This window comes from Dyella soli (assembly GCF_054482295.1).
This window is the reverse complement of record NZ_JBTFFU010000001.1, coordinates 845,579-1,302,699: the sequence shown is the minus strand read 5'-3', so window position 1 is coordinate 1,302,699 and position 457,121 is coordinate 845,579. Positions and strand designations below refer to the sequence as shown.

Below are 457,121 nucleotides of genomic sequence, written 5' to 3'. Positions count from 1 at the left end.
CCATCGCCATCGAGCAGGCGCGCCGCATCGGCCACAAGCTGCCGATTCCCGACGACAGCATCACGGTGTGCTCGTTCGGCGACGCGTCCTCCAACCACGCCACCGCCCAGACCGCCTTCAACGCGGCCGCGTGGACGGCCTACCAGAAGCTGCCGGCGCCGGTGCTGTACGTGTGCGAGGACAACGGCATCGGCATTTCGGTGAAGACGCCCAACGGCTGGGTCGCCAACAACTTCCGTCATCGCGCCGACCTGGACTATTTCTTTGCCGATGGCCTGGACCTCGCCAGCGGCTATGCGCAGGTGCAGGAGGCGGTCGAACATTGCCGCCACACGCGCCGCCCGACTTTCCTGCATCTGCGGACCACCCGTGTGATGGGTCACGCCGGCACCGATTTCGAGATCGAATGGCGCAGCGTGGAGGAACTGTTCGCGGTGGAAGCCAGCGACCCGCTGCTGCGTTCGGCCGAGATCGCGCTGTCCTCGGGCCTGTACAGCCGCGAGTCGTTGCTGGCCTTGTACGAAGCCACGCGCAAGCGCTGTTTCGAGGCGGCGGAGGATGCCGATCGCCGTCCGCGCCTGACCACGCTGCCCGAGGTGATGAAGCCGTTGGCGCCTTACACGCCGGCCGCGGTGAAGGCCGAGGCCGGGCGCGCGGACTACCAGGATCGCCGCATCGCGGCGTTCGGTGGCGAGGAGAAGTTGCCGGAGAAGCAGCCGCCGCGACATCTGGCCATCCAGATCGGCCAGGCGCTGCATGATGTGATGGCGAAGTATCCCGAGTCCCTGCTGTTCGGCGAGGACGTGGCGCAGAAGGGCGGCGTGTACACCGTCACCAAGGGCCTGCACAAGGCGTTCAAGAACAGCCGCGTGTTCAACACGCTGCTCGACGAAACGATCATCCTTGGCCTCGCGCAGGGTTACGCCAACATGGGCATGCTGCCGATCCCGGAGATCCAGTACCTGGCGTATTTCCATAACGCCTGCGACCAGATCCGCGGCGAGGCGGCGTCGCTGCAGTTCTTCTCCAACGACCAGTACCGCAACCCGATGGTGATGCGCGTGGCCAGCCTGGGTTACCAGAAGGGCTTTGGCGGGCATTTCCACAACGACAACTCGATCGCCGCGTTGCGCGACATTCCCGGGCTCGTGGTCGGTTGCGCCAGTCGCGGCGACGACGCCGCCAACATGCTGCGCACGATGACGGCGCTGGCCAAGGTGGACGGGCGTGTCTGTGCCTTCCTCGAGCCGATCGCGCTGTACATGACCAAGGACCTGTACGAAGCAGGCGATGGCCAGTGGCAGTTCGAGTACCCGGCCCCCGGCGAGTCGATGACGCTGGGTGACGGCCGCGTGTACAACGAAGACGCCAATGACCTGGTGGTGTTCACCTTCGGCAACGGCGTGCCGATGGCCTTGCGCGCCGCGCGCAGCATCGGGCAAGAACTGGGCTGGAAGACGCGCGTGGTGGACCTGCGCTGGCTGGCGCCTCTCAACGATGCCTTCATCGCCGCGCAGGCAAAGTCGGCCAGGCGCATCATCGTGCTGGATGAAGGCCGGCGCAGCGCAGGCGTGGGCGAAGGCGTGATCACGGCCATCGTGGAAGCCGGCCATGGTTCCACACCCTTGCAGCGCGTGGTGGGTGCCGACACCTACACGCCGCTTGCCGGCGCCGCGTTGCTGGTGCTGCCGGGCGAGGCCGACGTCGTCGCCGCGGCGCGCAAGCTGGCCTGACCACAGGCGCGTAGCGTAGCCGGCCGGGCCGGCGCGCCACGCGTCCTTCGTCGCGGTCCGGCGCGGGCGCTTCGCCACGCAGGGAGACGTTCATGGATCGCCGCTACGCGCTCGTGCTCGTCATATCCGTCGCCTGCGTGGCCTGCTCGCAACCGCATGGGGCTGCAAGTCCGTCCGCGGGGCCGGCGGCGCATGCAACGTCGGTGGCCGCAAGCCACATCGCCAGGACCGGGCCGCAATATCTCCGCGATCTGCTGCAGCATCCAGATTTTGCCAGCGCCTTTGTGGCCCTCTCCGGTGCCGATCAGCTGCCTCCGTGGACCCGCCAGGGCGGCACCTCCACGCCGGCGCAACGAGTGGAACTGGAGGGGCGCGCCTGGTGGCTGGCGACGGCCTGCAAGCCGCATGACTGTCCGTCCGAACGCATCCTGGTGCTGTACGACGAAAACACCCATGCGATGAGCGGCCTGTTCGCGCGCCGCAAGCCGGGGGAGCCCAGCGATGTGGACAGCAATGACCCTGCCAATGACGACTGGATCTGGCTGGGTGCGCCGGACGATGCGGCGAAGCAGTTGCTGCAGCAGAAGCTGTATTCGCCTGACTAGCAGGCCGGCACGGCCTGCTCAGGCGGCGCCGCGCAGGCGCCACCATTCCGCGCCGCCCACGCACAGCACCAGCCAGGCCAGCCCGCTGGCGTAGCCGGCCATCACGTCACTGAAGTAGTGCACCTGCAGCAGGATGCGGCTCACGCCGATCACCGCCACCATGGCAACGGCGCCGGCGATCACCAGGCGATGCCACGGCAGCGGCAACACGCGCAGCAAGACATAGGCCAGCATGCCGTAGAACACTACGGCGCCGAACGCGTGCCCGCTGGGGAAACTCCAGCCGTGCTCGATGATGATGCCCGCATCATGCGGCGGGCGCGCCCGCTGGAACCACGCCTTGAGGCCGCTGTTGATCGGCACGATGCCGGTCATGGCGACGGTCCAGCAGGCGGCCAGGCGCAACTGCCGTCGCAGCAGCAGGATCGCCAGCACCAGCACGCCCGCCGCGGCCACCGTCCACAGGTCGCCAAGGTGCGACACGGCGGCGATCAGGTGCAGGGTGGCCGGACGCATGTTCGTCCGCAGGCCCTGCGCCAGGGCGACGTCGAAGCCGGGCAGCCAGCCTTGCGCCTCGGCGCCGACGGCCAGTGCAATCGCGGCGAACAGCAGCGTCATCGCGACCAGCAACATGGCCACGGTGCGCCCGCGGATCGCCAGCGGCTCCCGGCCACCCGCAAGCGCGGCGTTGCGTTCGCGTCGGTTCCATTGCCAGGCGAGGTCTCCCGCCAGCAGCGCCAGTACCAGCAACGCGGCCCATAGTGGCAGCGCGTGCGCGGCAATCCATTCCATGTGTTCGTTCATGAGGCTCCTCCAGCGCCGGCATGATCCCTGTTGCGGGGAAGTCCGTCGAGCGCCCGCGCACGGGCATGACTTCCAGTGCTGGCTCCGGCGCTGCTTTGCCGCGATAGTGTGGCGCTTTGCCGTTCCGGAGCCATCGATGTCCCTGCGAGTCCTGTCCCCGCGCCTGGCGGGCTGTGTTGCCCTGCTGGTGCTCGCGACCCCGGCGTGGGCCGAGCCGGCCCCGCCGGCAACGGCTCCCGCTGTCGTCGGCAGCAGCGCGCAAGCCGCGCTTCCCGCCCAGTTGCAGGACTTCGGCGCCTACGTGGACAGCGCCCGCAAGCAGTTCGACGTGCCAGGCATCGCGGTGGCGATCGTCAAGGACGGGCAGGTCGTGCTGGAGCAGGGCTATGGCGTGCGCGAACTGGGCAAGCCCGCGCCGGTGGATGCCCGTACGCTGTTCGCCATCGCGTCGAACACCAAGGCGTTCACCGCCGCGTCGCTGCAGATGCTGGCCGAGGAAGGCAAGCTCGACATGGACGATCGGGTGATCGATCACCTGCCGTGGTTCCAGATGTCCGACCCCTACGTGACGCGCGAGATGCGCATCCGCGACCTGCTGGCGCACCGCAGCGGCCTGGGCCTGGGCGCCGGCGACCTGCTGTACTGGCCACCCACGGGCTACTCCACCAGGGAAGTCGTGCAGCACTTGCGCAACGTGCCGCTGGCGACGAGCTTCCGCAGTGCCTATGCCTACGACAACATCCTGTTCGCGGTCGCCACCCTGGTGATCGAGCAGGTCTCGGGCCAGGGCTATGCGGACTTCGTGCGCAACCGCATCTTCAAGCCGGTGGGCATGGATGAATCGCTGATCGACATGTCGCAGCTGAAGCCTGGCATGGACGTGGCCATGGGCCATGCCAGGTTCAATTTCGCCGAGCTCAAGCCGGTGCCGCCGATGGCGTGGTCGAACAACGCCGGCGCCGGTGGCATCTATGCCAGCGTGCACGACCTGGCCAAATGGATGAACCTGCAGCTGGACGGCGGCAAGTTGCCGGACGGCAAGCGGCTGTTCTCCGAAGAAAGCCAGAAGCAGATGTGGTCGATGCTGATCCCGATGAAGATCGCCGAGCCGCCGGTACCGGAGCTCAGGGACATGCGGCCCAACTTCGCCGGCTACGGCGAAGGCTGGTCCCTCTCCGACTATCACGGCCAGCGCCTGGTATGGCACACCGGCGGCTGGCCGGGCATGGTGTCGCGCGTGACGCTGGTGCCGGAACTCAAGCTCGGTGTCGTGGTGTTGACCAACCAGGAGTCGGGCGCGGCGTTCAACGCAGTGACCTATCGCGTGCTCGATGCCTACCTGGGCAAGGACAAGAAGGACTGGGTGGCAGCGTATGCCGCCGCCGTGAAGAAGTCCGAGGGCAATGCGGACGACAGCTGGAAGAAGCACGAGGCGGCGCGCGACCGGAACAGCAAGCCGTCGCTGCCGTTGGCGGGCTACGCCGGCCGCTATCGCGACCCCTGGTACGGCGACGTGGTGGTGAGCCAGCAGGGCGGCAAGCTGCGCATGGCGTTCGCCAAGACGGCCCAGCTCGCCGGTAGCATGGAGCCGTGGCAGCACGATACCTTCATCGTGCGCTGGGACGATCGCTCGATGAACGCCGACGCCTTCGTCAGCTATTCGCTCGATGCGGACGGCAAGGTGCGCGAAGTGCGCATGGAGCCGGTCTCGCCGCTGACCGATTTCAGTTTCGATTTCCAGGATCTGCGACTTGCGCCGGTGAAGGCCGGCAAGGCGACGAAAGCGGAGTGAACGTGGCCGCATTCGCGGCCTGGCCATCAGTGCAATGGGGTCGTTCCCCCGCACGGGGAACGCGCATAGGGGAGAGTGTCAATGCGTATGCATCGGGTTACACCGATCGTGTTGTTGGGTCTGGGGCTGGCGATCGGAACGGGCTGCTCCCGTACCGCGGCACCGGCGGCGTCGCAGCGTTTCCACGTCGACATCGCCACGCCCGGCGCCGCGGCGGAGTCCGGGCGCCTGCTGCTGTTTGCCGAGGACGCTGCCAGTGCCGAGGCCGAGAACAAGGGCGGCGCGGTGAAGGCGGTGGACGTCGATCCACTGGCACCGGGCAAGGTCAGCGTGGCGGCGCGCGAAGTGAGCCGGCTGGCGCCGGGGCAGGGCGTCGATATCGATGCGGATGCCATGGCCTTCCCGGGTCCGCTGGCCGCGTTGCCGCCGGGCGACTACTACGTCCAGGCGGTGCTCGACACCGACCACAGTTACAACTACAGCGGACGCGACGGCGGTGACCTGGTCAGCGACGTGGTCAAGCTGCATCTGCCGGCCAATGCCACCACCACACTGAAGCTGACCACGACGCTGCCCGCACGGGACCCGTGGGCTTTGCCGGCGTCGGCCACGCAGGCCACGCGCGATGCCCTGCCGGAGGCACGCCACCACACCGAGGACCTCGACTACGTGAGTCCCGCCCTGTCGGCGTTCTGGGGGCGGCCCATCCACATGCGCGGTTTCGTGTTGCTGCCGCCCGGCTACGACGCGAACAGCGCCACGCGCTATCCCGTGGTGTATCTCACCCACGGCTTTGGCGGCGGGCTCAACCACTTCGCAGCGGGCATCGCCAACACCTGGTTGTCGATGTCCAAGGGCGAAATGCCGCCGATGATCTGGGTGTATCTGGACGAATCCAGCGCCACCGGCACGCACGAGTTTGCCGACTCGGTGAACAACGGCCCGTGGGGGCAGGCGCTCACCGAAGAACTGATTCCGCAACTGGAATCGCGCTACCACATGGATGCGAACGTGTCGGGCCGTTTCCTCAATGGCCATTCGTCCGGCGGCTGGGCCACGCTGTGGCTGCAGACGCGTTACCCGAAAGTGTTTGGCGGCACCTGGTCGACTTCGCCCGACCCGAGCGACTTCCATGACTTCACCGGCGTGGACCTTTATACGCCACAAGCCAACATGTATCGCAAGGCCGACGGCACGGCGTACCCGCTGATCCGCGACAACGGCAAGGTGCTTGCGACGTTCGAGCAGTTCGCCCGCATGGAGGGCGTGCTCGGCAGCTATGGCGGCCAGATCGCCTCGTTCGAATGGGTGTTCTCGCCGCGCGGTGCGGATGGACGTCCGCAGCCGATGTTCGATCGCGACACGGGCAACGTGGACCCGACCATCGTGTCCTACTGGCGCGATCATTTCGACATCGCCCAGCGCCTGCAGACGCAGTGGCCGCAGCTCAAACCCGACCTCGACGGCAAGATCCACCTGATCGTCGGCACGGCCGATACGTTCTACCTGGATGGCTCGGCCCATCACCTGAAGACGGTGCTTGACGACCTGCACGCCCAGTCGGACATCCGTTTCCTCCCCGGCAAGACGCACTTCGACCTGTACGCAAGCGGCGGCGATCGCACCGCACTGCTCAAGCAGATCGCCTGGGAGATGTATGCGGTGGCACGACCGCAGTCGAACCTGAAGCGCGCGGCACCGTGACCGCCGGGCCGCCCGCCGGCATGCAGCTGCGCGGGCGGCCTGTTGCTCCGGGTTTGCATGACCCGCAGCGGGGCGAGGCGTTTTCGTGGCGCCGGCAGTGGCGGCGCACCCACCGCTGAGCCCCGCTTGCGCGGTGAAACCGAACCCTGGCCAAACGCAGGAATTTGGACGGCCGAAGCAAAAAATCCTGCGGCACGATTCATCGCGCGTGCATGGCCTGGCACCCCATATGGGACGCGTCGAAGGCGCCTCGTGCCTGGCAACGGGCCAGCGCCGACGACCCGTTTCCATGTCGGGAGAACGTTATGAAGAAAGCACTGCTTGTCATGATGCTCGGCGCGGTCATGGCCTCGACCGCCATCGCCGCGGCGCCGTACCAGGACGAAGACCACCACGACCACCACGACAACCACGACAACCACGACAACCGCGACAACCGCGACAACCGCGACAACCGCGATCACCACGACGACCGCGATCACCACGATTACTTCGTCGGGCATGATCGCGGCATGCACGAGGGCTGGTACCACAAGGGTGGCCGGGTGCCCGAGGAGTATCGTGACCATCGCTACGTGGTGAACGACTGGCACGAATACCACCTGCATGAGCCGCCGCGTGGCTACCAGTGGGTTCGCAGCGACACGGGCGACTTCCTGCTGGTGGCCATCGCCACCGGCGTGATTACCGACATCATGCTTAACCACTAGGCATTGGCCGGGGCGTCGCCGCCTGTTCGGATCACGCTCAGCAAAGTCGCATGAAATTGCGTGTTCCGGGCGGGCGTCGGCGCCAGGCATTGGCGCGCCGGCCATCGCCGGAAAAGAGCGAGCGGAAGTGGCGCACGATATTGCGAATTCGCCGCATGGTGCATGAACGCGCAGCGCTGCCACGACGTGTGGCGCCATGGCGTTGATGCATAGTCATCGCCACAGGCGTTACGGCGCTTGGCGTGCATCCGGTAGCGATGCACGGCGACAGTCCACTCGCGATGGCGAGCGGATTCCGAATGGGACAGACGGGTTCGCAATGGAGGGATCGACGATGAAATCCTACGGTTTGATCGCAGTCTTGCTCGCGGGTTTTCTGATGGGGCCCGCGGTGTATGCACAGCAGGCGTCCGCGCCGGCCGGTTCGACGGGCCAATGCAAGGACGGCAGCTACACCAATACAGCGTCCAAGAGCGGCGCCTGTTCGGGGCACAAGGGCGTGAAGGAGTGGTACGGCGCGGCCAGCACGGCGGCACCGTCGGCAGCGGCCGCTGAAAACAAGATGGCGGCGGCACCTGCCACGCCGGGCAACACGCCCAAGACCACGGCACCGGCGCCGGGCGGCTCCAAGGCAGCCTCGCAGCCGCCGGCCACGGCGGCGCCGGGTGGCGGTCCGGGCATGGTCTGGGTCAACTCCAGCAGCAAGGTTTATCACTGCCAGGGTGACAAGTGGTACGGCAAGACCAAGTCAGGTTCGTACATGAGCGAAGCGGATGCCAAGGCCAAGGGCTTCCACGCCGATCATGGCAAGGCCTGCACGCAGTAATCGCAGCAGCTCACGAAGGGCCGGCAACCGCCGGCCCTTCGTCGTTCCGGCGGTTCAGTCCAGCCGCTTGTGGAACAGCCGGATCGCCAGCGTCAGCATCACCACGATGAACACCAGCAGGGCTACGCTGTCGGGCCACATGTCGCCGAGATCCGCGCCGCGCAGCATGATGCCGCGAATCAGGCGCATGAAGTGGGTGAGCGGCAGCAGTTCGGCGATCCACTGCGCGGGATGCGGCATGCCGGCATAGGGAAACATGAAGCCGGACAGCAGGATCGAGGGCAGGAACACGAAGAACGTCATCTGCATCGCCTGGAACTGCGAGCGGGCGCGCGTCGAGATCAGCAGCCCCAGCGAAAGATTGGCCAGGATCAGCAGGCTGGCCGCCATGTAGACGTCCCACAGCGTCCCGCGCACGGGCACACGGAACAGCCACAGGCCAAGCAGCAACACCACGCTGGTCTGCACCAGGCCGATCGCGGCATAGGGCAGCACCTTGCCGATCATCAGCTCCGTGCGACTCACCGGCGTGGTGATGAGCAGCTCCATGTTGCCGCGTTCGGTTTCGCGCACGATGGCGACGGCGGTGAACAGCACCATCGTCATGGTGAGGATCACGCCGATCAGGCCCGGCACGATATTGACCGGTGAACGTCGCTCGGGGTTGTAGAAGCTCACTATGCTGATCGGCGTGTCGGCGCGGGCGTGGAAGTTGTCGGGCTGGTTCAACGGGTACTGTGCAAGCTGCCCCGCCGCCGACTGCACCACGTTGTCGCTGCCGTCCACCATCACCTGGATCGCCTCGCGCCCATCGAGCTTGCGACGTTCGAAATCGGGCGGCACGGCGATGCCGACGCTGATGCGCCCCTCGCGCAGCAAGTCGACCAATTGCTGCGGGGTCTGCGCCGTGGCCTTCGCTTCGACGACGCCACTGGCGAGCATGTCCTGGATGGCCGCACGCGAGCCGGCCGTCTGCGCCTGGTCGGCCACGGCCGCGGGCAGGTCGCGCAGGTTGAGGTTGATGGCATAGCCGAACAGCACCAGCTGCAGGATCGGCATGCCCATGATCATGGCGAGCGTGACGCGGTCGCGCCGCAACTGGCGCAGCTCCTTGATCATGATGGCCCACAGGCGGCGCAGGTTCACGCGGCCTGCTCCTCGCGCTGGCTGTGCCGGCGCGTGGCGACCACGAACACGTCTTCCAGGTTGGGTGGCACGCTTTCGATCTCGACCTCCGGTCCGCCCTGTTGCAGGCGGGAGCGCAGCGTGTCGACGGCCACGTGGTTGTCGCGCATCAGCACGCGCAGTTCGTTGCCGATCTGGGCGACGCTCAGCACGTCTGCCTGGTCGTCCAGCAACTGCTTGACCTCACGCGGCGACTCGGCGCGGATCAGGAAGGTGCGCCCGCGTAACTTCTCCGTCAGTTCCTTCGGCGTACCGTCGGCCACCAGGTTGCCGGTGTCGAGGATGGCCAGGCGATGGCAGCGCTCGGCTTCGTCCATGTAGTGGGTGGAAACCAGGATGGTGGTGCCGGCGTCGGCGAGCTCGAACAGTTTTTCCCAGAAGTCGCGGCGCGATTCGGGATCGACCGCGCTGGTCGGTTCGTCGAGCAGGAGCAGTTCCGGCTTGTGCACGATGGCGCCGGCCAGTGCCAGGCGCTGCTTCTGTCCGCCGCTCATGGTGCCGGCGAGCTGCCGCTCGCGATCGTCCAGTCGGTAGCGACGGAGCAGGTCGTCGACGCGCGCTTTCGTGTCGGCAGCGGACAGGCCCTGCACGGTGGCCATGAATTCCAGGTTCTGGCGCACCGACAGGTCATCGAACAACGAGAACTTCTGCGTCATGTAGCCGATGCGTCGCTTGAGCTGCTCCGCCTGTTGCGGAATGTGCAGGCCGAGCACCTCGATCTCGCCTTCGCTCGGGGTCAGCAGGCCGCACAGCATGCGGATGGTGGTCGACTTGCCCGATCCGTTGGGACCGAGGAAGCCATACACGCAGGCTCGCGGTACCTCGAGGTTCACGCCGTTGACCGCGACCAGCGTGCCAAACCGCTTGGTGAGCCCACGTGCATGGATGGCCGGCTCAGTCATGCGTGTTCTTCCCGGGGAACTCGGCGGCGAGGGGAAAGCCCTGCGGCAAATCCCTGGCGTCCTCGCCCAGCGCGATCTCGGCCAGGTAGCTCAGGCGCGTGGCATCGTCGCCGCTCAGCGCGTAGTAGGGAGTGAAGGTCGGTTCGCTGCGGATCATGCGCACCTTGCCGCGGAAGCTGTGCGTGCCGTACTGCAAGGTCACCACGGCCTCGTCGCCTACCTTCACCGCCGGTCGCAAGGCGGCGGGGACGTAGACACGCGCATAGGGCGTGTCGCTGGCCAGCAGGATCACCAGCGGCGTGCCCGGTTGGGCCTGGTCGCCCAGCTTGTACGGCAGGCTGTCGACGCGGACGTCGCGCGGCGTGATGAGGTCGAGCTTCTCCAGGTCCACGGCGCGCGAGTTGGCGGTGGCGACCGCGGACGCCACGGCGGCGCGCGCCTGCGCCACGTCTTCGGCACGCGAGCCGTTGTTCAGTTCGTCAAGCACGGCGCGATCGGCCGCGACCGTGGCGTCGGCGTTGTGCGCGGCGGCGCGCGCGCGGTCGAGATCGGAGGCGGCGACGAATTGTTGCCGCGCCAGGGCCGACAGTCGCTGGAAGTAGGCATTGGCGTCGCGGGCTTCGGCCTGTGCGCCGACCAGCGATGCGCGCGCCTGGCGGATCTGTTCCTCGCGCGGACCGTTCTCGAGTTCCAGCAGCACCTGTTTCTGGTGCTGCAGGTCCGCCTGCGCCGATTCCAGCGCGGCGCGGGTGCGCGTGGTTTCCAGTTGCATGATGCGCGTGCCGGCGCGCACGTACTGGCCTTCGCGCACGTCGATCTGCACGATGTGCTCGGCCGCCGGCGCGGGCAGGGTGATGCGGTCGAATTCCAGCGTGCCCAGCACGTGCGGCGGTTCGCGATGGCAGCCGGCGATCAGCAGCAGGACCGGCAGCAAGTGGACCAGGCGCATCAGGCGATCAGTTTGCATCGTGGGGATCCATGCCATGCCCGAGCAGGGCGAGTGCGTGGCTGGCCAGGGCATCCATGCCGATGTCGGCCTGGAAAATCTGGCGCCAGATCGGTGCGCTGGCCGCTGGGAACAGCGTCAGCCCGATCAGCGAGACCACCATCAGGCGCGGGTCGAGATCGGCGTTGAGCTGGCCGCGTCGCTGGGCGTCGGCAAAACGCCGCGCGAGCAGTTGCGGCAGTTCGGGGCCGATGCGTGCCAGCAGCAGCTCGCGCAGCGCGCCGCCTTCGCACAGCACTTCGCGGACCCACAGCGAGGGAAACCACGGGTGGATCTCGACCAGGGCGAACACGCCGCGCACGAAGGCCTGCGCCGCCGCACGATGGTCGTCGCCGACCTCGGCAAGATGCTCGCGCAGCGACATCACGGCAGGCATCAGGCGTTCCTCGAACACGGCATCGCGCAGCGCGAGCTTGCTGCCGAAGTAGTAGTTGAGCAGGGCGGGCGTCACGCCGGCATGGGCGGCGATGCCGCGCAGCGAGGTGCCGGCGATGCCGTCGCGGGCGAAGCAGGCGATCGCCGCATCGATCAGGCGCGGCCGCAGCTCCGGGCTGTCCAGTGCGGGGCGGCCCGGCGCCCGCCGGGGTGGGCTGCGGTGGCGCGGGGCGTGTGGCTTGTCGGTGGCCATGCGGAATAAATTAATCCCACATTTAATTAATTGCAAGTGGCCGGAAAGCTTCGAAAAAGAAAACGGGCCGACCCGGAGATCGACCCGCTTGAGGGTTGTCGCGCCGCCCTGGTCGTGCGGGTGGGATCAGCCGTTCGGCACCACGGGCAGGCTGATGAAGCTGGCCGTGCCGGGCGTGTGCCACACGCGCTGCGTGGCCTTCTGATAGTCCGCGGGCCTGGCATCGAAGATGTTCGGCACGTAGCTCTGCGGGTTGCGGTCGTACAGCGGGAACAGGCTCGACTGCACCTGCACCATGATGCGATGGCCGGGCTGGAACACGTGGTTGGTGGTCGGCAGTCCAAACGCATAGAGCAGCGGCTGGTCCGGCGTGATCGCCTGCGGATGCTCGAAGCTGGTGCGATAGCGGCCACGGAAGATGTCCAGCGATACCGCCAGTTCGTAGCCGCCCATCGACGGATTGGACGGTACCGTGTCCGGATACACGTCGATCAGCTTCACGACCCAGTCGCTGTCGGTGCCGCTGGTGGAGGCGTACAGGTTCACCTGCGGCGCTCCGCCGATGTGCAGCGCTTCGGTCAACGGCTCGCTGACATAGGTAAGGACGTCTGGACGGCCATCCACGAAGCGCTGGTCGTTGACCAGCCAGCGTGTCCAGGCGTCGTGGTCGGCAAAGTGCACCGGGCGCGGCTGGTAGGGCACGGGCTTGGCCGGATCGGAGACATACTCGTCATATTTGACGGCATCGGTGGTCGGCGCATGGAAGGCCAGCGTGCCGGCGGCGCCCAGGTAGAGCGCCTTCGGTTTGTTGGCGCAGCCCTTGTCGCAGCTCAGCGGCCAGGCCTTGTAACGGTCCCAGCGATTGAGGCCGGTGTTGTAGATCAGTACCGGCGGCGTGCTGGCCTTCGGCGCGCCATCGACCAGGTACTGGTCGAAGAACGGCTTGAGCACGTCCCGACGGAACTGCAGCGAGGTGTCGCCTTCCCACTGCAGCGGGCCGAGCGAGGTGCCGTCGTAGTTCACCTGGCTGTGCCGCCACGGGCCCATCACCAGGTAGTTCTTGTCGTTCGCGCGGTCCTTCGGCTCGGTCGCCTCGTAGCTGTGGATGGCGCCCCACATGTCTTCCTGGTCCCACAGGCCCTGCAGCCACATGGTCGGCACGGTCAGCGGCTGGGCGGCCATGACCTTGTCCAGCGCCTGGTTCTGCCAGAACGCGTCAAACGCCGGGTGCTCGTCGAGCTTGCGCCAGAACGCGAGCTGCTCGAAACCATGGGCGTGCGCATAGTCACCGGCCGAACCCGCCTCGAGGAAATTGCTGTAGTCGTCAAAACCGTTGCGCGGCACGCCTTCGCCCTTGCCCTTCTGCGCGGTCTGGCCGTAGATGTAGTCGAAGTTGGTCTGGCGATAGGCGCCGTAGTGGAACCAGTCGTCGCCCATCCACCCGTCCACCATCGGGCTCTCCGGCGCAGCCACCTTCAGCGCCGGATGGGGATGGATCAGCGCCATCACCACCGTGAAGCCTTCGTAGGACGAGCCGAGCATGCCCACCTTGCCGTTGGACTCGGGCAGGTTCTTCACCAGCCAGTCGATGGTGTCGTAGGCGTCGGTGGAGTGGTCGACCTCGCTGGAGTTGAGCGGGCCGCGCAGCGGACGCGTCATCACGTAGTCGCCCTCGGAGCCGTACTTGCCGCGCACGTCCTGGAACACGCGGATGTAGCCGCCGCGCACGAACATTTCATCACCCTGCGGCAGCTGCGCATTCATGTGCGGTGACTGCATGCGCGCCGTGCGGCCGCTGGCGTCGTACGGCGTGCGCGTGAGCAGGATCGGCGCGTGCGTGGCGCCCTTGGGGATGACGATTACCGTATGCAGCTTGACGCCGTCGCGCATCGGGATCATCACCTCGCGCCTGACGTAGTCGTAGCCCGCCGTGGAAGGCTTGAATGCGGCCTGCGGTACGTCCGGCGTGAGCGGTGCGGTCTGCGCCTGGGCGAGGCCGGCGGCGAAGGCGGCGAGCGTGGCGGCGGCGAGCAGGGTACGGCGGATGCGCATGAAACCTCCGGTGGCCCGGTCGCCGCAGCAGCCGGGCAGGGGTGATGGTGAAGGAGCGGTCGGACCAAACTCACTTTAAGCGAGTGGCCGACACCCTCCCACCATGACTTCCTGCCTATGCGCTGGCCTGCGACTCAGCCGGCGCCCACGGGTCGTAGCTGCCGAACCACCACAGGTGGCCTTCCGGGTCGCGGCAGCTGTAGCCGGCGCCGCCATAATCCTTCTCGGCGTATTCGTCGATGATCACCGCGCCGGCAGCTTTGGCCTGCTCGTAGTGGGCCTTGCAGTCCTGCACGATCACGCAGGGGCACTGCGTTTCGCTGCCGCCGACCTGGTCGGGCTGCACCATGCGGCGGCCGAAGTCGTTGTCGCGCACCGAACCGAGCATGACCATGCCTTTGCCGTAGACCAGCTGCGCATGCGCCACGCCGCCCTCTTCGTCGTCGTACACGGCCTGCCTGGTGAAGCCGAACGCCTTGCACAGCCAGTCGATCGCCGCGTGGGCATCGCGATAGCGCAGGCAGGGAATGATGGTGCTGCCGGAAGCCGCCTGGGTCGTCATGTCGGGAACTCCTTGGTCGGGGACGCCGCCAGCTTACCCATCGGCACGCCGCTGTCTTGTCGATTTTCCGAGTGGGATGCCGGCCCGGCTAGTCCAGCGGCAGGTGGTTCGGGTACGGGCCCCGGGCCGCCATGAACGCCGTTGGCGTGACCCCGGCGAAGTCGCGGAATTCGTGCACCAGATGCGCCTGGTCGCCGTAGCCGCCATCGGCGGCGACGCCACTCCAGTCCACCGTCGAACAGCGATACACGGCATCGACCACGGCGCGGAAGCGCATCAGCCGCGCATAGCGCTTGGGTCCCATGCCCACCTGCCGCCGGAACAGGCGGCCGAAGCGATAGTCGGAAAGCCCGGTGTCGCGCACCAGCGCGCCGATGCGCACGACCTGGGGCAGGCGGGCGATCTGCTCGAGCGCATGCGCCACCTCGGGCGCCAGCCGCGGCAGCCGCATGCGCGCCAGCAACCAGCGTTCCAGCACGGCGAGCCGGATCCGAGCGTCAGGCGTGTCGAGCAGCTGTTCGCGCAGCTGGTGCGCACTGTGGCCAAACAGGTCTTCCAGCCCGATGTCGCGCTCCACCAGCACGCGGTGATCCTCGCCGGTGAGCGCGTGGGCGCCGCCGGGGTGGAACACCACACCCATCACGCGCACCTGCTCGGCGGTGTCGATGATCTGGCTGCGCAGGCAGGGGCCGCCGATAACCGCGGCCGGCGCGCGCACGCAGCGCCGCTCGTCGTCATCGCTGTAGAGGCGGGTCTCGTCTTCGTGGAGGTTGATGATCAGCGCCGCGCCGGGCACCGGCAGCACGCGTTCGTAGTGATGCGCAGCGGGCGGCATTTCCCAGTCCCACAGGCGGGCGACCAGGGCATCGAGCGGCGGCGCGGGTACGACAACGTGGTGTCCCATCGGCAGACTCCCGGCGGCATGCCGAGTCTAGGCCGATGGATGGCGCCTGTCAGGTCTTGCCTGCCGGAACCGCCGTGGTGAGCGGATTGGGCGGCGTGCCGCTGTCGTGCGCCATGGTGCGCACGACCATGTCTTGCGGGGTGGTGAGCGGCAGGTCGGCCTTGCGCAGCCGCTCGATGATCTCGAACAGCAGGTCGCTCTTGACGTTGCTGGCATCGCGCGGACTGCTCACATAGGCCGTGCAGACGAACAGCAGCGAGCCGGTGTCGATGCTGTCCAGCTGGACCGTGGGCGCAGGCGTGTTGAGCGTGGCCGGATGCTTGTGCAGGATGTCGAAGATGAGCTGTCGCACCTTGGAGGCGTCGCTGCTCATGGGCATCGGCAGGCGGATCTGCACGCGCCCCTGCGCATTGGCCAGCGTCACGTTGCGCACGTTCTGCGTGATGAGCTGCGAATTGGGCACGATCATGGTGGAGCGGTCGCCCATCTGGATCTCGGTGGCGCGCACGTTGATGCGGCGGATATCGCCTTCCACGCCGGGAATGCTGACCCAGTCACCCACCTTCACCGGGCGCTCGGCCAGCAGGATCAGGCCGGAAATGAAGTTCTGCACGATGGCCTGCAGGCCAAAACCGATACCGACCGACAGCGCGCTGGCCACCCAGGCGATGCTCTTGACGTCGACCTGGAGCGCACCGAGCACCAGCACGAACACCAGGATGCCGCCCAGGTAACCCAGCATGGTGACGATGGAGGTCTGCATGCCCACGTCGAACGAGGTCTTGGGCAACAGCTGCTGGCTGAGCCAGCGCTTGATGACGCGCAGGATGACCGTGCCGATGAGCAGCACCATCAGCGCGCTGAAGATATTTCCCGGCACGATCTGCAGCGAGCCGAGCGAACGTCCGGCAAACAACTGGGAGCCGCGACTCATCAGTTCGGCCGGCCCCGCGCCGAAAGGCGCCAGGACCAGCGGCAGGGTCAGCAGCAACAGGAACACGCGGGTGATGCCGGACAGCACGGTGGACGTCTGTTCCAGCCTCGGCGCGCTGATGCCGAAAGACTCCTGCAGCCGCGTGCCCGATCGCGATTCGGGCGACAGCAGGGACTCGAACAGGTCGTTCGCCAGATGCATCAGCAGGTACAGCGCCACGATGATGAAGCCCGAGCCGATCATCTGGCGGGTGAGGAAGAAGGCCAGGGCGATGTAGCCGGACAGCACGCCCAGCAGCGCCAGCAACACACCCAGCACCGCGCCCCCGACCAGCAGCCCGACCCACAGCGGCCGCCGTGCCGGCTGCTCGCCGCTGGCAAGCAAGGCGCGGCGGGCCCGGCCCATGGTCAGCAGCATGGCGCCGATCAGGCCGCAGATCAGGGTGGCGGCGAGGGCGTTGGTCGCCACGGCGCTGGCCACGCTGGCGCCGATGGCGTCGTTGATGAGGGCGACCAGGCCGACCATCAGCGTGCAGTAGGCCAGCAGGGTGGGGAACAGGCGCAGCCGCCGGGCCAGGTCGTCGGAGAACGGCGCCAGTCGCCACGAGGGGTGATTCACGCAGAGCAGGGCGCGTCCGAGGCCTGACAGGCAGGCCGCGAAAAACACCAGCCTGACCAGCGGCTGCACCAGGTCGTCGACGTCCTGGTCGAGCACGCCGTTCCAGTTGAACGCCAGATAGCCCAGCCAGGCGGCGAGGCCATAGGTCAGCGACGTGCTCAGCGCGATGAGCACGGCCATGGCGCTGCGGCGCAGGTGGCCGGACGGCAGGTGCCGGCTGGCCATCCCTAGCAGCCGGGATTCCAGGAAACGCCGGCCAAAGGCGAGCAGGGCGAGCGACAGCGTGATGCAGATCCCGAACGGCAGGCGGTTGCCCGGTTGCCAGGCCTGGCTCATCGCTGCGCCGATCTTCGATCCGAGCAGCAGCGCGCTCGGGCGGTCGTCGGCGGTGTTGCGCGCCAAGGTCTGCCAGAACGTCAGCGTGAGCGGCGATTCGGTGCGCTGGCTGATCTGTGCCTGGAACAGGTCGCGGCGCAGGCTGGCAATCTGGTTGATCAGCGACTGGCTTTCCAGGCTCAGCGTCTTGGCCTGCTTGATGCGGCCGTCGAGGTCGGCCTTGTCCTTGCTGAGCTGCTTGCGCTGATTGGTGACGTCCGCCGACTCCGGCGGCGCGCCCTTTTCAGGCGCGGGGCCGAGCACGTCGAGCTTGGCCTTGAGGCTGTCGGCCTGCGGAGTGAGGCTGGCACTGAGCTGGTCGGCCTGCTGCCCCACGCTGGCGGTCTTCGTGCGCAGGCTCACCAGCAGTTCGTCAGTGAGCTTGTTGCGGTCGGTGATGCCTTGCTTGATCTGGTCGAGCTGCTGGCTCAGCTGATCCGCGGTCACCGTGGGCGCCTGTAGCGGCGCCGGCGCATTCTGCGCGCCGTTGTCCGCCAGCGCGGGCAGCGTGCCGAGGGCGAGCAGGACGATCAGCAGCAAACGGGAAAGAATGGGCATGGCCGCATGATCCGGGCCCGTTCCGGAGCGGTCAATGAATAAATGCCTTGATGGCGTGTTCAGCGGCAGGCCTTCACGCCATCGCGATGGATGACATCCATGTCACCGCGCTCGCGCTGGCAGGCTCAGCTCTCCCTGCTTCCCCTGGCGATGTCGTCCGCCGCTTTCTGGATGATGTCGCGCACGCGCTTCACCTCGGTCGCGTTCCATGGTCCGCCGTGCATGAACAGCGCGCGCTTGAGCTGGTGCATCGCTTCGCGCAAGGCCATCGGGGCGGCGGCACGGGCGAACATCTTGGCGGTGTGCTCCATGCGCGACATCACCGCGTCCACCGCTTCCCGGTTGGCGGCCAGGAAGGCCTCGCCTTCGGCGGTAATGGTGTAGAGCTTCTTGCCGTCGCCGCTGGCGACACTGGCATGGCCGATTTCTTCCAGCAGGGTCAGGGTGGGGTACACCGCACCGGGGCTGGGTGCATAGGCGCCATCGAACATCTCCTCGATGGTCCGGATCAATTCGTAACCGTGGCGCGGCTGTTCGGCGATCAGGGCCAGCAGGATCAGCCGGAGGTCGCCGTGGCCGAACACGCGCCCGCCGCGGAAGCGGCCGCCCATGCCGCCCCAGCCCTGGCCTTCTTCATCGCCCAGCCCCCGGCCGAAACCGCGGCCGCGACCGATGCCCATGGCCTCGCGGGCGCAGGCGTCGCGTCCGTCGTGGTGGTGATGGTGGTAGTGGCGTACAAACAGATGTCGAAATCCCATGACACTCTCCGATATATCTTAAGTAACAGTCTTAAGATATATCGTATAATCCGGCCGGCGCAACCGGGCCTGCCGCCGCGATGCCCGCGCATCGCTTGAAACTCCCCCGGCGCGCCTTCACGCAGTAGTGAGCCGCCTCGCTGTTTTCCCCAAGGACGAGTCCCGATGGTGTTCCGCTGGTTCGAATCGCTGATCGACGCCTTCAAGGAGCCCGTCGACGGCATGCCGCCACAGTCGGTGTGGCGCTTCTATGTGTTCTACCTGCGCCAGGTATGGCCGGTGTTCGCCGCCGCCATCGTGGTCGGCTTCGGCGTGGCCATCATCGAGGTGTCGCTGTTCGGCTTCATCGGCAGCATCGTGGACATGGCCAAGGGCGCGCCGGCCGCCGGCTTCTTCCAGCAGCATGGCCGCGAATTGCTGTGGATGGGCCTGGTCGCGCTGGTCGCGCGCCCCGTGTTCATCGGCCTGCACGACTTGCTGGTCAACCAGGCCATCGTGCCCAACCTGACCAACCGCATCCGCTGGCAGAACCATCGCTACGTGATCCGCCAGAGCCTGGGTTTCTTCCAGAACGACTACGCCGGCCGCATCGCCAACCGCATCATGCAGACCTCCGGCGCGCTGCGTGAGTCGGCGGTGCAGATCGTCGATGCGATCTGGTACGTGGCCATCTACACCGGCAGCGCGATCGTGATGTTCGCCAAGGCGGACGTCTGGCTGGCTGCGCCGCTGGTGCTGTGGCTGGTGGCGTATGTGGCAACGCTGGCGTTCTTCGTGCCGCGCACCAAGGAGCGCTCGTGGCGCCAGTCCGAGGCGCGTTCGCGCCTGATGGGACGCATCGTCGACGGCTACAGCAACATCCTTACGCTCAAGCTGTTCGCGCATACCCAGCGCGAGGAAGCCTACGTGGCCGACGCCATGGGCGAGCAGATCACGCGCATGCGCGCGATGACGCGCCTGACCACGGCGATGGACGTGACCATCACGACCATCAACGGCTTGCTCATCGTGGGCACCTCGGCGCTGGCGATCTGGCTGTGGAGCCAGGGCAAGGTCACGGTAGGCGCGATTGCCCTGTCCACCGGGCTGGTCATCCGCATCAACAACATGTCCGGCTGGATCATGTGGGTGGTCAACGGCATCTTCGAGAACGTAGGCACCGTGCAGGACGGCATCGAGACCATTTCCCGGCCGCGTGCCGTGCAGGACCGCGAGGGCGCGATGCCGCTGGAAGTGACCAATGGCGCGGTGCGTTTCGAGGACATCCACTTCCACTACGGCAAGCAGGGCGGCGTGATGGCCGGCCTCAATCTCGCGGTGCGCGCCGGCGAGAAGATCGGGCTGGTGGGCCCGTCCGGCGCGGGCAAGACCACCCTGGTGAATGTGCTGCTGCGGCTGTACGACCTGGAGGGCGGGCGCATCCTCGTCGACGGCCAGGACATCGCCCAGGTCACGCAGGAGAGCCTGCGCGCGCAGGTCGGCGTGGTGACGCAGGACACCTCGCTGCTGCATCGCTCCATCCGCGACAACCTGCTGTACGGGCGGCCCGACGCCACCGAGGCACAAGTGCACGAGGCGGTGCGCAAGGCGAGGGCGGACGAGTTCATTCCGCAGCTGGTCGATGGCGAGGGCCGTTCCGGCTATGAGGCCCTGGTCGGCGAACGTGGCGTCAAGCTCAGCGGCGGCCAGCGCCAGCGCGTGGCCATTGCACGCGTGCTGCTGAAGGACGCGCCCATCCTGGTGCTGGACGAAGCCACGTCCGCGCTGGACTCGGAGGCCGAGGCCGCCATCCAGGACAGCCTAGACATCCTGATGCAGGGCAAGACGGTGATCGCCATCGCCCATCGTCTCTCCACCATCGCGCGCATGGACCGCCTGGTGGTGATGGACAAGGGGCTGATCGTGGAAAGCGGCACGCACGCCGAACTCATCGCCCACGGCGGTCTGTATGCGCGACTGTGGCAACGCCAGACAGGCGGGTTTGTGGCCGCGGAAGATCCCGCCGAGGACAGCGCCGTCGCGTGAAGGCCTGAGGTCGCCTTGAGCTTTCTTTGCCCCGCGCTTCACGCGCCGACACGCAGCATCGGACTCCCCGTCCCCACCGGAGCCGCGTGATGCCCACCGAGAATGCCAAGGCGCGTGCGCGCAAGGACCAGCGTGAGGGCAAGTCGGCCAGTACGCAGGCCGGCGAGTTTGTGCGCGAAGAGATCCATCACGTCCGCGAAGGCAAACATGGCGCCCGTTCCGCCAAGCAGGCCATCGCCATTGGTTTGTCGCAGGCACGTCGCGCGGGCATTCCGGTACCGGCAAAGGCGGGCGCCGCCGTTGCCGGCAAGGGCAGCCGCAAGCAGCCCGCGGTGAAAACGGCGGCGAAGCGCGCTTCGGCGAAGCGCAGCCGCGCGAGCACGCAAGCCCTGCAACGCGAAGGCACGGCAGCCGCTTCGAAGACGGCGCTGGCACGGCACGCACGCAAGGCGGCCGCCGCGCGCACGGCAGCGGAGCGATCGGCGTCGGCGCAAAAAGGTGCGCGGACCAAGGCCGCGGAAGGGCGCAAGGCGACAGCGAAGAAGGCGACCAGGACCAAGGGCACGGCAGGGCGCGCGGCAGCGGCGCAGCGGGCGGCCCGCACGCGCACCATGCGGGCGCGCGGGGGCTGAGCCGGGCGCGCTTCCATGCAGGGCGAGTCAGCCATCGCGAGTCGCATAGCCGCATCGTAGGGACGGGGTACTTGACTCTAGACCTTGATCAAAGGTCTAGACTTGTCTCCATGACCACTCCCCAATCCTCCATGACCATCGGTGCGGTCGCGCGACGCGTCGGCGTCGCCATCGACACCATCCGTTATTACGAGCGCGAAGGGCTGCTGCCCGAGCCGCTGCGACGCGCGTCCGGTTATCGCAGCTACGACGAAGGCGTGGTGCGGCAGTTGCGCTTCATCCGGCGCGCCAAGGACCTGGGCTTCACGCTGGAGGAAATCCGTGACCTGCTGGCGCTGTCGGCGGATCGCAGTCGTGGCGTGAAGGCGGTGAAGCAGCGCGCGCAGGAGCGCCTCGCGGCGATCGACCAGCGCATTGCCGAACTCACTCGCGTGCGCGATGGCCTGGAACAGCTGATCGAGGCCTGTCCCGGCCACGGTTCGCCGGACCAGTGCCCGATCCTGCGCGCGCTGGCCGACCAGGAGGACGAAGCATGAGCATGGAGAAGCACGCCTGCTGCAGCGCCAGGCAAGCCGAGTCCGAGCCCGTGGCGAAATCGTGCTGCGGCGGCGCCCCGGCGGCGACCGGGCACGCGCATCAGCATCACGATCACGGTCGTCACCATGGCCACGTCGCGCATACGGTGAAGGATCCCGTTTGCGGCATGGATGTGGATCCGCACAAGGCCGCGCATCACCTGGAGTGGGCCGGGCACACGTATTACTTCTGCGCCCAGCGCTGCAAGGAGAAGTTCCAGGCCGACCCGCAGCGCTATCTCGAGCCGCAGCCCGCACCGTCGCCCGCACTGGCCGGGGCCATCTACACCTGTCCGATGCATCCCGAAGTGCAGCAGGTGGGACCCGGTCATTGCCCGAAATGCGGCATGGCGCTGGAACCAATGATGCCCAGCCTCGACGAGGACGATGGACACGAGCTGCGCGCGATGTCGCGCCGGTTGTGGATGCTGGGCGTGCTGACCCTGCCGGTGTTCGTGCTGGCGATGGGACCCCATCTGTCCGGTTGGCACTGGCCGTCGCCGTGGGACGGCGTGGCCGCCTGGTCCGAAGCGGTGCTCGCCACCGTGGTGGTGCTGTGGGGTGGTGCGCCGTTCTTTGCGCGCGGTTGGCACTCGATCAAGCCGTGGTCGCCCAACATGTACAGCCTGATCGCGCTGGGTACGGGCGTGGCGTGGGCTTACAGCGCAGTGGCGTTCCTGGCGCCGGGGCTGTTCCCCGAGGGCTTTCGCGACATGCACGGCCGCGTCGGCGTGTACTTCGAATCCGCCGCCGTCATCGTCACCCTGGTGACGCTTGGCGATTTCCTCGAGCTGCGCGCGCGCCGGCGCACCAGTGCCGCATTAAAGGGGCTGCTTGGACTCGCCCCCAAGACCGCACGTCGCGTGGATGCCGATGGCGGCGAGCATGACGTGCCGCTGGACGCCGTGCACGGCGGCGACACGCTGCGCGTGCGCCCGGGCGAAAAAGTGCCGGTGGACGGTGTCGTGCTCGATGGCCGCAGCCATGTGGACGAATCCATGCTCACCGGCGAGCCGCTGCCCGTCGCCAAGGGCGAGGGCGACCAGCTCACCGGCGGCACGCTCAACCAGGACGGCGCCTTGCTGATGCGCGCCGAGAAGGTCGGCGCGGAAACCATGCTGGCGCAGATCGTGTCGCTGGTCGCGCAGGCGCAGCGCAGCAAGGCGCCGCTGCAACGCGTGGCCGATCGCGTCGCGGCGTGGTTCGTTCCGGCCGTGGTGGTAGTGTCGGCGCTGGCCTTCGTGCTGTGGGCGTGGCTGGGACCGGATCCGAAGCTGGCCTTTGCACTGATCGCCGCGGTGTCGGTGCTGATCATCGCGTGCCCATGCGCGCTCGGCCTGGCCACGCCTATTTCCATCATGGTCGCCAGCGGCCGCGCCGCGCAGGGCGGCGTGTTGTTCCGCGATGCGGCGGCAATCGAAGCATTGCGCGACATCGACACGCTGGTGGTGGACAAGACCGGCACGCTCACCGAAGGCAAACCCGTGCTGACAGACGTGGTGAGCCTCGGCGCGTACCCGTTCGACCAGCTGCTGGCGCTCGCCGCGGCGCTGGAAAAGCCCAGCGAGCATCCGCTGGCACGCGCGATCGTCGACGGTGCAGGGGCGCGTGGCATCCGGGTGCCTGCGGTAGAGGATTTCCGTTCCGTCACAGGTGCCGGCGTCGAAGGCCTGGTGCAGGGCCACCCCGTGGCCCTGGGCAACCGGCAGATGCTGGCGAACGTCGGCATCACGGCCGACGAAGCTGCCGTCGGGCGTGCCGATGCGATGCGCGCCGAAGGCGCCACCGTGATGTACGTCGTGGTCGAGGGTGTGTTGGCCGGCTTGATCGCCGTGGCCGATCGCGTCAAGGCAAGCACGCCGCAGACGATCCATGACCTGCACGCGGCCGGGCTGCGCATCGTGATGCTGACCGGCGACAACGCGACCACGGCAAAGGCGGTCGCCGGTTCGCTGGGCATCGACGAGGTGCACGCCGATGTCTCGCCGGCCGACAAGGCCGCGGTGGTCCGCTCGCTGCAAGCCGAAGGACATCGCGTGGCGATGGCGGGCGATGGCATCAACGATGCGCCGGCGCTGGCCGTTGCCGACATCGGCATCGCCATGGGCAGCGGCACGGACATCGCCATGGAAAGTGCGCAGGTAACGCTGGTGAGGGGCGAACTCGCCGCCATCGTGCGGGCCCGTGCGCTGTCGCAAGAGACGGTGCGCAACATCCGCCAGAACCTGTTCTTCGCCTTTGTCTACAACGCCGTGGGCGTGCCGCTGGCGGCGGGTCTGCTGTATCCGCTGCTGGGCATCATGCTTTCGCCGATGGTGGCGGCGCTGGCGATGAGCCTGTCGTCGGTGTCGGTGGTGGGCAATGCGCTGCGGCTTCGCCATGCGACGCGGTGATGACTGTCACCTGCGATGACTGACGGCGCGCCCTGCCGGGCGCGCCAGGCCGGGCGGATCATTCCTCCCGCACCAATCGGGTGCGGGAGGGCATCACGTGAACATCATCAACGACACGCGCAGCACGCTGGATAAGCACATGCCCCTGTTGCTGGGCTTGCTGGTCGCGCTGTTCGCCGGCCGCGCGCTGAAGAAAATGTTCTGGACCGCGTTCGGCGTGTATTGGGCGCTCAGGGCAACCGGCATCCACGTCTGAGGGGAGCCTGGGGTCACTCGGCCCTGGCCAGCCCGAGGCAGCCTGTCCGGCGGGCCGGGATCACTCAAGTCGTGCCGTGGCCGCTTGCACCTCCGCAACCGGCGTCCCGCACGCGCCCATGCTTTAAGCTGTGCGCCCCGATGCTTCGCAGCGAGCCATGCGATGTCCACCGGCAGGGCCCTGGTCGAACACGATCGGCCCGTGCCGGCGGCGCTGCTGGCGGCATCCGCCTGACCACCGAATGACGTAGCGAATTTCCGCATGAGCCGAACCCTCGACGAATGGCTGGCCTATCAGGAAGGCGTCAACCCGCGCAGCATCGAGCTGGGCCTCGATCGCGTGCGCGCGGTGTGGTTGCGCATGGGCGCAGCGTCGCCGGCGAAGCGGGTGATCACCGTCGGCGGCACCAATGGCAAGGGTTCCACGGTGGCCTTGCTGGAAGCGATGCTGTCGGCGGCGGGCCTGCGCGTGGGCTGCTATACCTCGCCACACCTGCTGCACTACCGCGAGCGCGTGCGCATCGACGGCGATGACGCGGACGACGGCGCCCTGGTCGCCAGCTTCGAGCGCATCGAGTCGGCGCGTGGCGAGATTCCGCTGACCTACTTCGAATTCGGCACGCTGGCGGCGCTGGACCTGTTCGCCCGGGCCGAGCTCGACGTGGCCGTGCTGGAAGTCGGCCTCGGCGGCAGGCTGGACGCCGTGAACATCGTCGATGCGGATGTGGCCATCGTCACCACGGTCGACCTTGACCACATGGACTGGCTCGGCCCCGATCGCGACACGATCGGGGTGGAGAAGGCCGGCATAGCGCGGCCCGGCAGGCCCGCCATCGTCGGCGAGGCGAGCCCGCCCGCCGGACTGCTCGATGCGCTGAAGCGCATGGGCGCGACGGTCGAGCGGGCAGGCGTGGATTACTCCGTCGAGCGTCTCGCCGACGGCTGGCGCTGGCGCCACCGCGACGGCACGGCGTTGAGCCTGCCGGATCCGGCGCTCGCTGCTCCCGTCCAGTTCGCCAACGCCGCCGCGGCGATCGCCGCCTTGCACTGCCTGCTCGGCACCGGTGCGATGCCCGCCGACCTCGATCTGCAGCAGCTCGCCGCGGTGGGCCTGCGCACGGTGCGCATCGCGGCCCGGCTGCAGTCGCTGGGTGGCGATCCCGAGCTCATCGTGGACGTGGGGCATAACCCGCAGGCTGCCCGCGCGCTGGCCGAATGGCTGGATGCGCGCCCGGGCGGACGCGTGCACGCGGTGTATGGCGCCTTGTCCGACAAGGATGTGGCCGGCGTCATCGGCGCGCTCGGTGCGCGCGTCGATCAATGGCATCTGGCAGGGCTCGAGCAGGACACGCCGCGCGGACTGCCTGCCCAGGCGCTGGCGGAGCAGCTGCGGCACGTGTCGCCCTATGTCCGCCACGACATGCACGAAAACGTGCGAATGGCGCTGGCGGCGGCGCGGGCGGCCGCATTGCCGGGCGAGCGCGTGCTTGCTTTCGGCTCGTTTTTCGTCGCCGCGTCGGTGCTTGCTGAATTGCGCCACGCCTGAACGGCCAGACCGGTGGCCCGGGCAGGTATAATCGCGCCGTTCTCGCACCCGCCGTTGGAGCCAGTCTTGAAAACACGTCTGCTGGGAGCTGCCGTTCTCATTGCACTCGCGGTCCTGTTCGTGCCGATGTTCTTCTCCAGCAGCCCGCCGAGCAGCAGCGGCGACGAATCGGTGAGCCTGGCCATTCCGCCGGCCCCGGATCGCGACCTGCAGACCAAGACCATGAGCCTGACGCCGGGCGCGGCCACGTCGTCCAGTGCCGCCACCGCGCCGGCGCCGAAGCCCGCGATCGACGTGGCCAAGGCCCCGCCGGCGCCAGCCGTGCCGGTCGCCGGCGACGCGCTGGCCACGGTGAACATTGGCTCCAGCCGGCCGAAGGACGTGGAGACCGATCCCACCGCCGGCCAGAAACCGGAGCCGACCACGGTGACGCGCCCCACTGCCGCGCCGCAGCCGGTGATTCCGGCGCAGACCAAGCCGACCACGCCGCCGCCGGCCACCCCGGCCGTACCCGTCGCGCAGCCACAGCCGGCAACGGCTGCAGCCATGGCGGCGCATGGCCAGTTCTCGATCAATCTCAGCGCCTATGCGTCGACCGCCAGCGCGCAGAGCCTGATCCAGCGCGTGCACGCCCTCGGTTATCCGGCCACGGGACGGGTGATCAACCAGGGCGGCAAGCAGCTCACCATGGTGACCGCCGGTCCGTTCGACTCGCGCGCCGCCGCCGAAACCGCCCGTCTCAAGATCACGCAGACGATTCCGGGTGCGCCGGCACGCATCGAAGGCGGCGCCACGACGCCGGTCCAGGACGACATGCCGGCGGCGAAGCCCGCCAACAGTGCTGCCGCACCGGCGCCGACGGCACGCGCAGGCGGCTGGGCGGTGCAGATTGCCGCGATGGGCAGCCAGGCCGACGCCAATGCGCTGCGCGACAAGCTGCGCGCAAACGGTTTCGACGGTTACGTCGACACGGTCAACGCGAACGGCAAGCAGTTGTGGCGCGTGCGCGCCGGCCCGCAGACGCAGCATGCCGATGCGATGCGCGTGCGTGACCAGATCAAGACCAAGCTTGGCGTCGACGGCAACGTCGTCAGCGCTCCCTGAACCGATGAGGGGCTGACCCGGTGAACTGGGCCGACTACATCATCCTTGCCGTCCTGGGCCTCTCGGTCTTGATTGGCCTGTGGCGTGGCCTCATCTCCGAGGTGTTGGCGCTGGCGGTATGGGTGGCGGCGTTCTGGGTGGCCTGGACCTTCGGTCCGAGTGTGGCGGGCTACTTCGAGCACAGCATCCAGCTGCCGTCGGCGCGGATCCTGGCGGGTTACGGCATCTGTTTCCTTGTGGTGCTGATTGCCGGGGCGCTGTTGCGCTTCCTGGTGAGCAAACTGGTCGAAGGTACCGGGTTGTCCGGCACCGACCGCTTGCTTGGCATGGTGTTCGGCTTTGCCCGCGGCGTGCTGCTGGTGACGCTGGCGGTGTTCCTGCTCGGGTTTACCGCGTTCACGCGCGACCCGTGGTGGCGCGATTCGGTGTTGTTGCCGCAGTTCAAGGGAGTGGCTGCGTGGCTGGGCGAGCGGGTGCCGGACAGTGTCCGTCACTACCTCAATGCTGCCCCAGCGGTGCTTGACCATCTTCCCGCCTTGCCGGCGGCTGTGCCGGGCGCTTCGCCAGCGACCGGACACAGTACCCATGCGGCGGCCGCATCCACGGCCGCTCCGGCCACGATTTACTAATTACAGGCTTTCAACCATGTGCGGAATCATCGGCATCGTCGGCACCAGTGAGGTCGCCGCGTCACTTTATGACGGCTTGACCGTGTTGCAGCACCGCGGCCAGGACGCAGCCGGCATCGCCACGGTGGATGGCGCGCGACTGCGCCTGCACAAGGGCAATGGCCTGGTGCGCGACGTCTTCACCCAGAGCGCCATGAGCGGCCTGCGCGGCCGCATCGGCATCGGTCATTGCCGTTACCCGACGGCCGGCTCGGAAGGCTCGGCCGAGGCGCAGCCGTTCTACGTGAACTCGCCCTACGGCATTGCCTTTGCGCACAACGGCAACCTGGTGAACACCGAGCAGCTGCGTCGCGAGATGTTCGAGGACGACCGCCGCCACATCAACACCGATTCGGATTCCGAAGTGCTGCTCAACGTGCTGGCGCACGAGCTGCAGATCCAGGGCCGCATGGCGCTGACGCCGGACCACATCTTCAAGGCCGTGGCCGGCGTGCACCAGCGCGCCAGCGGTGGTTATGCCTGCCTGGCGCTGGTGCTCGGCTATGGCCTGCTGGCGTTCCGTGATCCGCACGGCATTCGTCCGCTGGTGCTGGGTGAGCGCATCACCGGCGAAGGCCGCGAGTACGCGGTGGCTTCCGAGTCGGTGGCGCTGGATATCCTGGGCTTCAAGCGCCTGCGCGACGTCGCGCCGGGCGAGGCCGTGTTCATCACCAACGACGGCCAGCTGCATACGCGCCATTGCGCCGAGAGCACGACCCACGCACCGTGCATCTTCGAATACGTCTACCTGGCCCGTCCGGACTCGATGATCGAGAACGTGTCGGTGTACAAGGCGCGCCTGCGCATGGGCCAGAAGCTGGCCGAGAAGATCCTGCGCGAGCGGCCCGACCACGGCATCGAAGCGGTGATTCCGATCCCCGACACGGCCCGTACCGCGGCATCTGCGTTGGCGGAAGCGCTGGGCGTGCCGTTCCGCGAGGGCTTCGTGAAGAACCGTTACATCGGCCGCACCTTCATCATGCCGGGGCAGGGCGAGCGCGTGAAATCGGTGCGCCGCAAGCTCAATCCGGTCGAGCTGGAGTTCCGCAAGAAGAACGTGCTGCTGGTGGACGACTCCATCGTGCGCGGCACCACCTCGCGCCAGATCATCCAGATGGCACGCGAGGCGGGCGCCCGGAACGTGTTCTTCGCCTCCGCCGCGCCGCCGGTGCGTTACCCGAACGTGTATGGCATCGACATGCCGGCTGCCTCGGAACTGGTCGCTGCAGGCCACACGGTGAAGGAAGTGGAGCAGCAACTGGGCGCGGACTGGCTGATCTACCAGGATCTGCCGGACCTGATCTGGGCCGTGCAGGATGGCAACGAGTCGCTCAAGCACTTCGATACCTCGTGCTTCTCCGGCGAGTACGTCACCGGCCTGGACACGCATTACCTGCAGCAGATCGAAATGCTGCGCTCCGACGACGCCAAGGCTGCACGCCGCAGCGCCTGATGCCGTGAACCCCACTCTCCGCGGAGAGTGGGGCCGGTGAGCGGCGGGTGCCTGCGACCATCGCCATGACGAACGACCTCCACGCCGCCGCCAGGCGCTGCCTCGACGCCACCGATCCGGCGGAAAAAGTCCGCCTCACGCAGGCCGCCTGGCAGGCCTTCCAGGCGGGCGAACTGGTGGCCGATCCGGTGTCGCCGCCGCCCGCGCAGATCGCTGCACCGGGCCGCCCGGACAAGCCGCAGCTGGTGCCGCAACGGCAGGTGCCGCATCGTGGACTGGGCACGCCCGAGGGCCGCGCCGCGCTGGTGCATGCCGTGGCGCATATCGAATTCAACGCCATCAACCTGGCCTGGGACGCGGTCTATCGTTACCGCGGCATGCCCGATGCGTATTACCGCGACTGGGCCAGTTGCGCCCACGACGAGGCGCGCCATTTCGTCATGCTGTCCGAACGCCTCGCCGAGCTGGGCCACGCCTATGGCGATTTCGACGCGCACAACGGCCTGTGGGAAATGGCGGAGAAGACTGCTCCCCACATCACCGCGCGCATGGCCCTGGTGCCCCGCGTGCTGGAAGCGCGCGGACTGGACGTGACGCCGGGCATGATCGAGCGCCTGTTGTCAGTGGGCGATACCCGCACGGTGGCGGTCCTCGAAGTGATCCTGCGCGAAGAGGTGGCCCATGTCGCCGCCGGCACGCGGTGGTTCCGCTACTGCTGCGAGCGCGACGGGGTCGATCCACGCGAGACCTTCCTCGATCTGTTGCGCGACTACATGGGCCGCACGCTGCGCGGTCCGTTCAACCGGCCTGCGCGCCTGGAAGCCGGTTTCGACGCTGAAGAACTCGACCGCCTGGCCGAGCTGGCCCTCAACAGCTGAAGCGATTGCCGTTTTGCGCGGCGCAGGCACTTGACTATCAATTAACCAAGTGGTTAAGTGATGGCATGGCCACCGAAACCGACACCCTCTCGGCAACGTTTGCCGCCCTTGCCGATCCCACTCGCCGCGCCATCCTCGCGCGCCTGGCCGACGGCGAAGCCACGGTGGGCGAACTGGCCAACCCGTTCCGGATCTCCGCGCCGGCGATCTCGCGGCACTTGCGCGTATTGGCCGATGCCGGGCTGATCGAGCGCGAGATCGACGCGCGCTGGCGCATCTGCCATCTGCGCGCCGATGCCTTGCGCGGCGCCCACGACTGGCTGGCGACCTATCGACGCCACTGGGAAGGCAATCTCGACCGGCTGGTCGAATTCGTCGAACGCACCCACGCCACCGGCACCGCCATGCACACCGCAGGCCCGCGGAGGAAAAAACCATGAACCAGGCAGCCACGTTCCAGCTGGAAATGACCCGCTTCATCCGTGCGCCGCGTGAGAAGGTGTTCGACGCCTTCACCCACGAGGACGCGCTGGCGGCCTGGCACTGTCCCCGCGGCATGCAGGTGGCCCAGGTGCAGGCCGATGCGCGGGTCGGCGGACGCTATCGCATCGCCATGACGGCACGCAGCGGCGCGAGCTTCGCGGTGCGGGGCGAATACCAGGCACTCGATCGCGCCGATTTCCTGGCCTACACCTGGGCCTGGGAAAACGGTTCGCTGCCACCCGATCGCATCACGCTGATCGAGGTCACGCTGACGTCGCGCGATGGCGGCACGTCGCTGCACATGCGCCACACGGGCTTCCCGGACGCCATGAGCGCCGACGGCCACATGGCAGGCTGGCAGTCCGTGTTCAATCGCCTGTCCGACTATCTGGATCCGGCGGGCACCGCGGGCACGCTGGCGGTGATCGGCGATCCGCGCAGCAGCTATTGCCGCACGGTACGCATGGCGCTGGCGGAGAAGGGCGTGGCCTATGCGCTTGAACCCGCCGCGCCGCACACGCCGGAAATCGAGGCGCACCACCCGTTCGGCCGCATCCCCGTGCTGCGCGACGGCGAGACCGAGTTCTACGAGACACGCGCGATCCTCGGCTATATCGAAGACGCTTTTGACGGGCCGAGCCTGCTGCCCACCGGCCCGGCCGCCGTGCGTGCGCGCGGCGAGCAATGGATCAGCGTGATCAACTGCTACACCTATGACGCGATGGTGCGCCGCTACGTGTTCCCGAATCTGTTCGCCAAGGGTGGGCAGCCCGATCGCGCGGCCATCGATGCGGCGCTGCCCGAGCTCGACCGCCAGCTCGCGCTGTTCGACCAGGCCTATGGCGCAAGCGACTACCTCGCCGGTTCAACGCCGTCGATGGCGGACTACCTGCTGGCGCCGATCCTGGTCTACGTGGAGAAGTATCCCGAGGGCGCGGCGTTGTTCGCCAAATACGCCAACCTGCGTCGTGCGCAGGCGGTGATCCGCGCCAGGCCCAGTTTCGCCGCGACCGCGCCGCCATCGGCTGGTTGATGGCGTCGTGGGAGGCGCGGCCGTTCCTTCGTTCGTTCCCGTTGTTCGTCGAGGAGGCATAGCCATGAAATCGTTGCCAGGAAAACTTGTCTGGGTGGAACACGCCAGCGCCGATCCCGCCGTGGCGGGCAAGTTCTATCGAGCGCTGTTCGGCTGGAGCGAGTCGCCGATGGATATCGGTGGCCAGTCCTATTGCGTCATCATGAATGCGGAGAGCGGCATCGGCGGCTATCGCACCGCGCAGGATGGCGAGCCCTGCAACTGGGGCATCTACCTGAGCGTGGCGGACGTGGATGCCAGCCATGCGCGGGCGCTTGCGGCAGGGTGCAGGGAATGCATGCCGCCTACCGATTTTCCACCGGTGGGTCGCGGCGCCACCTTCCTCGATCCGGTGGGTTCGATGGTGTCGATCTGGCGTAGCGCGAACGACGACGCGCCGGATGGCGACGCGGCGCCGGGCCAGTGGTGCTGGCATGAATTGCATGCCACGGATCCCGCAGGCGCACTGGCTTTCTATGAGGCGCTGTTTGGCCTCAGCCACGAGGTGGCGCCGACGGGCAACGGTGCGTACTACGTGCTCAAGAGCGGCGACACGCGACGCGGCGGCATCATGAAGACCCAGCAGGCCGGCGCGTCTTCCGCATGGCTGCCCTATGTGCTGGTCGAGGATGTCGATGCCGTTGCCGCCAAGGCAGGATCGTTGGGCGCGGACATCTGCGTGCCGCCGTCGGACATCCCCGGCATCGGCCGCTATGCCGTGCTGCGCGATCCGCAAGGCGCATCGCTCGCGGTATTCCTCCCGCAGCGGGCATGAGCGACGCAGGCTGAAACGAAATCGTCACATGACGCGACGGCGAGGCGTGGACCAACCGTCCGCACTACGTCCAACGACAAGTATTAAGCGCCATCCACCCAAGGCTAGGCTCGCGCAAATTTCGCGGCCTGGCTGGGGTGTGTCATGGACTATTTCACCAACGTGCAGGACTTCAATGCGTTGTCCGTGCGGGACCTGCTGGCCGCACGGGACCAGTTTCATTTCCACCTGATGCACAAGCCCAATGTCGTGGGCACGGCGATCGGCCGTTACCGTATTCGCAAGAACGAGAAGTGGCCGACTGCCGATGAGCCGAACGTGGCAAGCAAGGCGAAGGCGGCCGCGCAGGTGCCACGAACGCTGGAAAATTCGGAGGTGCGGCCATACTCGTGGCCCGCCTTGATCGTGCTGGTCGAGCATTGGGTCGATGCGGACGATTTCGCGAAACCGGAAGACGCCGTGCCGAGCGCAGTGTTCCTTCCGGATGGCCGGCGCATACCGATCTGCGTGGTGCTGGCGACGCGTGACGAGCGCGTGCCGGAATCGCAGGGGCGCTGGGCTTTTCCCGGCAGCGTCATCGGCGGTGGTTTTCCGGTGATCTGCGACGTGCAGGGGCGCGAGCACATCGCCTCGGTCGGTTGCCTGGTCACGGACGGCCATCGCACCTATGCGCTGACCAACCGGCATGTCGCGGGCGAGCCGGGGCAGGTGATCTATTCGCTGCTGGGCGGCAACAAGGAGCGCGTCGGCACCAGTTCACCGATCAGCGAGAGTCGCGCGCCGTTTGCCGATATCTATCCGGGCATGCCCGCCAGGGACGTCTATGTCGATCTCGACGTGGGCCTGGTCGATGTCGACGACCTGCATCGCTGGACGACCCAGGTGTACGGACTCGGCGAAGTCGGGCCGCTGGCGAACATCGACGCCTCCAACCTCACGCTCAGGCTGATCGGCTGCCCGGTCAAGGCCCATGGCGCCGCCGGCGGAAAAATGCAGGGCGAAGTCTGCGCGCTGTTCTATCGCTTCAAGGCGGTTGCGGGTTCGGAGTACGTGTCCGACCTGCTGATCGGTCCGCGCGAGGGGCATGCGCTGGGGACGCGCCCCGGGGACTCCGGAACGCTGTGGCTGGTCGACAATCCCGGCGGCTGCGAGGACAACCAGAGCCTGGCCCTGCAATGGGGCGGGCAGGTGTTCGACAGCGCCAACGGGGGCGATGGATCCGCCTATGCGCTGGCGACCTTGCTGAGCGGCGTATGCAATCGCCTGAACGTGGATCTGGTGCGTGACTGGAACACCGGCCTGCCCGACTACTGGGGCGCGGTGGGTCACTACGGCATCGCCACCACCGCCATCGGCCTGCTGAAGTCCCGCAAGCTGAAGAAGCTGATGCAGGCCAACCTGGAACGCATTTCCTACGACGTCGGCAAGATCAACAAGAAGACCATGCAGGGACTGAGCCTGCTCGACTTCGTGCCGCTGGCCGACGTGCCGGACATGGCCTGGAAGGTGGGCCCGCACAAGCGCGGCGGCATGTCGTCGGCGGAGCACCCCAACCACTTCGCCGACATGGATCGCAAGCTCGATCCGCCCTTGCCGGAAGGAGCGACCTTGCTGGAGATCTGCAAGGACCCGGGCAATGTCGACGTCGAGGTCTGGCGCCGCTACTACGACGAAGTGCAGAAGCAGTTCCCGGCACAAACGGAAAGCCGCGGGCTGCTGCCGTTCCGCGTGTGGCAGATCTACAAGGCGATGGTCGAGTATGTGAAGGCCGGCGACGTGAAGAAGTTCGTCTGCGCGGCGGGCATCGTGTCGCACTACGTGGGTGACAGCTGCCAGCCGCTGCATATTTCCTATCTCTTCAACGGCGATCCCGACCGCATGGTGAGCGGGCGCGTCAAGGACAAGAAGAACGGCGGCACCAAGCCTGGCAAGGTGCCTTACGCGCAGGGCGTGCACGCGGCCTATGAAGACGACATGGTCGACCGGCATGTCGACGATATCTGGCCCGGGGTGCTGGCCAGCGCGCAGCGCACCGGGGTTCCCGCATCGATCAAGGGCGGGCAGGCGGCCGCCGTCGCGGTGGTGCAACTGATGCAGAAGACCTTCGCGGCGATCGCGCCGATGAAGATCGTGGAGGCCTATGCGGCGAGCGACGGCGGCAAGCCCGCCGACCGCGCCGACGAACTCTGGGCGAAGTTCGGCAAGGCCACCATCAACGTGATGGCCGACGGCTGCCTGTGCCTGGCGCAACTGTGGGAAAGCGCCTGGCGCGAAGGCGGTGGCGACAGCAGCATTACCGTGCTCGATGAGATTCCGGAAAAGAAACTGGCCGCCATCTACCAGGACGCCCGGTTCCTTCCGTCCAAGACGCTCGACCACATCAAGTCGCAGCTTTGAGCGCCTGGCGCCGCGCGTGCGGACGCCATCGACGCGTCGGTCGGCGGCGTGCTGATCACTGTCATGCACTCATGAAAAAGGCCGCCTTGCAGGGCGGCCTAAATCATTGAATCTATTGGTCGGGGTGACATGATTCGAACATGCGACTTCTACGTCCCGAACGTAGCGCTCTACCAGGCTGAGCTACACCCCGTGGGAGCCGCGTATCTTAATGGCCTCACCCGGGCTTGGCAACAGGTTGGTCACGAATTTTTCATCGTCGCTTTCACGCTGCGCCGCTGCGCCACTGCAGCAAGGGCCGGCGGCGCCATTCTGCTAACCTATGCGGCTCCGTCCGGCCGTGTGTCGCGGGGCGGTGAACCGACGTCTTCAAACCGCTAAGCAGAGGATTTCATGGCGCTTACCCCGGCCCGCACCATGCCCGGCGTGCTCGAGCTGCTGCCGCTCGACCAGATCGCGTTCCAGCGCATGCTCGACGTGATCCGCCGCAATTATGAGCGCTTTGGCTTCCTGCCGATCGAAACCCCGGTGATCGAATATTCCGACGTGCTGCTGACCAAGACCGGCGGCGAGACCGAGCGCCAGGTTTATTTCGTGCAGTCCACCGGTGCGCTGGAGCAGGGCGAAAAGCCCGAGCTGGCGCTGCGCTTCGACCTCACCGTGCCGCTGGCCCGCTACGTGGCCGAGCACGAGCATGACCTGTCCTTCCCGTTCCGCCGCTACCAGATGCAGCGCGTGTACCGCGGCGAGCGCGCCCAGCGCGGCCGCTTCCGCGAGTTCTACCAGTGCGACATCGACGTGATCGGCAAGGACAGCCTGTCGGTGCGCTACGACGCCGAAGTGCCGGCAGTCATCTATAGCGTGTTCCGCGAGCTGAACATCGGCGCGTTCACCATCCAGTTGAACAACCGCAAGCTGATGCGCGGGTTCTTCGAGAGCCTGGGCGTCACCGACGGCGAGCAGCAGACCCTGGTGCTGCGCGAAGTGGACAAGCTGGACAAGCGCGGCGCCGATTATGTGCGCGACACGCTTACCGGCGAGCAGTTCGGCCTGAGCGCGGAAACCGCGCAGAAGATCCTCGACTTCGTGCAGGTGCGCTCGACCTCGCTGCAGGATGCGTTCGACAAGCTCGAGGCGCTGGGCCCCGGCCCGGAGGCGATGGAGCAGGGTCGGGCCGAGCTGAAGGAAGTGCTGGGCATGATCCGCGACTTCGGCGTGCCCGAATCGCACTACATGCTCAACCTTTCCATTGCGCGCGGACTGGATTACTACACGGGCACGGTCTACGAGACCACGCTCAACGACCATCCGCAGATCGGCTCGATCTGCTCGGGCGGCCGCTACGAGAACCTGGCCAACCAGTACACCAAGTCCAGGCTGCCGGGCGTGGGCATCTCGATCGGCCTCACGCGCCTTTATTGGCAGCTGCGCGAAGCGGGCCTGGTCGGCAGCGGGCAGAGCACGGTCGACGTGCTGGTGACGCAGATGGACCCGGCCCGGCTGCCGGTCTATCTGGCGATCGCCGGCGAACTGCGCGGCGCCGGCATCGCGACCGAAGTGGTGCTGGAAGGCGGCAAGCTGGGCAAGCAGTTCAAGTACGCCGATCGCGCAGGCATCCGCTTCGTGATCGTGGTGGGCGAAGATGAACTCGCCAAGGGCGTGGTGACCGTGAAGGACCTGCGCCGCGAGGACCAGTTCGAAGTGGCCCGCGCGGACCTAATCAAGACGCTGCGCGTCGAGCTGGCGCAGGCCGAAATCGACGCCTGAGCGTACCGTCCCATGAATCGTCGCCGCGCCTTCGCGGCGCGGCGACCGCGACCTGAAACCCATACGAAAGCCCGTCCGGGCTCGGAGCAAGCATGACGGCAAAGAAGATCCTCCTGGACGGCAACAGCCTGACCCGCGAACAACTGGTGGCGGTGGCCCTTCAGGGGCTACAGGTGGAGCTCGACGACGCCCAGTTGCAGCGCGTGCAGCGCGCGGCCGACTTCCTCGCCGACAAGGTGAGCTGCGGCGAACCGACCTATGGCGTCACCACCGGTTTTGGCAGCAATGCCGACAAGTTGCTGGGCGCGCATCGCGTGCGCGACGAATTGCCGGGTGGCAACCCCGACAAGCACGAAGGCAGCCTGCTGGAAGAACTGCAGCACAACCTGATCACCACGCACGCGGTCTGCGTGGGCAAGCCGTTCGCGCCGGACGTGGTGCGCGCGATGCTGGTGATCCGCATCAACACGCTGATGCGTGGCCACTCGGGCATCCGCGTCGAGACGCTGAAGGCGCTGACCGCCATGCTCAATGCCGGCGTCGTGCCGGTGGTGCCGGAGAAGGGTTCGGTGGGCGCCAGCGGCGACCTCGCGCCGCTGTCGCACCTGGCCATCGTCTTGCTGGGCGGCGGCGAAGCGTTCCACCGGGGCGAGCGCGTGCCGGGCGCCGAGGCGCTGCGGCGCGCCGGCCTGTCGCCGATCCGCCTGTCCTTCAAGGAAGGCCTGGCGCTGAACAACGGTACCGCGCAGATGCTGGCCACCGCCGCGCTGGCGCTGGACGAGCTAGAGCACCTGCTCGAACTCGCCGACCTGGCCGCCGCGATGACGCTGGATGCCTTCGCCGGCCGCAGCGGTGCACTGCGGCCCGAGGTGCATGCCTTGCGTCCGCATCCGGGGCAGGTCGAGGCAGCGGCGCATGTGCGCGAGCTGCTCGAAGGCAGCACGCTGGTCGACATTCCCTACCACCTGGTGCCGCGCTTCAGGCAGTGGACGGCCGAAGCGTGGGCCGATCCGGCCGACCAGGCGCTCACCTTCGATATCGGCTGGGACTGGGTGCCCGCCAACCAGCGCCACGGGCGCGAAGCGTTCTACGCTCGATTCCTGCCGTTCAAGGGTGGCAAGAAGCACCAGCCGCAGGACGCCTATTGCCTGCGCTGCATGCCGCAGGTGCACGGCGCCGTGCGCGATGCCTGGGCGCAGGCTTGCCGCGTCATCGACATCGAGCTCAATTCGGTTACCGACAATCCGCTGATCTTCCCCGACGCCGAAGATGCGCAGTTCATCGAGGACCAGGTGATCTCCGCCGGGCACTTCCACGGCATGCCGCTGGCGCTGGCCATGAGCTACGTGAAGGCCGCGATTCCCGTGCTGGCTTCCATCGCCGAGCGTCGCCTCAACAAGCTGGTCGATCCGGCCACCAATGACGGCCTGCCGGCGTTCCTTACCGGCAACGAGGACGGCACGGATTCCGGCTTCATGATCGTGCAGTACACCGCCGCGGCGCTGGTCAATGATCTCGCCACCCGCGCACACCCGGCCAGCGTCTATTCGGTGCCGACGAGCGCGAATGCCGAGGACCATGTCTCGATGGGTGCCAACGAGGCGCGCCATGTGCTGGAGATGATGGAAGACCTCGGTCACGTCATTGCGCTGGAGCTGTACACCGCGGCGCAGGCGCTGGATTTCCGCCAGGCCATGCTCAATGCCGCGCGCCGGCTCGCCTCGCGTGGCGACTGGCAGGCGCTGGCCTCCAAGGTGACCAATGCGCCGCGCGAGGGTCATCCGCATTACGCGCAGTTCGTCGAGGAAGTGCAGCAGATGATGGTCGCGCTCGCCAACGTGGGCGATTTCCACGCCGGCGTGGCGGTGCGCAAGGCGCACGAAGCGCTACGCCAGCGCATCGGCTTCATGGCGCGCGACCGCGCCATGGACGGCGACGTGCGCAGCGTGTGCGAACTGGTGCATGAGCGCGTGTTTGCGCAAGCCTGAGTGAAGGCGCGTCGCGCCCCAGCGGCGCGATGGCCTCGCCACCATGATTCGCAGGCGGCCGCTGCACGGCGGCCGCGGCAGGCCTCAGTGGTCGGATGACTCTTGCCGCGCGGCGCGCTGCAGTGCGCACGCCTGTTCCGAGAACGTGGCGGCGGCCGAATCGAGCAACTGATGGTCGATGTGATGCAGCCCGTAGGCATGGGCGTTGTGCGCGATCTCGTCGAGGATCAGGCCCAGCGCGAGCGTATAGGCGCCCTGCAGATCGGTGTTGTTGCAGCGGGCTTCCCGCCGCGTACCGGCCGCTAGCGCCGAGGCGGCGACGGTCATCTGATGGGGCACCGGGCCACTGGCGCCTTCCAGCAGGGCGGGCTCCTGGGCCCACAGCCGCGCCACCATGTCGTGCGCCAGTGTCTTGGGATGGCCATCCAGCACGCCGTAGGCGACCTGGTCTTCCAGCAGCCGTTCGATCGTTGCCGCGGCCTGGGCCCTGCTCCATGTGCGGTTAAGCGTGCCGGCAGACTCCATGATCAGGCCCCCCTATGGCCGCGATCCGGGAGCGGGCGTGCTCCGTTTGGCCGCGACAGGCAGGCCGCATTATCGCAATAAGTTGCGTTACTGGCGCGTGATTTCGCAAGATTTCGATGGGACGGCATGACGGCGGCCAGGGTGGTCCTGCCTGGCCCGGCCAAGGCAGGTGGTGCGTGCAACGCGTTGGCGCCGGGTTGGCAGCGCGGCCCGGGCGCCCGGCCCGGGGCCGCCGACAGGCGTCATCGGCGGCTGCGGCCGGGCAGGGGTTACATGCCGATGAAGGACTTGCCCTGCTTCAGCACGGTATCGCAGACCTTCTTGGTGATCTGGGCCTTGATGTCGCTCGAGCCGCCGCCAACGCTGGCCAGGTCCATGGTGCTGCCGCTACCGGTTTGCAGGATGCCCTTGGCTCCGCTGAGGTAGCCGGCGTCCTTGGTCGGGTCGCCGGTGGTGGCGCTGGCTGCAGGCTTCTTGGCTTGGCTGCTGCCGGTCAGCTGTCCCAGCATGTCGCTGGCGCCAGACGAGGTGTGGTTGCCACCGGTGGTGGCGCCGGACGAGCCGCCCATCTTGCCGAGCAGCTGGTCCTTGATGCCCGCGGCACCGGAGCTGCCGCCGAGCACGTTGTTCTGCACGCAATACTGCAGCAGGCCCGCGACGTTGCCCATGCTGCCGGATGTCATCGAGCCGCCGGGAATCATGCCGCCGAGCTGGCTCAGGTCCTGCGCGCCGCCGGTGCCGCAGGCCAGGCTGAGCGCGATCGCTGCCATCGAGGCAGCCGTGCCGCCGATACGCTTTTTCATGCGATGTCCCTCCGTTGAATCAACGCATTCAACACCCGGGCCTGTTACGACCATGTCTGCGTTGCGCGGTGGCCCGATGGCCGGTGCCGGGGCGGTCAGGAATGGGCGTGCGTGGTCAGCACGCAGTCCCTCACGCGCTCGAAATACCAACTGTCGTCTTCCTGGAAATTCGAGTAGTACTTGGCCACGACGGTGGCACCGACGGGCTTCACATCCACCAGCGCAACGACGGGGCCACCCTCGGTTTGCTGGAGCTGGATCGTGGTGCCCGTGTATTGCTGGTTCATCGTCACCTTGACCGGCTTCGTCGCCCATGCGTCGGACACGCAGGATGCGACCTCCTCCGCGCTGCCATCGCCCTGATAGACGGCGGTGGGCGTGGAGTCGCGCAGCGAAAGGGCGCTGGAGCATCCGGCCAGAGCTGTCGCGGCGATGGCGCAGGCCAGGTATCGGTTCTTCATCATGGCTTCCAGGTAGGTGGGTTGGCGAGGGCGGGGCGGATCGTCCGTCCCGAGGGAGTGCGAGTCAGCGCAACGCGGGATTGTACTAGTGGCGGCCGTGCGTCCGGGGTGGCGCGCGGAATCCTTGGGAACGCCTGCCTTTCCGGCGGGTTGACCGCCTGGCAGGGCCGCGCGCCACCGCGGCCCCGGCGCCGGGTTGCTGCGCCGCAAAACGTCGCGTATGATGCGCTCCACTGTATTAACGCATTAGTACATTATGAAGCGCCGATCGATCGATCCCGAGACCCCCGCCGAGTCCGCCGAGCTCAGCCTGTGCGAGGCCCTGCTGTCGCTGAAGAACGCCGACGAGATGTCGGCCTTCCTGCATGACCTGTGCACGCCGGCGGAACTGGAAGTGATGGTCGATCGCTGGCGCGTCGTGCCGTACCTGCTCGACGGCGTGGCCTATCGCGAGATCCACGAGCGCACGGCGGTGAGCATTACCACCATCGGGCGCGTGGCGCGTTACCTCAACCAGGGCAGCGGCGGTTACCTGGCCGCCGGTGCCCGCGCCGCCCGTCGGCGTGCAGCCGGCAGGAAGGCAAAGGCATGAAACCGCGCGACCGCTTGCGTATCGCAATGCAGAAATCCGGCCGGCTCACCGAGCCCGCACTGGAGCTGCTCAACCGCTGCGGACTGACGTTTCGCCAGAGTCGCGACAAGCTGTTCTGCTTTGGCGAGGGCGAGCCGGTGGATCTGCTGCTGGTGCGCGACGACGACATTCCCGGCCTGATCTCGCAGGGCGTATGCGACCTGGGCATCGTCGGTCGCAACGTGCTCAGCGAATACCAGCTGACCACCGGCCGCGACGGGCCGGCGCTGGCCGACTGGCGCGCGCTGGGCTTCGGCCGCTGCCGGCTTTCCATTGCCGTGCCGCAGGAGTTCGAGTACGCCGAGGCCGCGCAACTGCAAGGGCTGCGCATCGCCACTTCGTACCCGGGCCTGCTGGGCGAATGGCTGCGTTCGCATGGCGTCGAGGCCGGCGTGGTGACGCTGGCCGGTTCGGTGGAGATCGCACCGCGGCTGGGCACGGCCGACGCGATCTGCGACCTGGTGCAGAGCGGTGGCACGCTGGTGGCCAACCAGTTGCGCGAGGCCGAGGTGCTGCTGGAGAGCGAGGCCGTGCTGGCTGGCCCGCAGGTCCTGCCCACGGACGAGCGTGGCGACATGATCGAGCTGCTGCTCAAGCGGCTCGACGGCGTGATCCAGGTGCGCGAATCCCGGCTGCTATTGCTGCAGACCTCGCGTGGCTCGCTCGATGCGGTGATCCGCCTGCTGCCTGGCGGCCCGCAGCCGACGCTGCTGCCGGTGGCTGGGCAACCCGACCAGTTGATGCTGCAGGCGTTGTGTGCCGGTGAAGTGAGCTGGCGGCAGCTGGAAGAAATCAAGAAGGCCGGTGCACGCGAAATGTTCGTGCTGCCGGTCGAGAAGATGCTTGCGTGATGCAGGCGCAAGCGAAGGGTAGAACAGCATGAACCGCCTGGATTGGAATGCACTGGACCCGGCTGGGCAGCGCGATGCGCTGGCCCGGCCGGCGCAGTCGCGCGAAGTCAAACTGCGCCGTGGCGTGGAGCAGATCATCGCCCGCGTGCGCGCCGAAGGTGACCTCGCGCTGCGCGAACTCAGTGCGCGCTACGACCGCGCCACGCTCGACGGCATCGCCGTGACGGACGAGGAGTTCCGCGCGGCGGAGGCGCGGCTGGCGCCTGAGCTGAAGGCCGCCATCGAGGAAGCCGCCGCGCGCATCGAGGCGTTCCATCGCGCCGCGGCCCCGCAGCCGGTGGCACTGGAAACGGCCCCGGGCGTTTGCGTCGAGCGCGTGCTGCGCCCGATCGGCCGGGTCGGTCTGTACGTGCCGGCAGGCAGCGCGCCGTTGCCGTCGACGGCACTGATGCTGGGCGTGCCGGCGCGCATCGCCGGATGTCCCGAGGTGGTGCTGTGCTCGCCCGCGCGTGCCGATGGCTGCTGCGACGAGGCCGTGCTCTATGCGGCGCGCATCACCGGCGTGCACAAGGTGTTCAAGCTCGGTGGCGCGCAAGCCATCGCGGCGATGGCCTACGGCACCGAGACGGTGCCCCGGTGCGACAAGCTGTTTGGGCCCGGCAACGCCTGGGTCACCGAAGCGAAGCTGCAGGTATCGACCGACCCCGACGGTGCCGCCATCGACATGCCGGCGGGGCCATCCGAAGTGCTGGTCATCGCGGATGCGCAGGCCAATCCCGTGTTCGTCGCGGCCGACCTGCTGTCGCAGGCCGAGCACGGGCCCGATTCGCAGGTGTTGTTGCTCAGCCCCTCGCGCCCGTTGCTCGACGCCGTCGAAGCGGAGGTGGAGCGCCAGTGTGCCGCCTTGCCGCGTGCGGCGATTGCCGAGCAGGCACTGTCGCAGAGCCGGCTGCTCGCCGTGGCCTCGCTCGCGCAGGCCATCGAGGTGAGCAATCGCTACGCGCCGGAACATCTGATCCTGCAGACGGAAGATCCGCGCCAATGGCTGGCGAGCGTCGAGAGTGCAGGCTCGGTGTTCCTTGGCGCGTGGACGCCCGAATCGGTCGGCGACTACTGCAGCGGCAGCAACCATGTGCTGCCGACCTATGGTTATGCACGCAGCTTCAGTGGCGTATCGGTGGCCAGCTACCAGAAGCAGATCACCGTGCAGGAGCTGTCGCCCGCCGGCCTGCGCGCCATCGGTCCGTGCACCGCGACCCTGGCCGCCGCCGAACAGCTGGAGGCGCATCGCCGCGCGGTGACCTTGCGCCTGGCTGCGCTGGAGGCAGCGCCATGAGCGTGCTTGACCTGGCCAGGGCCGAGATCCGTGCCATGCAGCCGTACTCGTCCGCGCGCATGGAAGCGGCGGGCGGCAAGATCATGCTCAACGCCAACGAGTCGGCCTGGGCGCCACCGGGTGACCATGGGCTGGGCTGCAACCGCTATCCCGATCCGCAGCCGGCGGAGCTGGTCGCGGCGCTGGCCGCGCTCTACGGCGTGAGCAGTGCGCAGTTGCTGGTCGGGCGTGGCAGTGACGAGGCGATCGACCTGCTGGTACGCGCGTTCTGCCGTGCCGGCGAGGACGCCATCGCCATCCAGCCGCCGACCTTCGGCATGTACGCGGTGGCGGCGCGCATCCAGCATGCCGCCATCGTGGAGACGCCGCTGGCCGCTGACTTCTCGCTTGACGTGAACGCCGTGCTCGCGGCGCTGACGCCGGCCGTGAAGCTGGTGTTCGTGTGCACGCCAAACAATCCCACCGGGCAGCTGGTGCCGCCATCGGAGGTGGAGCGCCTGGCCACCACGCTGGCGGGTCGCGCCTTGCTGGTGGTGGACGAGGCTTATGTCGAATTTGCCGGTGTGGCCAGCGTGTCTAGCCTGATCGACCGTCACGAGAATCTCGCCGTGCTGCGCACCTTGTCCAAGGCCTGGGCACTGGCGGGCGCCCGCATCGGCGCCGTGCTCGCCAACGCGGAGGTCATCGGCCTGCTACGGCGCATCATCGCCCCTTATCCGCTGCCGCGTCCCTGCGTGGAACTGGCGCTGCAGGCGCTGTCCGCCGAGGGGCAACAGGTGGCGCGCGCACACGTGGCCATCGTGCGCTCGGAGCGCGAGCGCGTGGCGCAGGCGCTGGCCGGCCTGCGCGGTGTGCGCGAGGTGGTGCCATCGCAGGCCAATTTCCTCGCCGTCCGTTTCGATGATGCCGGCCAGGCCTACCAGCGGCTGCTCGAGGCCGGCATCGTGGTACGCGACGTGCGCCGCTATGCACGACTCGGAGACGCGCTGCGCATCACCATCGGCACGCCGGAAGAAAACCAGCGCATGCTCGTTGTGCTGGGGAGCCTGGCCGCGGACGGCCGGGACGTGGCCGGGGCATCGGCGCCAGGTACATGCACATGAGCCGCAAGATTCTCTTCATCGACCGCGACGGTTGCCTGATCGAGGAGCCGGAAGACTTCCAGATCGACAGCTACGAGAAGTTCGCCCTGCTGCCGGGTGTCATCGCCGCGCTGCAGCGCTTCGTGGCGGCGGGTTACGAGCTGGTGATGGTGACCAACCAGGATGGCCTGGGCACCGACAGTTTCCCCGAGGCCGACTTCATCGGTCCGCATGCCTTGCTGATGCGCATCCTGCAGTCGCAGGGCATCGGCTTTCGGGACGTGCTGATCGATCGCAGTTTCCAGCATGAGGGCAAGGACACGCGCAAGCCGGGCGTCGGCATGCTGCGCCATTACCTGGCCGACGACGGCTGGAGCCGCGCCTCGTCGGCGATGGTGGGCGACCGCGAGACCGACCTGCAGTTCGCCGCCAACATGGGCGTGCGCGGCCTGCTCGTCGGCCGGCATGGGCTGGGCTGGGACGAGATCGCGCACCAGCTGCTCGATGCGCCGCGCATGGCCACGGTGGAGCGCAACACGCGCGAAACCCGGATCACGGTGAGCGTGAACCTGGACAAGGCGGCCGAGCCGCAGGTGCACACCGACCTGGCTTTCTTCGACCACATGCTGGAGCAGGTCGGCAAGCACGGCGGCTTCGCGCTCGCGCTGCGTTGCGAAGGCGACACCCACATCGACGAGCACCACACGATCGAGGACTGCGCGCTGGCGCTGGGGCAGGCCCTGCGGCAGGCGCTGGGCGACAAGCGCGGCATTGGCCGCTACGGGTTCACGTTGCCGATGGACGAGGCCCATGCCAGCGCGGCGCTGGACCTGTCCGGCCGTCCCTACTTCGTGTTCGATGGCCTGTTTCCGCGCGAGCGCGTGGGCGACGTTCCGACCGAGCTGGTGCCGCACTTCTTCCGCTCGCTGTGCGAGACGCTGGGTGCGAACCTGCACCTGAGCGTGCAGGGTGACAATGCGCACCACATGGTGGAGGCCTGCTTCAAGGTAGTGGCGCGCACCTTGCGCCAGGCCGTGCGGCGCGAAGGCAGCGACCTGCCCAGCACCAAGGGAGCGCTCTGATGAGCGTGGTCCTGGTCGATGCGGGCGGCACCAACATCGGTTCGGTGCGCTACGCGTTACAGCGGCTGGGCGTGGACGCAGCACTCACCGCGGATGCGGCCGCGATCCGCGCGGCGGACAAGGTCATCCTGCCCGGTGTCGGCGCCGCTGGTCCCGGCATGGCGCGCCTGCGCGAGCTGGGACTGGTCGAGCTGATGCGGTCGCTCACCCAGCCCGTGCTGGGCGTCTGCCTCGGCATGCAGTTGCTGTGCGAGCGCTCCGAGGAGGGCGACGTGGCCTGCCTCGGCGTCATACCCGGCACCGTGCGCCGGCTGGCCGAACAGCCGGGCCTGCGTGTGCCGCACATGGGCTGGAACCGCTTGCGCCCCTGCCGCGAGCACGCGCTGCTCGCCGGCTTGGACGGCCAGGGCTGGGCCTATTTCGTGCATAGCTACGCCGTGCCGACGAGTGAGCATGCGCTGGCCACCACCGACTATGGCGGCGAGTTTGCCAGCGTGATTGCGCGCGGCAACTTCCACGGCATGCAATTCCATCCCGAGCGCTCGGCCACGGTCGGGGCCCGGCTGCTGCAGAACTTCCTCGAGCTATGAACTTCACCGTCATTCCCGCCATTGATCTTCGCCACGGCCAGGTCGTGCGCCTGCGGCAGGGCGATTACACGCAACAGACCACCTATGCGTTCGAACCGCGCGAGCTCGCGCGCCGCTATGCCGACGCCGGCGCGCAGTGGCTCCACGTGGTGGACCTCGACGGGGCACGCGACGGCGGCCTCGACAACCTTGCGGTGATCGAGTCGATGGCCCGCGACGGCATGCAGGTGCAGGCCGGCGGTGGCGTGCGCGCCGAGGCGGACGTGCAACGCCTGTTTTCGGCGGGTGTGTCGCGCGTGGTGCTGGGCAGCCTGGCGATTCGCGAACCGGAGCGGGTTGCCGGGTGGCTCGCGACGCATGGGGCAGGGCGATTCACGCTGGCGCTGGACACGCTGCAGCGCGACGGCCTGTGGACCCTGCCCAGTGCCGGCTGGACGGCCTCGGAGTCGCGCACGCTGGACGAGCTGGCGCCGTGGTACGCGGAGCAGGGCGCGCAGCATCTGTTGTGCACGGACATCCAGCGCGACGGCATGCTGGCCGGTTTCAACCTCGCGTTGTACGCCTACCTGGCTGCCTGCGTGCCGTCGCTGGCGGTGCAGGCTTCCGGTGGCGTGCGCTCGCTCGACGACATCCGCGCGGCGCGCGAAGCCGGCGCGCGCGGCGTGATTCTCGGGCGGGCCTTGCTGGAAGGGCGCTTCAGCCTGGCGCAGGCGCTGGCATGCTGAGCCGGCGCATCATTCCGTGCCTGGACGTCCGCGACGGCAAGGTGGTCAAGGGCGTCCGCTTCCGCGACCACGTGGTCATGGGCGAGATCGTGGAGCTTGCCCTGCGCTATCGCGACGAGGGCGCGGACGAACTGGTGTTCTACGACATCACGGCGAGCCCTGAAGGGCGCAGCGTCGACCGTGGCTGGGTGGAGCGGGTGGCGCGGGTGATCGACATTCCCTTTTGCGTGGCCGGTGGCATCCGTAGCGTGGAGGAGGCACGCGCCGTACTGCATGCAGGCGCCGACAAGATCTCGGTGAACTCGCCGGCGCTGGAACGCCCGCAGCTGATCGACGAACTAGCGGCCGCTTTTGGCGTGCAATGCGTGGTGGCAGGCGTGGACAGCCTGCGGGATGCCGACGGTGAATGGCGCGTGCGCCAGTACACCGGCGATCCTGCGAAAACGCAGGCGCTGGCCCGGCGCACGCTCGACTGGGTGGCCGAGGTACAGCGGCGTGGCGCGGGCGAGATCGTGCTCAACTGCATGGGTAGCGACGGCGTGCGGCAGGGTTATGACCTCGAGCAGCTCGCTGCCGTCCGGGCCCTGTGCCACGTCCCGCTCATCGCCTCCGGCGGCGCCGGCGAGCCCGAACATTTCCGCGACGCCTTTGCGCAGGCCGACGTCGACGGCGCCTTGGCGGCCAGCGTGTTCCACTCCGGCGCGATAGCGATTCCCGTGCTCAAGCAATGGCTGCACGAGCAGGGCATCGAGGTCAGGCGCTGACCACCGATCAACAGCAGCGGGACACGGGCAGTCGTAAACCTCGCGACGTTGCCTCCGCTCCCCTTCATCAGGAAACACAGATGGCATCCACCAGGCTTGATTCGGCGCAACTGGACTGGGCGAAAGGCGATGGCCTGCTCCCGGTCATCGTGCAGCACTGGCTGAGCGGCGAGGTGCTGATGCTCGGTTACATGAATGTCGAGGCGCTCGAGCGGACGCAGTCGACGGGGCAGGTGACCTTCTTCAGTCGCAGCAAGCAACGCCTGTGGACGAAGGGCGAGACATCGGGCCATGTGCTGGTGCTGCGGTCCCTGCGCGTCGATTGCGATGCCGATACCTTGCTCGTGCTGGCCCAGCCGCATGGACCCACCTGCCACAAGGGCACCAGCAGCTGCTTTGGCGATGACGTGGAGCCGCCGCTGGGCTTCCTCGCCGAACTCGACGCGCTGGTGGCGCAGCGGTACGTCGAGCGCCCGGCGGGCAGTTACACCACCGGGCTGTTCGAAGGCGGCATTCGCCGCATGGCGCAGAAGGTGGGTGAAGAAGGTGTGGAGACCGCGCTGGCTGCCGTGGCGCAGGACGATGCGGCCCTGCTGGGCGAAGCCGCCGACCTGATCTATCACCTTACGGTGGCGTTGCGTGCGCGTGGCCTCGGGCTCAAGGATGTGGCAGCCCTGCTGGCCGCAAGGCATGCGGGGCGGACAGGCGCCTGATCGCGCCCGCGAGGTCGCGTCATAACCTTCCGGCCATGACGTGTCGCTGCATCACGACGAACGACTAGCGCGGCCTTAACAGGCACTGTGATTGATTCTCTCCAGGGCGCGCCGACATGCCGGGGGTCGTTTCATGCCAGTCACAACCGTCAGCTTCACGTCGTTGCGCGCGCATCCGGATCGCGCAGGCGAGGGGGTGCGTTTCGTTGGCGGCGGCGCCGCCGTCGCAGGTTGCGCTTCCGCCTGATCAACCCTGTCATCAACGCTGCGCGAACTGCCGCTGGCAGGTCGCCCGTTCCGCGTCTGCGAGTGAAGGAGCTTCCATGGCTGATATTGCAGTGATCGGTGGCGGTGCCGCGGGCGCGGCGGCGTTCGGCGAATTGCTCGCGCGTTTCCGCCACGGCACCGTGCACTGGGTCGTTGGCCAGCAGGCGCCCGGGCGTGGCGTGGCCTATGCCACGCGCGACGACAGGCACCTGCTGAACGTGCGCGCGGCGAGCATGGGCGTGTTCCAGGAACAGGGCGATGCGTTCATCCAGCACGCCACCCGCCAGCTTGGGCAGGTGAAGGGCAGCGACTTCCTGCCCCGTCGCCTGTTTGGCGATTTCATCCAGGCCCAGGTCGGCGCCCGCATCGATGAGGCGCGCAGGGCCGGGCGTGGTTTCCGGATCCACCCGGAAGCGGCGCTTGAGATCGTGCGTCGCGACGCGGGCGGCTATGCCGTGCGCATCGGCGATGGACGCTGGCTCGAGGTGTCCGACGTGATCCTGGCCATCGGCGCGCTGGCGCAGCGTCCGCTGCGCGCGGTGTCCTCCACCGCGCTGGCCAGTGGCGCCTATGAACTCGACCCGTGGCAACTGGAGCGCCACCAGCAGGTGCCGCGTCGCGTCGTGGTGATCGGCACCGGGCTGACCGCCGTCGATACCCTGCTGTCGGCATCGCTGCGCTGGCCCCATGCGGAGCTGGTCGCTGTTTCCCGGCACGGCATGTGGCCATGCACGCATTCCGCGCTGCCGCTGGCGTCCCATCCGCAGCAGGAGGCACTCAACCGCGCGCTGATGGCGTGCCACGGTGTGCTGCCGATGCTGCGCCTGGTGCGTGCGGCCGTGGATACTGCGCCTGATTCGGACTGGCGCAGCATCATCGACGGCATGCGCCCGATCAACGCGGGGCTGTGGCAAAGGCTGAGCCATGCCGGGCGCCGCCAGTTCCTGCGCCACCTGCGCTGGCTGTGGGAGGTGTCGCGTCACCGCATGGCGCCGGCGTCAGGCCAGGCGATCCAGCAGCTGCAGGAGGAAGGCCGCCTGCAGGTGCATGCGGCACGCGTGCTTGCCGTCGACGGCGCGGCGCCGTTGCAGGTGACCCTGCGCGAGCGGGCGACCCAGCTGGTCAGCACGCTGCAGGCGGACCTGGTGGTGCAGGCCACGGGGCTGGACACGGCCGTGGCGTACGGAGCACATGACCTGCTGTCGCAATGCCTGCGCGCTGGCCTGGCGGTGGCCGATCCGCTGCAGCTGGGTGTGCTTGCCCAGCCCGATGGCCAGCTGCTGGATGCGTGCGGTGCGCCGCTGCCAGGGCTCTATGCGATCGGTTCGCTGTTGCGCGGCAATCTGTGGGAGTGCACGGCTATGCCGGAGATCCGGGCGGCTGCGCACCAGCTGGCGCTGCGTCTGGGCGGCCGGGACGAAGCGGCGACGTCGCGCGGCCATGCAGGCGACGGTCCCGGCGGCTGAGCGCCGGCGCTTGATGCGGCGCAAGGGCCCGGCATGAGCTCATGCCATATTGCGATTTCCCGGGCCTGGACCCGGTCGATAGTCTGGCGGTTCGTTCATTCGCGGGAGGCGTCATGAAGAAGCTCGTTGTCGTGCTGTTCGTTGCCGCCAGCCTGTGGCTGACCGGGGCGGTAGCGGCCAGGGACGTCACCCTGCTCAACGTGTCCTACGACCCGACGCGCGAGCTGTATCGGCAGATGAACAGCGCTTTTGTCGCGCAATGGAAGGCACAGCATGGCGACAGCGTCACCATCCAGATGTCGCATGGCGGATCGGGCAAGCAGGCCCGCTCGGTGGTGGATGGCCTGCCGGCGGACGTGGTGACGCTGGCGCTGGCCTACGACATCGACGCGATCGCCGAGCATGGTCTGCTGGCGAAAAACTGGCAGCAGCGTCTGCCGGACAACGCCTCGCCCTACACCTCCACCATCGTGTTCCTGGTGCGCAAGGGTAATCCGAAGGGCATCAGGGACTGGGCCGACCTGGTCCGTCCGGGCGTGCAGGTGATCACGCCCAATCCCAAGTCCTCCGGCGGCGCGCGCTGGAATTTCCTCGCGGCCTGGGGCTATGCACTCAGGCAGCCGGGCGGCAACGAGGCGACGGCCAGGGCCTTCGTCAGCCAGCTGTACAAGCACGTGCCCGTGCTCGACACCGGCGCGCGCGGCGCCACCAACACGTTTGTCCAGCGCGGTATGGGCGACGTGCTGATCGCATGGGAAGACGAGGCGCTGCTGGCTCGGCAGCAGCTGGGCAATGAGGCATTCCAGATCGTGGTGCCGTCCATCACCATCCTGGCCGAACCACCGGTGGCCGTGGTCGACGCGAACGCCGACAAGCACGGCACGCGTGCCCTTGCGGAAGCCTATGTGCAGTTTCTCTACTCGCCGCAAGGACAGGAGATCGCCGCGAAGAACTTCTATCGCCCGCGTTCGGCGGATATCGCGCAGCGCTACGCAGCCCAGTTTCCGCCGACCAGGACCTTCACCATCCATGAGGTTTTCGGCGACTGGCGCCAGGCGCAAGCGAAGTTCTTCAGCGACGGCGCGATCTTCGACCAGCTGGGCAGCGGAAACTGACTCGCATGCGACGCCGGGTGCTTCCAGGTTTCGGCATCAGCCTGGGCTACGCGCTGGCCTACCTGGGACTGATCGTGCTGCTGCCGCTGGCGGCGCTGGCGTGGAAGGCTTCGGGCATCGGCATCGAAGGGCTGCTGCGCCTGTTGAGTGCGCCGCGCACGCTGGCGGCGCTGCGCCTGAGCCTGGGCGGCGCCTTGCTGGCCGCGCTGGTCAATGCCGTCATCGGACTGCTGGTGGGCTGGGTGCTGGTGCGCTATCGCTTTCCTGGCCGCCGCCTGTTCGATGCGCTGGTGGATCTCCCGTTCGCCCTGCCGACCGCGGTGGCGGGCATTGCGCTCACCACGCTGTATGCCCCCGGCGGATGGCTCGGCCGCTGGCTGGAGCCGCTCGGCCTCAAGGTCGCCTACACGCCGCTCGGCGTGTTCGTGGCGATGGTGTTCGTCGGCTTTCCGTTTGTCGTGCGAACCCTGCAGCCGGTGCTGGCCGCGCTCGAGCGCGATGTGGAAGAAGCGGCCGAGAGCCTGGGCGCGCGGCGCTGGCAAACCTTCGCTCGCGTGATCCTGCCGATGCTGGCGCCGACCCTGCTGACCGGCTTCGCGCTGGCCCTGGCACGCGCAGTGGGCGAATACGGCTCGGTGATCTTCATTGCCGGCAATATCCCGCTGCACTCGGAAATCGTGCCGCTGCTGATCGTGCAGAAGCTCGAACAGTTCGACTATGCCGGTGCCGCGGCCCTGGGTGCGGCCATGCTGCTGTTGTCCTTCGTGCTGCTGGTCGCGGTGGCCTTGCTGCAGCGCTGGAGTGGTCGCTGGGCGGAGCGGGCGCGATGAAGGCGCGCGTGCGCACCCGTTCGGCGGGCTGGCTGCGCCGGCTCATCCATGCCGCCCTGATCCTGGTCGCGGTGCTGTTTCTCACGCTGTTCCTGCTGTTGCCGCTGGCCACGGTTTTCGTGGAGGCGTTTCGCCAGGGCATCGCCGCCTACCTGGCCACCATCAGGCAGCCCGAAGCGCTCGCGGCGATCCGCCTCACCCTGGTCGTGGCCGCCATCGGCGTGCCGCTCAACCTGGTCTTCGGCATCGCCGCGGCATGGGCCATGACGCGCTTCGAGTTCCGTGGCAAGGCCTTGCTGGGCGCCTTCATCGACCTGCCGTTTTCGGTCTCGCCGGTGATCTCGGGCCTGGTCTACGTGTTGCTGTTCGGTGCCCAGGGCTGGTTCGGGCCGTGGCTGGACGCCCACGGCGTCAAGGTCATCTTTGCCGTGCCCGGCCTGGTGCTGGCGACCATCTTCATTACCTTGCCGTTTGTCGCCCGCGAACTGATTCCGCTGATGGAGGCGCAGGGCAGCGAAGAGGAGGAAGCCGCCCGCGTGCTCGGCGCCAGTGGCTGGCAGATGTTCTTTCGCGTCACCTTGCCCAATATCCGCTGGGCGCTGCTGTATGGCGTGCTGCTGTGCAATGCGCGCGCCATGGGCGAGTTCGGCGCCGTGTCGGTCGTCTCCGGCCATATCCGCGGCCTGACCACCACCATGCCGCTGGAAGTGGAGATGCGCTACAACGAATACGACTACGTCGGCGCCTTCGCCGTGGCCTCCCTGCTGGCGCTGCTGGCGCTGATCACGCTGGCGGCAAAAACGCTGCTGGAATGGCGCTATGGTGACGAAATCGCCGCGCACGCGCCTGGCGGTCACTGAGGACTGCCCATGACGCTGGAGTTGTCCCGACTGAACCGTCGTTTCGCCGAGTTTCGCGCCCTCGACGATGTCAGCCTGAGCATCGCGCCGGGGGAGTTCCTGGCCTTGCTGGGGCCGTCCGGCTCGGGCAAGACCACCTTGCTGCGCATCCTGGCGGGCCTGGACTATCCCGACAGCGGCAGCGTGACCAGGGGCGGCGAAGATTTCCTCGCCACGCCCGCGCGTGAGCGCCGCATTGGCATGGTGTTCCAGCACTACGCCTTGTTCCGGCACCTCACGGTGATCGAAAACATCGCGTTTGGCCTGCGGGTGCGCTCATGGCGTCTGCGGCCGTCGCGGGTCGAGATTCGCGCGCGCGTCGACCGCTTACTGCGGCGCGTGCAGCTGGAAGGCTTCGGCAGCCGCTATCCCTCGCAGTTGTCCGGCGGGCAGCGGCAACGCGTGGCGCTGGCACGCGCACTCGCGGTGGAGCCCGACTTGCTGTTGCTCGATGAACCCTTTGGCGCGCTGGACGCGCAAGTGCGCGTGACCCTGCGGCGCTGGCTGCGCGAGTTGCACGAAGAGCTGGAGCTCACCACCGTGTTTGTCACCCACGACCAGGAGGAAGCGCTCGAGCTGGCCGATCGCATCGCGGTGATGAACAACGGACGCGTCGAACAGGTCGGTACGCCCGAGGTGATCTACCAGCAGCCGGCCACGCCGTTCGTGTGCGAATTCATCGGCAAGGTCAACCGTTTCACGGCGCGGCGCGACGGCAACGCGTTTGCGGCTGGTGGCTGGTCGCCGCACGGCGACCCCTGGCAGGGACGCTTTGCCGAGGCCGTGGCGTATGTCCGGCCCGAGCAGCTCCAGCTCGTCGTGCCGCCGTCGCTGCCCGCGTGGGAGGCGCGCCTGCGCCATGTCTACCTGGCCGGAAGCGTGGCCCACCTGGACCTGCATGTGCCGTCGCTGGACCTGACGCTGGAAGCGGACGTGGCCAGCGAAGACCTGTCGCGGCTCGGCTTGCATGCCGGCATGGAACTGCGCGTCGCGCCCAGGGGCGCCGTGCTGTTTCCGTGTGACGGGCAGGGCGCAACGATCCATGCCGAGCGCTGGATCTGGCACGCCGCCAATCCGGTGCACGCGTGATCCGTGTCGGGGGCCGGACCGTGCCGGCCCGACGCCTCAGCGCGATGCCGCCGGCGTGGCGGGCACGACGCTGGGCGGCGCCGGTTTGAAGGCCACGGCGGGGCCGGGCGTGACATGCCGGCGCCACAGGGCGAGTTGATCGGCGATGCCGGCGCCCGCGTCCATCTGTGGCTCGGACGGCGTCAGCTTGTCCTTCTGCTCCCAGCGCGCGATTTCACCGGAGGCCTGCCGGAACGCTTCCATGAAGTCCGGGGTGCGGTTGAGTGCATCGACCAGCCACGCGCGGCCGAAATAGGTGATGTCCGAATCCGTGCCGCATCCGAACGAACTGCGGTCCGTGCGCGCCGCCGTCAGTACCAGCGTGCCGGCGCCGTGCAGCGCGGGCACGAAGCCGCCGGAATAACAGGCGTTCACCACCACGACCTTCCACTTGAACGGCCGCTTTTTCAGGATGTCGGCCAGGTCCGCCGCGCCGATCTGGTCCAGCGGCAGCGGGTCCATGTCCACCAGCAGGTTATGGTCCTCGTCGCCGTGCGTGGTCATGTAGACGAGCAGGATGTCTTCGTCCGGCTTCATCACGTCGGCCAGGCCGTCCAGCGCTTCCTCGAGATTGCTCCAGGTGGCCAGCGGCCGCTTGTCCAGCGTGCCCGGATTGTTTTCCAGCACCATGACATGCGTGCCCGCGCCAAAGCGCTGGGGAAACAGCCGGGCGGCGTACTCGGCTTCATTGCGGAACACGTCTTCGCCGCCATCGGCACCGAACGCCAGCACGTAGAGATTGGGGCGGCCAGCCACGCGCGGCCCCAGCGAGTTCAGGGCCTTGCGTATCATGGCGCGTTGCGCGTAGAGCACCTGTTCCGGCGACGGCGCGTTCTCGGGCCAGTTGTCACCCGCGTCGCTGGCGGCCGTGGCGACGCTTTCCGCCGGCGCGGGTGCCGTCGTCGAGGCATCCGCCCCGTCGGAAGTGGCCGTGGGTTCGTCGGCGGTCGGCGCCCGTTGCGAAAGGGTGAGCATCAGCAGCACGCCGGCTGCGAAGGCGAGCAGGGCGGTCAGTGCGGTGCGCATGGCTGGGCTCGCCGGCAAGTCAGAGAATGATGCCGTCGAAATCGCGATAGGCCGGATGCCGCGGCGCATCGGGCAACTCCAGCGGCGCACGCAACAGCCAGCCGGTGCGCAGGCCGGCAGCGCGCGCAGCATCCAGTTCTTCGACGATGTCGGAGAGGAACAGGATGTGTCCCGGCTGTTCGCCGATGGCAGCGGCGATCGCCTCGTACGAAGCAGCCTCGCGCTTGGGCCCGGTCTCGGTGTCGAAGTAACCGGAGAACATCGGCGTCAGGTCACCCGCCTCGCTGTAGCGGAAGAACAGCTTCTGCGCCGGCACCGAGCCGGAGGAATACACGTAGAGATGCAGGCCGTCGGCACGCCAGGCATGCAACCTGGCGGCCACTTCCGGGTAGACGTGCGCGCTGAAGTCGCCGCTCTCGTAGCCTTCCTTCCAGATCATGCCCTGCAGCGCCTTGAGCGCCGTGGACTTGCGGTCCTCGTCGATCCAGCGCAGCAACATCTCGATCACGTCCTGGCGACTCGCCTCGACGATCCCGGCTTCCCTGGCCGCCTCGTGCAGCCAGTGCTGCACCTCGGGCGTGTCGCCATGGGTTTCCACAAAGGCCGGCAGGCGCTCGTAGGCGTAGGGAAACAACACGTCCTTGACGAAGCTGATCGAGCTGGTGGTGCCCTCGATGTCGGTGACGATGGCGCGGATGACAGTCATGCGGAAAAGCCGGGGTGCGGGGACGACAAGCTTACCCGCCACGAGGGTTGGGGGGCGAGTGGCCGTGCGCAGTCCGGTCGTGGCCGGTCCGCGCCGGGCAGGCGAGGCACGCCGTCATTCCCGCGGAAGCCGGGACCGCGACGACAGGGCCGGCCTGGAAGCTGGCGTCAGGCCGCCGCGACCGACGAATGCGGCGCCATGCGGGGGAAGCGCTGCGCGATATCCTCGCCGGTGTACTGGGCCACCCAGCCTTCCTTGTTGGTGAACAGGCGGATCGCCACGAAATAGGGTGCTTCGCTCATGTCGAACCAGTGGCGGGTGCCGTCGGGCACGCCGATGAGGTCGCCCTGCTCGCACAGCACGTCGTAGACCTTGCCACCGATGTGCAGGGTGAACTGGCCGGCGCCGGCGACGAAGAAGCGGACTTCGTCCTCGCTGTGCGTGTGTTCGCTGAGGAATTTCTGGCGCAAGGCCGCCCGGTCCGGATGCTCCGGGGTGAGGCTGATCACGTCGACGGCACGGTAGCCTTCCTCGGTCATCAGGCGATCGATGTCCACGCGGTAGGCAGCAATGACTTTGTCCTGGCTGGCGCCCGGCGCGATCGGCTGGCTGGCCTCCCACTGCTCGAAACGCACGCCGACGTTCGCCAGCTCACGGGCGATCTCGGCAAAGGCGGTATGGACCGACACCGGTGCCTGCGGCCGGGTGTCGTCGAAGATGCGCAGGCGGCTCATGCGGAAAGTCTCCTCAGGTCCAGTTCGCAGCCGAGCAGGAATTCCAGCGCTTCCAGGTGGCGGCGCGTTTCTGCCATGTCGCGACCCCAGGTGTAAATGCCGTGGCCGTTGATGAGGTAGGCATGCAGCGGGCGACCGGCGTCGAGCCAGGCATCGACCTGCGCGACCAGCTCAGGCATGTGCTGCGTGTTGGGGAACACCGGGATGGCCAGCTCGCTGTCGTGCGTGGTCTGGCCGGCAATCGCCTTCTGCAGCTCCCAGCCTTCCAGCTTCACCACGCCGTCACGCGCGAACAGGCGCGACGCGACGCTCTGCGTGCGCGAATGCGTGTGCAGCACCACGTTCATCTCGGGGAAGCGGCGATAGATCTGCGTATGAAGGTCGGTTTCCGCGCTGGGACGTGCGGACGTGCCGACGGCCTCGCCCTGCATGTTGATCACCATGATGTCGTCGCGGCCAAGCCGGCCCTTGTCGCGGCCGGAGATGGTGATCGCGGCGTGGTCACCGTCCAGGCGCATCGAGAAGTTGCTGCTGGTCGCCGGCGTCCAGCCGGCCGCGGCCAGTTCGCGCGCGGCATCAGCGACGGCGTCGGCGCGCTCGGCGAACAGCTCGGGTGGAATCGTGGCGGGGAGAACCTGGCTCATGATGAATGGACGTCCAAATGAAAGCACACTATATCACGCCCGTTTCCGGCGGTTCGGCGAAAATGCGATCCATTCTCACGACCTGCCCGGGAGGCGAGTAGCATGGCCAGATGCTTCGCCACGGGCGTGGTGGGCACGGATTTTGGTCAGAAGGAGGTTGAATCCATGTCGCACGAGAAAGATATCGAATCGCGTCGTCGTTTTCTCAAGGCTGCGGCCGGAACGGCAGCCGTCGCCGTCGTCGCCGGGACCCTGCCACGCTTCGCCCGCGCCGCCGATCTTCCGCACGTCGCCGAATCCGATCCGACCGCGAAGGCACTCGGCTACGTCGAGGATGCCAGCAAGTCGAGCGATGCCAAGCGCAAGCCTGGCGACACCTGCACCAACTGCCAGTTCTATAGCGGTGGCGCGACGGGTTACGGCCCGTGCCAGCTGTTCCCGGGCAAGTCGGTCAATGCGAAGGGCTGGTGCGTATCGCACGCGGTGAAGAAGGCCTGAGCCTTCGCCATTGCGTTGCATGTGTTCAAAGGCCGGCCTTGTGCCGGCCTTTTTTTGCATCAGTGCATGCATGACGCGCGCGCATTTCCCCGATCCGAGGATTTTTTTCGCGCACTGAGTGAGAACTCGAAACCGAAAGCATCGGTGAGTAGAAGATGCTGCCCAGACGCGTCAGGCCGAGGAGCTGACCCGCCTGACGCGCCGGGCGGCAATCCGGGGCCCACTGCCAAGTGATCAACCCACGGAGCACAGATGATACTCCGGGCAGGGTGTTTTGGGGCCGGCCAGCCCAAAAATTTTATCGAAAAAGTCTCGTTAAATCATTCAAAAACAATGACTTGAAAAGACATTCGAGACTGACCCTCATGAATTCAGGTCGGGAGCCGACCATTCGGGAGTCCGGGGCCGGGCTGCCCATTTTGTGAAGTTCGCAGGAGTTGCCTGCCATTGGCAGGCAATCCACGAGGGTTAGCGGCTGCCCTGGACCCGCAGGCGGCTGTGGCGGATGCCGTAGCCGAAGTAGATGCCCAGCCCGATGACCGTCCAGATGATCATCAGCAGCCAGTTGAACCAGGCCATGGCGCCCAGCAGGGCGAGGCAGCTGAGCACGCCGGCAGGGCAGATCAGCCACGCCCACGGCACCCGGAAGCCACGATGCAGTTCGGGGGCCGTATAGCGCAGGATCAGCACGCCGGCGCACACCGCCACGAACGCGATCAACGTGCCCATCGAGGTGAGATCGGCCAGCAGATCCAGCGGAAAGATCGCCGCCAGCACGGCGATGCCGGCGCCGGTGATCAGCGTGTTGATGTGCGGCGTGCGGTGACGCGGATGGATGCGATTGAAAACCGGGGGCAGCAAGCCGTCGCGCGACATGATCATGAAGATGCGCGGCTGCGCGATGATCATCACCAGGATCACCGATGACAGGCCGATCATGGCGCCGATCTCCACCACCCAGCGCAACCAGACCAGCTGCGGGTGGTTCTTGATTGCCGTGACCACCGGTTCGGCGGTGCCCAGCTCCGTGTACGAGACCAGGCCGGTCAGCACCGCGGCCATGGCCAGGTACAGGACCGTGCAGATCACCAGCGACACCAGCGTGCCGAACGGCAGGTCGCGTTGAGGGTTCTTGCATTCCTGCGCCGCGGTGGAAGTCGCCTCGAAGCCGATATAGGCGAAGAACACCATCGCCGCACCGCGCATGATGCCGGACCAGCCGTACTTGCCCGGACCCTCGCTGGCAGGGATGAACGGATGCCAGTTGGCCGGATCGATGTAGCGGTAACCGGCGACCACCACCACGATGATCAGGCCCACCTTGAGCGCGACCATCAACACATTGAGGCCGGCCGATTCGCGGATGCCGACGTAGCACAGCCAGGTCAGCGCCAGCACGATCGCCACGGCAGGCAGGTTCATCAGGTGTCCGGTCGTGACCAGATGCCCATCGGTGAAGGCCAGCGGCGCCTCGGTCAGTGACCGGGGCAGGTGGATGCCCACTTGGTCGAGCATGCTGGTGAAGTAGCCGGTCCAGCTGGCCGCCACGGCGGAGGCGGAGATGCCGTATTCCAGCACCATGTTCCAGCCGATGAACCAGGCCACCAGCTCGCCGAGCGTGGCATAGGCATACGAATAGGAGCTGCCCGAGACGGGAATCAGCGTGGCGAACTCGGCGTAGCACAGCGCCGTGAAGCCGCTGCAGATCGCCGCGAGCATGAACGAGATCAGCACCGCCGGGCCGGCGTGTTCGGCCGCTGCCTGGCCGGTGACCACGAAGATGCCCGTGCCGATCACGGCGCCGATACCCAGTGCGGTGATACCCCACTTGCCCAGGGTGCGCCGAAGCGCGGGGCCGCCGTGGGTGTCGTCGGCATTGGAGAAATCTGTCTTGCGCGCGAGTAGCTGCTTGAGCATGCGTCAACCTGGTGAAGCTGAAGGCGGAACGTGGCCGCAGGTCAAAACGAGAGGGCCGGCGCTTGGCCGGCCCTTCGCGTCGGATCAGGAGTTTTGCTTGCGGAGCCTGCTGTGGGAATAGCCGTAGATGGCATAAATCGCCATGCCGATGGTGGTCCAGCCCAGCATCAGCGGCCAGTTGGCGCGGAACGACTGCCAGAACAGGTACAGGCAGATCACGGAACCCAGGACGCTCACCACCCAGATGCCAGGCACGCGGAAGGTGCGCGGCAGTTCCGGGCGGGTGTAGCGCAGGATCAGCACGCCGATGCACACCGTGGTGAAGGCCAGCAGGGTGCCCATCGACACCAGCTCGCCCAGGATGCTCACCGGGAACAGGCCGGCGAGCACGGCGGCGGCGACGCCGGCGATGATGGTGGCCACGTGCGGCGTGCGGTGCTTGGCATGCACGCGCGAAATGCTCGGCGGCAGCAGGCCGTCCTTCGCCATGCTGAAGAAGATGCGCGAAGTGCCCAGCAGCATCACCAGGATCACCGAGCTCAGGCCGGCCAGCGCGCCGAACGAGACGATCGCCTTCAGCCAGTTGAGCTCCGGGTGGATGCTCAGCGCCGTGGCCACCGGTTCGGGCGTGCCCAGCATGCGGTAGGGCGCAATGCCGGTGAGGGTCAGCGCCATGGCGATGTACAGCAGGGTGCAGATGAACAGCGAGCCCAGGATGCCGATCGGCATGTCGCGCTGCGGGTTCTTGGCTTCGCCGGCTGCGGTCGACACGGCGTCGAAGCCCACGTAGGAGAAGAACACCAGCACGGCGGCACGGAAAATGCCGCTGGTGCCGAAGCGGCCCGGGCCTTCCTCCGGCGGAATGAACGGATGCCAGTTGGCCGGATTGATGAAACGGAACGCGAACACCAGGAACAGCAGGATCACGGTGACCTTGATCGCCACGATGATCGAGTTGACGAAGGTCGATTGCGTGATGCCGCGATAGCACAGCATGGTCAGCGCGGTCACGATCAGGATGGCCGGCAGGTTGATGATGGTATTGGTGGTGACCAGGAAGAAGTGTTCGGAGAACCTGGCGAGCACGTGCTGGCCAGCCTTCAGGTGTTCGACCTGGCTGCCGTCCATGAACGCCAGCGGCGCGGAAGCCAGGTTGTCGGGCAGCGACAAGGGCAGGCCGGTCCAGTGGCTGAGAATGGACAGGCACTCGTTGAAATAGCCCGACCAGCCGGCCGCCACCGTGGCCACCGCGAACAGGTATTCGAGGACCAGGTTCCAGCCGATGAACCAGGCGACGATCTCGCCGAGGGTGGCGTAGGAGTAGGCGTAGGCGCTGCCGGAAACCGGAATCATCGCCGCGAATTCGGCGTAGCAAAGGCCGGCGAAAGCGCAGGCGATGCCGGCGACGATGAAGCTGATGACCAGGGCGGGACCGGCATGCTCGGCGGCGGCCTGTCCGGTGATCACGAAGATGCCGGCGCCGATGACCGCGCCAATGCCCAGCATGATCAGGTGGCGCGCCGTCAGCACGCGCTTGAGGCTGTCTTCGCCTTGCAGCGTGTCGTGCGGCAACTCGCCCGCATCGACGTGCGGCGACGCCTGAATCGGATGCGTCGCGAACAGGTTTTTCAGCATGTCTCTCCCCCTACAGCCTTGTTTTCATTCTTTACCGCATATAACCGTGCCAAATGTCACGGTTGGCTCATCGCTACCCTGGCAACGACACGGAACCATATCCCAGCGGAGTGCGGGCGTACAAGTTGCACTGCGGGCAGCAAACGGGGGCGCCGGAACCGGCCCGTGCCGCGGTCCGCTGCGGGGTGCCGGGCCGGTCTGGAATAATGGTCTTTTGCCGAACTTCCGGACCACTGATGAACGTCTTGTTTGAGCAATTCCAGCAATACAGCCGGCAATGGCCGGGCGAGGAAGGGATCGAGCATTTTGTCGCCCTGCTCGCCGGTGGCGAGCACTCTTTCCTGCGCCAGGCGTGCGACGCCCATTTCACGGGGTCGGCATGGCTGGTCAGTGCCGATGGGGCGCGCGTGCTGCTCACGCACCACCGCAAGCTCGATCGCTGGCTGCAGTTGGGCGGGCACGCCGATGGAGACACGGACCTGGCCCGCGTGGCGTTGCGGGAGGCGGAGGAAGAATCGGGCCTCGACGGCCTGAGCGTACGACCCGAGCCGTTCGACCTGGACCGCCACCGCATTCCTGCGCGCGGCGACGAGCCGGAACACTGGCACTACGATGTCCGCTACGTCGTGCACGCCGGGGCGAACGAGCAGTTCGCGGTCAGCGAGGAATCGCATGCGCTGGCGTGGCGTCCGATCCGCGAGATCGCGGATGATCCGGCCAGCGATGCCTCGTTGCGGCGGATGGCGCGCAAGTGGCTGCTGCTTCGCTAGGCTTCGTCGCGGGTCGTGGCTGGAAATCCGCGGCCGGACGACGGCGGTCGTCGCGCTACGCGGTGTACTTCGGCGGCGCCGGGTTCAGGTGCCCGCACTTCTCGCAGGTGCGCGCATCGATCGAGCGATAGAAGCGCTCGAATACCGGCGGGAAGTCGTGCTCGATGCTGTCGAGGGTGAAGTACTCCTCGTACAGCTTGTGGTTGCAGCGTTCGCAAAACCACATCAGGCCATCTTTTTCGCCCGCCAGGCGGCGGCGCTCGATCACCAGGCCGATCGAGTCGGGTGCGCGCTGGGGCGAATGCGGTACGCAGGGGGGCAGGTAGAACATTTCGCCGGCCCGGATCGGGATGTCGCGCGCCACGCCATCGTCCTGGACCTTCAGCACCATCTCACCCTCGAGCTGGTGGAAAAATTCGGGACCCTCGTCGTAGTGGTAGTCGGTGCGGGAATTGGGCCCGCCCACGATCATCACGATGAAGTCGCCGTCCACGATGCACTTGTTGCCCACCGGCGGCTTGAGCAGGTGACGGTGCTCGTCGATCCAGCGCTTCAGGTCGATGGGCGGGAGCAGGGACATGGGGCGTTCCGGCAAGAGTGGGACATCAAGATAGCTGTGTCGGCATCGGCTTGGAATGGCTGCTCAGTCGATCCAGCGGCCGTCCCGCACGATGGCCTCCAGGCGCGCCTGCTGGGAGGTCACGTCGAGGCCCTCGGCGGCGATCCAGTGCTCGTCATAGCATGAGCCACGATAGCGCTCGCCGCCGTCGCAGATGAGGGTCACTACCGGGCCGTGCCCGCCGCCGGCACGGAGTTCGGCCATGAGCTGTAGCGCACCCACCAGGTTGGTGCCGGTGGAACCGCCGCAACGCCGGCCGAGCAGCTGCTCCAGCACCCGGAGCGCGGCGATGGAGGCCGCGTCCGGTACGCGCAGCATGCGGTCGATCACGCCGGGGACAAAGGACGGCTCCACGCGGGGGCGGCCGATGCCTTCGATGCGGCTGCCCCGCGCGAGCTGCAGGCTGGCATCGCCGCGGGTGTAGTAGTCGTAGAACACCGAGTACTCGGGATCGACCACTGCAAGCCGGGCCAGGGCGTGCTGGCTGGAGCGATAGCGGATGTAGCGGCCGATGGTCGCCGCGGTTCCGCCCGTGCCCGCCGACACCACGATCCAGCGCGGCTCCGGGTCGGCTTCGCGTTGCATCTGCCGGAAGATCGATTCGGCGATGTTGTTGTTGCCGCGCCAGTCGGTAGCGCGCTCGGCGTAGGTGAACTGGTCCATGTAGTGGCCATCCAGTTCAGTGGCGAGCCGTTGGGCCGCGCCGTAAACATCGGTGTCGTCGATGAAGTGGCAGTGGCCGCCGAAGAATTCGATCTGCGTGACCTTGTCGCGCGAGGTGCTGCGCGGCATGACGGCAAAAAACGGCAGCCCGAGCAGGCGGGCGAAATAAGCCTCGGAAATCGCCGTGCTTCCGCTGGAGGCTTCCACCACCGGACGGCCTTCATCGAGCCAGCCGTTGCAGATGGCATACAGGAACAGCGAGCGCGCCAGGCGGTGCTTGAGGCTGCCGGTGGGATGGACCGATTCGTCCTTGAGATAGAGCGGGATGCCGGGAAAGGCGGGCAGATCCAGCCGGATCAGGTGGGTATCGGCGGAACGGTGCGCCTCGGCTTCGAGGGTTTCGACGGCGCGGCGGGTCCAGGCGGAGTGCATCTCGGCAGTCTAGCGCCCCGATGTGAGCGGGGCGTTGATGTGGGTCAGCGCGCGCTTTTTTGCTTCCGCTCCCTTCCGGGGCGAGGGTTGGGGTGAGGGGTGGGGGCTTGCGGGGGCGTGGATCGGGCGCGATCTTGTGGCCCTTTTTTTCGCTTCGCTCCCATGCGCTTTCGCCAGCTTGCCGCTTACGCAGCGGGCGTTTCGACCTCCTGCCGGAGGCCGAGTCACTTTTCTCTTGCTGGCCCAAGAGAAAAGTAACCCAAAGAGAATGGCCTTGAAGGCTCATAGCATTGCGTGGGATAGAAGCCAGGGGAGGTTCCGGAGCCCGGATTGCGACCGTCTCCGCCGCCACATGGCCGCTTCACTGCAACGCGCCAAGGCGTTGAGGACTTAAAGCCGGGCGCCGCGCGCTTTGGCTCCCTCTCCCCTCCGGGGAGAGGAGAAGTGTGGTGCCTGGCAGAAACCCAAGGCTTCCAGCGAAGGAGGTGTAGCGACATTTCGCTTTAAGCCCTCTTCGCGTCGGCGCGTTGCGCAACGCTACGGCGTACCCGCTCTGTAGCGGCGAAGGTTGCCAAGCAACAACCGACCTCAGGCGTTCGGGCTTATCCCATCAGAACGCTGCCAGCCTTTAAGGCCATTTTCTTTGGGTTACTTTTCTTTTGGGCCAGCAAAAGAAAAGTGACTCGAGCGCCGGCAGGCGATCGAAACGCCCGCTGCGCAAGCGGCAAGCTGGCGACACTGCTTGGCAACGAAGCGAGAGAAAAGGCCACCCGATCACGCGCCAGCACTCGCCACGGCGAGCACCCGCCCCTCACCCGAACCCTTTCCCCGGTGGGGAGAGGGAGCACGAAAGGAGGCTCAGACCTCGAGCGTCGCCAGGTCGCCCTTTTCTTCCAGCCAGGCCTTGCGATCGCCGGCGCGCTTCTTGGCCAGCAGCATGTCCATCAGCTTGGTGGTGCCGTCGTCACCGTCGACGGTGAGCTGCACCAGGCGGCGGGTGTCGGGGTGGATGGTCGACTCGCGCAGCTGGGCCGGGTTCATCTCGCCGAGGCCCTTGAAGCGGGTCGTGCTGACCGCGCCCTTCATCTTTTCGCGCTGGATGCGCTCGAGCATCGCGTTCTTTTCGTTCTCGTCGAGGCAGTAGAACACCTGCTTGCCCACGTCGACGCGGAACAGCGGCGGCATGGCGACGAACACGTGGCCTTCGCGAACCAGCGAAGGGAAGTGGCGCAGGAACAGGGCGCTGAGCAGGGTCGCGATGTGCAGGCCGTCGGAGTCGGCATCGGCCAGGATGACCACCTTGCCGTAGCGCAGGCCGCTGAGGTCGTCCTTGCCCGGATCGCAGCCGATTGCGACGGCGAGGTTGTGCACTTCTTCCGACGCCAGCACCGAGCCCGATTCCACTTCCCAGGTATTGAGGATCTTGCCGCGCAGCGGAAGGATCGCCTGGAATTCCTTGTCGCGCGCCTGCTTGGCGCTGCCGCCGGCCGAGTCGCCTTCGACCAGGAACAGCTCGGTGCGGGTGAGGTCGGTGGCGGTGCAGTCGGCCAGCTTGCCCGGCAGGGCGGGGCCTTGGGTGATCTTCTTGCGCACCACCTGCTTGGCGGCCTTGAGGCGCGCGCTGGCGCGCTCGATGGCCAGCTGAGCGATGCGCTCGCCGAGCTCCACGTGCTGGTTGAGCCACAGGCTGAAGGCGTCGTGGATGACGCCTTCGACCATGCCGGCGGCGTTGCGCGAGGACAGGCGCTCCTTGGTCTGGCCGGCGAACTGCGGGTCCTGCAGTTTGGCCGACAGCACGAAGGCGAGGCGCTCCCACACGTCTTCCGGCGCCAGCTTCACGCCGCGCGGCAGCAGGTTGCGGATGTCGCAGAACTCGCGGATGGCGTTGGTCAGGCCCGAGCGCAGGCCGTTCACATGGGTGCCGCCCTGCGCGGTGGGAATCAGGTTGACGTAGCTCTCCTGCACCAGCTCGCCTTCGGGCAGCCAGGCGAGGGCGACGTCGAGGCCGTCGGCCTCGCGCTGGATGTGGTGCACGAACAGTTCGGCCGGCAGCGACTCGGCGCCCTCCAGTTCGTCGCGCAGGTAATCGCGCAGGCCGTCCTCGTAGTACCACTCGTTGACTTCGCCGGTGGCCTCGTCGGTAAGCTTGACGCTGAGGCCAGCGCACAGCACCGCCTTGGCGCGCAGCAGGTGGCGCAGCCTGGGCAGCGAGATCTTCGGCGAGTCGAAGTATTTCGGGTCGGACCAGAAGCGCACGGTGGTGCCGGTCTTCTTTTTCGGCACCGTGCCGATGATTTCTAGATCGCTGGCGCGGTCGCCGTGCTCGAACGCCATGCGGTATTCGTTGCCGTCGCGGCGGATGGTGACTTCCACGCGGCTGGACAGCGCATTGACCACCGACACGCCCACGCCGTGCAGGCCGCCGGAGAAGTTGTAGTTGTTGCCGGAGAACTTGCCGCCCGCATGCAGGCGCGTGAGGATCAGCTCCACGCCGGGCACGCCTTCTTCCGGGTGGATGTCCACCGGCATGCCGCGGCCATCGTCGCTCACTTCGACCGATCCGTCGGAGTGCACGATCACTTCCAGCGTCCTGGCGTGGCCGGAGATGGCCTCGTCCACCGAGTTGTCGATGACTTCCTGCGCCAGATGGTTCGGGCGCGAAGTGTCCGTATACATGCCCGGGCGGCGCTTGACCGGGTCAAGGCCGGAGAGGACTTCAATGTCGGCGGCGTTGTAGCGACTGCTCATGGGTGTGGATCGGGTCTCGGGAAGCGCAGCAGCATGGCTGGGCGTGTGGGAGGGGTCAAGACGGGCTTCGGCAGGGCATTACCGTCACAGCGGCGCGCAATGCCGCTCCAGCCAGGCCAGGTCCGCATCTTCCAGCAACGGTGACAGGGCGGCGCGTACGGTGGCGTGATAGTCGTCCAGCCAGGCGCGCTCCTCGGGATTGAGCAGGTCCGGCTCCAGCGCACGGCGGTCGAACGGGCACAGCGTGAGCGTCTCGAAGGCGTAGAACTCGCCGAACTCGGTCTTGTCGGCCTCGACCACCACCGCCAGGTTCTCGTGCCGGATGCCGTGGCGACCCGCCTTGTACAGGCCGGGTTCGATCGAGGTGATCATGCCCGGTTCGAGCGGCACCAGGGTCGCGCCGGGCACGGGCGGCCGGATGCCGTGCGGCCCTTCATGCACATTGAGGAAGTAGCCCACGCCGTGCCCGGTGCCGTGGCCGTAATCCATGCCACTGGCCCACAGCGGCGCGCGGGCCAGTGCGTCGAGCTGCGGACCGCTGGCGCCCCGCGGGAAGCGGGCCCGGCTCAGCGCGATCATGCCCTTCATGGTCAGGGTGGCGTCGCGGCGCTGCTCGGCCGTGGTCTCGCCCAGTGCCAGCACGCGGGTGATATCGGTGGTGCCGCCCAGGTACTGCCCGCCGGAGTCGACCAGCAGCAGGCCCTGCGGCTTGAGCGTGCTGTGCGCCTCGGGGGTGGCGCGGTAGTGCGGCAGGGCACCGTTGGCCTGGTAGCCGGCGATGGTGGCGAAACTTTCGCCGACGAAATCGGCCTGCGCCGCGCGTTCCTCGCGCAGCAGCGTGTCCACGTCCAGTTCGGTCTGGCTCATGCCGGCGACGAGGCGCTCTTCCAGCCGGCGGAAGGCGCGTACCAGCGCGGTGCCGTCGCGGCGCATCACTTCGCGGATATGGTCGAGCTCGGCCTCGGACTTGCGCGACTTGAGCAGGGTGGTGGGGTTGGCCGCCTGGATGGTCTTCGCGGCGGGGGCGATGGCGGCCGCCACGGAAACCACCACGCGCCCGCTGTCGAACAGCAGGCTGTCTTCGGCCGTCAGCTCGCCGAGCGCGTCGGTGACCGTGGCGTAGTCGGCGATGCGGATGCCGTCGGCCGCCAGCGCGACCACCAGGGCGTCATTCAACTTGCCGCGACCCACGAACAGCGTGGCATGGCCGGCGGCCTGCACCAGCAGGTGGCCAAGGAACACCGGATTGCATTCGACGTCGCTGCCGCGCAGGTTGGTCAGCCACGCGATGTCGTCGAGGCTGGAAATCAGGTGATGGCTCGCGCCGAGCTTGCGCATGGCCGTGCGCAGCCGGGAGAGCTTGTCCGCGCGCGAGGTGATCGCGTAGCGAAGCGGATGCTCGACCACCGGGTTGCCGGGCAGGGCCGGGCGGTCGCGCCAGATCTCGCCCGGAAGATCCAGGTCCGTGCGCAGTCGCGCACCGACGCCTTGCAGCCGGCCATCCAGCTGGCGCGCGGTGGCCAGCGCAAGGCTGTCGCCGGCCACGGCCAGGGTCTGGCCAGGCTGCAGGTGCTGCTGCAGCCAGTCCAGGTGCTCGGGCGCGTGCGCCAGGCGCTGCCGCATCAGCTCGATACCGCTGCCCGCCAGTTGCTGGGTGGCCTGGGTGAAGTAGCGCGAATCGGTCCACAGGCCGGCATGGTCCGCGGTGACCACCAGGGTGCCAGCCGAACCGGTGAAACCGGACAGCCATGTGCGCGCCTGCCAGTGCTCGGGCAGGTATTCGGACAGGTGCGGATCGGCGCTTGGAATCAGGCAGGCGGCGATGCCGCGTTGCTGCATGGTTTGCCGCAGGGCGGCGAGGCGGATGGGCGTGGCGTTGTCCATCGGCAAATGGTAGCAGGGCGCTGCGCACGGTCTGCCCGCCAGGCCGCATCGCCGCGGTCGCCTGCGCAAGAAGTTACCCCTGTGGCATTGTGTCTCGGCGGCAATCAAACGCGGGTTCGAGTCGCTAGCATGCCGCCCGTCCCCACGCAGCACCCTCCCCAGGTCACACGTGAAAATGCATGCTCTTCTCTTGCGCCTGCGCCATGCAGGCGTTGGCGCCGCCGTGTTCCTCAGCGGCTGCAACATGGAAGTTCTCAGTCCCAAGGGCGATGTCGGTGCCCATGAGAAGTCCCTCATCCTGATCGCGCTGGGCCTGATGGCCATCGTGGCGATCCCCGTGATCGCTATGACGCTGTGGTTCGCCTGGCGCTATCGCGCGTCCAATACGAAGGCCACCTATGCGCCGACCTGGGCGCACTCCACGGCCATCGAAGTGGTGGTGTGGACCATCCCCGCGATCATCGTGGCGATCCTGGCCACGATCACGTGGCGCACCTCGCATACGCTCGATCCGTACCGGCCGCTGGCATCGGCGGCCAGGCCGGTCACCATCCAGGCCATCGCGCTGGACTGGAAATGGGTGTTTGTCTATCCCGACTACGGCATCGCCACCGTCAACGAGATCGCCTTTCCGACCGATGTGCCGGTGCGTTTCGAGATCACCTCCGACTCGGTGATGAACGCGTTCTTCATCCCGCAGCTGGGCAGCCAGATCTACGCCATGGCCGGCATGGAAACGCAGCTCAACCTGATCGCGCGCGAGCCGGGCAGCTATGCCGGCCTGTCGTCCAACTACAGCGGTGCGGGCTTCTCGGACATGCACTTCCAGGCCATCGCGACCACCGGGCAGGGCTTCAGGGAGTGGATCGCCAAGGCCCGCGCGACGCCGGCCGCGCTCGACGACGCGGCTTACCGGACGCTGGCCCAGCCCAGCGAGAAGGCGCCGGTCGCCTATTACGGCAGCGTCGCGCCGGGCCTGTTCGCCAACGTCATCGGCAAGTACATGGCCGACGCGTCGCCCGGCGATATGCACATGACCACCCATGGGGGCGAGGCCGCGAGGTCCATGTCCCACACCCAGGCCAAGGCAGGGAAGTAAGCCATGTTTGGAAAGCTCACCCTTTCGGCGATTCCGTTCGAGCAGCCGATCATCATGGCGACCCTGGTCGCCGTCCTTGTCATCGGCGCCGCGCTGCTGGCGATGGTGACGCGTGCGGGCAAGTGGGGTTACCTGTGGTCGGAGTGGTTCACCACGGTCGACCACAAGAAGATCGGCGTGATGTACGTGATAATGGCGCTGGTGATGCTGGTGCGCGGCTTTGCCGACGCCATCATGATGCGCGGGCAGCAGGCGGTCGCCGCCGCCGATGCCGCCGGCTACCTGCCGGCGCACCACTACGACCAGATCTTCACCGCGCACGGCGACATCATGATCTTCTTCATGGCGATGCCGTTCATCACCGGTCTGATGAACCTGGTGGTGCCGTTGCAGATCGGCGCGCGCGACGTGGCCTATCCGTTCCTCAATTCGCTGAGCTTCTGGCTCACCGCGTCCGGCGTGGTGCTGATCATGGCCTCGCTGTTCATCGGCGACTTTGCCGCCACCGGCTGGCTCGCCTATCCGCCGCTGTCGGAGCTCAAGTACAGCCCGGGCGTCGGCGTGGACTACTACATCTGGGCGCTGCAGCTGTCGGGCCTGGGCACCACGCTGAGCGGCATCAATTTCATCGTGACCATCCTGAAGATGCGCGCGCCGGGCATGACCATGATGAAGATGCCGGTGTTCACCTGGACCGCGCTGATCACCAACATCCTGATCGTGGCCGCGTTCCCCGTGCTGACGGTGACGCTGGCGTTGCTGGGCGCCGACCGCTACCTCGGCATGCACTTCTTCACCAACGAACTTGGCGGCAACGCCATGATGTACGTGAACCTGATCTGGATCTGGGGCCACCCGGAGGTCTACATCCTGGTGTTGCCCTGCTTCGGCGCGTACTCGGAGATCGTTTCCACCTTCTCGGGCAAGCCGCTGTTCGGCTACAAGTCGATGGTCTACGCCACCGCGGCGATCGGCGTGCTGTCGTTCCTGGTGTGGCTGCACCACTTCTTCACCATGGGTTCGGGTGCGAGCGTCAATGCCTTCTTCGGCATCATGACGATGATCATCTCGGTGCCCACCGGCGTGAAGCTGTTCAACTGGCTGTTCACCATGTACCGCGGGCGCGTGCATTTCACCGTGCCGATGCTGTGGACGATCGGCTTCATGGTCACCTTCGTGGTAGGCGGCGTCACCGGCGTGCTGATGGCCGTGCCGGGCGCGGACTTCGTGCTGCACAACAGCGTGTTCCTGATCGCGCACTTCCACAACACCATCATCGGCGGCGTCGTGTTCGGCTGTCTGGCCGCGATGAACTACTGGTTCCCCAAGGCATTTGGCTTCCGCTTGCAGGAGCGCTACGGCAAGTACTCGTTCTGGTGCTGGCTGGTCGGCTTCTACGTGGCCTTCATGCCCCTCTACATCCTTGGCCTCAAAGGCATGACGCGTCGCATGAACCATTACAGCAATCCCGAATGGCAGCCGTACCTGGTGGTCGCCCTGGTGGGCGCCCTGATCATCGCGGCCGGTATCTTCTTCACCGTACTGCAGCTGTACGTCAGCATCCGCGACCGGAAGAAGCTGCGCGACCCCAGCGGCGACCCGTGGGGCGGCCGCACGCTGGAGTGGTCCACCAGTTCGCCGGCGCCGTTCTACAACTTTGCCCACCTGCCGCAGGTCCGGGAGCTGGACCCGTTCTGGGAAGACAAGCAGAATGGCATCGCCTATGCGCGACCGACCCGGTACGAAGACATCCACATGCCGCGCAACACCGGCATCGGCGTCTACATGGGTGCGTTCGGCGCGGTGCTCGGCTTTGCGATGACCTGGCACATCTGGTGGATGGCCGCGCTGGGGCTGCTGGGCATGATCGGTGCGTTCATTGCCCGCGCCTACGACCAGGACGTCGACTACTGGGTGCCGGCTGCCGAGGTCGAGAAGATCGAGCGCGCCCGCCTGGCGCCGCTGCAGACGCTCGGCACCACGCAGGTGGTCCCGGTGGCCCCCGCGCGCAAGAAGGTGGCCTGACCCATGGGCAGCACCGCAATCGCCGCTCCGCGCGGCGCGCTCGATGGCATCGCCCACGGCGGCGATGCGCACCACCAAGACGATGGATCCAAGACCCTGCTGGGGTTCTGGATCTATCTGATGAGCGACTGCCTGATCTTCTCCGCGCTGTTCGCCACGTTTGCCGTGTTGGCGAACGCCACGGCAGGCGGCCCGGGCGGCAAGGAGCTGTTCGAGCTGCCCTATGTGCTGGGCGAGACCATGCTGCTGCTGGTCAGCAGCGTCACCTTCGGCATGGCCATGCTCGGCATGCATGCCGGTCGTCGCAGGCAGGTGCTCGCCTGGCTGGCGGTGACGTTCGTGTTTGGCGCCGGCTTCATCGGCATGGAGGTGCATGAGTTCGCCCTGCTCATCCATGAGGGCGCGGGCCCGGGCCGCAGCGCCTTCCTGTCCGCGTACTTCACCCTCGTCGGCACCCACGGCCTGCACGTGGCCTCGGGCCTGGTCTGGCTGCTGGTGATGATGGACATGATCCGGCGCTACGGCCTCAACGATGCCACCCGTCGCCGCCTGTCGTGCCTGAGCCTGTTCTGGCATTTCCTGGATGTGGTGTGGATCTGCGTGTTCACCTTTGTCTACCTGCGGGGGGCCATCTGATGTCCGCGGCTCACGATTCCCCTCACGCGGCTCCCCACGAGGCCGCCCACGGCAGCACCCGTTCCTATCTGATCGGCTTTGCGCTGTCGGTGCTGCTGACCCTGGCCTCGTTCGGCGTGGTCATGAGCGGCCTGGTGCCGCACGACCTGATGATGCCGGGCATCGTGCTGTTCGGCGTGGCCCAGCTGGTGGTCCAGCTGGTGTGCTTCCTGCACCTGGGCGCGTCGCCGTCGCAGCGCGGCAACCTCGCCATCCTGTTGTTCACCCTGCTGATCCTGGCCATCGTGGTGGTCGGTTCGCTGTGGGTGCTGCACAACATGAACGCGAACATGCTGCATCCGATGCCGGCCATGCTGCCGGTGGAGTAGGCCGGGCCTCAGGCTCGTCACTCCGGCGAAGGCCGGAGCCCGGCGCGTCCAGGGCGCTGGGAAAGTCGCGGGATGGCTCGTCTCGGCCCGCTGCAAGGCGCCGCCGGCGCTCGGCGGCATGGCCATGCGGGATCCTGGGGCACCGCAAGTGGGTCCCGGGGAGCCCTGGGTGAACGCCCCAGTCAGCCACGTATTCGCAAACCCTCGCGGCCAGACCGTTCTTCCCCTAAAATACAAATTTCCAGCACGGCTGCATCCCATGACCCCCCTGATTTTCGTCACCGGCGGTGTGGTGTCCTCTCTTGGCAAGGGCATCGCCGCGGCGTCGCTGGCTTCCATCCTGGAAGCGCGTGGCCTCTCGGTCACCATGATGAAGCTGGATCCCTATATCAATGTGGATCCCGGCACCATGAGCCCCTTCCAGCACGGCGAGGTCTACGTGACCGACGACGGCGCTGAGACCGACCTCGACCTGGGTCATTACGAGCGCTTCGTCCATACCCGCCTCACCGGCAAGAATTCGATCACCACCGGCAAGATCTACGAGTCGGTGATCCGCAAGGAGCGCCGCGGCGACTACCTGGGCGCCACCGTGCAGGTGATCCCGCACATCACCGACGAGATCAAGCACTGCATCCACGAAGCCACCCGCGGCTTCGACGTGGCGCTGGTGGAAATCGGCGGCACCGTGGGCGACATCGAGTCGCTGCCCTTCCTCGAGGCCATCCGCCAGCTGCGCATCGAGCACGGTCCGGAGAAGGTGCTGTTCATGCACCTGACCCTGGTGCCGTACATCAAGGCCGCTGGCGAGATCAAAACCAAGCCGACCCAGCACTCGGTGAAGGAGCTGCGTTCCATCGGTATCCAGCCGGACGTGCTGCTGTGCCGTTGCGAGCAGCCGCTGCCCGATGGCGAGCGCCGCAAGATCGCGCTGTTCACCAACGTGCCCGAGAACGCCGTGATCAGCGCGGCCGACGTCGACATCATCTACAAACAACCGTTGTGGCTGCACAAGCAGGGCCTCGACGAGATCGTGGTGCGCAAGCTGGGCCTGGACGCCGGCCCGGCGGACCTGTCCGGCTGGCAGCGCACCGTCGATGCGGTGGAGCACCCGAAGGACGAGATCACCGTCGCCATCGTCGGCAAGTACGTCGAGCACAAGGACGCCTACAAGTCCTTGGGCGAGGCGCTGCGCCACGGCGGCATCAAGCAGCTCACCCGCGTCAATCTCAACTGGGTTGATTCGGAGCAGGTCGAGGCTGACGGCGCCGCCAGGGTGCTGGGCAATGCCGACGCCATCCTGGTGCCGGGCGGCTTCGGCAAGCGCGGTTTCGAGGGCAAGGTGCTAGCGGCGAAGTACGCCCGTGAGCATGGCGTGCCTTACTTCGGCATCTGCTACGGCATGCATGCCGCGGTGGTGGATTTTGCCCGCCACGTGGCCGGTCATGCCGAAGCCGACTCCAGCGAGAACGACCGCAATACACCGGACCCGGTGATCGCCCTGATCACCGAATGGACCACCGCCACGGGCGAAGTCGAGCAGCGCAGCGAGCGCTCGGACCTGGGCGGCACCATGCGCCTGGGTGCCCAGGAGTGCCGCCTCAAGGCCGGCACGCTGGCGCGCGACCTGTACGGCCAGGACGTGGTGCGCGAGCGCCATCGCCATCGCTACGAATTCAACAATCGCTATCGCCAGTCGTTCGAGGACCTGGGCATGGTGATCTCGGGCAAGTCGATGGACGACCTGCTGGTCGAGATCGTCGAGCTGCCGCAGCAGAAGCACCCGTGGTTCCTCGGCTGCCAGGCGCATCCGGAATTCACCTCCACGCCGCGCGACGGCCACCCGCTGTTCATCGGTTTCGTCCACGCCGCCCGCGAATTCAAGGCGGTGCGCGAGGGTGAGCGCCTGGCGAAGGAGTCCGTTGCATGAAGTTGTGTGGCTTCGAGGTCGGCCTGGACCAGCCGCTGTTCCTGATCGCCGGGCCCTGCGTGGTCGAATCCGAGCAGCTGCAGCTGGACACCGCCGGCAAGCTCAAGGAAATCACCGGCAAGCTCGGCATCAACTTCATCTTCAAGTCGAGCTTCGACAAGGCCAACCGTTCGTCGCTCAACAGCTTCCGCGGCCCCGGCATGGAAGCGGGCCTGAAGATCCTGGCCGAAGTGAAGCGCCAGCTTGGCGTGCCGCTGCTCACCGACGTGCACGAATACACGCCGATGAACGAAGTGGCGGCCGTGGTCGACGTGCTGCAGACGCCGGCCTTCCTGTGCCGCCAGACCGATTTCATCCAGCACGTGGCGCGCGCCGGCAAGCCGGTGAACATCAAGAAGGGCCAGTTCCTCGCGCCGTGGGACATGAAGCACGTGGTCGACAAGGCCAAGGCCGTCGGCAACGACGACATCATGGTCTGCGAGCGTGGCGCCAGCTTCGGCTACAACAACCTGGTGTCGGACATGCGTTCGCTGAGCGTGATGCGTGACACCGGTTGCCCGGTGGTGTTCGACGCCACCCACTCGGTGCAGTTGCCGGGCGGGCAGGGCACCAGCTCGGGCGGCCAGCGCGAATTCGTGCCGGTGCTGGCGCGCGCGGCGGTGGCCGTGGGCGTGGCCGGCCTGTTTGCCGAGACGCACCCGGATCCTTCCAAGGCGCTGAGCGACGGCCCCAACGCCTGGCCGCTCGGCAAGATGGAAGCGCTGCTGGAAACCCTGCTCGAACTCGACCAGGTCACCAAGCGACACAGCTTCCTGGAACATACGCTCTGATCCGCCGCGGGGAGGCGACGGCAGCGTAGCCCCCGCGCATCAGGCAGGATGTTCCGCATCGTATCAGTCACCTCATCAAGCTACGGACACCATGAGCACCGAAATCACCCGCATCCACGCCCGTGAAATCCTCGATTCCCGCGGTAATCCCACGCTCGAAGCGGAAGTGACCCTGGCCGGCGGCGGCTTCGGCCGCGCGGCCGTGCCGAGCGGCGCCTCCACCGGCTCGCGCGAAGCGGTCGAGCTGCGCGACGGCGACAAGTCGCGTTACCTGGGCAAGGGCGTGAAGAACGCGGTGGGTAACGTCAACGGCGCCATCGCCAGCGCGCTGAAGGGTTTCGATGCGGCCAACCAGGGTGGCCTCGACGCCAGGCTGATCACCCTCGACGGCACGCCGAACAAGGGCAAGCTGGGCGCCAACGCCATCCTCGGCGTCTCCATGGCCGCCGCGCACGCCGTGGCCGCGCAGAACCGCCAGCCGCTGTGGCAGTACCTCGCCACCATCAACGGCACCACCGGCAAGCCGGGCGCGCTGCCGGTGCCGATGATGAACATCATCAACGGCGGTGCGCATGCCGACAACAACGTCGACGTGCAGGAATTCATGGTGCTGCCGGTCGGCCTGCCGAGCTTTGCCGAGGCGCTGCGCGCCGGCACCGAAATCTTCCACGCGCTCAAGAGCGTGCTCAAGGGCAAGGGCCTCAACACCGCTGTGGGCGACGAGGGCGGTTTTGCGCCGAACCTGCGTTCGAACATCGAAGCGCTGGACACCATCCTCGAGGCCATCAACCAGGCCGGCTACAAGGTCGGCAGCGACATCTTGCTCGGCCTCGACGTGGCCAGCTCGGAGTTCTTCAAGCACGGCAAGTACGACCTGGAAGGCGAAGGCAAGGTCTATACGCCGGCGCAGTGGATCGACGTGCTGGCCAGCTGGTCCAGGCAGTACCCGATCGTGACCATCGAAGACGGCATGGCCGAGGGCGACTGGGACGGCTGGAAGCAGCTCACCGACACCGTCGGCAAGAGCGTGCAGCTGGTGGGCGACGACCTGTTCGTCACCAACCCTGGCATCTTCAAGGAAGGCATCGACAAGCAGATCGCCAACGCGATCCTGATCAAGGTCAACCAGGTCGGCACGCTGTCCGAGACGCTCGAAGCCATCGCGATGGCGGATGCCGCCAAGTACGCGGCGATCGTGTCGCATCGCTCGGGCGAGACCGAGGACACCACCATCTCCGATATCGCCGTGGCGACCACCGCGACCCAGATCAAGACCGGCTCGCTGTGCCGCACCGACCGCGTGGCCAAGTACAACCAGCTGCTGCGCATCGAAGAGGCGCTGGGTTCCGCGGCGCGCTACGCTGGCCGCGAAGCCTTCCCGAACCTGGCCAGCCTGCCGGGCTGAGACGGAGAGCGGATCGCACATGCTGCGCTGGGTCGCCCTGATTCTCCTGCTGGTATTGATCGGTCTGCAGATGAAACTGTGGACCGGCAACGGTGGCGTGCACGAGGTGGAAACCCTGCGCGCCGCGGTGAAGAAGCAGGGTGAGGACAACGACAGGCTGGTCCAGCGCAACCAGGCGCTCGGCGCGGACGTGAGCGACCTCAAGCACGGCGAACAGGCGGTCGAGGCGCGTGCGCGCGCCGAACTGGGCCTGATCAAGCCGGGCGAGACGTTCTACCAGGTGGTCGAGAAGACGGGTGCCGGCCAGGCGCCCGCGTCGGCCGCATCCAGCGGCGGACACTGAGCATGGGACCTCTGTGGTGCGTGGTGCCGGCGGCGGGGCGCGGCACCCGCGTCGGCGGTCAGCTTCCCAAGCAATACCTTCCCCTGGCCGGCCGGCCGTTGATGCTGCATACGCTGGAACGACTGGCGGCACACCAGCAGATTGCCGGCCTGATGGTCGTGTTGGGCGGCCGGGACGAGCACTGGCCTGCCATCGGCCAGCTCGAGGGCAAGCCCGTGCTCACCACCGTCGGCGGCGCGGAGCGCTGTGATTCGGTGCTCGCGGGCCTGCGCGCCTTGCCTGCCGAGGTGACCGACGATGCCTTTGTGCTGGTGCACGATGCCGCAAGGCCGTGCGTGCGCCAGGCCGATATCGCCCGCCTGATCGAACTGGCGGTGCCGGCCGGCGGTGGCCTGCTGGGCGCGCCGTTGCGCGACACGCTCAAGCGTGCCGATGACGGCGGGCGTAGCCAGGCGACCGAACCACGCGATCATCGCTGGCGCGCGTTCACGCCGCAGCTTTTTCGTCGCGGCGAACTGTCGGCCGCCCTGCTGGCCGCTTCCGTGACCGGCGTGACGGTCAGCGATGAAGCGATGGCGATGGAACATGCCGGCTTCGCGCCGCTGCTGGTCGAGGGGGCCGAGGACAATATCAAGGTGACCACCGCCGCGGATTTCGCACTGGCCGAATTCCTGTTGCCAAGAACCCTTTGAGGAACTCCACATGATGCGGATTGGCCAGGGCTTCGATGTCCACACGTTCGGCGAAGGCGATCACGTGATGCTCGGCGGCGTGCGCGTGCCGCACGAGCGGGGCCTGGTGGCGCACTCCGATGGCGACGTGGTGATCCATGCCCTGTGCGACGCCATCTTTGGCGCGCTGGCGCTGGGCGACATCGGTCGGCATTTCCCGCCGTCGCAAGCGCAATGGCGCAACGCGGACAGCCGGATCTTCCTCCGCCACGCTGCGCGGCTCATGCGCGAGCAGGGCTATGCGCTGGGCAATGCCGACGTCACCGTAATCTGCGAGGCGCCCAAGGTGGGGCCGCACGCCCAGGCCATGCGCGAGGCCGTGGCAACCGAGCTGGGCTGTGACATCGGCCGCATCAGCGTCAAGGCCACCACCACCGAAAAGCTCGGTTTTACCGGGCGCGGCGAAGGCATCGCCGCGCAGGCCTGCGTGTTGCTGGTGCTTGCATGAGCGAGGCCGCTGGCGGCCTTGCCGGTTTCTCGGTGTCGCCACGTCGCGCCTGATCCAATGCATCGGGCAGCGCAGGCGGCGCTGTCGCCCTCCCGTTTTCTTCAGGCCGGTTGCACCGGCGGAGTCCCATGTCCGAACTCGAACTGCCTTATGCCTATGGCCATCCGCCGCTGACGGCGGTGTTGCGAAGCACGCCCGAAGATTTCCAGGTCGAGGAAATCCTCGGCTACGACGCCGATGGCGAAGGCGAGCACGCCCTGCTGTGGGTGGAGAAGCGCGGCTCCAACACCGACTGGGTGGCCAAGGAGCTGGCTCGTTTTGCCGAAGTGCCGCCGCTGAATGTGGGCTACGCCGGCCTGAAAGACCGCCATGCGGTGACCCGCCAGACCTTCTCCGTGCAACTGGCCGGCAAGCCTGATCCGGACTGGTCCGCGTTTCCGCATGCCGAAGTGAAGGTGCTGGCCGCGACCCGCCACAAGCGCAAGCTCAAGCGCGGTGCGTTGCGGGGCAATCGCTTCGTGCTGGTGTTGCGCCAGGTGCAGGGCGACCGCGCGGTGACCGAGCAGGTGCTGCAGCAGATCGCCCGGCGCGGCGTGCCCAACTATTTCGGCGAGCAGCGTTTTGGCCGCGAAGGTGGCAACGTGGCGCAGGCGCGGGCGATGTTCGCCGGCCGGCGCGTCGATCGCGACAAGCGCCATTTCCTGCTCTCGGCCGCCCGCTCGCACATCTTCAACGCGGTGCTGGCGGCGCGGGTCGAGCAAAGCACGTGGGACAGTCCCATGGAAGGGGAGATCTGGGCGCTGGCCGGTTCCCGTTCGTGGTTCGGCCCCGAGCCGTTCGATGCCGTGCTGTCCGAACGCCTGGCTCGCGGGGACATCCATCCCTCGGGGCCGCTGTGGGGCCGTGGCGAGACACCCGCGAAGGCGGATGCGGCGGCGCTGGAGAACGCCATGGCAGTCGCCAACGCCGATCTTTCGGAAGGCCTGGTGGCCGCCAAGATGGATCAGGAACGCCGCGCCTTGCGCATGATTCCGCAGAACCTGGCCTGGCGCTGGCTCGACGACGAAGCGCTGGAACTGAGCTTCGAATTGCCGGCCGGCGCGTATGCCACGACCGTGGTGCGCGAACTGGCCCTCACCGCCTAGCTTTCGGCTTCCTCTCCCCGCCGGGGAGAGGGCGCAAAAGTGCGACGCGCTCGGCTTTAAATCCTCGACGCCGTGGCGCGTTGCAGTGAAGCGGCTATGTAGAGGCGGAGGTGTCCCGCATCGAGGCACAAAGACCGTTCCGGTCTGTATCCAACCCTTCGCCGCGAGCTCTTGAGGCCATTCTCTTTGGGTTACTTTTCTCTTGGGCCAGCGAGAGAAAAGTGACTCGGCCTCCGGCAGGAGGTCGAAACGCCCGCTGCGCAAGCGGCAAGCTGGCGAAAGCGCCCGGGAACGAAGCGAAAGAAAAGTCCACACGATCACGCCCGATCCACGCCACGCGAGCCCCCGCCCTTTGCCCCAACCCGCTTCCCATAGGGAGAGGGGAGCAAAAGCTAAGCCTTCAACAGCACCACCACCGCTCCCGTGCCACCCTGCATCGGCCGTGCCGACGCAAACGCCACCACGTCATCACGCCGGCGCAACATTCGATCGGTGAGCACCTTGAGCACCGGGCCGGCGGCGCGCGAGCGCAGGCCCTTGCCGTGCACGATGCGCACGCAGCGGAAACCGCGGCGCTTGGCCTCGGCCAGGAAGTCCACGATGGTGGCCTGCGCGGCGGCGGCGTTCATCTGGTGCAGGTCGATGTCGTCCTGGATGCTGAACTGGCCACGCTTGAGCTGGCGCAACAGCTTGGGCGGATAGCCATCGCGCAGGTAGCTCAGCTCCTCGCCGACTTCGATCAGGCCCGGATCGAAGGCCATGTCCAGCAACTCGCCGGGAACGGCGGCCTCGTCGGCCTCGAACATGCGCGGTTCGGGCTCGGGCCTGGGCGTGGCCGGTGCCGGCGCGACCGGCTTGAACGGTCGCACGTCGCCGATGGCATCGCGGAACAGCCTGGCGTCGTCGTCGGTAACCTGGGCGGGAGGACGGTGTTTCATCGCTGCATCGTAATGCAGGTTTTGCCGGCTGGCGTCGCGTCGTCCGGCGAGTCGCAGGGCGGCGAGCGGCGGGCGGGAACAGGGCCTGCCGGACCGTCAGAAACGTCGTGAAACAGGTGCCCCGCTCCGGTAGACTTCTGGCTTCACACGGCGCGCGTTTGCCTGCAGCCAGCCGCCGCGATTGGCTCTGAACGGATCATCATGCGAGTTCTGGTAAGCAACGACGATGGTGTGGATGCCCCGGGCATCCGCGTGTTGGCCGAGCGCCTTGGCGCGGTGGGCCAGGTGACGGTGGTGGCGCCCGATCGCGACCGCTCCGGCGCCAGCAATTCGCTTACGCTCGACGCCCCGATCCGCGCCCTGCGCATGGACAACGGCTACTACCGCGTGGCCGGTACGCCGACCGACTGCGTGCACCTGGCCCTGGCCGGCCTGCTCGACCATGAGCCCGACATCGTTGTCTCAGGCATCAACAATTCCGCCAATCTCGGCGACGACGTGATTTATTCCGGCACGGTGTCGGCGGCCATGGAAGGGCGCTTCCTGGGCCTGCCGGCCATCGCCGTATCGCTGGTCAGCAAGGATCACCACGGCGTGCACTACAACTCGGCCGCCAACGCCGTGCTGTTGCTGATGCAGCGCCTGCTGGTCGACCCGCTGCCGGCGGACACCATTCTCAACGTCAACGTGCCGGACCTGCCGTGGGAAGAGATCCACGGCTTCGAGGTGACCCGGCTGGGCAAGCGCCATCGCTCGGCTCCGTGCATCCGCCAGACCGACCCGCGTGGCAAGACCATCTGGTGGATCGGCCCGGCGGGCGCCGTGGACGACGCCGGCCCGGGCACCGACTTCGACGCGGTGCGCCGTGGCTATGTCTCGGTCACGCCGATCCACGTGGACCTGACCCGCTTCCAGGCGCTGGAAAAGGTCAGCAGCTGGGTCAGCACGCTGACCGAAGGCATGGCCGACAAGCCGGCCGGCGACAAGGCGGCCTGAGGTGAACGTGCATCCGTTGCCGCCATCGGCACTGAAAGGCGAGGGCATGACCTCGCAGCGTGCGCGCGATCGCCTCGCCACCAAGCTCAAGGAAGAGGGCATTCGCGACCAGCGCGTGATCGACGTGATCCGCAACACGCCGCGCCATCACTTCATCGACCAGGCCTTGCACTCGCGCGCCTACGAGAACACCGCGCTGCCGATCGGCCATGGCCAGACCATCTCGCAGCCGTGGGTGGTGGCGCGCATGACCGAGGCGCTGCTCGAATTCGGCGTGCCGCAGAAAGTGCTCGAGATCGGCACCGGCTCGGGTTACCAGGCGGTGGTGCTCGCCCAGGTCGTGCCGCAGGTCTTCACCGTGGAGCGCATCGAAGAGTTGCTGCGCCAGGCACGTCGCCGCTTCCGCCAGCTGGGGCTGGGCAATATCCGCTCGCGGCATGACGACGGCAAGCTCGGCTGGCCCGACGAGGCACCGTTCGACGCCATCATCCTGACCGCCGCGGGCGACGCCATTCCGCACGCCGTGCTCGATCAGCTCAGCCCCACCGGCGTGCTGGTCGCGCCGGTCGGTTCGCCCAGCAACCAGATGCTGATCCGCATGCGTGGCGACGGGCAGGGCGACTTTATCCAGGAGGAACTGGCCGCGGTCAGTTTCGTGCCGCTGCTGGGTGGCATCGGCTGATGCCACAGGGAATCTGCTGAATGCGTCTTTTCGGTTCGTTGTACGCGCGGGCATTGACCTGGGCGCGTCACCCCCGGGCTGTGTACTTTCTTTGCGGGCTGAGTTTCGTCGAAGCCTTCATTTTTCCGATCATGCCGGAAGTGATGCTGGCGCCGATGATGCTCGGCAAGCGGCACAAGGCGTTTTTCTACGCCAACGTCAGCCTGCTGTTTTCCCTGCTCGGTTCGCTGGTGGGCTATGCGCTGGGCCACTGGGCGTTCCAGGCGCTTTCGCCACTGCTCGACACGCTGCACTTGCTCGCGCCGATCGAAACGGGCGTGGCCAACCTGCGGGCGCAGATGAACCAGCATTGGCTCGGCCTGCTGCTCGTGCTGGCCCTGGCGGCGCTGCAGCCCGTCGTGCCGATGAAGTTCGTGACCTGGGCGTCGGGCATCGTCGGCGTGCCGGTGATTCCGTTCCTGGTCTGCATGGCCGTGGGCCGCGGCAAGCGCGTGTGGCTGCTGGCGCTGCTGATCCGCCTGTTCGGCGAGCGGGCGGAGCGCGTCCTGCACAAACACGTCGAGCGCATCGGCTGGGCGGCACTGGTGATCCTGGCGGCCTTGCTCGCGTGGCTCTGGTTGCGCTGAACCGTGGCCGCCGGATGGAACGACCCGTCGTGCCGACCCGTATGAAAAAGCCGTTGGGCCTCGTTATGCTGACGCCCATGAATGGGTATCTCCGGTCTTTTGCACTGAGCTGCGCAATACTCGTGTTGGCAGCCTGCGCTGCGAGCCGCCGCACGGTGGTGGTCGAGCAGCCGGCGGCGAGCACGAATGCGCGCCCGGTCGCGGCGCCGGTTCGCAATGCCCCCGGCGGCACCTACAAGGTCGGCAAGGGCGACACGCTGTACTCGATCGCGTTTCGCAATGGCGTGGATTTCCGCGACCTGGCGAGTTGGAACAACATTGCCGCGCCGTACACGATCTGGCCGGGGCAGGAGCTGAAGCTGGCTCCGTCCAATGGCAAGACGCCTGCCGCGGCTCCGGTGCACGCCGCTCCGGTCGCGGTGGCCAGTGCCAGGCCGCCGGCGCCCGCCGCGCCGCATCCGGCGGTGCCCGGCAAGCCGCCGCAGGGCTCCGAGCCTGTCTCCGAGTCCACGCCGGCTACGGCAGCTGCCGCACCGCCCGCCACCTCGGCACCCGCTGCGGTCACGACACCGGTCGTGCCGGTGGCGGGCGCACCCGCCGCGACAGCCAGCAATACGCCGCCACCGGCTCCGGTTGCGCCGGCGGCGCCCGGCGCGACCCGCAGTAATGGTGGCGTGGCCTGGCGTTGGCCGGCCGATGGCTCCCTGATCAAGCGCTACCAGTCCGGCGACGCGATTCCCGGCATCGAGATTGCCGGCAAGACCGGCGACCCGGTGCGTGCGGCCGCCGACGGCGTGGTGGTGTACAGCGGCAACGGCCTGGTGGGCTATGGCGAGTTGATCATCGTCAAGCACAACGACAGCTTCCTGTCTGCCTATGGCCACAACAGCAAGCGCCTGGTGAAGGAAGGTCAGCGGGTCAGCGCCGGCCAGCAGATTGCCGAAATGGGAGCCACGGGCGCCTCGCGCGACGAGCTGCAATTCCAGATCCGCAAGGACGGCAATCCGGTCGATCCGATGGGTTATCTGCCGTCGCGTTGATGGCGCCTGTCGGGTCGGGACGAGTGTCAGGCCGGAATCGGTGCCGGCCGCGCTTATCGCACGGCCCGGCTCACGTCACGCGCCCGGGCGGTCGGTCGGCAGGATGAACGCGGCCACCACCCGCCGGCTCTCGGCGGCGAGCAGGTCGTAGGTGCGTGCGGCAGCGGCGTTGTCCATCACCTCGATGCCGATGCCCTTGCGCAGCAGCCCGGCCATGAACGCCGCGGCGGGAAACACCTGACGCTCGCCGGTACCCAGGATGACCAGTTCGGGCTTCAGTTCGAGAATGGCGTCGACGTGGCTGGCATCCAGTTCGCCGGATGCGGCCACCGGCCAGTTTTCCACGGCGCGGTCCGGTGCCAGCAGGAAGCTGGCCGTGAGCTCGCGATCCACCACGGTGATGCTGCGAGCCCCCACGCGGCGCACGAACAGATAGTTGTCCGGGCGATCGAGCGAGAGATCCATGCGGGCTGACTCTTAGCGGGGCAGGGCGAGCTTGGGCTCGTCTTCGTTGCGGCGGAACAGCACCACGACATGGCCGATTTCCTGCACGTTTTCCGAGCGGGTGCCGTCGGCGAGGAAGTCGATCTGCGCCTGGCGCTCGTCCTTGTCGCCGCCGGAAAGCTTCACCTTCACCAGTTCATGGTGGGTCAGGGCCAGGTCCAGCTCCTTGAGCACGGCATCGGTCGCACCCTTGTTGCCGAGCAGGATGACGGGGTGGAGATCGTGGGCGAGGCTGCGCAGATAACGGCGCTGCGAGGGGGAAAGAGCCATGCGTTCAGTCTCGGATTCGCGGCAATGAGACTGCAAAGGGTATCATGCAGGCCACTTCCCCCGTATCCGTGGCTGTCGCCGATCATGTCCCGCAGCAAAAGTAGTTCCCGCTGGCTGCGGGAGCACTTCGATGATGTCTATGTGAAGAAGGCCCAGGCCGAGGGCCTGCGCTCCCGTGCCGTGTTCAAGCTGGAGGAGCTGGTCGACCGTGACCGCCTGCTCAAGCCCGGCATGCGCGTGGTCGACCTCGGTGCCGCCCCGGGGGGCTGGTCCCAGCTGGTGCGCCAGCGCCTGGGCGATACCGGCACCGTGGTGGCGCTGGATATCCTGCCCATGCAGGGCATCGGGGGGGTGGACTTCCTGCAGGGCGATTTCCGCGAGGAGTCCGTCCTGCGCGAGCTTGAGGGCCGCCTGGCGGGCAACAAGGTCGATCTTGTGCTGTCCGATATGGCCCCCAATATGAGTGGCGTGGCCCTGGCCGATCAGATCCGCGCGATGGACCTGGCCGATCTGGCGCTGGATTTCAGTCGCCAATGGCTCAAACCGGGCGGGTCATTCCTGATCAAGTTGTTCCAGGGGACCGGCTTTGACGATTACATACGCAGCTTGCGCGCGGACTTCACCCGCGTGACGATGCGTAAACCTAAGGCCTCCCGCGCACGTTCGCGGGAGGTGTATGCATTGGCCGTGGGTCTCAAGACCCGCGGTGGGCAACCGGGCGAGAACCGTGCATGAATGAAATGGCGAAAAACCTGCTGCTCTGGCTGATCATCGCGGTGGTCCTGCTGACGGTGTTCCAGAGCTTCAATCCGCATGGCGCGTCCGCTTCGGATCTGCCTTACAGCAGCTTCGTGCAGAGCGTGGACAACGGCAACGTGTCCACGGCCACCATCAGTGCCGACCAGCCCGCCACCATCAGCGGCAAGCTGAAGGACGGCAGCGCGTTCCGCACCGTGGCCCCGGTGCTTGGCTGGTCCACCAACTCGGTGGTCAAGCAGATGCAGGACAAGGGCGTGGAAGTGCGCCAGGAGCCGTCCAACAACGGCTTCTCGCTGCTGGGCCTGCTGCTCAACTGGCTGCCCATCATCCTGATCGTCGGTGTGTTCATCTGGTTCATGCGCCAGATGCAGGCAGGCGCCGGCGGGCGCGGCGCCATGAGCTTCGGGCGCTCGCGCGCCAAGCTGCAGGGCGAGGACCAGATCAAGGTCAACTTCACCGACGTCGCCGGTTGCGACGAGGCGAAGGAGGAAGTCGGCGAGCTGGTCGAGTTCCTGCGCGACCCGGGCAAGTTCCAGAAGCTGGGCGGCAAGATCCCGCGCGGCGTGCTGATGGTGGGTCCGCCGGGCACCGGCAAGACCCTGCTGGCCAGGGCGATTGCGGGCGAAGCCAAGGTCCCGTTCTTCTCGATCTCCGGCTCCGACTTCGTCGAGATGTTCGTGGGCGTCGGCGCCAGCCGCGTGCGCGACATGTTCGAACAGGCCAAGAAGCACGCGCCGTGCATCATCTTCATCGATGAGATCGACGCCGTCGGCCGCCATCGTGGCGCCGGCCTCGGTGGCGGGCACGACGAGCGCGAGCAGACGCTGAACCAGCTGCTGGTGGAGATGGACGGTTTCGAGGGCACCGAAGGCGTCATCGTCATCGCCGCCACCAACCGTCCGGACGTGCTGGATCCCGCCTTGCTGCGCCCGGGCCGCTTCGACCGCCAGGTGGTGGTGGGGCTGCCCGACGTGAAGGGCCGCGAGCAGATCCTCAAGGTCCACCTGCGCAAGGTGCCGACCGCTGCCGACGTCGAGCCGATGACGATCGCGCGCGGAACCCCGGGCTTCTCGGGTGCGGACCTGGCCAACCTGGTCAACGAGGCGGCGCTGTTCGCCGCCCGCGAGAACGCCCGCGACGTGCGCATGAGCCATCTCGACAAAGCGCGCGACAAGATCCTGATGGGCACCGAGCGCCGCTCGATGGCCATGAGCGAGGACGAAAAGAAGCTGACCGCCTATCACGAGGCCGGCCACGCCATCGTGGGACGCCTGGTGCCCGAGCACGATCCGGTCTACAAGGTGACGATCATCCCGCGCGGCCGCGCGCTGGGCGTCACCATGTACCTGCCGGAAGGCGACCGCTACAGCATGAATCGCGTGGCGATCGAATCGCGCCTGTGCGCCCTGTATGGCGGTCGCGTGGCCGAGGCGCTGATCTTCGGCGAGGACAAGGTCACCACCGGTGCGTCCAACGACATCGAGCGCGCCACCAGCATGGCCCGCAACATGGCCACCAAGTGGGGCCTGTCGGACAAGCTTGGCCCGATGACCTATGGCGAAGAAGAGGACGAAGTGTTCCTCGGTCGCGCCGTCACGCAGCACAAGAACGTCTCCAACGAGACGGCGCGCAAGATCGACGAGGAAGTGCGTGACATCCTCGATCGCGCCTATGCGCGCACCAAGGACCTGCTGACCGAAAACATCGACAAGCTGCACGTGATGGCCGACGCGCTGCTGCAATACGAGACCATCGACGCGCACCAGATCGACGACATCATGTCCGGTCGCGTGCCGGGCCCGCCGGCGGACTGGTCGAAGAACTCCAGCACCGGCAGCACGCCGCCACCGCCGCCGCCGCGTGGCGACGCGGGTGCGAAAGTGGGTGATCCCGCCACGCAGAACCGCATGGCCGATCGCTGATCGGCCACTGGCGGCGCAACAGGAAAGGCGGCCCGGTGGCCGCCTTTTTTTCATGGTTTGAGACGCGCAGCGGAAGCGCCTCGCGAGTCGCCACGATGAACCGATGACGCGCTCAGGTGTAGCCGAACAGGCCATGCGCAGCTAAACTAGCGTGCTGTGGCGGCGTGCTCTCGTTGACGAAAGTGAAGATTGTTCGACGACGATGCAAAAAATATGAAAAAAAGTATTGACGCACCCGCCTCGAATCTGAATAATTCCGCTTCTCGCTTCGGCGCTTTCCACTTCGGTGGTTAAGCGACCAGGCAAAGGTTTAAAAACGCGCCCGTAGCTCAGTTGGATAGAGTACCAGGCTACGAACTTGGTGGTCGGGAGTTCGAATCTCTCCGGGCGCGCCATTTGAAGCAGGTTGTGATGTTCGCATCACGGCTTGTGCCGCAAGGCAGTGAATCGCCAGGCGGACCGGACGAAAGTTGAAGTTCGGTGTGCTTTAGATACGGATTGACTAGGCCAAGCGTCACCCGTAGCATTTCAAAGCTTCAGCCCGCGAAGGTTGAGGGTTCGAAATCGGGGTATAGCTCAGCCTGGTAGAGCGCCAGCTTTGGGAGCTGGATGTCGTGGGTTCGAATCCCTCTGCCCCGACCAAGCAGACGTTCATGCACAATGTGCACAGGCGCCTGTAGCTCAACCGGATAGAGCATCGGCCTTCTAAGCCGACGGTTGCAGGTTCGATTCCTGTCGGGCGCGCCAATTCAAGTTTTATGGTGGGCGTAGCTCAGTTGGTTAGAGTACCGGATTGTGATTCCGGTTGTCGTGGGTTCGAATCCCATCGTCCACCCCAAATTTGCTCGTTGTTACAAGTCAGTTTTCAGGGCCGTTAGCTCAGTTGGTAGAGCAGTTGACTCTTAATCAATTGGTCGAAAGTTCGAATCTTTCACGGCCCACCAATTGAAAGGCACCCAGGGGAACCTGGGTGCCTTTTTCTTTGCGCGTCATTCCGCAGCGAAGCGGGAAGCGCGGCGAATTACCGGGCATGCCGGTCAGAACGAACCGGGCGGCGCCTTCTCGCCCAGCCAGCCTTCCGGCGGGCGCACGCCGGCCCGCAGTGCGCGCCATGCGCCCAGGCAACCGACCAGGAAGTGACGCGTCGGGCCGATGATGCGTCCCAGCGGCGCCTTCAGTGCGTCGGCGGCCGGCGACTCGCCAGGATAGGACGGCACCACGTGCAGCTTCTTGCGCAGCACGCGGTTGACCTGGTGCACGCGCGCCATGCGCCGGGTGTCGTCCGTATAGAAGGTGACGCCGATGGAGGCGGACACGCCATTGCCTGGACTGGCCCACTCGCGCCCCGTGTTGGCCATGTGCGGCGACGTGCTCGGGAAGTACACGCCGTCGCCGGGACCGCTGTCGAAGTCATGCACGCGCGCGCGGTACTCATCCTTGAAGCGCACCTTCCGCAGCGAGCGATCGACGATGAAGTCTTCCACCGCATCGGCCGGCACCGTTTCGCGGTCGAACGGATCCCACACGCTCAGCGTCTTGCGTCCATGCAGCTGCAACCAGAAGTTGTTCTCGCGATCGATGTGGAATGGCGTCACCGACGGCGGCGCCGAGATGAAGACGAAGCCCATGACGTCGAAGATGCCCGACTGTTCGCGCTCGATGGCAGGGCGCACGGTCTCGAGGATCTGGTCGAGCAGCTTGCGATACCGCGGAATGGTCTGCACGTGATACAGCGCGATCCACGAGCCGGGTTCCTCGATGCGCCGGAAGAACTCCTCGATGCCGCGTCCCTCGGGATGGTGGTCCTCATGCGCGAAGGGCGAGGCCTGCGTGATGTCCGGTTGCACGAAGCGGCAATGCCCCAGCGGCATCAGCTCCTTGGCGAGTTGCGCCAGTTCGGGTAGCTGGAACAGCGGATGCACATGGAAATTGTGGCGCAGCTTGCCGACGCGGCGGGTCGAGAAATGGCCCGCGTCGACCGGTTCGACGCGATACGAATCTGGTACGGCTGCAGCGTCCGCACGAAGGCTGTCGCTCATGGTGGTCATGCGCCCCCTCCGCCAGCTGCGTATTTCAGGCATGCAGATCGTCGGGTACGCGGGGCGCGCAACGCCATCGGCCAAACGGTCTAAAACCGCGGGCGCGCACGCGTGTCCGTCGCCTGGCCGACCCGGGCCGCGGGGCCTTGCCGGCTTCTCCCCCCATCCTGTCTACGCCCTTTGGCCGCTGGCCGCGGCTCCCGGAGAGGGGGATTTTGGCGTCGCGGCATGGCCGGCGGCCCGTCCCGGCGGAATGCCATGTGCGGCAAGTCATAGCTCTTATGATTTTGTCAAGCCTTCAGGGTGATTGGATATACTCGATCGTGACGTGGTTCACAGTTTCTAGTCAGGGGGCCGCCATGAAGAGCTTTCGTCACGTTCTCGTGCTGTGCGTAGCACTGTTGTTGACCGCGTGCGCTACCGGTCGGGGTTCGACGGATGCGCCGAAGGTCGAGCAGGGCGCGCAGGCTGTAACGACTTATCGCATCGGGGTCGACGACCAGCTGCAGATCACGGTCTGGCACAACGCGGACCTCAGCGTGAGCGTGCCGGTGCGGCCGGACGGCATGATCACGGTGCCGCTCATCGGCGACGTGGTGGCGGGCGGCAAGACCACCGAGGAAGTGTCCGCCCAGATCAAGGACAAGCTGCAGGCCTATGTCCGCGACCCGCAGGTGGCGGTCATCCTCACCGAGCTGCGTAGCCATGAGTATCTGTCGCGTGTCAGGGTGACGGGCGCCGTGCGCACGCCGGTGTCGATTCCCTATCGCCAGGGCATGACCGTGCTCGACGCGGTCCTCGCCGCCGGCGGCACGACGGAATTTGCGGCGCCGGACCGCACCGAACTCTATCGCGAGGGGCGCGATGGCGTGACCAAGCCTTATTCGATCCGGCTGGACAAGGTGCTCAAGCAAGGGGACCTGGCGACCAACTATCCGGTGCAGCCAGGGGATGTCGTGACCGTGCCGTTGCGTGCCTTCTGATACCGGGGAGTGTCCATGGAGCGGGACAAGGGCGAATCGCTATGAGTGGGGAACTCACACCTTTTGCAAGCATGGTGCCGGCGCTGGTGAGCGAAGCACGGCGGCGTCGCCTCACGCTGGGCGTGATCTTCGCGCTGATCGCCATTGCGGCACTGGTGACGGGGGTGCTGTGGCCGAAGAAGTACGAGGCCTCCACCACCATCCTCGCCCAGGAAAGCAGCATCATCTCGCCCCTGATGGAAGGGGCGGCCACGGCGACCGCGAACAAGAACCGTGCAAGCATCGCGCGTGACGTGATCTTCAGCCGCAAGGTGATGTCGGAGATTCTGGTGCAGGGTGGCTGGATGGCAACGCATCCGTCGCCCCTCGAACAGGACCGGCTGATCGAAGGCATCAAGTCGCGCACCAAGGTGCAGACGGCGAGCGACAACCTCATCACGATCAGCTATTTCGACAGCGAGCCACGGCGCGCGTACGAAGTGACGCGCCAGTTCGCCCATCTGTTCATCAGCGAGAGCCTGGCCTCCAAGCAGCGCGAGAGCCGCGACGCGTACGAGTTCATCAACAGCCAGGTCGAGGCCTACCGCAAGAAGCTCACCGACGCCGAGGACAAGCTCAAGGCCTACCGCGCCGCCAATGACGAAGCGCGTCCGGGCAGCGAGACGGATACCAATGCGCGCATCAGCCAGCTGCGCGGCCAGATCGAGACGGCACGCATGGACGTGATGGAGCGCCGCTCGCAGGAGGCTTCGCTGGCGGCGCAGCTCACCGGCGAATCCGAAGTGAACACGGTGCAGACCGCGGGCGGCGTGTACGAGACCCAGATGGCGGAACTGCAGGGGCAACTGGACAAGTTGCTGCTGACCTACACCGAGGAATACCCGGACGTGGTCAGGATCCGCCACCAGATGCAGGACCTGCGCCAGCAGATGGCGCAGGACGACCAGCGCAAGGCCGCGGCGCAGCTTGCCGGTACGCCGATGACGCTCGACAGTCGCGTGCAGTTCAACCCCGCCTACCAGCAGATCAAGACGCAGCTTGCCAGCACGCGTGCGTCGACCGCGGCCGCATCGGCGCGCCTGAGCGTCAGCGAAGCGATGCTGCAGACCGAACTGCAGCGGAGCAACCGTATTGCCAACTCGGAAAATGTCACCGCGGAGCTCACGCGCGACTACAACGTCAATCGCGACGTGTACCAGGACCTGCTGAAGCGTCGCGAGAACGCACGCGTGTCGATGAACCTGGACGCCGAGCAGCGGGGCCTGACCTTCCTGGTGCAGAACCCCGCCGTGATGCCGCTGACGCCCTCCGGCCTGCGTTTCATGCACTTCAGCCTGGCCGGCATCGCGCTGTCACTGGCCATTCCGGTCGGCTTGCTGTTCTGCCTGGTGCGGCTGGATCCGCGCGTCCGCTCGGTCGACCGACTGGAGCAGGCCACGGGGCTGGCCGTGCTCGCGGCGATCCCGTTCTACCCCACGCCACGGGACCGCCGGCGCGATCGCTTCCACAACACGCTCCTGCTGATCACGGTGATGGGGGTGGCCGCGATTTACCTGGCCATGTTCTGGCTGAGGTTGAAGCAATGAACATGAAAGACGAGAACGAAACCGAGTTCCCGGGGAGCATCGAGGACGTGCTCGAGGACGCCGCGCGGAACCTGCAGAAGCATCCGGTGACCGGCCATTCCATTGCGCGCATGAGCGATGGTGGCGGCGAGCTGGTCCCGCTGCAGCTGGAGGAGCGCCGCCTCATCCATCGCGAAGAGTCGGTGCGGCGCCAGTCCGACGCGTTCCGCGAGATCCGAACGCGACTGCTCGGCATTGCCGGACAGCAGAATTTCGTGACCCTGGTGGTATCGGTGAGCCCGCGCTCGGGCGGCAGTTTCGTCGCGCGCAACCTGGCGGCGGCGTTTGCCTTCGACGAGGCCAAGACCAGCCTGCTGATCGACTGCAACCTGCGCTATCCGAGCCAGCACAAGGCGCTCGGAGTGGAGCCGGCAGCCGGGGGCCTGATCGACTTCCTGGAGCAGCCGACGCTCGGTATCGAGCCGGTGCTCTATCGCACGGGCATTGCGCGCCTGCGGCTGATTCCGGCAGGCAAGGCGCGCGAGAACAGCGGCGAATATTTCTCGTCGTTCCGCATGAGCACCATGCTGGACTCGCTGCGCTGCCGCTATCCGGACCGCTACCTGTTCCTGGATGGCCCGGCGATCAAGGGCTCGCCCGATGCACGCATCCTGTCTGACCTTGCCGACTTCGTCGTGGTCGTCGCCGGCTATGGCCGCGATACCCCGGCGGCGATCGGCCAGGCCGTCACCAATTTCGATCCGGAAAAAATGGCCGGGGTGGTTTTCAATCACATGCCCTGAGGAGCGCAAATGCGCTGATCTGGAGCGACTCCTGCTGCGACCTATCCATTGGGGGAAGGAATATGGCGGTACGCACGACACTCGCTCGTTCGATTGGCCTGGCCCTGGCGGCCTGTTCGGGCGGAGCCTGGGCAGGCCAGTTCGACTACACGCTCTACGGCACCGTCGAGCACACGGACAACATCGGCCTCACTCCCGACAATCGCGCCAGCAACAATGTGCTGATGCCGGGCGTCAACTTCGGCTACACGGAGAAAGGCTCGACGGTCCAGGCCAACGTCACCGGCAACCTGGAGTACCGCGACTATTCCGGCAACACCTACGACAGCCAGACCCTCGCACAGGTAGCGGCCCAGGCGACCTGGGCGGTGATGCCGCAGCGCCTGGACCTGGTCGTGCAGGACTTTGCCGGGGTGGAGCCGCTGAGCACGCTGGCGGCGAACTCGCCCAACAACCAGCAGCAGACCAATGTGATCGCGGTGGGGCCCACGCTGCACTTTCGCGTGGGCGACGCGATGACCGGCAATGCCGAGCTTCACTACATCAACAGCTACGCCTCCAAGCTCAAGGAGTTCAATTCCTCCCGCGGCCAGGCCGCCGTGAGGCTGTTTCGCGACCTCAGTCCCACCGACCAGGTGTCGGGGAACTTCGAAGCGCAGCACGTCAACTTCAACAACAACGACATCGCCGGGCCCAACTACGACCGCTACGAACTGTACGGCCGCTACACGAGCCGGCTCACCGCGATCGATATCGATGCGGCCCTGGGCTGGACGCACATCGACTACAACCATGGCCAGTCGTTGTCCGACCCGCTGGTAAGGCTGACGCTCGGCTGGCGCGTGTCGGCACGCAACACCATCACGCTCAACGGCTCCTACGAATACGTGGACGCGGCGCAGGACATGCTGCAGCCGACGAACATCATCATCGGCGGCGAACTGGAGCCATTGCAGCCGGTCGCCGATGCCATCGACGCGACGCGCGGCGGCATCAACGTGGGCAATGTCGTCATCAGCGCCGACGTTTACAAGCAACGCCAGATCCAGGCGAGCTACACCTATCGCGCCGACCGCATGACGTTTTCGATCGCGCCGGCTTACAGCAAGCTCGATTACGTCAACGACGCCACGCTCAACCAGACGGGCAAGGGGCTTGGCCTGAGCCTCGATTACCGGGTGACGCCCACGGTCACGGTGTCGGGGTTCGCTTCCGGTGATCGCTTCACTTACGACACGCTCGATCGCCTCGACCGCACCTACCGCTTTGGCGCCGACCTGAACCACCAATGGACGCCGCACTGGAGCTGGCGGGTTTCGTACGTGCGCGAACTGCGCAGCAGCGACGCGGCGGGCCAGAGCTATCACGCCAACGAGTTCTACCTGACGGTGGTGTACAAGCGATGAAGCGGTCCGACGGCGAGCTTCCGTTCTTCTTCGGCGACAACGGCGAGTTGTTCGGCATCTATCACGCTGCCGCGCCGTTGGCCGGCAAGGCCGTGCTGCTGTGCGCGCCGCTGGGCCAGGACTACATCCGCTGTCATCGCATCTATCGGCAACTCGGCAACGCCCTCGCCGCCGAAGGCATGCCGGTGCTGCGCTTCGATTACTACGGCTGCGGGGATTCGGCGGGAGCCAGTGACGAGGTCGAGTGGAATCGGTGCCTGGCGAACACCGCCACCGCTGCCGCCGAGCTGCGCGCGCGCAGCGGGGTGGACAGCGTCATCGCCTTTGGCGCGCGGCTTGGCGCCAGCGTCGCCCTGGGTGCTGCGCGGGCGGCGCGGTTTGCCGACGTGGTGGCATGGGATCCGGTGGTCGACGGCGGTTCGTATGTCGCCACGCTGGACGCCCTGCAGGACGCGCTGCGCATCGATACGCAGCGTTTCGTGAAGCCACGCCAGCTGGCCGAAGCCGATGGCCAGTGGCTGGGTTTCGAGGTCAATCCCGTGCTGCGGGAGCAGATCAGCAGCCTGCACGCCGAATGGTCGACGGTGCCGTCGTTGCTGCTCGATTCGCTGCCCGACACCGCGCCACGTCACTGGCGGCGGTTCGCGGTGGACGAGGCGCGGGTGCGCCCCCTGCAGCCGGCGACGCCCTGGGACGACCTGGTGCGCCTGGAGGCGGCCATTATTTCGCACCCGCTGGTGCAGGCCGTGACCGAGCATCTGCGGGGGGTGCACTGATGCGCGAGCAGGCCTTCCGCTTTGGACGGGCCCGGCACCTGATTGGTATCGCCGGGCTGCCTGATGCCCGCCCCGGCGCCGTGGGCGTGATCGTGCTCAACGCCGGACTGGTCCATCGGGTCGGGCCGTTCCGCATGAACGTCGACATGACTCGGCGGCTGAACCAGGCGGGCTATCCAACGCTGCGCTTCGACTTCTCGACGGTGGGCGACAGCGGCTCCAGCGGCGAATCCCAGTCGCGCGTGCAGCAGGTATGCGCCGACGTGGACGACGCGATGGACCTGCTGCGCCAGCACGCCGGGTGCGCGCGTTTCGTGCTGGTGGGCCTGTGTTCGGGAGCCCAGAACGCGCACACCGTGGCATGCAACGACGACAAGGTGGCCGGTGCGGTGTTCTTGGACGGCTATGCCTACCGCACGCTCGGCTTCAAGCTGCGTCACTACCTGCCGCGCGTCCTCGATGCAGGCCGCTGGCGCCGATGGTTCGCGCGCCGCGCGAAAGACGCGGCCGATGGCGAGAGCGACGCCGTGTTCAGCGTGGCGCCGTCGCCCCGGACCGTGGTGTGCGCCGACCTGGCCGGCATGATCGATCGCGGCCTGAAGCTGTGCCTGGTCTACAGCGGCGGCATCAACATGTACTTCAACCATCCGCGCCAGTTCCGCGAGTGCTTCGGAAACATCATGGCCAGCCCTGCCGTGAGCACGCGCTACATCGAGGAGACCGACCACACCTATGTGCTCGCCAGTGACCGCAGGCGCCTGATCGACCACATCGAGGCGTGGCTCTGCCGCAATTTTCCCATCGTGCCAACGGGTGCATCGTCATGAACGGAGTCCTTGTCACCGGCGGAGCCGGATATATCGGTAGCCATGTCGTGCAGCAGCTCGCGGCTCGAGGCGAGCGCGTGGTGGTCATCGACGATCTTTCCACGGGGTTTCCGGAAGCGGTGCGTGACGCCACCCTGGTGGTCGGCAGCGTGGGCGACCGCGAGCTGGTCTCGCGCGTGCTCGGCGAGCACGACGTCGACACGGTGCTGCATTTCGCCGCGCACACGGTGGTGCCGGAATCGGTGAGCGATCCGGTCAAGTACTACGCCAACAACACCTGCAACACGTGCAACCTGCTGGGGTGCAGCGCCAAGGCGGGCGTGCGCAACTTCATCTTTTCATCGACGGCGGCGGTCTACGGCATGACCGATGGCGGCGTCGCCGACGAAGAGGCGCCGACGCGTCCGATCAACCCCTACGGCATGTCCAAGCTGATGTCCGAGAACATCCTGCGCGACGTCTGCGCCGCCAGTGGCATGCGCCACGTGATCCTGCGCTACTTCAACGTGGCCGGTTGCGATCCCGAGGGCCGCATCGGCCATTCGACGCCGCACGCCACCCTGCTGATCAAGGTGGCCTGCCAGCATGCGGTGGGCGCGTGCGACAGCCTCTCGATCTACGGCACCGACTACAACACGCCGGACGGTACCGGCATTCGCGACTATATCCACGTCGAGGACCTTGCCGCGGCCCACCTGCACGCGCTTGACCATCTGCGCGCCAGCGGCGAGTCCCTGACCCTCAATTGCGGTTACGGGCACGGCTACAGCGTGCGCGAGGTGATCGACGCAGTCACGCGGATCAGCGGCCGGCACCTGAACGTGATCGAGCGTCCGCGCCGTGCCGGCGATCTTCCCATGCTGATTGCCCGCAGCGCCCGGCTGCAACGGGTACTGGACTGGCATCCACGCTATGACGACCTGGATTTCATCGTGCGTACGGCGTTCCGATGGGAACAGAAGCTTGCCCAGCGGATTGCCCATGTTCGCTAGGCGGCTAGCAGCAGCGGCGGCTTGTCGCCGTGGCAGGTCCATGGCCGCGGCCTCCGCGTCGCGGCTGACGGCGATGCTCCTGCTGCTGGCGATGCTGGTGGCGATACCGGCGGGGGTGCTGGCCGCCGGCGTGCGGGGACAGTCCGCCCACGGCGCATCCGCCCGGGGTGACGCCGACGCGACCAGCGGCGAGCTGGTGGCCGACCAGCGCATCGTCCTGCATCGCAACGGTGGCTCCGGCTCGCCGGTGCTCGCCTCGGTGGGCATACCGTTTCCGCCTGGCGTGCTCACCGATGCGAAGCTGGTGCGCATCCTGGATGCGCAGGGGAGGGAAGTGCCCGCGGCGGTGAAGCCCATGCTGACCTGGCACTTCAAGGACGGCAGCATCCGCGCGGTGCGGGCCCAGTTTCGCGCGCCGATGACTGCCGAGCAGGAAACGTATTACTTCGCCATCGGCAAGCCGCGCGTGCAGGAGATCGCCGGCTGGCCGTACGAAACCGGGCTGATCGACGGTGCGCATGGCCAGCGCGTGCCGATGGTGCTGGGCACGCTGACGCCGGCGTGGCTGTGCGCCTCGCTGATCGCGGGCCCGCAGCTGCCGGCGACGGCGAACGAAGCTTATGCGAAGTACGTGTCGCGCCAGTTCGAATGGGCCAGCAAGCTGCCGGTGGACGACTATTCGGCGTGGTTGTTCGATCGCCCGAGCACGCTGTTCAAGGCCTACCTGCGTACCGGGCGCCTGGATTACCTGCAGGCAGCGGACAGCAGCTATCGCTTCTACATGAATTACATCCAGCGCGACGGCCTGCCGATGAGTCCGTTCTGCGGTGGCGGCTGGACCATGGGCGGCAAGCCCTGCGACACCAAGTACGTCTACATGGAGCCGATCCTGCTGGCGGTCGCGCTGACCGGCAACGATGCCACCCACGATGCCACCACCGTCGGCAAGATGGTGACCCTGTGGGAGAACGGCGGCTGGAGCGGGCGGCCCGGGCGTTACAGCAATCCCTCGGAATTCTTCACCGAGCGCCAGGCCGGCCTGGGCCTGCTCGAGACCGTGAGCGCCTTTGAGCTGACGGGCCAGCAGCACTACCTCGGCCTGATCAATGACCGCGTGGGCTGGCTGTACGAGCACCAGCGCAACAACCCAGACGGCCTGGGCAACGACGGTTCCTGGCGCAACAGCTGGCAGGTGCACGAGGGCGATACCTGGAACCCCGCCACCGACGTGCGCGGCAACTCGCCATGGATGAGCGAGAACATCGTCGACGGCCTCTGGCATGCCTGGCTGGTGACGGGCGACAAGCGCATTCCGGAGATGATCACGGCTTATGGCCGGTACCTGGAGAAGCACGGCTGGGTCGACCCCAGGCTGCTGGCGTCGGGCCACGACTGGCGCTTTCCCTGCACCGGGCCGGACGGCCTGATCGCCTGGTACTGGTCGTCGGCCAAGGCCAGCACCAAGGCGCTTTCCGACATCGAGGATTCCGAAGGCTGGTACAGCGACGCGCACAACGTGGAACTGGGCTTGCCCGTTGCCGCCGCGTACTACTTCGAGCAGGACCCGGCGCAAAGCGCGGCGCTGAAGCGGCGCCTGGAGGCACTGGGTTCGTCCTACAACCTCGAGTGCGCCGCCATCGGCGACACCTTCCGGCGCTTCAACTGGAACAACCGTGGCGCCGGCGTGGTGCAGTGGCTGATCCACCAGCCGCCGGGCAGCGGAGCGGCCGGTCCCAACCACCTGCAGGCCAAGCGGTGAGCGGCATGACCCGGCATCCAGGCAGCATGGCAACGGCAGCGGCGGTCAGGCGATGAACCAGCGGATTGCCGTGCTGCGCAGCGTCACCATCGTCTCGGTCTCCACCTATATCGAGTATGGACTGGGCCTGGTGCTCAGCGTGTGGATCGCCCGCGCGCTCGGGCCGGCGGACTTTGGCCGTTACGCCTTCACCGTGTGGCTGTGCCGCTGGCTGATCATGTGCAGCAACCATGCGCTCACCACCTCGTCGATGAAGTTCATCGCCGAGGCGGACGGTGCGGGCCGGGAGGACATCGCCTCGCACATCGCGTCCCGGCTCAATCGCGTGCAACACCTCAGCGTCGCCGCGGTGATCGGCTTCTTCGCGCTGACCGCGCTGATCGTGCAGCCGAGCGAATGGCGCAGCTTCCTCGGGCCGATCATCGTGTTGTCCATCCTCGCCGTGGCTGCGCGGGCCAATTACGCCATGCTGGTGGCCATCGCCAAGGGGCAGGAGCGGTTCGAGACTGAAGCCATCGCCACCGTGCTGACCGGCGGCTTCAGCGTGGCCCTGGTGATCACCGCCACCGTGCTGCATGCCGACCTGCTGGCCTTCATTGCGATCTATACGATCTCCTCGCTGTCGCTCAACCTGATCAACCGCATCGCCTACCGCCGTTACTGTCGTCCGTTCGGGCCCGGTGCCGTGCCGGAGGACGTCGCGGTGCGCCTGCGACGGCACCTGTGGCTTACCGCGCTGCTGGTGTTGCTGCTGTCGATCAAGGGCGGCACGGTCGAGATGTTCCTGCTCAACAATTTCGCGACCTCGACGGCGGTGGGCTTCTTCTCCATCGCCTCGACGCTGACCCGCGGCGCCGTCGACCTGTTTTCGGTCGGGCTCACCGCGACGCTGCTGCCCTACATGGCCAAGGCCTATGGCCAGCGCGGCCAGGCGCATGCGGCACGCTTCCTGGCCGAGGCGACGCGCTTCTACTGGGCCGCGGGCGTCGCCATTGCCGGCATCGGCCTGGTGACCACGCCGGACATCGTCACCTTGATGTATGGCAATCGCTATGCCGAGGCCATTCCCGCCATCGAGGTGACCCTGGTGCTGGCTGGCCTGCTGCTGATCGGCAACGGCATCGTGGCCTTCCAGACGGTGGTCGATCGCCAGGACGACCGCATACGCATCGGTGTCTACGGGATGATCGGCAATGTCATGCTGGGTGTCCTGCTGGTGCCGCGATACGGATTGACCGGTGCCGTGCTGACCTATGGCGGCACCCGCATCCTGGAATGGATGCTCGCGGTCTACTACCTGCGCCGCATTACGCGTGACGGCATTCCGTGGGGCGCGATGTCGCGGCTGTTCGCGGTCGGGCTGGTGGCCACCGCCGTCGCCTGGCTGGTGATCGAAGTGGTGCCCGGTCGCTATGCCTTCGTCCCGGCGTCGCTGGCGTTCCTGTGCATCTACGTGCCGGCCGGCGTGCTGGTGCGCTACTGGACGGACGAAGACTATGGCTTGCTCACGTCCATCGCCGGTCGGTTGGGCGGGCCGGGCCGCCTGTTCCTGCGTGGCCTGCATACGCTGCGGGTGATGGCGGCGTCCTGACCAGAACGCGCCGCGGCGTCAGCTGCGCTTGCGCACGGCCTGCCAGGCGTAGTGGCACATGTAGCGCGAGGCGGCGATGCGACCGAGCTGTTCGATGTCGCGGTAGATGCGCCACTGCCAGCGCGCCGCGCGCAACTTGTCGGACGAGAGCGAGTCCTCGCGCGCCAGGTACCAGGCGAGGGCGCCGTCGGACGGCACGCAGGTCGCCTTGCCGGCGCGGCGCAGCATCTCCAGCCAGAACGCGTAATCCTCGTGGCCAATGGCGCGGAAACGCGCATCGCCCAGGCTGCGGTGGTAGATCCCGGTGAGGTTGCCGATGTGGTTGCTCTTGAGCAGTTCGGCATGGGACAGCGAGCGCGGCGGGCGCACGTGGGACAGCACGCGGCCGTGACGGTCCACGCGGTCGTAGGCGGCATAGGCAATGCGCGCCCCGCTGCGGCGCAGGTGTTCGAGCTGGAGTTGCAGCTTGCGCGGATGCCAGCGGTCGTCGCTGTCCAGGAACGCGATGTAGCTGCCACGCGCCGCCGCGATGCCCGCATTGCGCGCCGCCGCCACGCCAGCGTTGGCGGGCAGGGCGATCAGGCGCACGCGCGGGTCGACCATGGCCATCGCGTCGACCAGGCGACGCGTGTCGTCGCGCGATCCATCGTCCACCACGATCAGTTCCAGGGTCGGATGGGTCTGCGCCAGCACCGACGCGGCGGAGTCGCCAATGGTCAGTGCCGCGTTGTACGCGGGCATGATCACGCTGACCAGGTCGTCGCTCATCACGGCGCCACGGCATCGGGTTTGCGCGCGACGAAGTCGACCGAGGTGACGCAGAGCCGTTCGGGCGGGATATGGGCGAACTGGGGATGCACGCGGAGCCCGGCGAGCTCCCTGAGCTGGCTTGCGGGCGGGTTCTCGGTGCTCATCAGGATCTGGAAGCCCGCCGATTGCGCGCGTTCAGTGAATTCGAATGCGCGCAAGCGGTTCTGGTAGAGGAAGGGATTGTTCCAGCGGCGCCACTGGGTATCGGAGTACTTCAGGTAATTGAGCCGGGTGATGCCGCGGTCGATGCTGGCGTAATGGTCGCCGCAGTTGATCGAATGGAACATCAGGCCGCCCGGCGACAGGATGCGCAAGGCCTCGCGGAAGATCCCATCGATGGCGTCCGGCCTGACGTGCTCGAGCACGCAGTTGGAGAACACGCAATCGAGCTGCTGCGGCCCAAAGCGCGTATTGGTCGCATCGACGGGCGCGTCGTAGGTGACGACGCCATCGGTGGCGGCATGCAGGTCGAAGCATTCGGCCAGGCGCCGCTCCAGTTGCCGCTGGCGTTCGCGCACGTCGCGCTCCAGCACGCCGCAAGCGTCGGCGATGAACGAGGTGAAGCGCGATAGCTCGATGGCGCAGTCCCTGGCCAGCTCCGCCTTGAGACGGCGGCGGCAGTCCACCGTGATCACATTGCGCGCACCGCCAAGGAAGCAGGCGAACGGAAACGCCGGATACCAGCCACTGCCGATCTCCAGCAGGCGCGCATCGACGATGGAGCGACCGGCGTCGCGCAGGTGGCTGACCATCAGTCGCCAGTCGCCGAGCTTCGCCTCGAACTCGTCGCCCAGGTTGCGCAGGCCGCCAAAGCGCCGCTGCAGGAGATAGTGCGCATGGACGCCGCCGGGGGCATGCCCAAGCACTTTCTGCACCACGCCCTTTGCGCGCCAGTGCATCACTAGTCCTCCACTCCTGCGTGACGGACGGGATCCCTGCGGGTCGCGCGTCCGGGCCCTGTCCGCCATGGGGCATGGGCAAGTCCCGGTGGCGGCGGAAGTTCATAGTCGCGGAAGCGCGACGGGTCGCCGCGGTGGCCGGCCTCGGCGGCCTTGACGATGTTGTACAGCTCGCGCGCCGTCACGTAGTGGAGCACGTGGTGCGTGCCGTTGTTGTAGCGCCGCTCCAGGTGCTCGAACATGGCGTGGACCGGCTCGCCCAGCAGGGTGTCCATGTCGCGTTCCTGCGTGCCGTGCGTGTGCACCTTGATGAAGATCCAGTCCGGCCGGCCTTCGACATGGATGGCCGTGCGCACCCAGGCGTCGACGCGGTCGGCGGTGGGCGGGCAGGAGCGGCGCACGTCGGCATTCTCGATGCGCGGCACCAGCCCGTAGCGCCGGCTGCGCCAGTTCAGTCCCAGCGGGCCCTGCACGATCATCAGGTCGCCGCTGGGGCGCCCGCCGGCCTGCACCGGCGTGCCGGTGTCGTGCGACTTGGGCCGCAGCGGGTCATCGGTGGCGTAATAGATCGAGTTGATCATGCGCGTCTGCGTGTCGCTGGGCGCCGAGGGCAGGGTGAAGTCGGCGTAGCAGCCAAGGTCGCGCAGCAGGATCAGCTCGTTGTTGAGGCCGCACCAGCGTCCGTCGGCGCGCGAGTTGTCCAGGCTCCAGTTGCCGTGGATGAAGCCGAAGCGCAGCCGTCCGCTGCGCGGGTCGCGCGCCAGCGCACCATGCCGCGCATGCAGCAGCTCGTTGAAGCGCGTGATGGTGGCGTTGAAATTGGCTTCGGTATCGTCGTCGTGGTGAAGGTGGATTTCGATTTCGCCAAAGCCTTCGCCGCAGAGGTTCGCGATCTTTTCCAGGTGTTCCTCGAGGTATTCCTCCTCGGGATAGAAGAACGTGTGCTGCGGCGGCCGCCCGTCGGCGTCGCGATGGGCAGATGCCAGCACCCGGTAGTCGCGGCACCAGCGGTCGACCCGCGCCCGCTGCGTCGGCAGGTCCACGCGACCCCAGGCCGGTTCGAAATGATCCACGAAGCAGAACATCACGTGCACCGGGTGGGGAGCCTGCACGCGACGTCGCCGCAGATAGCTGCCCAGCCAGATCTGCATGTTGCGCGCGCGGATGGCCAGCGTGACGGCGACGCCTGCCAGCGCTGCCAGCCCCAGCAGCAGGAGTGACCACGATTCCATGTGACTGCTCATCGGCGTATCCCTCGAGGCGTGGTCCTGGTGGCCATGCGATCGCCATGGCCGTCTAGAAGGCAGGCAGGGGCGGAAAGGTGAAGCCCATGCCGCGCCACTCGGGCAGCAGCTCGGCAAGCATGTGGCGCGAACAGTCGCTGTCGTCGTGCATCAGCAGCACTTCGCCGGCGCTCGGTGGTCGTTGGCGCAGCTGCTCGGCCAGGTCGGTCGGTGCGCGACCCTGATAGTCGAGGCTGTCGTAGGACCAGTACGCAAGGTTTCGTCGGCTGCAGGCGAAGCGCAACGCGAGTGCCGGCGAAAAGACGCCGCGAGGCGGGCGGAAGCGATGCTGCGTGCGACCATCGATCGAGGTGAGCACGCGCTCGGTCCGCACGATCTCCTCCCACTGCTGGTCATGCGACAACGCGTGGAAGGCAGGATGGTTGTAGGAATGATTGCCCAGCTGGTGGCCCTCAGCCACGATGCGTTCGGCCAGCCGGGGATAGCGCTCGGCTTCGCGCCCGATCAGGAAGAACGTGGCGCGCGCGTCGTGGGCGCGCAGCAGGTCGAGCAGCGCTGGTGTGTGGTCGGGATGGGGGCCATCGTCAAACGTGAGGTAGATCGCCTTGCCGCGACTCGGGCCGCGCGTGAGCACCACCGTCTTCGGCAGCCACCGCAACAACTGCATCTTCTTGGGTCGGAGCGTCATGGCGGCGGTTCGATCCTGGGGAGGGTTCGTCGTGGCGTGGCGTTGGATGCCGTCCAGGCCTGACGTCATGCGTGGTGGAATGGCCATCCGTTCGCCTTCGATTATGCAACGGCGGACGCCTGAAATATGGCCGCAGCCATGCCACCAAACGGCTATGACGAAAGGCCAGTGCAGCGCACTGGTTGCACTCGCGGCAGGTCACGCTGCCGCCGGCGCGTCGCCGGTGGCGTTGCACGTCCGTGCGCCTGCCTGCAGTGTCCGCATAGCCCAAATGCCCAGTCGCGTTAACGCCACCGACTTATTCCAAGCCCAGCGGAGCTGGGCTAGGCTTCAATGGCATTCGGCATGGGTGTCAGGGCATGCCGGAAGGTTCGTCGGTATCGACGGTGGCACATCATTCCGGGGAGCAGGCAGGCGTCGTCCGGAGATCTCGCCGGCATCCTGTCCGGTGTCGTTGGATCGGGGGAGCGTGTGGTCGAGCCACAGGGGATGTATCGGGCCATCTTCGCCGCCGGCCATCCATGGGCCTGCGGGCGTCGTGCCGCGTCAGTGGAGGACCGATGCTAGAGCCGTATGGCGTGGTCTATTTCGGCAACGACTGGTATGCGGAAAATCGCACCAGCAGTCATCACGTGGCCGCGCGGCTGGCATCGGTGCTGCCCGTGCTGTATGTCGATTCCCCGGGCATGCGTGCGCCGCAGGCGAGCGGGCGCGACTTCAGGCGCGCGTTGCGCAAGTTGCGCGAGGCCTTGCGCGCGCCGCTGCGCATCGACGCCAACCTTTGGCATTGCACCGTGCCGCAGCTGCCTTTTCCGCGCGTGCCGGGCGTGCGGGCGTTCAATCTCGCGTTTGGCCGCTGGGCCGTGCGCCGCGCCATGCGCGTGCTCGGCACGGCGCGCCATCTGTCCTGGTTCGTCACGCCGCATCCGGGCTTCCTCGCCGGCCGGCTGGGCGAAGCCTTCTGCGTGTACTACTGCATCGACGACTATGCGGCCCACCCGGGTGTCGACGCCAGCGCGATCGCCGAGCGCGACCTGGACCTGACCCGGCGCGCCGACCTGGTGTTCGTGGCGCCGCCGGCGCTGCTCGCCGCCAAGCAGGCCGTCAATCCGAATACGCGCTTCTCGCCGCATGGCGTCGACGCGGCCCTGTTCGGGCGCGCGATGGAGCCGGCCACGGAGATTCCGCTCGCGGCGCGCGAGCTGCCGCATCCGGTGATCGGCTACTTCGGACTGATCCACGAATGGATCGATGTGGAGCTGATCGAGTGGCTCGCGCGCCAACGGCCGGCATGGAGCTTCCTGCTGGTCGGCCATGCGGCGATCAAGGTGCCGGGCTTGCGCAGCCTGCCCAATGTCGTGCTGGCCGGTCCGCAACCCTATGCCAGCCTGCCGGGTTGGGCCAAAGCCTTCGACGTGGCCATCATTCCGTATCGACACAACCGCCAGACCGAGCATGGCAATCCGCTGAAGCTGCGTGAGTACCTGGCCACGGGCAAGCCGGTGGTTACCGTGGGCAACGCGGAGATCGCGAAGTTCTCGCGCTGGGTGACCATTGCCGAAGGGCGCGAGGCTTTCCTCGCCGGCATCGAGGCCGCCTTGCGCGATGACACGGCCGAAGCCGCCGCGGCGCGCGTGGCCGCCGTGGCTGACCAGACCTGGGACCGCCGCGTGAGCGACGTGCTGCAGGAGGTGGCTTCCTCACTCGCCGCCGTGGACATGGAACATATCGCGAGGCAGGCGCAGGAATGAACGCTGGCAGCCCGGGCACATTGCGCATCGGCATCATCGGCGCGGGGTACGTCGCGCGCCACCACCTGGCGGCGCTCAAGCGGCTGGATTTCGTCGAGCTGGTGGGCATCTGCGACCTCGATCTCGAGGCCGCGCGCCGACTGGCCGCCGAGTTCGGCATTCCCCTGGCCACCGCGGGCCTGGCCGAACTGGGCGGGCGGCACCCGCAGGCGATCTACGTGCTGACGCCACCCTCCAGCCACGCCGCACTGAGCTTGCGCGCGCTGGACATGGGCTGCCATGTGTTCGTGGAGAAGCCCATGGCCGAATCCGTGGCCGAGTGCGACGCGATGATCGCGCGCGCGCGGGAAAAGGGACTGGTGTTGTCGGTCGACCACTCCGACCTGTTCGATCCGGTGATCGTGCAGGCGTTGCGCCTCGTCCGCTCGGGTGCATGCGGTGAGCCGGTCGCGGTGGACGTGCTGCGCAGCTCCGACTATGCCGCTTATGGTGGCGGCCCGCTGCCGGACATGGTGAAGCAGGGTTCTTACCCGTTCCGCGACCTGGGCGTCCATGGCCTGTACACGCTGGAGGCCTTTATCGGCGCGCTGGAGCGGGTGGATATCCGCTGTCGCGGCACCGGCCGCACGCCGAACCTGAAGTTCGACGAATGGGAGGCCAGCGTGGACGGTGCGCACGGCAGCGGCCGGCTGCTGCTCTCGTGGAACGTGCGGCCCATGCAGAATCGCCTGATCGTGCACTGCACGCGCGGCGTGATCGAAGTCGACCGCTTCCTGCAGACCTGCCGCGTGCGGCGCCTGCTGCCCGGGCCGAAGTTCATCGGCATCGTGCTGGGCGCGTTCACCGGGGCGCTGCGCGACGCCGTGCGCATACCGTGGAACGTGCTGCGCTTTGCGACGGGCAGCCTGCGGCCGTCGCCGGGCATCCAGGCCAGTGCGCAGGCGTTTGCGCACGCCCTGCACGACGGCCAGCCCGCACCGGTGCGCGCCGAGGATGGCCGGCGTCCCGTGGCATGGATGCAGGCTGCGTGCGCCGCCGCGGATGCGTCGCGCAGCGAAGAATTGGATGCACGCCTCGCCGCGCTGGAGCCGGTGGATGCGCTGGTGACCGGCGCGGCAGGTTTCCTCGGGCGGCAGCTGGTCAGCAGCCTGCGCAAGCGTGGCCAGCGCGTGCGCGTGCTGGTCAGGCGTGCCGATGCGGGCCTGGTGCAGGCGGGCGTGCAGGTGGTGGTCGGTGACCTGGGCGACCCGCGCATCGTCGACCATGCGGTGGCCGGCGCAGGCACGGTTTACCACGTGGGCGCCGCGATGAGCGGCAGTCAGCGTGACTTCGAAGCAGGCACGGTGTGGGGAACCCGCAACGTGGTCGAGTCGTGCCTGAGGCACGGCAATGCGCGCCTGGTGCATGTCAGTTCGCTCAGCGTGCTCGATCACGCCGGCCGCGATCCGGCGGTGCCGGTCAACGAGATGTCGCGCATCGAGCCGCATCCGGCGTGGCGTGGTGCGTATACCCAGAGCAAGCTCACGGCGGAGCAGCTGGTTGCCGAAGCCATCCGCACGCGCGGGCTGCGGGCCGTCATCCTGAGGCCGGGCCAGATCGTCGGGCCCGGTTCGGAACATGTCACGCCCAACGGCACGCTGGCGATCGCCGGGCGCTGGATCGCGGTCGGTGCCGCCAGCCAGACGCTGCCGCTGGTCTATGTCGACGACGTGGTCGACGCGTTGCTGCTGGCCGCGCAGGTCGCGCCGGCGCAGGGCCAGCTCTTCCACATCGTCGATCCGGCGACCGTCACGCAGGGCGACTACCTTGCACGCGTCAGGCACCGGCGCGGCAAGGCGCTGCGTCTGCTGCGCTGTCCCGCTGCCGCGCTGATGCTGCTCGCCGTCGGCGTGGAACTGCTGGGGAAGCTGCTCGGTCGCCAGGTGCCGCTCACGCGCTACCGCGTGCGCTCGCTGCGGCCGCTGGCAAACTTCGACCTGCGTGCGGCGCGCACGGTGCTGGGCTGGGAGCCGCGCGTCGGTGTGCGTCGCGGGCTGCAGCTCATGTTCGCCGATGAGCCAGCGGTGGCGGTGGCCAGGGTTCCCCAGGTCGCCGACGAGTAAGCGACGGCCGCGCACCGTCCGCAGCCACGCGAACGCTCAGGTGGTGGAGCAATCGGCTGCGGCATTGCCCAGCGCGGCCGCCTGCAACAGCTGTCCCAGCTGGTCGACGTTGTCGCTCCAGCGGAAGCGGCTGGCGTGTTCGGCGATGCGCGCGCTGTCCCACGATCGCCCGCTCGCTTCGATCAGGGCTTCGGCCAGGGCGTGCCGGTCATGGGCTGGCACCAGGATGCCCGCGTGTTCGGGCAGCACCTCCGGGATACCGCCCACGCGGGTGGCGACCACCGGCGTGCCGCACGCCATGGCTTCCAGCACCACGTTCGGCACGCCCTCGTTGTGGCTGGGCAGGCACAGCAGGTCCGCCGCATGGAACCAGTGCGCCGTTTCCTCGTGCGACACGGCACCGGCGAGATGCACGCGCTCCGCACAGCCCAGCGCCTTGGCACGTGCCACCAGGGTCGCATGGCAGGCGCCTGCGCCCAGATAGACCAGCCTTGCGGACGGCTGTTTGGCCAGCAAGGCCGGAAACGCTTCCAGCAGGTCGATGCAGCCCTTGTTGGCCTTCAGGTTGCCGACGTAGAGCACCAGTGGCGAATCGGGCAGCAATTTCAGCCGCCAGCGTGCCTGGTCGCGCGATCCGGGCGAGAACAGCGCCGGGTCGACGCCGTTGTAGATCACGTGGATGCGGGACGGGGGGACGCCGAGCCCGGCCGCCTTGCCCGCAAGCGCCTGGCTCACCGTCACCACGGCGCTGGCACCGCGCAGTGCAGCGCGTATCTGCGGGCGCAGCAAGGGCTGGGTCGCCTGCACGTTGAGGTCGCTGCCATGAACCTTGACGACGTAGGGTATGCCAAGGCGCCGCGCCATCCAGCCCGCCGCCACCGCATCGGGATAGGCCCAGCTGGCCAGGATGCAGTCGTAGCCGCCGGCGCGCAGCTTGCGGCCGCGCTGCCACCACAACGAAAGCAGCCAGCACAGTGCATGCAGCGAGCGGCCGAGGCGGGGCGGATAGAAGAACACGAAGTGATCGGTCTGCAGCCCGTCCACCCGCACGGCGCCCTTCACGCCTGCCAGGTGCTCGGGAAAGCTCACCGCCGTCAGCACGTCGACGTCGTGGCGCTGGCCCAGCCGCTCGAACTGCTGGCGGTTGAACGCGCCGCGCAGGGGATCCCACGGCGTGGGGAACAGGTTGGTGAGGATCAGGATGCGCAGTCGCATGACGTTGATTCCATCGCGCCACGGTAGAGCAGGGCGTAGCGCCCTGCCATGGTCTCGAGCGAACCGTACTCTTCCACCCAGGCCCGTGCGGCACGGCCGCATGCACGGGCCTGTTGCGGTTCGCCGAGCAGTGAAAGCATGGCATCGGCCAGTGCCCGCGGATCGCCCGGCGGCACCAGCCGACCGGTGGTGCCGTCGTGCACGATCTCGGCATTGCCGCCGACATCGGTGGCCACGATGGGCAGCGCCACGGCGCAGGCTTCCAGCAGGGCCATCGAGTATCCCTCGCTCAGCGACGAGAGCACGAACAGGTCAAGCCCCTGCAGCAGCTGGTGCACATCGGTGCGGTCACCCAGGAAGTAGACGCTGTCCTGCACGCCTTCCTCCGCTGCGCACTGCTGCAGCTCCGCGCGCAATTCGCCGTCGCCGATCAGGACCAGCGCCGTGTGCGGCCGTTGCGCGTGCAGGTGGCGGAAGGCGCGGATCAGGCCGACCTGGTCCTTGGCCCAGTTGAGCCGGCCGACATTGCCGATCAACGTGCGTGTGTCGGTGAGCCCGAGGATGTGCCGCAGGCGCGCCTGCATCGGCGCCGATGCGGGCGAGAGCGCTTCCAGCGCAATGCCGTTGGGTACCACGCGGGTGATCAGCCGGGGCACGATGCCCAGCGCCACCGCGTCGCGGCGTGCGGCTTCGCACACCGTCACCACCGTATCGGTGGCCGCCAGTGAGCGACGATAAAGCCATTCGCGCCTGCCCGAGCGCTGGTTGATGCCCATGCCATGGCGCGTGTTGATCACGCGATGCACGCCGAGTCCGAAACTGGCCAGCACCGCGAGGTAGTGGGCCACGGCGTTATGCGTATGCAGCACCTCGGTGTCGTGTCGCCGTATCAGTTGCCGCGCCCTGGACAGGGCGCGCAGGTCCGGCCCGCGGCGCTTGTGGCAGCCCGTGACGGGAATGCCCAGCGCGTCGAGTTCGCAGGCCTGCGAGCCGGGCTCGAACAGGCATACGACCTGGCAGTGATGGCCTTGCCGGTGCTGCAGCTTCACCAGGTCCAGCACCATGCGCTCCAGCCCTCCGCGGTTGAGGTTTTCGACCACGTGGGTGATGTTCACGACGACAGTTCCGAAATCGTCAGGCGCGTCTTGCCGCTGCGCGTGAGGGGAATCTTGTCGACCAGGTGGAGTTCCAGTTCGATGCCGTCGCCGAGCGCCTTTTGGATTTCGTGGCGGATGCGCGCCACCGAGTCGTCGTTGAAGCCCTCGCCGCGGGCCACGGTGAGATCCAGTCGGTCCAGCCGGCGCTGGATCAGCTGGAAGCCGGTCACGCCCTCGGTGGTGCCCATCAGGTAGGGGAAGAACACGCCGGGCAGGCTGCGTCCGTCCGGCGTGCGGATCATGTCGACCACGCGGCCGTCGACGCGGCTGAGCAGGGGCAGCCCGCGCCCGCAGGGGCAGCTGCCGGTCGCAGCCGTCGCCATGTCGCCGTTGACATAGCGGAGCAGCGGCATGCCGTAGTTGAACAGGTCCGTGATCACCACCTCGCCGGTACGCGCGTCTGGCAGCGCGTGGGCGGGCTTCTCCAGCTCGATCACCAGGTGGTCGACGTTGATGTGCAGGCCATGGCGATGCTCGCATTCGGACGCGATGAGCATGACCTCGCGGCAGCCGTAGGTGTTGTAGGCATGGGTACCGAACGCGCGTTCGATCAGGTCGCGCTGGAATTCATGCAGGGTCTCGGCGCAGCACAGGATGGCCTGCGGCCGGTGCACGCGCCGGCCGGTGGCTTCCAGCCATTCCGCGAGCCGGACCAGGGCGCTGACGTAACCCACCAGGATGTCCGGGCGGTAATCGTCGACGGCCTGGGCATACTCGGCCATGTTCGCTTCGCTCATGTGGAAGCTGTTGACCATCCGCCGCGCGAGCGCCGCGTTGTAGAGGCGTTCCTTCCAGCGTTGTGCGCGCGGATCCTCGCCCAGGTGGCCCCACAGGTACATGGTGCGGCGTCCCATGCGCGATCCGGCCCAGGCATAGCCGCGCCACATCACGGCGATGCGGCGGTCATGGCTTTCGCGCGTGTAGCCGAGCGTCATCGGCTCGCCGGTGGTGCCGCCCGTCTGTTTGTACAGCAGGCGATCGCGCCAGGAGTCGGCCTTCAGTTCCTCGCGGTGTTCACACATTTCCTCGCGCGTGAGCAACGGCAGCCTGGCGTAGTCGTCCATGCTGCGGATGTCGGCGGGCGTCACGCCGAGCTCGCGCCAGCGGCGTCGGTAATAGGGGACCTCGCGATGGCAGTGCTCCAGCAGCCGCTTTAGCCGGTCCCATTGCAGCGCGGCGAGCTGTTCGGGCGACAGCCACTGGCTGCGCTCGTACTCGGAGAGCCACGCCAGCGTGCCCCGGCGCCGGAAGCCGCTTTCATAGGCGGGATAGAACACATGCCGGAAAGCCTGTTCGTACAAGCCGCTCATGGCGAAAACCTCCCTTGCTCGGGAATCATTCGTCCGCATCCCGCTGGCGTGCGGACAGCAACGACGTTGATGGCGGGCCGGCGCTTCATCCGACCGTCTTCAGCAGCACGGCAACCAGGGCAAACAGGCCCACGATGCTTCCCATCGCCGCGGGCACCCAACGCCACCACTGGCTGGCCAGGTTGAAACTGCGCAAGGCCGGCAGCCGTTGCCTGGCGCCGATGTAGTAACCGGTCACCATGGCGATGATCAGGTACACCACCACCATGTAACTGCGACTGAGGAAAAAGGCCGCCGCAAACAGCCCGCAGAGGGTCAGCAGCAGGGTGAGCGCGACCGGCTTTTCGTGGCGCCAGGCGGTGAGCTGTTCCGCGTCGTCGGCGGGTTCGGGCTTGAAGCGCAACACCGAAAGCATCATCCAGAAGCTGTAGCAGACGAAGGCCAGCCACAGCACGTAGCCCACGAAGCCGGTTTCGGCCAGCACCAGCACCAGCGAGTTGTGCGCGGTGAGCGGGTTGTATTCGGTGAAGTTGCCCGCGCCCACGCCGAACACCGGGTGCGATGTGAACATGTGCAGCCCTTCGTACCAGGCATCGACGCGGCCGTTGGCCGATTCCTCGCCGGCGTCCAGATCCTGCATGCGCGAGGACAGCATCTTCATGCCGACCAGGCCGATGGCGCCGAGCACGCCGGCCACCATGGCGCCGCGCCGGTACCAGACATAGCAGCCGCAGACGACCAGTACGGCGAGCATGGCGCCGCGCGAATTGGTGAGCTTGATGCCGTACAGCAGCAGGGCCGTGCAGCTGAGCCAGAACAGCCGGCCCAGCGGGCCGCCGTGCCGGCTGAGGAAGACCGACAGCGGAATGTTCGCCACGAACAGCAGGCCAAGGTCATTGGGGTCGTTGAAGATGCCCACGTACTGGATGCGGCCGTCGGCGCCGGTCAGCACGCCGGTCCAGCCGACGCCGGTCTTTGCCTGCAGGATGCCGTGCACGGCGAGCACCGAGGTGCACAGCACCATCACCGCCATGGAGATGACCAGGCGTCGCAGGTTGGTGCACGCGGCCGCCAGCACGAAGAACGCAATCACGGTGGGGCCGAACTGGTTCAACTGGCGGAAGGCCCCGCCAAACCAGCCATTCACCACCTGCGAGGTCATGATCACCACCAGGAACACCGGCAGGATCAGGAACTGCGGCGCCGCATACGTCTTGCTGGCCGAGGCGAGCCATGCCATGAAGGCGAGCACGAGCACGACCGGCAGCACGGGCACGCCGATCAGCGCCGGCACGTATTCCTGCGGCCGCACGATGGTCAGCACGAGGTAGAGGAGGATCAGTGGGAACATGCCGGCGATCCGTCCTGCACGTTCACGTGGTTGGGCGTGGGGTAGCTCATCAGGTGGGGCATGGTGAGCATGGCGGCGAACCAGCCCTTGCCCATGTTGCGTTCGACGGCCAGGCGATACAGCGCATAGGGATTGGAGGCCGGCTGCGCATTGGTGCCGCTGATGTAGCTGCAGGCCAGCGCGTAGCCGGCGTCGCGCGTGGTGTCGATCACCCGCTGGTCAAATGCACGGCCGCTGCCGACCGGGTAGGACATCAGCAATGGCGCCGGCCCCAGCTCGCGTTCCAGCGCGTCCCGCGACTGGCATACCTCGGCCTCGAGCTCGGCCTGCGGCAGCTTGGCGAGCATCCAGTGGTGCACGCCATGCGAGCCGATCTCGAAGCCGGCCGCATGGATCTCACGCAACTGGTCCCAGGTCATCGGACGGCAGTCCGGCGGCGCGCTGTCCGAAGGCATGGCCCATTCGTTCTCCAGTCGCTCGATCAGCGCCGCCTGCGCGAGCGCACCGAGCTCCTTCATGCGGAACAGCACGTTGCCTGCGATGGCGCGGCGGCCGGCGCGATCCGGCGGCAGCGGCACGTCCATGCCCAGTTCCGGCAGCTGCAGCTGCGAGGCGCCGGTGAGCAGGATCATGTGCACCAGCCAGTCGTAGGCGTACGGCCGCCCGCTGTCGATGTGGCCGGTGGAGACGAAGAAGGTGGCCGGGATGCCGAGCTCGCGCAGGATGGGAAACACTACGTGGTAGTTGTCGTCATAGCCGTCGTCGAAGGTGACCACCACGGCATCCCTGGGCAGCGGGCGACCGGCTTCGATCGCCGCGGCGACATCGCCCAGCCGCATCGGGTGGAAGCGTTGCCTGAGCAGCAGCATCTGTTCGCGGAACTGGTCCGGCGGCGTGCTGATCAGCTCGAGGTCGAACTCGTAGGTCGCCGGATCGGGCAGCGGCAGCACGCGGTGATAGGCCAGGATGCGCAGGTCGCGGTGCCACCACGAGCGTACCCGCTGCACCGATTGCAGCAGGCCACTGCTGTAGCACAGTTCGCCCAGCTGTCCACGCAGTCCGACGGCCCGGCCGATGTCTTCCGCGTGCATCACCATGGGTCCGACTCCCGGTTGCGCGCATAGGCCAGCAAAGCCTGCGCGGAAAGAACATTCAGGTAGAAGAACGTGAGCGCCAGCCGCACTGGCAGCCAGCGCGCGAGCAGCGGCTGCATGCGGCCCGCGGCAACCAGGCCGGCCCCCACCAGCAGGCAGGCGAAGGTGAGCAGGCAGGCCATGTGCGTGCGGGCCAGCAGCAGTGATGTCGCTGCCAGCACGAGCAGCAGCCATGGCGCCGCCAGCCGCAGCAGCTTGTGGCTGATGAAGCGCAGCCACAGCGGGTTGTCCTTGGGTGACAGCAGCCAGGACGCCCGCTGCGCCAGCTGGCAATGGCCGGCGAGGCCGCGGACGCGTCGCCCGCGGTCCTCGTCCGGGTGCTGCGCCAGGCGGTCCCATGCCAGGGCACGCGGCTCGAACACGACGCGCCTTCCGGCGCGCGCCACGCGCATCGGGATCAGCACATCGTCCAGCACGAGGTCGGGCGGCAGCGCAGCGAACAGGTTGCGCCGCATCGCGTACAGGCCACTGCTGACGCCGATGGTCGAACCGGAGCGGCTTTCCGCCAGGCGCAGCGCCTTTTCATAACGCCAATAGGTGTCGATGCCCCGCGCGAAGCCGGTGCGGTCGTCGGTGAGCAGCAGTTCGCCGCTGACGATGCCGACCTGCGGATCAGCCAGGTTGGCTACCAGCTCGCGCAGCGCGATGGGCGCAATGGTCTGGTGTGCATCGGTGAACAGGAGCACGTCGCCATGCGCGCTGGCCACGGCACTGTTGAGGCAATTGGCCTTGCCCCGTCGTGAGACGAAGCCCAGCACGCGCACGCGCGGATCGCCCGACATGCGTGCCAGCCGCGGCGTGCCGTCGCGGCAGCCGTCACAGACCACGATGATCTCGAGCAGATCCGGCGGGTAATTGAGCGTGGCCAGGTTGGCCAGCTTCGACCGGATGTGCATGGCGCCGTCGTGCACCACGATGATCACGCTCACCGTGGGTGTCACCGGTTGCTTGTCAATGCGCAGTGGCCGAAAGCGCGCGAGCAGCCAGACGCCCACCGGGTAGCCGGCGAACGCATAGACCAGCAGCCAGCCGGAGGCCAGGAAAGCAGCGTAGGCCAGTCCACTCATATCGGCTTCCCCCGAACCGATGTGTTCATCTCAGCGCCTGCCGAACAGACTGCGCAGGCGCTGCCCCAGTGGCGCGGGCCGCTCGGCCGGTGCCGCAACCGCGGGCCCCTCCGGCAACTCTGCCGCCAGCGTGCCCAGCGTGCCGTTGGCGATGTCGAGCAGGTTCAGCCGCACGCCGGTTTCACGCTGCACACGTGCCGCCATTTCCACTGCCAGCAGCGAATGGCCGCCGATGTCGAAGAAGTTGTCGCTGGTGCGCACCTGGGTCACGTGCAGCAGCTCGCGCCACAGCTCGGCCAGCAGCTTTTCGCCCTGCGTCTTCGGTTGCACGGCCAGGGCGGCAAGGTCGTCGATGTGTTCGCCTGGCTGCGGCAATGCCGCCACGTCGACGACGCCCGCGGCGGTCAGCGGCAGCGCATCGAGCAGGACCAGGTGCCGCGGCATGTCGTGCGCCGAGAGCGCGTTGCCGAGCGCCCTGCGCAGTGCGTCGCGATCGAGCCTCGCACCGGCGGCAGCCACCACGTAGGCGCTGATTTGGATCGCCCCGGCGGCATCCGTGCGCGTCATCGCCACGGCCTGGGCGACACCGGGCTGGGCGAGCAGTCGCGTCTCGACGGCGGACGGATCGGCCTCGTAGCCGTTGATCCGCACGCGGCGGTCGACGCGGCCGAGTTCCTGCAGCTGGCCGTCGGCCAGCCAGCGGCCACGGACGCCTGTGCGGAACAGCGGTGGCGCATCGGCCAGCGAAACAAACGGCGCCTGATCGGCGGTGGCGCGCTGCCCGAACGGCATGCTCAGCGTGTCGCCGCCCAGGTGGATTTCGCCGATGGCACCGACCGGGCAGGGACGCAACTTCGCGTCCAGGATCCAGGCGCGGGTACCCGGTAGCGGGCGGCCACTGTGCACCGCATCCGCGGGGCGCTCGATCCTGCCGATGGCGGCGACGAAGGCGCTGTCGTCCGCGCCGAACAGGTTCCACAGGCCGGCGCATCGCGCGGCCAGCGTGGCGGCCAGCTCGGGCGTCGGCATGCCGCCCACGCAGATGGCCTTGAGTTGCGGATCGCCGGGCCAGTCGGCTGCCACCAGGGTTTGCCAGGTGGCGGCCGTGGCGAACATCACGTTGGTGCCGCTGGCCTGGATCAGGCTGGCCAGCGATTCGCTGTCCGACGCGTTGTGCGTGCTGGCCAGCACGAACTTGGCGCCGGCGCACAGCGGCAGCAGGCGTTCGATCACGGACATGCCGGTGGTGGCCGGCGCCATGCCCAGGACGCGATCGCCGGCGGTCAGCGCCAGCGTGTCGCGCAATCCGTACAGCAGCCGCGCCAGCGCGCCATGCGTGATGGCGGTGCCGCGCGGTTGTCCGGCGGGGCCGGGGACGTAAGTGACGAAGGCGGCGCCGTCGGGCGAGCTGCGTGTCGCTTCGCCGCGCTCGGCGGAGGCGGCGATCAGCTCGCTGGTATCCGCATCGAGCCAGAGCGCGCTGGCGCGCGGCCAGCCCAGGATAGCCTCCAGTTCGGCATTGCCCACCAGCACGGACACGCCGGCGTCCTTGAGGATGTCGTGCATGCGCGCCGGTGGATCGTCGGGGTCGAGCAGGACGACCGTGCCACCCGCCTTGAGTGTGCCCAGCATGGCGCCCAGGCGTCCGATGCCCGCTTCGGCGCACAGGCCGACGACGCTGCCGGGCCCGACGCCGCGCTGGCGCAGGCAGGCGGCGACGCGGTTGGCGCGTGCCTCGAGGTCGCCATAGGGAGTGGCCCAACTGCCGACGGCGAGGGCGGGTTGTTGTGGCGCACGATCCACCTGCGCCTCGAACTGCGCGACCACGTCATCGGGCACGACCGGTGCCGTCGCCGTCGTCGCATCCCATTGCCGCAGTCGCTGCAGCTCATCGGCCGTCGACGCATTCAGGGCGTCGATGGTCAGCGTCGGGTCGGCGCAGACGCGCACCATCAGCGCAAGGTAGCGGTCGCGCTGCAGGCGCGCGGTATCGGCCTGCAGGATGTCCGCGTTGTAGGTGACGCCGCCGAGCATCCCCCTGGTGTTTTCGAGGAACCACAGGCCGAGGTCTTCCGTGGCGCCGCTCTGGAACAACAGGATCTGCTCATGCTGCAGTCCACCCCAGTCGACCACGCGCTGGCGTGCGTCCTGGAAGGAGAACAGCGCCTGGTAGAGCACGGCGCCGTTGCCGTGGCCGGTGCGCAGTTCGCGCTGCAGGTATTCCAGTGGCACGTCCGGGTGGCCAAAGCTTTCGATGGCGGCGTCCTTCACCTGGCGCAGGAAGTCCAGGAAGCTCAGGCCTGGATCGACCGTCACGTGCAAGGGCAGCAGATTGTTGAAATAGCCCATGACCGATTCGACTTCGGTCTGGTTGCGCGCGCGCACCGGCGTGCCGACCACCAGGTTCTTCTGGCCGGCCATGCCACTGAGCAGCACGTAATACAGCGCCAGCAAGGCCATGTTGAGCGTGGCGTCGGCCTTGCGCGCCACTTCATGCATGGCATCGGTGTCTTCGCGCGAGACGCGGATCCACTCGGTGCGGCCAACACCCGACATGCCGGGGCGGCGAGGATGATCGGTGGGCAGCGCCCGGGTTTCGCCCACGCGGGCGAGCCGCTCGTGCCAGTAGGCCAGCTGCGCCTTGAACGGCTGGCTGCCCAGCCATTGCGCATGCCATGCGGCAAAGTCGCCGTAAGTCACCGGCAGGGGCGGCAGCGGCGATGGCCGGCCTTCCGCAAAAGCCTTGTACAGCTGCGACAGCTCGGCATACAGGATGTCGAACGACCAGCCGTCCCAGATGATGTGGTGCGGCATGAAGAAAAACACATGGTCGTCGGCGCCCAGCCGGAACATGCGGGCGCTGAACAGCGGTGCCCGCGACAGCTCGAACGGCGTGTCGGTCAGTTCCTGCAGGCGCTCCATCAGCACGCGCTCGCGCTGCTGCTCCGGCAGTGCGGAAAGATCCTCGGCCGGGAACAGTTTCAGGTCGACGTCTTCGACCACCTGTTCCACATCGCCGCCATCGTGGCGGAACGCCGTGCGCAGGATCGGCTGGCGCTGCATCAGTTCGTGCATGGCCATTTCGAACGCGGCCTCGTGCAGCGGACCGCGCAGGCGATGCGCCGAGGGTGCGTTGTAGGTCACGCGGCCAGGTTGCAGTTCTTCCAGTGCCCACAGCCGGCGCTGCATCAGCGACAGCGGCGCGCGCTCCTGCTGTGGCCGGCGCAGGATCGGCGGCGCCGCGGTGGCGGTGCCGCTGGCCTGCAGCTGCTCGATGGTGGCGGCCAGGCTGGCGATGGTCGGTGCGTCGAACAGCGTGCGGAACGACAGCGTGATGCCAAACTCCCGGTTGAGCCGCGCGGTCAGCTGCGCCGCCAGCAGCGAGTGGCCGCCGAGGGCGAAGAAGTTGTCGCGCGCATCGAGCTCGGGCAGCGCCAGCACGGCTTCCATCGCGGCGGCCACGCGGACTTCCGTATCACCCTGCGGTGCCTGCCGTTCGCGATCGGCCGCGACGGATTGCACCGGCGGCGCGGGCAGCGACTTGCGGTCGATCTTGCCGTTGGGCAGCAGCGGAATCGCCTCGAGCGACATCATGTGCTGCGGCACCATGTAGTCCGGCAGTCGCTGCCGCAAGCGCGGACACAGCGCCGCCTCGTCCAGCGTGGCGCCTTCGGCGGGCACCACGTAGGCCACCAGCCGCACGTCGCCGGGGCGGTCTTCGCGGGCGACCACCACGGCACGGGCGACTTCCGGCAGGTCGGCCAGCGCCGTCTCGATCTCGCCCAGTTCGATGCGGTAGCCGCGGATCTTCACCTGGAAGTCCAGGCGGCCGCGGTGTTCGAGCAGGCCGTTGGCCAGCCAGCGGCCGCGATCGCCGGTGCGGTACATGCGCGCCTGCGCATCGCCGCTGAAAGGATCGGGCAGGAAGCGCTCGGCGTTGAGCTCGGGCCGGTTCAGATAGCCCAGGGTCACGCCGTCGCCGCCGATGTAGATTTCGCCCGGCATGCCGAGGGGGCAGGCAACACCGTGTTCGTCCAGGATGTACACCGTGGTGTTGGCGATCGGGCGGCCGATGGAGATGCCGGCACGCGGCTGGCTGGCTTGCCACAGCGTCGACCACACGGTGGTCTCGGTGGGGCCGTAGGCGTTCCACAGTTCGCCGCAGCGTTCGAGCAAGGTCTCTGCAAGATCGAGCGGCAGCGGCTCGCCGCCGGCAATCGCCTTGAAGCCTGAGCGGCCGGGCCAGCCCGACTCCAGCAGGATGCGCCAGCCCGCCGGCGTCGCCTGCATCATGGTGGCGTCGCTGCCTTCCACCAGCTGGCGCAGTGCGGCGCCGTCGCGGACGTCGTCGTAGCTGGCGATCAAGATGGCGGCGCCCACGCTGAGCGGCAGCATCAGTTCGAGGAAGGCGATGTCGAAGGACAGCGTGGTCACCGCGACCAGCCGGTCGTCTTCGGTGATGCCCGGTGCCTGCTGCATGCTGCTGATGAAATTGGAGGTGGCGCGGTGCGGCACGCGCACGCCCTTGGGCTTGCCGGTCGAGCCCGAGGTGTAGATCAGATAGGCGACGGACTCCGGCGCGGCCGACAACGGGTCGCGAGGCAGGCGATCGGGGCTTGCCGCGGCGATCTCGGCGGCATCGCGCGTCAGCGACAGCATGCTCGCCGCCGGGAATTCGAACGCGGTAGCCGCGCCGTCGTCGACGATCAGCGCGGCCAGCGACGCATCCTGCGCCATGAAGGCGAGCCGGTCAGCCGGGAAGCCGGGGTCCAGCGGAACGTAGCCGGCGCCCGACTTGAGCACCGCCAGCAGGGCCGCGACCATGTCCGCGCTGCGGGGCAGCGACAGGCCGACCAGGCTGCCGTGTCCGACGCCGCGTGCGCGCAGCACGCGGGCAATGCGATTGGCGCGCGCTTCGAGCTGCGCGTAAGTCAGCGGCGTGGTGCCGGTGGTGATGGCGATGCGCGACGGTGCGCGGTCCGCCTGAAGCTCGAAGTATTCATGCGCCAGCTGCTGGGCGGGGTACGGCGTGCGCAGCGGCTGCAGCGCATGCAATGCCTGCAGGGCCTGCGGCGATACCAGGCCAAGCGCGCCGCCCGCCGATTCGGGCGTGGCTGCCGCACGGCGCAGCAACGTGGCATAGGCATCCAGCCAGGCGCGGATGGTGGCACCGTCGAACAGGTCGCTGTTGTACTGGCACTCCAGCCGCACGCCGCCGTTGACCTGCACGGCGTTGACGAACAGCTCGAAATTCTCGAACGCGCGCGGATTGCCGGTGAATTCAAAGCCCAGCCCGGGGAACGAGACCGTGCGCTCGTCCAGCGCCTGGTCGAGGTTGAACAGCACGCTTACCAGCGGCAGGCGGGCGGGATCGCGCGGCAGGGCCAGTCGTGCCAGCAGGCTGCCCAGCGTGTACTGCTGGTGATCGAAGGCATCGAGCAGGTCGCCGCGCACCTGCTTGAGGCTGTCGGAGAACGAGGCGGAGGGATCGATCGCCACGCGCAGCGGCAGCACGTTGACGCAGTGGCCGACCAGCGCGTCGTGGCCGCCGGCGGCCTGGCCCGCGGAGGGGATGCCGATGACCACGTCGTCCTGGCCGCTCAGTCGCTGCAGCAGCAGGCCGAAGGCGCTGAGCAGGGTGGCATACAGGCTGGCGCCGCGTTGCGCGCCCATGCGCTTGATGTCGGCAATGGTCGCGGCGTCGAGCGTGTAGTCCGCGCGCAGCGAAGTGAAGCTGCGCTGCCGCGGCCGTGGGCGATCGGTCGGCAGGTCGAGCGACGTGGTCGCATCGGCAAAGCGCTTCAGCCAATACGCTTCCGCCTCGCGGCCGGCGTCGCTCTGCACATGCGCGGCCTCGGCCAGCGCATAGTCCGCAAACGGTGTCGCCGGGGCGATCACGCCGCCGGTGCCGACCTGCTGTGCATAGAGCGCGGCAAGGTCGCGCACGATGACGCCGAACGACCAGCCGTCGCACACGATGTGATGCGCGGTGAACACCAGCAGGTGGTCCTGCGGGTCGAGGTTCAGCAGCTCGGCCCGCACCAGCGGGCCGTTCTCCAGGTCAAACGGCGTGGTCACTGCGTGCCGCAGGGTCGCCTCGATGTCCGCCTCGCGCTCCTGCACGCCAAGCCAGGACAGGTCGCGCACGGGGCACTCCAGCGTTTGCCGTGCGGCGATGTACAACTCCTCGCCGTCTTCGCTGAAGGTCGCGCGCAAGGCCTCGTGGCGATCCACCAGCAACTGCAGCGCCGTCTGCAGCGCCGCTACATCCAGCTCGCCTTGCAGGCGCAGCGAGATCGACTCGTTGTAGGCGAGCGAGGCCGCCGGTTCAAGCGTGGAAGCAAGCCACACTTCGCGCTGCGGTGCGGTGGCCGGTACCACGCGTTCCAGCGCCGAGCCTTCGAAGGGATCGTAATCAACGGCGACCGGGGCGGTGGTCGAGAGCGGCGTCGTGTCGTTCGGGCTCATGCATTGACCCTCATGTACTTGCCGGGCGCGTCGGGGTTGGGCACGAACCAGGCCGGGCTGCCGTCCTGGTCCTTGCCCAGGCGCGCGCCGGCCACCGGCGGGCGGGTCGCATCGAGGACCAGCGCCTCGACATTCTTGTGGCGCGGCAGGAATTCGGCTTCCTGCATCTCCAGTACCGATTCCTTGAAGGCCTTGGCGATGGCGACGAAATCCTGCTCGCTGTGCGCGGTGGTGAAGAAGCAGGGGAAGTTGTCCAGCACATGCACGCCACGGCTGCGCATCATGGCGAACAGCAGGTCCTGCAGCGGGTGGTCCTCGGTGAAGCTGGTTTTCCACACCGAGGCGAAGTGCACCAGCTTGATCGGCGCGCCGACGCTGGCACAGAACCCGTTGAGTTCGTCCATCAGCAGCGCCGTGCGCGTGTTCAGGCGCTCCTGCAAGGCCTGGCCGCTGGACTTCAGGTGGTCGAGCACCGCGTGCGCAGCGGCCAGCGCCAGCGGGTGGCGCACGAAGGTGCCGGCGAAATAGGTCACGCCGACGGTGGGGATCGAGGCGTCGCCGTACTGCCAGCCACCGCCGTCGAGCGCGTCCATGTAGCGGCGCTTGCCCGCGATGACGCCGATGGGGAAGCCACCGCCCACCACCTTGCCGTAGGACGCCAGGTCGGCGTCGATGCCGAGCACGGCCTGCGCACCGCGTGGGTGCGAGCGGAAGCCGGTGACCACCTCGTCGAAGATCAGCAGCGCACCCGCGTCAGCGGTGATGGCGCGCAGCTCCTTGAGGAAGTCGCGCGGCTGGAAGTCGGGACGACGGCTCTGCACCGGTTCGACCAGCACCGCGGCGATGGTGGACGCACGCTCGCGGATGATCGCCAGCGATTCGGGCGTGCCGTAGTCGAGCACCAGCACGTTCTCGGAGGTGTTGCGCAGGATGCCCGGCGCGGCGGGCACGGAGCGCAGTTTCCTGGAGCCGCGCACGATCACTTCGTCGAAGATGCCGTGATACGACCCGGTGAAGATCACCAGCGTGTCGCGGCCGGTCACGGTGCGGGCGATGCGCACGGTGCCCATCACCGCCTCGGAGCCGGTGTTGCACAGCGCGGCGCGATCGAACCCGGTGAGCTCGCAGATCTGCTCGGCCACTTCGCCGGCCAGCGGATGCTGCGGGCCGATCTCGTAGCCGGCGTCGAGCTGGCGGCGCACGGCGTCGAGCACGAAGTCGGGCTGCCAGCCGAACAGGTTCATGCCGAAGCCGTTGAGCGCGTCGACATACTCGTTGCCGTCGAGGTCCCACACCTTGGAGCCCTTCGAGCGGTTCACTACGATCTGGTAGATCATTTCCTTCAGCAACGGCCGGAAGCCGTTGACCACGCGGGGATCGGCCAGGTGGCCGCGATGCCGCTGCGTGTACTCCTTCGACGCGCGGGTGCGGTCGATGTAGCGACGCATGAAGGCTTCCAGCCGGGCGCGCTGGCGTTCGGTCAGCTCGGTATGCGTCGAGTGGATGCGTGCGATCGCCCCGAAGGCCTTCTTCACGTCATAGGTGGTGTGGGCGAGCGCGGCCTCCTCGTCCTGCGCGGCGGCGTCGGCCGTCGCGGGGCGCGTGGCCGCCGCCGGGGCCGCCACGGCAGCGGCGGCGGGCGCTGGCTGGGACTGGACCACGGCCATGGCCGGGGCTGCACCCGTCGACGCGGCGGCGAGCAGGGCAAGCTGCTGCTGCATGATCATCATCTGTTGCTGGATGACGTCCTGCATCACGTTGCCCGAGGCAGCGAGTGGCATGCCGGCGGTCGCGGCCAAAGTGGGGGTCGGTGCCGAGGCAACCGCGGGCGTGGCGGAGGGAGCGGCCGGTGCGCTGGATTCCGGCGGCAACAGCTGATCGATATGCATGGCCAGGCGCTCGAACGATGAGAAGGACTCCATCAGCTCGCGGAAGGTGATCTTCAGCGAGAAGGTCTTCTGCAGTTGCAGGGCCACCTGGGTCAGTGACAGCGAGTCCAGTCCCAGTTCGACGAAGCCGGACGACGGGTCGACACCTTCCAGTTCGGTGCCGGCGACGTCTTCGAACAGCTCGACGAGCTGCGCAAGCAGGCGGGTTTGGCGGGCAGAGCCGGCACTCGCGCCGGGGAGGTTGGCATCCATGGAACTCTCCGCGATGGCTGCAGATGGCGTGGCGAAAAGGGGAACGACATTGGTGGTTGCGAGCGTGCCGGGCAGGGCGGGTGCGGGCGCCGCAGGTGCCGCGACGAGCGCGGGCGCCGTGGCCGCATCGACCCAGTGGCGCTTGCGCTCGAACGGATAGGTCGGCAGGCGCACGCGATGGCGGCGCTGGCGGCGATCGAGCGCCTGCAGTGCCACCACGGCACCGGCGCACCACAGCTGGCCGACGGCGCCGAGCCAGCTGGCACGCTCGTTGTCGGGTGCATCGGCCAGCGAGGAAATGATGCTGCGACCACGCGCCTGCGGATGCTGGCGAGCCAGCGTCGCGAGGGCCGTGCGCGGACCAACCTCGAGGAAGACGGCCTGCGGCTGTTGCAGCTGCCCGAGCAGCGCCGCGGAGAAACGCACGGTGCCGCGCAGGTGGCGCGTCCAGTACTCGGCCGAGCGGGCCTCGTCGTCGCCGAGCCGCTCGCCGGTCAGCGTCGAGATGATGGGAATGGTCGGGGCCGCCAGCGCGATGCGAGCCACTTCCTGGCGGAACGGCTCCAGTGCCGGATCCATCATCGCCGAATGGAACGCGTGCGACGTCTGCAGCACGCGGCAGGCGACGCCGTCGCTTTCCAGTGCAGCGCGCAGGGCCTCGATCTCACCCGACTCGCCGCTCACCACGGTGGCATTGGGCGCGTTTTCCGCGGCCAGCTGGAGGCTCGGAGGCAGGCGCGACGCGAGCTGGGTGGCGTCCATCCTCACTGACAGCATGGATCCTGCGGGCAGCGCCTGCATCAGGCGGCCGCGATGCGCGACGAGGCGCGCACCGTCGGCCAGGCTCATCACGCCGGCGATCACCGCGGCGACGAACTCGCCCACGCTGTGGCCGATCATGGCAGCGGGCTGGACGCCTGCGCTCAGCCACAGCTTCGCCAGCGCATACTCGATGGCGAAGGTGGCCGGCTGGGTCAGCGAGGTCTCGCGCAGCGCCTCGGCGTCGTCCGCGAACATCCTCTCGCGCAGGTCGAAGCCGAGTTCATCCTGCAGGACGGCGGCGCAGTCGTCGATGGCCGCGTGGAACACTGGCTCGCCCTCATACAGCGCGCGACCCATGCCGGCGTATTGCGAGCCCTGCCCGGGGAACATGAAGACGACCTCGGCCGCGCTCGCGGCCGCGGCCTGCGCCTGGGTGCCGGAAAGCTCGCGCAGCCGCGCCACGGCCTCCCCGGCATCGGCCGCCACCACCCACTGGCGTTGCGCGAATGCTTTGCGGCCCTGGGCCAGCGTGTAGGCCACATCGGCGAGATTTTCCTGCGGATGCTCACTCAGGTGCGCAGCGAGCCGCGTGGCGGCATCGGCAAGCGCGGCGGGCGAGCGTGCCGAAAGCAGCAGCAGCTTCGGCCCGCAGCGGGTCTCCGAGGGCTGGCGCAACGGAGCCTCTTCCAGGATCACATGCGCGTTGGTGCCGCCCACGCCGAACGAACTGACGCCGGCGCGCAGCGCGTTGCCATTGACCGGCCAGGCACGCAGCGCATCGTTCACCACGAAGGGCGAACTGGCGAAGTCGATCTTGGGATTGGTGGCGGTCGCATGCAGTGACGGCGGCAGCAGGCGTTGCTGCAGCGACAGCGCCGTCTTGATCACGCCGGTGGCACCGGCGGCCATCACCAGATGCCCCATATTGCTCTTGACCGAGCCGATGGCGCAGAAGCCGCGCTCGTCGGTGCTCTGCCGGAACGCCGTGGTAAGGCCTTCGATCTCGATCGGGTCGCCCAGAGGCGTGGCCGTGCCGTGCGCCTCAACATAGGAGATGGAGCGCGCCTCGACGCCTGCGTCCGCCAGCGCCATGGTGATCACCGCGGCCTGGCCTGCGCTGCTCGGCGCAGTGAAGCTGGCCTTTAGGCCGCCGTCGTTGTTGATGGCGACGCCGCGGATCACCGCTACGATGGCATCGCCATCGCGCTCGGCATCGGAAAGCCGTTTCAGCAGCACGACCGCCGCACCATCGCTGAACACGGTGCCGCGTGCGTCGGCGCCAAAGCTGCGCGTGTGGCCGTCCGGCGACAGCATCGAGCCTTCCTGCGAGAGATAGCCGCTGCGGGGCGGGCAGGCAATCGATGAGCCGCCCGCGAGCGCCATGTCGCACTGGCCCGCACGCAGTGCCGCGGTGGCCTGGCAGATGGCGACCAGCGAGGTCGAGCAGGCGGTGTTCATGCTGATCGCCGGCCCGGTGAGGTTGAGCTTGTGGGCGACGCGGGTGGTCAGATAGTCCTTCTCGTTGGCCAGCATCACCTGGAACGCGCCGAGCTTGTCGATCAGGTCCGGGCGCGTGCTGAGCTGGCGCTGGAAGTAGGTGGCGTTGTGCATGCCGCCGAAGACGCCCACGGGCACCTCATGCGCATCGGGCACATAGCCGCCCCGCTCCAGGCATTCCCAGCACAGCTCGAGGAAGATGCGCTGCTGCGGGTCGGTGAGCTCGGCCTCGCGCGGCGACATGCCGAAGAAGGCCGCGTCGAAGTCCTCCACGCCATCGATGATGCCGCGCGCGGCGACGTAGTCCGGATCCGTCCGGTCCGCTGCGGGCACCGCCGGGTCGAGCTGGTCCGGCGCGAAAAAGGTGATCGATTCGCGGCCTTCGCAGAGATTGCTCCAGAACGTCTCCACGTCGCCCGCACCGGGGAAGCGCCCGGCCATGGCAAGGATGGCGACCGCTTCGCCAGCGTCGCCGTCGCGACCGCGCGCCATGCGCGTGGCGAGGGCGGCATGCGTGCCGCGACCTTCGACCAGCGCCGCGAGTGCGGCCGGCGTGGGCTCGCCGAAGAAGGCGGGAATGGTGATCGCCTGCGACAGCTCCGCGTGAATCCGCGCCACCGTGCGTACGGCCAGCAGCGAGTTGCCGCCGAGGTCGAAGAAGTGATCGTGACGACCGACCTGGTCGAGTCCGAGCATGTCGGCAAACAGCGCGCAGAGCGTGTGCTCGACCACGCCGGCCGGCGCGACATAGGCATCGGCCAGCTCCGGGCGGCCGCCGTCCGGAGCTGGCAGGGCGCGACGGTCGAGCTTGCCGTTGGGCGTCACCGGCAGCGCGTCCAGTCGCAAATAGATCGAAGGGACCATGAAGTCGGGCAGGGCGCGTGCCAGTTGTTCGCGCAGGAAACGCGCACTGACCTGCGCGTCGTCCGCGACGTAGTAGGCCACCAGCCGCTTCTGTCCGGGACGATCTTCGCGTGCCAGCACGGCGCCCGCGCGCACGCCGCCGATCCGCTGCAGGGCCGCTTCGATCTCGCCAAGCTCGATGCGGAAGCCACGGATCTTGACCTGATGGTCGGCGCGGCCGATGAATTCGACCACGCCTTCCGGCAGCCAGCGCACGAGGTCGCCGGTGCGGTAGAGCCGGTCGCCGGGTTCGCCGAACGGATCGGGCACGAAACGTTCGGCGGTGAGTTCCGCTTGCCCCAGGTAGCCGCGCGCGAGGCCGGCGCCCCCGATGTAGAGCTCGCCGGCCACGCCCACCGGCACGTGTTCGCCGCGGGGATTGAGCACGTGCAGGGTGGTGTCGGCGATGGGCTGGCCGATCGGGACCGAGCGTGCCTGCGCATCCAGCGTGCGCGGTATCGCATACGTGGCGGAGAACGTCGTGCACTCGGTCGGGCCGTAGCCGTTGATGATCAGCACGTCGGGCAGGGCCGCGTAAGCCTTGCGCACGTGCGGCACGGACAGCGCTTCGCCACCGATCAGCAGCTGGCGGAGCCCTTCGAGCCGGGTGGCATCGTCGTCGACAATGGCGTTGAACAGCGCCGCCGTGAGCCAGGCGATGCGTGCGTCATGGCGCTGGATGGTGCGGGCCAGGCCGCAACCGGTGGGAATGCGCTCGCCGTGGACGATGCAGGTGCCGCCATTGAGCAGGGCTGCCCAGATCTCCAGTGTCGAGGCGTCGAAGCCGAGCGGCGCGGCATGCAACAGGCGCGGCGCGTCGCCAAGGGTGACATAGTCCACCTCGCGCACCAGCCGGATGATCGCGCGATGCATGATCTGCGCACCCTTGGGGGTGCCGGTGCTGCCGGAGGTGTACATCACGTAGGCCAGCGCACTGCCGTCCATCGACGGCAGCGAATTGGCAGGCGTATCAGCCTCGAGCCCGGCCAGTGGCATCACGGGGATCGTGATGCCTGGCAAGGCAGGTGCATCTGGTGCAGCGATCACCAGCGCGGCGTGCGCGTCATTGAGGGTGAAGGCGAGGCGCTCGGCCGGATGATGGGCGTCGAGCGGGAGATAGGCAGCGCCCACCTTGAGGATGCCGAGGATGGCGACGATGGCTTCGGCGGAGCGCTCCAGCAGCAGGCCGACGGCGTCGCCGGCCTTCACGCCTGCGGCGAGCAGGCCGGCGGCGACGCGGTCGGCGCGCGCGTCGAGTTCGTCATAGCGCAGTGATGCCTCGCTGGAAACCACGGCCATGCGCGTGGGGTGGCGTCGCGCGACGGCGGCGAACAGGCCATGCACGGTGTCGCCGGGGTGGCGCGGCCTGCATGTGTCGTTCCATGTGTGCAGCAGCTGGTGGCGCTCGTCCGCATCCATCACGTCGATGGTGGCAAGCGGCCGCTCGCCGGGTTCGCTCAGGCCTGCCAGCACGCGTTGCGCGCAGCGGGCGAACAATTCGATGCCGGCCGCGTCGAACGGCGCCTGGAAGGCGACCTGCAGGCGCGTCGAGTAATCATGCAGACGCCACTGGCTGCAGGCGCCGGCATCGACCGAGGGCCGTGCGTGGTCGTCCACCACGCACCAGGCGCCGCGACCGGTGGGCGGTGCGGCCCCGGCCAGTGCCCTGGCCGTGCTGTCGAGCCATGCCTGGCGGCTGAGGTCACGCGGCACGTCCAGCATGACTTGCCGCGTGCCTTCCGCGGTCGCCACGGTGGCGAGGACGCGGTCGGCACCGGTCAGGCGCGACTCGGTCAGCGCGAGCGCGGCACACAGCGTCACCATCGGCGTGGCTGCGGGCGAGGGCGCGAGCTTGCATTCGTGCGACACCAGTTGCCAGGTCTCGCTGGCGGCGCCGGGCTGGCAAGGCAGCACGTCGAACAGTCCCGTGGCGATGGATTCGGTGTTGCCGATATCGGTGCTGTTCGCGTTCATCACGTTCACTGGAAGTTTGTCGATGGCATGCACAGGCTCGACGAAGATCAGGGTGCTCAGTCGGCCACGGCATAGGCCGTACGCCGGGCGAGCGACGGGCAGGCGGGTGGTCGGCTGCCGACGCCGTGCATGGCGATCATGGCCGACGCGCTGGCATAGCTCAGCCGATCGAGCAGCGGATGCTTGCCGACCGTGGGCGGCTTGATGCCCTTGCGACGTAGAAGATCATGCAGCACGTGTTCCATCGCGTTGCGGCGCGTGGCGTTGGTGCTGTATGTGAGGCTGATGGTGATGGACGGATCGTCACCGGTCTCCACCATGTGCGGGCTGGTGATCGGCATGTACACGCCCTGGCCCGGCCCGACTTCGAACACGTGGGCCCGCTCGCGGAATTCTTCGCGCCACTTCACTTCGTCGAGTTCGTGGCGGGAATGGAAGCAGTCGCGCGCGAGTTCGCTGCAGACTTCGGCGTCCTCGGCGTCCCACACGTAGACCTTCTTGGTGCCGTGGATCTGCAGCAGGATGCCGTGGTTGCGGTCGATGTGGAACGGCGTGACGGTGTGCGGCGAGGCGACGAAGATCCAGCCGGCGCGGTAGTACATGCCCGGATCATGCTTCTCGATGCGCGGCTTGATCGGATCGAGCGCGAGGTCGATCAGCTTCTGGTAGGTGGCGTCGGCCTGCACGTGGCGCAGCAGCATCCACGCCTTGGCTTCGTTGATGCCCTGCAGCGTGTCGGTGACGGAACGGCGGTTCGGGTACAACCGCGCGACGTCGTCGAAATTCGCATCGGCGCCGGCGTTGTTGTTGAAGGTGAAGAGATGGCTGGTGCCCTGGAAACGCTTGCCCAGCGCAACCAGCTGGTCGGGCTGCAGCAACGGGTGGTCCGCCAGCTGGTGGCGCACGGCCTTGATGCGCGCGGGGTCGAAGGCGTCCCAATCCATCTCGATCAAAGCCGTCGCATTGGCATGCATGGCTTACACCCTCCCCCGCGTGGTGCGGATCTCGCCGGTCGAAACAAGAACCCCTTGTGTCCGGTATGCATCGCGTACGGCCCCGGGCTACGGGCAAGGCACACGGTGCCGACGTTGCATGGATCGGGATTGATTGTCGGCCGATCAGGCGCGTTTTTCCCTAGCCCATCCCGGCTATTCCTGTTTCTAGTCCATCCTGCCTATACCGTGTTTTTACCGGGCCGCGCGAACCCGCGGATTAGCGCGACTGGAACGCGAACAGCCACAGGATCGCGCCCTGCATGGGCGAGCCGACCCAGCTCACGCGGTAGGTGCCTGCTTCGGTGACCTGCCGGTACGCGACGGCGCATTGCACGCCGCTGCTGTCGGGAAGTTGCAGGAAGCTGTCGACGATAGTGAATCCGTTGTCCGGCCGTGCCGTCATCCGTTGCACGCCGGCATCGCCCCACCAGACCGCCACCAGGGTGGCAGGACCGGTGGTGGTGACGCTGTCACTGGTCATGACGACAGCCGGGGCAGGGTAGTTCTGGGCCACGTCCTTGAGCACGCCGGCGTGGGTGACTTCGATGAAGGGGACGGTGATCTCGCCCTGCGGGTAACCGGACTTGTCGATGCGCACGGTATGCCCGCCACCGCCCTTGCCCGACTGCGCCACATAAGCCTTGACGTCGAACGCCCCGTCGTAGCCGTTGAACACCGGATCGCTGCCCACGCGTTTCCAGTGGTTGCCATAGGTGTCGGTGGGCGCAAAACCGTTCTTTACGTAGCCACCGTTGAGCACGATGAACGAGCTGCCGGTCGCTTGCGTGTTGATCGGCGTGGTCACTGCAGGCGTGACGCCCAGCCCTTCGGGATGGGTCAGCATGGTGTGTGCGCCGAGCGCGGGGATGGTCTGTTCCATGGCACGGTCAGCCGCCGGGGCAGGTGACGGAAGATCTTGTGCATGCTGGGCAGCCGATACGGCGATCAGCAAGGCGGCCAGGACGGCTTGCCGGCAGTGCGAAGCGACGCAGTCTCGTCGGCCATGCATGGCGCAATCCCCCGTCTCGCGGACGCCGAATATTGCGAACCCCATCGCACTGTGTCAAGAATGCGTCCTGCAGCACGCGGGCGTCCATGGCGCCATACGGCAGGTATCGCGACATCGCCGCGCGGGGGGAAGGGGCTTGGCCAGCGAGACCGACTTTCTCGATATGTACCGCACGCTTGGGCTGCGTCCGGGCTGTGATCCGCGCGATCTCAGAATGGCCTACCGCCGCTACGTGGCGCGCCTGCATCCTGACCGGAGTGGCGGTGCATCGACCGATCCGGTCGCCGCCGCGCAACTGCAGCGGCTCATTGCCCAGTACGACGCGGCCATGGCTTTCGAGCGCGAACACGGTCGCCTGCCCGGATCGGCCAGCCGCGTGCGGTTTGCCGTGCCGGAGGCCAATGCCCAGGCGGTGCGGCCACGCGCGGCAACGGGGCGTGTGGCGATCTGGCGCCGCACGCCGGTGGTCCTGGCGCTGCTGGCGATCACGGCCAGCATGTTGTGGTGGGACATGAGCAACCAGCCGCCACCGCCGGTGGCCGCGCCGTCCGCGCAGGACGAGCTGCATGCCGTATCGATGCCGCCCACGCCGGCACCGGCAGCGGCCGCCTCGGCACCGACGCTCAGCATCGGCATGTCGATGGACCAGGTGCGCGAGATCGAAGGCGAACCGACCAGCGTGCGTGGCAGCCGCTGGGAATACGGACCGTCGTGGATCCGCTTCGAAAACGACCAGGTGGTGGAGTGGCACAACTCCCCGCTGCATTCGCTGGGCCCCGTGGCACGTACGCAGGACGATGCACGGGACGGCTCGTCCGCCAGCAGCAACTGACTAGCGCGCGCCGCGCCCGAACAGCACCACTTCGACCGTCTGGATCAGGATCAGCAGGTCCAGCAGCAGATTGTGGTTCTTCACGTAGAACAGGTCGTACTTGAGCTTCTCGGCCGCTTCCTCGACGGTGGCGCCATACGGATAGCTCAGCTGCGCCCAGCCGGCGAGGCCGGGCTTGAGGCTGTGGCGAAGGCTGTAGTAGCGGATCTGGGTGGCGAGGTCGGCGACGAACTGCGGGCGCTCCGGGCGCGGACCGACGATGCTCATGTCGCCCTTGAGCACGTTCCACAGCTGCGGCAGCTCATCCACGCGCAACTTGCGGCTGATGCGGCCCACGCGCGTGACGCGCACGTCGTTCTTGCTGGCCCAGCGGGCCACGCCGTCGCGCTCGGCATCGGTGCGCATGCTGCGGAACTTCAGCAGCAGGAAGGTCCTGCCATGCGCGCCGACGCGCTCCTGGCGGTAGAGGACCGGCTGGCCCGGCCCCGACTCCAGTCGAATGGCCAGCACTTCCAGCAGCATCAGCGGCCACAACAGCAGCATCAGCACCAGGGCCGCGCCGATGTCAAAGCAGCGCTTGCTGAGCTGGCGCAGCGGTGTGGTGTTGAAGCCGCCGGAGAACACCAGCCACGAGGAATCGAGCAGGCTCAGCTGCACGCGGCCCGACTCGCGTTCGAAGAACGAGGTGAGGTCGGTGATGGTGACGCCCATCTGGCGGCACTCGAGCAGGTCGTCCATCGGCAGGTGGCCGCGCCGGTCATCGACGCCGACCACCACTTCGTCGATCTGCTCCCGCTGCACGATCGCCGTCAGCGACATGCCGGGCTGCAGCAGGCGATCGGGCGGTACGGCGACGGTTTCCTGGGCGTGCGGCACATAGCCGACCACGCAGAAGCCGCGGCGGTCGGTGCGACGGCGCATCTGGTTGTGGATCTGCGCTGCGCGCGCGCCGGCGCCGAGAATGAGCACGCGGCGCTTGAGCGCCTCCACCTCCACCAGCTGCAGGAACAGCACGCGCAGCGCGAGCACGAAGATGAAGCCGAGCGACAGGGCGATGGCCAGCACGCCGCGGCCGACATAGGCCTGGGGCACGACGTAGTAGCCGACGACCAGCAACACGCCGCCAAGCACGAACGCCACCGCCTGCCGCGCCAGCAAGCCGAACCGGCTCATGCGCATGTGTGCCTGGTACTGGCCCATCGCGACCATGCCGATCACGATGACGGTGGCGAACACCAGCGACCGTTGCGGGATGTGCACGGTGAACTCGGCCAGTTCCTCCGGGCTGCGGAAGTACCGGATGTAGGTGGCCAGCTCCAGCGAGAGTGCGAGCAGTACCAACTCGCAAAGGCCGAGCAGGACGAGCCAACGTACGGATTGCCGGCGCAGGAAACGAAGCATCCGATTCCCCCTTCTCCCCCAGGTTTTCAGCCAGGTCCTTTAGCGGAAACCGAGCGTAGCCCCGTGGCTTCGCGTACGTCGATGTAACTTAAGGACGAGCGATGGGGGAGTGCTGTTCGGCTGTCTCAGCCATGCAACACATGCGCGTCGGGCTAGGCGATCGCGCGGCCCATGTCGTCTCCGGCGTGCGAGGGGTCGATCCAGTGCAGCGAAAGGCGCGTCACCGAAAGCGGTGCGGCCAGCGCGCCCACCAGTGTCTCCGGCAGGTCGAGCTGATGGACCAGGCAAGTGGGAGCGTCGTCGACCGACGCTGGCGGATCCACGCCGACGCCGATGTCGGCGCGGATGGCCGACGGCGATTCGCGCAACCCGATGCCGAAGGCCTTGAGCAACGCTTCCTTGCGCGTCCACAGCGACAGCAGCGCGTGTTCGCGCGCCGCCGCAGGCATGGCCTCCAGCGCGGCGGCTTCGGCGGGCGAGCAGAGAATCTGCGCGATGCCGTGGAGGGCGATGTGCGGCGGCGATTGCTCGATGTCGATGCCGAGCGTCCGGGCGATGCCCACGGCGATGGCAACGTGGCTGCCGCTGTGGCTCAGGCTGGTGGCGTGGGGGACGTGCGGCAGGCACGGCTGTCCCGCCGCCGTGCTCGTCAGGGACACGTTCGCCGCGTCGGTATCCAGCACGATGCCGAGCACCACGCGCCAGAACGCATGGGCGAGCACATAGGTGTCGCGGTCGTGCGGGTAGTGGAAGCGCAGCGCGCGCTCGCGCTCGCGTGTGTCGAGCAGGGCATAGGCGTCCGCGCGGCGGAACCGCCACGGCGTGCTGTCGAACAGAAGCACGCTGGCCTCGCCGTCCACGGGCGGCGTGAAGCCGCTGTGCAACAGCGCGTGGGTGGCCTCGCGAACAAAGGCCTGTCTGGCTGTCTCCGTTCCCATGGCTGGCATCACGCTGATGGAGGGGCGGTTACATCAAGCCGGATGACACGTACGGAGTGAGCAGGGTCCGCAACTGGTCGGCCAGCCGCAGGCTCAGCGCCACGATGGTGAAGGTGGGAAAGGCCCAGCCGCCGGTCGGAAACACCGAACTGCCGGCCAGGTAGAGATTGTCCATGCCATGCACCTTGCAGTTGCGGTCGACCACGCCGGTGCGTGGGTCGTCGGACATGCGCGTGGTGCCGAGATGGTGCGCGGTGCCATGGATAAGTGGCGTGACCGCGATGTCGTCCGACAGCCAGGGGTCGAGCTGGAAATGGCCCTGGCAGGCGTGCGCCAGTCCGCTGCCGAACAACGATGCGGCGGCGCGATAGGTGTGATGGTCGAGCGAGGTGAGCCGCCAGTCCACCGAGACCTTGCGCTGGCCGAACGCGTCGGTGTCGTGGCCGAGCGTGATGCGGCTGTCGGGGTTGGGCGCCTGCTCGAAGTAGCCCACCAGATCGATATGACTGCTCGCCACGGTGGGGCGATCGGCCAGCTTGTGCACGAAGGCGCGGGCCAGGTCCCCGACGCCAAGGCCGACGCGAAGCGCCGCCAGGCCGAGGCTCCCCGGCACGGCGACCGCTTCGACGGCCGGCGCGTTGCGCAGGGCCGCGGACATCTGCTCTTCCAGCAAGGCATTTTCATCGCGCGGGGCGGGGCGCAGTGCCGCGCGCAGCTCGCGCAGCGCACGAATGCCGCGTGGCAGCGGCCCCTCGACTCCGAACGGATGCATGCGTCCGTTGAGTACGCGGTGCGCGCGCTGCGCACGATCCGACAACCCGATTTCCGGAAACGACGGCGTCGCGCCGCGGTAGCGTCGCCGGTCATAGGGGCGCGTCACGCGATGCGGCGCCTTGGTGGACAGCCTGCCCAGCGTGCCGCTGGGATGGTCCATGAAGTAGCGGCCGACCACGTCGTGCTGGTTGCCCAGCCCCTGCGGCACGACCGAATCGGACAGCAGCATCAGCCGCGCGTTCTCGATGCCACCGCAGGCGAGCACGTATTGCCGCGCGCGCACGCTGCCGCGATGGCCGTCCAGCGAGCCCAGGCGCGCGCTGCGCACCGACCTGCCATCGGGTGAGGCCATCAGCTCGAGCACATTGGCGTGCAGCAGCACCGTGATATTGGCGGCCTGTTCGAGCTCGTCGCGATAGGTGTCGCCGAACAGGATGGGGCTGTGCACGAAGACCTGGTTGACCAGCGTCTCTTCGTTGAACGCGATCGGCTGGTGAAAGGTCGGCGTGGCGAAGGAGCCATCGACGAAATCGTGCGAATGCAGGTGGCAATACGTCTTGGCGCGCGCGTAGTAGGGCACCAGTTCGTTGTAGGTGATGGGCCAGCCGCTATGGGGTACCCAGTCGCGCGCGCTCATGTCCTGGCGGCTGAGCGGGATGCAGCCGCCTCCCCACAGGTTGCAGCTGCCGCCGAAGACGCGCATGCGTGACGTGCCGGGGTCGAAGGGCACGTGGCCTACCGAGCTTCCCTCGTACAGTTCCTGGCTGCGCTGCTCGCCGGTGAAGCCGCCACCCTCGACCAGGCAGACGGTCACGTGCGAGCCGATGAACTCACGGGCAATGGCGATGCCCGCGGCGCCGGCGCCGATGATGCAAAGATCGGCCTCGACCTCGGCAGGATAGGCGCCGCTCAGGTAGTCGATGATCACTCCGTCCCCCCGGTCTCCGTGCGAGCCCGCCCACGCGCCAGGTCTGGCCGCAGTTCGGATCTGACATTCGCGGCGGATCGGGCTGTCTGCCGGCGGCTGCCGGCAGGCCTTGGCCATCACACGCGGAAATATCCCCGGTACCAGCGTACAAAGTTAGCGACGCCGGTTTCTACCGAGACCTGCGGCCTATAGCCTACGGTCTGTATCAGGTCCGTTACATCGGCCTCGGTGTCCGGCACGTCGCCCGCCTGCAGGGGCAGGAGTTCCATGGTCGCCTTGCGGCCGAGGCAGTGCTCCAGCACCTCGATGTAGTGCAGCAGTTCCACCGGACGTTCGTTGCCGATATTGAACAGGCGATACGGCGCCACGCCGCTGCAGGCCGGATCGGGCGCCTTGCTGTTCCAGCGCGCGTCGCTGCCCGGCACATGGTCGAGCGTGCGTATCACCCCTTCGACGATGTCGTCGACGTAGGTGAAGCTGCGCTTGTGCCTGCCGTGGTTGAAGACCCTGATCGGTTCGCCGGCCAGGATGGCGCGGGTGAACAGGAACAGGGCCATGTCGGGCCGCCCCCAGGGGCCATACACGGTGAAGAAGCGCAGGCCCGTGCTGGGAATGCCGTACAGGTGCGCATAGCTGTGCGCCATCTGCTCGTTGGCCTTCTTGGTGGCCGCGTACAGCGTCAACGGATGCTCGGCCGATTGGTGTTCCGAAAATGGCATCGCCGTATTGGCGCCATATACCGAACTGGTCGAGGCGAACACGAGGTGCTCGACGCCATGCTGGCGACAGCCCTCGAGCACGTGCAGGAAGCCCGTGACATTGCTGCTCGTGTACACATGGGGATTCTCTGCCGCGTAACGCACGCCGGCCTGTGCCGCCAGGTGCACCACGCGCTGCGGACGGTGCTCGGCGAAGAGGTGTTCCATCGCGGCGCGGTCGGCCAGGTCGGCATGCACGTGGGCATAGCCGGGGCGATCCATGAATCGCGCAAGGCGCGCCTTCTTCAGGGTGACGTCGTAGTAGTCATTGAGGTTGTCCAGGCCGACCACCTCGTCGCCGCGGTCGAGCAGCCGCTCGGCCACGTAGGACCCGACGAAACCCGCGGTGCCGGTTACCAACACTTTCATGATGTGTTTCCCCAGTCAAAGGCGGCCGTCGACGTCGGCGCGCGGCAGTACGTACTTGACGTCGTAAACCACCGAAGCCGGCTTGCAGAACGCGCGGATGCCGGTGGCGCCCATGGTGACGAACTGTCGGTGGCCGACCGCGACGATCACGGCGTCGTAGCTGGCGGCCTCGGGCTCGGCGACGGGCGTCAGCGCGTATTCGTGCGCCGCTTCGGCGGCGTTGACCCACGGATCGTGCACATCCACCTCGGCGTTGTAGCCATGCAGTGCGCGCACGATGTCGACCACGCGCGTGTTGCGCAGGTCCGGGCAGTTTTCCTTGAAGGCCAGCCCCAGTACCAGCACGCGCGCCCGCACCGGATTGATGCCCTTGCGCACCATCAGGCGAATCACCTCGCTGGCGATATACGGGCCCATGCCATCGTTGGTGCGCCTGCCCGCGAGGATCACGTCGGGGTGGTGGCCCACTTCCTGCGCCTTGTGCGTGAGGTAGTACGGGTCCACGCTGATGCAATGGCCACCGACCAGGCCGGGCCGGAACGGCAGGAAGTTCCATTTCGTGCCGGCCGCCTGCAGCACTTCCAGCGTGTCGATGCCCAGCTTGTTGAACAGGATGGACAGGTCGTTGACGAGTGCGATGTTGAGGTCGCGCTGCGTGTTCTCGATCACCTTGGCGGCCTCGGCCACTTTCAGCGAGCTGGCCTTGTGCGTGCCGGCGGTGATGATCGAGCCATACAGGCGGTCGACGAAATCCGCGATCTCGGGCGTGGAGCCGGAAGTCACTTTCAGGATGCTGGTCACCCGATGCTGCTTGTCGCCCGGGTTGATGCGCTCCGGGCTGTAGCCGGCGAAGAAGTCGCGATTGAAGACCAGGCCCGAACCCTCCTCGAGGATCGGCACGCACACCTCTTCGGTGCAGCCCGGATACACCGTTGATTCGTACACGACTACGTCGCCGCGCTTGAGCACCCGGGCAAGTGCCTCGCTGGCGCGGGTAAGCGGGGTCAGGTCCGGGCGTTTGGCCGCGTCGATGGGCGTGGGCACGGTCACGATGTAGACGTTGCGATCGGCCAGGTCGGCCAGGTCCGAGCTGAAACGCAGTCGTCCCGCCTCGGCCAGCTCGGCCGCGGTGACCTCCAGCGTGTTGTCGTGGCCGCTGCGCAGTTCGTCGATGCGACCCCGGTTGATGTCGAAGCCAACCGTGTCATAGCGCTTGCCAAACTCGACGGCCAGCGGCAGTCCCACGTAGCCGAGCCCGATGATCGCGAGCTTGGTGTTTTCCAGATTCGGCATGCCAACGTCCTGGTTGCTGGTTTTCGGAAGCACGGTGCAGGACGGCAGGTTAGCCGATGTATCGCGCCAGCGAAGCGCGCATTCCCCCTGTGCCGTGGCAGCTGCCGGTGCGCGTGGCCGTGGCCGGCGAGCGTCCGCCACCTGTCATGGCGGAAGGCTAGCAGGGCAGGTGGCCATTGCCGCTAGGCCATTGGTTGCGTGCCGGAAGGAGGATGCGCGCCCTGCGATCCACTCGACATTCCCTGTCGTGAAACGAGGGCCCGCACGCTGCCCGCGGTGGCGTGGGTGACCGCATGACCGGCGTGCCGGGGCGGCTGCCCGGCACGCCGGCGTGGCGTGTTTCAGTGGCGCCCTGGCGGCTGCGTGATCACGCCTCAGGCCCAGCCGCTGTCGTCAAAGCCGCCGTCGTTGCTGTCGTCGAAATCGGAGGAAGCGAAGTCCTGCTGGTCGAAGTCGCGCGAGTGGTGGTCGCCGTCGTTGTAATTGTTCTCGGTGATGTTCTCGATCACGGTGGGCTGGCCGCCGCCGAGGAAGCCGCCGCCGTGGTGCCCGCCGATCAGGTTTTCGATGCCGTCGAACAGGAACATGCCGCCCGCCACGCCCGCGGCGGTGGTGGCCGCCTGCGCGAGGAAGCCGGGTGCGCTGGCAGGTTGCGCCGGCGCGCCACCGAACAACCGTTCACGCCAGCCGGGAGCGGCCGCCTGGGGCTGTGGCTGGGGTGGCATCGGCGGTGGTGCGGCGCCCCAGGCGGACTGCCCGCCGAGGAAACTGCCACCACCCTGCTGGCCGGACAGCTGTGCCTGCAGCTGGCTGATCTGCGCCTTGGCTGCTTCGAGTGCCTGTTGCTGCAACAGGCTGCGCTGCACCAGCAGGTAGAGCGCATCGGGCTGCGCGGCGAGGCGTTGCCGGATCAGGGCATCGGCTTGTGGATCCTTGGCTACGCCGCCTGCGGCGGCCAGGCGCTGGAGGAAATCGTCGAGCAGCTGTTGTTCCTGGGGTGTCATGACGGGCGGATCTCCGGGGAAAGACGAATGACGCCCACACTGACCAGCCGTGCGTCGGGCGAGCAGTGCCAGAAGTGTGCCCTCCGGCCATGACTTCAAGGGGACGCGATATCCGTTTGCCCGGCAGTCAGGCAGATCGCAGGTACTTTCGAAGCAGCGGGGCATGCTTGCCTGTCGATGCAGGCTTGCGTGCCCGCAGCCGGCGGGCGCGCCAAACGCAAAACGGCGCAAGCATCCCGGGATGTCTTGCGCCGCTTCAACTCGATGGAGTGGTGGAGCCAGGGAGGATCGAACTCCCGACCTCGTCATTGCGAACGACGCGCTCTCCCAGCTGAGCTATGGCCCCACACGAGCCAAAGATGTTACCAGCGTGATTCGGTCTTCGCCAAGCCCCTGCCGCCCGATGCGCTCACGGCAGCAGGCGGGCAAGCTCGTCGTGCAGAACCTCGCGGCGCCAGCCTTCGAGGAAGTCGGGCCAGCGCGCCGTCACCACGTATTCCTCGAGTGCCTTGCGCGGGCAGAGCAGGCCGGCGGGCAAGTCCAGTTCGGCGGCGCGCGCGTCGACGCAGTCCTTCATGGCGGCGAGCGCTTTCTTGGCGTCGCCCTGCGGGGTGCCGGGAATGGACTCGGTCGCCGCCACTTCGTCGGCATCGAGCGGGCGGCGCAAGGTTTCGAACAGTTCGCTGCGCTGCGCGGAACGAAGCGCGCGCTGGCCGCGTGTGCGTTGCTCCAGTTCGTTGGCGGACGCCGGCGGTTGTTGCGCCAGGCTCATGGCCTGCGCGTCCTCGAGCATCCACGGACGGGGCCGGTCGAGCGCGCGGGCGGTCTTGTCGCGCCACAGCAGGATGCGGCGGAGCAGGGCGCGCTGTTCGGGTCGCCACTCGGCAGCGCCGCGGAACCCGCGCTGCGGTTGCGGATCGCCTTCGCGGTAGCACGCGCGCTGCTTCAGGCGCTCGCAGTCTTCGGCGTGCCAGGCGACGCGATCGCGCTGCACCAGGCGCTCGGCCAGCTGTTCGTGCACCGGCTTGAGATAGACCACGTCGAGCGTGGCATAGGCGAGCTGCGAATCGGTGAGCGGGCGCTGCAGCCAGTCCGAGCGAGTCTCGCCCTTGTCCAGTTCGGCGCCGGTCAGCTCGGCCACCAGCGCGCGGTAGCTGATGCCCAGCCCCATGCCCACGAAAGCCGCGGCAATCTGCGTGTCGAACAGCTGGCGCGGCCCGTGCGGCAACATCGACGAGAGCGCCTCGAGGTCTTCGCTGGCGCTATGCATCACGGTGACCACGGTGCCCTCGCCCAGCTGCGGGCGAAGCGCGTCGCCGATGTCGAAGGCGAGCGGATCGACCAGTGCATAGCGCCCGTTCCAGCCCATCTGCAGCAGCGCCAGCTGTGGATAGAAGGTATTGCGGCGCATGAACTCGGTGTCGAAACCGAGCGCGGCATCGGCCGGCAGTCCGGACAGCCAGTCCAGCAATTCGTCGCGGCGGGTGAGCCAGGCGGCGTGTGGCGCAAGGGATGACGTTGGGTGCATGCGTTTTCCTGGCCATGCAGGACGCGCCCTCGCGCATTGTCCTGACATCGGTTTGTGCCTATGGTTTAGGCCAAGCACCATAACAGGCCGCCCAGGGACGCCCAACCATGCCGAGCAAGGAAACCGTACGTCGCCAGCGCGCCATGGGTGGAGCCGTTGGCGTAGCCGTGCTGGGCCTTGCGCTGGTCTTTCACTTCTTTCCGCGCGTGTTTCATGTCGAGCCATCGGCCGTCACCTCCAAGCGTGCGATGAATCTCGGGCCGGCTCCCGCCGCCCATGCGCCCCAGGTGGCGCCACGCGCGGACCTGGCCGAGATCGACGCCGGACCGCCGCTGACCTTCGCGCCGACCGAAGTCATCGTGGCCAGGCTGGGCAACAAGAACGCCAGCCTGCCGGAGCAACTGAGCGCCGATACGCCCGAAGTCGATGCCCTGCTGGCGCGTGCCGACAAGGCCTTGCGCGCCGGCCAGCTCGCCGGCGACCAGAACAGTGCGGCGGCGCTCTACGCGCAGGCGCTGAAGCAAAAGCCGGACAGTCGTCGCGCCGCGCAAGGTCTGTACGAAGTGCGCGGGCGACTGGTGGCGGAGATCAACCAGGACCTGGCCATCAGCGATGCCGACGCGGCCAATGACTTGCTCGAGTCGCTGAAGACCGTTCCGGATTCCGGCGATGAAGTCGCCCAGCTTCAGGCGAAGCTGAAAATGCTGGCGCAGACGCGGCCGTTGCTGGCCAAGGCCGCGGCGCTGCTGCAACAGGGCAGCGTGGACCAGCCCAAGGGTGCCAACGCACTGGAGTTGTATCGGCAGGTGCAGGGGATGGACCCGGGCAATGCGGTGGCCGACCAGGGTGTGCTGCAGGTGCAGCGGGCCGTGCTTGACCGGGCCCTGGCCGCGGTGGCGCAGAACGACTTCAAGGGCGCCGATGCCGCGCTTGCCGCAGCGGCCCAGGTGCAGCCCGACTCGCCGGCCCTGCGCGACGTGCAGGCGCGGGTCGAGACCATGCGGCAGTCGCGCGCCACGGCCATCCTGGCCCAGGCCCGCACGGCCCTCGATGGCGGCAACCTGGCGCTGGCCCAGCAACTGGCCGAGCAGGCCAGGGGCATGAGTCCCGACCTGGCCGGCCTGGCCGAACTGGGTGATCGCCTGACCAACGCCCGCCTGTACGCCAGCTACAAACCGGGCCAGGTGTTCGTCGACCGCTTCGTCGACATGGCGGGACAGACGCCCTCGATGGTGGTCGTGCCCACTGGCACGTTCCAGATGGGCGCGCCGGACGCGGAAGAGGGGCGCCAGGATGCCGAGACGCCCCAGCACGAAGTGAACATCGCCAAGGGCTTCGCGTTTTCGCGCTCCGCCATCACGGTCGGCCAGTTCCGGGAATTCGTCCGTTCCAGCGGTTATCACCCCGATTCGGCCAGGCTGGGCGGCGCCAGTGTGTATGACGAGGCCAGCGGTGCCATGCGCGACGACGTCAATGCCGGCTGGCAGGACGATTACGCCGGCCGCTCCGCCGACGACCGGCTCCCGGTGGTCAATATTTCCTGGAACGACGCCAAGGCCTATGCGGACTGGTTGAGCCAGCGCACCGGCAAGACCTACCGCCTGCCCAGCGAGGCCGAGTTCGAGTACGCCGTCCGGGGCGGCACCGGCACCCGCTACTGGTGGGGCAACGGGACGCCCGGGTCGAAGGTGGAAAACCTCACCGGCAGCAATGATCGTTCCCCCAGCGGCCGGCGCTGGAGCAATGCGTTCCCCGGCTATCGCGACGGTTACTGGGGCCCTGCGCCCGTCATGACCTTCAGTCCCAACCCGTTCGGGCTGTACGACATCAACGGCAACGTCTCCGAGTGGGTGCAGGACTGCTGGCACGACAGTTACCTGCGCGCGCCCCGCGACGGCAGCGCCTGGGTCAATCCCGGCTGCGGCGTGCGCGTGGTCCGCGGCGGTTCCTGGGGCAGTTCGCCGGACCAGGTGCGCTCGGCCTACCGCCAGGGCGCCGATGCCAGTGTCCGCAGCGGCCGCGTCGGCTTCCGCGTCCTGCGCGAGCTGTAGCAAGCGCGCTGCGATCCCGCCGCCCCGTGGCGGCATGTTTCCGGCTTGTGTTGTCGCCGCTGCGAACCGTAAAATGGCCCGCTTTCGTGTAAGGGAATCATCGACTTAGGGCGGAGTGCCCGGAGGCTGGCGGGGTAGGGTGCAAGGCAGCTTTTGTCTGTTTTTTTACCTTGATAATCCGGTGCTTGCGGGAAATTCCTCAGAGTTGTTCTGATGCGAAAGTGGCGGAATTGGTAGACGCACTGGATTTAGGTTCCAGCGGGTTAAACCGTGCGGGTTCGAGTCCCGCCTTTCGCACCATCCCTTTGTTATTGCTGGCGGCCGGGGGCCGCCATGCGCCTTTTGACGGGCGCACTTTCAGGTATTCCAGGAGACGTCATGCAGGTTTCGGTTGAAAACGTCGGCAAGCTCGAGCGCAAGCTCACGGTGAAGTTTCCCGCCGAGCGCTTCGAGTCGCAGGTCAGCGCTCGCATCGCCGAGATGGGGCGCACGGTGCGTCTCAAGGGATTCCGCCCGGGCAAGGTGCCGACCACGGTGATCCAGCAGCGCTTCGGCGACCAGGTGCGCGGTGAAGTGCTCTCGGACCTCATTGGCAGCACGCTGCGCGAGGCCGTGGAGCAGGAGAACCTGCGCCCGATCGCCAACCCGTCGATCAACACCACCGGCCGTCCGGAAGAAGGCGAAATTGCCTACACCGCCACCTTCGAGGTGATGCCGGAATTCCCGGAAGTCGACGTCGCCAGGCTGGAAATCTCCCGCCCGGTGGCCGAGGTGGCCGATGCCGACATCGAAAAGATGATCGAGACGCTGCGCCTGCAGCGCCGCAGCTTCGAGCCGGTCGAGCGCGCCTCGGCCGATGGCGATTTCGTGATGTTCGAGTACTCGGCGCAGGCCGGCGACTACCGCTTCCCGGCCGAAGGCCTGGAGCGCGCCGGCAGCGTGCTGGGCTCGGGCAACCTGTTCAAGGCGCTGGATGAAGCCTTGGCCGGTCGCAAGGCCGACGACGAGTTCGACGCCGAGATCGACTTCCCGGCCGATTTCCGCAATGAGCACCTCGCCGGCAAGCAGGCCCAGGTCCATTTCAAGGTCATCAAGGTGCAGGAGCCGAAGCTGCCGGAAGTGAACGGCGAATTCGCCCAGCTGTTCGGCATCGCCGATGGCGACCTGGAGAAGTTCCGCAAGGAAGTGCGCGCCAACCTCGAGCGCGAACTGAAGGCCACCCTGATGGCGCGCCTGAAGTCCGAAGTGGCCGAGAAGCTCGCCAACGCCTACCCGGATCTGGACGTGCCGAACGTCATGGTGCAGTCCGAAGCCCAGAGCCTGGCGCAGGGCAGCGTGCCGCGCGGCCAGCAGGTGCCGCCGCAGCTGGTCGAGGCCGCCGCGCCGATCGCCCGCAAGCGCGTCATCGCCGGTCTGCTGATGGGTGAGATTGCCCGCAAGCAGGGGCTGGTCATCGATCGCAGCCGCATTGCCGAGCAGCTGGCCGCCATCGCCTCGACCTACGAGGAGCCGGAAAAGGTCATTGAACTCTACAACCGCGACCCCCAGTTGATGTCAGGGCTGCAGAACCGCGTGATGGAAGACCAGGTAGCCGAGTGGGTGGCGGATCACGCCAGCACCACCGTGCAGAACCTGGGCTTCGACGAAGTGATGCGCCCGGTCAGCGCCTGAGGCATCCTTCAGGCCAATCAACCGGAGAGCGACAAGCATGGCCATGGACCCGATCCAGAACCTCAACCTGGTACCGATCGTCGTCGAGCAGACCGCCCGTGGCGAACGCTCGTACGACATTTATTCGCGCCTCCTGAAGGAGCGCGTGATCTTCCTCGTGGGCGAGGTGAACGATCAGGTGGCCAACCTGCTGGTCGCGCAGATGCTGTTCCTTGAATCGGAAAACCCGGACAAGGACATCCATCTGTACATCAACAGCCCGGGCGGTGCCGTCACCGCCGGGCTGGCGATTTACGACACCATGCAGTTCATCAAGCCCGACGTCAGCACGATGTGCATCGGCCAGGCCTGCAGCGCCGCGTCCCTGCTGCTGATGGCTGGCGCCAAGGGCAAGCGGTACTCGTTGCCCAATTCGCGGGTGATGATCCACCAGCCGTCGGGCGGCGCCCGCGGCCAGGCCACCGACATCGAGATCCAGGCCCAGGAAATCCTGTACCTGCGCCGCCGCCTGAACGACATTTATGTCCAGCACACCGGCCAGCCGCTCGACAAGATCGAGCGGGACATGGAGCGCGACCGCTTCATGAGCGCCGAGGCGGCCAAGGAATACGGCCTGATCGACTCGGTCCTGGACCGTCGCGCCGTTGAAACGGTGAAATCGGCCTGATTTCAGGCATTTGGCCCGTGGTTTGCCAGCGTTCCGCGTCTCGATGCAGACGCGGAACGCTGTGCTATTCTCAAACCGCAATCGATTTATCAGCAGGATGAAAGCATGAGCGACGAGCGGCAGGGCCGTTCCAACGACAGCGGCAAGATTCTCTACTGCTCCTTCTGTGGCAAGAGCCAGCATGAAGTGCGCAAGCTGATCGCGGGTCCGTCCGTGTTCATTTGCGATGAGTGCGTAGAGCTTTGCAACGACATCATCCGCGAGGAACTGGAGGAGAAGGCCGCCTCCGGGCGCAGCCAGCTGCCCAAGCCCCGCGAGATCATGGAGACGCTCGACCAGTACGTGGTCGGCCAGACCCGCGCCAAGAAGGCGCTGGCCGTGGCGGTGTACAACCACTACAAGCGCATGGAATCGCGCCAGAAGAGCGACGATGTCGAGCTGGGCAAGTCCAACATCCTCCTGATCGGTCCGACCGGTTCGGGCAAGACGCTGCTGGCCGAAACGCTGGCGCGCCTGCTCAACGTGCCGTTCACCATCGCCGACGCCACCACCCTCACCGAGGCGGGTTACGTGGGCGAGGATGTGGAAAACATCATCCAGAAGCTGCTGCAGAAGTGCGACTACGACGTCGACAAGGCGCAGTCGGGCATCGTCTACATCGACGAAATCGACAAGATCTCGCGCAAGAGCGAGAACCCGTCGATCACCCGCGACGTTTCCGGCGAAGGCGTGCAGCAGGCGCTGCTGAAGCTCATCGAGGGCACCCTGGCCTCGGTGCCGCCGCAGGGCGGCCGCAAGCATCCGCAGCAGGAATTCCTGCAGGTCGACACCAAGAACATCCTGTTCATGTGCGGCGGCGCGTTCGCCGGGCTGGAAAAGGTCATCCAGCAGCGTTCCGAAACCACCGGCATCGGTTTCTCGGCCGAAGTGCGCAGCAAGGAACGTCGGGAAAATCTCGGCAAGGTGCTGTCGGACGTCGAGCCGTCCGATCTGGTGCGTTACGGCCTGATCCCCGAGTTCGTCGGCCGCCTGCCGGTGGTCGCGACGCTGGACGAGCTGGACGAGCCGGCGCTGGTGAAGATCCTCACCGAACCGAAGAATGCCGTCACCAAGCAGTTCAAGAAGCTGTTCGAGATGGAAGGCGTCGAGCTGGAGTTCCGCCCCGAGGCCCTGCAGGCCATCGCCCGCAAGGCGCTCAAGCGCAAGACCGGCGCGCGTGGCCTGCGCACGATCCTCGAGCAGGTGCTGCTGGACACGATGTACGAGCTGCCTTCGCTGGAGCACGTCAGCAAGGTGGTCGTGGACGATGCGGTCATCGAAGGGCAGGCCGAGCCGTACCTGATCTATCGCGGCAACCTCAAGCAGCCGCGTGCGGCTGGCGAGGGCGGCGACGCTGCCTGACCTCGCACAGGACGCCCGCATGATCCCGGTGGCCTCGGCAGAATTGCCGGGGCCATCGCGTTTTTGAGGTTCCTCATGCACTTGTGTGCGTGCTCGTTCACCACCACTTGACGTACAGATGGCCCCGGCGCAGTGTCGGGCCAAGACATAGAATTCATCCCTGAGGGTCCCTCTTCGATGGCAAAGAACACCCCCAATCCCCAGGCCACCGGCGCCGTGCTTGACGCCCTGCCGGTGCTGCCGCTGCGTGACGTGGTGGTTTACCCGCACATGGTCATTCCGCTGTTTGTCGGACGCGACAAATCCATGCGCGCGCTGGAGCGGGCCATGGAGGGCGAGCGCCAGATCCTGCTGGTCGCGCAGAAGAGCCCGGACATCGACGACCCGGCCATCGGCGATCTGCACGAGGTCGGCACGCTGGCCGGTGTCCTGCAATTGCTCAAGCTCCCCGATGGCACGGTCAAGGTGCTGGTGGAGGGGCAGGCGCGCGTCAACGTCGAGGACTACCACGAAGACGGCGGCATGCTCAGCGCCACCTCGCGCATCATCGAGCCGGTTTACAGCGACAAGGAGCGCGAGCTCGACGTGGTGTCGCGTACCCTGATCTCGCTGTTCGAGCAGCTGGTCAAGCAGAGTCGCAAGCTTCCGCCCGAAGTGCTGGCCACGTTGTCCGGCATCGACGATCCGTCGCGCGTCGCCGATTCGATCGCGGCCCACCTCTCGGTACGCATGGCCGACAAGCAGAAGGTGCTGGAAACCGCCGACGTCGGGCAGCGCCTCGAGTTGCTGATCGGCCTGGTCGATGGCGAGATGGATCTGCAGCAGGTGGAGAAGCGCATCCGCGGCCGCGTGAAGTCGCAGATGGAGAAGAGCCAGCGCGAGTACTACCTCAACGAACAGATGAAGGCCATCCAGAAGGAGCTCGGCGAGAGCGAGGAAGGCCCGAACGAGATCGAGGAACTGCAGAAGAAGATCGACGGCGCCGGCATGCCCAAGCCCGTGCTGGCCAAGGCCCGCCAGGAGTTCGGCAAGCTGCGCCAGATGTCGCCGATGTCGGCCGAGGCCACGGTGGTGCGCAACTACCTGGACTGGCTGGTCGGCGTACCGTGGAAGAAGCGCAGCAAGGTTCGCAAGGACCTGCAGCTGGCGCAGGAAGTGCTCGATGCCGATCACTTTGGCCTGGAGAAGGTCAAGGAGCGCATCCTCGAGTACCTCGCCGTGCAGCAGCGCGTCAACACCATGCGCGGTCCCATCCTGTGCCTGGTCGGTCCCCCGGGCGTGGGCAAGACCTCGCTGGGCCAGTCCATCGCCAAGGCGACCAATCGCAAGTTCGTTCGCATGAGCCTGGGTGGCGTGCGCGACGAGGCCGAGATCCGTGGCCATCGCCGCACCTACATCGGTTCGATGCCGGGCCGCATCGTGCAGAACCTCAACAAGGTCGGCAGCAAGAACCCGCTGTTCGTGCTGGACGAGATCGACAAGATGTCGATGGACTTCCGCGGCGACCCGTCATCGGCGCTGCTGGAAGTGCTCGATCCGGAGCAGAACCACGCATTCAACGATCACTACCTGGAAGTCGACCTCGACCTCTCGGAAGTGATGTGGATCGCCACGGCCAACTCGCTCAACATTCCCGGTCCGCTGCTCGACCGCATGGAAGTGATCCGCATCCCGGGTTACACCGAGGACGAGAAGCTCGGCATCGCGGAGAAATACCTGCTGCCCAAGCAGCTGAAGGCCAACGGCCTGAAGGCCGAGGAGCTGGGTGTCGACGGGGAAGCCATTCGCGACATCGTGCGCTACTACACGCGCGAATCGGGCGTGCGCAACCTCGAGCGCGAGATTTCCAAGATCTGCCGCAAGGTGGTGAAGGAGCTGACGCTGGCCCAGGTGGGCAAGAAGAAGTCCGAGGCGAAGAAGGCGCCGGCGGCCGTAAAGACGGCCAAGGCGAGGAAGGCCATCCAGGTAAGCTCCGGCAACCTGGAGCAGTACCTGGGCGTGCGTCGCTTCGATTTCGGCCGCAAGGAACTGCAGAACGAGGTTGGCCTGGTGACCGGCCTGGCCTGGACCCAGGTGGGTGGCGACCTGCTCAGCATCGAAGCCTCCGTGGTGCCGGGCAAGGGTCGCCTGGTCAACACCGGGCAACTGGGCGACGTGATGAAGGAATCGATCCAGGCCGCGTTGTCGGTGGTGCGCGCGCGCGCCGATCGCCTGGGCATCGATCCGGAGTTTCACCAGAAGTTCGATATCCACATCCACGTGCCCGAAGGCGCGACGCCGAAGGACGGCCCCAGCGCCGGCATCGCCATGTGCACGGCGCTGGTGTCGGCGCTGACCAAGGTGCCGGTGCGATCCGAAGTGGCGATGACGGGCGAAATCACCCTGCGTGGCCGGGTGCTGCCCATCGGCGGTCTCAAGGAAAAGCTGCTCGCGGCGCATCGTGGCGGCATCACCACGGTGATCATCCCGGACGAGAACAAGAAGGATCTTGCGGACATTCCGGACAACATCACCGGGTCGCTCGACATTCTCCCGGTCCGCTGGATCGACGAAGTGCTCGACATCGCGCTCGAGCGGCCGCTGCAGCCCCTGCAGGCGGTCGAGGAGAATGCCAAGCCGAAGGTGGAGGCGCCGATCGACGACACGCAGGACGATTCGCAGGAGTCGTACGCGCGGCCACATTGATCCGTGATGCAAGTCACCGAAAAACGGGCGGTTATCCGCCCGTTTTTCATTGAAAGGTCACCTTGGGGAGTTGTTTGCTCCTAGCGTTTCACCCCGCGGTTTGCAAGCATTCACCGACCACGATGAACCGTGGGAACCCTTGGTATTGCTTGTCATTGCGGACCCTTGGGGCCACTGGTATAAAGGCGACACCGCAGCCTGACGCCAAGCACGATGCGCAGTGATGCGGGGTTGCTTGGCGGTACCTCGGTGGCCAGTCATCGAAGCGTGCCGTCTGGTCCCAGACTGACCACGCGGGCTGCATAACCGTTTAAGGGAGTGTCTCAATGAATAAAACCGATCTGATCAACGCCATCGCCGAAAAGGCCGAACTCACCAAGGCTGACGCCGGCCGTGCTCTCGAGGCTTTCTTCGAGACCGTGCAGAAGGCGCTGAAAAAGGGTGACGATGTGTCGGTCGTTGGCTTTGGCACCTTCACCGTGCGCAAGCGCGCTGCCCGTACCGGCCGCAACCCGCGCACCAATGAGACGATCAAGATCAAGGCCTCGAAGGTTCCGGCTTTCAAGGCTGGCAAGACCCTGAAGGATGCCCTAAACTAAGCGGCTACTTGCTTAGTTTCGGGTGCTTAGCTCAGCGGTAGAGCGTCGCCCTTACAAGGCGAGGGTCGTAGGTTCGATCCCTACAGCACCCACCAGAAACATGCGGAGCGGTAGTTCAGTCGGTTAGAATGCTGGCCTGTCACGCCGGAGGTCGCGGGTTCGAGTCCCGTCCGCTCCGCCACAGTTCGCAAGGGCGCCCGTGTGGCGCCCTTGTCATTTAAGCGCTGCGCACCTGGTGCGCAGAACAACGAAAGCCGGGATATTTCCATGCTGCAGGCACTGCGTAACAAGCTTCACGGATGGCCATCCATCGTCATTCTGGGCATTTGCGTTTTCGCTATCTCGTTTTTCGGCATCGAGTCGTATTTCAGCTCGCGGACCGACACCTACGTGGCGATGGTCGGCAAGCACGAGATCACCCAGCGGGATTACCAGGAAGCCACCAACGAGGCGCGCCGCAATGCGATGGCCCGGCTTGGCGACCGCTTCGACGGCTCCGTGTTCGAGCGGCCCGAAACGAAGCGGCAGATCGTCGACCAGCTCATCAACGAGCAGCTGCTGCGCCAGGCCAACGACCAGCTGGGCATGAAGGTGTCTTCGGTCATGCTGCGGGACATGATCGCCTCGATGCGCGAGTTCCAGGTCAACGGGCAGTTTGACCCGAACACCTACCGCGCCATCCTGGCCTCCCAGAACATGACGCCCGCCTCCTTCGAGGCGAGCCGTCGGGCGATGCTCGAGCCGGGCCTGCTGCCGCAGGCCATCGCGGCCGGCACCATCGTCACCGATGCCGACATGGATCGTTACCTGGCCCTGTTCTTCCAGCGCCGCGACCTGCACTGGTTCGCGCTGCCGCGCCCGGCGCAGACCGACACGACGGTCACTGATGCGCAGCTGGAGGCCTACTACAAGGACCACCAGGCCGACTTCATGAACCCCGAGCAGGTGTCCTTGAAGTACATCGAAGTCAACGGCGCCGACCTCAAGGTGGATGCGCAGCCGAGCGAAGACGAGCTCAAGAAGCGCTACGAGGACCAGAAGCAGCGCTTCGTGCAGCCTGAGCAGCGCCTGGTGTCGCACATCCTGGTCAACGTGCCGAAGAACGCCACGCCGGACCAGCAGAAGGCGGCATTGGCCAAGGCGGAGAAGATCGCCAGCGAGGCGACCCCGGACAGCTTCGCCAAGCTGGCCGAGCAGTCGTCGGAAGACCTGGGTTCCAGGCGCTCGGGTGGTGACCTGGGCTGGCTGGAAAAGGGCGTGACGAACCCGGCCTTCGACTCCGCCCTGTTCGCGCTGCAGAAGGGCCAGATTTCCAAGCCTGTGTTGTCCGACGAGGGCTATCACGTGCTGTGGCTGCGCGACGTTCGCAGCGGCGAAGCCAAGCCTTTTGCCGAAGTCCGCGAGCAGATCGCCAAGGACTACCAGGCCAACGAGCGTGATCGTCGTTACAGCGAACTGGCCGGCAAGCTGACCGACCAGACCTACCAGAATCCCTCGTCGCTCGAGCCGGCAGCGCAGGTGCTCAACCTGCCTATCCAGGCCACCGGCCTGTTCTCGCGCAAGGGTGGTGAGGGCATCACCGCCGATCCGAAGCTGGCCGCTGCGGCTTTCTCCGACGATGTGCTCGCGCAGGGCAACAACTCGGGCCTGATCGACCTCGGTTCCAACCGCGCGGTCGTGGTGCGCGTCGACAAGCACGTGCCGGCCGCGGCGCGTCCGCTGGCCGACGTGCGCGACCAGGTGCGCCAGAAGATCGTCGACGAGCGACTCGCCGCCGAGGCGCAGAAGCGTGCCGATGGCCTGCTGGCTCGCCTGCAGAAGGGCGAGGACATCCAGGCGGTCGCGGCATCCGCGGGCGCTGCCGTGCAGACGGTGGCGGCGGCCGTTCGCGTGCAGCCGGACCTGCCGCCGGAAGTGCTGGAACAGGCTTTCCTGTTGCCGCATCCGGCCGCCGGCAAGGCCCAGTTCGCGCGGGTGTCGCTGCGCGACGGAAGCTACGCGCTGGTTGGCGTCGACAAGGTGCAGGACGGTGACCTGTCCAAGGTGCCGGCGGACCAGCGCAAGGCCCTGAACGATGGCATGTCGCAGGCGTACAGCGCGCTGGCGGCGCACGAGTTCATCGAGTCGCTGAAGGCCAATACCGAAATCAAGATCGCCACGGACCGCATGTAAGCGCGGGTTGCGGTTCGTCCGTCTAAAGGGCGCTCCCTCGGGGCGCCCTTTTTTTGCACATGGCACAAGCTCAGATGTCGGCCATGCCCAGGATGTTGTAGCCGGCATCCACGTGGGTGATTTCACCGGTGATGCCGGACGCCAGGTCCGAGCACAGGAAGGCACCGACATTCCCCACTTCGTCGATCGTGACGCTGCGCCGCAAGGGCGCGTGCTGGTCGACGTGATCGAGCATCCGGCGGAAGTTGGCGATGCCGGCCGCGGCGAGGGTCTTGATCGGGCCGGCGGAGATGGCGTTGACCCGGGTGCCCTCCGGGCCAAGGTTGAACGCAAGATAGCGGACATTGGCCTCGAGGCTCGCCTTGGCCAGCCCCATCACGTTGTAGCTGTCCATCGCACGTTCGGCGCCAAGGTAGCTGAGGGTGAGGATCGCGCCGCCGCGACCGCTCATCATGGGGCGTGCGGCCTTGGCCAGGGCCGCCAGGCTGTAGCTTGAAATGTCGTGGGCGACGGTGAAGTTTTCCCGCGTCAGGTGGTCGAGGAAACCGCCCTGCAAGGCTTCGCGGGGCGCGAACCCGACGGAGTGCACGAGGATGTCCAGGGCTTCCCAATGCTGGCCGAGTGCAGCGAACAGATCGTCGATCTGGCGGTCTTCGGCCACGTCGCACGGCAACACGATGTTCGAGCCGAAAGCGTTGGCCGCCTCGTCGACGCGGTCCTTGAGTCGCTCGTTCTGATAGGTGAAAGCCAGCTGCGCGCCTTCGCGGTGCATGGCATTGGCGATGCCCCATGCAATGGAGCGCTGACTGGCGATGCCCACGACCAGGGCTCGCTTGCCGTGCAGGAATCCCATGCGTCCTCCCGAGGGGCGTTGCGCGCGCCCGGTTGGCATGTTGAATCAGTCTAGCAGCGCGCGGGAAGGCGGGCGCCGCCTGTCCTGCGTGCCGTCAACCGGGCGCGCTGACCTTGAGGACCTGGCCCGGCTTCACGCTGGTTCCCGCCAGATGGTTCCACTGCTCCAGCTGCCTGATGTCGACCGCATAGCGCTTGGCGATGCTCCACAGGCTTTCGCCTGCCTTGACGGTGTGCGTCTTGCCCGAAGCGGTCGCGTGCCGCGAGTTCTTGGGCGAGGATGGCGCCGACTGGCTGTCATCGGTGGCGGCATTCAGGACGGCGCCCAGCGGCGGCAGCACGGCAGTGCCCGACACGCTTTGCATGTCGCCGTCGTTGTTGTCGGCGAGCAACGAGCTGCGGAACTGCTGCGCGTGGCTGCTGGGCATCAGCAGGTAGGCCGCGGCGCTGGTATCCACCACGCCGTTGCGAAAGCCTGCATTGAGCTCCTTCAGGTCTTCCGGCGACATGCCCGCATGGCTCGCTGCATGCGCCATGGGCATGGAGTTGTTCACGTTGACCGCAACCAGGCGCTGCTCGGAGGGCAGGGTGGGCAGGCTTACGTTGAAACGCGCGGGTTCACGGATGACGCAGGCGATAGCCAGCAGCTTGACCAGGTGTTCGCGCGTCACGCGCTTGACCGGCATCTTCGGAATGACAGGTTCGGCGGGCGGAGCGCCGTGCTGGTCGATCATCCGTTTCATGCCGAACTCGCCGGCATTGAACGCGTAATCGACCATGCGCCAGTCATCGAGGTCGTCGTGATAGCGGCTCAGCAACGCCATGATGGCGTCGGTGGCGGCCGGTACGTCCATGCGGCCATCGAAATTCTTGTTGACCTGGATGCCCAGCGCGTTGGCGGTCGCCGGCATGATCTGCCACATCCCGGCCGGCATGTTCTTGCCGCCTGGCACCGGGCGAAACTGGCTTTCCACCCATGGCAGCAACGCGAATTCGCCGGCGACGTGATGCCTGGCGGCGACCTGTTGCACGTAGGCAATTCGCGGGGCGACCTCGCCAATCTGGTTTTCGAAGCGCTCCGGGTTTTGCGTATAGCGCCTGGCCCACTCCATGATGCCTGGGTCAGCGTCGCAATCGGCCATCGCAAAGCTGCCGCGCAAGGCATCCCAGACATTGGCGTTGTCGCCGGGAGTGGCCACGCTGGCAGCCGGACGGGCGAGGTCATGCACCGGCGCGGTCTTTGGCGCCTGCACAGGGGTGACTGCCTGGGGCCTGGACGTCGGCGACGGTGCCGTGGCGCAGGCGGCCAGCAGTACCGACAGGGCAAGGGGCAGGGGACGAAGGCGTCGCATGGTCATCCGCGGAAGACATCCTTGTTGGCGCGCAACGCGGCAAAGCGTGCAACGCGATCGCCATCCACGCCATGGCGTTGGCTCCATGCGATGACGGCGTCGCTGTCCGTGCGCAGGAAGGGATTGGTCGCGCGCTCGGTTTCCAGCGCGACCGGCAGGCTCGGGCGCTCGTGCGCCCGCAGGCTCGCCACTTGCTGCTGGCGGGCGGCCAGTGCGGGATTGTGCGGCTCGATCGTCTGCGCAAAGCGGCCGTTCGCAGCCGTGTATTCGTGGCCGCAGCAGACCTGCAGGTGGCCCGGAAGGGCGGCGAGGCGATCGAGCGATGCGAGCATCTGCGCCGGCGTGCCCTCGAACAGGCGGCCGCAGCCAAGGCTGAAAAGCGTGTCGCCACACAGCAGGACGCCTTCTCCGGCATACGCGATGTGGGTCATCGTATGGCCCGGTACGGCGATCACGTCGAAGCGTGCGGCCGGCTCGTCGACGTGCACGACGTCGCCGTCGCCGACGCGGTTCGTGGCGCTGGTGATCCGTTCGTCGTGCGGCGCATGCACGGGGACCTGGTGACGGGAACGCAGGTCCTCGGCGCCGCCAATGTGGTCCTGGTGATGGTGGGTCAGCAGGATCGCGCGGAGCTGGAGTCCACGTTGCCTGAGCGCCAGCTCGACCGGTGCGGCTTCACCCGGATCGACGACGATGGCCTGGCCGGCATCGTCATGCAGCAGCCAAATGTAGTTGTCGGCAAGCGCCGGTAACGGTACGACGTGCAAGGAGATCGCCTCCGCGGTTTCGTATCGACTGACGCAGGCATCCTGGCTTGCGCGAAGTGCCCGACTATAAAGGGGGGCGGCGGCGCACTCGTTAGTGAGACGTTAACGGCCGGTTAGCTGATTCAGACTCGTGCACGGGTTGGTAGTCCCGCTGCAAACCCGGACACGTTCCGGGTGGCTGCCGGTACACTGTCGGCATTCATCCAGTCCGGGCCGTTCAGGCATGTCGCAGCGCGACCAAGACATCTATACCAGCGCCCCTCTGCGCAGCCTGCTGGCGGAAGAGACGGTGGCCCTGGTGCCCGAACTGCAACGCTGCAGCGGCACGCATGCGCTGATGGTCAGTGCAGCGCGGCAAGACGCACCCCCGGTGCTGCCCTTGCTGGGCAACTGGACGCGCCTGAGGATCAACCAGGGCCGTTACGACGGCGACCTGCGCGCTCGCTCCGACGAGCCGCTACCGTTCGTGGACGACGCCTTCGACCTGGTGCTGCTGCGGCACGCACTGGAGGTAGCGCCGGCGCCGCTCGCCTTGCTGGAGGAAGCCTCGCGCGTGCTGGCCCCCGGCGGGGTGCTGGCGCTCACCGGCCTGCATCCGTTCAGCGCGTGGCTGCCGTGGATGATGTGGCGTACCCGCGGACATGCGCCGGCGATGCGATCGCCGCTGCTGCTGGAGCGCTGGGTGCGACGGATCGAACTCGACATCGAGCGGGTGGAGCGCGTGGGACGCCTGTGGCCCAGCAGCAGCGCCGGCCTGGATGCCACGCACGCCTTCGGCGGCGGCTACCTGCTCATCGCGCGCAAGCGGCGACGCATGTCCGCGCCGATACGCCTCAAGCCCAAGGCCGTGCCGTCCCCCGTCAACGTGGGGCTGGCGCCTGGCGCGCGCCGCAACGTCGCGCACTGATGACTACCGAACTTTTTGATGGGCAACGATGACTGAAGTGGAAGCTTTTACGGATGGTGCCTGCCTGGGCAACCCCGGGCCAGGCGGCTGGGCAGCACTGCTGCGCGCGAAGGGCACCGAGCGCATGCTCGCCGGCGGCGAACCTGCCACCACCAACAACCGCATGGAACTGATGGCGGCCATCGCCGCGCTCGAGGCGCTGACGCGACCGTGCACGGTCGTGCTCACCACCGATTCGCGCTACGTCATGCAGGGCATCGAGGAATGGGTGCCCAAGTGGCGCTCCAACGGCTGGCGTACCGCCGACAAGAAGCCGGTGAAGAACCAGGACCTGTGGCAGCGCTTGTCCGCTGCCGTCGAGCCGCATACCGTCCGCTGGCATTGGGTGAAGGGCCATAACGGTCACGCAGAGAACGAACGCGTCGACGTGGCCGCGCGCGAACAGGCCGAGCAGTACAGGAGCAAGGCATGAGACAGATCGTGCTGGATACCGAGACCACCGGCCTGGAAGTGCGGCAGGGCCATCGCCTGATCGAAATCGCCTGCGTGGAAATGATCGGGCGGCGCCCCTCGGGCCGCCATTACCAGACCTATCTCAACCCCGATCGCGCGATCGACGAAGGCGCTCGCCAGGTGACCGGGATCGAGGACGAGTTTCTGCTCGACAAGCCCCGTTTCCCCGACGTGGTCGGGGAATTCCTTGCCTTCATCGATGGCGCCGAGCTGATCATCCACAACGCGACCTTCGACGTCGGTTTCCTCGACGCGGAACTGGCGCGGGCTGGCGAGCACTACGGACGCATCGCCGATCGATGCAACGTGCTCGATACGCTGGTGATGGCGCGCGAGCGCTATCCCGGGCAGCGCAACAGCCTCGATGCGCTGTGCAAGCGCCTGGGCGTGGACAACTCGGCGCGCGACCTGCACGGCGGCCTGATCGACGCCCAGCTGCTGGCCGAGGTCTACCTGGCGATGACCTCGGGGCAGGTCGTGCTCGACCTTGGCTTCGAGGGCTCGCAGGAACAGGGGCCGACGGTTGCGCTGGCGCCGATGGTGCTCGATCGCCGTCCGCGCGTGTTGCGTGCGACCGAGGAAGAGCGGCTCGTGCACGAGCGTCGCCTCGATGCGCTGGACAAGAGCGCCGGCGGAACCAGCGTGTGGCGGCGCGAGGAAGCGGGCAGCTGACCCCTTCCGGGCCTCAGTTGCTACGCGTGAGTATCGCCGTGACGTTGTCGCTGCCGCCGCCATCCAGCGCGGCGAGCAGCAAGTGCTCCACGCATTCCTGCGCGGACAGGTCCTGGCGCGAGACCACGCTCGCGATGGCGGCGTCGGTGACTTCTTCGGTGAGGCCGTCGCTGCACAGCAGGAAGCACGTGCCGGGCTCCAGTCGCCCGCGCGCCATGCCGATGTGCAACTGCTCCGCCGCCGTGATGCCCAGTGCCTGCGTGATCACATTGCGCTGCGGGTGACGAGCAGCCTGCGCCGGATCGAGCGTGCCCGCGGCGACCAGCTCCTGGACCAGCGAATGGTCGTGGCTCACTTGCCGCAGGTTCTTCTGCCAGAGATAGACACGGCTGTCGCCAACCCAGACCACTTCGTAGCTGTCGGCATGCAGGCGCAGCGCGGCGATGGTCGTACCCATCGGGCGCGGGTCATTGAAACCCCGGCTGTGCTGGATGAGTCGTTCGTCGGCGGCGCGGATGGCTTCGACGAGGCTGTGGCCGCGTGCCACCAGGTCGGCCACGGCGTCGCGCACCAGCGCCGAGGCCACTTCGCCGTGCTGATGGCCACCCATGCCGTCGGCCACCAGAAACAGGCCGAGCGAGGCGTCGGCGTAATAAGTGTCTTCGTTGCGCGTGCGGCGCAAGCCGACGTGGGTTCCGTGTCCGAACTCGATCATGGGATGCCTGGTGTGGCGATGCGATGCGAGCATGACGGATGTGGGATGAATGCGTAAAGAAGGATTGGGAGTTGTGGGGTCACTCATGCTTAAAAGCCGAGCGCCGCGAGGTGGGTGGGATTGTTCGGTCCATCCGTGGACCGAACCCCTCCGCGCTTGCGCGCTGCGGGGCCAGCCTGCGGCTGTCCAAATTCGTTCCAGACGAATTTGTCGAACCGGTGGGTTCTCGTCCCCGCCGTCACCATCAGCAAAACAAAACGCCCCACTAGGGGGCGTTTTGTTTTACTGGCGGAGAGGGTGGGATTCGAACCCACGGTACGCTTACACGTACGCCTGATTTCGAGTCAGGTACATTCGACCACTCTGCCACCTCTCCAAAAACGGTGCGCGCGGTCTACGCGAGCCGGCAATATTACGCGGTGCAGGGCGTGGTGACAACTGGTCTGGCGAAATTTGCGCGCGCCTATTGCAGGGATGCGCCCCAGCGGCCGTTGCGGGGCAGGTAGTGGTTGGCCGGATCCAGCGAGACGGCGACCCGGAACGCGCGACCGGTGATCTCGCCGCGGGGAAAGAAGCCGAACTGGCGCGAGTCGGCGCTGTTGTCGCGGTTGTCGCCCAGCAGCAGGTACTGGCCCGCCGGCACGGCGACCGGGCCAAAGTCGTTGCTGTGGCCCTGCTGGGCGAGGGACCAGCGAACGGCGTGGTGCTGCATGCCCGCCACGCTCTCGTCGGCGTAGCTGGCAGGGTCCTCGCGGTCGTCGCCGATGCCCTGCACGGCGATCGGCCGGTAACTGGCGGGTTTTCCGTTGACGTAGAGATGGTTCTGCACAAGCGCGACCTGGTCGCCCGGAATACCGATCACGCGTTTCACCAGGCGTTCCCCGGCGGCGGCCGAATCGAGCACGACGATATCGCCGCGGCGGGGATCGGCGCGGTGCAGCAGCGAAATATGGGTGAGCGGCACGCGCAGGTCGTAAGCGGCCTTGTCGACGACGATGCGGTCGCCGATCTGGATGGTCGGCTGCATCGAGCCCGTGGGCACCACGTTCCAGTCCGCGATGGCGCTGCGAAACACCACCATGCAGAGCATGAAGGTGAGGAAGCCCTTGTTGCGGGAAATCAGGCCCGGGATGGCTCGCATGGTGGTCCCCTTGGCGATGCCGGCAAGGCGTGCCGGTGGCGTGGACTAGGGACTGCGGCGCCAGCGCAAAGTTCAGCGTCGCGCGGGGGTATGCCGTCCAGGGGAGGCCTGCCCTGAAGCCAGGCACAGGGGGCGGTGTCGCCACCGCCCCCTGATTGTCGAACTCGTCAGGCCGTCTTGCGTTTGGCCAGGCGCAGCCAGGTGTCGACCACGGTGTCGGGGTTGAGCGATACCGATTCGATGCCCTGGTCCATCAGCCACTCGGCAAGGTCCGGGTGGTCGGACGGGCCCTGGCCGCAGATGCCGACGTACTTGCCCTTGTCGCGGGCCGTCTTGATGGCCAGGGCCAGCAGCTTCTTCACCGCCGGGTCGCGCTCGTCGAACAGGTTGGCCACGATGGAGGAGTCGCGGTCCAGGCCCAGGGTCAGCTGGGTGAGGTCGTTGGAGCCGATCGAGAAGCCGTCGAAGATGTCGAGGAACTCGTCGGCGAGCAGCGCGTTGGACGGCACCTCGCACATCATGATGACCTTGAGGTCGTGCTCGCGCTGCTTGAGGCCGTTCTTGGCCAGCACCTCGATGACCTTGCGGCCTTCGCCCAGCGTGCGCACGAACGGGATCATCACCCACACATTGTCCAGGCCCATCACTTCGCGCACGCGCTTGACCGCTTTGCACTCCAGGCCAAACGACTCGGCGAAGCCCGGGTCGACGTAACGGCTGGCGCCGCGATAGCCGATCATCGGGTTCTCTTCGTGCGGCTCGTAGCGCGAACCGCCGATCAGCCCGGCGTACTCGTTCGACTTGAAGTCGGACAGGCGCACGATCACCGGCTTCGGGTACACCGAGGCAGCGATGGTGGCGATGCCTTCGGCCAGGCGATCGACGTAGAACGACACCGGGTCGGCATAGCCCGCCATGCGCTCGTCGATCTTCTTCTTCGTCTCGGCGTCCTGCTTGGCGTACTCGAGCAAGGCCTTGGGATGCACGCCGATATGGCTGGCGATGATCATTTCCAGGCGAGCCAGGCCGATGCCGGCGTTCGGCAGCATGCCGAAGTCGAACGCGCGCTCGGGGTTGGCCACGTTCATCATGATCTTCAGCGGCGCCTCGGGCATGTCGCCGAGGTCGGCCGTGACGCGATCGAACTTCAGCATGCCCTGGTAGATCATGCCGGTGTCACCCTCGGCGCAGGACACGGTGACTTCGGCGCCGTCGGGGATCACGTCCAGGCCGTTGCCGGTGCCGACCACGGCGGGCACGCCCAGCTCGCGGGCAATGATGGCCGCGTGGCAGGTGCGGCCGCCGCGATTGGTGACGATGGCGGCTGCGCGCTTCATCACCGGCTCCCAGTCGGGGTCGGTCATGTCGGCGATCAGCACGTCGCCCGGCTGCACCTTGTTCATGTCGGCCAGCGAGCGGATCACGCGCGCCTTGCCGGCGCCGATCTTCTGGCCAATGGCGCGGCCTTCGGCCAGCACGATGCCCTTTTCGTTGAGGTGGAAACGCTCGAGCTGGGTGGCGTGGGCACGCGACTTCACCGTTTCCGGGCGCGCCTGCACGATGTAGAGCTTGCCGGTGTTGCCGTCCTTCGCCCACTCGATGTCCATCGGGCGGCCGTAATGCTGCTCGATCACCAGCGCCTGCCGCGACAGTTCCTGCACGTCCTCGTCGTTGATGCAGAAGCGGTTGCGCAGTTCGGCCGGAGTGTCCTCGATGCGCACGCGCTCGCCGGGCTGGTTCGAATAGACCATGCGCAGCTGCTTGGCGCCCAGGCTGCGACGCAGCACCGCCGGCTTGCCGGCCTTCAGCGTGGGCTTGAACACGTAGAACTCATCCGGATTGACCGCGCCCTGCACGACCATCTCGCCCAGGCCGTAGCTGCCGGTGACGAATACCACGTCGCGGAAGCCCGACTCGGTGTCCAGCGTGAACAGCACGCCGGAGGCGCCCACGTCCGAGCGCACCATCAGCTGCACGCCGGCAGAGAGGAACACGTCCTCGTGCTTGAAGCCCTGGTGCACGCGGTAGGCGATGGCGCGGTCGTTGTACAGCGAGGCGAACACTTCCTTCACCTTGTGCAGCACGTCCTCGATGCCGACCACGTTGAGGAAGGTTTCCTGCTGGCCCGCGAAAGAGGCGTCCGGCAGGTCTTCGGCGGTGGCGGAGGAGCGCACGGCGACGGCGATGTTCTCGGCGCCGGCGTCCTTGCAGAGCTTGATGTAGGCATCGCGGATGGCCTGGTCGAGCTCGGCCGGCAGCGGCGTTTCGGTGACCCACTCGCGGATCTCCTTGCCCGCGGCGGTCAGGGCCTCGACGTCATCCACGTCCAGCGTCGCCAGGCGTGCCTGGATGCGCTTGGCCACGCCGCTCTTGTCGAGGTATTGCTGGAACGCATCAGCGGTGGTGGCAAAGCCACCGGGCACGGACACACCGAGTTTGGCGAGGTTGCCGATCATCTCGCCGAGCGACGCATTCTTGCCGCCCACCTTGCCCAGGTCGGTCATGCGCAGCGTGTCGAGCCAAAGCACCAGATCGTTCAAGGGAGTCTCCTCAAGAGCTCGTGTGTCTATCAAAGGGAAGCGGCGCGTCCGGGCAAATCCCGAAAACCGGGCTACAAAGAACTGGTATTGTCCGCTGTCGATGGTGCGGAGCACAAGAAGACCATTCGGGGAAAAACCCGCGCCAGCTGCATACCAGTCAGGCAGGAGTCAAGCAAAGACAGGCTTTTCGCGTTGCGCTAAGGTGGTGCCAGGGAACAGTCAGGGATTTCGGGTTACCTATGCAGCGAACGGTTTTTTTCATCTCCGATTCCACTGGTATTACTGCCGAGACGATCGGCAACAGCATTCTTGCCCAATTCGAAGGGGTTCAGTTCGACAAGCATCGCCTGCCGTTCGTCGACGACGCGCATAAAGCCGAGGCGGCGGCGCTGCGCATCAAGACCCGCTACGCGCAAACCGGCGAGCGTCCGATCGTGGTCAACACCATGGCCTCGCGCGACCTGTGCGACATCGTGGCAGAGAGCGGGGCGCTGATGCTGGACGTGTTCGCGCCCTTCATCGGGCCGCTGGAAGAAGAGCTGGGCGCCAAGCGCTCGGGCATGGTCAATCGTTCGCACGGCCTGGTCGACTTCGACAAGTACGAGGCCCGCATCAACGCCACCAACTATGCGCTGTCACATGACGATGGCATCGACGTGGACTACGCGCAGGCGGACCTGATCCTGGTCGGCGTGTCGCGTTCAGGCAAGACGCCGACCTGCCTCTACATGGCCTTGCATTACGGCGTCAGCGCCGCCAATTATCCCTTGACCGACGACGACCTGGACAAGCTGGAACTGCCGGCGCGCCTGCGCCCTTACAAGGATCGATTGTTCGGTCTCACCATCGATCCTCAGCGACTGGCGCAGATCCGCGAGCAGCGGCGCGCCAACAGTCGCTACGCAACACTGGAGCAGTGCCGCTGGGAGCTTTCGCAGGCAGACAAGTTGATGCGTCGGGAAGGCATTCCCAATCTGAACACCACGCATGTCTCCATCGAGGAGATAGCCAGCAAGATCTTCGACCGCTTCGGTATCGAGCGGACCATGTTCTAGAGGAGCCTCCACCGCCCATGAGTGCCGTACTGGACAGCCGCAACGCTTTGCTCCCGGGACGCTTCGGCTTCCTGATGGGGCTGTATGCGGAGAACTACCACCGGCTGGCCAGGTTGTTTGCGCCGCAGGAACTGGCGCCCGGCTTCTACCTGTCCAGCGTGGATGACGGACTCGATGTGCGGTTGCAGCTGCAGGAGCGGCACCCCTACACGCTGGAGCTGGAGCTCACCTACAACTTCGTCGATGCGCACACGGGACAGCCGTCGCCATCGGCGCAGCTGCGCATGTACACCGATGCGCACGTGGCCGAGGCGCTGCATTGCCACCCCGGGCGTCACCTGTGGCAGGTGCTGGGGCCGTTCCCTCCCGCCCATACGGTGCTGCAGCACCGGCTGCGCATGAACGGATTCCTCTCGCGCTGGCTGGAGTACCTGGCCGAGCAGGGGCATTCGAAAGGCACGCTGGAGCGGCTGGAAGACCATCACTGGGCTGATGATCCGCCCGGCTAGTGCAAGCCTGGACCGACACCGGCCCGCCTGTCGCGCGAGTCATCCCGATATCGGTGGCCTGGGGCAGGGGATGGCGCCCCGGGGCGGTCGCCGCGGCGACAAATCGCAGGCAACAAAAAACCCGCCAATGGCGGGCTCTTTGTAAAGTGGCGGAGCGGACGGGACTCGAACCCGCGACCTCCGGCGTGACAGGCCAGCATTCTAACCGACTGAACTACCGCTCCACATTTTTACTGCTTCCAGTACTGCACCAACAGATTTCATCCTTGACCACTCTTGCAGCTTCGCCGGAACCCGGTCTGCCGTTAGAGTGGCGTCCCCACGGGGATTCGAACCCCGGTCGCCACCGTGAAAGGGTGATGTCCTAGGCCTCTAGACGATGGGGACGTATCTAATTTGGTGGAGCCAGGCGGGATCGAACCGCCGACCTCCTGCATGCCATGCAGGCGCTCTCCCAGCTGAGCTATGGCCCCGTGCCTCTGGAAGCCCGAAAGAATAGGTCGGGATCACGATTTCGTCAAGCATTCGCCACCAAAAATTTTCAAATAATTTTCACCGGTGAATCACAACAAGCAGTTACGCCGATGCCGACAGGCAGCGAGTGTCGCACGCATCGTCTTTCGCGCCCATTCGACCATGCGGCCGACGCCATGGGCTGTGCTTCGAGTGCCTGGTTGCTAGTCTTGCCAGACGTCCCCACGGGTTTCTTCGATGCACGATCTGCACTTCATGCAGGACCTGGCGACCGTCATGCTGGTTGCGGGCCTGACGACCGTGATCTTCCAGCGCCTGCGCCAGCCGGTCGTGCTCGGCTACATCATCGCCGGCGTGCTGGTGGGGCCGTACACGTTTCCCGTTGTCTTCATTCACGACGAGCAGAGCATTCGCACGCTGTCCGACGTGGGCATGGTCCTGCTGCTGTTTGCCCTGGGCCTGGAATTCAGCCTGAAGAAGCTGCGGGAAGTCGGCGGCGCGGCGCTGGTGGCGGCCTTGTGCGAGATCGTGCTGATGCTCTGGCTGGGCTACGAGATCGGGCGCTTCTTCGGCTGGAAGTCGATGGACGCCATGTTCCTCGGCGCGATGCTGTCGATGTCCTCGACCACGATCATCATGAAGGCGCTCGATGACCTGGACTTCAAGCGCGAGCGCTTCGCGCAGCTGATGTTCGGCATCCTGATCATCGAGGACGTATTGGCCATCGTGCTGATGGCACTGCTGACCGGCATCGCCAGCACGGGCGGCCTGGAGGCCCATGAGGCGATGGCTGCGGTCGGCAGGCTCACGCTGTTCATGGCGGTATCGCTGGTGGTCGGCCTGTTGCTGGTGCCGCCCGTGGTCGACTACATCGCCAGGGTGAGCCGCGACGACGTGCTGCTGGTGGCCGTGCTGGGCCTGTGTTTTGGCTTCTGCCTGCTGGTCAGCGAGATGGGTTACAGCGTCGCGCTGGGTGCCTTCATGATCGGCGCGATCGTAGGCGAGTCGGCCAGCGTGGAGCGCGTCGAGCGCATTATCGGCCCGGTCCGCGACGTGTTCAGCGCCGTGTTCTTCGTGGCGATCGGCATGCTGATCGATCCGGCCATGCTCCGGGAATACTGGCTGCCCATCGCGGTGGTAACCGTGGTGGTGGTGCTGGGCAAGGTCATCACCTGCAGCTTCGGCACCTTCGTGGCCGGCAATGACGGACGCACCTCGTTGCGCGTGGGCATGGGCCTGGCGCAGATCGGCGAGTTTTCCTTCGTCATTGCCTCGCTGGGACTGACCCTCAAGGTGACCAGCGGCTTCCTGTACCCCGTGGCGGTCGCTGTGTCGGCCATCACCACTTTCCTCACGCCCTATCTCATCCGCGCTTCCGATCCCCTGGCCAGCCTGCTGGGCCGGCGCCTGCCGCAAGGGCTCACCGGCGTGCTGCGTGCTTATACCGACTGGATGGGCAGCCTCAGCCTGAGCGGACAGGGCGCGACGGTGGCGAAGATGATCCGGCGCCTGGTGTGGCACGTGATCATCAACATGATGCTGGTAGTGGCGGCATTCCTGATCATGTCGTTTCTCTACCGGCGCGGATTCTTCCACTGGGATGTGCTGACCGACCGGCCCGAAGTAAAGCGAAGCCTGGCGTGGTCCATCGCGGCGCTGATCTCCTTGCCCATGATCGTGGCGGCCTATCGCAAGGCCTCGGCGCTGGGCATGTTGCTGGCGGAACTGGGCATTCCCGAGCGTATCGGCGGCACGTACAACATGCGTATCCGCGCGGTGCTGGCGCGCATCATTCCGCTGGCGACGATGTGGGTGCTCGGCCTGCTGGTCGCCGCATTGGCATCGACGATCCTGCCGCCGCGCCAGGTCGCACTGGTGCTGATCCTCGTGCTGTTGCTGCTGGCGTGGCTGCTGTGGCGGATCCTGGTGCAGCTGCATGCGCGACTGCAGGCAGCCCTGCGGGATACGCTGGACAAGCCGGGTCGCTCGGAAGACGGGCATTCGTAAGTGAAAATTAGATAAAAATTCGCAAAAAAACGCGATATTTGTGCCCCAAGTTGAAACTTTTAATGGCCCCTGACGGTCGCAGCCCTGGCATCGTTGCCAAGACTCAACAAGCGCCGCACAATGCAGGGCCTGCCTCCACCGGGGGGGCCAGTCCGGTCGTGCCGGCACATCCAAATACGAGGGAGTTTCTAATGAAGCATTTTCTGCGTCCCACGCTGACGGCGGCCGCGCTGGCTGTTGCACTGGGCATGACCGCTGGCGTGTACGCACAGGCAGCCAAGCCCGCTGCTGCCCCTGCTGCTCCGGCGGCAGGCACGGTCGACAAGACCAAGGCCAGCTACGTGGTTGGCTGGGACCTGGCCAGCTCGCTGCCGCCGCTGGTTCGCGAAGAAGTGGATCCGGCTACCGTTGCCCGCGCCCTGCAGTCGGCGCTGTCGGGCCAGAAGCCGACCATGAGCGAGGCAGAAGCCAAGCAGGTCCGTGATGCTTTCGTCGCCAACCTGCAGGCCAAGGCCAAGGCCGAGTACACCCAGGTCGCCGCCAAGAACAAGGCCGACGGTGATGCCTTCCTCGCCAAGAACAAGGCTGCCGCTGGCGTGAAGACCACCGCTTCGGGTCTTCAGTACCAGGTGATCGCCCCGGGTACCGGCGCGCGTCCGGGCCCGAGCGACACCGTGCAGGTGAACTACGTCGGCAGCTTCGTCAATGGCGAAGTGTTTGACGACTCGTCCAAGCACGAGGGTGGTGGTGCGGCCTCGATCCCGCTGGCTGGCGTGATCCCGGGCTTCCGCGAAGGCATGCAGCTGATGCAGGTCGGCGGCCACTACAAGTTCTTCATCCCGGCCAACATCGCCTACGGTGCGCAGCCGCAGAACGGCTTCCCGCCGAACTCGACGATCATTTTTGACGTGACCCTGGTCAAGACCGGCCCGACGCCGGCTGGCGAGCAGGGCGGCGCGAAGTAATCGCCGACAGGCCACTCTCTGAGGCCATGGACGGGGCGCGAAGCGATTCGCGCCCCGTTTTTATTGGTGGATTGCCCACGGACCGGATGGCCCGCCGCGGCAGCGACACGACCGGCAGGCCGAACGTGTCCGACGTTCGGCCTGCTAGAATCCGTGGTCTTGCCTCTGGGAGTTCTCGCGACAATGAAGGTCACCATTTTTGGCACCGGCTATGTGGGTCTGGTCACTGGTGCCTGCCTGGCTGAAATGGGTAACCACGTGGCTTGCGTCGATATCGATGCAGGCAAGGTGGAGCGCCTCAAGCGTGGCGAAATCCCCATTTACGAGCCTGGCCTGGAGCCGATCGTCAAGCGCAACCACGCCAGCGGGCAGCTGGATTTCACCACCGACCCCGCGCCGGCGATCGATCATGGCCAGGTCGTGTTCATCGCCGTGGGCACGCCGCCGGACGAAGACGGCAGCGCCGACCTGAAATATGTCCTGGGCGTGGCGCGCACGATTGGCCAGCACATGGACCGCTATACGGTGGTGGTGAACAAGTCGACCGTGCCGGTGGGGACGGCCGACCGCGTGCGCCAGGCGATTGCCGCCGAGCTTGCCGCCCGCGGGGCGTCCGTCGAATTCGACGTGGTTTCCAATCCGGAATTCCTCAAGGAAGGCGACGCCGTCGAAGACTGCCTGCGCCCCGATCGCATCATCATCGGCAGCTCCAGCGAGCGCGCGGTGAATGTGCTGCGCAAGCTGTACGCGCCGTTCAATCGCAACCACGAGCGCACGGTGGTGATGGACGAGCGTTCCGCCGAGCTGACCAAGTACGCCGCGAACGCGATGCTGGCCACCAAGATCAGCTTCATGAACGAGATCGCCAACATCGCCGAGCGCGTGGGCGCCGACGTGGAGCTGGTTCGACAGGGCATCGGCTCGGACCCGCGCATCGGTTACCACTTCATCTATCCCGGTGCCGGTTACGGCGGCTCCTGTTTCCCCAAGGACGTGCAGGCACTGGAGCGCACCGCGCGCAGCGTCGGCTATGACGCCCGCCTGCTGGGCGCCGTGGAGGCGGTCAACCACGACCAGAAGACCAAGCTGTTCGACCTGATCTCGCAGCACCTCGACGGCCAGCTGGCGGGCAAGACGATTGCCTTGTGGGGTCTCGCCTTCAAGCCGAATACGGACGACATGCGCGAAGCCTCCAGTCGCAACCTGATGGAGGCGTTGTGGGCCGCGGGCGCCAAGGTGCGTGCGTTTGACCCCGAGGCGCGTGAGGAAACTCACCGCATCTACGGCGATCGCGCAGACCTGGTCCTCTGCGACAGCGCCTACAAGGCCCTGGAAGGCGCGGATGTGCTGGCCATCATCACCGAGTGGAAGGCCTTCCGCAGTCCGGACTTCGCGCGCGTACGCTCGATGCTCGGCAACCCGGCCATCTTCGACGGCCGCAATCTTTATGATCCCGTCGTGGTCGAGGAAGCCGGCCTGGCCTACTATGGCATCGGCCGGGGTCGCAGCCTGAGGCGCTGACATGTCCGATGACCTGCTACAGCAGCGGTTGACGGAGCTCGAGGTGCGGCTCACCTTCATCGACGACACGGTGAATGCACTGGCGGCGGCGGATGCGGACCAGTCGGTGCGCATCGCGACGCTCGAGCGGATCATCCGCGACTTGCGCAACGAGCTCTCCACGATGCGCGTTTCGCAGGGACACGATCCGCACAGCGAGCCGCCACCGCCGCATTATTGACCACGTCAACTTCAGTATCAGCACTACGCAAGCGAGTTCCGAACATGGCCGAATCCCTGCGCGATCAGCTGCTCAAGAGCGGCATCGTCAAACAGGTGCGCGACGAAAAACGTCCTACGCCCCAGGGCGGCAAGCCGCCTTACCAGAAGCAAGGCGGCAAGCCGCCGCATCACAAGGCGTCGGGCAAGCCCTCGTCGCCAAGGCCGGGAGCAGGCAAGAGCCAAGAGGAGATCGACCTGGCCAAGGCTTATGCGATCCGTGCGCAAACGGAGGCCAATGAACGCAAGCGCGCCGAACAGGCGGCTGCCGAAGCGGCCCGCCTGCGCCGGGAGCGCAAGCTGAAGATCCAGCAGCTGCTGGAGGGCAAGGCACTCAACAAGGCCGAAGCCGAGCATGTGCGGCATTTCGAATACGGCGGCAAGATCCGTCGCATCCACGTCGATGCCGAGCAACTGGCTGCGCTCAATGCGGGCGAGCTGGCGGTGGTGCAGCAGCAGGGTCGCTACCTGCTGGTCACGCTGGAAGTGGCCGAACAGGTACGCACCATCGATGCGCAGCAGCTCGCCTTGCTGGTCGCGCCGGGCAGCACCGGCGGCGTGGGCGAAGACGGCGTGCCCGATGACCTGATGTGGTGACGCGCGTCAGCGACTGACGGACAGGCACCAAGCAAAACACCCGGCACTGCCGGGCGTTTTGTCTTCCGTCATGGGTAACTCAGGCTTCGGCGCTTTCGGCCTGGGGCGCCAGCGTCGAAGGATCGAGGCCACTGCGGGCCAGCTCCGGCAGGTCCCAGCCGTCCTTGGGCAGGAAGCGCTCGCCATAGCGCTGCGCCAGGCGTTCGAGCTTGCCCCTGACGACCGACGGGCCCTCGCTGCGGGCGTACTGGATCGGGCCGCCACGAAACGGCGCGAAGCCGGTGCCGAAGATCACGCCGGCGTCGAGCAGGTCGGCGTCGTCGACCACGCCCTCGGCCAGGCAGGCGACGGCTTCGTTGACCATGGGCAGGATCATCCGGTCCTGCAGGTCGGGCGGGGTGACATAGTCCGGATCGACTTCGGGCTTCTGCGGCTTGCCGTCCTGCCACACGTACAAGCCCTGGCCGTCCTTCTTGCCGCGCTTGCCGGATTCCAGCTTGTCTTCCAGTCCCGGCGGCAGTTCCAGCCCGAGGAAGGGGGCCAGTTCCTTGCCGACCGACGCACAGACGTCCAGGCCCACGGTGTCGGCCAGTTCGATCGGGCCCATCGGCATGCCGAACTTCTTGGCTTCCTGGTCCAGCACCGGGCCAGGCACGCCTTCGCTGTAAAGGCGCATGGCCTCGAGCAGGTAAGGCATCAGGATGCGATTGACCAGGAAGCCGGGCGTGCCCTTGACCGCCACGGGCAACTTGCCGATCGCCTTGCAGAAGGCGAGGGCGCGCTTCTCGGCGCCGGCATCGAGCTGGTCGTGGCGCACCACTTCCACCAGCGGCATCTGCGCGACCGGATTGAAGAAGTGCAGGCCGAGGAACCGCTGCGGTGCCTTCAGCCCCGTGCGCAACGTGTCCAGCGGAATGCTCGACGTGTTGGTGGCGAGCAATTCATCGGACTGGAATTGCGGCTCGATGCTGGCGTACAGCGCCTTCTTCGCCTCGGCGTTTTCGAAGATCGCTTCGAGCGCCAGGTCGGCCGTGGCAACGCCCTTGCCTTCGACATCGGCGCGCAGGCGCCGCATGGTGGCCTCGACCTTGTCCGCACCCTTGAGCTTCTTCTCGTAGAGCTGCCGGGCACGATCCAGCGCAGGCTGGATGTACTTCATCTCGCGGTCCTGCAGGGTGACCTCGAAGCCCTTGAAGGCGGCCCAGGCGGCGATGTCGCCACCCATCACGCCGGCGCCCACCACGTGCACGTGCCGGATGCCGTGCTCGATGCCGCTGCCCTGGCCTTTCAGGCGTTCCTGCAGGAAGAAGATGCGAATCAGGTTCTGTGCCGTAGGCGTCTCCGCCAGCCTGGCCACGGAGCGTGCCTCGAGCTTCAGTCGCTGCTGGATGCCGGAGCCGCCGCGCTTCCACACATCGATCAGCGCAAAGGGTGCCGGATAGTGCTCCTTGCGTACCTTCGCGGCCGTCTGCTTGAGCACCATCGGCGCGAGGATCTGGCGCCCCAGCCAGGTATTGGTGGCCCAGGCTTTTGCACGCAATGCGAATGGCTGGGCATGCGGGCGGCGCAACAGCGCGCGTGCCTCGGCCAGCAGTTCGGCGGGCGGCGCGAGCCGGTCCACCACGCCCAGCGCCAGCGCACGCCTGGCCGACAGCGCCTTGCCGGTGAGCATCACCTGCAGCGCTTCGGGCGCACCGATCAGGCGTGGCAGCCGGGCCGAGCCGCCCCAGCCCGGGTGGATGCCGAGCATGACTTCGGGAAGGCCGATGCGGGTCTTGTCGTCGTCGGCGGCAATGCGCTGGCGGCAGGCCAGGATCAGTTCGGTGCCGCCACCCATGCAGGCACCATGGATGGCCGCCACGGTCGGGCAGGGCAGGCGGGCCAGTGACTCGAACACGCGCTGGCCGTTTTCGATGTTCTCGAGCACGGTACCCTGCTGGGCGTAGGTGACGAATTCCCTGATGTCCGCGCCGACGGCAAAACCGAACGGCTTGGCCGAGTGGATCAGCACGCCGGCCGGCTTTTCGATCGCGAGCCGTTCGACGATCTGGCCCAGTTCGTCCAGTACCTCGCGCGATATGGCGTTGACGCTGCTTCCGGCGCGGTCGAGGGACAGGGTGACGATGCCGGCGTCATCCAGGTTCGTCTTCCAGTGGTTGAAGCGCAGTCCTTCGAACATGGGGATATGGGCGTGACCGAGGAGCCTTGCACCATACCTTCCCGTAGCGAGGATTGCGAGGTGGCCCCGCCCCCCCGCCGGGGGGGATCATGAAGCCCGCTTAAATCGGCGTCCTGTGCACTGCCGCATGAATTGGGAGGCCAAATCGGGCGACCCTGCACGGCAGTCTTTGCGAAACCTTTGCGACCACGTAAGTTACGCCGGAATGAGTACTCCCATAGCCTCCCCAACCATCCAGGCCGGCGCCGACATCCTCGAGCGCGTGCTTGCCGCGCGCGGCAACCTGGTGGCGCTCGAGGGGGGCGAGGACATGGACCTGGTCAGCCAGCTGCGCCTGCTGGTGCGCCGGACCGGCCAGACCGTCTACCTGTGGAACCCCGAAACCGGACTGGGCAACCTGCGCGAGGAACATGGCGGCCTGCCGGGTTCCCAGCGCCTGAGCGTCGCCCTGCGCTATGTGCAGCAGAGCAATCACTTCGGCATCTATTTCCTGCAGCGTCCGCCGCTGCCCCTGGCGATGGCCGACGCCACGCTGCTCAGGCAGTTGGCGCGCACTACCACCGGGCATGTCCGCCGCATCGTGCTGCTCGATCCGCCGGAGCCTCTGCTCGCAAGTTTCAACGACGTGCTGGTGCGACTGAGCTGCGTGTCCAACGCGGTGCGGCGTCCACGCCTTCGCGACGGCCGCTGGCTGCTCTGACATGACGACACCTGCCGGCATCCTGGTGGTAGCGGCGCAGCGTGAGCTGCGCCGGGCCCTGTTCGATACGTTTGATCGCGACGGTCACTTCGTGGTGCATTCGGCGCGCGACGCGACGCATGCGGGCATCCTTCTTGAAGGACGGCCGGCCCTGGCCTTGATCGTGGTGGTCTTCGAGGGTGATGGGCGCGAGGCGAAATCGGGCATCGAGGTGCTGCGCGGGTTGCCGGCCTGTGGCAACGCACCGTTGATCGCCGTGCTTGACGACGGCGCCGTGCTGGGCCCGACCCAGCTGCCCTCGGGCATCGCCGACTGGCTCTACGCATCGCAGATCGAGCATGAATTGCTGGCGCGCTGGCAGCGCCTGCAGCGGGCGGCCACACCGCCGGCTGCCGCGGGCGCCAGCCAGGCGACGAGCGACGGCGACTATCGCTTCGCCTTCGATGAAGTGGACAGCGAATGGCTGGTGGTCGACCCGGCCCGGGCGCGAATCCTGGAATTCAGTCCCGCGCTGGTCAGGCATAGCGGACTGGCCGAACACGAATTGCGTGGCCGCCCATTGCAGGAAGTACTCACCTTCAAGGACATCAACGCCGAACAGGTGCTGGTCGAAGGCTCGCGCCGCTGGCATGCCGGTCAGCGCCGCTCGGTCCGCGGCGCCGACAGTGGCGAGGCGAGCGCGCGCGTCGTGCGGCACGCCGGCCGCGATGCCGTCGCCCTGATCTTCCGCAGCGATCGCGCCGCCACGCGGCCCGACGTGGCCCTGGCGCTGCTGGCCCGCTTGTTTGACGCCGGCAGTGGCGACGAAGGCATCGCCGAGGCCGCGCGCCTGCTCTACGAGGAAATGGGGCTGGACTACGTGGCCGTGTGGTCGGCCCGGCCGGACGAGGGCGGCGCCCCGGTGCAGCTGGTGCAGTACTGGCGCGGGCAGGAACAGCTCTGGCCGGGACCGCACCTGCAGAGTTCCCTGCGCCTGGTGCTGACCGGCCAGGCCATGCTGCACCAGTCCGATGCCGCGCGGCTCGCCGCCATGGACCCCTTGCTGGAGCAGCTGGGCCTGGCCGGGTTCGCCGGCTGGCCGCTGCAGGACGAGCGACGCACCGTCCTGGGCGCGCTGCTGGTGGGCACGCGCCAGCCGCTGCCTTCGCTGGCCATCGTGCAGCCGGTGTTGCGTTGCGCGGCATCTCGCTTTGCCCATGCGCTCGAGCTGCGCGAAACCCGCGAGCAGGGGCGCGCCGAGGGCCTGCTCGATGCGCTGACCGGACTGCCCAATCGACTGCTGTTCAATGACCGCCTCGACACCGTCATTCGCGAAGCCAATCGCACCGGCGAGTGCTTTGCCCTGTTGTTCGTGGACCTGGATCGTTTCAAAACCATCAACGACACGCTGGGGCATGCGGTCGGCGACCAGGTGCTGCTCACCACCACGCAGCGCCTGCGCGGCAGCGTGCGCGCGTCGGACACGGTGGCCCGCTATGCGGGCGACGAGTTCGTGGTGATCCTGCGCCACATCGTGAAAAACGAGGACGTGCTGCGCATCGCCGAAAAGATCGTGCAGGTGATGGGCGCACCTCTGCGCATCGACGATGGCACCGAACTGCAGGTGACCGCGTCCATCGGCGTGAGCTTCTTCCCGGACGATGCGCCGGACGCCGAGACCCTGCTCAAGCATGCCGACGAGGCGATGTACGCCGCCAAGAGCCTCGGGCGCAACAACTACCAGATCTTCGAAGGCCGCGCGGAACAGTCGCAGCAACAGAACCTCGCGCTGAAGTCCGGCCTGCGCCACGCCGAGCACAAGGGCGAGCTGCGCGTGTTCTACCAGCCGCAGGTGGACGCGGTGACCGAGGACATCGTCGGCATGGAGGCCCTGGTGCGCTGGGAGCATCCGGAGCTCGGCTTCATCGGTCCGGGCTTCTTCATTCCGCTGGCGGAGGAAACGGGCCTGATCGTTTCCATCGGCGAGTGGGTCTTGCGCACCGCCTGCCGCCACGCGCAGGAGTGGGAGCGGCGCTATGGCCTGCGGCTGCGCCTCGGCGTCAATCTCTCGGCCGTGCAGTTGATGCAGCCCAACCTGCTGGACATCGTGGCATCGGCGCTGGACGAAAGCGGGCTGGACGCCAACCTGCTGGAAATGGAAGTGACCGAGAGCATCAGCATCAAGGCCGCCCCGAATCTCGTGGAAAACCTGCAGGGACTGCATCGCCTGGGCTGCCGCATCGCCATCGACGACTTCGGTACCGGGGCCGCCTCGCTCGACTACCTGCGCAAGCTGCCTGCCGACCGCATCAAGGTCGACCAGAGCTTTGTCCGCAATATCGGCGTTGACCCCGACGACGAGGCCATCGTGCGCGCCACCATCGAAATGGCCCACCGCCTCAAGCGCGGCGTCGTGGCCGAGGGCGTCGAGACCGAGCAGCACATGGAGTTCCTGCGCAACAACCAGTGCGATGAGCTGCAGGGCTTCCTGTTCTGCCGCCCGTTGCCGCAGCCGGCTTTCGAGAAGCTGCTGCACGAGCGCCAGCTCCTGCTGGCCGGAGTCAGCGGAACCGCCGCCTGACTTGTGCCCACCGGCGAGGTCCCCATATCCGGGGAGAGGGGCGTGGAATTCGCCCCGGTTGCCGCGCAGGCGGGGGTAAAGTGGGTTCTTGCCAGCAACCACGGTGCGCCGTTGGCGCGCCCATGCGTTTCTGACCCGGGTGGCGCCTGGCGCCACTCCACATGTCTTGGTAAGCGCATGCGGGCGTACTGAACTAGGATGCGTGGTTCTTGTCTGAGCAGATCGCTCCCTTCCTGAGGCACCCTGAGGCGCGTGGCAGCATCAACGAAGGAGATGGCCCGGATGGGCGAAAACGAACTGGACGGCGCGCTGGTCGAGCGCGTCCAACGTGGGGACAAGCGGGCATTTGACCTGCTGGTGCGCAAGTACCAGCACAAGGTCATCGGGCTGGTTTCGCGTTATGTGAAGAACTACAGCGAATGCGAGGACATCGCCCAGGAAGCCTTCATCCGCGCGTGGCGGGCCATCGGTTCGTTCCGGGGGGAGAGTGCTTTCTATACTTGGCTGTACAAGATTGCCGTCAATACGGCCAAGAACCATCTGGTCGCGATGGGGCGCCGCCCTCCGGCGGACGATATCGCCATCGATGATGCAGCCTTCGTGCCGGGTGCGGACCGCATGCATGAGAGCGCCACACCCGAGCGTGAACTGATGCGCCAGGAAATTGAACAAACCGTATTTTCCACTGTCCAATCGCTGCCCGAGGAATTGCGGACCGCCATAACCTTGCGTGAAGTGGACGGTCTGAGTTACGAAGAAATCGCCGAGGCGATGGGCTGTCCGATCGGTACGGTACGTTCACGTATTTTTCGGGCGCGCGAAGCTATCGATGAAAAACTGCGGCCACTGTTGTCCGACCGCGAGGATTGAGCTCATGACTGACACCCAACGCGAAAACCTGTCTGCCGGCATGGACGGCGCGCTGTCGAAGGAAGAGCTGCGGTTCCTCCTGCGACGGCTCGATCACGATGCCACGTTGCGGCAGGCATGGTCGCGCTACCACGTGGCTCGCGATGGGTTGCGGCGTCAGTTGCCGCCGCTGGCGTCCACCGATTTCGCCAGCCGCGTCATGCAGGCGATCGAGCAGGAGGGCGTTGTCGTCCATGGCAAGCGCAGGCATTGGCTGCACTGGTCCGCCGGTGGCGCCATCGCCGCCAGCGTGGCGGTGGCGGCCCTGATGATCGCCCAGCCCGCCGGTTCGGGCGCCGACCGGGCCTCGCCGCAGGTAGCCACGGCCTCGTCGGGGGCCGACCTCGAGCGCGCAGGCCACGTGGCCCGTACCGAGGCGCCCGCCGTGGCGCCGCCGTGGATCAATGCCTATGCCGACTCGCCATCCAGGCTCAGCCAGCAGGCATCGGCCACGCTCGATGGCGACAACGGTGGCACCTTGCTCTATTCGCGCAGCAACCTGTCGCCCTATCAGTTGCAGCAGTTTCGCAATGGCAATGGTGATGGCAGCTACCTGCTGCTGATCCATCCGGACCAGTCGCCCGTCCAGCGGCCGCCAGTCCAGGCGCCCGCCCGCGCCCAGTAAGCCATGGCCGTGTGTTGTTGCCTGCGGCCGAACCCTTTACCAGCACCGCCCGCCCATGCCGGTCCGCTCCGCGGCCCGGCGTGCGCATGCGCGTGAAACATCGACGGAGGAATGCATGAATCGTTTGGCCTTGCGCATGTTGTCGTGCAGTGTCTTGATCAGCCTGGCGCTTGCCGGGGGTGTGCAGGCGCAAGGCGCGCCGGCCGTCACGGGGCTTCCCGACTTTACCGGCATCGTGCAGAAGAACGCGCCGTCCGTGGTGCACGTGGAGGCCAAGTACAACGGCAAGAAAGCTGGCAAGGGGCGCTCCAGCGGGCGCGCCGCACCGGATGCGCCGGACGATGACGACCCGCAGATGGAGATGTTCCGGCGCTTCTTCGGCATGCCGATGATGCCGTCGCCCGAAGAACAGCAGCGCACGTCGCTCGGTTCGGGCTTCATCATCTCCGCTGACGGCTATGTCCTTACCAACAACCACGTCGTCGATGGCGCCGACACCATCACGGTGCGCCTGCAGGATCGCCGCACGCTGACCGCCAAGGTGGTAGGCAGCGACCCGCAGTACGACATTGCCCTGCTCAAGGTCGACGGCAAGGGTAGCCTGCCGGCCGTGAGCATCGGCGATTCGCGGGCGCTCAAGCCGGGGCAATGGGTGCTGGCGATCGGTTCGCCATTCGGCTTCGACTACACGGTGACGCAGGGCATCATCAGCGCCGTCGGTCGCAACCTCGGCAGCCAGGACCAGCCGTATACCTCCTTCATCCAGACCGACGTGCCGATCAATCGCGGCAATTCCGGCGGCCCGCTGTTTGACCTGCAGGGCCGCGTGGTCGGCGTCAACTCGCAGATCTATTCCAACACCGGCGGTTACCAGGGCGTGGCGTTTTCCATTCCGATCGACGTGGCCATGAACGTGGTCAAGCAGATCAAGGAGAAGGGCTATGTCTCGCGCGGCATGCTGGGCGTGACGGTGCAGGCATTGACCGACGACATGGCTCGCGCGTTCAAGCTCGACAGCGGCAGCGGCGCGGCGGTCACCCAGGTGATGCCGGGCAGCGGTGCGGACAAGGCGGGCCTGCGTCCGGGCGACGTGATCCTTTCCTACAACGGCCAGGCCATCAACCAGAGCGCCGACCTGCCGCCCCTGGTTGGCCAGACGCCGCCGGGCAGCAAGGCCACCGTGGAAATCCTGCGCGACGGCAAGAAACAGGCGGTGCCGGTGGTCGTCAGTGAAATGCCGCGCGACAAGACGGCGCTGCTGGCGGGCGGCGATGCCGACAAATCCGCAGCCCATGCGGGTGCCACCGCGCTGGGCCTCAGTGTGCAGGATCTCGACGGGGATACCCGCCAGCAACTGGGACTCAAGGCGGGTGAAGGGGTAGGCATCGCCAGCGTCACCGGTGCGGTGGCGGCGCGGGCGGGCCTCCAGTCCGGCGACGTGATCCTCATGGTCAACCAGAAGAAGGTCGGCAACGCGGCGGCTTTCCGCGAGGCCACCAGGGACGCCAAGCCCGGGGACACGGTGCTGTTGCTGGTGCGCCACGGCGACCAGAGCGGTTTCATCGGGCTGACCGTGCCGGGCGGCAAGAACGACTGACGGGGCACCGCCGATCAGGGCAGGCCGGTCCCTGGCTTTGCACGGGAGCGGCCTGGCCCGGCTCCGTGCCCACGGGCTGCCAGGGTGGCCGGGTCGGCCATCACGTCCGGAAGACGTGCGTTCCATGCGATAATGCCGGGTTCGTATCGCCAACCCGGCGATACGCTGCCTGCGCGCCGCGCAAAGCAGTGAACGCAGCTAGCGTGCTCCATGGAACTGATTCGAAACTTCTCCATCATCGCCCACATCGACCACGGCAAGTCCACGCTGGCCGATCGCATCATCCAGATCTGTGGCGGCCTCACCGAGCGCGAGATGGAGGCGCAGGTACTCGACAACAATCCGATCGAGCGCGAGCGCGGCATCACCATCAAGGCGCAGTCGGTGTCGCTGCCGTACAAGGCGCGCGACGGCAAGACCTACCAGCTGAATTTCATCGACACCCCTGGCCACGTCGACTTCTCCTATGAAGTCAGCCGTTCGCTGGCCGCCTGCGAAGGCGCGCTGCTGGTGGTGGACGCGGCCCAGGGCGTGGAAGCCCAGTCGGTCGCCAACTGCTACACGGCGGTGGAGATGGGGCTGGAAGTCGTGCCCGTGCTCAACAAGATCGACCTGCCGACCGCCGATCCCGAAAAAGTGAAGGGCGAGATCGAGGCAGTGATCGGCATCGATGCCGACGACGCCGTGTCCGTCAGCGCCAAGACCGGGCAGAACGTGATCGAGGTGCTGGAAGCCATCGTGGCGCGCATCCCGCCGCCGCAGCCGGGCGACACCGATCGCCTGCAGGCGCTGATCATCGATTCGTGGTTCGACAATTACCTCGGCGTGGTGTCGCTGGTGCGCGTGATGCAGGGCGAGATCCGCCCGGGCGACAAGCTGCTGGTGATGTCCACCGGCCGCGCGCACGAAGTGGGCGAAGTGGGCGTGTTCACGCCCAAGCGCAAGAAGCTCGACAAGCTCGCGTCCGGCGAGGTGGGCTGGATCACCGCCTCGATCAAGGACGTGCATGGCGCGCCGGTGGGCGACACCCTGACCCTTGCCGGCAAGCCGGCCGCCAAGCCGCTGCCGGGTTTCCAGACCATGCAGCCGCGCGTGTTCGCGGGCCTGTTTCCGGTTTCCGCCGACGACTACCCGTCGCTGCGCGAGGCGCTGGACAAGCTTCGCCTCAACGATGCCGCGCTGTTCTTTGAACCGGAAAGCTCCGAGGCCATGGGCTTCGGCTTCCGCTGCGGCTTCCTGGGCATGCTGCACATGGAGATCGTGCAGGAGCGTCTGGAGCGCGAATACGACCTGGACCTGATCTCCACCGCGCCGACCGTGGTCTACGAGGTGCTCAGGACGGACGGTTCGGTGCTGATGCTGGACAACCCGGCCAAGCTGCCGGCGCCGCATCTCATGGAGGAGATCCGCGAGCCGATCATCGTGGCCAGCATCCTCACGCCGCCGGACTACATCGGCAACATCATCACGCTGTGCGAAGAGAAGCGTGGCGTGCAGCGCTCGATCCAGTACCTCGCCACCCAGGTGCAGATCACCTACGAAATGCCGTTGGCGGAAGTGGTGCTCGATTTCTTCGATCGCCTGAAGTCGGTGTCGCGTGGTTACGCATCGATGGACTACCACTTCGAGCGCTTCGAAGTCGGTCCGTTCGTGCGCGTGGACGTGCTGATCAACGGCGATCGCGTGGATGCGCTGAGCCTGATCGTCCACCGCATCCATGCCGAGCGCCGCGGCCGCGACCTGGTCGAGCGCATGAAGGACCTCATTCCGCGCCAGCAGTTCGACGTGGCCATCCAGGCGGCGATCGGTGCCCAGATCGTGGCCCGCTCCACGGTGAAAGCCCTGCGCAAGAACGTTCTGGCCAAGTGTTATGGCGGCGACGTCAGCCGCAAGAAGAAGCTTCTCGAGAAGCAGAAAGAAGGCAAGAAGCGCATGAAGCAGGTCGGCCGCGTGGAAATTCCACAGGAAGCCTTCCTTGCCGTATTGAAGGTGGACAAATAACAACTGCGGATTCGGCGACCAACGCCGGGCAACCTTTGGAGTAGGGCATGGATTTCGATTTCTCGGCGATTCTGCTTGGCCTCACCGTCGTGTTCGGCGTGGTGTGGGGTCTGGACCGCCTGTTCTTCCACAAGCAGCGCAAGGCCAGGGCCGAGGCCGCCGGTGCCGAAGTGCGCGAGCCCATGGTCGTGGACTGGTCGCGTTCGCTGTTCCCGGTGGTGCTGGTCGTGCTGCTGCTGCGCTCGTTCGTGGCCGAGCCCTTTCGCATTCCGTCGGGCTCGATGATGCCGACGCTGGACGTGGGCGATTTCATCCTGGTGAACAAGTTCGCCTATGGCCTGCGCATGCCCGCCTTCAACAACAAGTTCGTGGGGCTGGGTGAGCCCAGGCGTGGCGACGTGGTGGTGTTCCGCTTCCCCGGCTATCTGTGCGAAGACGGCGAGAAGCTGGTGCGCAGCGGCGACCAGAGCTGTGCCGATCCGCACGCGCCGGTGCCGGGCCAGAACTGGATCAAGCGCATCGTCGGCATGCCGGGCGACCGCGTGGCGATGCGCGGCGACCAGCTGCTGGTCAACGGCGAGCCGGTAGGGGCAGACCTGGTGGGTCCGTACGAAGGCGACCCCAAGCGGGCGGAATCGCGCCTGATGCTGGAAATGGGCGCCACCGTCTGGAACGAGCATCTGCCCAATGGCCAGGGCGGCGTGGTCAATCATCTGACCGCCCGCATGCCCAACTACGCCACGCCGCCGCCGCTGCCCAATGCGCGGGTGCCGCTGGTGGTGCCGCAAGGCTGCTACCTGGCCATGGGCGACAACCGTTACAACAGTACCGACAGCCGCTGGTGGGGCTGCCTGCCGGAGCAGAACCTGGCAGGCAAGGCCTTCCTCATCTGGCTCAATCCGTATGACTTCAAGCGGATAGGCCGGGTGATCCACTGAGTGGCGTGACGCAGGTACGTGACCTGCGGGCGCGTGGGGAGCAGAATCCGCTTCGAACAGACCGGCTGGCGCCATCAACCGTGCCGGCCGGGTTTTTTGGTATCGCCGCATGGCGGCATAGCGAGGGGACTATGAAATCGAAGCAGTCGGGCATCACCCTGATCGGGTTTCTTGTAGTGCTGATGGTGGCGGGTTTCTTTGGCTTCATGGCCATGAAGCTGGTGCCGGCCTACGCCGAGTTCATGGGCGTCAACAAGGCCATGAACCAGGTGGCCAGCAGCGGCGTGGAGGGCAAGACCCTCGATGACGTCCGCCGCGACCTGATGTTCAAGATGGGCTTCCAGTACGTGGATGACTCCACCATCAAGCCCAAGGACATCACCATCAAGCGCGAAAACAATGCCGCGCAGCTGAACGTCATGTACGAGAAGCGCATTCCTTTCATGTACAACATCGACTTCCTGCTGCACTTCGAGAAGAGTGTGATGCTGCAGGGCAATGTCGGTGGCTGATCCCAGGCCGATGATTTGACCAAACTGTCATACCGCTTTCGTGATCCGGCGCTCGCGCTGCTGGCCCTGACCCATCGCAGCGCGGGCAAGCCGAACAACGAGCGGCTGGAATTCCTCGGCGACGCCCTGTTGGGCGTGATGGTCGCCGAGCTGCTTTACGAGGCACATCCGAACGCCAGCGAGGGCGAGCTTTCGCGCCTGCGGGCCCAACTGGTCAACGGCCAGGCGCTGGCGGTCATCGCCCGGGAGCTGGAACTGGGCGACGAGCTGAAGCTGGGCTCCGGCGAACTCAAGAGCGGCGGCTACCGGCGCGAGTCGATCCTGGCCGACGCCTTCGAGGCCCTGGTCGCGGCGGTCTACCTGGACGGCGGCTTTGGCGAGTGCCGGGGCGTGGTCCGGGCGCTGTTCGAGCCCCTGGTGGCGGCCATTCCCCGTTCATCCAAGGACGCCAAGACGCGCTTGCAGGAGCTGTTGCAGGCGCGCGGCTGGCCGTTGCCGCAGTACGATCTGATTGACAGCCACGGCGAAGACCACGCCAAGACCTTCGACGTCTCGTGCGAGATCACCGAACCCGCGGCGATCCGCGCCGAAGGCCGTGGCAGCAGTCGCCGGGCCGCCGAACAAGACGCGGCCGAAACCGTGCTGCGTCTATTGCAGGAACTGAACTCATGAATGACCATAACGACGACATCGACCTCGGCGCACCGGCCGAGCTTCCCCACGACGATTTCCGCTGCGGCACGGTGGCGCTCGCGGGTCGCCCCAACGTGGGCAAGTCCACCCTGCTGAACGCGCTGATCGGCTTTCGCCTGTCGATCGTCAGCCCGCGCCCGCAGACCACGCGCCATCGCATCCTCGGCATCGCCACCAGCGAGGCCGGCCAGATCATGTACGTGGACACGCCGGGCCTGCATCGCGGCGCCAAGCGCGCCATGAATCGCAGCCTCAACCGCGCCGCGCGCTCGGCCATCAGCGAGGTCGAAGTGGTCGTGCAGGTGATCGAGGCGGGTCGCTGGACCGACGAAGACGAGGCCCTCTACGGTGCCCTGGTCGAGCAGAAGGTGCCGCGCCTGCTGGTGATCAACAAGGTCGACCTGGCCAAGGACAAGACCACCATGCTGCCGTTCGTGGCCGACCTGATGTCGCGCCACAGCTTCGATGACGTCTATTACGTCAGCGCGCTCAAGCAGAACGGCCTGAAGGAGCTCGAGGCGGGCATCCTCAGGCGCCTGCCCGTGCAGCCGCCGGTGTACGGCGAAGACGAGGTCACCGATCGCAGCGAGCGCTTCCTTGCCGCCGAAATGGTGCGCGAGCAGCTGATGCTGCGCCTGGACCAGGAACTGCCTTACGCCACCACGGTGGAGATCGAGCAGTTCAGCGACCGGCCCGACGGCGTGGCGGAAATCCATGCCGTGATCTGGGTGGAGCGCGACGGCCAGAAGGCGATCGTGATCGGCAATGGCGGCGCACAGCTCAAGGCCATCGGCAGCGCCGCGCGACGCCACATGGAAAACGCCTTCGAGCGGAAAGTATTCCTGCGCCTGTGGGTGAAGGTGCGCGAGGGCTGGGTCGACGACGAGTCGATGCTGAAGAAGTTCGGCTATACCGACTGACGATGCGGGCGGCACTGCGGAAGTCATCGCCTGACATGCGCCCACGCCCGGCGCCCTGGCTTTCCGCTTCCGCCCCAGCCATCCACCATGCGCATTGAGCAGCAGCCCGCCTATGTGCTGCACTCGCGGCCTTACCGCGAGACCTCGATGCTGCTCGAATGCCTGACCCGCGACCACGGCCGCCTCGGCGTCGTGGCCCGCGGCGTGCGCACGGAGCGTGCGCGGCTGCAACGGGCGCAACTGGAGCCGTTCCAGCCGCTGTTGCTGGACCTGCTGCTGCGGGGCGAGCTGGCGACCTTGCAAGGTGTCGAATGCACGGCCACGCCCGCGCGCCTGGCTGGCGATGCAGGGCTTGCCGGGCTTTATCTCAATGAGCTGGTGGTGCGCCTCACCGGGCGCCAGGATCCGCAGCGCGAGCTGTTCGATGCCTACGCACGGACCCTGCCGCGCCTCACGGCATCGGAACCCCTGGCATGGACGCTGCGGCGGTTCGAGCGGGATTTGCTGGAGGCCATCGGCTACGGCCTGCAGCTGGAATTCGAGGCCGAGTCGGGCGAACCGGTGGAGCCGGGGCAGCATTATCGCTACGCGGTCGAACTGGGGCCCGCGCCGTGCCGCCCGGGCACCGCGCATGCGCTGCGCGGCAGTGACCTGCTGGCGCTGGCCCAGGATCACATGCCCGATGCGGCCGGCCTGTCCGCCCTGCGCGCGATGATGCGCGAGGTGATCCGGTTCCACCTGGGCGGCGGCGAATTGCGGGCATGGCATGTGCTCGGCGCGGCGATGTCACGGCGCTGAGCGCGTTCAGCTGAACTTGCCGGCGTGCCTGGCTCAGGGCGCCCCTGTCGATTCCAGTGCCTCGATCGTGGCCAGCAGCGCCTTGCGGAATCGCGCCAGCGGAGCGGCATGCCCCTGTTCGAGCTGGCGTTGCAGCAGGGCGGTCTGGGTGGCCAGCGCCGCCGCGCCACAGAAACCGCAGGACGAGCGCAGGCGGTGCAGGCGATCGACGAAGGCCGCGGCGTCGTCGCGCAGCACCTCGAGGTCCTGGTAGAGGCTGACCAGTTCCACGCGCAGCAGGCTGCGCATGGCGCTCACCACGTCGGCATCGCCCATGGTGGCCACGGCCTGCGCGTCGTCGAGCAGGGGCAGCGAGGCCGCGCCAGTCTGCACCAGGCCGACGATGCGCCGCAGGTCGGCCACCTGGCAGGGCTTCAGCAGCACCTCGCTGAACTCGGCGGCCAGCAGGCGCCGTCGTTCCGCCGCATCCATCTCCGCACTGGTGGCCACGGCGGTGCAGTCGCCCGAGCGGGCGCCCGGATCGCTGCGCAAGGTGGCCAGGACTTGTTCGGCGCTCGCGCCCGGCATGCGGCAATCGAGCACCAGCAGGTCGAAAGGCTCGTCATGGGCCAGGGCGATGGCGGCCATGCCGTCCGGGCAGGCCTTGGCTTCGAGACCGAGGTTGCGCAAGGCTTCCACGAGGAACAGGCGGCTGGCCGGGTCGTCGTCGGCGACCAGTGCGCGCGGCATGGCCGGTGTTGCAAAGACCCCTGAAGGATCGTTGGCAGGCGTGTTGAACATGACTAGTCCGTGTCGTTCAGCTGATTTTGGCAGAATGGCGCGTCATGCGGCCCACTTCAAGCTACCTGCTGCTCGTCCTCGGCCTCCTGTTCTGGGTGGGCATGGCCGTGCCCGCACGGGCGGACGTGGCCCTGGGGGCCAAGGTCGTGGGCCTGCCGGGCCTCAAGATGCAGGACGTGGCGGCCCAGGTCGGCGAAGACGGGCAGGGCGGGCTGAAGCTCAGCCTGCGCGCGGCCCGGACCGAGCTGCCCGCCATGGGCTGGCGCCGGGTCGGTGTGGATCTGCAGGGCAGCTTGCATCGCGACCTCCACATGCGCTGGCTGTTCGATGGCACCGTCCAGCTGGCCGGCGCGCCCGGCGGGGCCCTGGGCAACAATGCCAAGGTCACCATGGTGGTGGACGAAGCGGCCAATACGCTGGAAATCAACATCAGCCAGGGCGCGGCGCAGGCCAGCACGGCCTTGCCGCTGGATCAGCCCACCCACGCGCAGATCAGCCTGAAGGACGTGCCTACGACCTGGCTGCAGGGGTTGCTGGGCACGGTATGGTCGGGCCGGGCCACCGCCGGCAAGCTGGACGCCGACATGGCACTGGACCTGGCCGAGAAAGGCATCCAGGCGTCGGGCCAGTTCGCGCTCAGCGCGGCAGGCTTCGATACGCCGGGCGGCACGCTCGCGGGGCAGTCGGTCAATGCCAATGGCCGTCTGAACGTCGATACCACTACCAGCCCGTCGCGCATCGACCTGGATACCAGCCTGCGCGGCGGCGAACTGCTGCTCGGGCCGATTTTCGCGCGCCTGCCGGATCATCCCGTGCAGTTGAGCCTGGCCGCGGCCACGCGCAACGGGGCGGTGGATATCTCTCGCCTGCGCGTCGCCGATGCCGATGCCTTGCAGTTCGATGGCGCCATGGCCTTCAGCGCCAAGGGCGAGCTGCAGAAACTCAAGCTGGACCGGTTGCAGAGCCGGTTCCCGGTGGCCTATCAGCGTTACGGGCAGGCATGGCTCACCACGCTGGGCATGCGCGACATGCGCATCGAGGGCCAGCTCACCGGCAGCATGGACATGGAGGCCTCCGGCCTGCGCAGCTTTGCCTTCGATACGGATGGGCTGGACATTGCCGATGGCGAAGGTCGCCTCGCCGTGAAGGGCCTGCGCGGCGGGCTGGACTGGGCCGTGGCAGGCGATCGCCCCGCGACCACGCTGGGCTGGCAGGGCCTGCAGCTATACCGCATGGCCCACGGCTCGGCGCAGGCCCACTGGGAGAGTCGCGCCGGCGCGCTCAGCCTGCAGCGTGCGCTGGACGTCCCCTTGCTCAACGGTCATGTGCGCATCGGCGACCTGGAGTGGCGTCCCGCGGCAGCCAAGGGTCGCCGCCTGTCGACCTCGCTGGCCTTCACCGGGATCGACATGGCGGCGTTCTCCCGCGCCATGGGCTGGCCCGAGTTTCCGGGCACCGTGGGCGGAGCGATACCCGCGCTGCGCTGGGTCGACGACCGCGTCGAGCTGGATGGCGGGCTGTCGGTCAACGTGTTCGACGGTTTTGTCGATATCACCCGGTTGTCGTTGCAGGGGCCGTTCAGTGCCAGCCCCGTGCTGGCCGGCGACGTGAAACTGCGGCAGCTGGATCTTGGCGCGATGACCAGCGTGTTCGATTTCGGCAACATCACCGGTCGCATGGACGGCGCAGTCGATGAGCTGCGACTGGTCAGCTGGAATCCGGTCGCGTTCAAGGCACGCCTGCAGGCCGACGGCGGCGGGCGCATCAGCCAGCGCGCGGTGAACAACCTCACCGCCGTGGGCGGCGGCGGCGTGGCAGCGGGCCTGCAGGGTGCGGTGCTGAAGCTGTTCAAGAATTTCAGTTACAAACGTATCGGCCTGAGCTGCACGCTGCAGGGCTCGGTATGCCATATGGGCGGGCTCGACAACACGCCGGATGGCTACACTATCGTCGAGGGCAGTGGCCTGCCGCATTTGCAGGTGGTCGGCCACCAGACCCAGGTCGACTGGCCCACCCTGCTGCGGCGCCTGAAGGCGGCCACCGAGGGCACGGCACCGGAAGTGCGCTGAGGACCCGCGTTAATCCCACACCCCCGAAGGAGTTGAACATGCGCAAGCTCGTCTATGGATTCCTGACCACGGCGCTGGTGGTCCTGGTGGGGTGCGTCACCATCAATGTCTATTTCCCCGAGGCGGCCGCGCAGAAGGCGGCGGACCAGTTCATCGGTACCGTGCTCGACAACGGCGCACCCGCACCCGCTTCATCGACCGCACAGCCGCCGGCACGGCCCAGGAAGCACGACCAGCCTTCGGCCATGCTGCTCGACCTGCTGGTGCCCGCCGCCTACGCCGCGGACACGCCGAACATCCGCCTGCAGACCACCACCACCGAGGCGATCCGCGCCCGCATGCAGGAGCGCTTCCGCAGCACCCTGGCGGCGCTGTTCGACAGTGGCGCGGTGGGATTCACCCGGGACGGCCTGGTGGCGGTGCGCGACGCGGCCAAGGTGCCGCTGGACCAGCGCGCCGGCCTGAATGCCGCCGTGGCGGACGAGAACCGCGACCGCGACGCGCTCTACCGCGAAGTGGCCAATGCCAACAACCATCCCGAATGGGAGGCGCAGATTCGCGCGACGTTTGCCAAGGGCTGGATCGAGCGCGCCCGCGCGGGCTGGTATTATCAGGATCCTTCGGGCGCCTGGAAGCAGAAGTAAGCCGTTCGCCCTGCGTTTCCGCCCCCCTTTGTCGCGCCCGGGTCGCCGATCCGGGCGCGCGCGTTTCCGTTGACCGCATGAACCCATGAAAGAATTCGAAGCCACCATCACCGACCTCAGCCACGACGGCAAGGGCGTCACCCGCATCGACGGCAAGGCCGTCTTCGTCAGCGGAGCCCTGTTGGGCGAGGACGTCAAGCTGCGCATCCGCAAGCGCCATCGTCATTACGACGAAGCCGAGGTAGTGGAACTGGTCACCCGCTCGCCCCATCGCGTGGAGCCGCTGTGCCGCCACTTCGGCCAGTGCGGCGGCTGCTCGCTGCAGCACCTGGACGCGCAGGCGCAGATCGAGGTGAAGCAGCGGGTGCTCAAGGACAACTTCGAGCGCATCGGCAAGGTGGCGCCGGAGCGCTGGCTGTCGCCGCTTACCGACGAGCCCTGGGGCTATCGCCGCAAGGGTCGCCTGTCCGTGCGCAGCGTGGCCAAGAAGGGGCGCGTGCTGGTGGGCTTCCGCGAGGAGAGCAACCCGCGCTTCGTGGCCGACATCACCCAGTGCGAAGTCGTGCATCCCGCGCTGGGCCCGAAGATCGGCCTGCTCGCCGAACTGATCGGTGGCATGGACGCGGCCGCGGATATTCCGCAGATCGAATTTGCCGCCGGCGATGATACGGTGGCGCTGGTGTTCCGCCACATGTCGCCGCTGAGCGAACGCGACAGCGCTACGCTGGTCGCGTTTGGCCAGCAGCACGGCTTCGCCATCTACCTGCAGCCGGGCGGCGTGAGCAGCGTGCATCCCTTGTGGCCGGAACATCCGCGGCTGGCGTTTCGCATAGCCAGCGACGACGCGGCCTTCGAGCCGGTGGAGCTGGAGTTCCGCCCGCTCGATTTCGTACAGGTCAACGCCGGCATGAACCGTCGCATGATGGCGCTGGCCATGCAGTTGCTCGAGCCGCAGCCGGGTGATCGCGTGCTCGACCTGTTCTGCGGCCTGGGCAACTTCACCCTGCCGATCGCGCGCCGCGTGGCCGAGGTGGTGGGCGTGGAGGGCGAGCACGGCCTGGTCGAGCGCGCCGCCGAAAACGCCGCGCGCAATGGCATCGCCAACGCCCGTTTTGAAGTGGCCAACCTGTTCGAGGACCAGCGCCACGCGCACTGGGCGAAACAATCGTGGGACAAGCTGCTGCTGGACCCGCCGCGCGCCGGTGCCGACAAGGTGCTGGAATACCTGCCGCACCGGGAAACGCGGCGTATCGTGTACGTCTCCTGTCATCCAGGCTCGCTGGCACGCGACGCCGGCATCCTGGTGCAGAAGCATGGTTTTCGCTTGAGCGCGGCCGGAGTGATGGATATGTTCCCGCATACCGCCCACGTGGAGTCGATCGCGTTGTTCGAACGCTAGGCCGACGCCGGGGGCGCCGGCGCTGCATGCGCGGCGCCCCGCCGGCTCCTCACTCAATCTCCAGCATGGGTTGCACATGGGCATCGAGATCGAACGGAAATTCCTCATTGCGGACGACAGCTGGCGCGAGCTGCCGGCACGCAGCGAGCGCATCGCGCAGGGCTACCTGATCGGGGCGCAGGCGCTGCAGAGCGGCGGCGCCAGGGCCTCGGTGAGGGTGCGCCGCACGGGTGACCACGCGTGGCTCAACATCAAATCCGCCCAGTTGGGCATCGAGCGCGCGGAGTACGAGTACCCGGTGCCGCTGGCGGACGCCGAAGAGATGCTGGCGACGCTGTGCGACGGCGTGGTGGAAAAGATCCGCCATCACGTCCACGTGGACGGCGCGGTGTTCGAGATCGACGAATTCTTTGGCGACAACGCCGGACTGGTCGTGGCCGAGATCGAGCTGGCCTCGACGGACGCCGCGTTTCCCCGGCCCTCGTGGCTGGGGCGCGAGGTCAGCCACCTGGGGCGCTACTACAACGTCAACCTGATCGCCCATCCGTATGCCAGCTGGACGCACGACGAGCGCGAAGCCGTCGGGGAGCCCGCGTCATGCTGATGATCGGCCTGGCCGGCACCACGCTGGCGACATCGGAACATGCCTGGCTGAAGGCGCATGGCGTGTCGGGCGTGGTGCTGTTCTCGCGCAACTACAGTTCGCGCGATCAGTTGATGGCGCTGGTCGATGCCATCCGCGAGGTGGGTGGCGAGGACATGCTGATTGCCGTCGACCAGGAAGGCGGTCCGGTGCAGCGATTCCGCGATGGCTTCACGCGCTTGCCGCCGCTGTCGGCGATCGGCGCCGCTTATGCGCGTGACCCGCAGGATGCCGTGCGCCTGGCCGAGGAACATGCCTGGGTGATGTCCAGCGAGCTGCGCGCCAGCGGCGTGGATTTCAGCTTCGCGCCGGTGGTCGACCTGGCCCGCGGCAATGCCGCGATTGGCCCGCGTGCGTTCCACGCCGATCCGGCGATTGCCGCCGAGCTGGCGCAGGCGTACGTGCGTGGCATGCACCTGGGCGGCATGGCCGCGGTGCTCAAGCATTTCCCCGGCCATGGCTCGGTGGCGGTCGACACGCACGAGGCGGCGGCGGTGGACAATCGCCCGCTCGAGGACATCCGTCGCGACGACATCCATCCCTTCGTCGAGGCCATCGCGGCCCACGCGGAAGCGGTGATGATGGCGCACGTGATCTATCCGGCCGTCGATGCGCTGCCGGCCGGTTTCTCCCGCCGCTGGATCGGGGAGATCCTGCGTGGCGAACTCGGCTTCCATGGCGCCGTGATCAGCGACGACATCAGCATGGCGGCGGCCGGTGCGGCCGGTGGCGTGGCCGAACGCGTGCGCGCGCACCTGGATGCCGGTTGCGACCTGGTGCTCGCCTGTTTTCCCGAGGTGGTGGAGCCGGCGATCGCCGCCGTGCAGGGACGTGCCGCGCCGGCGCCGGAGCGCCTGGCCGCCTTGCGCGGGGCCCTGGCATCCACCTGGGAAGGACTCACCGACAACCCCCAGCGCGATCGCTTCATCGCGCGCATCACGGCGCTGCATGCCGTGGAAGGACAAACGCCGGCATGAACCCCCAGACCCCTTCGCTGGCGGCGGCCCTCGCCGACGCCGACCTGCTGTTCGACCGTGCCTCGCTCGAATCGGTGATTGCCGACATGGGCCGCCAGGTCGACGCCGCTCTCGATGGCGAGCGTGCCGTGTTCCTGACCGTGATGAACGGCGCGCTGATCTTTGCGGGTCAACTGGCGCTGGCCATCCGCACCGACGTCGAATTCGACTATGTGCACGCCACCCGCTATCGCGGCGCCACCTCGGGCAGCGAGCTGCACTGGCTGCGCGAGCCCGCGGCCGACCTGGCCGGCCGCACGGTCCTGCTGGTGGACGACATTCTCGACGAAGGCCATACGCTGAAGGCCGTGCGCGACGATTGCCTGCGTCGCGGCGCGCGTCGCGTGCTGATCGCCAGCTTGTGCACCAAGGACCACGACCGCCTGGTCGAGGGCATCCAGGCGGATTTCAACGGGGTCGAACTGCCGGACCGCTACGTGTTCGGCTTCGGCATGGACTACCACGAGCAGGGACGCAACCTGCCGGGCATCTACGCGCTGAAGTGAGCCGTCAACGGGGCGGCCCCGGGCGGGCTCCCCAAGCAGCATGGAGAGTGGCGCATGAATATCCTCGGCATTTCCGGCAGCCTGCGGCAGGCCTCGTTCAACACCGCCTTGCTGCATGCCGCGCAGGAACTGGCTCCGGCAGGCATGAACATCATGATCCACCGCCTGCACGAGCTGCCGCTGTTCGACCAGGACGTGGAAGAGCAGGGCGATCCGCCGGCGGTGACGGCGTTCAAGGACGCCATCGAGAGTGCCGACGGCCTGCTGCTGGCCTGCCCCGAATACAACGGTGGCGTGACGGGCGTGCTGAAGAACGCCATCGACTGGGCCTCGCGCATCGGCAAGGCACGCAAGGTCGCCGCGCTCACCGGCAAGACGGCGTGCATCATCGGCGCCAGCCCGGGCATCACCGGCACGGTGCGCGCGCAGGACCAGTTGCGCCAGATCCTGCGGCGCGCGGGTGCGCGCACGGAACCGCAAGGTGACGTGCTGGTGTTCCAGGCGCATACCAAGATCATCGATGGGCGGCTCGCCGACGAGCGTACGCGCGACGCGCTGGGCCGCCATCTGCAGGGATTCGCCGAGCGGCTGGCCGCGACGGCGAAGGACGTCCATTTCGAACGCAGGAACAACCCGTGACTATCGATCTTGCCGTCATTGGCGGCAGTGGCTTGTACAACTTCCCCGGGCTGGAGAACGCCGCGCGCCAGAGCGTGGAGACCCCCTTCGGCCCGCCCTCGGGGGATGTGGTCGTCGGCGATTTCGCCGGTCGCCGCGTCGCCTTCCTGGCCCGCCATGGCGAAAGCCATACGGTACCCCCGCATCGGGTGAACTACCGCGCCAACCTGTGGGCGCTGCATGCGCTCGGTGCGCGCCGGGTCGTCGGCGTCAATGCCGTGGGCGGCATCCGCGCCGACATGGGCCCGCGGGTCATCGTGGTGCCCGACCAGATCATCGACTACACCCACGGCCGCTACACCAGTTTCTGCGACGTCGAAGGCGCCGAGGTCAGGCACATCGACTTCAGCGAGCCCTATACCGAATCGCTGCGCCGCCAGCTGGTCGAGGCCGCGGGCAGGGCCGGGCTCACGGTGGTCGACGGTGGCTGCTATGGCGCCACCCAGGGGCCCCGCCTCGAAACCCGTGCCGAGATCGCCCGCATGAAGCGCGACGGCTGCGACCTGGTCGGCATGACCGGGATGCCGGAGGCCGTGCTGGCCCGGGAGCTGGAGCTGGAATACGCCTGCCTGGCCCTGGTGGCCAATTTCGCCGCCGGCTGCGGCGACGAGGCCGAGATCAGCATCGAGGAAATCTTCGCCCATCTGGCCGCCGCGACCGCCGAAGTACCCCGGATCCTTGGCAGTTTGCTTAAAAGCTGAGCAGCACGTTCGGTTTTGATCGTGCAAAAACGATCACCATATTGCGCTTTGCCATGAAACATGTTGATACTTCCGTTGTGCCAGGGGCGGCGGACCAAGGGGTCAAGGTGGTTCAGCGGCATACCGTGGTGCATCCAGTCCATGATTCAGAGGTTCACGCAATGCGTTTCGGTACGGTCAAGTGGTTCAACGACGCCAAGGGTTTCGGCTTCATCGCGCCTGAGGACGGTGGGGAGGACGTGTTCGTCCACTTTTCGGCGATCAACTCCAAGGGCTTCCGTAGCCTGCAGGAAGGTCAGCGCGTGAAGTTCGAAGTCACCACGGGCCCGAAGGGTGCCCAGGCTTCGGGCGTCGAAATCGCAGGTTGATTTCGGCGTGCCGGCGCGCGCGCCGGTCATCGACGTAAGAAGGAAACCCCGCGTCGCAAGGCGCGGGGTTTCTGTTTTTCCGGACAGGCAACGACAGCAACTCTGGAGCAAGCGATGGTAGATCGTAGAGACTTCCTCAAGGCCTCCCTGCTGGGCGCTTCGGCGCTTGCACTCACCGGCAAGGGCGGCGCGGCCACGGCGGCGCCGGCCAGCGGCGGCGCGGTCGCACGGGTCATTTCCACGTGGGACTTCGGCGTGGCGGCGAACCAGGCCGCGTGGTCCGTGCTCGCCAGGGGCGGGCATGCGCTGGATGCGGTGGAAGCCGGCGTGATGGTGCCGGAGGCCGACCTCAAGAACCACAGCGTCGGACGCGCCGGCTATCCCGATCGCGACGGCCATGTCTCGCTCGATGCCAGCATCATGGATGCCGATGGCAGCTGCGGCGCGGTGGCGGCGCTGGAACACATCGCCCACCCGATCCAGGTAGCGCGCCGGGTGATGGAGCGCACGCCGCATGTGCTGCTGGTGGGCGACGGCGCCCTGCAGTTCGCTTTGGAGCAGGGCTTCAAGCGCGAGGAACTGCTGACTCCCGAATCCGCACAGGCATGGAAGGAGTGGCAGAAGACGGCGCACTACCAGCCGACCGCCAACAGCGAACGGCGCGACTACGGCAAGACCGGCCTGCCGGGCGGCAAGGACAACCACGACACCATCGGCATGCTGGCCATCGATGCCCACGGCCGGCTTGCCGGCGCCTGCACCACCAGCGGCATGGCGTGGAAGCTGCGCGGCCGCGTGGGCGACAGCCCGGTCATCGGCGCCGGCTTGTACGTGGATGGCGAAGTGGGCGCGGCGACGTCCACCGGCGTGGGCGAGGAAGTGATCCGCAACGCGGGCAGCTTCCTGGTGGTGGAGCTGATGCGCCAGGGGCGCAGTCCGCAGGAGGCCTGCCACGAGGCGGTGATGCGCATCGTCAAGAAGCGCCCCAACGCATCGAAGGACCTGCAGGTGGGCTTCCTGGCGATGAACCGTGCCGGCGAAGTGGGCGCGTTCGCCATCCAGCCCGGGTTCTCCTACGCAGTATGCGATGCGACGCGCCAGGACGGACTGCTGCCGGCCAGGAGCGTGTTCTGAAATGGCAGCGCGACTGCTGGAGGTAGCCGCCAACTCGCTGGCCTCCGCGTTGGCCGCCCAGTTAGGCGGTGCGGGGCGCATCGAGCTCTGCACGGCGCTGGAGCTGGGCGGGCTCACCCCCTCGCACGCGCAGATTGCCCTGCTGCGCGAGCGCGTGGCCTTGCCGCTGTACGTGCTGGTGCGTCCGCGCGCCGGCGATTTCCTCTGCAGCGACATGGACATCGAAACGATGCAGCGGGACATCGAGGCCTGTGCGTCGATGGGCTGCGATGGCGTGGTGTTCGGCGTGCTGGATGCCGGCGGTGACGTCGACCTCGCACGCTGCCGCGCGCTGATGGCGGCCGCGGGCCGCATGGGCGTGACCTTCCATCGCGCCTTCGACCTGGTACGCGATCCTGCGCGCGCACTGGAAGACGTGATCGCCCTTGGTGTCGAGCGCGTGCTGACGTCGGGCGGCGAGCCCTCGGCGCTGGCCGGTGCAGCGAAGATCCGGGGGCTGGTCGAACAGGCGCGCGGCCGCGTGGCGATCATGCCGGGCGCGGGCATCCGGCCTGGCAATGTCGCGCAGCTGGCGGCGGCGACGGGCGCCTGCGAGTTTCACGCGTCGGCCAAGCACAGCCTCCCGTCGGGCATGCGCGACCATCGCCACGACCGGCTGGGCATGGGCGACGGCGAGATCCGCACCGATGGCGATGAAGTGCGCGCGCTGGTGACGGCCCTGGCGGGCGACTGAAGTGATGGCCAGGGGAGTGGCCGGCGCATCGCCCGGCCACGTGGCGGATCGACCGGCCCGGCAGGTGCATGGCCTCAGGCAGTGAACTGCAACCTCGCCAGTTCGGCATACAGCCCGCCTTCGGCCAGCAGGCTCTGGTGCGTGCCCTGGGCCACGATGCGGCCGCCGTCCATCACGACGATGCGATCGGCGCGCTGCACGGTGGCCAGGCGATGGGCGATCACCAGCGTGGTGCGTCCCTTTTCCAGTCGCTCCAGTGCCTGCTGGATGGCGGCTTCCGACTGCGCGTCCAGCGCGGAGGTGGCTTCGTCGAGCAGCAGCAGCGGAGCGTCGCGCAGGATCGCGCGGGCGATGGCGATGCGCTGGCGCTGGCCACCGGACAGGCGCACGCCGCGCTCGCCCAGTTCCTCGTCGTAGCCCTTGCCCATGGCGCTGATGAAGTCATGGGCTTCGGCAGCCCGTGCGGCATCGCGCACTTCGTCGAGCTCCGCATCCTGGCGGCCAAAGCGGATGTTGTCGGCCGCACTGCCACCGAAGATCACGGTTTCCTGCGGCACCAGCGCAATCGCGCCACGCAGCTCGGGCAGGGCGAGGGCGCGCAGGTCCACGCCGTCGAGCATGATGCGGCCGCCCTGCGGATCGTAGAAGCGCAGCAGCAGGGCGAACACGGTGCTCTTGCCTGCACCGGATGGCCCGACCAGCGCCACCGTTTCGCCGGGACGGATGGCCAGGTCGAAGTCGTACAGCGCCGGTGCGTCGGGGCGCGTCGGGTAATGGAAGTCCACGTGCTCGAAGCGCAGTGCACCCTGCATCGGTTTGGGCAGTGGAACCGGCTGGGCCGGGCTGGTGATTTCGGCGTGCTCCGCGAACAGTTCGCCAATGCGCTCCATGGCGCCGGCGGCACGCAGCACATCGCCCCACACTTCCGAAAGGCCGGCCAGCGAGCCGGCAGCGAAGATGGCGTAGAGGACGAACTGCCCCAGCACGCCCGCGCCCAGCGCGCCGGCCAGCACGTCGCGCGCACCGGCCCACAGGACCAGCGTGATGGCGCCGAAGAACAGCACGATCACCGTGGCGGTGAGCATCGAGCGCATGCCGATGCGCTTGCGCGCGGTCGCCAGTGCGCGCGTGATGGCGCTGCCGTAGCGCGTGCTTTCGATATCCTCGCGCGCATACGCCTTGACCGCAGGGGCGGCGTTGAGGGTTTCATTGGCGACGGCGGCCGCATCGGCGAGACGGTCCTGGCTGGCGCGCGAGAGCTTCTGCACGCGACGGCCAAACACCAGGATCGGCAGCATCACGGCGGGAATCACCAGTGCGGTGAGCCCGGCCAGGCGCGGGCTGGTCCACACCATCATCGCCGTGGCGCCAAGCAGCATCACCGCGCTGCGCAGCGCCACTGAAATGCCCGAGCCGATCAGGGCCTGGATGACCTCGGTATCGGTGCCCAGTCGCGAGATCAGTTCGCCCACGCGGCTGCGCTCGAAGAAACTGACGTCTAGCCGGATCACATGCGCATACAGCCTGGCCCGCAGCGAGGCCAGCGCGCGTTCGCCCAGCAGGGTAATGCAGTAGTAGCGGGCGGCGGTGGCGAAGGCCAGCACCAGCGCGACGCCGAACAGGCCGAGAAAGGTGAGGTTGATGGCGGCGGCGTTGGAGTGCCCGAAACCCTGGTCGATCATGTGCCGCACGGCCATCGGCAGCGCGAGCGTGGCGGACGAGGAAATGGCCAGGAACACCAGCCAGCCGAATGCCAGCGCCCGGTGCGGCTTCACGAACGGCCACAGCTGCAGCAGGATGCCGATGCGGCGGGAAGGGCGTGGCGTGGCGTCGTCGCTCATGGGTTCTCGCTGGCAGGGGCAGTGGGCACGCGCAACAGGCGCACCGACTGAAAGGTGGGGCGGCTGCGCGCCGATTCAATCCACGCGACGCGCGCTGTAGCGGCCCCGGCTGATGTCGGTGATGCGCGCCTGGGCCTCGCCGACGCGGCTCTCGGGCAGGCGGATCGCCAGCTCGACGCCCTCCGCGTCGAAGCTCTCGTCGATGACCTCGGCCTCCAGCTCGCGCAGGCGGGCCTTGAGCAGCGCCAGCCCGGCGAAGTCACAGCGCAGTTGCAGTCGCGCCATGGCCACGATCGGCACGCGCTCGGCCAGGCGCAGGCATTCGGCCGCCGTGCCGCCATAGGCGCGAACCAGGCCGCCGGCACCGAGCTTGATGCCGCCGTACCAGCGCGTCACCACGACCACCACGCGATCGATGCCCTGGCCCTCGATGGCCTGCAGGATCGGTCGTCCCGCGGTGCCGCCCGGCTCGCCGTCATCGTTGAAGCGATAATCCTGGCCGATGCGATAGGCCCAGCAATTGTGGGTGGCGGCCGGATCACTCACGGCCTTGACCACGGCCAGGGCCTGCTCCGGATCCTCCACCGGAACGGCCTGGGCCAGGAAGCGGCTTTTCCTGATGTCCTCAGCGTGCTGGCAGGCCGTGGCGAGCGTGTACAGCGCTTCACTCATGGTCGGGCAGTTGGGCGCGCAGGTCGTCCGGCACGGCGATGTCCGGATGGACGCGACGGAAAGCCTGCAGCCGCTGCAGCGCTTCGTCGCGACGCTGCAGCGCGAACAGCTGGCGGATCTTGGCCAGTTCCTGCAACGGTGTGTCGGCTGCGTTGGCTGCCGTGGCGTCGCCCGGAACCGCAAGCCCCGCCATGGGCATGTCGGTGGCGCGCATGGGCGGTGCCGCCATGGTCGTGGCCTTCATCATCGAGCGGGCCTGCGGTTCGGCCGCGACGCGATCGGCCGTGGTGGCACTTTCGCTATTGGCCTGCGCGAGCGGTGGTGCCGCGGCCGGCGCCGCCGCGGGCGCCGGCATCGCCAGCGCGGGCGCCGATGCCGCCGTTTGCGCAGCTGCCGCCGAGGGCTTTGGCGCAGACAGGCGCATGGCATCGCGGGCGCGACGCGGGGCGGCGGTGGGCGGGGCGTAAGCCGTCGTGCCTTCCTGCGCCACGACCGGCTGCGCCGGCGCACTCGCGGGCAGCGTGGCAGGCGCCGGAGCCACAGGCTGGCTGGTGGCTTGCACAGTCGGCGCCGGTGCGGACGGCTGCAGCGGCACCGGTTGCTCGCGCATGCGCCAACTCAGCCCGGCAGCGAGCACCAGCACGGCGGCGCTGGCCGCCGCCACGGGCCAGCGGGCCATGCGCCTGCGCGCTGGCCGCACCGCCGCTGCCGCCGCCTGCCGGATGGCCTGGTCGGTGGCAGGGGACGGCTCGCGCGAGGGCAGGCTGCGATAAAGCTTGCGCAGCTCGTCCTCGCCGGGCAACGGTTCGTCGTCGTGATGGTCGGGCGTGTTCATTCGGCCAACTGTTCGCGCAATCGGTTCATGGCATAGCGCAGGCGCGACTTTGCGGTTTCGCGTCCCACGCCGGTGACTTCGGCAATTTCCTCCACGCTCAGGTCGTTTTCCAGTCGCAGCAGCACGGCCGTGCGCTGTTCTTCCGGCAATTGCTCGATGGCCAGCTGCAGGCGGCGGCGACGCTCGAACTCGGACAGCACGTGCTCGGGCTGCTCGCGCTCGGGGATCGAGATGTTGGCCAGCGCGCCTTCCGCTTCCTCGCCGGTGGCCAGCGGGCGCTTGCGCCGATGGGCGTCGATCAGCAGGTTGTGCGCAATCTGCAGCAGCCAGGTGGTGAACTTCGCCTGTGGCGCGTAGCGGGCACGCGCCGCGACGACGCGGCTCCAGGTCTCCTGGAACAACTCCTCGGCCAGCCGCGGATCGCGCGCCGCGCGCAGCAGGAAGCGATACAGCGTGCCGCGATGGCGCGCATACAACGCGTCGAACGCGGACACGTCGCCGCGCGCGTAGGCGAGCATCAGCCTTGCATCATCGTCCACGGCGACATCCATGGGCGGCGAGGTTAAGCCAAATCGCCGGACCGGGTAAGCATGGATCGCGGCGACGGGTTGATCGGGCATGGGCGGCGGGGCCGGCGTGGCATGGGGCGATAACGATGTAACGCGCCAGACGCTCCCGCGGGGTTGAGCCGCCTGCGCGGATCGGGCTCAGGGGATCACCGCGCCCGCCAGCGGGTGGCTGAAGTCCTCGGGCGCAAGGTTCTGGGTCAGCCGGAACACGCCTTCATGCACCTTGCGCGGCAGTACCACGTCCAGCACGGTGGACTGGTGGGGCCCGATGGCTTCGAACAGATCGTCACCCGCCGCGCTCGCCGCAAGCGCGTGGTGCACCAGGCCGGAGAGGTCGGCGGGCTCCACGCCGGCGCCGTAGGGGCGATGACCGGCGACGGCGGCGCGCAAGGTCCTGCGGCTGTTGCCGGGGTCGGCCACCCTGGCGTCACCGGCCAGCAGCGCGTGGTTAAGGAACAGCGAGATCACGTTGGCGTTGCGGCTGTTGGCCTGGCGATCGAGCATGAAACCCTCGGGCATCCAGTCCGGGTTCGGCGGGGTGCCGGCGTTCAGCAGGAAGCGGCTGCCGGTCAGCGCTTCGCCCGCTTCGTCGGTGAGGCGGACGATCAACAGGCTGCGCGGGTCATGGATATGCACGCGCGCAGGGAACGGCCCGACCGCTTCCAGTTCCACCTTGGCGGCATCGCGTTGCGCGTTCTCGCGGTCGAAGGCGTCGCAGAGTTGCGCGTAAGCGGTGGCATCGGTTATCCGCAGGCAGCGCAGCAAGGCATCCACCGTCTCGGCCGGCGCGGCGGCCATGATGCCCTGGCCGCTACCCGAGTGGGATGCGCCGGGAATCAGCTTGAAGGCCGTGCGCGGCGCCGAGGTGAGATGCAGCGAGAGCGTGTCGCCCGCGCTGCCGGATACGCGCGCCAGCACGGCATGGCGCGCATTGAGGTTGGCGGCCGCCATGCGCACCACGCCGTCGGAGCCGTCCTCGCCGGTGTAGCTGTTGAGATGATCGTAGAGCGAGCGGTCCGGGCGATCGCCGGTGAGCACGAACAGGTACTGGCCAGCGGCGGCGTGGTCGTCGCCGTGGATGTGATCGAGGTTGAGCGACAGCGACTCGCTGCTGCCCAGTTCCAGCCAGTCGAGGATGCGCTGGCCCGGCTCGACGCCGTTCCACCATGCGCGCACCTTGCCGAGGACGCTCTTGCCCAGCTGCGCCAGTGCCGAGCCGAAATTGGCCGGCGCCAGCATCAGCAGGTGCGACAGGCGGATGGTGCTGTAGACACCGGGCTTGTCGCGCTGCGCGCGCAACCACTCGCGCACGACCGGGCCACCGGTGGAATGCGTGATGCAGGCGAAGCTGGCATCGAGCAGGTGCAGGTCGCGCAGCGCATGGTCGAACGCGCGCACCAGGTCGCCCATGGTCACCGCGTCATCGAAGCTCACGTATTCGGCCAGCCAGATATCGGCGATCGCGAGTGGCAGTCCCTGGCTCGCCGCCTGTTGCTGCAGGCGCTGGGGCAGCGTGCCGTAGGTCGAAGTATTGGTGACACTCCAGCCGTGCACGAAAACGAGTGTGGTCATGACCGGGTTCCATGCTGTGCTCGGGTCAGTGCCTTTGGCCTGGCTGGCGAAGCTGTTGGCCTGCCTTGGCCCGCCATGCCGGCTATCGCGCCGCGTCGCGGCCAGGTTCTAAGATGCCACGTCTTTCCATGGAACGGGTGGCCCCGATGCTGTTCGTACTTTCCGTCGTGGTGTTGCTGGCCGTGCTGTGCTATCGCCGGCGTCGGCGCCGGCTCGGCCACGTGATGGCGGGCCTGTTCGTGCTGCTGTTCCTGGGGCTGGGCTGCGGCCCGCTGGCGAACCTGATGGTGTATGGGTTGCAGGGAACCTTCCAGGTCGAGCCGGCGGTTGCCTGGGCGCCGCGCAATGCCATCGTGGTGCTGGGTGCGGGCACCGTGCGGCCCAACGACGAAGCGCTGCAGCCGCTGTTCTTCGCCAGCGGTCGCCTGCTGCGGGCCTCGCAGCTGTACCAGTCGTGCAAGCGCGCCGGCAAGGAGTGTCGCCTGTTCGTGAGTGGCGGCGACTCGCAGGGTCACGGCGAAGCCGAAGCCAGCGTGTATGCGCGCTCGCTGCACGAGCTGGGCATTCCCGATGCGGACGTAGTGGTGGATGCGCGCAGCATGAGCACCTGGCAGAACGCCCAGTTCATCCGCCCGCTGCTCGAGCGCTACGCGGCGCAGCATGTGCTGCTGGTGACCTCGGGCGTGCACATGCGGCGGAGCCTGCTCTATTTCGGCCACTTCGGCATCGTGCCGCAGCCGGTCGCCGGCGACTGGATGGCGACCGTGACGGTGCCGTTCCCGGTGGCCTGGAATATCAGCATGGCCGATGTGGCGCTGCACGAATACCTCGGCATTGCGCGCTACTACGTGTACAACCTCGCGGGCTGGAACGCCCCCAGGGCGGCACCGCTGGCTACCTGATCGAGGCGTGGCTGCGTTGCCGTCGCAGCCATTCGTTTTCCAGCCAGCGACGGGGCGCGTATCCGCGTAACCGTGCGCGGCCTGTCCTTCCGACGGTTTCCCCGCACTCCGCCATGTCGCCCGACCCGTACTCGCGCGCGGCGCTTCCGCTTTCCTCTTCGCTGGATCCCCCGCTCGCCGCGGCAAGCATGCCGCGCCATTTCCGTCCGTTGGGACGGCGCCTGCCGCTGGTCGTGCGCGAAGACCATAGCCTGCGCGAGGCGGCCGACCACATGGTCGAGGCGGACGTGGGTCGCCTGGTCGTGATGGGCGGCGCAGGGCTGGGCGAGGTCGTCGGCATCATCACGCGGGGCGACTTGCTGGCGGCGCATGCGTGAAGCCCACCAGGCCACCCGCCATTTCGGCGCGAAGGGTGCGGCCCGGGCCGCACCCGCGCATTGAACGACTCAGGCGGCCTGCCTGAGCGAGGCGATGTCGATCACGAAGCGATAGCGCACGTCGCTCTTCAGCACGCGGTCGTAGGCGTGGTTGATGTCCTTGATGTCGATCATCTCGATGTCACTGACGATGCCGTGCTCGGCGCAGAAGTCGAGCATTTCCTGCGTCTCGGCAATGCCGCCGATGGCCGAGCCCGAGATCGAGCGGCGACCCAGCACGACCATGGCCGACTGCACCGCCGGTTCGATCGGCTCCAGCAGGCCGACCAGGCACAGCACGCCGTTGAGCGCGAGCGTGCCGAGGTAGGGATTGAGGTCGTGCGGTGACGGCACGGTGTCGAGGATGAAGTCGAAGCGGCGCGTCACGGCCTTCATCTGGGCGTCGTCGGTCGACAGCACCACATGGTCGGCGCCGAGCCGGCGGGCTTCCTGTTCCTTGCCGGGCGAGCGCGTGAACAGGGTGACCTCGGCGCCCATCGCCTTGGCGAACTTCAGGCCCATGTGGCCCAGGCCGCCCAGGCCGATCACGGCGACCTTGCTGCCCTTGCCGATCTTCCAGTGGCGCAGCGGCGACCACGTGGTGATACCGGCGCACAGCAGCGGCGCGGCAGCCTTCGGGTCGAGCTTGTCGGAGATGGACACCACGAACTTGTCCGACACCACGATGCGCTCGGAATAGCCACCAAACGTCGGCATGCCGTCGCGGCGATCGATGCCGTTATAGGTCCAGGTAGCGCCGCCTTCCTCGCAGTACTGCTCGAGACCGGCATGGCACGAGGCGCAGTGCTGGCACGAATCGACCATGCAGCCGACGCCGACCATGTCACCCACCTTGAACTTGCCCACCTTGTCGCCGACGGACGCGACGCGACCGATGATTTCGTGGCCCGGCACCATCGGGTAAATGCTGTTGTGCCACTCGTTGCGCGCCTGGTGGATGTCCGAGTGGCAGACGCCGCAGTAGAGAATGTCGATGACGACATCGTCCGGACGCGGATCGCGACGCTCGAAACGGTGGGGGGCCAACGGGGTGGTCGCAGACTGGGCGGCATAGCCGCGAATGGAAAGGGTCATGCGTAACTCCTTGCGGGGACGGACAGCGAAGGTCGCCAGTATGCGAGGCGGCCTCCGTCGTTCGGTAGCCGGATCCTGCGAGATCCTTGCCCGATCCTGCAACACTCGGTGCGATACTCTCGTCACCGGTTGGAGGAACAGGCAATCTAGCCTGGCCAAGGTCCCCCTCAGTGCCATGAACAGCAAGCCTTCCACGACATCGATTGATACGCGACTGCAGCAGGGTTGCGAGGAATTGGCAGCCATCGTTGAACGATTGACGCCATGCCAGGGTGTGCACCAGACACCGTGGCCCGCGCTGAGCCTGTTCCGCGCCGACGCCCCCGGGGTACCCACCTGCGCCATGTACGAACCGATGCTGGGCATGGCGCTGCAGGGCGCCAAGCAGATCCTGCTGGGGCAGCAGCCGTTCGTGCAGCAGTCGTTGTCGTACCTGGTGGCGTCGGTCGATGTACCGGTGTCGTCGCAGGTGATTCGCGCCACGGCCGAGGAGCCGTGCCTGTGCCTGACCTTCCGGCTGGACGTGCAGCGCATCCGCGAGTTGCTGCCGGAAGCATCAGCCGCGCATGCCGCCCCGGCGTCCGCACCCGGAATGGCCTTGAGCCCGCTCGACGATGGCCTGCTCGACCCGCTGCTGCGGCTGGCGCGCCTGCTCGACGCGCCGCAGGACCTGGCGGTGCTCGGCCCGCTGATCGAACGCGAATTGCTCTATCGCTTGCTGACCGGGGCGCAGGGCGCACGGCTGGCGCAGATGGCCACCGCCGGCAGCCAGGGCCACCAGGTGTCGCGCGCCATCGACTGGCTGCGGCGCCACTTCCATGAGCCGCTGCGCATCGACGACCTCGCCGCGCGCGTCAACATGAGCGCTTCGTCGCTGCACCACCATTTCCGCACCATCACCGCGATGAGTCCGCTGCAGTATCAGAAGCAGCTGCGCCTGCACGAGGCGCGCCGCCTGTTGCTGGCCGCCGACTGCGACGTGGCGACGGCGGCGCATCGCGTGGGCTATGAAAGCCCCTCGCAGTTCAGTCGCGAATACAGCCGCCAGTTCGGCGCGCCGCCGTTGCGCGACGTGGCGCGGCTGCGGTTGGCGGATGCGGGCACGGCAGCCTAGGGGCAGGCGGGTTGTAGCAATCTCGGTGTCGCAGCTCCCTCACGTCGGCGTGTCGCGCCGAAGGTCGGCCGGGTCGGCCGTGTGGAAGTGCCGCCTGAATGCCACCTCGCCGGTGACCGGTTCTTCCAGTTCGCGTGCGTAGCGGTGGCCGGCGTAGACCGCATGCGCGATCAGGCCGGGCGCCTCGGCATCGCCGATGCAGCGCACCGACTGGATGCCGGCGTCGGCCCAGCCACCCTGTCGCTGCAGCAGCGCCTGGTACAGCGCATCGTCGGGCAGGCGCGAGGTCACCATGACGACGGCGTCGCAAGGGCGTTCGGTCTGCGCTTCGTCCCAGGTGTTTTCCAGCGTCAGCGTGGTGCCGGCGAAGCTGGCCAGGTTGTGCGAGACGATGGCCTCGATGCCCAGCCTGGCCATGCGCTTGCGGATATGGCGATAGTCGAGCGTGTTGACGCTCCAGGGCGCGATGCTGTCTTCCGGCGTCACATAGGCCACTTCGCAGCCACGTGCGCGTAGCAGTTCGGCGGCCACGCTGGCGTAATAAAAGCCGTCGTCGTCGAACACCACCACGCGCCCTTCGGGGCAGCGGCCGTCCATCAGGTCATCCAGCGTGAAGACCTGCGCATGGTCGGCCAGGCCGGCGATGCCCAGCCCGTTGCTGCGGCCGAAACCGTCGCGACGCCAGTGGCAGCCGGTCGCCAGCACGACGTGTTCCGCGCCGAAATCGAGCACGTCCTGCGCCGTGAGCACCGAATCGAGATAGACGCTGACGTTGTTGAGCTTGCCGATCTGGCCGACGCGCCAGTCGCGCACGCGCGCCCACTCGGCCAGGCCGGGCAGGCGGGCCTCGCGGGTGACGCGGCCGCCGAGCTCGCGGCGCGATTCGGCGAGGCTGACTTCGTGGCCGCGCTGGCCCAGCGCGCGCGCCGCCTCCAGGCCGGCCGGACCGCCGCCGACCACCAGCACGCGGCTGGGCCGTCGCGCGGGCTCGATTCGCTCGGGGTGCCAGCCCTTGCGCCATTCCTCGCCCATGGTCGGGTTCTGCGTGCAGCGGATCGGCGAAATGGTCATGTCGCCGGAGACGCAGATGTTGCAGCCGATGCATTCGCGGATGTCGTCGACGCGACCCTGCTCGATCTTTTTCGGCAGGTACGGATCGGCGATCGACGGACGCGCGGCGCCGATCAGGTCGATCACGCCGCGGCGGATCTGAGAGACCATGGTGTCCGGCGAGGTGAACCTGCCGACGCCCACCACGGGTTTGCTGGTGGTCTTCTTGACGAAATCGATGAACGGCTCCTGCGCGCCTTCGGCGGCGAAGCGCGAGGGCACCGAGTCGTTGTACCAGGCGGCCAGGTTGACGTCCCACAGGTCGGGCAGTTCGGCCAGCATGCCGACGATGTCCTGCGCTTCGGCCAGTTCGACGCCGCCGGGGCCGAGCAATTCCTCGGTGGCAAAGCGCAGGGCGACGGCGCAGGTGTCGCCCACGGCATCGCGCGTGTCCTGCAACACTTCGCGCAGCAGGCGCACGCGGTTTTCCAGCGAACCACCGTATTCGTCGCTGCGCTGGTTGCGGCGGCGCTGCAGGAAATGCATGGGCAGCGAGAGATCGTGCGCGGCGTAGACGTAGATGATGTCCATGCCGGCGCGCTTGCCGCGCAGGGCGGCCTCGCGATGCCAGCGCCGGTACTCGCGGATGTCGTGCAAGGTCATCGCGCGCGCCTGCGAGGGATAGCCGTACTTCGATACCTGGTGCGACGGACCCAGCAACACCTCGCGCGAATACAGGTTCGACGCGGTCGGGCCGTTGTGGGAAAGCTCGAGCGCGGCGAGTGCACCGTGCGCGTGCACCTTGTCGCACATCAGCGCGAGCGCGGGGATGTCGCGGTCGTCCCACAGGCGCGCTTCGACGTAGGGCGTAAGGTCGCTGCTGGGGTGGATCTCGCATTCCTCGGTCGACACCACCGCCCAGCCGCCTTCGGCCTTGATCTCGCGCATGGCGGCATGGGCCAGCGGCATCGCGTGGCCCATGCCGTTGCAGTGCGGCACCTGGAAGAAGCGGTTCTTGGCCGTGACCGGGCCGATCTTTACCGGCGTAAAGAGGATGTCGTAGCGTGGATCGCGCATGGTGCTCAGGCCTTGATCGGGGCGACCGCAGGGCGACGCAGGCGCATGAAGACATACAACGGCAAGCCCGCGGCGATCAGGCCCAGGGCAAGCAGGAACGGCTCATGGCCGCTGCCGATGAAGGCGAAGATCGCAAAGGCCACGCCGGCGATGCCGAACAACAGTGCCTGCCGACCGGCATCCGGTGCCGCGCCGCGCCGCCACAGCACGATCAGCGCCAGCGAGCAGCACAGATAGAGCGGAAGGTTGGCAGCGGTGACCACGCGGGTGATGAAGGTGAAGGCCGCGACCAGCGACTTGCTGTAGGTCATCCATACCATCACCGAGGCCAGCAGGCCGGTGAGCACCAGCGCGCGCGCGGGTGCGCCGCGATGGTTGTCGCGGGCGAGCATGGCCGGCAGCACGCCATTGTTGGCCATGGTGCGGGTGAGTTCACCCATCAGCAGGGTCCAGCCGTTGAGGCAGCCGAGTCCGCTCACCACCACGAACAAGGCCAGCCAGCGCCCCACGCCGGCGCCAAGGTAGCGCTCCATCAGCAAGGCGAAGGGGGCGTTCGAATTGGCCAGCTCCGCCTGCGGAATCAGCAGCATGGGCACCGACGAGACAATGATGTACACCACGGCGGCCAGCAGGGTTCCCGCCATGGTCGCGCGTGGAATGGTGCGCCCGGGGTTCTTCACGCGGCTGGCCGGCACGCTGGCCGATTCGATGCCGAGCATGGCGAACAGCGCGATGGTGGAGGCTGCCATCACATGGTCCAGCGTCATCGGCGTGCTCGGGGGATGCGCGGTGTAGGCCCCGGGAGAGGTGAACAGCATCCACGCGCCGAGCACGGCGATGGCAAGCATGGGCAGCAGCTTCAGCGCGCTCGTCACGATCTGCACGCGACCGCCGGCGCGCACGCCCAACAGGTTGACCGCCACGAACGTCCACAGCAAGCCGAGCGCGAACAATGCCGGGGGGATCCTGCCCAGTTCCGGCAGTACCACCGTGAGATAGCCAACCGCTCCCGTGGCCAGGGCCGCATTGGTCAGCCACAGCGACACCCAGTAGGCCCACAGCGCCATGTAGGCGGGCAGGTCCCCCAGCGTGCTGCGGATATACCCGTAGGGCCCGTCGGCATCGGGCAGGGCGTGCGAGAGATGGGCGAACACGCGTGCCAGTGCCAGGCAGCCGGCCAGCGTGGCCAGCCAGCCGATGATGGCGTTGAAACCGTAGGGCGCCAGCGACGCGGGCAGGATGAAAATGCCCAGGCCGATGACGTTGCCAACCACGAGGGCGGTGCAGGTCCAGAAGCCGATCTTGTTGCTTTCGTTCATGTCTGCACTCGGTGGGTTCAGTCGATGGAAACCGTCTCGCCAGCCTTGACCACGCCCTGTACCCGGCGCAGGCATTCCACGTCCTGCAGCGGGTCGCAGGCCACGGCGACCAGGTCGGCCGCCTTGCCGGGCGCAATCGAGCCGAGTTCCTTCTCCTTGCCCATCAGGCGGGCCGCGTCGATGGTGGCCGAGCGGATCGCCTGCAGCGGTGTCATTCCGTACTTCACCATGTACGCGAATTGGCGCGCGTTGTCACCGTGCGGATAGACGCCGGCGTCGGTGCCGAAGGCGATATGCACGCCGGCCTTGACCGCCTTGCGGAAGCCCTGGCGCTGGGCCTCGGTGGTTTCGATGTTCTTGCGCAGGGTTTGTTCCGACCAGCCTTCGCGGCGGCCCACGCTGTCGATGTAGTCACCGTTGTAGATGTCGGCGACCAGCCAGGTGCCGTGCTGCACCATCAGCGCGATGCCTTCGTCGTCGATCAGCGAGCCATGCTCGATGGAACGCACGCCGGCGCGTACGGCCCGCTTGATGCCCTCGGCGCCATGCGCATGCGCGGCGACGAACTTGCCGCGCTTGGCGGCTTCCACCACGGCCGCGTGGATCTCCGCCTCGCTGTACTCCGAGACGCCCGGCTCGGTGTTGTCCGCCAGCACGGCGCCGGTGGCGATCACCTTGATGTGGTCGACGCCGTGGTCGAGCAGGAAATCGACATGCTTGCGCACGTCCTCCACGCCCCTGGAGACGCCGACGCGAAATTCCGGCGGTACCACCGTGCCCGGCGGCAGGCCGGTGATCTCGCCGCCGCCGCCGGGAATGGTGATGTAGGCACCGGCGACGAACATGCGCGGGCCCGGCACGTAGCCGGCATTGATGGCATCGCGCAGCTGGATGTCGGCAAAGCCGCGGAACACGCCGACATCGCGCACGGTGGTGAAGCCGGCGCGCAGCGTGTCGCGCGCATTCTTGGCGCCGATGAACGCATCACGGGCAGGGTTGCTCTTCAGTGCGGCGCCGTAGTCGGCGCTCTCCATCTCGTCGGCCAGGTGGGTGTGCATGTCCATCAGGCCGGGCACCACGGTATAGCCCGACCAGTCCACTACCCTGGCGCCGCCTGCGCTGGTGGCCGACCACGGCTGCACCGAGACGACATGGCCGTCGATGATGGTCACCGCCTGGTCGCCCAGCAGCTTGCCGCTGTCCACGTCGAGCAGGTGGCCGGCGTGCACCACCGTGCGCCCCGTGCCGTGGGCGTCGGCACCGGCGGCGCATGCCACGGCGATCGCGCACAACAGGCTGGACATCTTCTTGTTCATGCGGGTTCTCCAGCGCCTTGGGCATAGGCCGTGCGCAACAGGTTATGGAAATGCCAGACTCCGCCTTCGCGCCTGGGGCACAGCCGGCCGGCCTCGTAGTAGCCAGAAGCGAGGCCCTTCTGCACGGCCTCGCAGATATCGATGTCTTCCTGTTGCACTTCGTCGCTGAAGGACTGGTCGGCGGCGATGCGCTGCTGCGCCGCGTCGTCCTGCGCGTAGTAGTAGTCGAACTCCACGCGGCAGCGGCCCGGCCCCAGCGGCACGATGCGGTTGGTCTGCAGGCGCCCAGGCATGATGTTCAGCATCACGTTGGGGTAGACGAAGTAGTAGAACGCCCGACCGTCGCCGTAAATCTCCGCGCTATTGCGCAGGGGCGAGGATTGCAGCGAGTGCCACGGAAACAGCTCGGTGTCGTAGGCGCGGTAGTCGAGCACCCTGGACAGGCCCGGATGCACGTGGGGCAGGTGGTAGCCCTCCAGGAAATTGTCGATGTACACCTTCCAGTTGCAGTCGATGTCGTAGCTGTCGCGACGCAGGTAGCGCATCGCGGACAGATCTATCGGCGCGATGCGTTCGGCAATTCCCGCGTAGACCTCCCCGAATGCCGGCACACGCTCGTCCAGCGCCACGAAGACCAGGCCCTGCCATTCGTGCACGCGCAGCGGGGGCAGGCGGATGTCCTCGACCCTGAAGTCGCAGGCGCCCTGCATTTCCGGTGCGCTGCGCAGCTGGCCCTCCAGCGTGTAGGTCCAGCCGTGGTATTTGCAGTGCAGGGAGCGCGCGCCCTTGCCGTTGCACAGGGCCAGCGGCCCGGCGCGGTGGCGGCAGACATTGGGGAAGGCCCGCAGCACGTGGTCGTGGCCACGCACCAGCAGCACGGGCACGCCGCCGACCTGTTCCACCACGTGGTCGCCCGGCGCCTCGAGCTGCTGCTGGTGCGCGACCAGCTGCCAGCTGCGCGCGAATACCGCCCGCTGTTCCATCGCCAGCATGGGCTCGCCGACGTAATAGCCGGGGGCGAGGGCGCGGGCGAGGGTGAGGTCCTGGATGGTCGTGTCAGCTTGCATGCGTGGCTGGTTTCCCGGGATAGACTGGCGCAACAAACGGTCGAACCCTGGAGTGTCCATGCCCCGCTGTCGTCTTGCGTTTGTCCTGAGTGTCCTGTGCGGTGTCGCCTCGGCGGCCGAACCCCGCGCCAGGGATCTTGGTATTCCGTTCGATGGCACGCCCGGTCCGCTGAATGCGATCACTGACGTGGCCGGCGTGACCGTGGGCCAGGTGACCCTGGTCGAGGATCTTCCGAACGGCCACAAGGTGCGCACGGGCGTCACGGCGATTCTTCCGCGCGGGCACGACAGCTTCGACGTCCCCACCTTCGGCGCATCGTTCGCCCTCAACGGCAACGGCGAGATGACCGGCACGGCGTGGCTGGAGGAATCGGGCGAGCTGGAAGGCCCGGTGATGCTGACCAATACGCACAGCGTCGGCGTGGTGCGCGACGCGGTGATCGCCGAGCGCGTGCGTGCAGGTGGTGCGGACGCCTCGGGCTACTGGTGGTCGCTGCCGGTGGTGGCCGAAACCTGGGACGGCGACCTCAACGACATCAACGGCTTCCACGTGCGCCCCGAACACGCCGCGCAGGCGTTGCGCGACGCCAAATCCGGCCCGGTGGCCGAAGGCAATGTCGGTGGCGGCACCGGCATGATCTGCCATGAATTCAAGTGCGGCATTGGCACCGCCTCGCGGCGCGTGCATATCGGCGAGCGCGACTACACCATCGGTGTGCTGGTGCAGGCCAATTACGGTTTGCGTGACAGCCTGCGCATCGCCGGCGTGCCGGTGGGCAAGTACCTGCGCGACGATCGCGTGCGCAGCGCAACCAATGCGTCGGCCAGCGACACCGGCTCGATCATCATCGTGGTGGCCACCGATGCCCCGCTGCTGCCGCAGCAGCTCAAGCGCATCGCCAAGCGCGCCGGCATGGGGCTGGCCCGCATGGGCAGCTATGCCGGCAATGGTTCGGGCGACATCTTCGTGGCGTTCTCCACCGCCAATGCCGACGGGCTGCACGACAAGCCGCTGCAGCAGGCGAGCTTCATCGGCAACGACCATGTGGACCCGCTGTTCGAGGCCACGGCGCAGGCCGCCGAGGAGTCGATCGTGAATGCCATGGTCGCCGCGCGTGACATGCAGGGAGACGGCGGGCACTACGCCAAGGCCATTCAGCGTGCGCAGCTGGTCGCGCTGCTCAGGCGCTTCGGGCGTTACCAGTCGCCGCATTGACGCCGCCTTGCTCAAGGATGGGCGCCTGCAGGTTTGAGGAAGCGGTCATACCAGGCCAGGTTGCGTTCCATGCGATCGCGCAGATAGCTCGGCACGGTCAGGCCGTGATGCTGGCCCGGATACATCACCAGTTCGGTGGGAACGCCCTGCGAGCGTAGCGCCTGGTACATCTGCTCGGCACCGATGCAGGGCACGTTGAAGTCGCGCTCGCCGCACTGGAACAGGGTCGGCGTCTTGATCTGGCCGGCATGCAGGAACGGGTAGCTGGCGCGGTCGTAGGCGTCGCGGTGGGCCCAGGGCGTGCCGAGTTCGAGTTCGTACTCGCGTGCGTACTCGTCGTCGCCGTACATGCCATACATGTTGCCGGACCCGGCACCGGCGATGGCGGCCTTGAAGCGCGTATCGCGCGAGATCACCTCGTCGGTGAGGATGGCGCCGTAGCTCCAGCCGCCGATGCCGAGGCGGGCAGGGTCGGCGATGCCCAGCGACACCACGTGGTCGACGCCGGCGAGCACGTCCTGGGTGTCCTTGTTGCCCCAGTCGGCATAGATGGCCCTGGCAAATTCGAAGCCGCGGCCTGAGCTGCCGCGCGGATTGACGGCGAGCACCGCATAACCATGCGCTGCGTAAACCTGCCAGTCGGGCATGAACTCGCGGCTGAACTGATACACCGGACCTCCATGCACGCGCACGATGGTCGGGTAGCGCCGGCCCGGGACATAGTCGACCGGCTTGACCAGCAGCGCGTCCAGCGCGGTGCCGTCGGGGCCTTGCAGGCGCAGCGTCTCGGTGGTCGCCAGGCGTTTCGCGTCCAGCCATGCGTTGTGATCGTCGAGCGGGCGCAACTGGTCCTGCTCGACCGCCGACAGGCGCGGGGGGTGCAGGTCGTCGCCGCCAAGCACGACGATGCGGCCGTTGGCCGATACGTCGAGGTCGGCGTCGAAACGGTCGCCGTGGGTCAGTGCGGTGATCTTGCCGCCGGGCAGGTCGATGCGCGACAGGTGGGTGACTTCGGCCTGCTCCACGAGTGCATAAACGCTATGCCCGTCGGGCGACCAGCGCGGCTTGGTGAAGCAGCGATCGATCGGCGCCGGCAGCGTGGCCTTGCCGCTGTCGACATCGATGATCGCAAGCTGCCATGGCGCGTAGTAGATCCACTTGTCCTCGCCGCTCTGCAGGTAGGCGATGCGCTTGCTGTCGGGGCTCCATGCCGGCCGCGTTTCCCAGTACGGGTCGAGGTCGGAGCCGGGGAAGGTGGTGAGCTGCCGCTCGCTGGCGCCGGCGCGCGGGGCGATTACGTAGATGTCGTAGTTGAGGTGGCGGTCCGGATCGGCGCCGCGTTTGGTGACGTAGGCGATCAGCTTGCCGTCGGGCGACCACGCCGGCAGCTGTTCGTCATGCACGCCCGGCGTGAGCACGGTGGCCTTGCCGCTGGCAATGTCCACCAGGTACAGATGCTTGTGCCGGTTGCCCAGCCAGCCGCTGTCGTCGTCCTTGAACTGGAAGCGGTCGGTGACGATGGGCAGCGGATGCTTCGGCTTCTTGCTGCCCGGCGGATACTCGGGATCGAAGGCGATCGCCGCCAGTTGCCTGCCATCGGGCGACAGCACGAAATCTTCGACGCCGGCCGGCATGTCGGTGACGCGACGGGCTTCGCCGCCATCGCTCGGCATCAGCCAGACCTGGTTGTGGGTGTCGTCGTCGCTGGCATCGCCATCGAGCTTGCGGTCGGACAGGAAGGCGATGAGGCGGCCATCCGTCGACCACTGCGGACGGGTTTCGTTGCTGTCGGGCGTATGGGTGAGCTGCACGCGGCCGCTGCCGTCGTAGCGCACGCGCCACAGGTCCGATTGCGGTTCGTCACGGTCCGGATTGGCCGTGGTGACGGTGTAGACGATCAAGTTGCCGTCGCGCGAGAGCGCCGGCTCGCCGACCTCGGCCACGCGGTTGAGATCGGCGGTGCTGAAGCGGGTGTCGTCGGCATGGGCGGCCGCGGAGCAGCACAGCAGCGCCAACAGCATCAGTGGCAGGCGCACGGGTCGCTTCATCGGGTGCCTCGCTGGGAATCGGTGGACGGCGCGCCGGCGGCGATGGCGCGGTACGCCTCGCGCGCCTGCCGGAGGTAGTCGAGCGTCGCCTGCTTTTCCTCGGCGGTGTTGTAGTCGTCGCGGGCGGCGGCGGCCTCGATGGTTCGGGTCAGCCAGTCCGCGAACCAGGCGGCATCGCTGCCGGCGCCCGGGGCACGCACATGGTCGCCGAGCCAGACCGGGTTGGTGGTGGCGTAGGGGTAGAGGTCCAGCACCTGGGGATCGGCGCCGTCGTTCCACGCGCGCAGTAACACCCAGCCACCATCGAGATGGATATCGCCTTCGCCGTCGAACGTCTGATGGTCGCCGCCGAGCGTGAAGCTTTTCACCACCTTGCCGTTGTGCACCAGCTCCAGGTGTTGCACCGCCACCGGCGAGCGCAGCGCGACGCGGTAGTGATGCCGGCCGGCGGCGATCGCGTCGCCGGGCCTGGCGTCGTCGAGCAGCAGGCCGAGCAGCGGGCCGTTGCTGGCGAAGCCATGGCCGGCCTTGAGGGCGGCCATGGCTGAGGCCGCATCGCGCTTGCCGGCGGTATCGAGGAATACGCGGTTGAGGCCGACCGGTCCGCGCAACGAGGCGTAGTTGGCCATCGCGTCGGTGCCCGAACCGGTGGGCAGGTGGAAGCCGAGGTTGAGCAGGCGATACCAGACCTGCGCGGTCGCCTTGTGGTCGGAGAAGCCGATCACTTCGATGTAATCGACCTTGCCGTTGATCACGTCCGCCGGCAGCTCGTTGCTGAGCACCGCGTCGTGCGCAGGATCGGGCAGGGTATCGAATGGATGCACGTAGCCGACCAGGCCGCCCTGCGCGTGCGCGAGGTCGGCAATCACGCCGTTGTGCGGATAGGGGCTGGCCATCGCCGTGTGCCGGTACGCCGAGAAATCCGGCGTGAGGAAGTGGTCGGCCAGGTTGAGCAGGCCCAGGTGGCCCCAGAAACTGGTGTGGTATTCCTGACCGTGCAGGACGAGGCTGCGCGGGACGCTCGCCGGGTCCGCATCGGTGCGGAACGAGGCGATATCGGGAATGCGCTCTTCCTTGTTGACGACCAGGTCGTAGGCGAGGTCGAGGTCTTCGGCACGTGCCTGCCGGGCGAGGTTGGCCGGCGTGTTGCGGTAATGCCCGCCGTAGTTCATGTGGATATGCAGATCGGCGCTGACCCACTGGCCGAACGCCGAAGGCAACGGCTGGGGTACGAGCGTGGCGCGCACTGGCGCGTCGTGGCCCGCAGCAACATTCACCGTCTTGCGCCAGGGCGCATAGGCAAATCCGTGCTGCACCCAGATCTTCACCGGGCCTGCGGGCACGTCCATGGCACACGGCGGTGCGCAGTGGAAGTAATGCGTCTCGGCCGCCTGCAGGGCGCGGTCAAAACCGTCGTCGGCATGCATCCAGGCATCGTCCGGCGCATAGGCGCGCGCGTCACTGCCGAGCACGGCGACACGCGCGGGTGTGCGCTCGCCATGTTCGTCGACGATATCGAGCACGAGGTGCGCGCGTGGCGCCAGGTACTTTCGATGGGCCGGCGTGACCGTGGTCGTGGCGCCTCCGGTGGCAGTGACTACGCGCAGTGTGGTGTTGCCGACGCCGCCGTCGCGTGGCTGGTTGTCGACGTAGGCGATGCGTTTGCCGTCCGCCGACCAGCGCGCGTTGCGCCGGTCAAACTCGCCGAAGGTCAGCGGCAACGGCGCGGCGCCCGCCGGCGTGGTCAGCCACAGCTGTTGCCATTGCCGGCCGTGATAGCTCGTGTAGAGCAGGCGCCTGCCGTCCGGATTGGGCTCCGGGCGCGCGTTCCAGCTGGTTTCCTCACTGAGTAGCTTGCTGCGCTTGCCCGGATCGGCCACCGGCACCGACCACAGGTCGCCCGTGCCCCAGGCGATCTCCGGGTTGCTGACGTAATAAATCGTGCTGCCGTCCGGCGACCACGACGGGTTGATCGCGTGGTCGAAGGTCGAATAGTAGTAACGGTCCAGCGCCGTCTTGCGTTCGCCCAGCAGGGCGCGCGCATGGTGCAGGCCATGCGCGTCGATGTCGGCGATGAACAGGTTGAAATGGCCGCTGCCCTGCGTCGAAACCCATGCGATCCGGCGTCCGTCAGGCGACAGCCGCGGCTCGAGATTCACCTCGCCGCCCGAGGTCAGCGCCTGCTCGCGTCCGCTGGCCAGGTCGAGTCGCCACAGCTCGATGGCGTTGCCGTCGTAGCGGACAAACACCACGCTGCGACCGTCGCGCGCGACGTCCGGCTGGTTGTCGTAGGCGCGCGCCGCATGGGTCAGTTCGGTGGCGGTGTCACCGTCGATGCGCTGTCGCCAGAGCGAGCCGCCCATGCTGTAGACCAGCGTGTCGCCGTCGGGCATGAAACTGGCGTAGTCCGGCCCGGTGGTGAGCTGCGGCACATACAGTTCGCGCCAGTAGTAGTTGTGCGGCAGGTCGACTTGCTTGAGCACGCTCTCGCGCGCGGCCTGGGCTACGCCCGTGCAGGCGAGCAGGGTCAGAGCGACGGCCAGGCGGCGCGACATGCCGTCAGCGCCCCGCCAGCGCCTGGTCGAGGCTGGCACGCAACAGCAGCATGGCCTCGTCGATTTCGCTGGTGCTGACGCTCAGCGGCGGCATGAAACGCACCGTGCTGGTACCGCAGGAGAGCAGCAGCAGGCCGTTGTGGAAGGCGCGGGTGACCACGGTGTCGCACAAGGCACGCGCCGGCGTGCGCGCGGCGTCGCCTTCCACCAGTTCCATACCGATCATCAGGCCCTTGCCGCGCAGCTCGCCGATGCACGGGTAGTCGAGTGCCAGCTCGTGCAGGCGTGCCATGAAGTGCGCGCCGGTTGCGGCCGCGTTGGCGGCCAAGCCTTCGGTGACGAGATCCAGCGTGGCATTGGCCGCCGCGCAGGCGATCGGATTGCCGCCATAGGTATTGCCGTGGGCCCCGCGCTTCCATTGCGACATGATGGATTTCTTCGCGACCACCGCGCCGATCGGCAGGCCGGAACCCAGCCCCTTGGCCAGCGTCATGATGTCGGGCACCACGCCGGTGTGCTCGCAGGCGAACATCTTGCCGGTGCGGCCCACGCCAGACTGCACCTCGTCGAAGATCAGCAGGATGCCGTGCTCGTCGCAGAGCTCGCGCAGGCCGGCGAGGAAGCCGTCGGGCGGAACGATATAGCCGCCTTCGCCCTGGATGGGCTCCACCAGGAACGCCGCGACTTCGGCCGCAGGCACGCTGCGCTCGAACAGCATGCGGATGTAGTCGAGCACGGCCTTGCCCTGGTCGGCACCGGCGAACAGCGGACGGTACGCGTTCGGATACGGCACGTGGGTGACGCCCGGCATGGTCGGCGCGAAGCCGAGCTGCTGGGTGTACTTGCTCGAGGTGAACGACAGTGAGCCCATCGTGCGGCCATGAAAGCCACCGAGAAAGCCGATGTAGCGCGGGCGCCGGGTCACATAGCGGGCCAGCTTGAGGGCGCCTTCCACCGCCTCGGTGCCGGACTGGCACAGGAAGCTCATGGCCGCTTCGCCGGCCAGCGTCTGCATCGGCGCCACCCGGGCGAGGCGTTCGCCCAGGCCCAGCATCTGCTCGTGCCAGTAGTCGCTGGAAATGTGCAGGAAGCGGTCCGCCGCCGACTTCACCGCCTCGACCACGCGGGGGTGGGCATGGCCCGTCGCGCACACGGCGATGCCGGCGGCGAAATCGAGGAAGCGGTTGCCGTCGACGTCCCACACTTCGGTGCCGCGGCCGTGCGACATCGCAAACGGGTAGTCGCGCGGATAGGAGGGCGAGATGACCTCGGCGTCCCTGGCGATCATCGCGGCCGCCTTCGGGCCGGGCAGGGTGGTCTTGATGTGGGCCGGGTTGGGCACGGTCATGGCGATCCCTCGGGCTGGAGCGGAAGATGGACGGGGCGCGCATGCGCTTCGCGGGTGCGTGCGTTGAGTGCGCGCAAGGTGTCGAGTTCGAGTGCGCTGGGCGGGGCAATGGTGTCGAGTTGCGCGGCCGTGCGCAGCGGCCAGCCGACCGCGGCGCGCGCTTCCTCCACGCTGCCATCGGCGTACAGCGCCACCAGTTGCAGCTCTTCGGTCTCGGGATGCGGCGCGAGCAGGCCGACATCGGTGATCACCGCGCGCGGCCCGCCACCGGGCGCGCCGGCGCGTGCGCGGGCGCCATGGCCATCGAGGTAGCCGGCGCTGGTGCAGAAGTCGAGGCGTTCCACGAAGCTGCGCGGCGAAGCTTTCGCCATCACGAACACTTGTTTGGCATGCAGGGCGATTTCAGGCGCGCCGCCGGCGCCGGGCAGGCGCGTCACCGGTGTCCCGTACGCACCGATCACCGTGCTGTTGAGGTTGCCATGGCGGTCGATCTGCGCAGCGCCGAGGAAGCCGACGTCCACGCGCCCGGCCTGCAGGTAATAACTGAAGACTTCCGGCAGCGACACCACGCAGGCGGCGGTATCAGCCAATTCGCCGTCGCCGATCGACAGCGGCAGCACGTCCGGGCGCGTGCCGATGGTGCCGGACTCATAGATCAGCACGATGCCGGGCGCGTGCGTCAGCCGGGCCAGGTTGCATGCGGCGCTCGGCAGGCCGATGCCGACGAAGCAGACTGCGCGATTTTGCAACAGGCGAGATGCCGCGATGGTCATCCATTCGTCGCGGGTGCATCCACTCATGAGGCGGCCTTCTGCAGGCCGGCGAGGAAGGCGCGATGATCGCGCGCGCCGATCACATGCTCGTTCATCCATGCCCGGAACGGGTCGCGCTCGCGTGCGATCGCATCCCAGCGCTGGTAGAAGGCGTTGTCGCGGGTGTAATGGCCCTGCGCATACGACGGATAGGCGCCGCCGGGGCAGTGCACCACGGCGCCGACGATCCAGTGCGGCAGGACGATGGCGTTCATGGCTGGCGGCAGCTCGTCGACGACCTCCTCGACGGTGACGATCAGCGTCTGCGCCGCCAGCGCGGCTTCGCGCGCGGCACCGATGATGCCCTCGATGGCGACATTGCCTTCGCGGTCGGCGCGTTGCGCATGCAGGATCGTCACGTCCGGATTGATCGCGGGCACGGCGGCCAGCGACTCGCCGGTAAACGGGCAGGTGACGTGGCGGATGTTCGGGTTGCGGGCGGGCAGGTCGGTGCCGACGTAGCCACGCAGCACGCCGAAAGGCAGCCGTGACGCGCCGGCGCAGAACGCGGCGGCCATGCCGGCGTGGCTGTGTTCGTCGAGTTCAAGCGGGTTGGGCCACTGGTGTTCCACGGCGTCGCGCAGCCGGTGCAGCGAACCCACGCCCGGGTTGCCGCCCCAGGAAAAGGTCAGCTTGCGCGCGCAACCCATGCCGATCATCTGGTCGTAGACCAGGTCCGGCGTCATGCGGATCAGGTGCAGGTCGCGCTTGCGCTGGCGGATGATCTCGTGGCCCGCGGCGAACGGAATCAGGTGGGTGAAGCCTTCGAGTGCGATGCTGGCGCCGTTGGCGACGCAGTTTTCGATCGCATCGGCAAGCGAGAGATGCATGGACTCACTCCACCACGGTGCGTGACTGCTCGCGCAGGTATTGCGCGAGGTAATAGAACGAGGCGATCGCCTTGCCGGTGGAGCCCGAGCCCTTCCAGCCGCCGAACGGCTGGTAGCCCGGCCACGCGCCGGTGGTGGCGCCCTGCGGCCGGTTGGCATAGGTCACGCCAGCCTCGATGTTGTCGTGGAACCAGGACACTTCGGCCTCGCTGCCGAAGAACCCCGCGGTGAGGCCCATGGCTGAGTCATTGGCCAGCCGCATCGCTTCGTCGCGGTCCTGGTAGCGGTGCAGCATCAGGATCGGCACGAACATTTCGTACTGCCACAGGGGATGCGACAGCGGCGCCTCGGCGAGCAGTGGTTCGACGTAGTAGCCGCTGGCGAGCGCCGGCTCGGCCGCATGGCCTTCGCCCAGCTGCGCGCCACCGCGGATCAGGCGCGCGCCGCCGGCCCGCAGCGCTTCCGCGTATTGCCGGTAATTGGCGTAGGCCGTCGCATTGACCACCGGCCCGAGCCAGTTTTCGCGACGACGCGGATCGCCCACGCGTATCGCGTCGATCTGTGCCTGCAGGCGCTCGATCAGCGCATCGGCGACCTGCTCGTGGACGTACAGCCGCGACAGGGCGGAACACTTCTGGCCGCCCATGCCATAGGCCGAGCGCACGATGCCCGCCGCGGCGCGGTCGAGGTCGGCGTGTTCGGTGACGATGCACGGATTCTTGCCACCCATCTCGGCAATGCACGGGCGCGGATATTCGCCGCTGGTCATCTGCTGCATCAGCTGGCGTCCCACCGGCACCGAGCCGGTGAAGGTGATGCCCGCGGTATGCGGATGCCGCACCAGGGCCTCGCCGACTTCACGCCCGGCGCCCGAAAGATAGTTGAACACGCCCGGTGGCAGTCCCGCGTCACGGATGCAGTCGGCCAGCAGGCGGCCGGCCCACGGCGTGTCACTGGCACCCTTGAGCACGACCGTGTTGCCGGTCACCAGCGCGGCCGCGGTAGGACCGCCCGCCAGGGCGAGCGGAAAGTTGAACGGCGCGATCACCACCCATACCCCGTACGGCCGCATCACGCTGGCGTTGTGCGAGGCCACGCCGTCGACCGGGTCGTCCGGGAGCACGTTGGCGTAACCCGCGTGGCTTTCGAAGTCGTCGGCGTAGTGGCGGAAGAAATCCACCGTTTCCTGCGCTTCGCCCAGCGCTTCCATGCGGTTCTTGCCCACTTCGAGCGTGAGTGCGGCGGCGATGTCGTAGACGCGCGCTTCCATGATCTCGCCGACGCGGCGGATCAGCCGGGCGCGCTCGGCCACCGGCCTGGCCCGCCATGCCGGGTAGGCGGCGCGTGCCGCTGCCATCGCGGCATGCGCATCGGTGGCGTCGGCCAGCGCGAAGTAGCCAAGGCGCAGCTGGCTGTCGAACGGCGCGCGGCGCTCGACATATTGCGCGGTGTCGCAGTCGGCACCGTCGATGAACAGCGGATGGCGCGCACCGGGGTTGCCTTCGACGCGCTTCATCGCTTCCTCGAAGCGCTCGTGCATCGCCTCCGGCGGGTTGTACATGGTGGCGTACGTGAGACGGAAGCTCATCGATGGATCCTCAGAGGGCAGCAGGGAAGAAGCGCGCCAGCAGGCGATCGAGCAGGGACAGGGCGTCGCCCAGGTCCTGTTCGTCGATCACCAGCGGCGGCGCCAGCAGGATCAGGTTGCCGCGGCAGGCGAACGACGCGCCCTCGGCCATGGCCGCCTCGAGCAGGGTTTGCAGTGCGCGCGGCGTTTGCGGCCACGGCGACAGCGGTGCGCGGGTGGTGCGGTCGGCCACCAGTTCGAGCACCGCGAACAGGCCATGGCCGCCGCGCACGTCGCCGATCACGGCGTGGCGCGACTGCATGGCCTGGAGCTCGGTGAACATGCGTTGGCCCAGCGTGCGCGAGCGTTCGATCAGGTGCTCCTGCTCGTAGGCACGCAGCGCCGCGAGGCCGGCCGCGCAGGACAGCGGATGCCCGCAGTAGGTCAGCCCGGTATAGAGCATCTCGTGCTCGAGGCGGGCAGCCATGTCCGCCGACAGCACCACGGCGCCGAGCGGCAGGTGCGCGCCGGTCAGGCCCTTGGCCAGGGTCATCAGGTCCGGTTTGCCGGCGTCACCGTAGCGCTGCCACGCGAACCATTCGCCGCAGCGACCAAAGCCGCTCATGACTTCGTCGGCGATCAGGGCGACCTGGCGCGCCCGCGTCGCTTCGCGCAGGCCCGGCCAGTAGTTGTCCGGCGCGACGATGCCGTTGGTGCCGGCATTGGGTTCCATCATCACTGCGGCGATCGTGGCGGCGCCGGCATGGTCGATGGCTTCCGCCACCGCGGCCACGGCGCGTTCGCCGCAGGTGTGTGCGTCGTGGCTGCCGAACGCACCGTGGTAGGCGTAGGGCGGCGGCACGTGCAGCACGCCGAAGGCCGCGGGATCGACCTGCGCACGCGTGCGTGCGTCGCCGGACAGCGCCATGCAGGCGTAGCTCGCGCCATGGTACGAGCGGTCGCGCGTCACGATCTGGCCGTGCGGCTTGCCGCTGGCCTGGCGGGCGAATTTCACCGCGTTCTCGTTGGCGTCCGCGCCGGCCAGGGTGAAGAACACGCGTCCACCCTCGAAGCCGGCCTTGTCCAGGATCGCCTCGGCCAGCTCGGCGCGCGGCTGCGCGCCCCAGGCCGAAGTGACGAAACACAGCTGCTCGGCCTGCCGGCGGATCGCCTCGACGATCGCGGGATGCTGGTGGCCGAGGTTGCTGCACTCGGCCAGGCTGCTCATGTCCAGGATGCGGCGGCCATCGGCCAGATGCAGGTGCGCGCCGCTGCCGCCGACCACGGTCGGCGCTCGCCAATCTGACTGCACGCACCAGCTATGCAGGACGCTGTCGTGTTCGCTTGCCAAGCCTCTCCCCCCGGATGCAGCTTGTTCGATTACCGAACGTAAATTCGTATTGCGAACTCATTGGAATCCTTCTACGCTCGACCTGTCAATGGACACTTGTGGCATATGGCATCGGAACCCTTCGAGGACAGTGCTGACTACGTGCAATCGCTGGCGCGCGGCCTGCAGGTGCTGCGCGCCTTCAGCCACGATCTGTCCAGTCCCAGCCTTACCCAGGTGGCCGAACGCGCGGGCCTGTCCCGCGCGGTGGCGCGCCGCCTGCTGCTGACGCTGCAGCACCTGGGCTACGTCGGCAGCCGCGGCCGCAGCTTCTATCTGATGCCGCGCGTGCTGGAGCTGGGCTACAGCTACCTGTCGTCGCTGGACCTGAATGAACTGGCGCAGGAAACGCTGGCGCTGCTGTCCGAGCGCGTGGGCGAGTCCTGCTCGCTGGCGGTGCTCGACGGCGGCGACATCGTCTACGTGCTGCGCGTGCCGGTGCGCCGCGTGATGAGCGTGGCACTGGGCATCGGCGCGCGCCTGCCGGCCTTCGCGACCTCACTGGGGCGCGTGGTGCTGGCCGACCTGACCGACGCCGGCCTGGCGACGTGGATGAAAGGGCAGAAATTCCGCGCGATCACCTCCCATACGCTGCACACGGCCGCCGCGCTCAAGGCCGAGATCAAGCGTGTGCGCGAGCAGGGCTATGCGATCGTGGCGCGCGAGCTGGAAGTGGGCCTGTGTTCGATCGCCGTGCCAATCCATGCCGCCGATGGCCGCGTCGTCGCGGCGCTCAACGTCGGCATGCCATACACGGATGACGCCCCCGCACGCGCTGTGCGGCTGATCCTGCCTGCCCTGCAGGACGCCCAGCGTTCGATCGAACACGCGATCCAGCGTGGTGGCTGGCAACCGCACCTGGCCCTGACGAGGGTCTATGAATAGCGCCTTCCTGGTCGATGCCACGCGCACGCCGTTTGGCCGCCATGGCGGGGCGCTGTCCGGCGTGCGCGCGGACGACCTGGCGGCACTGCCGATCAGGGCCTTGATGGCGCGCCACCCGGGGCTCGACTGGGCCGCGGTGGACGAAGTGATCCTAGGTTGCGCCAACCAGGCGGGCGAAGACAACCGCAATGTCGCACGCATGGCGTCGTTGCTGAGCGGGCTGCCGATGAGCGTGCCCGCGGTCACCGTCAACCGCTTGTGCGCCTCGGGCCTGGAATCGATCGGGCAGGCGGCGCGGGCGATCGCCTGCGGCGAGGCCGACCTGGTCGTGGCCGGTGGCGTGGAGAGCATGTCGCGCGCCCCTTATGTGATGGCCAAGGCCAGCGGCGTCCTCGCACGTGACCAGCAGCTCGAAGACACCACACTGGGTTGGCGCCTGGTCAACCCGCGCATGCAGGACAGCTACGGCGTCGATTCGATGACGCAGACGGCCGAGAACCTGGCGCGCGAGCATGGCATTGACCGCGCCGACCAGGACGCCTATGCCTGGCGCAGCCAGCAGCGCGCCGAGCATGCGCGGCAGCAGGGGTGGCTGGCCGAAGAAATCACCGGAGTCGAAACGACCTCGGGCAAGCAGGCCATCGCCGTCGTCGCCGACGAGCAGCCGCGTCCCGCGACCAGCCACGAACAGCTCGCGGCGCTCAGGCCGCTACTGGGCGAGGGCAGCAGCATCACCGCCGGCAATGCATCCGGTCTCAACGATGGCGCCGCCGCAGTGCTGGTGGCATCGGAACAGGCGGTACACAGGTACGGCCTCGAACCGCTGGCACGCATCAGCGGCATGGCGTCGGCCGGCGTGGCGCCGCGCGTGATGGGCCTGGGCCCGGTGCCGGCGATCCAGAGGTTGCTCGCGCGCATCCGCCTTGGCCTGGCGGACTTCGATCGCGTCGAGATCAATGAAGCGTTCGCAGCGCAGGTGCTGGCGTGTGCGCGCACGCTGGGCCTGCCCGACGACGCGGCGCATCTGAACGCGAACGGCGGGGCGATTGCGCTAGGCCATCCGCTCGGCGCGAGCGGCGCACGCCTGGCGATGAGTGCCGCGTTTGCCCTGCGCCGCCATGGCCAGCGCCGTGCGCTGGTCAGTCTTTGTGTAGGCGTGGGCCAGGGCCTGGCCCTTGCGATGGAGCGAGCATGAATCGAGTGTTGATCAGCGCAGTCTTTGCGGCCCTCGGCCTGTCGGCGATGAGCGGACAGGCAGCCGATGCCGCGTTGAGCGCGCAGAACGCCCTGGGCCGCGAGCTGTTGAATGAGCTGATCACCACGGACACCACCTCCGAGCACGGCAGCACCACGGTGGCGGCAAACCGGCTGGCCCGGCGTTTCCTCTCGGAAGGGTTTGCGCCGGCCGACGTCCAGGTGGTGGGGGACGACCCGCAGCGGCGCAACCTGGTGGTGCGCCTGCGTGGTCGCGGCGAGCGCGAGCCGGTCCTGCTGCTCGCGCACCTGGACGTCGTCGAAGCGCGCCGCGAGGACTGGCACGTCGACCCGTTCGCCCTGACCGAGCGCGACGGCTACTTCTATGGCCGCGGCACCATGGACATCAAGGGCGGCGCCGCAGGGCTGGTCAGCGCCATGCTGCGCCTGCATCGCGAAGGCATCACGCCCAAGGGCGACTACATCCTCGCGCTCACCGCAGGCGAGGAGGACGGCACTGCCAATGGCGTGCAATGGCTGCTGGCGCATCGGCCGGAGCTGATCCACTCCGCCTATTCGATCAACGTCGACGGCGGCGGGCCGGAGATCCGCGCGGGCAAGCCGGCGGTGCTGTCGGTGGAAACGGCCGAGAAGGTTTTCCTCAGCTATACGCTGACCGTGCACAACGCCGGCGGGCACAGCTCGCTGCCCACGCCGGACAACGCGATCTATCGGCTGGCGAAGGGACTCGATCGCCTGTCGGCCATGCAGTTCCCGCTGCGGACCAACACCGCCACGCGCGGTTACTACGCCGGACTGGCGACGTTCTATACGGGCCAGACGGCGGCCGACATGCGCGCGGTGGGCAAGGAACCTTCCGATCCGGCGGCGCTGGCACGGCTGGCCGCTTCGTCCGCCTACAACAACTCCCAGTTGCGCAGCACCTGCGTGCCGACCCTGCTGCAGGGCGGGCATGCGGAAAACGCCTTGCCGCAGATGGCGCGCGCCACCATCAACTGCCGGCTGCTGCCGGACGAGGACCCGGACCACGTCGACGCCATGCTCAGGGACGCCGTCGCGGACCCGGGCATCGAGATCAGCCGGGTCGCCCCGCCGCAGCCCAGCCCGCCCAGTCCGGTGGACAAGGCCCTGTTTGCGCATGTCGCAAGCGCGGCGAAGGGGTTGTGGGGCGCGGTCCCGGTGTCGCCGATGATGTCGGCCGGCGCCTCCGACAGCGTTTTCTTGCGGGCGGCCGGCATGCCGTCGTATGTTTTCAACGGATTGCCTTACGATGTGGACGACGACCGGTCACATGGACAGGACGAGCGCATCGTGGTGAATTCCTACTACCAGTCACTCGAGTTCAACTATCGGTTGCTCAAGGACCTATGAGGAACCTGGGCCGCCCGATGCGAAATACCGCCACCTTGCCGCCTTGCCGCGCGTCCCGCGCCGGCCGTTGCCTGCCGTCGCCATGGGCCCGGGCGCGATGACGGCCGCGGGGCAGGCCAGCGGCACGCTGGAGCAGGCGCTGGCGCATACCGCGCGACTGCTGGAAAGCAACCCGGCGATGGCGGCCGAGCAGGCGGCTGAAATCCTCAGGGTGGTCGAACACCAGCCGGTCGCGCTGCGCCTGCTGGCCGCGGCGCGCGCCGCGCGGGACGACCTGCCGGGCGCCATCGACAGCCTGTTGACCCTGGTGCAGACGCAGCCGAACTGGGCACTCGCCCAGCTCGATCTCGGCATCGCGCTGGGCCGTGGCGGGCGGGGCGCCGAAGCCATCGCGGCACTGCGCCGCGCGGTCGTGCTGAAGCCCGACCTGCCGCAGGCATGGCGTGCGCTGGGCGATGCCCTGATGGCGGCCGGCGCGCACGCCGACGCCGATGCGGCCTATGCCCAGCACGTGCGCCATTCCACCCGCGACCCGCGCTTGCTGTCGGCGGCCACGGCGCTGGTCGAAAACCGCATTCCGGAGGCCGAGGGGCTGTTGCGCGAGCACCTGAAGCAGGCGCCTACCGACGTGGCCGCCATTCGCATGCTCGCCGAAGTGGCCGCGCGCCTTGGCCGGCTGGAGGACGCCCAGCACCTGCTGGCGCGTTGCCTGGAGCTGGCGCCGAGTTTCCATGCGGCGCGCCAGAACTACGCGCTGGTCCTGCACCGGGGCAACCAGCCGGAGCGCGCACTGGTGGAGATCGAGCAACTGCTCGCGATCGAACCGGACAACCTTGGCCACCTTAATCTGAAGGCCGCGGTGCTGTGCCGCATCGGCGACTACGAGCCGGCCATTGGCATCTACGGCAAGCTGGTGGCGCGCGATCCGCGCCACCCGAGCGTGTGGATGAGCTACGGCCATGCGTTGAAGACCGCCGGGCACACCGCGCGCGCCATCGACGCCTACCGTCGCGGCGTCGCTCTGCAGCCCTCGTTCGGCGAAATCTGGTGGAGCCTGGCCAACCTCAAGACCTTCCGCTTCAGCGCGGACGACCTTGCCGTGATGCGCGGGCAGCTCGCGCGTGCCGACCTGGGCGAAGAGGATCGCCTGCACCTGGCCTTCGCCGTCGGCAAGGCGCTGGAGGATGCCGGCGAGTACGAGCCGTCGTTTGCCCATTACGCGCAAGGCAACGCGATACGGCATGCCCAGCTCAACTACAGCGCCGGTGAAACGACGGCGCGCGTCGACCACATCCGCGCACGCTACACCCGTGAGTTTTTTGCCGCGCGCGCCGGTGCCGGCAGCGCGGCGCCCGACCCGATCTTCATCGTCGGCCTGCCACGCGCCGGCTCCACCCTGATCGAGCAGATCCTCTCCAGCCACAGCATGGTGGAGGGCACGATGGAGCTGCCCGAGGTCACCTCGATCACGCGCACGCTGCGCGAACAGGCGGACGCTGCCAGCGAGATGCCGTACCACGAGGCGCTGGCGACGCTCGACCCCGGCGCGCTGCGCGAACTGGGCGAGCGCTATCTCGAGCACACGCGCATCCAGCGCAAGACATCGGCACCGCTGTTCATCGACAAGATGCCGAACAATTTCATGCATATCGGCCTGATCCACCTGATGCTGCCGAACGCGAAGATCATCGACGCGCGCCGGCATCCGCTGGCCTGCTGTTTTTCCGGCTTCAAGCAGCACTTCGCGCGCGGGCAGAGCTTCAGCTACAGCCTCGAGGACCTTGGCCACTATTACCGCGACTACGTCGCCCTGATGGCGCATTTCGACCAGGTGCTGCCCGGTCGCATCCACCGCGTCATCTATGAACACATGGTCGACGACACCGAAGGAGAGGTTCGGCGTCTGCTCGACCATTGTGGCCTGCCGTTCGAGGATTCGTGCCTGCGCTTCTTCCAGAACGAGCGGCCCGTGCGTACGGCCAGTTCGGAGCAGGTGCGCCGGCCGATCTACCGCGAAGGCGTGGACCACTGGCGGCACTACGCCAGCTGGCTGGCGCCGCTGGAGCAGGCGTTGGGGCCGGTGCTCGGGTCGTATCCCGAGCCGCCGGCAGGGGGAGTCTTGTAGTAAGCACTCATAGATCGTCGTCATTACCGGGGAGGGGAAGTCGATGCAGAGGGTCAGGCCCAGACAGCCAATACGTGCAGATCGGGTGCGGCTAGCCAGGTTGCCGCTAGCCGCGGCGATCTGTCTTGCCGTTGCGCCACCAGTTTTCGCGCAGGACAACAGCCAGAGCCAGGACAAGAACCAGCAGAACCCGGCGGCTGCACCAGCCGCACCGAGCAAGGCCAAGACGCTGAGCACGGTGACGGTCACCGCGCAGAAGCGCGAGGAGAATCTGCAGAAGGTGCCGGTCAGCATCGACGTGCTGGGTGGCGAGCAATTGCAGGAACTCCACGTCAAGAGTTTCGACGACTACGTGAAGTACCTGCCCAGCGTGTCCTACCAGACCTTCGGGCCGGGCTTCGCGCTGATCTACATGCGCGGCGTGGCCAGCGGCGGCGACGGCAACCACTCCGGCTCCCTGCCGAGCGTGGGCGTCTATCTCGACGAAGAGCCGGTCACCACGATCCAGGGCCCGCTCGACATCCACATGTACGACATCGCCCGCGTCGAGGCGCTGGCCGGTCCGCAGGGCACGCTGTACGGTGCCAGCGCCGAAGCCGGCGCGCTGCGCATCATCACCAACAAGCCCGATCCGAGCGGATTCGCCGCCAGCTACAGCCTCGGCATGGATTCGGTCGATCATGGCAGCATCGGCTATTCGGCCGACGGCATGGTCAACATCCCGATGTCGCCGAGCGCGGCGATCCGCCTCGTGGGCTGGCATGAGCACGATGCCGGCTACATCGACAACGCGGTCGGTACACGCACGTACCCGACCTCCGGCATCACCGTCAGCAACGCCAAGAACTGCCCGCCGACACCGGATCTCGAATGCACCGGCAAGGCCAAGAAGGATTACAACGACGTCGACACCAGCGGTGCCCGCGCCGCGTTGAAGATCAACCTCAACGACGACTGGTCGATCAGCCCGACCCTGATGGGGCAGCAGACGGTCGCCAACGGCAACGTGGCATCCGACCCGGCGATCGGCAGTCTGGCGCTGACGCACTTCTATCCGGAAAAGACCAACGACCGCTGGATCCAGGCGGCGTTGACGGTGGAAGGCAAGATCGGCAACTTCGACCTGACCTATGCCTATGGCCACCTCAAGCGCAACCAGGAAGAGTACAGCGACTACAGCGACTACTCGTTCTGGTACGACACGCTGGCCGGCTACGGTGCCTACATCTACGACAACAGCGGCAAGCTGATCAATCCGTCGCAGTTCATCCAGGGCAAGGACCACTACACGATGAACAGCCACGAGCTGCGCATCGCCTCGCCCAAGGAAGATCGCCTGCGCGTGGTGGGCGGCCTGTTCTGGCAGAAGCAGGTGCACAACATCGAACAGGCCTACATGATCAACGGCTTGGCCGATTCGCTGGCGGTGCCCGGCTGGCCCAACACGCTGTGGCTGACCGAGCAGCAGCGCAATGACCGTGACAAGGCCGTCTTCGGCGAGCTGTCCTACGACTTCATACCGGAGACCTTGACCGGCACGATCGGTGGGCGCTACTTCAAGACCGACAACAGCCTGCAGGGCTTCTACGGATTCAGTGCCGGCTACTCGCCCTCGTCGAGCTACGGCGTGGCCGGCTGCGTCACGCAGACGCCTTACCACGGCGCACCGTGCTCGGACTTCTTCAAGACCACCCAGGAAAGCGGCTCACTCGGCAAGGCGAACCTGACCTGGCAGATCACGCCCACCAAGATGATCTACGGCACCTGGTCCGAAGGCTTCCGTCCCGGCGGCATCAATCGCCGTGGCAGCCTGCCGCCGTACAAGTCGGACTACCTGACGAACTACGAGGCGGGCTGGAAGACCACCTGGTTCGACAACCGGCTGTCGTTCAACGGCGCGGTGTTCCACGAGAAGTGGAAGGACTTCCAGTTCAGCATCCTGGGCGCCAACGGCCTTACCGAGATCAAGAACGCGGGCCAGGCGAAGATCGATGGCCTGGAGTCGGACCTGAACTGGGCGGCCACGTATAACCTGACGATCGGTGCGGGCGTCGCCCTGTACCACGCCAAGCTGACGGAAAACTACTGCGGCTTCACCGACACCAGCGGCACGCCGATCACCTACTGCCCCGCGGGTACGGTCAATCCGCTCACGGGCGACGTGGTGACGGGACCGCAGGCACCGAAGGGCACGCAGTTGCCGGTGACGCCGAAGTTCAAGGGCAACCTCACCGCGCGCTACACCTTCGACATCGCCGGCATGGAAGCCTTCCTGCAGGCGGCGGTGGTGCACGTGGGCGAGCGCACCTCGGACCTGCGCGTGCTGGAACGCGGCCTGGTCGGCAACCTGCCGTCCTATACCACGGCCGACTTCACCGCCGGCATCAAGCGCCACGGCCTGTCGCTCGATGTCTACATCAACAACGCGTTCGACCAGCGGGGACAGCTCTACCGCTATACCGAATGCGCGGAGGCCGTCTGCGCCGCCCACGGCGTGGTGCCGCAGTATCCCAATGGTCAGGTCTATACCGTCATGACCCCGCCACGCACCATCGGCATCCGCCTGAGCCAGGAGTTCTAGGCCAGGCGGCACGCGAAGGCAAAAGCAAAGCCCCGGCGCGAGCCGGGGCTTTTTTTCGGGGCGCATGCGGCGGAAGCCTCGGCGCTACTCCGGCAACACGTCGCCCGAACCGCCCATTTCCTTCGGAAAATCCTTGAGCTTCGGCAGCCCGTCGTGGATGTGTAGCACCGACTCCTGGTAGTTCACATGCAGGGCCGGCTTGAACTTCAGCGAGGGAATCATCGCGGCGAACACATCCACGAGGTTGAACGGCGGATGGTCGGCGAACAGGTGGCCGCCGCACTTGCCGCACCACTTGCGGAAGCTCATCGGGGTCTTGTTGTACGTTTCGATGTATTGCTCGCCCTTGGTCACCTTGAGTGCTTCGGGGGGCCAGAGGGTGAAGGCGTTGACCGGGCCGCCGGACCAGTGGCGGCACGAGCTGCAGTGGCAATAGCCCATGGCCGCGGGCTCGCCGCTGACCGTGAATTCCACCGCACCGCAGAAGCATTGACCCTGGTAGTCGCTCATCGCTCACCTCCGGCAGAGAAGCATTGTGGGGTAATGACCCGCCTATCGAAGCCGTTTCATGCTCCTCGCGTGCCGCGGGGCTGTCAAACGACCGAATGGCCGATGCCTGCTACGGCGCGGGCGCCTCGGGCGGCGGCAGCGGGGCATCGGGCACTTCGTTGATCCAGGTCTCCAGCAGGGTGAAGGTGACGGCGAGCACGGCGGGGCCGACGAAGAGCCCGACCAGGCCGAAGGCAAACAGTCCACCGATGACGCCGACCAGGATGAGCAGCAGGGGCAGGTCCGCGCCACGCTTGATCAGCAACGGGCGCAGGAAGTTGTCCATCAAGCCGATCACGATGGTCCACGCCAGCAGGACGAAGGCGGCCACGTGATGGCCCTGCCAGTACAGCCATGCGACGCCTGCCAGCAGCGGCAGCGCCGGCCCCAGCTGGGCGATGCACAGGATCAGCATCAGTGCCGTCAGCAGGCCGGCCAGTGGCACGCCGGTGACCAGCAGGCCGATGCCGCCCAGCGCGGACTGTGCGACTGCGGTCACGATGATGCCCAGCGCCACGGCGCGTATGGCCTTGCCCGCCAGCAGCACCACGACTTCGCCGCGATCGCCGCTGATCCGGCGCGAGAAGCGGACCACGGCACGCGCGGCGGTGTCGCCCTGCGCGAACAGGATGCCGGCAATCACGGTGGTCAGCAGCAGATGCAGGAACAGACTGCCGATGGAGCCGGCCTGGCTGATCGTCCAGTGGGCGATCTGCGCGGCGTACGGTTTCGCGCGCGCCAGCAGTCCGCCAGGTCCGGCATCGGACAGGTCCTTCCAGTCCGTCGCCAGCTTGGTGCCCACCAGCGGGATGCGCGACACCCAGTCGGGCGGCGCCGGCAGCGAGTAACTGGGCATGGCCGTGATCCATTCGCGGATGTCGTTCGCGCGATCGGCGATGGTCACGACCGCCGCGGCAATCGGCACCACGATGATCAGCAGCATCGCCAGCATCATCACGAAGACCGCCAGGCCGCGGCTGCCGCGCAGGTGGTGTTGGGCCTTGAGCATCAGCGGCCAGGTGGAGACAGTGATCATGGTCGCCCAGATCAGCGCGGCCAGGAACGGCTGCATCACGCAGAGGCTGCCGAGTATCAGCAGGCTGATGATCAGGATCACCAGCAGGTTGCGCACCAGGTCGAACGGCGGGCGGCGGGGCAGGGCCATGGCGAACCTCCGATGTTTGCGCCGGCCGCAGTGTGCCACGGCAAACATCAGCCAAATGTCACGCCGGCGGCACCCCTGCCTAACGGCACTGGTGGCGACTCCCCGGCTTGCCGCCAGTATCGGGTTCGCCCATGGCGCGCCGGCGGTCGCTTCCCTTCGAAGCGGCCAAGCCGGGAGCGTGCCGTGGGTGAGTCGACCGCATCCCCTTGAGTGCTTTCTTGTGAGACCCCTTATGAATCCTGATCTGCCTGTTCGAGGTCGTGTAACCCGTGTGGGGCGGCGTGCCGCCTGGTGCGCAGCCGTGCTGGCCGCAGGGCTGGCGCTGGCGCCGTGGACGGTGGCCGCGGCCGCCGAAGCGAAGCCGGCGGCTGACGCCAGCACCGAAAAGAAGCCGGAAGCCGAACTGCCACCGTTGCCCGCCGACAAGACCATCCGCCAGACAGTCAAGGTAGGTGGGCGCACGGTGTCCTACGAGGCGACGGTCGGCGTGATCCCGGTACGCAACGCCAAGGGCAAGAAGATCGCCGAGGTGGTGTACACGTCCTATACGGTGCCCGGTGGCGATGCCCGCCGTCCGGTGACGTTCGCCTTCAATGGCGGCCCGGGCGCGTCTTCGGTCTACCTCAACATGGGCGCGATTGGTCCAAAGCGCATCCAGTTCGGCGTCGACGGCGATGCGCCGTCGGATGCCGCCGTGACGCAGGACAACCCCAACACCTGGCTGGACATGAGCGACCTGGTCTTCATCGACCCGGTGGGCACGGGGTTCTCGCGCTCGCTGGAAGACGACGAGCAGACCAAGAAAGACTTCTATTCCACCGAGGCCGACATCAAGTACCTGTCGCGCGTGGTCTACGACTGGCTGGTGAAGCATGGCCGCCTGCGCGCGCCCAAGTACGTCATGGGCGAGAGCTACGGCGGCTACCGCGCACCGCGCATCGGCTACGCCCTGCAGACGCAGATGGGCGTGGGTGTGAACGGCCTGGTGATGGTGTCGCCGTACCTCGACCCGGCCGCCATCGGCGATGGCGACGCGCTGTCGCCCCTGCCGTGGATGATCAACCTGCCGTCGATGACCGCCGCCCACCTGGAGAGCCAGGGCAGGCTGACTCCCGCGGCGATGTCCGACGTCGAGTCCTATGTGCGGACGCAGTTCGTCACCGACTACCTGGCCGGCCGCTCGGACCCGGGCGCCATCGCACGCATGGTGCAGAAGGTGTCGGCCTATACCGGCCTGGAGCCGTCGGTGGTTTCCAAGCTCGACGGCCGCGTCGACATCGGCACCTACTTGCGCGAAGTGCATCGCGCCGACAAGAAGATCGGCAGCGTGTACGACTCCAATGTCACCGCGTTCGATCCGTTCCCGGGTTCGGCGCGCCGCCAGTCGGGCGACCCGATTCTCGAGGCGCTGCTCGCGCCGACCACCAGCGCGATGGTCGACTTCGTCACCCGCGAGGTGGGCTGGAAGACGGACGCGCATTACGAGGCGCTGTCGGTCGCCGTCAACAATGCCTGGGACCGCGGCGAAGCGGACGACAAGCCGGTGGCCGACTTGCGCAAGGCGATCGGCAACGACCCGAACATGAAGGTGCTGATCGTGCACGGCTACAACGACCTGTCGTGCCCGTTCTTCACCTCGCGACTGGTCATCGACCAGATGCCGACCTTCGGCCAGGCCCAGCGCGTGAAGATGTCGGTCTATCCGGGCGGCCACATGTTCTACAGCCGTTCCAGCAGCGCGGCAGCCTTCAAGGCTGACGCGGCGGTGCTGTACGGGGCAAAGTAAGCGGCGGCCCGGTCCGGTCCGTCGCTCCGGCCAGCTGGCGCCCCGTGCGGCATGTCGCAGGGGGCGCCGGTACCGGCGACCGACCCTTCGCTTACTGGCCTTGTTCTTCCGGCGAGCGCACCACGTAGCCCAGCTTCTTCAGCTTGGCGAGATAGCCGTCGGGTGCCATCACCTGTTCCATCGACAGGATCGCCACCGTGCGCTTGTTGCGCGTCAGTGCGTCCTGCGCAGCGGAAAACCAGGCATTCTCGATCCGTTTGGGCAGGTCGGGAATGTCGAGCTGCTGCGCGAAATCGCCGTTGATCGCCGCGACCACGCAGGGTTCGTAATGCGTTTTCTGCATCAGCTCGCGCAGGGTCTTCATGTCGCCGGTGGCCCAGGCGTTGGCGCGCTGGGTGAGCTTGGGCAGGTCGTTTTCCACCAGTTGCATGGTCTCGTCCAGGCAGTCGATGCCTTCCTGGCGCGCCTGGTCCGCGGTCTTGGTGATGGCCGGGGCATGCGAGATCACCAGCTCATAGCGCACGCCGATCAGTCGGGCGCCGTGCCGGTGTGCCAGTTTTTCGACCGTGCCGGCGGCGTCGGTGTCGTCGGTCAGGCCGCTTGCATCGAGCGCCTTCTCGTACAGCTGCTCGGCCACCACGATGGGGCGCATGAATTCCAGCGCGTTGTCGTTGCCAAGGTACTGCTGCCTGAGCGCCTTCCAGCGCGTGTACATGTCGGGCGCGAGCAGCTGCTCCAGCGTCGCGCCATCGGGATTGAGCCGCGCGGCCGGCTGCAGGGCCAGGCGGGAGAACAGACTGGGCGGCATTTTCAGCTGCGCCGACGGCAGCTCCAGCAATTCCGATGACCGGCCCAGTGCCTCTTCAAGCTGGACCGACTGCCATTTCATGTGCTTGGGCAGCGGCGACACGGTGCCGATGACCCACAGCACGTGGTCGCCCTTGCGCACTTCCCACAGGGCGGGGCCGGGCTGTTCGCCGGTGACGGTGGTGGCCTGCAGTTCGATCGCCGCGGCGGGCGAGGGCGGCGCCGGTGCCGTGGCCGGGCCGGCAGGCTGGACGGCCGATTGCGCCATGGCGCTCGCGGCCACGACCAGGGTCGCCAGGCAGAATGCGATCTTCCCTTGCATCCAGAAGCTCCTCGTCACGATGCGACGGCCCACGCGCGTGTCCGCCAGTGGCTGCGGCGAGGCGTCGTGGTGGCGCCCGCCGGGTCAGTGACCAACATGATAGAACACCGCCGCGGCGCGAAGTGCCGCGATCGCGGGCCTGCCGCCAGACGCGCCGCTGCTCGGTGGTTCGGGCCGCCGTCGTGCGCCATTTCCTGCGATGGCCCGGCCTAGCGCTCGCGCATCACCATCAGGCGCAGTTCGGTCATGTCCTCGATCGCATAGCGGATGCCTTCGCGCCCGATGCCGGACAGCTTCACGCCGCCGTAGGGCATGTTGTCCACGCGAAAGCTCGGCACGTCGTTGACGATGACGCCACCCTGGTCCAGCTCGTTCCACGCGCGCATGGCGTGGTCGAGGCTGTCGGTGAAAATGCCGGCCTGCAGGCCGTATTCCGAATCGTTGACCATCGCCACCACGTCGCTGAAGTCGCGCCAGGGCGCGAGCAGGGCGAACGGCCCGAAGGCTTCCTGCCGGTTCGCCTTGGTGTCGGCCGGCACGTTCTCCATCAGGGTCGCTTCCAGCATCGCGCCGCTGCGCTTGCCGCCGCACAGCAGCTTGCCCCCGGCCTTGCGGGCTTCCTCGATCCAGCCCTGCAGGCGTGCCGCGGCGGCCTCGTCGATCATCGGGCCGAGGAAGGTGTCCTTCTTCTTCGGATCGCCCGCCTTCAGCTTCTTCACGGCGGCGACCAGCCGCTTCTTGACGTCGTCATAGATGGACTCGTGCGCGTAGATGCGCTGCACGCTGATGCAGCTCTGGCCGGACTGGTAGAACGCGCCGAACACCAGCCGCTCGATCACGTAATCGAGTCTGGGGCCCTGGTCGGCATCGACGATGCAGGCGGCATTGCCGCCCAGTTCCAGCGTCACCTTCTTGTGGCCGGCACGCGCCTTGAGGTCCCAGCCGATCTGGCTGCCGGTGAACGAGAGCAGCTTGAAGCGCGGATCTTCCACCAGCGGATTGGCATGCTTGCCGTCCAGCGTCAGGACGGAAAACGCGCCCCTGGGCAGGTCGGTTTCCGCCAGCACTTCGCCGATGATCAGCGCGCCGATCGGCGTGCGCTCCGCCGGCTTGAGCACGAACGGGCAGCCGGCCGCGATGGCAGGCGCCACCTTGTGCGCGACCAGGTTGAGCGGGAAATTGAACGGCGTGATGAAGGACACCGGTCCCAGCGGTACGCGGCGGGTGTAACCGTGATAGCCGTCCAGGCGCCTGGCCAGCTCCATGTTGAAGGTTTCGCCATTGGTGCGTACCGCCTCTTCGGCGGCGATGCGGAAGGTTTCGATCAGGCGCGTCACCTCGCCATCGGAATCCTTGATCGGCTTGCCGGCTTCCACGCACAGTGCATAGGCCAGCTCTTCGCGTCGTTCGACGAAGCGGTCCGCGCAATGCTGCAGCACCTGCTGGCGCGCCCAGGGCTTGAAATCGCGCATCGGCACCGTGGCCTTGACGGCGGCGACGATGGCTTTCTCGGTGGCCTTCGCATCGGGCACGGCCACGCGGGTGGCGACCCTGCCGCTGTACTTGTCCAGCACGTCCATCGTTTCCTTCGACGTCTGCGGCTGGTTGGCGAGGTAGTAGGGGTAGCTTTTCGCGAGCATGGGTGACTCCGCTGAATCAGACCGCTGCGCTCAGGCGACGGATCTCTTCGTTGAGGATGGGGTGATTGTCGCTGTAGTCGATGACGAGGTCGATCAGGTGCACACCACCCGCATCGAAGGCCCGCTTCAGCGTGGGCAGGAACTCGTCGGCGCTGGCGGGGCGGTGGCCGTGTGCGCCGTGGGCCGCGGCAAGGGCAACGAAGTCCGGATTGCCGAACACCATGCCATAGTCGGCGAAACCCATTTCCGCCTGCTTCCAGCGAATCATCCCGTAAGCATCGTCGCGCAACAGCAGGATGACCAGGTCGAGCTTGAGGCGCACGGCGGTTTCCAGCTCCTGGGCATTCATCATGAAGCCGCCGTCGCCGCAGATCGCCAGCACCTTGCGCTCGGGATAGACCATCTTGGCCGCCATGGCCGACGGCAGGCCCGCGCCCATGGTCGCCAGTGCGTTGTCGAGCAGGATCGTGTTGGGCTGGCGTGCGCGGTAGTAGCGCGCGTACCAGATCTTGTACATGCCGTTGTCCAGGCACAGCACGCCGTCATCGGGCATGTAGCGGCGCGTGTCGTCGACGATGCGCACCGGGTGCATCGGGAAGCGCCCGTCGCGTGCGTGCTCGCCCAGCTGGGCGAGGAACGCCTCGCGCACGCGGTCGAAGAAGCTGAAGTCCCATTGCGGCTGCGGCTGCAGTGCATCGGTCAGGCGTTCCACCGTGTGCGCGATGTCGCCGACGACCTCGATCTGCGGAAAATACACCGCGTCCACTTCGGCCGAGGAAAAGTTGATGTGGATGACGGTGCGGCGGCCCCGCTGCATGAAGAAGGGCGGCTTTTCCACCACGTCGTGGCCGACGTTGATGACCACGTCCGCCGCGTCGATCGCGCGATGCACGAAGTCGCCGTCGGACAGCGCGGCATTGCCGAGCCACAGGGCATGGTCTTCGTCGATCACGCCCTTGCCCATCTGGGTAGTGAAGAACGGTATGCCCAGCTTGTCGATGAAGGCACGCAAGGCCACGGCAGTGCGCTGGCGGTTCGCGGCGGCGCCGATCATCAGGATCGGATGCACGGCGCTGCTGATCGCTTCCGCCGCCTGCACGATGGCGGCGTCGTCGGGCGCGGGACGACGCGCGTATTCGGTGGGCAGCAGCACGGCATCGTCAACCGTGTCGCGGGCAACGTCTTCGGGAAGCTCGAGATGCACGGCGCCGGGACGCTCCTCCTCGGCGCGGCGGAACGCTTCGCGCACGCGTGCCGGAATCGTCGGGGCGGATACCAGCTGGCGCGTGTACTTGGTCAGCGGCTGCATCATGTCGACCACGTCGACCAGCTGGAACAGGCCTTGTTTCTGCTCGCGTATGGGCTTCTGGCCGGTGATCATCAGCATCGGCATGGCGCCGAGCTGGGCATAGGCGGCGGCCGTGACCAGGTTGGTGGCGCCGGGGCCGAGCGTGGACAGCGCGACGCCGGCCTCGCCGGTCAGGCGCCCCCACGTCGCTGCCATGAAGCCGGCAGCCTGTTCGTGGCGCGTCACCACCAGCTCGATGCTGGAGTCGCGCAACGCCTGCACGAAGTCCAGGTTCTCTTCGCCAGGCACGCCGAATATGCGGTGCACGCCTTCCGCTTCGAGCGCCTTGACGAACAATGCTGCTGCCTTCATGCCGCACTCCTCTGGTCGAGGCGCGCAGGATGCGGCAAGGTCCGTTCAGGCTGCGTGAGTCGAGTGCCGCATGCCCGGCGTTGCCAGGCGCATCGAAGGAACTACTTGCGCGCAGGCTCGTCGCGCTTCGCGGGCGGCTGCACGGCCAGCGGCAGTTCGCCATCGGCGAGGCGTGCGCGCAGCGGCGTGCCGACCGCGACGTCGCGGGCCGAACGCAACACCTTGCCCTCGGCATCGAACAGGATCGCGTAGCCGCGCTCCAGCGTGGCGAGCGGACTGATCGCATGCAGTGCGCGACCGGTTTGCCGCAGCGTCAGGCGCTCGCGCTCCAGGCGCCGCTCGATGGTCTGGCGCAGGCGCGGGGCCAGTGCCTCCAGGCGCCGGCGCAACAGCAACAGGCGCTGGTTCGGGTGCTGTGCTTGCAGGCGTGCGCGCACGCGATCCAGCGTGGCCTGGCGACGCTGCGACTGTTCGCGCTGGACGCCGAGCAGGCGGCGCTGCAGGTACAGCAGGCGTTCGCGGTCGCGCGCCAGGCGGGCTTGCGGTCGCTGCGCCTGCAGTCGGGCCAGCAGGTGGTCGACGCGCTGGATGCGCGATTGCAGGCGACGCTGTTCCAGCGTGGTCAGCCGCTGCTTCAGCTGCTGCAGGTGCCGGTGCAGGGCCAGTGCATCGGGCACCAGCAGTTCGGCGGCGGCCGAGGGCGTGGGCGCGCGCAGGTCGGCCACGAAGTCGGCGATGCTGAAGTCGATCTCATGGCCGACGGCAGACACCACCGGCACGGCGCTGGCGTGGATGGCGCGAGCGACCTGCTCGTCGTTGAACGCCCACAGGTCTTCCAGCGAACCGCCGCCACGCGTCAGCAGCAACACGTCATAGCGGCCGCTGGCGGAAGCCTTGCGCAGCATCTGCACGATGGCAGGTGGCGCCTCGCGTCCCTGCACGGGAACGGGCATCACCTCGATGTCGGCCAGCGGCCAGCGCCGCGACATCACGCTGAGCACATCGCGGATCGCCGCGCCGGTGGCGGAGGTGATCACACCGATGCGCCGCGCATAGCGGGGCAGCGGACGCTTGCGGGCCGCATCGAACAGGCCTTCGGCGTCCAGGCGTGCCTTCAGCTGCTCGAACTCCCGCTGCAGCGCGCCTTCACCGGCCGGCTCCATGTGTTCGGCGACGAGCTGGAATTCGCCGCGCGGCTCGTAAAGGCCCACGCGCGCACGCACCAGTACGTGCATGCCATCGACCGGCTTGAATTTCAGCCAGCCACTCTTGGGGCGGAACATCGCGCAGCGCACCTGGGCGGCGCTGTCCTTCAGGGTGAAATACAAGTGCCCCGACGCGGGGCGGGCGACGTTGGAGAGTTCGCCCTCGATCCAGATCAGCGGCAGCGCATCTTCCAGCAGGTCGCGCACCAGGCGGTTGAGCGAACTGGGCGTGAGGATGTGGCGCGGAGGCGTGCCACCCTGTTCAGGGCCACCGTGATGGGTCGGGTAGTCGTCGGAAGCGTGCATGGAGGGGCGAGACTATCACGACCTTTGGGTCATGAATGCTTGGATTACATCCGCTTGCCCGTGGATGCATAGCCTGATCCTGAGGCAATTGGTCCAAACCATTGACGGCCGTGGACTAACCCGTCAGACGGCCTCGTCCGCCCCGGCCGCGCGCTCGCGGAAGCGGCGACGCAGCCGCCAGGCCCGCGCACCGAAGTTGAGCGCCAGCCACGCGGCCAGGACCCCGAGAGGCCAGCCGATGATCGCCGGCCACAGGATGGCCACCACGGCGAGCACGCCGAGCCCCAGCGAGCCGGCCACCAGCGGTGCGCTCGCGGTGTCGCCCAGCACCCGGCGATCGGTGAGCGCGGCACCCACGCTGTTGGCGATGCGCAAGGCACCCGCGGCGGCACGGCCCGAGCTGCCACCCATCGCTCGCCGCCCGCGCGGTCGCAGCGGCTGGCATTGCAGCTGGTCCGCGCGCCGGCGCCAGCGCCGGGGCGCGAGCACGATTTCGGTGGCGTTGCCCAGGTCGCGCTCGTACTGCTGTGCCAGCCGGGTGGCGAAGGCGACGTCTTCGACGGCCACGTCGATCTCGCGGTTGCCCAGCCAGCTGGCGACGTTGAGGTTGGACGAACCCACGCGCGCCCATTGGCCGTCCGCCACGGCGGTCTTGGCGTGCAGCATCGAACCATTCCACTCGAACACGCGCACGCCGGCGTTGAGCAAGGGGCGATAGCCCGAGCGCGATACGCTGGCCACCACGGGGATGTCGCTGCTTCCTGGAACCAGCAGGCGCACATCCACGCCGTCGCGGGCTGCCGCGGCGAGCGCCTGTACATAGGGTGCGATCCCCACGAAGTAGGCATCGGTCAGCCACAGCGTCCGGCGTGCCATCGCGGCGATGAGCTGGTCGAGGCGATACATGCCTGCCGTCGACGGTTGCGTGGCGATCACCCGCAGCGCCACCGTGCCGGCGGCGGCGTGCGCGCCCGCGCCGGGACCGAACGGCGCCAGCGGCGTCCCGATGCTGGCCCAGCTTTCGGCGAAGGCGTATTCAAGTTCGGCCACCGCCGGCCCGCGCAGGGCTACGCCGGTGTCGCGCCAGGGCGCCATGCCGCGGGCCGGGTCGCCCAGCCACTTCTGGCTGATGCAGACACCCGACAGGAACCCGTGCAGGCCATCGACCACCAGCAGCTTGCGATGGTCGCGGCTGATCCAGCCGAAGGGCTGTCCGAAGCGAGGGGGATTGAAGGCGCGAACCTGGCCGCCCGCCGCGCGCAACGGTGCCCAGAAGCTTGCGCGCGACTGTCCCAGGCAACCCAGCCAGTCGTAGACCACGGCGACGAGCACGCCACGTTGCGCGCACGCGACGAGGGCATCGCGGAATGCGCGTCCAACCTCGTCGTCACGAATGATGTAGTTCTCCAGCAGGACGCGCTGCCGCGCCGCGCGGATCGCACCCAGCCACGCGTCGAAATGCGCGTCGGCGTCGATCAGCAGTTCGACCGCGTTGCCGCCCACCAGTGGCGCCCCGGCGGCGCGACTCAGTGCCTGTTCGGCGAGCAGTCGGATGGGCGCGGGTGCAAGCGGTGGCGTTGTCTCCATGGGGCGAGTGTAGGGCAAGCGGCGGCGCCGTCTTCAAGCCGTATTCACTTCCGGCATGCACTGATACGCCCGGCTTGCCGCCCATGTCGTTCCCATGAACCTTCTGCCATGATCGAGCCATGTCGCCTGAGCAATGCCATACCGACACCGAGGCCTGCGCACACCACATCGCCGAGCGGCTGGGCCCCGACCTGCGCATCGCCGCGCCACTGGGACTCGGCAAGCCGCATGGCCTGCTCAACGCACTGTACCGTCTGACCACCGCCGACACGTCGCGCTCGATCACGCTCTACACCGCGCTTTCGCTCACCCGGCCCCATCCGAAGGGGGGAATGGAGGCGCGCTTCCTGCGCCCCTTCGTCGAACGCCATTTTGGCGAGGGTGCGGTCGATCCGGCCTACGCGGTCGACCAGGCGCGCAACGCGCTGCCGTCGAACGTGGCGGTGCACGAGTTCTACATGCAGTCCGGCGCGCTGCTCGGCTCCTCCAGCGCACAGCGCAACTACATCAGCCAGAACTACACGCATGTCGCGCGCGACCTGGCAGTGCAGGACATCAACCTGCTGGTGCAACTGGTGGCGCGACGGGAGACGGCCGACGGCGTGCGCTACAGCCTGTCGTGCAACCCCGACCTGACGCTCGACTTCATTGACCAGGTCGTCCAGTCCGGCAAGCCCAGGCCGCTGTGCGTGGCGGTGGTGCATCCGGACCTGCCTTACGTGAGCGGTCACGCGGAAGTCACCCGGGACTATTTCGACATCGAGCTTTGCCCGGAGGCCTCGCCGCCGTTGTTTGCCGTGCCGCGGCAGCCGATCGACACCGCCGAATACGCGCTGGGACTGCACGCCAGTGCGCTGGTCAGGGACGGCGGCTGCCTGCAGATCGGCATCGGCGCGCTGTCCGATGCACTGGTCTTTGCGCTGCGCTGGCGGCAGCAGGACAACATGCAATGGCGGCGTGCGCTGGTGGCGCTGGACCCGCGCGGCGGCACCCATGCGCTGGCCGTGCGCCTGGGCGGGCTCGCCCCATTCCGGGCCGGCCTGTACGGAGCCAGCGAAATGGTGATGGACGGCTTCATGCACCTGCAGCGCGCCGGCATCCTGAAGCGCCGTGCGTGGGACAACATGGCGCTGGAGCGGGCCGCGGCGGCCGGCCGGCTCGATCCCGGCACGCCCGGCGGGCATTACCTGCGCGGTGCGTTCTTCCTCGGCTCGCGCGAGCTGTATGCGTGGGTCGCCGCGTTGGAGGCCGAGGATGCCGATGCGCTCGACATGTGCCGCGTCTCCAACGTCAACCAGCTGTACGGCGATCACCAGGCCCTTGCGTCATTGCAACGGCGTGGCGCGCGTTTCTTCAACACCTGCATGATGGCGACGCTGATGGGCTCGGCCGTCTCCGACGGGCTCGACAACGGTGAGGTGGTCAGTGGCGTGGGCGGCCAGTACAACTTCGTGGCGATGGCCCACGAGCTTCCCGATGGCCGTTCCGTGCTGATGCTGCGCGCGACCCGTGCCGGACGCGGCGGCGTGGAGACCAATATCCGCTGGAACTATGGCCACACCACCATTCCGCGCCACCTGCGCGACATCGTGGTGACCGAGTACGGCGTAGCCGAGTTGCGCGGCAAGACCGACAGCGAGTGCATCGAAGCGATGCTGGCGATCAGCGATGCACGCTTCATCGACGCGCTGTGCGCCGAGGCGAAATCGCACGGCAAGCTGGCAGTGGATTTCCAGGTCCCGGAACGCTGGCGCAACAACCTCCCCGAGTGCCTGCGCGACGCGCTGGCGCCGTGGCAAGGCAAGGGGACCTTGCCGGCCTTTCCGTTCGGCAGCGATTTCACCGAGGTGGAGCAACGCCTGATGCCCGCGCTGGGCTGGCTCAGGAGCGCAAGCGGCAGCTGGCGGGGCAAGGCCGGCATCTTGCGCGCCATGTTCCGGCCCGGGCCGGCGGTGGAAGGCGAGCAGGAGGCGCTGGTGCGCATGGGCTTTGCCCGGCCGAAAGGCTTCAGCGAGCGCATGCAGGCGCGCGCGCTGAAGGCGGCACTGCGTCGTGGCGGGGAGACGCGCGGCTAGCCGGGATGGCCGCCGCGCGCCCGCTCAATGCATCAGCAGCGACTGGCCGAGTTCGCGCAGGGCAGGGAGATCCACCACGTGCAGGCCGTGCCGGTCCAGCGTCACCAGGCCGCGCAGGCGGAAACGGCCCAGCAGTCGGCTGACCGTTTCCGTGGTCAGGCGAAGGTGGTTGCCCATGTCGGCACGTGACATCGGCAGCGGCAGATAGTCCGCCGACAGGCCGAGCATGGCGCGGCGATCGCGCATGTCGACCAGGAAGGCGGCGAAACGCTCTTCCGCCAGCGCGTTGCCACCGCTCAGCTGCAGCCGCGAGATGCGCTGGCTGGCCGCGTGCACGAGATGCCAGGGCACTTCCGGTTGCTGGGTCGAGATCCGCCGCACCGCCGCGAGCGGAAAGCGGCAGAACTGCGTCTTGCCCAGGGCGACCACCGCGTTGTCGTGCAGTTCGCGATCGAGCGCATCCAGGCCGATCATTTCGCCGGGCAGGTGAAAGGCCACGACCTGCTCGCGCCCGGCGACGTCCACCGCCACGGTCTTGGCCATGCCCGTCTGCACGGCATAGATCGCCCGGCACGGGGACAGCGGCCGGTACAGGTATTCGCCGGTGCGCAGCGGCCCGATCCGCTCGGCGACATGGCGCAGGCCGGACAGCTCGGGGCGGTCGTAGCCCGAGGCCTGGCACACGGACGTGTGACCGCAGCCGGCGCAGGTGGGCGAGGGCGCCATGCGGGTGTGGCGGGTGGTGTGTTGGTAGATGTCCAGCATGGGGCTGAGGGCCTCCTTCCCTTGAGGATTTGCGTGCCGCCATCATCTCTCCGGCCCGTCGCGGATGGGGCCACTGCGCGGTTTTGCCACACGGACCGGCGGGGCTGCGGGTGGCTCGCTGGGGTGCGCGCGAGCGTTCGGTTATCCTCTAGCGGTTGCCGCGCCCACCTGCGGCCCTGATGTCCGGCCGATCGATACATGAGCGATAACTCCTCTTCCCCGCGTGCTGCCCTGCCTGCCCAGCGCCGTCCCAGCGTCGGCGTGAAAATCGGAAAAATCCTGGTCGGCGGCGGTGCACCCATCGTCGTGCAGTCGATGACCAATACCGACACCGAGGATCCGGCCAGCACCGCCAGGCAGATCGCCGAGCTGGCCCGCGCCGGTTCCGAGCTGGTGCGCATCACGGTGAACACGCCGGCAGCGGCGGCGGCCGTGCCGCGCATCCGTGACAAGCTGGAGATGATGGGCGTGGACGTGCCGATCATCGGCGACTTCCACTACAACGGCCACCAGCTGCTGGAAGCCGAGCCGGCCTGTGCCGAGGCGCTGGCCAAGTACCGCATCAACCCGGGCAATGTCGGCTTCGGCAAGAAGAAGGACAGCCAGTTCGCCTCGATCATCGAAATGGCGCTGCGTTACGGCAAGCCCGTGCGCATCGGCGCCAACTGGGGCTCGCTCGACCAGAGCATGGTCGCCACGCTGATGGACGAAAACCACCGGCGCGCCGAACCGTGGGACGCGTCGCACGTGGCGCGCGAGGCGCTGATCCGCTCGGCGCTTGATTCCGCGCAGCGCGCCGAGGAGATCGGCCTGCCGCGCGATCGCATCATCCTGTCGTGCAAGGTGTCCGGCGTGCAGGAGCTGATCGCCGTCTACCGCGACATTGCCCACCGCTGCGACTACGCGCTGCACCTGGGCCTCACCGAAGCGGGCATGGGTTCCAAGGGCATCACCGCATCGGCCGCGGCACTGGCCGTGCTGCTGCAGGAAGGCATCGGCGACACCATTCGCATCTCGCTCACGCCGGAGCCCGGCGCGTCGCGCACGGGCGAGGTGATCGTGGCGCAGGAGCTGCTGCAGACCATGGGCCTGCGCGCGTTCACGCCGCTGGTCACGGCCTGCCCGGGCTGCGGTCGCACCACCAGCGAGTTCTTCCAGGAGCTGGCGCGCACGGTGCAGACGCACGTGCGCGAGCAGATGCCGCTGTGGCGGGTGAAGTACGACGGCGTGGAAAACCTCACGCTGGCCGTGATGGGCTGCGTGGTCAACGGACCGGGCGAATCCAAGCACGCCAACATCGGCATCTCCCTGCCGGGCAACGGCGAGGCGCCCTCGGCACCGGTCTTCATCGATGGCGAAAAGGCCATGACCTTGCGCGGCGACAATATTGCCGGCGAGTTCATCGGCATCCTCGACAACTACGTCGCCACCAAGTACGTCAGCCGCGCGGGCTGAGGCCGGGCCATGGCCGGCGCGTCGAGCGAAGGACGGATCCTCGACGCCTGGCAGGCCAATGCGGCGGCGTGGCGCCACGCCGTTCGCGACCAGCGCATCGAGAGCCGCCGGCTCGCCACCGACCGCGCCATCGTGCAAGCCGTGCTGGTCCGCGCGCCGCGCAAGGTCATCGACCTGGGCTGCGGCGAAGGCTGGCTGGCCCGGGCCCTGGCGGCCCATGGCATCGAGGTCCTCGGCGTGGACGCCGTGGCGGAGCTGGTCGATGCCGCCCAAGCGGGCGGGGGCGGCCAGTTCCGGCTGATGTCCTACGCCGACATCGCCGCCGGCCGGCTGGCCGCGCGCGCCGACGTGGTGGTCGCCAATTTCTCGCTGCTGGGCCAGTCGTCGGTGGATGGCCTGCTGGCGGCCGTTCCGGACTTGCTCGAACCCGGCGGCGTGTTGCTGGTGCAGACCCTGCACCCCCTGCTGGCGGCCCCGGACGAGCCTTACCGCGACGGCTGGCGCGACGGCTCCTGGGCCGGTTGCGGCGAAGGGTTCGGGGAGCCCGCCCCGTGGTATTTCCGCACCCTGGGCGGCTGGCTGGAGGCGTTCCGCCAGGCCGGTCTGACCCTGCTGCGCATCGACGAGCCCCTGCACCCTCACACGGGACGGCCCGCGTCCGTTATCTTCATGGCAGGGGAACGCTAGGGGAGCAGGGGATGAACAGGCATCGCGCCGTGGCGTTTCGTGCCACCGTGCAGAGCGGTCCGAAACAATGGGCCGTGGCATTGCCGTTTGATCCGGTCAGCCAATGGTCCACGCCGGCGCGTCCCTTGTGGAAGTGCGGCCACGGCCATCGCGTGCGCGGCAGCCTCAATGGCCAGACCTTCCAGGGCGCGGTGATCGAGCGTGCAGGTGCGTTCTGGTTGCTGCTCGAGGAGTCGCTGGCGGCCGCTGCCGGCGTCGACGTGGGCCAGCTGGTCGATGTGTTGATCGAACCCGAGGATGCCTGACCGCGCCGCGATACGCCGGGCGCCGACATCGACGGCAGCGGTTGGCGCGCTATGCTCGCGGCGTTGCCCGGGACACGATCGGCACAGGCGCCGCGCAACCGACAAGGAGGGTCAGTGACGGTCAAGCCGCAAATCCGCATCGTGCTCATCTACGTGGCGCTCGCATGGCTGTGGATCTTCTTTTCCGATCGCCTGCTGTTCGCGTTGGTGCATGACGAACACACGCTGAGCGCGCTCAACAGCGTCAAGGGCGCGCTGTACGTGCTGTGCACCGGTCTGGTCCTGTACTGGCTGATCGGTCGCGACATGCGCCACATGGACCGCCTCAACCACATGCTGCTCAACGGCAACGAGCAGTCGCTGCGCGCGCTGGTGGCGGCGATGGATCTGCGCCACAAGGAGACCCGCGACCATTCCGAGCGCGTCATGCGCATGACCGTGGCGCTGGCGCGCAAGGCCGGCCTGGATGGCGACGCCCTGCGCTACGTGCGCTTCGGCGCGCTGTTGCACGACATCGGCAAGCTGGCGTTGCCCGACGCGATCCTGGTCAAGCCCGGGCCGCTGGATGCCGAGGAAACGGCGCTGATGCGCACGCACCCGCAACTGGGCCGGGACCTGCTGATGCGCACGGCCTTCCTGCGCGCGGCCATCGACATTCCCTACGCGCACCACGAGCGCTGGGACGGCACCGGTTACCCGCGAGGCCTGCGCAGCGAGGAAATTCCGCTCGCAGCGCGCATCTTCAGCGTGGTCGACGTATGGGACGCGCTGAGCTTTCCGCGCGTGTACAAGGCGGCGTGGCCCGAGCACGAAGTGATCGACTACCTGCGCAATGCCGCCGGGACCCAGCTCGACCCCCGCATGGTGACGCTGTTCCTGAAACACTACGAGGAACTGAAGGCGATCGGCCTGGACGACGTGCGGGTGGCCGCCGCCTAGCTGCCCGGCGCCGGCATCAGGACGTGGCCCACAGGTGTCGCGCCTCCTCGGCGATCAGGTCAGGGTATTCCTCCGGAAAGAACAGCTTCGCGCCGGGAATGCGCCGCACGCCGCGCGGGTTGGCCAGCGTGCGTTGCAGGTAGTCGGGGCTCGCCTGGCTGAAGATGTCATCGGCCGTGCCCCACAGGATGCGCGTCGGCACGGTGCATCGCCGCAGCGCGGCTTCGATGCCGGCCAGCGGATTGGGCGCGAGGCCGAGCGCATAGGCATGCACCAGCGGCTTCTGTCCGTCGGCACACAGTGGGGCAAGGTAGTAGTCGATCGCTTCGTCGCTCGGATGCTCAGGGTACTGGTAGCACATGCCGCCGATGCCTTGCGCTGACCGCGCCAGCGCCTTGTCGGCCAGCCACGGCGCCAGCCAGCGATCGACGAATTCGCCCCGGCGCGACATCTCGATGACCGGCAGCAGGGCCGCGGGTGGGCTGTCGTTCTCGACGTCGCAGTTGGTCAGCAACAGCGTACGCACGCGCTGCGGGTAACGGGTGACGAACAACTGGGCGATGGCGCCGCCGCTGTCGTTGGCGACCACATCCACCGCATCGATGCCCAGGGCATCGAGCAGGGCCGCCAGCATGGCTGCCTGCGCCGCCGGCGCCACGCTTTGGCCCGCTGCAACGCGGGTGTAGCCAAGTCCCATCCAGTCGGGCGCGATGCAGCGCCGCTGCAGCGAGAGGCGTTCGATGGCGCCGCGCCACTGGAAACTGTTGAGCGGGAATCCGTGCAGGAACAGTGCCGCAGGACCGCTGCCGTGGTCCAGGTAGGCGATGTCACCGCAGGGCAGGCGGGCGTAACGGCGGCGTCGGCGATAGGCCGCCGCGTCGAGCTTTGTCGTGCCCGCGCTGGTCATCGCGGCCGCATCGACCCCGCGTGCGGCGGCCAGCAGGGTGCCGGCAGCGAAGGTGGCGCCCATGGTGCGAAGAAAGTCCCGGCGATGCATGTCGATCTCCATCCGGTCGAGGTGCCGCCATCTTTGGCGTCGACCTGCGGCCGATCAATAACGTGCAAGGTCATGGCGACTTGACCTCGGAGGTCATGGCCGCTGCGCTGCGCCCGCGTCTAAGATGCGCCATGGCTTCCCGCAATCCGCTCTCGCCCATGCCGTCCATCGCCTCGCCGCGCGTCGGTGCACTGCTGCGCGAATGGCGCGCCGTGCGTCGGCTCAGCCAGCTCGAGCTGGCCCTGGCCGCCGATGTCTCGACACGCCACCTGAGCTGCGTGGAAACCGGCAAGTCGCAGCCCAGCCACGACATGGTGGTGCGCCTTGCCGATACGCTGGACATGCCGTTGCGCGAGCGCAATGCGCTGCTGCTGGCCGCCGGGTATGCGCCGAGCTATCCCGAGACCGGGCTGGCGACGCCGGCGCTGGCGCAGGTGCGGCGTGCCACCGAGTTCATCATCGCCCAGCAGGAGCCGTATCCGGCCTTCGTGCTCAACCGCCACTGGGACATCCAGATGGCCAACGCGGCGGCCATGCGCGTCACCGGCTTCCTGCTGGGTGGCGGCAGCGGTCATCGCAACATGATCCGCCACTTCTTCGATCCGCAGGGCCTGCGCGCCGCCGTGGTGAACTGGGAAGAGGTAGCGGGCGATCTGGTGCGCCACCTGCATAACGAGGTGGCCGGGGCGCCATCGGACGAAACGGCGCGCGCACTGCTGGACGAGGCGCTGGCCTATCCGGGCGTGCCGGCACGATGGCGCACGCGCGAGCCCGGCAGCGCGCCATCACCGTTGCTCACTACGGTGTTCCGCCGCGGCGACGTCGAGCTGCGCTTTTTTTCCACTTTCACGACCTTTGGTACGCCACGCGACGTGACCGTGGACGAACTGCGCATCGAGTGCTGCTTTCCCGACGATGAAGCCACGGCGGCATTCTGTCGCCAGCTGGCGCAGGATGCCGCCGCCCACTGAGGCCCGGCCTTGCCCAGTCCGGCTAGGGCGACAACATCCTCGACGCGTACCCGGCAGCCAGGGCGCGTCAGTCGGCGGCTGCGTGAAACGGCAGTTGCACCAGCGGCGTGAATTCGGCCCAGCTGCCCGGCTGCCCGGGCAGGTGGGACAGCTGCGCCACCATGCGCAGGAACTGGGTGCGCGGGTATTCCACCGCGCCCAGTTGCAGCAGGTGGGCGTTGGTCACCTGCGCATCGATCAGCGGAAAGTCCCAGCCGCGCAGCAATTGCCCGAGCGCCATCAGCGCCGTGCGTGAGCCGCCGCTTTCGCGGCTGAACATCGATTCGCCGCAAAACAGCCGGCCAATCGCAATGCCGTAGATGCCGCCGACCAGCTGTTCGCCCTCCCATACCTCGACGCTGTGCGCATGCCCGAGCGCATGCAGGCGTACGTAGGCGTCGATCATCGCCGGCACGATCCAGGTGCCGAGCTGGCCCGGCCGCGGTGCGGCGCAGGCTTCCACCACCTCGCGGAAGGCGTGGTCGATGGTGATGCGCCAGTCCACGCGGGCCAGGCGGCGGCGCAGGCTACGGTTGGGATGGAGCGTGTGGGTGTGGAACGCGCAGCGCGGGTCGGGCGACCACCACAGCAGCGGCTCGTCTTCGTTGAACCACGGGAAGATGCCCTGCGAATATGCCGCCAGCAGCCGCCGCGGCGTGAGGTCGCCGCCAAACGCCAGCAGGCCGTTCGGCTCGTTCAGGGCCTTGCGCGGGTCGGGGAAGTGCTCCGGTTTGGCCGCATCGAGCAGTGGCAGGCGGATCATTGTCGGGGCGGATTCATCGTTGCGGGCCGGTAGGTGGATGCTAACCGCTGCGGGCCGTGGCTTGCATGCTCCGCTCGCTTCAATGCGCAATGCTGTGACGATGTTCCCCCGTGTCTCCGTTCAGTCGCGTGCCGCCAGCGCGCGGTTCACCCGCAGCGCGATCAGCGTGCACAGCACGCCGGACAGCAGGTAGCCGCTGACCGCCGCCAGTCCGAAGCGGGAGGACAGGCCCAGCGCCACCAGTGGCGCAAACGCCGCGCCGATCAGCCAGGCGAAGTCGGTGGTGAGCGCCGCGCCGGTATAGCGGAAGCGCGGTTCGAAATTCGAAGTGACGCTGCCCGCGGCCTGGCCATAGGACAGGCCGAGCAGGGCGAATCCCACGAGAATGAAGGCGTCCTGTGCGGCCTGGTTGCCGTCCAGAAGCCATGGCGTGACCAGCGCGAAGACGCCGATCAGCGCCGCCAGCGATCCCAGTGTGGTGCGGCGACCGATGCGGTCGGCGATGTAACCCGACGCGACGATGCCAAGAATGCACACCACGCCGCCTGCAATCTGCACCGTGAGCACGGCGTTGATCGATTGCGTCGAACTGAGCACGATCCACGACAGCGGAAAGATCGATACCAGGTGGAACAGCGCATAGCTTGCCAGCGCGGCGAAGGCGCCAAGGAAAATGTTGTAGCCCTGTGCGCGCAGGATATCGATCATGCCGATCGGCTCCAGGTCGCGCTCTTCCATCAGGCGCGTGTATTCCTCGGTCACCACCAGGCGCAGTCGCGCAAACAGCGCCACTACGTTGATGGCGAAGGCCACGAAGAACGGATAGCGCCAGCCCCAGTCGATGAAGTCCTCTTCGGACAGATTGCTGTGCAGGTAGAGGAACAGGGCGCTGGCGACCAGGAAGCCGATCGGTGCGCTCAACTGGCCGAGCATGGCGTACCAGCCGCGGCGCTGCGGCGGGGTGTTGAGCGCCAGCAGGGAAGGCAGTCCGTCCCATGAGCCGCCCAGGGCGATGCCTTGCAGGATGCGAAACAGCACCAGCAGCCCAATGGCCCAGGGGCCGATGATCTTGTAGCCGGGCAGGAAGGCGATGCCGGCGGTGGCGCTGCCGAGCAGGAACAGGGCGATGGTGAGCTTGGTGCCGCGGCTCCAGCGCCGCTGGAACGACATGAACAGCGCGGTGCCCAGCGGGCGCGCGATGAACGCCAGTGAAAAGACCGTGAAGGCGTAGAGCATGCCGTCCAGCCGGCTGGCGAACGGGAACAGCACCGAGGGAAACACCAGCACGCAGGCGATGCCGAACACGAAGAAGTCGAAATGCTCGGAGGTACGGCCAATGACGACGCCGATGGCGATCTCGCCCGGCGCCACCTTGGCGTGGGTCTGCAGCCTTCCGATGTCGGCCGCGGAGGTGCCCAGGGGCGGGCGAGGTTGGTCCGGAATGCTTGACATCGTCGTTACTCACGAAGGGCGAGGATGTGCGGGCCGTTGCATGGTACCGCCACGCCTCGCGCGTTATGGGAAAAATTTAGTGGTTCCTGTATCGCGCCGATCGGCGTACCGTTTTCCACCACTCTTGGCTGGTCGCGTCGTCGGTATGTCTATGAAGGCTTTCCGCGGACTGCTGGTACCCCTGTTTGTGCTGCTGTCGGGCTGCAGCACCGTGCTCATGGCGCCCTCCGGCGACCTTGCGCAGCAGCAGCGCAACCTGATCATCGATTCGACCCTGCTCATGCTGATCATCATCGTCCCGGTGATCGTGCTGACGCTGCTGTTTGCCTGGCATTACCGCGCCTCGAACAAGCAGGCCACCTACGACCCGGACTGGGATCATTCGACCATGCTCGAGCTGCTGATCTGGTCGGCGCCGCTGCTGATCATCATTGCACTCGGCGCCTTGACCTGGGTCAGCACGCACAAGCTCGATCCGTATCGCTCGCTCGATCGCCTTGCGGCCGGGCGTCCCATGCCTGCCGACGCAAAACCCCTGACGGTGGACGTGGTCGCGCTCGACTGGAAGTGGTTGTTCATATACCCCGAGCAAGGCATTGCGACCGTGAACGAGCTGGCCGCGCCGGTGGACCGGCCGATACGCTTCAAGATCACCGCCACCACGGTGATGAATTCATTCTTCATCCCGGCGCTGGCCGGGCAGATCTATGCCATGCCCGGCATGGAGACCACGCTGCATGCGGTGATCGGCCAGCCGGGGGAGTACCAGGGCTTTTCGGCCAATTACAGCGGCGACGGTTTCTCGGGCATGCACTTCGTCTTCCACGGCATGAGCGACGACGGCTTCGCCCAATGGGTGCAAAAGGCGAAAGGCGAAGGCGCTGCGCTGAGCCGTGAAACCTATGTGAAGCTGGCGAAGCCCAGCCAGAACGACCCGGTGCGTTACTACGCCAGCGTGGAGCCCGGGCTCTATCGAGCCATCCTCACCCGCTGCCTGGATCCTGACAGTCCGTCGTGCATGACTCGCATGAAGGCGCCGGCGGGCAATGCCGAAGCGATGCGCGAGCGCCAGGCAGCGGAGGGCACGCAGACGATGCCCATGGCCCATCCCGATTGATTCGCCTGACTGACCACTCACACCGGGCGGTATTCACGATGCCTGACCATCTTTCCCTGACCAAGCTGATCTTCGGACGCCTCACGCTGGAGGAGCTGCCCCTGCACCTGCCGATCGTGCTCGGCACCTTCGTGGTGGTGATGATCGGCGCGCTCGCCCTGGTCGGCGCCATCACCTATTACCGCCTGTGGGGTTACCTCTGGCGCGAATGGTTCACCAGCATCGACCACAAGAAGATCGGCATCATGTACATGATCCTGGGCTTCGTGATGCTGCTGCGCGGCTTTTCCGACGCCATCATGATGCGCGCCCAGCAGGCCATCGCATTCGGGCCGTCGGTGGGCTACCTGCCGCCGGAGCATTACGACCAGATCTTCACCGCGCACGGCGTGATCATGATCTTCTTCGTCGCCATGCCGATGGTGACCGGGTTGATGAATTTCGTGATGCCGCTGCAGATCGGCGCGCGCGACGTGGCGTTTCCGTTCCTCAACAACTTCAGCTTCTGGATGACGGTGGCCGGCGCCGTGCTGGTGATGGCGTCGCTGTTCGTCGGCGAATTCGCGCGCACCGGCTGGCTGGCTTACCCGCCGCTTTCCGATATCGTCTCCAGCCCGGATGCCGGGGTGGACTACTACATCTGGTCCCTGCAGATCGCCGGCGTGGGGACCTTGCTGTCCGGCATCAACCTGCTGGTCACCATCGTCAAGATGCGCGCCCCGGGCATGACGCTGATGAAGATGCCGATCTTCACCTGGACGGCGCTGTGCACCAACGTGCTGATCGTCGCGGCGTTCCCGGTGCTGACCGCGGTGCTCGCCTTGCTGGCAATGGATCGCTATGTCGGCACCAACTTCTTCACCACCCAGCTTGGCGGCAACGCCATGATGTACGTGAACCTGATCTGGATCTGGGGGCATCCCGAGGTCTACATCCTGGTGCTACCGGCCTTTGGCATCTTCTCCGAGGTCACCTCGACCTTCAGCCGCAAGCCGCTGTTCGGTTACGCATCGATGGTGTACGCCACGGTGGTGATCACGGTGCTGTCCTACCTGGTCTGGCTGCACCACTTCTTCACCATGGGTTCGGGTGCCAGCGTCAATTCGTTCTTCGGCATCACCACCATGATCATCTCGATCCCCACCGGCGCGAAGATCTTCAACTGGCTGTTCACCATGTATCGCGGCCGGGTCGAGTTCGAAGTGCCGATGATGTGGACCGTGGCCTTCATGGTGACCTTCGTCATCGGCGGCATGACGGGCGTGCTGCTGGCGGTGCCGCCGGCCGACTTCTCGCTGCACAACAGCCTGTTCCTGGTCGCGCATTTCCACAACGTGATCATCGGTGGCGTGCTGTTCGGGCTGTTCGCGGGCATCAACTACTGGTTCCCCAAGGCATTCGGCTTCAAGCTCGATGCGTTCTGGGGCAAGTGTTCGTTCTGGTTCTGGCTGGTGGGCTTCTGGGTCGCGTTCACGCCGCTGTACATGCTCGGCCTGATGGGAGTGACGCGGCGACTGAGCCACTTTGATGACCCTTCACTGCAGGTGTGGTTCGTCATCGCGGCCGTCGGCGCGTTCCTGATCCTGCTCGGCATCCTGTGCACGATCATCCAGTTCGCCGTGAGCTTCATGCGGCGGGAACAGTTGCGCGACGTCACCGGCGATCCATGGGGCGGGCGCACGCTGGAATGGTCCACCTCGTCGCCGCCGCCGGCATACAACTTTGCGTTCACGCCGCGGGTGCACGCCAACGAGGCGTGGTGGCAGATGAAGCACGCGGGCTACCAGCGCCCGCTGAGCGGCTTCCTGCCGATCCACATGCCATCCAATACGGGCGCCGGCATCATCATGGCCGGCCTGAGTTTCCTGTTCGGCTTCGCCATGATCTGGTACATGTGGCCACTGGCTGCGATTTCGTTCTTCCTGCTGCTGGCGGTGGCCATCGGCCACACCTTCAACTACCACCGCGACTACTACATACCGGCCGCCGACGTGGCGCGCGTCGAGGCAACCCGATCGGAGCTGCTGGGCACCCATGTCTGACACATCCATCACCATGACGGACGGCCGTGGCGCGCCGGAAGTACCGAGCTTCCACGTCGCCGAGGAAACGCATCCGGAGAACGGCACTCTGCTGGGCTTCTGGATCTACCTGATGAGCGACTGCCTCGTCTTCGCCTGCCTGTTCGCCGCGTATGGCGTGCTCGGCCGCGAGTACACCGGCGGGCCGACCGGGGCGCAGGTGCTGGAACTGCCCACCGTGGCGGTCAACACGACCCTGCTGCTGCTCTCGTCGATCACCTATGGCTTCGCCGTGCTGGAGATGCAGCGCGATCGCCAGACCCCGATGATGGCGTGGCTGACCATTACCGGCCTGCTGGGCGCCGGCTTCATCACGCTCGAACTGACCGAGTTCGCGCACCTGATCTCGATCGGTGCCGGCCCGCAGCGCAGCGCGTTCCTGTCGTCGTTCTTCACCCTGGTCGGCACCCACGGGCTGCACGTGAGTTGCGGCATCATCTGGCTCATCGTGCTGATGGTGCAGGTGGGCAAGAAAGGGCTGATCACGGCCAACAAGCGGCGCCTGATGTGCCTGTCCATGTTCTGGCACTTCCTGGACGTGGTCTGGGTCGGCGTCTTCAGCTTCGTCTATCTGATGGGAGTGTTGCCATGAGCGCCCATGGCGATGTGCAGCACGGGCACGACGACCATCACGATGGCCATGGCCACGACGACCTCGGTATCCACGCCACCCTGAAGGGCTACCTCACCGGCTTCGTGCTGGCGTCGGTCCTCACCATCATTCCGTTCTGGCTGGTGATGACCGGTGGCTTGGAGAAATCGAGCACCACCGCCGTGGTGGTGCTGGGCCTGGCCGCGGTGCAGATCATCGTGCACATGATCTATTTCCTGCACATGAACACCAAGTCCGAAGGCGGCTGGAACATGCTGGCCCTGGTGTTTACCATCGTGCTGGTGGTCATCACCCTGAGTGGCTCGATCTGGATCATGTATCACCTCAACGACAACATGATGCCTGGCGTGATGCCGGATACGTCCAGCGTGCCGTGACGCAGCGGGTGATGCGGTCCAGCAGGGAGCAACCATGTCGCCGGTGAACGCGGAGGAGGGCGAGCGCGCCCCTCGCGGCATGCTGGCGCTGACCCTGCTGGCGATCCTCGGCATGCTGCTGTTCGCCGGCTTCGTCGCGCTGGGGACATGGCAGGTGAAGCGACTGGCGTGGAAGCGCGACCTGATCGCGCGGGTCGACCAGCGGGTCCACGCGCCGCCGGTCGATGCGCCCGCCCGCAGCCGCTGGAGCGAAGTGACGCCGCAGGCCGACGAGTACCTGCACGTGCGCCTGCGCGGCAGCTTCCTGCACGAGCAGCAGACCTTGGTGTGGGCGGCGACCGACCGCGGCAGCGGCTATTGGGTGGTGACGCCGTTGCAGCAGGCGGACGGCAGCGTCGTGCTGGTCAATCGTGGTTTTGCGCCGGTGGACTGGTGTGGCGCCCACGGGACCTGCGCACCGGGAGCCAGTGGCGAGACGGCGCTCACCGGGCTGGTGCGCATGAGCGAGCCGGCGGGACTGTTTCGCCACAACGAGCCGGCCCGCAACAGCTGGTACACCCGCGACGTGGCGGCGATCGCCAGCGCGCGCGGTCTGGACGGGGTGGCGCCCTATTTCGTGGACGCGGACGCGTCGCCGCCGGCAGGCAGCGAGGCGCAGCCGGCGTGGCCAGAGGGTGGCAAGACGGTGATCGTGTTTGCGAACAATCACCTCACCTACCTGGTGACCTGGTATCTGCTCGCGCTGATGGTGGCGGCAGCGGCCGTCTACGTTGCGCGGGACGAATACCGGCTGCGTCGCCGCCGGCGGAGCGGGGCCGGCGGAAGCTAGCGCCTGGCGTAAGGGCTGTGCGCCTGCAGGTCCAGCGTGTAGTCGTGGACGGCCTCGGCCTCATGCGCCAGCGCCGTGCGCACCGCAGCGCGGAAGCCTTCGTCCACCAGGAAGTGCCGCGAATGCGTGCGCACCGGCAGGAAGCCGCGTGCCAGCTTGTGCTCGCCCTGCGCGCCCGGTTCGAAGCGGCGCAGGCCATGGGCGATCGCATGCTCGATGCCGCGGTAGTAGCACAGCTCGAAATGCAGGCCGGGTATATCGGCCTGCGCGCCCCAGTAGCGCCCGTACAGCGCGTGATCGCCCTGCAGGAACAGCGCCATGGCGATGATCTCGCCGTGGTCGCGCGCCGGCGCCAGTTGCACCGTGTCACCCAGGGTCTCGCCCAGCGTGCTGAAGAAGGCACGCGTCAGGGCGGCGTGGTTGCCCTTGGCGTCAAAGGTGGATTCGTACAGCGCGTGCACGCGACGCCATTCGGCCGCTGAAAGCGTACTGCCGCCGCGCATCTCGATGTTCAGGCCGGCACGCGCCACATGGGCGCGCTCCTGGCGGATGTTTTTGCGCTTCTTGTGGTTCAGCGCGGCCAGGAACGCATCGAAATCGGCATAGCCGTGGTTGTGCCAGTGGAACTGCACGTCCGACCTGGCCAGCCACTGCGCGTCGAACGCGGGCAGTTCGTCCTCGCGCAGGAAATTGGCGTGCACGGAAGACAGTTGCATGCGCTCGGCGAAGCCGCGCATGGCCGCCACCAGCGCCTGCCGGCGTGCCGCTGCGCCGGACCCGATGCCCGCGAGCAGGCGCGGCCCCGGCACCGGGGAATAGGGCACCGCGTTGAGCAGCTTGGGGTAGTAGTTCCCGCCGGCACGCTCCCACGCGCTGGCCCAGCTCCAGTCGAAGACGAACTCGCCGTGCGAATTGCCCTTCAGATACAGCGGTGCGGCCGCGACCAGCTGGCCATCGTCGTACAGGCCCAGGTGATGGGCCCGCCAGCCCCAGTCTGCGCGGATGCAGCCGGTGCGCTCGAGTGCCGCGAGCCACGCATGCGACACGAAGGGATTGTCGTCCGGCCGCAGCGCATCCCACGCGGCTGCGGGCAGCTCGTCGATGTGGGCGTGGAAGCGGATCTCGGTCATGGCGGGGTGTGCGCGGCGGCTGGCGAATCGGGCCGCCGGTCGTTCAGTGCACCGCTGGCAGCAGCGCCGCAACGCGGTTGACGAAGGCCGCCGGGCGGCCGTAGTCGTAGTGATGCGGCAGGATCTGGCGCTTGCCGTGGATTTCCAGCGCCATGGTGGGGAAACCCTGTCCGCCTACTTCGCGCAGCAGGCGGCGACTGGCCTGCAGATGTTCGATCGTGGCGGTGCCCTGGAGCTGGGCGAAGCTGCGCTCGAACGCATCGCCGTCGACGCCGGCTTCGACCGCCAGCTCGGTGAGCACCGAGGGCTCGACCACGCGCAGGCCGCGCTGGTAATGCGCGTTCTGGATGGCCACCAGGAGCGGATAGGCCTTGCCGGCGTCCAGTGCGTCGGCGGCCAGCAGTGCGGCGGTCGGCGGCAGCGAAAACAGCACCGTGCCCTGTTCGGCCAGCAGGCCTTCCAGGTAAGGCTTGCCGAACGGCTGCCCGCTCAGCGAGCCGATGCGCTCGTCCGCATGCACGATGTGTGCGGCCAGTTCGGGGTCGAGCGTGCGCGCTTCGTCGAACAGGCCACCGCCATGGAGCCGGATGGATACGCGGTCGCCGAGCGTGTCGGCGACCGCGCTCACCAGCGGCTGGGCGGCATAGCACCAGCCGCACAGCGGATCATGGATGTAGTGCAGGGTGGCAACAGCCATTCAGGACGCCGGGCCCTGCTGGTCGAGCCAGCGCTCGGCATCCAGCGCGGCCATGCAGCCGAAACCGGCCGAGGTGACGGCCTGGCGATAGACATGGTCGGCCACGTCGCCGGCGGCGAACACGCCCGGCACCGAGGTCATGGTGGCCATGCCCTGCAGGCCCGTGCGGATCTTGATGTAGCCATCGTGCATGTCCAGCTGGCCGTCGAAGATGCCGGTGTTGGGCGTGTGGCCGATGGCGACGAAGAAGCCGGTGGCTTCGATGTCACGGGTCTCGCCCGTGTTGATGTCCTTCACGCGCACGCCGGTGACGCCGGACTGGTCGCCCAGCACTTCGTCGACGGTGTGGTTCCACACCAGGTCGATCTTGCCGGCCGCGGCCTTCTCGAACAGCTTGTCCTGCATGATCTTCTCGGCGCGCAGCTTGTCGCGGCGGTGCACCAGGGTGACCTTGCTGGCGATGTTGGACAGGTACAGCGCTTCCTCGACGGCGGTGTTGCCTCCGCCGATCACCACCACCTGCTGCTCGCGGAAGAAGAAGCCGTCGCAGGTCGCGCAGGCGGACACGCCCTTGCCCTTGAAGTGCTGCTCGCTGGCGATGCCCAGGTACTTGGCGGTGGCGCCGGTGGCGACGATCAGCGCGTCACAGGTGTACTCGCCGGAATCGCCCTTGAGGCGGAACGGGCGCTGCTTGAGATCCACCGTGTGGATATGGTCGAACACCATTTCGGTATGGAAGCGCTCGGCATGTTCGGCCATGCGCTGCATCAGCGCCGGCCCCTGCAGTCCCTCGACGTCGCCGGGCCAGTTGTCCACGTCCGTGGTCGTCATCAGCTGGCCGCCCTGTTGCAGGCCGGTGATCATGGTCGGCTTCAGGTTGGCGCGCGCGGCGTAGACGGCGGCGGTGTAGCCGGCGGGGCCGCTGCCCAGGATCAGCAGTCGGCTGTGCTTGGTGACTGTGTTCATGCGTTCCTTCTGTTCCGCTTCAGAGGCGGTGGTGTTCGTGGATGTGTGTTGGCGAGGTCCGGCGAGTCGTGCCGCTGGCGGCGACCATGCCCGGGCGAATGGATCGATGGTAGGCGTTTTTCCACGGGGGCGGCGGGCTGGTCATCCGCCGGTCCGGCGTATCCCATTGACTTTACTGGCCATGTGGCAAGTGGTCTGCTTGCGCACCGTAGTGGAATTGTGAAATCCGCCTCCGCGTCATGGTTATAATCGTTCGGGTTTGCTGGCGACTTGTATCGTCATTCGCTCCAGCCCTCGCAGCGGTTTCCCTGAGACCGCGCCGCAGGACCGGAACGAGGCGTCCGAACCCGCAAGGATGGGGAAGACGCAGTGCCGATTCAAGGCTGCCGGACCTTGAGGTTTTGTCGCTCCGTCCCGCGGCGCGGCGTTCTTGCCACTTTGCTCCCACAGGATCTACTCCCCATGCGTATCGGTATCCCTTCCGAAACCAAGACCCTTGAAGGTCGTGTCGCCCTCATTCCCGCCGCTGCCGCCGACCTGGTGCGCCGTGGCCACGAGGTGTTCATCCAGGCCGGTGCCGGCGAGAAGAGCGGCTTCTCCGACGAGGCGTACGCCAAGGTCGGCGTGAAGCTGGTGCCGGACGCCGCCGCGCTGTACGAGGCTGGCGAGCTGATCGTCAAGGTGAAGGAGCCGATCGCCGGCGACCTGGCCCTGCTCAAGAAGCACCACCTGCTGTTCTGCTACCTGCACCTGGCCGCCGAGCCGGCGCTGACCAGGAGCCTGCTCGACATCGGCCTGACCGGCGTGGCGTTCGAGTCGGTGGAAGAGAACGGCGGCCTGCCGCTGCTGCTGCCGATGTCGGTCATCGCCGGCCGCATCGCCACCCAGATCGGCACCACGCTGCTGCATCGCCCGCAGGGCGGCAAGGGCAAGCTGCTGGGCGGCATGGCCTCCACCCCGCGCGGCAAGGTCGTGGTGCTGGGCGCCGGCGCTGCCGGTGGCAACGCTGCCGCGCTGGCCGCCGCTGCCGGCGCCAACGTGGTGGTGTTCGACAAGCGCCAAGACCGCCTGGCCGAAATGATGGCCATGGGCCCGAACGTCACCGCGCTGTATGCCTATGAGTCGTCGGTGGCCGAGGAAGTCGCCAACGCCGACATCGTGGTCGGCGCCGTGCTGATCCCCAGCGCCAAGGCGCCGCGCGTGGTCACCGAAGACATGGTCAAGACCATGGAGAAGGGCAGCGTGCTGGTGGACATCTCGATCGACCAGGGCGGCTGCTTCGAGACTTCGCGTCCGACCACCTGGAAGGAACCGACCTACGACGTGCACGGCGTAACCCACTTCTGCGTCACGAATATGCCGGGTGCCGTGCCGCAGACCTCGTCGGTTGCCATTTCCGCCGCTATCCTGCCGTACGTGCAGCGTCTGGCCGGCGGCAATGAATGGCGCCAGTTCGAGCCGCTGCGCGGGGGCATCAACGTCGATGGTGGCGAGCTGGTCCATCCGGCGCTCAAGGGTATGCTCTAAGCATCCCGCCAAACCGTCATCCCGGCCGGTGCCGGGATGACGAACAACGCAGACCTGAGGAAAAGGATGGCGCGTAGCGCGAACGTCAAGAAGGAAAAGGAGCGCGAGGGCCTCAGCGAAGAGCTGAAGCGCCGTCTGCGCGAGGCCGGCGCCCTGCTGTTGCTGCCGCTGGCCCTCTACCTGTTGGTCTGCCTGTTCAGCTACAACGACCAGGACCCGAGCTGGGGCCATGTCGGCACCGCCGAGCACGCCAGGAATTTTGGCGGCTCGGTCGGCGCGAACATCGCCAATGTGCTGCGCTACATCTTCGGGCTGGTGTCCTATTGCTTCCCGCTGCTGCTGCTGTTGCTGGGCGTGCAGGTGCTGCGCAACCACGGCGAGCAGGACGTGCAGCCCTGGGAACCCTCCCTGCGGCTGATCGGCTCGGTGTTCTTTTTCATCACCGCGCCGGCCCTGCTGTATCTCAATTTCCACGACGAACCCGTGCTGCCCCAGGGCGTGGGCGGCATCATCGGCATGTGGGTCGGCCGCGGGCTGCTCGGTGCGCTGGGCGACAAGGGTGCGCCGCTGTTGCTGCTGGCGACCTTCCTGGTCGCGGTGACGCTGGCGACCGGCCTGTCCTGGTTCCGCCTGATGGACTGGACCGGGCAGGGCGTGCTCCGTTTCGCCGGCTGGTTCGGCGGCAAGCTGCGCGAGGCGCCGGAAGTGATGGCCGCGCGCCAGGCCCGCGCCGAGCGCGACGTGGTCAAGAAAACCGAGGCCGTCAAGCAGGCCAGGCGCGAACCGGTGCGCATCGAAGTGGCGCCGGCGCCGGTGGTCAAGAGCGAGCGCGCCAAGCTGGAAACGCAGATCCCGCTGTTCACCGGTGCCTCCGCGCCGGGCGAGCTGCCGCCGCTGTCGCTGCTCGATGAAGCGCCGGAGCAGGGGCCGGGTTACTCCGAGGAAACGCTCGAGGTGCTCTCGCGCCAGGTGGAGCTCAAGCTCAAGGATTTCCGCATCGAGGCCAAGGTGGTCGGCGTCTATCCCGGTCCGGTGATCACCCGCTTCGAGCTGGAGCCCGCCGCCGGCGTGCGTGGCTCGCAGGTGTCGAGCCTGGACAAGGACATTGCACGTGGCCTGTCCGTGGTCAGCGTGCGCGTGGTCGACGTGATTCCGGGCAAGAACGTGATCGGCCTGGAAATTCCCAATACCCGCAAGCAGATCGTGTACCTGTCCGAGATCCTGCGTTCGGACAAGTACGATCAGATGAAGTCGCCGCTGGCACTGGCGCTGGGCAAGGACATCGCCGGTCGCCCGGTGGTGGCCGACCTCGCCAAGATGCCGCACCTGCTGGTGGCCGGTACCACCGGCTCGGGCAAGTCGGTCGCGGTGAACGCCATGGTGCTCAGCCTGCTGTACAAGGCCAGCGCCAAGGACGTGCGCATGATCATGATCGACCCGAAGATGCTGGAGCTGTCGGTCTACGAAGGCATCCCGCACCTGCTCGCGCCGGTCGTGACGGACATGAAGGAAGCCGCCAACGCGCTGCGCTGGTGCGTGGCCGAGATGGAGCGCCGCTACAAGCTCATGGCGGCGGTCGGCGTGCGCAACCTGGCAGGCTTCAACAAGAAGGTGAAGGACGCCGAGAATGCCGGCCAGCCGCTGCTGGACCCGTTGTTCCGCCCCAACCCGGAGATGCCGAACCTGGCGGCCGAGCCGCTGGAGCCGCTGCCGTACATCGTGATCATCATCGACGAGTTCGCCGACATGATGATGATCGTCGGCAAGAAGGTTGAAGAACTGATCGCGCGCCTGGCGCAGAAGGCGCGTGCCGCCGGCGTGCACCTGGTGCTGGCCACGCAGCGCCCGTCGGTGGACGTGATCACCGGCCTGATCAAGGCCAACATCCCCACCCGCATCGCGTTCCAGGTGTCGAGCAAGATCGACTCGCGCACCATCCTGGACCAGAGCGGCGCCGAGGCGCTGCTCGGCCATGGCGACATGCTGTACCTGCCGCCGGGCACGGCCACGCCCGAGCGCGTGCACGGCGCTTTCGTGGACGACCACGAGGTGCACGGCGTGGTGAACTGGCTGCGGGCGCAGGGCTCGCCGCAATACATCGAAGGCGTGCTGGAAGAAGTCCAGGCCACCAGTGACGGCAAGTTCATCAACGACTCCGGCCTGCCGCAGGATGGCGAGGAAGGCGGCGACGCCGAGGCGCAGCTGTACGACAAGGCCGTGCGCATCGTCACCGAGACGCGGCGTGCTTCCATCTCCGGCGTGCAGCGCCACCTGCGCATCGGCTACAACCGGGCGGCCCGCCTGATCGAGCAGATGGAGCAGGACGGCGTGGTCAGCGCCCCGCAGCACAACGGCAACCGCGAAGTGCTGGCGCCGCCACCGCCCAAGAACTGATCGCCAGCCTGTTTTTGCCCGTCATCCCCGCGCAGGCGGGGATCCAGCGACTTTGAGGCCGCGCCTGGCGCGGAAAGCACTGGATTCCTGCTTTTGCAGGAATGAGGATAGAAAGGGTTGCGGCTGTATCACCATTAAGCCGCTGCATTCCACAATTCGCGTATCCGCCTCACGTTCAAGGCACCCATGAAACGCTTTCTTCTCGTCGCCAGCGCCGCCATCGCCATCTCGCTGGGTGGTCTCGCCCATGCCGCCGGCCCGGCGCGCACGAAACTCGATGCCTTCGCCACCGGCATGCATTCGCTGACCGGCAAGTTCGCCCAGACCATGAAGGATGCCAACGGCCATCCGGGCAAGCCCAGTTCCGGCACGCTCGCGCTGGAAGCGCCGCGCCAGTTCCGCTGGGAGACGCTGGCGCCTTCGCGGCAGACCATCGTGGCCGATGGCAGCCGCGTGTGGCTGTACGACCCCGACCTGGAGCAGGTCACCGTGCGCGTGCAGAGCGCCGAGGAGTCGCACAGCCCGCTGACCGTGCTCACCGACGTCAAGCAGATGGACAAGGACTTCAACGTGGTCGAGCAGGGCGAGCATGACGGCCTGAGCTGGCTGCGCCTGACCTCCAAGGCCAAGGACCCGCAGTTTGACTACGCCGACCTGGGCTTCGACGCCAATGGCCTGGCCCGCATGATGTTCCGGGATCAGCTGGGCGCGACCACCGACATCCGCTTCTCGGGCTGGCAGCGCAACGTGCCGATTCCGCCGGACACCTTCAATTTCACGCCGCCGCCGGGCGCCGACGTGATCGGCGATGCACCGGTGATCACCACGCAGCCGATCAAGAACTAAGCGTCGTCGTGCTGCGTCAGCTGCCACGCTGGGCCTGGGTCGGCGGCGGCTTGCTGGCGCTGATCGCCGGCTGCATCAATGCCGTCGGCTATCTGTGCTTTCGGCATCAGCCGATCACGCATCTCACCGGCACCAGCACTGAACTGGGGCTGGCGCTGGCAAGCCTCGACGGTGGCGAGATCCTCCACTGGGCGCTCGCCATCGCTTCTTTCCTGGCCGGCGCGGTGCTCAGCGGCTTCATCGTGCAGCAGAGCACGCTGCGCCTCGGCCGGCGCTATGGCGTCGTGCTGATGCTCGAATCCCTGTTTCTGTTCACCGCGACTCCGTTGATCCATGCCGGCAGCGACCGGGGCCTGTACCTGGCGTCGATGGCCTGCGGCCTGCAGAACGCCATGGTCAGCACATACAGCGGTGCCTCGTTTCGCACGACGCATCTCTCGGGCATCTTCACCGACCTGGGCATCTACCTGGGCCAGCGTCTGCGTGGGCTGCCGGTGGATATGTTGCGCATCCACGTCTGCCTGCTGGTGGCGGGCAACTTCATTGTCGGCGCAACGTTGGGTGCCCTGGGCTTCATGGCGTGGCAAGAGCGGGTGCTGCTGGTGCCGGCCGTGCTCACCGGTCTGGTCGGACTGGCCTATGCCATCTACCGGCACCGCCATCAGGACTGAGCGTCAGCGGATCTTCGGCGCACGACGCGCGATCGATGGACGCAGCCCCGGCTGCATTCCTCAGGCGGCGGCGACGCAGCGGTTGCGGCCGGAACGTTTGGCCTCGTAGAGCGCATCGTCGGCGCGCGAGAGCCATTGCGAGAGCGATTCGCCTTCGCGCAAGGACGCCACGCCGATGCTGGCGGTGACGCCGATGGAAACACCCTCGTGGATCACCGGGCTGTCGGCCACCGCCAGGCGGATGCGCTCGGCCGCCGCCATGCCCTGTTCCAGCGTGCCGTCCGGCAGGCAGATCACCAGCTCCTCGCCGCCATAGCGGCCGGCCAGGTCGCCGCCGCGGCACTGCTCCAGGAGGGTGGCGCTGACGCTGCGGATCACCGCGTCGCCGGCCAGGTGCCCGTAGGTGTCGTTGATGTGCTTGAAGCGATCCAGGTCGAGCAGGGCGATGCAGGCACTGCCGGCGGCACTGACTTCGCGCACGCCTTCGGCCAGTTCGAGGAAGCGGCGCCGGTTGAACATGCCGGTCAGTTCGTCCGTGCTGGCGAGTTCGTCCAGCCGCCGGTTGGCGGCCAGCAGGTCGCGCGTGTGCATGTCGACCTGGCGCTGCAGCTGGCGGGCCTGGCGGTGCAGGTAGAGCGTGCGCAGCTGCACGAGTCCGAAGATCGCCGCGAGCAGCAACAGCACGGCGCCGATTGCCGCGGCCCGGGTTTCGTACCAGCGTGGCTCGGCCGCCACCCCGAGCGAGGCCTCGATCACGCGTGACTGCATGCCGCGCGTGCGGGCGCGCAGCCGCAAGGTGTAATCGCCGTGGGGCAGGTTGGTGTAGATCGCCGTGGGCAGGCTGCCGCGCGGCACGTCGATCCAGCCTTCGTCGAAGCCATCCATCTGATAGCTGTAGCTGGTTTCCGTCGGCGCCTGGAAGTCGATCAGGGCGAAGTCCACGCGAAGGCTGCGGTTGCGCGGGCCGACCTTCAGTGTTTCGCCGGTCCTGGGGAGTCTGCCGAATGGCATCGGGACGCCGTTGACCACCGCATTGGTGAGGGCCAGCGGCGCGTCGGCGATGCGCGGTGGCTGCCAGTCGGGGCGCACCACGGTCAGCCCGCCGAGGCCGCCGAACAACAGCTCGCCGTCCGGCGCGCGGGCGGCGGCTGCGTAGATGTAGCTGGAGATGCGCAGGCCGTCGCGAATGCCGAGGTTGTGCACGGTGTGCGTGGTGCTGTCGACCATCGAGACGCCGTTGGGCAGGCTCAGCCACGGGTTGCCCACGGCGTCGGACTGCACGGCATTGATGTTGTCGCTGCTCAGGCCCTGGCCGCTGCCGATGCTGCGGAAGCGATACGGCTCGCCGATTTCGTGTGGCTCCAGCATGGCCAGCCCGCCATAGGTGCCCAGCCACACGCCACCTTGCGGATCCGTGGCGATCGAGCTGACCAGATTGTTCGGCAGGCTGGCCGGGTCGCCCGGACGATTGAGCAGGTTGGTGAAGCCGTGGTTCTGCATGGTGTTGGCGGCGATGCTGATGCCGCGGTTGGTGACGTACCAGACCTCGTTGCCGACATAGGCGATGCGCCGCACCGTATCGCTGGCCAGGCTGCCGGGATCATTCGCGTCATGCCCGAAATGCGTGAGCGCGCGGGTGCGTGTGTCATAGCGATAGACGCCGTCGTAAGTGGCGATCTGCAGGTGGTCGCCGTCGACCAGCAGATGCAGCACCGGCTTGTCGTCGAGCGCAGGCACCACCGAGCCCTCGAGCGCCAGCGTGCCCGGGTTCACCCGTACCAGCCCTTGCGTGCCTACCCAGATGCTGCCGTCGCGCGTCTCGGCAAAGGCCTGCACGTCGCGGTGGGTCTGCTCGCCCTGCAGCTGCAGGTGGCGTATGTGTCCGCTGCCGAGATCGATGATGTCGATGCGTCCCGCGCTCATGCCCAGCCAGATGCGCTGGTGGTTGTCGACAAAGATGCCGCGCACGTTGGTGTTGGCCAGCGCGTGGTCGGGATGGGTGGAGGGCAGCACCGCGAAGGCGGTGCGCGCGTTGGGCTGGTAGTGCGCCGCGCCCAGGTCGGTGGCCGTCCAGATGTTGCCGCTGCGGTCCTGCATCAGGGCGCGGACGGAATCGCCGGGCAGCGACGAGGGCACGGCGGTGTCGTGCGAGATCTGCCGCACCGCCGCGTCGCCGGGCGAATAGGCGAGCACGCCGGTACCGTCGGTGCCGATCCACAGCGTGCCCGGCGCGATCTCCAGGAAGTCGCGCACCGTGGGGCGCCGCTCGTGATCGTGCTGGAAGCCGCTGAAGCCGGGGATGGCCTTCCACTGGTGGTCGCTGTCGAGATAGACCGCGCCGGCCTGCGTGCTGCCGACCCACAGGCGCCCCGCGCGGTCCTCGCGGATCGCCCAGATGCCGTCGTCCAGCGCGGTGGCGATGCTGCCTTGCGGTCGCGGTGGCCGGGCGAAGGTGTTCGAGCCGGCGCGGCGCACGAACAGGCCATTGCTGCTGCCCAGCCAGAGGTTGCCGGTACGGTCCTGCAGCACGCTGAAATTGCGCGGCGAGGGGCCGTCACCCGTGGCGACGTGCGCGATGCGGTTGGTGCGCAGGTCCAGGCGGTCCAGGCCGCGGTCGGTGACGATCCACACGCCGACATCGCCGTCGTGCGCCAGCGCGTAGATCTTGCGGTCGAGCGTGCCGGCCGCACCCACGGGATAGTTGTGGAAGCTGTTGTTGAGGGGGTTGAAGCGACTCAGGCCCCCCGCGCTGGTGCCGACCAGCACGCCGCCGTCGGGCAGGGCCAGCAGGCTGCGCACGTAGGCGTCGGGCAGGCCGGTACGGGCGCCTGCCGCCGCGGTGAACAGCTGCATGCGGTAACCGTCATAGCGGACCAGGCCACCCATCGTGCCGATCCACACCAGGCCCCGGTGGTCCTGGGCGATGGAGGTGGTGATGGAGTGGGGCAGCCCGTCGGCGATGCCCAGCCGGTCGAACCAGGGCATCTCGAACGGCGCCCAGGCGTCGTCGGCGCGTGCCGTTCCGGCGCAAGACAGCAGCAGGCAAAGCAAGGGAAACCAGAGGCGGTGGCGGTGCGGTCTGCGCATCCGGCGGCTCACCGGGCGCGTCGGGGCTGGCGCGGCCTGCTGCGCCGAAGGTCAGTCGGGGTGATCCGTCCCTGCGCCTTCCGCTTCATCGCCATGGTATTGGCCTCGCCGCGCGCCTGCTCCGCAGGTAGACACACATCATAGCGGCAGCCAGGCGCTGCCCGGCAACGGGCATGTCCTATCATCACGCCATGTCCTCCCTGATCCCGCCCCAGGGCGCCGGGCTGTTCCCGGAGCCCGACGACCTCAAACCCCTGGCCGAACGCATGCGCCCGCGCACGCTGGACGAGATCGTCGGCCAGCAGCGCGTGATGGCTCCCGGCAAGGCGCTGCGCCGCGCGCTGGAAGCGGGGCGCGTGCATTCCATGGTGCTGTGGGGGCCGCCCGGTTGCGGCAAGACCACGCTGGCCCTGCTCGTGGCGCGCTATGCGGATGCCGACTTCCGCGCGGTGTCGGCCGTGCTTTCGGGCCTGCCCGATGTGCGCAAGGCGCTGGCCGAGGCGGAGGCCAACTTTGCCCAGGGCCGCCGCACCGTGTTGTTCGTGGACGAGGTGCATCGCTTCAACAAGGCCCAGCAGGACGCCTTCCTGCCACACATCGAACGCGGCGTGATCATCTTCGTCGGCGCCACCACGGAAAACCCCTCGTTCGAGCTCAATTCCGCCTTGCTGTCGCGGTGCCGCGTCCACGTGCTGGAGGCGGTCACGCCCGATGACATCGTCATCGCGCTCAAGCGCGCGTTGGGCGACAGCAGCCGTGGCCTCGGCGACATGGCGCTGGAAGTGTCCGACGAGTCGCTGCACCTGATCGCCCGGGCGGCCGATGGCGACGTGCGCCGCGGCCTGACCCTGCTGGAAATCGCCGCCGAGCTGGCCGAAAACCACCGCATCGACGACGCCACCCTGACCCAGGTGCTGGCCGACCGCACGCGTCGCTTCGACAAGGGCGGCGAGCAGTTCTACGACCAGATCTCGGCCCTGCACAAGTCGGTGCGCTCGTCCGATCCCGACGCCGCGGTGTACTGGCTGTGCCGCATGCTCGACGGTGGCGTCGACCCGCTCTACCTGGCCCGCCGCATGACCCGCATGGCGGTGGAGGACGTGGGCCTGGCCGAGCCGCGTGCGTGGCGCATGGCGCTGGATGCCTGGGATACCTATGAGCGGCTGGGCAGCCCCGAGGGCGAACTGGGCCTCGCGCAGCTGGCCATCTGGCTGGCCATCGCGCCCAAGAGCAGCGCGGCCTACCAGGCCTACAACCAGGCGCGTGCCGTGGTGCGCGACACCGGCACGCTCGAAGTGCCCATGCACCTGCGCAACGCGCCGACCAAGCTGATGAAGGGGCTGGGCTACGGCCAGGGCTACCAGTACGACCACGATGCCGAAGGCGGCATCGCGCTCGACCAGCAGTGCCTGCCGGACCAGCTCGACGGCACCGTGTTCTATGAGCCGGTGGACCGCGGGCTGGAACTGAAACTGCGCGAAAAGCTGCTGAGCCTGCGCGAAATGCGGCGCAAGGCGCGCGGCCAGTGATGCCCCCGCGCCCGCGGCCGGCGCGGCTCCATCGTCCGAGGTGATGTGATGACTTTGGTCTGGTACTTCGATTTCATTTCGCCGTTCGCGTGGCTGCAATGGCCCAAGGTGAAGACCCTGACGGCGACCCGGCCGGTGACGCTGCGTCCGATCGTGTTTGCAGGCCTGCTCGAGCGGCTGGGCCACAAGGGGCCGGCCGAGATCCCGGGCAAGCGCGAATTCACCTATCGCCATGCACTGTGGCGTGCACGCCAGTCGGGTCGCGAGTTGCGCTTTCCGCCCGCCCATCCGTTCAATCCGCTCGCGGCGCTGCGCCTGTGCATCGCGGCGGGCAGCAGCGTGGACGCCACCGATGCCATCTTCGACTGGATCTGGGCCCGGGGGCAGGCCGGCGACAGTGCCGAGGCCCTGCGGCCGGTAGCTGCGCGGCTGGGCATTGCCGATCCCGCCGCGGCCATCGCCGAGCCGGCGGTCAAGGCCCAACTCCGCGCCAATTTCGAGGCGGCGGCGGCCGAGGGTGTCTTCGGCGTGCCGACCCTGTCGCTGGATGGCCGGCTGTTCTGGGGTGACGACGCCCATGAATTCGCGCTGGCCTGCCTGCATGACCCGTCGCTGCTCGACGATCCGGAGATGCGCCGGCTGGCCGAACTGCCCGTGGGCGTGTCGCGCAGCGGCTGAGGTGGGCGCCACGCTGCTGCAGTGGCCCTTGCGGGCCGTTGGCGGGCGAGCCTAGATTCTTCGCACCACAGGTTTCGAGGGAGGTCGGGCCATGCGTGTACTCGTAGCAGCACTGATGGGCGGCATCGTGATGTTCCTGTGGGGCGCCATCGCGCACATGGCGCTGGGCCTGGGCGATCCGGGCATCCGGCTGCCTGCGCACGAGGACGCCGTGCTGAGCACCTTGCACGAGGGGCTGGGCGACAAGGCGGGCGTCTATATCCTGCCGTCGATCGACCCCGCCAAGATGCGCGACAAAGAGGTGATGGCCGCTTACGCCACCAAATCCAAGGCGTCGCCGTATGCCTGGGTGGTGTACATGCCGCAGGGCGACGATCTGTCCGACATGAGCCGGCAACTGCCCCGCCAGTGGGCTTCGGACACGCTGTCGGCGCTTGCGCTGGCCTTCGTGATGGGCCTGGCGGCCTTCAGCTTCATGACGCGCCTGGGGATCGCGCTCGCCGCGGCGCTGTTCGCCTGGCTCAGCACCCTGGTGCCGTACTGGAACTGGTATCGCTTTCCCACCGACCTCACCGTCGCGGCCCTGATCGAGCAGGTCATCGGCTGGCTGCTGGCCGGTGTGGTCATGGCCTGGTGGCTCGGGCGCGGCGGCAAGACCGCCTGAGACCGGGCATCGTCGCGGGCCGGGCACGGCCCGCGACATTGCGGCCATTGCGGCCGGGCAGCGATAATCCCGGGCTCCGAGTCAATCCCTGGATCGATCATGCTGGACCCCGCACTGCTGCGCTCGCGCCTGGCCGAAACCGCCGAGCGCCTCAAGGAGACGCGTGGCTTCACGCTCGACGTGGCCGCCATCGAGGCGCTGGAGAGCCAGCGCAAGCAGCTGGCCACCGAGACGCAGGAGCTGCAGAACCTGCGCAACACGCGGTCCAAGGCCATCGGCCAGGCCAAGGCCAAGGGTGAGGATGTCGCGCCGCTGATGGCCGAGGTCGCCGGCATCGGCGACAAGCTCAAGGCCAACGAGCACGCGCTGGCCGAGGTGCAGGCGAAGCTCGCCGATATCGCGCTGAGCCTGCCCAATATCCCGCATGAGTCCGTGCCGCTGGGCCAGGACGAAACCGAGAACGCCGAACAACTGCGCTGGGGTACGCCGCGCACGTTCGACTTCGAGGTGAAGGATCACGTCGACCTCGGCCTCCGCCACGGCTGGCTCGATGCCGACGCCGGCGCCAAACTCTCGGGCACGCGCTTCACCGTACTGCGCGGCCAGCTGGCCCAGCTGCATCGCGCGCTCGCCCAGTTCATGCTCAACCTGCACACGGGCGAGCATGCCTACCTCGAATGCAACGTGCCGCTGATCGTCAATGGCGACACCATGCGCGGCACCGGCCAGCTGCCGAAGTTCGAGGAAGACCTGTTCGCCACCCAGGTCGGCGACAGCACGCGCTACCTCATTCCCACCGCCGAGGTGTCGCTGACCAACCTGGTCGGCGACAGCATCGTCGAAGCCGACGCCCTGCCGATGCGCCTCACCGCGCACTCCATGTGTTTTCGGGCCGAGGCGGGCAGCTACGGCCGCGACACCCGCGGCATGATCCGCCAGCACCAGTTCGAGAAGATCGAAATGGTGCAGATCGCCACGCCCGAGCAGTCGCATGCGCAGCTCGAGGAAATGGTCGGCCACGCGGAAAAGGTGCTGCAGCTGCTTGGCCTGCCGTACCGCAAGGTGCTGCTGTGCACCGGCGACATGGGCTTCGCCGCCATCAAGACCTACGACCTGGAAGTGTGGCTGCCCAGCCAGAACACCTACCGCGAGATCTCCTCGTGCTCCAACTGCGGTGACTTCCAGGCCCGCCGCATGCAGGCGCGCTGGCGCAACCCCGCCACCGGCAAGCCGGAGCTAGCGCATACGCTCAACGGCTCCGGCCTGGCCGTCGGCCGTACCCTGGTCGCCGTGATGGAGAACTACCAGAACGCGGACGGCTCGATCACCGTGCCCGAGGTGCTGCGCCCGTACATGCGCAACCTCGAGCAGATCGCCTGAGGTCGCCGCCATGGGCACCCAGCGCTGGGACAAGGTTGAACTCACCGCCAGCTACACGCTGCTGACGATCCTTGCCACCGAACTGCTGACGCGGCTGGGGCTGTTCACCATGTTCCCGCTGCCCCCGGTGGACATGGTGCTGTCCGTGATCGCCACCGTGCTGGTGATCGGCGCCTTCTGGTTCGCCCGCCACAGCCGCCGGGCCCGCTTCTGGATCATCGGCTTCGCCGCCGCCACCCAACTGGTACCGATGGTGGTCCGCCAGCCGGTCCTGCTGCTACCCCTGCTAGGCGCCGCGATCCCCGTGGGCATCATGCTATGGGCGATGCTGGCGCTGGCCAGGAAAGGGCAGGGATCGGCACGCCATTCCTGATAGGATGTCGCCCCGACAACGATGAGCCCCCTGTGGCCCGTCGTTCCCGCGAAAGCGGGAATCCAGTGCCTCCGGTGCGGACGATGCCCGGAATCAAACTGCCGTAGTGGCGCGCAGCGCGCGCCTGCCGCGGAGACAAATCGGAGAGATGGCCGAGTGGTTTAAGGCAGCAGTCTTGAAAACTGCCGTAGGTGTAAGCCTACCGTGGGTTCGAATCCCACTCTCTCCGCCAGAAACGCAAAGCGCCCCTATGGGGCGTTTTGCGTTTCTGATGGACAAACTGGGTAAGAACCCACCCGGTTCGACAAATTTGTCGGGAGCTTGTTGGACAGCCGCAGGCTGGCCCCGCAGCGCGTAGCGTGGAGGGGTTGGGTGCATGGATGCACCCGACCATCCGACTCTCTTCGCCAAGAGAATGAAGCGTCAGAGGGGAAAATGACTCTGACCCCTTTGTTCTGGGTGGTTGCGATCCGCCATGAGCCTGCGGCCCGGAAGGTGAGCTTTCCCTGGCCCGCCGATGTCAACCGGATGCCAGCTTGTCCAGCGCGTAGCGTGCCTCGGCTGCAATCTGCTCGATGCGCGTGCAGGCACCGTCGTTCCGCAGCGACTCCATGGATGGTCCGAGCGCATTGCGCACTGTTCGCTCAGCCACCGCTTGCGCCTTGCGCCACTGTGGCATTAGCGGCCCGGAGGTCAATGTGCGCACGCGGGAAGCAGCACCCAGGAATCGTGCCGCCTGACGTACCTCACCACACTCACCCAACAGGTAGGCTGCACCTTCGACGCAACTGGCTACCCCACGCCAGTGTTCCAGTGCAGCGAAGACGTCAATGCAAGTCAGCCAGTCTTCCGCCGCTCCTCGCTGCTGACCCAGATAGTGGCGCTGCAAGGCACGGTTGACCAGCACATACACCGATTGATACTTGCCATAGCCGGGAACGGATACCGCCTCGAACGCCTCACTGAGGCAGGCCTCTGCTTCACCATGGCACTCATCCAAGGCCAATGCTACGCCACGCGCCAGCAAGGCCATGGAGCGCAGCCACGCATCGCCTTCTGCATCCGCCATCGCCAGCGCCAAGTCTGCGTTGCTATTCGCCCCGGCGGAGTCCCCCGAGGTTGCCAGCTCAATGGCCAGGACGGCTTGGCCTGCCGCGGCCAAACGCGGATCTCCGGCATGCCGTGCCACCTTGATGCCCTCGCTGAGCAGTTCCTTTGCGCGGTCGTGTTGTTGGGACTGGTGGTACATGATTCCGCACGCGATCAGGGCCCGGGCACGCTCCCGCGTTGGCGCCTCTTTCGCGCGCAAAGCCAGATCGAGCCATTGCGCGGATTCATCGTAGTTGGCGCACATTCTGAAGTACCAACAAAGGTTGCCGCTCAAGGCCAAGGCGTCCTCGGCGTTTTCTGGCTTCGACAGGGCGTAGTCGAGCGCCGCATGCAAGTTCGCCCAGTCGCGCCTGATTCGATCACGCCACTGTTGCTCACAATCCCCCCATATCTCCGCATCGGCGCGATAGGAGAGATGCACGAAATGGGCGAGATGCGCACTGCGCATGCTTGCTTCATTGCCACTCTCCGCCAGTTTTTCCAGGGCGAATAGCCTTACGCTATCCAGCAGTCGGTAGCTCGGAGGGCGGGTTGTAGGGTCAGCTACCAGCAGTGATTTATCGACCAGTGCACCGAGCACGTCCATGACCTGCTCATCGTCCAGCTTGACCACTGCACCCACCGCGTTGGCGCCTCTGAGCGTGCAGGTTCCGACAAAAACCGCCAGGCCACAGAGCAATGAGCGTTCGCTATCTGAAAGTAGCGAAAAACTCCATTCAATCAACGCGTGGAGGGTCTGATGGTGGGCTGGGCGGCGTGGGCAGGTCTCGGCCAGACTGAGAAGATGGGCGTCCATTCGACTTAGCAGCTGCTCCGGACTGAGCAAGCGCAGTCGAGCCGCCGCAATCTCAAGAGCGAGGGGCACGCCATCCAGTTGGCGACACATCCGGGCGACAACGGATCCATTTGCCGGCGTCAATGCAAACTTCGATGCGAACGCGCGAACGCGTGCCAACAGCAATTCGACGGCTGGCACTTTGGACAAGCGCGCGATGTCGTCGTCCGTGACCCATGTTTCCGCAGGTGGTACGGCTAATGGCGGCAGCCAGTACACGATCTCGCCGGGGCAATTCAGGCGGTGCTGGCTGGTAACCAGCACCCGCAGCTCCGCGCTCGATGCCAGTAAAGCGGAGATGATTGCGCCCACCGGTCCCGCAATCCGTTCGCAGTTATCAAACACCAGCAATGCGTGCCGGGTACGCAGCAATTCACTCAGGCGCTCAATCAAATCGTCTACACCTGCGGCCATGCGTACATCAAACAAGCCGGCAAGCCAGTGCGACAAACCCTCGCCGTCGGCATGCGTGGTGCAATCGAGCCACCATACCCCGTCGGTGAAATCTTCGGCGCTCTGTCTGGCCACTTCCAACGCGGCCTGCGTCTTGCCGATACCTCCCGAGCCGGCAATAGTTACCAGGCGAGCATCGCGAAGAAGTTGCTTGATTTGCTGCAGGTCTGCGTCGCGCCCGATCAAAGGGGTTAGGCGCTCCGGAAGACGAACTCGTGCCGGTGGAGCGACGCAATGCGCGGACGCCGCTTCAGATGGCTGGCCTTTCAGGGTGGCGATGAAGCGGTAGCCCAGCCCGTACACGGTCTGGATGTAGCGCGGCTGGCTGCAGTCGTCCGCCAGGGCGTGGCGCAATTGAGCTATGACGCGACTAAGTGTAGAGGGCGTAACGTAACTGTGACCCCATACGGCATCCAGCAGGTCATCGCGGCTGAGCAATTGGCCAGGATGCGCCAGTAACTCCACCAGGACCGCAAAGGCTTTCGGCTCCACATTGACTTCACATCCGTCGCGCACCAGCCTGTGGGCCCACACGTCGACCACGACATCCGCAAACGCAAACGCGGAAGCTTTCGCTGGACTTGCCGAGTAGCTAGCGCTGCCCATGTCCAAGCACACCTCTTTGGACGTGGCCAAGGCATTCCGTGCCGAGTCGAATCTCGATGTTTCGTCACCGATTCATCAACGAGCTACTTCAAAAATAGTGTCAGGGACAATTTCATGGGTTCGTTCGACCGGACTTGCCGAAATGGAACCCGGCACCTTTTCTCTCGTCTGCATGAGTTACCGGTGGGAGAAATCGCTTGATCCGTATTTCAAATAACAGGAAACGGCCAGAAATCCGGCCATGAGCCGGACCGACCGGGGCATGGGCGATGGCACCGATCAGGCATCCAAGATGACTCGGGTGCGCACACCGGATCCGCCCACGGCCCGAGACTTGGGTCGGAAGCGGACCTTTCAAAATCTGCTCTATTAGGCGCACGCTTTCTCAACGCGTAAAAATGGGGTCAGAGTGACTTTGTGGTCCGAAAGTGTCTCTGGCCCCTTTGTATGTCATCCGATTCGGCATGCAGGAGAGTTGATCGATGAGCACATCTGCCTTGGTTTTGACACTCTTCATCGCATGGGCGCTCTACTTGCTTGTGCTCATGGAGGCCATTCGCTCTTATCTGGTCGTCTCCGGGCGTGCCAGATCCAATGAGTTCAAGCCTGACAACGCGAACCTCTCGCCGTTTTTGCAACGACTGGCGCGGGCACATGCCAACTGCATCGAGAGCCTTCCTGTCATGGGCGGCCTTCTTCTTGTGGCCATCGCGACCAGTCGTACCGAGGTCACTGACACGCTGGCTCCGTGGCTCCTGATTGCCCGCATTGCCCAGTCAATGACTCATCTCGCCTCCTTGAGTGTCATCGCGGTCAACACGCGTTTTGCCTTCTTTGCCGTACAGCTGGCGATTGCGGTCTACTGGACGTGGGCCCTGCTTGCACGCTAGGCCGTGCGTTCGCATGCCGGGGAGGTCCGCTTCCGCCCCGGAGCGGACATTGCGATACTTGCCCAGGGACTTGTGAAGGGGCGACATGGGGATGGCGCGGGAATGGAACCTGAGTTGGCGATTGCGGCTGGGTATCGTGTGCCTTGCAGTTGCCTACCTGCTGGTTGCCTGGTTCTGGAGCGAGCACCACAGGTCCATCATGTCTTCCGCCTATGACTGCGCGGCGATGTTCTTGATCCTGGCGCTTGTTCCGCGGCGGACGCGTTTATGGGTCGCAGTTTGCGTTGCGCTTGGCGTGCCATTGCTCGTGCGACTTGCGTTGGACTCATTCCATCTATCCCAGTAGGCGTTGGGTACGGGTGTCCGCTGCCGACCCGCAGCGGACACCGACTCGCACAAGAATCACCACGCCGGGGGGCATGCAGATGATTCATCGGTTGATCGGCAGTGCCGTTGTCGTGGCCTGGCTCTGGCTGACGTTCCATCTGGGCCTGCTTATCCCCAATCTGGATGCGGCGGCTTCGTCGAGCGTCTACCGGGCGGGGAGTGGGGCCATGTATGTCCTGGGCCTGCCGGTGGCAGCGGCGGCCCTGTTGATCTATCCGGAATACTTTGTCGATCGATTCAGTCCTGTCTCGGGCTTGACCGGTGAACCTCTGCTGGGCGTCGGCGTCTGGCGACTCCTTGGCTATGTGGCCCTGCTGATAAGTTGGGGTCTGCTGGAGCTGTTCCGGGCATAGTGCGCCGGGATCGGACGACGGGCAGCCATAGGCATGCCCGGCCGCTATCGAACCCGGACGGACACCGTCTGGCTTACGGGTAAGCTTGGGAAGGAGTCGATCCGGTACAGGGGATGTTTCATGCGGGCGACGATGACTGGGCTGGCGTTCCTGCTGGCAGGGATGGGCATGGCGGCCATGGCCCAGGTGGGGCCGACCGCTTCGGGCAGCGACCTCCATGCGCGCGACACCTATTTCCGGGCGTCGTGGAAATCCACCTGCTCGGTTCCGGGCGGTCCTTCGAGCATCGCGTTCACCTCGGCTGGCGGGGATGCCACCGAGGACGATATGCAGGTGGTTGCGTCGTGGCCGGACGGGTCGACGACCCATCTGGGATTGACGCCGGGGCTCTTTCCGCAGTCCAGCGGGTTTGCCGGCGGAAGTGGTGGCTGCGAGGGGATCGGGGTGACGCTGCCACGGCAGGATCAGATGCTGCTCTGGATTGAGCGTGACGAGAGACCAGCCAGGTCCCGCATGGCGCTGGTCTTGCTCGACACAAGCCAGCGTCGCGTGCTTGATGTGGTAAATGACGCGGGTAACGAACTGTGGGGCGACGAACCTTGCTTGTCCAAAGCGCAACCCGGCCTTTACGAGGCCGTACTTGTCGGCGCCTACCAGGATCGCGGCCCGACCGCGGAGCCTCTGCCGCTACCGCGCATCATGCGCATTGAAGTCATTGGCAACCGGCTGAGACTGACCTGGGGTGACTGGCTGACAAGGTCGCACAGGAAAGGCAAGTGCTTCGATGCATAGTGGCGGGACGATCCATCCGCTGTAGCGTCCGTTTTCGATCCCGTACCGACATCAATGACTTGGATCGATCATGCCCCGATGGCTCAGGAGAAGTCCGTGTTGCTTGCCACCGCTTTGCTGCTGTTGGGAATGGAAGGATCGATGACAGCGGGCCCGACCGTGGCTTCCGTCATCGGTGATTGCTGGAAGGGCCGCAACCATGCAGGCATGAGTGCCTGCGTTGAGGCTCGCGCGAAGAAGGCCCAGAAAGACCTGGCCCGGGCGGAAAACGTCGCCAGCGACGCTATCCAGGCATCAGCGGACGAGCCACCGGGCTTCCCCCCATACCGGAAGGAGGCCTTGGCCAGGCTCCAGCGTGCATCCCGCGACTTCTCGCAGTATGTGGCCAGCGAGTGCGCCTACCAAGCATCCCTTGCCGGCAAGGGTAATGGCGCCGAGGATGTCCGGCTGGCCTGTGTCGCCGTGCTGGACGAGGCGCGCGCCGCGCTCATGAGCACCGCCCGTCCCGTTCCATAGACGTCATTCGACAGTGTTTGCTTTCGACCACAAGCGGGTACGCTCGACTCTCACGCTCTCGATAGAGCCCATGGCGTTCTCGTGAGTGATGGCCACCGCCGTCGCCTTCACGAGGAGGCGACGGATGGCGAACCACATCTGCCAACCAAGGAAGTAGTGCAATGAGAACGATCGAGACCTCGCCACAACTGTATGCGCGAACCGGTGGCTTGCTGTACCTGCTGATCATCCTGTTTGGCGGCTTTGCCGAGGGGTTCGTGATGAACAAGCTGGTGGTGGCCGGCGATGCTGCAGCGACGGCCCAGCACATCCTGGCTGCGCCGGGGCTCTGGAACCTCAGTGTCGCCGGCAATCTGCTCGTGCCGGTATTTGCCGTGGCGCAGGCATGGATCTTCTATCTGTTGCTGAGGCCGGTGAACAAGCAACTCGTTTTGCTCTCCGTGTTCTTCATGCTGGTATCCCTGTCCGTGGAGGCCGTCAGCAAGTTGTTCCTGCTTGCCGTCATGCCCATCCTGGCAGGCGGCAATCACCCGGCGGCGTTCGATCCCCTGCAGGCGCAGGCCCTGGCGCATCTATCGCTGATCATGCATGACATCGCGTTCAACATCGCCCTGATTTTCTTTGGCTTCGGCTGCCTGGTGGATGGCTATCTGATTTTCAGATCGGGCTACCTCCCCAGGCTGATCGGACTGCTGATGCAGCTTGCCGGCCTGTGCTACCTGGCCGCCTGCCTGGCCGCGCTGCTTGCCCCGGCCTTCGCCGATGTGATCACGCCCGCCATCCTGGTTCCGTCGCTCGTCGGCGAGGCGTCGTTGTGCCTGTGGCTGTTGATCAAGGGCGTCAATGTCGCGAAGTGGAACGAGCGCACGAGCATGGCGAAGGCGAGCGAGGCCCTGGCCTTGATATAGGAACGCCCGGTGGACGCGGACAAAGTCGTCTGCCCCAGGCGATCCGCTCGGGAATCGTCTTTGGTTGATCACTGCAAATGAATGACAGGGGAGGTTAGTTCGATGACTTTGAGCGTGAAAAGCATCTTCCAGAAAGATGGCAGGCATGAAGGCGTGCGTCGCATCCATGTTTACCTGCTGCGACTGGTCTACATCCTGATGTTCTTCGTGCTCGGCAAGGACACGTGGACACATATCCTCGTCCATGAGGGCCCCTGGGAGCCCAATGACGCGATGGCATGGTGTGTGTGGACCGCGTTTGCGACGCTCGCGGCGCTGGGCATCATCCGTCCCCTCAAGATGCTGCCGATCCTGCTGCTGGAAATATTCTACAAAGTGCTGTGGCTGATCCTCGTGGCGTATCCCCTGTGGTCGACGAACAGCCTGGCCGGCTCTCCGTCCGAGGGCATGACCATGGCCTTCCTGTGGGTGCTGTTGCCAATACTCGTCGTGCCCTGGGGGTATGTCGTTGCGACTTACATTTACCGGCCGAAGGCGGGCTGAGCAGCCGCTGGACGCCCGGTCGATGGGGGCCTGATGTGGCGCATCGCCCATGTCCGCTGTCTACCCGAAGCGGGCATGGCGATGCCGTTCGTGCCAGGGGGCGCGGCGCCCCGGATGAGCTCGCCATCGGCGACGGACCTCACAAGGGCAAGTCCTTGCCCGCCTGCTCGCTGATGAGGTACTCGGCGTACCAGTCCGGCCAGTTCTCGTCGCGTTGGCCCCCCATCCGCTTCTCATGCTCGCCGTGCGCGGTCTCCGCCCGTCGCAGCGCAGCGGCGAGCTCTTTCGTCGAGGTGAAGCTGGTGAAGTCGGTCTCCACGCGACCCGGCGCACGATGGGTGATCTCCTGGAACAGCCAGCCATTGCCGTCCGGATCGCTGAACGAGGCGAACGAGCGGTAGCTGCCGCGCTCGGGATGCGGGCCGCTGATCCGGACCCGCCCGAACAGATAGGGTTCGTCGGGCCCGGCGTAAACGCCGGCGCCGTCGTGGAACACTTCGCTGATCGCCACGCCGCGACTGAGCAGGTCCTTTCGTGCCGCCTCGAGGTCGGAGACGATCAGGTACAGGCCCTGGGCCGAACCGGGCGCGGCCGCCGTCACGTTCTTGCCGAAGATGACCGAGCAGCCGGAGCCGGGAGGCGTGAACTGGATGACGCGGAAGTAGCCGTCATCAGAGGGGTAATCAGCATCCAGCCGCCAGCCAAGGTCGCCGTAAAAGCGCTTGGCGCGATCGACGTCCGACACCGGGATGACGACGATCTCCAGCTTCATGTCCATACCCCGCGAGGGCGGGGTCTCGGCGGCAGGGCTGCTCATGGGAACCTCCGACAGCTTGGGCCGCAATGCGGCCTCTGGCAATGACCACTACAAGAGATGACGCGCAATACCGGGGCGTTCGCGCCAACCGGAAGAGTGTGGCGCAAACGAGATGAAGCGGTCGTCGTCGCGGGGGCAGGGCAGGCGGGGAATCAGCGGATGCCAGGGGTCGCGCGTGCATCAGACGCCGCTGGCCGGACACTCGTAGAATGACTCGCCCAGCGTCCTTTCAGGCGGGATGGAAGGCATGGCAGGTCGGGTGCACTGATGCGTGTTCGTCGATGGGAGGTTGCCATGTGCTACAGCGCCGAGATCAAGGCCGACTACAAGCTCTTCGTCCGCATCTACGGAGCCGTCATCAGCATCAAGCGCTTTACCGAGTTGTTCTGGGAAAAGCGGGAAGACGGCGGATGGACCAAGATTCCCAAGGCGATGCGCGATGCCTTCCGCCAACCCGAAAGCGAGCAAGGATTTGAGCTGGCCAAGCTGGTCGCCGAGGCGGACCGCGAGCAGGGCGTCGCGTATCAGGCGGAGCTGGACGCACAGGCTGAACGCCTGGGCAAGGCCGAGCAGGTGCTGGCCGGTCCCAGGCCGACCAGGAAGGCCGCCGACGACCAGCGCATCGCCACCAACAAGATCAAGGCTGCCCGGCGCAGTCTCGATGACCTCCTCCGGCGTGAGCCCGAGACGAAGGATTCACGCATCTATCCGGGCAACTACGCGCCCGTGATGATCGTGAAGGACGGTCAGCGCGTCGTGGTGCCCATGCGCTATCAGTGTCGCTTGCCGGGCTGGAATGAAAAGACCGAGCGGCAGTACCCCGGAACCTATAACGCGCGCCGCGACAATCTCGAAAAGACCTGGGGAAAGCTGTTTGGCCATCGTCACGGCATCATGATCGTGACGCGGTTTTACGAGAACGTGTCCCGGCACAAGATGGAGGGCAGGGAACTGGCGCCCGGCGAAAAGGAAGAAAACGTCGTGCTGGAATTCGACCCCCAGCCGCCCCAGGACATGCTGGTGGCGTGCCTGTGGAACCTGTCACCCGGCGGCGACCATGGCACGGACCTGTTTTCCTTCGCGGCCATCACGGACGAACCACCGCCTGAAGTGATCGCAGCCGGCCATGACCGCTGCATCGTGCCGATCAAGCCCGAGTACCTCGACGCCTGGCTCAACCCCGACCCGGACGATCTGGCCGGGCTGTACCGGATTTTCGACGATCGGGCGCGCCCGTATTACGAGCATCGCCTCGCTGCATGAAGGGACCCGGGAAGCCCGTGCACGGTGCCCGTCGTTTCCAGGCATCAAGTTCCTCGCCCCTCTGCCGATACGCGCTTGTTACTGACACTCGCCGGCTGCGCCAGGTGAGGAACGCAACAACGCGCCAGTGCACCGTCCGCTGAATCTGAGATGCAGCGCATGCTTTTCAGCGATGTAACCCAACCGCGGTAGCAATGGCGCGTGCCGGTATGTTCTCGTGTTGGGTGGCGCGGATCCGTTCGCATGGTTGTGCATGCGGGCAACACCGAGTGCGCCGACACCCACACCAATTTTCATTGCTAGGGGGCATATGAAAATTCACCCGACCGCTCGTCGACAGGCGGGCTTTACCTTGATCGAGCTGATGATCGTGGTGGCCATCATCGCGATTCTGGCGGCGCTTGCGATTCCGGCGTACCAGGACTACCTGATCCGTACCCAGGTGATGGAAGGTTTTTCGCTGGCGGAAGGACCGAAGGTTGCGGTCACCGAGTACTACGACAACGCAGGTCAATTCCCGACCACCCAGGCGCAGGCCGGGCTGCAGAATGCCAACACTTACGTCGGCAAGTACGTCAGTCGCGTGGATGCCGTCTCGCGGCCCGGCAATATCTTGGTGCACTTCGACAGTTCGGGCGGGCAGGAGGCCAATGCAGCGATTGGCGGCCTGCAGCTGGGGTTCTCTGCGGTCACCACCAATGGTTCGATCCATTGGGTCTGCACCAACCGCAACATCAACGGGATTCCGCTGAAATACCTGCCCACGAGCTGTCGCTGACGATACGCGCATGCGGTCGGCATGCATCACATGGGGCGAGCGCAGGCCGGCCCCATGAGGTGGTCGAAGCTTCGGGAGCCGGGGCGCGCGTCTTTCAGCCTCCGGCGTTACCGGTGTCGGCGATGCGCGCGAGTTCGTCACCCGAAGGCTGATGCCACGCACGCGCAGCGGCCATCAAGACCGTGAGCGAAACCATCGCCTCCGCCGCGAAATAGCGATACGTGTCTGACGGGAAGAGCAGCAAGTGCAAGGCCACGAAGCCCAGGCAGATGACGATCAGCGCACCTGCCTGATCCACCGTGCCGTGTGCCTTGCGCAGCAGCAGCCAGGCCAGGGCGAGCCCGAAGATCACGAACTGCGGTTGCCCGGCGAAGCCATACGCCGTTGAGAAATACGGCCGGACGTAGTCGACCAGGGTGTGCGAGGGCACCAGCGTGGCGGGGTAGGGCGTCTTGTGGATCAACGACATGTTGAACAGGGTCAGCCATCCATAGCTGCCGTTCGACACGGTGGCGTACAGGTACAGCGCGAGGGCCGCCAGCGCTGAGGCTACCGACACGGCCTTCCTGCCGTTGACGAAGGTATACGCCAGCACCAGCAGGGACAGGATCAGCATGTCGGTCCTGACCAGCGGCAGCAATGCGGCGACGACAAAGACGATGGCGCTGTTCCTGAGCAGGGCATGGATCGCCCATAGCGAGAAAAAGCAGGCCATGGCGTCAGGAGTGGACAGGCGCGCCACATCGAACAGGCCGCCAGCGACGGCGACAAACGGGAGCGCCCAGATGGGCGCGCCCAGGCGGCCGGCAAGCAGCGCCAGCAGCAGGACCGACAGCGCGGCAAAGCTGGCACTCACGATATGCGTGGCCCTGGGGTAGTCAAAGCCCAAGGCATGGACGAGCCTGAGCGACTGCATGTACAGCACGCGGATGCTGTAGAACGGCAGTTGCTGCTGCAGGGAGACCGGGTCGCGGAACACCGTGGCCCGGTAGTCACCCTGGATCAGCTGCGCGAAGGTGGCGGCGTCCACCGCATCCCGCAGACTGCCGTAGGTAGCCTCGTTGAGGTCGGCGCCACGGTGGCCTTCCGCGCTCAGCGCAACGGCGACATAGCCGATCTCGTCCCAGTTGTTGTCGGGCTTCTTCAGGCCGACCACCACCACCGCGCATGCGGTCAACAGCACCATCAGCAGGCCGGCGAGGCGCGACCCGGAGCGTTGCCTGTGTGGACCCGCAGTTCCTTCGGTTTGCATGTGCAGCCCCCTGTGGAGATCGCCCGGCGAGGCGCCTGGGTCATCCCCGTCGGCGCCCGCGCCATTCATATCCGAAAAGCTGATGATTTTCCGCAACTTCTTCCGTCGCCATGGTTGCCCGGCAGCATGATATTCACGCGTGCTAGACAGCGGGCTTGCTTAAGCTAGATCTGCATGGGTGACGCTCGTGGCTGGTGCGGATGCGCGGCCGCGGTGGTTCGCCAGCGGCGCGAATGCGCGGAAGCAACGCGTTGAAAGGGGCTGTTGCGTAACGGATTCCCTTCCTGGCGCGCACGCTACGTCGTCGCCGGCGGCATGGACTGCCGCCGGTTGCCACGGGCAGGGACGAACCTTATGGCTGGCAGATGGGCTCCGGCTGAATGACTCGGCCGACTGGGGAATATCGTGCGCGCTCTCGTATTCCGCATGCTGGTGATCCTTCTGGCCATCCATTCGAGCCAGGCGCTGGCCAATTCAGGGATGGAGGACGCGATTGCCGATGTGCTGGTATGGGCCATCGTGGTGATCGTGCCCATCGTCCTGGTCGCCGCGTTCTGGATGCTTCACATCTGGCCCGAGCGCGTGGCCGAAAAGCGCGACCATCCGCAGAAGGACGCCATCCAGGCGCTCTGCCTGCTGTCGCTGTTCTTCGGTGGCCTGCTGTGGCCGGCGGCGATGCTGTGGGCGTACATGCGGCCGGTGAAAGTGGTGACCGTCCTCCACCGCGGGGACGAGGAGCCGCACAACGAGCCCGGTACGACCGACCGGCTGGTGCTGGGTGATGTGACGCCGGCGGCACGCGAGGTGGTGTCGCTGCGTGAGCAGGTGGTTGCCTTGCAGAGACGTCTGGATGATCTGGACGCAGGACGCGCGCCGCCTTCGACGAGCTAGCGCATTCGTTGAAGGCAGCCGGCTCGACGAGTCCCGCCAGGTCACACCGTCTGGCAGGGTGTTTCCGCAAGCACGGAAGGTAGGCGCCACGTGGAAATCCTGATCCTTGGTATCTACAGCTTCTTCGTCTGGCTGGTCTTCATCAAGTTCAAATGGCTGCCGTGGAACATCTATTCACAGGTGGCGGTGGTCGTGATTGCCCTGAGCGGCATCACGGCGCTGATCCTTGTGCTCAATGTGGTCGCGCCCTCGTCCAACGATGTGCGCGTGCTGAATTACGCGGTGGAAGTGGTGCCGCGCGTGACCGGCCGCGTGACCGAGGTGCCGATCGAGGGCAATCGCCTGATCCGCAAGGGCACGCCGATCCTCAAGGTCGACCCGGAACCGTTCCAGATCAAGGTGAACCAGCTCCAGGCCAACCTGGTGAGCGCGGTGGCGACGGCCTCGCAACTGAAGCAGGACCTCAGTGCGGCGCACAACAACACCGAAGGCGCGATGGCCCAGCTCAACCTGGCGCGCACGCGCCTGAAGCAGTCGCAGCAGCTGGCCTCCAGCGGTGCGGGTGCGCACTACGACGTGGATTTCTACGAGTCCGAAGTGAAGCGCCTGCAGCCCGCCTACGACGCCGCCCAGGCCGCCGAGGCCAAGGTCGAGACTGAATTGAATGCGCTAGTGAACGGCGAACAATCGTCCGTCGCCTCGATGCGCGCCCAGTTGCAGCAGGCGAAATGGGACCTGTCGCAGACGGTCATCTACGCGCCGGCCGACGGCTACGCGATCAACCTGCAGGTGCGCGAGGGTTCCTTTGCCGCCGCATTCCCGCTGCGCCCGGTGATGACCTTCGTCGAGGTCCAGCAGCAGGTCGTGGCGTTCTACAACCAGAATGAATTGTCCCAGGTGGAGCCGGGCAACGAAGTGGAGCTCGCGCTGCCAACGGTGCCGGGGAAAATCATCAAGGGCGAGGTCGATTCCGTCGTGTGGGCGACCGGCCAGGGTCAATACCAGGCGGCGGGCGTGCTGCCCAATACGCCGGTGGAGGAGCCCCACGCGCCCGCAGCGCAGAAATATGCGGTGAAGATCAAGATCACCGACACGCACGGCTATTTCCTTGCCATGGGCGCGCGCGGCAACGGCGCCATCTATACCAACCATGGCGCGCCCATCCACCTGGTGAGGAAGGTACTCATCCGCGTGCAGTCGCTGACCAACTATCTGATCCTGAAACTGCATTGAGACCGGCATGACCATGAACGCGGTACGAGGGAGAGTGTTCTGCGCTGGCGTGGTCGCCGCGGTCGCCGTGCTCGGCGGTTGCGCCAGTCTCACCGCGCCCTCGCACCAGGATGCGTTCGACAAGGCCATGGCCGGCACCGACGTGCCGCCCGCGTGGAGCAGCGCCGCCGAGGCGCAGGCATTCCAGCCCGCATGGATCGGCTTTGCCGAGGATGCCCAGCTCAGGCAGCTGATCGATGAGGCCCTTTCACGCAACCCGGACATGCGCGCGGCGGGATACCGGCTCGAACAGGCGCGCCTGCAGATGAAGCTGGCCGGGGCCGACCTGTTGCCCACGGTGACGTTTGGCGCGAAGTATTCCGACTCGCTGCAACCGGCCAACGGACTGGACATCAACGGCTTCGGCGTGGTGCTGAACTGGGAACTGGACCTGTGGGGACGCGCGCGCGCCGAGAAGAAAGCGGGCGAAGCGGCCTATCGCTCGGCCGAGGCCGATTACGTGTATGCGCGCCAGTCGCTGGCCGCGGCGACGACGCGTGCCTGGCTGCTCAGCATCGCCGCCACGCGCCAGACCGCGCTCGCGCAGGACATGCAGCAGGCCTCCCACCGGCAGGCTGGGCTGGTGGCCGATCGCGAGCACGTCGGCAAGGCCTCGCGCCAGGACCTGGCCGTGGCCCAGGCCCAGGCACAATCGTTCGAGGACTCGGCGTATATGGCCGAGCAGGGGCGTCTGCAGGCCTTGCGCGCGCTTGAGCTGGTCGTCGGTCGCTATCCGTCGGCCACGGTGGCGGTGCCCGCCGCGCTGCCCGAAGGACTGCAGCCAGTTCCCGCCGGCGTGCCGGCGGATCTCATCGCGCGGCGGCCGGACCTGCTCGCGGCGCGCCAGCGTTACGAGGCGGCTTTCTTCAATCGCGAGGAGGCCAAGGCCGCGCGGCTTCCGCGCCTGGCGCTCAACGCGGGCGCAGGCCATCTCACCTCGGATTATGTGCAGTTCAAGAATGGCCTCGATTCCACCGTGTTTCCGGTGGGTGCAAAATTGCTGTGGCCGCTGTTCGACGCCGGTCGGCTGAAGACCAATGTGTTGATCCGCGACCAGCAGCAACAGGAGGCTGCCGCCGACTACGCCAAGACCATCCTGGTCGCGTACGGCGAAGTGGAGAACGCGCTGACCGCCGATGCGATGCTGCAACGGCGCGAACAGGTGCTGACGGGCCAGGTGGCGAGCCTGCGCACTGCGCTAAGCGCAGCGAACGACCAGTATCGCGTGGGCAAGGCCGACCAGTACGGCGTGCTGCAGCAGCAGCTTTCCCTCGATGCCGCGCAGATCGACCTGCTGCGCGTGGCCGCGGAGCGACGCACGCAGCGCGTGAATCTGCACCTCGCGCTGGGCGGCGATTTTGCCGCGCCGGCGCCTGAGGCGGCACCGGCCACCAGCGGTACCGGTGCCGCCGGCGGGCAGGCGGGCGAGTCCGTGACCCAGCTGCACTGAGCGTGTGCGCGGCCCGGGCTTTCCCGGCCAAGCCGAGGTTCAGGGCACCTGGTCGCCGAGGATCATCACGTTGAGTTCCCGCTGCTTCCAGAACATGTGGTGGATGCGCGGCTTCAGTTTTTCCAGCGCCGCGGCACCTGCGTCATCGTAGGTAAGCAGCACCGCCGGTCGCGAACCGTCGCCCGGCACGTGTTCGATCGCATCGAAGGGCGGAAAGCCGTATTTGTCGAGGAATTCGCGTACTTCGTCATCCGTCGTTCCCGGCTCGATGTTGCCCAACAATAGACGGGTCATAGTGGATCCTCCTGGCGCCGGTCGCCCGCGTCATTCGTCAGCTGCCGTGGTAACGCGCAACGGCCTGTTCGAGATTGAACAGCATGCGCTCCTCGCCCAGGGCCTGGCCCAGCGGTGACCGCCTCACCATGGCGAGCACGCCTGGCGTCAGGTCGACCAGCCACATCGAAATCCCCATGTTGCGTTGGCGCTGTTCGGCCTCGCCGAGCATCTTGAGCGCGGTGTATTCCAGGTCGAACACACCGCCGAGGTCCAGCACCACGACTTTCGCCTGTGCCTCGGAGACGAGGGGAAGAATCTTCTGGGCGACGCGATCGGCGTTGGCAAAGAACAGCCGCCCCTCGACGCGCAGCAACAGCAGGCCGGGGAAGGTCTCGTCCGCGGGATTCTCGGCAGAGAGCGGGCGGAACACATTCGTCCCGGGCTTGCGTCCCAGCACGTGCACCGGTGGGTCGGCCACCTGGTGGGCGAGGGCCAGCAGCGACACCACGATCGCGACCACGATGCCCTGCAGGGTTCCGAGCAGCATCACGCCGAACATCGCGACCAGCGCCCAGATGAACTCCGTGCGTCGCACCGCGAGGATCTTGCGAAACTCCTTGGGCTTGATCAGACCCACGGAATAGACGATCACCACGGCGGCCAAGGTCGCATGGGGCATGGAGCCGATGAAGGGGGCGAGAAACAGGATCGTGCCCAGTGCGAGGAGACCCGTGATCATTCCGGCCAGTTGCGAGCGCGCGCCGGCATGCGTGTTCACGGCCGTCTGCGAGGTGCCGCCGCCCGCCGGCATGGCGCCCATGAAGGCGCCGCCGATGTTGGCCAGGCCCGTGGCGAACAACTCGCGGTTGGCTTGCGCCGGCGGATCATCGCTGCGTGCGAACGCGCGACCCGCGGCGATGGTTTCGGTGAAGCTCATCAGCGCGATACCCGCGGCGGCCGGCGCGAGCTGCGCCAGCAGGTGCCAGTCCGGCAGGGTCACCGAGGGCAGGCCCGTGGGCACGACGCCGACAATGGAGACGCCGAAGCGATCGATGCCGAACAGGCGCACCGCGCCGATGCCGACGGCCACGGCGACCAGCGGGGCGGGAGCGCGTGGAATGAACCGTTCCATGGTCAGCAAGATCACCAGCATGGCGGCCCCGACCGCGACCGTCGGCAACGATGCATGGGGAATGCTCTGGATGGTGGCGAGCAGGTTGTGCGGGAACGAACCCTTCTCGATGTGCGTACCGATCAGCTTGGGGATCTGGTCCAGCACGATCACCGCGCCGATGCCCGCCTTGAATCCGATCAGCACCGGCTCGGAGATGAAATTGGCGACGAAGCCCAGCCGGAACAGGCCCGCGACGACCAGGATCGCGCCCACCAGCAAGGCCAGTGTCGCAAGTGTCGCCACCAGGCTGGCCGGATCGGCCGCCGGGCTGAGCTCGCCCAGCGCTGCGCCGGTCAGGATTGCCAGCGTGGTGGTCGTGCTCGTGCTGAGCGTGCGCGAGGTGCCGAACAGGGCGTACAGCAGCATCGGCACAAACGACGTGTACAGGCCCACCTGCACGGTGAGTCCGGCCACGGTGGCATAGGCCAGCGCCTTGGGGATGACCACGGCCGCGGCGGTCATGCCTGCAATGATATCGGGTCTCAGCCAGGCCTTCTGGTAGGCCGCCAGCCACTCGGGCACGAGCGGCAGCACCCGCCCTCGCGCATGGCGCGGACTGCCGCGAACGCCGGCCTGACGATCAGCATCGAACCCACTCATGCGCTGCTCCTTCCCGGGGTCACCATCATGTGCTTGGCGCGAAAGAACGTGCAGCCCGCATTGCCCGGGCGGGACGTCATCAGAACTTCTCGGCGATGTACCGCAATGGCTTCTCCGGTTCGCGATAGTCGCCGCGCTTCTGGCGTTTGGGCAGGGTCACTTTCTCCTGCGGCGTGCTCTTGTAGGGAATGCGGCTGAGCAGGTCGGTGATGATGTTGAGGCGGGCACGGCGCTTGTCGTCGGATCGGGCCACCCGCCACGGTGCGTACTCGGTGTCGGTGGCCGCGAACATGTCGTCACGTGCGCGCGAGTAGTCGTACCAGCGGCTGTACGACTTGAGGTCCATCGGAGACAGCTTCCAGAGTTTGCGCCCGTCGTGGATGCGCGACTCCAGGCGCCGCGTCTGCTCTTCCGGGCTGACTTCCAGCCAGTACTTGAGCAGGATGATGCCCGACCCGACGATGGCCCGTTCGACCAGCGGCACGGCCTTGAGGAAGCTCGCGACCTGCTCTTCGGTGCAGAACCCCATCACGCGCTCGACGCCGGCGCGGTTGTACCAGCTGCGGTCGAAGATGACGATCTCGCCCGCCGCGGGCAGGTACGGCAGGTAGCGCTGGATGTACATCTGGCTCTTTTCGCGGTCGGTCGGCGCGGGCAGCGCCACCACGCGGAACACGCGCGGGCTTACCCGCTCGGTGATGGCCTTGATCGTGCCACCCTTGCCGGCGCCGTCACGCCCCTCGAACACGATGCAGACCTTGAGGCCCTCGCGCTGCACCCATTGCTGCAGCTGGACCAGCTCGATATGCAGGCGTTCCAGTTCCTGCTGGTAGTCCTTGTTCTTCAGCCTGGGCGTTTCCGCAGGGCTGTCTTCGTTCGCGGCCTTCTTGTCTCTTGGCATGCCTTGCTCCCCGGTCATGGAGGCAGCCCCGGCAGCTGGCCGGCCGGCCCCCCGTGCACGAAAGCCTCGCGCCCAGGTCAACCGCCGCATGCCGACCGCAACGCGTCGCCATGCACGCCCGACCCAGGCTGCAAACCTTGCCGGGGCACCGTAGGTCAAGGCGCGCAAAGCCGGCGTGTAGAACCCGGGGCGCCTGCGGCAGCCGCCGGCGCGAGGGTCCCTACGGCAGCGCATGGCCGGGGCGGCAGGTTAATATCGCGGTTTGCGTCGTCCTCCCAGGAGCTTCCGAGTGATCATCAACCCCAAGGTGCGTGGTTTTATCTGCATTACGGCCCATCCGGTCGGGTGCGAGCACAACGTGCTCGAACAGATCGACATCACCAAGGCGCAGGGCGACCTGGGCGAGGGTCCCAAGCGGGTGCTGGTGATCGGGGCTTCCACGGGTTACGGACTGGCGTCGCGCATCACCGCGGCCTTTGGCTATGGCGCGGCCACGCTGGGCGTGTTCTTCGAAAAGCCCAGCAGCGAGACCAAGACCGGCACGGCCGGCTGGTACAACTCGGCCGCGTTCGACAAGCTCGCCAAGCAGGCGGGGCTGTTCAGCCGCTCGATCAATGGCGATGCGTTCGCCAACGAAACGCGCGAGCGCGCCATCGAGATCATCAAGAACGAAATGGGCGGCAAGATCGACCTGGTGGTCTATTCGCTGGCCTCGCCGGTGCGCAAGCTGCCCGAGTCGGGCGAAGTGGTGCGTTCCGCGCTCAAGACCATTGGCGAAACCTTCACCGCCAATTCGATCGATACCAACCGCGATACGGTGGTGCAGGCGTCGGTGGAACCCGCCACCGAGCAGGAAATCAAGGACACCGTCACCGTAATGGGTGGCGAAGACTGGAAGCTGTGGATCGACGCGCTCAGCAAGGCCGGCGTGCTGGCCGACCACGCCAAGACCGTGGCCTATAGCTACATCGGCACGGAGATCACCTGGCCGATGTACTGGCACGGCACGCTGGGCCAGGCCAAGCAGCACCTGGACAACACGGCCAGGCAGCTGGTTGCCGAGCACAAGGCCGAGCATCTGGAAGCTTACGTGGGCGTGATGAAGTCGGTGGTCACGCAAGCGAGCGCGGCGATCCCGGTACTGCCGCTGTACATCGCCATTTCCTTCCGCGTGATGAAGGAGAAGGGCATCCACGAAGGCACCATCGAACAGATCAACCGCCTGTTCCGCGATCGCATGTACCGCAAGGATCACGCGGCACCGGAAACCGACAGCGACGGTCGCCTGCGCCTGGACGACTGGGAGCTGCGCGACGACGTGCAGCAGCTGTGCAAGGCGCTGTGGCCGACGGTGACGACCGAGAGCCTCAACCAGCTCACCGATTACGCCGGCTACAAGCACGACTTCCTGCGCCTGTTCGGCTTCGGGCGCGAAGACGTGAACTACCACGAAGACGTCAACCCGGATCGTCGCTTCGACGTGATCGAGCTCTGATCGACCCTCGCCGGATACCACGATCGACATCGCGGTATCCGGCGTGTTCCGAGGGGCCCACGGCGGGCCCCGCACTGACTAAGCTGTGGCCATGAGCCACGCCATCGTCTGGTTTCGCCGCGACCTGCGCCTTGCCGACCAGCCGGCACTGCATGCTGCGTGCAGCGCGCACGAGCGGGTATTGCCGCTCTACATCCACGCACCGCACGAGGATGGCGACTGGCCGCCGGGCCGCGCCAGCGACTGGTGGTTGCACCATTCGCTGGCCGCCTTGCAGGCCGACCTGCGCACCTGCCAGGCCACCCTGCATGTCCGGCAGGGCGACAGCCTCGCGATCTTGCAGCAACTGCTCGCGCAGACTGGCGCGACGGCTGTGTACTGGAATCGCCTGTACGAACCGGCCGCGGTTGCGCGTGACGGAATGATCGAACGTGCGCTGCGCGAGCAGGGCGTGGAGGTCCACGGTTGCAATGCGAGCTTGTGGCGCGAGCCGTGGCAGGTCGAGACCAGGCAGCAGGGTGCGTATCGCGTGTTCACGCCGTTCTGGCGCAGCCTGCGCACGCAGATCGACGCCGTCGCGCCGCTGGATCCGCCGACCCGGCTGGCCGGGCTGGGCGCGGACGGCAGCCTGCCACTGGAAGCCCTCGGCCTGTTGCCGGCAGTGCGCTGGGACGGTGGCCTGCACGACAGCTGGCGGCCGGGCGAGCAGGGTGCACGCGAGCAACTGGAGATCTTCGCGGACGATGCACTGGCCGACTATGCGCATGCCCGCGACCTGCCGGCCCGGCATGGCACGTCGCGCCTGTCACCGCACCTGCATTTCGGCGAAGTGTCGCCACGGCAGATCCACCGCCACCTGGCCGAGCGAGCTGCGGCCAGCGATGCGCGCCGCCGGCCAGACCTCGAGCCATACCTGCGCGAACTGGGCTGGCGCGAGTTCGCCCATCATCTGTTGTTCCACTTCCCGGCCACGCCCGACGCAAACTTCCATGCCGGGTTCGACCGATTCCCGTGGGCAGCGGAAAACAGCGCCTGGCTGGAACGCTGGCAGCACGGGCGTACCGGCCTTCCGCTGGTGGACGCCGGCATGCGCGAGCTGAGGCACACGGGCTGGATGCACAACCGCGTGCGCATGGTCGTGGCCAGTTTCCTGTGCAAGAACCTCAGGCAGCACTGGCGGCATGGCGCACGCTGGTTCTGGGACACGCTGGTCGATGCGGACCTGGCCAACAACACGCTGGGATGGCAGTGGGTCGCCGGCAGTGGCGCCGATGCCGCGCCGTATTTCCGCGTGTTCAACCCGGTGTCGCAGGCGCAGGCGTTCGATCCCGACGGGCGTTACCTGCGCCGCTGGTTGCCGGAACTGGCCGAGGTACCAGCAGCCGTGCTGCACGAGCCGTGGAAAGACCCGGCATGCCTTAGGCGCAGCGGCTACCCGGCGCCGATGGTGGATCTGCTGGCGACGCGGCATGCCGCGCTCGAAGCCTACCGGGCAATGCGCGGCCCCTAGCCTCCGCCTGCCGCGCCGCGCCGGCGCAACAGCCAGGCAAGTACCGGCGGCGTGACCATCGCGGTGAGCAACGACATCGCCACGATGATGGCATAGATCTGGTCGGTGAATACGCCCGCGGTCAGGCCGAGGCTGGCAATCACCACGCCCACTTCGCCACGCGGCACCATGCCGAAGCCGACCACGGTCGCTGCCCTCGCGCCGAGCGGCAGCGCGCCGAGGAAGCCGCCGATCAGCTTGGCCGCGATGGCGATCAGGGTGACCACCAGCAACATGACGCCCGCCTCGGCGTTGGCGAGCTGGTGCAGGTCGACCTTGCTGCCGGTGATGACGAAGAAAAACGGCGTCAGCAGGGCCAGCAGCGGTTCGGTCTGTTTCTCCAGCGTGTGCTGCTGGCGTGTCTCCGAGGCGATCATGCCGGCCAGGAACGCGCCGATGATGGCGGCCAGGCCGAACAGGGTGGAAACATAGGCAAGGCCAAGGCAGATCGCCAGCACGATCGCCAGCGCCGATTGCGGGTTGCGCGGCTTGTCCAGCCAGCTGGAATTCCAGCGCATCACGCGGGCGCCGCCCACGCCGATGACGGCAATGAAACCCACCGCGCCGGCCAGCACGGCCAGCAGGTGGCCCACGGCGATGCCTTCGCCGCCCTGCAGTGACACCACCGCGCCCAACAGCAGCATGGCGAGGATGTCGTCAATGACCGCGGCACCCAGGATGACCTTGCTTTCCTCCAGCTGCAGCGCGCCCAGCTCCTGCAGCACGCGTGCGGTGATGCCTGCCGAGGTGGCGACGAAAGCCGCGGCGACAAACAGCGAGCGGCTCCAGCCAAAACCGTTGCCGTGGGCCCACAGGCTGCCCATCGCGAATGGCACGATCACCCCAAGCACGCCGACCAGGAACGCGACCTTTCCGACCTTCTTCAGGTCTTCCAGGCGTGTTTCCAGGCCGACCGCGAACAGCAGCAACACGACGCCGATCTCGGCCAGCACGTCCAGCGGCGTGCCGGTGGCGATCTGGTCGGGTGTGATCCAGCCCAGCACGGAAGGACCGACCACGCAGCCGGCGGCGATCTCGCCCACCACGCCGGGCAGCTTCAGGCGCTGTGCCAGCTCGGCGCCGATCTGCGCGGCGATGAAGACGACGAACAGCGTGAGCAGGATGTCGCTGGCGTGATGCATGCGGGAGAAGGCGGCAGGCGGGCAGTGCCACGCATGCTACATGCTCGTGCCGGGCCGCGCTTCCTCAGCCGGCCGCCGCCGCTGCGCGCGCCGGGTGTTCCTGCTGCAGGCGGCTGAACACCCAGCTCGCGGTGGCGGTGACGATGCCCAGCAGCAGCACCGTCCAGCGGAACGCCGGTATGTAGGCATCGTGCGCATGGCCCTGCAGCAAGGCTTCCATCAACAGCGACGCCAGGGCGATGCCAAAGCTCATCGACAGGTATTGCGCAGTGGACGCCATCGACGAGGCCATCGAGGCGTACTTCACGTCCAGGTCGTTGTAGATGAGCGTGTTCATCGCCGTGTACTGCATGCCCATGAAGGCGCCGTAGACAAACACCATCAGCGCGATCAGCCACATCGGCGAGGCCTTGCCGAGCAGCGCGAACGAAGCGAGCAGCACCGCGACCATCAGCGTGTTGTAAAACAGCAGGCGGCGATAGCCGAACGCGTTGAGCAGGCGGTTGATGAACCACTTGGCGGCGATCGAGCCCAGCGCCTGCGGCACCATCATCAGGCCCGCCATCAGCGGCGACCACCCGCAGCCCACCTGCAGGAACAACACCAGCAGCAGGAACATGCCCGACACGCCCAGCCGCGTGAACAGGTTGCCGGCGAGCGCCACCCACACGCTGCGCACGCGCAACAGGGCGAGGTCGGCCACCGGGTGGTCGGTGCGGCGGCTATGCCATACATAGACACTACCGAACACGATCGCCAGCGCGCCATAGATGCTCATGCGCAGCCACTGCCCACCGCCGCCGCTGGCCACTTCGGCCGCCGTCAGCAACATGGCCGACGCCGCGGCGAACAGTAGGAAGCCGGCGAAGTCGAACGGGTGCACGTCATCGAGGCGATAGTCCGGCATGCTTCGCCGGTTCATCCACATGCCGACCATGCCGACCGGGACGTTGATGAGGAAGATCAGGCGCCAGCTCGTGAACTGGGCCAGCGCGCCGCCAAGCAGCGGGCCCAGCACCGAGCCGAGCAGGCCGACAGTGGCCACCGTGCTCATGGCGCGCACGAAGTCGCGCTTGTCGATGCTGCGCACGAGCACGTAGCGGCCCACCGGCATCAGCGCGGCGCCGCCCAGGCCTTGCAGCACGCGCGCGGCCACCAGCTGCGGCAATGTCTGGGCAATGCCGCAAAGCAGCGAGCCGATGGTGAAGGTGGCGATGGCGGCGGCAAAGATGCGCCGCGTGCCGAAGCGGTCGCACAGCCACGGGCTGGCCGGAATGAAGATCGCCAGGGTCAGCACGTAACTGGTCAGCGCCGTGCGCATGCCCAACGGAGTGACATTGAGCGCTTCGGCCATCGCCGGCACGGCCGTGTTGACGATGGTGGAGTCCAGCGCCTGCATGAAGAACGCCGCCGCCACCAGCCAGATCAGGCCCTGGTAGCGCTCGCGCGACGACGGTGGCGTTGGCCCGGGTCTTGCCGCGTCTTCCCCGTGGGGCGAGACGGGCAGGTTGGCCTCCGTGGCGGCGGGGAAATCGGGCATCGCCTGCCATGATACCTGCTATGGCAGCTTGCTTTTGGGCGGTGCCGCGGCCAAAGTCAGGCGCGTTTCATCCGATCATCCATTGACCACGCGCGCCGGGGCGACATCGTCCCGGCGCGTCGTCTTTTGAGGCATGGGCAGGCGCGCGTCGCAGGCCGCAGAGAAGTGACAGGAGTCGACATGAGCAGCAAGCCACCCATCATCGTTTCCCGCCTGGACCTCGAGCGCATCGAGGCGCTGCTGGAGCGCATGCCGCCGCTGCAGGCCGCGCAATACGACGCGCTGCGCGGCGAACTGGACCGCGCCGACGTAGTCGAGCCTGCCGCGGTGCCGGCGGATCTGGTGACCATGAACTCGGTGGTCACGTTCGCGGTGGAAGGCACCAGCGACGAGCTGACCGTGAGCCTGGTCTACCCGACGGGTGCGGGTTCGCCGGGCGCCGTGTCGATCCTTGCCCCGATCGGCAGCGCCTTGCTGGGCCTCAGCCGCGGGCAGCAGATCGACTGGCCCACGCCGGACGGTCGCCAGCGTCGCCTGCGCGTGCTGGATGTCGAATACCAGCCCGAAGCGGCGGGCGACCTGCACCGCTGAGGTCACGGCCGGGAGGGCGTGACGTTCTCGTGATGGGCCAGCCGGGTCGATCCGCCAGCCCCGACGGCAGCGATACGTCAGTCGAAATGGTGCACGTAGCCGACCTGGAAGCCGCCGGGCAGCAGCGAGATGATCCACGGCGAATCGCGGTGCGTGGCCCACAGGCCGACGCCGACACCAATGGCGGCGCCGACCAGCACGTCACTCTGCCAGTGGCCATGTGTCTTCACGCGCGCCACCGCATCGTAGGCGGGCAGCAGGGCCAGCAGGTATACCGAGGGATGCTCGCTGCCATAGGTCGCCATGATTGGCGTCACGGCGGCGGTGATCGACGCGACCTCGCCGCTGGGGAAGCTCTGGGCGTGCCAGCCCTGGAACCACTGGTTGGGGCTGTCGGTCTGCGATGGGCGTTCGCGCTGGAATGTCCATTTGAGCGCCTGCGTGGTCACGGCGGTGACCACCATGGAATCGACCGAGCGCCACAGGGTGTCACCGAGACGGTCATTGTCGCCCAGCCAGACCGCGCCACCGGCCACGGTGAGGATGGTGCCGTAGAACACGATCTGCTGGTTGTTGCGGCTCCAGATGCCGCTGTCGTCGTACGTGACCTTGTGGTCGATCCCGAACGGACCGCCGCCTGCCCAGGCGGGACCGCAGGCAACGACCAGGGCCAGTGCCACCCACCGTCGATTACGCATGACCCCACCCCCGCGTCGCGCAAACTGGCTCCAGTTGCCGCTGGTCAGGCTACGCCGCGCTGCTTTCGTTCTGCTTAGGAAGGCCCGAAAGCGCCGCCGTAATCGTTAAACTTCGGTCCATGAGGAGATTCGCATGAGCCAGAGCCCGGCCACCGACTGGCAAGCCCGCGCCGCCCAGCTGCGTGAAAAGATCGAGCGTGCCAACTATCGCTACCACGTGCTCGACGATCCCGAGATCACGGACGCCGACTACGACCGCGCCATGCGCGAGCTGGAAGCGCTCGAGGATGCGCATCCCCAGCTGGCGGCGGCCGATTCGCCGACGCGACGGGTGGGTGCCCGGGCGCAGGGCGGCTTCGCCGAGGTTCGCCACGCCAAGCCCATGCTCTCGCTGAACAACGCCTTCGAGCTGGACGGCGATGACGACCGCGAACGATTCCGCGAAGTGGCGGAGTTCGAGCGGCGCATCGAACAGACCCTGGACCGCCGCAGCCCGGTGTTCTCGGTGGAACCCAAGCTCGACGGCCTGGCGATCAGCCTGCGTTACGAAGACGGCGCCTTCGTGCAGGGCGCCACCCGCGGCGATGGCGAGACCGGCGAAGACGTCACCGCCAACCTGCGCACCGTGCGCGCCATCCCGCTGCGGCTGCGTGGAGAGGACTGGCCGCGCGTGCTCGAGGTGCGGGGCGAAGTGATCATGCTGCACAAGGACTTCGAGGCGTTCAACGAGCGCGCCCGTGCCGCCGGCGAGAAGACCCTGGCCAATCCGCGCAATGGCGCGGCCGGTTCGTTGCGCCAGCTCGACCCGGCCATCACCGCCCGGCGCAAGCTCAGCTTTTTTGCCTATGCGATCGGTGACGTGGAGGGCGGCGAGCTGCCGCAATCCCATTCGAAGACGCTGGCCACGCTGCGCGACTGGGGTTTCCCGGTGTCGCCCGAAGTGGCCACGGCCAAGGGCTTCGACGGCCTGATCGCCTACTACCGGCGCATCGGCGCGAAGCGCGATGCGTTGCCGTACGACATCGACGGCGTGGTCTACAAGCTCGACGACTACGAAGGCCAGCGCGCGATGGGCTTTGTCTCGCGCGCGCCGCGCTGGGCCATCGCGCACAAGTTTCCCGCGCAGGAGCAGACCACCACGGTCGAGGCCATCGAAATCCAGATCGGCCGCACCGGCGCGGCGACACCGGTGGCGCGACTGGCGCCGGTGCAGGTGGCCGGCGTCACGGTGACCAATGCCACCCTGCACAACGCCGACCAGGTGGCGCGCCTCGACGTGCGCGTGGGCGATACCGTCATCGTGCGTCGCGCCGGCGACGTGATTCCCGAAGTCGTGCGCGTGATGCCCGAACTGCGGCCGGCGCACACGCAGGCCTGGCATATGCCTTCGCATTGCCCGGTGTGCGGTTCGGCGCTGCTGCGGGAGGAGGGCGAGGCGGCCTGGCGTTGTTCGGGAGGCCTGATTTGCCCGGCGCAGCGCAAGGAAGCCCTGATCCACTTCGCCGCGCGCCGCGCCATGGATATCGAAGGCATCGGCGAGCGCTTCGTCGATGCGCTGGTCGATTTCGGCTACGTGCACACGCCGGCCGATCTCTATCGGCTGACCCTGGACGACTTCCTGGAGATGAAGCGCCGCGCGGACGAACGCGACGGCACCACGCCGGAAACCGTCAGGCAGGGCAAGGTCGCCACCAAGTGGGCGGAAAACCTCATCGAGGCGATCGAAGCCAGCAAGCACACCACCTTGCCGCGCTTCCTGTTCGCGCTGGGCATCATGCATATCGGCGAAAGCACGGCCAAGACGCTGGCGGCGTGGCTGGGCAGCCTGGCCATGATCCGCCGCATGCCGGCAACGATCCTGCGCGTGCTGCCGGATGTCGGTAGCGAAGTGGCGGCATCCATCGCGGGCTTCTTCGCGCAGCAGGGCAACCAGCAGGTGGTGGACAAGCTGCTGGCGGCAGGCATCGTCTTTGCCGACGAAACCCATGCCTCGCCGAAGCTGCGCGATCGTCTCGACCTGGCCGTGCTGCTGGACAAGGCCGATGTCAACAAGCTCGGCCCCAAGAGCACGCGGCTGCTGGCCGATCGCTTTCCCACGCTGGACCAGTTGCTGGCAGCGGGCCAGGCGCACTGGATCGTGGCGGGCCTGCCGTCGGCGGCGGCCACCAACCTGGAGGCGTTCCTCGCCGAGGAAACCAACCTGCGTCCGCTGCGCGAGGCCGCTGCCGCCATGCATGAGCTGCTGGCGTCGATTCCGAAGGCCTCGGCGGAGCAGGCATCGCCGCTGGAAGGCCAGACGGTGGTGCTCACCGGCACGTTGTCCTCGCTCAGTCGCGACGAGGCCAAGGATCGGCTGGAGGCGCTCGGCGCCAAGGTGGCCGGCTCGGTCTCGAAGAAGACCAGCTTCGTGGTGGCCGGCGAGGCCGCCGGCTCCAAGCTGGACAAGGCGCAGGAACTCGGTGTCGCGGTGTGGGACGAAGCGCAGCTGCTGGCCCTGCTTGCCCGGCACGAGGGCGGGTCGTGACGCTGCATCTCTCCGGCAGGCTGCACCTGCGTGCCAGGCTGTACGCGCAGATCCGCGCGTTCTTCGCCGAGCGCGAAGTGCTTGAGGTGGAAACGCCGATCCTGTCCGCCGCCGGCAATACCGACGCGAACATCGAGAGCTTCCACACCACCTTCAGCGGGCATGTCGATGCCGGTTCGCGCGAGCGCTGGATGCGCACCTCGCCCGAATTCCCGCTCAAGCGCCTGCTCGCCGCCGGCGTGGGCGACTGCTACGAACTCGGGCGCGTGTTCCGCAACGGCGAGGCGGGCGGACGCCACAACCCCGAATTCACCATGCTGGAGTGGTACCGCGTGGGCTGGGACCACCATCGCCTGATGGAGGAAACCATCGCGCTGGTCGAAACCGCGCTCGCCATGGTGGGGCGGCGGGCCGAAGTGCTGGTCGAGGGTTACCGCCAGCTGTTCATCGACGAACTGGGCATCGACCCGATGCATGCGTCGATCGACGTGCTGCGCGCGGCGCTGGACGAATGTCGCATCGACCCCGCGGGCCTCACCCGCGACGACTGGCTGGACCTGCTCATCACGCATCGCCTGCAACCGGCCTTTCCGCCCGACCGCATCACCGTGATCCACGACTATCCGGCCTCGCAGTGCGCGCTGGCCAAGGTGCGGCCGGGTGTTCCGCCGATGGCCGAGCGATTTGAGCTTTACCTGGGACGCTACGAGCTGGCCAACGGCTACCACGAGCTCAACGACGCCGCCGAGCAGCGCCGCCGTTTCGGGCGTGACAATGCGCTCAGGCGCTCGCGCGGGCAGCGGGAGATCCCTGCCGATGAGCAGTTGCTGGAGGTGCTCGATGCGATGCCCGACTGCGCGGGCGTGGCGCTGGGCATCGAGCGCTTGCTGATGTGCCTGGTGGGCACGGACGCGATTGCGGATGTGCTGTCGTTTCCGTTCAACGCGGCCTGACTGCATGGATGCGCCCTTGCTGCCAGCCATCCACCATGTCGCGCTGATCTGCTCCGACTACGCGCGTTCGCGGGCGTTCTACAGCGAGACGCTGGGCTTGCGAATCATCCGCGAGGTTTACCGCGCCGAACGCGATTCGTGGAAGCTCGACCTGGAAGTGAGTCCCGGTGTCAGCCTGGAACTGTTCTCCTTCCCGACGCCACCGCCGCGCCCTTCGCGGCCCGAGGCGCAGGGCCTGCGGCACCTGGCGTTTGCGGTGCCGGATATCGACGCGGTGATCGGCACGCTGCTGGCGCGCGGGGTCGCCTGTGAGCCGGTTCGTGTCGACGAATACACGAACCGGCGCTTCACGTTTTTCGCCGACCCGGATGGCCTGCCCATCGAGTTGTACGAGCAGTGAGGCTTGCCCGCTCCCCGGGGACTACCTGAGGGTGGTCCGACGGGGAGGCGAGGCCCGGGATATCAGTCGCGCGTTTCCAGCAGATAGCGGTAGATCAGCCCGCCCAGCACGCCGCCGACCAGCGGCACCAGCCAGAACATCCACAGCTGCTGCACCGCCCAGGTGCCCTGGAAGAACGCCACCGCCGTGCTGCGCGCCGGGTTCACCGAGGTGGCGGTCACCGGGATGCTGATCAGGTGGATCAGGGTCAGGGCCAGGCCGATCGCCAGCGGACCGAAGCCGGCCGGTGCACGCTTGTCGGTGGCGCCATGGATGACGATCAGGAAGAAGGCGGTGAGCACCAGCTCGGCCAGCATGCAGGCCTCGAGCGAATAACCGCCGGGCGAGTTTGCGCCGTAACCATTGGCTGCAAAACGGACGCTCGGATCGAAGCCGGGCTTGCCGGTGGCAATCAGGTAGAGCACGCCACCCGCCACGAGTCCGCCGACGACCTGGGCGACGATGTAAGGGAGCACGTCCTTGGCCGCGAAGCGACCGCCTGCGCACAGGCCAAGCGTCACGGCCGGATTGAAATGACCGCCGGAAATGTGGCCCACGGCGTAGGCCATGGTCACCACGGTCAGGCCGAAGGCGAGGGCGACGCCGGCAAAGCCGATGCCCAGCCCGGGGAAGGTGGCGGCAAAGATGGCGCTGCCGCAGCCGCCGAAGACCAACCAGAACGTACCGAAGAACTCAGCTCCCAAACGCTTGCCCATGCTCATGGGTCTCTCCTTGCTAGGGTGACAGGGGAAAACAAGCGGATTCTTGCATGTCGTCGACAGCGGTTTCGATTCGATGGTGAGTCCCGGCGAGGGTGCGCCAGGCCGGGTCTAGGCTAGCAAACTCGCGGCGGTCAAACCTGACACAGATATAGGCGTGCCCTTTGTGTATGCTGCCGCGTCGCCTACACCAAGACTGCAGGAACGCTGATGTCGCAAGCCTTCACGCCCATGCCGCAGGTTGCCACCGCCAGCCGTACGCTGGCCCGCGGCGATATCCGGACCCTGTTCCTCGCTTCGCTGGGCGGCGCGCTGGAGTTCTACGACTTCGTGGTGTTCGTGTTTTTCGCGCTGCCACTCAGCCATCTGTTCTTTCCGCAGGACACCGCACCCTGGCTGGCCCAATTGCAGGTCTACGGCATCTTTGCCGCGGGCTACCTGGCCCGTCCGCTGGGCGGCATCGTGATGGCGCATTTCGGCGACCGGCAGGGCCGCAAGCGCATGTTCACGCTGAGCGTGTTCCTGATGGCCTTGCCGACGCTGGCGATCGGCTTGCTGCCGGTCTACGCCACGGCCGGCGTGCTGGCGCCATTGCTGCTGCTGTTGATGCGCGTTGTGCAGGGCGTGGCCATCGGCGGCGAGGTTCCCGGGGCCTGGGTGTTCGTTGCCGAGCATGCGCCGCCAGGGCGCGTCGGTTTCGCCTGCGCCTGCCTGACGTCGGGCCTGACCGTAGGCATCCTGATCGGCTCGCTCACCGCGGCCTGGATCAACCATCACCTGCTGCCGGACGAGGTGCTGCGCTGGGGCTGGCGCCTGCCGTTCCTGCTCGGCGGCGCGTTTGGCTTCATCGCGGTGTGGTTGCGCCGCTGGCTCAGCGAGACGCCGGTGTTTGCCGCGTTGCGCGAGCGCAAGGCGCTGAGCCGCGAGATGCCGCTGCGCAGCGTGCTGGCCGGGCATCGCGGCAGCGTGGTGCTGTCGATGGCGGTGACCTGGATGCTCACCGCGGCGATCCTGGTGCTGATCCTGATGCTGCCCAGCCTGGTGCAGAAGTCCTTTGGCGTGGCCACAGACACGGCCTTCCTCGGCAACAGCCTTGCCGCCTTCGGCCTCGGCGTCGGCTGCATCGCCTACGGCTGGCTGGCGGACGCCATCGGCGCGGCGAAGACGCTGCTGTACGGCTCGCTGGCCCTGTTGGCGGTCACCTACGTACTGTTCGCCGACCTTGCGGCCGGTGGCACGCACTTCCTCGCCCTGTATGCGCTGACGGGCTTTCTGGTCGGTACCGTCGGCGTGGTGCCGACGGTGATGGTGGCGGCGTTTCCGGCGCCGATTCGCTACTCGGGCATTTCCTTCGCCTACAACGTGTCGTACGCGGTATTCGGCGCCAGCACGGCGACCCTGATCGGCTATCTTGCCGAGCGCGCCGGTCGCATGGCGCCGGCGCACTACGTGGCGATGACCGCCGTGGTCGGCGCGGCGGTCGCATGGCGGCTGATGGTCAGGCCGGGCCGGTCAGCGGATCAGAATTCCAGCTCCTGCGACGCGCACAGGTAGTCCACCAGCGGAGCCACGCGCTGGAACGTGGCCACCAGCCACGGCAATAGTTCGCTCGAGCAGGCGATGGCTTCGCCGAACTCCTCGCCGCAGGCGAAGTCCTTGCGCTTGATGTCGTCGATCAGCTCATGCCCGGCGTCGAAGCCGCGCGGCGGGCGGCTCAGCGTTTCGCCCCAGAAGGTGAAGTGGTCGCGGAAGGCCTTGCTCCGCGTCGCACGCTTCCAGGCTTCCGGATTGTCGGTGAGGAAATCACGGATGCGCTTCAGCGCATCCGGCTCCGGGTGCCACATGCCACCGCCGGCGAAGCATTCGCCGGGCTGGATATGCATGTAGAACGATGGCGCGGGTATCTCGTGGCGGCGCTCGTGGAAGAAGCGCGCACCCTGCCACGGCTTGTACGGCTGCTTGTCGTTGGAGAAGCGCGTGTCGCGGTAGATGCGGAACAGCGAGCCGCCGTTCTTGCGCGGGTCGGCCCGATAGTGCGGACTGATCTTCGCCAGCGGCGCCTGCAGGTCGGTGATCAGGGCCAGGAACGGCTCGCGCACCTGGCGCTCGTAGTCGTCCTTGTGGTCCTGGAACCATTCGCGGTTGTTGTTGGCCGCAAGCGAGCGCAGGAAGCGGAAGGTGGCTTTGGTGAAATAGGCGGTCGGCATGGTGTCGGGTGGCTATCAGGCGGACAGGGGAGTGATGTCGGCGGCGAGCTGTTCGCCCCATAGCTGGAGCTGGTCGAGCAGCGCCAGCTGGTCCTGCCGGGCGGGCTCGGCGCGCAGCGCGGCGATGCGGGCGAAGTAGTCGTCGAGGGTCAGGTTGGTCAGCGGCGTGCGCTTGAGCAGCCGCTCGCGGCAGAACTCGCTCCAGCGCGCCTGCTCGTCGCTGGTGAGGGTGTGCGGCCAGTTGCGCGCCCGATAGCGGAACAGCAGCTCCGGGTAACGCGCGTCGCGGAATGGAAACGCGCGCTGCCCCAGCTGCCCGGGCGGTGTCGCGCGCACATCGGCCAGCAGGCGCTTGTCCGCATCGGGCAGGAAGCCGCCGTACAGGGCCAGCTCCGGGTCCTGCGGCGGCGGCAGCTCGGCCGCGCGCTGGAAGACCCGGCGCAACTTCTCCGCCAGGCCTTCGGCGGAGGCCAGCATGTCCCGGTGGGCTTGCACGCGATCGAGGTCGATCTGCAGGCGCTCGAGGTCGACGCCCTTCAGCACGGAAAGCGGCGCCAGCGCCGGCGCACGGTTGGCCCGCACGGTACGCAGCGGAATGCGCTCGACGCCTTCGGGCAGGTCGGCGCGTGCGGTGAACACGCGATCGGCGATCTCGTCCTCGTCCAGCGCGAGCAGTTCGGTGGGGTCGCCGGCGAGGTCGTAGACGATGATCTCGGCCGGCCGGCTGGGATGCGCGGCCAGCGGCACGACCACGGCCAGGCAATGCCGGCTGGACGGATAGCGCGAGGACACATGCACCACCGGCGTCATCGCCGTGACGTCCAGCATCTCGAACACGCGCTGCTTGCGGCGCAGGCCCAGGTACCAGTCCCACAATCGCGGCTGGCGAACGCGAATCAGCCGCGCGAGGTCGATCAGCGCATGCACGTCCGACAACGCATCGTGCGCGCGTTCCTGCAGCAGGTGGTTGGCCTTGGCCAGGTGTTCGAGCTTGAAGCTGGGCGTGCCGTCCTCGCGCTGCGGCCATGCGATGCCCTCCGGTCGCAGGGCCTGGCACATGCGGACCAGGTCGATCAGGTCCCAGCGCGAATTGCCGTTTTCCCACTCGCGCCCATAAGGCTCGAAGAAGTTGCGGTAGAGCAGCTGGCGGGTCACTTCATCGTCGAAACGCAGCGAGTTGTAACCCACGCCACAGGTGCCCGGCTGGGCGAGCTGCTCGTGCACGCGCGCGGCGAAGTCGGCCTCGTTGACGCCGTCGCGCTCGGCCTGTTGCGGCGTGATGCCGGTGATCAGGCAGGCCTCGGGGTGGGGCGGCATCTCGCGTGGCGGCTTGCCGAAGAACATCACCGGCTCGCCGATGATCTCCAGCTCCAGGCTGGTCCGGATGCCGGCGAACTGCACCGGGCGGTCCCGCCACGGATCGGCGCCAAAGGTCTCGTAGTCGTGCCAGAAGAAGGTCTGCATGGCCGGATCATCGCACGGCGCCTGCACCGGCTTCACCGGCCCGCAGGGGGGCGGATCGCGGCCGCCAGGGCCCGGGATCGGGGCGTCGCCAGGCCGCCTCCTGCTAGACTTCGCGACCAGGAGGGCTCATGAGCCAAGCGAACGACGACAATCTGATCTGGATCGATCTGGAGATGACTGGCCTCGACACGGATAACGACTCCATCCTCGAGATTGCCACCATCGTCACTGACAGGGACCTGCGCATCCTCGCTGAGGGCCCGGTGTTCGCGATCCGCCATCCGCTGGAGCGGCTGGAAGGCATGGACGCATGGAACCGCAACCAGCACCGCAAGTCCGGCTTGTGGGAGCAGGTGGTGGCCTCGGCCGACGACCATGCCGCCGCCGAACTGGCCACGCTCGACTTCCTCAAGGAGTGGGTCCCGCCGGGCAAGTCGCCCATGTGCGGCAACTCGATCTGCCAGGACCGTCGTTTCCTGCATCGCGAGATGCCGCGGCTGGAGCGCTTCTTCCACTACCGCAACCTCGACGTGTCCACGCTCAAGGAGCTGGCGCGACGCTGGTCGCCCACCATCGGCAAGGGCTTCAGCAAGGAATCGGCGCACACGGCGTTGTCGGACATCCGCGATTCCATCGATGAGCTTCGCTACTACCGCCAGTTCATGGGCCCGCTGGGTGGCGGCTCCTGAGGGGCGGGCTTCCCGCAACCGACCTGTCCTGACCTCCGGGAACGACCATGTCTCTTGATCTGCTGGCTCCCGTGCTCGACTGCCATGGCCGCCCGTTGCGACTCGATCGCCCGCGCGTGGTGGGCATCCTCAACGTCACCCCCGATTCGTTCTCCGATGGCGGCAGCCATGCCGGCGCGGAACAGGCCGTCGCGCACGGCCTGCGCATGCTCGACGAGGGCGCCGACATGATCGATGTCGGCGGCGAGTCCACGCGCCCCGGTGCCGACGAGGTCTCGGTGGAAGAAGAGCTGCGCCGCGTGGTGCCGGTCATCGAACAGCTGGCGGCACGCACGAGCGCGCCGATCGCCATCGACACGTCCAAGCCGGAAGTGATGCGCGCCGCCGTCGCGGCGGGCGCCGGCATGGTCAATGACGTGTTCGCCTTGCGCCGCGAAGGTGCCATGGACGCGGTCGCCGAACTCGGCGTGCCGGTGTGCCTCATGCACATGCAGGGCGAGCCGCGCAGCATGCAGGCCGCGCCGCACTACGACGACGTGGTGGGCGACGTGCATCGCTTCCTCACCGATCGCCTGTTTGCCTGCGAACTGGCGGGCATCGACCGCCGCAAGGTGATGGTTGATCCTGGCTTCGGCTTCGGCAAGGCGCTGGAGCACAACCTGGCGCTGCTGCGCGCGCTGGAGCGTTTCGCCAGCCTGGGCAGCGGCCTCTACGTGGGCCTGTCGCGCAAGTCGATGATCGGCACCATCACCGGCAGGGAGGTGGCGGCCGAGCGCGCCGTCGGTTCCGTGGCGGCGGCACTCATCGCCGTGCAGCGCGGCGCGCGCATGGTACGCGTTCATGATGTGGCCGCTACCGTCGACGCCCTTGCGGTGTGGCGTGCGGTGGCGGAAGGCGATACGCCGGTGCGTCGCGACACCAGGCCCGCCGCGCCGCGCTGGCCGGACGACGAGTGATATCGGAACCATGCATTGAGGCGCGCGGCAAATCCTGTCCGCGCGCCCCTGGAGTTGAGAGATGACGCAACGCAAGTACTTCGGAACAGACGGCATCCGCGGCCTGGTCGGCCAGTGGCCCATCAGCGCGGATTTCATGCTGCGGCTGGGCCGGGCCATCGGCGTGGTGCTGGCGCGCGGCGGCAAGTCGCGGCCCAAGGTGCTGATCGGCAAGGACACGCGCGTCTCCGGCTACATGTTCGAGTCGGCGCTGGAAGCGGGCCTGGTGGCCGCCGGTGTCGACGTGGGCCTGCTCGGCCCGATGCCGACGCCGGCCGTGGCCTTCCTTACGCGCTCGCTGCGCGCCGACGCCGGCATCGTCATCAGCGCGTCGCATAACCCGCATCACGACAACGGCATCAAGTTCTTCTCCGCCCATGGCGAGAAGCTGTCCGACGAGGTCGAGCTGGCGATCGAGCAGGAGCTCGAACTCGAATTCACCACGGTGCCCTCCGAGCAGCTCGGCAAGGCCATTCGCGTGAGCGATGCGGTGACGCGTTACGCCGAGTTCTGCAAGTCCACCGTGGCCGACGACCTCAGCCTGCATGGCATGAAGATCGTGCTCGACTGCGCCAACGGCGCCACCTACCAGGTCGCGCCGAAGGTCTTCGCGGAACTCGGCGCGCAGGTGGCCGCCATCGGCGACAAGCCCGATGGCTTCAATATCAATCGCAGCGTGGGCTCCACCCATCCGGAAGCGCTCCAGCGCGCCGTGGTGGAGCAGGGCGCCGACATCGGCATTGCCTTCGATGGCGATGGCGATCGCGTGCTGCTGGTCGACCGCCATGGACGCTTGTGCGATGGCGACGACATCCTCTACGTGCTGGCCAACGCCTGGCATGCCCAGGGAGTGCTGCGCGGCCCGGTGGTCGGCACGCTGATGAGCAACTACGGCCTGCAGCTCGCGCTCGGTTCGCTGGATGTGGCGCTGATTCGCGCCAACGTCGGCGACCGCTACGTGCTGCAGCAACTCAAGGAGCGTGGCGGCAACCTTGGCGGCGAGACGTCCGGCCATATCCTGTGCCTGGACCGGGCCACCACCGGGGACGGCATCGTGTCCGCGCTGGCCGTGCTGGAAGTGCTGGTACAGGCCGGGAAGGACCTGGCCGAGGCGCGCCGTGGCCTGACCAAGATGCCGCAGGTGATGATCAACGTGCGCGCCGACGGCGCCCGCGAAGCCCTGCACAGCGATGCCGTGCGCGAGGCGCTGGCGGCGGCCGAGCGCGAGCTGTCGGGGCGCGGCCGCGTGGTGCTGCGGGCCTCCGGCACCGAGCCGCTGGTGCGCGTCACGGTGGAGGCGGCCGACGAGGCCGAAGTGAACCGGATGGCCGCACGGCTGGCGGATGTCGTAAAATCCGCCGCTGAACGCTCGTGAGCCTGTAAGCAGTTCCAGACCCAGGTCGCCAAGGATTGGCCCGACGTGCCCCGCCCCTGCGGTGGCGGACAGACAAGTGGACCGCACGCACTACCTGTGGACTAGCCATGAAGAAAGTTCCGACTCTCGACATCCGTCGTTATGACACCGATCGCGCAGCATTCGTCGCCGAACTGGGCCATGCCTATCGCGAATTCGGCTTCTGTTGCATCAGCGGTCACGGCATCCCCCGTGAACTGGTCGATGGCGCCTACGACACGTTCCAGCGCTTCTTCGCGCTGCCCACCGAAACCAAGATGAAGTACCACATCGCCGGCAGCGGCGGTGCGCGCGGCTATACGCCGTTCAAGGTTGAGACCGCCAAGGACAGCAAGTACGCCGACCTCAAGGAGTTCTGGCACATCGGTCGCGAGATCCCGCGCGATTCGAAGTTTGCCGACGTGATGCCGCCGAACATCTGGCCGACCGAAGTGAATGACTTCCGGCAGTACGGCTACGGCCTGTTCGATGCGCTGGACCAGCTCGGCTCGCGCGTGCTGCGCGCCCTGGCGCTGCATATCGACCTGCCCGAACACTACTTCGACGACAAGACCGACCAGGGCAATTCGATCCTGCGTCCGATCCATTACCCGCCGATCACCGAGGAGAACATTCCCAACGTGCGTGCGGGCGCGCATGAGGACATCAACTTCATCACCCTGCTGGTCGGTGCCAGCGCCGAGGGGCTGGAAGTGCTGACGCGCGAAGGCCAATGGCTGCCGATCACCACCGAGGGGGATGCCATCGTGGTGAACATCGGCGACATGCTGCAGCGCCTCACCAACCACGTGTATCCGTCCACCTCGCACCGCGTGGTGAACCCGCAGAACGAGAACGCGCGCAAGCCGCGCTATTCGGTGCCGTACTTCCTGCATCCGAACCCGGACGTGCTGCTCGACCCGCTGCCGCAGACCATCACGGCCGACAACCCGAGCCGCTACGACACCAGCATCACCTCGCACGAGTACCTGATGCAGCGCCTGCGCGAAATCAAGCTGATCTGATCAGGCTGCGCGCCCGCTCCCCGTAGGAGCGGGCGCGCGCGTGATGGGAGGCTGCGCAGGCGTCGTGCCGAACCCGCCCGCAACTCAGGCCACTTCGCCCAGGTCCCGATAGCGCTTCGACTCCCGCCCCGACAGCCACAGCGTCAGGCGATCCGGCAGCAGCTTCACCAGCGCCTTGATGCAGCGGTTGACCCCGCCGGTCACGTGCACCACCTCGCCCCGCTCGACGGCGTCGTGACCTTCGCGCACCACCGCTTCGGCGGTCTGCCACATGAAGCCCGGCAGCTTGTTCATCAGCTGGCGCGTACCGGTGACATCGTGGAATTCCGACCAGGTGAAGCCGGGGCACAACGCGCACACGTGCACGCCCAGGTGGCGATTCTCAAGCGCCAGCGATTGCGAAAACTTGATCAGGTACGCCTTGCTCGCTGCATACAGCGTGTGCCCCGCCGAACCCGGCACGTGCCCGGCCAGCGAGGCGACATTGATGATGCGGCCGTAGTCGCGCTCGCGCATGCCGGGCAGCAGGCGCCATGCCAGTTCGGTGGGGGCGCTCATCAGCACGCGGAAGAAGGACTCATGCACCGGCCAGTCATTCGCCTCGAAGGTGCCGGGCACGCCGTAGCCGGCGTTGTTGACCAGCCAGTCGATGTGCAGCCCGCGTTCGGCCAGGGCCTCGCAGAGCCGGCGTGCCGCGTCGGGGACGGCCAGGTCGGCCGGGAGCACGGTGACCTCGCCGTGGTGACGGCTGCGCAGCTCCTGCGCCAGGGCGTCGAGGCGATCGACGCGGCGGGCGGTGAGCACGAGGTCGTGGCCGCGGGCGGCCAGGTCGCGGGCGAAGGCGGCGCCGATGCCGGCCGAGGCGCCGGTGATCAGGGTGAGAGGGCGGGCAGGAGGCATGAAGTGGTCTCTTGGTGGTTTGGTCGATTTTTGCTTTGGCGCCGGGGGTTTGTCAGCCCTGCATTGCCGGTGGCATGGTCGCTCGCTAAGCTTTCGGGTTTATACGCAATGGAATACTGACATGCGCAAGAAACTCGTCGCCGGCAACTGGAAGATGCACGGCAGCCGCAGCATGGCGACCGCCCTGGTCGGCGACATCATCGCCGCGTTGCCGGCTTCGATCGACGTCGCCGTGTTTCCGCCGTTCCCCTACCTCGGTGAACTGGCGGGCCAGCATGCCGGTTCGGGCCTGGGTTTTGGCGCACAGGACGTCAGCGAGCATGACGGGCAGGGTGCCTATACGGGCGAAGTGTCGGCCGCGATGCTCGCCGACGCCGGTGCGCAATGGGTGCTGGTCGGCCATTCGGAGCGCCGCCACTACCACGGCGAAACCTCGGCCCTGGTGGCACGCAAGTTCGCCGCCGCCCGCGCCGGCGGCCTGACCCCGATTCTCTGCGTGGGTGAAACGCTGGAAGAGCGCAACGCAGGCCTGACCGACGCCGTGGTGGCGCGGCAGCTCAAGGCGGTGATCGAGCTCAACGGCATTGCCAGCTTCGATACGGCCGTGATCGCGTACGAACCGGTATGGGCCATCGGCACCGGCCACACCGCCACGCCCGAGCAGGCGCAGCAGGTCCACGCGTTCATCCGTAGCCAACTGGAAAAAGAAGATGCTATGATTGCCCGTCTGACCCGGCTGCTTTACGGCGGCAGCGTCAAAGCGGCGAATGCGGCGGACTTGTTCGCGCAGTCGGACGTGGACGGAGGTCTGATCGGGGGCGCCTCGCTGGCGGCAGCCGATTTCCTGGGAATCTGCGCTGCGGCGCACTAAGCGCAACGGACTCTTTAGAGAACCATGTTCGTCATCTTCAGCGTCTTCTACATTCTGATCGCCGCGGCGATGATCGTGCTGATCCTCATGCAGCGCGGTGCTGGCGCTGACGCGGGTTCCGGCTTCGGCGGCGGTGCTTCCGCCACCGTGTTCGGTGCGCGTGGCTCGGCCAGCTTCCTGACCCGTTCGACGGCCGTGCTCGCCGCACTGTTTTTTGCCCTCAGCCTCGGCATGGGCATTTACCTCGGTCACCACGGTGCACCGCAGGCTTCGAGCGGTAGCGATCTCGGCGTGATGTCCGGTCTTGCCAACAAGCCGGCCGCAACGCAAAATGCGCAGCCCGCCGCTCCGGCCAACCCGGAGATCCCGCAGGCCACCAAGCCCGCGGCAGGCGATGTCCCGGCAGCCACCGCCCCGGCGAAGTCCGCAGGCGATGTACCGGCCGCGACGGAACCGGCGAAGAAAAACTAAGCAACAACACCTGCCCAGGTGGCGGAATTGGTAGACGCACTACCTTGAGGTGGTAGCGCCGTAAGGCGTGGGGGTTCGAGTCCCCCCTTGGGCACCAATCAGAAATGACGGCAGCGTTTGTATGCTGTCACTTCAAAGAACGACAAAACCGCCGAAAGGCGGTTTTTTGTGTGCGCGGATTTTTCCTGGGACTAGTGCCGCGCGTGTCAGCAGATGGTGTCGATCACTGGAACAGGACTCTGGCCCCATTTCGCATCAGGACCCGCCTGGTGAATATTGGAGTAGTGGGAGGGGTTGCCACTTGTTGCGGTTCGTTGCAACCGTGCACACGAATTGCACACCGGTTTGCGCACCGACACCGCGGTGTTCTACCGCTATGTTAGACCTCATTGTGCCTAGCGTTCGCCATCGTAGACTCGTCCGCCTGAGCTAATCCACATTTCATCTCCCATATAAGCGTCGCCCTCCGATGCGCCGGAGCATGCGTCATAGATGTCCGACAATCCGTTCCTGGTTGAATCGCGATTCCGGTCAGGGGGAAGCCTTGCGGCAAGATCCGCCGTTCTCTTTTCTTTGGAGCCAACTGGCTTAAAGAACCTTTCGTATTCGTTCTCGTTTCGATGGAAGCTCTCAGAAAATCGAAGAACCCCCTCGTAGAGATTAAAAGTAGTCTGCGAAAGATAGTGACGAACTATGCGTCCATCTGTTAGCTCGTGTAAGAACGGGCTGAAGGGCTTGGGCTCAACCTCAGGTATCGACGAGAGAATCTGGAAGTCCACTCCGTTTTTCCGAAAAAGGATATTCGCTGTCTGGCTATCGTTCGATCGCGTAAATACAAGGTTGTAGTAGCTGAAAGGTGCGATAGGAATCCAGCCTTGCTTCCTGAGTGCCTCACCTGCCGCTTTGGGGGTGGCTAGGCCTTTAGTCACCGGCGAGCCACGTGGTGGCAGCAAATTGCCTTCGCTGTCGCTAGTAGCTTCCGACTCCTTGCACTCAATTCTGCTTTTGCAATCCCAATTTAGGAAGATGACTCGCGTTACAACCGCTTGTTTGAGTCCTCCGTCAGCAAGACGCACCAGAACGTTTTCGTCAACCTTCAGGTCTGTTCGATAGCACTCGACTGGGTAGTCAAGCGCCGTTCCTGAAAATTTAACGTACGCGATGATGTAGCTCATTGGTTCGCCGGTGATGCTGTTGAAGGTTGGTTGAGGCCTAACTACTGAATACACGGACCCCATGGTCCGGTTATACGACCCCTGTTACGCTGTGAAATTGCCACGCAACCCCTTGACTCACTGAAAGCTTATCGGTGCTGTGGCTGGCTAACAACCTGATGCACAACCAGACGCAGCAGTTGGCTCATGGCTTGTCCGCTCTTGGCGCCGCATCCTGTCTCTGGTCACTTCGGGCAGGCGGCTTCTACGGAAGTCATCAATCTTCCGTTCTGGTCCCTAGTGCGACCCGAATGGCGTAGTGCACTTGGGTGCATCAGGTGAGCACGTGGATTGCACGTGATGCGGCCTCAAGGTTTACGCCGCCTCGTTTCCGGTTGCCCAGCCTCTGGGCACCAATCAGAGATGACGGCACGATCTGTACGCTGTCACTCGAAGAGACAAGAAAACCGCCGAAAGGCGGTTTTTTTGTGCACGTGTTTTTGATCGGGACAGACGAGAAGGGCTGTTTACCGCAGCGCGATTCCCCTGACCGCTGTCGTCATTTTGGCAAAGCTCGACCGGCTTCGATCGCGACATCCTCGGCCCGTCTTTCTGTCGGGATCAACACGTTCGCTACCGTGCATGCCACCAGCGCGCCGAGGAGTTGTGCCGCCACGAAGCCGGCAACATCCATGGGCCGGATGCCGGCAAAGGTCTGGGTCAGCGAGCGGGCGATGGTCACCGCCGGATTGGCGAACGAGGTGCTGGCGGTGAACCAGTAAGCCGCGAAGATGTAGCTCGCCACCAGCACGGGAATCGCAGCCGGGCGATGCCTGGCGCCGAGCAGGATGGTGAGCAGCAAGCCGAACGTGGCAACCGCTTCGCTCAGCCACTGCGAAGGGCCTGTGCGCGCATGCGTGCCCGGCTGGAGCAGTGGCAAGTCGAACATGGCATGCGCCAGGAGCACGCCGGCCACCGCCGCCACGACCTGCACGGCGATATAGGCCACGGTCTCGCGATTGCCAAGTTCGCCGCGCAGCCGCATCGCGAGCGTCACGGCCGGATTGAAATGCGCGCCCGAGATCGGACCGAACAGCACGATCAGCACATACAGGGCACCAGCCGTTGCACCCGCGTTGGCCAGCAGGGCGATGCCGTCATTGCCGCGGGAAAGCGCGACACCCATGATCCCCGAGCCAACTACGGTGGCAAGCAGGAGCATGGTGCCGAGGAACTCGGCCAGAAGCTTGCGCGACAGCGACATCACAGCTCCCCCAACAGCGCCTTCACGCGTGCGGAGATTTCGTCGCGCACGGAACGATATCCATCGTCATCCATGTGCTTGGGATCCGGCAGCCCCCAGTCTTCGCGGCGCCTGGCCGGCACCCACGGACAGTTGTCGCCGCAGCCCATGGTGATGACGGCGTCGAACTCCCCGTCGATTTCGTCGAGCGACTTCGAATCATGGGTGGTCAGGTCGTAGCCCAGTTCGGACATGAAGCGGATCGCTTTCGGGTTGATCTGCCCCGACGGGCGGGAGCCGGCACTGAGCGCCTCCACCTGGTCGCCGCCGTGGATATGCGCAAATGCCTCAGCCATCTGGCTGCGGTTGGAGTTCTCGATGCAGACGAATAGAACGCGCTTCATGGTGGTCACTGGTAGGTTGAAGTTGGTGGGGCGGGCTTGCGCAATGACGAGCGAAGGCAGAACCCCGTGCAGGCGATTCATCGGGAGGTTCCTGATTTTCGCGGTGTGCAAACGGTCACCGGATCGCAGCTGGCCTTGCCTTCGCAGCAGTTCTCGGTGAGGTAGGCCAGCAGGGCGTTCATCTGCAGATAGTTCGCACGGACGCGGATCATCCGGCCTTCGCGCTGGTCGTGGACCAGTGCGGCGGCACGGAGAATGTTGAGGTGCGCGGTGAGGGTGGCTGGGGGGAGGTCCAGGTGCTCGCGCAGTTCGCCGACCGACATCCCCTCGGGACCCGCCTGCACCAGCCGGCGAAACGCGGCCAGCCGGGATTCGTGGCTGAGGGCGCTCAGGGCATCGAGGGCGGCCTTGGTTTTCATGATTCTATACTTCCAAAATAATGGAAGTATTTCAAGCGGCCATGGGGGCGTACGCGCGCAGGGACGTGCCCGTGCGTCATGGGCGCGGGAACATGGATGGTCCAGGTGCGCGCCTGGCCGGGCGCCGGGCGGGCAAGCCGCTGCAGAAGTCCTCAGCAGCCTGCCCGGGATGACGAGGGAACGCAGCCCGCCGGTCAGCTCACTCGGGCAGGGCGGTCCGGCGGAACCAGTCCTGGGTGGCCTTGTCCGGCTTGCCCAGGTACTGCTCGTAAATGCCGTTGACCTTGCCGGAGCGATACAGCTGGCTCAGGGTCCGGTCCACCAGCAGGCGGAAATCCGCATCGTCGCGGCTCACGGCAAATGCCAGCGGCTCATAGTCGAACACGCGATTGAGCACGACGAGCTCGCCCGACGTATCCCGCTTCGCCAGGTTCAGCAGCACATTGCGTTCGGCCACGAACGCGTCGGCCTTGCCGTCCTGAAGCTGCTTGAGTCCCGTCGCCAGGTCGGGCACCGTCGCAATGACGCTGTTGACGTTGAGCTCTTCACGCCGCTCCTTGAGCAGGCGTTCCTGCAGCGAGCCGGAGATCACCGCGAAGGTACGCTGTTGCAGGGCGGCCAACATGGGCGAACCACGCCAGATCGGACGTCCCTCCGCCTGGCCGGTTTCCAGCAATTCGCGGAACGCCGCCGGGGCATCCTTCCGCACCATGACGCCGGTGCCACTGCCAAGAATGGGAATGGAGAAGCCGACCTGCGACCGACCGGAGATCGTCGGCGCGGACGGCCCGCACAGCAGGTCGACACGCCCTTCCTTGACCGAGCTGAAGCGATTTTCGGTGTCGACGGCCACGAACTGCGTGGCGAGGTTCGGGAGCTTCAGCTCATCCTGGACCGCCGTGGCCACCGCGCGACACAGGGCAATCGCGTAGCCGTCTGGCGTTCCCGACGAGCCCTGGTAGGTGAACGGCTGCGCTTCGTTGTAAAAGCCCATGGTGATCTTGCCGCTCGCGCGTATGCGGTCGAGCGTACTCGCGCCCTGGCCCTGCGCCAGCGCCAGGTGCATCGGTGCAAGTAGCAACACCATCAGCACCCAGCGAAGCAGGTGGTCGCGCGCTGCAACACGATTCATGCGTGACATGTTTTCTCTCCTGAGGCCAAGGCGTCACCAACCGATCTATCCGCGTGCCGGCTCAATGGTTACCGGCGATGGGAACCGCGGAGCCAGGAAACCGTAGATCAGGAAGGTGAGTGCCAGGACGATGGTACCGCCCAGTACAGCTTCCATGCCGGATGCGTAGATGGCGTACGTGCCGTAGAGCATCGCCACGGTCGCCACGAATGTGTTGATCTTGTAGGTGTGTTCGACCACCCCGGCCTTTCGCATCATGATCATCAGCGCAGACAGCGAGATGATGTACGGAATCACGTTGGTCACCACGGCCAGGTTGACCAGCACCGAGAATTGCTTGCTCAGGCTCGGCGACGCGGTGGAGAACGCCAGCAGGGTCTGCACCACGCCCATGATGATCATGCCGAGCACCGGCGCCGTCATTTTGTTGATCTTGGAGAAGAACTTCGGGAACAGCCGGTCATCGGCGGCGGTCTTGGCCGTCTGGGCGATGGTGAACTGCCATCCCAGCAGGGAGCCCAGGCAGGCGAGGATCGCCAGCGCGCGAATCACCGAACCCACGGCTGGGTTGAATATCTGCGCGTAGGCATCGGCAAACGGGCCCGTCGATTCGGCCAGCGCCTTGTTGGGCACGATGCCCTGGATGACGGTCGTGGAAAGCACGTAGACCGCGGCCGCGCCGAGCGTGCCGAGCATGCAGGCCATCGGCACGTCGCGCTTGGGATTTTCGACCGCGTCGGAGTTCTGCGCGGCAGACTCCATGCCGAGGAACGCCCACAGCGTCAGCGCGATGCTGGAATCGACGCCTTTCATCAGGCTCAGGCCCTGCGGATTCCACGCAGCGGAGAACGTGGACCCCTTGAACCAGAACCAGCCGATGATGGAGAGGCCGGCTACCGGAATGATCACGCCCCATACGGTGATGGCGCCAATGCGACCGGTGACGCGCGGGCCGCCGAAATTGGCGACGGTGGTAAGCCAGATCAGCCCGATCACACCGATGCACGTCGCGATCGGCGACGAGGACAGCCATGGGAAGAAGGCCGCGAGATAGCCCACCGCCGAAATGGCGATGGCGACGTTGCCGATCGCCAGTGACAGGAAATAAAGGAAGAAGGTCAGGAAGTAGCCGCCCTTGCCGTAGGCATCCTCGGCGTAGGCCGCCATGCCACCGGCGCGCTGGTTGAGCAGTCCCGCCTGGGCAAAACCGTAGGCAATCGCCATCGATCCGAGCGCGGTGACGATCCATGAAAGCAGCGATATCGCACCGACCTGCGCCATGTTCGCTGGCAGCATGATGATGCCGGACCCCATCATGTTGACCGCCACCAGCACGGTCAACTGCATCATGCTCATTTTCTTAGTCGTCGTGCCGTTCATCAGTGCCTCCAATCAAAGGTTCGGAGAGCCTGGCGCGAGCCGCACGAAGGCGGCCAGCCACCCATCGACCAACAGCGAAAAACTTTGTCCACCCCGTGGACGCTTGCCCCTCTTTCTCGCGAAGCTTGGGACGGAAGCAATGAAGCGTCCGTGAAACAGCCAGCCCTTCTGGTGTGGCAACACGAGTGCCATATTTCCGCAATGAAACGGCGCCGCGATTTTGTGCGAAACAAAGTAAGTACCAAGCGCAACGTCAGTAAAAATACCTAGGACGTATCGGTTGTTCTGCTGTTCGCGAAGTCGCGGATCACGGCGGGCGATGGCGCAACACATGCGTCGCCGTTGGACGTGCGTGCGTGCACGCGCTGAAGTCATCCATCAGCGTGGCGATCCATTCCCGGTCACGCCGTGAACACGGCGCCACTTGCACGCGTAGTCGATGGCGATCCGTGAGCCAGGCTTCAGTCGGCATTGAAGGAAAATTAACGCAGGAAGTTCGATAACGCGGTCCAGGTCGTAGTGCCTTCGAACGCGGCTCGTGCGTCACCGATGGTGGGCCGCGCGGGGCATCCAGCCACCCTGGGGCATTCACGGCTGAGGGGCGGCGAATGCATGCGGCTGCATCGGTCATCCAGCCCGGACTCTTGCATCAGGAGCAGACCGGACGGCCTCCACGCGGAACGAGCGACGCGCGATCCACGGCAATCCATCCCATTCAGAGAGGACAAGGCCAGTCATGAGCATTCCTGTCCAGCGCTATTTTCGTATCCTGGTCATCGGCGAGCCCACGGGTGTCGTTGAGCGCGTCGTTGAAGAGGAACTGCACTTCGAGGTGGAGTCCATCGGCGCGGAACTGATAGCCAAGGCGATCCGCACCGGCGCCGACCTTGGCGCCATCATCGTTTCCCGCGAGCTCGCGCCCGCGGCGATCGCCGCCCGTGACGAGCGCGGCCTGCGCATGCCCATCTTCATGATCAGCAGTCGCGACGAGGAGACGCTGGCCGAGCCTTTCCTGAAATCGCTCGACGGCGTCGTGATCGCAGAGCTCGAAACAAGGGAGTTCTACGAAAAGCGATTGCTGGCCGCGGTGGAGAACTACGCGCGCAGCCTCCGGACGCCTTTCTTCGGCGCGTTGATGCAATACGATTTCGACGCCAATCGCACGTGGGCCTGTCCCGGCCACCAGGGCGGCCAGATGTTCATGCGGCACCCGGTGGGCAGGCTCTTCTACGACCACATGGGCGAGAACGTCTTTCGGGACGACATCTGCAACGCCATGGTGTCGCTCGGCGACCTGTTGATCCACGAGGGGCCGGCGCTTGCCGCGCAACAGGCGGCCGCGAAGGTTTTCCATGCGGACCGGACCTATTTCGTGCTGAACGGGACGTCTTCGTCGAACAAGGTGGTGAATACCGCCTTGTTGCGCAGCAAGGACGTGGTCCTGTTCGACCGCAACAACCACAAGTCCAATCACCATGGCGCCTTGCTGTTCGCGGGCGCCATTCCGATCTACCTCGAAACGGACCGCAACGGATTTGGCATGGTGGGGCCGATCGACGCCTCGGCGTTCGAGGAGAGTTCGATCCGCGAAAAGCTGAAGAATCACCCTCGCCTGAAGGGCACGGACGCGTGGAAGAAGGAGCGCCCGATCCGCGTGGCCATCATCGAGCAGTGCACGTATGACGGCACGGTCTATAACGCCAAGAAAGTGCTGGAGAAGATCGGCCACCTGTGCGAGTACATCCATTTCGACGAGGCATGGGCGGGCTTCGGCGCCTTCCATCCCCTGATGAAGCACCATTTCAGCATGGGGCTGAAGCTCGGCGGGAAGGACCCGGGTGTGATTGCGACGCAGTCGACGCACAAGCAGCTGGCGGGATTCTCGCAGGCATCGCAGATCCATGTCCGCGATGAACATATCCGCGACCAGCCGTTCCGCATCAATCACAAGCGTTTCAACGAGATGTTCATGCTGCAGGCGTCGACCTCGCCGTTCTACCCGCTGTTTTCCAGTCTCGACGTCAACGCGCAAATGCATGGCGACAAGGCCGGCAAGGTGCTGTGGGACGACGCCATAAAACTGGGTATCGAGGCGCGCAAGGCGATACGCAAGCGCTTTGCTCCCTTCATCGACCCCTTTGTCCCGCATGGGGTCGAATACCACGGCAAGAAGACCCGCTGGGAACATGTGCCCACCGAGGTGCTGGCGCGGGAGCAGGCCTTCTGGCAGCTCGCGCCGGGCGAGAAGTGGCACGGCTATCGCAACCTCGGCGAAGACCTGGCGATGGTCGATCCGACCAAGCTGATGCTGATTACCCAGGGCATCGACACGAGTTCGGGCAGCTATGAGAAAACCGGCTTGCCGGCAACGATCCTGGCCAACTTCCTGCGCGAGATCCATGTCATTCCGGAAAAGAATGACCTCTACAGCATTCTCTTCCTGCTTACGCCAGCGGTCGGCGAGGGAAAGATGGCGATGCTGGTCGCGGCGCTGGAGCGATTCAAGGACCACTACGATGCCGACAGTCCGCTCTCCGCGGTGGTTCCCTTGCTCTACGCCAAGCACGAACAGCGCTATCGGAATTATTCGCTGCGCCAGTTGGCCAGGGAGATGCACGAATTCTTCGTGTCGAAGGACATCAAGGAACTGCAGCGCCTCTGCTTCCGCTACGAGTCATTCCCCGAGCAGGCGATGTCGGCGCGAGAGGCGAACGAGGCGCTCGTGGGCGGCGAGGTGGACTTCGTGCCGATGAGCGAGGTCTCCGGGCGTATCGCCGCGACGCTGGCGCTGATATATCCGCCGGGGATCGGCATCGTCGTCCCGGGCGAACGATACGATGACCGGGCCCGGCCGATGATCGACTACTTCGCGGCCTTCGAGGAAAGCTGCAACCGCTTCCCGGGCTTTTCGTACGAAGTGCAGGGTGTCTATCAGGTGGAAGAGCAAGGGCGCATTCGCTTTTATACCTACGTCGTTCGCGAGTAGCAGGCCTGCGACGGTTCATCGCGAGCGTGCCGTCGGACCGTCGCTTCCCGTTGTTCACTTCCCGTCGGCCAACGGCGCCCGGCATGCCTGCCGGGCGCCACCGGTTTTGTTGCATCGCTGGCACGTTCCTTGAGGCACATGAGTCGAGCAACGACATCGCCCAGGTCCCCAGGCCTTCGCATCCCGAGTGACCGCGCACGTAGCCTGCGCCGTCGGGCAGGGCTGTGCGCGATGAAGCTCGACGAGGTCGTGCCTTATGGAACTCAACTTCTGCGTGGTCGATGAGCAGGGCGAGCCCCTTGACGTTTTCTGTGAAGTGCACGCGCGAGGTGGCCACGTGCACTGGCGGGCCTGGGTTTACGGCTTCGCCTCGCTGAAGGACAGCTTCGAAGGCAACGCCTTCGACGAATCCGCGATCGCGGGGCAGGTGCAGACCGAGGTGCTGCTGCGGGGCATTCGCGCCGCAGATTGACGCCACGCGGCAGGAACTGACCCTGGTGGCGGGGTGGGTCGTCTCACTGCCGATGACGCAGCCGTAACATCGGTTTTGCGATACCAAAGGCATCGCAAGGGAGACGTCCGATGATCGAGCAAATCGAAGGGTTGCCGCCGGGTACGCTGGGCTTTCGCGCGAGCGGGCAGGTTACCGCGGCCGACTATGAGCGGGTGCTGGTGCCGGATATCGAGGCGGCATTCGCGATCCACCGCAAGCTGCGGCTGCTCTACCACGTGGGACCGGATTTCACCGGCTTTGACCCCGGCGCAATGTGGGACGACGCCATGCTGGGTTTCCGGCATTTCAGCGGATGGGACCGCGTTGCACTGGTGACCGACGTGCCGTGGCTGCGCATTGCGGCGACGGCCATGGGTTTTGCCGTGCCGGCCCAGCTCAGGCTGTTTCGCAATGCCGAACTGGTCACCGCCATCGACTGGATCCGCGAGCCGCGGCCCGAGCCCGAAGAAGGGAACAAATGAAACTGTTTGCGCAGGCCTTGTCAGTGGCGGCGGCTTGTGCTGAACTCGGTCACATGTCCAGCACTGCCACCCTTCCTGATTGCATCGAAACCATCGCCGCGTCGGCGATGACCGATGCCCGTGCGCGCGTGCTGAATAACAACGCCAATACCAATACCCGCATCGATGGGTGGGCCGGCGTGTAAGCAGAACAGCGCAAACTTTCACGCAAAAAGGCCCGCACATCGCGGGCCTTTTTGTTTTTTCGCCCCGCCAGAAACCCAACCAAGGAATCCGTGTCATGTGTTCGATCTTCGGCATGTTCGACCTGCAACCGGGTGATGACCTGGCGGCGTTGCGCCAGCAGTCGCTGGAGCTTTCCCAGCGCCAGCGACACCGTGGCCCCGACTGGAGTGGTGTGTTCGTCGATGCTGGCGTGATCCTGGTGCACGAGCGCCTGGCCATCGTCGATCCCGCCAGCGGCGCGCAGCCTCTGCGTTCGCGCGACGGCGCCCTGGCCCTGGCCGTCAACGGCGAGATCTACAACCATCGCGATTTGCGCGCCGCCAGTGATTACGACTTCACCACCGGTTCCGACTGCGAGGTGATCAATGCGCTGTATCGCGTGCACCCCGTGCCGGCCGAATGGGTGACCAGGCTCAACGGCATTTTCGCCTTCGCGCTGTGGGACAGCGAAGCATCGCGTTACGTGATCGCGCGCGATCCGCTGGGCGTGTGTCCGTTGTACTGGGGGCACGACGCGCAGGGGCGGCTGTGCGTGGCTTCGGAGATGAAGGCGCTGGTGGGCGTGTGCGCGGACGTGGCGCCGTTTCCCCCGGGCCATGTCTACGACAGCATCGATGGCCAATGCCGCCGGTATTACCACAAGCCCTGGCGCGACTACGCGCAGACCCAGGGGCAGGAGGTGTCGCCGGGCGCGTTGCGCGATGCGTTCGAACAGGCGGTCCATCGTCAGCTGATGACGGACGTGCCCTACGGTGTGCTGCTTTCCGGTGGCCTCGATTCGTCGCTGGTGGCCGCCTGCGCCGCGCGATTCGCACGGCATCGCGTGGAAGAGGACGACCGCGCGGAAGCGTGGTGGCCGCGCCTGCATTCCTTCGCGATCGGGCTCGAAGGCTCGCCCGACCTGGCCGCCGCACAGATCGCTGCCGACGGGCTCGGCACGGTGCACCACGGCTTCGTTTACACCTTCTGGGAGGGGCTGGACGCCCTGCCGGAAGTGATCCGCCATATCGAAACCTACGACGTCACCACCATTCGTGCCTCCACGCCGATGTACCTGCTGGCGCGGCGCATCAAGGCGATGGGGGTGAAGATGGTGCTTTCGGGCGAAGGCTCGGACGAGATCTTCGGGGGCTACCTGTACTTCCACAAGGCGCCGTCGGCGGAAGCCTTCCACGAGGAAACCGTGCGCAAGCTCGACGCGCTGCACAGTTACGACTGCCTGCGCGCGAACAAGTCGATGATGGCCTGGGGTGTCGAGGCGCGCGTGCCCTTCCTCGATCTGGCCTTCCTCGATGTCGCCATGGGCATGGATGCTCGGTACAAGATGGCGGGGCCGGGCAGGATGGAGAAGGCGGTGTTGCGCGAGGCCTTCCAGGGCGCGCTGCCGGACGAAATCCTGTGGCGGCAGAAGGAGCAGTTCAGCGATGGCGTCGGTTACGGCTGGATCGACGGGCTCAAGGCGCATGCGGAACAGGCGGTGAGCGATCGCGAGTTCGCCGCCGCGGCCACGCGCTTTCCGCACAACACGCCGGCCACCAAGGAAGCCTACCTGTACCGGCGCATCTTCGAGCGCTTCTATCCGGGCGAGGCGTGTGCGGCGACGGTGCCGGGCGGCAAGTCGATCGCCTGTTCGTCGCCGGCGGCGCTGGCATGGGATCCCAGCTTCGCCGGGGCGGCTGATCCTTCGGGGCGGGCCGTGAAGGGGGTTCACCAGCAGGCGCTGGCCTAGCTTTGGGCTTCCCTTCCCCGGCGGGGAGAGGGAGCAAAAGCGCGCGGCGCTCGGCTTTAAGTCCTCTACGCTGAGGCGCGTTGCAGAGAAGCGGCGACGCAGAGGCGGAGGTGTCCCGCGTCGAGCTCCGAAGAGCGTTCCGGCCTGTATCCAACCCTTTGCCGCGAGCTCTTGAGGCCATTCTCTTTGGGTTACTTTTCTCTTGGGCCAGCAAGAGAAAAGTGACTCGGCCTCCGGCAGGAGGTCGAAACGCCCGCTGCGCAAGCGGCAAGCTGGCCACAGTGCTTGGGAACAAAGCGAAAAAAAGGGCCACACGATCACGCCCGATCCACGCCACCGCAAGCACCCACCCCCCTCACCGCCGTACAAGGTGGCAATGCCCCAGTCCTCTCGCCTGCGGAGAGGGGGGGGCTGGAGTGAGGGAGCACGCTGGCCTCAGTCGACTTTCCCAGCGAGGTTTTGGAAGCTCGCTCAATGCGACCATCCCGCGAGCACCCACCCCTCACCCCAACCCTCTCCCCGGAGGGGAGAGGGAGTCGGGCGAGGTTCTTTGGATGGCTTGCTCTGCTACGATAGAGGGCCGTTTTCCCATGATTTTTCATCCATGATCGAAACCAATCCGATCCATGCGCAGATTGCGGACCTCAAGGGCCGCGTCGAGTCGCTTAGGGGGTATCTTTGACTACGCCACCAAGCGTGAGCGTCTCGAAGAAGTAAGCCGCGAACTGGAAAGCCCCACGGTGTGGGACGATCCGCCGCGCGCGCAGGAGCTGGGTCGCGAACGCGCCCGCCTGGACACCATCGTCAGTGGCATCGACAGCCTCACCTCTGGCCTCACCGACGCCGGCGAGCTGCTGGAGATGGCGGCGGCCGATGGCGACGAGGACACCATCCAGTCCGTGGTCACCGACCTGGCTGGCCTCGAGGCCAAGGTGGCCAAGCTGGAATTCCAGCGCATGTTCTCCGGCAAGATGGACGCCAACAACGCCTTCGTGGACATCCAGGCCGGCGCCGGCGGCACCGAGGCGCAGGACTGGGCCGAAATCCTGCTGCGCATGTACTTGCGCTGGGCCGAGTCGCGCGGCTGGAAGACCGAGCTGCTGGAAGTGTCCGGCGGCGAAGTGGCCGGCATCAAGTCCGCCACCTTCCGCGTGGAGGGCGACTACGCCTATGGCTGGCTGAAGACCGAGATCGGCGTGCACCGCCTGGTGCGCAAGAGCCCGTTCGATTCGGACAATCGCCGCCACACCAGCTTCACCTCGGTGTTCGTGTCGCCGGAAGTGGATGACGACATCGACATCGACATCAATCCGGCCGACTTGCGCACCGATGTGTACCGTTCGTCCGGCGCCGGTGGCCAGCACGTGAACAAGACCGAGTCGGCCGTGCGCATCACGCATATCCCGACCAACACGGTGGTGGCCTGCCAGACCGAGCGCAGCCAGCACGCCAACCGCGACCGCGCCATGAAGATGCTCGCGGCCAAGCTGTACGAGCTGGAGCTGCAGAAGCGCAACGCCGAGAAGGATGCGCTGGAAGCCTCCAAGTCCGATATCGGCTGGGGCAGCCAGATCCGCAACTACGTGCTCGACCAGAGCCGCATCAAGGACCTGCGCACCGGCATCGAGCGTTCGGACACGCAGAAGGTGCTCGATGGCGACCTCGATGAATTCATCGAGGCCAGCCTGAAGTCCGGCCTGGATGCCGGCGCCAAGCGCGTGGATGCGTGATCGCCAGCCCATGAACCTGCCCACGGAGGCATTGCCCGCATGAACCGCAGGAAGACTTTCCGCACTCTGTTGGCATGTGCGTCCCTGGTGGCATGCCAGGGCGTGGCCACCGCACAGGACAATGGTTCTGCCAGCCAGGGCATCAAGGAAGATGCACGCACTGCCGGCAAGCATGTCGGTGACGCTGGCCGCGACGTCGGCCACGCCACCCGGGATGCGGCCGTGACCGTGGGGCACGGCGCGAGGGACATGGGCGTGGCGGTCGGCCACGGCACGCGGGATGCCGCCGTGACCGTCGGGCATGGCGCGAAAGAGGCCGGCCAGGGCATCGGGCATGGCGCGAAAGAAGGCTGGGACGCCACCAAGCACGCGGTGAAACACGTGTTCGGCAAGGATGATTGACAGCCAGCGTGGCGGGAAAGCACGGTCCCGCTGGTTTGACAGTGAAAGACCAACTCAGAGATGCGCCCGCCATTCGCGCGGGCGCCGGCAGCTACGGAAACCTCATGACTGAACCGACCGACATCCAGCCCATCGACGAGAACAAGCTGATCGCCGAGCGTCGCGAGAAACTGAAAGCGCTGCGCGCGCAGGGTGTCGCGTTCCCGAACGACTTCCGGATCGATGCCTTCGCCGGTGACCTGAAGGCCGAGTTCGCCGATGCCGGAACATGGACCGCCGAAGCCATCGACGGCCTTGCCCGCCGGGTCAAGGTAGCCGGTCGCATCATCCTCAAGCGCGACCAGGGCAAGGTGGCGTTTGTGCAGGTGCAGGACATGAGCGGCCGCATCCAGCTGTTCATCCACCAGGGCACGGTGGGCGAGGAGACCTACAAGGCGTTCAAGGGCTGGGACGCGGGCGACATCGTGGGCGCCGAAGGCCAGCTGATGCGCACCAAGACCGGCGAGCTGTCGGTCAAGGTGGATGTGTTGCGCCTGCTCACCAAGAGCCTGCGTCCGCTGCCGGACAAGTTCCACGGCCTGGCCGACGTGGAGCAGCGCTATCGCCAGCGTTACGTCGACCTGATCGTTACCGAGGAGGCTCGCCGCACCTTTGCGCAGCGCTCGAAGATCATCGGCTTCATCCGCAAGTGGCTGGAGGCCGAGCCGCGCCGCTTCATGGAAGTGGAGACGCCGATGATGCACGTGATCCCGGGCGGCGCCACTGCGCGCCCGTTCGTCACGCACCACAACGCGCTCGACATGGACCTGTACCTGCGCGTGGCGCCGGAGCTGTATCTCAAGCGCCTGGTGGTCGGCGGCTTCGACCGCGTGTACGAGATCAACCGCAATTTCCGCAACGAGGGCGTGTCGACCCGGCACAATCCCGAGTTCACCATGCTGGAGCTGTACCAGGCCTACGCCACCCATACCGAGATCATGGACCTCACCGAGGAAGTGATCCGCGCCTCGGCCGAGGCGGTGATCGGCACCACCCGGCTGGCCTGGGAAGGTACCGAGATCGACGTCGGCCCGGCCTTCCGCCGCTGGAGCATGGAAGAGGCGGTGCTGGAGATGAATCCGGACATCCGCCGCGAGGAGCTGCGGGACCGCGAGGCGCTCGCCGCGCACGCCCGGCGCCTGGGCTGCCAGGTGAAGGCGGATTTCGGCTGGGGCCGCCTGCTGCTGGAGATCTTCGAGAAGACGGTGGAGCACACGCTGATCCAGCCGACCTTCATTACGGACCATCCGGTGGAGGTCTCGCCGCTGGCCCGCGAGAGCGACACCAAGCCGGGCATCACCGACCGCTTCGAGCTGTTCATCAACGCCAAGGAAATCGCCAACGGCTTCTCCGAGCTCAATGACCCGGAAGACCAGGCTGCGCGCTTCCAGGCACAGGTGGACGCCAAGGCCTCCGGCGACGACGAGGCCATGCACTTCGACGCCGACTACATCCGTGCGCTGGAGGTGGGCCTGCCGCCGACGGGCGGCCTGGGCATCGGCATCGACCGCCTGGTGATGCTGCTGACCAATTCGGCGTCGATCCGCGACGTGCTGCTGTTCCCCTATATGCGCCCGGAGGCCTGATTCATGTGGTTTGTCATCATTGGTACAGATATACCTGATTCGCTTGAGAAACGTAAGGCGGCTCGCCCGGCCCACGTGGCCCGCCTTCAGCAGCTCCTGGACGAAGGGCGCCTGCTCGTCGCCGGCCCGTTCCCGGCTATCGAGTCGGACGATCCGGGTCCGGCAGGCTTCACCGGCAGCCTGATCCTGGCCGAGTTCGCTTCGCAGGCGGATGCGGAGGCCTGGGCCAGGCTTGATCCGTATATGGACGCCGGCGTCTACGCGAGCGTCAGCGTCAAGCCCTTCATCAAGGCGCTGCCGCGGGCATGAGCACGCCGATGGTCGAGCAGATCCGCGAGCGCCTGCAGCAGGCGCTCGCGCCGTCGACCCTCGAAGTGCTGGACGAGGGTTACAAGCACGCCGGCCACGCCAACGAGGGCAAGGGGCACTTCCACGTGCGCATCGTCAGCGCGGCGTTTGCCGGGCAGCTGTCCATCAAGCGCCATCGCCTGGTCTATGCGGCCCTGCAGGGGCTGATGGACAACGGCATCCACGCGCTTTCCATCGACGCGAAGGCGCCGGGCGAATAGCGGCCCGCAAGGTCTCCGGAGCCGTCGTCCCGGTCAAAGCCGGGGCCCGGTGACTCGGCTTTTCAGGCTCCCGACGGCACTGGATTTCTGCTTTCGCAGGAATGACGATCGATGGGGTGCCAATAAATGCTTTTATAACATTGACTTGTGAGTCAGTGTTCAAGCGAAATATCTTGCCGAAACGCGTTGCGGCTGCGGCCCGCGTTTGGCACAGTGCCCCATCGCCCGAGTGCCTCGGGCATCCCTCCAAGATGTTGATGCCCGTATGCGCCTGACCACGATCAAACTCGCCGGTTTCAAGTCCTTCGTGGACCCGACCACCTTGCATCTGCCGACCAACATGACCGGCGTGGTGGGGCCCAACGGCTGCGGCAAGTCCAACATCATCGACGCCATCCGATGGGTGATGGGCGAGAGCGCGGCCAGCCGCCTGCGCGGCGACTCGCTCACCGACGTGATCTTCTCCGGCTCCAACGCCCGCAAGCCGGTGGGCCAGGCCACGGTCGAGCTGATCTTCGACAACGCCGACGGCACCATCCAGGGCGAGTACGGCCAGTACGCCGAGATTTCGGTCAAGCGCCAGGTCACCCGCGATGGCCAGTCGGCGTATTTCCTCAACGGTGCGCGCTGCCGCCGTCGTGACATCACGGATTTGTTCCTGGGCACCGGCCTGGGACCGCGGAGCTACTCGATCATCGAGCAGGGCATGATCAGCCAGATCGTGGAGGCTGCTCCCGACGAGCTGCGCATGCATCTGGAAGAAGCCGCCGGCATCTCCAAGTACAAGGAGCGCCGCAAGGAAACCGAGAGCCGCATCAAGTCCACCCGCGAAAACCTCGACCGCGTGCGCGACGTGCGCGACGAAGTGGACAAGCAGCTCGAGCACCTCAACCGCCAGGCCCGAGCCGCCGAGCGCTGGAAGGCGCTGAAGGAAGAGCAGGTGCGCAAGGAAGCCGAGCTGCGCGCGCTCGAATACCGCGGGCTGAAGAGCCAGCACGATGGCGAAGGCCAGGGCCTTTCCGCCGCCGAGATCGAGATCGAAAAGCAGCTGGCCGGACAGCGCCACGTCGAGGCGCAGCTGGAGAGCGTGCGCGAGCGTCACTCCGGTGCCTCCGAGCATCTGAACGCCGTGCAGGCCGAGGTCTACAAGGTCGGCGCCGAGATCGCCCGTGTCGAGCAGCAGGTGCGCTACAACCGCGAGACGGCCGACCGGCTGCAGCGCGCGCAGGGTGATGCCGAGCGCGAGCACGCCGAACTGGCCGCGCACATCGGCAACGACCGCGCGCAGGTGGAAACGCTGCGCATGGCGCTGGCCGAGGGCGAGCCGCGGCTCGAAGCCCTGCAGCAGATGCAGGACGACACCGCCGATTCGGCGCGGGAAACCGAAGCCAGGCTGGCCGACTGGCAGCAGCGCTGGGACGTGCATACCCGCACGGCCGGCGAGTCCAGCCGTGCAGCCGAAGTGGAGCGCACCAAGCTCAACTACCTCGACCGCCAGGGCATCGACCTGTCGCGTCGCCGCGAAACGCTGGAAGCGGAACAGAAGGCCACCGACGTGGCCGCGCTGGACGCCGCCTCCGAACAGCTGCACGTCGAGCACGACACGCAGCGCGAACGGGTGGAGTCGCTCGGCGGCCTGCTCGACCAGCACAAGACCAGCCACGAGAAAGTGCTGGACGAGGAACGCCAGGTGCAGTCCTCGCTCAACGAGGCGCGCCAGCAGCTGCAGAGTGCGCGCGGCCGGCAGTCGTCGCTCGAAGCCCTGCAGCATGCCGCGCTGGGCCAGGACGAAAGCGCCGCCAGCGGCTGGCTGGCCCGGCTGGGCCTGGACAAGTCGCGTCGCCTGGGCGAATCGCTGCAGGTGGAAGCCGGCTGGGAAACCGCGGTGGAAACCGCGCTGGCGGGCTTCCTCGACGCCGTGCTGGTCGACGGGTCGCATGGTCTCGCCGCCGAGTTCGGCGCGCTGGAGAACGCCGACGTCGCGCTGGTCGATGCAGCCGAGGGCGGCGTCAACACCGCCGGCACGCTGGCGGCGCATGTGCGCGGCCCGGCGGCGGCCATCGCCATCCTCAGCCATGTGCTGACGTCCGATTCGATCGAGCACGCACACCGGATCGTCGCTGGCCTGTCCGCGCTGGCGCCGTACCAGTCGGTGATGACGCGTGCCGGCGAGTGGCTGGGCCCGGGCTGGGCCCGCGTGCGCCGCGCGCAGGGCAACCAGGTGGGCGTGCTGGCACGCGAACGCGAGATGCGCACGCTGGCCGAGCAGGTCATGGCGCTGGAAGAGCGCATCGAAGAGGCCACCAACACCCTCGATGACCTGCGCACGCGCAAGTTCGAAGCCGAGCGCGCCCGTGACGATGCCCAGCGCGAGCTGTACAACGCGCATCGCCGCCAGTCCGAGCTGGCCGGCCAGCTGCAGAGCCATCGCGGCAAGATGGAAACCGCCCGCGCGCGCGCCGAGAAGGTCGCCGGCGAGCTGTCGGACCTGATCAGCCAGCTGGACGAACTGCAGTCGCAGACCCGCGAGGCCCGTGCGCGCCTGGACGAATCGGTCGGTCACATGGGCGACCTGGAAGACCAGCGGCGCGAGCTGGAGAACGAGCGCCGTGCGCTGCTGGAATCGCGCGAGGAAGCGCGCATGAACGCGCGCGAGGCGGCCGACCAGGCGCATGCGCTGGCCCTGTCGATGGAGTCGAAGCGCTCGTCGCTGACCTCGCTGGAACAGTCGCTGGCGCGCATGGACTCGCAGCTGCGCCAGATCGAGATGCGCCGCAGCGAAATCGCCGAGCAGCTCGCGGCCGGGTCCGACCCGATCGCCGAACTGGAAGCCGAACGCCAGACCTACCTCGACCAGCGCCTGCTGGTGGACAAGCAGCTGGTGGAGGCGCGCCGGGCGCTGGAGGATTGCGACGCTGAATTCCGCCGGCTGGAGCAGGAACGCCAGCGCATCGAGCAGGGCCTCAACGGCCTGCGCGAAAACCTCTCGCAGAAGAAGCTCGCTGCCCAGGCCCTGCAGTTGCGCGCCGAGCAGCTGGCCGAAGCCATCACCGCTTCCGGCCTGGAACTGGAGCCGCTGCTGGCCGAACTCGCCGAGGATGCCGACGCCAGCCAGTGGCGTTCGCAGCTCACCGACATCGGCCAGAAGATCGTGCGCCTGGAGCCGGTGAACCTCGCCGCGATCCAGGAACACGCCGAGCAGAGCGAGCGCAAGACCTACCTGGACAACCAGCTGGCCGACCTGGTCAGCGCGATGGAGACGCTGGAGGCGGCGATCAAGAAGATCGATCGCGAGACGCGCCAGCGCTTCAAGGAAACCTTCGACCGCGTCAACGCGGGCGTGCAGGAGCTGTTTCCGCGCCTGTTCGGCGGTGGCCATGCCTATCTCGAACTCACCGGCGACGACCTGCTCGATACCGGCGTGGCGATCATGGCGCGACCGCCCGGCAAGCGCGTCTCCAACATCACGCTGTTGTCCGGCGGCGAGAAGGCGTTGACCGCGGTGTCGCTGGTGTTCGCCATCTTCGGCCTCAACCCGGCGCCGTTCTGCCTGCTGGACGAGGTGGATGCGCCGCTCGACGAAGCCAACGTGGGCCGCTTCTCCAACATGGTGAAGGAGATGAGCGAGAAGGTGCAGTTCATCTTCGTCAGCCACAACAAGGCCACCATGGAGGCGGCCTCGCAGCTCTGCGGCGTGACCATGCGCGAGCCTGGCGTTTCGCGCCTGGTGCAGGTCGACCTCGCCGAAGCAGCTAAACTTGCAGGCGCAGCCTGAGGAATCCCAAATGACCGTGCAACCCGTGCTCGCCTTCGCCTGGAATCCCGCCGTGGGCATTCCGCTCCTGATCGTCGGCCTGATCGTGCTCGCGCTGATCTGGCTGTTCGGTCAGCCGAAGAAGGAGCAACAGGGGCGGCGGCGATTCGTGCCGGGCGCGACCGGCGAGCGCCGCGAGCCCACCTTCGGCAACGAAGGCGAGTCGCCCGCGGAGCCGTCGTTCAGCGCACGCGACGACTTCCATCTCGATGCGGGTGGCGACCGCCTGCCGCAGCAGGGCGAGCTGGACATGGGGCTGCGCGAAGAACTCGAGCGCCTGGGCGCCACCCTGGCGGGCGGCAAGGACCGGGTGGAGCCTGCGCCGGTCGGCCGGCCTTCCGGTATCGCCGGTTCCATCGTCGATGCGCTGCGCGCGCCGCCGGAACAGTTCGAACAGAGTCTCACCGGTACACCGGCGGTGGAACCCATGGCGTCGCCGCGTGCGTCGGCGCCGGTTGCGCCGCCTGCTGCGCCCGCACCGCCGCCGGCCGCCCCGCGCGTGCCGCCGCGCTCCGACGTGGGCCGCCGTCCGGAGCGCATGCCGGTCGAGCGTATCGTCACCCTGTTCGTGGTGGCACGTGAAGGCGGCGTATTCAACGGCACCGATCTGATCGTGGCGGCGGAGAAGGCTGGTCTCGAATTCGGCGACATGGGCATCTACCACCGCCTGGTCGACGGCAAGCGCGAGCTCGGCCCCATCTTCAGCGTGGCCAACATGCTCAAGCCGGGCAACTTCGACCTGTCGCGGCTGGACGCGCTGCGTACGCCTGGCGTCAGCTTCTTCATGACCCTGCCGGCGCCGATCCCGGCACTGGACGCCTGGGACGCCATGCTGCCCACCGCCCAGCGGCTGGCCGAGCTGCTGGACGGCCAGGTGCTGGACGAGGAGCGCAATGCGCTTGGCCGCCAGCGGGTGGCGCACATCCGCGATGAATTGCGCGGCTGGGACCGCGACCACGAGGGCAGGGAAATCACCTTCGGGCGCTGAGTTCCGGCGCAGCTGAGGGCGCACCGCAGGCGCGGAGGCTTGCGCTGCGCCGATGACTCCGACAGAGTCTCCCTCCATGGAGGGGACGCATGGCCTGGAAATCACTGCGGCATCTCGCGTGGCTGGGCATCCTGACGCTCGCCGCATGCACCCATTCGGACTTTCGTCCCGACTATCCGCGCGTGCCCAGCACGGTGCTGCCGGTGCAGCAGGATGCGCCGCTGGCGGCGTATGCAACGCGCATGGTGGCCTCCCATGACAACGAATCCGGGCTACGCCTGATCAGCGATTCCAGCGATGCGCTGCTGGCGCGCATCGCGCTGGCCGATCGCGCCGTGCACTCGCTGGACCTGCAGTACTACATGTTCCACAGCGACTCGACCGGCCTGCTGCTGGCGCGGCACCTGCTGGCCGCTGCCGATCGCGGCGTGCGGGTGCGCCTGTTGCTGGACGACCTGCACGTGGCGGGCGACGACGCGGCGCTGCGCGCGCTCGACAACCATCCGCACATCGAGATCCGCCTGTTCAATCCATTCCTCGAGCGCAATTCCTCGGCATGGGGCATGGGCAAGCAGTTTGCCGGCGACTTCTCGCGGCTCAACCGTCGCATGCACAACAAGGCCTTCATCGCGGACGGCTCCATGGCCATCGTCGGTGGCCGCAACATCGGCGACGAATATTTCGATGCCAACGGCGGCGTCAATTTCCGCGACCTGGACGTACTGGCGATCGGTCCGGTGGTGCATGAGGTGGGGCAGGCGTTTGACCGCTACTGGAACAGTCCGCAGGCGTTTCCCATCGGGGCTTTCCACTACCCGAAGCCGGACGATATGCAGCTGCAGGAGCTGCGCAAGAAGCTGGCCGACAGTGCCCGCAAGTTCAGTGAGGGCGCCTATGCGCAGAACCTGGTGGCGCGGGTGGGTGACATCGCGCGGGAAACGCCGTCTGGCCAGTGGGCATGGGGGACGGCAAGCTATCTGGCCGACGATCCGGAAAAGGGCGATCCCGAGGCCAACAACCGCGACCTGCACATGGCGCCGGCGATCCGCGCCTGGATGGATGCTTCGCAACGCCGGCTGACCCTGATCTCGCCGTATTTCGTGCCGGGCGACCGCGGCGTGGCCTATCTGCAGGGCCAGCGCCAGCGTGGCGTGGCGGTGGAAATACTCACCAATTCGCTGGCATCCACCGATGCAGGCGGCGTGTACGGCGCCTATGCGTCCTACTACGTTCCGCTGCTGCAGGCGGGCATCGACCTTTACGAACTCAAGCCAGACGCCCGGCGCAGCGGCGGCGGCAGCCATTTCTTCGGCTCGTCGTCCGGCGCCAACAGCCTGCATGCCAAGGCGATGGTGGTGGACGATTCGCACGCCTTCGTCGGTTCGATGAACCTCGATCCGCGCTCGTTCGACATCAATACCGAAGATGGCGTGATCATTGATTCGCCCGCGCTGGCCCGGTCGCTGCTGGCCATTTTTGCCGATGCCGCCAAGCCGGAGCACAGCTACCGCGTGCTGCTCGATGCGGGGAGCGGGAAGGCGTACTGGGAAGCCAGGCACGAGGGGCAGATGATCCGCTACGACAGCGCCCCGGAAACGAGCTGGTGGCGTCGCTTCAAGGTGAACGTCGGCGGCGTGCTGCCGGTGGAGCACCTGCTGTAGCCAGGCGGCGGGTGAAGAGCGTGCGAGCAAGGATGCATCCGCTACCCGAAAGGCGTAAGTTGCAGCCGACGCTTCTTTGGCCGCGGGCGCAGCACCTGGCTCGCGTTATCCCGGACCTCGGCTGGCGACGGGTGTGCGCATGCGCCGCTCCTGCAATGGCGACCCGCCGATGAGGGGCGCCGACTCAGTAGCGTTCAATCCCCCGGCGCCGCGCCGCGTCGTGACACGCGTGCTGTGCGTACTGGCCAGTCTCTTGCTGCTTGCCGCATGCAGCGGCGCAACGCGCCCCGCATCGTCGGCGCCGCCGGGCGCAGCGGCAGACGCGAACGACGCGCTGGTGGTGGCAAGGCACCTGTGGCGCGACGCCGCCGAAAACCGGCGGGCCGAACCGGCGGCACGTGGTTGGCTGCGCTGTGCCATCGCGGCCCATCAGGCGGAGGCAACGGTTGACGAGGCGCGCCGGGACGAAGCCACCGTGGTTGCCAACAGCTGCACCAGCGAGCTGATCGGCTTTCTGCTGAAGCGCGAACCGCCGCTATGGACGCCACGAACGGTCAGCATCGCAGGCGTGAAGCTCGACATCGTGTTCCGCGACATGCCCCGCGGTTTTTCCGATCGCCCGCTGGCGCTGCTGCGCGCAGATGCCGTCAGTATTCCCGCCATCCTTGGTCGTCGCTATGCCACGCCGGGTTTTGGGGTTTCGATGGCCGCGTGGCAGGCGCGTTGCACCGACCGGCCGATCTGCGCGCTGTATCCGCCGGAAGGCATTACCCGTCCCGTGACGGCGTGGGTCGAAACGGATGCCGAGGGCACGGCGCGCCTGGTCATGACCGATCCGCTGCTGCACCCCACGCTGGCCATCGGCGATCGCCAGGTCACGCTGGCCACGGATGTCACGGCGCCGCTCGCCGCGCTGATCGAGCGCACGCGGATCAATCGCCTCGCGCTGTGGACGCTGGTGGGCGGCAAGCAGCTGGCCATGCGTGAAGGCCTTTATCTGCTCGAGGACTATGACCCGGACAAGACGCCGGTGATCATGCTGCATGGCCTGGGACGCAGCCCGCTGGTGTGGGCGAAGTTGACCAACATGATGATCGGCGCGCCCGACTTGCGCGCGCGTTATCAGGTGTGGCACATCGTCTATCCGACCAATACGCCGGTGCTGCTCAATCGCCTGCGCGTGCAGCGTTTCCTCGACCGTGGCTGGCTGATCCTCGACCCGGAAGGGGCCGCGCCGGCACACAAGGACATGGTCCTTATCGGGCACAGCATGGGCGGCGTGCTGTCGCGCCTGCTGGCGTCCAACAGCGGCGACGTGCTCTGGCACGCGGCGTTCGACGTGCCGCCTTCGGCCGTGAACGGAAGCAGGGCCGACGTGGCCGTGGCTGACGAGGTTTTTCATTTCCGGGCGTATCCCGGCATCACCAGGGAAATCTTTCTCGCCGCGCCGCACCTGGGCAGTCCGGTGGCCGATCATTTCCTTGGCCATCTCGCGGTGCGTCTGGTGAGCGCGCATGCGCCCGAACTGGATGCGCTCGGTCGCCTCGTCGACGCCAATGCCGAACACATTTCCCCCGAACTGCTGAAGGACTACCGCACCGAGGGCCTGAGCAGCGTCAGCACGCTGCGTGCGAACCAGCCGGTGAGTCGCGCCTCGCACGCGCTGATGCCGGTGGCGGGCGTGCGCTACTACACCTTTGCCGGCAATCTGCCTGGCGAGGATCCGCCGGGCGATGGCGTGGTGCCGCTCAAGAGCGCGATGCTCGAGGGAGCGGTCTCCACCACCATCGTCAGGGACGGCCACCAGCTGTATCTGAATCAGGATGTGCTGGCGAAAATCCTCGACATACTTCGCCAGCCCTGAGCTTCGGCGGCCCGGGTGTCGATGCGTCCGCCTCAGGCCGGCTGCTTGCGGAACGAGATGGCGAAGCGGTTCCAGCCGTTGATGGCCACCACCAGCAGGGTGAGGTCGGTCAGTTCCTCGGGCGAGAAATGCGGCTGCACCGCTTCCCACACGCTGTCCGGCACATGGCTGGCGGAAATCAGCGTGAGCGACTCGGTCCATTCCAGCGCGGCGCGTTCGCGGTCGGTAAAGAAAGGCGTCTCGCGCCAGACGCTCAGCGTGGCGAGCCGCCGCTCGTTTTCGCCGGCCTTGCGGGCGTCGGACGAGTGCAGGTCCACGCAATAGGCGCAGCCGTTGATTTGCGATGCGCGCAGGCGCACCAGTTCGACCAGCGATTTCTCCAGTCCGCTTTTGCCGATGCGCTGTTCCAGCGCCACCATCGCCTTGATGGCTTCGGGGCTTGCCTTGTAAAAGTCGAGGCGCTCGCTCATGACGTTCTCCGGGAAGTGGGGTGGGAGGGGAAAGTGGCGTCAGGTTAGACTTCGCGGTGGCCTTCTTGAATGTCCACTTTCAGGTAATTTGAGGTAGCCACTCGATGGATATCCAATTGACCCTTGCCGGCCGCCGCGACCTGATCGGCCAGCTTTACCGGCAACTGCGTGCCGGCATCACGGACGGCCGCCTCGCAGCGGGCGAGCGCCTGCCGTCCACGCGCGACCTGGCGCGGCAGCTGGGTGTGTCGCGCAAGACCACGCTCGAGGCGTTCGAGCGCCTGGTGGCGGAGGGCTACCTGGTCACGCGCGCCGGCGACGGCACGTATGTGGCGGCCGGACTGTCACCGCCGCCCGCTCCCGCGCGCCTGCGGGCGGTCGCCACACCGCGTCCCGCCGAGGTATGGAAGCGCGTGCCGGAGGCGCTGTCGATGCCCCTGCCGGGAACCAAGCTGGCCTACGACTATCTTGGCGGCGTGACGGACAAGGCATTGTTCCGCGCCGACGCCTGGCGCAAGTGCATCAGCCACGCGCTACGCGTGCAGGGGCGAGGGCGCGGCATGTACCGGGAGCCCGCGGGCGAGCAGGAGCTGCGGCTGGCCATCGCCCGCCATGTCGGCTTCAGCCGTGGCGTGGCGTGCAACTGGCAGGACGTGATCGTGACCCAGGGTGCCCAACAGGCCGTGGATCTGGCCGCGCGGGTGATGATCAATCCGGGTGGCACCGTGGCGGTGGAAGACCCGGGCTATCCACCGGCGCGCTCCAGCCTGCTGGCGCTCGGCGCACGCGTGGTGCCCGTGCGCGTTGACGATGAGGGGCTGCGGGTGGATGCCTTGCCGGACGACGCGCGGCTGGTCTACGTCACCCCGTCGCACCAGTTCCCGCTGGGCATGCCGATGAGCCTGGAGCGGCGCATGGCCCTGCTCGAGTGGGCGTCCAGGCGCGGCGCGCTGATCGTCGAGGACGACTACGACGGCGAGTTCCGCTTCGAAGGGCGCCCGCTGGAATCACTCAAGAGCCTGGATCGCGGTGACGTGGTGGCTTACGTGGGCACCTTTTCCAAGACCATCTTCCCCGAGCTGCGCGTGGGCTACGTGATACCGCCGGCGTCGCTGGCCGGCGCCTTCCTCAAGGCCCGGCAGATCAACGACTGGCATGGCTGCAGCCTGACCCAGACGGCACTCGCCCGCTTCATGCTCGACGGCGAGTTCGGCAAGCACGTGCGACGCGTGCAGAAGTACTACGCGGAACGGCGCGAGGCCTTGCTGGAACACCTGCAGGGCGAGCTCTCGCCCTGGCTGGAACCGATCGTGCCCGCCGCCGGCATCCACCTGGCGGCCTTGTTGCGCAAGGGGCTGGGCGAAGACGAGCTGATCGCCCGGGCGCGCGGCGCTTCCATCGGGCTGTATGGCCTGGGCGGCTTCTATGCAGGGCGGCGGCGAAGGCAGGGGCTGCTGTTCGGCTATGGCGACATTTCGGTGGACGCCATCCATGCGTCGATGTCCAGGCTGAAATCGCTGCTGGAAGGCGCGGGGCGCTGACCCGCACCGGGCATTTCGCCTCGTATCCGGGTCGATGGGAACTATCCAAAAGTTCTAGCGGATCGCTTGCCGGAATTCACGCCAATTCAGCATTTTCTTCCGCATGATCCAGCCACACCGGCCGTTTGCACACGCGTGGGAGGCGCAGGCGGCGGACCCCTGGTCCAGGTGTGTGCCGCGGCCCGGATACCGGGGTGTGCGAGGCAAGCGGAGGGGCAGGGCGTGTCGATGAGGGCGGAAGGAGCAAACGTATGCGCAAAGTTACGATCAGGTTTCAGGACGTTGCCACGGAGCTTGCTCAGATCAACACCTTGCGGGAAGACGTGATGGAGCGCGCCTTTGGCATGCTTGAACAGCGGTATGCCACGCTGGCGACCATGCTCGTGCAGAGCCTGGGCGATCGCCAGCGCGCCGTGCGGTGGATGTGCCGCCATCAGAACGCCTTTGGGGGGCGCACCGCCTACGAACTGCTCGCCGATGGCGAGGAAGACGGCGTGTGGGACGAAATTTCGCTGATGGGCGACGCGCCGGTGCCGGCGCGCCTGAACTCCGCGCGCATGGCTTATTGACGGTGCCGCGCTGCCTGTCGTGGCGGCGCAGCGGTGCCGGCGACCCGGGTGGTCGCTGGCGCTAGGGGCTGCTGCGCGACGTGGACGCCGCCTGCAGCGACCACACGCTGTTGGCGTCACCGCTGCGCGCACGGCGCGCCGATGCGCGCGCGAAACACGCAAAGACAATGCCCATGGCGATGCCGGTGAGGTCGACGCCGAGCACGCTCCAGGTCAGTGGTGTCCAGGCCCGGGCGATGGCCGATGCGTTGCCGGCCAGGTCGGCCGTCGCCACCAGGACGGTCAGCGCGGCGGTCATCCACAGCAGTTCGGCGGTGGCCCTCGCCACTGGCCGGATGCTGGCGTAGGCGCAGGCGGCGAAGAACAGGCCATAGCAGGCGACACGCTGCGGCAAGCCCGCATCCACACCCAGTCGCGCCGACACCCAGGTGGCGGCGAATGCACCGGCGATGCCGAGGCAGGTGCCGATGCACACGCCGATGGTGGCGCGTGCCATCACCAGCGTGCGTAGCGGCTGGTCGGCAACGCGACGCTTGCGGCGCGACTCGATCCACAGCAGGTTGCCCGAATAGAACAGGAACGCACCGGCCAGGCCCAGCACGAAATACAGCCACTGCACCGTGCGCCCGCCGAACGTGCCGAAATGCAGCCCGAACAGCGCGGCATAGCTGATGCCGTTGAGGCTGTAGCGGTTGCCCACGTGGTTGCCCAGCACGCTGCCGTCGTGGGCGGACAGCGCCACCGAGCCGAATGTGCCCAGGGTGTGCTGGGAGAGCCCGCGCACTTCGGCCACGGCGTTGTGGTCGCCGTAGTGCACGAAGTGCAGGTAGTCCGGCTTGAAGGTGGTCACGCCGCTGGTGAACGCTTCGGTGCGCGCACGCGCGATCAGGGCCTCGGGCGGAAGCATGCTGGCCGGCGTGCCGCTGGCGGTCACCGCGGGGGTGGTCTGCGTGGCGTGGGCGAAGGCGCCGAACAGCTGGCCGTCGAAGGCCACCGTGTTCAGTGCGGCCAGCGTGAGGGTGAGCAGGCAGAACAGCGCGCCGGTGACCGCGAAGATCACGTGGAACGGCAGGCTGAGCACGCCGATGGCGTTGTGCGCGTCCTGCCACAGCCGTTTCAGGTTGGGACCCACGCGCATGGCGAAGATGTTTTGCAGCAGCTGCGGCAGGTGGATCACGATGCCCGACACCAGCGCCAGGCCATAGAGCACGCTCACGATGCCCATCAGGTACAGGCCGAACACCGGCAGCCCGAGCGAGTCGTGCAGCGCATAGATGTAGTCGGCCAGTTCGTCCGCGCCCGCTTCGGCGCGCGGCGCGTCCATCTGGCTGGCGGTGGCGAAGCGGGTGTCGTCGCCGTCCTGCCAGTACGCATAGGCAGCGTGCGACGGGTCGGTGGGCAGCACGATGCCGAAGTCCTCGCGGGCGGCCGGATGGCTCGCCAGCAGGCGCTCGATCAATGCATCGACCGGCACATCGGCATCCACGGCGCTGCGCCACGGCGGGTTCTGCCAGGCGGCGATGTCGTCATGGAAGACCACCAGCGCGCCGGCATAGAACGCCACGAACAGCGCGAAACCGGCGAGCAGGCCGGTCCATGTGTGCACAGTCTGGAAGGTACGAATCGTGGCGGCTTTCATCGCGGCACCCTGGCTAGAGACCCGCCGCGCGCCCGGCCCACAGCGCGGCGAACGCCATCGCATTGGCGGTGCCCAGGACCAGCCATGCGCGCAGGCCGCTGCGGAACAGATAGGCCGCCGCCATCACGCCCGTCCACAACGGGAAGAACAGGATCAGGGCCGGGACCAGGTAAGCCTGGCCGTGATCCGGCAGCAGTTTCAGCAGGAGGGCGAGCACGGTGGCGGCGAGTGGAAAGCCGAGCAGGGTGCCGGCCAGGCAGCGGGCGATCATGGCCGGTCCGTGTCCGCCAGGACTGCGGTGCGCCACCAGGCGAGATAGGGCAGCAGCACCCAGGCCAGCATCAGCGTGCTCAGTGCGGCGGCGATGCCCGGCCCGGTGCCGGCAGCGCTCAGCCAGCACGCGAGCCCCGCGAGGATCAGCAGCCAGCCCGCCAGCCTTGCCGGCGCGCGCAGCGTCGTCGACAGCAGCCGTTGCTGTCCGTTCGCGAGGTAAACAAGCGCGGCGCCGGCCAGGGTCAGCAGCAGCGCACTGAGGGTGATCACGTGGCGTATTCCTTGCCGGGCGCCAGGGCGGCCCGCAAAAGCAAATTAATGAGAACCATTCTTGTTTTGCATGGGCCGCGTGTCAACCCGCGGCAATCGCCGACCCGGCGATCAGAACTGGTATTGCAGGCGGCCGACCACTGCATAGGGATGCTGGCCGTCATGGGCGTTGCCGGGCTTGTCCAGGTCGATGGCGTGGACCACGTTAGCCGACAACCGCAGGTATTTGTCCAGGTACCAATTGATGCCGAAGCTGAGGTTGGTCTCCTTGCCGCCCAGCACGTCGCGGTCGTTCAGATCGGTCTGGCTCAGCCGCAGGGCAAGCTCCAGGGCGCCGCCACCATGCCCGTTCCAGGCGGCGCGGGGGATCACCGCGCCGAAGGTGGCGTTGCTCTCGCGATAGTCGCGGCTTTCGCCGGTCAGCATCCAGCTCGCGAACGCGTACCAGCCCCTGAAGCGCAGTGACGGCAGGCCATCGCTGCGCTGCAGATGGTCTTCCATGTATTCCGCCTGCCAGGAAAACGGGCCGCTGACATGGGCGGCCTCGAGGCCAAGGCGCTGCACGCGGTTCGAGCCGCTGATGCTGCCGGTGTCGAGGAAGTACGAGCCGGACGAGAGCGCCACTTCCGGCGCGGATTTGAAATGCTGGTCATTGCCGGGGCCGAACCGGCGCGTGGAAAAGTCGAAGGCCAGGTGATAGAGGCCATCGGCTGCGTGCACGACATAGGCGAGGCGTCCGGTCAGGGCGGCGCCGCGCTGTTTGCTGCCCTCGTCGTCGGGGCCGGCCGTGTAGAAACCGTAGCTCCAGATCCACGGGCCGTGCACATCGCTGGAACTGACGCCGACGCTGCGGCTGGGGGCCAATGCATTGGTCGTGGCGCGTTCCAGGAAGGTGGTGTTCTTGAAGCTGCCGTACTGCTCCAGGCCAAACGGTTCGCGCTGGTTGCCGATGGTCACCACGCCAAAGTGCCGCGTCTGCTTGCGCACATAGACGTCCTTGAATTCAAGGTGTCCGTTGACCAGCTCGGCATTGGCGTAAAACAGCCAGTCGCGCCGCAGGTCGCGCTCGAAACTGATGTCGGCCCTGCGCACGCTGAAGTCGGCGTGCCCCAGTCCCTGGCCGGAATAGTGGGCGGCATCGATCATCAGGTAGCCGTGGATCTGGGTATGGATGAGCGGCGTATCGATGCCGCCCTCCAGGGGGCGCATCAGCGACAGGCGACGAAGTGCGTCGACGGCCGGCCCGCCGGCAGATTCGGGGCCGGTGGACGGCGCGGGTGTCGGCGTGGAGGGTTGATCGGGCCGGGGTGGCCGGGTGACGCAGGCGCAAACAAGCGTGCAGGCCAGGGCGGTGGCAAGCCAGGCGGGCTTGCGGCTTGTCGATGCCAGGCATGCGGATTCGCCCATGACTCTCGATCATCCCCGATCGTTGCCGGCAGGCGGCGAGATCGCCTGGCGTGTCGTGCACCGGGCTCCCTGGGGTCCGATTGTGGGGCGGCAACCTGTGTTCGCCATGTATGCGCTGGTGATCGGGCAGGTGTGGCAAGCTGGCTGCGCGGGTGCCGAACATGCCCGACAAATCGCGGCGTATCTCAGGTAATGAGATGGGGATGGTGGTATCTTGATTATCGTCCCGATAATCAAGTTGAGCCATGTCTCCTTCCGATCACGGTGGAAGTCGTCCGGGCGCCGGCCGTCCTGCCGGTGAGCCCAGCCAGCGCATTCGCGTGCCTGAAAGCCAGGTACCGTCGGTGCTGGCGTATCTGGATGCATACAAGGGCGGGGCTTCGCTGGAGTCGCCGCGGCCGATGTCGTTGACGCCCTCGACGGTGGGGCTTGCCGCCTTCCTCAGCCGCGTGCCGGCGGGCGTGCCATCCACGGCGGACGATGACGTCGACGAGGTGGTCGACCTCAATGAGCACCTCGTGCTGCCCGGGCATGAACCGAGCACTTTCATCATCCGCGTGTCCGGCTGGTCGATGATCGGCGCGGGCATCTTCGACCGCGACGAAGTGCTGGTGGATCGCGCGCTGGCGCCGCGCCAGGGCGACATCGTGGTGGCGGTGGTCAATGGCGAGCTGACCATCAAGCGACTCGGCAAGGTGGACGGCCACGTCGCGCTGCTGCCGGAAAACGCGCACTTCAAGCCCATCGTGTTCAAGGAAGGCGAGACGCTGTCGATCTGGGGCGTGGTCACTCGTTGCCTGCGCACCTTGCGCTGAGGGGCGTATCCCATGGGCCGCGTCGTCGCGCTCGATGCATTGATTCACGCCCGCCAGGTCTGGCATGGACACGCCGCGCCGCTACCCGACAGCAAGCAGCCGACAGGCTGGCCCGGACTTGATGCCATGCTGCCCGCCGGTGGCTGGCCGGAGCATGCGCTGACCGAAATCCTGCTGCCCGTCGACGGCGTCGGCGAATTGCAGCTGGTGCTGCCGACCCTGGCGCGGCTGACGCAGGCGGCGCTCAGCGTCGTGGCGATCGCGCCGCCATACCTGCCCTATGTGCCCGGCTGGGAAGCGCGCGGCGTGGTCATGTCGCAGGTGGATATCGTGCAGGCCGGCGAGCGCGATGTGCTGTGGGCTGCCGAGCAATGCCTGCGCTCGGGCAGTTGCGCGGCCGTGCTGGCATGGCCGGCACAGGCGGACGATCGCGCCTTGCGCCGCCTGCAGGTGGCGGCCGACGCCGGCAAGGCACTGGCCTTCGTGTTCCGCGATCGACGCCATGCCGTGCAGGCATCGCCGGCGGCGTTGCGGCTGGAGCTGGAAAGCGAGCCCTCGCTGCAGGTGCGCGTGCGCAAATGCCGTGGCGGCAACCCGCCGGCAGGCACGGTGCCGCTCGTTGCCGGCTGGTCGTGAGGACGCGACATGTCATGGGCCTGCATTCTGCTGCCGCAACTGGCGCTGGACGGTGTCCTCCGGCGACGCCCGCCAGCGGACGAACCGCTGGTGCTGGTGAGCGGGCCGGCGCAGGTGCGCATCGTGCACGCGGCCAATGCCTCCGCGCGTGCCGCAGGCCTGTATCGAGGACAGCGCCTGGCGGCGGCGCAGGCGTTGCTCAGCCAGTTCGCGATGGTCGAGCACGACCCCGGCGAGGAAGCGCGCTGGCATCGCCTGCTCGCGGCCTGGGCGTACCGCTACAGCGGCGAGGTGGGCTTGTTCGCGCACGCCGTGGTGCTGGAGGTGAGTCGCAGCCTCAACCTGTTCGGCCCCTGGCCGCATTTTGAAGCGCTGCTGCGCGATGACCTGAAGGAACTCGGCTTCCGCCATCGCATCGCGCTCGCGCCGACGCCGCATGCCGCCTACGTGCTGGCCGGCGTGCACGACGGCATGGCCGTGATGACGCCCGATGCGTTGCGCCGCGCCCTGTCGCCCATCGACATCGCGCGGGCGCGCCTGCCCGCTGATGCCGCCCAGGCCTTGCCGGCCATGGGCATCCGCACACTGGGGCAATTGTTCGCGTTGCCGCGTGCGGGGCTGCAGCGGCGTTTCGGCGGCGAGCTGGTGGCCCTGCTCGATCGCCTTGCCGGCGACGAGCCGACGCCGATGGAAAGTTATCGTCCGCCCGACACGTTCGAGCAGCGCATGGAATGGACGCACGAAATCGAGCACGTCGAGGCGCTGGTGTTTCCGTTGCGTCGCCTCACCGGCGACCTGGCCGTCTATCTGGCGGGGCGCGATGGTGGCGTGCAGCGCTTCGAGCTGGAACTGGAACACCGCAGCGGCCCGCCGACCTGCGTGTCGGTAGGCATGCTTGCCGCCGGGCGTGATGCCGCGCTGTTGTTCGACTGCGCACGTGGCCGCCTGGAGCGCCAGGCGCTGCCGCAAGCGGTGGTGGCGATGCGACTGGTTGCACGCGAATTGCCGCCCTTCGTGCCGGCGGGGCGCGACCTGTTCGACACGCGTCCCGCCCATGCAGTGCCGCTGGACCAGTTGCGCGAGCGCCTGCGCGCGCGCCTGGGCGAGTCATCCATCCAGCACCTGCGGCGCACGCTCGATCCACGCCCCGAACTGGCGCAGACCGCGGCGCCGGGCGCGAGTCCCACCGGCATGCAGGTACTGCCGCGCCCCACCTGGCTGCTCGAATCGCCGCAACCGTTGCGCGGGCCGCCGACGACCATCCTGGCGGGCCCCGAGCGCATCGAAACCGGCTGGTGGGACGGCGGCGACATGCGTCGCGACTATTACGTGGTGCGTACCGGGCAAGGGCAATGCGCCTGGGTGTTCTGCGCGCCGGGCGAGCAGGGCGCATGGATGCTGCACGGGTGGTTCGCATGAACGACTACGCCGAGCTGCATTGCCTGTCCAATTTCTCGTTCCAGCGTGGCGCATCGAGTGCGCGCGAGCTGTTCGAGCGCGCGAAGGCGTGCGGCTATCGCGCGCTGGCGATCACCGACGAATGTTCGCTGGCCGGCATCGTGCGCGCCTTCGAGGCAGCGCGCGATACCGCCATGGCCTTGGTCGTGGGTGCCGAGTTCCAGCTGGAGGACGGGCCGAAACTGGTGCTGCTGTGCGAGACGCTGGAAGGTTATGTCGCGCTGTGCGCGCTGATCACGCGTGGCCGGCGCGCCGCCGACAAGGGCAGCTATCGCGTGACGCGACAGGATGTCGCCGATGGCCTGCCCGGCACGCTCGCACTCTGGCTGCCGGCGGCCACGCCCGAGCGTGAGCACGGCGGCTGGTTGCGCAGCCTGTTCGGCGATCGGCTGTGGCTGGCGATCGAACTGCATCGCGGCCCTGACGACGCGGCGCGCCTGCGCATACTGCAGGCGCTGGCGACCGAACTGGGCATGCGCACGGTGGCCACGGGTGACGTGCACATGCATGTGCGGCGCCGGCGCGCCCTGCAGGACGTGTTCACCGCCACCCGCCATCGCTGCTCGGTGGCCGATGCCGGTGCCTTGCTGTTCCCCAATGGCGAGCGCCATCTGCGCACGCGCGAAGCGCTGGCGGCGATCTATCCGGCATCGCTGATGGAAGAAAGCGTGCGCCTTGCCGAACGCTGCACGTTCCAGCTCACGGAGCTGAGCTATCGCTACCCGGCCGAACTGGTGCCCGCGGGCCATACCGCGACCAGCTGGCTGCGGCAGCTGACGGAGGAGGGCATGCGCTGGCGCTGGCCGCAAGGGGTTTCGGCGAAAGTGCGCGGGCAGATCGAGCACGAGCTGCAGCTCATCGAGAAGTTGCGCTACGAATCGTATTTTCTCACCGTGCATGAAATCGTGAGCTTTGCGCGTGGCCGCGACATTCTCTGCCAGGGGCGCGGCTCGGCCGCCAATTCCGCCGTCTGCTACGCGCTTGGCGTCACCGCGGTGGACCCCGACAGCACCAGCTTGCTGGTCGAGCGCTTCATCTCCGAGGAACGCAAGGAGCCGCCGGACATCGATATCGACTTCGAGCACGAGCGGCGCGAGGAAGTCATCCAGCATATCTACGAAAAATACGGGCGTGACCGCGCCGCACTGGCCGCCACCGTGATCTGTTATCGCGGCAAGAGCGCGGTGCGCGACGTGTCGCGCGCCCTGGGCCTGCCGATGGACCAGATCGACCTGCTGTCCAAGGTGTTTGCCTGGTGGGACGGCGCAGATGCGCTGGAAGATCGCCTGCGCGAACGCGGCTTCGACCCGGAAAGCCCGCTGATCCGGCGCGTGCTGCGGCTTACCGCCGAGTTGCTGGATTTTCCGCGGCATCTTTCCCAGCACGTCGGCGGCTTCGTCATTTCCGACCAGCCGCTGTCGCACCTGGTGCCGGTGGAAAACGCGGCGATGCCCGATCGCACGATCATCCAGTGGGACAAGGACGACCTCGACGCCATGGGCCTGCTCAAGGTCGATTGCCTGGCGCTCGGCATGCTGACCTGCGTGCGCAAATGCCTGGACCTGCTGCGCGCGCACCACCAGCGCGACCTCACCACCGCGACGATTCCCCGGGAAGACCCCGCCACCTACGCCATGATCCAGCGGGCCGACACCATCGGCGTGTTCCAGATCGAGAGCAGGGCGCAGATGGCGATGTTGCCGCGCCACCGCCCGGAGAATTTCTACGACCTGGTGATCCAGGTGGCGATCGTGCGGCCGGGGCCCATCCAGGGCGACATGGTGCATCCGTACCTGCGTCGCCGTCGTGGCGAGGAGCCGGTGGACTATCCGTCGGAGGACCTCAAGGAAGTGTTCGCGCGGACGCTTGGCGTGCCGCTGTTCCAGGAACAGGTGATGAAGCTGGCCATCGTCGCCGCCGGCTATACGGCCGGCGAGGCCGACCAGCTTCGCCGCGCGATGGCGGCGTGGAAGCGGCATGGCGGCATGGAGAAGCATCGTGAACGCATCACCAGCGGCATGCTCGAGAAGGGTTACACAGCGGAATTCGCCGCGCGCCTGTTCGAGCAGATCAAGGGCTTTGGTTCGTACGGCTTCCCCGAAAGCCATGCCGCGAGTTTTGCGCACATCGTGTACGTGAGCTGCTGGCTGAAATGCCATTATCCGGCGGCCTTCCTGTGCGCCCTGCTCAATGCACAGCCCATGGGCTTTTATGCGCCCAGCCAGATCGTGCAGGATGCGCAGCGGCATGGCGTCAAGGTTCGTCCCGTCGATGTGCGCCACAGCGGCTGGGACAACCTGCTGGAAGATGAGCCCGCGTCGCGTGGCGGGCTTGCGATCCGGCTGGGCTTTCGCCAGGTGCGCGGATGTCGCGAGGACGTGGCGCAACGGCTGGTGGCCGAACGCGAGCGTCGGCCATTCCACGACGTGACCGATCTTTGCACGCGCGTCGGCCTGGACCGGCGCCACCAGGAAGCGCTCGCGGAAGCGGACGCCTTGCGTGGCCTGGCCGGGCATCGCCATCGCGCGCGCTGGGCCATCGCCGGCATCGAGCCGCAGTTGCCGTTGTTCGGACATGCCAGCCCGGAGGAAGCCGCCGTTGCCTTGCCACCGCCCTCGCAAGGCGAGAGCACGCTGGCTGACTATGCGCGCGTGGGCCTCACGCTTGGTCCGCATCCGCTGCGGCAAATTCGTGCACGCTTGCGAGCGGCGCGTTGCACCGATTCGCGCGCCCTGCGCCACCAGCCGCATGCCAGCCGGGTGCGTGCCGCCGGCCTGGTCACCCAGCGGCAACGCCCGCAGACGGCGAGCGGCGTCACCTTCATCACCATGGAAGACGAATACGGGCCGATCAACGTGGTCGTCTGGAGTCATGTGGCCGAGCGGCAACGTCGCACCTACCTGGAGGCGCGGCTGCTTGGCGTGGATGGTCGCTGGGAGCATGTGGATGGCGTGAGCCATCTCATTGCGGATCGACTGATCGACTTCAGCCAGTTGCTTGGCACGCTCGACAGTCGCTCGCGGGATTTCCATTGAGCGCATGCGCGAGGCCACCATCGGCTCCCGGGTGCCGACCGGGCCGTCGCGCAACAGCCAGGTGACAAACCTGTGACGGTTGCCTGCGATGCGGCGTGAAGGCGCCATCATCTCGTGGATGCCGCTGCTCGAATACAGTCCTTCGATCGTCGTGCAATGCATGGCGCAAGCACTTGCGTGAAGGATTTTGTTTCACGCCACTTCGACGCAAAACATGCTTAATTTTTGCGGCGATTGCGTCGGCCGAAGTCTGCTTCATGGCGGGTGTGGTGGATCCGCGCTTCTTGCCGGACGACTTACCGACGTACATGGCGTCATGCGAGGGGAAAACATGGCTGTCGGCGTCGATCCACGGCTAAACGGCTAAATCGATTTGGCGTTCGTTGCGCAACCCTGCAAGGGAGCACGTCATGAGTCGATCACGGAATAACTGCAAGGTGGGCATCCGTCGCAAGCTGCCCGCCCTTGGCGCCGCTGCCTGCCTTGCGGTGATGCTGGATGGTTCGGTTGCGTACGCCCAGTCGTCGGCATCGAACGACGACCTGAAGGCACAGCTCACCCAGATGCGCCAGCAGATGCAGGCGCAGCAGCAGGTGATGCAGAAGATGCAGCAGCGTCTGGATGAACTGGAGTCCAAGGAGGCCGCGCAGGAGAAGGCCGCGGCGGCTAAGCCGCCAGCCGCGCCCGAGGCCCATGCGCCACTGGTGGCCGCAGCGACGGCACCGCAGCCGGCGACGCCTCCGCCGTATCGCCCGCCTTCGGCCCTGGCCGGCGTCGCCGAGCCGCTGCCCGAAGGCTATGTGCGCCTGGGCGAAACCGGAAACCTGCTGAAGCTGGACCTGGTCGCGCAGCTCGACACGATGGCCGACAACACTTATATGGGTTCGAAGGACCTGTTCGTTCCTTCGTCGATTCCCGTGCGTGGCCAGCCGTTCTACAACACCGGCTGGCGCTCCAACCTGAGCGCGAAGCAGAGCATCTTCCGCATGGATTTCCGCCGTGAGACCGACTACGGCACGTTGAAGGTGGTCTACAAGAACAACTTCTTCGGCAGCGGTACCGGCGACATGCCGTACAACCTTCAGTATTTTTACGGAGAGCTGGACAACGATCGCTTCAGCCTTCTCGCCGGCTACAACATCTCCGCCTTTACCGATATCGACGTATTCCCGAACACCCTCGACTATGAGGGTCCGAACTCCTTCACCTTCAAGTACGGGCCGCAGATTCGCTTCGCGCCGGTGCTGTACAAGAGTGGTGACAGCGTGCTCACGTTGCCCCTGTCGATGGAAAAGCCCAACGCGGACGTCACCGTGCCGGAAGGTTTCGGCACGTACTCCCGCTGGCCCGACTTCGTGCTCGGACTTCGCTGGCAGGCGCCCGACTGGCATATCCAGTGGGCCAACCTGTTCCGTGACCTGCGGGTGGAGAGCGCCACGGCGCGCACGCGCAGCACCAATGGCTACGCGATGCAGCTGACCGGCATGACCAAGGTGTTCGAGCGCGACAGCGTGCAGGGCTGGGTCAGCAACGGCCGCGGCTATGCCAATTTCCTGCAGGACATTTCCGGCCTGGGCCTGGATGCGGCCTTCACGCGCGAGGGCGACCTCAGGGCGATACGCGCGCGCGGGTGGGGCGCGGGATATACGCACTCCTGGGCGGAGACGCTCAGCTCGAGCCTGTCCTATGGCTATCTGCGCATCAGCCCGAATTCGAACCTGCTGATCGACCAGAACCTGCCCAAGAGCACCAAGTTCGCTTCGCTCAACCTCGCCTGGCAATTCAGTGAGCGCGCGATGCTCGGCGTCGAATACCTGTGGGGCCAGAACATCGCCCTCACCGATCTTCGCGGACAAGGCCAGCGCCTGCAGACAACCTTCCGTTACGACCTCAATCCCTGATCAGGGCAGGGGAGTCTTCGCGCCACCGATCGCAAGCGGCAACAGGACCCGATGCTCATGAATGGAGAAGTGGCATGTCGATGAACCGCCCCTGGGTGCTCTACGTCACCAGCGATCTGCCCGACGAGGGTTCCGTCTACCGGTTTGCGCTGCAACGGCTTGGCACGGCCATCCGGGAGCGCGGCATCCAGGTGGTGCAGGCGATCACCTGCGAAGACGGACTGGTGATCGCGCGCGGCTCCGCCTCGTATTCGGCGGTGGCCATCGACTGGGACCTGGGCGAAACAGCGAAGATGAGCGAAGCCCCGGCGCTGGCCATCATCCGCGCCGTGCGCGAGAAGTCCGTGCGCGTACCGATCTTCCTGTTCAGCAGGAACGCGCGCACGCCGGACCTGCCGCTGAGCGTGATTCGCGAAGTGCGTGAATACGTCAACCTTGCCGGCGAGACCCCGGACTTCTTTGCCAAGCGCCTGCAGTTCGCCATCGACGACTACCACGCCGGCATGCTGCCGCCGTACTTCAAGGCGCTCAAGAAGCTGACGGAAGAGGGTACTTACCAGTGGGATGCACCGGGCCACATGGGCGGCGCGGCCTACCTGAAGCATCCGGCGGGCGCCGAATTCCATGAGTTCTTCGGCGAGAACATCATGCGGGCCGACATCGGCATCTCCAATGTCGAGCTAGGTTCCTGGCTCGACATCGAGGGACCGCCGGCGGAATCGCAGCGCATGGCCGCGCGCGTGTTCGGCGCCGACTGGACGTTCTACGTGCTGGCCGGATCGTCGGCATCCAATCGCATCGTGGCGCAGGCATCGATCGCCAAGGACGACATGGTTGTCATCGACCGCAACTGCCACAAGTCGCTGGATCACGCGATGATCCTGTGCGGTGCGCGACCGGTGTACTTCCAGCCGAGCCGCAACGGCTACGGCATGATCGGCCTCATTCCGCCCAAGCGCTTCACCAAGGAGCACATCCGGGGCCTGATCGCGGACTCGCCGTTGTCGAAGGATGCCACCTCGAAGGAGCCGGTGCATGCGGTAGTGACCAACCCGACTTACGACGGCCTGCTCTACAACGTCGACCGCGTGACCGAACTGCTGGCCGCCAGCGTCCCGCGCGTGCATTTCGACGAGGCCTGGTACGCCTACGGGAAATTCCACCCGATCTACAAGCATCGCTACGCGATGGGCGTGCCGCACGACATGAAGGACCGGCCGACGGTGTTCTCCGTGCAGTCGACGCACAAGATGCTGCCGGCGTTCTCGATGGCTTCCTACATCCACGTCAGCAACAGCAAGCGTGGCGAGATGGCATGGTCGCCAATCAAAGAGGCGTTCATGATGCACGGCACCACTTCGCCGTTCTATCCGTTGATCGCCTCGCTGGATATTGCCAGCGCCATGATGGACGAGCCGTCAGGACCTACGCTGCTGCGGGAAACGCTAAGTTATGCGGTGGATTTCCGCGCGGCCGTGGCGGCGGTGGCGAAACGCTTCGAGGAAGAGGGCGAATGGTTCTTCTCGCTGTTCCAGCCCGACCGCGTCAACATCAAGGGCAAGAAGGTGGCGTTCTATGACGCGCCACGCGAGGTGCTGGCGAGCGACCCGAAGTGCTGGACGCTCCACCCGGGCGAAGCCTGGCACGGGCTTCCCGATGAGGTGGTGGCGGACGATTTCTGCATGCTCGACCCGAGCAAGGTCACCATCCTCTGCCCGGGCACGGACGCCAGGGGCAAGCTGAGCAAACAGGGCATTCCCGGCGCGATCCTGAGCAAGTTCCTCGATGCGCGCCGGCAGGAGATCGCGCGCACCGGCGACTACACCGTGCTCGTGCTGTTTTCGGTCGGCACGACCCAGGGCAAGTGGGGCACGCTGCTGGAGACTTTGCTGGCATTCAAGCGCCTTTACGACCGCAACGCCAGCCTCGAGGAGGCGCTGCCCGACCTGATGCGCGCCTATCCGCAACGCTACGCCGGCATGACCTTGCCGCAGTTGTGCGAGGAGATGCACAAGGCGATGAGCGACCTTAACCTGCAGGCCATGGCCAACCAGGCGGGCGAAGCCTTGTCCGAACAAGTGGTGACGCCGGCCGCCGCGTATCAGCGCCTGATCCACAACGACACCGAGGAAGTGCGCCTCGCCGACCTGCCGGGACGCGTGGCGGCGCTGATGATCGTGCCCTATCCGCCGGGCATCCCGGTGCTGATGCCCGGCGAGCGGGTCGATCCCAAGGGCGGGCCGATCCTGCGCTTCCTCGAGGCAGTGGAGAAGTACGGCAAGCAGTTTCCAGGCTTCGGCCGCGAGGTGCAGAACGTCCATCCCGATGCCAATGGCGATATGTGGGCGAGGGTCCTCGTCGAGCAGCGCGCGCCGGCCAAGGCCCCCAAGACGGTTGCCAGGAAACGCTGAGTCCGCCCGGGCGCCGTGGGGGCATCGTCATGGCCGGGGCAATGAAAATCGAAATCGATGCCGATGGCCGCCGAACACCGCGCGGCCATCGGCGCTCACCCGGGCAGGAGCGGCCAACCAGGCAGCCCTGACTTGTAACCGGCGCAACCATGCGCTGAACAGCGAGGAGTTTTTGCCATGCTCGAGCGTCGCAACCAGCGCCTGAAACTGCGCGTGCTGTTGGTCCATCCAAGCATCGGTACCGACAGTGCCGGTGGCAGGGCCTGTCGCACGCTGGCCGCGGAATTTGCCGATCTCAATATCGAGACGGTCACGGCGAACGCACACGAGGATGCCCGCGCCACGATCGTTTCGGATGCCGCCATCTACGCCATGATGATCGACTGGTCCATGCCCGACGATGACGGCAAGGAACGCGACAACGCCGCGGCGACGAGCCTGATCAAGACCATCCGCGCGCGCAATGAGAACGTGCCGATCTTCCTGTTCATCGAGCGGGACAAGGCCCGGACGCTCAGCGTCGAGCTGGTGCAGGACATCAACGAGCTGGTCTGGCTGCTCGAGGACTCGGCAACCTTCGTCTGCGGCCGCGTACACGCGGCCATGCGCAAGTATACGGCGGCGTTGTTCGGCCCGTTGACGACCGCGCTGTCCAGTTTCAACCAGGTGCACGAATATTCGTGGCATACGCCGGGCCACACCGGCGGCACGGCGTTCCTGAAGCACCCGGCGGGCCGCGCGTTCTACGACTTCTACGGCGAGCACGTGTTCCGCACCGACCTGTCGATCAGCGTCGGCGAGCTGGGTTCGCTGCTGGATCACACCGGCCCCATTGGCGACAGCGAAAAGTACATCTCGCGCATCTTCGGTTCGCACCGCAGTTACACCGTGACCAACGGATCGTCCACCTCCAACCGCATCATCTTCATGGCCTGCGTGGGCCGCGACCAGGTGGTGATGTGCGACCGCAATTGCCACAAGTCGATCGAGCACGGCCTGACCATGACCGGCGGCATCCCGCATTACCTGGTGCCGTCGCGCAACCGCTATGGCCTGATGGGCCCCATCTACCCCGCGCGCTTCGTCGAAGCGACGGTGCGCAAGGCAGTGGCTTCCAACCCGCTGTCCAAGGGCCTGAAGGACAAGCAGCCCGTCTTCGTCGTGGTGACCAATTCGACCTATGACGGCCTCTGTTACAACACCGGACGCGTGCTCGAGGAAGTCGGCGGCTGGGTGGATCGCGTGCATTTCGACGAGGCGTGGTACGGCTACGGCCGCTTCAACCCGCTGTATGCGGGGCGCATGGCGATGCGTGGCGATGCTTCCACGCACGATCCCAAAGGGCCGACGGTGTTTACCACGCACTCCACGCACAAGCTGCTCGCGGCGTTCTCGCAGGCGTCGTACATCCACGTCCGCGACGGCAGGAGCCCCGTGCCGCACGCGCGCTTCAACGAGTCGTTCATGATGCACGGATCGACCTCGCCGTTCTATCCGATCATGGCGTCCAACGAGATCGCGGCCACCATGATGGACGGGGTAGGGGGTATTGCGCTGACGCGCGAGAGCATCGACGAGGCGATCAGCTTCCGCCAGGTGGTGGGGCGGCTGCATCGCGATTTCGCCAAGAAGAAGACCTGGTTCTTCCGCACGTGGAATGCCGAAAAGGTGAAGGATCCCGCCACCGGCAAGCGCGTGGCCTTCGAGGATGCGTCGCAGGAGCTGCTGGCCACCGATCCCAATTGCTGGGTCCTGCATCCGGGCGATGGATGGCACGGCTTCGACGATCTCGAGGATGGTTACTGCATGCTCGACCCGATCAAGGTGTCGGTGTTGACGCCTGGCGTCGAAGACAGCGGCGAGCTCGGCAAGTCCGGCTTCCCGGCCACGCTGCTGACGGCCTACCTGGATGCGTGCGGCATCGAGGTGGAGAAGACCAGTGACTTTGCCGTGCTGTTCCTGTTCTCCATCGGCATCACCAAGGCGAAGTGGAGCACGCTGATCACGGCCATGCTCGACTTCAAGCGCGACTATGACGCCGACAAGCCGCTTGCGCGTGTGCTGCCCGGACTGGTCGCCAGCCACCCCGAGCGCTATGAAGGCCTGGGCTTGCGCGGCCTCGGCGACCAGATGTTTGCCGAGCTCAAGAAGGGTGGGCAGACGGCGCACCTGCAGAAGGCGTTTTCAGACCTGCCCGAGGTGCGCATTTCGCCCGCCGATGCCTACCAGGAACTGATACGCGGACGCGTCGAGCGGGTGGCGCTGGCCAACCTCGCCAACCGGACCGTCGCCACCAGCGTCGTGCCATATCCACCCGGCATTCCGATGATCATGCCCGGCGAAAGCGCGGGGGCCGCCAAGGGGCCGTATATCGGCTACCTGAAGTCACTGCAAAGCTGGGACAAGGCGTTTCCCGGATTTGGCCATGACACGCACGGCGTCGAGGTCGAGGACGGCGAGTACTACGTGCAGTGCCTGCTGCCCCGCTGAGGCAAACCCATGCATGGAACGCCGTCACGCAAGATGGGACTGGTCGGCGCCTCGTCGCTGGTCGTGGCCAATATGGTCGGCACCGGCCTGTTCCTGCTGCCTTCGAGCCTGGCCAGCATCGGCAGCATCTCGATCTATGGATGGATCGCGGCGGCGCTCGGCGCCAGTGCGCTGGGCCTGGTGTTCGCGCACCTTGGCATGATCGAACCGAAGGCGGGTGGGCCTTATGCCTATGCGCGCGACCATCTCGGCCCGTTCCCCGCGTTCCAGACGAACTTCCTTTACTGGGGCGCGAATGTGATCGGCAACGTGGCCATTGCCGTATCGGTGACCGGCTACCTCGCGGTGTTCTTCCCGGTGCTCAAGAATCCGTGGTTCGCCAACGCGTGCACGGCCAGCGTGATCTGGCTGTTCATCTGGCTTAATACGCGTGGTGCCAATGTGGTGGGCCACTTCACGGTCATCAGCACCATTGCCGGCATTTTTCCCATCGCGTTCGTGGGACTGTTCGGCTGGTTCTGGTTTCGCGCCGACCTGTTCCAGGCGGGCTGGAATCCATCGGATCTCGCCACGGGCGTCGCCATCGAGCGCAGTGCCTCGATTGCCCTGTGGGCCTTCCTCGGCGTGGAGAGCGCCGCGGTATCGGCCGGGGTGATCGACAACCCCAGGCGCAATGTCCCGCTGGCGACGATCATCGGACTGGTCGTGTCCACGGTGATCTACGTGGCCTGTTCCACCGTGATCATGGGCCTGCTGCCGAATGCGGAGCTGAAGACGTCGAGCGCGCCTTTCGCCGATGCCGCCCGGATGATGGTGGGCCCGTGGGCCGCCGTGGTGATCTCGCTGGCCGCCATCCTCAAGGCGGCGGGTTCGCTGGTCGGTTGGATCCTGATCGTGGCGCAGTCCGCGCAGGCCGCGGCCGACGATGACATGTTCCCGCGACGGTTCGCGCTGACCAACCGCCAGGGCATGCCCAGCCAGAACCTGGTGATCAGCGGCATCATCATGACGCTGATGCTCATCGTCACGACGTCGCCGAACGTGGCCACGCAGTTTTCGCGCATCACCGACGCCACCGTGGTGCTGATGGCGCTGCCTTATATCTATTCCGTGGTGGCGATGTGGCGCCTCAACCGGATGCTGGACATGTCCGATGCGAGGCGGCGCGCCTTCATCGGCATCGGGCTGGTGGCGTGCGTCTACTGCATCGGCGTGGTGGCGGGGCAGTCGGCTGACCTCGACCGCAAGGCGCTGATCCTGATGCTGCTGGCCACGCCGCTGTTCGCCCTGGTGCGTCGCGGGCAATCCCTGGCGAGCACGCGCCCGCCCGAATCCGGGCAGCACTGACCGGGGTGGGGGTGCGGTCACCGACGTGACGCTTTGTCGCATCCGCCCGGCGCTGCCCACCCATGCCGGGTCGTGCGATCATGTCTGGAGCCTACTCAAGGCTTTATGGACTGGGGCAAGGTTTGATCCGCAACAAGGCGCAACGGGGTTATGTCGCTTGGCTGGCCATGGCCGCCCTGTGGCTGCTCGTGGTCGCGCCTTCGATTTCGCGTGCCTTGCCTCCGGCCTGGACCGGGCCGGACCTCGGTGCCTGGTGCACCGGCCACGGCCTCAGCGAGCAACACCCGTCGCCGTCGTCCCCGGACGCTCCCGGCCCGCACGCCGATCCGTGCGGCTATTGCGTGCTGCTGGGGCACAGCCCGCTGCTCGCCGCCGCTCCCGTGGTCGCACCGGCAGCGCTGGCCATGCCGCCGCTCAGGCCGGCTGCCGTGCCAGCGCTGCATGGGCATGCCTTGCCGCTGCTCAGCGCGAATCCGCGAGGCCCGCCGTCGATCCCGCTCGGGTGATGGTTTGCGCGGGGCGTCGTGCCTGATACGGCACGCGGCCCCTCCTCGACGACAACACAGGGACGCATCACGACACGCGCATCGCCGCCGCGACGGTCGCGCTTCCCTGTTGCTTGATCCGGGCTGCATCCCGGTGCCGGGTTCCGGCGCCGGGCGATCAATGGATTTCCAGCCATGTATTCCACCTTGCTTCGCGGCGTGGCCTTCGGCCTGCCGCTCACCCTGCTCGCAACCTCCATGGCGCTGGCCCAGGGCGGGCCCGATGCCGATGCGCCGGATTCCTCGCAGCAGGACAGGCACGTCGCCAGCCTCGACGCGGTCAAGGTCACCGCCGCGATGCCGGCGATCCCCGCGCCGGGCTACGCCGCCACCCTGGTCAGCGTGCCGGCCGAGCGCATCGAGGCGACCGTCAATGCCGTCGACGTCGAAGACGCGGCCAAATACCTGCCCAGCATCTTCATACGCAAGCGCAACTATGGAGACACCCAGCCGGTGCTGGCGACGCGCACCTGGGGCGTCAATTCCAGCGCGCGCACGCTGGTGTACATCGACGACATTCCGGTGTCTGCGCTCATCGCCAACAACAACACCATTGGCGCACCGCGCTGGGGCATGACCTCGCCCGAGGCGATCGATCACATCGACATGTTGTACGGGCCGTTTTCGGCCGCGTACGCGGGCAACGCGATGGGAGGCGTCATGCGCATCGTCACGCGCATGCCCGACCACACCGAAGTCACCGTCAGGCAGACCGAGGCCGTGCAGTCGTTCGACCTGTATGGCACGCACGGCAACTACAGCACCAGCCAGACCAGCCTCACCGCAGGTGGGCGCGCCGGCAACCTGGGCTGGTTCGTTGGCGCCGATGCGACCAACAGCTTCAGCCAGCCGCTTTCGATCATCACCGGCACGACCGTGCCCGCAGGCACCAGCGGCACCGTGCCGGCGCTCAACAAGCTGGGGCAGGTCGCCAATGTCTATGGCGCGGGCGGCCTGCTGCATACGCGCATGCTCGACCTCCATGGCGAGCTGGCGTATGACCTCAGCCCGCAATGGCGCGCGACATACCTGGTGGGCTACTGGAGCAACGATGGCCAGTCGCGCACCGATACGTACCTGGCCGATGCGTCCGGCAAGCCGACCTTCGGCAAGGTGGCGGGCTTTGCCAGCAACACCTACGAACTGAGCGCGCATCACCTGATGCAGGCGCTATCGGTGAAGTCCGATACCCGGGGCGACTACGACGCGTCGTTCGTCGTCACGCACTACGACTTCCTCAAGGACAACCAGTGGTCGCCTGCCGGCGTCACCGCGGGCACCGGCTTCACCGGCAACGGGCGGTTGGCCAGCTACGGCGGTACGCAATGGTCGACGGTGGATGCCACGGGGTTCTGGCGGCCGCAGGGCTACGGCGGCGCACACGAGTTGTCGCTGGGCGCGCACGCCGATAGGTACGAACTGGACAACCCCACGCGCAATCTCGCGAACTGGCAGGATCCCTCCAGCGTGACCACGCTGTATGCCGCGGGCAGCGGCAAGACCACCACGCAGGCGCTGTGGCTGCAGGATGCCTGGCAGCTCGCACCGGCGTGGCTGCTCACGCTGGGCGGGCGCTACGAGTGGTGGAAGGCCAGCGACGGCTACAACTTCAGTGGCAAGACGGCGGTGCACCAGCCGGTGGAAAGGGCTGATGCGTTCTCGCCCAAGGCGACCCTGCAATGGAACGTGGCGCCGGACTGGCGGGTGACCGGATCGCTGGCCAGGGCCGTGCGCTTTCCCACCGTGGGCGAGCTGTACCAGCTGGTGTCCACCGGTTCCACGTTCAGCGTGCCCAACCCCGACCTGAAGCCGGAGACCGTGCGCAGCGGCGAGCTTGCGATCGAGCACGCCATCGAACAGGGCACGTTGCGCCTGTCGCTGTTCCAGGAGAACACGCGCCAGGCGCTGATCTCGCAGACATCCACCCTGCCTGGCGTGGCCGCGCCGGTGACCTATGTGATGAACGTGGGCGAGCTGCGCAATCGTGGCGTGGAGCTGGTGGCGCAAAAGGCGGACGTGGTGGTGCGCGGACTCGAACTGGCGGGAAGCATCACCTTCGTCGACTCCACCATTCTTTCCAACGACGCCTTTGTCAGCGCGACCGGCAGCACATCGGTGGGCAAGCACGCGCCCTATGTCCCGCGCTGGCGCGCCACGGCGGTGGCCACCTACCGGCCGGACGCGTCGTGGTCGTTCACTCTCGCGGGCCGTTACAGCGGGCGCCAGTATTCCACGCTGGACAACACGGACAACACGCCCCACGTGTTCGGCGCCTTCGACAGCTTCAAGGTGTTCGATGCACGGGTGCACTACCAGATCAACGATCACCTGGCGGCGTCGCTGGGCGTGGACAACTTCACCAACGAGAAGTACTACCTCTACCACCCGTTCCCGCAACGCACCTACGTGGCCGATCTCAAGCTCAGTCTCTGATGCGCACACGGGCCGGGTATGGACTATCCGGTGCCCCGCGCATGGCTGCCTGCCTCAACGGCAAACCAGCACGGGGACACCGCAGCCAAGCAGGACTTTCTGGGTTTCGCTGCCCAGCAGCAGGCGGGTCATGCCACGCCGGCCGTGCGAGCCCATCACGATCAGGTCGCAGTCCCGCTCGCCGGCAATCCTGATGATGATGTCGGCAGGCTGGTCGCTGAAGATGGCTTCCCCTTCCGAGGACACGCCGGCGGCTTCAGCCATGGCGTGGGCGTCGGCGAGGTAGCGGGCGCCATTGGCCTTGGCCTGTTCGTTATAGGTGTATTCCGTGGATGTCAGCAGGACACCCGCGAAGGCGACGGTCTGGAACGGCGGGATCACGTGCAGGACCAGCACGCGGGCCTTGGCGAGTGCGGCCAGTTCGATGCCGGTGCTGGCCGCGCGGGTCGACAGTTCCGAGCCGTCGATGGGAAGGAGTATGTGCCTGAACATGGGCTTCCTCGCGATCAATGGTGCCTGGGCCGGCGCCGGCCCTGCCGCCGCCCATGCAAGGACGCGGCGCGCGTTTCGTGTTGCGCAGCGTCGCGCACCGTTCGTGCAGCGACTGTCATGACGTGCGCGGCGCGCCACATCAACGCGACGCCGCAGGCCGCGGGCGCGACATGGCGCGAGGTCACAGGCGCGGCATCATGCGGCGGGGATACACTGGACCAAGCTTCGCCAAGGGAGGCCTTGCCATGTTCCAGCGCATCCTTCTTCCGGTCGACGGTTCGGAGCACGCCCTCAATGCCGTGGATACCGGCCTTGCGCTGGCCGGCCGGCTTCAGGCCGAAGTGCATGCGGTGCACGTGCTGCCGCCGTTGCCCACGGTCAGCTACGTCGCCGAACTGATCCAGTCGCAGGAGTGCTACACGGACCCGGCCAGGTCACGCGCCCAGGGCTACCTCGACGAGGTGGCCAAACGTGCGCGGGTCGCCGGTGTGATCTGCACGACCGAATACGTGTTCGACCAGCGCCCCTACCTGGCGATCGTGGCCTCCGCGAAGAAATACCATTGCGACCTCATCGTGATGGCTTCCCGCGGCCACCAGGGCCTCGAACGCCTGCTGCTGGGGAGCGTGACGCACAAGGTGATGCTCACCTGCGAGGTGCCGGTGCTGGTCTGCCACTGAGCACTCCTGCGCCGTGGCGTTCAGATCTGGTCGGCGGGCGGTACCAGGTGATGCCTGACCTGGATCGCATCCAGGCGCTCGCAAATCCAGCCGTGATCTTCGGGGGCGGCGTTTTCCTGCACGGCATCGGCAAGTTTCGTGAACGTCGCCCAGAAATCACGGGGGTTGGGCTTGCTTTGCACCAATCCGGGGATGAACTGGTCCAGGGCGTCGAGCATCTCGTTGAGTTCGGCATGCGATTTGGCCATGGCGTCCAGCCTACACCCGGGCAGCATCAACGGCGCGCGAAAGTCTTACCCAACGATTACAGTGGCTTAACGCCGCCGGAGGCACGTTCATTATCCCTCAAGGGCGAAGAGGCGCTGCGGATCATGGAATCAGAACGCGAAAACGACCTGCTTTCCCGCGCATGCGACGAACTGCTGGAACAGAATTCGCTGTTGCAGCAGGAAATCGAACTGCTTCGCGCGCAACTGCGGCGGCATCCCTCGGGGGAGCTGCAGATTCGCGAGGCGCGGCGACAGATGGAGGAACTGGTGGAAACCTGCAGGGGCCATACACCGTTCCCGTCGATGACGCGCCTGGAAGCGTCCATGCTCTAGCCCGGCGTCACCTCAAGCACGATCTTGCCGATGTGCTGCCCATCCTCCATCGCCCGGTGGGCATCAGCAGCACGTTCGAGCGGATAGACTGCATGGACGACCGGAAGGCAGCGACCCTGTTCCAGCACAGGCCATACGCTCTCGCGCAAGGCAGTGGCGATGGCGGCCTTTTCCTGCGCGCTGCGTGAGCGCATGGCCGAACCGGTCACCACGGCACGCTTGGCCATGATGGCCCGCAGGTCGATGCGTTCGGCGATCTCGCCTCCCAGGAATCCGATCAGCAGCAGGCGCCCGTCGCGGGCGAGCGTGGCGAGGTTGTCGGCAAAATAGTTGGCACCCATGATGTCGAGGATCACATCCGCGCCGCGCCCGCCGGTACGGGCGCGCACGACGTCGGCGAAGGACTCCTGCCGATAATTGATCGGCTCACCACCGAGTTCGCGGATCGCCTCGCACTTGCTGCTGCCACCGGCGGTAGCAAAGGCGCGGATGCCGAATTCGCGGCAAAGCATCAAGGCGGTGGTGCCGATGCCGCTGGTGCCGCCGTGGATCAGCACGACCTCGCCCTGGCGTGCGTGTCCCATCACGAACAGGTTGGCCCACACGGTGAAAAACGTCTCGGGCATGGCCGCGGCCTGCAACGCCGTCACGCCACGGGGGATCGGCAAGGCCTGACCGGCCGGAACCACGCAATACTCGGCGTAGCCACCGCCATTGGTGAGGGCGCAAACGGCATCGCCGGGCGCGTAGCCGCCCACGTCCGCGCCAAGGGCGACGACGGTGCCGGCCACTTCCAGGCCGGGTATCGGGCTGGCATCGGGAGGCAGGGGGTAATGCCCGGCACGCTGCAGCACGTCGGGCCGGTTCACGCCGGCCGCCGCGACTTGCAGCAGGAGCTCGCCGGGTCCCGGCGTGGGCACGGCCACTTCACGCGATCGCAATACCTCCGGACCACCCGGTGCGCTGATCTCGATCTCGGTCATCCTTGCGGGCAACGACAGGGGCATGGTGCGGCTCCGGGCGGGCAGGGGCGGGATGCCATCATGCCTCGCCGGCCAGCAGCGCGCGTTGGCGTCTGCGGCGGCGCAAGAGCGAACGTATGCCCAGCGCGATGACGATCAGGAGAAGAACGCCGGTGGCGCCGACCAGCTGCAACATGCGCGTCTGGCTGTACATCACGAACACGCCGGAGCGGCCATAGAATCCGTTGAAGCCGGCCAGCACGGCGGGCAGCGTCATCAGTTCGTCCTTGCCCAGCTGCAATGGTCGTTCGTCGGGATGGAAGCTTGCGCCCATCGGCTCGGTGTTGCCCTGCCGGTCCAGTTCGATGTGGCCGCCCAGCACATGACTGACCGGCAGGTCGTGCAGGAACGCAGCCATGCGCCCCGCACTGGCGCGGCTGGCGGCGGCATCCCCGATCACCAGCCGCCCCGGCAGGAAAAAGTCGCCGGTAAAGGCAAGGCCGTTCACGCGGTCATAGAAGGACACATGCGAGTCGGTGTGTCCCTGCGTGGGAATGACATCGACGATGCGATCGCCCAGGTCGATCTGCGCGACATCATCCGGCCAGTGCCTGAAGCCGAATCCGCTGACCACTTGCGCGAGCCCGGTGCCGACGATGCTCACGTCGGGCAGGGACGCGAACTGCGCGTCGCCGCCACGATGGTCCAGGTGGCTATGCGTGTGCACGACCAGCAACGGCATGCGTGACGCACCTACCTGCGGCAGCAGCGCCACCACGGTGGAAGCCAGCGGCATTTTCCTGGCGTCGGCGACATCGCCGGTATCGATCAGCAGCGCGCGCTTCGTGCCGATCAGCAGATAGACGAACGGGCCCTCATAGGTCTGGCACAAGCTTTCCCGCAGGATGTAGGTGCGCTCGTTGTAACGATGCACCTGCAGCGGCCGAGGCGGATGTGCATCGCAATCGGTGGCGCCGCGATCCCACTGGACGTCCATGGAGCCCGGCGCGAGCTGGGCAAGGGCAGGGGCGGCCAGCAGCCAGCCGATCGCCAACAACAAGGAGAGTGCGAGTTTCATCCTGACCTCGGCAACGTGGGGAAAGCCCGCGCACGGCGGGCGCACGGGTGAACCCCGTTCCGATGCAGCGCGAGCCTGCATGGTTTAAGTGGCCGGGCGCGAAGGTGGCACGGTGCGGGGCGTCCCCATCCGGTCCGGCGGCGTGATGATCACGTGAAGCGATGTGACCGTGGTGGCAACCGCGCCATCTGCCTGCTTGCGGGCACTTACATGGGCTCCCTGGCTCGGGCACATTCGGCGCGGCCGGCAGCAGGCCGTTCCTCGGCGTGACTGCCGGCGTGTCGTTCAGGGACGGATGTCGACCGACATCCGCATAGGGGACTCGCTATGGAGAAGGCACACATGCAGCATGCATCGATCAGGTGGCTGGCACGGCTGGCGACGCCGGGACTGTTGATGATGGCGCTGGTTTCGACGGGCACCCGGGCGGCCGATGGCCCGCCGTCCACGGGACTGGGACAGGCCTGGCCCAGCGCAACGGACGTCAGCGCAAGCCCGCGCTGGCATGTCTATGTGTTCCAGCGCGACGGCATCCGCTACATCCAGATCAACGACCTGGGCGGCACCGTACGCGCGGCCTTCGCCACCTCGGGCGGCGCGTTCCTGGTGCTGCCGGTGGGCGTGGATGCCACCCGCCTCGCCACGCCGCAGCAACCCCAGCCCGCGCCGGCCAGCACGACGGGCGACGTGGTCTATCAGGATGCTGCCGTGAAAGTGCTGGTGGCGCCGCAAGCGGATGGCACCGTGCAGGTGCGCGCAGCGAGCGGGGACTGCAAGGACCCCATCGAATGCAGTGCGCGCATCAACTGATGCACTGAATCCTCATGCACGCGGCGCTTCCTGCACGGAGGCGCCGCGATGCAGCGGGTGCGCCCGCAACGAATCGTGCAGCAGCACCGTGACGCCCAGGCCCGTGGGCAGGTCGCGCAGATGCACCATGCCGCCATAGATCTGCGCACGGTCGCGGATCGACGAGATGCCCAGGCCACTGGCGCCCAACAAGGTCATGGCCTGTTTCCACGATTCCTCGGTGGCGGCGGCATCGGCATGGCCGGACGGGCTTGATTCGCCCACGACGCGCATGACCACCCAGCGGCGCCCGCCGGTGTAGCCGCCGCGCACCTGCAGGTGGATGTGCTGCACGGGACCGCGGGCCAACACGTAGACCAGCACCTCGCTCGCCAGCCGGTAGAGCATCATGTGGACGTCCGCCGCGAGCTGGCTCAGTCCGCGCCCGGCAAGATCGCAGCGATACGTGGCGCCTGCCATGTGGACGGCCTGCGCAAACGGGCCGTCGCGCAGGGTGGCCGGTACGCCGCGTTCCCGCCAGCCGCGCGGATAGAGCGCATTGGCCAGGCGGTGCATCTCGTGCTGGGTGATCGCCACCTGCCGCGAGTAGGTGTGTTCCTCGCCCGCGGGCAGATGGTGGCGCAGGCGATCGAGCAGGCGGCTCTGGTTTTCGCGCATCGTGCGGCTGAGGTGGTCGAGGGTGTCGGCCACCTGGCGCAGGCGCAGTTCCTCGAGGTAGAGGCCTTGTTGCGCCAGCTGGAAGCCGCGCAAGGTATCGATGCGACTGGCCTGCGCGGAGTGCACGTGCTGGGCGATGCGCGAACCGAGCATGAGCAGGGTGGTGATCGCGAAGGCGATGAAAGCCTGCGCCTGGATCACGGCCGGATCGCGCACCACGGTCGAGCTGAGCACGACCGCGATGCTTGCCAGCGTTCCGCCCAGAGCGGCGCCCTGCCAGCCACGCCGCGCGGTCAGCCAGACCACCGGCAGGAACATGGCCATGCGGAATACCTGCATGCTGTCGCCCTGGCTGTTGAACACCAGCCCCGTCAGCAACAGCAGTGGCACCAACACGCCGAGCAGCCAGTCGCGTACCAGGTGGCTCTGCCAGAACGCCGCGCCGAATGCCCGTGGCGGGCTCGCGCTCAGCCACAGGTAGATGGCGATGGCCGACGGTGCCAGCGTCAGTGCACCGAGGTAGTCGCCCAGGAAATAACCGAACAGGACCTGGGGCGTGATGTCGGGCTGCGCTTCGCCGGCGGGCATTTGCACGGCGGCCAGCGCGGCGGCATCGCCGGTGGCGGTGAGCACGGCTCCCGCCAGCGTCAGGCCCAGCAGCATGGTCATGTTGATCTGGTGCGCGCCGCGCAGCAGCCGGGCATGGCGCCGCCACAAGCCGACGACGAGGGCGAGCGGGGCTATCGGCGGGATGGCGGCAAGGCTGGCCCAGCGCCAGCCGAAGTCATCCCGGCAATTCCATGCGTGGTAGCTGACGGGTATCAGTTCACCGATCACCAGCGCCGGCCAGTAACGGCGGGGAAGCAACAGCAGGCAGGTCAGGCGCAGCCCGGCGGGCAGGTACCAATGCGAAACGGAGACGTCCCTCGACAGCACGTAGCCGATGGCATAGGCAACGCTGACGATCAGGTAGCGAACCCAGCGCCACGCCCCCGCTCCTGCACGCATAGCCTCATTCCCCCAAAGCTGCTTGTTGTTCTTGTCAGCTCAACCAGGCTCAGGGCCACGCCGGCGTCACCTGCCGCCGCTCTGTCCCGTCCTGCCCTTGGGCTGCTGTGCCGGGTCCGACGACCCGGCAATGGCTGCTCTGCGCCAGGCCGTTCCGGCGCGCCAATGCATGCATTTTACCCAATGCCGAAGGCGCTACAGGGGCGTGGCGATGAGTCGTAGTCCACAGTACCCATCGTGGCCGGCGACTTTCGCATGCTTGCAGGTGATGCCTTGGTGAAGATCGGGGCCACGCCGGTGGCGGGCGGGGCTGCCAGGCGAGCGTGGCTTCAGGCCGGGCCGGGGTCGCCCCTGGCGCTGGTGATTTCCACGCCTTCGCGCATGGCCTTGGTCACCGGCGTGTTGGCGACGATCTCGAGCAATCGCTGCCATTGCGCGTCGTTCAGCGCACCGCTGGCGTGCAGCGTGCGATGCACATGCAGGCGCCCCTCATCGTCGCGAACCAGTTCCAGCTCCGCGCGAAATTCGCCCAGGTCCCAGCCCTTGCGCTGCGCATACATGCGCAAGGTGATGGCCGTGCATGCGGAGAGCGAGGCGAGGTAGTAGTCGAATGGCGCCGGCCCCGCGCCCTGGCCGCCCAATGCAGAGGGTTCATCCGTGTCCAGCGGGTAGTGGCCCGCATTGATGTGATGAAGGTAGTTGTCGTTGGTGGATACGACGGTGGCAAATGAGACGCGGGGCATGCGGCGGTACTCCTGCGATGGATCCATGAGGCCGGTGGATCGGGACGAGCAACGATGGTACGCCAGCCGTGCCCGCGCGCCGCGTCCATGACTGGCGCACGGGCGATGCCCGGCACTGCGCCAAGGGCGCACCGCCGCGCGCAATTGGACCAAGGTAGCAATGCCGACATCGCTCCGGGGCACGCCGTGGCGATGCGTCGGTCGAGGCGCGGCGATACAATGGCTACCCGCGTACGTGCGTGTTCACGCGTGCCATGGCTGCGTCCTTCGCGCGCCTTGCCAGTCCCATGGCCAGCCATGCACCGGCCACCGGGCCTGATTGTGCACGCACCGATGGACTGCACCCCCTTCCCCAGGATGATTCCCGTCATGCGTTCCCTCGTACTTCCTGTTGCCATTGCGTGCTCACTCGGCCTGGCCGGTTGCGTCACCAGTCGCGGACTGCATACCACCGGTACGCTGACTGATCCGGGCAGCCTGAAGTCGGAGCGGAGCCTTGCTGATGTGTCGCTCAGTCCCACCGCGTGGCCTGCCAAGGACTGGTGGGTGAGTTTCGGCGACCCCCAGCTCAGCGCGCTGATCGACGAGGCCGTCAGCAACAACCCGAGCCTGGACGAAGCCGAGGCGCGCGCGCGCCACGCGCAGGCGGTGGCGGACGGCTTCAACGCCGGTCGCAAGCCGCAGGCGCAACTGGACGCCGAGATCATTGGCTCCCGCCTGTCGAGCAAGGACCCGATCTATCCGGTGTACGCGCTCGGCACGTTTGCGTGGAGCAAGTCGATCACTGCCGGATTCTCGTGGGACCTCGACCTGTGGGGCGGCAAGCGCGCCGCCTGGGAGTCGGCACTGGGTCGCAGCAGGGCCGCGCAGATCGACGCGCATGCAGCGCGCATCCAGCTTTCCGTCAACGTCGCGCGCGCCTATGTCCACCTGGGCTACGCGTTTGCGCAGAAGGACGTGGCGGAGGCCGAGCTCAAGCGGGCCAGCGAAACTCTCGAGGTGACGCATCGCCTGGTGGCCGGCGGGCTCGGCACGCCGCAACAGGAGCATTTTGCCGACTCGCAGGTCGCCGACGCGGAGCAGCAGAAGGTGGCCACCGATCGGGCCATCGACGCGGCGCGCAGCAGCCTCTCCATCCTGCTGGGGCAGGGACCCGACCGCGGCCTCGCCATCGAGCGACCGCACCTGCTCGACACCGGCCCCGCGGTGTTGCCCGAGAAGTTGCCCGTGGACCTGGTGGGACGGCGTGCCGACCTGGTGGCGGCGCGCTGGCAGATCGAGGCCGCAGGCAGGGAAATCAAGTCAGCCAGGACCGAGTTCCTGCCCAACATCAGCCTCAGCGCGATGGCGGGCTTCGTCGCCGTGGGCGGCAGTACCAGCGTGCTGCAACTGCCTGCGCGCACCTATGCCTTCGGGCCGGCGCTGAGCCTGCCGATCTTCGACGGTGGACGCCGCCGCGCCCATCTGGCCGCAGCCGATGCCGAGTACGACGCCCTCGTGGCCCGCTACAACGGACTGCTGGTCAGTGCCCTGAACGACGTGAGCGACCAGGTGTCGGCGCTGTCGTCGGTGCGCGCGCAGATCGTGCTGGAGAAACGCGCCCAGGACGATGCGCAAAAGAGCTGGAACGATGCGCTGAAGGCGTACAAGGGTGGCCTCAAGGGTCCGCTGACGCCGCTCACCAGCCGCCAGCAGCTGCTGGCGGCGCAACAGCGGCTGGCGACGCTCGAAAGCCAGCAGACCGACATTTCCGTGCGCCTGATCGAGGCCCTGGGCGGCGGATTCGACGGCGCAGCCGAGGTGGCGCAGGTCAGCGCGCAAGACCCGAAGCACGAGCCCGTCGCCAACAACCGCCCGACTCCGTGAACATGATGCTGTGCATGGCCTGCCACGGCTGCCGTCGCGACTGGAAATCGCCGGCAATGCCCTCATCTTGAGGGCCGTTCCATCATGGCCCGCAGGCAGTACGAGCGACGGGCCGTACGCATTGCACGAGAGGTGACCATGGCAACGGGCTGGGCCGGCGACGGCGCCGTACAGGATCAGATCGACGCGACCGTGGAAGATGCGGTGAAGCGCGCACGCAGTCGTCTGCAGAAGGGTCCGGGCCTCACCCATTGCGAATCCTGCGAGGCGCCCATTCCGGCCGCGCGCCGCGAGGCCGTGCCTGGCGTGCGCCTGTGCGTCGCCTGCCAGCAGGTCCATGATCGCGAAGAGGCGGCGCATGCCGGCTACAACCGGCGCGGCAGCAAGGACAGCCAGCTGCGCTAGAGCTGAACCGGATGTAGTGGAGCGGCGGCTGCTCGCTTGACACTGGCAACCCGCGCGTCGGTCAATAGAACTCTTTCGCCACGAAACGAGCATGACCGCAATGAACGACAGGATCAGTCCGCTCGCCGGCAAGGTAGCCCCCGCGTCACTGCTGGTGGACGTGGACCGGCTCCGCGCCGCCTATGCCGACCTGCGGCCCGATCCGGCAGTGGCGGCGCAACGCGTGGCGTTCGGCACGTCGGGGCACCGCGGAAGCTCGTTCGAGCGCAGCTTCAACGAATGGCATGTGCTGGCGATCACGCAGGCGATCTGCGAATACCGCAAGCACCAGGCCATCGATGGGCCGCTCTATCTCGGCATCGACTCGCACGCCCTGTCGCGGCCGGCATACGAGAGCGCGCTGGAGGTGCTTGCCGCCCATGGCGTCGACACGCGCATTGCCAGTGGCGACGAATTCACGCCTACCCCGGCGATATCGCACGCCATCCTGGTCCATAACCGCGGCCGCAGCAGCGGCCTTGCCGATGGCATCGTCGTCACGCCCTCGCACAATCCGCCCGACAGCGGTGGCTTCAAGTACAACCCGCCCAACGGCGGTCCGGCCGATACCGACGTCACCGGATGGATCCAGCAGCGCGCGAATGCACTGCTGGAAGGCGGGCTGCGCGAGGTGCGGCGCATGCCGTTCGCGCAGGCGCGGCATGCCGGCACCACCCATCAGCACGACTTCATCCACGCCTATGTCGCCGACCTGGCCAACGTCATCGATTTCGACGCGGTGCGCGGCAGCGGCGTTCACCTTGGCGTGGATCCGCTCGGCGGCGCGGGCGTGCGTTTCTGGGGGCCGATCGCGGAGCGCTACGGCATCGACCTGACCGTGGTCAGCAACGAGGTGGATCCGACCTTCCGCTTCATGACCGTGGACTGGGACGGCAAGATCCGCATGGACCCTTCCTCGTCGCATGCCATGCAGCGCCTGATCGACCTCAAGGATCGCTTCGACGTGGCCTTCGCCTGCGATACCGATCACGACCGGCACGGCATCGTGACCCGTACCAGCGGCTTGATGCTGCCCAATCATTATCTGTCGGTGCTGGTGGATTATCTGTTCCGCCACCGGCCGCAGTGGCGCGCCGACGCCGCCGTGGGCAAGACGCTGGTGAGCAGCGCGCTGATCGATCGGGTGGCCGCGCGCCTCGGTCGCCGGCTGCATGAGGTTCCGGTGGGCTTCAAGTGGTTTGTCGACGGCCTGTTCGACGGCAGCCTTGGTTTCGGCGGCGAGGAAAGTGCGGGTGCCTCGTTCCTGCGCAAGGACGGCAGCGTGTGGTGCACCGACAAGGACGGTATCGCGGCAGCGTTGATGTCCGCCGAGATCACCGCGCGCACGGGGCGCGATCCGGGCGAGCTCTATCGCAGCATGACGGACGAGCTTGGCCAGCCATGGTCCAGTCGTGTCGACGCGCCGGCGAACACCGAGCAGAAGGCGCGCCTGTCCAGGCTCTCCCCGGACCAGGTGAAGACGAACGAGCTTGCCGGCGCCAAGATCGAGGCCGTGCTGGACCGTGCGCCAGGCAATGGCGCGCCGATCGGCGGCATCAAGGTGGTCACGGCCAGCGGCTGGTTTGCCGCGCGCCCCTCCGGCACCGAGGACATCTACAAGATCTACGCCGAAAGCTTCCGTGACGAAGCCCACCTGCAGTCGCTGCTGCACGAGGCGCAGGGCATGGTCGACGCCGCGCTCTGAGGCGCCGGCGGCACGGTAGTCGTCATCGGGCTGTAACAGAGCCGCAAAGTCCGCGTGGTGTAGTCACCCAGAACGGCCCGGGGGGCCATGGTTGTGCGTCATCGCGGGAAGGTGTTCATGTCATCCGTGATCGTTGCTGTGCTGGCGTTGTCCGCACTGGTCATCGAGGTGGTCATCATGCGTGTGCTGGAAAAGGACTGGATCCTGGCCCGGGCGTCACGGCGCAGTGGGGAGCAGGCGGGCGACCGCCCCGAAGCGCGCCTGGACACGGTTTCCGGCTGAACGCCGGTCAGGCCTGGTCGGGCGGGGGCAGGGCAAGGGCTGCCACGGCCTCCTGCGCCAGCGGCAGCAGGCCTTCGCCCCCATCGCCCTGGTAAGCCTTCAATTGCCGGCGCATGGCCGGGTCCCAGAACCTCGTCAGGTGGTCGCGCACGCCATTCACGGCGGCGGCGTGATCGGGTTCGGCCGCGAAATACGTGGCAATGTCGTTGGCCATGGTGACGAGTCGTTCGATTCTCATGACGGCTCCAGCGTCAGCGGCAGCAGGCGCTGGGGATGGGTATAGACGTTGTGGCTGCCGGGCCGCGCAAACCCCACCAGGGTAATGCCCGCGCTGCGCGCCAGTTCGATCGCCAGCGCCGTCGGCGCGGAAATGGCGACCAGCACGGTGATGCCTGCACTGGTGGCCTTGGTGACCATTTCATAGCTGGCGCGACTGGTCACCACGGCCATGCCGTCCTGCGGATCGATGCCGGAGCGACACATGGCGCCGATCAGCTTGTCGAGCGCGTTGTGCCGCCCGACGTCCTCGCGCACCAGCACGATGCTGCCGTTGCGGTCGGCCCAGGCGGCCGCGTGCACGGCCCCGGTCGCTGCATTCATTGGCTGCCTGGCCTGGAGCTGGGTCAGTGCGGTTTCCAGCGCATCGCGCGAAATCGACGGTCCGTCCCCGACCGGATGGCCGTGGCGGATCGCATCTTCCAGCTCGCGCGTGCCGCAGATGCCGCAGCCACTGCGGCCCGGCAAGAGGCGTTCGCGCTCCCGCTCGAGATGCGCTCCGGCGGCGTTGTCGGTGACGCGCATGGCCAGTTCGATGCCTTCGAGCAGGGCACGGCTCTCGACCTGCAGCAGTTGCGCGGGCTCGCTGATCAGGCCTTCGCTCAGCGAAAAACCCAGCGCGAAGTCGTCCAGGTCGTGCGGCGTGGCCATCATCACCGCGAAGGTTGAGCCGTTGTAGACCATCGCGACCGGCATTTCCTCCGCGATCTGGTCATCCTCGTGGATGGCCTGGCCATGTCGCCAGCGATCGACCGGCCGGGTGACATGGCCCTCGGCGGGTGCGACCGGCCCGGACGCGGTCAAGCGGGCCTCGCCGATGGATCGACCAGTGATTCCTGCGTCGCGCTAAACGCGCGGTGGCGCCGCTGCCAGTCCGAGGGCTGCGTGACGCGGGTGACCTGCACGGCGGTCACCTTGTACTCGGGGCAGTTGGTCGCCCAGTCCGAATTCTCCGTGGTGATGACGTTCGCGCCCGAGCCGGGAAAGTGGAACGTGGTGTAGACCACGCCGGGCTGCATGCGCTCGGAAATCATCGCGCGCAGCACGGTGTCGCCCGAGCGGCTGGCGATGCCGACCCAGTCGCCCTCGGTGATGCCGCGCTCCTCGGCGTCGTGCGGATGGATCTCCAGGCGATCCTCGTCGTGCCACATCACGTTCGCGGTGCGCCGCGTCTGGGCGCCAACGTTGTACTGGCTGAGGATGCGCCCGGTGGTGAGGATGAGCGGGTGCTCCAGGTTCACCTTCTCCGAGGTCGGGACGTATTCGGTGAGCATGAAGCGCCCCTTGCCGCGCACGAATTCATCCACGTGCATGACGGGCGTGCCGGACGGATGCTGCTCGTTGCACGGCCACTGGATCGAGCCGAGGCGGTCGATCTTGTCGAAACTCACGCCATGGAAGGTCGGCGTCAGGCGCGCGATCTCATCCATGATTTCCGAGGCATGCGCGTAGTTCATCGGATAGCCCATCGCCTGCGCCAGCCGCTGGGTGATTTCCCAGTCGGCGTAGCCGCCGCGCGGCTCCATCACCTTGCGCACGCGCGAGATGCGTCGCTCCGCATTGGTGAAGGTGCCGTCCTTCTCCAGGAACGAACTGCCGGGCAGGAACACGTGTGCATACTGCGCGGTCTCGTTGAGGAACAGGTCCTGCACCACGATGCATTCCATCGCGGACAGGGCGGCGGTGACATGCTGGGTATCCGGATCGGACTGGCCGATGTCCTCGCCCTCGATGTAGAGGCCGCGGAAGCTGCCATCCAGCGCGGCCTCGAACATGTTGGGAATGCGCAGGCCGGGCTCGCCGAGCAGGGGCACGCCCCAGGCCTCCTCGAAGGAGTGGCGCACCGCGTCGTCGCCGACATGCCGGTAGCCGGGGAACTCGTGCGGGAACGAGCCCATGTCGCAGGAACCCTGCACGTTGTTCTGGCCGCGCAGCGGATTCACGCCCACGCCTTCGCGACCGATGTTGCCGGTGGCCATGGCAAGGTTGGCGATGGCCATCACCGCGGTCGAGCCCTGCGCGTGTTCGGTAACGCCCAGGCCGTAATAGATCGCGCCGTTGCCGCCGGTGGCGTACAGGCGTGCAGCGCTGCGCAGCAGTTCGGCCGGCACGCCGGTTTCCTCCGCCATCCGCTCGGGGCTGTATTTGTCCTGCGCCACGAAGGCACGCCATTTGGCGAACGCTTCCGGTTCGCAGCGTGCGGCGACAAAGGCTTCGTCGACCAGTCCCTCGGTCACGATGACGTGGGCGAGGGCATTGAGCACCGCGACATTGGTGCCCGGCCGCAGCTTGAGGTGATGGTCGGCCTGGATATGCGGCGTGCGGACCAGGTCGATGCGGCGCGGATCGATCACGATCAGTCGCGCGCCTTCGCGCAGGCGGCGCTTCATCTGCGAGGCGAACACCGGATGCGCGTCGGTGGGGTTGGCACCGATCACCAGCACCACGTCCGTGGCTTCGATGGAGTCGAAATCCTGGGTGCCGGCGGACTCGCCCAGCGTGGCCTTGAGGCCGTAGCCGGTGGGGGAGTGGCAGACGCGGGCGCAGGTGTCGACGTTGTTGTTGCCGAACGCGGCGCGCACCAGTTTCTGTACGAGGTAGGTCTCCTCGTTGGTACAGCGTGACGAGGTGATGCCGCCGATGGCATGGCTGCCGTAGGTGGCCTGGATGCGCCGGAACTCGCTGGCCACGTGCGCGATGGCCTCATCCCAGCTGACCACGCGCCACGGATCGGCGATGCTGGCGCGGACCATGGGCGTGGTGATGCGGTCCGGATGCGTGGCATAGCCGATGGCAAAGCGTCCCTTCACGCAGGAGTGGCCGTGGTTGGCGTGCCCGTCCTTGTTCGGCACCATGCGCACGATCTCCTCGCCCTTCATCTCGGCGCGGAAACTGCAGCCGACGCCGCAATAGGCGCAGGTGGTGATGGCGCTGTGCTCGGCCTGGCCCTTGTCGATCAGGGATTTCTCCGACAGCGTCGCCGTGGGGCAGGCCTGCACGCAGGCGCCGCAGGAGACGCACTCGGAATCGAGGAAGCGATTGTCCTGGCTGGCCGCTACCTTCGAGTCGAAGCCACGGCCCTGGATGGTCAGGGCAAACGTGCCCTGCACCTCGTCGCAGGCGCGCACGCAGCGCGAGCAGACGATGCACTTTGACGGGTCGAAGGTGAAGTAGGGGTTGGATTCGTCCTTGGCGGCGAACAGCGGGTTGGCCACGCTGTCCTGCCCGGTGGCCTGCACGTGGTTGGCGCCGTCGTAGCCGTAGCGAACTTCGCGCAGGCCAACCACGCCGGCCATGTCCTGCAGTTCGCAATGGCCGTTGGCGGGGCAGGTGAGGCAGTCCAGCGGGTGGTCGGAGATGTACAGCTCCATCACGCCGCGCCGGATCGCGGCGAGCCTGGCCGTCTGCGTGCTCACCTTCATGCCGGCGCTGACCGGCGTGGTGCAGGATGCGGGGTAGCCCTTGCGATCCTGGATCTCGACCAGGCACAGGCGGCACGAGCCGAACGCGTCGAGCATGTCGGTGGCGCACAGCCTGGGAATGTTGATGCCTGCCTGCGCCGCCGCCCGCATCACCGACGTGCCCTCCGGCACCTGCACGCGGCGGCCGTCGATCTCCAGCGCCACCATCGTTGCGGATTTGGCGGCCGGTGTACCGAGATCGATCTCGACGATGGACAGCATGACGCGTTACCTCCTCAGGCCACCGTCTTGCGGGGAGCCGTGAAATCTTCGTGGAAATGGTCCAGTGCGCTCAAGACCGGGAACGGTGCCATGCCGCCGAGCGCGCACAGCGAGCCGTCCACCATCGTGCTGCACAGGTCGCGCAGCAGGACCTCATCGCGCTCGCGCGCGGGGGCATCACCGGCCAGCATGCGGTCGATCACTTCCACGCCGCGGGTGGAACCGATGCGGCATGGCGTGCACTTGCCGCAGGACTCGATGGCGCAGAAAGCCATCGCGTAGCGCGCCTGTGCCGCCATGTCGACGGTGTCGTCGAACACCACGATGCCGCCATGCCCGAGCATGCCGCCGATGGCGGCGAAGGCCTCGTAGTCGATCGGCGTGTCCAGCCGCGACGCGGGCAGATAGGCGCCCAGCGGGCCGCCCACCTGCACGGCGCGCACCGGCCGGCCGCTGGCCGTGCCGCCGCCATAGGTTTCGATCAGCTCGCGCAGGGTCAGGCCGAACGCACGCTCGACCAGGCCGGGGCGCTTCACGTTGCCGGCAAGCTGCAGCGGCAGCGTGCCGCGCGATCGTCCCATGCCGTAGTCGCGGTAGTACGCCGCGCCCCGGTCCAGGATCAGCGGCACCGTGGCAAAGGTGATCACGTTGTTGATCACGGTGGGCTTGTCGAACAGCCCGCGGATGGCCGGCAGGGGCGGCTTCACCCGCACCTGCCCGCGTTTGCCCTCGAGCGATTCGAGCATCGAGGATTCTTCGCCGCAGATGTACGCGCCGGCGCCCATGCGCACTTCCAGCCGGAAGGCCTTGCCGCTGCCGCGCACGTCGTCCCCGAGATAGCCGCCGGCCTCGGCCTCGGCGATCGCCGCCTCCAGCGCGCGGCGTGCATGCGGGTATTCCACGCGCAGATAGACATAGCCCTGCGTGGCCCCCACGGCGAGGCCGGCGATGGTCATGCCTTCGATCAGCGCGAAGGGATCGCCTTCCATCATCATGCGGTCGGAGTAGGTGCCCGAATCGCCTTCGTCCGCATTGCACACCACGTACTTGTGGTCGGCCGGTGCATCCAGGCAGGCCTTCCACTTGATGCCCGTCGGGAACGCGGCGCCGCCACGGCCGCGCAGGCCGGAGCTGGTGACGGCCTGCACCACCTCGGCACCGCTCATCGACAGGGCGGCCTCCAGCCCGCGGTAACCGCCATGGGCCAGGTAGTCGTCCAGCCTGCCCGGGTCGACCACGCCGACGCGGGCGAAGGTGAGGCGCTGCTGGGTCTTCAGGTAATCCAGGGATTGGGTGAGTCCAAGCGCCAGCGCGTGTGCGCCGGCGTGCAGGAAGCCGGCGTCGAACAGTCCCGGCACATCGCCCGGCTGCACCGGGCCGTAGGCCACCCGGCCGGCCGGCGTCTCCACCTCCACCAGGGGTTCGAGCCAGTAGAGGCCGCGCGAACCATTGCGCACCACGCGCACGTCGGCCGCACGCCGCTGCGCTTCGGCCACGATGGTCGCGGCCACGGCTCCGGCGCCCAGCGACAGCGCGCCGGCATCGCCAGGCACGTAGACAGTGATGCTCATGTCGCCTCTGTGTCGAGCAAGGCATCAAACCGCTCGGGCGTCATGCGGCCCTTCAACTCGCCATCCACCATGATGGCCGGGGAGCACGCGCAGTTGCCGAGGCAATAGACCGGCTCCAGCGTGTAGCTGCCGTCGGCGGTGGTCCCGTGGAAGTCGACGTCCAACCGCTGCCGGATATGCGCTTCCAGCGCCACCGCGCCCATGGCCTGGCAGGATTCGGCGCGGCATACATAGATGACATGCCGCCCGGCCGGCTTCCGGCGAAAGTAGTGATAGAAGCTGATCACGCCATGCACATCGGCGCGCGAGAGGTTCATCTCGCGCGCGATGAGTGGTACGGCTTCCTCGGGCACGTAGCCCAGTGCGTCCTGCACCCCGTGGAGTACGGGGAGCAGGGCGCCTGGCAGGTCCTTCAACCGCCCGGTGACGTCGAGCACGACGGTACGGATGTGCTGCGGTATGTCTGGCAACAGGGCGATATTTATCGCTCGTTTCATGTTTCCACCGTCGTAACGCCTTTCAGAACAGGGCCGCGGCCTTGGTAATGGCTATCCATACACCGATCAGAAACGGAATGCCAACCAGCGCCCAGGCGAGGCCGCCGACGAGGCCGAACGAGCCGCGGGCGGCATCCTGCGCGCGCGCCGAGACGGCGGCCGCCTCGTGCTGCAGGGAGCGCTCGCGCGCGAGCTCCTCGTCGGTCATCAGCACGCTTTCCTTCACCGGCCGCACCAGCAGGTTGCTGATCATGCCCACCAGCAGCAGCACGGCGAGGATATACAAGGTGCGGTCGTAGACCTGGCTCTTGGCCACGCCGGCGTCGAGCTGGGCCTGGCGCACCGCGGCGATCAGGAACGGGCCGGCGATCCCCGCCACCGACCAGGCCGTGAGCAGGCGTCCGTGGATCGCGCCGACCATCTGCGTGCCGAAGATGTCCGACAGGTAGGCCGGTACGGTGGCAAAGCCGCCGCCATACATGGTGAGGATGACGCACACCGCGGCCACGAACGCACCGGCAAGACCCATGTGTCCCAGCGTGGGCAGGCTGCAATACAGCACGATGCCCAGCGCAAAGAAAATGAAATACGTGGTCTTGCGGCCGATGAAGTCGGAGGTGGAGGCCCAGAAGATGCGGCCGAGGCTGTTGAACAGGCTGATCAGGCCCACCAGTCCGGCCGCGGATGCGGCAATGGCTGCCTTTTGCGCGGTGCTCAGCGCGGCCGACGCATCCAGTCCGAGCAGGCGCCCGCCGAACACATCCTGGAACATCGGGCTGGCCATGGAGATGACGCCGATGCCGGCCGTCACATTCATGCACAACACCACCCAGATCATCCAGAACTGCGGGGTCTTCCAGGCGCGACTCAGGTGCACGTGGCGATGCGTGATGAGCTTGTTGGACGATTCTTCCGACGGTGTCCAGTCGCGTGGCCGCCAGCCGGCGGGTGGCACGCGAAAGCCGAAGGCACCGCAGGACATGGCAATGAAATAGATCACGCCCATGCACATCAGCGTGCTGGCCACGCCCGGTATCCCGTTGGCAGAGAACTTCTCCATCAGCGCGACGGCGATCGGCGCGCCGATCATGGCGCCGCCGCCATAGCCCATGATGGCGAAACCGGTGGCCAGGCCGCGGCGGTCGGGAAACCATTTGATCAGGGTCGATACCGGCGAGATGTAGCCCAGGCCCTGGCCGACGCCCCCCAGCACGCCGGCACCGAGGTAGACCAGCCATAGTTGATGCATCGCGACGCCGATGCCGCCGACCACCAGGCCACCGCCCCAGCACAGCGCGGCGATGAAGCCCGCCTTGCGCGGACCCGCATGTTCCAGCCAGCCGCCCCAGATCGCCGCCGAAATGCCGAGCATGGCGATGAAGGTTTCGAAAATATGGTTGACCGCGGGCACGGTCCAGTTGCAGGTGGTGGTGAACAGTTGCGCGAAGAAGCCCAGGTTGGCGCAGGTCGCTGCATCGGCGCCAGGCACCAGCTTGGTCATCGGCAACCAGAACACGGAAAAGCCGTACGCCATGCCGATGCTCAGATGGATGGCCAAAGCGGCAGGCGGCACCAGCCATCGATTGAAGCGTGGTCCTGCAATGGTGCTTTCCCTGGCCAGTATGCCCGGTGAGTCTCCGCCCGCCGCGTTCAGGACATCAGCTTCCGCTACGCCAGTCATTAGCATCCCCCCTTTGTTGGACCCGGCCAGGGGCCAGGCATGCCTGCGCGATCTTTGTGCGGACCGGTGCGACGCGCCACCCGACCAAGGTCGAAGACGGGCCGCGGCGTGCGCTTCACCGACCGGAATGCCATCATCGGCCACCCATGTCCGGCGACCTGTTGCGCCGCACCACCGCCGTGGAGAGTTTCCGTCATGTGCTTTTGGACAGGCCGGCCGACCCAGCGAATCGTCGCGTGCCGCGTCCGTGCGGGGAGAGCGCGGCTACGCGCGCTCGTCCCGCTGGCCAGCGCAGCGGTGCTCAAGCTGGTCGACCTGTCGGTGGCGCGACCATGATCGGTTACGCCCAGGCCCTTGAAGTGCTGCTGGCCCGCGCCGCGCGGCTGCCCGCCGAGTCCTGCGCGGTCGCGGCGGCATGGGGGCGGGTGCTGGCCGGTGACGTGCGCAGTCCGATGGCCTTGCCCTCGTTCGACCACGCGGCGATGGACGGCTACGCATTAAAGGCAGGCGACGCGCTGGCGGCAGGTGCCGAGCAGGACGTCGAAGGCTCGCAGGCCGCGGGCGATGCCGCGCCCGCGTCATCCGGCGTGGCCAGGGAAATCATGACGGGCGCGCCGTTGCCCGATGGGCTGGACGCCGTCGTGGCGGTGGAGCGCACCGGCTTGCTGGCCGCGCACGCCGATGGCACGCCGGCGCGTATTCGCCTGCTGGATGCCGTGGTCCAAGGCAGCAACGTGCGTCGCGCCGGCAGTGATGTCGCCGCGGGCACGGTGGTCGCATGCAAGGGCAGCGTGATCGAGCCCGCCCAGGTGATGCTGCTGGGCGCACTGGGCGTGACGACCGTGGACGTGGTGCGCCGGCCGCGCGTGGCGATCGTGTGCACCGGCAAGGAGTTGCTGGCCGATCCGGGGCAGCCGCTGGCCGAGGGGCAGATCCACAATTCCAACGGCCCGTATCTGGTCGCCGCGTTCGCGGCGTGCGGCATCACCGTGCTGTCGTGCGAGACCGTGGATGACACGGCGACCACGTACATGCAGGCACTGCGGCGTGCCCGTGACGCCGGCGCTGACCTGATCATCAGTACCGGCGCGGTGTCGATGGGGCGCTACGATTTCGTGCCCGATGCGCTGCGCGCGCTGGGTGCCGAGCTGCTGTTCCACCAGGTGGCGATCCGTCCCGGCAAGCCGGTGCTGGCCGCGGCCCTGGCGGGCGGAACGCTGGTGCTCGGCTTGCCCGGCACGCCGATGGCGGTGGCTGCCGGCTTTCGTTTTTTCGTGACGCCGTTGTTGCGCGCCATGCATGGCCAGCTGGCGGAGCCGGCCATGCACGCGGTGCTGGACACGCTGGTGCAGCCCAAGCCGGGCTTGCGCCATTTCCTGCGGGGCTGCCTCAGGCACGATCACGACGGGCGACTGCACATCGAGGTGCCGGCCCAGCAGCAGCCCTTCCGGATCCAGCCTTTCGCCCAGGCCAATGCGTGGGCGGTGCTGCCGGAGGCCGCCGGCGAATGCGCGCCGGGTCGCGTGATTGAAGTCTTCACGCTGGAGCCGTCATTCTCCATGGCCGTCCGACCGCCTTCGGCGGCGGGGTAAACGGGAGCGCATCCATGAAGCTGCAGATCGAGGGACAGAACCTGCGCGTGCGCATCGGCGAGGAGGAGTTGTCGCGCTTGCTCGCTGGCCATGCGGTCGAGGCGCGCACCTCGTTTGCGCAGGCGTTCGTGCTGGGCTGCACGCTGCAGCTTGGGCCCGGCGACGCCGCCGAGGTCTCCGGCACGCCGGGCGCCTGGCATATCCGCATTCCACAGGCAGCGGTGGTTGCGCATGCGGCGCGGCTGCCGACGCGGGAGGGCCTGCGCTTCGAGTTGGCCGGCGGGGCCGATGGCGATGCGCTGGTCCTGCTGTTCGACGTGGACGTGCGTGACAGCGTGCGTCAGCGCAGGACGCACTGATGCCCGTCGCGATTGCGCCTTGATGACGGCCATGACCCTGCGAGGAGACGTCCCGTGAAGCGAGTCCCCCTGCGCTGGCTGCTGGCCCTGGCCATGGCACTGGCTTCGCCGGGAGCGGCCGCGGCGGACCCGCCGATGACGATTGCCGCAGCGGCCGATCTTCATGGGGCCATGGACAAACTGGTCGAAGCTTACCGGCACGATCACCCGGAGCGGCGCGTCGACGTGGTCTATGGTGCATCCGGACAGCTGCTGACCCAGATCGAGCAGGGTGCACCGTTCGACCTGTTCTTCTCGGCGGACAGCAGTTACCCGCAGCAACTGGTCGCCCACGGCCATGCGGGCGGGCCGCCGGTGCCCTATGCCAACGGGCACCTGGTGCTGTGGAGCAGCAGCCTGGACATGACCCGTGTGCAGGTGGCCGACCTGGCGCAGCCACGTTTTGGCCGCATCGCCATCGCCAATCCGCAACACGCGCCCTATGGCAAGCGCGCCGAGCAGGCGTTGCGGGCGGCTGGCGTGTGGGACGCGCTGCAAGCGCGACTGGTGTACGGCGAGAACATCGGGCAGACGGCGCAATTTGCGCAAAGCGGCAACGCGCAGGTAGGCATCATTGCCGAATCGCTCGCGCTGGCCGCCGCTGGCAAGGGAACCTACGTGGCGGTGCCTGCCTCCATGTATGAGCCGTTGCGGCAAAGTTTCGTGCTGACGCGGCGCGGCGCGGCCAATCCGGTGGCGCGGGATTTTGCCCAGTTCGTGCAGGGTCCGGCGGCCCGGGCCCTGCTGGCGCATTACGGTTTCAGCCTCCCTGTTGACGCGACACCGTGAGCCACGGCCGATGACTTGGTTGTCCGACCAGGATGTGCAGGCCTTCGTGCTGACCTTGCGGCTGGCCGCCACGGTGACCGCACTGCTGCTGGTGCTGGGCGCGCCGCTGGCCTGGTGGCTGGCGCGCACGCGCTCCCGCTGGCGTCGACCCATCGCTGCCGTGGTGGCGCTGCCGCTGGTACTGCCGCCGACCGTGCTCGGCTTCTACCTGCTGATGCTGCTCGGGCCGGATGGCGCGGTCGGGCGCCTGCTGGCGATGGCGGGTCTTGCCGCCTTGCCGTTTACCTTCAAGGGCCTGGTGGTGGCGTCCATGCTGTATTCGCTGCCGTTCGTGGTGCAGCCACTGCACAACGCCTTCGAGGCCGTGGGCGCACGGCCGCTGGAGGTTGCATCCTGCCTGGGGGCGTCGCCGTGGGACCGCTTCTTCTCCGTCGCGCTGCCGATGGCGTGGCCCGGCGTGGCGACGGCGACGGTGCTTGGCTTCGCGCACACGGTGGGTGAGTTCGGCGTGGTGCTGATGATCGGCGGCAACATCCCCGGGCAGACACGCGTGCTGTCGATGCGCATCTACGATCACGTGCAGGCCGGCGAATACCGCGACGCCAACATGTTGTCGCTATGCCTGCTGGCGGTGTCGTTCGTCGCGCTGCTCACCATGTCGCTGCTGCGCACGCGCAGGCCGGCACATGGCTGAGCGGCACGGACTGGACGCGCGGCTCGCATGGCGCCAGGGCGACCTGGCGCTGCAGATCGACATGGCCTTGCCGCCGCGCGGCATCACCGCGCTGTTCGGCCCGTCCGGCGCCGGCAAGACCAGCTGCCTGCGCGCCGTGGCCGGGCTGGAGCCCGGTTGCGAGGGCCGCGTGACGTTCGGCGACGCGGTCTGGCAGGACAGCGCGCGACGCCTCTTCGTGCCGCCGCACCGGCGCCGGCTTGGCTACGTGTCGCAGGAGCCGAGCCTGTTTCCGCACCTCACGGTGGCGGGCAATCTCGACTACGGCTTTCGCCGTGCCGGCCGTCCCGCGCAGCTGGATCGCGACGGACTGATCGAGCGCTTCGGCGTTGGTCCGCTGCTGTCGCGGCGCGTGGGTGCACTGTCGGGCGGCGAACTGCAGCGCGTAGCCATGGTGCGTGCGCTGCTATGCGATCCGGCGCTGCTGCTGTTCGACGAACCGTTGTCGGCACTGGATGCGCTGGCCCGTACTGAACTGCTCGGCTGCCTGGAAAGCCTGCACGCCACGCTGGACGTGCCGATGGTCTACGTGAGCCACAACATCGACGAAGTGGCCCGCCTCGCCGATCACCTGGTGTTGCTGGAGGCCGGGCACATCGTGGCGCAGGGGCCGTTGCAGGCCACGCTTACCCGGCTCGACCTGCCGCCTTCGCTGTCCGCGGCCGTGGGTGCCGTGGTCGAGGGAACCGTCGTTGGCGTGGACGGGCACGACCAGCTCATCGAACTGGCGTTTCCCGGCGGCAGCCTGTGGCTTCCGCATCGACACGAGGTGGTCGGCCAGTCATTGCGTTGCCGCATCGGCGCGCGCGACGTCGTGCTGGCCCATGAACCCGTGGCGGCCACCAGTGCACTGAACCAGCTGCGTTGCCGGGTCGCAGCCATGGCCGATGCCGACCATCCCTCGCAATGCCTGGTGCAGCTGGATGCGGGCGGCAGCATGCTGCTTGCGCGCATCACGCGCCGGTCCTGGCATGCGCTGGGCCTTGCACCGGGCAGGGAAGTATGGGCCCAGGTCAAGGCCGTGGCGCTGGGTGCATGAGCGCGCACAGACAGGTCGTGGTCCGGTTGTTAATGCCCGGGAGCGTGCCGATAATCCTTGCCAGTGTCGCCCTGCGGCGACTGGCGGCAGCATTCACCCATTGTCAGGCCCATGACTGAGTTGATCAGCGTTGCCGAAGCCGAAGCCCTGGTTGCGCAGCACATGCCGCGTTTTGGCAGTGAGCGCGTCGCGCTGGAACGTGCGGCCGGCCGCCTGCTGCGCCAGGCCGTGCATGCCGAGCACGACCATCCCCCCTTCGATCGCGTGATGATGGATGGCATCGCCGTGCGCTGGCACGATCCGCTGCCGCGTGAGTTCCAGCTGGCCGGCACGCAGCTGGCAGGCATGGCCGCGCAATCGCTGGACAGTGGCGGAGCCTGTCTCGAAGTGACCACCGGTGCGGTGCTGCCGGGCGGCTGCGACTGCGTGATTCCGGTCGAACAGACGCGTCGCGAAGGCGCGCGTTACCTGCTGCTTGACGGCTGCCGGCCGGCGCGCGGGCAGTTCGTCCATGCGCGCGGCGCCGATTGCCCGGCCGGCAGTTTGCTGCTCGAGGCCGGCATGCGCATTGGTGCCCCCGAAATGGCGTTGCTCGCCGCCAATGGCGTGGTCGAGGTGGAGGTGGCGGCCGTGCCCTCCGTGGCCATCGTCTCGACCGGAGACGAACTGGTGGCGGTCGACGCACCGCTGGGCCAGGGCCAGATTCGTCGTTCGAACGACGTGGCGATCCTGGCGGCCCTGCGCCTGCACGGGTTTGACCGCATCGTGCGGCATCACGTGGCCGACGACGGCCCGGCAACCCGCGCCCTGCTGGCCGACCTGCTTGCGGCGCATGACGTGCTGATTCTTTCCGGCGGCGTATCGGTGGGGCAGCGCGACTATGTGCCCGAGTCGCTCGATGCGCTCGGCGTGCGCCGCGTGTTCCACCGCATCGCGCAAAAACCGGGCAAGCCCATGTGGTTTGGCGCGGGACCACGGGGGCAGGTGGTGTTCGCGCTGCCGGGCAACCCGGTCTCCGCCCTGGTCTGCACCATTCGTTACGCCAGGCCGGCCCTGCTGGCGTCGATGGGCATGGCGGCCGGCCAGCCGGAGCAGGTGCGCCTGGATGGCCCGGTGGATGCCAGCGAGCTGTTGACGTGCTTCGTGCCCGCGCATGTGCACAGCGACGCGCAGGGGAGCATGATCGCCCATGCGGTGCCGTCGCGGACCTCGGGCGATTTTTCGGCCCTGCCGCGCACGCACGGCGTCGTGCAGTTGCCGCCGGGCCAGGCCACGGCCGCGGCGGGCGACGTGGTGGCGTTCTATCGGTGGTGACATGAATACGCTTCGCGCCAGCAACGAATCTTCCGGCGTGGCGCTGACGCCACTGGACCAGCGTGGCCGGCCACTGCACGACCTGCGCATCTCCGTGATGGATCGTTGCAACTTCCGCTGCCCGTACTGCATGCCCGAGGCGACCTACGGCGAACACTTCAACTTTCTGCGCAATGACGAGCGCCTCAGCTTCGACGAGCTCGAGCGCCTGTGCCGCGTGGCCGCATCGCTCGGTGTCGGCAAGCTGCGCCTGACCGGTGGCGAACCGCTGCTGCGCCCGCACCTTGCCGACCTGGTCACGCGCCTGCGGCGCATCGAGGGCATCACCGACCTGGCGCTGACCACCAACGGCGTGTTGCTGGCGCGCCATGCGGGCGAGTTGCGCGAAGCCGGCCTCGACCGTGTCACGGTGAGCCTGGACACGCTCGATCCCGCGGTATTCCATCGGATGTCGGGCGGGCGCGGCGCGCTGGACGACGTGTTGGCCGGCATCGAGGCGGCACGGGCCGTCGGCTTTCCGCACGGCGTGAAGCTCAACACGGTCGTGCAGCGCGGCATCAACGAACACACCGTGACCGACCTGGTGGAGCGCTTCCGCGGCAGCGGCATCGTGGTGCGCTTCATCGAATACATGGACGTGGGCAACCGCAACGACTGGCGAGCCGAGGACGTGGTGCCGTCGCGCGAACTGGTCGAGCGTATCGGCGCGCGCTGGCCACTGGAGCCGGTGTCGCCCCGTTACGCCGGCGAGGTGGCCACGCGCTATCGGTTCGCCGACGGCACCGGCGAGATCGGCATGATTTCGTCGATCAGCCAGCCCTTCTGCGGTGGTTGCTCGCGGGCGCGCCTGTCCTCCGATGGCATGCTCTACACCTGCCTGTTCGCCACCCAGGGCACCGATCTGCGCGGGTTGCTGCGCAGCGGCGCCAGTGACGACGGACTGGCCGAACGCCTGCGCGAGGTCTGGCTGCGTCGCGCCGACCGTTACAGCGAGGAACGCGCGGAGCGCGGGGGCAAGGCACGGCACAAGATCGAAATGCACTACATCGGTGGCTAGACGGTTTTTTAATGCCGCGGCGCCACGGCCGACCGATAATCATCCCGCGTGAACCCGCGAAACCGGAGACCCCTGTGGCCACATCACCCACCACGCTCTCGCACGTCGACGACCGGCAGCAGCCGCGCATGGTCGACGTGGACGGCAAGCCGGTGACCCGCCGCACGGCGCAGGCAAGGGCGCGCGTCCGTTTTCCCGCGGCCGTCGCGCAGGCCCTGCATGCGGCCGGACACGTCACTCCCAAGGGCGCGGTGCTGACGGTGGCCAACATCGCCGGCGTGATGGGCGCCAAGGCGACGTCGCAGCTGATCCCGCTGTGCCATCCGTTGAGCCTGGACCGCTGCGACATCGATATCCGCATGGAGCACAACGACGCGCTGATCGAATGCACGGTGTCATGCCATGGCAGTACCGGCGTGGAGATGGAGGCCCTTACCGGCGCCAGCATTGCGGCGCTCACCATTTACGATATGTGCAAGGCGATGTCGCACGACATCGTCATTGCCGAGGTGCGGCTGGTGAAGAAGACCGGCGGCAAGACGGACTTCGACGCGGCGGGGCAGGTGGGCGCATGAGCACGGCTCAGACTCGTCCGCCGCTCTATGGCCTGCTGCTCAGCGGCGGGGCCAGCCGGCGCATGCAACAGGACAAGGCTGCACTGGCCTATCTTGGCGAGCCGCAGCTGCTGCGCGCGTGGCGATTGCTGGGGCAGGTCACCGAGCGCAGCTTCCTTTCCGTCCGTGCCGAGCAGCGCGAGGACCCGTTGCGCGCACCGCTGCCGCAGATCGTGGACAGCTACGACGCCATTGGCCCGGCGGCCGGCATTCTTTCCGCGCAGGGCTCGTATCCGGAGGTGGCCTGGCTGGTGCTGGCCTGCGACCTGCCGCTGCTGGATGCGGCGACCTTGCGGCAACTCGTCGATGGCCGCGACCCGCAGGCCGACGCCTGCGCGTTCACCAGTCGCCACGACGGCCTGCCGGAACCGCTGTGCGCGATCTGGGAGCCGTCCAGTAACGCCTTGCTCGAGCAACGCTACCTGGCCGGCAGCTACTGCCCGCGCAAGGCGCTCATGCAGTCGCGTACCGTGTTGTTGCCGGCGCCCGGCGCGGCGCTGGACAACGCCAACACGCCGGAGGAACGGGCGCAACTGCAGCAGGTTCTGGAGTCCATGGCATGAAGGTGATCAACCTGCAGTACTACGCGCAACTGCGCGAGCAGGCCGGCATGGGCGGCGAGCAGGTGGCGACCGCTGCCGCGTCATTGCAGGAACTCTATGACGAGTTGCGCGTGCGCCGCGGTTTCTCGCTGGCGCCCGATGCGCTGAAGGTCGCGGTGAATGCGCAGTTCAGTGCCTGGGACCGACCGTTGCGTGACGGCGATACGGTTGTGTTCATTCCACCGGTGGCCGGCGGATGAATCGCTTCAGCCTTTCGGCCGTGCCCGTAGACACGACGCTGTTGCGCGAGGCCCTGCAGCAGCCGGGAAGCGGCGGTTTCTGTGCCTTCGAGGGCTGGGTGCGTGACAGCAACGATGGTCGCGCAGTCGACGGCCTGGACTACGAGGCCTACGCCGAACTGGCACAGGCCGAGGGCGAACGCATTCTTGCAGAAGCGATGGCCCGCTACGGCGTCGCCGATGCACGTTGCGCGCACCGCACGGGCTCCTTGCGGGTGGGCGACCTCGCCGTATGGATCGGCGTGTCGGCCGCGCATCGCGACGAGGCTTTTCGCGCGTGTCGTTACATCATCGATGAGATCAAGCATCGCCTGCCGATCTGGAAGAAGGAGCATTACCTCACGGGCGAATCCAGCTGGGTCGCCTGCTCGCATGTCCATCGCGAGCATGAGCACGAGCAGGCCCCGCACGGCGTACATGTCGCGGGCACGGCTTTCGTGCCTGACTATTCGCGCCAGATGCGCCTGCGCGAGGTGGGCGAGGCAGGCCAGCAGCGGCTCGCCGCGGCGCGTGTGCTGGTGATCGGCGCGGGCGGCCTGGGCTGCCCGGTGCTCGCCTATCTGGCCGGCGCCGGCGTGGGCACGCTGGGTATCGTCGATGGGGATCGCCTCGAAGCCAGCAACCTGCACCGGCAGACGTTCTACGACACCCATGGCATCGGCGAGCGCAAAGTCGAGCTGGCGGCGCGTCGCATCGCTGCACTCAACCCCACGGTGCAGGTGAAGACGTGGGCCGAACCCCTGCACGCCGGCAACGCGGTCGAGGTGTTCGGCCAGTTCGACCTGGTGGTCGAATGCACCGATGACATGCGCAGCCGCTACCTCAGCAGCGATGCCGCCGTGCTCAGCGGCACGCCGCTGATCCTGGCCAGCGTCTACCAGTACGAAGGCCAGCTGCAGGTGATCAAGGCGCGCGAGGGCACGCCCTGCCTGCGTTGCCTGTGGCCAGAAGAGCCCGCGCCGGCGGCGGTGGGCAGCTGTGCCGCCTCCGGCGTGCTCGGACCCGTGCCCGGCGTACTGGGCGCCATGCAGGCTACCGAAGCGTTGGGCATGCTGCTGGGCCTGCCGCGTCCCGACCCGTCCTCGCTGCTGCTGGTGAACCTGCTCGACCAAACCACCCAGCGCCTGGCGATCGACGCTGCGCAAGGCTGCGCCCTGCACGGTGGCTGTGTGGCGGTGGCACGGCAGGCGCTGGCGCGCACGCGCGACGAGGGCGAGGTCGATCTCGCCTTCGTCCATCTGGAAGATGCCATCCTTGCGGGATTCGCCCTCGTCGATCTGCGGGAGCCGCAGGAGATCGCCGACGCTCCCTTGCCGGACCTGCCATGTCGCCGCATTCCCTCGGCCGAGATCGCCTCTCGCGCGGCGGAACTGGGCGACGGCCGGCAGCTGCTGATCTGCACCAGTGGGCGACGCAGCGGGCACGCTGCCCGGCTGCTGCGCGCCGCGGGATGGCACGAGGTCCATTCGCTTGCGGGCGGACTGCGTGCATTGCGGGAACGCCTGCCGGGCTGACCGGCCCCGCGCAGCGGGAGAGCGGGGGAATCCCGCGACACTGAAGTCCCGGCGGCGCATGCCGATAACCCCTCAGGTCCGGCGTCCATCCACGCCGGGCGTCGGCATGGCGCGCGACGCGATCAACCTGTCGGGACACGCATGCTCAACTCGCCTCCAAACCTCAGCTATCTCAAGGCCGCCTGGGCCGCGCTTGCCGGCATCAGCGGGGCGAACGCATGCCAGAGCTATGAGGCCGCCGGCTTGAGCTTCAGGCGCGTCAATCATTCGACCCTGGTCAGCCGCAACGCGGTGCAGGTGTCGACCATGCCCATCCACTACACGCGGCATGAACTGCGCCAGGGCTTCCTCGGACGCATCGAGAACGAGGTACGCAAGGCCGCCGGGGAATTACAGTCGGTCCTGTTCCAGGACCTTGAGGTACCCGAAGGCCACAGCCTGGTGATCGAGCTGGAGGAGTGCGTGCGGCTGCTCCGCCGCAAGGGGCACCGTAGCCTCTCCATCGTGATCCGGCCCAACGAAGGGGCGGTGGTCGCCGCCGCCACCCACGTGGAGATGCGCGTGTTCCTGGATTCGCCGCGTGCCTGCGTCTTTGCCCACCGCGCCGCACCAGGCGGTGGCGCCCTCGTCGACCTGCTTGCGGCTGTTCCCAAGAAGGAGCGCCTGCCGCGGGCGACCAGCTATGTCGACCTGGCACGCCGGATGGTCGTCACCATCAACGGCGCCCTGGTCGGATCGGCTGTCGACGCTGGCGCCATCTAGTCGCGGGCTTCCGGTCCCGCCGGTGCCGCTGCTGCATCCATCACCCCATGCCAGCGTGACAGCCGCGCGGCGATCGTCGCGCTACGTAAATTTACGCAGGCGCGGCGGGTAGTTTCTCCGTATTCGCCAGCACCACAAACCGCGTAGCGTTCGACCCAGGGAAAGCGACCGCCGGCGGCGGACAGGTGCCGCGGCGGCGCATCAAGTTCCGGCCGATGGCGTGGTGAGGCAGGAACGCCGGACCAGGGAAGCCTGGGCCATGGGTGCAGCGGAGGTTTGCGTGATGGGTCGACGGCACACACTCGGCTTCAGCATGGCCGTCATGCTCGCGCTGCTGGCGGGGTGCAAGGACGACAAGACGGCACAAGGCGCGGCGGCACCGGTGGAGGTCGGTGTCTTCACGGTATCGCTGCGCGACACGCCCGTCGTGTTCGACTTCGTCGGGCAGACCCAGAGCTCGCAGCAGGTGGAGATTCGCGCCCGCGTCAACGGATTCCTCGAGCAGCGCATCTATACCGAGGGCTCGATGGTGCACGCCGGCGACGTGCTGTTCCTGATGGACAAGAAACCGTTCGAGGCGGCGCTCGATGCGGCGCGCGCCGCGTACCGGCAGCAGCAGGCACGCTACGACACCGCGGTGGCGGACCTCAAGCGGGTGCGCCCGCTGGCCGCGAAGAACGCGTTGAGCCAGAAAGACCTGGACGATTCGGTTGGCCAGGAACAGGCGGCGGCCGCGGCGCTGGAGCAGGCGCGCGCCGATGTGACCAGCGCCGAACTCAATCTCGGCTACACGACCATCACCTCGCCGGTGACGGGCCAGTCAAGCTTCGCCAAGAAGCAGCAGGGCTCTTATATCGACGCGAGCAACAGCCTGCTCACCTACGTGGCGAAGCTCGACCGGATCTGGGTGAACTTCAGCCTGTCGGAAAACGAACTGCTGCGGCTGCGCGCGCAGACCTCGGACGGCTCGCTGAAGATGCCGGGCAAGGGATTGCTGCAGGTGGAGATCGTGCTGGCCGACGGCAGCATCTTCCCGGAGCGTGGACGCATCGCGTTCACCGATGCCTCGCTCAACCAGGAAACCGGCACTTACCTGGTGCGCGCGGAATTTCCCAATGCCGATGGCGTGTTGCGCCCCGGCCAGTTCGTTCGCGTGAAATTGCGTGGCGCCCTGCGTGCCCACGCCATTGCCGTGCCGCAGACAGCCGTGCTGCAAGGCGAGCGCGGGGCGTTCGTGTGGACGGTGGACAAGGACGGCAAGGCGCAGCAGCGCCCGGTGGAGGCCGGCGAGTGGAGCGGTAACGACTGGATCATCCGATCCGGCCTCCACGCGGGCGACCAGGTGGTGACCGACAACGTGATCCGGCTTGCGCCGGGGCTGGCGCTGAAGACGCATCCGGCGCAGCTGAAGGCAGAGCCCGTCGCCAGCAGGACTGCACCACCCACGCTCAGGACGACGGCGGCGGCCGCGGGCAGCGCAGCGCCGGCCACGGTCGGCTCGACCGCGGGCGCCAACCGAACGGAGGCGCCCGGCACCGCGCCAGCTGCGCACGCGGAGCAGGCCACCGTGTTGTTCGAGGTCGGCAGCGCGCAGATTTCGGTGGAAGCGGCCGCCAGGCTCGCGCCGATCGCTGCCCGATGGCATGAGGCGCCGCAGGGGCGGGCAGTCGTTGCAGGCTATGCCGATGCCAGCGGTTCGCACGATGCGAACCTGGCGCTGTCGGCCGCGCGCGCCAAGGCGGTCCGCGCGGCACTGATCGTCGCGGGCATCCCGGCGGATCGCATCGAACTGCGGCCGCCGGCGAATGTCATCGCCGGCAGCACCGGCGATGCGCGGCGCGTGGACATCCGGTTCACCGGGGATGCCAACGGAGCGGCACGATGAGCTTTTCGCACTTCTTCATCGACCGGCCGATCTTTTCCTCGGTGATCTCCATCATCCTGGTGGTCGCCGGCCTGGTGGCGATGGTCAGCCTGCCGATCGCGCAGTTTCCGGACATCTCGCCGCCGCAGATCACGGTCAGCGCGACCTATCCCGGTGCGAGCTCCGAAATCGTGGCGCAGAACGTCGCCGCGCCGCTGGAACAGCAGGTCAACGGCGCGGACAACATGATCTACATGAGCTCGACGAGTTCCTCGACGGGCAACATGACGCTGACCACGTATTTCAATATCGGCACCGACCCGTCGCTGGCCCAGGTCGATGTGCAGAATCGCGTCAACCTGGCCTTGCCCACCTTGCCGGACGCGGTGACCGCGCAAGGCGTTTCGGTGCAGAAGCGTTCGTCGGCCTTCATGATGGTGATTGCGGTCTACGCGCCCGACAACGCGTTCGACCAGTCCTACGTCGCCAACGTCGCCAATGTCTATGTGCTGGACGCGCTCAAGCGCATCCCCGGCGCCAACCAGGCGTCGATCTTCGGCTCGGCGGACTACGCCATGCGCATCTGGCTCAAGCCGGACCGCATGGCCAAGCTTGGGGTGACCGTTTCCGACGTGCAACAGGCGATCGCCAACCAGAACCAGCAATTCTCCGCCGGCCGCATCGGGCAGGCGCCCACCAGCGAGCCCGTGCAACAGACGTTTCCGATCGCCACCCGCGGGCGCATGACCGAGCCGGCGGAGTTCGACAACATCATCCTGCGCGGCGGCACCGGCGATGCGGCGGCGATGATCCGCCTCAAGGACATCGGCCATGCCGAGCTGGGCTCGAAGGACTATTCGCTGCGCGGCCGCTTCAACGGCAAGACCGCCACGCTGATCGCCGTCTACCAGCAGCCGGGCGCGAACGCGCTGGACGTGGCCAGGAAAGTGCGCAGCACCATGGCGGACCTGAAGAAGAACTTTCCGCCCGGGCTCGATTACGAGATCGCGCTGGACACCACCGAGTTCGTCAATGAATCGATCAACGAGGTCGTCCATACGCTGCGCGACGCCGTGATTTTGGTGATCCTGGTCGTCTATCTGTTCCTGCAGAGCTTTCGGGCCACCCTGGTGCCGATCCTGGCGGTGCCGGTGTCGATCATCGGCGCCTTCATCGGCATGAGCGCGTTCGGTTTCTCGATCAACATGCTCACGCTGTTCGGCATGGTGCTGGCCATCGGCATCGTGGTCGACGACGCCATCGTGGTGATCGAAAACGTCGAACGAAACATGTCCGAGTTCGGCCTGTCGCCCAGGGATGCCGCCAAGCGCGCCATGGACGAGGTGAGCGGCCCGGTCGTCGCCATCGTACTGGTGTTGCTCGCCGTGTTCATTCCGGTGGCGTTCCTGTCCGGCATTACCGGTCAGCTCTACAAGCAGTTTGCCGTGACGCTCGCGGTTTCCGTCGTGCTGTCGGGCGTGGTCGCCCTGACGCTGTCGCCCGCGCTCGCCGCCATCCTGCTCAAGCCGGGCGAACAGGAGAAGAACCGTTTCTTTCGCTGGTTCAACGAAAAGTTCGACAGCTTTACGGCGGGTTATGGACGCGCCGTGCAGCTGGTGATCAAGCGCGTGACGCTGTCACTCCTGCTGATCGTCGGCATGATCTTCGTCACCATGGGGCTGTTCAAGCACATTCCGTCCTCGTTCCTGCCCACCGAAGACCAGGGCTACCTGCTGGCGGCAGTGATCCTGCCGGACGCGGCCAGCCTCGATCGCACGGGCGAGCTTTCAAAGCGCGCGGAAGACTGGTTTGCCAGGCAGCCCGGCGTGAAGTCCGTCGCCGCGCCGATCGGATTCAGCCTGGTCGACTCGCAATACAAGGCGAACGCGGGGACGCTGTTCGTCACGCTCAAGGGCTTCCACGACCGCGGCAAGGGTCAGACCGCCGCCGACATCATCCACGATGCGGGCAAGACGTTCTCGCGCTTCGACGAAGGCGTGGTAGTGCCCGTCAATCCGCCCTCGATCCCCGGCCTCGGCACCACGGGCGGCTTCGAGTTCTGGTTGCAGAGCACCGGCAACGCCAGTTTCCCGATGCTGGAGGAAAAGGTGCGCGCCTTCATCGCCAAGGCGCGGCAGCGCCCGGAGCTGCGCGGCGTGAACTCGACCATCAATGCGCGTTCGCGCCAGTTGCTGGTGGACGTGGACCGGGAGCGCGCCGAGTCGCAGGGCGTGGCCGTGCAGGATGTCTACTCGGCCTTGCAGACCATGTTCGGCTCGCTCTATGTCAGTCAGTTTCCCAAGAGCAGCCGCCTGTTCCAGGTGATCATGCAGGCCGAGTCGCAGTACCGCGTGCGGCCCGAGGATATCGAGCAGCTCTACGTGCGCAACAAGTCCGGCGAGATGGTGCCGGTGAAATCGGTGACCACCACCCGCTATGTGCCGGGTGCAGATATCGTCACGCGTTTCAACAATTTCCCGGCCGCCAAGATCACCGGCGACGCAGCGCCGGGTTACAGCTCGGGCCAGGCCATCGCAGCGATGGAAGAGGTGGCCGGGGAAGTGCTGGGCAGCGGCTTCAGCTACGACTGGAGCGGGCAGGCCTACGAGGAAAAGAAGGCGGGTTCGACCGCTGTCGCCGTGTTCGGCTTTGCGCTCGGCATGGTGTTCCTGATCCTGGCGGCCCAGTACGAAAAATGGACCTTGCCCATCGGCGTGCTGATGGCGGTGCCGTTCGCCTTGTTCGGCGCGCTGATCGGCATCCTGCTGCGCGGCATGGAAAACGATGTCTATTTCCAGATCGGCCTCACGGTGCTGATCGCGTTGGCGGCCAAGAACGCGATCCTGATCTTCGAGTTCGCCGTCGAGATGCAAGAGAAGGAAGGGCTGGGTCCGTATGATGCCGCCCTGCATGCCGCCAAGCTGCGCCTGCGCCCGATCATCATGACCTCGCTGGCCTTCATCCTTGGCTGCGTGCCGCTGGCCATCGCCAGCGGTGCATCGGCGGCGAGCCGGCGCTCGCTGGGCACCGGCGTGATCTTCGGCATGCTGGGCGCCACCGTCATCGCGCTGCTGTTCATCCCCATGTTCTTCTGGGGGCTGGAGACGCTGACGGGTCGCCGGAAGCAGGCAAGAGCCGCGGCGGCAGATGGCGGCGTGCCCGGCGTCGCGCAGCCGCACGGCCCGACCGGCGAGGGGGAGTAGCCATGCCTCGATGCCGGCTGGTGTCATGCGGGCTCGCTTGCGGCGTGTTGCTGGCCGCTTGCGCCGTGGGGCCGGACTATCACCGCCCCACGGTGGAAACGCCGGCGGCCTATCGCTACGCGGACGCCAGTGCCTCAGCGGAGACCACGCAGGCGTGGTGGTCGCAGTTCAACGACCCGGTGCTCGATGCACTGGTCGAAAAGGCGACGCTGCAGAACAAGGACCTGGCGATCGCCGCGGCGCGCGTCGACGAATACTACGGTCGCCTGATGAGCGCGAGCTCGGCGCTGTATCCGCAACTGGCGGCAGGACTGAGCGGTGCACGGCAACGCACGCCGGCGACGGCGGTGACGCCACCCTTTGAAAGCACGCAGGTCGAAGCCAGCCTGATGGCATCGTGGGAGATCGACCTGTTCGGGCGCCTGCGCAGGCTGCGCGAATCCGCCCGCGCCGACCTGCTGGCGACCAAGTACGCCAGGCAGGCGACCTTGATTTCCCTGCAGGCCAGCGTCGCTTCGGCCTATATCAGCCTGCGCGACCTGGACCAGCGCCTGCTGATCGCGCGCTCGACGGTGGATGCGCGCTCGTCGGCGCTGTCGCTGTTCCAGGAGCGCTTCCACGGCGGCGTGGTGTCCCAGGTGCAGGTGAGCCAGGCGAAGTCCGAATACGCCGTGGCGCTGGCCTCGCAGCATTCGATCGAGCAGCAGATTGCCCTGCAGGAAAACGCCATCTCGCTATTGCTCGGCGAGAACCCGGGGCCGATCCCGCGCGGCAAGACGATCGACCAGATCGCCGTGCCGCGCATTCCGGACGGGCTGCCTTCAAGCCTGCTGGAACAGCGGCCGGATATTCGCGAGGCCGAGCAACAGCTGGTTTCCGCCAATGCCCAGATCGGCGCGGCGCGCGCGCAGTATTTCCCCACCATCTCGCTGACCGGGCTGTTCGGCTCAGCAAGCACTGCGCTGTCCTCGCTGTGGACGGGCAGTGCCAAGGTCTGGTCTTACGCGGGCGCGGCAAGCGTGCCCATCTTCACCGGTGGCGCCATCGCCGGCTCGGTCAAACAGGCGGAGGCCAGGCAGCAGGAGGCCTTGCTGGCCTATCAACAGGCCATCCAGGGCGCGTTCGCCGATGTGGAAGATGCCCTGGCCGGCGAGCAGCGCAGCAGCGACCAACTGGCCGCCACCGACGAGCAGGTCGCCGCGCTTCATCAATACGCATCGCTGTCGCGTGACCTGTATGAGGGTGGCTACACCAGTTATCTTGAAGTGCTCGACGCGGAGCGGAGCCTGTTCAACGCGCAGCTGACCCAGTCGAGCCTGCAGGCCCAGCGCCTGAACGAGATCGTCAGCCTCTACAAGGCCCTGGGCCACGGCTGGCCGGCGGAAACGGAGCAGGTGTCGTCGACACACGCGGCCGCAGGTTCGGGGCGATAGCACCCGGGAATCGTGTTGACGCCGCGCCCCCGTGGCAGGCCATGACCCGGGGCGCCGGTTAACCATAATATTATAGTAATCATACTATATTTCCCGCCATCGCCGGGAACGCGTGGCTGCGCGCCGGCTTATCGCGGAAGCATCCATGTCCATCAACGATCCCATCGTCATCGTCTCTGCCGTGCGTACACCCCTGGGCCGTTTCCAGGGCGCGCTGTCGACCGTACCGGCCCACCAGCTTGGCGCGCTGGCCATAGGGGCGGCCATCGGGCGCGCCGGCGTCGAATCCGAGCGCGTCAGCGAGGTGCTGATGGGCTGCGTGTTGCCGGCGGGCCAGGGCCAGGCGCCGGCACGGCAGGCGTCGCGTGGCGCCGGATTGCCCGATGCGGTGGGCGCCACCACCGTCAACAAGGTCTGCGCCTCGGGCATGAAGTCCGTGATGATTGGTCACGATCTGATTCTTGCCGGCTCGGCCGAGGTGGTCGTTGCGGGCGGCATGGAGTCCATGTCCGGCGCGCCCTACCTGCTGGCCAAGGCGCGCAGCGGGTACCGCGCAGGTCACGACCGCCTGTACGACCACATGATGCTGGACGGCCTGGAAGACGCCTATGAAAAGGGTCGTCCCATGGGCGATTTCGGCGAGATGGCGGCGGAGCGTTACGGCTTCGGCCGCGACGCGCAGGATGCCTGGGCCATCGAGACCCTGCAGCGCGCGCAGGAAGCGGGACGCTCTGGCGCGTTTCGCGACGAGATCGTGCCGGTGCCGGTGAGCGACCGGCAGGGCAGCGTCATGGTCGATGCCGACGAGCATCCGCAGAAAGTCTCGGTGGAGAAGATTCCCCAGTTGCGGCCCGCATTTCGCGACAACGGCACGATCACCGCGGCCAGTGCGTCCGCCAATGCCGACGGTGCGGCCGCGCTGGTGTTGACGCGTCGCTCGACGGCGCAGCAGAACGGCTGGCCGATCCTCGCCACGATCAAGGGCCATGCCACGCATGCGCAGGAGCCGGCCTGGTACACCACGGCACCCATCCCGGCGATGCGCAAGCTGTTGTCGAAGCTGGACTGGAGCGCCGACAGCGTGGACCTGTTCGAAATCAACGAAGCCTTTGCCGTCGTGCCGATGATGGCGGCGAAGGAACTGGGCATTCCGCGCCACAAGGTCAACGTGAACGGCGGCGCCTGCGCGCTGGGTCATCCGATCGGCGCCACGGGTGCGCGCATGATCGTCACCTTGTTGCATGCCCTGCGGCGCGCGGGCCAGCGCCGCGGCGTGGCCTCGCTGTGCATAGGCGGCGGCGAAGCCACGGCGATCGCGATCGAGCGCGAGGACTGACGATGGTTGGCGCGGGCCGCGATGCAGACGGGAGGCGGCTGCCACGCGCATGGTTTGCACGAATGCGCATTATCTGACGCGGCCTGCCTGGCTTCCATCCGGCAAAGGTTGTAGTGGCGGCGCGGCCTGAGGCTGTTACGTTCCCGCCGTGATCACGGATGGTTTGCGACGATCGCGCGGTCATCGCGGGCCAGCGACGGATGGAACTGCGCGTGGCCGCGCGATGATCCCGCGTCGAGCCAGCGAGGCGCGCGCCGGCGGTGACGCGCTGACCGCGCCACCGACCATCAAGTCCTTCTGCGAGGAGGCACCCGGTGAATCAGCCAAACCGATCGAGCCCGGCGCGCTGGCTGCTGTTGCTGCCGTTCGCGGGCCTGCTGTACGCGCCGCTGTACAACCGCATGGAGCCCGTGCTGCTGGGCTTCCCGTTCTTCTACTGGTACCAGTTGCTGTGGGTTCCGGTCACGGTGGTGCTGATCTGGCTTGTCTACCGGTCGGTGCGCCATGACGACTGAACTGGACTACGTGGCGACCGGCGTCTTTGCGTTCTTCTTCCTGCTGGTCACCGTGATGGGCTTCCTCGCGGCGCGATGGGGGCAGGGCGATGTCCACGCCAGCATCGACGAGTGGGGGCTGGGCGGACGCCGTTTTGGCACGTGGATTACCTGGTTCCTGGTGGGTGGCGATTTCTACACCGCCTACACGGTGATCGCGGTGCCTGCGCTGGTGTATGCCGTGGGGGCGTATGGCTTCTTTGCGCTGCCATACACCATCATCGTCTACCCGTTTGTCTTCGTCGTGATGCCGGTGCTGTGGCATCGGGCCAAGCAGCACGGCTATGTCACCGCCGCCGACGTGGTGTACGGCCAGTATCACTCCCGCATGCTGGAACTGGCCGTGGCGCTCACCGCCGTGCTGGCCACCATGCCCTACATCGCCCTGCAACTGGTTGGCATGGCCGCCGTCTTCACCGCGCTGGGCCTGAAGGGCGAGATTCCGTTGATCATCGCCTTCCTGGTGCTGGCCTTCTACACCTATTCGTCGGGCATTCGCGCGCCGGCGCTGATCGCCTTCGTCAAGGACATCATGATCTATGTCGTGGTCATCACGGCGGTGAGCCTGATTCCCATCAAGCTGGGTGGCTATGCCGCCGTGTTCGCGGCAGCGGACGCCGATTTCAAGGCGAAGGGAACCGGCAGCATCCTGCTGGCCAGCCACCAGTGGATGCCCTACGGCACGCTCGCGCTGGGTTCGGCGCTGGCTGCGTTCATGTACCCGCATACGCTGACCGGCATCTTTGCCAGCGCCAGCGGCAACACCATCCGCAAGAACGCGATTCTGCTGCCGGCCTATACCTTGCTGCTCGGCCTGCTCGCGCTGCTTGGCTACATGGGGCACGCGGCCCATCTGCAGCTTCAGAACAACAACCAGGTCGTGCCGGCCCTGTTCAAGGCGCTGTTCCCGAGCTGGTTCATCGGCTTTTCCTTTGCCGCCGTCGCCATCGGCGCGCTGGTGCCGGCGGCAGTGATGAGCATCGGCGCGGCCAATGTGTTCACGCGCAATTTCTGGAAGGCCTATGTGTCGCAGGACATCACGCCGCAGGGCGAGGCCAGGGTGGCCAAGATCACTTCGCTGATCGTGAAGATCGGCGCGCTGCTGGTGATCCTGTTCCTGCCGACGCAGTTCGCGCTCGACCTGCAGCTGCTCGGCGGCATGTGGATCCTGCAGACGCTGCCTGCCGTCGTGTTCGGCCTGTTCTTCGCATGGTTTGGCCCGAGGGCACTGCTGTGCGGCTGGATCGCGGGCTTCATCAGCGGCACCTGGATCGCGTGGCTGGATGGACTCAAGCCGGTGCACGTGCTGGCGATGGGCGACATGAAGGCCGGCATCTACACGGGGCTGATCGCCCTCGCACTGAACATCGCCGTTGCCGTGGTGGTCCAGCTGGTGCTGCCGTCGCGGCCGGCGAACTAGTCCCGTCGCTGGCCGGCACCGCCGGAGGCCTCGGCGACGGCGTTGTGCGCATGCAGGCTTTCCTGGTGCTCGACACGAACGTGGAACTCGTCGATGCGCGGGTCGCCTTCGAGCACGCGCTGGATGCGCCGCGCGGCATCCTCGCAGAACATCAGGTTGCCGCCGTTGGCGAGCGCGAAGGCCTGCTCGTCTTCGCGCTTGACGGCCGTCTGCACCGGCGTGCCGAGGGCCTGCTCGACGCGATCGAGCAAGTCGATCAGGCTCGCGTGCGCGCCCTCGGCCAGGCGCACCCGCAGCTGCGCCACGCTGCGCTGCGCGTGAGGCGTGGCGACGATGCCGTGTTCGCTGCCCAGCCACGCCATCACGGCGGCATGGTCCAGCAGGGCGGCCGGATCGAAGTCCCGGGCGAACTGCTCCCTGATCAGCTGGCGCGACAACGCCGCCGAGGCGGGGCAGGTCGAGGAATACGTCACCTCGGTGCCCAGCTCCAGCCGGAACACGCCATGCGCAAGGCTCGCCTCGAGCGTGACCGGGTAGGCGCGCCAGCCGCTGTGCTCGCTGCGCAGTGCCGGACGGCGGATCAGCTGTTCGAAACGGAGCGTGATGCGTGCCTGGTCGGCCAGGCCATGGTGGGACGCCAGGAATGCGCGCAGCAGGTCCTCGAGCAAGGCGGCATCGAGCGCGCGCCTGCCCAGATGCTCGTCGACCAGCAGGTACAGGCGCGACATGTGGATGCCGCGGCGTTCCGGATGCACCAGGTTGACGAAGGCGCCGACGCGGGCGCTCGATGGCTGCGGCTGGCCGTCGCCGGCATCGAAGCGGACCGGCGCATCGATGCCATCCATGCCCACCCAGTCGAGCGCATGGCCATGCCCGGGCTGCGCCTGGGCAGCGACGTCTGGCATCGGGCAAAGTGCATCAGCCATGTGCTTCACGATGAAAGTCCGGGTGTCATGCGTTTACGTGTGCGTGGCTGGATCTGCCAGGGCGGGCCCGCGACGCTCAGCGGGCCTTGTTCTGGCTGCTGCGCAGGGTCGCCACCGCCGAGGCCGCGTTCACCTGCACGGCGCCGTCGGAGTTCTTGCTGCTGCGTAGCAGGATGTCGCGGACGGTGGCGGCATCCAGTCGTGGCGCCAGCGGCAGCAACAGGGCAATGATGCCGGTGACATGCGCGGCGGCCATCGACGAGCCGGACGTGAAGTCGTAGCCGCCGTTGGGTTGCGTGGTGAGGATGTCGTTGCCGGGCGCGCTCAGGATGCCCGGCGATGCTGCGGACTTGCCGCTGGTGCGCACCACGATGACGCCCGGCGATCCGTCGGGGAATCCGTCGACGCCGCCATCGGGCGGCATGGCGGCGACCACGATGCGACCCTGGGTGAGCAACAGCGCAAGCAACTTGCTCAGCAGCGGATCGGCGGGGCCGCCGAGGCTGAGGTTGACGATGCGTGCATCCGTGTCCATCACCGCCGCCATGGCCTTGGCCAGGGTGAAGGTGTTGCAATGCGCGCCGGCATCCGTGCCCGGCGCGTACCAGCATGCCTTGTAGACACTGAGCGTCGCCTTGGGCGCGATGCCTACAATGCCCTGGTGGTTGTCTCCCACGGCCGTGATGATGCCGGCGATTTCGGTGCCGTGGCGATCATGCGTGAAAGCGATGGTGTCATCGTCCACCAGGTTGCGCATGTCGTGGATGCTGCCCTGCAGATCGGGGTGCGTCGCATCGACGCCGGTGTCGACGACGGCGATATGCACGCCTTCGCCCTGGCTGACGCCATGCGCGATCGCCGCTTCGGTATCGACGAAGCCGCGCTGCAGGTTCACGTAGGGATCGTTGTATTGATGCGCGGCCTGGGGTGCTTCCGAGTAGACGGCGTAGTCCTGCAGGGGCTGGGCCAGTTGCACGCGCCGGTCCTTGTTCAGCACGTCGAGCAAGGCTTCGCGCGTCATCCCGGCCGGTGGCTCGAGGACCACGCAGTACAGGCCCAGTGCCTTGATCGGCCAGCCGGTGATCTCGCGCAGTCCATAGCTTTGCTTCAGCTCGGCCAGCGTGGCGGTGGCGCGTTGGCCGGCGCCGTAGTTTCCCGACGACGCATAGCCCAGCAGGCTGGAGCCAGCGTGGGTGGCCGGTGGCTCCAGCGGATTGGCCACCGCCAGCACGATGTCGCGCTGCCCGTCCATGGAGGCCACCACATGGGTCGAGGCCTTGCCGGCAGCCGGCTGGCCGTCCTGCGGCGGCGCGGGACGCGAGGGCACGCAGGCGCTGAGCACCGTCATCACCGCGACCAGGGCGAGAGCACGGAAGATCATGGCGTGGCGGCGACGGGCTCGGCCAGGCGGATGCCGCGCGTGGCGCGCAACTGCTGCAAAGTGTGCTGCGTGACTGCCGGGGCGCCGATGGCGATCACCGTGTAGGCGCCGACATCGTTCGGGCCGCTCACGACCTGCAGCTTGAGGTTGTGCAGCAGTGCGTTCCAGTCGGCCACCTTCATGGTCGAATCCGGCACGACGTGGATCGCGCCCGGCGCAGCGGGCAGGGCTTGCTGGCTGAGGGTGCGATAGCCCGGGTTGCTGCCGTCCGACCACAGCCGCGCGCCAATCACGCCGATGCCGATGGCCTGGACCAGCACGGCCGCGACGAGTGCCCGGGTAAACCAGCTGCGCGCCGGCGGATGCAGGGTGGACTGCTGCGACTCGGGCGTATCAATGCGGCCCAGCAGGCGCTTCAGCCCCACGTCGACATCCAGGGGAATGTCCGAAGGCAGCGACAGGGCAACGCGCAGCCGGCTCTGTTGCGCAAACTCGGCGCGGCACGGTTCGCAATGGGCCAGGTGCTCCATCAACCATTCGCCCTGTTCCTGCGTGGCGCTGTCCTGCAATACCCAGGGCATCGTCTCCCAGGCGCGGGCGCAGCCCCCGACGGAATCCATCGGCATCGTCATGACGCGCTCTCCTTGCGTGCAGGCGGACTCCCGGCCAGGGTCGGCAGGACATTGCGTAGCTTGACTCGTGCATGGAACAGGCGTGCCTTCACCGTGCCCACCGGGCACTGCATGATGACAGCGACGTCGTCCAGGCTGTGGCCCACGCCATAGACCAGCTCGACCACGACCCGCTGGTCGGCCGACAGGTGGGCGAGCCCCTTGCTCAGCCAGTCGCGCAGTTCGCGATCCTCGTCCGGGTCATGGGCCGGCGTACGGTCTTCGGGCAGGCTGTCGTGGTCGACGGGTTCATCGCCGTGCTGGCGCAAGGCCTTGAGCCCGCAACGGTAGGCAATGCCCATGATCCAGGTGGAGACCCGCGAGTCCCCATGGAAGCTGCCCGCCTTCTGCCAGGCGATCCAGAAACAATCGTTGATGACTTCCTCGATGACGTCGGCGCGTCGTGTCAGGCGGGACAGGAAGCGTCCCAGGCGGCCGTGGTAACTGCGATAGAGCAACGCCAATGCGGCGCGGTCACCCATCGACATGCGCTGGAGCAGCATGCGATCGGTGGCGTCGGAATCGATGTCGGCATCGTTCATAGGCTCGCCAGGGTTGTCAGATTGCGATTGAGGGCGATGTAAGTGCCGTCCCGACGCAAAATGGTTGTCCCTGTATCAAAAGGCCAGCGTGATCGTCGCAAGCCAGGGTGAGGCGCTGGGGTCGTTCGATGACGGTCCCGAGTCCAGGTCGGTCTCCACGCGGTCGACTTCCACCCGCCAGGACCCGTAGCTCCACATCAGCCCGGCATGGCCGTAGCGGTAGGTGGTCGCGTCACCCTTGCCGTAGCGACCAGCATAGCCGTAGCCGTATTCATGGCCGGGGTAGTAACCGTGGGAACTATAGGCCGATGTGATGGCCTGGGCGACGCCCACGCCTGCCGACAAGGAGAAATGCTCTGTCAACGGCCAGTGAAAACCGAGGTCGGCGGCAGGATGCGGCCCATTGTCCCTGGCTCCGATGAACCATGCGGCCGATACGCCAAGGGTCAGGATGTCACGGTAGGTCCAGTTCACGCCTGTCTCGGTCCGGTCCGTGACCGCCGAGTGAAGATGGCTCGGGTAGTCGTAGTAGAGCAGGCTCGCCTGCATCTGCCAGTCGCTGCTCAGCGACCAGGCATGCGATGCCTGGGCCATGCCTTCGGCGAGGCGTCCGGGTGAGCGCGCTTCGACGCCCGCCGAAAGGCCCAGCGACCAGCCCGTCGATGAGGTCCAGCTGCCGGCGCCCTGCAGCACGGGGGTGGCTGGTGTGATGGCGAGGCCGCGATCGACCAGTTGCGAGCCAAGCGCCACCGCGCCGCTGAATTCGCCGGCCCGCGCAGGCACGGACACGGCAAAACCCGTGGCAGCCAGGGCCGGCAGGAAGGCCAGCCCGGCACGGAAGCGGACGGTCGCGCTCATCTAATCCGGGCCCATGGAGGCCATGCCGTGAATACAGGCATGCCAGGGCGAGCCCCATGCACCGCCATCAAGGGGGCGGTCAGACCACATCACGCATCGCTTTCCCTTCATCACTGAATGATCCGGCGTTGCAGTCGTCCGTTGCAGTGCCGGTCCGCGCAAGGCATGGCGGGCTTGTAGCCCCTCTGCAGCGAAAAGGGTAACAGCAATGCGTGCCATCGGAACCGGCAGGCATCGACCAGCTCAAGCGGTACGGGCCAGGAGCTCGGCATGGGGGCGGGACCGGCCGGCCATGGACGCAACCATTCAGGGCGTCGCCGGCACTAAGGGCTATCGGCTTCGAGTTTGCGGGCGCCATGCCATGGCCTGGATCTACTGATTCTTCCAGGTACACCGGCCAAGGGCGGGGAACTCGATGCGAGCTGATCGTCCATGGGGTGCATGGAGGAGAGGCTGCGCTCGAACACGTTGCAGGTTGAGAAAGACTGTCGCGCATCCGGTCGGTATCGACCGGGATTCACGCTAGCCAAGGGGCTCCAACACATGCGTGTCATTGTGCTGTTCTGTACGACCTTGCTGAGCGTGCTGCTGGGCGTTGGCGGACTGTTGCTGGGTTCACCCGGTGCACAGGCGCAACAGGCGGCTGCCGGCAAGGCCAGCACCACGGAAGTCGGGCACAGCACCAGCAGCGGACTCAGCCAGAGCGACATCACGAAAATGCTGCCGGCCACCGACATGGGGGCCAACGCGGCACGCCAGCGCGATCCGAACCTGCCCCTGGTCAGCGACAGCGTCGCCACGCCGTTCGATGCCGCCCCGATTCCGCCCAACCCCCTGGCACCGAAGGCCGACGCGATCGGCGCGAAGACCTGCATAGCCTGCCACGCGCAGGAAAACATCCAGGCCTCGCACAGCCTGCACGTCGCCTCCTTCCGCGTCGGTGCGGCGAACAGTGGTCCGCAGGCAGCCTGCGAGACCTGCCACGGCCCTGGTTCCGAGCATGCCAGGAATCCAACGGCGCCGGGTTCGATCATCGCGTTCACCCACGATGCCAAGACGCCGCCGCAAGTCCAGGCCGGCGTCTGCCTGGGCTGCCATGCCGGCGGCGCAAGGCAGCACTGGATCGGTTCGATCCACCAGAACCGCGGGCTGTCCTGCAGCGATTGCCACAATCCGATGACGCGGCTTTCGCCCGAAGGCGTGCTGGCCAAAGCGTCGATCAACGAAGTCTGCGCGAGTTGCCACCAGGACATCCGTGCCAAGTTCAACCGTCGCTCGCACATGCCGTTGCCCGAAGGGCAGATGGCCTGCACCGACTGCCACAACCCGCACGGCAGCATCACCAAGCCGCTGCTGAAGACCGATACGGTCAACGAGACCTGTTATTCCTGCCACGCCGAGAAACGCGGGCCGTTCCTGTTCGAGCACGCGCCGGTGCGCGAGAACTGCCTCAATTGCCACGACGTGCACGGCTCCAACCAGCAGACCTTGCTGGTCGCCCCGGTGCCGATGCTGTGCCAGCAATGCCACACCATGACGCTGCACCCGAACGATTTGCAGTCTCCGGCGGGACTCGCCACGGGTCCGCATCCGGATGAGCGACTGATCGGGCGCGGCTGCCTGACCTGCCACAGCAATATCCACGGTTCGAACAATCCTTCAGGACCGAACTTCCACCAGTGACGGAGGCGGACGATGCTTGCGCTGAACGAAAATCGCACGACGCCGACCGTCCTGGCCCTGAGCCTGTTGCTCGGCTTGTTCGGCACGCGGGATGCGCTGGCGGGTGATACCAGCGACACCATGCGCGTGGGCGACATGCAATTTGGCAACGCGCTCGATCCGCGTGGCTGGACCCCGATGCTGCAACCGGCCGATCCGGACGGCATGTCCTATCTGCACGCTGGCATGCTGCGCACGCCGACCGGCTCGCTCTACCCGTATCCGCCGATGATCGATGCGGCCAGGCCGGTGGGCCAGGGCGACTGGACCTATGACGGCGTGCTCGATTTTGGCTACCTCCACGTCGGTGGCGATCGCAACGCGGAATATTTTCGCCAATACGCCGACTGGCGCAGCGGGGCCGTGCTGGGCCTGTTCGCGCTCGACTTCCAGAATCACAAGACCGGAGCCTACGCGGAATTTCGCGGCAGTCGCCTCAGCAGCGACGACCAGTACTATCGCGTGCGCGGCGGCGTTTACGGCAGCTACCGGATCGAGGGCTTCTACCGCGAGATCCCGCATACCGTGTCGACCAATGCCTATCCGATCTGGAACGGCGTCGGCAGCACCAGCCTGACCCTGCCCGCGTCGCTGGTCCCCGGCGCAAGCACGCCGGCGCAGGTGGCAGCGGTGTCGGCCGCGACACCCGAGCACAACATCGGGCTCACCCGCAGGCGCGAAGGGCTCAGCTACGAAGGCGTGCTCTATCACGACTGGATAGCTTCGGCCGCGATCACCAACGAAAAGCGCACGGGCACTCGGTTGTGGGGTGGCTCGATGTTCTTCAACTACCCGTTTCCCGACAACGGCGGCATTCTGGAAACGGTGCGGCCCATCGATTTCCGCACCACCGACGTCAATTTCAGCGTGCGCAACGTCGGCAAGGTCTGGCATTTCCTGGCGACTTACAACGGCTCGTTCTTTCGCGACCACAAGGACCACCTGGACTTCCAAAGCCCGTTTGCCCTCACCAATGTCGCCGGGACGCCGCAGGTGGCCAATATCTACAACGGCCGGTTCTCGCTCGAGCCTGACAACGACTACCACAATCTGCGCCTGGACCTGTCGCGCGAACTGAAATGGAATGGGCAACTCACCGTGGCTGGCGCGTGGGCCACGATGCGCCAGAACGACGGGCTGCTCCCGCCGACCAGTTGCACGGGCACCGGTGGTGTCTTCATTGCGCCGACGGCCGACTACACCTTCCAGTGCGCCAACTGGAACACCACCTCGGCGTTGTCGCAGCGCAGCGCCAATGCGCGCATCGACACCGGCCTGTTCGACGCTCGGGCCACCTTCCATCCTTCGCCCACGTTCGGCTGGCATGCCGGCGTGCGCTGGTATCGCGAGGACAACAAGACCCGCTACCTCGCCTACAACCCGCTCACCGGCCAGTACGGCTTCATTTCGGAGAATGGCTCGCAGGGTAGCGTGGTGCCGGGCGAGACCGGCTTCTTCGATCCGGCCAATCCGCTGTTCAATTCGTCCAACGTGCTCGTGCGCAACGTGCCGTTCAGCTATACCGACTCGATCCTGGAACTGGGCACCGACTGGCAGCTCGGCCACAAGACGTCGCTCGGCGTCACCTACACCTTCGACCACAACCAGCCCAAGTATCGCGAGCGCAACCGCGTCGACGACCAGCGCATCAAGGTCGACTGGGTCAGTCGCGATGTCATCGGCGCCACCGTGCGGATGAGCTGGGAATTCGCCAAGCGTGACGGCGGCAAGTACAACTACGATCCTTACGTGCAGTTCTTCGCGCAGTCGCTGCCCGGCTTCGTCGCTCCGTCCATAGGCCTGGCGGCCTACACCGTCGCCGACATGCGCAAGTACGACTTGTCCAACCGCACCGAGAACAAGGCGCGCCTGATCGTCACCCACCCGTGGGGTGACTCGGCCACGATCTCGGCCACGTTCTACGGCAACCGTGACCACTACGACGCCTTGATCGGCCGGCAGAACACCAGCACCACCGGTGCCACCGTGCAGTGGGACTGGCAACCGACGCCGGCGACCACCATGAACCTCTATCTCGGCGTGGAGGGTTCGCACATGGGCATTTCCAACGTCAACGATGCGGACAGTGCCGACAACGGCAGGATCTTCGGCAGCCTCGGCCAGTCCAATCCCAATCTGGGTGGGCCGTTCTATCCGTATGCGAACCAGTGGTGGGAAGACGACAGCGAAAGCAACCGCAATGCCGGGCTCAGCTTCAGTCACGATTTCGGCCGGGCGCGTTTCGATCTCAGCTACAACTACACCGATTCACTCGGGCATGTCGGCTACAGCTACGCAACCATCGGGGCGCTCGCCTATCGCGATGCCGCCAGCGTTGCCGCGGCCAACCGTGGTTTTCCGGACGACAGGTACCGTACCAATACGCTCGACCTTGGCCTGAGCTTCCGCGTCACCAGCGCCGTGGGCGTGCGCCTGTACGGCCGCTATGAAACCGGCGCCTTCAGCGATTGGCATTACCTGGGGCTCGACAACACGCTGGTCTATGACCACCGCCTGTATACCGACAAGGGCGGCCAGCTGCACTACAACGCGAGCCTGGTCGGCGTCATGTTGAATCTGAAGCTGTAGGAGCCGTGATGAGGTATCGCACCAGTCTCCTGTTGGTTTTCCTGCTGCTGCCGGTCGTCGGGCCCGACGCGGCCGCACAGCAAGCGGCCACGAGTACGGCCGCCGCGCCAGCCAGCGTGCTGGACCAGCGTCGCATGCCGCCAATCAGCGGTGACGCCAAGGCCGGCGCCGGCAAGGCCACGGTATGCGCGGCCTGCCATGGCGCGCAGGGCGTGGCGATTGCGCCGAACTTTCCGAACCTGGCCGGGCAATCGGCGAGCTATCTGTATGCGCAGTTGAAGGAATTCCATGACGGCCAACGCAGCGATCCGGTGATGTCGGGCCAGGCCGCGACATTGAGTGATGGCGACATGCGCGACCTCGCCAGCTATTTCGCCTCGCTGGCGCCCAAGCCGGCAGGGCAGGCCGGCGGCAGCACGCGTGGCGCCCAGTTGTATCTCGCCGGTGATCCAGGGCTGGGTATCCCGCCTTGCCAGGCCTGCCACGGACCGGCAGGGCTCGGCCCGCAGCCGCAACCGAGCAGCGCACCGCAACCACCATGGGCCAGCTTTCCGCGTCTGCGTGGCCAGTCCGCGCTCTATGTGGCCAAGCAACTGGGCGACTTCAAGCGCGGCGCGCGTGCCGGCAGCAGCAATGCCAGGGTGATGCATGGCGTGGCGCAGACGCTGAGCGACGACGACATGCAGGCGCTGTCGGCCTACCTCAACAGCTTGTGATGCCAGTGGGCGGGGCGGCCTGCGATGCTGCCCTGGCCAAGGGGTGCAGGCGGGCGTGCCGGCCAACCGCTGAAGGCCTGCATGGGCCTGCGGCGGGCGCGGGGCAGGTCGCCAGCCCACGCAACCTTTCGCCAGCGCGGCGGCACTCAAGTTCATAGGGTCGACCTTCAGAACTCACAGCCCGGCGAGACCATGGAAATCGAACGAGTTCAGTTGCAGGCGCATGGTGACCACGGCGGGATGCTCATTGCGCTGGAGCAGGAGCGCAACGTGCCCTTTGAGATCCGGCGCGTCTACTACATATTCGCCACCAAGAGCGATGTCCATCGGGGACGCCACGCGCATCGCCACCTCCACCAGTTGGCGGTCGCCGTGCGTGGATCGGTCACCTTCCTGCTGGATGACGGCACCGGTCCGGTCGAGATCGTGCTGAACGATCCCTCGCAGGGGCTCATGCTCGGCCGCATGGTCTGGCGCGAGCTATACGATTTCAGCGACGACTGCGTATTGATGGTGCTGGCCGACCAGCTGTACGACCCCGCGGACTACATCACCGACTATGCCGCGTTCATTAGCGAAGTCACCGGCGCCATGTACCCGGAGGACATGGCAGCATGCCAAGGCCGCTAGTGCTTATCGGCGCAGGCGAATTCGCACAGATTGCCTGCGAATATTTTGATCACGACAGCGACTACGACGTGATCGCGTTCAGTGTCGAACGCGACTATCTCACCCAGCCACGACTGGCCGACCGGCCGGTGGTGGCCTACGAGGACCTGGAGGCAAGCTACCCGGCTGCCGAGGTGGACGTGTTCGTGGCCATACCGGCCAGCCAGCTCAACCGCCTGCGCACGCGGCTTTACCTGGATGCAAAGCGCCAGGGGTACCGGTTCGCCACCTATGTGAGTACGCGCGCCTTTGTGTGGCGCACCGCCGAGGTGGGCGAGAACAGCTTCATCTTCGAGGGCAACGTCATCCAGCACGGCGTCCGCATCGGCAACAACTGCGTGCTGTGGAGCGGCAACCATGTCGGCCACCAGACCATCGTGCGCGACCACGTGTTCGTGGCGTCCCACGCCGTCATTTCCGGCTATTGCGAGATCGGCGAAAGCAGCTTCGTCGGCGTCAACACCACGTTCAATGACCACGTGAAAGTCGCGCGGGACAACGTGATCGGTTCGGGCGCCCTGGTGACGCGCGACACGGAGCCCGGGCGGGTCTACGTAGGGTCGCCGGCCCATGCCGTGCCGGACCGTTCAAGCCTCGACGTGAGGCTTTGAGGCCCATGTCCGGCTGGCGCAAGAAGGGACTGGTGTTCGACACGGCGCGGCAGGGCGTGGGTGGCTGGATGTGCCATTCGGCGCTGACGCCCACGCCATGGCGCATCGACGATGACCTCATCCGTGTCTATGCGGGCTTTCGCGACGCCGAGGGCGTCAGCCGCATCGGCTTCGTCGACGTGCGCGCCGACGATCCTTCGGTGGTCGTGCGCGTGAGCCGCGAGCCGGTGCTCGACATCGGCCGCGGCGGCTGCTTCGACGACAACGGCATGATCCTGGGCGACATCGTGGATGCGCCGGGCGGACTGCACATGTTCTACGTGGGCTTCCAGCGCGTGGCCAGGGCCAAGTTCCTGGCCTTCACCGGACTGGCCATCTCGCGTGACGGTGGGCTGCATTTCGAGCGCGTGCAGGAGACGCCCATTTTGGATCGCGCGCCGGGCCGCAGCACCATCGGCGCCGTGCATACGGCCATGCGCGAGAATGGCCGGTGGCGCCTGTGGTATGCGGTGGGCGACGACTGGGAGTACATCGATGGCCGTCCCTTTCCGCGCTACCACATTCGCCACGTCGAGACCGCCGACCTGGGTGCGATCCCGCGCCACGACGAGGTCTGCCTGCGCCCGCGCGGCAACGAATACCGCATCGGCCGCCCGCGCGTGTATCGCGTCGACGACCGGTACCTGATGTATTTCACGCGGGGCAACGTCACCGGTGAATACTTTCCCGGGGTCGCCCATAGCGACGACGGCATCGCGTGGGAGCGGCATGACGAGGCGCTCGGCATGGCACTGTCCGCCGACGGCTGGGACTCCCGCGTCATCTGCTATCCCGCCCTGATCCGCCAGCGCGACAAGTGGCTGATGTTCTACAACGGCAACGACATGGGCGTGGACGGCTTCGGCGTGGCCGAGGCACATGCCAGTCAGCTCAGCGGTGGCGCGCGTGTTTACGGTTAGGCCATACGCGCCCGGCGATGCAGCCGCCTGGGATGCCGTGGTCGAGCATTCCCGCAACGGCAACCTGCTGCATCGACGCGGCTACATGGATTACCACGCCGACCGCTTTGTCGACGCCTCGCTGATGGTGGAGAAGGACGGCGAGGCGGTGGCGATCTTCCCCGCCAACCTCAGGGACGGCGTCGTCACCAGTCACGCCGGCCTTACCTACGCCGGCCTGATTTCGACGCGCGCCCTGCGCGCCGAATCGGCGCTGGCGGTGTTCGATGCCATCGGCGAACACTATCGGGCGCGCGGCGCCGGGCGCCTGGTCTACAAGGCGGTGCCGCACGTCTTCCACGCCTATCCGGCCGAGGAGGACCTGTACGCGCTGCATCGGCAGGGCGCGCGCCTGATGCGTCGCGACCTCTCCTCGGTGATTTCGCTGCGCGAGGACTTCCAGTTCAGCGAAGGACGCAGTCGTGCGGTCAGGAAGTCCGGCCGTGCGGGCGTCCGGCTGGGGGCGGGAGGCGAGCTGTCGGCGTTCCACGCGCTGCTGGCCGAGGTGCTGAAGAAGCACGGAGTGGCACCGGTGCACAGCCTTGCCGAGCTTGGCCTGCTGCAAGCGCGCTTTCCTGGCCAGATCGTGCTGCATGAGGCTCGCAATGACGAGGGCCTGCTGGCCGGCGTGCTGATCTACGACTTCGGGCGGGTGGTGCACACGCAATACCTCGCCGCCTCCGAAGAGGGGCGGCGTCTTGGCGCGCTCAACCTGCTGCTGGCCGAACTGATCAGCCACACCTACGCAGAGCGGCACTATTTCTCGCTGGGCATTTCCACCGAACAGGAAGGCCAGGTGCTCAACGGCGGACTGGTCACGCAGAAGGAATATTTCGGCGCCCGTGGCGTCGCGCATGATTTCTACGAGTGGGTGCTCTAGATGGACGTGCCGTTCCTCGATGCCCGGGAGATCAATGCGCGCTATGCCGACGAGCTCAAGGCGGCCGCCGGGCGGGTGATCGATTCGGGCTGGTACGTGCTGGGCGACGAGCTGGTTGCCTTCGAACGCGAGTTCGCGGCGTATTGCGGCGTGCGCCATGCGGTGGGCGTAGGCACGGGGCTGGACGCACTGGCGCTGATCCTGCGCGCCTACAAGGAGCTTGGCGCGCTGGTCGAGGGTGACGAGGTCATCGTGCCGGGCAACACCTTCATCGCCAGCTTCCTCGCTATCAGCGAGAACCGGCTGGTGCCGGTGCCGGTGGAGCCCGATCCCGCCACGTTCAACATCGACCCGGCCTGTGTGGAAGCCGCCATCGGCCCGCGCACTCGCGCGATCATGGCCGTGCACCTGTATGGCCAGCTGGCCGACATGACCGCCTTGGGCGTGCTGGCCCGGCAATACAATCTGCTCCTGATCGAAGACGCGGCCCAGGCCCATGGCGCTGCCAGCGACGGGCGCAAGGCAGGTGCCTTCGGTGATGCGGCTGCCTTCAGCTTTTTCCCGGCCAAGAACCTCGGGGCCCTGGGTGACGGGGGTGCCGTGGTCACCGACAACGGCCTGCTGGCGGAGCGGGTGGCGGCGCTGCGCAACTACGGCTCCAGCGTGAAGTACCACCACCTGTACCAGGGCCTCAATTCGCGGCTCGACGAAATACAGGCGGCCATGCTGCGGGTGAAGCTGAAGCATCTGGATGAAGACGTGGCCTGGCGCCGCAAGGTGTCGCAGCGCTACCGCGAGGGCATAGACCATCCGCACATCCGGCTGCCGGCCGTGGCGCAGGAGCAGGCGCACGCCTGGCACCTGTTCGTCGTGCGCAGCCCCCGTCGCGATGCGCTGCGGCAACACCTGCAGGCGCATGGCATCCAGAGCCAGGTGCACTATCCGGTGCCTCCGCATTGCCAGCCTGCCTATCCGGAGCTGCGCGGGGCGCACCTGCCGCTGACCGAGCAACTGCACGACGAAGTGCTCAGCCTGCCGATGGGGCCGACGTTGACCGATGGCAGCGTGGAGCGGGTCATCGATGCCTGCCAGACGTTCGAGTGTCCCGCATGAATATCGTTCGCGCCGGCTTCTATACCGCCATCGCCACTGCGGCGCGCCTGCTGGCTGGCCTGGTCGTCATCAAGCTGGTGGCCTGGTTCGCCGGCCCCGAGGGCGTGGGCCGGCTGGGCCAGCTGGTCAGCCTGATGTCGCTGCTTGCCGTGCTGGCCGGCGGCGGCATCAGCGCCGGCATCGTCAAATACGTGGCCGAATACCGCGACGATGCCCAGCGACTGTCGCGCCTGCTGGCCGCGGCACTCTGGTATGCGTTGTGCGCTTCGCTGCTGATGGGCTGCGTGGCACTCCTGCTCAGCCGGCAGATTGCGAGCTGGCTGCTCGGCGACCCGCAGTACGCGGGGCTGATCCGCGTGCTGGCCATCGCCCAGCTTGGCATTGCCCTGATCAACTACATCCTCTCCGTGATCAACGGCTTCATGGACGTGCGGCGGCTGGCCTTCATCCAGGTGCTGGGCTCGGCGTTCGGCGTGGTGCTGGTGGTCTGGCTGTCGTGGTGGATGCACCTGTACGGCGCGCTGCTCGCCCTCGTGCTGGGTCCGGCGCTGTGGCTCGCCGTCGGCTGGCCGGCGTGGCGGCGCAGCCCTTACTTCCAGCGCAGCATGCTGCAGATGCGCTTCGATCGCGAAATGACGGTGCGCCTGGCGGCCTTTTCGGTGATGACGATCACCTCCGCGCTGATTGCCCCGCTGGTGAACATCGCGGTGCGCGACCACCTCGCGCGCCAGTTCGGCTGGGAGCAGGTCGGCTACTGGCAGGCCGTGAGCAAGGTGTCCGATGCCTACCTGCTGTTCCTCACCACGGCAATCAACATCTACTACCTGCCGAAGCTGGCCTCCACCCACGAGCGCGCATCGCTGTTGCTGGAAATGCGCAATGCCTATCGCTACCTGATGCCGGCGGTCGTCGGCCTGGCGGCGGTGGTCTATGCACTGCGGGGCTGGGTGACCCAGCTGCTGTTCAGTACCGACTTTGCCTCCGCCAACATGCTCTACGGGCCGCAGTTGGTGGGCGACGTGGTCAAGATCGCCTCGTTCATCCTTTCCTACGTCATGCTGGCCAAGGCCATGACGCGATTGTTCGTGATTTCCGAATGCGCCTTTGCGCTGAGCTACCTCGCCCTGGTCTACCTGTTTACAGCGCGGTTCGGCCTGGTCGGCGCGATGTACGCATTCGCCATCAACTACGCCCTGTATCTCGTGTTCAATGTGCTGGTCGTACGACGTTACGTGGGGGTCTCATGAGCAAGGTCGACGACGCATCGAAGGGCATGCCGGCCATGCCGCTGGTATCCATCCTGATACCGGCGTTCAACCATGAACGCTTCGTGGAGCGCTGCCTCGACAGCGTGCTGGAGGACCCGTATCCGGCCAAGGAGATCGTCATCATCGATGACGGCTCGACCGACCGCACGGGCGAGATCATCGCCGCCTGGGTGGCGCGGCATGGCCATGAACTGCCGGTGGAATACGTGCACAGGGACAACCGCGGCATCGCCGTTACGCTGAACGAACTGGCGGCTCGGGCGCGCGGCGAATTCCTGCGGCTTGGCGCCAGCGACGACTACCTGCTGCCCGGCGGCATCGAGGCCCAGGTGAACTACCTGGTGGGCCATCCTGGCAAGTGGGCGGTGATCGGCGATTCGGTCGTCGTCGACAAGGACGGAAAGACCCTGCATGAAAGCGGCATGCGCGACCTGCACGGCGCCGACAAGCATCTCTACCAGTCCGACGACGGCATCCGCCTTGCCGTGATCAGCCACTGGGCCATTGGCGGCCCCGTGGCGCTGGTGCGCAAACGGGCGCTGGAAACGGTGGCCGGCTGGAGCGACTGCCTGCGCATCGACGACTGGGACTTCTTCCTGCGCCTGGCGGCGCACGATGCCATCGGCTTTGTCGATGTCGCCGTGTGCGCGTACCGCATCCATGGCTCGAACCTGAGCCGGACCCGGCATACGCCGACCCGCGTGCTGAACCTGATGGAGGCGAAAGACATCGCCATGCGCCGCGCCGTCCTGTTCCACGAGCCCTACCGGACGCTGCTGATGGCGCAGAGCCACTTCATCGGCGCCAAGATTTCGTTCCTGCAGGGACGGATCGGCGGCCTGCTGGTCCACATGATGGCCTACCTGTCGCTGGTCGCCGTGTCGAAGGCCAGGCTCAGGTCGACGCACCGCATCGCGAGGGCGGCATGAAGCGGATCCTTCGCCTGCCGTCGACCTACATCGGGCTCCCGATGCTGGTCGCGTGCGCGCTGACCTGGCTCACCTACGACTTGCCGGCGGATTACCTGGAAGGCGTGTTTCTGCTGGTCGCAACCGCGCTTGCGGTCATGCTGTTCGACGCCGTGGTCGGCATCCGGCTGCCCAGGCCCGAGCGATTCCGCCTGCGCAATTATGCGGGGACCCGCGAGGCTTTCGTCGCGCTGCTGTTCGCGTACGCGATCATCTTCTTCTGCGTGCTGGACATCACGCTGTTTCCCATCGCGCTGATCGACTCGCCGTCGGCCTACGCCAACATGAGCGGCGGCCACGAGCACATACGCCATGTCTCGGACATGTGCTGGGTGCTGCCGCCGATCGGCTTGCTCTGCGTCAGGAGCCGCTGGCTGCGCTACACCCTGATCGCCATCGGCCTGGCCTTTCCCATCCTGGTGATCGACCGCAACCGGATCTTCGCGGCGCTGTTCTCGACCGCACTGATCGTCATTTTTCGCCGCGACGAGGCACGGCCGCTGCCGTGGAAAACCATCGGCTTCCTCGCCGTTGCGGGCGGCGTGATTTTTTCCGTGCTCGGCATCCTGCGCTCGGGCACGCTCGATTACGTCACGCTGCCCTTCAGCGACCTCTATCGATCCTCGCCGCAAGGGGTCAAGTGGCTGCTGCTGTATGCCAGCGCCGGCCCTTACAACTTCGGTTCCCTGCTGGCCAAGCATTATTCGAACGCCAGCTTCCTGTTCAACCAGCTGGTTCCGCTGGCCGGCTCCATCGCCACGGCCGGCACGGGCATCCCGCTCGATGCGCCCAATATCAACGTGGGTACGGAGTTCCTGCCGTTCCTGCTGGCGTGGGGGCCGTTCGGAGCGGTGATGTCGATCCTCGCGCTCTACGGCCTGCAGCTGTGGAGCGTGCGCCGGCTGGCCCCGGCAGTACCCCTGTTTTCCCTGCTGATCTTCCTGCGCGTGTCCTACGTGTGCGTGATGGCGCCGTTTGCGCCGCAGGCATTCACCTGGACCAACATCGGCTTCATCGTCCTGTGCCTCCTGATGCAGGCCTTCGCGGCATGGCTGCCGAACAGACTGGCCAACCCACACGCAGGTGCAGGGCAGGGCGGCATGCATGCGCCCGCCTCGCCCTGAGCGCTATTCGACTTCTCCAGTGGACTGAAAACTATGGAACGAGACGAGATCTATCTGTTCGACCTGTGGCGGGTGATTCGTCGCGAGTGGCGCTGGTTCGTCGGCGTGCTGATCGTGGTGCTGGCCGCCACCTTCGCCTTCACCCATGCCGCCAGGCGGCAGTGGGAGGCGACGGCGTGGATCCAGATCGGGCAGGTCGGCCAGGTGCCGGCCGGACAGGATCCCAAGGTCGAGCCATTCCAGCGCGTGCTCGAGCGCCTGCAATCCACCGCATTCAAGAATGACGTCCTGGCCAGCATCGGGATTGCCCCCGCCAGTGCGGAGGCCCGGCTTTACTTCAAGAGCCAGAAGCTGGAGCCGATGCCGTATGCCGGACCGCTGGTGAAGGTGAGCGTGCGCGCATACAGCGCCGCCCAGGCGCGCCAGTTCGCCGAGGCGACCCTCGACACGCTGCGGGCCGTGCACCAGCGCATAGAAGCGACGCCACTGGCACTGGCCCGCGCACGCCTGGATGAAGTCCAGGCCAGCCTGAGCGGTGCCATCGCCGAACGCGACCGCCTGCAGCAGGCCGCCGCGTCAGGCTCGCGCGATGACGTGGCCGGCAAGGGTTCGCCATCGCCCGTGCTTGCCAGCGTGCTGGTGAGTACCCGGAACGAGGAAATCCGCAACCTGCAGCTGGTGCGCAGCGACCTGGTCGCTCGTCTCAGCGCCAACTACACCTACGAAACGTCGCTGATGTGGCCGATCTATGCCCCGGAGAACCCGGCGTTTCCCAATCTTCCGTTGTCGTGGGGGCTTGGCATCCTGCTGGGCCTTGCCTTCGGCACGGTCGCCGCCGTCGCCAGGGGCGCAGCGCGACGCCGCGCCTAGCAACGCACACGCGCCGTGCGACGCCCGCCGCCAGCAGCCATTCAACCAAAGCCCTCCCCATGAGCACTCACGGAACAGATTCATCGAATAGCCGTGATGGCCGACGCGAAGCGCCGGCAGTTCCTTCCCGCAGGCGCCGGAACGGATGGCGGCAGCACGCGGGACGGAGAGCGACATGACTGGGCAACACCCATTGGAAGCAGAGGGCCGGGCCAATCCCGCGCGGGATCCTGGCCGTGGCCACTGGGAGGCATCCTTGAACGAAGCACAGCTGCTCGATACGCAACGCGCCTTCGACAGCGTCGCCGCCGACTACGACGGTCCGCGCGGCAACAACGAGCTGATCCAGCGCATGCGGCTCACCATGTGGGAGACCGTGTCGCGCGAGATTCCGGCCGAGTCCCGCCTGCTCGACCTCGGCTGTGGCACGGGCATCGATGCGCTCGAATTCGCTCGGCGTGGCTACCAGGTCGCCGCCACCGACTGGTCGCCGCAGATGGTCGGGCGCACGCGCGCCCGGGCCGCCGCCGCCGGCCTGGAATCCCATGTCACGGTTGCGCACCTGGGTGTGCAGGAGCTGCATCGGCTCGACGAGCAGTTCGACGGCATCTATTCGAATTTTGGTCCCCTGAACTGCGCCCCTGACCTGCATGCCGTTGCCGCCGAATGCGCGCGGCTGCTGCGCCCGGGCGGCAAGCTGGTGTTTTCCGTGATCGGCCGGATCTGCCCGTGGGAAGTCGTGCACTACACGCTGCGCGGGCGCTTCAGCCGGGCACGCGTGCGCGCCGCGCGGGGCGCCACCGCGGTGGGGATGAACAAGCACACCATCTGGACGCAGTACTACCTGCCGCGCGAGTTCTACGCCGCCTTCGCCGCCTCGTTCTCGCTCGAGGGCTACCGCGCCCTGAGCCTGTTCATGCCGCCGCCGTACCTGGTGGACTACTACCGTCGTCGCCGTCGCCATTGCGAACGCCTGGGCTGGCTCGATGACCACCTGGGCGCGCTGCCGCTGCTGCGCGACATGGGCGACCACTTCCTGATCGTCATGCAACGGCGCTGAGTCGTGAACACATGCCATGCCCCCGTGGACGTCAGCCTGTACCGGGCGGCCTCGGTGACGCCCGAGGGCACCGTCGCCGGACCGCTGGCCGTGCGTGCGGGGCGGATCGATGCATCGGCGTCCGCGCAGGCTTATCGGCTCGAACTGCGCGATCACCTGATCTTTCCAGGCCTGGTCAACGCGCACGATCACCTGCATGTCAACGCCGTTCCGCCACTGGCAAACGACGAACCGTTTCCCAACAGCTACGCCTGGATCGCGGCATTCCAGGCCCACTTCGCCGAACCTTCGGTGGCCGCGGCGCTGCGCATTCCCAAGGCCTTGCGGCTACGCCACGGCGCGCTGAAGAACCTGCTCGCGGGCACCACCTGCGTGGCGCATCACGATCCATGGCACGCCGAGCTCGACGCGGCGGATTTTCCGGTGGCCTTGCTGCGTGACTTCGGCTGGAGCTACGCGCTTGGCTGGAGCGAGTACGGGCCGCCGGTGCGGGAGAGCTTTGCCGCCACTCCACCGGCGCATCCGTGGATGATCCACCTCGCCGAGGGTACCGACGCGGTGGCGCAGGCGGAGCTGGAACAACTGGACCGGCTGGGCTGCCTGGCGGCGAACAGCGTGCTGATCCACGGCGTGGGACTGCGCCGGCAGGACATCGACCGGGTCATCGCCAGCGGTGCCGCCGTGGTGTGGTGTCCAGCCAGCAATCGCCGGCTGCTGGGGCGTTCGCTCGATCCGCGGCGCCTGTGCGCGGCGGGCCGGCTCGCGCTGGGCAGTGACTCGCGCCTCAGTGGCGCCCGCGACCTGCTCGACGAACTGTGCGGCGTCGCGGTGCACTGCGGACTGACGCCAAGACAGTTGCTCGGACTGGTGACCACGCACGCCGCGCGCATCCTGCGGCTGCCGTGGCGAGGCACGCTTGCGCCCGGTGCGCCAGCGGACCTGGTCATCGTCGAGGACCATGGCGGCGATGAGTGCTACAGCCTGGTAGGCATCGAGCGCAGCCGCATCCGCGCGGTAGCGCGCAATGGCGTGCCCCAGGTCGCCGATCCCGATTTCGCCGAATGGTTTGCCGCGGCCGGCGTGGAAGCCGTACCCGTGATGCTCGACGGCAGGCCGAAGCTGCTGGCCACGCATCTCGCCGAACCGGCGCTGCTCGAACTGGAGCCCGGGCTCGCGCTCGCCGCCGATCGCGACCAGCAGGAGCACCCCATGGAGGCACGATGCCACTGACGCCACATCCCACCATGCTTGCGCCCGCCGAGGCTTATGCGCTGTGGGCGGCCAGTTATCCGGCGCATGCCCACAACCCGGTCATGCAGGCCGAGGAACGCGCGATGCTCGGCCTGCTACCCGCGACGCTGCACGGGCAGGCCGTGCTGGACGCGGGCTGCGGCAGCGGGCGCTACATGCTGCATGCGCTGCAGCGCCGCGCGGCGCGTGTGACCGGCGTGGACCTTTCACCCGAGATGCTTGAGCACGCACGCGCCGAACTGGACGGCCATGGCTACGACGCCGAGGTCGAACTCCGCCAGGGCAACCTGCTGGAGCTGCCGGTGGCCGATGGCTGGGCCGACCTGACGGTGTGCGGGCTGGTCATCGGTCATCTGGAGCAGCTGGAGCCGCCGCTGGCCGAGCTGCACCGCGTCACCCGACCCGGCGGCATGGTCTTGTGCAGCGACGTGCATCCGATCGGCCATGCGCTCGGCTGGCTGCGCGACTTCAAGGCCGATGGCCAGCGCTACGCAGCGCGCCATACCGCGCATCTGTATGGCCAGTGGCACGCCGCCTGCGCGGCACTTGGACTGCAGATCGAACGCGTGGTGGAACCCATGCTCGATCCCGCCGACATTCCCGCCGACGCGCACTTTGACCGCACGGCGCTGGCGGTTCCCGTGGCCCTGGTATTCCAGCTGAGACGGACGCTGTAATTCCCCCTCATTGCGACCCCCTTCTATGAGCCAGTCACCGCATACGCTGTTGATCAATCCCACCATCACCTCGCGCACCAGCGCGCGGTTCCCGCTGGCGTTGCTGCATCTTTCAGCAGCACTGGACCGCACCGGCAGCAGCCACATCATCGATGGCAACGTCGATCGCGACTTCATCAGCGAGACCCTGGCCGCCATAGAGCGGAACCGCTTCACCGCCGTCGGCGTCGGCGTGATGGGTGGTCCGCAGGTGGCGCCCGCCATCGCGGTGTCGAAGGCGATCCGCGAGCGTTTCCCATCGACGCCGATCGTCTGGGGCAGCTATTTCCCGACACTGCATACCAATACCGCGCTGGCGGCACCGTATGTCGATTACGCGGTGCGCGGGCAGGGCGAGCAGACCATGTCGGAACTGGTCGCCTTGCTGGGCGGCCAGGCGGCACCGGCGCTGGCGGATATCGGCGGGCTGTCGTGGAAAAACGGCGGCACCGTGGTGCACAACCCGAACCGTCGCATCGAGCTTCCGGCGTCGGACGCGGTGCTGCCCTACGACAAGCTGGGCGATCCGCGGCGCTACTTCGCGCGTACCTACCTGGGCCGGCGTACCGTCGCCCACCAGTCGGCGATGGGTTGCCGCTTTCGCTGCACGTTCTGCGGCGTGGCGGCGATGTTCGGCGGCGCCACCTTCCTGCCGCCTGCCCAGCGGCTGGAGCGCGACCTGAAGTATCTCAAGCATGAGCTTGGCGCCGATTCGATGCAGTACTTCGACCACAACTTCTTCGACCGCGAGGAGGACATGGTCCCGCTGCTCGAAGTCATGGCCAGGTTCGAGCTGCCATGGTGGTGCTTCGCCCGCTCCGATGCCCTGCTGAACCTTTCGGAGAGTTCGTGGAAGCTGGTGCGCAAGAGTCGCCTGCGCATGGCCTTCATCGGCGCGGAGTCGCCCAACGGCCAGATGCTCAAGGAGATCCGCAAAGGCACGCGCCCCGACCAGACCCTGCAGGTCGCCGAGCTGTGCCGGCGCAACGGGGTGATTCCCGAGCTGTCCTTCATGGTCGCTCCGCCGGAGAACACGGAGGAGGAAACCGAACACACCTTCGAATTCATCCGTGAGCTGAAACGGATCAACCCGCAGTCCGAGATCATCATCTACGTCTATACGCCGTTGCCGGATTACAGCCGGCACGAAAAGGACCGTGCCAAACGACCGATGGCCCCGTTGCTCGACCTCCATGGCGAGCCGATCGTCTTCCCGACCACGCCGGAGGAATGGACGGAGCCGCGCTGGGTCGGCTACGCCTGCCATACCGACGCGCCATGGCTGACCGACAAACTGCGCCGTCGCATCCGCGACTTCGAGACGGTGCTGCGCTGCCACTTTCCGACCGCCCAGGACATCCGTTCGCCGCCCTGGGCCAAGCGCAGCCTCAGCGCGATGGCCGGGTGGCGCTATCACCATCGCAAGTACGACCGGCCGTGGGAACTGAACCTGGCCAACCGGTTCGTGCGCCTGCGCATGCCGCAGGTTTCGGGTCTCTAGGCGGGTACGGTCTTGCACGTCGCGCAGATCAACGTCCTGCCGGTGCCGGCGCACATCCGGCCGACGGACATTTTCGAGCAATGGCCTTCGCTGGCGGATGTCGCCGAGGCGGTGGCCAGCGCGGGCACGCGCGTGTCGGTGATCCAGGCGGCGACGTGCGACGAGCGGATCAGCCGCAACGGCATCGACTATCACTTCACCCGCGTCCATCCACGTGACGGAGCGTCGCGCCGCGGCCGCCACTACGCCGGCGTGCTCGAGGCCATCAAGGCCGATGTCCTGCACGTGCATAGCCTGGGGGCGGGCGAGGATGCGTTCGCCGTGTCGCGGTGCCTGCCGCAGTTGCCCATCATCCTGCAGGACCATGCGGACCGGGTGCCGCGCTGGTGGCGACGGCCACAGTGCCGGCGCTGGTATCGCGCGGCGTCGGGGGTCGCTTTCTCCGCGCCCGAACTGGCCCAGCCGTTCCTTGCTTCGGGCCTGCTCGGGGCGTCGACACGGCTGTTCGCCATACCCGAATCCAGCAGCCGCTTTACCCAGGGCAGCCGCGCGCGCGCGTGGGCCGAGACCGGCCTCTATGGCGATCCCTGCGTGGTATGGGTGGGACACCTGAGCCCTGGCAAGGACCCGCTGACCGTGCTCGAGGGCGTGGCCCAGGCCGCGCTGCAACTGCCCAACCTGCAGTTGTGGTGTGCCTTTGGCAGCGCACCGCTGCTGGCCGAGGTGCAACAACGCATCGAACGCGATCCACGGCTTGCCGGTCGGGTGCACCTGGTGGGCAAGGTGCCGCATGCGCGTGTCGAATCGATGATGCGGGCGGCGGACCTGTTCGTCTCGGGCAGCCTGGCCGAGAGCTGCGGCTATGCCTTGCTGGAGGCGATGGCCTGTGGCGTGACGCCGGTGGTCACGAATATTCCCGCGTTCCGCGCACTGACTGGCGGCGGCTTCATCGGCAAGCTGTGGCCACGCGGCCAGCCGGCGCGACTGGCCGAGGCGCTCATCGATGCCGCGGCAAACCGCCCGTCACCCGAGCGCGTGCGTGCCTACTTCGACGCCACGCTGTCGTTTGCGGCCGTGGGGCGCCAGTGGGCGGACGCTTATGCGCAGGTGCTCGACGAGCGGCCACGGAGGGCACGATGAAGATTGCCCTGGTGGTCCCTGGCGGCGTGGATCGCACGGGCGAGTTCCGCGTGATTCCCGTGCTGCTGGCCCTGATCGAACGCCTGGCGCGGGTGCACGAAGTCCACGTGTTCGCCTTGCGGCAGGAGGCGTCGGCCGGTCAATGGAGGCTCGCCGGAGCCACCATCCACAACATCGGCGACGGCTGGCCGCGCCTGCGCGCGATCGGCGCCATCCGCGCCGAGCACCGCCGCGCGCCGTTCGATCTGGTACACGCCATCTTCTCGGGCTCCTGCAGCCTGGTCGCCGTCGCCGCAGCCACCCTGCTGCGGCTGCCGAGCCTGGTGCATGTCGCCGGTGGCGAACTGGTGGCCTTGCACGGCATCGGTTACGGCGGTCGCCGGAAGTGGAAGGGGCGTTTGCGCGAAGCCGTGGTGCTGCGCTACGCCGACGTCGTCACTGCCGCCAGCCGGCCCATCATCGATTCGTTGCAGGCGCTTGGCCTGGCGGCCCGGCGGGTGCCGCTCGGCGTGGACTTGCGCAGCTGGCCACCGCTGGCGCCGCGCACACGCGCCGACGGCAAGGCGCGGCTGATCCATGTGGCCAGCCTCAACCGCGTCAAGGACCAGCCGACCCTGCTGCGTGCGCTCGCGGTGCTGGCCAGGGAGGGCGTGCCATTCGAGATGGACATCGTCGGGGTCGACACCCTGCAGGGCGAGATGCAGCAGCTGGCCGCGCAACTGGGACTGGAACAGCAGGTGCACTTCCTTGGCTTCCGGACCCAGCGCGAACTGCGTCCCCTGATGGAGTCGGCCGACCTGCTGGTGATGTCGTCGCTGCACGAGGCCGGCCCGCTGGTGCTGCTCGAGGCCGCCGTAGCAGGCGTGCCCACCGTCGGCACGGCGGTCGGGCATCTGGTGGAATGGGCGCCGTCGGCGGCGCTCACGGTGCCCGCCGGCGACTGGGCGGCGCTGGCCGAGGCCATTCGCCGCGTGCTTGGCGATGAGGACCTGCGCGTCCGGCTGGCCAGCTGCGCGCAACGCAAGGCGCTGGTGGATGATGCCGATTGCACCGCGCGCGCGTTCGAGGCGATCTACCTGCAACTGCTCATGGAGCCGGTTTCGGATACGGACTGAAGTCCGTCTGCTCCGGCGCGGGCGCAGGACGTTCCAGCGCGGCGCGCACCGCGTACAGCATGTCCATGCGCGGCACCGGCCGGGTCAGCCAGGTCAGGATGCGCCGGCCCTGGGGCCGCGCGACCCAATCCTGTCCCTGCAGCCACAGCTGCGTGCGCAGCATGTCGGCACGCTCCTGGTTCGCCTCGGCCGTGGGGCGCAGCCGATGCCTGATGTAGCGTCCGGCTTCGCGCATCGAGCGCGACCATTCGATGCCGGGCAGCGCTTGCAGCAACAGCCCCGACAGCGACACCTGCGTCAGGGTCTGGTGGCGCGAACAGGTTCGCAGCAGGACGGGACAGTCGGTGCGCAGGCGGTCCAGTACGGCATCGGGAATCGCCTGCCGGTAATAGCGCGCCACCAGCAGCAGCGGCGGCAGCGCCCACCAGGGAGGATCGACGGCGTGTTCGCACCACAGCACGTTCCAGTCGCTGGCCTGCATGCGCGCCGACAGCCGGGCGATGTCGTTCAGATGCAGCAGACGCAGGCTGCGGCCGCAGATGTTGCCGGCGGCGTGCAGCAGCAGATGGCTCATCAGGGCACCGTTGGACGGATAGGCGTTGATGCCCGGCCGCGGCTCGCGCGGAAAAATGCGCCCGGTGATCTCGACCGTGGATATCGGCAGGCGCTCCTGGATGTGCGTGTGCAGTTCGATATTCACCGGCGTATCGCGGTGGTCGCCCAGCCCGGCAACGGGCTGGCCCGCCGCCGGCTTGAACACGCGGTGCTTCCACTGCGCGAAGGACTCCACGTAGCCCAGATCCTTCAGCAGCCCCACGATGGCCTCGGCATCGTGTTCGCGCACCAGCAGGTCGATGTCGGCCATCGGCCGCTCGCCCGCTGCATACAGGCCCAGGGCGTGCAGCGCCGAGCCTTTGAGGGCCACCACCGCCACGCCGGCAGCAGCGGCGCCGGCATCGATGCGTTGCAGCAGCGAGGCGATGCGTTGATGGCGTTGCGCGACGTGCTCGCGCTGGCTGGCCAGGAACCGCTGCCATTCGGCGTTCTGCCAGGTCGAGCAGGTGCTCAGCAGGGGCGACACGCCATGCGCGGTGGCAGCGGCGGCGGCAAGGCGCCACTCCAGTGCGCTCCATGCGGGCGTTGCGCTGCCCGGCCGGGCCGCGGCCAGCTCCACGGCAAGGGCTTCCGTGGTGCGGCGCAAGCCGTCCCTGATGGTGCGGAGCGGTGGCAGCACGGGCGCGCTAGAGCTGGGACTGGGCATTGCTGTGCACGGCTGCGCGCGGAGTCGCCGCCGCGTCTTCGGTGCGGTGGGCATGCTCGCGGGCGACCAGGGCGTCCCAGCGCGCATCGAGCGCACGACGCGCCTCGCGGTAACGTTCGGTCGGCCCCTCGGCATGCGACTGCTGGAGGGTGACCTGCTCATGCAACAGGTCGCGCACGTGACGATAGAAGTCCGAGTCGTAGGCGCCCTGGAACATCATCGCCAGGTCATTGCTGTCCTGCCAATGGGTCTTCTCGCCCAGCTGCGCCTTGACCTTCTCGTAGAACTTGGTGCCGGGCAGCGGATAGGAAACGCTCACGCCGATGTCGTCGGGCGCTGCCTGCGCGATCAGTTCACGCGTGGCCAGCAGATCATCGAGGTCTTCGCCCAGATAGCCCAGCTGGACAAAGAAGCCCACGCGGATGCCGTGCTGGCCAAGCCGCTGCCTGGCCGTGATCAGGTCGGGCACCTTGGTGCCCTTGTTCATGGCGTCCAGCACGCGCTGGCTGCCGCTCTCCGCGCCAATCCAGACTTCCGCGCATCCGGCCTGCTCGAGCGCGCTGGCCATGCGTTCGCTGGTCAGGTCGGCCCGGGTCTGGATGGTGAACGGCACCGAGCCGTCGACGGCGCGCAGGCGGTCGCCGAACTCGGTGACCCAGTCGACGTGGAAACCGAAGATGTCGTCGGCCAGCCAGATGTGGTCCGGACTGAAAGACTGCTTGAGATACGTCATCTCGGCAGCCACGTCCTGCGCCGTGCGCTGGTTGTAGTGGTTGCCCCAGATCGGCTTGGCGCACCAGTTGCAGCGGAACGGGCAACCCCGCGACGCCGCCATGTTGAGGCTGAAGTAGCCATGGTGCCGGCGCCAGACTTCGCGATAGCGCTCGATGTCGACCAGATCCCACGCGGCGCGCACGGTCAGTCGCGGGTCCGGCGGCAGCACGCCCACGCGCGTCAGCTGCGTCTGTTCGCTGACCAGGGTCGCCACGCCCGCGATGCCGCTCACCCAGGCACGCTCGTCGATGGCCGGATCGCGGCCCAGTCGCCCGATCAGTTCGACCAGGGGCGCAATGCCTTCGCCCAGCAGCACCACCTGCGCGCCGGCCGCGAGGAAGGCGCCCGGCTGGTCGGACGCATCGGAGCCCGCCACGATGACGCGTGCACCGCTGGCGCGCGCCTCGCCGATCATCTGGCAGGCCGCCTCACGCATGCGGCCGAGGCACATCTTGGTCAGGAAGTTGAAGTTGTCCTCGTAGAACACGACAACGTCCGGCTGCGCTGCCCGCAGGGCACCTGCATAGTCCTCGACGCCATCGGCGAGCATGGCGTCGAACAGGGCAACCTCGTGCCCCATCTGCCGCAGCAGCGCAGCGACCTGGATCGTGGCGAGCGGGGGATAGGGTTTTCCGCGCTCCCATTGTTTCGGGTCGAGCCGGAGGAAGTAGGAATGGCCGACCTGAATCTTTAGCATCGCGCAGGAGCCTCAATCGTCGCCGTGGGGATCAGCAACGCATCACCGGCGTACCGGCTTCAGCGTTCATCGCTTGTTGGACGTGAGTGCCCCCGGGCGGACCTTCGGTTGCCCTGCGCGACGAAAATGTTCCTGCCGTTGCATCGGCCCGGCCGCAACCTTTCTGCCGCGGGCGGGCACCCACGTGCCGACTCATCCGGATTTCACGCGGCGCGGCTGCGCGCCACCGGGCGGCCTGGGCATGCAATCGACGATGATGGCTTTGACACACCGCCTCGACGCGCTGGATGACGGCGCCGATCCGTTCCGTGAACAAACCGGGCCAGGCCTTGCCGTGTACCGGCACATCCTCGGCGCGCGCTTCTGCTTTGCGAGCGACAGCCAGGCCCTGCTCGATGTGGTCGAGGCGACCTATGGCGGCCTGCCGCCGCACCAGCTGGCGGCGTCGGCGGAGTTCCACATCGAGCTGCGCCTGGTGCCGGCCCGGGAGCCGATGGCGGTCGGTGAACCTCCCTTGCCGCAGGTGCAGTCGGGCGCGGGCCTGATCAGCGCCGTGATGGACGCGGCGAACTACGCGATCCTGGTACCCGGGCAAGGGCGTGCCCTGATCGTGGCTTCGGCGGACATGCTGGCCCGTCCGTACCACCTGCGCTACGAGCTGATCGAATTTGCCGTCTTCACCCTGGCCACGCGCGGGCAGGGGCTGGTGCCGCTGCATGGCGCCTGCGTGGGTCGTGATGGACGCGGCATCCTGTTGTTTGGCGCTAGCGGCTCCGGCAAATCCACCCTGGCCCTGCACAGCCTGCTGCAGGGGCTGGAGTTTCTTGCCGAAGACGCCGTGTTCGTGCAGCCCGACAGCCTGCTTGCCACCGGCGTGGCCAACTACCTGCACGTGCGGGCCGACGCGCTGCGTTTCGTCGAAGACGAGGCACAGCGTCGCTGGATCAGCCATGCGCCGGTCATCCGTCGCCGCAGCGGCGTCGAAAAGTTCGAGGCCGACCTGCGCGCCGGGCACGGGCGGCTCGCGCGCGCACCGCTGAAGCTGGTTGGTGCGGTGTTCGTGTCCAGCCAGTCCGCCAAGGATCCGGATGCCTTGTTGATGCCGGTTCCCGGCAACGAGCTTGCGGCGCGATTGTGCGCCGACCAGCCGTACGCCTCGGGCCAGCCGGGCTGGCCCCGGTTCGAGCAGCAGCTGATGCAACTGGGCGTGCATGAACTGCGGCGAGGGCGCCACCCGCGTGCATCAGTCGATGCCCTGCGATCGCTGCTCGAGCGGGGCTGAGCGTGCCGGCCACGGCGACGCGGTCGCAACCTTTGCGACGCGGGCCCGCACTTACCCGCACTGAGACTCCGGTTGGGGAGGGCGCGGCCCTGGACCATCAAGACCTGCAGACAGGACCTCGGCCGATGCCGCGATGTGCGACGCGAACGCGCCACCATGACTGACCCCTCGACCACCGGGCACGAGCGCATGGACCGGCTGCCACGCTCGCTGGCGCGCACGCTCACGCGCGCCGAGCTATGGGAGATGGCCGCCTACGTCGTGCTGTCGCTGGGCTCGGCGCTTGCCGGCAGCCTCGCGGCGGTGCTGCTGGTGCCGCTGGTGCAGCCCGGGCGGGCGCTCGCCTTTGGCGGCGGCCTGTTCGAGCTGCACGGCGGCGTGGAAATGCAGGCCACGGCGTTCGCGCTTGCCACCATGGCCTTTGCGCTGCTGCGCTGGCAGGCGGCACGACTGGGCGCACGCCTGACCAGCCGCTACGGCATGCAGCAGCGCCGCCTGGTCCACGCACGGCTGATCGATGCGCCGCTGGTCGCGCTCGCCGATTCCACTTCGGCGGAAATCGCCAACGTGCTCACGCACAACGTCGAGTTGATCACGCAGGGTTTCAGTGCCTTGCTGCAGCTGCTGATTGCCGGCGTGACCTGCATCGTCAGCGTGCTGTTCGCGCTGTGGGTGTCGCCGCCGCTGGTGCTGGCGGTGCCGTTGCTCGTGCTGCTCGGCATGCTGACGTCGCGCATCAAGACGCGCGAACAATCGCAGGTGAGCCGGCAGTACGTCGCCGACATGACGCGGCTGTTCTGGCTCAGCGAGGACTTTCCGCGGCGCCTGCGCCATGTGCGCTCGTTTGAACGCGAGGATGCGGAGAAGGCCGGCTACGGCGACATCTCCGCGCGCCTGTGCCACGGTTACCAGCGCCAGCTGGAACTGGTTGCCTTCGGGCGGCTGGCACTGGAGCTGCTGGCGGCCATCGGCATCGCGGCGATCTTCGTGATCGCCTATCGCTGGCGCGGCGTGGACCAGTCCTCGCTCATCGCCGTGTGCCTGCTGCTCGGCCGCCTGCTGCCTTACCTCGTATCGACCCGGCAATGCCTGCAGCAGCTGCGTTCGGCGGCGCCCGCCTTCGAGCTGTGGCAGCGCTACATGAACCTGGCATCGGCGCGCACCGCTCCTGCACCGCACGCCGGCGTACCTTCAGGCGGCGTGTTGCATATCGCGCGCCTGCGCCCCGCGCCGCCGATGAGCGGCCTGGACGTCGAAGACCTGGTGCTGGCTCCCGGCGAGCTGACCCTGGTTTCCGGCGACTCCGGCATCGGCAAGAGCAGCCTGATCGATGTGCTGGCGGGCATGAGCGAGCCCGGGACCTTCGTGGCGCGCGTCGGCGAGCGCTTCATCGGCTTCGACGAATACCGCCAGCTGGTGCGGCACGGTGCCTATGTCAGCCAGAGCGTGCGGCCATGGCAGCATTCCGTGCGCGAGTGCCTGCTCTGGGCCGCCCCCGACGCGAGTGACGACATGCTGGGCGAAGCACTGGCCGACGTGGGCCTGGACAAGCGGCTGACGGGTTCGCAGCACGGGCTCGACACCACGCTGCACAGTTCCTCCAGCCGGCTGTCCGGTGGCGAACTGCAACGGCTGCTGCTGGCCCAGGTGATCCTGCGCAAGCCGTTTCTTGCCTTGCTGGACGAGGCCACCAGCGCGCTCGATGCCGCTTCGGAAATCGTGGTGCTCTCGGCGCTCAAGCGCCGACTGCCCAATACGGTGGTGGTCGTCGTATCTCACCGGCCCGGCGTGGCCGCCGTCGCGGACCAATGCCTGAGCATCGGCAGCGACCTGGCGGTGAGCGTGTCCGGGCGCGAGGAGCTGCACCACGTGGCACCCCGGGTCAGCGCGGCGGATCGCCACCTGACCTAGGCGGGGCGGGCACGCCGATACGGCGTGGTTCAGCCCGGCGGGGACGCCTGCGTCATGGCGGGAGCGTAGTGGTGCTGAAACTGCTCGCGAAGCTTGTTCTTGAGCACCTTGCCGGTCGCGCCCAGCGGGAAGCCGTCGACGAAGACGACGTCGTCGGGCTTCCACCATTTCGCCACCTTGCTGTCGAAGAAGGCGAGCAACTCGTCCTTCGCCAGTCCGCTGCCCGGTTTCCTGACAATCAGCAGCAGCGGACGTTCGTCCCACTTGGGGTGTCGCGCGGCAATGCAGGCCGCGCTGGCCACGCCGGGATGCAGGCAGGCGACGTTTTCCAGGTCGATCGAGCTGATCCACTCGCCGCCGGACTTGATCACGTCCTTGCTGCGGTCGGTGATCTGCATGAATCCGTCGCGGTCGATCCGTGCCACGTCCCCGGTGGGGAACCAGCCGTCCTCCAGCGGTTCGCTGGCCTCGTCGCGAAAGTAAGTGCGCGATACCCAGGGGCCGCGCACGAGCAGGTTGCCCGCGGCTTCGCCATCCCAGGGAAGATCCTTGCCCTCGGCGTCGACGATCTTCATGTCGATGCCGAAGACCGCCCGACCTTGCTTGGCCTGCAGGGCGTAGCGCGCATCCGCCGGCATCGAAAGCTGGTGCGACTTGAAGCTGCACACGGTGCCCACGGGGCTCAGTTCCGTCATGCCCCAGGCATGCAGCACCTCGACCTGATGGTGTTCCTGGAACTGCACCGCCATCGCGGTGGGGCAGGGCGCGCCGCCGATCACCGTGCGCCGCATCGAGGTGAAGCGCCTGCCATGTTCGGCAACGTGCGCAAGCAGGCCCTGCCAGACGGTCGGCACGCCGGCCGACAGCGTGACCTGCTCCGCTTCGATCAGTTCGTGCAGAGATTTGCCGTCCAGCGCGGGCCCGGGAAACACGAGCTTCGCGCCCACCATGCAGGCGATGTAGGGCAAGCCCCAGGCGTTGACGTGAAACATCGGCACGACCGGCAGGATGCTGTCGCGCGCCGAGCAGTTGAGCGCGTCCGGCAGTGCCGCCGCATACGTGTGCAGCACGGTGGAGCGATGACTGTAGAGCACACCCTTCGGGTTGCCTGTGGTACCGGAGGTGTAGCAAAGCGATGATGCGGTGTTTTCATCGAGCAGCGGCCAGGCGTAGTCGTCGCCGTTCGCGTCGATGAGCGCCTCGTAGCAGAGCATCGACATGCCCGGAGGGATGGCCGCCGGCATGTGGTCCGGGTCGCACATGGCCACGAACAGCCTGGGCCCGGAGAGGCGGGCCGCCAGGGCCTCGACGATCGGGAGGAAGCTCAGGTCGAAGCAGATCACCCGGTCGTCCGCATGTTCGACGATGTAGGCGAGCTGGTCGATATGCAGGCGCGGGTTGATCGTGTGCAGCACGGCACCGGAACCGGACGCCGCGAAATACAGCTCCATGTGGCGATAGCCATTCCAGGCGAGCGTGCCGACGCGGTCGCCCGGCCGGAGGCCGAGGCCGCCGAGCGCGTTGGCCATGCGGCGCGAGCGCGCGGCAAGGTCGGCGAAGCGATAGCGATGGAGGTCGCCCTCGACCCGCCGGGATACGATTTCCTGATCAGCATGATGCCGTTGGGCGTGCATCAGAAGTGAGGCAACCAGCAGGGGTTGCTCCATCATCAAGCCTTTCATTGTCAGCCGCTCCGGCTCTGTTGATCACTACTGCCGGCGCGAAGGTCGCCCCGTCGCGCCGATACGTGCAAGCTGCCCTGCATCTGGCCGTGGAAAGCTCAGATGCAGGGCAGGGTTTTGCTCAGAACGTGGTCTGGAAGGTGAAGTCGATGTAGTTGCGGTCACGCAGCAGCGAGGCGAGGCCGGCGCTGGAGGTGATCACGCCAGCCGCGTTGGTGGCGACCCGGCCTTCATAACCGATGTACTTCAGGTCAAAGCGGTACTTGGTTCGGACGTCCGCACCGATGCCGATGGAGAAGTTGCCGTTGCCCTTGTTGCCGCCGAAGGTCACCGAGGAATTGCCCACCAGGCCCATCGAATAGGTCAAGGGCATCAGCAGGTCCACGCCCGGATAGACCTGGAACCAGGTCGGCGTGAAGTTGACCTGGGTGCCGATGAAATCCTTGGTCGGCTTGTCGATGCCGGTGTAGGTGGCGGCGCCGAGGAACGCGGCAGGGTTCTGCGTAACCTTGTCCCAGCGGTTGTAGGCGAACTCGACGATGTAGTTGGCGGTGTCGAACAGCGCTGTCTTGGGCACGACGCCGGCGAAGTCGGTCACCGCGTGCCACGTATTGCCGCGGGCACCGGCGGTCTCGCCTTCGCCAGGCAGCGTGGTGATCGCCCCGGGCACCTTGCTGGCGAGCGCCGCAGGCAGCAGCTGGATCGGCACGCTGACCAGCGGCATGTTGCGGCGGTAGTTCACTTCCGCGCTGAAGCTGACGCCGAGGATCTGCTTGGCAAAGCTCGCGCCATAGATGTCGATGCCGTCGGCATAGCTGGCCATGTACTTGCCGATGTTGCCCTGCAGGACCTGGGGCACGCTGGCCATGGACGGGTTGATGTAGCAGACCGTCGGCGTGAGCGACTTGAAGCCGAGGAACTTGCACGCGGCGGCGCTCACGTTGGGTGCCACGGCGGGCGCCACGATCACCTGCGGCTGGATATCGGAGGTCTGGCGGTAGTACAGGCCGATCGTGCCGTCGATCAGTTCCGGCGTCCAGCGCATCGCCAGGCCCCAGTCGCCATGGTCGCTGGGCGTGATGTCGTTGCCGCGCAATACGCGCTGCGCCGCATTGATGTACAGCGACTGGCCACCCTTGAGCACGGCGTCATTGGGGTCCATGTAGGAACCCGATTCGGGGTAGAACACCTGTTCCCAGCCGAAGTAGTACTGACCTTCGAGCGAGAGGGTCGGCGTCGCCTGGATCTGTGCCGACACCTGCGGGCGCGGACGGAAGAGTTCCTTGGCGGTCACGCCCGGCACGGTGAGCAGCTTGCCGATGTCCAGCGAAGCCTGGCCGTAGCTGAGCGAGTTGATCGGGTTCAGCAGGGCTTCGCCCCAGAACACCGTGTAACGGCCGGCCTTGGTGTTGACGTTGATGCCGTCCACGTCGAAGTTGCCGAACGCAAAGGCGTCGAGCAGCTGCGCGGAAGGACCGTGGAAATAGCGGTTGGTGTAGTTGGGAAGACCGAGCGCAGGCTTGCCGTTGACGATGTGGTTGGACGACGCGATGTGCCTGTTGTCCAGCGACTCATAGGCCTGGTCGTACCAGCCGTCCGCACTGAGGCGGAAGCCGTAGTTCTTCTTGTAGATGAAGTCGAACTCGCTCAGGATGTCGAGGCGATTGGTGACAATCGAGCCGTTGCCGAAATTGCGGTCGCCGTCGTCGTAGTTGGGGCTGGCGAGGATCGACGCATTCTGGTCGTGCGCGCGATGGCCGAGGTTGTAGCGAAAGGTATTGTCCCAACGAACCGAGATGTCCGGGTTGCCGGTGTCGAGCTCGACAGCATGGGCTGCTCCGGAGGCCCCAAGCGCGGCGGCCACGGCAAGCGCGATCAGACGGATGGCCGTCCCACTCCGGCGCTTGTTCGCCCTGTAAACGTTCTTCATGCAGTACTCCTCCCCCTAATACCGTTTCTGCAATCCCGTCGAGGGTCCGACTGCCATCGGCATCCGGGCCGGCTGCCCGGCGCGATATGCGTCATGACGCACGCGGGCCGTAGCCGTGGTGCGGCCTGGTTGTCGGTACTCCACACGCGGGTACGTGTCGCCAAGCGGCCTCGAAAACTCTCCCCGGCCACGCGACGAATCTCTTACCGGTGCCAGCTTTCTCTATCGGTCCGGCTGGCCCGCAACCACGCCATGGGGCGCGATGCGGGCCATGCCAGGACCTCACTGCCGTTGTTCAGCCCGCCAGCAGTTCTGTTCCGGTTTATCGAGAGTCGTGCCGCTACCCTCGAAAGGCCCCCCCCACTCCGATGGGGGAGGGGCGCTTGCGCGCGAGCGCATGCCGTTCACGCCGGCAGCGACGCCAGCAAGGCTTGCGCCAGCTGCTCCGGCGGATGCGCGCCGAAACGCGGCGCGCGGTCGTTCAGGACGAAGCCGGGTACGCCGGCAATGTCCTGGCGCCGGGCATCGTCCTGCCACAGCTGCAACGGCGTCTCGTGCGCGGGCGAGGCCAGCAGGGCGAGCGTCGTCGTGCGTTCGAGGCCGAACGCTTCGCCGATGCGCGCAAGCACCTGCAGGTCGCCGATGTCTTCGTTGCGGCAGAAGAACGCGTCGAACAGGCGGTCGATCAGCTGGGCCTGCAGCGCCTGGCCGCCCGACTGCCCGGCGTATTCGATCAGCCGGTGCGCCGCGATCGTATTGGGCATCAGCGTGATGCGCTCGAAGTCGAACTCCACCCCGGCGGCAAGCCCGGCCTCGCGAATCTGCCGGCGTCGCACCGCCACCGCGGTCGCCGAGCCGAGGCGCTTCAGATAGAAGGCCTGGAACGGCACGCCGCCGCTCGGCATGTCCGGCAGCAACGGCAGCGACTTCCACTGCACGACGACGTCGACGTCCGCATAGCCAAGCGCCAGCAGGTCGATGGCCCGCTCCAGCTGCCGCTTGCCGATCAGGCACCAGGGGCAGACCAGGTCGAAATAGAAGGCGACTTCGATGCGCCGACGCTTCGGCGCTTCGGGTGATAGTTGGCAGTTCATCGCAACGAATCGATCAGTGTCTCGGCCAGCGGCCACGGCCCGTAACCCGCGGCCGGGTTGAGGTGGCCGACCGCGCCGAGTTCGACCAGGCAGCTGCCCCAGGCGACCGCCAGTTCGTTCGCCTGCCGCGCGCCGCATAGCGGATCGTTGCTGCTGGCGGCGAGTACGCTGGGAAATGGCAGGCGCGTGCGCGGTACCGGCAGCCAACCGTGCTCGCGCAGCGCATCCATGGTCGGGTAGCCCTCCGGCATCGGCGATTCCAGGTCCGCCGGCGCGGCCAGCAGTGCGCCGTGGATGGGGCGCTGATGCTGCTGTGCCCAATGCACGGTGATCATCACGCCGGCGCTGTGCGCGACCAGGATCACCGGGCCGTCGATGCCGGCGATCGCCTCGTCCAGTGCCGCCACGCGGGCCGCGCGGCTGAGTTTGTCGTGTTGCAGCGGCGGCACCGAGCGGGCACCGGGAAGCTTCGCTTCAAGCAGGGTCTGCCAGTGCTCGGCGACGTGGTCGCGCAGGCCCGGCACGAACAGGATGGTCGGGTTCGTGAGGTTTTGCATCGGTGGCGGTCCGTGGATGAAGGGTCAGCGCTCTGCTCTGGGGGCCGTGGACTGCATGCGGGCGAGGTCGCCGGCGTAGTGCAGGCGACCGATCCAGAACGCCGTCGCGGCGAACAGCGCCATCAACGGAATCAGCTGGAATGCACCGAGCAGGCCGATGTGATCTGCCAGCAGGCCGGTCAGCACGGGGCCGGGGGCCAGTCCCAGCAGATTGTTGGCGAGAGTCAGCGTGGCAAACGCCGAGGCGTGGATCGGCGTCGGCGTGAGATTGGCCACCATCGCGCCGGCCGGGCCGGCGGTGCCGGCGGCGAGGAACATGCCCAGGCCGATCATGCTCAGCTGGCCCGGCCCAGCCGGCAGCTGGAAGGCGATGCCGAGCAGCACGGCCGTGACCAGGCAATAGACGATGGCCATGGCCATCTTGCGCGCCGGCAGGTGGCGGCACACGCGATCGGTCAGGGCGCCGCAGATCACCATGCCCAGCGCGCCGATCAGCACGAAGGCGGCCGCGGTGACGCCGGCCTTGTCGGGCGCCATGCCGTAGTAGCGATTGAGGAAGCTCGGCATCCAGGCCATGACGGCGGCCATGATGAACAACTGCAGGCCGCTGCCGATGTAGGCACAGATCACCGACGCGGTGGAAAACAGGCCGCTGAACAGGTTGCGCAGCGAAAGCGCGAAATCCGGACGCGCTGCGGTCGGACGCACGCTGCTGTCGCAGTTTTCGCGCAGGCGGCGCTCGTTCACCGTGACCGCGTAGAGCAGCACCAGCGCCGCGCCAAAGGCCGCCATCGCGACGAACGCCCAGCGCCAGCCAAGATGCGTGGCGAGAATGCCGCCCAGCGCCATGCCGGCCACCGAGCCGAAGGCGCCTCCGGCCATGAAGGCGCCGGTGAGAGTGGAGCGCAGGTGCGCCGGGAACACGCTGATGATCAGCGCCACGCCGACGCTGCCATAGGCGGCCTCGCCCAGGCCGACGAAGAAGCGTGCCGCAAACATCTGCCCGTAGCTCGTCGCCACGCCGCAGGCCAGGGTGGCGAGGCTCCACAGCGTCGCCATCACCAGGATGCTGCGCACGCGGCCCCAGCGGTCGGCGAGCACCGAAAGCGGGAAGGTGAGCAGGCCCACCAGCAGCGCGACGATGCCCGAGAGCGAGCCCAGCTGCGTATCGGACAAGCCCCACTCGGCCTTGAGCAGCGGGAAGACCGCATTGAGCACCTGGCGTGACATGTAGTCCGACAGCAGCAGCCCAAAGGTGAGGGCGAACACCAGCCACGCGTACATGCGCGGGGTGGACGTGGACGCGGTCAGCGTGACGGGCGTGGCTTCGGCGACGTGGATTCCCAAAGCGGTCTCCTCATGCCGGCATGGTGCCGGCTTTCATGGAGGCGACGGACAGCGCTTGCGCCGCCCGTCGCCGTGGCGACGGCCTCAGGCCGCCAGGTGCGCGACGCGCGGTTTGGCCTGCTTGCGGTTCGGCGAGAACCCGTTGGCGGCCAGCGTCTCTTCGATGGTGTCGTAGAACACGCCGATCTTCAGGATCTCGCGTGCCTCCTTGCCGTTGGCGATCTCGCGACCGAACTCGCGCGAAATGCGCACCAGCTGTTCGATCTGTTCCACCGTGGTCATCCGCGCGGTACGCGACTGGTTCCACAGGTTGTCTTCGATGCCGCAGCGCACGTGCAGGCCCATGGCGATGCCCATCATGTTGATGGGCAGCACGTTGCGCATGCTGCTCTCCACCGTCAGCATGGTGCCGTCGGGGATGGCGCGCACGAAGTTGGCCAGGCTGTAGATCGTGGGCTGGTCCATGCCGCCGCCGATCGCCACCCAGTTGCACACCAGCGGGCCCTTGTAGACGCCGCGGCGGATCAGGCGCTCGACCGTCTCGTAGCTGTTGATGTTGTAGAACTGGAAGGCGCTCTGGATGCCGGCGGCGCTCAGGCGCTTGATGTGCTCCTCGATGAAGCCGGGGCCGGAGGGCACGATCATCTCGCGATAGGCCTGGTAGGTCGCCGGCTCGGCGATGGAGGTGCCGGCGAGGTCCGCCATCTCCATCTGCTCGACGATGTTCATCTGCACCGTATTGACGGTGACCGTCACCTGGTCCGGCTTCGGATCGAGTTCGGCCAGCATGTGGCGGGTGTCGTCGTGCAGCCACTTGGCGTCGGCACCGTCGGACTCGGGCGCGAAGGAGATCGAGCCGCCGACCTGGATGACCATGTCGGGCACCGCCTTGCGCACGCCGGCGATCAGTTCATTGAACATGGACAGGCGCTTGGAGCCCTTGCCGTCCAGTTCTCGCACGTGCAGGTGCAGCACGCTGGCGCCGGCGTTGTAGCAGTCGACCGCCTTCTGGATCTGCTCTTCCATGGTGACGGGAATGTCCTGCGGAAAATCCGAAGGGATCCACTCGGGACCGTAAGGCGCTGCGGTGATGACCAGCTTGTCCTGGTTTTCGGGAAACAGCGAACCGTCGAGGAAGTTCATGGATTGTCCTGTTGCTCTCGGGAGGAAGGATTCGTTTCAGAACGTGGCGTCGCCGACGATCCCGGCGCGCTCCATCTTTCGATGGCACGGCGGGTAGTCCATGACGGCGTAGTGCTGGGTCGAGCGGTTGTCCCAGATGGCGACGCTGTTTTTCTGCCAGCGCCAGCGCACCTGGTACTCGGGGATGTAGGCCTGGCTGATCAGGTAGCTGAGCAGCTGGCTCGCGCCGGGGTTGGCGTCCTGGCCGAAGCGCACGTTTTCACGCGTGTGGAAATTGGTGAAGTGCGTGGTGAAGGCGTTGACGAACAGCACCTTCTCGCCCGTCTCCGGATGCGTGCGCACCACGGGATGCTCGGCATCCGGGTACTGCGCCTTCAGCGCGAGGCGTCGCTCGATCGGCATGGCCGCGCCGAACGAGGCCTCGATGCTGTGGCGTGCGCGCAGGTTGGCGATCTGCTCCTTCACGTGCGCGGGCAACATCTCGTAGGCGAGCACCATGTTGGCCCACATGGTGTCGCCGCCGACCGGCGGGCATTCCACGCAGCGCAGCACGCAGCCCATGGGCGGTGCCTCGCGCCAGGTGGCGTCGGTATGCCAGGCGTTTTCGTAGCGGTCGATCGGTGTGTCGGGCGTCTTGTAGATCTGCACCAGGCCCGGGGCATCGGGATGGCTCGGCGCTACCGGGTGGTCCTCCAGCTCGCCGAACCGGCGCGCGAAGGCGACGTGCTCCTGGCGACTGATGTCCTGGTCGCGCAGGAACAGCACGCGATGCTTGAGCAGGGCGGCCTTGATCTCGGCGAACAGGGCATCATCGCGGGCCGCGTCGGCGAGGCTCACGCCCTGCAGTTCGGCACCGATGTGACAGGTCAGTGGTTCGATGCGCATGGCACCTCCTCAGAGGACGAAGATCGACGAGCCAGTGGTCTTGCGCGCCTCGAGGTCGCGATGGGCCTGCACCGCATCCTCGAGCGCGTAGCGCTGGTTGACCTCGATCTTGATCCGACCGGAGGCGACGTGGCCGAACAGGTCGTTGGCGAGCTCGGCCTTTTCCGCGGGGTCGGCGATGTAGTCGGCCAGTGCCGGACGGGTCAGGTAGAGCGAACCCTTCATGGCGAGCAACTGCGGGTCGAACGGCGGGATGGTGCCGGAGGCCGTGCCCACGCAGACCATCAGGCCACGGCGGCGCAGCGAGTCGAGCGAAGCCATGAAGGTGGTCCTGCCGACCGAGTCGAACACGACCGACACGCCCTTGCCGCCGGTCAGCTCGCGCACGCGCACGGCGACGTCCTCGTGGCTGTAGTTGATCACTTCGTCGCAGCCGTGGGCGCGTGCGACCGCGGCCTTCTCTTCGGTCGAGACGGTGCCGATCACGCGCAGGCCGAGCAGCCGGGCCCACTGCGAGACGATCAGGCCGACGCCGCCGGCGGCGGCATGCAACAGGATCGATTCGCCGGCCACGAACGGGTAGATGCGACGCATCAGGTACGCCGCCGTCAGGCCGCGCATGGTCATCGCGGCCGCCGTCTCGCTGTCGATGGCGTCCGGCAGGCGGATCAGCGGCGCGGCGGGAACCACGCGGGCCGTGCTGTAGGCGCCCAGCGTATTGAGGAAGCCGGTGTAGGTGACGCGGTCACCGACGGCGACGCTGGTGACGTCGGGACCGACTTCCTCGACGATGCCGGCGGCCTCCACGCCGATGCCATTGGGCAGCGGGATCGGGTAGGTGCCGTTGCGGAAGTAGGTGTCGGCGAAATTCAGGCCCACCGCCTGGTGACGCAGCCGCACCTGGCCCGGGCCGGGTGCGCCGACCTCGACCTTTTCATAGCGCAGCACGTCAGGGCTGCCGGCCTCGTAAAAGCGGATTGCATGTTCCAAGCGATTCTCCTTGACTCGAGACTCCGGCGGCGTGCGCCCGAGGTGTAGCTGTCGATGCCCGGGCGGTCGGCCTAGGCGGGCGTGCTGTTGACGATGCGTGAGAACAGCTGCCGGTATTCCGCTTCGGCGTCGTCCTCGCTGCCGCGAGTGCCGGCGAACGCGGCGTGGATCGCGCTCCAGTCGGCTTCGGTGAGATAACGCTCGGCGGCAGGCACGATGACGCCCTCCTCGCGACCCATCTGCTCCCACATGAAACGCGCGTACTGTTCGACGGCGTCGCGCAGTTCCGCCAGCGTGGCGGCGCCGCGGTCGTAGCGGTCGAGCAGGGCGGCGTGCGCCTCGACCAGCGAGCGGCCACGTTCCTGCTGGCGCTCCAGTTCGTCGAGTTCGGCATGGAACACGGCGGTCCGTTCGCGCAGGCGCCGGTACAGCTGGCCGTGCCCCTTCACGCGGCGCACGGCCGCCGGGAATTCCATGATGTAGCGGACCATGGAGCGCATCAGCGGAACGTCGGCGGTGCCGCCCTGCTGTGCATAGGTGTTCACCAGGTGCAGCCAGGCATGCAGCACCGCGGCAAGCGAGCGGTGCTCTTCGCGGATCGCGGCCACGACCGGATTGGCGTTGGCCGACTCGCGTGCCGAGGACACCAGCACGGGCAGCTCGCCGTGTGTCAGTACCTTGAGCGTCTGCGAGCCGAGCATCATGCCCACGCTGGAGCGGCGGCCGTGGGACGCCATGAAGATCAGGTCGCAGCCGGCGCCATGCGCCACTTCGAGGATGGCCTCGTACGGCGTGGCGCCGACGCGCACCAGCGCATCGCAGGGCACGCCCAGTGCACGGGCGGCGGATTCGGCCTTGGTCAGCAGCGCGCGCGCACGGTCCTGGTAGGTGTCGCGGTATTCGGCAGGCGAGGTCAGCCGCACCGCATCCGCTTCGCCGGTCAGCGACGCGGCATGGTCTGCTTGCACGTGCAGGAAACTCACGCGAGCACCCATCGAGTGCGCGAACTTGACGGCCCGACTGACCGTCTCGATTGAGAGTTCGGTGTCATCGAGTGGAACAAGCAGATGACGGTACATACTGACTCCTGACAGGTGTGCTACCCGTGAATCCGGACGGGGCCGGCCTGGCAGCACCGGGCGCCAGACCCCTCCCCATGCGTGGACTCCGGGGGAACCCACCGCGGCTGCGTCGAAGGAAAGCCTCTGCCGTCCGCTCGCGATGCCGCCCGTCGCGCACAGCGATCATCGAGGGCCGGCTCCGGCCGCGGCAGCGCCTGGTGTGGCGATCCGCGCCGGCGTCGCGGCCGGGAGTTCCCCAAACCTAACGTGGTGCGGGCCCAAGCCTAGGTCTGGCCGGCAAGGCACTCCCCCCCCGGCTAGGAGGGGGGGACGAACCGCCCGAAAGCAAGTGGTTATGCGCGGCGCGGCGTGTCTACAATGGCCAGCGAACAGGCCGCGTGCGTGTTCGAAGACGGCGTCTGTCGGCGTGCATGTATGCCCGCCGTGGTGTCACCCGTGCGGAGAGGTTGCTCCAGCGCACCACCGGAACTTGTCTGATGGCCATCCCTCCCGGCGAGGCCGTGCCCGCCATCGCCGAGCTTGTCCTCAAGACCACGCCGCCGCGCACGCCACGGCATCGGCTCGTGCGCCCGCGGCTCGGGCTGGACGACGAGCAGTTCCGCGATTGCGCGGTCATCCTCGTGCAGGCGCCGCCCGGCTTCGGCAAGACCTCGCTGCTGGCGCAGTGGCGGCACGAATTCCTGGCGCGCGGCTCGGCAGTGGCGTGGATTTCCGCCGATGGCAGCCCCGATCCCCAGCGCGTGTTGCACAGCCTGGTGCTGGCCGTGCGGATGGGCTGCGGCCGGCCGAATTTCGGCGCCACCCTGCTGGAAGGCGGCGCGGCGACCTTCGGCGAACTGGACAGCATCACGGCCTGGCTCAGCGAGGTGGCCCAGGCTTCGCTGTCGCTGGTCCTGATGATCGACGAGGCCGAGCGCATGTCCGCCAACAGCCTCGCGGCGCTCGACTACCTGCTGCACAACGCGCCGCCGAACCTGCGCGTGGTGGTGGCCGGGCGCGGCACGCTCGATCCCATGGTGGCCGACCTGGTCACCTACGGCCAATGCACGTCGGTCGGCATCGAGACGCTGCGCTTCACCCTCGAGGAAACCATCGCGCTGGTACGCAACCGCGTCGGCGCCAAGGCCGACGCCGACACCTGTGCGCGCCTGCACGACATGACCGAAGGCTGGCCGCTGGGCCTGCAGCTCGCGCTGGCGGCGATGGAGCGCGGCAGCGACCCGCGCCATGTGGTCGGCACGCACTTGCCCGGTTCGCGCAACCAGCTGGTGGAAGCGCTCACCGCTGAACTGGCGGCCGAGGACGTGGCGTTTCTCACGCGGATTGCCGTGGTCGAGCAGTTGCATCCGGACCTGTGCATCGCCCTGACCGGCGACGACGAGGCGCCGCAGCAACTGGCGCGGCTGGCGCGCGACACGCCGATCTTCGTGGTGGGCGAGGACTCGGAGTGGTACCGCCTGCACACGCTGGCCTGCGATGCCTTGCGCGGACGCCTGGCCGAACTGCCGGCGCAGGAGCGCGCCGAGCTGCACGGCAGGGCGCAGAGCTGGCTCGCGGCGCACGGCATGTTCACCCAGGCCGCGCGGCATGCACGCGAGGCAGGGCGCGAGGGCGTGGCCTTCGACCTGGCCCAGCAAGGCCTCTACGAAGCCGTGGCGCAAGGGCATATCGGGACCATGCGGGACTGGCTGGAAGTGCTGCCCGAGGCGGTGCTGGACCAGCATCCGCGCCTGCGCCTGGCGGCGGCATGGGCGCTGGCGGTGAGCGAGCGCTACGAGGAGGCCGAGCGCATGGTCGGCCTGATCCTGTCGCGCCCGGATGTCGATGTCGCCCTGCGCTACGAATGCGTGCTGATTGCCAGCGGCGCCGCCTATTTCGCCGACGATCCCGATCGCTGCGTGGCCATGTTCGCACCGTGGAGCGAGGCACCGCCCGGCATCGAGCCGCGGATGCGCTGGATGCACGTCAACCGCCAGGCCATGCTCGCGCTGCTGCAGGGCGATCCGGTGCAGGCGCGCCGACTGCTGCAGGGCGCTGCGCGCCCGGACCTGCCGCAGGAGACCGACTATGTGGCGCGCTGGGGCGAATTCATCATCGGCCTCAGCTACCTGTGGGAAGGGCAGGTGCTGCTGGGCGAAGAGGGGCTGCGCCTTGCGCTCGGCTCGATCGATGCCAAGCTCGGCCGGCGCCACCCGCTGTCCTGCATGATGGCGGCGCTGCTGGCGGCGGCCGTGTATGAGCGGGGGCGCCTCGACGAGGCCGTGGCCCTGCTGGCCAACCGGCTCGACGTGCTCGAACGCGTGGCGGCACCGGAAGCGATCCTGGTGGGCTTTCGCACGGCGGCGCGCGTGGCTGCCGCACAGGGCGAAGAGCATCGCGCGCTGGACATGCTGGAGGCCTTGTTCGCCATTGGCGAGACACGCCGCCTGCCACGCCTGTGCATTGCCAGCCTCAGCGATCAGGTCCGCATGCACGCCGGGCGTTTCCGCCGCGAGACCTGCGGTGCCCTGGTCACGCGCATCGACCAGCTGGTGGCCTCGGAGAGTCCCCGGCGCGGGCCGCTCTGGCGCCGCAACGTGGAGTTGCTGGGCGCGATGGCGCACACCTATGCCGCGATGGCGGCGCAGGACTGGCCGGGCGTGCTCGAGGCGCTCGCCCATGCCGGGCCGCTGGCCGAGCAGGCGCGGCTCGGCCGCGTCCGCATCGAATGCATGACCTTGCGTGCCTATGCCCTGGACCGCAACGGCCAGGATGGCCGGGCGGTACTGCAAGAAGCGATGAGTCTTGCCAGGGCCTACGGCCTGACGCGCATCTTCGTCGATACCCACCCGGTGGTGGCCGACTGGGCGTACCGCGTGGCGGGTGAGGCAGGTGGTGACGCGGGCGTCGGGGCGCCGCCTCCGGCACGCGTGGTCAATCCGCCCGCCGATCAGCGCCAGGGCGGCCCGCGCGTGGTGCCGAGCATGGTGCTGACGCCCAAGGAGCGCGAGGTGCTGGAACTGCTCGCGCGCAACCTCTCCAACAAGGAAATCGCCCAGGCCATGGCGGTCGGCGAGGCTACCATCAAGTGGCATCTGAAGAACCTGTTCGGCAAGCTCGGCGTGGGCACGCGCCGGCATGTCGTGCACCGGGCCCAGCTGCTGGGCCTGCTGCAGGGACTGGAATAGCCCCCGTCCGGCGCCCCACGCGCACGCGCTTTCCTGGCTGAATGCCCGGTCCGGCGGCACGCCGGACCAACCTGGCTGAGCCCGACGGCCTGCCGGACCTGTCCTCCCAGCGAGCGGCGAACCCCTCCCCCCGGCGTTTTGGGGGGGGTGCGCTTTCCTGCGCGTCCAACAATGGCTACCGACCGCCCTCGTGCGGCTGCTTCCCGTACAGGGCAGGGCCGGCGATGGCGGACGAGTAGAGCCAGGGCTACGTCATGAACATCAGCGACATGCGCCTGCATGTCGGGAGCCGGCCCGCCAATGGCGGTCGGGGATGCGACGGAACCTGTGCTTATGACGTGGGGAGTGGTGATGCGACGCGTGCCTGCGCAAGCGTCGCGCCGCCGGAACCCGACAATCGAATCACAATCGTGAGGAGTATGCGCATGCAATTCCGCAAAGCCCTGATGGCCGGGGCCGTCGCCGTCCTGTTCTGCGGCGTAGGTCACGCCAGCGTATCGACCGAGGAGGCGCACAAGCTCGGCACCACGCTTACGGGCGTCGGCGCCGAAGTGGCCGGCAGCAGCGACGGTGCGATTCCCGCCTACACCGGCGGTCTCACCAGCGCGCCGGCTTCGTTCAAGGCCGGCAGCGGCATTCGCCCAGACCCCTTCGCGAACGAGAAGCCCCTGTTCTCGATCGACGCGAAGAACATGGACAAGTACGCGGCGAACCTGACCGAAGGCACCCGCGCCCTGATGAAGAAATATCCGGGCTACCACGTCGACGTCTATCCCACGCATCGCACCGCGGCCTTCCCGAAGTTCGTGATCGAGAACACCGCCAAGTGCGCGGTCGAGGCCAAGACGGCGGCGAGCGGCCGCTCGATGAGCGGTTGCCACGCGGGCTTCCCGTTCCCGATGCCGCAATCGGGCTTCGAGGCCATGTGGAACCACCTGGTCCGCTTCAACGGCGTCGCCTACGCGGCCAAGTACCGCAACTACAACGTCGACGCCTCCGGTGGCGTGGCGCTCACCACCGAAGGCAATGCCGCCGAGGAATATCCGTACTGGGATGTGAGCAGGCCCGATGCCGACGTCTACTGGCAGCAGCGCCTGCTCTACACCGGCCCGGCACGTCGCGCCGGCGAGGCCATGCAGATCGTCGATCCGCTCAATTACGAAGACAAGGGTCGCCATGCCTGGCAGTACCTGCCGGGGCAGCGCCGCGTGAAGGTGGCACCCGACCTCGCGTTCGATACGCCCAACCCGGGTTCGGGCGGCGCGTCGACGTTCGATGACGTGTTCCTCTTCAATGGCTCGATGGATCGTTACGACTTCAAGCTGGTTGGGAAGAAGGAAATCTTCGTTCCCTACAACGCCTACAAGATGGCGTACGACACCAAGGCGCAGGACCTGCTCAAGCCCAACTTCATCAACCCGGACGATGTGCGTTGGGAGCGGCATCGCGTGTGGGTGGTCGAAGCTACGTTGGTGCCGGGCAAGCGCCACATCTACAGCAAGCGCACGTTCTACCTCGACGAGGACAGCTGGGCAGCGGTCGCTTCGGACGCGTATGACGCCCGTGGCCAGCTGTTCCGCACCGGCTTCGCCTACATCACGCCGAGCTACGAGGTTCCCGCGCCGATCGCCGACCTGCACGGCATCTACGACCTGATCGCGGGCTCGTATTCGCTGACCGCCTTCACCGGTGAAACCGGCGGCTTCCGCTACACCAAGCCGATGACGGAGCGCGACTGGTCCCCGGCCTCGCTGGCGGGTTCGGGCATCCGCTGATCGCAGCGGAAGGCGCGGTCGCGCCGGGGCGAGGGACGGCCGTTCGCCATCCCTCGCTCCGCCGTCCGACCGACGCAGGACACGGCATGCAGGTCCGATGCCGCTCCATGGAAGGGAAACGCGGGCCATTGCCGGCCGCGTTTCCACCCCGGCTGGCGGGGGACGGCTCCGGCGCATGCGCGGGAAGCCGGTTTCGCAACGGCGGCGGGCAACTCACGACGTCGCACGCTGGCTGGCGCCGGCAGGCGCCAGGCCAGGCGCACAGGGTTTCAACCGTAGGTCTTTCGTATTCCGGGACGTCCCATGTTTCTGCTTAGAGTTCGACGCGCGCTGGTTGCGCTTGCCTTGATGGCCCCGGCCGTCGCGTCCGCCGGTTTTGCCGATGTGCTCGATACGCCGGCGAGCCAGAGCCCGCTCGCCTCCAGGGGCCTGCTCAACGGACTGGCGCTGGCCGGCAAGCGCGTGGTGGCCGTCGGGCAGCGCGGCCAGGTCGTGTATTCGGACGATGCCGGCGCGAACTGGCGACAGGCATCGGTGCCGGTCGCCTCCGATCTCGTCGCGGTGAACTTTCCGACGCCGCAGCAGGGCTGGGCGGTTGGACACGATGGGGTCGTGCTCCACAGCAGCGACGGCGGCGCCACCTGGGTCAGGCAGCTGGACGGGCGCCATGTCGGCCAGCTGATGATGGAACAACTGCGCGCGCGGGCCGCGCGCGGCGAGCTCGGCGGCAGCGAAGACGCCGCCAGGGTGCTTGACGAGGCCGGTCGCATCGCGGCGCAGGGCGCGGAAAACCCGTTTCTCGATGTCTGGTTTGCCGATGAGCACAACGGCTTCATCGTGGGCGCGTTCAACCTGATTTTCCGTACCACCGACGGCGGCAACAGCTGGGTCTCGTGGTTCGATCGCACCGAGAATCCCGACAGCCTGCACCTGTATGCCGTGCGCGGCATCGGTACGGACGTCTATATCGCGGGCGAGCAGGGCCTGTTGCTCAAGCTCGACCGCGCCACCGACCGCTTCAAGGCGCTCGGCACGCCCTACAAGGGCACTTATTTCGGCATTGTCGGGACCAGCGACGCGGTGATCGTCTACGGCCTGCGCGGCAACGCCTACCGCAGTGCGGACGGCGGCGCCCATTGGCAAGCCGTCGACACCGGTATCCAGGAAGGGCTGACCGGCAGCACGGCGTTTGGCGCGCAGGAGCTCGCCCTGGTCAGCCAGGCCGGCAGCCTGCTGCTGAGCCGCGACAGCGGCGCGCACTTCCAGCTGTATCGCCAGCCCAGGCCCGTTCCGACGTCTGCCGTCGCCGTCGCCGGCGATGCCATCGTCACCGCCGGCGCGCTCGGGGTGAAAACCCAGCCATCGCACCGGGACGGTCAGGAGGCCACGCAATGAATACCGAAACCGCGGCGCTCGACCGCATGCCCGTCGTCAGCGAACTGGGCCAGTTCGACGCGAACTCCGGCAACCGGCTCGAACGCCTGGTGTTCAACCACCGCTTCATCATGCTGCTGGTGTGCGCCGTGGCGACGGTGCTGCTGGGCTGGGTGGCGGCGACGAGGCTGAGCTTCAACGCCAGCTTCGAGAAGATGATCCCGGGCAACCATCCGTATATCCGCAATTACCTGGACAACGCCGGCGAGCTGCGCGGCCTGGGCAATTCGTTGCGCGTGGTGGTGGCCGTCGAGGATGGCAACATCTTCGATCCGAAATACCAGGAAGCGCTGAAGAAGATCAACGACGAGCTGTTCCTCACCCGCGGCGTCGACCGCGCCGGGCTGAAGTCGCTGTGGACGCCGGCCGTGCGCTGGACCGAAGTCACCGAAGAAGGCTTCCGCGGCGGCCCGGTGATGCCGGACAACTACGACGGTTCGCCGCAGCACACGGCCCAGCTCAAGCTCAATATCGCCCGTGCCGGCATCGTCGGCCGCTTCGTCGGCAACGACTTCAAGTCGAGCATGATCTTCGTGCCCTTGCTGACCAGGGACCCGGACACCGGTGCGGCGATCGACTACCGCGCGCTGTCGCACACGCTGGACGACATCCGCAGCCGCTTTGAGGCGACCCCGGGCCTGAAGCTGCACATCCACGTGATCGGCTTCGCCAAGCTCGTGGGCGACCTGATCGACGGCCTGGTCAAGGTGATGGGCTTCTTCGCCATCGCCGCCCTGATCGCCATGCTGGTCATCTTTGGCTATACGCGGTGCGTGCGCAGCACGGCGCTGGTGATCCTGTGCTCGGTGGTGGCCGTGGTGTGGCAGCTCGGCCTGGTCGCCGCGCTGGGCTTTGCGCTGGATCCGTTCTCGGTGCTGGTGCCGTTCCTGATCTTCGCCATCGGCGTCTCGCACGGTGCGCAGAAGATGAACGGCATCATGCAGGACATCGGGCGTGGCACGCACCGGCTGGTGGCCGCGCGCTACACCTTCCGCCGCCTGTTCCTCGCCGGCGTGACCGCGTTGCTTGCCGACGCCGTGGGCTTCGGCGTGCTGATGCTGATCGACATCCCGGTCATCAAGGATCTCGCGCTCACCGCCAGCATCGGCGTGGCGGTGCTGATCTTCACCAACCTCCTGCTGCTGCCGGTGCTGCTTTCCTTCAGCGGCGTCGATGGCAAGGCCGCCCAGCGTAGCCTCCGCGCGGAGCGCGAACACGCCCAAGGGCAGGGCGGCGGCGCCATCTGGCGGATGCTCGAACGCTTCACCACGCGCCGCTGGGCCGTGGCCGCGCTGGGCGTCTCGGCCGTGCTGGCAGGCGCAGGCCTGGTGGTCAGCCAGCACCTGAAGATCGGCGACCTCGAACGCGGCGCGCCGGAGCTGCGGGCCGATTCGCGCTACAACCGCGACAACGGCTACATCACCGGCAACTACTCGCTGTCCAGCGACATGTTCGCGGTGATCGTGAAGACCCCGGCCGAAGGCTGCCTCAAGTACGCCACCCTGGTCGAGGCCGATCGCCTGGCGTGGACGCTGCGCCAGGTCCCCGGCGTGCAGACCACGGTGTTCCTCGGCGACGCGGTGCGCCAGATCACCGCGGGCTCCTACGAAGGCAGCCCCAAGTGGCTCACCATTTCGCGCAACCAGGACGTGCTCAACTACGGCGCGCAGCAGGCCTCGGTCAACAATCCGGACCTGTTCAACAATGCCTGCTCGGTGATGCCGGTGATCGCCTATCTCACCGACCATCGCGCCGAGACGCTCGACCGCGTGGTGGCAGCCACCGAAGCCTTTGCCGCCGCCCATGGCGTACAGGACCGGCAGTACCTGTTGGCCGCCGGCAGTGCCGGCATCGAGGCGGCCACCAATATCGTGGTGCGCCAGGCCGATCGCACCATGCTGTTCTACGTCTACGGCGCGGTGATCGTGTTGTGCTTCATCACCTTCCGCTCCTGGCGCGCGGTGGTGGTCGCGGTAGTGCCGTTGATGCTGACATCGATCCTGTGCGAGGCCCTGATGGTCGCGCTGGGCATCGGCGTGAAGGTGGCCACGCTGCCGGTGATCGCACTGGGCGTCGGCATTGGCGTCGACTACGCGCTGTACCTGCTGTCGATCCAGCTTGCCCAGCAACGGGCCGGCGTACCGCTGGCGCAGGCCTATCGCCGCGCCGTGCAGTTCACCGGCAAGGTGGTGGCCCTGGTCGGCGTCACCCTGGCCGCGGGCGTGGTCACCTGGGCCTTCTCGCCGATCAAGTTCCAGGGTGACATGGGCATCCTGCTGACCTTCATGTTCCTGTGGAACATGGTCGGCGCGCTCGTGCTGATTCCCGCCCTCTCGCACTTCCTGTTGCGCCGCACGACATGAGTCCCAGCGCGGTGCGATTGCCCGGCCACGGGCGAGCACCGCGCAAGCGCCTGGTCAGGGCCGGGCAGCGGATTCGTGTTCCGGCCCGGTGGAGCGCGGAAACCACAGGGTGAAGCAAGTGATGCCCTGTAACTGGCTCGACACGGTGACCTGGCCACCATGCAACTCCATGATGCTCTTGACGATGGAGAGCCCGAGCCCGGTCGAGCTGGCCGAATCGCTGCGCGAGCGGTCGACGCGATAGAAGCGGTCAAACAGCTGGTCGAGATGGGCGGCATCGATGCCGGGCCCCTCGTTGGCCACGCTGACAGTGACGCCGTCATCGACGGCGGCAGCCGTCATGTCGATCGACTTTCCTGCATCCGTGTAGCGCAGCGCATTGGACAACAGGTTGCCGACGGCGCGGCGAAACAGTTCGCGATCGGCGTGGAGCGAGGCGTGGCCGTCGACCCGTATCGAGACGCCTGCCTCCGACGACAGGCCTTCGAAGTAATCCGCGATGCGGGTCAGTTCCTGCACGGCGTCGAAGGTAGTGCGCTGCAGGGCAAACTGCGGGCTCTCCGCACGCGCCAGGAACAGCACGCTCTCGATCGTCCGGCTGACGCGGTCGCATTCCTCGATGTTCGAGCCCAGCAGGGCCTGGTATTCCGCCGCGGTGCGGGGGCGCGCCAGTGCCACTTCGTTCGCTCCGCGCAGATTGCCGATCGGCGTGCGCAGGTCGTGGGCCAGGTCCACGGTGAATTGCCAGACGCGGCCGAAGCCGTGTTCCAGCCGCTCGAGCATGGCGTTCAGCGACAGCGCCAGGTCATGCAGTTCCGCCGGAGTGTCACGCATGGACATGCGCGAGCCCAGTCGTTGCGCGGTGATGGCGCGGGCATTGTCCGCCATGGTCCGCAGCGGGCGCATGGCGCGCCGGACCAGCAGATAGCTCAGCACCACGGCCAGGACGCCGCCCGAGAGCAGGATCAGCGTGATGTCGTGGCGGTAGCGCGCCAGCACGACGGCGCGATCCGTCATGGTCCTGGCGACGCTGATGGTGACAGGGGTCTTGTCCTGCAACCGGGCAAGAGCACTGACGCCGCGTACCGGGTTGCCGGCGCCGTCGTCCCAGGACGTCACGTCGCTGCGCAGGACGCGCTGGTCGCCGGGCACGACATGGGTGGCCATCGCGGGCTGGCCGCCAACGGCAGGGTGCTCGACCAGCACGCGCCCCTGGTTGTCCACGATGCGCATCGAGACGGCGGCGTCGCCAAGGATGAGCGCGGTCAGGCGGTCACGATGGTCGACGAGGTCCCGGGGCGTGGCCAGTTCCGAAACCAGTCGCCGCAGGTGGCGGGTGGACAGCACCAGGTTGACCTCGTCCTGCACATAGAAACGGTCGGCGACGGCCCGGAACAGCAAGGCCCCGACCACGGCGAAGCACAGCGCCATGATGGCGATGAAGCACACGGTGAGGCGCGTGCTCAGCGCGAATCGATGCATCACGGCGCTTCCAGGTCGAGCACATAGCCCATGCCGCGCACGGTATGGATGAGCTTGACCGCGTGGGCGTCATCGATCTTCAGGCGCAGCCGGCGAATCGCCACTTCGACCACATTGGTGTCGCTGTCGAAGTTCATGTCCCACACATAAGATGCGATCTGCGTCCGGCTCAGCACTTCTCCGCGGCGACGCGCAAGCAGCTGCAACAGCGCGAATTCGCGGGGCGTCAGGTCGATGCGCTGGCCTGCCCGCCGTACGCGGCGCCGGATGGCGTCGATCTCGAGGTCGCCGATGTGCATGTGCTCCACGTCGCGTGGCGGCCCGCGGCGGAGCAGGGTGCGTATGCGCGCCAGCAGTTCGACGAAGGCGAACGGCTTCACGAGATAGTCGTCGCCGCCCAGTTCCAGGCCCTTGACGCGCTCTTCCAGTTCATCGATGGCGGTGAGGAACAACACGGGCGTGTCCTTCCTGGGGCGCAACCGCTGCATGACCGTCCAGCCGTCGATGCCGGGCAGCATCACGTCGAGGACGATCAGTGCGTAGTCTTCCTCGAGCGCCAGGTGCAGGCCGTCGATGCCATTCCTGGCCACGTCCACGGTAAAGCCGGATTCCTCGAGTCCCTTCTTGAGGTACTCGCCGGCTTTCAGTTCATCTTCGATGACGAGCAGACGCATGACAGGTGTGGTCCTCCGCTGGGGCGATCATACGCGTGCCGTCCCCATAGCCGCGATTACAAAATCGTCAGGAAGTCGTCAGTGCCCGGCAAACGCCCCGGCCCTAGCCTTGGCGCCAGTCCGTAGCCGATCCAGCCAGGCGTGTGGCGGCCGCACTCCGCGGGCAGACCTTTCATCCGACGCACCGGTACTCGCCGGCGGGGGCTCACATGTGGATCGTTCAACTTGCACTGCGGCGCCCCTACACCTTTGTCGTGCTGGCCCTGCTCATCGCCATCACGGGGCCGCTGATGATCATGCGGACGCCCACGGACATCTTCCCGAACATCAATATTCCGGTGCTGAGCATCGTCTGGTCGTACAGCGGATTCTCCGCCGACGACATGACCAATCGCATCACCACGCCGTATGAGCGCGCGTTGACGTCGGACGTGGACAACATCGAGCACGTGGAATCGCAGACGGTGAACGGCACCGCCGTGATCAAGGTCTACTTCCACGCCGGGGCGGACATCAACCGCGCGATTGCCGAGGCGTCAGCCAACGCGCAGTCCATTCTCAGGGTGCTGCCGCCCGGCACCTTGCCGCCGCTGGTGATCTCCTACAACGCCTCGACCGTGCCGATCCTGCAGCTTGCCCTGTCCAGTCGCTCGTTGCCGGAACAACAGCTCTACGACCTGGGCAACAATTTCATCCGCACCCAGCTGGCCACCGTCCAGGGCGCCGCCATTCCGCTTCCGTTCGGCGGCAAGGTGCGGCAGATCATGGTCGACATCGACCCGCAGGCCATGCAGGCCCACGGCCTGTCGCCGCTCGACGTGGTCAATGCGGTCAATGCGCAGAACCTGATCCTGCCCGGTGGCACCGCCAAGATCGGTGCGCTCGAATACAACGTCAATCTCAACGGCAGCCCGGCCACGGTCAACGAGCTCAACCTGATGCCGGTCAAGGCCACCGCCGGCGGGGTGGTCTATTTGCGCGACGTGGCCACGGTGCGTGACGGTTTCGCGCCGCAGACGAACATCGTGCGCGTCGACGGCATGCGCTCGGCCTTGCTCCAGGTCGAGAAGAGCGGTGATGCCTCCACCCTGAGCATCATTGGCGCGGTGAAAGGCCTGTTGCCGAAGATCGTCGCCGGCCTGCCCAAGGCGCTTGACGTCAAGGCCGTGTCGGACCAGTCGGTATTCGTGAGTTCCGCCGTGCAGGGCGTGGTGCGCGAGGGCGTGGTGGCGGCCGGCCTTACCGCCCTGATGATCCTGCTGTTCCTCGGCAGCTGGCGTTCGACCCTGATCATCGCGATCACCATACCGCTGTCGGTGATCACGTCGCTGATCGCCTTGTCGGTGCTCGGCCAGACCATCAACATCATGACGCTGGGTGGCCTGGCGCTTGCCGTGGGCATCCTGGTCGACGACGCCACGGTCGCGATCGAGGCCATCAGCCACCACCGCGACATGGGCAAGTCGCTCAGGGACGCCATCGTCGACGCATCGGCCCAGATCGCGTTGCCAACACTGGTCTCCACCTTGTCGATCTGCATCGTCTTCCTGCCGATGTTCCTGCTGTCCGGCGTGGCCCGCTATCTGTTCGTGCCCCTGGCGGAGGCCGTGGTGTTCGCCATGCTGGCGTCGTACTTCTTCTCGCGCGCGCTGATTCCGACCCTGGCCTTGTACATGTTGCGCAACGAAGCGGTCGGCAGCTCGCCGGCACAAGGTCGCCTGCAGGGGCTGCGCCGCTTCCAGCAGCGTTTCGAGGCCGGCTTTGCGTCGCTGGATGGCCGGTACGAGGCCTGGCTGAAGGCGGCGATCCTGGGTCCGCGTCGCGTGGCGTTGACGTTTGCGATCGCATGTGCGGGCTCGCTGCTGCTGGTCCCGCTGCTTGGACGCGATTTCTTTCCCACCTCCGATACCGGTGAGATCCGCCTGCACCTGCGCGCGGGCACCGGTACCCGCATCGAGGAAACCGCGCGCGTCGTCGACCGGGTCGAACAGCACATCCGTGCCGCCATTCCGGCCTCCACGCTCGGCAGCATGCTGGACAACATCGGCCTGCCGGTCAGTGGCATCAACATGACCTACGACTCGTCGCTGCCCGTGGGTTCGGCTGATGCCGACATCCTGATCACGCTGAAGCCGGGGCATGCCCCGACCGAGCAATACGTGTCGAGCTTGCGGCAGCTGCTCAATCGCGATTTCCCGGGTATCACCTTTGCGTTCCTGCCCGCCGACATCATCAGCCAGACGCTGGATTTCGGGCTGCCGTCGCCGATCGACGTGCAGATTGTCGGCAAGGACCAGGCCGCCAACCGGAAGGTGGCGGTCAGCCTGCTCGGGAAAATCCGCAAGGTGCAGGGCGTCGTCGACTCGCGCATCCAGCAGCCCGACGACGCGCCGTCGATCAACGTCCAGGTGGACCGGACCAAGGCCATGCAGGCTGGCTTCCAGCAGCGCGCGATCGCCCAGAACCTGTTGATCGCGCTGTCCGGCAGCTCGCAGACGTCGCCCAATTTCTGGCTGAATCCCGGCAACGGCGTCAGCTATCCGCTGATGACCGAGGCACCCCAGGACACCATCGACTCGCTGCAGGCGCTGGGCAATATCCCGCTGACCACGGGCGGCGCACCGGGCGCGGCACAGAAGGCCGGCGTGCTGCCGATCCTCGACTCACTTGCCACCTTGTCGCGCGCCTCGCAAAACGCGGTGGTATCGCATTACAACGTGCAGCCGGTGATCGATGTCTTTGCCGGCGTGCAGGGACGCGACCTGGGTGCGGTGGCAGGGGACATCGACCGGCTGGTCGCGCAGGCGAAAGAGCAGCTGCCGCCCGGCTCAGGCATCGTCGTCCGCGGCGAGGTGCAGACCATGCAGTCCTCGTTCCAGGGCCTGATGCTGGGCCTGATGTTCGCCGTGCTGCTGGTGTACGCGCTGATGGTGGTCAACTTCCAGTCGTGGACCGATCCCCTGGTCATCATCAGCGGCTTGCCCGGCGCGCTCGCCGGCATCGCCTGGATGCTGTTCGTGACGCGCACCACCGTCAGCGTGCCGGCCCTGACCGGCGCCATCATGTGTATCGGCATCGCCACCGCCAACAGCATCCTGGTGGTGAGCTTCGCGCGCGATCGCCTCAACGAGGGCGCATCTCCGCAGCAGGCGGCCTTCGATGCCGGAAGCACGCGCTTCCGCCCGGTCCTCATGACGGCGCTGGCGATGCTCATCGGCATGCTGCCGATGGCAATCGGGCTTGGCGACGGCGGCGAGCAGAACGCGCCGCTGGGCCGCGCGGTCATCGGCGGGCTGTTGTTCGGCACCACGGCGACCCTGGTCTTCGTTCCCATGGCGTTCGCGGCCGTCCATGGGTGGCTGCGCCGCCGCCAGCGCCTGGCACTGCCGGCGCCCCATCCAGCGTCCTGACCGGAGCCATCCCATGTCGTCCATCACCCTGTTCAAGCCGCGTTCGCCGTCGAGGCTGCGCCTTGCCATTCCTCTCGCCGCGGTCGCCGCCGCGCTGGCCGCGGGCGGACTGCCACGTCTCACGGCCCGCGCCGCGGTTGCCCGGCAGACAGCGACGCTGGCCGAGCCCACGGTCGCCGTAGTCACGCCGACGCGCGCACCGGTGCAGCAGATGCTGGTGCTGCCCGGTGAAGTGGAGGCCTATCAGCAGGCGAGCATCTATGCGCGCACCAGCGGCTATCTGAGCCATTGGTACGCCGATATCGGCACCCACGTGCAGCGCGGACAACGGCTGGCCGAGATCGATGCGCCCGAGGTCGATGCTGCGCTCGAACAGGCCCGGTCCGATGCCGCCACCGCCGCCGCGAACTACGACATTGCCAGGACCACGGCAGCGCGCTGGCAGGAAATGCTGAAGGACAACGCGGTATCGCGCCAGGCCAGCGAGGAAAACGTGAGCACCATGAAGGCCAAGCAGGCCATGCTGGCCGCGGCACAGGCCAACGTGAGCCGGCTTGTGCAGCTGCAGTCGTTCGAAAAGGTCGAGGCGCCATTTGCCGGCGTGATCACCGTGCGCAACGTCGATACCGGTGCGCTGATCGATGCCGGCAACGGCGGTACGCCGGCCGCGCTGTTCCAGTTGGCGGAGATCGACCGCCTGCGCGTGTTTGTCGACGTGCCGCAGGACCAGGCCGCCGACGTCGGTGCGGGAACCACGGCCGAGCTGACGCTGCCGCAATTCCCCGGCCGCGTGTTCCCGGGGACGGTGGCGCGCACCTCGGGCGCGATCGATCCGGCCAGTCGCACCTTGCGGGTGGAAGTGGACATGGACAATGCCGACGGCTCGGTGCAGCCGGGTGCCTTTGCACAGGTCAGCCTCGCGCTTGCAACCGCGCGGCCCGGCCTGAGCCTGCCGGTCAATGCGTTGCTGTTCCGTCCGACGGGCGTGCAGGTGGCCGCGGTCGGCGCCGGCGGAGCCATCCGGCTGGTGCCCGTCACGCTGGGACGTGACTTTGGCAGCACGGTGGAAATCCGCACCGGCCTCAACGGGAGCGAACAGGTCATCGTCAATCCTGGCGACGCCATCAGCGCGGGCCAGGTCGTTCGCATCAACCCGCATCCGGCCAGCCCGGCCTGACGCAGAGGAACAGACCGATGAACACGTTAAAGACATTGCCGCGCGGTACGCCGTGGATTGCCGTCTCGCTGGGGCTTGCGCTGCTGGCATGGTGTACGCCGGGACCGGCTTATGTCCGGGCCGAAGTGGCCATGCCCGACCAGTACAAGGAAGCCGGCCCTGCTGCCACCGCTGCCCAGCGCGTTGCGCCCGGCTGGTTGCCAGCCCAGCCGGGCGACGAGCAGGGCAGGGGTGCATGGTGGAAGCAGTTCGGCGACCCGACGCTCGACGACCTCGAGGCCAAGGTGAACGTGGGCAACCAGACCATCCAGAAGAGCGTGGCCCACCTGAAAGAGGCGCAGGCCATGGTGGGGACGGCGCGTGCCGGCTACTGGCCCACGGTCACCGCGGGTATCGCCGCCGATCGCGGGCACACCTCCAGCAATGTCGTGGGGCGCGCGCTGGCCGGCAAGACCGTGTCCGATTACAGCGCCGGACTGACCGCCTCGTGGGAGCCTGATCTGTTCGATCGCATCGGCCATCAAGTGGACGCAGCGCAGGCGCGCTATCAGGCCAGCGAGGCTGACCTCGCCTCGGTCCGCCTGGCGATGCATGCAGAGCTGGCGACGGACTACCTTGATTTGCGCGAACTCGATGCCGAGGCCGCCTTGTTGGATCAGACCGTGGCGGATTACGCGCGGGCGCAGGCGCTGGTGCAGACCCGTTTCAACGGTGGCATTGCCTCGGAATCGGATCTTGCGCAGGCGCAGACACAGCTGGAAGTGGCCAGGACCCAGTTGACCGACCTGGGCGAGTGCCGCGCGCTGGATGAGCACGCCATCGCGGTGCTGATCGGCGTGCCGCCATCACAGCTGGCGTTGCCGCCGCACACCGGGCCACTGGCGCTGCCAGACGTTCCCGTCGGCCTGCCATCGGCCTTGCTGCAGCGACGCCCGGACATTGCTGCCGCCGAGCGCAGGGTCGCTGCAGCCAATGCCGACGTGGGCGAGGCCACCTCGGCCTTCTTTCCCGACCTCGTGCTTTCGGCCACTGGCGGTTTCGAGTCGTCGAGTCTGTCGCAACTGGCCATGCTTCCCAGCCGGTTCTGGGCGATCGGGCCGGCGCTGGTCGGCACCTTGTTCGACGGTGGTCGCCGCCGGCAGCAGCTGTCTGCGGCCGAGGCCCGTCACGACGCGGCTGCGGCGGATTACCGCCAGACCGTATTGCGCGCGTTCCAGGAAGTGGAGGACAACCTCGCATCGCTGAACGTGCTCGCCGACGAGTCCGTATCGCAGCAGCGTGCCGTGGACGCATCCGCGCGCGCGGCGCAACTGGCCATGTCCCGCTACCAGGCCGGCGCCACCGACTACCTGGAAGTGGTGTCGACCCAGGGTGTGAGCCTGGCCCAGGCACGCCAGATGGTGGAGCTGTCACGGCGGCGGCTTGATGCCGACGTTCGCCTGATCAAGGCCACCGGCGGCGACTGGCATGCAGACGACACTGCTCGCCGCTGACGCGCGCTCCCGTTGCGCTGTGCGTGCCCGGCCCAGCCCGTCCTTCCGGCACCGGACCTGGCGAGAGGAACTTCATGTCATTTTCGTGGTGCTGACCCATCCAGGGCCACGGCGACGAGACGCCGTCGCGTGACGGCGTGGCCTTTCAGGCGACCCCGACGACCAGGGTGAAGGTCTGCAGAAAATGGAAGTCGGACCGGCGGAGCGCATAGCCGGGATCCAGCGGGTCGCACAGCCTGGCCAGCTCGGCATGGTCGGCGTCCGACAGGTACGGCCTCAGCCGCTCACCCCACGTGGCCCGGAAGATTGCTTCGAGCAGGTAGTTTTCGTCGTCAGTGCCGACGGGTGACACGCGTTCGATAATGAATGTCCGTGCCCGTACATCCTTCAGGCCAGCTCGCCGCAGCCTGCCTACCAGGGCGCGCACGGCGGTCAGGTCGCGTTCGTCCAGGGCGTAGCGGTCGCGGTAGTACTGACGGACGGCTTCATTGGTCAGTCGCTCGAGCCGCGAATCCCACGCGAAATACATGTCGGGCAGCAAGGAGCTTTGCCCCAGGGCCAGGCGTCCGCCTGGTCGCAAGAGCGCTGCCAGTGTCGCCAGGCCGGCGTCGGGATCGCGCAGGTGGTTGATGGTGTTGACGGACCAGACCAGGTCGAAACACCGGGCCGGCAAGGGTAGCCTGTCCAGGTCGGCCTGGATCACCAGCGCGTCGGCCGGCGCCTGTGCACGTGCCGCAGCGACGTGGGCCGAGGAAAGATCCAGGCCGGTGACCGTGCCTTCGTCGCCCACGGCATCGCGCAACCACTGCAGTGCTTCGCCGGTGCCGCAGCCCGCATCCAGCACGTGCGCGCCAGGTTCCAGCTGCAGGCTGGCGATTGCCTTGCGCAACTCCGGCGCCGCAAACCGGTTGAACAGCGACAGCTTCGGCGCATAGTCCCGATGCTTCGTGTCGCCCAGCAATCCTGAAACGTTCTTTTGCTTATCCACGCCTGGCGCTCGCAACTGGGGTCGGCCGCAGCATCACGGAACCGGGCCAGTCTAGGTGGACGATGGACCGGCGCTCAAGCCGGCCCGGCGGTGATGCCGGGCCAGCACCGGTTCCGGTGGGCATCGCGTCGCCGCATGGACGGCCGTCGGTGCCGAAGTGGCGCCGCACCCACCGATTCCACCGCGGCGCGGAAGAATGTCTGCCGACCCGCAGGGCTTCGCCAATCGATCGTGCGCGCCTAGATTTACGGCTGTCGGCGCGGCTGGCCCGAGAGCCATCACGCAGATATTCCCCCTATCCCCGGAGTACACGTTTCATGAGCAATCAGCAGAAAGTCGCCATCGTCACCGGCGCATCCCAGGGCATCGGCGCAGGCCTCGTCAAGGCCTTCCGTGACCGCAATTATCGCGTCATCGCCAATTCCCGCTCCATCAAGCCGTCCAGCGATCCCGACGTGATCGCCGTAGCCGGCGACATTGCCGACCGCGCCGTGGCCGAGCGCCTGGTGAAGGAAGCCCTGAGCCGCTTCGGTCGCATCGACACGCTGGTCAACAACGCGGGCATCTTCACCGCCAAGCCTTTCACGGACTTCACTCAAGACGACTACGCCAAGAATCTGTCGGTCAACCTCAATGGTTTCTTCCATGTGACGCAACTGGCCATCGCCGAGATGG

At 67.0% G+C, this 457,121-nt stretch carries 381 protein-coding genes, 16 tRNA genes and 1 pseudogene (2 of these 398 running past the window's edge); 250 read left to right on the top strand and 148 right to left on the bottom strand.

What is annotated here, in order from left to right; all coding sequences use genetic code 11:
* Together ACXU4B_RS05990 and ACXU4B_RS05985 are read left to right on the top strand one after the other, a co-directional pair.
* Positions 1-1,733, top strand: the 3' portion of a protein-coding gene (locus ACXU4B_RS05990; protein ID WP_131408659.1) for a thiamine pyrophosphate-dependent enzyme. The gene continues 535 nt to the left of window position 1, outside the view; only the last 1,733 of its 2,268 coding nucleotides appear in the window; its start codon lies beyond the left edge, outside the window; its stop codon occupies positions 1,731-1,733.
* A gap of 92 nt (positions 1,734-1,825) precedes the next feature.
* Positions 1,826-2,338, top strand: a complete 513-nt coding sequence (locus ACXU4B_RS05985; protein WP_131408657.1) for an Ivy family c-type lysozyme inhibitor — start codon at positions 1,826-1,828, stop codon at positions 2,336-2,338.
* A gap of 18 nt (positions 2,339-2,356) precedes the next feature.
* On the opposite strand, the gene ACXU4B_RS05980 is transcribed toward ACXU4B_RS05985, so the two are convergent.
* On the bottom strand, positions 2,357-3,142 hold the full coding sequence (locus tag ACXU4B_RS05980; RefSeq protein WP_131408655.1) for a phosphatase PAP2 family protein: 786 nt from the start codon (positions 3,140-3,142) through the stop codon (positions 2,357-2,359).
* 136 nt (positions 3,143-3,278) lie between these two features.
* Here ACXU4B_RS05980 and ACXU4B_RS05975 point away from each other — a divergent pair, with 136 nt between their 5' ends.
* From ACXU4B_RS05975 to ACXU4B_RS05960, 4 genes are all read left to right on the top strand, one after another.
* Positions 3,279-4,934 carry a serine hydrolase gene (locus tag ACXU4B_RS05975; protein ID WP_131408653.1) on the top strand — a complete coding sequence of 552 codons (1,656 nt, stop codon included), beginning with the start codon at positions 3,279-3,281 and terminating at the stop codon, positions 4,932-4,934.
* 81 nt (positions 4,935-5,015) lie between these two features.
* Positions 5,016-6,638 (top strand): alpha/beta hydrolase, encoded by a 1,623-nt coding sequence (locus ACXU4B_RS05970; protein ID WP_131408651.1) that lies wholly within the window; start codon positions 5,016-5,018, stop codon positions 6,636-6,638.
* Between the two features lie 305 nt (positions 6,639-6,943).
* Positions 6,944-7,348: an RcnB family protein gene (locus ACXU4B_RS05965; protein WP_131408649.1), complete on the top strand. Its 405-nt coding sequence runs from the start codon at positions 6,944-6,946 to the stop codon at positions 7,346-7,348.
* 334 nt (positions 7,349-7,682) lie between these two features.
* On the top strand, positions 7,683-8,174 hold the full coding sequence (locus ACXU4B_RS05960) for a DUF3761 domain-containing protein (RefSeq protein WP_131408647.1): 492 nt from the start codon (positions 7,683-7,685) through the stop codon (positions 8,172-8,174).
* Positions 8,175-8,228: 54 nt separating this feature from the next.
* On the opposite strand, the gene ACXU4B_RS05955 is transcribed toward ACXU4B_RS05960, so the two are convergent.
* The 9 genes from ACXU4B_RS05955 to ACXU4B_RS05915 form a co-directional block, all read right to left on the bottom strand.
* Positions 8,229-9,320 carry an ABC transporter permease gene (locus ACXU4B_RS05955; RefSeq protein WP_131408645.1) on the bottom strand — a complete coding sequence of 364 codons (1,092 nt, stop codon included), beginning with the start codon at positions 9,318-9,320 and terminating at the stop codon, positions 8,229-8,231.
* Positions 9,317-10,246: an ABC transporter ATP-binding protein gene (locus tag ACXU4B_RS05950; RefSeq protein ID WP_131410393.1), complete on the bottom strand. Its 930-nt coding sequence runs from the start codon at positions 10,244-10,246 to the stop codon at positions 9,317-9,319. Before ACXU4B_RS05950 ends, ACXU4B_RS05955 begins: the two co-directional genes overlap by 4 nt.
* A gap of 7 nt (positions 10,247-10,253) precedes the next feature.
* Positions 10,254-11,228 carry an HlyD family secretion protein gene (locus ACXU4B_RS05945; protein ID WP_131408643.1) on the bottom strand — a complete coding sequence of 325 codons (975 nt, stop codon included), beginning with the start codon at positions 11,226-11,228 and terminating at the stop codon, positions 10,254-10,256.
* Entirely contained in the window at positions 11,218-11,895 is a 678-nt protein-coding gene (locus ACXU4B_RS05940) for a TetR/AcrR family transcriptional regulator (protein WP_131408641.1), read from the bottom strand. Before ACXU4B_RS05940 ends, ACXU4B_RS05945 begins: the two co-directional genes overlap by 11 nt.
* A gap of 126 nt (positions 11,896-12,021) precedes the next feature.
* Positions 12,022-13,947: a CocE/NonD family hydrolase gene (locus ACXU4B_RS05935; RefSeq protein WP_131408639.1), complete on the bottom strand. Its 1,926-nt coding sequence runs from the start codon at positions 13,945-13,947 to the stop codon at positions 12,022-12,024.
* 115 nt (positions 13,948-14,062) lie between these two features.
* Positions 14,063-14,509: a VOC family protein gene (locus ACXU4B_RS05930; protein ID WP_131408638.1), complete on the bottom strand. Its 447-nt coding sequence runs from the start codon at positions 14,507-14,509 to the stop codon at positions 14,063-14,065.
* 88 nt (positions 14,510-14,597) lie between these two features.
* Complete coding sequence (locus ACXU4B_RS05925; protein ID WP_131408636.1) at positions 14,598-15,413, bottom strand: helix-turn-helix domain-containing protein; 816 nt, start codon at positions 15,411-15,413, stop codon at positions 14,598-14,600.
* Between the two features lie 49 nt (positions 15,414-15,462).
* Positions 15,463-17,898: a DUF3772 domain-containing protein gene (locus tag ACXU4B_RS05920; protein WP_131408634.1), complete on the bottom strand. Its 2,436-nt coding sequence runs from the start codon at positions 17,896-17,898 to the stop codon at positions 15,463-15,465.
* 125 nt (positions 17,899-18,023) lie between these two features.
* Positions 18,024-18,656, bottom strand: coding sequence for a PadR family transcriptional regulator (locus ACXU4B_RS05915; protein WP_131408632.1), 633 nt, complete (start codon positions 18,654-18,656; stop codon positions 18,024-18,026).
* A gap of 168 nt (positions 18,657-18,824) precedes the next feature.
* On the opposite strand from ACXU4B_RS05915, the gene ACXU4B_RS05910 reads away from it, so the two are divergent.
* From ACXU4B_RS05910 to ACXU4B_RS05845, 14 genes are all read left to right on the top strand, one after another.
* Positions 18,825-20,681, top strand: a complete 1,857-nt coding sequence (locus tag ACXU4B_RS05910; protein WP_165583192.1) for an ABC transporter ATP-binding protein — start codon at positions 18,825-18,827, stop codon at positions 20,679-20,681.
* Positions 20,682-20,770: 89 nt separating this feature from the next.
* Positions 20,771-21,313, top strand: coding sequence for a DUF6496 domain-containing protein (locus ACXU4B_RS05905; RefSeq protein WP_131408628.1), 543 nt, complete (start codon positions 20,771-20,773; stop codon positions 21,311-21,313).
* A 110-nt stretch (positions 21,314-21,423) separates the two neighbouring features.
* The gene (locus ACXU4B_RS05900) at positions 21,424-21,849 is read left to right on the top strand and encodes a MerR family DNA-binding protein (protein ID WP_131408626.1); all 426 of its coding nucleotides are present in this window, start codon (positions 21,424-21,426) and stop codon (positions 21,847-21,849) included.
* Positions 21,846-24,281 carry a heavy metal translocating P-type ATPase gene (locus tag ACXU4B_RS05895; RefSeq protein WP_276322561.1) on the top strand — a complete coding sequence of 812 codons (2,436 nt, stop codon included), beginning with the start codon at positions 21,846-21,848 and terminating at the stop codon, positions 24,279-24,281. Before ACXU4B_RS05900 ends, ACXU4B_RS05895 begins: the two co-directional genes overlap by 4 nt.
* A gap of 97 nt (positions 24,282-24,378) precedes the next feature.
* Positions 24,379-24,537, top strand: coding sequence for a hypothetical protein (locus tag ACXU4B_RS05890; protein ID WP_165583157.1), 159 nt, complete (start codon positions 24,379-24,381; stop codon positions 24,535-24,537).
* A gap of 261 nt (positions 24,538-24,798) precedes the next feature.
* Positions 24,799-26,082 carry a bifunctional tetrahydrofolate synthase/dihydrofolate synthase gene (gene folC, locus ACXU4B_RS05885; protein ID WP_131408624.1) on the top strand — a complete coding sequence of 428 codons (1,284 nt, stop codon included), beginning with the start codon at positions 24,799-24,801 and terminating at the stop codon, positions 26,080-26,082.
* A gap of 66 nt (positions 26,083-26,148) precedes the next feature.
* A complete protein-coding gene (locus ACXU4B_RS05880) occupies positions 26,149-27,186 on the top strand; it encodes an SPOR domain-containing protein (RefSeq protein WP_131408622.1) in 1,038 nt (345 codons plus the stop codon).
* A gap of 20 nt (positions 27,187-27,206) precedes the next feature.
* Positions 27,207-27,815, top strand: coding sequence for a CvpA family protein (locus tag ACXU4B_RS05875; protein ID WP_131408620.1), 609 nt, complete (start codon positions 27,207-27,209; stop codon positions 27,813-27,815).
* A 16-nt stretch (positions 27,816-27,831) separates the two neighbouring features.
* Complete coding sequence (gene purF / locus ACXU4B_RS05870) at positions 27,832-29,307, top strand: amidophosphoribosyltransferase (protein ID WP_131408618.1); 1,476 nt, start codon at positions 27,832-27,834, stop codon at positions 29,305-29,307.
* 65 nt (positions 29,308-29,372) lie between these two features.
* The gene (locus ACXU4B_RS05865) at positions 29,373-30,185 is read left to right on the top strand and encodes a ferritin-like domain-containing protein (protein WP_131408615.1); all 813 of its coding nucleotides are present in this window, start codon (positions 29,373-29,375) and stop codon (positions 30,183-30,185) included.
* Between the two features lie 65 nt (positions 30,186-30,250).
* Positions 30,251-30,625, top strand: coding sequence for an ArsR/SmtB family transcription factor (locus ACXU4B_RS05860; RefSeq protein WP_131408613.1), 375 nt, complete (start codon positions 30,251-30,253; stop codon positions 30,623-30,625).
* Positions 30,622-31,701: an SRPBCC domain-containing protein gene (locus ACXU4B_RS05855; protein ID WP_131408611.1), complete on the top strand. Its 1,080-nt coding sequence runs from the start codon at positions 30,622-30,624 to the stop codon at positions 31,699-31,701. The genes ACXU4B_RS05860 and ACXU4B_RS05855 overlap by 4 nt, the downstream gene beginning before the upstream one ends.
* Before the next feature lie 64 nt (positions 31,702-31,765).
* Positions 31,766-32,515, top strand: coding sequence for a VOC family protein (locus ACXU4B_RS05850; protein ID WP_131408609.1), 750 nt, complete (start codon positions 31,766-31,768; stop codon positions 32,513-32,515).
* Positions 32,516-32,659: 144 nt separating this feature from the next.
* Positions 32,660-34,912, top strand: coding sequence for a Nal1-like putative serine protease (locus ACXU4B_RS05845; RefSeq protein WP_131408607.1), 2,253 nt, complete (start codon positions 32,660-32,662; stop codon positions 34,910-34,912).
* A gap of 116 nt (positions 34,913-35,028) precedes the next feature.
* On the opposite strand, the gene ACXU4B_RS05840 is transcribed toward ACXU4B_RS05845, so the two are convergent.
* A tRNA-Pro gene (locus tag ACXU4B_RS05840) sits at positions 35,029-35,105 on the bottom strand.
* A gap of 200 nt (positions 35,106-35,305) precedes the next feature.
* Here ACXU4B_RS05840 and hisS point away from each other — a divergent pair.
* Both hisS and ACXU4B_RS05830 read left to right on the top strand, forming a co-directional pair.
* Positions 35,306-36,679, top strand: a complete 1,374-nt coding sequence (hisS, locus tag ACXU4B_RS05835) for a histidine--tRNA ligase (protein ID WP_131408605.1) — start codon at positions 35,306-35,308, stop codon at positions 36,677-36,679.
* Between the two features lie 92 nt (positions 36,680-36,771).
* Entirely contained in the window at positions 36,772-38,667 is a 1,896-nt protein-coding gene (locus ACXU4B_RS05830) for an HAL/PAL/TAL family ammonia-lyase (RefSeq protein WP_131408603.1), read from the top strand.
* 84 nt (positions 38,668-38,751) lie between these two features.
* Here the strand turns inward: ACXU4B_RS05830 and ACXU4B_RS05825 are convergent, their stop codons facing one another.
* The 3 genes from ACXU4B_RS05825 to ACXU4B_RS05815 all read right to left on the bottom strand — a co-directional run bounded on the left by ACXU4B_RS05825 (position 38,752) and on the right by ACXU4B_RS05815 (position 40,459).
* Positions 38,752-39,192: a hypothetical protein gene (locus tag ACXU4B_RS05825; protein ID WP_131408601.1), complete on the bottom strand. Its 441-nt coding sequence runs from the start codon at positions 39,190-39,192 to the stop codon at positions 38,752-38,754.
* A 269-nt stretch (positions 39,193-39,461) separates the two neighbouring features.
* Positions 39,462-39,995 (bottom strand): DUF2501 domain-containing protein, encoded by a 534-nt coding sequence (locus tag ACXU4B_RS05820; protein ID WP_131408599.1) that lies wholly within the window; start codon positions 39,993-39,995, stop codon positions 39,462-39,464.
* 95 nt (positions 39,996-40,090) lie between these two features.
* Entirely contained in the window at positions 40,091-40,459 is a 369-nt protein-coding gene (locus ACXU4B_RS05815; RefSeq protein ID WP_458910846.1) for a hypothetical protein, read from the bottom strand.
* A 253-nt stretch (positions 40,460-40,712) separates the two neighbouring features.
* On the opposite strand from ACXU4B_RS05815, the gene ACXU4B_RS05810 reads away from it, so the two are divergent.
* The 14 genes from ACXU4B_RS05810 to ACXU4B_RS05745 all read left to right on the top strand — a co-directional run bounded on the left by ACXU4B_RS05810 (position 40,713) and on the right by ACXU4B_RS05745 (position 53,896).
* Positions 40,713-41,048 carry a YerC/YecD family TrpR-related protein gene (locus tag ACXU4B_RS05810; RefSeq protein WP_131408595.1) on the top strand — a complete coding sequence of 112 codons (336 nt, stop codon included), beginning with the start codon at positions 40,713-40,715 and terminating at the stop codon, positions 41,046-41,048.
* Complete coding sequence (gene hisG, locus ACXU4B_RS05805; protein ID WP_131408593.1) at positions 41,045-41,938, top strand: ATP phosphoribosyltransferase; 894 nt, start codon at positions 41,045-41,047, stop codon at positions 41,936-41,938. The genes ACXU4B_RS05810 and hisG overlap by 4 nt, the downstream gene beginning before the upstream one ends.
* A 28-nt stretch (positions 41,939-41,966) precedes the next feature.
* Positions 41,967-43,274 (top strand): histidinol dehydrogenase, encoded by a 1,308-nt coding sequence (gene hisD / locus ACXU4B_RS05800; RefSeq protein ID WP_131408591.1) that lies wholly within the window; start codon positions 41,967-41,969, stop codon positions 43,272-43,274.
* Positions 43,271-44,377 carry a histidinol-phosphate transaminase gene (gene hisC, locus ACXU4B_RS05795; RefSeq protein WP_131408589.1) on the top strand — a complete coding sequence of 369 codons (1,107 nt, stop codon included), beginning with the start codon at positions 43,271-43,273 and terminating at the stop codon, positions 44,375-44,377. Before hisD ends, hisC begins: the two co-directional genes overlap by 4 nt.
* Positions 44,374-45,438, top strand: coding sequence for a bifunctional histidinol-phosphatase/imidazoleglycerol-phosphate dehydratase HisB (gene hisB / locus ACXU4B_RS05790; protein ID WP_131408587.1), 1,065 nt, complete (start codon positions 44,374-44,376; stop codon positions 45,436-45,438). Before hisC ends, hisB begins: the two co-directional genes overlap by 4 nt.
* On the top strand, positions 45,438-46,028 hold the full coding sequence (hisH, locus tag ACXU4B_RS05785) for an imidazole glycerol phosphate synthase subunit HisH (protein ID WP_131408585.1): 591 nt from the start codon (positions 45,438-45,440) through the stop codon (positions 46,026-46,028). Before hisB ends, hisH begins: the two co-directional genes overlap by 1 nt.
* Positions 46,025-46,753 (top strand): 1-(5-phosphoribosyl)-5-[(5-phosphoribosylamino)methylideneamino]imidazole-4-carboxamide isomerase, encoded by a 729-nt coding sequence (locus ACXU4B_RS05780; RefSeq protein WP_131408584.1) that lies wholly within the window; start codon positions 46,025-46,027, stop codon positions 46,751-46,753. Before hisH ends, ACXU4B_RS05780 begins: the two co-directional genes overlap by 4 nt.
* Positions 46,747-47,517, top strand: coding sequence for an imidazole glycerol phosphate synthase subunit HisF (gene hisF, locus ACXU4B_RS05775; RefSeq protein WP_131408582.1), 771 nt, complete (start codon positions 46,747-46,749; stop codon positions 47,515-47,517). Before ACXU4B_RS05780 ends, hisF begins: the two co-directional genes overlap by 7 nt.
* 80 nt (positions 47,518-47,597) lie before the next feature.
* The gene (gene hisIE / locus ACXU4B_RS05770) at positions 47,598-48,230 is read left to right on the top strand and encodes a bifunctional phosphoribosyl-AMP cyclohydrolase/phosphoribosyl-ATP diphosphatase HisIE (protein WP_131408580.1); all 633 of its coding nucleotides are present in this window, start codon (positions 47,598-47,600) and stop codon (positions 48,228-48,230) included.
* Between the two features lie 323 nt (positions 48,231-48,553).
* The gene (locus tag ACXU4B_RS05765) at positions 48,554-49,963 is read left to right on the top strand and encodes an FAD/NAD(P)-binding protein (RefSeq protein ID WP_165583156.1); all 1,410 of its coding nucleotides are present in this window, start codon (positions 48,554-48,556) and stop codon (positions 49,961-49,963) included.
* Between the two features lie 113 nt (positions 49,964-50,076).
* The gene (locus tag ACXU4B_RS05760) at positions 50,077-51,078 is read left to right on the top strand and encodes a sulfate ABC transporter substrate-binding protein (RefSeq protein WP_131408577.1); all 1,002 of its coding nucleotides are present in this window, start codon (positions 50,077-50,079) and stop codon (positions 51,076-51,078) included.
* Positions 51,079-51,083: 5 nt separating this feature from the next.
* Positions 51,084-51,908 carry a sulfate ABC transporter permease subunit CysT gene (gene cysT, locus ACXU4B_RS05755; RefSeq protein ID WP_131408575.1) on the top strand — a complete coding sequence of 275 codons (825 nt, stop codon included), beginning with the start codon at positions 51,084-51,086 and terminating at the stop codon, positions 51,906-51,908.
* On the top strand, positions 51,905-52,768 hold the full coding sequence (cysW, locus tag ACXU4B_RS05750) for a sulfate ABC transporter permease subunit CysW (protein ID WP_131408573.1): 864 nt from the start codon (positions 51,905-51,907) through the stop codon (positions 52,766-52,768). The genes cysT and cysW overlap by 4 nt, the downstream gene beginning before the upstream one ends.
* Positions 52,769-52,777: 9 nt before the next feature.
* Positions 52,778-53,896: a sulfate/molybdate ABC transporter ATP-binding protein gene (locus ACXU4B_RS05745; RefSeq protein WP_131408571.1), complete on the top strand. Its 1,119-nt coding sequence runs from the start codon at positions 52,778-52,780 to the stop codon at positions 53,894-53,896.
* 36 nt (positions 53,897-53,932) lie between these two features.
* On the opposite strand, the gene ACXU4B_RS05740 is transcribed toward ACXU4B_RS05745, so the two are convergent.
* The 4 genes from ACXU4B_RS05740 to ACXU4B_RS05725 form a co-directional block, all read right to left on the bottom strand.
* Entirely contained in the window at positions 53,933-54,961 is a 1,029-nt protein-coding gene (locus ACXU4B_RS05740) for a C13 family peptidase (protein WP_131408569.1), read from the bottom strand.
* 19 nt (positions 54,962-54,980) lie between these two features.
* Positions 54,981-55,667, bottom strand: a complete 687-nt coding sequence (mtnC, locus tag ACXU4B_RS05735; RefSeq protein ID WP_131408567.1) for an acireductone synthase — start codon at positions 55,665-55,667, stop codon at positions 54,981-54,983.
* A 167-nt stretch (positions 55,668-55,834) separates the two neighbouring features.
* The gene (locus ACXU4B_RS05730) at positions 55,835-56,401 is read right to left on the bottom strand and encodes a 1,2-dihydroxy-3-keto-5-methylthiopentene dioxygenase (RefSeq protein WP_131408565.1); all 567 of its coding nucleotides are present in this window, start codon (positions 56,399-56,401) and stop codon (positions 55,835-55,837) included.
* Positions 56,398-57,045 carry a methylthioribulose 1-phosphate dehydratase gene (locus ACXU4B_RS05725; RefSeq protein ID WP_131408563.1) on the bottom strand — a complete coding sequence of 216 codons (648 nt, stop codon included), beginning with the start codon at positions 57,043-57,045 and terminating at the stop codon, positions 56,398-56,400. Before ACXU4B_RS05725 ends, ACXU4B_RS05730 begins: the two co-directional genes overlap by 4 nt.
* Positions 57,046-57,210: 165 nt before the next feature.
* On the opposite strand from ACXU4B_RS05725, the gene ACXU4B_RS05720 reads away from it, so the two are divergent.
* Positions 57,211-57,543 (top strand): high-potential iron-sulfur protein, encoded by a 333-nt coding sequence (locus ACXU4B_RS05720; protein ID WP_131408561.1) that lies wholly within the window; start codon positions 57,211-57,213, stop codon positions 57,541-57,543.
* A gap of 468 nt (positions 57,544-58,011) precedes the next feature.
* Here ACXU4B_RS05720 and ACXU4B_RS05715 read toward each other — a convergent pair whose 3' ends face one another.
* Together ACXU4B_RS05715 and ACXU4B_RS05710 are read right to left on the bottom strand one after the other, a co-directional pair.
* Positions 58,012-59,460: an amino acid permease gene (locus tag ACXU4B_RS05715; protein WP_131408559.1), complete on the bottom strand. Its 1,449-nt coding sequence runs from the start codon at positions 59,458-59,460 to the stop codon at positions 58,012-58,014.
* 84 nt (positions 59,461-59,544) lie between these two features.
* On the bottom strand, positions 59,545-61,095 hold the full coding sequence (locus ACXU4B_RS05710; RefSeq protein ID WP_131408557.1) for an APC family permease: 1,551 nt from the start codon (positions 61,093-61,095) through the stop codon (positions 59,545-59,547).
* Positions 61,096-61,331: 236 nt separating this feature from the next.
* On the opposite strand from ACXU4B_RS05710, the gene ACXU4B_RS05705 reads away from it, so the two are divergent.
* The gene (locus ACXU4B_RS05705; protein WP_131408555.1) at positions 61,332-61,865 is read left to right on the top strand and encodes an NUDIX hydrolase; all 534 of its coding nucleotides are present in this window, start codon (positions 61,332-61,334) and stop codon (positions 61,863-61,865) included.
* A gap of 55 nt (positions 61,866-61,920) precedes the next feature.
* Here the strand turns inward: ACXU4B_RS05705 and ACXU4B_RS05700 are convergent, their stop codons facing one another.
* The 4 genes from ACXU4B_RS05700 to ACXU4B_RS05685 all read right to left on the bottom strand — a co-directional run bounded on the left by ACXU4B_RS05700 (position 61,921) and on the right by ACXU4B_RS05685 (position 68,211).
* Positions 61,921-62,445 carry a 3-hydroxyanthranilate 3,4-dioxygenase gene (locus ACXU4B_RS05700; RefSeq protein WP_131408553.1) on the bottom strand — a complete coding sequence of 175 codons (525 nt, stop codon included), beginning with the start codon at positions 62,443-62,445 and terminating at the stop codon, positions 61,921-61,923.
* 63 nt (positions 62,446-62,508) lie between these two features.
* On the bottom strand, positions 62,509-63,579 hold the full coding sequence (locus tag ACXU4B_RS05695; RefSeq protein ID WP_131408551.1) for a PLP-dependent cysteine synthase family protein: 1,071 nt from the start codon (positions 63,577-63,579) through the stop codon (positions 62,509-62,511).
* A gap of 858 nt (positions 63,580-64,437) precedes the next feature.
* On the bottom strand, positions 64,438-66,327 hold the full coding sequence (gene parE, locus ACXU4B_RS05690) for a DNA topoisomerase IV subunit B (RefSeq protein ID WP_131408549.1): 1,890 nt from the start codon (positions 66,325-66,327) through the stop codon (positions 64,438-64,440).
* Positions 66,328-66,411: 84 nt separating this feature from the next.
* Positions 66,412-68,211: an aminopeptidase P family protein gene (locus ACXU4B_RS05685; protein ID WP_131408547.1), complete on the bottom strand. Its 1,800-nt coding sequence runs from the start codon at positions 68,209-68,211 to the stop codon at positions 66,412-66,414.
* A gap of 175 nt (positions 68,212-68,386) precedes the next feature.
* On the opposite strand from ACXU4B_RS05685, the gene cyoA (ACXU4B_RS05680) reads away from it, so the two are divergent.
* From cyoA (ACXU4B_RS05680) to truD, 11 genes are all read left to right on the top strand, one after another.
* Complete coding sequence (gene cyoA / locus ACXU4B_RS05680) at positions 68,387-69,310, top strand: ubiquinol oxidase subunit II (protein ID WP_131408545.1); 924 nt, start codon at positions 68,387-68,389, stop codon at positions 69,308-69,310.
* A 3-nt stretch (positions 69,311-69,313) separates the two neighbouring features.
* Positions 69,314-71,335, top strand: a complete 2,022-nt coding sequence (gene cyoB / locus ACXU4B_RS05675; protein WP_131408543.1) for a cytochrome o ubiquinol oxidase subunit I — start codon at positions 69,314-69,316, stop codon at positions 71,333-71,335.
* 3 nt (positions 71,336-71,338) lie between these two features.
* Positions 71,339-71,971 carry a cytochrome o ubiquinol oxidase subunit III gene (gene cyoC, locus ACXU4B_RS05670; protein WP_131408541.1) on the top strand — a complete coding sequence of 211 codons (633 nt, stop codon included), beginning with the start codon at positions 71,339-71,341 and terminating at the stop codon, positions 71,969-71,971.
* Positions 71,971-72,339 (top strand): cytochrome o ubiquinol oxidase subunit IV, encoded by a 369-nt coding sequence (gene cyoD / locus ACXU4B_RS05665; RefSeq protein WP_131408539.1) that lies wholly within the window; start codon positions 71,971-71,973, stop codon positions 72,337-72,339. Before cyoC (ACXU4B_RS05670) ends, cyoD (ACXU4B_RS05665) begins: the two co-directional genes overlap by 1 nt.
* Before the next feature lie 259 nt (positions 72,340-72,598).
* A complete protein-coding gene (locus tag ACXU4B_RS05660) occupies positions 72,599-74,269 on the top strand; it encodes a CTP synthase (protein ID WP_131408537.1) in 1,671 nt (556 codons plus the stop codon).
* Entirely contained in the window at positions 74,266-75,099 is an 834-nt protein-coding gene (gene kdsA / locus ACXU4B_RS05655; protein WP_131408535.1) for a 3-deoxy-8-phosphooctulonate synthase, read from the top strand. Before ACXU4B_RS05660 ends, kdsA begins: the two co-directional genes overlap by 4 nt.
* A gap of 91 nt (positions 75,100-75,190) precedes the next feature.
* Positions 75,191-76,504 (top strand): phosphopyruvate hydratase, encoded by a 1,314-nt coding sequence (eno, locus tag ACXU4B_RS05650; RefSeq protein ID WP_131408533.1) that lies wholly within the window; start codon positions 75,191-75,193, stop codon positions 76,502-76,504.
* 19 nt (positions 76,505-76,523) lie between these two features.
* Positions 76,524-76,847, top strand: a complete 324-nt coding sequence (gene ftsB, locus ACXU4B_RS05645; protein ID WP_131408531.1) for a cell division protein FtsB — start codon at positions 76,524-76,526, stop codon at positions 76,845-76,847.
* Positions 76,844-77,539 carry a 2-C-methyl-D-erythritol 4-phosphate cytidylyltransferase gene (ispD, locus tag ACXU4B_RS05640; RefSeq protein ID WP_131408529.1) on the top strand — a complete coding sequence of 232 codons (696 nt, stop codon included), beginning with the start codon at positions 76,844-76,846 and terminating at the stop codon, positions 77,537-77,539. The genes ftsB and ispD overlap by 4 nt, the downstream gene beginning before the upstream one ends.
* A 13-nt stretch (positions 77,540-77,552) precedes the next feature.
* A complete protein-coding gene (ispF, locus tag ACXU4B_RS05635; protein WP_131410388.1) occupies positions 77,553-78,026 on the top strand; it encodes a 2-C-methyl-D-erythritol 2,4-cyclodiphosphate synthase in 474 nt (157 codons plus the stop codon).
* Between the two features lie 128 nt (positions 78,027-78,154).
* Entirely contained in the window at positions 78,155-79,171 is a 1,017-nt protein-coding gene (gene truD, locus ACXU4B_RS05630; protein WP_131408526.1) for a tRNA pseudouridine(13) synthase TruD, read from the top strand.
* A 392-nt stretch (positions 79,172-79,563) separates the two neighbouring features.
* Here truD and ACXU4B_RS05625 read toward each other — a convergent pair whose 3' ends face one another.
* Positions 79,564-80,109, bottom strand: a complete 546-nt coding sequence (locus tag ACXU4B_RS05625) for a Smr/MutS family protein (protein ID WP_131408524.1) — start codon at positions 80,107-80,109, stop codon at positions 79,564-79,566.
* Between the two features lie 201 nt (positions 80,110-80,310).
* On the opposite strand from ACXU4B_RS05625, the gene surE reads away from it, so the two are divergent.
* The 4 genes from surE to ACXU4B_RS05605 all read left to right on the top strand — a co-directional run bounded on the left by surE (position 80,311) and on the right by ACXU4B_RS05605 (position 83,453).
* Positions 80,311-81,105 carry a 5'/3'-nucleotidase SurE gene (gene surE / locus ACXU4B_RS05620; RefSeq protein ID WP_131408522.1) on the top strand — a complete coding sequence of 265 codons (795 nt, stop codon included), beginning with the start codon at positions 80,311-80,313 and terminating at the stop codon, positions 81,103-81,105.
* A 46-nt stretch (positions 81,106-81,151) separates the two neighbouring features.
* Positions 81,152-81,787 (top strand): protein-L-isoaspartate(D-aspartate) O-methyltransferase, encoded by a 636-nt coding sequence (locus ACXU4B_RS05615; RefSeq protein WP_425481374.1) that lies wholly within the window; start codon positions 81,152-81,154, stop codon positions 81,785-81,787.
* A 20-nt stretch (positions 81,788-81,807) separates the two neighbouring features.
* The gene (locus ACXU4B_RS05610) at positions 81,808-82,413 is read left to right on the top strand and encodes a YqaA family protein (protein ID WP_131408518.1); all 606 of its coding nucleotides are present in this window, start codon (positions 81,808-81,810) and stop codon (positions 82,411-82,413) included.
* Between the two features lie 122 nt (positions 82,414-82,535).
* Positions 82,536-83,453 (top strand): peptidoglycan DD-metalloendopeptidase family protein, encoded by a 918-nt coding sequence (locus ACXU4B_RS05605; RefSeq protein WP_425481373.1) that lies wholly within the window; start codon positions 82,536-82,538, stop codon positions 83,451-83,453.
* 75 nt (positions 83,454-83,528) lie between these two features.
* On the opposite strand, the gene ACXU4B_RS05600 is transcribed toward ACXU4B_RS05605, so the two are convergent.
* Both ACXU4B_RS05600 and yhbY read right to left on the bottom strand, forming a co-directional pair.
* Positions 83,529-83,918 (bottom strand): Mth938-like domain-containing protein, encoded by a 390-nt coding sequence (locus tag ACXU4B_RS05600; RefSeq protein WP_131408516.1) that lies wholly within the window; start codon positions 83,916-83,918, stop codon positions 83,529-83,531.
* A gap of 12 nt (positions 83,919-83,930) precedes the next feature.
* The gene (yhbY, locus tag ACXU4B_RS05595) at positions 83,931-84,227 is read right to left on the bottom strand and encodes a ribosome assembly RNA-binding protein YhbY (RefSeq protein ID WP_131408514.1); all 297 of its coding nucleotides are present in this window, start codon (positions 84,225-84,227) and stop codon (positions 83,931-83,933) included.
* An 84-nt stretch (positions 84,228-84,311) separates the two neighbouring features.
* Here yhbY and rlmE point away from each other — a divergent pair, with 84 nt between their 5' ends.
* The 7 genes from rlmE to ACXU4B_RS05560 all read left to right on the top strand — a co-directional run bounded on the left by rlmE (position 84,312) and on the right by ACXU4B_RS05560 (position 87,852).
* Positions 84,312-84,962, top strand: coding sequence for a 23S rRNA (uridine(2552)-2'-O)-methyltransferase RlmE (gene rlmE / locus ACXU4B_RS05590; protein WP_131408512.1), 651 nt, complete (start codon positions 84,312-84,314; stop codon positions 84,960-84,962).
* Positions 84,959-86,908, top strand: coding sequence for an ATP-dependent zinc metalloprotease FtsH (gene ftsH, locus ACXU4B_RS05585; protein ID WP_205746525.1), 1,950 nt, complete (start codon positions 84,959-84,961; stop codon positions 86,906-86,908). Before rlmE ends, ftsH begins: the two co-directional genes overlap by 4 nt.
* Positions 86,909-87,226: 318 nt before the next feature.
* Positions 87,227-87,303, top strand: a tRNA-Arg gene (locus ACXU4B_RS05580).
* Between the two features lie 170 nt (positions 87,304-87,473).
* Positions 87,474-87,550 (top strand) — tRNA-Pro (locus ACXU4B_RS05575).
* A gap of 28 nt (positions 87,551-87,578) precedes the next feature.
* Positions 87,579-87,655, top strand: a tRNA-Arg gene (locus ACXU4B_RS05570).
* Positions 87,656-87,669: 14 nt separating this feature from the next.
* Positions 87,670-87,746 (top strand) — tRNA-His (locus ACXU4B_RS05565).
* Between the two features lie 30 nt (positions 87,747-87,776).
* A tRNA-Lys gene (locus ACXU4B_RS05560) sits at positions 87,777-87,852 on the top strand.
* Positions 87,853-87,945: 93 nt separating this feature from the next.
* Here ACXU4B_RS05560 and ACXU4B_RS05555 read toward each other — a convergent pair.
* Entirely contained in the window at positions 87,946-88,956 is a 1,011-nt protein-coding gene (locus ACXU4B_RS05555) for a JmjC domain-containing protein (protein WP_165583155.1), read from the bottom strand.
* Positions 88,957-89,306: 350 nt separating this feature from the next.
* Between ACXU4B_RS05555 and ACXU4B_RS05550 the strand changes: the two genes are divergently transcribed.
* The 9 genes from ACXU4B_RS05550 (at position 89,307) to ACXU4B_RS05510 (ending at position 99,649) form a co-directional block, all read left to right on the top strand.
* Complete coding sequence (locus ACXU4B_RS05550) at positions 89,307-89,930, top strand: XrtA/PEP-CTERM system exopolysaccharide export protein (RefSeq protein WP_131408508.1); 624 nt, start codon at positions 89,307-89,309, stop codon at positions 89,928-89,930.
* Between the two features lie 41 nt (positions 89,931-89,971).
* Positions 89,972-91,516, top strand: coding sequence for an XrtA system polysaccharide chain length determinant (locus ACXU4B_RS05545; RefSeq protein WP_131408506.1), 1,545 nt, complete (start codon positions 89,972-89,974; stop codon positions 91,514-91,516).
* Between the two features lie 2 nt (positions 91,517-91,518).
* A complete protein-coding gene (locus ACXU4B_RS05540; RefSeq protein WP_240734021.1) occupies positions 91,519-92,298 on the top strand; it encodes a P-loop NTPase family protein in 780 nt (259 codons plus the stop codon).
* 62 nt (positions 92,299-92,360) lie between these two features.
* Complete coding sequence (locus ACXU4B_RS05535) at positions 92,361-93,704, top strand: porin family protein (protein WP_131408502.1); 1,344 nt, start codon at positions 92,361-92,363, stop codon at positions 93,702-93,704.
* On the top strand, positions 93,701-94,480 hold the full coding sequence (locus tag ACXU4B_RS05530) for an alpha/beta hydrolase family protein (protein ID WP_165583154.1): 780 nt from the start codon (positions 93,701-93,703) through the stop codon (positions 94,478-94,480). The genes ACXU4B_RS05535 and ACXU4B_RS05530 overlap by 4 nt, the downstream gene beginning before the upstream one ends.
* On the top strand, positions 94,480-95,307 hold the full coding sequence (locus ACXU4B_RS05525) for an alpha/beta fold hydrolase (RefSeq protein ID WP_131408500.1): 828 nt from the start codon (positions 94,480-94,482) through the stop codon (positions 95,305-95,307). Before ACXU4B_RS05530 ends, ACXU4B_RS05525 begins: the two co-directional genes overlap by 1 nt.
* The gene (gene galE / locus ACXU4B_RS05520) at positions 95,304-96,299 is read left to right on the top strand and encodes a UDP-glucose 4-epimerase GalE (RefSeq protein WP_131408498.1); all 996 of its coding nucleotides are present in this window, start codon (positions 95,304-95,306) and stop codon (positions 96,297-96,299) included. Before ACXU4B_RS05525 ends, galE begins: the two co-directional genes overlap by 4 nt.
* 40 nt (positions 96,300-96,339) lie before the next feature.
* Positions 96,340-98,058, top strand: a complete 1,719-nt coding sequence (locus ACXU4B_RS05515; RefSeq protein WP_131408496.1) for a hypothetical protein — start codon at positions 96,340-96,342, stop codon at positions 98,056-98,058.
* A gap of 52 nt (positions 98,059-98,110) precedes the next feature.
* Complete coding sequence (locus ACXU4B_RS05510; RefSeq protein ID WP_131408494.1) at positions 98,111-99,649, top strand: oligosaccharide flippase family protein; 1,539 nt, start codon at positions 98,111-98,113, stop codon at positions 99,647-99,649.
* Positions 99,650-99,667: 18 nt separating this feature from the next.
* Here the strand turns inward: ACXU4B_RS05510 and ACXU4B_RS05505 are convergent, their stop codons facing one another.
* Genes ACXU4B_RS05505 through ACXU4B_RS05490 form a run of 4 tightly spaced genes read right to left on the bottom strand, consistent with a single transcriptional unit; the run spans position 99,668 to position 103,290 of the window.
* Complete coding sequence (locus ACXU4B_RS05505) at positions 99,668-100,417, bottom strand: glycosyltransferase family 2 protein (RefSeq protein ID WP_131408492.1); 750 nt, start codon at positions 100,415-100,417, stop codon at positions 99,668-99,670.
* Positions 100,417-101,358 (bottom strand): class I SAM-dependent methyltransferase, encoded by a 942-nt coding sequence (locus tag ACXU4B_RS05500; protein WP_165583153.1) that lies wholly within the window; start codon positions 101,356-101,358, stop codon positions 100,417-100,419. Before ACXU4B_RS05500 ends, ACXU4B_RS05505 begins: the two co-directional genes overlap by 1 nt.
* 2 nt (positions 101,359-101,360) lie before the next feature.
* Positions 101,361-102,602, bottom strand: a complete 1,242-nt coding sequence (locus tag ACXU4B_RS05495; RefSeq protein WP_240734020.1) for a hypothetical protein — start codon at positions 102,600-102,602, stop codon at positions 101,361-101,363.
* Positions 102,603-102,654: 52 nt separating this feature from the next.
* Positions 102,655-103,290: a polysaccharide deacetylase family protein gene (locus tag ACXU4B_RS05490; protein WP_131408488.1), complete on the bottom strand. Its 636-nt coding sequence runs from the start codon at positions 103,288-103,290 to the stop codon at positions 102,655-102,657.
* A 560-nt stretch (positions 103,291-103,850) separates the two neighbouring features.
* Here ACXU4B_RS05490 and ACXU4B_RS05485 point away from each other — a divergent pair.
* Positions 103,851-105,041 (top strand): glycosyltransferase, encoded by a 1,191-nt coding sequence (locus tag ACXU4B_RS05485; protein ID WP_165583152.1) that lies wholly within the window; start codon positions 103,851-103,853, stop codon positions 105,039-105,041.
* Positions 105,038-107,143, top strand: a complete 2,106-nt coding sequence (locus ACXU4B_RS05480; protein WP_131408484.1) for an NAD-dependent epimerase/dehydratase family protein — start codon at positions 105,038-105,040, stop codon at positions 107,141-107,143. The genes ACXU4B_RS05485 and ACXU4B_RS05480 overlap by 4 nt, the downstream gene beginning before the upstream one ends.
* A gap of 36 nt (positions 107,144-107,179) precedes the next feature.
* On the opposite strand, the gene ACXU4B_RS05475 is transcribed toward ACXU4B_RS05480, so the two are convergent.
* The 10 genes from ACXU4B_RS05475 to ACXU4B_RS05430 all read right to left on the bottom strand — a co-directional run bounded on the left by ACXU4B_RS05475 (position 107,180) and on the right by ACXU4B_RS05430 (position 130,017).
* On the bottom strand, positions 107,180-108,358 hold the full coding sequence (locus ACXU4B_RS05475) for a glycosyltransferase family 4 protein (RefSeq protein ID WP_131408482.1): 1,179 nt from the start codon (positions 108,356-108,358) through the stop codon (positions 107,180-107,182).
* The gene (locus ACXU4B_RS05470; RefSeq protein ID WP_131408480.1) at positions 108,340-109,473 is read right to left on the bottom strand and encodes a glycosyltransferase; all 1,134 of its coding nucleotides are present in this window, start codon (positions 109,471-109,473) and stop codon (positions 108,340-108,342) included. The genes ACXU4B_RS05475 and ACXU4B_RS05470 overlap by 19 nt, the downstream gene beginning before the upstream one ends.
* Entirely contained in the window at positions 109,470-110,825 is a 1,356-nt protein-coding gene (locus ACXU4B_RS05465; RefSeq protein WP_131408478.1) for a phenylacetate--CoA ligase family protein, read from the bottom strand. The genes ACXU4B_RS05470 and ACXU4B_RS05465 overlap by 4 nt, the downstream gene beginning before the upstream one ends.
* Before the next feature lie 85 nt (positions 110,826-110,910).
* Positions 110,911-112,176, bottom strand: coding sequence for an O-antigen ligase family protein (locus ACXU4B_RS05460; RefSeq protein WP_131408476.1), 1,266 nt, complete (start codon positions 112,174-112,176; stop codon positions 110,911-110,913).
* Positions 112,164-113,273, bottom strand: a complete 1,110-nt coding sequence (locus tag ACXU4B_RS05455; protein ID WP_131408474.1) for a polysaccharide deacetylase family protein — start codon at positions 113,271-113,273, stop codon at positions 112,164-112,166. Before ACXU4B_RS05455 ends, ACXU4B_RS05460 begins: the two co-directional genes overlap by 13 nt.
* A complete protein-coding gene (locus tag ACXU4B_RS05450) occupies positions 113,267-114,397 on the bottom strand; it encodes a glycosyltransferase family 2 protein (protein WP_131408472.1) in 1,131 nt (376 codons plus the stop codon). The genes ACXU4B_RS05455 and ACXU4B_RS05450 overlap by 7 nt, the downstream gene beginning before the upstream one ends.
* 30 nt (positions 114,398-114,427) lie before the next feature.
* Positions 114,428-120,865, bottom strand: a complete 6,438-nt coding sequence (locus ACXU4B_RS05445) for a non-ribosomal peptide synthetase (RefSeq protein ID WP_131408470.1) — start codon at positions 120,863-120,865, stop codon at positions 114,428-114,430.
* On the bottom strand, positions 120,862-128,142 hold the full coding sequence (locus tag ACXU4B_RS05440; RefSeq protein WP_165583151.1) for a hybrid non-ribosomal peptide synthetase/type I polyketide synthase: 7,281 nt from the start codon (positions 128,140-128,142) through the stop codon (positions 120,862-120,864). Before ACXU4B_RS05440 ends, ACXU4B_RS05445 begins: the two co-directional genes overlap by 4 nt.
* A 56-nt stretch (positions 128,143-128,198) precedes the next feature.
* Entirely contained in the window at positions 128,199-129,116 is a 918-nt protein-coding gene (locus tag ACXU4B_RS05435; RefSeq protein ID WP_131408468.1) for a cupin-like domain-containing protein, read from the bottom strand.
* Positions 129,117-129,354: 238 nt separating this feature from the next.
* Positions 129,355-130,017, bottom strand: a complete 663-nt coding sequence (locus ACXU4B_RS05430; protein WP_131408466.1) for a hypothetical protein — start codon at positions 130,015-130,017, stop codon at positions 129,355-129,357.
* Between the two features lie 265 nt (positions 130,018-130,282).
* Between ACXU4B_RS05430 and ACXU4B_RS05425 the strand changes: the two genes are divergently transcribed.
* Positions 130,283-130,978 carry a J domain-containing protein gene (locus ACXU4B_RS05425; protein ID WP_131408464.1) on the top strand — a complete coding sequence of 232 codons (696 nt, stop codon included), beginning with the start codon at positions 130,283-130,285 and terminating at the stop codon, positions 130,976-130,978.
* Here ACXU4B_RS05425 and ACXU4B_RS05420 read toward each other — a convergent pair whose 3' ends face one another.
* The 8 genes from ACXU4B_RS05420 to rnd form a co-directional block, all read right to left on the bottom strand.
* The gene (locus ACXU4B_RS05420; protein WP_131408462.1) at positions 130,979-132,379 is read right to left on the bottom strand and encodes a TIGR03013 family XrtA/PEP-CTERM system glycosyltransferase; all 1,401 of its coding nucleotides are present in this window, start codon (positions 132,377-132,379) and stop codon (positions 130,979-130,981) included.
* 152 nt (positions 132,380-132,531) lie between these two features.
* Complete coding sequence (locus ACXU4B_RS05415) at positions 132,532-133,317, bottom strand: 4'-phosphopantetheinyl transferase family protein (protein ID WP_165583150.1); 786 nt, start codon at positions 133,315-133,317, stop codon at positions 132,532-132,534.
* Between the two features lie 28 nt (positions 133,318-133,345).
* Positions 133,346-135,019 (bottom strand): GMC oxidoreductase, encoded by a 1,674-nt coding sequence (locus ACXU4B_RS05410; RefSeq protein WP_131408458.1) that lies wholly within the window; start codon positions 135,017-135,019, stop codon positions 133,346-133,348.
* Positions 135,020-135,135: 116 nt separating this feature from the next.
* A complete protein-coding gene (locus ACXU4B_RS05405; protein WP_131408456.1) occupies positions 135,136-136,146 on the bottom strand; it encodes an NAD-dependent epimerase in 1,011 nt (336 codons plus the stop codon).
* Positions 136,147-136,161: 15 nt separating this feature from the next.
* Positions 136,162-137,439, bottom strand: coding sequence for a Vi polysaccharide biosynthesis UDP-N-acetylglucosamine C-6 dehydrogenase TviB (gene tviB / locus ACXU4B_RS05400; protein ID WP_131408455.1), 1,278 nt, complete (start codon positions 137,437-137,439; stop codon positions 136,162-136,164).
* A gap of 374 nt (positions 137,440-137,813) precedes the next feature.
* Positions 137,814-138,443 (bottom strand): DUF2076 domain-containing protein, encoded by a 630-nt coding sequence (locus ACXU4B_RS05395; RefSeq protein WP_131408453.1) that lies wholly within the window; start codon positions 138,441-138,443, stop codon positions 137,814-137,816.
* A 270-nt stretch (positions 138,444-138,713) separates the two neighbouring features.
* A tRNA-Ala gene (locus ACXU4B_RS05390) sits at positions 138,714-138,789 on the bottom strand.
* A 63-nt stretch (positions 138,790-138,852) separates the two neighbouring features.
* On the bottom strand, positions 138,853-139,971 hold the full coding sequence (gene rnd, locus ACXU4B_RS05385; protein ID WP_131408451.1) for a ribonuclease D: 1,119 nt from the start codon (positions 139,969-139,971) through the stop codon (positions 138,853-138,855).
* Between the two features lie 107 nt (positions 139,972-140,078).
* Between rnd and ACXU4B_RS05380 the strand changes: the two genes are divergently transcribed.
* From ACXU4B_RS05380 to ACXU4B_RS05335, 10 genes are all read left to right on the top strand, one after another.
* On the top strand, positions 140,079-142,022 hold the full coding sequence (locus tag ACXU4B_RS05380; RefSeq protein WP_131408449.1) for a formylglycine-generating enzyme family protein: 1,944 nt from the start codon (positions 140,079-140,081) through the stop codon (positions 142,020-142,022).
* Between the two features lie 215 nt (positions 142,023-142,237).
* Positions 142,238-142,322 (top strand) — tRNA-Leu (locus tag ACXU4B_RS05375).
* 78 nt (positions 142,323-142,400) lie between these two features.
* The gene (gene tig / locus ACXU4B_RS05370; protein WP_131408447.1) at positions 142,401-143,693 is read left to right on the top strand and encodes a trigger factor; all 1,293 of its coding nucleotides are present in this window, start codon (positions 142,401-142,403) and stop codon (positions 143,691-143,693) included.
* Between the two features lie 37 nt (positions 143,694-143,730).
* Positions 143,731-144,360: an ATP-dependent Clp endopeptidase proteolytic subunit ClpP gene (clpP, locus tag ACXU4B_RS05365; RefSeq protein WP_131408445.1), complete on the top strand. Its 630-nt coding sequence runs from the start codon at positions 143,731-143,733 to the stop codon at positions 144,358-144,360.
* A 105-nt stretch (positions 144,361-144,465) separates the two neighbouring features.
* Positions 144,466-145,761 (top strand): ATP-dependent Clp protease ATP-binding subunit ClpX, encoded by a 1,296-nt coding sequence (gene clpX / locus ACXU4B_RS05360; protein WP_131408443.1) that lies wholly within the window; start codon positions 144,466-144,468, stop codon positions 145,759-145,761.
* Between the two features lie 177 nt (positions 145,762-145,938).
* Positions 145,939-148,446 (top strand): endopeptidase La, encoded by a 2,508-nt coding sequence (gene lon / locus ACXU4B_RS05355; RefSeq protein ID WP_131408441.1) that lies wholly within the window; start codon positions 145,939-145,941, stop codon positions 148,444-148,446.
* A gap of 326 nt (positions 148,447-148,772) precedes the next feature.
* Entirely contained in the window at positions 148,773-149,045 is a 273-nt protein-coding gene (locus ACXU4B_RS05350; protein WP_019465590.1) for an HU family DNA-binding protein, read from the top strand.
* A gap of 20 nt (positions 149,046-149,065) precedes the next feature.
* Positions 149,066-149,140: transfer RNA gene (locus ACXU4B_RS05345), tRNA-Val, on the top strand.
* A gap of 9 nt (positions 149,141-149,149) precedes the next feature.
* Positions 149,150-149,226: transfer RNA gene (locus ACXU4B_RS05340), tRNA-Asp, on the top strand.
* 86 nt (positions 149,227-149,312) lie between these two features.
* Positions 149,313-151,217, top strand: a complete 1,905-nt coding sequence (locus ACXU4B_RS05335; RefSeq protein WP_131408439.1) for a SurA N-terminal domain-containing protein — start codon at positions 149,313-149,315, stop codon at positions 151,215-151,217.
* Between the two features lie 70 nt (positions 151,218-151,287).
* On the opposite strand, the gene ACXU4B_RS05330 is transcribed toward ACXU4B_RS05335, so the two are convergent.
* The 3 genes from ACXU4B_RS05330 to gloB all read right to left on the bottom strand — a co-directional run bounded on the left by ACXU4B_RS05330 (position 151,288) and on the right by gloB (position 154,188).
* Positions 151,288-152,070, bottom strand: coding sequence for an enoyl-ACP reductase FabI (locus ACXU4B_RS05330; RefSeq protein ID WP_131408436.1), 783 nt, complete (start codon positions 152,068-152,070; stop codon positions 151,288-151,290).
* 94 nt (positions 152,071-152,164) lie between these two features.
* On the bottom strand, positions 152,165-153,421 hold the full coding sequence (locus ACXU4B_RS05325; protein WP_338069376.1) for a LysM peptidoglycan-binding domain-containing protein: 1,257 nt from the start codon (positions 153,419-153,421) through the stop codon (positions 152,165-152,167).
* 2 nt (positions 153,422-153,423) lie between these two features.
* Complete coding sequence (gloB, locus tag ACXU4B_RS05320) at positions 153,424-154,188, bottom strand: hydroxyacylglutathione hydrolase (RefSeq protein ID WP_131408434.1); 765 nt, start codon at positions 154,186-154,188, stop codon at positions 153,424-153,426.
* Between the two features lie 223 nt (positions 154,189-154,411).
* On the opposite strand from gloB, the gene ACXU4B_RS05315 reads away from it, so the two are divergent.
* The 3 genes from ACXU4B_RS05315 to dnaQ are packed head-to-tail and all read left to right on the top strand — an operon-like array spanning position 154,412 to position 156,280.
* On the top strand, positions 154,412-155,095 hold the full coding sequence (locus ACXU4B_RS05315) for a methyltransferase domain-containing protein (RefSeq protein ID WP_131408432.1): 684 nt from the start codon (positions 154,412-154,414) through the stop codon (positions 155,093-155,095).
* A 28-nt stretch (positions 155,096-155,123) separates the two neighbouring features.
* A complete protein-coding gene (gene rnhA, locus ACXU4B_RS05310) occupies positions 155,124-155,567 on the top strand; it encodes a ribonuclease HI (protein WP_131408430.1) in 444 nt (147 codons plus the stop codon).
* Positions 155,564-156,280, top strand: coding sequence for a DNA polymerase III subunit epsilon (gene dnaQ / locus ACXU4B_RS05305; RefSeq protein WP_131408429.1), 717 nt, complete (start codon positions 155,564-155,566; stop codon positions 156,278-156,280). Before rnhA ends, dnaQ begins: the two co-directional genes overlap by 4 nt.
* A gap of 13 nt (positions 156,281-156,293) precedes the next feature.
* Here dnaQ and ACXU4B_RS05300 read toward each other — a convergent pair whose 3' ends face one another.
* From ACXU4B_RS05300 to ppsA, 4 genes are all read right to left on the bottom strand, one after another.
* Positions 156,294-156,995 carry a PP2C family protein-serine/threonine phosphatase gene (locus ACXU4B_RS05300; protein WP_131408427.1) on the bottom strand — a complete coding sequence of 234 codons (702 nt, stop codon included), beginning with the start codon at positions 156,993-156,995 and terminating at the stop codon, positions 156,294-156,296.
* Between the two features lie 286 nt (positions 156,996-157,281).
* Positions 157,282-157,371 (bottom strand) — tRNA-Ser (locus tag ACXU4B_RS05295).
* Positions 157,372-157,458: 87 nt separating this feature from the next.
* Positions 157,459-158,136 (bottom strand): signal peptidase I, encoded by a 678-nt coding sequence (gene lepB, locus ACXU4B_RS05290; protein ID WP_131408425.1) that lies wholly within the window; start codon positions 158,134-158,136, stop codon positions 157,459-157,461.
* Positions 158,137-158,303: 167 nt separating this feature from the next.
* A complete protein-coding gene (ppsA, locus tag ACXU4B_RS05285; protein WP_131408423.1) occupies positions 158,304-160,676 on the bottom strand; it encodes a phosphoenolpyruvate synthase in 2,373 nt (790 codons plus the stop codon).
* Positions 160,677-160,915: 239 nt separating this feature from the next.
* Between ppsA and ppsR the strand changes: the two genes are divergently transcribed.
* A complete protein-coding gene (gene ppsR / locus ACXU4B_RS05280; protein WP_131408421.1) occupies positions 160,916-161,731 on the top strand; it encodes a posphoenolpyruvate synthetase regulatory kinase/phosphorylase PpsR in 816 nt (271 codons plus the stop codon).
* A 17-nt stretch (positions 161,732-161,748) separates the two neighbouring features.
* A complete protein-coding gene (locus tag ACXU4B_RS05275; protein ID WP_131408419.1) occupies positions 161,749-162,240 on the top strand; it encodes a DUF1249 domain-containing protein in 492 nt (163 codons plus the stop codon).
* 147 nt (positions 162,241-162,387) lie between these two features.
* On the opposite strand, the gene ACXU4B_RS05270 is transcribed toward ACXU4B_RS05275, so the two are convergent.
* The 3 genes from ACXU4B_RS05270 to ACXU4B_RS05260 all read right to left on the bottom strand — a co-directional run bounded on the left by ACXU4B_RS05270 (position 162,388) and on the right by ACXU4B_RS05260 (position 162,713).
* Positions 162,388-162,464: transfer RNA gene (locus ACXU4B_RS05270), tRNA-Asp, on the bottom strand.
* Between the two features lie 87 nt (positions 162,465-162,551).
* A tRNA-Glu gene (locus ACXU4B_RS05265) sits at positions 162,552-162,627 on the bottom strand.
* Positions 162,628-162,637: 10 nt separating this feature from the next.
* Positions 162,638-162,713 (bottom strand) — tRNA-Ala (locus ACXU4B_RS05260).
* Between the two features lie 238 nt (positions 162,714-162,951).
* On the opposite strand from ACXU4B_RS05260, the gene ACXU4B_RS05255 reads away from it, so the two are divergent.
* The 5 genes from ACXU4B_RS05255 to ACXU4B_RS05235 all read left to right on the top strand — a co-directional run bounded on the left by ACXU4B_RS05255 (position 162,952) and on the right by ACXU4B_RS05235 (position 168,062).
* Entirely contained in the window at positions 162,952-164,721 is a 1,770-nt protein-coding gene (locus ACXU4B_RS05255) for a cation:proton antiporter (RefSeq protein WP_131408417.1), read from the top strand.
* A gap of 191 nt (positions 164,722-164,912) precedes the next feature.
* Positions 164,913-165,686, top strand: a complete 774-nt coding sequence (locus ACXU4B_RS05250) for an FKBP-type peptidyl-prolyl cis-trans isomerase (RefSeq protein WP_131408415.1) — start codon at positions 164,913-164,915, stop codon at positions 165,684-165,686.
* A gap of 183 nt (positions 165,687-165,869) precedes the next feature.
* On the top strand, positions 165,870-167,207 hold the full coding sequence (locus ACXU4B_RS05245; RefSeq protein ID WP_131408413.1) for a UDP-glucose dehydrogenase family protein: 1,338 nt from the start codon (positions 165,870-165,872) through the stop codon (positions 167,205-167,207).
* Between the two features lies 1 nt (position 167,208).
* Positions 167,209-167,427 carry a SlyX family protein gene (locus ACXU4B_RS05240; RefSeq protein WP_131408411.1) on the top strand — a complete coding sequence of 73 codons (219 nt, stop codon included), beginning with the start codon at positions 167,209-167,211 and terminating at the stop codon, positions 167,425-167,427.
* Positions 167,428-167,471: 44 nt separating this feature from the next.
* Positions 167,472-168,062 carry a DUF2058 domain-containing protein gene (locus tag ACXU4B_RS05235; RefSeq protein WP_131408410.1) on the top strand — a complete coding sequence of 197 codons (591 nt, stop codon included), beginning with the start codon at positions 167,472-167,474 and terminating at the stop codon, positions 168,060-168,062.
* Between the two features lie 79 nt (positions 168,063-168,141).
* On the opposite strand, the gene ACXU4B_RS05230 is transcribed toward ACXU4B_RS05235, so the two are convergent.
* Positions 168,142-170,241 carry a 3-hydroxyacyl-CoA dehydrogenase NAD-binding domain-containing protein gene (locus ACXU4B_RS05230; RefSeq protein ID WP_131408408.1) on the bottom strand — a complete coding sequence of 700 codons (2,100 nt, stop codon included), beginning with the start codon at positions 170,239-170,241 and terminating at the stop codon, positions 168,142-168,144.
* Between the two features lie 205 nt (positions 170,242-170,446).
* On the opposite strand from ACXU4B_RS05230, the gene ACXU4B_RS05225 reads away from it, so the two are divergent.
* The 11 genes from ACXU4B_RS05225 (at position 170,447) to recO (ending at position 182,494) form a co-directional block, all read left to right on the top strand.
* Positions 170,447-170,941 carry a hypothetical protein gene (locus tag ACXU4B_RS05225; RefSeq protein ID WP_131408406.1) on the top strand — a complete coding sequence of 165 codons (495 nt, stop codon included), beginning with the start codon at positions 170,447-170,449 and terminating at the stop codon, positions 170,939-170,941.
* A gap of 1 nt (position 170,942) precedes the next feature.
* Complete coding sequence (locus tag ACXU4B_RS05220; RefSeq protein ID WP_131408404.1) at positions 170,943-173,501, top strand: putative bifunctional diguanylate cyclase/phosphodiesterase; 2,559 nt, start codon at positions 170,943-170,945, stop codon at positions 173,499-173,501.
* Between the two features lie 282 nt (positions 173,502-173,783).
* Entirely contained in the window at positions 173,784-174,371 is a 588-nt protein-coding gene (rpoE, locus tag ACXU4B_RS05215; RefSeq protein WP_205746524.1) for an RNA polymerase sigma factor RpoE, read from the top strand.
* 4 nt (positions 174,372-174,375) lie between these two features.
* Positions 174,376-175,035, top strand: coding sequence for a sigma-E factor negative regulatory protein (locus ACXU4B_RS05210; protein ID WP_131408402.1), 660 nt, complete (start codon positions 174,376-174,378; stop codon positions 175,033-175,035).
* 115 nt (positions 175,036-175,150) lie between these two features.
* On the top strand, positions 175,151-176,632 hold the full coding sequence (locus ACXU4B_RS05205; RefSeq protein WP_131408400.1) for a DegQ family serine endoprotease: 1,482 nt from the start codon (positions 175,151-175,153) through the stop codon (positions 176,630-176,632).
* A 210-nt stretch (positions 176,633-176,842) separates the two neighbouring features.
* A complete protein-coding gene (gene lepA, locus ACXU4B_RS05200; RefSeq protein WP_131408398.1) occupies positions 176,843-178,633 on the top strand; it encodes a translation elongation factor 4 in 1,791 nt (596 codons plus the stop codon).
* Positions 178,634-178,680: 47 nt separating this feature from the next.
* A complete protein-coding gene (gene lepB, locus ACXU4B_RS05195) occupies positions 178,681-179,571 on the top strand; it encodes a signal peptidase I (protein WP_131408396.1) in 891 nt (296 codons plus the stop codon).
* Between the two features lie 131 nt (positions 179,572-179,702).
* Positions 179,703-180,083, top strand: coding sequence for a DUF4845 domain-containing protein (locus ACXU4B_RS05190; protein ID WP_131408394.1), 381 nt, complete (start codon positions 179,703-179,705; stop codon positions 180,081-180,083).
* 15 nt (positions 180,084-180,098) lie between these two features.
* Positions 180,099-180,755 carry a ribonuclease III gene (gene rnc, locus ACXU4B_RS05185; protein ID WP_131408392.1) on the top strand — a complete coding sequence of 219 codons (657 nt, stop codon included), beginning with the start codon at positions 180,099-180,101 and terminating at the stop codon, positions 180,753-180,755.
* A complete protein-coding gene (gene era / locus ACXU4B_RS05180) occupies positions 180,752-181,696 on the top strand; it encodes a GTPase Era (protein WP_131408390.1) in 945 nt (314 codons plus the stop codon). Before rnc ends, era begins: the two co-directional genes overlap by 4 nt.
* An 87-nt stretch (positions 181,697-181,783) precedes the next feature.
* The gene (gene recO, locus ACXU4B_RS05175) at positions 181,784-182,494 is read left to right on the top strand and encodes a DNA repair protein RecO (protein ID WP_131408388.1); all 711 of its coding nucleotides are present in this window, start codon (positions 181,784-181,786) and stop codon (positions 182,492-182,494) included.
* 33 nt (positions 182,495-182,527) lie between these two features.
* Here recO and ACXU4B_RS05170 read toward each other — a convergent pair whose 3' ends face one another.
* Entirely contained in the window at positions 182,528-183,274 is a 747-nt protein-coding gene (locus ACXU4B_RS05170; protein WP_240734019.1) for a response regulator, read from the bottom strand.
* A 44-nt stretch (positions 183,275-183,318) separates the two neighbouring features.
* On the opposite strand from ACXU4B_RS05170, the gene ACXU4B_RS05165 reads away from it, so the two are divergent.
* From ACXU4B_RS05165 to ACXU4B_RS05115, 11 genes are all read left to right on the top strand, one after another.
* Positions 183,319-185,343, top strand: a complete 2,025-nt coding sequence (locus tag ACXU4B_RS05165) for a translocation/assembly module TamB domain-containing protein (RefSeq protein WP_131408386.1) — start codon at positions 183,319-183,321, stop codon at positions 185,341-185,343.
* Positions 185,344-185,381: 38 nt separating this feature from the next.
* Positions 185,382-185,987, top strand: a complete 606-nt coding sequence (locus tag ACXU4B_RS05160; RefSeq protein WP_131408384.1) for a YdbL family probable chaperone protein — start codon at positions 185,382-185,384, stop codon at positions 185,985-185,987.
* A gap of 85 nt (positions 185,988-186,072) precedes the next feature.
* The gene (rlmD, locus tag ACXU4B_RS05155; RefSeq protein ID WP_131408382.1) at positions 186,073-187,386 is read left to right on the top strand and encodes a 23S rRNA (uracil(1939)-C(5))-methyltransferase RlmD; all 1,314 of its coding nucleotides are present in this window, start codon (positions 186,073-186,075) and stop codon (positions 187,384-187,386) included.
* Positions 187,387-187,462: 76 nt separating this feature from the next.
* The gene (locus ACXU4B_RS05150; protein WP_131408380.1) at positions 187,463-187,990 is read left to right on the top strand and encodes a CYTH domain-containing protein; all 528 of its coding nucleotides are present in this window, start codon (positions 187,463-187,465) and stop codon (positions 187,988-187,990) included.
* Complete coding sequence (gene nagZ / locus ACXU4B_RS05145; protein ID WP_131408378.1) at positions 187,984-189,006, top strand: beta-N-acetylhexosaminidase; 1,023 nt, start codon at positions 187,984-187,986, stop codon at positions 189,004-189,006. Before ACXU4B_RS05150 ends, nagZ begins: the two co-directional genes overlap by 7 nt.
* Positions 189,003-189,551, top strand: a complete 549-nt coding sequence (locus tag ACXU4B_RS05140; RefSeq protein ID WP_131408376.1) for a hypoxanthine-guanine phosphoribosyltransferase — start codon at positions 189,003-189,005, stop codon at positions 189,549-189,551. The genes nagZ and ACXU4B_RS05140 overlap by 4 nt, the downstream gene beginning before the upstream one ends.
* A gap of 54 nt (positions 189,552-189,605) precedes the next feature.
* Positions 189,606-190,190 (top strand): NADPH-dependent FMN reductase, encoded by a 585-nt coding sequence (locus ACXU4B_RS05135; protein WP_131408374.1) that lies wholly within the window; start codon positions 189,606-189,608, stop codon positions 190,188-190,190.
* Positions 190,187-190,930: an S-methyl-5'-thioinosine phosphorylase gene (locus tag ACXU4B_RS05130; protein WP_131408372.1), complete on the top strand. Its 744-nt coding sequence runs from the start codon at positions 190,187-190,189 to the stop codon at positions 190,928-190,930. Before ACXU4B_RS05135 ends, ACXU4B_RS05130 begins: the two co-directional genes overlap by 4 nt.
* Positions 190,931-191,091: 161 nt before the next feature.
* The gene (locus ACXU4B_RS05125; protein WP_026633225.1) at positions 191,092-191,298 is read left to right on the top strand and encodes a cold-shock protein; all 207 of its coding nucleotides are present in this window, start codon (positions 191,092-191,094) and stop codon (positions 191,296-191,298) included.
* A gap of 114 nt (positions 191,299-191,412) precedes the next feature.
* Positions 191,413-192,432: a N(4)-(beta-N-acetylglucosaminyl)-L-asparaginase gene (locus tag ACXU4B_RS05120; protein WP_131408370.1), complete on the top strand. Its 1,020-nt coding sequence runs from the start codon at positions 191,413-191,415 to the stop codon at positions 192,430-192,432.
* Position 192,433: 1 nt separating this feature from the next.
* Positions 192,434-193,165 carry a copper homeostasis protein CutC gene (locus ACXU4B_RS05115; RefSeq protein WP_131408368.1) on the top strand — a complete coding sequence of 244 codons (732 nt, stop codon included), beginning with the start codon at positions 192,434-192,436 and terminating at the stop codon, positions 193,163-193,165.
* A 74-nt stretch (positions 193,166-193,239) separates the two neighbouring features.
* Here ACXU4B_RS05115 and ACXU4B_RS05110 read toward each other — a convergent pair whose 3' ends face one another.
* The 5 genes from ACXU4B_RS05110 to ACXU4B_RS05090 all read right to left on the bottom strand — a co-directional run bounded on the left by ACXU4B_RS05110 (position 193,240) and on the right by ACXU4B_RS05090 (position 198,654).
* Positions 193,240-195,006 carry an ABC transporter transmembrane domain-containing protein gene (locus ACXU4B_RS05110; protein ID WP_131408366.1) on the bottom strand — a complete coding sequence of 589 codons (1,767 nt, stop codon included), beginning with the start codon at positions 195,004-195,006 and terminating at the stop codon, positions 193,240-193,242.
* Between the two features lie 75 nt (positions 195,007-195,081).
* Positions 195,082-195,678, bottom strand: coding sequence for an IMPACT family protein (locus ACXU4B_RS05105; RefSeq protein ID WP_131408364.1), 597 nt, complete (start codon positions 195,676-195,678; stop codon positions 195,082-195,084).
* Positions 195,671-196,513: a hypothetical protein gene (locus ACXU4B_RS05100; protein WP_165583149.1), complete on the bottom strand. Its 843-nt coding sequence runs from the start codon at positions 196,511-196,513 to the stop codon at positions 195,671-195,673. The genes ACXU4B_RS05105 and ACXU4B_RS05100 overlap by 8 nt, the downstream gene beginning before the upstream one ends.
* The gene (locus tag ACXU4B_RS05095; protein WP_131410374.1) at positions 196,510-197,064 is read right to left on the bottom strand and encodes an RNA polymerase sigma factor; all 555 of its coding nucleotides are present in this window, start codon (positions 197,062-197,064) and stop codon (positions 196,510-196,512) included. The genes ACXU4B_RS05100 and ACXU4B_RS05095 overlap by 4 nt, the downstream gene beginning before the upstream one ends.
* Before the next feature lie 156 nt (positions 197,065-197,220).
* Positions 197,221-198,654, bottom strand: coding sequence for a lipase family protein (locus ACXU4B_RS05090; protein ID WP_131408360.1), 1,434 nt, complete (start codon positions 198,652-198,654; stop codon positions 197,221-197,223).
* A 113-nt stretch (positions 198,655-198,767) separates the two neighbouring features.
* Between ACXU4B_RS05090 and ACXU4B_RS05085 the strand changes: the two genes are divergently transcribed.
* Both ACXU4B_RS05085 and ACXU4B_RS05080 read left to right on the top strand, forming a co-directional pair.
* On the top strand, positions 198,768-199,556 hold the full coding sequence (locus ACXU4B_RS05085) for a YdcF family protein (protein ID WP_240734018.1): 789 nt from the start codon (positions 198,768-198,770) through the stop codon (positions 199,554-199,556).
* A gap of 113 nt (positions 199,557-199,669) precedes the next feature.
* On the top strand, positions 199,670-199,933 hold the full coding sequence (locus tag ACXU4B_RS05080; RefSeq protein ID WP_131408358.1) for a CBS domain-containing protein: 264 nt from the start codon (positions 199,670-199,672) through the stop codon (positions 199,931-199,933).
* 69 nt (positions 199,934-200,002) lie between these two features.
* On the opposite strand, the gene ACXU4B_RS05075 is transcribed toward ACXU4B_RS05080, so the two are convergent.
* Positions 200,003-201,067: an NAD(P)-dependent alcohol dehydrogenase gene (locus tag ACXU4B_RS05075; protein WP_131408356.1), complete on the bottom strand. Its 1,065-nt coding sequence runs from the start codon at positions 201,065-201,067 to the stop codon at positions 200,003-200,005.
* A 175-nt stretch (positions 201,068-201,242) separates the two neighbouring features.
* Between ACXU4B_RS05075 and ACXU4B_RS05070 the strand changes: the two genes are divergently transcribed.
* Positions 201,243-202,181: an AraC family transcriptional regulator gene (locus tag ACXU4B_RS05070; protein WP_165583148.1), complete on the top strand. Its 939-nt coding sequence runs from the start codon at positions 201,243-201,245 to the stop codon at positions 202,179-202,181.
* A gap of 39 nt (positions 202,182-202,220) precedes the next feature.
* On the opposite strand, the gene ACXU4B_RS05065 is transcribed toward ACXU4B_RS05070, so the two are convergent.
* From ACXU4B_RS05065 to ACXU4B_RS05050, 4 genes are read right to left on the bottom strand one after another with little or no spacing between them, the layout of a single operon-like run.
* A complete protein-coding gene (locus ACXU4B_RS05065) occupies positions 202,221-204,308 on the bottom strand; it encodes an oxidoreductase (RefSeq protein WP_131408354.1) in 2,088 nt (695 codons plus the stop codon).
* A gap of 5 nt (positions 204,309-204,313) precedes the next feature.
* A complete protein-coding gene (locus ACXU4B_RS05060; RefSeq protein WP_131408352.1) occupies positions 204,314-205,627 on the bottom strand; it encodes an amino acid permease in 1,314 nt (437 codons plus the stop codon).
* Positions 205,628-205,644: 17 nt separating this feature from the next.
* On the bottom strand, positions 205,645-206,943 hold the full coding sequence (locus ACXU4B_RS05055) for a Xaa-Pro dipeptidase (RefSeq protein ID WP_131408350.1): 1,299 nt from the start codon (positions 206,941-206,943) through the stop codon (positions 205,645-205,647).
* A complete protein-coding gene (locus tag ACXU4B_RS05050; RefSeq protein ID WP_131408348.1) occupies positions 206,940-208,010 on the bottom strand; it encodes an aromatic ring-hydroxylating oxygenase subunit alpha in 1,071 nt (356 codons plus the stop codon). Before ACXU4B_RS05050 ends, ACXU4B_RS05055 begins: the two co-directional genes overlap by 4 nt.
* A 58-nt stretch (positions 208,011-208,068) precedes the next feature.
* Between ACXU4B_RS05050 and ACXU4B_RS05045 the strand changes: the two genes are divergently transcribed.
* Positions 208,069-209,226 carry a DmpA family aminopeptidase gene (locus tag ACXU4B_RS05045; protein ID WP_131408346.1) on the top strand — a complete coding sequence of 386 codons (1,158 nt, stop codon included), beginning with the start codon at positions 208,069-208,071 and terminating at the stop codon, positions 209,224-209,226.
* A gap of 11 nt (positions 209,227-209,237) precedes the next feature.
* On the opposite strand, the gene ACXU4B_RS05040 is transcribed toward ACXU4B_RS05045, so the two are convergent.
* Genes ACXU4B_RS05040 through ACXU4B_RS05010 form a run of 7 tightly spaced genes read right to left on the bottom strand, consistent with a single transcriptional unit; the run spans position 209,238 to position 219,737 of the window.
* A complete protein-coding gene (locus ACXU4B_RS05040; RefSeq protein ID WP_131408344.1) occupies positions 209,238-211,274 on the bottom strand; it encodes a S9 family peptidase in 2,037 nt (678 codons plus the stop codon).
* Positions 211,271-213,829, bottom strand: coding sequence for a CehA/McbA family metallohydrolase (locus ACXU4B_RS05035; RefSeq protein ID WP_131408342.1), 2,559 nt, complete (start codon positions 213,827-213,829; stop codon positions 211,271-211,273). The genes ACXU4B_RS05040 and ACXU4B_RS05035 overlap by 4 nt, the downstream gene beginning before the upstream one ends.
* A gap of 4 nt (positions 213,830-213,833) precedes the next feature.
* Positions 213,834-215,177 (bottom strand): acetyl ornithine aminotransferase family protein, encoded by a 1,344-nt coding sequence (locus ACXU4B_RS05030; protein WP_131408340.1) that lies wholly within the window; start codon positions 215,175-215,177, stop codon positions 213,834-213,836.
* On the bottom strand, positions 215,174-215,977 hold the full coding sequence (locus ACXU4B_RS05025; RefSeq protein ID WP_131408338.1) for a CoA-transferase subunit beta: 804 nt from the start codon (positions 215,975-215,977) through the stop codon (positions 215,174-215,176). Before ACXU4B_RS05025 ends, ACXU4B_RS05030 begins: the two co-directional genes overlap by 4 nt.
* The gene (locus tag ACXU4B_RS05020) at positions 215,974-216,819 is read right to left on the bottom strand and encodes a CoA transferase subunit A (protein ID WP_131408336.1); all 846 of its coding nucleotides are present in this window, start codon (positions 216,817-216,819) and stop codon (positions 215,974-215,976) included. Before ACXU4B_RS05020 ends, ACXU4B_RS05025 begins: the two co-directional genes overlap by 4 nt.
* A 4-nt stretch (positions 216,820-216,823) precedes the next feature.
* Entirely contained in the window at positions 216,824-218,407 is a 1,584-nt protein-coding gene (locus ACXU4B_RS05015; RefSeq protein WP_131408334.1) for an aldehyde dehydrogenase family protein, read from the bottom strand.
* A 10-nt stretch (positions 218,408-218,417) separates the two neighbouring features.
* Positions 218,418-219,737: an aminotransferase family protein gene (locus ACXU4B_RS05010; protein WP_131408332.1), complete on the bottom strand. Its 1,320-nt coding sequence runs from the start codon at positions 219,735-219,737 to the stop codon at positions 218,418-218,420.
* A gap of 105 nt (positions 219,738-219,842) precedes the next feature.
* Here ACXU4B_RS05010 and ACXU4B_RS05005 point away from each other — a divergent pair, with 105 nt between their 5' ends.
* From ACXU4B_RS05005 to ACXU4B_RS04985, 5 genes are all read left to right on the top strand, one after another.
* Positions 219,843-220,661, top strand: a complete 819-nt coding sequence (locus tag ACXU4B_RS05005; RefSeq protein WP_131408330.1) for an IclR family transcriptional regulator domain-containing protein — start codon at positions 219,843-219,845, stop codon at positions 220,659-220,661.
* Complete coding sequence (pcaF, locus tag ACXU4B_RS05000) at positions 220,654-221,856, top strand: 3-oxoadipyl-CoA thiolase (protein WP_131408328.1); 1,203 nt, start codon at positions 220,654-220,656, stop codon at positions 221,854-221,856. Before ACXU4B_RS05005 ends, pcaF begins: the two co-directional genes overlap by 8 nt.
* Positions 221,853-223,247 carry a M20/M25/M40 family metallo-hydrolase gene (locus tag ACXU4B_RS04995; protein WP_131408326.1) on the top strand — a complete coding sequence of 465 codons (1,395 nt, stop codon included), beginning with the start codon at positions 221,853-221,855 and terminating at the stop codon, positions 223,245-223,247. The genes pcaF and ACXU4B_RS04995 overlap by 4 nt, the downstream gene beginning before the upstream one ends.
* Before the next feature lie 97 nt (positions 223,248-223,344).
* Positions 223,345-225,372, top strand: a complete 2,028-nt coding sequence (locus ACXU4B_RS04990) for a tetratricopeptide repeat-containing sulfotransferase family protein (RefSeq protein WP_131410368.1) — start codon at positions 223,345-223,347, stop codon at positions 225,370-225,372.
* A 43-nt stretch (positions 225,373-225,415) separates the two neighbouring features.
* Positions 225,416-227,953: a TonB-dependent receptor gene (locus ACXU4B_RS04985; protein WP_131408324.1), complete on the top strand. Its 2,538-nt coding sequence runs from the start codon at positions 225,416-225,418 to the stop codon at positions 227,951-227,953.
* Positions 227,954-228,037: 84 nt separating this feature from the next.
* Here ACXU4B_RS04985 and ACXU4B_RS04980 read toward each other — a convergent pair whose 3' ends face one another.
* Positions 228,038-228,463 carry a GFA family protein gene (locus tag ACXU4B_RS04980; protein WP_131408322.1) on the bottom strand — a complete coding sequence of 142 codons (426 nt, stop codon included), beginning with the start codon at positions 228,461-228,463 and terminating at the stop codon, positions 228,038-228,040.
* Between the two features lie 109 nt (positions 228,464-228,572).
* Positions 228,573-229,667 (bottom strand): AI-2E family transporter YdiK, encoded by a 1,095-nt coding sequence (gene ydiK, locus ACXU4B_RS04975; protein ID WP_131408320.1) that lies wholly within the window; start codon positions 229,665-229,667, stop codon positions 228,573-228,575.
* A 232-nt stretch (positions 229,668-229,899) separates the two neighbouring features.
* Between ydiK and ACXU4B_RS04970 the strand changes: the two genes are divergently transcribed.
* Entirely contained in the window at positions 229,900-231,453 is a 1,554-nt protein-coding gene (locus ACXU4B_RS04970) for a S10 family peptidase (protein ID WP_131408318.1), read from the top strand.
* Between the two features lie 91 nt (positions 231,454-231,544).
* On the opposite strand, the gene ACXU4B_RS04965 is transcribed toward ACXU4B_RS04970, so the two are convergent.
* From ACXU4B_RS04965 to ACXU4B_RS04945, 5 genes are all read right to left on the bottom strand, one after another.
* The gene (locus ACXU4B_RS04965; RefSeq protein WP_131408316.1) at positions 231,545-232,582 is read right to left on the bottom strand and encodes a TraB/GumN family protein; all 1,038 of its coding nucleotides are present in this window, start codon (positions 232,580-232,582) and stop codon (positions 231,545-231,547) included.
* A 209-nt stretch (positions 232,583-232,791) separates the two neighbouring features.
* The gene (locus ACXU4B_RS04960) at positions 232,792-234,222 is read right to left on the bottom strand and encodes an aldehyde dehydrogenase family protein (protein WP_131408314.1); all 1,431 of its coding nucleotides are present in this window, start codon (positions 234,220-234,222) and stop codon (positions 232,792-232,794) included.
* Between the two features lie 16 nt (positions 234,223-234,238).
* Positions 234,239-235,882: an acetolactate synthase large subunit gene (locus ACXU4B_RS04955; protein WP_131408312.1), complete on the bottom strand. Its 1,644-nt coding sequence runs from the start codon at positions 235,880-235,882 to the stop codon at positions 234,239-234,241.
* Positions 235,883-235,983: 101 nt separating this feature from the next.
* A complete protein-coding gene (gene xseA, locus ACXU4B_RS04950) occupies positions 235,984-237,393 on the bottom strand; it encodes an exodeoxyribonuclease VII large subunit (RefSeq protein ID WP_131408310.1) in 1,410 nt (469 codons plus the stop codon).
* 123 nt (positions 237,394-237,516) lie between these two features.
* On the bottom strand, positions 237,517-238,980 hold the full coding sequence (locus tag ACXU4B_RS04945) for a phospholipase D-like domain-containing protein (protein WP_131410366.1): 1,464 nt from the start codon (positions 238,978-238,980) through the stop codon (positions 237,517-237,519).
* Positions 238,981-239,099: 119 nt separating this feature from the next.
* On the opposite strand from ACXU4B_RS04945, the gene ACXU4B_RS04940 reads away from it, so the two are divergent.
* A complete protein-coding gene (locus ACXU4B_RS04940; protein WP_131408308.1) occupies positions 239,100-241,055 on the top strand; it encodes an acetyl-CoA hydrolase/transferase C-terminal domain-containing protein in 1,956 nt (651 codons plus the stop codon).
* A gap of 24 nt (positions 241,056-241,079) precedes the next feature.
* Here the strand turns inward: ACXU4B_RS04940 and ACXU4B_RS04935 are convergent, their stop codons facing one another.
* Positions 241,080-241,820 (bottom strand): Crp/Fnr family transcriptional regulator, encoded by a 741-nt coding sequence (locus ACXU4B_RS04935; RefSeq protein WP_131408306.1) that lies wholly within the window; start codon positions 241,818-241,820, stop codon positions 241,080-241,082.
* A 198-nt stretch (positions 241,821-242,018) separates the two neighbouring features.
* On the opposite strand from ACXU4B_RS04935, the gene ispG reads away from it, so the two are divergent.
* The 4 genes from ispG (at position 242,019) to ACXU4B_RS04915 (ending at position 245,206) form a co-directional block, all read left to right on the top strand.
* Complete coding sequence (gene ispG / locus ACXU4B_RS04930) at positions 242,019-243,275, top strand: flavodoxin-dependent (E)-4-hydroxy-3-methylbut-2-enyl-diphosphate synthase (protein WP_131408304.1); 1,257 nt, start codon at positions 242,019-242,021, stop codon at positions 243,273-243,275.
* A gap of 9 nt (positions 243,276-243,284) precedes the next feature.
* Complete coding sequence (locus ACXU4B_RS04925) at positions 243,285-243,962, top strand: class I SAM-dependent methyltransferase (protein ID WP_131408303.1); 678 nt, start codon at positions 243,285-243,287, stop codon at positions 243,960-243,962.
* Between the two features lie 11 nt (positions 243,963-243,973).
* The gene (locus ACXU4B_RS04920) at positions 243,974-244,267 is read left to right on the top strand and encodes a DUF1905 domain-containing protein (RefSeq protein WP_131408301.1); all 294 of its coding nucleotides are present in this window, start codon (positions 243,974-243,976) and stop codon (positions 244,265-244,267) included.
* A 114-nt stretch (positions 244,268-244,381) separates the two neighbouring features.
* A complete protein-coding gene (locus tag ACXU4B_RS04915) occupies positions 244,382-245,206 on the top strand; it encodes an HD-GYP domain-containing protein (RefSeq protein WP_205746523.1) in 825 nt (274 codons plus the stop codon).
* Positions 245,207-245,222: 16 nt separating this feature from the next.
* On the opposite strand, the gene ACXU4B_RS04910 is transcribed toward ACXU4B_RS04915, so the two are convergent.
* Positions 245,223-246,203: an alpha/beta fold hydrolase gene (locus ACXU4B_RS04910; RefSeq protein ID WP_131408297.1), complete on the bottom strand. Its 981-nt coding sequence runs from the start codon at positions 246,201-246,203 to the stop codon at positions 245,223-245,225.
* A 131-nt stretch (positions 246,204-246,334) separates the two neighbouring features.
* Between ACXU4B_RS04910 and ACXU4B_RS04905 the strand changes: the two genes are divergently transcribed.
* Positions 246,335-247,174, top strand: coding sequence for a helix-turn-helix domain-containing protein (locus ACXU4B_RS04905; RefSeq protein ID WP_131408295.1), 840 nt, complete (start codon positions 246,335-246,337; stop codon positions 247,172-247,174).
* A 67-nt stretch (positions 247,175-247,241) separates the two neighbouring features.
* Here the strand turns inward: ACXU4B_RS04905 and aat are convergent, their stop codons facing one another.
* Both aat and ACXU4B_RS04895 read right to left on the bottom strand, forming a co-directional pair.
* Positions 247,242-247,976 carry a leucyl/phenylalanyl-tRNA--protein transferase gene (gene aat / locus ACXU4B_RS04900; protein WP_131408293.1) on the bottom strand — a complete coding sequence of 245 codons (735 nt, stop codon included), beginning with the start codon at positions 247,974-247,976 and terminating at the stop codon, positions 247,242-247,244.
* A 120-nt stretch (positions 247,977-248,096) separates the two neighbouring features.
* Positions 248,097-249,428, bottom strand: a complete 1,332-nt coding sequence (locus tag ACXU4B_RS04895) for an MFS transporter (RefSeq protein WP_131408290.1) — start codon at positions 249,426-249,428, stop codon at positions 248,097-248,099.
* A gap of 151 nt (positions 249,429-249,579) precedes the next feature.
* Here ACXU4B_RS04895 and cyoA (ACXU4B_RS04890) point away from each other — a divergent pair, with 151 nt between their 5' ends.
* From cyoA (ACXU4B_RS04890) to ACXU4B_RS04870, 5 genes are read left to right on the top strand one after another with little or no spacing between them, the layout of a single operon-like run.
* A complete protein-coding gene (gene cyoA, locus ACXU4B_RS04890) occupies positions 249,580-250,545 on the top strand; it encodes a ubiquinol oxidase subunit II (protein WP_131408288.1) in 966 nt (321 codons plus the stop codon).
* A 38-nt stretch (positions 250,546-250,583) separates the two neighbouring features.
* Positions 250,584-252,587: a cytochrome o ubiquinol oxidase subunit I gene (gene cyoB / locus ACXU4B_RS04885; RefSeq protein WP_131408286.1), complete on the top strand. Its 2,004-nt coding sequence runs from the start codon at positions 250,584-250,586 to the stop codon at positions 252,585-252,587.
* The gene (cyoC, locus tag ACXU4B_RS04880; protein WP_131408284.1) at positions 252,580-253,218 is read left to right on the top strand and encodes a cytochrome o ubiquinol oxidase subunit III; all 639 of its coding nucleotides are present in this window, start codon (positions 252,580-252,582) and stop codon (positions 253,216-253,218) included. The genes cyoB (ACXU4B_RS04885) and cyoC (ACXU4B_RS04880) overlap by 8 nt, the downstream gene beginning before the upstream one ends.
* Positions 253,215-253,616: a cytochrome o ubiquinol oxidase subunit IV gene (gene cyoD, locus ACXU4B_RS04875; RefSeq protein WP_131408282.1), complete on the top strand. Its 402-nt coding sequence runs from the start codon at positions 253,215-253,217 to the stop codon at positions 253,614-253,616. The genes cyoC (ACXU4B_RS04880) and cyoD (ACXU4B_RS04875) overlap by 4 nt, the downstream gene beginning before the upstream one ends.
* Before the next feature lie 34 nt (positions 253,617-253,650).
* Positions 253,651-254,445: an SURF1 family protein gene (locus ACXU4B_RS04870; protein WP_131408279.1), complete on the top strand. Its 795-nt coding sequence runs from the start codon at positions 253,651-253,653 to the stop codon at positions 254,443-254,445.
* On the opposite strand, the gene ACXU4B_RS04865 is transcribed toward ACXU4B_RS04870, so the two are convergent.
* From ACXU4B_RS04865 to trxB, 3 genes are read right to left on the bottom strand one after another with little or no spacing between them, the layout of a single operon-like run.
* Positions 254,442-255,575 (bottom strand): GNAT family N-acetyltransferase, encoded by a 1,134-nt coding sequence (locus ACXU4B_RS04865; protein WP_131408276.1) that lies wholly within the window; start codon positions 255,573-255,575, stop codon positions 254,442-254,444. The two genes, ACXU4B_RS04870 and ACXU4B_RS04865, sit on opposite strands and share 4 nt — an antisense overlap.
* Before the next feature lie 43 nt (positions 255,576-255,618).
* Positions 255,619-256,272, bottom strand: a complete 654-nt coding sequence (locus ACXU4B_RS04860; RefSeq protein WP_131408275.1) for a DsbA family protein — start codon at positions 256,270-256,272, stop codon at positions 255,619-255,621.
* A complete protein-coding gene (trxB, locus tag ACXU4B_RS04855) occupies positions 256,273-257,238 on the bottom strand; it encodes a thioredoxin-disulfide reductase (protein WP_131408273.1) in 966 nt (321 codons plus the stop codon).
* 462 nt (positions 257,239-257,700) lie between these two features.
* On the opposite strand from trxB, the gene ald reads away from it, so the two are divergent.
* From ald to ACXU4B_RS04835, 4 genes are all read left to right on the top strand, one after another.
* A complete protein-coding gene (gene ald / locus ACXU4B_RS04850) occupies positions 257,701-258,765 on the top strand; it encodes an alanine dehydrogenase (protein WP_131408271.1) in 1,065 nt (354 codons plus the stop codon).
* A gap of 66 nt (positions 258,766-258,831) precedes the next feature.
* Entirely contained in the window at positions 258,832-261,159 is a 2,328-nt protein-coding gene (locus ACXU4B_RS04845) for a DNA translocase FtsK (protein WP_131408269.1), read from the top strand.
* A 186-nt stretch (positions 261,160-261,345) separates the two neighbouring features.
* Positions 261,346-262,005, top strand: a complete 660-nt coding sequence (gene lolA, locus ACXU4B_RS04840) for an outer membrane lipoprotein chaperone LolA (protein WP_131408265.1) — start codon at positions 261,346-261,348, stop codon at positions 262,003-262,005.
* Positions 262,006-262,013: 8 nt separating this feature from the next.
* Positions 262,014-262,676, top strand: a complete 663-nt coding sequence (locus tag ACXU4B_RS04835) for a YoaK family protein (RefSeq protein WP_131408263.1) — start codon at positions 262,014-262,016, stop codon at positions 262,674-262,676.
* 60 nt (positions 262,677-262,736) lie between these two features.
* Here ACXU4B_RS04835 and ACXU4B_RS04830 read toward each other — a convergent pair whose 3' ends face one another.
* Positions 262,737-265,763, bottom strand: coding sequence for a ligand-binding sensor domain-containing diguanylate cyclase (locus tag ACXU4B_RS04830; RefSeq protein WP_131408261.1), 3,027 nt, complete (start codon positions 265,761-265,763; stop codon positions 262,737-262,739).
* Positions 265,764-265,936: 173 nt separating this feature from the next.
* On the opposite strand from ACXU4B_RS04830, the gene ACXU4B_RS04825 reads away from it, so the two are divergent.
* The 6 genes from ACXU4B_RS04825 (at position 265,937) to ACXU4B_RS04800 (ending at position 270,619) form a co-directional block, all read left to right on the top strand.
* The gene (locus tag ACXU4B_RS04825; RefSeq protein ID WP_458910845.1) at positions 265,937-267,292 is read left to right on the top strand and encodes a replication-associated recombination protein A; all 1,356 of its coding nucleotides are present in this window, start codon (positions 265,937-265,939) and stop codon (positions 267,290-267,292) included.
* 45 nt (positions 267,293-267,337) lie between these two features.
* Positions 267,338-267,970, top strand: coding sequence for a 2-hydroxychromene-2-carboxylate isomerase (locus ACXU4B_RS04820; RefSeq protein ID WP_205746522.1), 633 nt, complete (start codon positions 267,338-267,340; stop codon positions 267,968-267,970).
* A gap of 91 nt (positions 267,971-268,061) precedes the next feature.
* Positions 268,062-268,634, top strand: coding sequence for a hypothetical protein (locus tag ACXU4B_RS04815; RefSeq protein WP_131408257.1), 573 nt, complete (start codon positions 268,062-268,064; stop codon positions 268,632-268,634).
* A gap of 99 nt (positions 268,635-268,733) precedes the next feature.
* On the top strand, positions 268,734-270,014 hold the full coding sequence (gene serS / locus ACXU4B_RS04810) for a serine--tRNA ligase (RefSeq protein ID WP_131408255.1): 1,281 nt from the start codon (positions 268,734-268,736) through the stop codon (positions 270,012-270,014).
* 10 nt (positions 270,015-270,024) lie between these two features.
* Entirely contained in the window at positions 270,025-270,387 is a 363-nt protein-coding gene (locus ACXU4B_RS04805; protein WP_131408254.1) for an LrgA, read from the top strand.
* Positions 270,388-270,529: 142 nt separating this feature from the next.
* Positions 270,530-270,619: transfer RNA gene (locus ACXU4B_RS04800), tRNA-Ser, on the top strand.
* A gap of 288 nt (positions 270,620-270,907) precedes the next feature.
* On the opposite strand, the gene ACXU4B_RS04795 is transcribed toward ACXU4B_RS04800, so the two are convergent.
* On the bottom strand, positions 270,908-273,391 hold the full coding sequence (locus ACXU4B_RS04795; RefSeq protein WP_131408252.1) for an ATP-binding protein: 2,484 nt from the start codon (positions 273,389-273,391) through the stop codon (positions 270,908-270,910).
* Between the two features lie 482 nt (positions 273,392-273,873).
* On the opposite strand from ACXU4B_RS04795, the gene ACXU4B_RS04790 reads away from it, so the two are divergent.
* From ACXU4B_RS04790 to ACXU4B_RS04765, 6 genes are all read left to right on the top strand, one after another.
* The gene (locus ACXU4B_RS04790; protein WP_131408250.1) at positions 273,874-274,281 is read left to right on the top strand and encodes an MAPEG family protein; all 408 of its coding nucleotides are present in this window, start codon (positions 273,874-273,876) and stop codon (positions 274,279-274,281) included.
* Between the two features lie 419 nt (positions 274,282-274,700).
* Positions 274,701-275,021 carry a hypothetical protein gene (locus ACXU4B_RS04785; RefSeq protein WP_240734017.1) on the top strand — a complete coding sequence of 107 codons (321 nt, stop codon included), beginning with the start codon at positions 274,701-274,703 and terminating at the stop codon, positions 275,019-275,021.
* A gap of 120 nt (positions 275,022-275,141) precedes the next feature.
* Positions 275,142-275,813 carry a hypothetical protein gene (locus ACXU4B_RS04780; RefSeq protein ID WP_131408248.1) on the top strand — a complete coding sequence of 224 codons (672 nt, stop codon included), beginning with the start codon at positions 275,142-275,144 and terminating at the stop codon, positions 275,811-275,813.
* 96 nt (positions 275,814-275,909) lie between these two features.
* Positions 275,910-276,329: a lysozyme inhibitor LprI family protein gene (locus ACXU4B_RS04775; RefSeq protein ID WP_165583146.1), complete on the top strand. Its 420-nt coding sequence runs from the start codon at positions 275,910-275,912 to the stop codon at positions 276,327-276,329.
* Between the two features lie 161 nt (positions 276,330-276,490).
* Entirely contained in the window at positions 276,491-277,237 is a 747-nt protein-coding gene (locus ACXU4B_RS04770) for a DUF4386 domain-containing protein (protein ID WP_131408244.1), read from the top strand.
* A 102-nt stretch (positions 277,238-277,339) separates the two neighbouring features.
* Entirely contained in the window at positions 277,340-277,780 is a 441-nt protein-coding gene (locus ACXU4B_RS04765) for a hypothetical protein (RefSeq protein ID WP_458910844.1), read from the top strand.
* Between the two features lie 139 nt (positions 277,781-277,919).
* Here the strand turns inward: ACXU4B_RS04765 and ACXU4B_RS04760 are convergent, their stop codons facing one another.
* The gene (locus ACXU4B_RS04760; RefSeq protein WP_131408240.1) at positions 277,920-278,597 is read right to left on the bottom strand and encodes a VOC family protein; all 678 of its coding nucleotides are present in this window, start codon (positions 278,595-278,597) and stop codon (positions 277,920-277,922) included.
* 294 nt (positions 278,598-278,891) lie between these two features.
* Here ACXU4B_RS04760 and ACXU4B_RS04755 point away from each other — a divergent pair, with 294 nt between their 5' ends.
* Positions 278,892-279,860, top strand: a complete 969-nt coding sequence (locus ACXU4B_RS04755) for an SOS response-associated peptidase family protein (protein WP_131408238.1) — start codon at positions 278,892-278,894, stop codon at positions 279,858-279,860.
* A 310-nt stretch (positions 279,861-280,170) separates the two neighbouring features.
* Positions 280,171-280,638: a pilin gene (locus ACXU4B_RS04750; RefSeq protein WP_131408237.1), complete on the top strand. Its 468-nt coding sequence runs from the start codon at positions 280,171-280,173 to the stop codon at positions 280,636-280,638.
* A gap of 94 nt (positions 280,639-280,732) precedes the next feature.
* Here ACXU4B_RS04750 and ACXU4B_RS04745 read toward each other — a convergent pair whose 3' ends face one another.
* Complete coding sequence (locus tag ACXU4B_RS04745; protein WP_131408235.1) at positions 280,733-281,890, bottom strand: hypothetical protein; 1,158 nt, start codon at positions 281,888-281,890, stop codon at positions 280,733-280,735.
* Between the two features lie 405 nt (positions 281,891-282,295).
* Between ACXU4B_RS04745 and ACXU4B_RS04740 the strand changes: the two genes are divergently transcribed.
* From ACXU4B_RS04740 to ACXU4B_RS04730, 3 genes are all read left to right on the top strand, one after another.
* A complete protein-coding gene (locus tag ACXU4B_RS04740; RefSeq protein WP_205746521.1) occupies positions 282,296-282,781 on the top strand; it encodes a DUF3302 domain-containing protein in 486 nt (161 codons plus the stop codon).
* Between the two features lie 90 nt (positions 282,782-282,871).
* Positions 282,872-284,014, top strand: coding sequence for an HlyD family secretion protein (locus ACXU4B_RS04735; protein ID WP_131408231.1), 1,143 nt, complete (start codon positions 282,872-282,874; stop codon positions 284,012-284,014).
* A gap of 7 nt (positions 284,015-284,021) precedes the next feature.
* Positions 284,022-285,503 carry a TolC family protein gene (locus tag ACXU4B_RS04730; RefSeq protein ID WP_131408229.1) on the top strand — a complete coding sequence of 494 codons (1,482 nt, stop codon included), beginning with the start codon at positions 284,022-284,024 and terminating at the stop codon, positions 285,501-285,503.
* Positions 285,504-285,542: 39 nt separating this feature from the next.
* Here the strand turns inward: ACXU4B_RS04730 and ACXU4B_RS04725 are convergent, their stop codons facing one another.
* From ACXU4B_RS04725 to ppk2, 3 genes are all read right to left on the bottom strand, one after another.
* Entirely contained in the window at positions 285,543-285,797 is a 255-nt protein-coding gene (locus tag ACXU4B_RS04725) for an RNA recognition motif domain-containing protein (protein WP_131408227.1), read from the bottom strand.
* 37 nt (positions 285,798-285,834) lie between these two features.
* Positions 285,835-287,553: a SulP family inorganic anion transporter gene (locus ACXU4B_RS04720; protein WP_131408225.1), complete on the bottom strand. Its 1,719-nt coding sequence runs from the start codon at positions 287,551-287,553 to the stop codon at positions 285,835-285,837.
* A 79-nt stretch (positions 287,554-287,632) separates the two neighbouring features.
* On the bottom strand, positions 287,633-288,454 hold the full coding sequence (gene ppk2, locus ACXU4B_RS04715) for a polyphosphate kinase 2 (protein ID WP_131408223.1): 822 nt from the start codon (positions 288,452-288,454) through the stop codon (positions 287,633-287,635).
* 289 nt (positions 288,455-288,743) lie between these two features.
* Between ppk2 and fabV the strand changes: the two genes are divergently transcribed.
* Positions 288,744-289,949 (top strand): enoyl-ACP reductase FabV, encoded by a 1,206-nt coding sequence (fabV, locus tag ACXU4B_RS04710; RefSeq protein WP_131408221.1) that lies wholly within the window; start codon positions 288,744-288,746, stop codon positions 289,947-289,949.
* A gap of 91 nt (positions 289,950-290,040) precedes the next feature.
* Complete coding sequence (locus ACXU4B_RS04705) at positions 290,041-291,459, top strand: cryptochrome/photolyase family protein (RefSeq protein WP_131408219.1); 1,419 nt, start codon at positions 290,041-290,043, stop codon at positions 291,457-291,459.
* Here the strand turns inward: ACXU4B_RS04705 and ACXU4B_RS04700 are convergent.
* Both ACXU4B_RS04700 and ACXU4B_RS04695 read right to left on the bottom strand, forming a co-directional pair.
* Entirely contained in the window at positions 291,456-292,640 is a 1,185-nt protein-coding gene (locus tag ACXU4B_RS04700; protein ID WP_131408217.1) for a cation:proton antiporter, read from the bottom strand. The two genes, ACXU4B_RS04705 and ACXU4B_RS04700, sit on opposite strands and share 4 nt — an antisense overlap.
* Before the next feature lie 64 nt (positions 292,641-292,704).
* Complete coding sequence (locus tag ACXU4B_RS04695; protein WP_131408215.1) at positions 292,705-294,180, bottom strand: MFS transporter; 1,476 nt, start codon at positions 294,178-294,180, stop codon at positions 292,705-292,707.
* A gap of 180 nt (positions 294,181-294,360) precedes the next feature.
* Here ACXU4B_RS04695 and rnk point away from each other — a divergent pair, with 180 nt between their 5' ends.
* The gene (rnk, locus tag ACXU4B_RS04690) at positions 294,361-294,771 is read left to right on the top strand and encodes a nucleoside diphosphate kinase regulator (protein ID WP_131408213.1); all 411 of its coding nucleotides are present in this window, start codon (positions 294,361-294,363) and stop codon (positions 294,769-294,771) included.
* Positions 294,772-294,848: 77 nt separating this feature from the next.
* On the opposite strand, the gene ACXU4B_RS04685 is transcribed toward rnk, so the two are convergent.
* Entirely contained in the window at positions 294,849-295,469 is a 621-nt protein-coding gene (locus ACXU4B_RS04685) for a phosphatase PAP2 family protein (RefSeq protein ID WP_131408211.1), read from the bottom strand.
* 133 nt (positions 295,470-295,602) lie between these two features.
* Here ACXU4B_RS04685 and ligA point away from each other — a divergent pair, with 133 nt between their 5' ends.
* The 3 genes from ligA to gloA2 are packed head-to-tail and all read left to right on the top strand — an operon-like array spanning position 295,603 to position 299,346.
* On the top strand, positions 295,603-297,993 hold the full coding sequence (gene ligA, locus ACXU4B_RS04680; RefSeq protein ID WP_131408209.1) for an NAD-dependent DNA ligase LigA: 2,391 nt from the start codon (positions 295,603-295,605) through the stop codon (positions 297,991-297,993).
* Positions 297,990-298,946 (top strand): EF-P lysine aminoacylase EpmA, encoded by a 957-nt coding sequence (gene epmA / locus ACXU4B_RS04675; RefSeq protein WP_131408207.1) that lies wholly within the window; start codon positions 297,990-297,992, stop codon positions 298,944-298,946. The genes ligA and epmA overlap by 4 nt, the downstream gene beginning before the upstream one ends.
* Before the next feature lie 4 nt (positions 298,947-298,950).
* On the top strand, positions 298,951-299,346 hold the full coding sequence (gene gloA2, locus ACXU4B_RS04670; RefSeq protein WP_131408205.1) for an SMU1112c/YaeR family gloxylase I-like metalloprotein: 396 nt from the start codon (positions 298,951-298,953) through the stop codon (positions 299,344-299,346).
* 62 nt (positions 299,347-299,408) lie between these two features.
* On the opposite strand, the gene aqpZ is transcribed toward gloA2, so the two are convergent.
* The gene (aqpZ, locus tag ACXU4B_RS04665) at positions 299,409-300,107 is read right to left on the bottom strand and encodes an aquaporin Z (protein WP_205746520.1); all 699 of its coding nucleotides are present in this window, start codon (positions 300,105-300,107) and stop codon (positions 299,409-299,411) included.
* Between the two features lie 207 nt (positions 300,108-300,314).
* On the opposite strand from aqpZ, the gene ACXU4B_RS04660 reads away from it, so the two are divergent.
* Positions 300,315-301,658: an MFS transporter gene (locus tag ACXU4B_RS04660; RefSeq protein ID WP_131408203.1), complete on the top strand. Its 1,344-nt coding sequence runs from the start codon at positions 300,315-300,317 to the stop codon at positions 301,656-301,658.
* Here the strand turns inward: ACXU4B_RS04660 and ACXU4B_RS04655 are convergent.
* Positions 301,625-302,311, bottom strand: a complete 687-nt coding sequence (locus ACXU4B_RS04655; protein WP_131408201.1) for a DUF2461 domain-containing protein — start codon at positions 302,309-302,311, stop codon at positions 301,625-301,627. The two genes, ACXU4B_RS04660 and ACXU4B_RS04655, sit on opposite strands and share 34 nt — an antisense overlap.
* A 15-nt stretch (positions 302,312-302,326) precedes the next feature.
* Positions 302,327-303,775 (bottom strand): exodeoxyribonuclease I, encoded by a 1,449-nt coding sequence (sbcB, locus tag ACXU4B_RS04650; RefSeq protein ID WP_131408199.1) that lies wholly within the window; start codon positions 303,773-303,775, stop codon positions 302,327-302,329.
* Positions 303,776-303,903: 128 nt separating this feature from the next.
* Between sbcB and orn the strand changes: the two genes are divergently transcribed.
* From orn to ACXU4B_RS04630, 4 genes are all read left to right on the top strand, one after another.
* Positions 303,904-304,464, top strand: a complete 561-nt coding sequence (gene orn, locus ACXU4B_RS04645) for an oligoribonuclease (protein ID WP_131408197.1) — start codon at positions 303,904-303,906, stop codon at positions 304,462-304,464.
* A 47-nt stretch (positions 304,465-304,511) separates the two neighbouring features.
* Complete coding sequence (gene folP / locus ACXU4B_RS04640; protein WP_131408195.1) at positions 304,512-305,420, top strand: dihydropteroate synthase; 909 nt, start codon at positions 304,512-304,514, stop codon at positions 305,418-305,420.
* Positions 305,421-305,481: 61 nt separating this feature from the next.
* Positions 305,482-306,834, top strand: coding sequence for a phosphoglucosamine mutase (gene glmM, locus ACXU4B_RS04635; protein WP_131408193.1), 1,353 nt, complete (start codon positions 305,482-305,484; stop codon positions 306,832-306,834).
* 107 nt (positions 306,835-306,941) lie between these two features.
* Positions 306,942-307,877 (top strand): isopenicillin N synthase family dioxygenase, encoded by a 936-nt coding sequence (locus ACXU4B_RS04630; RefSeq protein WP_131408191.1) that lies wholly within the window; start codon positions 306,942-306,944, stop codon positions 307,875-307,877.
* Positions 307,878-307,961: 84 nt separating this feature from the next.
* Here the strand turns inward: ACXU4B_RS04630 and ACXU4B_RS04625 are convergent, their stop codons facing one another.
* The gene (locus ACXU4B_RS04625; protein WP_131408189.1) at positions 307,962-308,777 is read right to left on the bottom strand and encodes an SDR family NAD(P)-dependent oxidoreductase; all 816 of its coding nucleotides are present in this window, start codon (positions 308,775-308,777) and stop codon (positions 307,962-307,964) included.
* 121 nt (positions 308,778-308,898) lie between these two features.
* Between ACXU4B_RS04625 and tpiA the strand changes: the two genes are divergently transcribed.
* The 3 genes from tpiA to ACXU4B_RS04610 all read left to right on the top strand — a co-directional run bounded on the left by tpiA (position 308,899) and on the right by ACXU4B_RS04610 (position 310,216).
* Positions 308,899-309,648 (top strand): triose-phosphate isomerase, encoded by a 750-nt coding sequence (gene tpiA, locus ACXU4B_RS04620; protein WP_131408187.1) that lies wholly within the window; start codon positions 308,899-308,901, stop codon positions 309,646-309,648.
* A 24-nt stretch (positions 309,649-309,672) separates the two neighbouring features.
* Complete coding sequence (gene secG, locus ACXU4B_RS04615) at positions 309,673-310,119, top strand: preprotein translocase subunit SecG (RefSeq protein WP_131408185.1); 447 nt, start codon at positions 309,673-309,675, stop codon at positions 310,117-310,119.
* A 12-nt stretch (positions 310,120-310,131) separates the two neighbouring features.
* Positions 310,132-310,216 (top strand) — tRNA-Leu (locus tag ACXU4B_RS04610).
* A 298-nt stretch (positions 310,217-310,514) separates the two neighbouring features.
* Here the strand turns inward: ACXU4B_RS04610 and ACXU4B_RS04605 are convergent.
* The 6 genes from ACXU4B_RS04605 to potE all read right to left on the bottom strand — a co-directional run bounded on the left by ACXU4B_RS04605 (position 310,515) and on the right by potE (position 315,827).
* Positions 310,515-311,294 (bottom strand): hypothetical protein, encoded by a 780-nt coding sequence (locus tag ACXU4B_RS04605; RefSeq protein ID WP_131408183.1) that lies wholly within the window; start codon positions 311,292-311,294, stop codon positions 310,515-310,517.
* A 538-nt stretch (positions 311,295-311,832) separates the two neighbouring features.
* Positions 311,833-312,537 carry an aquaporin gene (locus tag ACXU4B_RS04600; RefSeq protein WP_131408181.1) on the bottom strand — a complete coding sequence of 235 codons (705 nt, stop codon included), beginning with the start codon at positions 312,535-312,537 and terminating at the stop codon, positions 311,833-311,835.
* Positions 312,537-313,001 carry an arsenate reductase ArsC gene (locus ACXU4B_RS04595; RefSeq protein WP_240734016.1) on the bottom strand — a complete coding sequence of 155 codons (465 nt, stop codon included), beginning with the start codon at positions 312,999-313,001 and terminating at the stop codon, positions 312,537-312,539. The genes ACXU4B_RS04600 and ACXU4B_RS04595 overlap by 1 nt, the downstream gene beginning before the upstream one ends.
* Positions 312,998-313,339 (bottom strand): ArsR/SmtB family transcription factor, encoded by a 342-nt coding sequence (locus tag ACXU4B_RS04590; protein WP_131408179.1) that lies wholly within the window; start codon positions 313,337-313,339, stop codon positions 312,998-313,000. The genes ACXU4B_RS04595 and ACXU4B_RS04590 overlap by 4 nt, the downstream gene beginning before the upstream one ends.
* A gap of 199 nt (positions 313,340-313,538) precedes the next feature.
* The gene (locus tag ACXU4B_RS04585) at positions 313,539-314,471 is read right to left on the bottom strand and encodes an amino acid ABC transporter substrate-binding protein (protein ID WP_458910843.1); all 933 of its coding nucleotides are present in this window, start codon (positions 314,469-314,471) and stop codon (positions 313,539-313,541) included.
* 45 nt (positions 314,472-314,516) lie between these two features.
* Entirely contained in the window at positions 314,517-315,827 is a 1,311-nt protein-coding gene (gene potE / locus ACXU4B_RS04580; protein WP_276322569.1) for a putrescine-ornithine antiporter, read from the bottom strand.
* A 760-nt stretch (positions 315,828-316,587) separates the two neighbouring features.
* On the opposite strand from potE, the gene speC reads away from it, so the two are divergent.
* The 14 genes from speC to ACXU4B_RS04510 all read left to right on the top strand — a co-directional run bounded on the left by speC (position 316,588) and on the right by ACXU4B_RS04510 (position 334,419).
* Positions 316,588-318,837, top strand: a complete 2,250-nt coding sequence (speC, locus tag ACXU4B_RS04575; protein WP_131408173.1) for an ornithine decarboxylase — start codon at positions 316,588-316,590, stop codon at positions 318,835-318,837.
* 256 nt (positions 318,838-319,093) lie between these two features.
* Positions 319,094-319,309 carry a hypothetical protein gene (locus ACXU4B_RS04570; RefSeq protein WP_131408171.1) on the top strand — a complete coding sequence of 72 codons (216 nt, stop codon included), beginning with the start codon at positions 319,094-319,096 and terminating at the stop codon, positions 319,307-319,309.
* A 110-nt stretch (positions 319,310-319,419) separates the two neighbouring features.
* On the top strand, positions 319,420-319,812 hold the full coding sequence (locus ACXU4B_RS04565; protein ID WP_131408169.1) for a SpoIIAA family protein: 393 nt from the start codon (positions 319,420-319,422) through the stop codon (positions 319,810-319,812).
* On the top strand, positions 319,809-319,997 hold the full coding sequence (locus ACXU4B_RS04560) for a hypothetical protein (protein ID WP_131408167.1): 189 nt from the start codon (positions 319,809-319,811) through the stop codon (positions 319,995-319,997). The genes ACXU4B_RS04565 and ACXU4B_RS04560 overlap by 4 nt, the downstream gene beginning before the upstream one ends.
* Positions 319,998-320,092: 95 nt before the next feature.
* A complete protein-coding gene (asnB, locus tag ACXU4B_RS04555; protein WP_131408165.1) occupies positions 320,093-321,766 on the top strand; it encodes an asparagine synthase B in 1,674 nt (557 codons plus the stop codon).
* 604 nt (positions 321,767-322,370) lie between these two features.
* Positions 322,371-323,496 (top strand): peptide chain release factor 2 gene (prfB, locus tag ACXU4B_RS04550; protein ID WP_131408163.1). Its coding sequence is split into 2 segments (ribosomal slippage): positions 322,371-322,445 and positions 322,447-323,496, totalling 1,125 coding nucleotides; the frame shifts between segments, so codons are not numbered across the junction.
* Positions 323,497-323,535: 39 nt separating this feature from the next.
* The gene (locus ACXU4B_RS04545; RefSeq protein ID WP_165583144.1) at positions 323,536-323,898 is read left to right on the top strand and encodes a hypothetical protein; all 363 of its coding nucleotides are present in this window, start codon (positions 323,536-323,538) and stop codon (positions 323,896-323,898) included.
* Positions 323,899-324,002: 104 nt separating this feature from the next.
* Positions 324,003-325,523 carry a lysine--tRNA ligase gene (lysS, locus tag ACXU4B_RS04540; protein ID WP_131408161.1) on the top strand — a complete coding sequence of 507 codons (1,521 nt, stop codon included), beginning with the start codon at positions 324,003-324,005 and terminating at the stop codon, positions 325,521-325,523.
* A gap of 3 nt (positions 325,524-325,526) precedes the next feature.
* The gene (locus ACXU4B_RS04535; protein ID WP_131408159.1) at positions 325,527-325,832 is read left to right on the top strand and encodes a YciI family protein; all 306 of its coding nucleotides are present in this window, start codon (positions 325,527-325,529) and stop codon (positions 325,830-325,832) included.
* Entirely contained in the window at positions 325,829-326,092 is a 264-nt protein-coding gene (locus tag ACXU4B_RS04530) for a BolA family protein (RefSeq protein ID WP_131408157.1), read from the top strand. Before ACXU4B_RS04535 ends, ACXU4B_RS04530 begins: the two co-directional genes overlap by 4 nt.
* Positions 326,093-326,357: 265 nt before the next feature.
* The gene (smc, locus tag ACXU4B_RS04525) at positions 326,358-329,867 is read left to right on the top strand and encodes a chromosome segregation protein SMC (RefSeq protein ID WP_131408155.1); all 3,510 of its coding nucleotides are present in this window, start codon (positions 326,358-326,360) and stop codon (positions 329,865-329,867) included.
* A gap of 10 nt (positions 329,868-329,877) precedes the next feature.
* Positions 329,878-330,894, top strand: coding sequence for a cell division protein ZipA (gene zipA / locus ACXU4B_RS04520; RefSeq protein ID WP_131408152.1), 1,017 nt, complete (start codon positions 329,878-329,880; stop codon positions 330,892-330,894).
* Positions 330,895-330,983: 89 nt separating this feature from the next.
* Entirely contained in the window at positions 330,984-332,555 is a 1,572-nt protein-coding gene (locus ACXU4B_RS04515; RefSeq protein ID WP_131408151.1) for a phospholipase D family protein, read from the top strand.
* A gap of 169 nt (positions 332,556-332,724) precedes the next feature.
* Positions 332,725-334,419: an esterase/lipase family protein gene (locus ACXU4B_RS04510; RefSeq protein WP_458910842.1), complete on the top strand. Its 1,695-nt coding sequence runs from the start codon at positions 332,725-332,727 to the stop codon at positions 334,417-334,419.
* A 32-nt stretch (positions 334,420-334,451) separates the two neighbouring features.
* Here the strand turns inward: ACXU4B_RS04510 and ACXU4B_RS04505 are convergent, their stop codons facing one another.
* Positions 334,452-334,889 carry a carboxymuconolactone decarboxylase family protein gene (locus ACXU4B_RS04505; RefSeq protein ID WP_131408147.1) on the bottom strand — a complete coding sequence of 146 codons (438 nt, stop codon included), beginning with the start codon at positions 334,887-334,889 and terminating at the stop codon, positions 334,452-334,454.
* Between the two features lie 104 nt (positions 334,890-334,993).
* Here ACXU4B_RS04505 and pdxR point away from each other — a divergent pair, with 104 nt between their 5' ends.
* Positions 334,994-336,430 carry a MocR-like pyridoxine biosynthesis transcription factor PdxR gene (pdxR, locus tag ACXU4B_RS04500; RefSeq protein ID WP_131408145.1) on the top strand — a complete coding sequence of 479 codons (1,437 nt, stop codon included), beginning with the start codon at positions 334,994-334,996 and terminating at the stop codon, positions 336,428-336,430.
* A 251-nt stretch (positions 336,431-336,681) separates the two neighbouring features.
* A complete protein-coding gene (locus ACXU4B_RS04495; RefSeq protein WP_240734015.1) occupies positions 336,682-336,999 on the top strand; it encodes an antitoxin Xre/MbcA/ParS toxin-binding domain-containing protein in 318 nt (105 codons plus the stop codon).
* A gap of 61 nt (positions 337,000-337,060) precedes the next feature.
* Here the strand turns inward: ACXU4B_RS04495 and ACXU4B_RS04490 are convergent, their stop codons facing one another.
* The 4 genes from ACXU4B_RS04490 to ACXU4B_RS04475 all read right to left on the bottom strand — a co-directional run bounded on the left by ACXU4B_RS04490 (position 337,061) and on the right by ACXU4B_RS04475 (position 340,588).
* The gene (locus tag ACXU4B_RS04490) at positions 337,061-338,638 is read right to left on the bottom strand and encodes a PepSY-associated TM helix domain-containing protein (RefSeq protein WP_165583143.1); all 1,578 of its coding nucleotides are present in this window, start codon (positions 338,636-338,638) and stop codon (positions 337,061-337,063) included.
* Positions 338,639-338,651: 13 nt separating this feature from the next.
* On the bottom strand, positions 338,652-338,909 hold the full coding sequence (locus ACXU4B_RS04485) for a hypothetical protein (protein ID WP_131408141.1): 258 nt from the start codon (positions 338,907-338,909) through the stop codon (positions 338,652-338,654).
* Positions 338,906-339,181 (bottom strand): hypothetical protein, encoded by a 276-nt coding sequence (locus ACXU4B_RS04480; RefSeq protein WP_131408139.1) that lies wholly within the window; start codon positions 339,179-339,181, stop codon positions 338,906-338,908. Before ACXU4B_RS04480 ends, ACXU4B_RS04485 begins: the two co-directional genes overlap by 4 nt.
* A gap of 111 nt (positions 339,182-339,292) precedes the next feature.
* Positions 339,293-340,588: an OprO/OprP family phosphate-selective porin gene (locus ACXU4B_RS04475; RefSeq protein WP_131408137.1), complete on the bottom strand. Its 1,296-nt coding sequence runs from the start codon at positions 340,586-340,588 to the stop codon at positions 339,293-339,295.
* A 245-nt stretch (positions 340,589-340,833) separates the two neighbouring features.
* On the opposite strand from ACXU4B_RS04475, the gene ACXU4B_RS04470 reads away from it, so the two are divergent.
* From ACXU4B_RS04470 to ACXU4B_RS04425, 10 genes are all read left to right on the top strand, one after another.
* Complete coding sequence (locus ACXU4B_RS04470) at positions 340,834-341,403, top strand: LexA family protein (RefSeq protein ID WP_131408133.1); 570 nt, start codon at positions 340,834-340,836, stop codon at positions 341,401-341,403.
* Between the two features lie 12 nt (positions 341,404-341,415).
* Positions 341,416-342,039: a translesion DNA synthesis-associated protein ImuA gene (imuA, locus tag ACXU4B_RS04465; RefSeq protein WP_131408131.1), complete on the top strand. Its 624-nt coding sequence runs from the start codon at positions 341,416-341,418 to the stop codon at positions 342,037-342,039.
* 9 nt (positions 342,040-342,048) lie between these two features.
* The gene (locus tag ACXU4B_RS04460; protein WP_131408129.1) at positions 342,049-343,458 is read left to right on the top strand and encodes a Y-family DNA polymerase; all 1,410 of its coding nucleotides are present in this window, start codon (positions 342,049-342,051) and stop codon (positions 343,456-343,458) included.
* Positions 343,455-346,532, top strand: coding sequence for an error-prone DNA polymerase (locus ACXU4B_RS04455; RefSeq protein ID WP_131408127.1), 3,078 nt, complete (start codon positions 343,455-343,457; stop codon positions 346,530-346,532). The genes ACXU4B_RS04460 and ACXU4B_RS04455 overlap by 4 nt, the downstream gene beginning before the upstream one ends.
* 410 nt (positions 346,533-346,942) lie before the next feature.
* Positions 346,943-348,433, top strand: a complete 1,491-nt coding sequence (locus ACXU4B_RS04450; protein WP_131408125.1) for a DcaP family trimeric outer membrane transporter — start codon at positions 346,943-346,945, stop codon at positions 348,431-348,433.
* Positions 348,434-348,507: 74 nt separating this feature from the next.
* A complete protein-coding gene (locus ACXU4B_RS04445; RefSeq protein ID WP_131408123.1) occupies positions 348,508-350,844 on the top strand; it encodes an Orn/Lys/Arg family decarboxylase in 2,337 nt (778 codons plus the stop codon).
* Positions 350,845-351,021: 177 nt separating this feature from the next.
* Positions 351,022-353,334 carry an Orn/Lys/Arg family decarboxylase gene (locus tag ACXU4B_RS04440; protein ID WP_131408121.1) on the top strand — a complete coding sequence of 771 codons (2,313 nt, stop codon included), beginning with the start codon at positions 351,022-351,024 and terminating at the stop codon, positions 353,332-353,334.
* Between the two features lie 9 nt (positions 353,335-353,343).
* Positions 353,344-354,681, top strand: a complete 1,338-nt coding sequence (locus tag ACXU4B_RS04435) for an amino acid permease (protein WP_131408119.1) — start codon at positions 353,344-353,346, stop codon at positions 354,679-354,681.
* A 122-nt stretch (positions 354,682-354,803) separates the two neighbouring features.
* Positions 354,804-355,187 (top strand): DUF2946 domain-containing protein, encoded by a 384-nt coding sequence (locus ACXU4B_RS04430; RefSeq protein ID WP_458910841.1) that lies wholly within the window; start codon positions 354,804-354,806, stop codon positions 355,185-355,187.
* Positions 355,188-355,361: 174 nt separating this feature from the next.
* A complete protein-coding gene (locus ACXU4B_RS04425; protein ID WP_131408115.1) occupies positions 355,362-357,659 on the top strand; it encodes a TonB-dependent receptor in 2,298 nt (765 codons plus the stop codon).
* A 54-nt stretch (positions 357,660-357,713) separates the two neighbouring features.
* Here the strand turns inward: ACXU4B_RS04425 and ACXU4B_RS04420 are convergent, their stop codons facing one another.
* Entirely contained in the window at positions 357,714-358,151 is a 438-nt protein-coding gene (locus tag ACXU4B_RS04420) for a universal stress protein (RefSeq protein ID WP_131408114.1), read from the bottom strand.
* Between the two features lie 245 nt (positions 358,152-358,396).
* Between ACXU4B_RS04420 and ACXU4B_RS04415 the strand changes: the two genes are divergently transcribed.
* The gene (locus ACXU4B_RS04415) at positions 358,397-358,831 is read left to right on the top strand and encodes a universal stress protein (RefSeq protein ID WP_131408112.1); all 435 of its coding nucleotides are present in this window, start codon (positions 358,397-358,399) and stop codon (positions 358,829-358,831) included.
* 50 nt (positions 358,832-358,881) lie between these two features.
* Positions 358,882-359,433: a hypothetical protein gene (locus ACXU4B_RS04410; RefSeq protein ID WP_458910840.1), complete on the top strand. Its 552-nt coding sequence runs from the start codon at positions 358,882-358,884 to the stop codon at positions 359,431-359,433.
* On the opposite strand, the gene ACXU4B_RS04405 is transcribed toward ACXU4B_RS04410, so the two are convergent.
* A complete protein-coding gene (locus ACXU4B_RS04405; RefSeq protein ID WP_205746517.1) occupies positions 359,430-360,440 on the bottom strand; it encodes an NAD(P)H-quinone oxidoreductase in 1,011 nt (336 codons plus the stop codon). The genes ACXU4B_RS04410 and ACXU4B_RS04405 overlap by 4 nt on opposite strands.
* 34 nt (positions 360,441-360,474) lie before the next feature.
* Positions 360,475-361,473, bottom strand: coding sequence for an MBL fold metallo-hydrolase (locus tag ACXU4B_RS04400; protein ID WP_165583140.1), 999 nt, complete (start codon positions 361,471-361,473; stop codon positions 360,475-360,477).
* A gap of 342 nt (positions 361,474-361,815) precedes the next feature.
* On the opposite strand from ACXU4B_RS04400, the gene ACXU4B_RS04395 reads away from it, so the two are divergent.
* Positions 361,816-362,283, top strand: coding sequence for a hypothetical protein (locus ACXU4B_RS04395; RefSeq protein ID WP_131408105.1), 468 nt, complete (start codon positions 361,816-361,818; stop codon positions 362,281-362,283).
* Positions 362,284-362,295: 12 nt separating this feature from the next.
* Here ACXU4B_RS04395 and ACXU4B_RS04390 read toward each other — a convergent pair whose 3' ends face one another.
* Positions 362,296-363,948, bottom strand: a complete 1,653-nt coding sequence (locus ACXU4B_RS04390; protein WP_131408103.1) for an MASE1 domain-containing protein — start codon at positions 363,946-363,948, stop codon at positions 362,296-362,298.
* 329 nt (positions 363,949-364,277) lie between these two features.
* Positions 364,278-364,691 (bottom strand): OsmC family protein, encoded by a 414-nt coding sequence (locus ACXU4B_RS04385; protein ID WP_131408101.1) that lies wholly within the window; start codon positions 364,689-364,691, stop codon positions 364,278-364,280.
* Between the two features lie 369 nt (positions 364,692-365,060).
* On the opposite strand from ACXU4B_RS04385, the gene ACXU4B_RS04380 reads away from it, so the two are divergent.
* The 4 genes from ACXU4B_RS04380 to ACXU4B_RS04365 all read left to right on the top strand — a co-directional run bounded on the left by ACXU4B_RS04380 (position 365,061) and on the right by ACXU4B_RS04365 (position 368,988).
* A complete protein-coding gene (locus tag ACXU4B_RS04380) occupies positions 365,061-366,557 on the top strand; it encodes an efflux transporter outer membrane subunit (RefSeq protein WP_131408099.1) in 1,497 nt (498 codons plus the stop codon).
* Between the two features lie 138 nt (positions 366,558-366,695).
* Positions 366,696-366,962 carry a DksA/TraR family C4-type zinc finger protein gene (locus ACXU4B_RS04375; RefSeq protein WP_131408097.1) on the top strand — a complete coding sequence of 89 codons (267 nt, stop codon included), beginning with the start codon at positions 366,696-366,698 and terminating at the stop codon, positions 366,960-366,962.
* A 100-nt stretch (positions 366,963-367,062) separates the two neighbouring features.
* Complete coding sequence (gene pgm / locus ACXU4B_RS04370; protein WP_131408096.1) at positions 367,063-368,706, top strand: phosphoglucomutase (alpha-D-glucose-1,6-bisphosphate-dependent); 1,644 nt, start codon at positions 367,063-367,065, stop codon at positions 368,704-368,706.
* Between the two features lie 117 nt (positions 368,707-368,823).
* The gene (locus tag ACXU4B_RS04365; RefSeq protein WP_165583139.1) at positions 368,824-368,988 is read left to right on the top strand and encodes a hypothetical protein; all 165 of its coding nucleotides are present in this window, start codon (positions 368,824-368,826) and stop codon (positions 368,986-368,988) included.
* 7 nt (positions 368,989-368,995) lie between these two features.
* On the opposite strand, the gene ACXU4B_RS04360 is transcribed toward ACXU4B_RS04365, so the two are convergent.
* The 6 genes from ACXU4B_RS04360 to ACXU4B_RS04335 are packed head-to-tail and all read right to left on the bottom strand — an operon-like array spanning position 368,996 to position 376,696.
* Positions 368,996-369,226, bottom strand: a complete 231-nt coding sequence (locus ACXU4B_RS04360) for a formate dehydrogenase subunit delta (protein WP_131408094.1) — start codon at positions 369,224-369,226, stop codon at positions 368,996-368,998.
* Entirely contained in the window at positions 369,223-370,068 is an 846-nt protein-coding gene (gene fdhD, locus ACXU4B_RS04355; RefSeq protein ID WP_131408092.1) for a formate dehydrogenase accessory sulfurtransferase FdhD, read from the bottom strand. Before fdhD ends, ACXU4B_RS04360 begins: the two co-directional genes overlap by 4 nt.
* Positions 370,065-372,947 carry a formate dehydrogenase subunit alpha gene (gene fdhF / locus ACXU4B_RS04350; RefSeq protein ID WP_131408090.1) on the bottom strand — a complete coding sequence of 961 codons (2,883 nt, stop codon included), beginning with the start codon at positions 372,945-372,947 and terminating at the stop codon, positions 370,065-370,067. Before fdhF ends, fdhD begins: the two co-directional genes overlap by 4 nt.
* A 14-nt stretch (positions 372,948-372,961) precedes the next feature.
* A complete protein-coding gene (locus ACXU4B_RS04345) occupies positions 372,962-374,518 on the bottom strand; it encodes a formate dehydrogenase beta subunit (RefSeq protein ID WP_131408088.1) in 1,557 nt (518 codons plus the stop codon).
* Complete coding sequence (locus tag ACXU4B_RS04340; RefSeq protein WP_131408086.1) at positions 374,515-375,015, bottom strand: formate dehydrogenase subunit gamma; 501 nt, start codon at positions 375,013-375,015, stop codon at positions 374,515-374,517. Before ACXU4B_RS04340 ends, ACXU4B_RS04345 begins: the two co-directional genes overlap by 4 nt.
* 22 nt (positions 375,016-375,037) lie before the next feature.
* Positions 375,038-376,696, bottom strand: a complete 1,659-nt coding sequence (locus ACXU4B_RS04335) for an OFA family MFS transporter (protein ID WP_131408084.1) — start codon at positions 376,694-376,696, stop codon at positions 375,038-375,040.
* A gap of 332 nt (positions 376,697-377,028) precedes the next feature.
* Here ACXU4B_RS04335 and ACXU4B_RS04330 point away from each other — a divergent pair, with 332 nt between their 5' ends.
* The 19 genes and pseudogenes from ACXU4B_RS04330 to mctP all read left to right on the top strand — a co-directional run bounded on the left by ACXU4B_RS04330 (position 377,029) and on the right by mctP (position 397,159).
* The gene (locus ACXU4B_RS04330) at positions 377,029-378,288 is read left to right on the top strand and encodes a molybdopterin molybdotransferase MoeA (protein ID WP_131408082.1); all 1,260 of its coding nucleotides are present in this window, start codon (positions 377,029-377,031) and stop codon (positions 378,286-378,288) included.
* Between the two features lie 14 nt (positions 378,289-378,302).
* Entirely contained in the window at positions 378,303-378,647 is a 345-nt protein-coding gene (locus tag ACXU4B_RS04325) for a hypothetical protein (protein WP_131408080.1), read from the top strand.
* 54 nt (positions 378,648-378,701) lie between these two features.
* Positions 378,702-379,475: a molybdate ABC transporter substrate-binding protein gene (gene modA / locus ACXU4B_RS04320; RefSeq protein WP_205746516.1), complete on the top strand. Its 774-nt coding sequence runs from the start codon at positions 378,702-378,704 to the stop codon at positions 379,473-379,475.
* 10 nt (positions 379,476-379,485) lie between these two features.
* Positions 379,486-380,169: a molybdate ABC transporter permease subunit gene (modB, locus tag ACXU4B_RS04315; RefSeq protein ID WP_131408078.1), complete on the top strand. Its 684-nt coding sequence runs from the start codon at positions 379,486-379,488 to the stop codon at positions 380,167-380,169.
* A complete protein-coding gene (gene modC, locus ACXU4B_RS04310; RefSeq protein WP_131408076.1) occupies positions 380,162-381,247 on the top strand; it encodes a molybdenum ABC transporter ATP-binding protein in 1,086 nt (361 codons plus the stop codon). Before modB ends, modC begins: the two co-directional genes overlap by 8 nt.
* A gap of 111 nt (positions 381,248-381,358) precedes the next feature.
* On the top strand, positions 381,359-382,561 hold the full coding sequence (locus tag ACXU4B_RS04305) for a molybdopterin molybdotransferase MoeA (protein ID WP_205746515.1): 1,203 nt from the start codon (positions 381,359-381,361) through the stop codon (positions 382,559-382,561).
* A gap of 1 nt (position 382,562) precedes the next feature.
* Positions 382,563-383,618 carry a GTP 3',8-cyclase MoaA gene (gene moaA / locus ACXU4B_RS04300; protein WP_131408074.1) on the top strand — a complete coding sequence of 352 codons (1,056 nt, stop codon included), beginning with the start codon at positions 382,563-382,565 and terminating at the stop codon, positions 383,616-383,618.
* An 11-nt stretch (positions 383,619-383,629) separates the two neighbouring features.
* Positions 383,630-384,193: a cyclic pyranopterin monophosphate synthase MoaC gene (gene moaC / locus ACXU4B_RS04295; RefSeq protein WP_131408072.1), complete on the top strand. Its 564-nt coding sequence runs from the start codon at positions 383,630-383,632 to the stop codon at positions 384,191-384,193.
* Positions 384,190-384,795 (top strand): NTP transferase domain-containing protein, encoded by a 606-nt coding sequence (locus ACXU4B_RS04290; RefSeq protein WP_131408070.1) that lies wholly within the window; start codon positions 384,190-384,192, stop codon positions 384,793-384,795. Before moaC ends, ACXU4B_RS04290 begins: the two co-directional genes overlap by 4 nt.
* Complete coding sequence (locus ACXU4B_RS04285) at positions 384,792-385,034, top strand: MoaD/ThiS family protein (protein WP_131408068.1); 243 nt, start codon at positions 384,792-384,794, stop codon at positions 385,032-385,034. Before ACXU4B_RS04290 ends, ACXU4B_RS04285 begins: the two co-directional genes overlap by 4 nt.
* Positions 385,031-385,435: pseudogene (locus tag ACXU4B_RS04280) on the top strand (molybdenum cofactor biosynthesis protein MoaE); the annotation flags it as partial. The gene ACXU4B_RS04285 and the pseudogene ACXU4B_RS04280, both read left to right, overlap by 4 nt.
* 96 nt (positions 385,436-385,531) lie before the next feature.
* Entirely contained in the window at positions 385,532-386,587 is a 1,056-nt protein-coding gene (locus ACXU4B_RS04275; protein WP_240734082.1) for a HesA/MoeB/ThiF family protein, read from the top strand.
* 141 nt (positions 386,588-386,728) lie between these two features.
* A complete protein-coding gene (locus tag ACXU4B_RS04270) occupies positions 386,729-387,349 on the top strand; it encodes a hypothetical protein (protein WP_131408064.1) in 621 nt (206 codons plus the stop codon).
* Positions 387,350-387,632: 283 nt separating this feature from the next.
* Positions 387,633-389,234: an efflux RND transporter periplasmic adaptor subunit gene (locus ACXU4B_RS04265; protein ID WP_131408062.1), complete on the top strand. Its 1,602-nt coding sequence runs from the start codon at positions 387,633-387,635 to the stop codon at positions 389,232-389,234.
* Entirely contained in the window at positions 389,231-392,416 is a 3,186-nt protein-coding gene (locus ACXU4B_RS04260; RefSeq protein WP_131408060.1) for an efflux RND transporter permease subunit, read from the top strand. The genes ACXU4B_RS04265 and ACXU4B_RS04260 overlap by 4 nt, the downstream gene beginning before the upstream one ends.
* A 2-nt stretch (positions 392,417-392,418) precedes the next feature.
* The gene (locus tag ACXU4B_RS04255) at positions 392,419-393,849 is read left to right on the top strand and encodes an efflux transporter outer membrane subunit (RefSeq protein WP_131408058.1); all 1,431 of its coding nucleotides are present in this window, start codon (positions 392,419-392,421) and stop codon (positions 393,847-393,849) included.
* A 145-nt stretch (positions 393,850-393,994) separates the two neighbouring features.
* Positions 393,995-395,185 carry an acetyl-CoA C-acyltransferase gene (locus ACXU4B_RS04250; RefSeq protein WP_131408056.1) on the top strand — a complete coding sequence of 397 codons (1,191 nt, stop codon included), beginning with the start codon at positions 393,995-393,997 and terminating at the stop codon, positions 395,183-395,185.
* A 314-nt stretch (positions 395,186-395,499) separates the two neighbouring features.
* Positions 395,500-395,700: a DUF3311 domain-containing protein gene (locus ACXU4B_RS04245; protein WP_131408054.1), complete on the top strand. Its 201-nt coding sequence runs from the start codon at positions 395,500-395,502 to the stop codon at positions 395,698-395,700.
* Positions 395,690-397,159, top strand: a complete 1,470-nt coding sequence (mctP, locus tag ACXU4B_RS04240) for a monocarboxylate uptake permease MctP (protein WP_131408052.1) — start codon at positions 395,690-395,692, stop codon at positions 397,157-397,159. Before ACXU4B_RS04245 ends, mctP begins: the two co-directional genes overlap by 11 nt.
* Here the strand turns inward: mctP and folE2 are convergent.
* The 5 genes from folE2 to ACXU4B_RS04215 all read right to left on the bottom strand — a co-directional run bounded on the left by folE2 (position 397,156) and on the right by ACXU4B_RS04215 (position 401,537).
* The gene (gene folE2, locus ACXU4B_RS04235; protein ID WP_205746514.1) at positions 397,156-398,085 is read right to left on the bottom strand and encodes a GTP cyclohydrolase FolE2; all 930 of its coding nucleotides are present in this window, start codon (positions 398,083-398,085) and stop codon (positions 397,156-397,158) included. The genes mctP and folE2 overlap by 4 nt on opposite strands.
* Positions 398,086-398,161: 76 nt before the next feature.
* Positions 398,162-399,466 (bottom strand): S8 family serine peptidase, encoded by a 1,305-nt coding sequence (locus ACXU4B_RS04230; RefSeq protein WP_131408050.1) that lies wholly within the window; start codon positions 399,464-399,466, stop codon positions 398,162-398,164.
* The gene (locus ACXU4B_RS04225) at positions 399,463-400,098 is read right to left on the bottom strand and encodes an anti-sigma factor family protein (protein WP_131408048.1); all 636 of its coding nucleotides are present in this window, start codon (positions 400,096-400,098) and stop codon (positions 399,463-399,465) included. The genes ACXU4B_RS04230 and ACXU4B_RS04225 overlap by 4 nt, the downstream gene beginning before the upstream one ends.
* Positions 400,095-400,679: an RNA polymerase sigma factor gene (locus ACXU4B_RS04220; RefSeq protein WP_131408046.1), complete on the bottom strand. Its 585-nt coding sequence runs from the start codon at positions 400,677-400,679 to the stop codon at positions 400,095-400,097. Before ACXU4B_RS04220 ends, ACXU4B_RS04225 begins: the two co-directional genes overlap by 4 nt.
* 75 nt (positions 400,680-400,754) lie before the next feature.
* The gene (locus ACXU4B_RS04215) at positions 400,755-401,537 is read right to left on the bottom strand and encodes a TorF family putative porin (protein WP_240734013.1); all 783 of its coding nucleotides are present in this window, start codon (positions 401,535-401,537) and stop codon (positions 400,755-400,757) included.
* Positions 401,538-402,080: 543 nt separating this feature from the next.
* Between ACXU4B_RS04215 and ACXU4B_RS04210 the strand changes: the two genes are divergently transcribed.
* The 18 genes from ACXU4B_RS04210 (at position 402,081) to ACXU4B_RS04125 (ending at position 421,848) form a co-directional block, all read left to right on the top strand.
* Positions 402,081-403,220 carry a DmsE family decaheme c-type cytochrome gene (locus ACXU4B_RS04210; protein ID WP_131408044.1) on the top strand — a complete coding sequence of 380 codons (1,140 nt, stop codon included), beginning with the start codon at positions 402,081-402,083 and terminating at the stop codon, positions 403,218-403,220.
* Positions 403,221-403,232: 12 nt separating this feature from the next.
* On the top strand, positions 403,233-405,848 hold the full coding sequence (locus ACXU4B_RS04205) for an MtrB/PioB family outer membrane beta-barrel protein (RefSeq protein ID WP_131408042.1): 2,616 nt from the start codon (positions 403,233-403,235) through the stop codon (positions 405,846-405,848).
* Positions 405,849-405,856: 8 nt separating this feature from the next.
* Entirely contained in the window at positions 405,857-406,564 is a 708-nt protein-coding gene (locus ACXU4B_RS04200; protein WP_131408040.1) for a c-type cytochrome, read from the top strand.
* A gap of 192 nt (positions 406,565-406,756) precedes the next feature.
* Positions 406,757-407,194: a sugar 3,4-ketoisomerase gene (locus tag ACXU4B_RS04195; protein ID WP_131408038.1), complete on the top strand. Its 438-nt coding sequence runs from the start codon at positions 406,757-406,759 to the stop codon at positions 407,192-407,194.
* The gene (locus tag ACXU4B_RS04190) at positions 407,179-407,844 is read left to right on the top strand and encodes an acetyltransferase (protein ID WP_131408036.1); all 666 of its coding nucleotides are present in this window, start codon (positions 407,179-407,181) and stop codon (positions 407,842-407,844) included. Before ACXU4B_RS04195 ends, ACXU4B_RS04190 begins: the two co-directional genes overlap by 16 nt.
* Before the next feature lie 5 nt (positions 407,845-407,849).
* Positions 407,850-408,803 (top strand): glycoside hydrolase family protein, encoded by a 954-nt coding sequence (locus ACXU4B_RS04185; protein WP_131408034.1) that lies wholly within the window; start codon positions 407,850-407,852, stop codon positions 408,801-408,803.
* The gene (locus ACXU4B_RS04180) at positions 408,763-409,722 is read left to right on the top strand and encodes a GNAT family N-acetyltransferase (protein ID WP_205746513.1); all 960 of its coding nucleotides are present in this window, start codon (positions 408,763-408,765) and stop codon (positions 409,720-409,722) included. The genes ACXU4B_RS04185 and ACXU4B_RS04180 overlap by 41 nt, the downstream gene beginning before the upstream one ends.
* Entirely contained in the window at positions 409,723-410,835 is a 1,113-nt protein-coding gene (locus ACXU4B_RS04175; RefSeq protein WP_131408032.1) for a DegT/DnrJ/EryC1/StrS family aminotransferase, read from the top strand.
* The gene (locus ACXU4B_RS04170) at positions 410,832-412,082 is read left to right on the top strand and encodes an O-antigen translocase (RefSeq protein WP_131408030.1); all 1,251 of its coding nucleotides are present in this window, start codon (positions 410,832-410,834) and stop codon (positions 412,080-412,082) included. The genes ACXU4B_RS04175 and ACXU4B_RS04170 overlap by 4 nt, the downstream gene beginning before the upstream one ends.
* Positions 412,079-413,032, top strand: coding sequence for a glycosyltransferase family 2 protein (locus ACXU4B_RS04165; RefSeq protein ID WP_240734012.1), 954 nt, complete (start codon positions 412,079-412,081; stop codon positions 413,030-413,032). Before ACXU4B_RS04170 ends, ACXU4B_RS04165 begins: the two co-directional genes overlap by 4 nt.
* Positions 413,029-414,195 (top strand): type 2 periplasmic-binding domain-containing protein, encoded by a 1,167-nt coding sequence (locus ACXU4B_RS04160; protein WP_131408028.1) that lies wholly within the window; start codon positions 413,029-413,031, stop codon positions 414,193-414,195. Before ACXU4B_RS04165 ends, ACXU4B_RS04160 begins: the two co-directional genes overlap by 4 nt.
* Before the next feature lie 33 nt (positions 414,196-414,228).
* Positions 414,229-415,065, top strand: coding sequence for a Wzz/FepE/Etk N-terminal domain-containing protein (locus ACXU4B_RS04155; RefSeq protein WP_131408026.1), 837 nt, complete (start codon positions 414,229-414,231; stop codon positions 415,063-415,065).
* A 175-nt stretch (positions 415,066-415,240) separates the two neighbouring features.
* Positions 415,241-416,125, top strand: a complete 885-nt coding sequence (locus ACXU4B_RS04150; protein ID WP_131408024.1) for a class I SAM-dependent methyltransferase — start codon at positions 415,241-415,243, stop codon at positions 416,123-416,125.
* Between the two features lie 3 nt (positions 416,126-416,128).
* Entirely contained in the window at positions 416,129-417,355 is a 1,227-nt protein-coding gene (locus ACXU4B_RS04145; RefSeq protein WP_131408022.1) for an amidohydrolase family protein, read from the top strand.
* Positions 417,346-418,053, top strand: a complete 708-nt coding sequence (locus ACXU4B_RS04140) for a class I SAM-dependent methyltransferase (protein ID WP_165583138.1) — start codon at positions 417,346-417,348, stop codon at positions 418,051-418,053. The genes ACXU4B_RS04145 and ACXU4B_RS04140 overlap by 10 nt, the downstream gene beginning before the upstream one ends.
* Positions 418,054-418,078: 25 nt before the next feature.
* Entirely contained in the window at positions 418,079-419,593 is a 1,515-nt protein-coding gene (locus ACXU4B_RS04135) for a B12-binding domain-containing radical SAM protein (RefSeq protein ID WP_131408020.1), read from the top strand.
* Positions 419,594-419,605: 12 nt separating this feature from the next.
* The gene (locus ACXU4B_RS04130) at positions 419,606-420,733 is read left to right on the top strand and encodes a glycosyltransferase family 4 protein (RefSeq protein ID WP_131408018.1); all 1,128 of its coding nucleotides are present in this window, start codon (positions 419,606-419,608) and stop codon (positions 420,731-420,733) included.
* Positions 420,730-421,848 (top strand): glycosyltransferase family 4 protein, encoded by a 1,119-nt coding sequence (locus tag ACXU4B_RS04125; RefSeq protein WP_131408016.1) that lies wholly within the window; start codon positions 420,730-420,732, stop codon positions 421,846-421,848. The genes ACXU4B_RS04130 and ACXU4B_RS04125 overlap by 4 nt, the downstream gene beginning before the upstream one ends.
* On the opposite strand, the gene ACXU4B_RS04120 is transcribed toward ACXU4B_RS04125, so the two are convergent.
* Entirely contained in the window at positions 421,820-423,109 is a 1,290-nt protein-coding gene (locus tag ACXU4B_RS04120) for a nucleotidyltransferase family protein (RefSeq protein WP_425481369.1), read from the bottom strand. The genes ACXU4B_RS04125 and ACXU4B_RS04120 overlap by 29 nt on opposite strands.
* Complete coding sequence (locus ACXU4B_RS04115) at positions 423,090-424,580, bottom strand: B12-binding domain-containing radical SAM protein (protein ID WP_131408012.1); 1,491 nt, start codon at positions 424,578-424,580, stop codon at positions 423,090-423,092. Before ACXU4B_RS04115 ends, ACXU4B_RS04120 begins: the two co-directional genes overlap by 20 nt.
* A gap of 253 nt (positions 424,581-424,833) precedes the next feature.
* Between ACXU4B_RS04115 and ACXU4B_RS04110 the strand changes: the two genes are divergently transcribed.
* Both ACXU4B_RS04110 and ACXU4B_RS04105 read left to right on the top strand, forming a co-directional pair.
* Positions 424,834-425,862, top strand: coding sequence for a phosphoenolpyruvate carboxykinase (ATP) (locus tag ACXU4B_RS04110; RefSeq protein ID WP_240734010.1), 1,029 nt, complete (start codon positions 424,834-424,836; stop codon positions 425,860-425,862).
* A gap of 156 nt (positions 425,863-426,018) precedes the next feature.
* Entirely contained in the window at positions 426,019-427,773 is a 1,755-nt protein-coding gene (locus ACXU4B_RS04105) for an ATP-binding cassette domain-containing protein (RefSeq protein WP_131408010.1), read from the top strand.
* Between the two features lie 29 nt (positions 427,774-427,802).
* Here ACXU4B_RS04105 and ACXU4B_RS04100 read toward each other — a convergent pair whose 3' ends face one another.
* The 9 genes from ACXU4B_RS04100 to ACXU4B_RS04060 all read right to left on the bottom strand — a co-directional run bounded on the left by ACXU4B_RS04100 (position 427,803) and on the right by ACXU4B_RS04060 (position 438,480).
* Positions 427,803-429,455, bottom strand: coding sequence for a 3-(methylthio)propionyl-CoA ligase (locus tag ACXU4B_RS04100; RefSeq protein WP_131408008.1), 1,653 nt, complete (start codon positions 429,453-429,455; stop codon positions 427,803-427,805).
* 121 nt (positions 429,456-429,576) lie between these two features.
* Positions 429,577-431,385, bottom strand: a complete 1,809-nt coding sequence (locus ACXU4B_RS04095; protein WP_131408006.1) for a DUF1302 domain-containing protein — start codon at positions 431,383-431,385, stop codon at positions 429,577-429,579.
* 404 nt (positions 431,386-431,789) lie between these two features.
* Positions 431,790-432,479 carry a DsbA family oxidoreductase gene (locus ACXU4B_RS04090; protein WP_131408004.1) on the bottom strand — a complete coding sequence of 230 codons (690 nt, stop codon included), beginning with the start codon at positions 432,477-432,479 and terminating at the stop codon, positions 431,790-431,792.
* Positions 432,476-433,036: an RBBP9/YdeN family alpha/beta hydrolase gene (locus ACXU4B_RS04085; RefSeq protein ID WP_131408002.1), complete on the bottom strand. Its 561-nt coding sequence runs from the start codon at positions 433,034-433,036 to the stop codon at positions 432,476-432,478. Before ACXU4B_RS04085 ends, ACXU4B_RS04090 begins: the two co-directional genes overlap by 4 nt.
* 24 nt (positions 433,037-433,060) lie before the next feature.
* A complete protein-coding gene (locus ACXU4B_RS04080) occupies positions 433,061-434,383 on the bottom strand; it encodes an MFS transporter (RefSeq protein ID WP_205746512.1) in 1,323 nt (440 codons plus the stop codon).
* Positions 434,384-434,467: 84 nt separating this feature from the next.
* Complete coding sequence (locus ACXU4B_RS04075; RefSeq protein ID WP_131408000.1) at positions 434,468-435,526, bottom strand: beta-keto acid cleavage family enzyme; 1,059 nt, start codon at positions 435,524-435,526, stop codon at positions 434,468-434,470.
* Between the two features lie 36 nt (positions 435,527-435,562).
* Complete coding sequence (locus tag ACXU4B_RS04070) at positions 435,563-436,411, bottom strand: TauD/TfdA dioxygenase family protein (RefSeq protein ID WP_131407998.1); 849 nt, start codon at positions 436,409-436,411, stop codon at positions 435,563-435,565.
* A 9-nt stretch (positions 436,412-436,420) separates the two neighbouring features.
* The gene (locus tag ACXU4B_RS04065; RefSeq protein WP_131407996.1) at positions 436,421-437,401 is read right to left on the bottom strand and encodes a quinone oxidoreductase family protein; all 981 of its coding nucleotides are present in this window, start codon (positions 437,399-437,401) and stop codon (positions 436,421-436,423) included.
* 71 nt (positions 437,402-437,472) lie between these two features.
* Positions 437,473-438,480, bottom strand: a complete 1,008-nt coding sequence (locus ACXU4B_RS04060) for a universal stress protein (protein WP_131407994.1) — start codon at positions 438,478-438,480, stop codon at positions 437,473-437,475.
* Between the two features lie 479 nt (positions 438,481-438,959).
* Between ACXU4B_RS04060 and ACXU4B_RS04055 the strand changes: the two genes are divergently transcribed.
* The 4 genes from ACXU4B_RS04055 to ACXU4B_RS04040 all read left to right on the top strand — a co-directional run bounded on the left by ACXU4B_RS04055 (position 438,960) and on the right by ACXU4B_RS04040 (position 447,222).
* Positions 438,960-441,650 carry a LuxR C-terminal-related transcriptional regulator gene (locus tag ACXU4B_RS04055; RefSeq protein ID WP_131407991.1) on the top strand — a complete coding sequence of 897 codons (2,691 nt, stop codon included), beginning with the start codon at positions 438,960-438,962 and terminating at the stop codon, positions 441,648-441,650.
* Between the two features lie 425 nt (positions 441,651-442,075).
* Complete coding sequence (locus tag ACXU4B_RS04050; RefSeq protein ID WP_131407989.1) at positions 442,076-443,425, top strand: DUF1329 domain-containing protein; 1,350 nt, start codon at positions 442,076-442,078, stop codon at positions 443,423-443,425.
* A 303-nt stretch (positions 443,426-443,728) separates the two neighbouring features.
* The gene (locus ACXU4B_RS04045; protein ID WP_131407988.1) at positions 443,729-444,820 is read left to right on the top strand and encodes a YCF48-related protein; all 1,092 of its coding nucleotides are present in this window, start codon (positions 443,729-443,731) and stop codon (positions 444,818-444,820) included.
* Positions 444,817-447,222 (top strand): efflux RND transporter permease subunit, encoded by a 2,406-nt coding sequence (locus ACXU4B_RS04040; RefSeq protein WP_240734008.1) that lies wholly within the window; start codon positions 444,817-444,819, stop codon positions 447,220-447,222. Before ACXU4B_RS04045 ends, ACXU4B_RS04040 begins: the two co-directional genes overlap by 4 nt.
* Positions 447,223-447,276: 54 nt before the next feature.
* On the opposite strand, the gene ACXU4B_RS04035 is transcribed toward ACXU4B_RS04040, so the two are convergent.
* Both ACXU4B_RS04035 and ACXU4B_RS04030 read right to left on the bottom strand, forming a co-directional pair.
* Positions 447,277-448,704, bottom strand: a complete 1,428-nt coding sequence (locus tag ACXU4B_RS04035; protein ID WP_131410333.1) for a heavy metal sensor histidine kinase — start codon at positions 448,702-448,704, stop codon at positions 447,277-447,279.
* Positions 448,704-449,378 (bottom strand): heavy metal response regulator transcription factor, encoded by a 675-nt coding sequence (locus ACXU4B_RS04030; RefSeq protein WP_131407986.1) that lies wholly within the window; start codon positions 449,376-449,378, stop codon positions 448,704-448,706. The genes ACXU4B_RS04035 and ACXU4B_RS04030 overlap by 1 nt, the downstream gene beginning before the upstream one ends.
* A 209-nt stretch (positions 449,379-449,587) precedes the next feature.
* Here ACXU4B_RS04030 and ACXU4B_RS04025 point away from each other — a divergent pair, with 209 nt between their 5' ends.
* Genes ACXU4B_RS04025 through ACXU4B_RS04015 form a run of 3 tightly spaced genes read left to right on the top strand, consistent with a single transcriptional unit; the run spans position 449,588 to position 455,458 of the window.
* Positions 449,588-452,788 (top strand): efflux RND transporter permease subunit, encoded by a 3,201-nt coding sequence (locus ACXU4B_RS04025; RefSeq protein ID WP_131407984.1) that lies wholly within the window; start codon positions 449,588-449,590, stop codon positions 452,786-452,788.
* A gap of 13 nt (positions 452,789-452,801) precedes the next feature.
* Positions 452,802-453,965: an efflux RND transporter periplasmic adaptor subunit gene (locus ACXU4B_RS04020; RefSeq protein ID WP_165583137.1), complete on the top strand. Its 1,164-nt coding sequence runs from the start codon at positions 452,802-452,804 to the stop codon at positions 453,963-453,965.
* A gap of 17 nt (positions 453,966-453,982) precedes the next feature.
* Positions 453,983-455,458 carry an efflux transporter outer membrane subunit gene (locus ACXU4B_RS04015; RefSeq protein WP_131407980.1) on the top strand — a complete coding sequence of 492 codons (1,476 nt, stop codon included), beginning with the start codon at positions 453,983-453,985 and terminating at the stop codon, positions 455,456-455,458.
* A 145-nt stretch (positions 455,459-455,603) separates the two neighbouring features.
* On the opposite strand, the gene ACXU4B_RS04010 is transcribed toward ACXU4B_RS04015, so the two are convergent.
* Entirely contained in the window at positions 455,604-456,446 is an 843-nt protein-coding gene (locus tag ACXU4B_RS04010; protein ID WP_165583136.1) for a class I SAM-dependent methyltransferase, read from the bottom strand.
* 317 nt (positions 456,447-456,763) lie between these two features.
* On the opposite strand from ACXU4B_RS04010, the gene ACXU4B_RS04005 reads away from it, so the two are divergent.
* On the top strand, positions 456,764-457,121 hold the 5' portion of the coding sequence (locus ACXU4B_RS04005; protein WP_131407976.1) for an SDR family NAD(P)-dependent oxidoreductase. 353 nt of this gene lie beyond the right edge of the window; the window shows 358 of its 711 coding nt (coding positions 1-358); it begins with the start codon at positions 456,764-456,766; the stop codon falls past the right edge of the window.

Bases quoted from the DNA above. Each gene is read 5' to 3' on its own strand.
- hisB (WP_131408587.1), top strand. From the start codon at position 44,374: ATGAGCCGCAAGATTCTCTTCATCGACCGCGACGGTTGCCTGATCGAG.
- ACXU4B_RS05415 (WP_165583150.1), bottom strand. From the start codon at position 133,317: ATGGGAACGGAGACAGCCAGACAGGCCTTTGTTCGCGAGGCCACCCAC.
- ACXU4B_RS05535 (WP_131408502.1), top strand. From the start codon at position 92,361: ATGGCGGTACGCACGACACTCGCTCGTTCGATTGGCCTGGCCCTGGCG.
- ACXU4B_RS05555 (WP_165583155.1), bottom strand. From the start codon at position 88,956: ATGACCACCATGAGCGACAGCCTTCGTGCGGACGCTGCAGCCGTACCA.
- asnB (WP_131408165.1), top strand. From the start codon at position 320,093: ATGTGTTCGATCTTCGGCATGTTCGACCTGCAACCGGGTGATGACCTG.
- ACXU4B_RS04995 (WP_131408326.1), top strand. From the start codon at position 221,853: ATGAATCGAGTGTTGATCAGCGCAGTCTTTGCGGCCCTCGGCCTGTCG.
- ACXU4B_RS05460 (WP_131408476.1), bottom strand. From the start codon at position 112,176: ATGTTCCCACTGATCCTCCTCTACCTCGTGCTGACCATCGTGCGGCCG.
- ACXU4B_RS04865 (WP_131408276.1), bottom strand. From the start codon at position 255,575: ATGACCGAGATCCGCTTCCACGCCCACATCGACGAGCTGCCCGCAGCC.
- ACXU4B_RS05970 (WP_131408651.1), top strand. From the start codon at position 5,016: ATGCGTATGCATCGGGTTACACCGATCGTGTTGTTGGGTCTGGGGCTG.
- ACXU4B_RS05395 (WP_131408453.1), bottom strand. From the start codon at position 138,443: ATGACACCCCAGGAACAACAGCTGCTCGACGATTTCCTCCAGCGCCTG.
- ACXU4B_RS05120 (WP_131408370.1), top strand. From the start codon at position 191,413: ATGGTAGATCGTAGAGACTTCCTCAAGGCCTCCCTGCTGGGCGCTTCG.
- ACXU4B_RS05405 (WP_131408456.1), bottom strand. From the start codon at position 136,146: ATGAAAGTGTTGGTAACCGGCACCGCGGGTTTCGTCGGGTCCTACGTG.
- ACXU4B_RS04870 (WP_131408279.1), top strand. From the start codon at position 253,651: ATGTCGCCGGTGAACGCGGAGGAGGGCGAGCGCGCCCCTCGCGGCATG.
- ACXU4B_RS04760 (WP_131408240.1), bottom strand. From the start codon at position 278,597: ATGAGCAGCCCTGCCGCCGAGACCCCGCCCTCGCGGGGTATGGACATG.
- cyoB (WP_131408543.1), top strand. From the start codon at position 69,314: ATGTTTGGAAAGCTCACCCTTTCGGCGATTCCGTTCGAGCAGCCGATC.
- ppsR (WP_131408421.1), top strand. From the start codon at position 160,916: ATGCAGCGAACGGTTTTTTTCATCTCCGATTCCACTGGTATTACTGCC.
- ACXU4B_RS04655 (WP_131408201.1), bottom strand. From the start codon at position 302,311: ATGCCGACCGCCTATTTCACCAAAGCCACCTTCCGCTTCCTGCGCTCG.
- ACXU4B_RS04535 (WP_131408159.1), top strand. From the start codon at position 325,527: ATGTGGTTTGTCATCATTGGTACAGATATACCTGATTCGCTTGAGAAA.
- cysW (WP_131408573.1), top strand. From the start codon at position 51,905: ATGAAGGCGCGCGTGCGCACCCGTTCGGCGGGCTGGCTGCGCCGGCTC.
- ACXU4B_RS04795 (WP_131408252.1), bottom strand. From the start codon at position 273,391: ATGGGCAGCGCTAGCTACTCGGCAAGTCCAGCGAAAGCTTCCGCGTTT.
- ACXU4B_RS05685 (WP_131408547.1), bottom strand. From the start codon at position 68,211: ATGGACAACGCCACGCCCATCCGCCTCGCCGCCCTGCGGCAAACCATG.
- ACXU4B_RS04420 (WP_131408114.1), bottom strand. From the start codon at position 358,151: ATGTTCAGGCACATACTCCTTCCCATCGACGGCTCGGAACTGTCGACC.
- ACXU4B_RS05050 (WP_131408348.1), bottom strand. From the start codon at position 208,010: ATGCAAGCTGACACGACCATCCAGGACCTCACCCTCGCCCGCGCCCTC.
- ACXU4B_RS04085 (WP_131408002.1), bottom strand. From the start codon at position 433,036: ATGCAAAACCTCACGAACCCGACCATCCTGTTCGTGCCGGGCCTGCGC.
- ACXU4B_RS05240 (WP_131408411.1), top strand. From the start codon at position 167,209: ATGTCCGATGACCTGCTACAGCAGCGGTTGACGGAGCTCGAGGTGCGG.
- hisS (WP_131408605.1), top strand. From the start codon at position 35,306: ATGGCGCTTACCCCGGCCCGCACCATGCCCGGCGTGCTCGAGCTGCTG.
- ACXU4B_RS04925 (WP_131408303.1), top strand. From the start codon at position 243,285: ATGGCCGGCGCGTCGAGCGAAGGACGGATCCTCGACGCCTGGCAGGCC.
- ACXU4B_RS05610 (WP_131408518.1), top strand. From the start codon at position 81,808: ATGCGTCTTTTCGGTTCGTTGTACGCGCGGGCATTGACCTGGGCGCGT.
- ACXU4B_RS04225 (WP_131408048.1), bottom strand. From the start codon at position 400,098: ATGACGATGCCGATGGATTCCGTCGGGGGCTGCGCCCGCGCCTGGGAG.
- ACXU4B_RS04705 (WP_131408219.1), top strand. From the start codon at position 290,041: ATGAGCCACGCCATCGTCTGGTTTCGCCGCGACCTGCGCCTTGCCGAC.
- ACXU4B_RS04425 (WP_131408115.1), top strand. From the start codon at position 355,362: ATGTATTCCACCTTGCTTCGCGGCGTGGCCTTCGGCCTGCCGCTCACC.
- folP (WP_131408195.1), top strand. From the start codon at position 304,512: ATGTCTCTTGATCTGCTGGCTCCCGTGCTCGACTGCCATGGCCGCCCG.
- ACXU4B_RS04035 (WP_131410333.1), bottom strand. From the start codon at position 448,704: ATGCATCGATTCGCGCTGAGCACGCGCCTCACCGTGTGCTTCATCGCC.
- rlmE (WP_131408512.1), top strand. From the start codon at position 84,312: ATGTCCCGCAGCAAAAGTAGTTCCCGCTGGCTGCGGGAGCACTTCGAT.
- ACXU4B_RS04020 (WP_165583137.1), top strand. From the start codon at position 452,802: ATGTCGTCCATCACCCTGTTCAAGCCGCGTTCGCCGTCGAGGCTGCGC.
- ACXU4B_RS04210 (WP_131408044.1), top strand. From the start codon at position 402,081: ATGCGTGTCATTGTGCTGTTCTGTACGACCTTGCTGAGCGTGCTGCTG.
- ACXU4B_RS04495 (WP_240734015.1), top strand. From the start codon at position 336,682: ATGCGCAAAGTTACGATCAGGTTTCAGGACGTTGCCACGGAGCTTGCT.
- ACXU4B_RS05975 (WP_131408653.1), top strand. From the start codon at position 3,279: ATGTCCCTGCGAGTCCTGTCCCCGCGCCTGGCGGGCTGTGTTGCCCTG.
- sbcB (WP_131408199.1), bottom strand. From the start codon at position 303,775: ATGCAGACCTTCTTCTGGCACGACTACGAGACCTTTGGCGCCGATCCG.
- ACXU4B_RS04175 (WP_131408032.1), top strand. From the start codon at position 409,723: ATGGACGTGCCGTTCCTCGATGCCCGGGAGATCAATGCGCGCTATGCC.
- ACXU4B_RS05920 (WP_131408634.1), bottom strand. From the start codon at position 17,898: ATGCCCATTCTTTCCCGTTTGCTGCTGATCGTCCTGCTCGCCCTCGGC.
- ACXU4B_RS04140 (WP_165583138.1), top strand. From the start codon at position 417,346: ATGCCACTGACGCCACATCCCACCATGCTTGCGCCCGCCGAGGCTTAT.
- ACXU4B_RS04490 (WP_165583143.1), bottom strand. From the start codon at position 338,638: ATGAAAGCCGCCACGATTCGTACCTTCCAGACTGTGCACACATGGACC.
- folC (WP_131408624.1), top strand. From the start codon at position 24,799: ATGAGCCGAACCCTCGACGAATGGCTGGCCTATCAGGAAGGCGTCAAC.
- ACXU4B_RS04570 (WP_131408171.1), top strand. From the start codon at position 319,094: ATGGAACTCAACTTCTGCGTGGTCGATGAGCAGGGCGAGCCCCTTGAC.
- ACXU4B_RS05710 (WP_131408557.1), bottom strand. From the start codon at position 61,095: ATGCTGAAAAACCTGTTCGCGACGCATCCGATTCAGGCGTCGCCGCAC.
- ACXU4B_RS04290 (WP_131408070.1), top strand. From the start codon at position 384,190: ATGAGCACGGCTCAGACTCGTCCGCCGCTCTATGGCCTGCTGCTCAGC.
- serS (WP_131408255.1), top strand. From the start codon at position 268,734: ATGCTGGACCCCGCACTGCTGCGCTCGCGCCTGGCCGAAACCGCCGAG.
- ACXU4B_RS04685 (WP_131408211.1), bottom strand. From the start codon at position 295,469: ATGCGTAATCGACGGTGGGTGGCACTGGCCCTGGTCGTTGCCTGCGGT.
- zipA (WP_131408152.1), top strand. From the start codon at position 329,878: ATGACCGTGCAACCCGTGCTCGCCTTCGCCTGGAATCCCGCCGTGGGC.
- ACXU4B_RS05540 (WP_240734021.1), top strand. From the start codon at position 91,519: ATGAAAGACGAGAACGAAACCGAGTTCCCGGGGAGCATCGAGGACGTG.
- ACXU4B_RS05085 (WP_240734018.1), top strand. From the start codon at position 198,768: ATGCCACGTCTTTCCATGGAACGGGTGGCCCCGATGCTGTTCGTACTT.
- ACXU4B_RS04110 (WP_240734010.1), top strand. From the start codon at position 424,834: ATGATGGCTTTGACACACCGCCTCGACGCGCTGGATGACGGCGCCGAT.
- ACXU4B_RS05255 (WP_131408417.1), top strand. From the start codon at position 162,952: ATGCACGATCTGCACTTCATGCAGGACCTGGCGACCGTCATGCTGGTT.
- ACXU4B_RS04845 (WP_131408269.1), top strand. From the start codon at position 258,832: ATGGCGCGTAGCGCGAACGTCAAGAAGGAAAAGGAGCGCGAGGGCCTC.
- ACXU4B_RS04750 (WP_131408237.1), top strand. From the start codon at position 280,171: ATGAAAATTCACCCGACCGCTCGTCGACAGGCGGGCTTTACCTTGATC.
- ACXU4B_RS05150 (WP_131408380.1), top strand. From the start codon at position 187,463: ATGGGCATCGAGATCGAACGGAAATTCCTCATTGCGGACGACAGCTGG.
- ACXU4B_RS05530 (WP_165583154.1), top strand. From the start codon at position 93,701: ATGAAGCGGTCCGACGGCGAGCTTCCGTTCTTCTTCGGCGACAACGGC.
- ACXU4B_RS05435 (WP_131408468.1), bottom strand. From the start codon at position 129,116: ATGCATGCCAATGCGACGGCTTTGATCGAGATGGATTGGGACGCCTTC.
- ACXU4B_RS04115 (WP_131408012.1), bottom strand. From the start codon at position 424,580: ATGCTAAAGATTCAGGTCGGCCATTCCTACTTCCTCCGGCTCGACCCG.
- ACXU4B_RS04030 (WP_131407986.1), bottom strand. From the start codon at position 449,378: ATGCGTCTGCTCGTCATCGAAGATGAACTGAAAGCCGGCGAGTACCTC.
- ACXU4B_RS05850 (WP_131408609.1), top strand. From the start codon at position 31,766: ATGAAATCGTTGCCAGGAAAACTTGTCTGGGTGGAACACGCCAGCGCC.
- fdhF (WP_131408090.1), bottom strand. From the start codon at position 372,947: ATGCTGTCCATCGTCGAGATCGATCTCGGTACACCGGCCGCCAAATCC.
- ACXU4B_RS05905 (WP_131408628.1), top strand. From the start codon at position 20,771: ATGCCCACCGAGAATGCCAAGGCGCGTGCGCGCAAGGACCAGCGTGAG.
- ACXU4B_RS05275 (WP_131408419.1), top strand. From the start codon at position 161,749: ATGAGTGCCGTACTGGACAGCCGCAACGCTTTGCTCCCGGGACGCTTC.
- yhbY (WP_131408514.1), bottom strand. From the start codon at position 84,227: ATGGCTCTTTCCCCCTCGCAGCGCCGTTATCTGCGCAGCCTCGCCCAC.
- ACXU4B_RS05600 (WP_131408516.1), bottom strand. From the start codon at position 83,918: ATGGATCTCTCGCTCGATCGCCCGGACAACTATCTGTTCGTGCGCCGC.
- ACXU4B_RS04360 (WP_131408094.1), bottom strand. From the start codon at position 369,226: ATGAGAATCGAACGACTCGTCACCATGGCCAACGACATTGCCACGTAT.
- rnd (WP_131408451.1), bottom strand. From the start codon at position 139,971: ATGCACCCAACGTCATCCCTTGCGCCACACGCCGCCTGGCTCACCCGC.
- ACXU4B_RS05830 (WP_131408603.1), top strand. From the start codon at position 36,772: ATGACGGCAAAGAAGATCCTCCTGGACGGCAACAGCCTGACCCGCGAA.
- surE (WP_131408522.1), top strand. From the start codon at position 80,311: ATGCGAGTTCTGGTAAGCAACGACGATGGTGTGGATGCCCCGGGCATC.
- cyoB (WP_131408286.1), top strand. From the start codon at position 250,584: ATGCCTGACCATCTTTCCCTGACCAAGCTGATCTTCGGACGCCTCACG.
- pcaF (WP_131408328.1), top strand. From the start codon at position 220,654: ATGAATAGCGCCTTCCTGGTCGATGCCACGCGCACGCCGTTTGGCCGC.
- ACXU4B_RS05495 (WP_240734020.1), bottom strand. From the start codon at position 102,602: ATGAGCAGTCACATGGAATCGTGGTCACTCCTGCTGCTGGGGCTGGCA.
- ispG (WP_131408304.1), top strand. From the start codon at position 242,019: ATGAGCGATAACTCCTCTTCCCCGCGTGCTGCCCTGCCTGCCCAGCGC.
- ACXU4B_RS04165 (WP_240734012.1), top strand. From the start codon at position 412,079: ATGAGCAAGGTCGACGACGCATCGAAGGGCATGCCGGCCATGCCGCTG.
- ACXU4B_RS05660 (WP_131408537.1), top strand. From the start codon at position 72,599: ATGACCCCCCTGATTTTCGTCACCGGCGGTGTGGTGTCCTCTCTTGGC.
- ACXU4B_RS04260 (WP_131408060.1), top strand. From the start codon at position 389,231: ATGAGCTTTTCGCACTTCTTCATCGACCGGCCGATCTTTTCCTCGGTG.
- ACXU4B_RS04075 (WP_131408000.1), bottom strand. From the start codon at position 435,526: ATGAACTTCCTCGACGGTTCGCTGTTTCCCGAAAACCAGGACAAGCTG.
- ACXU4B_RS04050 (WP_131407989.1), top strand. From the start codon at position 442,076: ATGCAATTCCGCAAAGCCCTGATGGCCGGGGCCGTCGCCGTCCTGTTC.
- ACXU4B_RS05810 (WP_131408595.1), top strand. From the start codon at position 40,713: ATGAAGCGCCGATCGATCGATCCCGAGACCCCCGCCGAGTCCGCCGAG.
- ACXU4B_RS04200 (WP_131408040.1), top strand. From the start codon at position 405,857: ATGAGGTATCGCACCAGTCTCCTGTTGGTTTTCCTGCTGCTGCCGGTC.
- ligA (WP_131408209.1), top strand. From the start codon at position 295,603: ATGAGCCAGAGCCCGGCCACCGACTGGCAAGCCCGCGCCGCCCAGCTG.
- eno (WP_131408533.1), top strand. From the start codon at position 75,191: ATGAGCACCGAAATCACCCGCATCCACGCCCGTGAAATCCTCGATTCC.
- ACXU4B_RS04205 (WP_131408042.1), top strand. From the start codon at position 403,233: ATGCTTGCGCTGAACGAAAATCGCACGACGCCGACCGTCCTGGCCCTG.
- modC (WP_131408076.1), top strand. From the start codon at position 380,162: ATGGCTGAGCGGCACGGACTGGACGCGCGGCTCGCATGGCGCCAGGGC.
- ACXU4B_RS04095 (WP_131408006.1), bottom strand. From the start codon at position 431,385: ATGAAGAACGTTTACAGGGCGAACAAGCGCCGGAGTGGGACGGCCATC.
- moaA (WP_131408074.1), top strand. From the start codon at position 382,563: ATGAATACGCTTCGCGCCAGCAACGAATCTTCCGGCGTGGCGCTGACG.
- ACXU4B_RS05080 (WP_131408358.1), top strand. From the start codon at position 199,670: ATGTCGCCCGACCCGTACTCGCGCGCGGCGCTTCCGCTTTCCTCTTCG.
- ACXU4B_RS04765 (WP_458910844.1), top strand. From the start codon at position 277,340: ATGACTTTGAGCGTGAAAAGCATCTTCCAGAAAGATGGCAGGCATGAA.
- ACXU4B_RS05020 (WP_131408336.1), bottom strand. From the start codon at position 216,819: ATGCATCTCTCGCTTGCCGATGCGATCGAAAACTGCGTCGCCAACGGC.
- potE (WP_276322569.1), bottom strand. From the start codon at position 315,827: ATGAGCATGATGCAGTTGACCGTGCTGGTGGCGGTCAACATGATGGGG.
- ACXU4B_RS04785 (WP_240734017.1), top strand. From the start codon at position 274,701: ATGCAGATGATTCATCGGTTGATCGGCAGTGCCGTTGTCGTGGCCTGG.
- ACXU4B_RS04305 (WP_205746515.1), top strand. From the start codon at position 381,359: ATGACTGAGTTGATCAGCGTTGCCGAAGCCGAAGCCCTGGTTGCGCAG.
- secG (WP_131408185.1), top strand. From the start codon at position 309,673: ATGTTCGTCATCTTCAGCGTCTTCTACATTCTGATCGCCGCGGCGATG.
- ACXU4B_RS04340 (WP_131408086.1), bottom strand. From the start codon at position 375,015: ATGAAACGAGCGATAAATATCGCCCTGTTGCCAGACATACCGCAGCAC.
- ACXU4B_RS05055 (WP_131408350.1), bottom strand. From the start codon at position 206,943: ATGAACAAGAAGATGTCCAGCCTGTTGTGCGCGATCGCCGTGGCATGC.
- ACXU4B_RS04405 (WP_205746517.1), bottom strand. From the start codon at position 360,440: ATGCCCCTGTCGTTGCCCGCAAGGATGACCGAGATCGAGATCAGCGCA.
- ACXU4B_RS04125 (WP_131408016.1), top strand. From the start codon at position 420,730: ATGAAGATTGCCCTGGTGGTCCCTGGCGGCGTGGATCGCACGGGCGAG.
- ACXU4B_RS04830 (WP_131408261.1), bottom strand. From the start codon at position 265,763: ATGCGCAGACCGCACCGCCACCGCCTCTGGTTTCCCTTGCTTTGCCTG.
- ACXU4B_RS04485 (WP_131408141.1), bottom strand. From the start codon at position 338,909: ATGATCGCCCGCTGCCTGGCCGGCACCCTGCTCGGCTTTCCACTCGCC.
- lepA (WP_131408398.1), top strand. From the start codon at position 176,843: ATGGAACTGATTCGAAACTTCTCCATCATCGCCCACATCGACCACGGC.
- pdxR (WP_131408145.1), top strand. From the start codon at position 334,994: ATGGATATCCAATTGACCCTTGCCGGCCGCCGCGACCTGATCGGCCAG.
- ACXU4B_RS05855 (WP_131408611.1), top strand. From the start codon at position 30,622: ATGAACCAGGCAGCCACGTTCCAGCTGGAAATGACCCGCTTCATCCGT.
- ACXU4B_RS04160 (WP_131408028.1), top strand. From the start codon at position 413,029: ATGAAGCGGATCCTTCGCCTGCCGTCGACCTACATCGGGCTCCCGATG.
- ACXU4B_RS05730 (WP_131408565.1), bottom strand. From the start codon at position 56,401: ATGAGCCGCCTGCGCATCTTCGACGACACCCGGCCGCAGGCACCGGTG.
- ACXU4B_RS04955 (WP_131408312.1), bottom strand. From the start codon at position 235,882: ATGAAGGCAGCAGCATTGTTCGTCAAGGCGCTCGAAGCGGAAGGCGTG.
- ACXU4B_RS05420 (WP_131408462.1), bottom strand. From the start codon at position 132,379: ATGCTTCGTTTCCTGCGCCGGCAATCCGTACGTTGGCTCGTCCTGCTC.
- ACXU4B_RS04755 (WP_131408238.1), top strand. From the start codon at position 278,892: ATGTGCTACAGCGCCGAGATCAAGGCCGACTACAAGCTCTTCGTCCGC.
- ACXU4B_RS04770 (WP_131408244.1), top strand. From the start codon at position 276,491: ATGAGAACGATCGAGACCTCGCCACAACTGTATGCGCGAACCGGTGGC.
- ACXU4B_RS05860 (WP_131408613.1), top strand. From the start codon at position 30,251: ATGGCCACCGAAACCGACACCCTCTCGGCAACGTTTGCCGCCCTTGCC.
- ACXU4B_RS04815 (WP_131408257.1), top strand. From the start codon at position 268,062: ATGCGTGTACTCGTAGCAGCACTGATGGGCGGCATCGTGATGTTCCTG.
- ACXU4B_RS05900 (WP_131408626.1), top strand. From the start codon at position 21,424: ATGACCACTCCCCAATCCTCCATGACCATCGGTGCGGTCGCGCGACGC.
- ACXU4B_RS05430 (WP_131408466.1), bottom strand. From the start codon at position 130,017: ATGGAACAGACCATCCCCGCGCTCGGCGCACACACCATGCTGACCCAT.
- ACXU4B_RS04895 (WP_131408290.1), bottom strand. From the start codon at position 249,428: ATGTCAAGCATTCCGGACCAACCTCGCCCGCCCCTGGGCACCTCCGCG.
- ACXU4B_RS05060 (WP_131408352.1), bottom strand. From the start codon at position 205,627: ATGAACGAAAGCAACAAGATCGGCTTCTGGACCTGCACCGCCCTCGTG.
- ACXU4B_RS04565 (WP_131408169.1), top strand. From the start codon at position 319,420: ATGATCGAGCAAATCGAAGGGTTGCCGCCGGGTACGCTGGGCTTTCGC.
- ACXU4B_RS04965 (WP_131408316.1), bottom strand. From the start codon at position 232,582: ATGCAAGGGAAGATCGCATTCTGCCTGGCGACCCTGGTCGTGGCCGCG.
- ACXU4B_RS04590 (WP_131408179.1), bottom strand. From the start codon at position 313,339: ATGAAAACCAAGGCCGCCCTCGATGCCCTGAGCGCCCTCAGCCACGAA.
- ACXU4B_RS04230 (WP_131408050.1), bottom strand. From the start codon at position 399,466: ATGATCTTCCGTGCTCTCGCCCTGGTCGCGGTGATGACGGTGCTCAGC.
- ACXU4B_RS04325 (WP_131408080.1), top strand. From the start codon at position 378,303: ATGAAGCTGCAGATCGAGGGACAGAACCTGCGCGTGCGCATCGGCGAG.
- ACXU4B_RS04980 (WP_131408322.1), bottom strand. From the start codon at position 228,463: ATGAGCGACTACCAGGGTCAATGCTTCTGCGGTGCGGTGGAATTCACG.
- ACXU4B_RS05960 (WP_131408647.1), top strand. From the start codon at position 7,683: ATGAAATCCTACGGTTTGATCGCAGTCTTGCTCGCGGGTTTTCTGATG.
- hisF (WP_131408582.1), top strand. From the start codon at position 46,747: ATGCTGAGCCGGCGCATCATTCCGTGCCTGGACGTCCGCGACGGCAAG.
- ACXU4B_RS05725 (WP_131408563.1), bottom strand. From the start codon at position 57,045: ATGAGCCAGGTTCTCCCCGCCACGATTCCACCCGAGCTGTTCGCCGAG.
- ACXU4B_RS04725 (WP_131408227.1), bottom strand. From the start codon at position 285,797: ATGACCCGTCTATTGTTGGGCAACATCGAGCCGGGAACGACGGATGAC.
- ACXU4B_RS04015 (WP_131407980.1), top strand. From the start codon at position 453,983: ATGAACACGTTAAAGACATTGCCGCGCGGTACGCCGTGGATTGCCGTC.
- ACXU4B_RS04545 (WP_165583144.1), top strand. From the start codon at position 323,536: ATGAACCGCAGGAAGACTTTCCGCACTCTGTTGGCATGTGCGTCCCTG.
- ftsH (WP_205746525.1), top strand. From the start codon at position 84,959: ATGAATGAAATGGCGAAAAACCTGCTGCTCTGGCTGATCATCGCGGTG.
- ACXU4B_RS04660 (WP_131408203.1), top strand. From the start codon at position 300,315: ATGTCGCAAGCCTTCACGCCCATGCCGCAGGTTGCCACCGCCAGCCGT.
- ACXU4B_RS05865 (WP_131408615.1), top strand. From the start codon at position 29,373: ATGACGAACGACCTCCACGCCGCCGCCAGGCGCTGCCTCGACGCCACC.
- ACXU4B_RS05740 (WP_131408569.1), bottom strand. From the start codon at position 54,961: ATGCGCACCGCACTGACCGCCCTGCTCGCCTTCGCAGCCGGCGTGCTG.
- ACXU4B_RS04515 (WP_131408151.1), top strand. From the start codon at position 330,984: ATGGCCTGGAAATCACTGCGGCATCTCGCGTGGCTGGGCATCCTGACG.
- ACXU4B_RS05045 (WP_131408346.1), top strand. From the start codon at position 208,069: ATGCCCCGCTGTCGTCTTGCGTTTGTCCTGAGTGTCCTGTGCGGTGTC.
- ACXU4B_RS05245 (WP_131408413.1), top strand. From the start codon at position 165,870: ATGAAGGTCACCATTTTTGGCACCGGCTATGTGGGTCTGGTCACTGGT.
- ACXU4B_RS05015 (WP_131408334.1), bottom strand. From the start codon at position 218,407: ATGAGCTTCCGTCTCACGTACGCCACCATGTACAACCCGCCGGAGGCG.
- ACXU4B_RS05110 (WP_131408366.1), bottom strand. From the start codon at position 195,006: ATGAGCGACGACGCCACGCCACGCCCTTCCCGCCGCATCGGCATCCTG.
- ACXU4B_RS04395 (WP_131408105.1), top strand. From the start codon at position 361,816: ATGCAGCATGCATCGATCAGGTGGCTGGCACGGCTGGCGACGCCGGGA.
- ACXU4B_RS05035 (WP_131408342.1), bottom strand. From the start codon at position 213,829: ATGTCGCGCCGCCTGGCCGTCGCTCTGACCCTGCTCGCCTGCACGGGC.
- ACXU4B_RS04270 (WP_131408064.1), top strand. From the start codon at position 386,729: ATGCTCAACTCGCCTCCAAACCTCAGCTATCTCAAGGCCGCCTGGGCC.
- ACXU4B_RS04745 (WP_131408235.1), bottom strand. From the start codon at position 281,890: ATGCAAACCGAAGGAACTGCGGGTCCACACAGGCAACGCTCCGGGTCG.
- tpiA (WP_131408187.1), top strand. From the start codon at position 308,899: ATGCGCAAGAAACTCGTCGCCGGCAACTGGAAGATGCACGGCAGCCGC.
- ACXU4B_RS04045 (WP_131407988.1), top strand. From the start codon at position 443,729: ATGTTTCTGCTTAGAGTTCGACGCGCGCTGGTTGCGCTTGCCTTGATG.
- ACXU4B_RS05030 (WP_131408340.1), bottom strand. From the start codon at position 215,177: ATGACCGTGCCCAACCCGGCCCACATCAAGACCACCCTGCCCGGCCCG.
- ACXU4B_RS04220 (WP_131408046.1), bottom strand. From the start codon at position 400,679: ATGAACGATGCCGACATCGATTCCGACGCCACCGATCGCATGCTGCTC.
- ACXU4B_RS04185 (WP_131408034.1), top strand. From the start codon at position 407,850: ATGTCCGGCTGGCGCAAGAAGGGACTGGTGTTCGACACGGCGCGGCAG.
- ACXU4B_RS04155 (WP_131408026.1), top strand. From the start codon at position 414,229: ATGGAACGAGACGAGATCTATCTGTTCGACCTGTGGCGGGTGATTCGT.
- aqpZ (WP_205746520.1), bottom strand. From the start codon at position 300,107: ATGAGCATGGGCAAGCGTTTGGGAGCTGAGTTCTTCGGTACGTTCTGG.
- hisG (WP_131408593.1), top strand. From the start codon at position 41,045: ATGAAACCGCGCGACCGCTTGCGTATCGCAATGCAGAAATCCGGCCGG.
- era (WP_131408390.1), top strand. From the start codon at position 180,752: ATGAATGACCATAACGACGACATCGACCTCGGCGCACCGGCCGAGCTT.
- ACXU4B_RS05550 (WP_131408508.1), top strand. From the start codon at position 89,307: ATGAAGAGCTTTCGTCACGTTCTCGTGCTGTGCGTAGCACTGTTGTTG.
- ACXU4B_RS04390 (WP_131408103.1), bottom strand. From the start codon at position 363,948: ATGCGTGCAGGAGCGGGGGCGTGGCGCTGGGTTCGCTACCTGATCGTC.
- ACXU4B_RS04860 (WP_131408275.1), bottom strand. From the start codon at position 256,272: ATGGCTGTTGCCACCCTGCACTACATCCATGATCCGCTGTGCGGCTGG.
- ACXU4B_RS04605 (WP_131408183.1), bottom strand. From the start codon at position 311,294: ATGAGCTACATCATCGCGTACGTTAAATTTTCAGGAACGGCGCTTGAC.
- ACXU4B_RS04730 (WP_131408229.1), top strand. From the start codon at position 284,022: ATGACCATGAACGCGGTACGAGGGAGAGTGTTCTGCGCTGGCGTGGTC.
- ACXU4B_RS05105 (WP_131408364.1), bottom strand. From the start codon at position 195,678: ATGAGTGAAGCGCTGTACACGCTCGCCACGGCCTGCCAGCACGCTGAG.
- ACXU4B_RS05440 (WP_165583151.1), bottom strand. From the start codon at position 128,142: ATGAACGCGAACAGCACCGATATCGGCAACACCGAATCCATCGCCACG.
- ACXU4B_RS04505 (WP_131408147.1), bottom strand. From the start codon at position 334,889: ATGAGCGAGCGCCTCGACTTTTACAAGGCAAGCCCCGAAGCCATCAAG.
- ACXU4B_RS05205 (WP_131408400.1), top strand. From the start codon at position 175,151: ATGAATCGTTTGGCCTTGCGCATGTTGTCGTGCAGTGTCTTGATCAGC.
- ACXU4B_RS05615 (WP_425481374.1), top strand. From the start codon at position 81,152: ATGACCTCGCAGCGTGCGCGCGATCGCCTCGCCACCAAGCTCAAGGAA.
- folE2 (WP_205746514.1), bottom strand. From the start codon at position 398,085: ATGGCTGATGCACTTTGCCCGATGCCAGACGTCGCTGCCCAGGCGCAG.
- ACXU4B_RS05300 (WP_131408427.1), bottom strand. From the start codon at position 156,995: ATGATCGAGTTCGGACACGGAACCCACGTCGGCTTGCGCCGCACGCGC.
- ACXU4B_RS05925 (WP_131408636.1), bottom strand. From the start codon at position 15,413: ATGGGACACCACGTTGTCGTACCCGCGCCGCCGCTCGATGCCCTGGTC.
- ACXU4B_RS04945 (WP_131410366.1), bottom strand. From the start codon at position 238,980: ATGGAGACAACGCCACCGCTTGCACCCGCGCCCATCCGACTGCTCGCC.
- ACXU4B_RS04560 (WP_131408167.1), top strand. From the start codon at position 319,809: ATGAAACTGTTTGCGCAGGCCTTGTCAGTGGCGGCGGCTTGTGCTGAA.
- ACXU4B_RS04585 (WP_458910843.1), bottom strand. From the start codon at position 314,471: ATGAATCGTGTTGCAGCGCGCGACCACCTGCTTCGCTGGGTGCTGATG.
- hisH (WP_131408585.1), top strand. From the start codon at position 45,438: ATGAGCGTGGTCCTGGTCGATGCGGGCGGCACCAACATCGGTTCGGTG.
- ACXU4B_RS05940 (WP_131408641.1), bottom strand. From the start codon at position 11,895: ATGGCCACCGACAAGCCACACGCCCCGCGCCACCGCAGCCCACCCCGG.
- ACXU4B_RS04960 (WP_131408314.1), bottom strand. From the start codon at position 234,222: ATGCTCGCGAAAAGCTACCCCTACTACCTCGCCAACCAGCCGCAGACG.
- ACXU4B_RS05780 (WP_131408584.1), top strand. From the start codon at position 46,025: ATGAACTTCACCGTCATTCCCGCCATTGATCTTCGCCACGGCCAGGTC.
- ACXU4B_RS04275 (WP_240734082.1), top strand. From the start codon at position 385,532: ATGCGCCTGCGCGAGGTGGGCGAGGCAGGCCAGCAGCGGCTCGCCGCG.
- ACXU4B_RS04375 (WP_131408097.1), top strand. From the start codon at position 366,696: ATGGCAACGGGCTGGGCCGGCGACGGCGCCGTACAGGATCAGATCGAC.
- aat (WP_131408293.1), bottom strand. From the start codon at position 247,976: ATGATCCGCCTGCCACTGCTCGATGCGGCCAAACCGGAGCACTTCCCC.
- orn (WP_131408197.1), top strand. From the start codon at position 303,904: ATGAGCCAAGCGAACGACGACAATCTGATCTGGATCGATCTGGAGATG.
- smc (WP_131408155.1), top strand. From the start codon at position 326,358: ATGCGCCTGACCACGATCAAACTCGCCGGTTTCAAGTCCTTCGTGGAC.
- ACXU4B_RS04790 (WP_131408250.1), top strand. From the start codon at position 273,874: ATGAGCACATCTGCCTTGGTTTTGACACTCTTCATCGCATGGGCGCTC.
- ACXU4B_RS04060 (WP_131407994.1), bottom strand. From the start codon at position 438,480: ATGTACCGTCATCTGCTTGTTCCACTCGATGACACCGAACTCTCAATC.
- ACXU4B_RS04250 (WP_131408056.1), top strand. From the start codon at position 393,995: ATGTCCATCAACGATCCCATCGTCATCGTCTCTGCCGTGCGTACACCC.
- ACXU4B_RS05170 (WP_240734019.1), bottom strand. From the start codon at position 183,274: ATGTTCAACACGCCTGCCAACGATCCTTCAGGGGTCTTTGCAACACCG.
- ACXU4B_RS05445 (WP_131408470.1), bottom strand. From the start codon at position 120,865: ATGAGCCCGAACGACACGACGCCGCTCTCGACCACCGCCCCGGTCGCC.
- hisIE (WP_131408580.1), top strand. From the start codon at position 47,598: ATGGCATCCACCAGGCTTGATTCGGCGCAACTGGACTGGGCGAAAGGC.
- ACXU4B_RS04365 (WP_165583139.1), top strand. From the start codon at position 368,824: ATGTCATCCGTGATCGTTGCTGTGCTGGCGTTGTCCGCACTGGTCATC.
- ACXU4B_RS05745 (WP_131408571.1), top strand. From the start codon at position 52,778: ATGACGCTGGAGTTGTCCCGACTGAACCGTCGTTTCGCCGAGTTTCGC.
- ACXU4B_RS05500 (WP_165583153.1), bottom strand. From the start codon at position 101,358: ATGCACTGGCGCGCAAAGGGCGTGGTGCAGAAAGTGCTTGGGCATGCC.
- ACXU4B_RS05230 (WP_131408408.1), bottom strand. From the start codon at position 170,241: ATGTTCGAAGGACTGCGCTTCAACCACTGGAAGACGAACCTGGATGAC.
- lon (WP_131408441.1), top strand. From the start codon at position 145,939: ATGGCAAAGAACACCCCCAATCCCCAGGCCACCGGCGCCGTGCTTGAC.
- ACXU4B_RS04455 (WP_131408127.1), top strand. From the start codon at position 343,455: ATGAACGACTACGCCGAGCTGCATTGCCTGTCCAATTTCTCGTTCCAG.
- ACXU4B_RS05190 (WP_131408394.1), top strand. From the start codon at position 179,703: ATGAAATCGAAGCAGTCGGGCATCACCCTGATCGGGTTTCTTGTAGTG.
- trxB (WP_131408273.1), bottom strand. From the start codon at position 257,238: ATGAACACAGTCACCAAGCACAGCCGACTGCTGATCCTGGGCAGCGGC.
- ACXU4B_RS05715 (WP_131408559.1), bottom strand. From the start codon at position 59,460: ATGCTCAAGCAGCTACTCGCGCGCAAGACAGATTTCTCCAATGCCGAC.
- ACXU4B_RS05225 (WP_131408406.1), top strand. From the start codon at position 170,447: ATGAGTACTCCCATAGCCTCCCCAACCATCCAGGCCGGCGCCGACATC.
- ACXU4B_RS04195 (WP_131408038.1), top strand. From the start codon at position 406,757: ATGGAAATCGAACGAGTTCAGTTGCAGGCGCATGGTGACCACGGCGGG.
- ACXU4B_RS04150 (WP_131408024.1), top strand. From the start codon at position 415,241: ATGACTGGGCAACACCCATTGGAAGCAGAGGGCCGGGCCAATCCCGCG.
- ACXU4B_RS05505 (WP_131408492.1), bottom strand. From the start codon at position 100,417: ATGAGCGACGACCTGGTCAGCGTGATCATGCCCGCGTACAACGCGGCA.
- ACXU4B_RS05815 (WP_458910846.1), bottom strand. From the start codon at position 40,459: ATGATGAAGAACCGATACCTGGCCTGCGCCATCGCCGCGACAGCTCTG.
- ydiK (WP_131408320.1), bottom strand. From the start codon at position 229,667: ATGGCCCTGCCCCGCCGCCCGCCGTTCGACCTGGTGCGCAACCTGCTG.
- ACXU4B_RS04070 (WP_131407998.1), bottom strand. From the start codon at position 436,411: ATGCGCATCGAACCACTGACCTGTCACATCGGTGCCGAACTGCAGGGC.
- hisD (WP_131408591.1), top strand. From the start codon at position 41,967: ATGAACCGCCTGGATTGGAATGCACTGGACCCGGCTGGGCAGCGCGAT.
- lolA (WP_131408265.1), top strand. From the start codon at position 261,346: ATGAAACGCTTTCTTCTCGTCGCCAGCGCCGCCATCGCCATCTCGCTG.
- rlmD (WP_131408382.1), top strand. From the start codon at position 186,073: ATGAAAGAATTCGAAGCCACCATCACCGACCTCAGCCACGACGGCAAG.
- cyoA (WP_131408288.1), top strand. From the start codon at position 249,580: ATGAAGGCTTTCCGCGGACTGCTGGTACCCCTGTTTGTGCTGCTGTCG.
- xseA (WP_131408310.1), bottom strand. From the start codon at position 237,393: ATGCACGCTTCCGACGACTACCCGACCCATCACGGTGGCCCTGAACAG.
- gloA2 (WP_131408205.1), top strand. From the start codon at position 298,951: ATGGATGCGCCCTTGCTGCCAGCCATCCACCATGTCGCGCTGATCTGC.
- ACXU4B_RS05720 (WP_131408561.1), top strand. From the start codon at position 57,211: ATGTCGCACGAGAAAGATATCGAATCGCGTCGTCGTTTTCTCAAGGCT.
- ACXU4B_RS04595 (WP_240734016.1), bottom strand. From the start codon at position 313,001: ATGAATCGCCTGCACGGGGTTCTGCCTTCGCTCGTCATTGCGCAAGCC.
- ACXU4B_RS05135 (WP_131408374.1), top strand. From the start codon at position 189,606: ATGAATATCCTCGGCATTTCCGGCAGCCTGCGGCAGGCCTCGTTCAAC.
- imuA (WP_131408131.1), top strand. From the start codon at position 341,416: ATGGGCCGCGTCGTCGCGCTCGATGCATTGATTCACGCCCGCCAGGTC.
- ACXU4B_RS04920 (WP_131408301.1), top strand. From the start codon at position 243,974: ATGAACAGGCATCGCGCCGTGGCGTTTCGTGCCACCGTGCAGAGCGGT.
- ACXU4B_RS05160 (WP_131408384.1), top strand. From the start codon at position 185,382: ATGCGCAAGCTCGTCTATGGATTCCTGACCACGGCGCTGGTGGTCCTG.
- ACXU4B_RS05330 (WP_131408436.1), bottom strand. From the start codon at position 152,070: ATGGGATTCCTGCACGGCAAGCGAGCCCTGGTCGTGGGCATCGCCAGT.
- rnhA (WP_131408430.1), top strand. From the start codon at position 155,124: ATGACTGAAGTGGAAGCTTTTACGGATGGTGCCTGCCTGGGCAACCCC.
- ACXU4B_RS04445 (WP_131408123.1), top strand. From the start codon at position 348,508: ATGTCGATGAACCGCCCCTGGGTGCTCTACGTCACCAGCGATCTGCCC.
- lepB (WP_131408425.1), bottom strand. From the start codon at position 158,136: ATGCGAGCCATCCCGGGCCTGATTTCCCGCAACAAGGGCTTCCTCACC.
- ACXU4B_RS04805 (WP_131408254.1), top strand. From the start codon at position 270,025: ATGGGCACCCAGCGCTGGGACAAGGTTGAACTCACCGCCAGCTACACG.
- ACXU4B_RS05915 (WP_131408632.1), bottom strand. From the start codon at position 18,656: ATGGGATTTCGACATCTGTTTGTACGCCACTACCACCATCACCACCAC.
- ACXU4B_RS05350 (WP_019465590.1), top strand. From the start codon at position 148,773: ATGAATAAAACCGATCTGATCAACGCCATCGCCGAAAAGGCCGAACTC.
- kdsA (WP_131408535.1), top strand. From the start codon at position 74,266: ATGAAGTTGTGTGGCTTCGAGGTCGGCCTGGACCAGCCGCTGTTCCTG.
- parE (WP_131408549.1), bottom strand. From the start codon at position 66,327: ATGAGCAGTCGCTACAACGCCGCCGACATTGAAGTCCTCTCCGGCCTT.
- ACXU4B_RS05040 (WP_131408344.1), bottom strand. From the start codon at position 211,274: ATGAAGCGACCCGTGCGCCTGCCACTGATGCTGTTGGCGCTGCTGTGC.
- ACXU4B_RS05980 (WP_131408655.1), bottom strand. From the start codon at position 3,142: ATGAACGAACACATGGAATGGATTGCCGCGCACGCGCTGCCACTATGG.
- ispF (WP_131410388.1), top strand. From the start codon at position 77,553: ATGCGGATTGGCCAGGGCTTCGATGTCCACACGTTCGGCGAAGGCGAT.
- ACXU4B_RS05475 (WP_131408482.1), bottom strand. From the start codon at position 108,358: ATGCGACTGCGCATCCTGATCCTCACCAACCTGTTCCCCACGCCGTGG.
- speC (WP_131408173.1), top strand. From the start codon at position 316,588: ATGAGCATTCCTGTCCAGCGCTATTTTCGTATCCTGGTCATCGGCGAG.
- ACXU4B_RS05165 (WP_131408386.1), top strand. From the start codon at position 183,319: ATGCGGCCCACTTCAAGCTACCTGCTGCTCGTCCTCGGCCTCCTGTTC.
- ACXU4B_RS05090 (WP_131408360.1), bottom strand. From the start codon at position 198,654: ATGACCACACTCGTTTTCGTGCACGGCTGGAGTGTCACCAATACTTCG.
- ACXU4B_RS04720 (WP_131408225.1), bottom strand. From the start codon at position 287,553: ATGAGTGGGTTCGATGCTGATCGTCAGGCCGGCGTTCGCGGCAGTCCG.
- ACXU4B_RS04135 (WP_131408020.1), top strand. From the start codon at position 418,079: ATGAGCCAGTCACCGCATACGCTGTTGATCAATCCCACCATCACCTCG.
- rnk (WP_131408213.1), top strand. From the start codon at position 294,361: ATGAGCAGCAAGCCACCCATCATCGTTTCCCGCCTGGACCTCGAGCGC.
- ACXU4B_RS04040 (WP_240734008.1), top strand. From the start codon at position 444,817: ATGAATACCGAAACCGCGGCGCTCGACCGCATGCCCGTCGTCAGCGAA.
- ACXU4B_RS05700 (WP_131408553.1), bottom strand. From the start codon at position 62,445: ATGTCCCTGCTCCCGCCCATCGACCTGAAGCGCTGGATCGACGAGCAC.
- ACXU4B_RS05065 (WP_131408354.1), bottom strand. From the start codon at position 204,308: ATGCGCGATCCACGCTACGACATCCTCTTTACGCCGGTAAAGATCGGC.
- ACXU4B_RS05705 (WP_131408555.1), top strand. From the start codon at position 61,332: ATGAACGTCTTGTTTGAGCAATTCCAGCAATACAGCCGGCAATGGCCG.
- recO (WP_131408388.1), top strand. From the start codon at position 181,784: ATGCGCATTGAGCAGCAGCCCGCCTATGTGCTGCACTCGCGGCCTTAC.
- ACXU4B_RS05450 (WP_131408472.1), bottom strand. From the start codon at position 114,397: ATGAGTGGACTGGCCTACGCTGCTTTCCTGGCCTCCGGCTGGCTGCTG.
- ACXU4B_RS04440 (WP_131408121.1), top strand. From the start codon at position 351,022: ATGCTCGAGCGTCGCAACCAGCGCCTGAAACTGCGCGTGCTGTTGGTC.
- cyoA (WP_131408545.1), top strand. From the start codon at position 68,387: ATGCATGCTCTTCTCTTGCGCCTGCGCCATGCAGGCGTTGGCGCCGCC.
- ACXU4B_RS04400 (WP_165583140.1), bottom strand. From the start codon at position 361,473: ATGAAACTCGCACTCTCCTTGTTGTTGGCGATCGGCTGGCTGCTGGCC.
- ACXU4B_RS04460 (WP_131408129.1), top strand. From the start codon at position 342,049: ATGTCATGGGCCTGCATTCTGCTGCCGCAACTGGCGCTGGACGGTGTC.
- ACXU4B_RS04510 (WP_458910842.1), top strand. From the start codon at position 332,725: ATGAGGGGCGCCGACTCAGTAGCGTTCAATCCCCCGGCGCCGCGCCGC.
- ACXU4B_RS04180 (WP_205746513.1), top strand. From the start codon at position 408,763: ATGCCAGTCAGCTCAGCGGTGGCGCGCGTGTTTACGGTTAGGCCATAC.
- ACXU4B_RS04415 (WP_131408112.1), top strand. From the start codon at position 358,397: ATGTTCCAGCGCATCCTTCTTCCGGTCGACGGTTCGGAGCACGCCCTC.
- nagZ (WP_131408378.1), top strand. From the start codon at position 187,984: ATGCTGATGATCGGCCTGGCCGGCACCACGCTGGCGACATCGGAACAT.
- ACXU4B_RS05760 (WP_131408577.1), top strand. From the start codon at position 50,077: ATGAAGAAGCTCGTTGTCGTGCTGTTCGTTGCCGCCAGCCTGTGGCTG.
- ACXU4B_RS05625 (WP_131408524.1), bottom strand. From the start codon at position 80,109: ATGAAACACCGTCCTCCCGCCCAGGTTACCGACGACGACGCCAGGCTG.
- ACXU4B_RS04625 (WP_131408189.1), bottom strand. From the start codon at position 308,777: ATGCCTCCTGCCCGCCCTCTCACCCTGATCACCGGCGCCTCGGCCGGC.
- ACXU4B_RS04630 (WP_131408191.1), top strand. From the start codon at position 306,942: ATGAAGAAAGTTCCGACTCTCGACATCCGTCGTTATGACACCGATCGC.
- ACXU4B_RS04100 (WP_131408008.1), bottom strand. From the start codon at position 429,455: ATGAAAGGCTTGATGATGGAGCAACCCCTGCTGGTTGCCTCACTTCTG.
- ACXU4B_RS05115 (WP_131408368.1), top strand. From the start codon at position 192,434: ATGGCAGCGCGACTGCTGGAGGTAGCCGCCAACTCGCTGGCCTCCGCG.
- ACXU4B_RS05845 (WP_131408607.1), top strand. From the start codon at position 32,660: ATGGACTATTTCACCAACGTGCAGGACTTCAATGCGTTGTCCGTGCGG.
- ACXU4B_RS04410 (WP_458910840.1), top strand. From the start codon at position 358,882: ATGCCTGACCTGGATCGCATCCAGGCGCTCGCAAATCCAGCCGTGATC.
- ACXU4B_RS04255 (WP_131408058.1), top strand. From the start codon at position 392,419: ATGCCTCGATGCCGGCTGGTGTCATGCGGGCTCGCTTGCGGCGTGTTG.
- ACXU4B_RS05490 (WP_131408488.1), bottom strand. From the start codon at position 103,290: ATGACGCTCCGACCCAAGAAGATGCAGTTGTTGCGGTGGCTGCCGAAG.
- ACXU4B_RS05935 (WP_131408639.1), bottom strand. From the start codon at position 13,947: ATGCGCATCCGCCGTACCCTGCTCGCCGCCGCCACGCTCGCCGCCTTC.
- ACXU4B_RS05455 (WP_131408474.1), bottom strand. From the start codon at position 113,273: ATGGTGATGCACGCGGAAGACATCGGCCGGGCCGTCGGACTGCGTGGA.
- ACXU4B_RS05525 (WP_131408500.1), top strand. From the start codon at position 94,480: ATGCGCGAGCAGGCCTTCCGCTTTGGACGGGCCCGGCACCTGATTGGT.
- rpoE (WP_205746524.1), top strand. From the start codon at position 173,784: ATGGGCGAAAACGAACTGGACGGCGCGCTGGTCGAGCGCGTCCAACGT.
- ACXU4B_RS05820 (WP_131408599.1), bottom strand. From the start codon at position 39,995: ATGAAAAAGCGTATCGGCGGCACGGCTGCCTCGATGGCAGCGATCGCG.
- ACXU4B_RS04335 (WP_131408084.1), bottom strand. From the start codon at position 376,696: ATGACTGGCGTAGCGGAAGCTGATGTCCTGAACGCGGCGGGCGGAGAC.
- ACXU4B_RS05005 (WP_131408330.1), top strand. From the start codon at position 219,843: ATGGCATCGGAACCCTTCGAGGACAGTGCTGACTACGTGCAATCGCTG.
- ACXU4B_RS04990 (WP_131410368.1), top strand. From the start codon at position 223,345: ATGACGGCCGCGGGGCAGGCCAGCGGCACGCTGGAGCAGGCGCTGGCG.
- ACXU4B_RS04090 (WP_131408004.1), bottom strand. From the start codon at position 432,479: ATGAACTGCCAACTATCACCCGAAGCGCCGAAGCGTCGGCGCATCGAA.
- ppk2 (WP_131408223.1), bottom strand. From the start codon at position 288,454: ATGCCAAGAGACAAGAAGGCCGCGAACGAAGACAGCCCTGCGGAAACG.
- ACXU4B_RS04935 (WP_131408306.1), bottom strand. From the start codon at position 241,820: ATGCTGGACATCTACCAACACACCACCCGCCACACCCGCATGGCGCCC.
- lepB (WP_131408396.1), top strand. From the start codon at position 178,681: ATGGATTTCGATTTCTCGGCGATTCTGCTTGGCCTCACCGTCGTGTTC.
- ACXU4B_RS05325 (WP_338069376.1), bottom strand. From the start codon at position 153,421: ATGCGACGCCTTCGTCCCCTGCCCCTTGCCCTGTCGGTACTGCTGGCC.
- ACXU4B_RS04970 (WP_131408318.1), top strand. From the start codon at position 229,900: ATGAATCCTGATCTGCCTGTTCGAGGTCGTGTAACCCGTGTGGGGCGG.
- ACXU4B_RS04345 (WP_131408088.1), bottom strand. From the start codon at position 374,518: ATGAGCATCACTGTCTACGTGCCTGGCGATGCCGGCGCGCTGTCGCTG.
- ACXU4B_RS05140 (WP_131408376.1), top strand. From the start codon at position 189,003: ATGAACCCCCAGACCCCTTCGCTGGCGGCGGCCCTCGCCGACGCCGAC.
- ACXU4B_RS04470 (WP_131408133.1), top strand. From the start codon at position 340,834: ATGTCTCCTTCCGATCACGGTGGAAGTCGTCCGGGCGCCGGCCGTCCT.
- hisC (WP_131408589.1), top strand. From the start codon at position 43,271: ATGAGCGTGCTTGACCTGGCCAGGGCCGAGATCCGTGCCATGCAGCCG.
- ACXU4B_RS05485 (WP_165583152.1), top strand. From the start codon at position 103,851: ATGCTAGAGCCGTATGGCGTGGTCTATTTCGGCAACGACTGGTATGCG.
- ACXU4B_RS05315 (WP_131408432.1), top strand. From the start codon at position 154,412: ATGTCGCAGCGCGACCAAGACATCTATACCAGCGCCCCTCTGCGCAGC.
- ACXU4B_RS04910 (WP_131408297.1), bottom strand. From the start codon at position 246,203: ATGCATCGCCGGGACTTTCTTCGCACCATGGGCGCCACCTTCGCTGCC.
- ACXU4B_RS05220 (WP_131408404.1), top strand. From the start codon at position 170,943: ATGACGACACCTGCCGGCATCCTGGTGGTAGCGGCGCAGCGTGAGCTG.
- ACXU4B_RS04380 (WP_131408099.1), top strand. From the start codon at position 365,061: ATGCGTTCCCTCGTACTTCCTGTTGCCATTGCGTGCTCACTCGGCCTG.
- ACXU4B_RS05515 (WP_131408496.1), top strand. From the start codon at position 96,340: ATGGCCGCGGCCTCCGCGTCGCGGCTGACGGCGATGCTCCTGCTGCTG.
- modB (WP_131408078.1), top strand. From the start codon at position 379,486: ATGACTTGGTTGTCCGACCAGGATGTGCAGGCCTTCGTGCTGACCTTG.
- ACXU4B_RS05075 (WP_131408356.1), bottom strand. From the start codon at position 201,067: ATGACCCTTTCCATTCGCGGCTATGCCGCCCAGTCTGCGACCACCCCG.
- ACXU4B_RS04170 (WP_131408030.1), top strand. From the start codon at position 410,832: ATGAATATCGTTCGCGCCGGCTTCTATACCGCCATCGCCACTGCGGCG.
- pgm (WP_131408096.1), top strand. From the start codon at position 367,063: ATGAACGACAGGATCAGTCCGCTCGCCGGCAAGGTAGCCCCCGCGTCA.
- ACXU4B_RS04905 (WP_131408295.1), top strand. From the start codon at position 246,335: ATGGCTTCCCGCAATCCGCTCTCGCCCATGCCGTCCATCGCCTCGCCG.
- cyoC (WP_131408284.1), top strand. From the start codon at position 252,580: ATGTCTGACACATCCATCACCATGACGGACGGCCGTGGCGCGCCGGAA.
- ACXU4B_RS04600 (WP_131408181.1), bottom strand. From the start codon at position 312,537: ATGTCGCTGTCGCGCAAGCTTCTGGCCGAGTTCCTCGGCACCATGCTC.
- ACXU4B_RS04780 (WP_131408248.1), top strand. From the start codon at position 275,142: ATGCGGGCGACGATGACTGGGCTGGCGTTCCTGCTGGCAGGGATGGGC.
- ACXU4B_RS04215 (WP_240734013.1), bottom strand. From the start codon at position 401,537: ATGAGCGCGACCGTCCGCTTCCGTGCCGGGCTGGCCTTCCTGCCGGCC.
- ACXU4B_RS05465 (WP_131408478.1), bottom strand. From the start codon at position 110,825: ATGAGCGGCTTGTACGAACAGGCTTTCCGGCATGTGTTCTATCCCGCC.
- tig (WP_131408447.1), top strand. From the start codon at position 142,401: ATGCAGGTTTCGGTTGAAAACGTCGGCAAGCTCGAGCGCAAGCTCACG.
- ACXU4B_RS05965 (WP_131408649.1), top strand. From the start codon at position 6,944: ATGAAGAAAGCACTGCTTGTCATGATGCTCGGCGCGGTCATGGCCTCG.
- ACXU4B_RS04330 (WP_131408082.1), top strand. From the start codon at position 377,029: ATGATCGGTTACGCCCAGGCCCTTGAAGTGCTGCTGGCCCGCGCCGCG.
- ACXU4B_RS05070 (WP_165583148.1), top strand. From the start codon at position 201,243: ATGAACAGCAAGCCTTCCACGACATCGATTGATACGCGACTGCAGCAG.
- ACXU4B_RS05210 (WP_131408402.1), top strand. From the start codon at position 174,376: ATGACTGACACCCAACGCGAAAACCTGTCTGCCGGCATGGACGGCGCG.
- ACXU4B_RS05480 (WP_131408484.1), top strand. From the start codon at position 105,038: ATGAACGCTGGCAGCCCGGGCACATTGCGCATCGGCATCATCGGCGCG.
- cyoD (WP_131408282.1), top strand. From the start codon at position 253,215: ATGAGCGCCCATGGCGATGTGCAGCACGGGCACGACGACCATCACGAT.
- moaC (WP_131408072.1), top strand. From the start codon at position 383,630: ATGCCGCGGCGCCACGGCCGACCGATAATCATCCCGCGTGAACCCGCG.
- ACXU4B_RS05545 (WP_131408506.1), top strand. From the start codon at position 89,972: ATGAGTGGGGAACTCACACCTTTTGCAAGCATGGTGCCGGCGCTGGTG.
- ACXU4B_RS04530 (WP_131408157.1), top strand. From the start codon at position 325,829: ATGAGCACGCCGATGGTCGAGCAGATCCGCGAGCGCCTGCAGCAGGCG.
- ald (WP_131408271.1), top strand. From the start codon at position 257,701: ATGCGTATCGGTATCCCTTCCGAAACCAAGACCCTTGAAGGTCGTGTC.
- ACXU4B_RS04825 (WP_458910845.1), top strand. From the start codon at position 265,937: ATGTCCTATCATCACGCCATGTCCTCCCTGATCCCGCCCCAGGGCGCC.
- ACXU4B_RS04265 (WP_131408062.1), top strand. From the start codon at position 387,633: ATGGGTCGACGGCACACACTCGGCTTCAGCATGGCCGTCATGCTCGCG.
- cyoD (WP_131408539.1), top strand. From the start codon at position 71,971: ATGTCCGCGGCTCACGATTCCCCTCACGCGGCTCCCCACGAGGCCGCC.
- ACXU4B_RS05125 (WP_026633225.1), top strand. From the start codon at position 191,092: ATGCGTTTCGGTACGGTCAAGTGGTTCAACGACGCCAAGGGTTTCGGC.
- clpX (WP_131408443.1), top strand. From the start codon at position 144,466: ATGAGCGACGAGCGGCAGGGCCGTTCCAACGACAGCGGCAAGATTCTC.
- purF (WP_131408618.1), top strand. From the start codon at position 27,832: ATGTGCGGAATCATCGGCATCGTCGGCACCAGTGAGGTCGCCGCGTCA.
- ACXU4B_RS04025 (WP_131407984.1), top strand. From the start codon at position 449,588: ATGTGGATCGTTCAACTTGCACTGCGGCGCCCCTACACCTTTGTCGTG.
- ACXU4B_RS05025 (WP_131408338.1), bottom strand. From the start codon at position 215,977: ATGAGTGGATGCACCCGCGACGAATGGATGACCATCGCGGCATCTCGC.
- ACXU4B_RS04190 (WP_131408036.1), top strand. From the start codon at position 407,179: ATGCCAAGGCCGCTAGTGCTTATCGGCGCAGGCGAATTCGCACAGATT.
- ACXU4B_RS04985 (WP_131408324.1), top strand. From the start codon at position 225,416: ATGCAGAGGGTCAGGCCCAGACAGCCAATACGTGCAGATCGGGTGCGG.
- ACXU4B_RS05945 (WP_131408643.1), bottom strand. From the start codon at position 11,228: ATGCAAACTGATCGCCTGATGCGCCTGGTCCACTTGCTGCCGGTCCTG.
- ACXU4B_RS05765 (WP_165583156.1), top strand. From the start codon at position 48,554: ATGGCTGATATTGCAGTGATCGGTGGCGGTGCCGCGGGCGCGGCGGCG.
- cyoC (WP_131408541.1), top strand. From the start codon at position 71,339: ATGGGCAGCACCGCAATCGCCGCTCCGCGCGGCGCGCTCGATGGCATC.
- ACXU4B_RS04385 (WP_131408101.1), bottom strand. From the start codon at position 364,691: ATGCCCCGCGTCTCATTTGCCACCGTCGTATCCACCAACGACAACTAC.
- ACXU4B_RS05100 (WP_165583149.1), bottom strand. From the start codon at position 196,513: ATGAACACGCCCGACCATCACGACGACGAACCGTTGCCCGGCGAGGAC.
- dnaQ (WP_131408429.1), top strand. From the start codon at position 155,564: ATGAGACAGATCGTGCTGGATACCGAGACCACCGGCCTGGAAGTGCGG.
- galE (WP_131408498.1), top strand. From the start codon at position 95,304: ATGAACGGAGTCCTTGTCACCGGCGGAGCCGGATATATCGGTAGCCAT.
- truD (WP_131408526.1), top strand. From the start codon at position 78,155: ATGTCCGAACTCGAACTGCCTTATGCCTATGGCCATCCGCCGCTGACG.
- ACXU4B_RS04120 (WP_425481369.1), bottom strand. From the start codon at position 423,109: ATGCCCAGTCCCAGCTCTAGCGCGCCCGTGCTGCCACCGCTCCGCACC.
- clpP (WP_131408445.1), top strand. From the start codon at position 143,731: ATGGCCATGGACCCGATCCAGAACCTCAACCTGGTACCGATCGTCGTC.
- glmM (WP_131408193.1), top strand. From the start codon at position 305,482: ATGACGCAACGCAAGTACTTCGGAACAGACGGCATCCGCGGCCTGGTC.
- ACXU4B_RS05235 (WP_131408410.1), top strand. From the start codon at position 167,472: ATGGCCGAATCCCTGCGCGATCAGCTGCTCAAGAGCGGCATCGTCAAA.
- ACXU4B_RS04055 (WP_131407991.1), top strand. From the start codon at position 438,960: ATGGCCATCCCTCCCGGCGAGGCCGTGCCCGCCATCGCCGAGCTTGTC.
- ACXU4B_RS05510 (WP_131408494.1), top strand. From the start codon at position 98,111: ATGAACCAGCGGATTGCCGTGCTGCGCAGCGTCACCATCGTCTCGGTC.
- ACXU4B_RS04435 (WP_131408119.1), top strand. From the start codon at position 353,344: ATGCATGGAACGCCGTCACGCAAGATGGGACTGGTCGGCGCCTCGTCG.
- ACXU4B_RS05380 (WP_131408449.1), top strand. From the start codon at position 140,079: ATGCCGAGCAAGGAAACCGTACGTCGCCAGCGCGCCATGGGTGGAGCC.
- ftsB (WP_131408531.1), top strand. From the start codon at position 76,524: ATGCTGCGCTGGGTCGCCCTGATTCTCCTGCTGGTATTGATCGGTCTG.
- ACXU4B_RS04695 (WP_131408215.1), bottom strand. From the start codon at position 294,180: ATGCCCGATTTCCCCGCCGCCACGGAGGCCAACCTGCCCGTCTCGCCC.
- tviB (WP_131408455.1), bottom strand. From the start codon at position 137,439: ATGCCGAATCTGGAAAACACCAAGCTCGCGATCATCGGGCTCGGCTAC.
- mtnC (WP_131408567.1), bottom strand. From the start codon at position 55,667: ATGACTGTCATCCGCGCCATCGTCACCGACATCGAGGGCACCACCAGC.
- ACXU4B_RS05695 (WP_131408551.1), bottom strand. From the start codon at position 63,579: ATGCACTCCGCCTGGACCCGCCGCGCCGTCGAAACCCTCGAAGCCGAG.
- lysS (WP_131408161.1), top strand. From the start codon at position 324,003: ATGACTGAACCGACCGACATCCAGCCCATCGACGAGAACAAGCTGATC.
- ACXU4B_RS04475 (WP_131408137.1), bottom strand. From the start codon at position 340,588: ATGGGCGAATCCGCATGCCTGGCATCGACAAGCCGCAAGCCCGCCTGG.
- mctP (WP_131408052.1), top strand. From the start codon at position 395,690: ATGACGACTGAACTGGACTACGTGGCGACCGGCGTCTTTGCGTTCTTC.
- ACXU4B_RS05335 (WP_131408439.1), top strand. From the start codon at position 149,313: ATGCTGCAGGCACTGCGTAACAAGCTTCACGGATGGCCATCCATCGTC.
- ACXU4B_RS05930 (WP_131408638.1), bottom strand. From the start codon at position 14,509: ATGACGACCCAGGCGGCTTCCGGCAGCACCATCATTCCCTGCCTGCGC.
- ACXU4B_RS04700 (WP_131408217.1), bottom strand. From the start codon at position 292,640: ATGCATCACGCCAGCGACATCCTGCTCACGCTGTTCGTCGTCTTCATC.
- ACXU4B_RS05985 (WP_131408657.1), top strand. From the start codon at position 1,826: ATGGATCGCCGCTACGCGCTCGTGCTCGTCATATCCGTCGCCTGCGTG.
- ACXU4B_RS04285 (WP_131408068.1), top strand. From the start codon at position 384,792: ATGAAGGTGATCAACCTGCAGTACTACGCGCAACTGCGCGAGCAGGCC.
- ACXU4B_RS05250 (WP_131408415.1), top strand. From the start codon at position 164,913: ATGAAGCATTTTCTGCGTCCCACGCTGACGGCGGCCGCGCTGGCTGTT.
- ACXU4B_RS04105 (WP_131408010.1), top strand. From the start codon at position 426,019: ATGACTGACCCCTCGACCACCGGGCACGAGCGCATGGACCGGCTGCCA.
- ACXU4B_RS05825 (WP_131408601.1), bottom strand. From the start codon at position 39,192: ATGGAGTCTGCCGGCACGCTTAACCGCACATGGAGCAGGGCCCAGGCC.
- ACXU4B_RS05895 (WP_276322561.1), top strand. From the start codon at position 21,846: ATGAGCATGGAGAAGCACGCCTGCTGCAGCGCCAGGCAAGCCGAGTCC.
- ACXU4B_RS04940 (WP_131408308.1), top strand. From the start codon at position 239,100: ATGTCGCCTGAGCAATGCCATACCGACACCGAGGCCTGCGCACACCAC.
- cysT (WP_131408575.1), top strand. From the start codon at position 51,084: ATGCGACGCCGGGTGCTTCCAGGTTTCGGCATCAGCCTGGGCTACGCG.
- ACXU4B_RS05095 (WP_131410374.1), bottom strand. From the start codon at position 197,064: ATGGATGTCGCCGTGGACGATGATGCAAGGCTGATGCTCGCCTACGCG.
- ACXU4B_RS04450 (WP_131408125.1), top strand. From the start codon at position 346,943: ATGAGTCGATCACGGAATAACTGCAAGGTGGGCATCCGTCGCAAGCTG.